Consider the following 461,373-nt stretch of genomic DNA (forward strand, 5'->3'; position numbering starts at 1 on the left):
GGTGGTCGAAAATGTATCTCGTGACGGTTCAAATTATTTTGCCACGGTTAGCGCGAAACCTTTGGCTTCTTTAGAGCGGTTACGTTACGTTTTATTGGTATGGCCCGCCGGCGACGATATCCACAAGGCGCAAGCGGCTTCGCCGGAAGATGTACGTAATGCGGTGAAACAACGTTTGGCGAATACGGCTTCCGAACAAAAGAAAATTCCGGTAACGGAAGATGATGCGACAAAAGCGCCGGTACAACTAAATAATAGCGAAGAAAACATTCCTTCGCCGGAAAATCTTCCGGAGATGAACCGTAATGATACGCAAGTGGATCCCGAGCTAAAAGAGCATAGAGAGGAAGATTAATGAAAGGCAATTTCTTTGTACAATTATTCGCATTATTAGCGATATTTATTGTGGCGTTAGTACTGGAAATTTCGCCTTGGCCCGCAGGATTTCATAGCTTTAAACCTGCCTGGTTGGTTTTGGCATTAACCTACTGGGTTTTGGCTTTACCCACAAGAATTAATATCGGCACGGCATTCATATTCGGTGTTGTTTGGGATGTATTGCTTGGTACCGTATTGGGCGTTCATGCGCTCGTGTTGTCCTGTTTTGCTTATTTAATTGCCCGTTACCATCAGATTTTGCGTAACTTATCCCTTTGGCAACAAAGTTTGCTGATTGTCGTCTTAGTCTTTTTTGTTCGTCTGGGTGTTTTCCTGCTTGAACTCTTTATTCACAGCGCCGAGTTTGACTGGAAAGAAATCTTCGGTGCGCTAATCAGCGGATTATTATGGCCTTGGGTATTTTTATTATTGCGTAAAATCCGCCGTCAATTAGGTTTGCATTAGTTGTGTTTATCATAGGAATAGACATAAAAGTGCGGTCAAAAAATCTTGAGTTTTTTGGTCCGCACTTTTTTATGATTTATTTTTAACGCAAAAACGCCGGAATTTTACTTTCGTAAGCGGCGATAGCGTCTTCGTGCTGAAGGGTTAAACCGATATTGTCCAAGCCTTCCAGCAAGCAGTGGCGGCGGAATTCGTCCAAATCAAAATGATAGACTTTTTCACCGACAGTGACGGTTTTCGCTTCTAAATCCACGTCGATTTTTTTACCCGGATTTGCCCACACCCATTGGAAAATCTCTTCCACTTCCTGCTCGCTTAATTTAATCGGCAACATATGGTTGTTTAAACTGTTGTTGTAGAAAATATCCGCGAAACTCGGCGCAATCATCACTTTGAAACCGTAGTCCGCCAATGCCCAAGGAGCATGTTCGCGGGACGAACCGCAGCCTAAATTTTTGCGGGCAAGTAAAATACTGGCACCCTGATATTGCGGGAAATTCAACACGAATTCCGGATTCGGTTGGGTTTCCGCCGCATCTAAATAACGCCATTCATGGAATAAATGTTTGCCGAAACCTACGCGGGTGATGGCCTGTAAAAATTGTTTCGGAATGATTGCGTCGGTGTCCACGTTTGCTGCGTCCAGTGGAACCACTAAGCCTGAGTGTTGTTTTAAGCCTGCCATTTTATCTATCCTTGTCATATTTTGTAGGGGCGGATTTTATATCCGCCCTAAAATTAAGGTCTCAACGGGCGGGTATAAACCCTGCCCCTACGGTTAATTTAGAGATACATTGCGAATATCGACGAATTTGCCGAATACCGCCGCTGCCGCCGCCATTGCCGGACTGACTAAGTGAGTGCGTCCGTTACGCCCCTGACGGCCTTCAAAATTGCGGTTTGAAGTAGACGCGCAACGTTCCCATTCGCCCAAACGGTCGTCGTTCATGCCTAAGCACATGGAACAGCCCGGATTACGCCATTCGGCGCCCGCTGCCAAAAAGATTTTATCCAATCCTTCTTTTTCCGCTTGTTCTTTCACTAAACCCGAACCCGGAACTACTAATACGCGTTTCACGTTATCCGCTTTTTTACGGCCTTTCATAACCGCCGCAGCCGCCCGTAAATCTTCAATGCGGGAGTTGGTACAGGAACCGATAAAGACTTGATCCACCGGCACGTTTTTCAAATCGGTATTAGGTTCTAAACCGATATAAGCCAGGGCTTTTTCCGCCGATGCCTTGGTCACGGGATCCGTCATTTCCGCCGGATTAGGTACTAATTGGTCAATGCCGATCACTTGACCCGGGTTCGTCCCCCAAGTAACTTGCGGAGCGATATCTTTGGCTTCCAGAACCACAACCGTATCGAATTGTGCGTCTTCATCGGATTTTAACGTTTTCCAATAAGCGACGGCATCGTCCCAATCTTTGCCTTTCGGAGCGTGCGGACGGCCTTTTAAGTATTCAAAGGTAGTTTCGTCCGGTGCAACCAAGCCCGCTTTCGCACCGAATTCAATGGCCATGTTACATACGGTCATTCGTCCTTCCATAGAAAGATCACGAATGGCTTCGCCGCAAAATTCCACTACATGACCGGTACCGCCCGCCATGGTGGTTTTGCCGATAATGGCAAGTACGATATCTTTTGCAGTAATACCCGGATTGACTTTGCCGCGTACTTCAACTTTCATGCTTTTGGTTCGGGCCTGTTTCAGGGTTTGGGTCGCTAATACGTGTTCCACTTCGGAAGTACCGATGCCGAAGGCAAGAGCGCCGAAGGCGCCGTGGGTTGCAGTGTGCGAGTCACCGCAGACAATGGTCATCCCCGGCAAAGTTAAGCCTTGCTCAGGCCCCATGACATGCACGATACCTTGTTCTTTGGTATTCATATCGAATAATGAAATCCCGGTGGCTTTACAGTTTTTATCTAATTCCAGCACCTGAATTTTTGCCTGACCTTCAAGTTTGTTCACATCACGGACTTGGGTTGAAATACTGTGATCCATGGTACCGAAGGTTTTGCTTACCTGGCGCACTTGGCGACCGGCTACGCGCAGACCGTCAAATGCCTGCGGTGAGGTGACTTCGTGAATCAAATGCCGGTTAATATAAAGAATCGGCGTTTCGCCTTCCGCTTCATAAACAACATGAGCGTCGAATAATTTTTGGTAGAGTGTTTTTGCCATAATATTATCTCGTAGAAAGTGCGGTCGTTTTTCCGCTTATTTTCGAAGGGACAGGCTTTATGCCTGCCCGATAAAGACCATAAGGTCGAGCGGGGCCAGGGATATAAACCCTGGCCCTACGGATTAAATTGCATTTGCAATCAGCGTACCCATTTCCGCCGTTGAAACAGGTGTCGAATTATCCGCTAAATCGCCGGTACGATGGCCGTCAGCCAAAACTTTTTGTACGGCGTTTTCAATTGCAGTTGCCGCTTCATTTAAGTTAAAGCTATAACGCAACATCATGGCGGCGGACAAAATCTGTGCAATCGGATTTGCAATACCTTTACCGGCGATATCCGGTGCGCTGCCGCCTGCGGGTTCGTATAAACCGAATCCCTCTTCGTTCAGACTGGCAGACGGCAACATTCCCATTGAGCCGGTAATCATCGCCGCTTCATCGGAAATAATATCTCCGAAGATGTTGGAACAAAGCAACACGTCAAAACTTTCGGGCGCTTTGATAAGTTGCATGGTGGCGTTATCAATATACATATTTTCCACCTGAACTTCCGGATATTCTTTAGCGATTTCCGCCACGGTTTCGCGCCATAAAATAGAACTTTGCAATACGTTCGCTTTATCCACGGAAGTCACCTGTTTACGGCGTTTCATCGCGGCGTCGAATGCGGCGCGGGCAATGCGCTCGATTTCATATTTGTAATATACTTCGGTATCAAATGCGCGGGTATCGGAACCTTCGCCGTCACGGCCTTTCGGCTGACCAAAATAAATGCCGCCGGTTAACTCGCGGACCACCACCATATCAAAGCCTTTTGCCGCAATATCCGCACGTAACGGGCAGAATTTTTCCAAGCCTTTATAAAGGGTCGCTGGACGCAGATTACAGAATAATTTGAAATGTTTACGTAACGGCAATAACGCGCCTCGTTCCGGCTGTTGATCCGGCGGAAGATGGGTCCATTTCGGGCCGCCTACGGAACCGAATAAAATCGCATCGGCATTGTCACAACCTTGTAAGGTTTCCGCCGGTAAGGGTTCCCCTTTTGCATCGATTGCCGCACCGCCCACAAGGTATTGAGTGAAATTCAATTTAAAACCGAATTTTGCCTGGACTTTATCTAACACTTTAATGGCTTCCGCCATTACCTCTGGGCCAATACCGTCACCCGGAAGTACCGCTACGTTGTATGTTGACATATTGTTTTTTCCTATTTATTTCTAAAATAATTAAAATTCCGACCGCACTTCGCAATCTTTTTTAAACGGTATGAATATGTTTAAGATCTTTTTTCAAATCCGCCACTTTCTGCGAACGGTAAATAGCATTGATGGCGTGAACCAACGCCAGTGCGGAAGATTCCACGATATCCGTCGCCAAACCCACACCGTGGAATTTACGTCCCTGATATTCTACCACAATATCCACTTGACCAAGCGCTTCGGCGCCTTCGCCTTTGGCGGTTAAGTTGTAATGAGACATTTTCAAATCCATGCCCACAATTTGCATAATGGCGTTATATACCGCATCCACCGGGCCGTTACCGCCGTTGGAGGTTTTATTAATGCGTTTGCCGTCCAGTTCCACCTGAACAAATGCGGAGGCCGGCAAGGTACTGATGGTTTGCGAAGTAATAACATCCAATTTCAAACGATCTTCATCACCCTGTTGCATATCAATAAAAGCAAGCGCTTCCAAATCGTAATCGAATACCTGGCCTTTTTTATCGGCAAGTTTCAAGAAGGCTTCGTACAATTTATCCAAATCGTAATCCTGCTCGGTGTAGCCCATGTCCGCCATATGGCCTTTCACCGCCGCACGGCCTGAACGGGCGGTTAAGTTTAATTTCTCTTTCTTCAAGCCGATGGTTTCCGGCGACATAATTTCGTAGGTGTTTTTGTTTTTCAACATACCGTCCTGGTGGATACCTGACGAATGTGAGAAAGCGTTTTCCCCGACAATGGCTTTGTTCGGCTGAATCGGCATATTGCAAATCTGGCTCACCATTTGGCTGACACGGTGGATTTCCTGAGTATTAATCCGGGTATCCACGCCAAATAAATCCTGACGGGTTTTAATGCTCATCACCACTTCCTCAAGAGCGGTATTGCCCGCCCGCTCACCAATGCCGTTAATGGTACATTCAATTTGACGCGCGCCGTTTAATACTGCGGTCAATGAGTTGGCGGTTGCCATCCCCAAGTCGTTATGGCAATGAACGGAAACAACGGATTTGTCGATATTCGGCACTCGATTCATAACCTGATGAATAATATTGCCGTATTCCGTCGGCAGACAGAAACCCACGGTATCCGGAATATTCACCGTCGTTGCACCGGCATTAATTGCCGCTTCCACCACCCGGCAGATATTATCAATACCGGTACGACCCGCATCCTCACAAGAAAACTCCACATCATCGGTATATCGGCGGGCGCGTTTTACCGCGGCGACGGCCATTTCCACCACATCATCAAAAGAGCGTTTTAATTTGGCTTCCACATGCAAAGCAGAAGTCGCGATAAAGGTGTGAATACGAAAACGTTCCGCCACTTTCAAGGCCTCCCCCGCCGCATCAATATCTTTATTTACCGCTCGCGAAAGCCCGCAAACCACGCTGTTTTTTACATGGCTGGCAATGGTTTGCACCGATTCGAAATCGCCGGCGGAAGAAACGGGAAAGCCCACTTCCATCACATCTACGCCTAAACGCTCTAAAGCCAGCGCAATCTGTAATTTTTCTTTTACGGTTAAACTTGCTTTTAATGCCTGTTCGCCATCACGCAAGGTGGTGTCGAAAATAATAACGCGATTGTTTGCCATTGTTCTTATCCTTTTGTTATGCACATTCAAAGTGCGGTGGATTTTTTGAGAATTTTAAATATGAAAAAACCCGCCATTTTGAAGTGCGGGTTTTAATTTATGGAATCTTTACATTTGCCGTTTTTTATCCACAACCGATTAGCCGCACACAGAATGTGAGAGGAGTAATAAGTTGAGAGATAAAGATGATATTGAAAACATAAAGATAAAATCCTTTAATTCGACCTATTTTAGCTTTATCGAAAATGATGTAGCGTTAATGCGAAAACGTTTTCATCTTACAGTATAAAAATTTTCTGTCAAACAATTTATTGGTGATTTATTTCTTTTAAATAGGAGTATTTAGAATTTATACAGATGTATATTCTGTAAAATCAAATATATTTGAAGTTTAATTCTAATTATTTTATTCAGTCTGTTTTTTTATGCCAGCTTTTTTGTGAAAGCTTACTGATAATTTTTTTAGTCTGATTTTTGGTTTTTTAATCTTTATTTAAAGTGAGCGGTTTTTGATTTGCTCTTAATAAAAAAATTTATTTGAAAATGGGGGTAATCTTTAACCCTTGAGCTAAATCAATAAAGGATATAATCCACCTCTAAAGAGGTATGAAGTTATTTGCGCCAATAACTACGTCATCACCAAAGGTTATGATAGAATCAATGACAATTTTGCCACTTAACTTAGATAACTAGTATGCAATCAGTAAATCAATTAAAAATTGACCGTCTTGCTTGTCAGCGAGGCGATAAAATTCTGTTTACGGATCTGTCGTTTAATTTGCAGTCCGGCGACTTTGTTCAGATTGAAGGGCATAACGGTATCGGCAAAACCAGTTTATTGCGGATTTTAGCGGGGCTTGCTCAGCCGTTGTCCGGAAAAGTGCGGTGGAATTCTGAAGATATTTCTAAATGCCGCGAAGAATATTATTATGATTTGCTTTATTTAGGACATCATGCGGGGATTAAACCGGAATTAACCGCATGGGAAAATCTGAAATTTTATCAGCAGGCGGGTCATTGCCGACAAGGTGATGAAATTTTGTGGAATGTACTTGAAAAGGTGGGGTTGTTAGGCAGAGAAGATATTGTCGCAAGCCAGCTTTCGGCGGGGCAACAAAAGCGTATTGCACTGGCGAGATTGTGGATTTCGCAAGCGCCTTTATGGATTTTAGACGAGCCTTTTAATGCCATTGATAAAAATGGCGTAAAGGTGTTGACCGAGCTTTTTGAACAACAGGCGGAAAAGGGCGGTATCGTTATTTTAACCAGCCATCAGGAAGTACCGAGTTCAGCGTTAACCGTACTTAATTTAGCGCAATATAAATTTACGGATAATGAATAAGTTTCAGTTGAGGCAGTTGGTGAGTTAATGATTTTTTTTGAAATTATCAAACGGGAATTACGTATTGCAATGCGAAAACAGGCGGAGATTTTAAATCCTCTCTGGTTCTTTTTGATTGTAATTACTTTATTTCCATTGGTTATAGGGCCGGATCCGGTTTTGTTATCCAAAATCGCACCGGGTATTGCCTGGGTTGCCGCTTTGTTATCCGCTTTATTATCCTTTGAACGGTTATTTCGTGATGATTTTATCGACGGCTCGTTAGAACAATTAATGCTGACCGCACAACCGCTTGCGTTAACCGCGCTGGCAAAAGTGATTGCCCATTGGATATTAACAGGATTACCGTTAATTTTATTATCACCCGTCGCCGCTTTGTTACTGTCGTTAGATGTGCGTATTTGGTGGGCGTTAGTTTTGACTTTATTAATAGGCACACCGATTTTAAGTTGTATAGGAGCAATTGGTGTTGCGCTGACCGTGGGATTACGTAAAGGCGGCGTATTACTTAGTTTGTTAGTAGTGCCGTTATTTATTCCGGTCCTGATTTTTTCCGCCTCGGTTCTTGATGCGGCAACCTTAAATTTATCTTACGCAGGGCCTTTGGCAATTTTAGGTGCGATTCTTGCCGCTTCGGCAACCTTGGCGCCTTTTGCTATTGCCGCTGCATTGCGAATCAGTTTAGATCAATAAAAAAGGAACAAAACATGTGGAAGTGGTTACATCCTTATGCCAAACCGGAAACTCAGTATAAATTATGTGGTAAATTTATTCCGTTTTTTGCGGTTATTGCGCTTTTATTATTAGCCGTTGCCTGTGTATGGGGGTTGGCGTTTGCACCCGCAGACTATCAACAGGGCAATAGTTTCCGTATTATGTATGTCCACGTGCCTTCGGCAATCTGGTCTATGGGCGTTTACGGTTCTATGGCGGTTGCTGCGCTTATCGGGCTGGTCTGGCAGATTAAGCAAGCGCATCTCTCGGTTATTGCGATGGCGCCTATCGGTGCGGCGCTGAACTTTTTAGCTTTAGTAACCGGCGCCGTTTGGGGCAAGCCTATGTGGGGCGCCTGGTGGGTTTGGGACGCCAGATTGACTGCATCATTAATTTTATTCTTTTTATATTTAGGCGTAATGGCGTTGTATTCGGCGTTTCAGGATCGTAATACCGGCATGAAAGCGGCGGCAATTCTGTGTGTTGTAGGCGTTATTAATTTACCTGTTATTCATTTTTCGGTGGAATGGTGGAATACCCTGCACCAAGGCGCAAGTATCACTAAATTTGAAAAACCTTCTATCGCTACGCCAATGTTAATTCCATTGATTTTAAGTATTTTCGGCTTTATGGCATTGAGCATTTGGTTGACTTTAGTACGTTATCGTGTGGAGCTTCTGAAAGAAGATCGTAAACGTCCTTGGGTGAAGGCGTTAATTAAATAACTATAGATGTTCAAAAGTGCGGTAGATTTTTTGTAAATTTTAGGAGAGAGAGATGTTTTTCGAATCTTGGAGTGATTTTTTTTATATGGGAGGCTATGGCTTTTATGTCTGGCTTTCTTATGGTATTACCTTTGTTACCTTGCTGATTCTTGCAATTCAGAGTTATCGGGGTAAAAAAATAGTGTTCCGTGAAATTCAACGGGAACAACAGCGGGAACAACGTTTACAGGCAACGAAATCAAGAGGGGCGCTATGAATCCAAGACGTAAATCAAGATTAACCATTATTCTTTTTGTATTGCTGGGTGTGACTATCGCTTCTTCTTTGGTTTTGTATGCGCTTCGTCAGAATATTGATCTGTTTTATACGCCGTCAGAGGTTATCAGCGGTAAAAATGACGATCCGGATACCATTCCGGAAGTGGGGCAGCGTATCCGGGTCGGCGGTATGGTGGTTGAGGGGACCGTTAAACGGGACCCTAATAGCCTTAAAGTCAGCTTTAATGTGAATGATATCGGACCTGAAATTACCGTTGAATACGAAGGTATTCTGCCGGATTTATTCCGCGAAGGACAAGGCATTGTCGCTCAAGGCGTATTAAAAGAACCGAAGCTTTTAGAGGCAACGGAAGTGTTGGCAAAACATGATGAAAATTATGTGCCGCCGGATTTAAGTGAAAAAATGGAGCAAGTCCATAAACCTATGGGTATATCCAATCAAGATATGCAAGGTGAAAGCGATCGTGATCGTCTGGATAAGGCGGTTAATTCTGTGGAAGAAGGTAAAAAATGATTGCGGAATTAGGTAATTTTGCGTTAGCCCTCGGCTTAGCTATTTCTATTTTATTAGCGGTTTTCCCGTTATGGGGAGCCGAAAAAGGAAATAAACAATTGATGTCATTGGCACGCCCAATGACTTATGGGTTATTTATTTGTTTAACTTTTGCATTCGGCGCTTTGTTTTATGCCTTTGCGGTCAATGATTTTTCTATTCAATATGTCGTAAATAACTCTAATAGCCGCTTGCCGTTGCAATATCGGTTATCCGCAGTGTGGGGGGCTCACGAGGGTTCGTTATTACTATGGATTTGGTTGTTATCGGTCTGGAGTGTCGCTGTTTCATTATTTAGCCGACAACTGCCACAGGAAGCGGTAGCGCGGGTTCTTGGCATTATGGGGTTAGTGACTATTGGGTTTTTAATCTTTATTTTGTTCACGTCTAACCCTTTTGTGCGTACATTCCCTAATTTGCCGATTGACGGTAAAGAACTTAATCCAATGTTGCAGGATGTAGGTTTGATTTTTCATCCGCCGCTGCTTTACATGGGTTATGTAGGATTCTCCGTCGCGTTTGCTTTTTCAATCGCCTCATTAATGACAGGGAAATTAGACACCGCATGGGCGCGTTGGTCTCGTCCCTGGACAATGGCGGCTTGGGTATTTTTAACCGTAGGTATCGTACTTGGTTCCTGGTGGGCTTATTACGAACTTGGCTGGGGCGGCTGGTGGTTCTGGGATCCGGTAGAAAATTCATCCTTAATGCCTTGGCTTGCCGGCACTGCGTTATTGCATTCTTTAGCAGTGACCGAGAAACGGGGAGCGTTCAAAGCCTGGACGGTACTGCTTGCCATTCTTGCCTTTTCGCTTTGCTTATTAGGTACTTTTTTAGTGCGTTCGGGCGTGTTGGTTTCTGTACATGCTTTTGCTTCCGATCCTACGCGCGGTTTATATATTTTGGCCTATTTGATTGTTGTGATTGGCGGTTCATTAACTCTGTATGCTTACAAAGGGGGGCAAATTCGTTCCCGTGATAATGCCGAGCGCTATTCGCGCGAGTCTATGTTGCTGTTAAATAATATTTTATTAATGGCGGCATTGGTTGTAGTGCTGTTGGGTACATTATTGCCGTTAGTTCATAAGCAGTTGGGATTAGGTTCGATTTCCATCGGTGCACCGTTTTTTAATCAAATGTTTTTGGTTTTAATGACGCCGTTCGCTTTGTTATTAGGCATCGGGCCTTTAGTTAAATGGCGTCGGGATAAATTTTCCGCTATCCGTAAGCCGGTTATTATCAGTTTGTTTTTGATGATTATTCTAGGTTTTGCGTTGCCTTACTTTATCGGCAATAAATTATCCCTAAGTGCGGTACTTGGTACGATGATGGTGGTGATTATTACTCTGCTAAGCTTGTATGAACTGAAACAACGCGCCGCCCATCGGGACAACTTCTTAATCGGCATTACTAAATTATCACGTTCTCATTGGGGAATGTTTCTAGCTCATTTAGGCGTTGCCATGACTGTTTGGGGCGTGGCTTTCAGCCAAAACTTTAGTGTTGAGCGTGACGTAAGAATGTCGGTCGGCGATTCCGTGAACATTGCCGGTTATGAATATAAATTCCAAGGCATACGGGATGCAAACGGACCGAACTATTTAGGCGGCACGGCGCAAGTGGATATTTTAAAAGAGGGTAAACTTGAAGCTTCTTTATTTGCCGAAAAACGGTTCTATACGGTAAGCCGCATGACAATGACGGAAGCCGCCATCGATTGGGGATTTACCCGTGATCTGTATGTGGCGTTAGGCGAGCAGTTAGAGGATAAATCCTGGGCAATGCGTCTATATTACAAACCTTTTATCCGTTGGATTTGGTTTGGCGGCGTCTTTATGGCTCTAGGGGGGGTACTCTGTATGTTCGATCGTCGTTACCGTTTTTCTAAAATTTTAAATAAATAGTTATCGGATAGGAATCAAGTTCCTATCGTTACATTATAGGTACAATAATGAATAAAAAACTTTATCTTCCTTTACTTATCTTTTTGATTTTAGTGGGGGCTTTTTTCATCCAATTGCGGCAAAATGCTTCCGGTGGTGATCCTAAATTATTGGAATCCGCTTTGGTTGGTAAGCCCGTACCGGAAAAAGTAATGCAAGGGTTATTCGATAACAAAGACTATACTTCCGGGGTGTTCAAACAGGGCAAGCCTATTTTATTGAATGTGTGGGCGACCTGGTGTCCCACTTGTTATGCGGAACATCAATATTTAAATGAGCTGGCTAAACAAGGCATTACCATTATCGGTGTGGATTATAAAGACGATTCGGCTAAAGCCGTTAAATGGCTGAAAGACCTTGATAATCCTTATCAGTTGGTATTAAAAGATGAAAAAGGTTCATTAGCCTTGGATCTTGGCGTTTATGGCGCGCCGGAAACCTTCATTATTGACGGGAAAGGCGTGATTCATTATCGTTTAGCCGGCGATGTAAACGAAAAAGTGTGGAAAAACACGCTATTACCGATTTATAACCAATTGCTTGAGGACGGGAAATAATGAAAAAATTGACCGCACTTTTGATTATGCTTGTTGCCGTTGTCGCATCGCCTTGTTTTGCGGCGATTGACGCTTTTAATTTCAGTTCCGCCCAGCAGGAAAACGATTATCACGCGTTAACCAACGAATTGCGTTGCCCGCAATGCCAGAATAATAACATCGCGGATTCGAATGCGACTATCGCTATAGATATGCGGGCGAAAGTTTTCGAATTATTGCAAGAGGGTAAAACGAAGCAAGACGTGGTGAACTACATGGTGGAGCGTTACGGACATTTTGTTACCTATAATCCGCCGATTACCGTTGCAACCATTCTGTTATGGATATTGCCGGCATTATTAATTTGTTTTGGCTTAGCATTTGTTTTTCGTCAAAAAGGCAAAACTTTAATAAAAAATTCTTCTCAGGATATTTCAACAGAGAATTCAACGGTTGAAAACTTATCGGACGAACAGCAAAAACGCTTAAAGGCGTTATTGAAAAACAAGGAATAAACAATGACTTTTTGGATAAGCGCGCTCGTTTTTACCCTAATTATGACATTCATTTGTTTTTATCCGCTTTTGCGCGGGCAAACCGATAGAGAGCAAGAAACCAACCGGGATTCATTAAATAAAGCTTTCTATTTTGATCGTCTGAAAGAAATTGAAGAGGATGAAAAGCAAGGATTACTGGATAATGCGGCACAACTTAAAACCGAGTTGCAACAGTCTCTATTGGAAGATATACCTGAAGGCGTAACGGAAAAAACGGATAAAAAAGCTTACAGTAAATTATGGTTTGTTTCGGCATTTCTTTTCTTGGGTATTATTGCCGGGGTGAGCTATTTTAAAGTGGGCGGTTGGCAATCTCAGGAAATGATGGCGAAAAGCTATGAAAAATTACCCTACTTCTATGAACGTTTGCAAGAAGAAGACACAAAACCTTTAGATGATACGGAATTACAGCAATTTGCCACCGCACTTCGTATTAAGTTGCAAAAAGAGCCTAACGATGCCGACGGTTGGTGGTTGCTCGGTCAGCTTGGTACGGCTATGGGGAACGGTGAGCTGGCCCACAACGGTTATAGTAAAGCGGCGGAACTAAAGCCTGATAATACGGACTATAAATTAGCTTATGCCCGCACCTTAATGTTCTCTGATGATAAAGCCGATAGAGCCAAAGGAAACGAACTATTAAAAGAGGTAATTCGCAGCGATCATTCAAATTTACAGGCGCTGAGTTTGTTAGCGTTCAATTATTTCGAAGAGGAAGATTATAAAATGGCGGCGGTTACTTGGGCGATGATGTTACGATTACTGCCGGAAGATGATCCTAAACGAGCTCTAATCGAAAAAAGCATTCGTTCCGCTCGGGATGCACTGGCTGAGCAGGAACAAGAAAAGCATAACCAAATGATTCCGCAAAATAAATAAGTTAATCCGGATTTTGTTTTTTCGGTTTATTAATTTGCAAAGTTAGCCGATCCGATTATAATTTAACAGAACAGTTTTTTAGGGGATGTAGAGGCTGTTTATAGAAGATAAACAGATCCTGATTAAGGGGAATTTAATTTGGCTTCACTGTTTAGCGGATTCCATCATATTGCGATTATTGTATCCGATTATGAGAAATCAAAATATTTTTATACCCAGATTCTTGGGGCTGAAGTAATTGAGGAAACATATCGCGCTTCTCGCCATAGTTATAAATTAGATCTTAAATTTGCTGACGGAAGTCAAATAGAGTTGTTTTCTTTTCCTTCTTCCCCCAGTCGTTTAACCATGCCGGAAGCGTGCGGATTACGTCATTTAGCATTTAAAGTTAAGGATATTGAAGAAGCCGTACAATATTTAAAAACTCAACAAATTGAATGTGAAGATATTCGAATCGATGAATTAACCGGGAAAAAATTTACTTTTTTTAAGGATCCTGATAATTTGCCATTGGAATTATATGAATTTAATTCATTCAAAGGAGGGTGAAATGAATATAACTAAATTTCCTGTGATATTGACATTGGCCGTTTTCTCAGCAGGAATAACATTATCACCGGCTTATGCGCGCGGAAAGAATATTTTCACTGAAAATACCGAACGGGCGGAAAAAACATACATGAGCTATGGAAAAAGCCAGCAATTAGATCCAAATAATTCTAAAGATGTAAATGAATTAGCCAACAGCGTTGAATTCGAAGTTTATGAAATCAGTGAGAACCATAGTTCTCATACCATATTTGAATCGAATGCCGGGATTTGTCGCGGTTATCAATCCAGTAATGGGGTAGAACTTACGGATTCCACCACTTATTATGTGGATGATGCGTCTGATGATTATTATGCCAGCATAACAGGCGCTACCATTTACGCCCATGCTTCGCCAAAAAACGTTCAATATGCGCCGATTTTTAATATTCATGATCCGAAGATATTAAAAGAAATCCATCAAGACGAAGAAAAATACGGTAAGGATTTGGCAACAAAGAATGTGAACGCAAGAGAGAACATATTGTCTAAGGGCATATGCCGATAAAGGCTCTTTAGGGAGAAGATAATGAAAAAAACGATTATTGCTGCTTTTGTTGTGTCAGCCGGGGTGATTGCTTGTTCATCACCCGTTGAAAATCGCCCGCAAGCGCCTTTAGATATGCAGACCGTGCGGCATTATCAAAATAAAGTATATGGCGGTAATACGGTGCCGGCGGCTCAACGAGTAAAAGAGCAACCTGTGGTAGATACGCCGATGAATGTCAGCGATACAAGAAGACAAGATCGGCTAGACACAAGACAGACAGTCAGACCGGGTAATGTGGTAATTGTGCCGAGCATCGGTTACGGTTATCATCATCACCGTTATCGCTGGTAAAAATCTTAAAAAAATAACCGCACTTTGATCCTAACGAATCGAAGTGCGGTTTATTTTCGTCAAATTTTAGGGCAGTTTTGAAAGTACGCAATAACCTTGCTCGATACCTTCAATTCGATATTGCGTATCGGCGCAGATAAATGCAGATTCTCCTTGTTTGAGAAAAAGTGCGGTATTTTTTTGCGAAATTTTTAATGTACCTTGCATCACAAAAATAATTGTGGCGTTCTCCGCCTTGCTTTCAATCTTTATGCCCGCATCATAGCGCACATTTTCCAGCGCAAAATCTTTTGCCGGCGTACTGTAAATGAAGGCGCCGTTTTCCTGCGGAGCCGGGGGAATAATTTCAGGCACCACTTCGCGGCAGTCAATCACTTCTAAAAGCGCCGGAATATCCACGTGTTTCGGTGTTAATCCTCCGCGGATAACGTTATCCGAACAAGCCATTAACTCAATGTTTTGCCCGCGCAAATAGGCATGGGGAATCCCCGCATCCTGATAAATGCCTTCGCCCGTTTTAGTATGAACAATGTTGAAAAGATAGAAGCAGATTAATCCGGAATCCAGTTTTTCAGGGGAGATTTCCATGGCTTCCATAGCGTAAAGTACCCAATAATCCGGATTTTCCAAGGAAAGCTCGCCTTTTTCATAAGCGATTTTATTCGATTCAATAATCGGTAACAGCCAATTTGCCAGTTCCGTTTGACTTGCCTGCATAATATCCGCATAGAAACCGTGCATATCCTGAGTTTCCAGCTTGCTTAAAAGTGCGGTCAGAGTTGGGCGGTTTTTTAAGGTTTCAATGATTTTTTCTTTGGTTTTAAAACCGTGCAATAACCAGAAATCGGAAAGGGCAATCATCATTTCCGGTTTGTGATTGTTATCCTTGTAGGTACGTTTTGCATCCTTTAAATCAATACCTTTTGAATTTTCTTCGGCAAAACCGATTTCCGCCTGTTTTTTGGTCGGGTGCAATTGAATGGAAAGCGGTTTTTTAACATCTAAAATTTTCAGCAAATAAGGCAGTTCATCGCCAAACAGGGCGCGGCTTTGGCTGCCTAAAACTTCGGGATGCTGCCCGATAAAATCAATCAACGAAAGCTGTTTTTCTTCCACTTCAATTGTTGAAGGTGAGGAGCTATGGGCGCCCAGCCACCATTCCGCATAATATTGATTAGGCTCTTTTTTGATGTGAAGTAATTCCGGAAGGTAATCATGACCGCCCCACACATAATGTTGCAGGCTGCCCGTTAGTTTATAAATGCCAGTCATTATTTGTTTTCCTGTTTATGTTCTTTATATCCGCCAAAAAAAGTGACGATTTTTTCTTTGTCCCGTTCATCGGCGATCGGTAGTAATAAACGTTTGCCGTTGGTGAGATCCACTACGAAAATATTTCCTTCGGCTAAATTAAGCTGACGGATTTTATCATATTCGATAAATAAATTGCTGTAGAAAAACCCTTTCTCTTTCAAAATCAGCATAGGCGAGCGGATAAATGCGGTGTAAACGGCGAGCACCACGGCGGTTGCCAATAAGAAGATAGTGAAGGAATCTATATTGAGTAAAGATTCTTTTGATTGATAAGCAAATAAGCAGGCGATGAGTATCACAAAAATAACGGCATCAATTTTTGCCTGTTTTTTTAACCGCACTTTGAGTTTTGTTTCGCCTTTACGTTTATCCATACCGAACTGATCATAGAAGGCGTAGGCAAAAAACAGGATAATGCAGATGAGAAGAATTGTATTCGTCATAAGTTTTATTTCGTAAAAATTAAAAAGGCACGTCCACCGGAATGAACGTGCCGATTATAACAGCTTTTGACTAGGCTAAAATACCCGTCCACGCGCCAAAGATACCGATCACGAAGAAACCGACGATAATCCAAAGCGCATTCACCCGGTTACGCAATAGCCACATACAGGCAAAGGTAAAGAGCAACGGTAATAAACCCGGCATTAAACTATCAAGGATGCTTTGCACCGTTGTAATTTCTGTTGTACCGTCTTGTTTTTGAATGGTAGAAACCACAAGCGGAACATTAATGCTGGTCCATTTCTGTACCAGGGCACCCATGATAAATAAACCGAGAATAGATGCGCCTTCGGTTAATTTTTGCAGCAAACCGCCGCTCATATCCTGTACTACGTCCAAGCCTTTTTTGTAGCCGTAGGTTACGCCGTAGTAACGGGTTGCCAAACGAACAAGGTTAAACAATACGAAGAAAAGTAACGGACCTAAAATGCTGCCGCTTAATGCAAGACCCGCACCAAGCGCCGCAAATACCGGACGTGCCGTACCCCAGTAAATTGGGTCGCCTACACCGGCTAACGGCCCCATTAGACCGACTTTGATACCATTGATTGCCGCATCGTCGATCGGTTTGCCGTTTGCGCGCTCTTCTTCCATCGCAATGGTTACGCCTAAAACCGGCGCGGCAACGAACGGTTGAGTGTTAAAGAATTCAAGGTGGCGTTTAATGGCGTCTTTACGTTCTTGTGAATTCGGATCCGGATATAAGCGTTTGATTACCGGTGAAATTGAGTACATAAACCCAAGTGCCTGCATACGTTCGAAGTTCCATGAACCTTGGAAAAGGTTAGAACGAAGAACAACAGAATTTAAATCGCTTTTTGTTACTTTTTTGATTTCAGTTGTCATTTTGTTTTCCCCATTAATCTAATCTGTTATCAAGGTCATTGTTTGAAGCCGCCGCTACCACAACTTGTTGGCTTTTGTTGTATTTAGGATGAATTTGGATATAAATAACAGCCATAATCGTACCTAATACGCCAAGAGCAACTAAGTTGAAATCGGTGAATGCCGCAATAACAAAACCTGCATAGAAGAATGGCATTAAGTGACCTGCGCGCATCATATTGATAACCATCGCATAACCGACTACCGCAATAAAACCACCGGCGATTTTAAGACCTGTAGTTACAACCGGCGGAATCGCATTTAACATAGTTTGAACTACATCCGTACCGGCGGTTAAGGCAACGATTAAAGCCGGAATTGCAATACGCATTGCCTGTAACATTAGCGCGCCGAAGTGAATCCAGTCCAGACGGGCAAGATTACCGTCTTCAACGGATTTATCCGCCGCGTGTTGGAAACCGACGGTAATTGCACGAACCACATAAGTTAATACCTGACCTGCAGCCGCAAGCGGAATTGCAACCGCAATACCTGTCGAAATATCCTGACCGCCCACAATAACCAAGATTGTTGAAATTACGGAAGCAAGCGCCGCATCCGGTGCAAGCGCCGCACCGATATTCATCCAGCCTAAGGCTAATAGTTCAAGAGAACCGCCTACGATGATACCTGTTGTCATATCGCCAAGTACAAGACCGATTAAGGTACAGGCAATTAACGGACGATGAGTTTGGAACTCATCAAGAATCGAACCTGCACCGCAAACGCAGGATACAAGGAATACAAGAATGACTTGTAAAGTTGAAATTTCCATTTGTTTTTCCTTAGATTAAGTTATTTTTCTTTAATAAATCCATCATGTACTGACGCGCATCGTTTGAAACTTTACGAACATCAAGTTCAATACCTTTTGCATCAAGGATTTTGAATGCATCAATATCCTGACTGTCTACCGCTACGGCGCTGGTAATCATTTGTTTACCGTCTTTATATGCCATGCCGCCGATATTGATTGATTTAAATTCCACACCCGCCTGCATGAGTTTTACCACATCGGTCGGGTTAGTGAATAACAACATCATACGCTCGCCCGCATATTCAGGATTGTTATAAACACGGATCATTTTATCTACATTCACCACATGAGCGGTCACACCCGGAGGCGCGACGCTTTTCAACATGGTTGAACGCACTGAATCTTTCGCCACATCATCGTTTACTACCACGATACGGGTTACCCGGCTTTCTTTGGTCCAACGGGTCGCTACCTGACCATGGATTAAACGGTCGTCAATACGCGCCAAACCGATTTCTAAGTGACCTTCTTTATTGGTTACTACATTCGGTTGTGCAGTCGGTGCGGCGGCCGGTACCGGCTGTGCTTGTTCCACCGGCGCTTCTTCCGGTTCTTCGTAACGTAACGCTCGCACGCCGGTACGACCGGTTTCTAAGGCAATTGCCACAAGTTCCTGCAAACTCGGATTATCATCGCGCGCCATAAAGGTTTCCACCAACATAGGTACGTTGACACCGGTTACAATATCCATGTTTTCGTTGCCCTCAGATACGCGGTTTGCCGCGTTAAACGGGCTACCGCCCCAGGTATCCACTAAGAACAACACCTGATCACAATGTGATAATGTTGTTGCCAGTTTCTCTTGGTATTTGCCCATAATTGTTTCAGCATTTTCACCGGGAACAAAATCAATAGTAGCAACATTTTCCTGCTCGCCAATGAGCATTTCGGTGGTTTTGAGCAATTGCTCTGCCGCCACGCCATGTGTTGCTATGATGATAGCAATAGTCATTTAGACTCCTTAACATTTTTGTCAAATTAATAGTGGGCGCAATTTTATACCTATTTAGTTTAACTGAACACGTTTCAGCTAAGATATTTTCGGATTATTTGAAGCAGATCACATTTTTGATAATTATAATAAGAATAGTATCAGAACTTTGTTTAAAAAGTATCTGATCAGGGAGGAGAAGGGGGCGTAGAAATTATGATAGGGCGTACCTTGTGAATACAAATCGGGTCTGTTCACCAGAGATAGACAGACCCGATATTGAAACTTATGCTTTTTTCAGGAACTCCGATTTCAGCGAGAAAGGTTGACCGTCTATTTTGCAATCCACATCATGATCACCGTCAACTAAACGAATATTTTTCGCTTTCGTTCCTTTTTTTAATACGATGGAAGAACCTTTTACTTTCAGGTCTTTAACTAAAATTACATCGTCACCGTCTTGTAAAACATTGCCGTTGCTATCTTTCCAGACTTTTGTTTCTTCCTCTTCGGCAGCGTCTTCACCCGACCATTCATAACTACAATCGGGGCACACAAAATTTACGCTATCGTGATATACATATTCGCCATTACATTTCGGACATTTAGGCATTTGATCCATTCATTTTTCCTTCTAAGTTAATTGGGCGACAAAGTATAACAAAAAATCAATAAATTACCAAAGTGCGGTCATTTTTCCGTGATTTTCGCCCGATAAACGAAATTTCCGGATTTTTGACCGCACTTTTCGATTTTTATGAGGGATAAGGGTTAAGCGGCGATTTTTGTACAACCTAAAGTGCCGTCATCCACCGCTTCTTTCGGCGTACCGATGGCTTCACGGATTTTAACGCCGTCTTTAAACATTACCATACCGCCGTGTTCCATTTTCGCCCAGATTTCATCTTTGGTTAACGGAAAGGTGGTGATAATGGTGACTTTGTCCGTATCTTTTGCATAATTACTGAAATCGATTATCCCGTCGTCGTCAATGCGCTGCGCTACGCCAAAAGGCGCCTGTCGGGTGAGATAATGCAAATTGGTCGAACAGTGGGCGATCATCCATTGCCCGTTTGAAAGAATAAAGTTAAAGGTACCGTGTTGGGCAAGTTCCGCCGCCAATTCTTTAATGGTATCGAAAATTTCGTTTTCCGTCGGTTTACGGCAAAAACGCTCTTTTAATTTTGCCGCAATATAGCAAAATGCCGCTTCGGAATCCGTATCGCCGATAGGCGTACAATAGCAGCTGGATAAATCCGGTAGTGCATTCAAATTGCCGTTGTGGGCAAAAACCCAGTTTTCACCCCATATTTCACGGATAAAAGGATGAGTATTTTCAATATTGACAACACCCTGCGTCGCTTTGCGGATATGGGCGATAACATTTAACGATTTTATATGATATTGTTTTACGCAATCGGCAATGGGCGAAACCGCGCCCGGTTGATCGTCACGAAAAACCCGCACGCCCTTACCTTCAAAAAATGCGATACCAAAACCATCGGAATGGCTGTCTGTCATGCCTGCACGACGACGAAATCCTTCGAAAGAAAATACGATATCCGTCGGAGTATTACAGTTCATAGCTAACATTTGACACATGATATTCTGCCTTACAACTAAAAATAGAAACCTTAGGGTCTGTTTATAAAAGATAAACAGAGCTTAATAATAGTGCAGATTTAACACCATTAGCTAAAACAATTCAACAGGAGAACGACAATATTTTTATATCGAAACGTTACATAAAATAAATGACGGATATTAAAAGAGATTTATTACGGATTTCAGGCAAAAAACAAGTTTATTTCAGCCTATGTAGATAAAGAAAAAGTGCGGTAGAAATTTTGAAAATTTTCACCGCACTTTTGAGTCGATTAAGGTTTACAGCTTACGCCAAGTAGTACCTTTTGCCCCGTCTTCCAACACAACGCCCATAGCGGTTAATTCGTTGCGGGCGGCGTCGGCGGCCGCCCAGTCTTTCGCCGCGCGGGCCTCATTACGCCGTTTGATTAAAGCTTCGATTTTACTGACTTCGGCATCCGCCGCATCGCCTTGTAAAAAGGTTTCCGGAGCTTGCTCCAATAAACCTAATACGCCGGCAAGTTGTTTTAAGCGACTGGCAAGTTGATTGGCTTTTGTTTGATCTTCGGTTTTTAACTTATTGATTTCCCGTGCCAATTCAAACAATACGGCTAAAGCGCCCGGGGTGTTGAAATCGTCATCCATTGCGGTTTTGAAATCAATCACATATTGGTCTTCTGCCGGAATTTCTACCGTTTCACAACCGCGAAGAGCGGTATATAAACGCTCCAGGGCTTTACGCGCCAGGCCGATATTTTCTTCGCTGTAATCCAGCAAGCTGCGGTATTGCGCGGTTAAAAAGAAATAACGCACGCTTTCCGCATCATATTTAGTCAAAATATCGCGAATGGTGAAGAAATTATTAAGGGATTTGGACATTTTTTCTTCGTTAATCGTGAGCATACCGGTATGCAGCCAGTAGTTCACATATTCGCCGTCATGAGCGCAGCAGGATTGGGCGATTTCGTTTTCGTGGTGCGGGAACATTAAATCCGAACCGCCGCCGTGAATATCGAAATGATTACCAAGTTCCTTGCCGTTCATCGCGGAACATTCGATATGCCAGCCCGGGCGGCCTTTTCCCCAAGGGGAATCCCAGCTCGGTTCATTCGGTTTCGACATTTTCCAGAGTACGAAATCCATCGGATTTTTCTTCACGGATTTAATTTCAACCCGGGCGCCAGCCTGAAGTTGTTCAAGATTCTGGCGGGAAAGCGCGCCGTATTTTTGGAAAGATTCCACATCGAACATCACATCGCCGTCTTGCGCCACATAAGCATGTCCGCGCCGAATCAAAGTTTCGACCATAGCGATAATTTCAGGAATATGCTTGGTGGCGCGCGGTTCTACGTCCGGTCGTAAAATATTTAACGCATCAAAATCCTTATGCATTTCCGCGATCATACGCTCGACCAACTGATCGCAGGTTTCATTATTTTCCAACGCACGTTTAATTATTTTGTCATCCACATCGGTGATGTTACGAACATAACGCAAATCATAACCAAGATAACGAAGGTAACGAGTAATTACATCAAAGGAAACAAAGGTGCGGCCGTGGCCGAAATGGCACAAGTCATAAACGGTGACGCCACACACATACATACCCACTTTATTCGGGTTTATGGGTTTAAATTCTTCTTTTTCGCGGGTAAGGGTATTGAAAATTTTTAGCATATGTTCTCTTTATAAGTTTTTAAAATAATCTTTTCGTTCGAAAAGAATATCTTCGATTTCTTTTAACTCTTGATTTATACAATTTTTTGTTTTGTGCATTATGAATTCTAGCATAGGTAATTCAATATATTTATTAATAGCTCGATAAATAATGAATACTCTCCCTTGATCATCTATAATATGCTTATCTTTTTCATTTAACTCTTCAATATCCGCACATTTTATTGTCCAGTGAAGTTTTTGAGCAATATTTAAATTTAATGCTATCGTATTATCAATACACATTACAGATATAGCAATTCCTGATGGTACACCTAAGAGTTCTTTAAGTTTATCATCAGCTTCGGAACATCCTCTAATATCAGGAAAATCTTCATTACCTCTATACCATAAGCCCTTATACATTTCGGTAAAGTATTGATTGGAAAAAATTGAGTTTGGAAATAAGCAATGAAGAATACCAATAGATAACTTCGCCATAAAACGTTGATCATAGTTTATATTTTTTGAAAACTTTAATTGTCCGCGATTAATATTATTCTTAAAAAACTCTATTCTTTCTATGTCTACTTCATCAGGCATTGAAAATCCAAATTGTTTTAAGTCACAATCAGTGACCTCGGTACACATAATTTTACGGACTCTTTTATTTTCAAATGCTAATTTAAAAGAGAGTAAAGATAACAAAGGATTTTTCAAAGTTCTTTCTGTACATAGAAAATATGCAGTTGTCAGCTTTTCTTTTGCCGTCCTAGGGTTTCCACCTACATACCAGTATAAACGCTCATCTTCAGCTCTAATCCAGAATATTAGCTCCCCCAACGGACCTAAAAATAATTCACATATGTGATTATCTGGCATTTTGGGCGGTTGTATTGTGTCAGCTCCCATATAGTATAATGGAAGACCGGTTATATTTTTAGGGTCGAAGAAATCACTAAATTCAGTAATTAAATGATTATGTACTAGCCAATCCTTTTCGAAAGATGCATCAACAAATAAACCTAAATTATTGTTACATGATTTACATACATAGTGAGTTTTAAATTTATCAGAAACCAATGCACCGCCTAGGAATTGTGGAATTACATGTTCTAGAGAAAAACAATTTTCATTTTTTTCTTGTTGGCAATAGATACATTTTTTCATTATTGACATCTACAAATTCAGTGAAATCTGACCGTACTTTATAGCACTAAACGGCTTTTTATGGAATAATGCGCAACCAAATTCCCATTCATTTTTATAAGGAAAACACAATGGTTACATTACATACCAATTTCGGCGACATCAAAATCGCCTTAAATCATGAAAAAGCACCGGAAACTGCGGCAAATTTTGAAGCTTATTGTAAAGAGGGTTTTTATAATAACACAATTTTCCACCGTGTTATTGACGGTTTTATGATTCAGGGCGGCGGTATGGAACCGGGGATGCGTGAAAAAAATACCAAAGCGCCAATCAAAAACGAAGCGAACAACCGTTTAAGCAACAAACGCGGCACCATTGCGATGGCGCGTACTTCCGATCCACATTCCGCAACGGCGCAATTTTTTATTAACGTGGCGGACAACGCTTTCCTTGATTATCGCGCGAAAGAAATGTTCGGACGTGAAGTTGTGCAGGAATGGGGCTATGCCGTATTCGGTGAAGTGGTTGAAGGCATGGATGTAGTGGATAAAATCAAAGGCGTGAAAACAGGTAATGCCGGTTTTCATCAGGACGTGCCGAAAGAAGATGTAGTTATTACTTCGGTGACGGTGGAATAACCCGTTATTTTATTTGACGGTGCAGGCTTCGGATTGCGCCGTCTGAAATGTTTAATTTATTTGATAAAGCACGGCAAACAGAATCGTGCAAATCAGGATTGTGAATAGATATGAAAAAATTTAAATTTTTGACCGCACTTTTTGCCTTATTTTTCGTGTTTAACGCGAATGCAAAAAATGTAACCTTACATACCAATTATGGCGATATAAAAATTGCGCTTAATGAAAAAAAAGCGCCGGTTTCCAGTAAAAATTTCTTGGATTACGCACAAACGGGCTTTTATGATAATACGATTTTTCATCGTGTTATTGATGGATTTATGATTCAGGGCGGTGGCTTTGAGCCGGGTATGAATCAGAAAAAAACGAATGAAGCCATCCGAAATGAAGCTAATAACGGGTTGAAAAATCTGCGAGGTACTATTGCCATGGCGCGCACATCGGCGCCTCATTCCGCCACTGCGCAGTTTTTTATTAATCTGCAGGATAACGATTTCCTGAATTTTACCGAAGAAAGCCAGCAAGGTTGGGGTTATGCGGTATTCGGTAAGGTAACGGAAGGCATGAACGTCGTGGATAAAATCGCCAAAGTGGCGACCGGTCGGGTGGGAATGCACCGGGATGTGCCTAAGGAAGACGTCGTTATTAAATCGGTAACTGTTGAATAACGGATAAGCACGGGAGTTCTCGTGCTTTTTTGTAGGAAATAGATAGTGGCTTTTTTTGATACCCACACGCACCTTGATTATCTGCAACGTACTACAAACACGCCTTTATCTGTATTGATGGAGAATGCGTTAAACGCGGATGTGCAAAAAATCCTGATTGTGGCGGTGATGGCACGGGATTTCGAAAATATTCTTAATATGACCGAGCTTTTCCCCCGGCATTTATATTGCGGTTTGGGTTTACACCCGCTGTTTATTAAAAATCATCAAAAAAGCCATTTAGATGAATTGGAAGCTTATTTGCAGAAAAATCCGCAAAATCTGACCGCACTTTCAGAAATCGGTTTAGAACGCAGTGTCAGTGAATTAATCAGTGATGAATTGTGGCGCAAGCAATGCGATTTTTTAGAAGCGCAATTATATTTGGCAAAGCAATATAAACTGCCGGTAAATTTGCACAGCCGAAAATCCCATGATCAGCTTTTTACTTTTCTTAAACGAATCCGATTACCGAAATGCGGCGTATTGCACGGTTTTTCCGGTAGCTATCAACAGGCTAAAAATTTTGTGGACCTCGGGTATAAAATCGGCGTGGGCGGCGTGATTAGCTACCTACGCGCCAATAAAACAAGACAGGCTATTGCAAAACTGCCGTTAGATAGTTTATTGCTGGAAACCGATACGCCGGATATGCCGGTGTTCGGCTTTCAGGGCGAAGCAAACCGCTCGGAACGTTTAGTACAAACCTTTCGGTATTTATGCGAATTAAGAAGCGAACCGCCGGCGCAGATTCAGCAGCAAATCTGGCGGAATAGTTGCGAAATGTTCGCCGTCAAATAAATTTATATTTCTTTTCCAACAAGTATCGCAAACGATTACGTAAGCATGCTACAATAGCGCCTGAATTTGTTTTTGACTGCTAAATTATAGGAAACAACCGTGAGCAAACAATCATTAAGTTATAAAGACGCCGGTGTCGATATTAACGCAGGTAATGCGTTGGTGGATCGTATCAAACCACACGTGAAACGTACGACTCGTCCGGAAGTTATCGGCGGATTAGGCGGTTTTGGCGCATTATGTGCGTTACCGACCAAATATAAAGAGCCCGTATTAGTTTCGGGTACCGACGGCGTAGGCACGAAATTACGTCTGGCTATTGATTTAAACAAGCACGATACCATCGGTATCGACTTGGTTGCCATGTGTGTTAACGATTTGGTTGTGCAAGGCGCGGAGCCTTTATTTTTCTTAGATTATTATGCAACGGGTAAATTAGATGTTGATGTCGCCACCGATGTGGTTGCCGGTATCGCCGAAGGCTGCGTGCAATCCGGTTGTGCGTTAATCGGCGGCGAAACCGCCGAAATGCCGGGCATGTATCATGCGGGCGATTATGACCTTGGCGGTTTCTGCGTGGGTGTGGTTGAACGGGCGAAAATCATTGACGGCAGTAAAGTAAAAGCCGGCGACGCCTTAATTGCGCTCGGTTCCAGCGGTCCGCATTCAAACGGTTATTCTTTAATTCGTAAAGTTATTGAAGTGGCGGGCGTAAATCCGGCTACCGAACAATTGGCGGGTCGCCCGCTGGCGGATCAGGTGTTGGCGCCGACAAAAATCTATGTGAAATCCGTTTTAGAATTAATCGAACATGTTGACGTTCACGCTATTGCTCACTTAACCGGCGGCGGTTTCTGGGAAAATATTCCGCGCGTGTTACCGGAGGATGTGAAAGTAGTGATTAGTGAAAACAGCTGGGAATGGCAGCCTGTCTTTAAATGGTTGCAGGAACAGGGCAATATTACCCGCCATGAAATGTACCGTACGTTTAATTGCGGCGTCGGCATGGTTATTGCGCTTCCTCAAGCCGATGCGGAAAAAGCGTTGCAGGTGCTGAAAGCAGCTGGTGAAAATGCTTGGTTAATCGGTCAGGTTGAACCTTTAAATGCCGGTGAAGAGCAAGTTATCATTCGTTAATTTGTATTTTATGTTGAAGCCTAATCCTCTTGATTAGGCTTTTTATCTTTCAGGAAAGTAAAACCGATGAAAAAAATCGTCGTCTTAATTTCAGGGCAGGGAACAAATCTGCAAGCTATTATGGATGCCTGCAAGGCAGGAAAAATAAACGCACAGGTTGCCGCGGTGATAAGTAATAAAGCCGATGCTTACGGGCTGATACGTGCGAAAAATTCGGGAATTCCGACCGCAGTTTTTGAGCGAAAAAATTATGCCGATAATAGCCAAATGGATAGGGCAATTTCGGATTATATTGACGGAATTGCCGCAGACTTAATCGTGCTTGCAGGGTATATGAAAATTTTAACTGCCGGTTTTACCCGACATTTTGCCGGCAAAATTCTCAATATTCACCCTTCCTTATTGCCTAAATATCCCGGCTTAAACACCTATCAAAAAGCTATTGAAGCCGGCGATTCGGAACATGGCACCACGGTGCATTTTGTTAATGAAAAAATGGACGGCGGCGCGGTTATTCTGCAAGCTAAAGTACCTATTTTCCCCGATGACCGAATTGAAGATGTGGAAGAGCGGGTGAAAATTCAGGAATTGCAGATCTACCCTTTGGTAGTGAAGTGGTTTGTTGACGGGCGCTTAAAAGAAGCGGGCGGCAAAGCTTATTTAGACGGTCAGCTTTTAGCGGAAAACGGTTACGCCGCAGAATAAATTTCCTAAAGTGCGGTGCTTTTTTCTGGAATTTTGATATAGTAGATCTCGTCAATTTTATTGAATAAGGGGTTGTTTATATTTTATGGAAAAAATTATTATCGATGAAAGTCAGTTCATGCGCACAATTTCTCGTATTTCCCATGAGATCATTGAAAAACATCAGAATTTAAATGATCTCGTGATCGTGGGAATCAAGCGTCGCGGTGCCGAAATCGCCGATCTGATTAAGCGTAAAATCAATGAATTGAGCGGGCAAAGTCTGCCTTCGATTGATCTTGATATCACCTTTTATCGTGATGATTTAGAGTATGTGGAACCTGCCAGTCAGTCGCCGGTATATAGCGGCGCATCGGAATTTATCAGCGTACAAAATAAAACGGTGATTCTTATTGACGACGTATTATTCACCGGTCGCACCATTCGTGCCGCGTTAGACGCTTTGGTGGATTTTGGTCGGGCGGCAAAGGTCGAATTAGTGATTTTTGTGGATCGCGGGCATCGCGAATTGCCGATTCGTGCCGATTATGTGGGAAAAAACGTACCGACCAGCCGTAGTGAAAAAGTACAAGTACGTACTATGAAGTTTGACGGTTGCTACGAAGTGGCGCTTATTTCAAAATAAGCTTTTATCTTTGAACTTTTTATTAAAAAGTGTTTCTAACGAGCGTAATTTATTAAATTTTAACAACGGAATAATGATGAAACCAGGTAATTTAAAATCTCTTCTTTTAGTGATGATTGGCATGTTTGCCGTTTCAGTGAACGTTCAGGCGGTGGAACAGGTGGTTGCGACCGTTGACGGTACGCCGATTTTGGAAAGCCAGCTTAAACGCGCTTTGGGCAAACAAGCTAATAATGCGACTAATCGCGCTAAGGCATTAGATAAGATCATTGATGATATGTTAGTGCAAAAAGCGGTTAAAGAAGCGAATGTGCATATCAGCGAAGGGCAACTTGATAAAATTGTTGAGAATATTGCTGCGCAAAACAATATGACCTACGGTCAATTGCTTGATGCTTTAGATTATCAAGGAATAGGTATCACAAAATTCCGTAATAATATCCGTAATCAACTGATGATGGCGGAAGTGCGTAATCGTTCTATCGGCAAAAATATTGATGTGACCCGCGAGCAAGTGGAAACATTAAGTAAACAAATGTTAGAACAGGCAAAGACGCAAGGCAAAAAAGCTCAGGTAACGGGAACGGAATATCAGGTTCGCCATATTTTGTTAAAATTAAATCCGTTATTAAATGATACACAGGCAAAAGCGCAATTAAATCAGATTCGTTCCGATATTCAGTCCGGTAAAACCACTTTTGCCGCGGCGGCAAAAGATTATTCAAAAGATTATCTGTCCGGCGCAAATGGCGGTGATTTAGGTTACGCTTTCCCGGAAATTTATGATCCGGCATTCGGGCAAGTGATTAAAGCCACTAAAAAAGGCGTAATTTCGGCGCCGTTTAAAACACAATTCGGTTGGCATATTTTAGAAGTTACGGATACCCGCCAAGGTGATATGACGGAAGCGGCATATCGTCAAAAAGCCTATGAGACTTTGGTTAATCAGCAGCTGCAGGATGACGCTAAAGACTGGGTCAAAGCATTGCGTAAAGGTGCGGAAATTAAATATCTTGTAAAATAATTGATTAATCCCGGCGTTTGCCGGGTTTTTTTATTATATAATAGCCGATATTTTTTGCGGTGAACCCTTTCACTTAAATCCCATAACTTTATGCAGTAATACTGCATTAATTTTTTAATTGATATGAATTCAAAAAGACATTTAGGCCATACCGCCCGTAAGCGTTTCGGGCAAAACTTCCTGCATGATGATAATGTGATTCAAGGCATTGTTGCGGCAATTTACCCACAAAAAGGCCAGTTTCTGGTTGAAATCGGGCCGGGACTTGGGGCATTGACCGAGCCTGTCGCCGATCAAACGGATCGTTTGACAGTGGTTGAGCTTGACCGCGATTTGGCACAGCGTTTGCGTCATCACCCGTTTTTACACCAAAAATTAAACGTGATCGAAACTGATGCCATGCAATTTGATTTCGGTAAATTATATGAAGACGAACATTTAGCTGAGCAAGGTCAGAAATTACGGGTGTTCGGTAATTTGCCTTATAATATTTCGACGCCGCTGATTTTTCATTTATTGAAATTCTACGATAAAATCCAGGATATGCACTTTATGCTGCAAAAAGAAGTGGTAAAACGCCTTTGTGCGGCGCCAAACAGCAAAGCTTACGGTCGTTTAACCATTATGACGCAATATTTTTGCCAGGTAATGCCTGTGCTTGAAGTACCGCCGACGGCGTTTAAACCTGCTCCTAAAGTGGATTCGGCTGTGGTGCGGTTAATTCCCCATAAAGAATTGCCTCATCCGGTGAAAGATTTATATTGGTTAAACCGAGTAACCAGTCAGGCGTTTAACCAACGTCGTAAGACTTTGCGTAATGCGCTTTCCACTTTATTTACGCCCGAGCAATTAACGGCATTAAATATCGATTTAACCGCTCGTGCGGAAAATCTTTCCATTGCGGATTACGCTCGTTTAGCAAACTGGTTGGCGGATAATCCGCCCGCTGATGTGCGTCGCGATGAAATTATCGAAGAAAACGAAGAATAAACGTTAATGAATGGCGGACGAGGTTCGCCATTATTTTTTATAAAAAAGGATAACTTATGGCAACGTATTTTGTGGGCGATTTGCAAGGTTGTTATGACGAACTACAGCGTTTGTTGGAAAAAGTGCAGTTTGATCCGACTCAAGATTTGCTTTATTTGGTGGGCGATTTGGTTGCCCGCGGAGACAAATCTTTAGATTGTTTGCGTTTGGTGAAGTCCCTAGGAAAATCCGCACAAACCGTGTTAGGAAATCATGACCTGCATTTGCTTGCCACCGCGTTTGGTATTAAAAAGGTCAAGTCAAGAGACAGAGTTGACGCCATCTTTCACGCGGAAGATTTTGAGGAACTTATCCATTGGCTGCGTCACCAGCCGTTGCTTGTTTATAATGCGAAACAGAACTGGGTAATGACTCATGCGGGAATTTCGCCCGATTGGGATATAAATACCGCTCAAGCCTGTGCGAAAGAAGTGGAAAATGTGCTGCAACAGGGGGACTATTGTCATTTATTAAGCCAAATGTATGATAGCCGGCCGGATTTATGGTCTGCCGATTTAACTGGCATTGAGCGCCTGCGTTACATTATTAACGTATTTACCCGAATGCGTTTTTGTTACCGTGATCATCGTCTGGATTTTGACTGTAAATCGCCCGTAGATAAGGCGCCGGAAGAATTAACGCCCTGGTTTAATTTGTCTAATCCGCTCTATAAACAAGTGGATATTATTTTCGGACACTGGGCAAGTCTGGTAGATACTCCGACTCCCCATCATATTTATGCGCTGGATACCGGCTGCGTGTGGAACAACCGCATGACTATGCTGCGTTGGGAAGATAAACAATATTTTAGTCAACCGGCATTGAAGGATTATGCGTTTAACGGTTAACAGAGTCGAGTAGAAATAGAAGAAAAGTGCGGTAATTTTTACCGCACTTTTGCCATTAAACAGAGAATTTTAGAATTCGTTGGATCTGAATCTATGCACAATCTGATTGGAGGAACCTCGCCATACTAATGCGGGGTCAGCTAATTCCTGAACAAATTTGCCGTCTATCAACACATCAATATAAGGCAACATTTTGCGTTGATAATCATCTAATTCTTCCAGTTTATAGCCCGTCCAACACCAAATATCTTTATCCGGGCACTCCCGTTTTATGCGTTGCACCAGAGGCAATAGGGTTTCCACATTGAGGGGGTGGAGCGGGTCGCCGCCGGAAAGGGATAAGCCTTGGCGTTTAATTCTGGTATCTTTTAAATCCTTGAGGATTTGTTCTTCCATGGCGTTATCAAAAGGTACCCCCGCACTGAATGACCAGCTTTTTTGGTTATAACAGCCTTTACAGGCGTGTGTGCAACCGCTGACAAAAAGCGTACAGCGCGTACCTTCGCCGTTAACGATATCGACGGGGTAATATTGTAGATAATTCATAACATTCTCTTACTTTCTTTGCTTGTACAAAGAAAGTAAGCAAAGAAATACACCCTAAAAAAAAGTGCGGTTAATTTTCCCGAAGTTTTATAAATGTCACTTGCGGGGTTCCCTTGTTTGCCGCCATAAAAATGGGATAATTTGTAGAATATATCGCGCTTATTTGAGCGTAGCGAGTTCGATATTTTCCGTTTAGCAAATTACCCCCGTTTTCAGGATAAAAGGCAAATAGGGTTGCTTTTCTTTTGGTTCCTTTTTTGTCAACGCAAAGAAAAGGAACAAGCGTTACATATGTTTCACCCGTCTTTTTACTTCTTCCTGTTTACCTGCATTAAACGGTCTGGCATCCGGGCTGCCCAAATAGCCGCATACTCGACGGGTTACCGATACTTTTTCGCTATCGTGGTTACCGCATCTCGGACAAGTGAAACCTTTGCTAGTACATTCGAATTCTCCGGTAAAACCGCATTCATAACATTCGTCAATCGGCGTATTCGTACCATAGTAAGGTACACGGTCGTAGCTGTAATCCCACACGTCTTCGAGGGCTTTTAAGTTATGTTGAATATTCGGGTATTCACCGTAACAAATAAAACCGCCGCTGGCTAAAGACGGGTACGGCATTTCAAAGTCGAGTTTGTCATAAGGATTAACTTTTTTCTCAACGTCTAAATGATAGCTGTTTGTGTAATAGCCTTTATCCGTTACGCCTTCTATTACGCCGAATTGTTTGGTATCTAATCGGCAGAAACGATCGCAGAGATTTTCGCTCGGCGTTGAGTAAAGGCTGAATGCGTAACCCGTTTCTTTTTGCCATTCTTTGGTCGCTTTGCTTAGGTATTCAACAATTTGAACGCCTTTTTCACGCAACATTTCGTTGTCGTAAATATGGCCTTGGTTATAGAGCGCATTGATTGTTTCGTAAATGCCGATATAGCCTAATGAAACGGAGGCGCGTCCGTTTTTAAATATTTGGGCGATATTGTCATCGGCTTTTAAGCGCACACCGCAAGCGCCTTCCATATAAAGAATCGGCGCCACGCGGGCTTTGGTATTTTCCAAACGGGCAATGCGCGTCATTAAGGCTTTTTTGGTCACCGCAAGACGCTGATCCAAAATTTCATAAAAGCGCTGTTCGTCGCCTTTTGCTTCAATGGCGATACGCGGTAAATTGATGCTTACCACACCTAAATTATTACGGCCGTCGTGGACTAATTCACCGTTTTCTTCATAAGCGCCTAAGAAGCTGCGACAACCCATCGGCGCTTTAAAGGAACCCGTGACTTTCACCACTTGTTCGTAGTTTAAAATATCCGGATACATGCGTTTAGACGCGCATTCCAGCGCAAGCTGTTTAATATCGTAGTTCGGATCTTTCGGCGACTGGTTGATTCCGCGTTTAATGGTGAACACTAATTTCGGGAAAACCGGCGTTTTGTGATTTTTTCCTAGGCCGCGGATACGGTTTTTCAAAATAGATTTTTGAATTAATCTTTCCTGCCAGCTTGTGCCTAAGCCGAAACCTAAGGTTACAAACGGCGTTTGCCCGTTTGAAGTATGCAGCGTATTAATTTCATATTCCAAAGATTGGAAAGCGTCAAAACATTCTTTTTCAATTAATGCGTCGGCGTAGGCTTTTTGATCCGGCACATTCCATTCCTGCGCATGTTTTAAATGTTTTTCATAACTCAGTTGCACATAAGGCGCCAGCACTTCATCAATACGGTTAATGGTCGTTCCGCCGTAAATATGGCTTGCCACTTGAGCAATAATTTGCGCCGTTACCGCCGTTGCGGTACCGATAGATTTAGGCGGTTCGATTTCCGCATTACCCATTTTAAAACCTTGTGTCAGCATACCTTTAAGGTCAACCAACATACAGTTAAACATCGGGAAAAACGGTGAATAATCTAAATCGTGATAATGGATTTCCCCTTTTTCATGCGCTTCTACCACATCACGGGGCAGAATATGGGATTTGGCATAATGTTTTGCCACGATACCGGCTAATAAATCCCGTTGAGTCGGAATGATTTTCGCATCTTTATTGGCGTTTTCATTTAAGATTTCAACGTTGCTTTGTTCAATTAACCCTTCGATATCTTTAGTTAGCTGACTGCGTTTTTCACGGGCCAAATCGCGGTCGTGGCGATATTCGATATAAGCGCGGGCAACCTGAGGATAAGCGCTTGCCATCAGTTTATTTTCCACAAATTGCTGAATCCGGCTGATGTCAATTTCATTTTGGTTATGCTGAAAAATTTCGTCAAAAACCTGCTGACTGACGAGATGACAAAAACGCTCGTCATCAATACCTACCGCTTTTGCCGCTTTTTTAATGGCATTAATAATGCGTTGAATTTCAAAAGAAGCACGTGAACCGTCACGTTTAATAATGAAAAATGAACCCATAGCAAGTACCTTTTTAATCTATATGTAGTGTTTTATTGAATTGCCGGACACTATATATAGAAATAAATAGAATTTCAATCACTAGAAAAGGATGTGTTTCAGACGATAGACTTGTTAGTTATTGTTTTATTTGCAAAATTCGAAATGCAATAGTTTTGAAAAAATTTTTTTAAGTTTGATTTTTGTGATTTAGATCACAAGATGGTTGAATTTTATCTATCGGTAAAATTCAAGGCGTCGAAGGTTTGACCGGAGAACGAAAAAGTGCGGTAAAAATTTCAATATTTTTTACCGCACTTTGAGCTTGATTATTCTTTGATTGTTAAGTGTTTACGGGTTCTAAGGTTAATCATCTCTACCGTGACGGAGAACGCCATGGCGAAATAAATGTATCCTTTAGGAATATGGAAATCTAAGCTTTCGGCAATGAGGGTCACACCGATTAAAATCAGAAAAGACAAAGCTAAAACTTTCAGCGTCGGATTGTTTTCCACGAAATCACCGATTGGTTTTGCCGCGAGCATCATCACGCCTACGGCGATAATAATGGCGATAATCATTACTTCAACGTTGTTTGCCATACCTACCGCCGTAATAACGGAATCTAACGAGAAGATGATGTCGAGAATTGCGATCATCATCAAAGTGCCAAGGAAGCTGATTTTTTTCCCTTTGGTTTCGTCTTCTCCCTCGTCCGGGTGCATGGTGGCATGGATTTCATGGGTACTTTTGGCCACAAGGAATAAACCGCCGAACAGCAGAATCAAATCCCGTCCGGAGATTTGCTGCTCAAACAGGGTAAACAGCGGAGTAGTTAAACGCATTACCCAGGCAAGGGATAAAAGCAGTAAAATCCGCGTACACATAGCCAACCCTAGGCCTAAAATGCGCCCCATTTGGCGTTGGGATTCGGGCAGTCGACCGACTAAAATGCTGATAAAAATAATATTATCAATGCCTAATACAATTTCTAATGCGGTAAGCGTTAATAATGCGATCCAGGCTTCGGGATCGGCAATCCATTCAAACATAAAAACCTTTATTTAATTAACGGAGAAACAAAGTGCGGATCATATCGGGTAGACTTCCGAATGGGAAGTAAAATTATTTATTTCGCAGAAAATTTTGCAAAATTTGCGCGGTGAATTCTTTTCGCAGATAAAAACCGAGAGGCAGGGTTTCGATTATTTCGCCGTTTTGCCCGATGCCTTTGGTTTTGGCGCGGCTGTTTGCACCTTTCGGGCGAAGTTGCAGAACTTCGCCTATTTTAGCGGTGATTTCATGCACTTTGCCTAACACAATGTAGTCCATCAACTCTTCCCAGTCTTGTTGCAGCCGGGCCTCTTGTTGCGGGTCAGGCTGCCATAAAATCGGGCTGCCGATACGGCGTTCGGCTAAGGGAATTTGGCGTTCTCCCTGAATCGGGATCCAAAGCACTTTTGACAATTTATAGCGCAAATGGGAATTATACCAATTAACGCCTGCGGTTTGAATGAGCGGCGCAAGGCTGACAAAGGTGGTTTCTAAAGGAAAACCGGCGCTATTGATTGGAATTGTTTTCAATTCGATACCTAAATTGGCAAAATCCTGTTCGGGTTTGCTGCCGGCTTTAGCGCCTAGAGCGGTTTCAATTAATTGTCCGACCCAGCCTTTATCACGCTTGAGATCCGGCGGTACCGGAATGTGCAGCTCAGCCGCCAATTCGCCAAAGGTTAAACCGGCGATGGATTTTGCCCGTTGTAGCAGTTCTTGTTGCGATTGAGGTGTGCTGATCATAAAAGTCCGGTCTGTTTTTGCTCATTTTGCTCGCGCCTCTAGAGCCGTTGGCATAGCTAAGGTTCAAAGGTAAGCGTTTGTGCGAAATTTTAAGCGGTGTATTTTTTAAGTAATTTTTGTTTAACGTATTCTACGCCTTTATCGACATAGCGGATTTTTTCTAAATTCAGTAAAAAGCGTTTCATCGGCAATCCGCCGCCGAATCCGGTTAATTGTCCGTTTTTGCCTAGTACGCGATGACAGGGGATAATAATACTGATCGGATTGCTGCCGACCGCACCGCCGACCGCACGCACCGCTTTAGGATTATTAATGAGCCGGGCAAGTTCGCCGTAACTGGTGGTTTTTCCGAGTTGGATTCGGCGCAAAGCCTGCCAAATACTTTGTTGAAATGTCGTACCTTGTGGGTTTAGCGGAATATCGGAAAAATCTTCCTTTTCTCCGGAGAAATAGCGATCCAACGCCGATTTTACTTGGCGGAACAACGGCAATTCGTTATTGAGAATCCATTTAGGATTAGGTGCCGTTTGCTCCAATTCGCAATCTAAATTGGTTAGTTTGCCTTGTTGCGCAATCATCAACAAATTGCCTACGGGAGAGGAATAATAGCTGTAATAAATAGAATCCATATTTTTCTCAATAAAAAAAGCATACCCGAAGATATGCTTTATTATGTCTTAATTTACTGAAAATTAGAAACTATAATTTACGTTCAGTCCGTAAAGGTTAGCCGTCGCTTTAGATTTATAATCGGCTTTCACAGTGACTAACCCGCCGGCTAAACTTTGTTCTTCGCTGAAGTCAAGTTTTCTGCCGCGTAAATGGGCGAAACCGAAATCAACGGAAAGTGCCGGAGTAAATTTATAGGTCGCGCCAAGGCTGTACCAGGTACGGTTAGTATCCGGAATGGAAGCGCTTGCGTGAGTACGGGGTGCGGCGGACTCGTCATAAGCGACACCGGCGCGTAGCGTTAATTTTTCATCCACTTCGTAGGTTGCACCTAATGCAATGCGGGAATTGTCTTTGTATTCTTCATCTTTATGGAAGGCTAAACCGTCATTTCTGAGTGATCTATCCGCGTAAGTGGCGTGAAGATTCTTTAAACGGCTCCATTCGGTATATTTATAGCTGTAATGCATGGCAAATTTATCGGTTAATTTATGATAACCGGAAAATTCCCAATAACTTGGCAAATGTAGCACCAAGCCGCCTTCACCTATATAAGGCGTTGTGCCGTACGGAAGATAACTGACCGCGTTACGGTCTTTAAAATCAATATCAATTTTTGAATGATAGGCGATACCGAAACGGTTTCTTTCGTTGAGATCATAAGCCAGACCAAGATTATAACCGAACGCCCAAGCCGTTTTATCCTGTAAATGCGTTAATAGGGTATCTCTTTGCAGACCGCTTGCCAAACCGCTCAGCGACCCCATTTTGCTTGCCAGATCGGGTCGTTGCGCAACGATAGCGCTTAATGCTTGCGGATTGCTTGCAACATTGCCGACGGCATCCGCTAAAATACCGGCGTTACGGGATACTTCGGCTTTTGCATAAAGTGCATTTAAACCCACACCGGCGCTTAATTTTTCAGTTACCCGATATGAACCGCTCAGGTTAAGGTTCAGTGCGGTTAACTCAGTCTTCCCGCCGAATACGCCGGCCGCGTAGTCGTCTTCATATTCGCTTTTTAAGCCGAAATTTACGTTCATGCCGGCACCGACGGCAAATTTATCGTTAAGCGGCGAGACGAAATACATATTCGGAATTAATGACCCCGGCACAACGCTGGTTTTTGATGCTGGCGCTTGTGCAACGGTTTGCCCCGCAAGATTGGCGCTTACCGTACCGTTCATGCGGATTTGGGAATCCACATAAATGCCGCCGGCAGAGAATTGATTGGTTTTAAATTGAGACATTAATGCCGGGTTGGTTGCAATTACGGCAGCGTTGTCGGCAATTGCAGCTTCGCCCGCATAAGAACGACCCAGACCGGAAGTTGAAATTTCAGCTAATTGGAATGCGGCGGCAGAAGCCTGACCGGCGGCGCATAAAATACAACTTGCCAGGAAGGTTTTATTTATTGCCTTTTTCATTGGTTCCCCTTGTAAAATAAAGTTAAATTGGCAAAAAAGAAAAAATCCGAGCGATTCTAAAAGAATGTTGTAGCTTTGTGCAAATTTATTTGGTTGTTTTTTAAAGAGTTCAGACCAGTAATTTAATGAGGGATCTTATTGAAAAACTTGTAAAAAAACGACCGCACTTTACAAAAGTGCAATCGTTTTTTTACTCGCTTCGCTTATTTCTTCGAATCTGTTGGCATAACAATGTTCAAACGTAATCGTTTGTGCGGATTTTTGTTATTTATTTTCTATATTGCTCCACATTGTCTTTATCAATTGCAATATCCGGGCTGAGAATACTATTATTTTCCGGTTTCCACGGCATGCCTTCTGCGGCACTTTTACCCAATGCCAGGTTGCGGGCAAGCTCTACCAACACCTTGCTTTGATAAGCGCCGTCATTGAGAACCGTAGCGGTAATTTTGCCCGTTTTAATTAATGTTAAGGTTTCGGGTAAGGCGTCAATGCCAAAAACAGGCAACTGCTTGTTTTGTGCCGACAGGCTTTCTAATGCGCCCAACGCCATGGCGTCATTATTGGCAATGACCATTTCAATTTGTTTGCCTTTGGTATCGTTTAGCCAAAGTTCCATGCGGTCTCTTGCCATATTGCCGTTCCACATGGCGGTATCGACAAACAGCGCTTCGGTTTGAATGCCGAGATTGTGTAATTCTTCAATAACATATTTGCTTCTTACCTCGGCAGCCGTGCTGTCGGGTTGCCCCGTTAACATGGCGAATTGAATTTTACCGTCTTGATTTAAATCGAATTGTTTGTTGGCATTCCAATGTTTGGCGATTAATTTTGCCTGCTCAAGAGCCGAGTTTTTAGGCGACGAACCTACGTAATAAGCATGGTTGTAACTTGCCAACAGTTTAGCGCCGGGATCTTTATTGAAGAAAATAACCGGCACGTTATGTTTTTTTGCTTTAGCGATAACGGTTTTGGCAGCTGGCGGGTCAACAAGATTAACGGCAAGCACTTTGACTTTTTTTGCCAGTAAAATATCGATTTGATTGTTTTGAATTGCCTGAGAATTTTGCGAGTCGTTCATTAAGAAACGCACATCCTTAAAATTTGCGCTTTCTTTATTTATTTCACTAAGCATCAAATTCATAAAATTGTCGTCATATTGATAAATGGTGACGCCAATCAGCGGTTCGGTTTGAGCGACGGCCAAACCGGAGCCTAACAAAACGGAAATAGCAACGGTATTTAATACTAATTTTTTCATAGTAACGTCCTCTATGCGAATGAATCATAAGGCTTGTTTTGATATTAGCACTAAATTTTCCGGTGGGTAAAAAGATTGTTAAATCTGTGATCCAGTTCATAGATTTTGTGATGTTTGGTGAGGACTAGAGGACGGTGTTTTGTAATATTGTTCGGTACAAAATACGGGCGTCAGGCATGGCGACGATTGTATGGAATCCGTATCAAGGCATATTATAACCCGTCAAAAATTAGTAAAAAAAAGACCGCACTTTTAAAGTGCGGTCAATATATCGGAGAATTTTATTATTTTTTCTTAGCATATTTTAATGAGTCGATAGCAACGGCTAAGATGATAATGCTACCTTTAATAATATATTGCCAGTACGGGTTTACGCCGATGTAGGTTAAACCGTAGTTGATAACGGTGAAAATTAACACCCCGGTTACTACACCGATGATAGTCCCCACGCCGCCCGCGAATGATACACCGCCTACCACACAGGCTGCGATGGCATCCAATTCGTACATGAAACCTAAGTTATTGGTTGCAGACCCGATACGGCCGGCTTCCAACATACCGCCGAAAGCATAGAATACGCCGGCTAACATATAGATAACCAATAGGTTGCGTGTTACGTTTACCCCTGAAACACGCGCCGCTTCCGGGTTACCGCCGATGGCAAAGATATTTTTACCGAAACGGGTTTTGTTCCATAAAATCCACATTAAGATTGTCGCGATAATGGCGTAAATCGTAATGTATGAAAGTTTAAAGGAACCGAAACGGAAGAATCCTTGCGCGAAAGAAGAAAAGTTTTCGCTGAATCCGGCAATCGGCGAACCGCCTACCGCATCATAGTAAAGTGAGTTGAAACCGTACACGATGATCATGGTACCCATGGTGGCGATAAACGGCGTTACATTTAAGATAGCGACCACAAAGCCGTTGATCAAACCGATTACGGCACCGATTGAGCACACAATCAGTATCACTACGAAAATCGGCATTTCAGGCAGGTTCGGAAATACGCGGTTTAAGTTATCAATTGCCTGTAACATGGTGGCGGCCACCACAGCGGCTAAACCTACCTGGCGACCGGCTGATAAGTCGGTACCCTGTACCACCAATAAACCGGCGATACCTAATGCAATGATTAGTCGCACTGAAGATTGAGTAAGAATATTACTGAAGTTCATCAGGTTTAAAAATGATGGGTCTTGAGCAATAATTACACCTAATAAAATTAATAAGACGAAGTAAATGGCATTTTGTTTGAAGAAATCCCATGTTTTATTTTTTTGTCCAGCCATACTGCAATTCCTTCTATAAATATTTAGCAGCTAGTTGCAAAATTTCTTCTTGCGAAGTTTTTGCTGTTTCAACAATACCGGCAACTTTACCGTTGCTCATTACTAAAATCCGGTCGGTAATCCCTAATAATTCGGGCATTTCCGAAGAGATCATAATGATACCTTTGTCTTTTTGGGCAAGTTGCATAATAAGTTGATAAATTTCGTATTTCGCGCCCACGTCAATCCCACGGGTCGGTTCGTCCAGCATCAGAATTTCAGGTTGTGTGAGCAACCAGCGGCCGATAACCACTTTTTGTTGGTTACCGCCGGAAAGCGAGCCGATGGTAGTTTTATGGGACGGGGTTTTCACGTTCATTGAATCGATTACCCATTGAGTATCGCTTTTCATTTTCTTGTCACTCAATAAGCCCCATTTGTTCATATAGGATTTCATATTTGAAATCAATGAGTTAAATTCAATACTCAGGTTTGCGTAAATCCCGGTGGAACGGCGTTCTTCGGTTACCAGAGCAAAGCCGTTGTTGATGGCTTCAAGTGCGGTACGATTTTTCATAATTTTGCCATGAAGTTTTACCGTACCGGATTTACGCTCGCGCACACCGAAAATGGTTTCGACGATATCGGTCCGTTTTGCCCCCACAAGACCGGCGATCCCCAGAATTTCACCTTTGCGTAATTCAAAATTAATATCCTGAATGGAAGGTTGGTTTAATGCGGTTAAATGTTCCACCTCAAGAATCACTTCTTTCGGCTCGTTGATTTTTGGCGGGAAGCGTTGCGTTAATTCACGGCCTACCATCATGGCGACAATTTGTTCCATAGTGGAGCCTTTTACCGGCACCGTATTAATCCATTTACCGTCGCGCAAAATGGTAATTTCATCGCAAATTTTAAAGATTTCATCCATTTTGTGGGAAATATAAACGATTCCGCAACCGCGATCTTTTAATTTTTCGATGATTTTAAATAAATGCTCCACTTCTTTTTCGGAAAGAGAAGAAGTAGGTTCATCCATGATTACGATCTTTGCGTTATAAGAGAAAGCCTTGGCAATTTCTATCATTTGCATTTGCGAAACGGATAAATTGGCAACTTTTTCTCTCGGATCAATGTCGATATCGAGCTCGTCAAAAATGGCTTTGGTATCGTTATACATTTTTGTATGATCCACAAACACGCCTTTTAACGGATAGCGGCCCAACCAAAGATTATCCATTACATTACGCTGACGGACGAGATTGAGTTCTTGGTGCACCATGGAAATCCCATTTTCCAGCGCTTCTTTCGACGTTTTGAAATTTACCGGTTTACCAAGAAAAAGAATTTCCCCTTCATCTTTGGCATAAATACCAAACAGGCATTTTAATAAAGTAGATTTACCCGCACCGTTTTCTCCCATAAGGGCGTGAACGGAATGGGATTTGACAGTTAAATTTGCTTTATCTAGCGCTTTTACACCAGGGAAAGATTTACTCACGTTTGTCATGGTGAGTAGCACTTGATTATCACTTTGCGCTGATTGTGCTGTCATAAGTACCTCACTGAATAAGGCTATAAAACAGGCATGAGGCGACCCTCATGCCCAAACAGAAAAATTATTTTAAGAATTCGGATAAATTATCTTTATCTACGCCGACGTAAGGGATACGCACAACGCGGTTTTCCGCTTTGTATTGCGTACCTTCGGTGGCGTCTTTACCTTGCGCTAAGTTGTTGGCTAACTGAACGACCGCTTTGCCTTGGTTTACACCGTCATTTAACACGGTACCCGCAATGTCGCCTTTTTTGATCAGTTGCAGCACTTCAGGTAATGCGTCCACACCGAAGATCGGCAATTTTTTACCGTGCGCTTTGGTCGCTTCTAAAGCGCCCATTGCCATACCGTCGTTGTTTGAGATAATTACTTCAATATCGTTTGCGCGAGAACTGGATAACCAGGCATCGGTTTTATCTTTTGCCATTGCCGCATCCCACATACCGGTATCGATAAAGAGTTGTTCGGTTTCAATGCCGTTGGCATTTAATTGCTCAATAACATATTTAGTACGGGCTTCGGCATCCGGGTGACCGGGTTCGCCTTTTAACAATACATATTGAATTTTGCCGTCTTTATTTAAGTCTAATGCAGGGTTGGCTTTCCATTGTTTGGCAATTAAATCGCCCTGGATTGTGCCGGACTCTTTCGGGTCGGTACCTACATAATAGGCTTTTTCATATTTTGCCAATGCTTTTTCGCCCGGGTCTTTGTTGAAGAACACAACAGGAATATCATCCGGTTTTGCTTTGCTGATAACTGTCGGCGCGGCGGACGGGTCCACTAAGTTGATGGCAAGAGCTTTTACGCCTTTTGAAATCAGCACGTCAACTTGGTCATTTTGAATAGATTGCGCATTTTGCGAGTCATTCATTAATAATTGAACGTCTTTTAAGTTGGTCGCTTCTTTATCAATTTCTTTACGCATTAACGCCATAAAGTTGTCATCATATTTATAGATTGTTACACCGATTTTTGTATCAGCCTGTGCAGTTGAAATACCTGCGCCTAAACCTACCGCTAATGCAACTGCGCTTAATACTGTTTTTTTCATAATGAAATTCCTCTGTGCTAAAGACTGGAAATAAAATGTGTATTTAATTACCCACTAAAACGGATATCAATGGATAACGTGGTGCTTAAAATACAATGTTTAATAACTTAATACTGTGATCGCTTTCACAATATTGAAAATATGTGGAAACGATTACATAAATTTTATGGATTATTACAGTTTTCCGTTGAAAAACGGCGCACGACAGTAGGGTTAAATTGAGCGTGCAAAGGCGTCTCAATCCCTTCATTGACTAAGCTTAAGGCTAATCTTGCTGCATAATTAGCCATTAAATCAATAGGATAACGAATAGTTGTCAATTTAGGGATTAAATAGCGGGAAATCGGCATATCATCAAAACCTATTATAGAAAACTGGCGTGGAACATTGATATTGTTTTCATTTAATACGGATAACGCGCCAGCCGCCATACTGTCGTTATAGGCGACTACGGCGGTTAAATCGGAGTGATAGCTCAATAATTTGATCATTGCTTCTTCGCCGCCCTCAAAATCGGGCGAACTTTGGATAATGGCATCGTCTATTTGAGGTAAACGATGATGTTGCAACGCCTGAATATAGCCTTGTCTTCTTTCTTCCTCGTCATTGATGTGATGATTCGAACCGATATAACCGATACGTTTATGCCCAAGTCGAATCAGGGTTTCCGTGGCTAAAAAGGTTCCCCGCTGATTATCAAGGCTTACGCAGCGATGTTCATAACCCTGAATGCTGCGGTTGATAATAACCATGCCGGGCACCTGCTCAAGATAGTTTGCTAATTCTTCGTCGCTTAAGGCTTTAGAATGTACCACCAGGCAACTGCAACGCTTACGTAGCAAGGTATCAATAGCGTTACGTTCTTTCTCGGCATTATGATAACCAATACCGATCAAAATAGTTTTGTTATATGAAGAAGCAACCTGATCAACGGCTTTAACTAAAATAGCAAAGAAGGCATCCGTTACGTCCGTTACCACAACGCCGATAGTATCCGTAGTCTGCAGGGCGAGCGCCTGAGCATTGGCGTTAGGCGAATAACCTAATTTCTCTACCGCACTTTGCACCGCTTTGCGGGCTTTCTCGCTTGAGGAGGCATTATTTAATACGCGGGAAACGGTGGCGACGGATACGCCCGCCTGTTTGGCTACGTCACGAATGGTAATCATATTTTCTCCTTGCCGTAATAATGAAGAAATTCTAAGGATTATGGTTTTCTATCATATAGAAAAATTGTCATTATTGAAAACGGTTACTTTTAAAATTTGTATATATTTTACAAAAATAATTGCCTTTATATCAGATTAAATTGGATAAATGTGATCTTGCTCACAGTTTATTTATTTAATTGTGCTATCTTTATTCGCAATAAAATGTAACCGTTTTCAATATAATCAGGAGGCCTGCACATGAGCATTTCTTTTGACCCGACAGAACACCCGCACCGTCGTTATAATCCTTTGACCGATCAATGGGTCTTAGTTTCCCCGCACCGGGCAAAACGCCCTTGGCAAGGTCAGCAGGAAAAAGTTGCCGAGGAAGAAAAACCAAGCCATGACCCGAATTGTTATCTTTGTCCGCGTAATGCGCGAATTACGGGCGAGCTTAATCCCGATTATAAAAAACCTTATGTATTCCGAAATGATTTTTCGGCTTTATTGCCTGAAACGCCGGCGCCGGAACAAACAGCGGATCCGCTATTTCAAAGCAGCCGGGCTCAGGGGGAAAGCCGTGTGATTTGTTTTTCGCCGGATCATAGCAAAACTTTGCCTTTATTGACTGTAGAAGAAATCACAGAAGTCGTCAAAGTGTGGCGGGAACAGCTCCGGGAATTAGGGCAAAAATACCAATGGGTTCAGATTTTTGAGAATAAAGGTGCGGCAATGGGTTGTTCAAACCCGCATCCTCACGGTCAGATTTGGGCGAATAGCTTTCTGCCTAACGAAGTGGCGAGAGCCGATCTGAATCAAAAGAAATATTTTGAAAAACAAGGTTCCGTCCTGCTTTTAGACTATGCAAAACGAGAATTGGAACGCAAAGAACGTATTGTGGTGGAAACCGAACATTGGCTTGCGGTTGTGCCTTATTGGGCGGTTTGGCCTTTTGAAACCTTATTAATGCCGAAGAAAGCGCATATCAAACGCTTGACGGACTTAACGGAAGAACAAAGCCGGGATCTCGCTCTTGCCCTGAAAAAACTGACAACAAAATACGACAATTTGTTTGAAATTTCTTTCCCTTATTCTATGGGTTTCCACGCCGCGCCATTTAACGGCGAAGAAAACGAACATTGGCAGCTTCACGCCCATTTTTATCCGCCGTTATTACGTTCCGCAACAGTACGGAAATTTATGGTGGGCTATGAAATGCTCGGCGAAAGCCAACGAGATCTCACCGCCGAACAAGCTGCGGCGAGATTACGGGATTTAAGCGAAGTGCATTATAAAATGCGTAAATAATTCAATTATTAGTGAGGGCGTATCGCATACGCCCTTGACAAATAAAAACAAGTTTATTCGGGGCGTATGCGATGCCCCTACGGTAATTTGAAAGGATTGAAGTATGCAACCTAAAGACCTGGCTAAAAAATTATTTTCCGAAAAATTCAACCGCACTTCAGAGTTGAATGTGTACGCACCGGGGCGTGTAAATATTATCGGCGAACATACGGATTACAACGACGGTTTTGTTATGCCTTGCGCAATTAATTACGGCACGGCGGTGAGCGGAGCGAAGCGCGACGATCATACATTTTGTGTTTATGCGGCGGATTTAGATCAATTTGACTGCTTCCGTTTAGACCGACCTATTGAACAGAATCCAAGCGAAAAATGGACGGGTTATGTACGCGGCGTGGTGAAATTTATTCAGGAATGTTGTCCCGAATTTACCCAAGGCGCGGATCTGGTAATTAGCGGTAACGTGCCGCTTTCATCCGGGTTGAGTTCGTCCGCCTCTTTAGAAGTCGCCGTCGGCAAATTTTGCCAACAATTAGGCGAACTTCCGCTTTCCAATACGGATATCGCATTAATCGGACAAAAGGCCGAAAATAAATTTGTCGGCGCCAACTGCGGTAACATGGATCAATTGATTTCAGCGCTTGGTCAACAGGATCATTTATTGATGATCGACTGCCGTTCCCTCGAAACTAAAGCAACGCCGGTACCGCATAATATTGCGGTAATGATTGTTAATTCTCATGTGAAACACGATTTGGTTACCGGCGAATACAATACCCGTCGCCAACAATGCGAAGCCGCCGCCAAATTCTTTGGCGTAAAAGCGTTGCGGGACGTGTCGATTCAACAGTTTAAAGAAAAGGAAGCGGAATTGACCGCCCTTGACGGTGAAGCGGCAAAACGCGCCCGCCATGTAGTCACTGAAAACCAACGGGTGTTAGATGCGGTGGATGCATTAAATCAGGGCGATATTTCGCGTCTTGGCGAATTAATGGGGCAATCTCATGATTCAATGCGGGACGATTTTGAAATCACTACGCCGGAAATTGATTATTTAGTGGAACTTGCCCAACAGGTAATCGGCAAATCCGGCGGCGCACGCATGACAGGCGGTGGTTTTGGCGGCTGTATTGTGGCGGTTGCGCCGGTAGAAAAAGTGGAGGAAGTGCGTAAAATTATCGCCGATAACTATCAAAAACGCACAGGCATTAAAGAAGATTTCTATGTTTGCACCGCCTCTCAAGGAGTGCATTTATGCTAAAAACTTTGCAAAAAACGACCGCACTTGCACCGGATAATCAGCCTTTTCAAATAGTGACATTAAGCAATAAAAACGGAATGAAGGTGCAGTTTATGGATTGGGGCGCCACTTGGATTTCTTGCCAAGTACCGGTAAACGGCGAATTACGGGAAGTTTTGTTAGGCTGCAGGGCGGAAGATTATTTGCAACAAAGCGCTTTTTTGGGTGCGACGGTAGGGCGTTATGCAAACCGCATTGCCAATGCGCGTTTCGAACTAAACGGGCAAACTTTCCCGTTGACGGCAAATCAGGGCGTGCATCAATTACACGGTGGTGACGGTTTTGATAAACGCCGTTGGAAAATCGAAAAGTGCGGTGAAAATTTTGTGACTTTTTGTTTAAATTCGGTTGACGGCGATCAAGGCTTCCCCGGTAACGTTGAGGTGGTGCTGAATTACGAATTAAGCGAAGATAATGCGCTTACCGTCAGATTCCATGCGACTCCAGATAAAGATACGCCGCTCAATTTAACCAACCATGCGTATTTTAATTTAAATAATGCGATCCGGGGTTGTGATGTGCGCGGGCATTCTTTGCAGCTTAATGCGGATTATTTTTTACCCGTAGACACTGACGGTATTCCCAATGCGCCGTTAAAATCAGTGGAAGCCACCAGTTTTGATTTTTTGGAGGAAAAACCAATCGGGTTGGATTTCTTGCAGGAAGAACAGCAATTAACCAAAGGTTATGATCATGCTTTTCTGCTAAATAGCAATGCGGAAAAAACTTGCGCAATTCTGACTGCACTTGATCGTTCTCTCAGCCTTCAGGTTTTCACTTCACAGCCCGCATTACAGGTTTACACCGGTAACTATCTCGCCGGCGTACCGACCCGACTCGGCAGCAGTTATGCGGATTATGCCGGCATCGCGTTAGAAACCCAAGCTCTGCCCGACACCCCGAACCATCCCGAGTGGCAACAATACGGCGGCATAACGAAAGCCGGCGAAACCTACCGACATTGGACGACGTTTCGGTTTATTTAAATAAGATACCTTACGGTGGTATTTATGCTATTGAACCGGAAGCTTATTTGATTGATGAAGTGGTAATGAAACTAATTGATTTAATTGATCCGCAACTTTAAACAGATCTTAAACTATTTATCAAAAAAGCTTACTTCGGTAAGCTTTTTGGTTATTGACAAAGTCCTCCGTAGGGGCGGAATTTATTTCCGCCTTTTATAATAACACTGATAATTCAATATGTTATGGACAGGCATAAAGTCTGTTCCTACAAATTTTTAATAAATCTTTAGGTTTGTCATCAGTCTGAAGCTTACTTCGGTAAGCTTTTTGGTTTTGTTATTTTACATTGCTAATTAGTATTGTCATTGCGTTTACAATTCCCCGGCGGAATAATTTTTTCCGCCCTAGCTATCCCCGGTAAAATATGGTATTTTTTATCCGTCAATCCGACAGAAACTTATTTACCCTCTATGAACGAAGAACACTCGACTAAGACAACCCAAGATACCATTCAAAAGAAAAACTTTTTCCAATCTCTGTTTGATCGTTTTTTTCAAGGCGAGCTTAAAAATCGGGACGAGTTAGTGGAAGTGATCCGTGATTCGGAACAAAACGAACTTATCGATCAAGATACCCGTGAAATGATTGAAGGCGTGATGGAGATCGCCGAATTGCGGGTTCGGGATATTATGATTCCTCGCGCACAAATCGTTTTTATCCAGACTGATCAGGATCTTGAGAGCTGCCTTGATACTATTATCAGCTCGGCGCATTCCCGCTTTCCGGTGGTAGGTAACGAGAAAGATAACGTTGCCGGCATTTTACATGCCAAGGATTTACTTAAATTTTTGCGTACCGATGCGGAAGAATTCCAGCTTGAAAGCCTGTTGCGTCCGGTGGTTATCGTGCCTGAGAGTAAACGGGTGGATCGCATGTTGAAAGAATTTCGTTCCGAACGTTTTCATATGGCGATTGTTGTAGACGAATTCGGTGCGGTTTCCGGCTTGGTAACCATTGAAGATATTTTAGAACAGATTGTCGGTGACATTGAAGATGAATTTGACGAAGAAGATATAGCGGATATTCGTCAACTTTCCCGCCACACCTATGCGGTGCGGGCGTTAACCGATATTGATGATTTTAATCAACAGTTCGGCACGCATTTTGAAGATGAGGAAGTGGATACCATCGGCGGAGTGATAATGCAGGCGTTCGGTTATTTACCGAAACGCGGCGAGGAAATTACTTTGGAAAACATTCATTTCAAAGTAACCTCGGCAGACAGCCGGCGCATTATTCAGTTGCGCGTAACGGTTACCGATGAACAGTTGGCGGAAATTGAAAAATCTGCGGAAGAGAAAGAAGAATAATATTCGCAAGGCGGTTTAAAAACCGTCTTCAGGTTATTAACAAAGTCTTTCGTAGGGGCGGAATTTATTTCCGCCCTTTATAATAACTGATAATTCAATATGTTATGGACAAACATAAAGTCTGTCCATACAAATGTTTAATAAATCTTTAGGTTTGTCAGCAGTCTGAAGGCTGTTTAAACAGCCTTTTTGCTTTTTTACTGAACTCTCATGCTAAAGTAGCTCTAAAGGGGCCATGTATACTTGCCTTGCGTAAATAAATGAACAAAAAATAGAAGAACAAATATCAATGAACAATATTTTTACTTATATAATCGCTATATTAACCGGCGCCGCCGGAGTTTTAGCCTTTTCCCCTTTTGATTTGTGGGGCTTTGCTTATGTTTCTTTAATCGGATTGCTGTTCGTTATCAAAAATCCGCAAAAAAAGACCGCACTTTTATCGGCGTTTCTTTGGGGATTAAGCTTTTTCAGTATCGGCGTGAGCTGGCTACATGTGAGCATTCACCAATTCGGCGGTTCGCCTTTATGGTTAAGCTATATTTTGGTGGTAGTGCTTGCCGCTTATTTATCGCTTTATCCGTTATTATTCGCTTATATTGTCCGCCGTTTTAATGTTACAAGCCTTGTAATATTCCCCGTGATTTGGACATTCACCGAATTTTTGCGCGGCTGGATTTTCACCGGTTTTCCGTGGCTGCAATTCGGTTACACGCAAATCGACAGCCCGTTTTACGGCATTGCGCCGCTATTCGGGGTAACAGGTTTAACTTTTTTTGTGATGTGGGCAAGTGCGGTCATTTTCAGCGGAATTTCAGCATTAATTCAAACACCTAAAAAACTGCCCGTCGCTTTGGTTAATGCTCTGTTGCTGCTAAGTGTCGGCGGATTGGCAGCGCTGTCTTCACAAAAAATATTTGTGAAAGAAGTGCCGGAAAAAGCGCTTACCGTTACGCTTGCACAAGGCAATATCGAACAGAATCTGAAGTGGGATCCGCAATATCTTTACGCAACCTTAGATATTTACCGGAAACTAATTCTCGAGCATTTAGCCACGAGTGATTTAATTGTATTACCGGAGTCCGCATTGCCGGCATTGGAAAATCAGTTGCAACCTTTCTACCAGGCTTTGCAAACGGCTACACAAGAAAAAGGTACGGAGGTGCTGATTGGCTCGGTTTATCATGATGAAAAATCGGGTAAATTGTTAAATTCCATTGTTTCGGTGGGGAATTCGGCACAGCCTTATCAAGCGGGAAATGCTGCAAGCGCCATGCGCTACAGTAAACATCATCTGGTGCCTTTTGGCGAATATGTGCCGTTGGAAAATTTATTGCGCCCTTTAGGTTCGGTATTTAATTTGCCGATGTCCGCCTTTCAAAGCGGTGATTTTATTCAGAAACCCTTATTAGCAAAAGGGCGGGCTTTAACCCCGGCAATTTGTTATGAAATTATTTTAGGCTCGCAACTGCAACAAAATCTGCAGCCAAATACCGATTTTCTGCTTACGGTTTCCAACGACGCTTGGTTCGGCGACAGTATCGGCCCTTGGCAACATTTACAAATGGCAAGAATGCGCGCTTTAGAATTGGGCAAACCCCTGATTCGAGCGACCAATACCGGCATTAGCGTATTTATCAACGCACAAGGCAAAGTGATTTCGCAAGCGCCGCAATTCGAGCAAACCGCATTAACGGAAAAAATCGCCCCGACCGAAGGCAAAACCCCTTATGCCGCCTTAGGCGACAAACCGCTTTATTTGCTGGCGTTTATTTTTGTTATGTTGCGCGTACTAGCCATATTTATCAAACGAAAAGTGCTGAAAAGTGCGGTATAAATTTACAAAATTTTGAGCAAACTAAAAGCCCTAAGATTTAATTTCTTAGGGCTTTTTGCTGATTGTTTGTTGCCGCCGAAAACGGACGGGCTGATTAACGGCTACGGAAAATGATACGACCTTTGTTTAAATCGTACGGAGTCATTTCAATCGTTACTTTATCGCCGGTTAAAATACGAATATAGTTTTTACGCATTTTGCCTGAAATATGAGCGGTTACCACGTGACCGTTTTCTAATTCAACACGAAACATTGTGTTTGGCAAGGTTTCTAAAATTGTACCTTGCATTTCAATGCAATCTTCTTTTGCCATTGTATCCTCTAAAAAATAATGAAATTTTTACCGCACTTTTGCGGAAGCTTTTTTGAATGGTGCGAATTATAGCCGTTTTTGTGTGGCGGGGGAAGTTTTTATTTATGTTAAAGTTGTTTATCCACGTGGCCGTTTTTAGTATAATCGCACTAATTTTTAGCCCAAAGAATGCATATCGGCATTTGGGTTAAACAGTTTTTTTACGCTATTAATATCAGTGATAAGAAAGCACATACCAATTATACGAGAGAGCATTCTATGGATATCAACTTTATCAAACAAAAAACCAGAAAAGCCCTTAGAGATCCTAAGTGGGCCATAAAAAGAACTCTAACTTTATGCAAAGACATTTATACAAGAAAAAAAATTAAGTATAGAAAATATCTTCCTATAAAGTATTCCGGTCATTATGAATATACTGTGGTTTCTGCTGTCTATAATGTTGAAAAATATCTTGATGAATATTTTGATAGTCTAGTGAGTCAAACGCTGGACTTTAAAAAACATATACAGTTAATTTTAGTTGATGACGGTTCTACGGATTCTTCAGCCGCGATTATTAAAAAATGGCAGGAAAAATATCCGGATAATATCCACTATTATTATAAAGAGAATGGTGGACAAGCTTCTGCACGTAATTTAGGTCTTCAGCATGTGAAGACTGAATGGGTGACTTTTATTGATCCTGATGATTTTCTGTCTCCGGATTATTTTTATAATGTAGATAATACTGCATTCAATGATACTTCCTTAAATGCGATTGTAACCAGTTTACATTTTTATATTGAAGCAACTAATTCAATTAAAGATACACATCCGCTTAATTATAGGTTTAAACAAAAAAACAAAAAGTATCCGATACTAGATTTAGATCAAAACCTAAATATGTCTGCATCATCTACTATTTTTAAATCCAAATATATCAAGCAATATTCTATTTTGTTTGATCATAATGTAAAACCTAATTTTGAGGATGCTAAGTTTATAGCAGATTATTTTTTACATACTAAAATGGGATTCATTTATTTCCAAGGAGCATCTGTCTATTATTATAGAAAAAGAGAAGATGGAAATTCCACCCTTGATACCTCATGGACTAGGGTTGAGCAGTATAGTAATGTTCTTGAATATGGTTTATTAAGAATGTTACAAGATTATTATGATGACTTAGGATATATCCCTGTTCATATACAAAGAACAATTATTTATAACATCAGCTGGTATATTAAATATTTATTAAATCAACCGGATAGATTATCTTTTTTATCAGAAAATTTAGAGCTAAATTTTTATCAATTAATAAAAAAATTATTTTCCTTTATTGATGATAAAGAAATATTAGATTTTAATTTGGCTGGCATGTGGTTTTTTCATAAGGTAGGCATGTTAGGTGCATTTAAAGATAGTAGACCAGAATCACAAATTACTTATATTGAAAATATTGATAGAGAAAAACAACAAATTTTACTTTCATTTTTCACTTATCATGAGGTAAACCTTAGTTTTCGATTAAATGGAATAGATACTATTCCAGCATTTGATAAAAATACTTTATATTCTTTTGGACATGAGTACTTTGTAACCGAAAGACGGTGTTGGGTTCCTTTTGAGTCTAAAGATAGTGTTTTAAATGTGATTATAGATAATAAGAATGCACGTATTTCTTTAAAAGGTAAACAGCATAAAAGTGGATTAAAAGTTCAGCATATACTGGATGCTTTTAAATATGCAGATAAATATGTATCTGATGATTCATGGATATTAATGGATCGTGATGTTCAGGCAGATGATAATGCGGAACATTTATATAGATATATTATGCAACATGATCCAAACCAACAGTGTTATTTTGTTTTAAATAGAGATTCTCATGATTGGGATAGACTAGAAAAAGATGGATTTAACCTTATTCCTTATGGAACAAGTGAATTTGAAGAAAAATTGCGAAATTCTTCTAAAATTATTAGTAGTCATCTTGACAGATATATTAATAATTATTTTGGTGATGAATATCAATATAGTAAGAAATTTGTTTTCTTACAACATGGTATTACTAAAGATGACATGTCTAATTGGTTTAATTCTAAAAAGAATTTGCAGTGTATCATTACTGCGACGACACCAGAATATCATTCTATGGCTGATAATAATAATCGATATAAATTGACCAAGAAAGAGGTTGTGTTAACAGGTTTTCCTCGACACGATAAATTATTAGCTAATAATAGATATGATCAAAAAATTATTTTAATTATGCCAACTTGGCGACAAAGTATTGTTGGAAATACCATTGGAAATGGGAATGCTCGTGAATTAAATTCTGATTTTATGCAAACTGAATATGCTCAACATTGGTATAGCTTTTTACATAATAGCGAATTAAAAATGTTAGCCGAGAAATATGGCTATAAGGTAATATTTGCACCACATGCCAATATAGCTCCTTATTTATCTGTGTTTAACGTGCCGAATTATATTGAAATTTGGAGTGCTCAATCTTCAAATGAAAGCATGCAGGAGCTGTTTCAAAAAGCAACATTGATGGTTACAGATTATTCTTCCGTTGCATTTGAAATGGCAATACTTGACAAATTGGTTGTTTATTATCAATTTGATAAAGATACTGCATTTTCTGGAGCTCATATTTATAGCCCGGGATATTTCAGCTATGAAAAAGATGGATTTGGCCCGGTTGTATATGATGAATTAGAACTTCTACACAAATTAGAGTCTATTTTATCCGGAGATAGTCCTTTAATTGAAGTCTATAAGGATCGAATTCAAAAAACATTTCCATTACGTGATGGAAATAGTTGTGAGCGTGTTTATCAGGCGATTAAAGCATTAGATCAGAGAGATAGTCATTGCTTAGATATTGAAATATTGTCTGACTATGTAAAATCAGCTTATAAACAACAAGATTGGGAAACTTTAAAATCTAGATCTCAGTTATTAGTCGAATATGGTGATGAAGAGCAGAAAGCATATGCTAAAAAATGTCAGTTAGCAATTTTCTTAAAGGATAAGAATGATAATAGCCTATTATCTTCAAACATTTTGGACGATATACATAGTCTCTGTATTGAGCAGTATAAAACGGACCAGGATATTCTACTATTCTATGCTCAGGCTTTGGTTGAGTATAGACATTGGAATAAGCTATTAGAGCTTTCTGATTTATTAGATGATGATAAAGTAAAAACTTACTATTTGGTATTAGCTTATTATTATTTAGGTAATGTTAAAAAAGCCCATGAAATTTATGCAAAACCTGATGATGAGTCCGAATATAAATATTGGCGATTAATTTTAGAACTCGCTTTGGCTATAAATGATGATGAACTAAAAACATATTGTTTAAATGGAATGATTAGATTGTACCCTGAAGAATCAATACAAGAAAATATTCATATTTTGTGTAACTTGTTAATAAAATAAGATATAGCACCTATATAGGTGCTATATCTTTGATGAAAAATGAAATACCCTAATCTTTATAAACTTAGAAAAATTTTCTATAAAGCTATTACACAACCATTGTGGTTTATTGAGAAAATCAAGTTCTTTTTGGAAAATTTCGTATTAAAAGCCAGAAGGAAACATATGCCTTTTTACTTTTTTAAGAAAAGTAAAGGAGCGTATCGATATACTGTAATCACAGTATTAACGAATTTTGAAAAATCTTTAGACGAGTATTTTCATAGTCTCGTAAATCAGTCTTTAGATTTTGCTAAAAATATAGATGTTATTTTAGTTGATATTGGTCCAGAGAATCTATTACAGCAATCTATAAATAAATGGAAAAAACGATATTCTACTAATATTAGTTATTTCTACAAAAAAAATTGTGACATATCTAACGCAAGAAATTTTGCACTGTCTAAGGTAAAAACAGATTGGGTCACTTTTATTAATGCTAATGATTTTATTGATTTTGATTATTTCAGACAGGTCGATAAAAATATAACTCAGGATATTTCAATTTGTTTGTGTAATCCATTTTATTTTTTTGATATTGACAGTAAGTTTTATAATACGCATCCATTAAAGTATTGTTTTGGAAAAACAAAAACTAAACAAATTAAGTATATTTCAGACTATTCTTATTCTTCTGTTTCATCAATTATTTTCAACTACAGTACGATTTGTGAGAACAATATTTTATTTAATGAAGTTTCTGATGCGGAATCTAGTGGTTGTAAGTTTGTTTATGATTACTTAAAGATTAATCTAGATAAAAAAGCTCTTTATCTTAATAGGGCTAAATATTTTTATAGGCAGAAAAATCAAACTTCAGCTGTGTTATTGCATAAAGGTTTAGATACTAAATTTATTTATTCCGATTATATATCAATTTTAGAAGATGCAGAATTGACTAATAACGGTTTGCTAGTATGTGTAAAGAATGCGGTTTTAATTAATTTACATGATCAATTAGTAAAAATAATTACTGGTGTATTTAAATTAGATAAGAATGAAATAGATAATTATTTAAACAAATTAAAATCAGTTTTTTCTCATATTGATGAAGATTCTGTTTTAAGACCTCATTTTAATATTAGTCAGTTGCATAAAATAGGGATTTTAGGATTAAAAAACAGTTTAAGCGATGAAAATGTAGCCTATATAAATAATATTGATATAGAAAAAAAACAAATCTTAATAGTTTATTATACTAAATCCAAAAGATTGTTTGATTTTTCATTAAATGATCAAGACTTGATCCCAAATTATATAAAAACCATTAATTATAATATTGGAAGTTACCTCTATGCATTTGAGAGACGTTGCTGGATCTCCTATCGAGATGAAAGTGATTTATTAACCCTAAAAGATAAAGAATCTAATATTAAATTAAATCTATTGGGAAAAAGCTACAGAGAACTTTCTATCTTCAATATTTTAAAACAGCATATGAGAGGAGCTAAAAAATATAAGAGTGATGGAAGCTGGATTATTATGGATAGAGATGTCCAAGCCGATGATAACGGGGAACATTTTTATCGCTATATGAGGCAGTTTCATCCGGAACAAAAATGTTATTTTGCTTTAAACAAAGATTCCCATGATTGGGTCAGGCTACAACAAGATAATTTTCAATTACTTGATTTCGGGTCACTAAAATTCGAACATCAATTACGGCGTTCTTCCAAAATTATTAGTAGTTATTTTGATGAATATATACAAGATTATTTTGGAGACAATTATTGCTATAGTAAAAAATTCATATTTCTTCAACACGGTATAACAAAGGATGACATATCGGAATCACTTAACAATAAAAAGAATATGTTAAGAATGATAACTGCAACATCACAAGAATATGATTCTATAATAAAAGAGGGTTCTCCTTACCAGATGGGGAAAAAAGAAGTTGCTTTAACAGGTTTTCCACGACATGATGTTTTGCTACAAAACTCAGAAAATAACGATGAAAATCTTATCTTAATTATGCCAACTTGGAGGTTATCTATAGTAGGTAATCCGTTAACAGGTTCCAATAAAAGAAATTTTAATCATGATTTTCTAAAAACAAAATTTGCTCAATGTTGGGGAGAGGTTTTAAGGAGTAAAGAGCTAGAAAAATTAGCAATTAAATATAAATATAAAATTATTTTTGCACCGCATATAAATATAGAGCCCTATATATCTATATTGAATATACCGGACTATATAGATATATGGACTTCGTCTGATTCGACTTATAGTATTCAGGATCTATTTAAAAAAGCTACATTCATGATTACGGATTACTCTTCTGTTGCATTTGAGATGGCATTTTTGAAAAAATTAGTTGTGTACTATCAATTTGACAGGGATACTGCTTTTTCGGGATCTCATATTTACCGTCAGGGTTATTTCAGTTATGAGAAGGATGGCTTTGGTCCGATATGTCTTGATAAAGACGCGTTATTAAATGAATTAGAGAAAATCATGATCGATAACGGACAACTATTCGAACCATATGCAGCTCGTATAGAAAATATGTTCCCATATCGTGATGGGAAAAATTGCCAACGAGTGTATAATTCCATTGTTAATCTTGATTCCTCAAATAATGAGTATGATGTTACAATATTGAATCAATATATAAATCAAGCATTTGAAGATGGCGATTTTCAACTATATAACATTAGAAACCAACTTTTAAAGTAAATTGAATAATAGATAGAGGTATTTATGCTTAACCGTCTTATCGGAAAGTTTCAGCGTTTTTATGCTTTCGATGAGTTATTAAAATTACTGATCTTAAGAGATATTAAATTAAAATATAGACGAAGTTATTTAGGGTATGTATGGAGTATCTTAAATCCTTTACTGCTTATGCTTGTTTTAGTATTGGTCTTTTCTAATTTATTTAGATTTAATATTCCCAATTTCCCTCTCTACTTAATTTCAGGACAAGTAATTTTTCACTTTATGGTTGAAGCGACCAATATGGCTGTTGGGTCCATTCGAGGAAATGCGGCTTTGATAAAGAAAACTTATGTACCTAAATATATCTTTACACTTTCTAAAGTCGGAAGTTCGCTTGTAAACTTGCTTTTTTCATTGAGTGCCTTACTTTTAGTAATGATATATACAAGAGCTGATTTTTCTTGGAATTTACTATTTTTTCCGGTGATTATATTTCAAGTTTTTATGTTTGCTTTAGGACTTAGTTTGTTTTTGGCTGCGGCAACGGTATTTTTCAGGGATATTCAGTATTTATGGACTGTTGTGATTTCCATGTGGACCTATTTAACACCATTATTTTATCCAGCAAGTATCATTCCTGAGAAATATCAGCCAATTTATAAACTGAATCCTATGTATTGGTATATTGAACAATTTAGAGATATTGTTTTATATGCTAAGTTTCCTAGCCTAAATTCAATTTTAATAGGCTGTATCGTATCTATTTTAGTATTATGTTTAGGTGCTTTTTACTTTAACAAAAAACAAGATGAATTTATTTTATATATATGATGAAAGAACAAAAGACAGTAATTAAAGTAACCAATGCCACGGTTCGTTTTAACAAATCAAATATCAATTATAATGGATTGAAAGAATACTTTATTAAAATGTTAAAACGAGAACTTATGTTTCAAGAGTTTTTCGCCTTAAAAGATGTTAATTTAGAGGTTAAAAAGGGAGAAGCATGGGGGCTTATTGGGAATAATGGCTCGGGTAAATCGACTTTATTAAAACTAATCTGCGGTATTTTAAAACCTTACAAGGGCACGGTTGAAGTTCATGGCAATATTGCTCCTCTAATCGAATTAGGTGCAGGTTTTGACCGAGAGCTGACTGCCAGAGAAAATATTTATCTTAATGGCGCTTTACTCGGGCATAAAAAAGCGTTTATGCAAGAGAATTTCGACGAGATTATTGAATTTGCCGAATTACAAGATTTCGTGGATGTACCTATTAAAAATTTCTCGTCGGGTATGTCTGCCCGTTTAGGTTTTGCCGTAGCAACAATTGTTAAACCGGAAATTCTTATTGTAGATGAGGTTTTAGCGGTGGGAGACAGGGCATTTCAGGCCAAATGTAAAAAACGAATGGAAGAAATGCTTTCCGGGGGAACGACTTTATTGTTTGTTTCCCATTCAATCAACCAAGTAAAAGAGCTTTGTCAAAAAGCGATATGGCTTGATAAAGGTGTCGTTAAAGCTAGCGGTAATGCGGAAGATGTCATTCCTCTTTATATAAATAGTTAAGAATCATTATGAATATTGCTTTCCCGGAAGTTAGTGTCATTATACCTTTCTATAAAACACCATTTTCCAAATTGGAAAAATGCCTTGAAAGTTTCTTACAGCAAGATTTTCCATCATTTGAATTGTTACTGATTGATGATGGAAATCCTGTTGAATATCGACCAATGTTAGGTAAGTATCTCGAATCTAATGCTAATATCTCTTATTTTCAATTTAGTAGTAATAAAGGCGTGAGTGAAGCAAGAAACTTAGGAATTAATAAGGCTAAAGGCAAATATATTGTATTTTGTGATAGTGATGACTATGTCGAACAAAATCATTTAACTCAATTATTCCAAGCTATCTCTTTACCTTCCGTTGATCTCGCTATTTGCGGTATTCATGAGCGAGATTATCCTGTAGTAGATTCTTTAGTTAAAAAAAATAAGTTTATAGCATTTCCGTCTAAATATAGTGGTATTCAATATATTAACTTCATACATAATAAGATTTTTAGAAAAGAACTTATTATTAATAATCAATTAAGATTTGAAACTAGTATTAAATTAGGTGAGGATGCATTATTCTTAGCTAGGTATCTAGAATTCTGCCAGAAAATAAAATCTATTTCCAATCAATCTTATCATTATGTTTTAGATGAAAATTCAGCAATGTCTTCTTACTATGAGAAATATTGGGATTGGGAAAGCCTAGTAATCAAAAAACAATTTGATCTATTCTCTTCCGTAGAATTATCGGAAAATGAAAATAATTATTTGAAATATTGGCTCTATAGAAAAATAAGAAGAGCATTTTCTTATTATTTTAATAGAAGACCTGATGATAAATCATATTTTTATATATTTAATCAGATTATATCTAGCGAGCTATTTTCTACTTTAGAAAAAGGATTATTTAATAACAGCTATTTTAGCTTTTTGGATATAGGGTTGGTTTATTTTTGGAAAATATTTAAAGCTGAAGGTGTATATTTGACAAGTAAATTTCTAAAGTTAAAGCAATTAATTAAAAAGAGTTAACTCATGAAAAAATTTCTTCTAGTCGGAGCCGGTTTCTCAAATGCCGTTATTGCTCGGGAGCTTGCTGAGCAAGGATACACAGTCACCGTTATCGATCAACGTAATCACGTGGCGGGAAACTGCTATTCCGAGCGAGATACTGAAACTAATGTTATGGTGCATGTTTATGGTCCGCATATTTTTCATACGGATAATGAACGTGTATGGAATTATGTAAACCGGTTTGGCGAGTGGATGCCCTTTGTAAATCGGGTGAAAACCATTAGTCAAGGAAAGGTATATTCTTTACCGATAAACTTGCATACCATTAATCAGTTTTTCGGTAAAACCTGTTCGCCCAAAGAAGCAAAAGCATTAATTGAAGGCCAAGCGGATATGTCTATTGTTGATCCGCAAACTTTTGAAGAACAGGCCATGCGTTTTGTCGGGAAGGATTTATATAAAGCGTTCTTTTACGGTTATACCAAGAAGCAATGGGGTGTTGAGCCAAAAAAATTGCCGGCAAGTATCCTGAAACGTCTGCCGGTTCGTTTCAATTATGACGATAATTATTTTGCTCATAAGTTTCAAGGTATGCCGAAAGACGGTTATACGGTGATTGTAGAAAATATTTTAAAACACGATAACATTGAAATTCGTTTAAATACGCCATTTACAGAATCAATGAAAGCGGAATTTGAGCATATTTTCTGGTCCGGTCCTTTGGATGCTTATTTCGGTTTTGATTTAGGACGTTTAGGTTATCGCACTTTAGATTTTGAAGCGTTTCAAGATGAAGGCGATTTTCAAGGTAATGCGGTGATTAACTATGGTGATGAAGAAGTTCCATTCACCCGTATTTCCGAGCATAAACACTTTGCACCTTGGGAGCAGCACGATAAAACAATTTGTTATCGCGAGTTTAGCCGATTGTGCGGAGAAAAAGATATTCCTTACTATCCGATTCGCTTAGTAAAAGATAAAGCCTTGTTGCAACAATACGTGGAAAAAGCCAATAAAGAAACGCAAGTAACTTTTGTCGGACGTTTAGGAACCTATCGTTATTTAGATATGGATGTCACTATCAAAGAAGCCCTGGAAACCGCTGATTCCGTTAAGGATGCGTTAAAGTGCGGTCAGAAATTACAGTCTTTTTATGTGAATATGGATGTGTAGCTTTAGTTAAAATTTGACATTTCATTTCTGAATAAATTATGCGGATTAATACTCACCAAAAATGCACTATTTTGGTGAGTATTCTTTTTTGTGCACCATAAATTTGAAAATTTGGTGTGTATTGTTGGCATGCATACCAAAAAATGCGAAAATGCGGGCATCTTATTTGTATCTCTATTGATTTAAACGATACTTCCGGAAATACGTAATAGTCGCAACCAAAAGACAAAATAGCAAACTTAGGCGGAACATTGTTAGCCGGGTTAAAAACCAATAGTAATTTAAGGAAAAGAAAAATGAATCAGTCTATCTGTGCTGTTGTGGTCACTTATAATCGCAAGGAGCTTCTCTTAAATTGTTTAAGAGCCTTAAATGCACAATCTCATCCCTTAGATCATATTGTGGTTGTGAATAATGCCAGTCAGGATGGTACCGTTGAATTTCTGCAAGAGCAGGGTTGGCAGGATAATGATAAGTTCACGCTGATTAATTTAACTGAAAATCAAGGCGGGGCAGGGGGATTTTATACCGGGATCAAATATGGTGCCGAGCATAACTTTGATTATGTCTGGTTAATGGACGATGACGGTTATCCGGCTTCCGACTGTTTGGAAAAAATGCTGCCTTATGTTTCTGATGATTGTTATCTCGGTCCTATGGTGCTTGATGTTAAGGATAAAGAGAGATTGAGTTTTGCTATGCGGATTCCCGGCACATCGGAAACGATAGATAACTATTCTCAGATTAGCCGAGATTTAAGAGAGAAAAATTTGATTCAGAAGATTGTATTGCCTTTTAACGGTACATTAATTGCTAGTAAACTAATTAAAACCATAGGTTATCCTATGAAAGATTATTTTATTTGGGGAGATGAAAGAGAATATACTGCCAGAGCTTTAAAACAGAGTAAAAATTTAGCAACGGTTATTGACGCTATTTTTTATCATCCTGCCGATAGTTCCACATCAGTACCTATGTTTTTTGGTAAAATGCGTTTTAATTATGCTAATTCAGATTTGAAAATGTATTGTTTTTGCCGTAACACGATAGCAACGTTTAACAGACATAATGGTTGGCTGCATATTTTAGGTTTCTGGATTAAAGCAACCTGGTTTTCTTTGTTTACTAAACCGAGTTTGTCTCGTTTGTTTTTTTGTTGGCGAGCTATGTGGCATGGGCTGATAAAAGATTTTTCACATCATCAAGAGTATATAAAATAATAGGATATGGCAAATTTAAAGATTCTCGTTGCTGCGCATAAAGAATATATTTTTCCAAATGAAAAGTGTTATATTCCTATCCAAGTTGGAAAAGCATTACAACATAATAATCTTGGCATTCAAGGTGATAATGAAGGGTTAAATATTTCTACAAAAAATCAAACTTTTTGTGAGCTGACAGCAATATATTGGGCTTGGAAAAATAATTTTATTAATACGGATTATGCGGGACTTGTACATTATCGTCGTTATTTTTCTGGTAATTCAATTCTTTTGAAAGGAAAGCGGGTAGCTTCAGAGAATGAACTATTGAAGGCTATAGACGGGTATGATTGTTTGGTACCTAAAAAAAGAAATTATTATATAGAAACTGTTTATAGTCATTATAGAAATGCGCATTATGAAAAAGATATTAAGTTAGTTAAGTATATTATTGAACAAGATTTTCCTGATTATGTTTCATCATTCAATAAAATTATGAATGGAAAAAAACTTCATTTATTTAATATGTTTGTAATGAAAACGGAATTATTTAATTCGTATTGCGAATGGATTTTTCATATTTTATTTAAATTAGATAATCAGATAGACGTTTCCAATTATGATACTTATCAAAAAAGGGTTTTTGGTTTTTTAGCAGAACGACTTTTTAATGTTTGGCTTTTAAAAAATCAACTTAAAGTTAAAGAAGTTAAGATTGTTAATATAGAGAAAGAGAATTTGTTTTTTAAAGCTATTGGGCTTTTGAAAAGAAAATTCTTCAGTAGGTAGAAAAATGAAAAAACAATTAATATGTAAATGTATTTTGATGCTTTCGGATTTTATTCTATTTTCTGTTTCGTTGTTATTTGCTATCTTTTTTATAGAACTATGTACTCAGGATATCTATAGTTATTTACCTAAAGATGAGTTCTATAGCCGGATTCTTATTCATATCATATTAGGTGGTATCTGCGTTGTTTGGTTCTGGATACGTCTCAGACATTATACCTACCGTAAACCATTTTGGTTTGAATTAAAAGAGATTCTAAGAATACTATTAATATTTTCTATTATTGAATTAGCCATAGTTGCTTTTTCAAAAACTTATTTTTCCCGTTATCTTTGGGTTTTAACTCTGATTATTACATTATTTCTAGTTCCTTTAGGCAGAATTTTAATCAAGAAATTTTTGATAAAAACGGGGGCTTATTTAAAAAATGCGATTATTATTGGAAGTGGACAAAATGCGATTGATGCTTATAAGGCTTTAATAAGTGAACCTTATTTAGGTTTTAATATTAAGTATTTTGTTACTATGCATAAATGTAATCAATTAAAGGAACTAAATATTCCAATTATCAGTGAAGATAAACAACATTTATGGGAGTTGGTTACAAAAAAATCAGATCAATTCATTATTGCATTAGAAGATGATGAAAATGATGAACGTGATTATTGGTTAAGGTATTTATCTAAAAACCATTATCGTTCAATATCAGTTATTCCGACGCTAAGAGGATTGCCATTATATAGTACGGATATGTCCTTCTTATTTAGTTATGAAGTATTATTGTTGCGTGTTAATAATAATTTAGCTAAACGTTCATCGAGAATATTAAAACGAACGATGGATATTTGGGGTTCATTAATATTGATTGTATTATTATCTCCATTTTTATTAATATTGTATTTTTTAATAAGAATAGATGGTGGAGATGCTATTTATGGACATGAGCGAGTAGGTCGTAATGGAAAAAATTTTAAATGTCTGAAATTTAGATCTATGGTAGTGAATGCCGATCAAGTATTAAAAGAGTTACTGGAAAAAGATTCTAAAGCTAAAGCAGAATGGAAAGAAGACCGAAAATTACACAATGATCCTAGAATAACGAAAATAGGTAGATTTATTCGTAAATGGAGTATTGATGAGCTCCCGCAATTATTTAATGTGTTAAAAGGTGAAATGTCGCTTGTCGGTCCTCGCCCCATAGTAAAAGCCGAATTAAAACGATATCAGGAAGATGTAGATTATTATCTTATGGCAAAACCGGGCATGACCGGGCTTTGGCAGGTGAGCGGTCGTAATAATGTGGATTATGATACCCGAGTTTATTTTGATGCTTGGTATGTGAAGAATTGGTCATTATGGAACGATGTAGCAATTTTGTTTAAAACGATTAAAGCTGTTCGTCATCGTAGCGGCGCTTATTAATGTTATTTTGAGCTTGCTAAACGGGTATAGTTTATTTAGGCTATATCCGTTTTTATATATAAGGATAACTTATGATAATGCAAATCTTACTTTCGTCAGAACAACCCCCTAAATCCTGGGGGAAAAATCCTTTACTTTCATTTTCTGATAACCAGGCGACCATTCATCTAAAAAATTCTGAAAAATCCGACCGCACTTTGATTCAAAAGGCGGCTCGTAAGTTGCGCGGGCAGGGGATTGATGATGTTGAACTTGTAGGAAATGATTGGAGTCTGGAAAACTGTTGGGCGTTTTATCAGGGTTTTTATACCGCTAAACAGGATTGGGCGGTGGAGTTTCCGGAATTAGGGGATGATCATGAAGAATTGTTGGCGCGTATTCAGTGCGGTGATTTCGTTCGTGAAATCATTAATTTGCCTTCCTCTGTGATTGCGCCTTTGGAACTTGCGCAACGTTCGGCACGGTTTATTGCCGGGTTGGCGGAAGAATATGCCGGAAAAAGTGCGGTCGATTTTCACATAATTTCGGGTGAAGAATTGAAAGCGCAGAATTATCTCGGTATCTGGAATGTAGGCAAAGGAGCTGAAAATCCGCCGGCGATGTTGCAATTGGATTTTAATCCGACAGGTAATCCGGAATCACCGGTGCTGGCTTGTTTAGTGGGCAAAGGAATCACGTTTGACAGCGGCGGTTATAGCATTAAGCCGAGCAATTTCATGGATAGTATGCGCACGGATATGGGCGGCGCGGCATTAGTGACCGGTGCGCTAGGCCTTGCAATTGCCCGCGGATTGAATCGGCGCGTGAAGTTGTTTTTATGCTGTGCGGAAAATTTGGTCAGCGGCAATGCTTTTAAATTAGGCGATATTATTACTTATCGTAACGGTGTAAAAGCGGAAATTCTGAACACCGATGCGGAAGGCCGCTTGGTGCTGGCGGACGGCTTGATTGATGCCTCTTCCGAAAATGCGCAATTTATTCTTGATGCGGCAACCCTGACCGGTGCGGCAAAAGTGGCATTAGGCAATGACTATCATTGCGTATTATCAATGGATGAGGAATTGACGACGGATTTATTTAATGCAGCCAAAAAAGAGCAGGAACCTTTTTGGCGTTTGCCTTTTGAAGAGCTTCACCGTTCGCAAATCAGCTCGTCTTTTGCCGATATTTCTAATACTTCTTCTGCTGCGGTAGCGGCGGGCGCGAGTACCGCAACGGCATTTTTATCGCATTTTGTGAAAGATTATCAACAAAACTGGCTGCATTTGGATTGTTCGGCGACTTATCGTAAAACGCCAAGTGATTTATGGGCGACGGGGGCGACAGGTTTAGGCGTGCAAACCATTGCAAATTTATTACTCACTAAAGCAACGCAATTGTAAGGATTTATTATGTCATTAGAACGTACGTTTTCAATTATTAAACCCGATGCGGTAGAACGTAATTTAATCGGCAAAATTTTGGCTCGTTTCGAACAAAGCGGGTTTGAGATTGTAGCCGCTAAAATGGTGCGTTTAACTAAAGCTCAAGCCGAAGGTTTTTATGCCGAGCATCAGGGCAAGCTTTTTTTTGAGGATTTAGTGGAATATATGGTTTCCGCACCCATATTGGTATCTGTGCTGCAAAAAGAAAATGCCGTTAAAGATTACCGCACTTTAATTGGCGCAACGGATCCGGCTAAGGCGGAAGAGGGGACGGTTCGTAAAGAATTTGCCGAAAGCCTGCGTCGTAATTCCGTCCACGGTTCGGATAGTTTAGAAAGTGCGGCGCGTGAAATTGCTTATTTTTTTATTGATTCGGAAATTTGTTCAAGATAAGAAAATTGCAATATTATGTTGTGCGGTTTGTAATTCAAAACACCTAGAGGGCAAACTCTGGGTGTTCAAGATAATCCGCAGCGGCATACCAGTAACGCTAACGAGTGGAACTGTCAGCAGACCCTCTATCTTCAAATCCCTTTCGGAATTCAAATACGTTTGTATTTTATTTTTTTAATATCTATATATTTAACCAGTATTCTTTAAAATAAAGAGCTTGCAATTTAATCTAAAATCTATATTATAGCCGTCCATACGTCCAAATAAGTTTATTTTAGTAAGGGAAAGAGCATGTCTTCATATTTATTTACTTCCGAGTCTGTGTCTGAAGGGCATCCGGATAAAATTGCCGACCAAATTTCGGATGCGGTATTAGATGAAATTTTAAAACAAGATCCTAAAGCGCGCGTTGCCTGCGAAACCTATGTAAAAACCGGTATGGCGCTGGTTGGCGGTGAAATTACCACTTCCGCTTGGGTTGATATTGAGTATATTGCCCGTCAGGTAATTTGCGATATCGGTTACACTTCTTCCGAAATGGGCTTTGACGGCCATTCCTGTGCGGTATTAAACGGTATTGGTAAACAATCTTCCGATATTAACCAAGGGGTGGATCGTGACGACCCGTTAAACCAAGGTGCCGGCGACCAAGGGATTATGTTCGGTTACGCCACTAATGAAACCGAAGTGTTAATGCCGGCGGCGATTACTTATGCTCACCGTTTAATGGAACGTCAGGCTTGGGTTCGTAAAAACGGCACTTTGCCTTGGCTACGTCCGGATGCGAAAAGCCAGGTTACTTTAAAATACGAAAATAATAAAATCGTCGGTGTAGATGCGGTGGTACTTTCTACCCAGCATAGCGATAGCGTAACGCAGGAAGATTTGCATGAAGCGGTAATGGAAGAAATCATTAAACCGGTATTACCGGCAAAATGGTTGAGCAAAGACACCAAATATTTTATTAACCCGACCGGCCGTTTTGTTATCGGCGGACCCATGGGCGACTGCGGTTTAACCGGCCGTAAAATTATTGTGGATACTTACGGCGGTGCGGCTCGTCACGGTGGCGGCGCGTTTTCCGGTAAAGATCCGTCAAAAGTTGACCGTTCAGCCGCTTATGCCGCGCGTTATGTAGCGAAAAATATTGTGGCGGCAGGTTTAGCCGACCGTTGCGAAATTCAGCTTTCTTACGCTATCGGTGTGGCGGAACCAACATCCATTATGGTGGAAACCTTCGGCACCGGTAAAGTGGCTGACGAATTATTGGTTGCGCTTGTACGCGAACATTTTGATTTGCGCCCTTACGGGTTAATTAAAATGTTGGACTTAATTAAACCGATTTATCGCGAAACCGCCGCTTACGGGCATTTCGGTCGCGAACAATTCCCATGGGAAAAAACAGATCGTGCGGCGGAATTAAAAGCGGCGGCAGGTTTATAAAAACAGAAAATCCTCCTTTAAGGGAGGATTTTTTACGAGTTTAGGTTTTATCCGGCGGGAATTATCCTGCCGTTATTTTCCTGATAATTAAAAAGTGCGGTCGGATTTCTGCAATTTTTGTTAAATACTGCCGTTACCGTTATCTAAATGCGCACGAATGAACCATTGCAATTTTTCAAGCGCGCGGGTTTGCGCAACCAGCAAATCTTCACTAATCGGATCTAGCTCGCCATAATGCGCCAGAACGACACGGTGCGATTCAATATTGAAACTGTAGAATTTATCAATAATGCGTAAATGATCCTGCGCACTTGCCCGGCCTAACGGATATTCCGGCGTTTGACGATTTGCGACTAAATTACCGGATAAACCGTTCGGTGCAACGCCTAATGCCGCCATACGTTCGGCAATTTCATCAACAAAATCACGGACTTCGTCAACTTGCGAGTCCAGCATCTCATGTACCGCAATAAATTGCGGACCGACAACATTCCAGTGCGCATGTTTTAAAATTAACGCCAATTCGTTCAATCCTTGCAAACGGGCTTGCAGTGCCTCGGCAATGGAATGCCCGGTATTTACATCAATACCCGGTACGCTGTGCGTTGCGTTTTTATTAATATCCGCCGTTAAAGCCTGAGATTTTTCGGTTAAAGTTAATGATGGAAATGAAATGGTTTTTGTGTTCATAATATATTCTCCTCTGTGTTGTTGTGTTCTGTATTGTTGTGATTATTATGTGCAACTTTACTGCTGAAAGCTAATTGTTAAAAAAGATAGATTTAATAGATTTTATTTATTGAACTTTTATTATTAATTGAAAATAATTATTAAATTAAAGCGGGAAATTTTAAAAAAATTCACCGCACTTTATTCATATAGAGTAGGCTTGCCAGCTCTTTATTCATGTAGGGTGAGCTTATCAGCTCTTTATTCATGTAGGGTGGGCTTGCTAGCCCACCGATTACAGAAATAAATTGATATGTAGCGTAGCGGGATAACCGAGCGCCTGTTGGTTTTTGTTTGGTGGGCTGGCATCTCTTTATTCATGTAGGATGAGCTTGCCATCCCTTTGTTCATGTAGGGTGGGCTTGCCAGCCCACCAATTACAGAAATAAATTGATATATGGAGTAGCGGGATAACCGAGCGCCTGTTGGTTTTTGTTTGGTGGGCTGGCAAGCCCACCCTACCTAATGTATTCAATCCACCCTACCTAATGTATTCAATCCACCCTACCTAATGTATTCAATCCACTCTACCTTATGTATCCAGCCCTTCCTGCCTGTCAGCCTATATGAAAAGTGCGGTCAATTTTTCAAAATTTTTAAAATTTCCACCGCAGTTTTAGCCGAAAAGATGTTTTTGCTCTTGTTTAGATCTATACTAAAACGAATTTTTTATTCGGAATCCTTATTATGTCTGAAATCTCTCCAAATATTCCCACGCATGACGCTTTCGGCAGTTTGCTCGGTTATGCCCCCGGAGGAATCGCAATTTATTCTTCTGATTACGAAACCGCCGATAAAAACGAATACCCCGATGATGCCGCATTCCGTAGCTATTTAGGTCGCGAATACATGGGATACAAATGGCAGTGCGTCGAGTTTGCCCGTCGTTATCTTTATTTAAATCACGGCATGGTGTTTACCGATGTGGGCATGGCTTATGAAATTTTTTCGCTGCGTTTTTTGCGTCAGGTTGTCAATGATGCTTTAGTGCCGCTTCAGGCTTATGCAAACGGTAGCAAAAAGCCGCCTGAACCGGGTGCGTTACTTATTTGGCAAGAAGGCGGTGAATTTCAGGAAACCGGGCATGTAGCGATTATTACGGAAGTTTTTAACGATAAAATCCGCATTGCGGAACAAAATGTTATTCATTACCGCTTACCGAGCGGGCAGCAATGGACGCGGGAATTACCGATGTCTGTGACGGAGCAGGGATATATTTTGCATGATACTTTTGATGACACGGAAATTCTCGGCTGGATGATTCAGACTGATGACTCTACTTATAGTTTGCCGCAGCCGACGGCGGCACCGGAAAGCTTGGAAATTCATGCGGAACATATTGAAAATAAAGGGCAATTCGACGGCAAATGGCTGAATGAAAGCGATCCTTTCGAAAAGCTTTATGTGACGGCGATGAATGGTCACCAGGTGAGCCGTACGGATCAATATCGTTATTTTACTATTTCGGAAACGGCAAAACATGAATTAATTCGTGCAACGAATGAATTGCATTTAATGTATCTGCATGCCACCAATAAAGTGCTTAATGATGATAACTTGTTGAAATATTTTAATATTCCTAAATTATTATGGCCTCGGTTGCGTTTATCCTGGGAGAACCGTCGTTATCAGACCGTATCCGGTAGATTGGATTTTTGTTTAGACGAGCGGGGCTTGAAAGTTTATGAATATAATGCGGATTCCGCTTCCTGTCATGCGGAAGCCGGCGCTATTTTAGGGCGCTGGGCAAAGGTTGCGGGCTTGGATAACGGGGAAGATCCGGGCGCCCATTTGCGCAATGCTTTAGCTGATTGCTGGAAACATCGGGATAATACGCCTTTGGTGCATATTATGCAGGATAACGACAGCGAAGAAGATTATCATTCGATGTTTATGCAGTCCGCATTGCTGCAAGCAGGTTGCCGGACCAAAATTATTCACGGTACGGAAGGGTTACATTGGGACAAACGGGGACGATTGCTTGATGATGAAGATAACCAAATTCTAAGCGTATGGAAAACCTGGGCATGGGAAACCATGTTGGAACAACTCCGTGAAGACGCCACCGGCAGAGAAGTCGCGCCGCCGATTCGAACCGGTTATCCCGAAGACAAAGTGCGGTTAATTGATGTGTTATTGCGCCCGGAAGTGCTAGTTTATGAACCTTTATGGACGGCAATTCCGAGTAATAAAGCGATTTTGCCGGTACTTTGGTCATTATTCCCGAATCACCGTTATTTGTTGGAATCCGGCTTTGAGCTGACCCAAAATCTGATTAAAAACGGTTACGCGAAAAAACCGATTGCCGGTCGTCGAGGCGATAATGTAACATTGTTTGCCGATCAACACAGCCGCTTGGATGTAACGCACGGACGTTTTGGCAAGCAGGAACATATTTATCAGCAACTTTGGTGTTTGCCGAAAGTGGAAGAACAATATGTACAGATTTGTACTTTTATCGTCGGCGGGCATTACGGTGGCAGTTGCTTACGCTCGGATCCGAGCCGAATTATTGTGGGCGATAGCGATATGCAGCCCTTACGCGTATTAAACGATAAAGACTTTTTAGCAAAATAAGGATAATAAATGATAACGGTTTACGGTATTAAAAATTGCGATACGGTGAAAAAAGCCTTGAAATGGTTAACGGATAATAATATTGAGCATAAATTGCACGATTATCGTACGGACGGATTAGCTCCCGAATTTTTAATTAATGCGGAAGCACAGTTTGGCTGGCAGACGCTGGTGAATAAACGCAGTACCACATGGCGTAATTTAGACAGCCAAATCAGAGAGAATCTGGAAAAACATACCGCACTTTCAGTTCTCGCCGAACAGCCGACATTAATCAAACGCCCGATTATCCTGCAAGACGGCATCGCATTAATTGGTTTTAATATAAAAGAATATGAAAAAGCTTTTGGTTAATTACGTAGGGTAGGATTGCCAGCCCACCAATAATAAGTGTGGATGATATTATGCCAAATTATCGAAGAGATTTTTCACCGGGTGCAACTTATTTTTTTACCGTTGTTATAAATCAACGTAGTGACGGGCTTCTAATAAAATATATAAATGAGTTTAAGCAAGCTTATCAAGATGTTGTTTTATATTATCCATTTGAAACAATTGCACTAACAGTATTACCTGATCATTTTCATTTAATTATGCAATTACCAGAAAATGATTCAGATTATTCAAAAAGAATTTCCTCTTTAAAATATAATTTTAGTTCATTATTACCAACTTATTATCGTAATGTGAATTTGAGTCGTCAGTTCAAACGGGAAGCAGGTATTTGGCAACGGCGATTTTGGGAACATTTGATCAGAGATGACAGAGATTTGGATAATCATATTGATTACGTGTATTACAATCCTGTAAAACATGGTTATGTATCTCAAGTTATGGATTGGAAATATTCAACTTTTCATCGAGATGTTAAAAATGGGATTTTTGAATTAGATTGGGGAAGTTATATTTCTGAATCTGTCCGGAATTTATATTTGGATTAATTATAAAATCGGTGGGCTGGCAAGCCCACCCTACGCGTAAGAATAAAAAACAAACGAAAAACACAATGATTAATTTTGCACGGTATCCTATTAACTGTTTTTGATATAAAAGAATATAAAAAAACTTTTGGTTAATCGTATATCGTGTAGGGTGGGCTTGCCAGCCCACCGGCTACGAGTGAGAATAAAAAATAAATGAAAAACACAATTATCAATCTTGCACAGGATTTAATCCGTCGTCCTTCAATTAGCCCGGATGATCAAGGGTGCCAGCAGGTTATTGCAGAGCGTTTAGCAAAGTTGGGCTTTAACATTGAATGGATGCCTTTTAACGATACCATAAACCTTTGGGCTAAACACGGCGCTACTTCACCTGTGGTCGCTTTTGCCGGGCATACGGATGTAGTACCTACCGGCGATGAAAACCAATGGAATTATCCGCCGTTTTCCGCTCAAATTGTAGATGATATGCTTTACGGACGCGGTGCGGCGGATATGAAAGGCTCTCTTGCCGCAATGATTGTTGCTGCGGAAGAATATGTTAAAGCTAACCCGAATCATGCCGGAACGATTGCCTTATTAATCACGTCGGATGAAGAAGCGGCGGCGAAAGACGGTACGGTTAAAGTGGTTGAAAGCTTAATGGCACGCGGTGAAAATATTGATTATTGCCTGGTTGGCGAACCTTCCAGTGCGAAACAATTGGGTGATGTTGTGAAAAACGGGCGGCGCGGTTCTATTACCGGCGATCTTTATATTCAGGGAATTCAAGGTCATGTGGCTTATCCGCATTTAGCCGAAAATCCGGTTCATAAAGCAACGAAATTTTTAACCGAATTAACGACTTACGAGTGGGACAACGGCAATGAGTTTTTCCCGCCTACAAGTTTACAAATCGCCAATATTCATGCGGGTACGGGCAGTAATAATGTGATTCCCGGCGAATTATACGTGCAGTTTAACCTGCGTTATTGCACCGAAGTTACTGATGAGTTTATTAAAAATAAAGTGGCGGAGATGTTGCAAAAGCATGATTTGACATATCGTATTGACTGGAATTTATCCGGTAAACCTTTTCTAACCAAACCGGGAAAATTACTGAATGCCGTGGTGGAAAGCCTTGAATCCGTGGCGGGCATTAAACCTAAACTTGATACCGGCGGCGGCACCTCCGACGGACGTTTTATAGCGCTAATGGGCGCCGAGGTTGTAGAGCTTGGTCCGTTGAACGCCACAATTCACAAAGTTAACGAATGCGTAAGTTGCAGGGATTTGGCGACTTTAGGTGAGGTTTACCGACAAATGTTGGTGAATCTGTTGGGGAAATAATATGGGATTCGGCGCTGAAAACCTCACCGGCAAATCCCGTTCCCATTTGTTGAATTTGCCTTGTCCCTTATCAAATAATCATTTCTTGCAGCCGCAAGCGTTAAAGGCTTTTCAGGCATTGCAGAAAAGTGCGGTCAAAAACGGCTTTAATTTGCAGCCCGCCAGCACTTTCCGGGATTTTGCCCGCCAGCAATTGATTTGGAACGGTAAATTTAACGGCGAACGCAAGGTACATGATGATCAAGGAAATCCGCTGGATTTGACCGCACTTTCCTGTTGGGAAAAAGCGCAGGCTATTTTACGCTGGTCGGCGTTGCCGGGAGCAAGTCGTCATCATTGGGGAACCGAAATTGATTTTTTTGATCCCGATTTGTTACCGCAGCATCAACAATTGCAACTGGAACCCTGGGAATATGAGCAAGACGGTTATTTTTTTGAGTTGAGCCGGTTTCTGCAACAAAATTTACCGCAGTTTGATTTTGTTTTGCCTTTTATGCAAACGCCTAAAGGCAAAGAAATCGGGCGAGAACCCTGGCATATCAGTTATTTACCGTTGGCGGAGAAGCTGGAAAAGCAATTCACCCCCGAAATTTTGCTTAATGCCTGGGAAAATGAAGACATCGCAGGTCGCCAAACATTAATCGCCCATTTACCGGAAATTTTCGAACGGTTTATTTATTAAAATATTAGAAAGGCGCCATGTTGGGTCAGTTGTCTTGTAATCAACATTTACTTCTGCGCTAAGGTTTTCACCGTGTTAGCTATATTGACGGAATGGCTGATGGCGGAAATCACAGCGACACCATCGGTGCCTAAGCGACGTAATATCGCGGCGCTTTCCTCTTTAATTCCGCCTATGGCAACACAGGGTTTATCTATGCCCAATTGTCGGATTTGTCGAATAAAATTCATACCGACGACGGGCGAATGATCAGCTTTAGAATTTGTCGGGAAAATTGGGCCGACACCGAAATAATCAATATCCTGCCGATCTTTATTTGCTAATGCTTGTGCTAATGTATTAATTGATAATCCAATAATGGGTTTATTGCGGGCATTGCGCAAAATGGTTTCCACCGCTGTGTCTTTTTGCCCCACATGAATGCCGTCGGCTTGAATGGATAAGGCAAGCTCAACATCGTCATTAACAATAAAAGGAACCTGAAATTGCCGGCATAATTGCAGGCATTTAAGAGCTAATCGTCGTTTTAATTGGGGATCGCAAGCCAGAGATTGCTCGCCCTTTTCCCGAAACTGAAAGCAGGTAATGCCCGCTTCCAATGCCCGTTGCAAAATCGTCAGCAGATTTTCAGTCGGCTCCCCGGGTAAATGGCGGCAATCTTGCGAACCCGCAATAAAATAAACGGAAAGCATGGATTTAATCTTGTTCATTTTGATATGCCCAATGATTTGTCGGTCCGTGCCCGTGGCCGATATTTAACGGATGACCGATTGCCGCCGTAATGTAGCTTTTTGCCGTGCGAACCGCTTGTTCAACAGGCTTACCTTTAGCAAGTTCGGCGGTAAGGCAGGCTGAAAAGGTGCAACCGGTACCATGGGTGTGCGGTGTAGCGAAGCGAGGAGCTTCCAAGGTGAAATAGCCTTTTTGAGTAAAAACCCAGTCTTTGCAGAGCTTACTTTGCGAATTATTATGATGTCCGCCTTTGATCACCACCGTATTTGTGCCTAGTTCATGAAAAATTTGTGCCGCGTTGAAAATATCCGCTTCGTTTTTAATTTGAGTGCCGGTAATACGTTCCGCCTCGGGAATATTCGGCGTAATGAGGCAGGCTTTAGGCAGTATCAAATTTTTTAATGCGGCAACCGCACTTTGTTCTAAAAGTGTTGCGCCGCCTTTGGCGATCATCACCGGATCTAGCACAATATGAGAAAATTGATATTGTTCCAGACAGTCCGCCACACATTGAATAATTTCCGTATTGCCCAACATGCCGATTTTCACGGCGGAAATACTAAAATCCTTCGCAACCGCTCTCAATTGCGCCTGAATGCTGGCGAGGGGAATCGGGTGAATATCGAAAACACCCAGCGTATTTTGTGCGGTTACCGCGGTAATTACCGAAGTGCCGAACACACCGCGCATTTGAAAAGTTTTTAGATCCGCCTGAATACCGGCGCCGCCGCCACTGTCAGAGCCTGCAATAGTAAGCACTTGAGGGATAACCATTATTTTCTCCTTTATCGTTTAAAGAATAATTTAGTGCTGATGGATATTCAAAAAACAATGTTATTGAATAGCAAAGGCGTAAAACGGATATCGGGAGAATGGCAAAATAGCGGTGTGACAATGAGTTATTGAAAACCGAAAAGGCTTGCGGTTAGTTCCCTACGCCAGTATTAGCTGTTTCAGGTTCACGGGTATTATCTCAGCCGCAAAATGCAGCACCCCGACTAATGAGGATTAAGTTTAGAATGATTTAACAATGAAAACAAAACTTTTTATTCGAATTGTGAGCCTGGTCACTAAAAATGATATTCGTCCGTCGGTATTAAAGTGCGGTCATTTTTCGGCATTTTTCAAAAATCGCAAAAAAACGACCACACTTTTATCCGACGATTAAACTTTCCCTATCGCATTTCGAAAAGTTCTTGATGAAAACGACTCGCCGGCAATCCTTGTCGGCATAAATCTTTGCGTAAGGTATCGCCGAATGCTGAGATACCGCAATACCAAAAGCTTGTTTTGGTCAGGTCCTTCACCGTATTGATAATATCAGCTGAAGTCAGGCGACTTTGTTCGGCGGAGCAACGTAAATGCAGATTGATACCGGCTTCAGCCGATTTTTGTTGTAATTCCGCTATTAAAACGGGATCGCTTTCACGATAGCTATAAAACAAATCCACGGTTTGCTTATGTGTTGATTGCGCCAGTTCTTCCAAGCGAGCCATAAACGGCGTAATGCCGATTCCCGTGGCAATCCAGATTTGTTGTTGGGCATCATCGGCGAAGGTAAAACGCCCGTAAGGCCCTTCAATTAACAGCTTGTCATTTGCTTTCCAACGTTGTGCCAAGGTATCTGTGTAATCGCCCAGCGCCTTGATACAGAAACGGATATCCCGGCTGGCGGGATCCCAAGCGGACGCAAAGCTAAAAGGATGCGGTTTTTCCGTATCATTTAACGCGCGAACGAAGGCAAACTGCCCGGCTTTATGCCCTTGCCATGTCGGCACATTGACTGTTAAGTCCAGCCCGTCGATTTTCTGCAACGGACGTGCGGAACGAATAGTTCCCTGATAACGTATTTTTTTACCCGCCAGGTTAAACAGAATCAGCAGAGCGGAAACTGCTCCGACTGCAAGTAAAACCGCCGTTACCCAACCGATAGGTTGATGCCAATATTCGAATTTTATTAAAACTACGGAGTGGAACACCAGTGCAAGATAGGCAGCCGCCAGCCATTTATGAAATTTTACGAACCAGCGGTAAGGGATCTTTTTAACTAAAGAAACGATCATCAATATCAATGCAAGATAAAACGCCCATTCACCGATACTTTCGGCAATTCCGCGCATACCGCCCAGCCATTGTTCAAGCCCGGCGCCGGCATTTTGCCCTAAGCGCTGTCTTTGTCGCAAAGGTCTTTCCAACCAGCCCCAACCAACCATCCATTTGGTTCCGTGAGTGAACCAAAAGTGGGTAAGGGCGGTGATTAATGCGCTGATTCCCAACCATTTATGCAGCCGATAACCTTTGTCCAAACCGTTCAGATAATTCTCCAGCCATCTTGGGCGCGTCGCCAGCAACATTGCTATACTCATTAAGCTTATAGATAAAATTCCCGTGTATTGATTGACTACAAAACGGAAAGAAAAATAGGTGAAAGGCTCGGGAATTAAATCATCAGCAAGAAACCACAATGCGCTGATTCCGATTAAAACTCCCCACAATAAGAATTTTATGTTTTTCATTGTATCCTCCTTAGAATAAGGATTTAAACAGCAAAAATGTTCTTTTGAATAGGGCTTGTTGATGTTTTAAGTATATAAAATAAACAAAATTAAACGATTTATTATACCCAGCACGCAAGCGTACTGGGTTATGCATAGTTGAGCAGCTTTGCTGCTCCTAATTTCACAGCCCCAAAGGGGCGGAACTATGCGTACCCTAGTACGGCTTTGCCGTGCTAGGGTTTCAAAATTAAAATTTATACTTAAAAGATAAACAGCCTCTAGATTAAACAATCTTTTTATTAAGGGAATATTAAGGTTTGGTAAAATAAAAGGCGCATATAAGCGCCTTGAGAGAAATTATTCTTCAATAATAAAATCTTTGAGGTATTGATAAATCTCGCGGTAAGCTTTCGGCGGTTTATTTTGTTCTTTTTCTTTTTGAGCCGAACGAATTAAATTACGTAAATGCCGGCGATCCATTTGCGGATAATCAATCAATAACGCAACCAACCCTTCATCACCTTTGGAAACCAGTTCGTCCCGCATTAATTCCAGTTTATGCAACATTGCCTGCTGTTGGTTATGTTTATTTTCAATTTTATCCAATGCGTCCCGGATTGGTTCCACATCCGTATTACGCAATAATTTGCCGATATATTGTAACTGGCGGCGTTTGGCTTCTTTTACCGAACGGCGTGCCAATTCAACGGCTTCTAATAAGTTGCCGTCTAACGGAATTTTATCTAAGTTGGTTTTGGTTAAATCCACTAATTTTGCACCGAGTTTTTTGAGTTCTTCCGCATCGCGTTTAATCTCGCTTTTGCTTACCCAGATAATTTCTTCTTGCTCTTCCGTTTCCCAATCAAGTTCAGGCTTTTTGCCGCGTTTTTTCATTTTTTTCCCTTTCTACTGATATTTTGCGACATTGTAGCAAATAAGATAAAATGCCACAAATAAAGGTAGAATGAGGATTTTCTCATTTATAACACGTATTTATTAGTTGGGTGAACTGCCCATTTTATAAGGCAAATTATGGAAATTTCGCAAAATCAGACCGCACTTTTAAAACAACAAGAAAAAGCGTTGCGTGATGCCGTGAGCTATGCTGTCGAAATCGCTCAAAAAGCAGGCGCTTCCGCAGAAGTGGCGGTAACAAAAGTTAACGGATTATCGGTTTTGACCCGTTTAAAAGAAGTGGAAAACGTAGAATTCAACAATGACGGCGCATTAGGTATTTCCGTTTATTTAGGTCAACAAAAAGGTAATGCCTCCACTTCGGATTTAAGCAAGGACGCGATTAAAAACGCCGTTGAAGCCGCTTTAGCTATCGCAAAATACACCTCTCCCGATGAATGCGCGGGGCTTGCGGATAAAGAACTGATGGCGTTTGAGGCGCCGAGTTTGGCATTATACAATCCGGCGGAAGTGGACGTTGATCAGGCAATCGAATTGGCATTACAGGCGGAAACGGCGGCGCTGGATTATGATAAACGGATTGTAAACAGCAACGGCGCTTCCTTTAATTCACATAATGGCGTAAGAGTATACGGCAATAGTTACGGTATGCTGCAAAGTTATTTATCCAGCCGTTATTCAATTTCTTGCTCGGTATTGAGCGGTATTGATGATGAGCTCGAAAACGATTATGAATATACGGTTTCCCGCGATTTAAACGCGCTGGAAAGTCCGGTTTGGGTGGGCGAAAATGTGGCTAAAAAAGCGGTAGCACGCTTGCAACCACGTAAGATTACGACTCAGGAAGCGCCGGTAATTTTCTTAAACGATGTAGCAACCGGCTTAATCGGTTCCCTTGCGGGCGCCATTAGCGGTGGCAGCTTATATCGTAAAGCCAGTTTTTTATTGGATCATTTAGGTCGACAAATATTACCCGATTGGTTCCACATCAGCGAACGCCCTCATTTAATGGGCAGATTGGCTTCAACCCCTTTTGACAGCGAAGGAGTGAAAACACAGTCGCGTGAAATCGTTGAACAGGGTATTTTGCGCACGTATTTATTAACGAGTTACAGCGGCCGTAAATTGGGTATGCAAAGTACCGGTCATGCGGGCGGCATTCATAACTGGTTGGTTCGCCCGAATGCAAACGGCGGTTTGGATAGTTTATTGCGCCAAATGGGAAGAGGCTTGTTAGTGACGGATCTGATGGGGCAGGGGGTGAATATGGTGACCGGTGATTATTCCCGGGGCGCCGCCGGTTTTTGGGTGGAAAACGGCGAAATTCAATATCCGGTGGCGGAAATTACTATCGCAGGCCGGCTGAAAGATATGTTGCGCGATATTGTGGCAGTCGGCGATGATATTGAACAGCGTTCTAATATTCAGACAGGTTCGATTTTATTGGAAAGTATGAAAATTTCAGGTAATTAAGAATTATACCTTAAATGATAATAATTCTTATTGACAATAATAAACATTTCATTTAGTATAAAACCATCTGTTAAGAGTACGATTAAAGATAATTTGGTAGGTTATAGTTAGTCGGCATAGATAGCTCCGAACAGGTAGAGTAGAAAGTAAATTCGTTAGGGTACTAAAAAGGCCGGAGTGGTAAAACACCGGCCTTTTTTTATGTTATGATACTGCACTTCATCCGCCTTTTAGTATTGGAAATTATTTTATGAAAAAACATCATGTGGATATATTGATCTCGGAACAAGAGGTTAAAGCGCGAATTCAGCAGTTAGGCGCTGAAATCACCGCTTATTACCGGCAGCAGCAGGTTGAAAAATTAATTGTTGTCGGCTTGTTGCGCGGCTCGTTTATGTTTATGGCTGATCTCGTTCGGGAAATTAAATTGCCGGTGGAAATCGAATTTATGACTACCGCAAGTTACGGTTCCGGCATGACGACGAATCATGATGTAAAAATTACAAAAGATTTAGACGGCGATATTAAAAATCAGCACGTATTAATTGTGGAAGATATTATCGATACCGGCTATACCCTGGAAAAAGTGCGGGAAATTTTAAATTTACGCACCCCGGCTTCCCTCAAAATTTGTACTCTGTTAGACAAACCTTCACGCCGCGAAGTAGAAGTACCCGTCGATTGGATTGGATTCCGGATCCCGGATGAATTTGTAGTAGGTTACGGCATCGACTACGCACAACATCATCGTAATTTGGGTTATATCGGGAAAGTGGTGTTAGAGGAATAAATCTGACTTAACCGATGTAAAGTGCGGTCAAAAAATGAAAAGTTTTGCCGGGCATTTTAAATATAGAAGCCCGGCAAAATTGAAGTTTTAAGTGTAATTTTGTTAATGGTATTCAGGTTTAGGTGCCGCGGGTTTCCACATAGAGCGCATATAATGAGTGACCTGACGCCATAAAAACACGGTTGCGTTTCGATCCGCCGAAGCAGAGATTGGCGCAACGTTCGGGCAAATGAATATGTGCGATTTGTTTGCCTTGAGGATTGATAACAATTACGCCGTCCATATCGCCGGATAGTCCGTTTTGGCTGTTGTTGATACTGCCCCAGCCCGCCCAGATATTACCGTCTTCGTCTACGGCAATGCCGTCTAATGTGCCGTTTTCACCGCCGTCGAAAAAATGCGTTCTGTTGTTTAATTTACCGTCTGTGCTTACATCATAACGGAAAATTTCACGCAGGGCGGGTGTTTCGGAAAAACGTCCGACAATATACAGGTGTTTTTCATCGGGCGAGAAGGCAATGCCGTTCGGCATCAGCAAGTCATCTAATACGCGTTCTAATTTTTCTGTTTGTGGATCAATGCGATACACTGCCGTCGGCTGCTCGGCTTTTGCTTTTTCTCCTTCATAATATCCGTTAATGCCGAAAGTAGGATCGGTAAACCAGATTGCTCCGTTGGATTGTACTGCAATATCATTCGGTGAATTCAGCGGTTTGCCCTCAAAACTATCTGCCAGTACGGTGACGGAACCGTCATATTCGGTGCGGGTCAGGCGCCGGGTTAAATGCTCGCAAGCCAGTAACCGTCCTTGTTTATCGCGCGCCAGCCCGTTTGAGTAATTGGCATTTTCGCGAAATACTGCGGTTTGTCCGGTGATATTGTCATAACGCATAATACGGTTGTTAGGAATGTCAGAAAATAATAAGTATTGCCCGTCACCAAACCAAACAGGTCCTTCCGCCCAACGAAATCCCGTAGCCAAGCGTTCTACGCTTGAGGAATAAAGGCGATATTTATTGAAAGAGGGATCCGACACTTCAATGAGTGGATCGGGATAACGCGGGCTAAGGATTTCAGGCGATGTAATTTCACATTGTTTGGCGAGTGTACTGCCCGTAACCGATAACAATACGCTACCGGCAAGCGTGCGTAATACGCTCCGGCGTCTAAAATTGATTTCGTTATATTGAATTTGTGCATTTGTTTGCTTCGATTCATTCATAGCAATCTCCCATTTGATAAACAAGAAAATCTTTGTTTAGTATAGAAGTTGCAAGGAAAGAGAACATTGATAATTTAACAAAATAAACAGATTTGGTTGCTTAATTTTTGAGCGATTGCACGATGTGTTGTGAACGGGATCACAGAAAAGGGGAATTAAAAGCTAAAAGTGCGGTAGAAAATTTAAAAGTTTTGTACAAACATTTGCTTTTGGGCATTGGTTCCGCAAAAATCTCGAGAGACTGAGCAAAACTTTTGAATTTTCTACCGCACTTTTTTGTTTTGTTATTTCATTACAATAATAGCAAAGACAAAATATAAACGGTGATAATACCTACGATCCCCATGATGAAGGTCATTAGGGTTTGGGTTTTATAACCTTGCTGTGCCGTCATTTTACCGAAATTTGTTACTACCCAGAAATAACTGTCGTTGGCATGTGATACGCACATCGCTCCGGCTGCAATGGCCATCACGCAGAGCGCTGCGGCAATTTCTGAAGTCAGCCCGAGTACGCTCATTAACGAATCCCCGGCACTGTACATGCCCATAATTGAGGCGGTAGTGATAATCGCCACGGTAGAACTGCCTTGTGCCGTTTTCAGCACCGCGGAAATAATAAACGGGAAGAAAATGCCGGTAGTGCTGATAATATGCGCGTTTTGTTTAATATAATCCACAAAACCCGCTTCAGTGATGACTTTTCCTAGTACGCCGCCCGCCGCAGTAATAAACAGAATAGGACCGACTATTTTTAAGGTTTCGTTGGTTAATTCATTAAACTCCGTTATTTTTTTGGTTTGTAACAGCAGAAAAACGGAAAAGATAACCCCAATAGCTAAAGCTATAATCGGAGTACCTAAAAACTGAATAATTATTCCCGTATTGCTGCCGATCTCCGCGATTTTTGCAATAGAGCCTAATGCCATGAAAACAATCGGCATTAAAATTGGCGCAAGACTTAAAAATTTGCCGGGCAAAATGCCGTATTGTTTAAGTAATTGTTCATAGTTTTTGACGATGGCAGCGTCTGCCTGAGCTTCTTCATCAAGGGTTACCCGTTTGCCGATATATCCGGCAAAGAAATAAACGGCTGTCAGTACCGGAATGGATACTACAACCCCCATGATAATAACGAGCAGTAAATTGGATTCTAATCCCAATGCGCCGGCCGCCGCAATAGGACCGGGGGTTGGCGGAATAAATACGTGAGAGGCGTATAAACCGCCGCTTAATGCCACCGCCGTAGCCACGGGATTGGCGGCGATTTTTTTATACAGCGCTTCACGAATCGGATTCAGTACCACAAATCCGCTGTCGCAAAAAACCGGGATTCCCACAATTGCGCCCATAATAAGCATGGCCAGTTCGGGGTGTTTTTGCCCTACAAGTTTAACCACCATATCGGCAAGCTTCAGAGCTGCGCCGGTTTTTTCCAGGATAGTGCCGATAATTGCGCCGAAAATAATTACAATACCGATACTTTTAAAGGTGCTGCTAAAGCCGTCACCAATCATCCCGGGAATTTTATTCAGCTCAATACCGGCAACTAAAGCAAGCGCCAGCGAAATGGTCATTAGCGAAAGAAAAGGGTGAACCTTTAGTTTGGATATCATCCAAATCATGATAATAATCGCGATAATAAAGCTAATAATCAGGGAAATGCCGCTCATAAATACCTCCTGCTATCAGATTGAACTCCGAAAATGATAGCAAGTTTCCGGAATTCGTTTTGTGATCTCAATCGCGAAACGAAAAACCGTTGAAAATTGACCGCACTTTACACAATATCCAAATGTATTCTATGGGTCGGGGACGGAAATGCATTGTTCAGACGAGCAAGTTGCTGCTGTGTTAGTTGCATGTCTAAACAGGCGATATTTTCCTTCATATGTCGAACTTGTCCCGCTTTGGGAATGGCGATCATATTAGGTTGCGCCAGTACAAACAACAGCAATAACTGATATGGCGTACAGTTGAGCTCTTCAGCGATCGTTGTGACTTCCGGGTGACGAAGTAAGTTGCGTTGTAATGAACCGGCCTGAGCAAGCGGGCAGTAGGCGACGGTGGGTATGGCAAGTTTGTCCTGATAAGGTTTTAAGGCGTATTCAATACCGCGCGAACCCAAGTGAAACAGAACTTCATTTAACTGGCATTGATTGCCGTTTGGTAAGGCAAGCAATTCCTGCATATCTTCCAAATCGAAATTAGACACGCCCCAGGCTTTAATTTTACCTTTGTTTTTTAATGCTTCCAGGCATTCGACGGTTTCCGCTAGCGGTGTTGTGCCCCGCCAGTGGTAGAGATACATATCAAGATAATCGGTGTTGAGTGCTTTTAAAGAATTATTACAGGCCTGCTCAATTTTACGTTTATTAGCATTGTTCGGTAAGACTTTGGAGATGAGGTAAAGCGAGTTTCTGTCATAAGGCGCAATAGCTTCGCCAATAAGCCGCTCGGCGCGGCCATTACCATACATTTCCGCGGTATCAATGAGATTTATGCCGTGCTCAATACCATAACGCAATGCAGCGATTTCTTCCTGACGATAATGCGCATTATCTCCTATAAACCAGGTTCCCATGCCAAGTAAGGTCAGTTTATCGCCATTTTTTAATGTGATTTTTTTCATACTTTCTCTATTCTGTAAACAAATTTGCCGACATTGTATGATGCCGGCAAAGGGGATTAAAGATTGATTAGCGAACTAAACAAATTTTTATGAGTTAAATTTTACATAAAGATATTAAAGATCAGTACCAGCGCCAAACAGGAGAAAGCACCGATAAACGAAACCATGGTTTTAGCCATAAATTGATCTTTTACTTCTTTCAAACCGTATAGACCATTGAATACCCAGAAACCGCTGTCGTTAAAGTAGCTGAATGATACCGCACCGGCACAGGTTGACATGGCAACTAAAGTCGGATTTAAACCTAATTGCGGTACAAGCGGGGCGGCCAGGGTGGCGGCTGTAATTAAAGCGACGGTGGCGCTACCCAGCGCAATACGCATTAGCGCGGCAATTACAAATGGAATCAAAATACCCGGGATACCGACGGTCAGAACCGCTTCACCTAAGGCATTACCGATACCAGCATCGCGCACAACATAACCTAACGCACCGCCCGCACCGGTGATGAATAAAATCATACCAGTGGATTTTACTCCGTCTTCAATGGCTTTGTTGGTTTCCGCTTTAGAAAGACGGCGACCTAAACCATAAAGAGCGATTAAAAGACCGATGATCAATGCAATAATTGGATGGCCTACTATTTTTAACAAATCGGCAAAACCATTTTCGATTTTCAGGAAATTAACGGTGGTATTACCTAAAATCAAAATTAAAGGAATTACGATAGGTGAAAATGACAGTCCGGCACCCGGCAGATTCTTATCTTTATAAATCTGTTCTACATTTTCAATGGATTTAATGTATTCCTCTTTAAATTCCTTGCGTTCAAAGTCGGTACCGTCTTCGTTAGGAATCTGATAGATTTTTTTACCGAGCCATTTTGCGTATAGCGTAGACATTACCAAAGTCGGAACCGTTAATATCATCCCCCAAATAATCATCATCCCCATATCGATATCTAAAATACCGGCAACCGCTAACGGACCCGGTGTCGGCGGAATAAATACGTGCGCTAATTGCAGACCGGTTGCCATGGCTAAACCGAGCCCGATAACGCTTTTACCAGTCATACGGGATAAGGATCTGGCAAGCGGGGTTAAAATAATCAAACCGGAATCGGCAAAAACGGGAATGGCAACCACATAGCCCGTTAAGGCTAAAGCCCATTCTTCCTTGGCTTTACCAATCAATTTGATAATAGAGAAAGCCATCTGTTCGGCAGCGCCGGATTTTTCTAAAATTGCGCCCATCATGACGCCGAGACCGATAATAATACCGGTACTGCCCAGCGTACTACCGAAACCTTTAGTGACTGAACTAATCACTTCGGCAAAAGGTAAACCGCCTATCAGACCGGTGGTTAACGAGGCGAGAATTAAAGCAACAAAGACATGGATTCTTGTCTTCATTGCCAGTATTAAGAGAAGTGCAATACCGATAGCCAAACCGATAAGCATTTGCGACATACTAGCTGCAGTTTCCATTTTTTACTCCTTTATTAAAGGGTACAGGTCAAGTTTCAACCGGACGGATTTGCCGTAATTTTTCATTGAATACTTAACCCGTATATCATCTGTTTTAAAATCAAAGCGAGTTTTTAACGTACCAGGCAAGGGCGTTTATTATCAAATGTCCAGCCCGGAATTAAGAATTGCATCGCCATTGCATCGTCACGCGCACCTAAACCCATTGATTTATATAGCTCGTTAGCTTTCATAACCTGATCCATATCAATTTCAATACCTAAACCCGGTTTTTTCGGTACTTCAACCAAACCGCCTTTAATTTGCAACGGTTCTTTGGTTAAACGTTGGTTACCTTCCTGCCAGATCCAGTGAGTATCGATTGCGGTAATATCACCCGGCGCGGCAGCCGCTACATGGGTAAACATAGCAAGTGAAATATCAAAGTGATTGTTAGAATGCGAACCCCAGGTTAAGCCCCATTCGTTACACATTTGCGCCACGCGAACGGAACCCTGCATTGTCCAGAAGTGAGGGTCGGCAAGCGGGATATCCACGGATTGCAATGAAATGGTATGTCCCATTTGACGCCAGTCGGTGGCAATCATATTGGTTGCCGTCGGTAAACCGGTGGCACGACGGAATTCCGCCATAATTTCGCGGCCAGAATAGCCTTGTTCCGCCCCGCACGGGTCTTCGGCATAGGCCAATACGCCTTTTAATTGTTTACCGATTTTAATCGCCTCATCTAATGACCAGGCACCGTTAGGGTCAAGGGTTATACGGGCTTGCGGGAAACGTTTTGCGAGTGCGGTCACTGCTTCCGCTTCTTCAAAGCCGTCTAATACGCCGCCTTTTAATTTAAAGTCGTTAAAACCATATTTTTCATAAGCCGCTTCGGCAAGACGAACGACGGATTCCGGTGTCATCGCTTCTTCATGACGAACACGGTACCAGTCGCACGGATCGTTTTCCTGACTTTGATAGGCGAGATTGGTTTTTTTGCGATCACCGACAAAGAATAAATAACCCAGCATTTCAACGGCGTCACGTTGTTGACCGTCGCCTAATAATGAAGCTACGGTCACGCCTAAATGCTGACCCAACAAATCCAGCATGGCCGCTTCGACGGCGGTTACCACGTGAATAGTGGTACGCAAGTCGAATGTTTGTAAACCGCGACCGCCTGCATCACGGTCATTAAAAGTTTGGCGAACGGTATTCATTACATTTTTGTATTCGCCCAGAGTTTTGCCGATAACCAACGGTTTGGCATCTTCCAATGTTTGGCGGATTTTTTCACCGCCCGGCACTTCGCCGATACCGGTATTGCCGCTGTTATCTTTTAAAATCACGATATTGCGCGTGAAATACGGACTGTGCGCACCGCTTAAATTTAATAACATACTATCGTGACCGGCAACCGGGATAACCTGCATTTCTGTAATAACTGGAGTGCTCATAGTAGATCCTCTTTATTGTTTGTAGTTTAAGATTAAAATCGGATAAAAGTGCGGTAAGTTTTCCGCAAATTTATTTGTTTTCGGCAATTGCTCTTTTTCAGAGTGCTTGCAATCAACATTACAACTTGGTTTATCATTTCACTAATGAATTTCAATAGGGGCATTATAGAAAATTAGCTTGTTTTTGGTATCCGGCGATTATCAGAAGATAAAAGGCTGAAATGCATTTTTATTTGTGCATATGCCTACATTAATGTGATGAAGATCACAAAAATACCTATTTTTAGACGGATTTTGTCTATTTTATAAAAAGAGAATCACATTCAATTGGTCTGAAATTTAGAGCGAATAGTGCGGATGCACATAATAAGTGATTTTAGATAAAATATTTTTGTGATGATATACAGTGTTTGTTTGAAGAAAAGATTTTAGACTTTTTCACAAATCTTGAACCACTTAAATAAAGGAAACAGGTTATGAACGAAAAATATGTACCTAATCAATTTCGTCAGAAATTATTAAAAGGAGAAACGTTAATCGGATGTTGGTGTGCATTAGGCAATCCGATTACGGCTGAAGTATTAGGTTTAGCCGGTTTTGACTGGCTATTGTTTGACGGCGAGCATGCGCCGAATGATGTGCTTTCTTTTATTCCTCAGTTAATGGCGGTAAAAGATAGTGCCAGTATGCCGATTGTCCGAGTTCCTAAAAATGAACCTGTGATTATCAAACGTGTGTTAGATATTGGTTTTTATAATGTTTTAGTGCCTTATGTCGAATCTAAAGAGGAAGCGGAGGAAGCCGTTTCGGCAACGCGTTATCCGCCTGAAGGCATTCGCGGCGTATCGGTAAGTCATCGTAATAACGGTTATGCGACTATTCCTGATTATTTTAAAGTGATCAATGACAATATCGGTGTAATCGTACAGATTGAAAGCCAGAAAGGTGTGGATAATGTCGATGAAATTGCAGCGGTAAACGGTGTGGACTGTTTATTTGTCGGACCAGGTGATTTATCTGCGGCATTGGGTTATTTAGGGCAACCGAATCATCCGGAAGTACAAAAAGTCATTCAGCATATTTTTGCTACGGCGAAAAAACACGGTAAACCATGCGGTATTTTGGCACCGGTTGAGGCTGACGCGCGCCGTTATCTTGAATGGGGCGCAACCTTTGTTGCCGTCGGCAGTGATTTAGGCGTATTCCGCGGCGCAACAAAAGCATTAAGTGAAAAATTCAAAGGTTAAAATCTTTGAATAGACGGATTTAGCTAAACCCGTGGGGAGTATTCTCTACAATTAACGTTAATTAAAAGAGGTAAATATCATGAAAATCGGATTTATTGGTCTTGGTATTATGGGAAAACCAATGAGTAAAAATTTGATCAAAGCAGGTCATTCATTGGTTGTATTGGATTTTAATAAAGCGGCTGTAGATGAAATTGTTGCTTTAGGCGCAACAAGCGCAGCGACGCCAAAAGAAGTGGCCGAACAAGTCGAAGTCGTGATCACTATGCTGCCAAATTCACCACATGTTAAGACCGTCGTTTCCGGTGAAAACGGTTTGATTGAAGCGCAAAATACCAATTATGTATTTATTGATATGAGTTCTATCGCGCCATTAGCAAGCCGTGAAATTTATGCCGAATTAGAGAAAAAAGGCATTGATATGTTAGATGCGCCGGTGAGCGGAGGCGAACCTAAAGCGATAGACGGCACATTATCCGTAATGGTTGGCGGTAAAAAAGATGTATTTGATAAATATTATGACGTTATGAAAGCAATGGCCGGTTCCGTGGTTTATACCGGCGATATCGGTGCGGGTAACGTCACGAAATTAGCCAATCAGGTCATTGTCGCATTAAATATTGCCGCTATGTCGGAAGCCTTTATGCTGGCAACTAAAGCCGGTGTTGACCCAGAATTGGTTTATCAGGCGATTCGCGGCGGTCTGGCAGGTTCTACCGTTTTAGATGCAAAAGCGCCTATGGTATTGGATCGTAATTTTAAACCGGGCTTCCGTATTGATTTGCATATTAAAGATCTTGCTAACGCATTAGATACTTCTCACGGCGTCGGCGCCAATCTTCCGTTAACATCTGCGGTAATGGAAATGATGCAATCATTACGTTCGGCCGGTGATGATAAATTGGATCACAGTGCATTGGCTCGCTATTATGAGCGTTTAACTGGTACGGAAATCAAACGTTTTTAATTAGATGAAAAGGAGCGAATAGTCGCTCCTTTAAAACCTTATTTAAAACAGCAATAAAAGTGCGGTTAATTTTATTGTTATTTTAAGTATGGTTATTAAAAAATTATAATGGAGCGAGATAGGATGAAAATTGTCATTGCGCCGGATTCTTATAAAGAAAGCCTTTCAGCTATGAATGTCGCTAATATAATTGAAAAAGGATTTAAACAAATTTTTCCTGATGCAACATATGTAAAAGTGCCTGTGGCCGATGGTGGTGAGGGTACCGTAGATACGATGGTTGAAGCGACAAACGGGAAAAGAATAGAGTTGGATGTTGTAGGGGCGCTGGGTTCTCAACAAAAAGCATTTTGGGGCATATCTCATGATAATTCTGTCGCTTTCATTGAAATTGCCGCCGCATGCGGGATTGAACAAGTCCCCATGGAAAAACGGAATCCGTTAATTACCACCACATACGGTGTCGGTGAGTTGATCCTGTCGGCACTGGATTCCGGAGTTCGCCATTTTATTGTTGGATTAGGCGGTAGTGCTACCAATGACGGTGGTGCGGGTATGCTGCAAGCCTTAGGAGTGAAATTGCTGGACGAACAAGGTAAATCCTTAGGTTATGGCGGTGCGGAACTGGCTCGTCTGTCTAAAATTGATTTTTCAACAATGGATTGCCGTTTAGCGGAATGTAAGTTTGATGTGGCTTGCGATGTGACTAACCCGTTAGTTGGAGAAAATGGCGCATCTGCAACTTTTGGACCGCAAAAAGGTGCTACGCCACAAATGGTTAAGCAATTAGATGAGGCTTTAAGCCATTATGCGGATATTATTAAGCAAGATTTAAATATCGATGTGAAAGATTTACCTGGGTCCGGTGCGGCCGGCGGTTTAGGTGCCGCTTTTGCCGGCGTGTTAAAAGGCGAGCTTAAAAGCGGTATCGGTATTATTACTCAATTACTTGATTTAGAAAGTAAAATAAAAGATGCCGATCTGGTTATTACCGGAGAAGGGCGTATCGATCATCAGAGTATTAATGGTAAGGTACCTGTCGGTGTAGCGGCTATCGCAAAACGCTATGATCTACCGGTAATCGGGATTGCAGGAAGTTTAGGAAAAGATATCCATGTGGTTTATGATTATGGCTTAGATGCGGTATTTAGTGTACTTAATAAAGTTTGTAGCCTGCCGGAAGCGTTGGATCCTACCAATGCGGCGGAAAATTTGGAAATTACCGCGAGAAATATTGCAGCGACACTTAAGATGAAAATTTCATAAGGATTTATATTATGTCAACTTACCTATTAGATGCGAAACTTGCGCAAAAAATTGTGCAACGGACAATGGATATTATTGACTGCAATATTAATATTATGGATGCCAAAGGCAAAATTATTGCTAGTGGCGATGTAAATAGAATAGGTGAGATTCATGATGGCGCTTTATTAGTTTTATCACAAGGACGCGTGGTGGATATTAATGAAGCGGTTATTCACAGTCTGCACGGTGTGCGGCCCGGTATAAATCTGCCGTTGAGAGTTGACGGCGAAATAGTCGGTGTTATAGGTTTGACAGGAGAACCGACAACATTAAAAGAATTTGGCAAACTTGTTTGTATGACTGCGGAAATGATGCTGGAACAGGCTCGTTTGTTCAATATACTTGCCCAAGATACCCGCCTGAAAGAAGAACTTGTCCTTAATTTGATTAATACGGATAAAATTACGCCAAGCATTGTAGAATGGGCTAATCGCCTAGGCGTTGATCTTTCTATCCCCAGAGTTGCCTGCATCATTGAAGTGGATAGCGGGCAGCTTGGTATTGAGAATGCGCGTTCAGAGTTACAAAATTTACAGACTTTACTTAAAATACCCGAACGCGATAATTTAGTTGCCGTACTTTCATTGACGGAATTAGTCGTATTAAAACCTGCATTAAATAGTTTCGGGCGTTGGGAAGTTGATGACCATCTGGAGCGAATTAATCAGTTACTTTCCCGAATGAATGAGAAAGCAAAACTAAATGTGCGCATTTCATTGGGTAATTATTTTACAACGGAAGATAGTATCTCACTTTCTTATCATACGGCAAAAACGACGTTAACTATTGGTAAAGCCCGTTATCCGAAACAGCGAATTTACAATTATCAGGATCTTATTTTACCTGTATTGCTTGATCAATTACGTGATGGCTGGCAAAAGGAAGAATTAGAACGACCTATTAAGAAATTAAAATTAATGGACAATAATGGTGTGTTATTAAAGACTTTATTGGCATGGTTTGAAAATAATATGCAAACTATTGCAACAGCGAAGGCGCTTTATGTACATCGTAATACCTTAGAATATCGTCTGAATAAAATTGCCGATTTAACCGGTTTAGACTTAAATAGTACGGATAACCGCTTTTTACTTTATATGGCGCTACACGTAGCCGTTTAACTACATAATCTCTAATTTTAAATATTCTGTTCAAATATCATAAAAAAATACCGCACAAAAGTGCGGTATAAATTTTTGGAATTTTATCAGGTCACCGGAGCCGGATTAAATACCGATAATTGATTGTATAGTCCCCATCTATCAGACCAGGTCTGTTTACGGCCGCTTGCCACGTCAAGAATTTCATGGAAGATTCTCCAACCGACTTGTTCTATCGTTTCTTTACCTGTTGCGATGGTACCGGTATCAATATCTATTAAATCAAACCAGCGGTTTGCCAAATCCGTGCGGGTGGCTAATTTAATCACCGGTACGGCTTTTAAACCATAAGGCGTGCCGCGACCCGTTGTAAACAATTGAACCGTGATACCCGAGGCTAATTGTTGGGTACCGCATACAAAGTCACTGGCAGGCGTCGCCGCATAGATTAGCCCTTTTTTAGTCGGGCGTTGACCAGGTGAAAGCACTTCAACAATATTGCTGGAACCTGATTTAGCGATAGAACCTAACGCTTTTTCCACTACGTTTGCCAACCCGCCTTTTTTATTTCCGGGAGATGGGTTTGCGCTACGATCCGTTTGGCCCATATCAAGATAATCATCATACCATTTCATTTCTTCTAATAGACGTTTACCTACTTCAACGGTTTCTGCTCGCGGTGTTAGAAGATGAATGGCATCGCGCACTTCCGTTACTTCGGAGAACATAAAGGTCGCGCCCGCACGAACGAGTAAGTCTGCGGCAAAACCGACTGCCGGATTAGCCGTTACGCCTGAGAATGCATCAGAACCGCCGCATTGGCCTCCGACCACCAAATCAGATACCGGGCAGGTTTCACGTTTACGCCGGTTGAGTTTTTCTAAATGTTGTTTAGCCGTTTCTAAAATTTCTTTAATCATGGCTTCAAAACCGACATGCCGTTCATCTTGTAAGCTCATAATGGTGGCATCTTTTAATTCGATTGGATAAGTATCGACAGTCCCTTCGAGTAAACGTTGCGGCTGTAATTTTTCACATCCTAAACCGATTACCATTATTTCCCCGCCAAAATTAGGGTTCAAGGCGATATTATGAATGGTTCGAATAGGCACGATTGCCGCAGGCGCATTAATTGCTACTCCGCAACCATATAAGTGGTTTAAGCCTACAACGCCGTCCACATTGGGATATTGAGGCAATAATTCTTTTTCGATGATGTTTACGACATAATCGACAACACCCGCAACGCAATGGACGCTGGTAGTGATGCCTAGCATATTTTTAGTACCCACGCTGCCGTCTTTATTGCGATAACCTTCAAAGGTATATCCTTCTAATGGTTCTAATTTCGGTGCTTTACGCGTCGCTAGCGGCAATGTTTCTAGCGGCGGAGCTTTAGGTAAAGTAACGAGGGATTCGTCAATCCATGAACCTTGTTTAATATCTTTTACTGCGTAACCGATAATTTCTCCATAGCGAATAATTTCGGAATCTTTTGGTATGTCTACAAGAGCGACTTTATGCCCTTGAGGTATATGCTCAATTAATGTTACACCGTCTTCAAATTGAGAACCTGCAGGCAAACCATTACTATTTACAACGATAGCAACATTGTCTGTAGGATTGACTTTAATATATAACGCTTTTTGCTGCGTATTCATATAATTTTCTCCCACAATTAAAATATAAAGCTAATTTTTCATTTCCATTTTTGCTAAAAAATAATAATAAAGCATTGTGCATAAGCCTAATAATATTTTATATACAAATGATAATATTGGAGAAATTACAAATATTTATGATAAATAGGTGGACTTTATAGTTGAGTATATAGTTGCTATCAGTCAACAAATAGCAACTATATAAATAAGAAGGTGAATTTATAACCCAAACAATCCCGGTAAAAATAACGATAATTGCGGGATATAGGTGACCATCAATAAGGTGATGACCAACACGGCAAAGAAAGGCAACATAGGTTTGATTAAATCTTGTAGTTTTACACCGGAAACGGAGCAGCCGACAAATAATGCGCTACCGACAGGCGGGGTACATAAACCGATACAGAGATTGAAAATCATCATAATGCCGAAATGGACGGGGTCCATCCCCAATTCTTTGACAATAGGTAAAAAGATAGGGGTAAAGATTAAGACGGCGGGGGTCATATCCATAAAGATACCGATAACTAATAATAACATATTGATGATTAATAAAATCACAATCAGATTATCGGATACGCTGATTAATAACTCGTTAACCATATAAGGAATATCGGCGTTAGTCATCGCCCAGGACATGGCGACGGAGACACCGATGAGGAACAGCACGATAGAGGTGGTGACAATGGCGTCCAAAATGATTTTCGGCAATTGAGTTAACTTAATTTCACGATAAATAATGACGGAAAGTATAAAGGTATAGACTACGGCAATGGCGGAGGCTTCGGTAGCGGTAAAGACGCCGCCTAAAATCCCGCCCATGACGACCACCACCATTAATAGGCTTGGAACGGCATCTAAGGAATATTTAACCACTTCGGCAAAGGTCGGTTTATCCGATACCGGATAACGGCGTTTTCTTGCAATGATATAATTCATCGCCATAATCCCGAAGCCCATTAAAATACCGGGCACATAACCGGCCATAAAGAGGGTGGCAACGGAAATGCCGCCGGCAGTTAATGCATAGACAATCATGACATTGGAGGGCGGAATCAATAATCCGGAGATACAGGAAGAGACATTAATGGCGGCGGAATAAGCCGGGTCGTAGCCGGCTTTAGCCTGTAACGGCGCCATAGTACCGCCTACGGCGGCGGCAGCGGCTACGGCCGACCCGGAAATCGAGCCGAACATCATATTCGCCATCACATTGGTATGCCCCAGGGAGCCGGGAATACGACCGACTAAAATTTGAGAGAAGTTAATTAACCGGGTGGCAATCCCGCCGCTATTCATCAGTGAGCCGGCGAGAATAAAAAACGGAATGGCAAGCAAGGAAAAACTGTCTAATCCGGTGGCGATTTTTTGTCCGGAGACAATTAAGGTGGTCTCAAAAGGTAACATGAATGCGGCGGCGGCCAAGGTAGCAATCTGTAGTGGTCAACTAATTTAACAGTCTCCGATAAGTTGTTTTTGCTAAAATCGGAGATAGACCTTGATTATAGCTATGTGGGCGAATGTGATTATAATACATCACATATTCTCTCACATCGTTTACAGCACTTTCAAAATCACTATAACCCCCTTTCAGCATCCATTCATATTTAAAACTCCGAAACCAACGCTCCATCGGCGCATTGTCCCAACAGTTACCACGACGGCTCATACTTTGTGTAAGCCCATGTTTCTTAACTGAATCAGTAAAGATTTCACTGCCATAAATACTACCTTGGTCTGAATGGAACAACATTCGCTCCGTGCGTTCAATATTCAGCATCGCATGATTCAGTGCATCTTTAACCAGCTCACTATCATGATAGCGACTTAGCTTCCAACCGACGACTTGACGATTTAATAAATTAATTACCACTGCTAAATAGCACCATATCCCATTGATTTTTATATAGGTCGTGTCACCACATAGCACGGTCGTTTGGCTATCAGGCGTAAATTCTCGACTTAGTATATTCTCAAAAACTTGACTGTTTCCTTTACTAGGATTGCGCCATTTTTGCGGTTGCTTACTAAATAATCCTTGCTTATTCATTAACTTACGAATTAAATACAACCCCACAAAAATACCTTTCTCTTTCAAATGCGATTGAATCGTTCGTTTGCCTGCTGAACTTCGGCTTGCATCAAAAATTGCCTTGATTTCAACGGCTAAAGCTGTGTGTTTCGCTGGCTTTTTGGCTGTGCGCAAATGGGCGTAGTAAGCACTTTCAGACACGCTAAATAGCTCACATAACCGGTTGATTCCTCGCGATTTTAACGTCGTAATGACTTGGTATTTTTGTTTTCGAGTGACATTAAAATCGCTGTAGCCTTTTTTAAAATGGCCTTATCTTCTTCAAGTTCTTTAATACGATTTTCAAGTTCTCGAATTCGTTGTTGTTCTGGGCTAATTGGCTTTGAACCAGCTAAAACGTAACCTTGTTGCTCCGCTTGAACTTGACTTATCCAGCGACGAAGTGCTGTTTCACCCACACCTAACTCTCGGCAAGCTTGAGAAACTGAATATCCTCGTTCAGTCACTAATTTTACTGCTTCAGCTTTATATTCTGCGCTAAATGTTCTTCTCATAATATTTCCTCATTTGTGATGTTATTTTATCACTTATTGAGGACTGCGGAATTAGTCTACCACTACAATCCCGATAGAAAAAGAAATCGGCACGCCCACAAACACCAATACAAAGAAAGAGAAAAACATCACGGCGGGAACAAACCATTCCCAAGATAATAACGCATCCATCAGTCATACTCCTTTAAGGAATGAAGATTATCAATGAAGAACAAGATGCTGTAAAACAGCATCAACAAGCCGCTTAAAGGCAGGGCGAGATAAATATAGGCCATGGGAATCTGCATGGAAGGAGAAAGCTGGCCGGAGGCATAGACGTTAGAAATTAAGGTGAGTCCGCCGAAAATCATCACACCGAGAGAAAAGCCCATAATACAGAAGTTAATAAAGAGGTGACTGAAGGCTTTGTTGCGCGGGGTTAAATTATGGGTAAATAAATCAATAGAAAGGTGTTTTTGTAGCCCGACGGTATAAGCGGCGCCTAACAAGCCGACCCAAATCATACTGAAGCGGGCGATTTCATCGGTAATGGTGCTGGGTATTTGCAGGACGTAACGACTGAACACCTGCCAGGTTACACAGATAACTAACAGGACCATTACAATAATGGAAAAGGTTGAAATAAAGACATCAACAGGTTTTTTGAGTTTCTCGAATCGCATAGCGTAGCTCCAAAATCTAGGAATGGGGAGTCGGCATAAAAAATAGTCCAAATCATCCGCACTTTTAGCGTATCAAATTTTTTGTAAAATCAATTTAAGACAAAAATCCCCTTATTATGGATAAGGGGAATATTTATCTATTTAGCTTCCGCTTCAATATCTGCAATGATTTGTGAGAATACAGGATTTTGTTTAAAGTCATTGTAAAGTGGGATTAAGGCATCGCGGAACGGCTGTTTATCGACTTGAATGAAGGTGGTGCCGATTTTCTCCGCTTCCCGGCGGGAGTGAACGGTTTCCTCATCCCATAATTTTTGTTGATAAATTTCAGACTCTTTTGCCGCATCTAACAGAATTTTTTGCTGATTTTCATCTAATTTATTCCAAACCTTGTTAGCGATGACGAGATAATCAGGCATGCTAGTGTGTTGATCTTCAGTAAAATATTTTGCCACTTCCACATGGCGGGTAGAAGTATAAGAAGGAATATTGTTTTCCGCACCGTCAATCACGCCTTGCTGAAGTGCGGTATAAACTTCACCTAGCGGAACGGGAACAGGCGAACCGCCTAGTAATTCAATAATGCGATTGGTGGTCGGGGTAGAAATAACGCGGATTTTCATACCTTTTAAATCTGCGGGTGAATAAATCGGTTTTTTCGTATAGAAATTACGGGAACCGCCTACATAGGAAGAAAGTACCGTAAATCCGCTGTTTTTGGTTTTATCCGTAATGCTTTTACCCGCTGAACCGTATAAAACCTTCTTAAAATGTTCATCGTTATTAAATAAATACGGGCAAGTAAAAACGGCCATTTCTTTCACAAAAGGTTCTAATTCGCTGGAATTTGCTTTAGTCATATCCAAGGCATCGTTTTGCAGTAATTCAATGGTTTCTCTGGCATCCCCCATTTGTCTGTTGGGGTAAATGCGGAGAATCAATTCACCGTTGGATTTTTCTTTCACTTCTTTTGCCATATAATCCAGCGCTTTATGAATAACGTGCGATTGTTCCAGATTGTGGGCAAGTTTCAATGTGACTTTAGCTGCTATTGCATTTGTTGAAACCGCACACAAAGGAAGGGCAATAGAGAGGCTAGAGAGAATAAATGTTTTTAATTTCATTGTGAGATCTCCATGTGAGGATTGGACGGGCTAATCTAATTATTGCTATCAGTTATACTGAATGACCGGATTCTATCACTATGAATTTAATTTTCTTGGGTGTTGTTTTAAAATTGTGATCAAGTTAACAAAATAAATAAAACATTATTTTAATTTTATATTATTGGTGTTTATCGAAAGGCAAATATTTATTTGCTTTTTTTTATCTAATCGTTACAATACAACTTCCTTGTCGTAGCTGAATTAGAGATCGGCAAACGATGTACTATTAACTTACTTTTTAGGAGTAATAAAATGTCTCTAAGCGTAGAAAAAAAAGCTGCAATCGTAGCTGAATTCGGTCGTGATGCAAAAGATACTGGTTCATCAGAAGTTCAAATCGCATTATTGACAGCACAAATCAACCACTTACAAGCTCACTTTGCAGAGCACAAAAAAGACCATCACGGTCGTCGTGGTTTATTACGTATGGTTTCTCGTCGTCGTAAATTATTGGACTACTTAAAACGTACAGATTTAGCCAAATATTCTGAAACAATCGCTCGTTTAGGTTTACGTCGCTAATTTTTTAAAATTATTTTTGAAGCCCTCGTTATTGAGGGTTTTTTTATAGGTTTTTAACCGCGAATCCAGGGTTTTAAATGTTTTAAAATTAATCAATTAAATGATTTTTTTGCTTTTTCCTTTAATCATGCTTGACAGTGTATAGCGAAACCAGTATTATTCACCACGCTTAAATCACGGAGGAATGGTCGAGTGGTTGAAGGCACCGGTCTTGAAAACCGGCGAGGGTTTGCGCCCTCCCTGAGTTCGAATCTCAGTTCCTCCGCCATCCAATTCAGAAAAGCCGTTATTCGAAAGAATAACGGCTTTTTGCTTTTTGACTGCAGGTAATTAGTTATTTTCTTGATTAAGATTGGGATCTGTTTATAAAAGATAAACAGACCCTAAAATCCGGCGTTAATTTTCTTTGAAAGATAAATATTCCTCTAATACTTCAATTGCTTCCAAACAGCGTTTTCGCCGCGGCAAAGTGATGTCGATTTGGTGCTGATAGCCCGCTTTCTGTTGTTCGTTATGTGCGGTGTTCCGTTTGTCTTCCAATTCATTAATCTTTTCGTTTAAGGCTTGTAATGCCTCATAATAACGAACTAACCGTTCTCTCGGCGGGAGCTGATTTAGTTCATGTTTGAGCTTTTCCCGTTGCGAAGGGATTTTTGCCGTCGGTGCCGTTTTTCTACCGTTATGTTGATTAATTGCATCGGAAAGTGCGGTACATTGCGCGAGAAGTTTTTCGCTGAAAAATTGAATTTGCGGAATTTCGGTTTCCTTTAATCCTGCAATTTGCGCCAGAGTATGTTGAATTTGATCAAAATAAAATTGCCCGGATTCGAAATCTTCACTGAATAAAGTGCGGTCAAATTTTGCGTAGATTTTTTTATCGGAAAAAGCGGCAAATTGCAGCGTAAGTTGTTGAACTTTAGTTTGTAACTGCTCAATAAGTGCGGTCAAATTCTTCATAATTTCAGCCTAAAAAGAAATCTCCCCTAATTTTATTAGGGGAGATTTTATAGATTAAAGAGTCATTGCGGCAAACCAACCAAACACTAATAACGGGATATTAAAGTGAAGGAAAGTCGGTACTACGGAATCCCAAATATGATCATGTCGTCCGTCCATATTTAAACCGGAAGTCGGCCCCAGTGTAGAATCCGATGCAGGCGAACCGGCGTCGCCTAATGCGGCGGCAACCCCGACGATGGCAACGGTGGCAAGCGGCGAGAAGCCTAAAGTAAGGCAAAGCGGTACATAAATAGAAGTGATAATAGGTACGGTAGAAAATGATGAACCGATCCCCATGGTGATAAATAAACCGATAACCAACATTAAGAAAGCTGCAATACCTTTGTTATCTGCGCCGACAGATTGACTGAAACTATTAACAAGTTCGGTAACACCGCCCGTTGAATTAATTACATTAGCAAAACCGGAAGCGGCGATCATCACAAAACCAATCATTGCCATCAGGCGCAGGCCTTGCTGGAATATATCGTTGCTTTCTTTTAATTTGAAAATACCGCAGACTGCAAAAATAATCAGCCCGGCTAAACCGCCGATAATAGTTGAGCTGGTGAAAAGCTGTAAACCGAATGTGACTAAAACGGCAACTATGCTTGCCATTACATGGAACGGCTTAATATTAGCAATGTGTTGTTCAATTTCGGCGGTAGTCGGTTCGGCGATTTTGACGATATATTCTCTCGGTTTGCGGTAACTGATGAAAATAGCCGTGCATAAGCCCAAAATCATTCCTAAAACCGGAATAGACATTGCCATAGAAACTTGAGCGACGGAGGTTTGTAATCCTAAAGCGGCGCCCACTTCATTAATATTTTTTACTAAAATACTTTCAATAAAGATTTTACCGAAACCCACCGGTAATAGCATATAAGTTGCGGTTAAACCGAAGGTTAACACGCAGGCTACGGCGCGGCGATCTAATTTTAATTTATTGAAAATGCTTAATAACGGCGGCACAACGATAGGAATAAAGGCGATATGAACCGGTAATAAGTTTTGTGACGAAATAGAGAAAGCAACCAGCACGGCAAGAATAAAATATTTAAAACCGGCTATGGAACTGCCGGTCGGACGATTACCGAGGCGTTTGATGACTTTATAAGCCAGCAAATCCGTAATGCCGGATTTTGAAATCGCCACGGCAAAAGCGCCTAAGATGGCGTAATTCATTGCAACTTCCGCCCCACCGCCTAAACCGCCGGTAAAAGTTTCAATGGTTTTAGTGATGCCTAAACCGCCTACCAATCCCGCCGTGAGTGCGGAAATAACTAAGGCGATGACGACATTGATTCTTAGCAGGCTCAATATGAGCAAAACCAGAATAGAAATGACCACTTCGTTGGTTAGCATAATGTTTCCTTAGATTTAAGATAAAAAATTTATTATTTTTACCGCACTTTATACAAAATGATAAAAGCAAAGTGCGGTCGGTTTTCGCTAGTTTTCAGCAATGTGGGGGAAACCGCCTAATGCTTTAAGGTGATTGACCATATAGCAAAACAATTCCGCCGTCCGTTCCGTATCGTATAAAGCGGAATGGGCTTGTTTTCCGTCAAAGGCAATGTGTGCCGCCTGACAGGCTTTTACCAGCACCGTTTGCCCGAACATTAACCCGCTTAAACTGGCGGTATCGAAACTGCTGAAAGGGTGAAACGGATTACGTTTGATTTTAGTGCGATCAGCCGCCGCCATTACAAAGCTCTGATCAAATGTTGCATTATGCGCCACGATAATCGAGCGTTGGCAACCGGCATTTTTTTGCCCTTTTCGTACCATTTGAAATAAGCCGGTGATAGCTTCCGATTCGGGAACCGCACCGCGTAACGGATTATCGATATCAATACCGTTAAATTTAATGGATTCGGGATTAATATTGGCGCCTTCAAAGGGTTTAATATGAAAATGGCATTTCTGATCCGGTACTAAAAGCCCGTTTTCATCCATTTTTAGCGTAATCGCCGCGAGCTCAAGTAATGCGTCGGTTTTGGCATTAAAGCCGGCGGTTTCAACGTCGATAATAACGGGATAATAACCGCGGAAACGGTTTTTTAACAGATTATAATCAATTTTTTCCGTTGTCTCCGTTTCGTTTTGTGTTTCAGTTACCATATTAACCTTTTAAAAAACTCAGCAAGCATTAACCTGCTGAGCGCATAAGTAAAAATTAGTTGCCTAATGCCGCTTTTGCATTTTTATTTTCGATAAATTCGATTTTATAACCGTCCGGATCTTCCACAAAAGCAATCACGGTGGAACCGCCTTTAACCGGACCGGGTTCTCGGGTGACTTTGCCGCCGTGCGCTTTTACCGCTTCACAAGTGGCGTGAATGTCATCCACGCCAATGGCGATATGGCCAAATGCCGAGCCAAGTTCGTATTCAGTGACGCCCCAGTTATAAGTCAGCTCGATAACCGCCGTTTTATCTTCGTCGTCATAACCTAAAAAGGCCAATGAATATTTGTATTCGGGATTTTCGCTGGTACGTAATAAACGCATACCCAAAACATCCTGATAGAATTTGACGGAACGATCCAAATCGCCTACGCGTAACATGGTGTGTAGAATTCTCATCATATTATTAAACTCCTTGATAAAATTAAGCGTTGGTATTATGCCATAAGCAAAAGGATAAATCCGCTAACTATTTTGCCGTCATCCATTTGTCATAAATTTTTTGATATTCGCCGTTTTGGCGGATTTTAATTAAGGCTTGGTTAAATTCATCAATTAATTCCTGGTTCGCTTTATTGGCGGCGATACCTAAGCCGTTACCGAAATAGGTTTTGTTATCAATTTTCTCGCCCGCAAAAGCTAATTCCGGTGTTTTTTTAATCATATCCACTAAAACGGGAATATCGCCGAAAATCGCATCAATACGACCGTTTTGAATATCTAAAAGTGCATCCTGGAAGGAAGCGTAAGCTTTTACTTCATATTCCGGTTTTTCTTTGATGATATAGTTTTGATATGTGGTGCCGTTTTGCACGCCGATAGTTTTCACTTTAGTAAAGTCCGTACCTTTTTTCGCAATAAATGCGGCGGAACTTGAAAAGTAAGGTTCTGTGAATAACACTTGTTTTTTACGCGCTTCGGTAATGCCCATGCCCGAAATAGACGCGTCAAAACGTTTTTGTTTTAACCCTTGAATTAAGGCGTCGAATGCTTGGCTTTTGAATGTGCAGTTTGCCTGCATTTCTTTGCACAGTGCATTGGCGATATCGACGTCGAAGCCGATAATTTCGCCTTTTTCATTAGTAAATTCAAAAGGTGGATAAGTCGGTTCCATGGCAAAGCTGATATCTTTTGCCGATACGGCAAAGGCTGTGGTGATAAGTAAAGTTGAAAGTAATAATTTTTTCATTGGGTTTCCTTAAAATTATGAAAAAAATGACCGCACTTTTATCGGTCGGTGAAAATTATTTAATGCTTTGTAGCCGCTATCGGCACGAAGTGAAAAATAATCTACAGTTTATTTAATGGCAATCATCGATCCGAAGTTAAAGCACTGGAACCACAGTTCCACATGAGAAAATCCGACATTTTTTAACCGCACTTTGTGGGTGTTAATGCTGTCGATACGCATGACGTTTTCTAACGCCGCGCGTTTCTGGCTCACTTCCAGTTCGCTGTAACCGTTGGCGCGTTTAAAGGTATGGTGTAAATCGATCAGCAGGTTATTTGTGGTTTCGTCTTCAAAGCGGAATTTCTCCGATAAAACCAGCAATCCGCCCTGATTTAATCCGCGATAAATTTTTTCCAGAAGGGCCCGGCGATCTTCCGGCGGCAGAAACTGCAGGGTGAAATTTAAGATGACCATTGAGGCGTTTTCAATGGCGATATTGCGGATGTCGTCGCATAAAATTTCTACCGGAATTTCACTGTGATAAGCATGAATATGCTGACGGGCGCGTTCCGTCATCGGCTGAGAATTATCTACGCCGATAATTTTGACATTCGCTTGTTTGATATTGCGGCGGGCGGAAAGGGTAGCCGCACCGCGCGAGCAGCCCAAATCATATACATTGCTGTCTGCGGTGACAAAACGCTCGGCAAGCATACCGATGGCGGTGATGATATTGGAATATCCCGGCACGGAACGTTGGATCATATCGGGAAATACTTCCGCCACATTTTCATCAAAAGTAAAATCACCCAATTTTTCAATCGGGGTGGAAAAAATCGTGTCTTTGCTCATAATTCCTGCTATTTGGGTTAAAAAGTGCGGTTATTTTAGAAGAAGTTTTGATTTTTTTCAGCTATAATTTGCCAGTTATTTTTTCAGAATAAAATTTAAAGGAAAACAGATATGATGCGTTCTCATTATTGCGGTGGATTAAACCGTGAAAATATTGGTCAGGAAGTGACATTAAGCGGTTGGGTTCATCGTCGTCGCGATTTAGGCGGTTTGATTTTTATCGATATGCGTGACCGGGAAGGTATCGTGCAGGTTTGTTTTGACCCGAAATATCAGCAGGCATTAACCCGGGCGGCAAGTTTACGTAATGAGTTTTGTATTCAAATTAAAGGTGAAGTCATTGCCCGTCCGGATAATCAAATCAATAAAAATATGGCGACCGGCGAAGTGGAAGTGCTGGCGAAAGAATTATCCGTTTACAATGCCGCCGACGTGTTGCCGCTGGACTTTAACCAGAATAATACCGAAGAACAGCGTTTAAAATACCGTTATTTGGATTTACGTCGTCCGGAAATGGCGCAGCGTTTGAAAACCCGCGCCAAGATCACCAGTTTTGTACGTCGTTTTATGGATGACAACGGTTTCTTAGATATCGAAACCCCAATGCTGACCAAAGCCACTCCGGAAGGCGCCCGCGACTATTTGGTGCCGAGCCGCGTGCATAAAGGCAAGTTCTACGCTTTGCCGCAATCGCCGCAGTTATTCAAACAGCTGTTAATGATGTCCGGTTTTGATCGTTACTATCAAATCGTCAAATGTTTCCGAGATGAAGACTTACGTGCCGACCGCCAACCGGAATTTACCCAAATCGATGTGGAAACCAGTTTCTTAACCGCGCCGGAAGTGCGTGAAATTATGGAAAAAATGATTCACGGTTTGTGGTTAAACACCATTAATGTGGATTTAGGCAAATTCCCGGTGATGACCTGGACTGAAGCTATGCAACGTTTCGGTTCGGACAAACCGGATTTGCGCAATCCGTTGGAAATCACGGATGTCGCGGATATCGTGAAAGATGTGGATTTCAAAGTATTCAGCGGCCCGGCAAATGATCCGAACGGTCGCGTAGCGGTAATTCGCGTGCCGAACGGCGCAAGCGTTACCCGCAAACAAATTGACGAATATACTCAATTTGTGGGCATTTACGGCGCAAAAGGTTTGGCGTGGTTAAAAGTGAACGATGTGAATGCCGGTCTTGAAGGCGTACAAAGCCCGATTGCAAAATTCTTAACGGAAGAAAAAATTAAGGCGATTTTCGACCGCACTTCCGCCCAAACGGGTGACATTTTATTCTTCGGTGCGGATAAATGGCAGACCGCTACGGATGCACTGGGCGCGCTACGTTTGAAACTAGGACGCGATTTAGCTTTAACCCAATTAGACCAATGGGCGCCGTTATGGGTCATCGACTTCCCGATGTTTGAACGTGACGAAGAAGGCAATCTTGCCGCGATGCACCATCCGTTCACCTCACCGAAAGATTTCAGTCCGGAACAGTTGGAAGCGGATCCGACAGGCGCGGTGGCAAATGCTTACGATATGGTGATTAACGGCTACGAAGTAGGCGGCGGTTCCGTACGTATCTTCGATCCGAAAATGCAGCAAACCGTGTTCCGCATTTTAGGTATTGACGAACAACAACAACGGGAAAAATTCGGCTTCCTATTAGACGCTTTAAAATTCGGTACTCCGCCGCATGCAGGTCTTGCCTTCGGGTTAGACCGTTTAACCATGCTGTTAACCGGCACAGACAATATCCGCGACGTTATCGCCTTCCCGAAAACTACCGCCGCCGCCTGCTTAATGACCGAAGCCCCAAGCTTTGCCAATCCGCAAGCGTTAGAGGAGCTTTCAATCTCTGTGGTGAAAACGGATAAGGAATAATTATTGGACAATTTGTAGGGGCATGTCGCATACGCCCTATTTGTAATTTATAACCGTTATAAAATGAACTACAAAAATCCCAATAGCGTTCTCGTTGTCATTTATGCAAAAAATTCAGGCAGGGTTCTTATGCTGCAACGCCAAGACGATCCTGAATTCTGGCAATCGGTGACGGGATCCTTGGCGGAAAAAGAAATGCCGTTTTTGACCGCACTTCGCGAAGTTAAGGAAGAAACCGGGATTGATATCAAACGGGAAAATTTAACATTAGTTGATTGTCATCAATCGGTGGAATTTGAAATTTTCCCGCATTTTCGGTATAAATACGCACCGAATGTGACGCATTGCAAAGAGCACTGGTTTTTGCTCGAATTGCCTGATGAGCGTGTTCCTGTATTAACGGAACATTTAGCTTATCAATGGCTAGAACCTGCAAAAGCGGCAGAACTGACTAAATCACCCAATAATGCACAGGTGATTAGGAAATATTTAATTGATAAAAGTGCGTGAATTGCCTAGCACGGCAAAGCCGTACTAGGTTACGCATAGTTCAGCCCCTTTGGGGCTGTAAATAGATTTTCTAAGTGCGGTCAAAAATTTATGTTTTTTTACCGCACTTTAATATGTAGCAATGGGTTCCCTTCTTTGCCGCCTAAAAATGGTTTAATTTGTAGAAAAATTTGTACTGTTTGAGCAAAGCGAGTTTACAAATTTTTCGTTAAGCAAATTAAAGTATTTTTAGGAAACAAGGCAAAGCAGGGTTGCCTTTCTTTTGGTTACTTTTCTTTGGCAACGCAAAGAAAAGTAACATAATAATTAAAAAGGAAAATATCAAATGGCAGGTCATAGTAAGTGGGCTAATATTAAACACCGTAAAGCGGCGCAAGATGCGCAACGCGGTAAAATCTTTACCAAATTAATTCGCGAATTAGTTACCGCAGCAAAAATCGGCGGCGGCGATGCGGGTTCAAATCCGCGTTTACGGGCGGCGGTGGATAAAGCCCTTGCCAGCAATATGACGCGCGATACCATTAACCGTGCGATTGACCGCGGCGTGGGCGGCGGTGACGACACTAATATGGAAACCCGTATTTACGAAGGTTACGGCCCGGGCGGTACGGCGGTGATGGTGGAATGTTTAAGCGATAACGCCAACCGTACGATTTCTCAGGTTCGTCCAAGTTTCACCAAATGCGGTGGTAACCTGGGTACGGAAGGCTCGGTAGGCTATTTATTCAATAAAAAAGGCTTAATTATTATTGATGCGGGTGCGGATGAAGACGCTTTAACGGAAGCGGCTATTGAAGCGGGTGCAGACGATATTCAGCCGCAAGACGACGGTTCCTTCGAAATCTATACCGCCTGGGAAGAATTGGGCGATGTGCGTGACGGTATCGAAAAAGCGGGCTTCAAAATTGCCGAAGCGGAAGTCAGCATGATCCCGACCACAAGCGTTGATTTGGATGCGGAAACCGCACCGAAATTACTGCGTTTAATCGAGATGCTGGAAGACTGTGACGATGTACAAAACGTATATCATAACGGTGAAATTAGCGATGAAGTGGCGGCATTACTGTAATACGCTTTTTTATCGGGGCGAACCAAGGTGTTCGCCCTCTTTATTTGGAGTTTTATGGCGATCATTTTAGGCATTGACCCCGGCTCTCGGGTAACCGGCTATGGCGTTATCCGGCAAACGGGGCGAACGCTGGAATATTTAGGCAGCGGCGCAATACGTACGCAGGTTGAGGATTTACCTACCCGGCTTAAGCGCATTTATGCGGGAGTGACGGAAATTATTACTCAATTCCGTCCGGATATGTTTGCCATTGAAGAGGTTTTTTTAGCGAAGAATCCGAACTCCGCACTAAAACTGGGGCAGGCAAGAGGTACCGCTATTGTTGCTGCGGTAAATCAGAATTTGCCGGTTTTTGAATATGCCGCGCGCTTGGTCAAGCAAACCGTAACGGGCAGCGGTTCGGCGGATAAAGTTCAGGTGCAGGATATGGTTACCCGTATTTTGCGTTTATCGGACAAACCGCAGGCGGATGCGGCGGATGCGCTGGCAATTGCCATTACTCATGCCCATACGATTCAGCATTCTTTGCAGGTGGCTACGAGTGCCAAGTCAACGGAAAATCATGAAAAAACGACCGCACTTTTAAGAACCCGGTACAGCAGAGGGCGTTTTCGGTTAAAAATTTAACTGGTTATCTATCCAGTTTTAATTTATACTGTGGCCAATTTTATTGTTAACGTTAAGGTATATATGATAGGTCGACTCCAGGGCATTTTACTTGAAAAACAACCGCCTGAAATTTTGTTAGATGTTCATGGTATCGGTTATGAATTATTGCTGCCGATGACAAGTTTTTATAATTTACCTGAAATCGGGCAAGAGACGGTTTTATTTACTCATCTTGTGGTGCGCGAAGACGCTCATCTTCTGTTTGGATTTTCCGCCAAAACCGACCGCACTTTATTCCGTGAACTCATCAAAACCAATGGTGTCGGGCCAAAACTGGCGCTGGCTATTTTGTCTGCGATGTCAGTAAATGAATTTGCTTATGCTATCGAGCATGAGGAATTATCCAAATTAGTGAAAATTCCGGGCGTAGGTAAAAAAACGGCGGAACGCTTGCTTGTTGAACTGAAAGGTAAGTTTAAAGGCATTAAACAGCCGGACTTCTTTGTTGAAAGTAGCCATGTCGGTGCGGTAGATCCCGTTACAACTTCTCCCGAAGTACCTGCCGAAGAGGCGGTTGCCGCCTTAATGGCGTTGGGATATAAAGCGAGCGATGCGGAAAAAATGGTAAAACGAATAGCGAAACCTCATTTAACCAGCGAACAACTTATCCGTGAAGCCTTAAAAGCCGCATTATAGAGAATTGATATGATAGAAGCAGATCGCATAATCAGTAGTAACGCACAATTAGGTGATGAATATATTGATCGGGCAATCCGTCCGAAACTTTTAACGGATTATGTGGGGCAGCCTCAAGTGCGGGAGCAAATGGGGATTTTTATCCAAGCCGCCAAATTGCGGCAAGATGCTTTGGATCATTTATTGATTTTTGGTCCGCCGGGATTGGGTAAAACCACATTAGCCAATATTGTCGCCAATGAGATGGGGGTGAATATTCGTACAACCTCGGGTCCTGTTCTGGAAAAAGCCGGCGATCTTGCTGCTATGTTGACAAACTTAGAGCCGCATGATGTGTTGTTCATTGATGAGATCCATCGTCTTTCCCCGGCAATAGAAGAAGTACTGTATCCGGCAATGGAAGACTATCAACTGGATATCATGATTGGAGAAGGGCCGGCGGCACGTTCAATTAAATTAGATTTACCTCCTTTTACGTTAATCGGTGCCACCACCCGGGCAGGCTCTTTAACTTCGCCTCTGCGCGATCGTTTCGGTATCGTTCAGCGCTTAGAGTTTTATTCCGTTGAGGATTTAACCTCTATCGTCGCCCGTAGTGCAGGTTGTTTAAATTTGGAAATGTCAGACGGCGCCTCCCATGAAATAGCCCGCCGTTCTCGAGGAACCCCTCGTATTGCTAACCGTTTGTTGCGCAGGGTTCGGGATTTTGCCGATGTAAAAAATGCGGGAATTATTTCGGAAGATATTGCAAAATCAGCACTATCAATGTTGGATATTGACCAAGCCGGTTTTGATTATTTAGATAGAAAATTACTTAGCGCTGTGATTGAACGCTTTGACGGCGGCCCGGTGGGGTTAGATAACTTAGCCGCCGCTATCGGTGAAGAGCGGGATACTATTGAAGACGTATTGGAACCTTATTTAATTCAACAAGGTTTTCTGCAACGCACGCCAAGGGGCCGTATTGCGACATCAAGAACCTATCGTCACTTTGGATTGGATAAATTAACCGAATAAGAATTATGTATTCTTTATATTACTATAGATTAAGATATCAAAACTTAATGTAAAAAGCTTATCATTGCGGTAAGCTTTTTCTTTTTTAATTAGTAATTTGATCTTGCTGATTTAATCTGTTTAATCTTGCTAAACCATGGTCGCAACTTTTAATTTGTGTAGCAAGTTCCATTTCTAAAATTTGTTTTTTGCTTTGATTTAATTTGTTTTTAATCTTGCTTACCTGTGTATGAGTACCCGGCTGTTTTTCAGCTTCTTCAATTAAACGTTCCGTTGCGCTGAATAATTTTTGACATTGTTGCGGAACCTGTGTTTTTGTTTCAGCGGCGGATGTATTAACGCTAACAAAAAATAAGCCGGCGCAAAGCGCGACAAGAGATACTTTGATTTTCGAAATCATATAATTCCTTACCTATAAATAATAATCTAAAAAAGTTAGGATTTGAGGCGTTTGAATGAAACGGCGACGGAGGTTATTAAACCCTCTACAAACCACTGAAGTTAGATTGGTAAAAACAGGCTCGAACATAGCAGAACATTTACTTTTTGTCCAGTCTTAATTGTAAATTAACCTAAATTTTGTCAATTAAAGTAGATAAAAGTTGCAAACAGGTTAATAACACATATAATTTGCGCTGGATCAAATTTTAGTATTTTTAATTGAATTTATGTTTTTTGATATAAATTCTAAAAATGTGATCTGGGTAGCTTTTTTATTGTTTTTTATCCTCACAAATAGTAGTAGAATTGCACCGATAAGAGTTATATCCCGCTTCCGATAGTTTTAAACTTGAACAACTTATAATTCAAGAAAAATATTTCAGGTGCGCTGAATAACTTAACTTTATGGGGTGATTATCCGGCAGGATTAGCATTTTGTTTATATTTAAAGCCGCAGTTCATAATCAAAATGTTAATTATCCGGTCTAATCAGCGGATTAAAAAATCTTGTAGCATTTACAGGGAGTTGAGATGTTAGACGTTGTTGAACTTTCTCGCTTGCAGTTTGCATTAACTGCGTTGTATCACTTTTTGTTTGTGCCGTTAACGTTGGGTTTGTCATTTATCCTGGTGATTATGGAAACCTTATATGTGGCAACAAATAAACAAGTTTATAAAGATATGACAAAATTCTGGGGCAAATTATTCGGAATTAATTTTGCTCTGGGTGTGACTACCGGTATTACGATGGAATTCCAATTCGGTACAAACTGGTCATATTATTCTCATTATGTCGGTGATATTTTTGGTGCGCCGTTGGCCATTGAAGCGTTACTTGCTTTCTTCTTAGAATCGACTTTTGTCGGTTTATTCTTCTTTGGTTGGGATCGTCTGACAAAAGCCAAACATTTGCTTGCGACATATTGCGTAGCATTTGGTTCTAACTTATCTGCGATGTGGATTTTAGTGGCGAACGGTTGGATGCAAAGCCCGGTGGCTTCAGAGTTTAATTTTGAAACCATGCGAATGGAAATGACCAGCTTTATGGATTTATGGTTAAACCCCATCGCACAAAGTAAACTGGTTCATACCTTAGCCGGCGGTTATGTTTCCGGTGCTATGTTTGTACTGGCGATTAGCGCATACTATCTATTAAAAGGTCGCGATATCGGCTTTGCTAAACGTTCGTTCTCCGTTGCGTCCGTATTTGGCTTCATTTCTATTATCGCCACTATTATTATGGGTGATCAATCCGCTTATGAAGTCGGTAATGTGCAGAAAACCAAATTAGCGACGATGGAATCCGAATGGCATACTCAAGAAGCGCCCGCTTCCTGGAATGCATTTGCCATTCCGAATGATGCGGAAATGAAAAATGACTTTGAATTCCAAATTCCGTATCTTGGCGGAATTATGGCGACTCGTTCATTAGATCAAACTTATCCGGGTATCCATGATATTTTGATTGAAAACGAAGGTCGCGTACGTAATGGTATGGTGGCTTACGGTTTATTGGAAGAATTACGTGCGCAGAAGAAAGCCGGTCAGGTTAATGAAGAAACCAAAGCCCAATTCTTAGCCACCCGTGACGATTTAGGTTATGGGTTATTGCTGAAACGTTATACCGATAAAGTTGTTGATGCGACTGAAGAACAGATCAAACAAGCTACAAGAGATACGGTTCCGAATGTTGCGCCTGTATTCTGGTCATTCCGTGTGATGGCCGCTCTTGCAGGTGTAATTATGGTATTGCTTGCAGGCGCATTTATTCAAAACCTTCGTAATGCGACAACCAAAATTCCTCTTTTACTTCATGCCTTATTATGGTGTTTACCATTACCTTGGATTGCTATTGAATGCGGTTGGTTCCTTGCGGAATACGGTCGTCAACCGTGGGCGATTTATGAAGTATTACCTGTAGGTGTGGCAAATTCATCACTAAGTACCGGTGACCTTTGGTTCTCAATCGGTTTGCTTTGCGGTCTTTACACGTTATTTATCGTTGTTGAAATGTATTTAATGTATAAATTTGGTCGTCTGGGTCCAAGTTCATTGAAGACTGGTCGCTATTATTTCGAACAATCATCTAAAGCAGGAGCCTAATTATGTTTGACTACGAAAGTTTACGTTTTATTTGGTGGATCCTAATTGGAGTGTTGCTACTTGGTTTTGTGGTAACCGACGGCTTTGATATGGGCGTTCTCACTTTATTACCTTTTGCCGGTAAAAAAGAAGTCGAGAAACGCATCATGATTAACTCCGTAGCGCCGCATTGGGACGGTAACCAGGTTTGGTTATTAACCGCCGGCGGTGCGATGTTTGCCGCATGGCCGATTGTTTACGCCGCATCCTTCTCGGGGTTTTATATTGCGATGATTTTAGTTCTGGCGGCATTATTTTTCCGTCCGGTAGGCTTTGAATATCGCGCTAAAATTGATAATCCGGCATGGCGTAAAGCCTGGGATTGGGGGTTATTCCTCGGTGGTTTTGTGCCTTCTCTAGTATTTGGTGTTGCTTTTGGTAACTTATTGCAAGGCGTGCCGTTCGAGTTTAACGATTTACTGCAAGTGAAATATACGGGTACTTTCTTTGAATTATTAAATCCGTTTGCTATCCTTTGCGGTTTGATTAGCTTGTCTATGTTAATTACTCATGGCGCTGCCTGGTTACAAATGAAAACGACTTCGGATCTGCGTGATCGCGCTCGGGCAATCACTCAAGTCGGCGCATTTGCAACTTTAATTACGTTCATACTTGCTGGCGTCTGGTTGCTGTATAAAGACGGTTTTGTATTAAATAGTACGGTCGATCACTTTGCGCCTTCTTCGCCGCTGGGTAAAACCGTTTCATTGGAAACAGGCGCTTGGTTTAATAACTACTATGAAATGCCGGTATTGTGGATATTCCCTGCATTAGTCGTGGTTGGTGCATTATTGAATATCGCTTCCTCTAAAGCGGATCGTTCAGGTTTTGCATTCTTCTTTTCCGCATTAACTATGCTAGGTGTGATTTTCACCTGCGGTATTGCAATGTTCCCGTTTGTAATGCCTTCGATCACTCACCCTGATATGAGCTTATTAATGTGGGATTCGACATCAAGCGAATTAACGTTAAGTTTAATGTTCGGTTTGGCTTTGGTGTTTGTTGTGATTATGCTTATTTATACTATTTGGGCATATGCCAAGATGTTTGGTCGTCTTGACGGCAACTTTATCGAAGAAAACAAAAACTCATTATACTAAAGGAGAATCATTATGTTTTATTTAGCTTGGGTAGTGGGTGTGTTGTTAGCTATTTTAGCCAGTGTGATGATTACAATACGCATTGAAAAATCTGGAAAATTTGATGAATAATCATGATTAATTCAGTATATCTATTAGTAAATAAGGGCTCTTGGCGAGCCCTTTCATTTATTTTAGCGATTTTATTAACCGCCTGCTTTTTCTTTAATATCCATCAATTTGCCTCTGAGCTGAGAACTGCAAATCCCATATGGGTAGTATTAATTTTATGGTCAACGGTTATTTTATGGATCCATGGTATGGGCTTTGATATTCGGTCTGATTTGGGTAAATATTTATTTTTTCCTATATTTGGTTATCTCATTAGTTTTGTTGCGTTATTTCAGCATTTTTTATATTAAAAAAGCTAGAGGCTATTTATTTTTTAAGTATAAATTTTAATCATCTTGAACCCTAGCACGGCAAAGCCGTACTAGGTTACACATAGTTCAGCCCCTTTGGGGCTGTGAAATTAGGAGCAGCAAAGCTGCTCAACTATGCGTAACCCAGTACGCTTGCGTGCTGGGTACAATAAATCGTTTAATTTTGTTTATTTTATATACTTAAAACATCAACAAGCTCTAAAAATCATAGGCGTTCAATAAAATTTTTTGATTTTTAATTTTTATAATTTTTTAAAATTTAATGGGTTAAATGCTTGCTTATCATATTTACTAGCTCTAAAATACGCCAGTTTTACTGACCTTTTCGGGGAGTAGTAAAAGTAGTTGAGGATTTCTTTAAAACCGATTATAAATCGCCTCTAAAGTAAGGACAGTGAATTGCAATGAACAACACATTTCAATTTCCCGTACGCGTGTATTATGAAGATACGGATGCTGGCGGTGTAGTTTATCATGCTCGTTATTTACATTTTTTTGAACGGGCAAGAACGGAATTTTTGCGTACCTTGAATTTTTCGCAAAATCAATTATTGCATGAACAAAACATTGCATTTGTGGTCAAATCGATGAATATCGACTATCGATTTCCGGCTTGCCTGGATGATGCATTGATTGTTGAGAGCGAAGTTGTAGAAGTCAAAGGGGCGACAATCCTATTCTCACAAATATTAAAAAGAGATGAATTAGTTTTAACTACGGCTACGGTAAAAGTAGCCTGTGTTGATCTTGGTAAAATGAAACCTGCGGCACTTCCGGCAGAAGTGAAGGCCGCAATTTCTAAGTAGATATCTTTTTCGGAGTTATGTAATGTCAGGTGATTTGAATTTTTTCGAATTATTTATTAAGGCGAGTATCGTCGTTCAAATTGTTATTTTAATTTTAATCGCATTCTCGGTTATTTCCTGGACGATTATTATCCAACGCAGCCGCGTATTAACGACAGCGCTAAAAGATTCTTCAGCATTTGAAGATCGTTTTTGGTCCGGCGAAGACTTAACCAAACTTTATGAAGGTTTATCAAACCGTCGCGACGGCTTAACCGGTAGTGAACAGATTTTTTATGTAGGGTTTAAAGAGTTTTCCCGCTTAAAACAAGCAAATCCGGAAGCTCCCGAGTCAATTATTGAAGGTAGCTCTCGTGCTATGAACCTGACAATGAATCGTGAAATTGAAGAATTAGAAGGCCGCATTCCGTTTTTAGCCACAGTGGCTTCGATCAGCCCGTATATCGGCTTGTTCGGTACCGTGTGGGGGATTATGCACGCATTTATGGGATTAAGCGGCGCGAAACAGGCAACCCTGCAAATGGTGGCACCGGGTATCGCCGAAGCATTGATTGCAACGGCAATCGGTTTGTTTGCTGCGATTCCTGCGGTAATGGCATATAACCGCTTAAGCTTACGTCTAAATAAATTAGAACAAAATTATGGCAATTTCATTGATGAATTTACCACAATTTTACATCGCCAGGTATTTGGCAGCAAAACTCATTAATGTAAGCTTTTTTATCGCACTTTACTGATGAAAAGTGCGGTTAATTTTTGAAGAATTTTACGAGGTTCCTATGGCTTATCGCCGTAAAGAAAGAAATATTAAATCCGAAATTAACATCGTGCCTTTTTTGGACGTATTGTTAGTTTTGGTGCTTATTTTCATGGCAACCGCACCAATTATTAGTCAAAGCGTAGAAGTTGATCTGCCTGATGCCGTTGAAAGTCAAAACGTCTCGAATGAAGATAAAGTACCTGTAATTATTGAAGTTGCCGGAGTCGGACAATATGCGATTTCCATTGCAGGGCAGCGCACGGAAAATTTAACTGAAGAAATGGTTACCGAACAAACCAGAGCGGAATTTGAAAAAGATCCGAACACAATGTTTTTAATTGGTGGCGCACGTGACGTGCCTTATGAAGAAGTAATCAAGGCACTTAATTTACTTCATCTTGCGGGTATTAAATCTGTTGGTTTAATGACAGATCCAATTTAGTTTGAATAGGATAAGCGGTGAAAAATAATCGACAAAACAAAGAAAGAAGTGCATTTCTGACATCATTGGTTTTGCACATACTCTTGTTCGGTTTGTTGATCCTGAGTTCTTTCTACCACACAGTGGAAGTTATGGGCGGCGGTGAAGGTGACGGCGAAGTTATCGGCGCAGTAATGGTTGATACGGGCGCAGCCGCTAAAGAGTGGGGACGTATTCAACAAGATAAAAAAGGGCAAACGGATAAACAAAAACAAAAGAAAGTGCCTGATCAAGTTGATGAAGAACAGCATTCGCCAGAGCCCGAACAGAAAATAGAAGAACAAGTTGAAAAGCAAAAACAACAAGAACTTGAAAAACAAAAACAGTTAGAACAACAAAAACAAGCGGAGCAGCAAAGACAACAAGAGTTAAAAGCTCAGAAGGAAGCTGCGGAAAAAGCGAAGGCAGAAGCGGAAGCGAAAGCAAAAAGAGAAGCGGAAGCGGCAAAATTAAAAGCGGATGCCGAAGCAAAACGCCTCGCGGCTGCTGCGAAACAAGCGGAAGAAGATGCGAAAGCCAAAGCAAAAGCAGAGGTTGAAGCAAAAGCCAAAGCGGAAGCAAAAGAAAAAGCTGCTGAAGAAGCTAAACTAAAAGCACAAGCGGAGGCCAAAGCTAAAGCGGAGGCTGAAGAAAAAGCTAAAGCTGAAGCCAAGGCAAAAGCCGATGCCGAAGCAAAAGCCAAAGCAGAAGCTAAGGCGAAAGCTGATGCCGAAGCAAAAGCCAAGGCGGATGCGAAAGCAAAATCTGATGCAAAAGCAAAACAAGCAGCACTGGATGATTTCTTAAATGGCGGCGATGTCGGTGGCGGTAGTGCTATGAAAGGCGGCAATGCCAATAAAGCGGGCAGCCAGGGTAGCGGTGCAGGTTTAGGTGCCGGCGACGGCGGTAAAGTCGGTGATCAATACGGAGCGGTGATTAAACGTGAAATCAAACGTCGTTTCTTAAAAGATCCTAGTTTTGCCGGTAAAGTATGTAGCATTAGAATTCAATTAGCCCGTGACGGAACAATTACCGGATACCAAAAAGTTTCTGGTCCGGATGATATTTGTACGGCAGCGTTAAGTGCGGTAGCAAGAACGAAAAAAGTTCCTGCGGCACCGTCTGATGATGTGTACAATAAATACAAAAATCCAATTATTGACTTTGATTTAAAATAATTGTTTTTTTGGAAAGTAAGATAAACCGATAAGGTGGTATGATGAAATTTTTAACTCGCATGTTAAGTGCATTCGCCGTATTATTTTTTGCGATTAGTACTGCACAAGCGGATGATGAAGTCCGAATCGTAATTGATGAAGGTGTTGATGGGGCTCGCCCTATTGCTGTGGTTCCGTTTAAAACAAACGGTTCCGTACCCGCAGATATTGCAGAAATTGTGACCGCAGATTTACGTAACAGCGGTAAATTTAATCCGATTCCGGTAAGTCAAATGCCGCAACAACCCGCTTCCGCATCGGAAGTAACACCGGATGCTTGGGCAGCTTTAGGGGTTGATGCCATTGTTGTTGGTCAGGTAACCGCAACAGGTAACGGTTATAATATTGCCTATCAATTGGTTGATACTGTTGGTGCTTCAGGCGGTGCGGGCTCGGTATTGGCACAAAATTCCGTAACCGTAGGCGCTAAATGGATTCGTTATGGCGCGCATACCGTCAGCGATGAAGTTTTTGAAAAGTTAACGGCAATTAAAGGTGCTTTCAGAACGCGTATCGCTTATGTGGTACAGAAAAACGGCGGCTCTAAACCTTATGAAATTCGTGTGGCGGATTATGACGGTTTCAATCAATTCATTGTAAACCGCAGCTCACAACCAATTATGTCTCCTGCTTGGTCTCCTGATGGTAAACGCTTAGCTTATGTTTCGTTTGAAAACAGAAAATCACAGTTGGTTGTTCAGGATTTAGGTTCCGGTGCACGTAAAGTTGTGGCTTCATTCCAAGGTCATAACGGCGCGCCGGCATTTTCACCGGACGGTTCGCGTTTAGCCTTTGCTTCAAATAAAGAAGGGCAATTAAATATTTATGTAATGGGCGCCAACGGCGGTCAGCCGACTCAATTAACAAGCGGTTCCGGTAATAATACCGAACCTAGTTGGTCACCGGACGGCAGTTCAATTTTATTTACCTCGGACAGAGGTGGGTCACCACAGGTGTATCGCATGAGTTCTTCAGGCGGTGCGGCATCACCTGTTGGTGGTCGAGGCAGCGCTCAAATCAGTAGCGATGGTAAAACATTAGTGATGATTAACGGTAATAATAATGTTGTAAAACAAGATGTTACCAGTGGTGCAAGTGAAGTATTGAGCACTTCTTTCTTAGGTGAGAGCCCTAGTCTTTCACCAAATGGTATTATGATCATTTATAGCTCTACCCAAGGGTTAGGAAAGGTGTTACAATTAGTGTCCGCAGACGGACGCTTTAAAGCGCGGTTACCAGGAACAGACGGACAAGTAAAATTCCCGGCTTGGTCACCGTATCTAGATAAAAACTAAGGAGAAAATCAATGAAATTAGCAAAATTATTGTTAGTTGCACCAGTATTAGCATTAGCAGCATGTAGTTCATCAAACAACGATGCTAGCGCAGACGGCGCAAATGCAGGCGCACAATACGGTGGTATGTCAGTACAAGATTTAACAACTCGTTATAACACCGTTTATTTTGCATTCGATAAATATGATATCGAAGGCGAATACCAACAATTATTAGATGCTCACGCTTCATACTTAACAGCAACTCCGGCAGCTAAAGTATTAGTTGAAGGTAACGCTGATGAACGTGGTACACCGGAATACAACATCGCATTAGGTCAACGTCGTGCGGATGCAGTTAAAGATTTCTTATCAGCTAAAGGTGTTCAAGCTGGTCAATTATCAACTGTTTCTTACGGTGAAGAAAAACCTGCAGTGTTAGGTCATGACGAAGCAGCTTATGCTAAAAACCGTCGTGCAGTGTTAGCATACTAATTATTTGAATAATTTAACTTATATTCATTATTAGTTCTAAAACAGGAGTTATTTATAGCTCCTGTTTTTTTGTTGCTTAGACTAAACATTAATGAAGTAATAATGATGAAATAATTTATTTCTCATAAATGAGGATTATTGTTCAAAATTTACTAAATTTGTTGCCTATTTAGGCAAATAAAAAAAATAATGAAAAAATTAGTTGATTATTAAATTAAAATCCGTATTATAAGCACCCGTTACACAGCGTAACCTTGTGGGTCGTTAGCTCAGTCGGTAGAGCAGCGGACTTTTAATCCGTTGGTCGAAGGTTCGAATCCTTCACGACCCACCACTTAAAATTTGGTTTTATCCATATTCAATATGGGTCGTTAGCTCAGTCGGTAGAGCAGCGGACTTTTAATCCGTTGGTCGAAGGTTCGAATCCTTCACGACCCACCACTTAAAATTTGGTTTTATCCATATTCAATATGGGTCGTTAGCTCAGTCGGTAGAGCAGCGGACTTTTAATCCGTTGGTCGAAGGTTCGAATCCTTCACGACCCACCACTTAATTCCCAAAGATTCTTTATTATTGCGATCCTGATCGTAAAATTTACTTATTTGATTTCTTTATTTGTCATATCTCTTTTAAAGTGCGGTCAAAAATAAGGAAATTTTATGAGGAAAGGTTTTTCATTAATTGAATTTCTAACTGTGCTGTTATTAATCAGTATTTCCGGTTCGCTGACGCTCTCCGGTTGGCAATCTTTAGGTGAAAGCCAAATGCTGCAACAGGAACAACAACGGTTGTTGCTTTTTATTAAAAATATCCAGGCTCGGGTGGAAAATTCTAATCAGGTTTGGCACTTGGTTGCTAATCGTTCCTTTGATCAAAAAAATTGGTGTTTTACCGCACAAATCAAACATGATCTGTTTATTTGCGATTGCTTTTATCCCGCTTTATGTCCGAAAGAATTATTGCCGCATTTTTATTATCCGTTATTTCCTGACACAGTTAAATTTGTCGGTAAAAAATATTATCCTGCTATTACGGCGAAATTCGGTGGAGTCCGGCGAACCACCGAGAATAATTGCTTTTCCCTTATTTCCTCCAATAAACAGAGCGTATTGAGTTTTTCAAAAATGGGAAATGTCAGTATCAAAAAACCGGGAAGCAGTTCTTCCTGCTTTAATACGGCGGAGGAATGATGATTTATCGTGGCGAGACCTTGGTTGGTTTGCTTATATCCATGACGCTATCTGCTTTTTTAATTTTAATTGCCGTGCAGTTTTATGTTTATGTTCAGAATACGAATTTACAAGTTATGCAGCGGCTAGAGTTGCAAGCGGAATTACAGAGTATTTTACAGATTATAGCGAAAGATTTACGCCGCACAGGATTTGACTTGCCTTATTCCGAACCTGAGAAAATTAAATTTGATCATTTCTCCAAAGAATCACCGAATAGCTGCGTTATTTTCACTTACGGGTTGGGGGAGTCGGATAAAACTAAACTTAAAAAGCAAAATACAGAGGAAGATACGAAAGTAGTATTGGGTTATAGGCTATATAATCAGCGGCTGGAAGCGATTCCGCAGGCGAAGAAAACCAATACTGAACGCAATGAAAAAACCTTAGTTGAAGGTTGTTCTTTGCGCTTAGGCTGGGAACAATTGATTGATTCGGATAAATTTGCCGTAAGTCAGTTGCAATTTAAATGGCTTGTTGAGAAGAAAGGCATTGAGATTTATCTCAAAGGGTATTTGAAACAACAGAAATCCCTTTTTTATGAAACATCTATTATCTTACCGATCATGAATGAGGTGATGTGGGATGAGAACCTGTAAAAGTGGGTTTGCAACCCAGATGATTGTGTTTATCATTGCCGGTCTTGCTGTATCGACAATGTTGTTCACCGATGATCAGCTTCATTATCATCGTGGTATTATGGCGCAGCGTTCCGCTTATGTCAGCCAAATGGCGCAGTTGCAGAATTTGGCAATAGAACAGATGCCTGTTATTTGCCAGCAAATTTCAGACGGATTACCCGATAACACAGCAAGTTATACGTTACCCATAAGTTTATCGACCTCATCATCAAATAAAAGTGCGGTAGAAATTTCGCATTTTTTGCGTTGCCGTCGTTATTCATTGCTAGCGACCAAGCCTACCAAAAAATTTGAAAGTTATAGTACGGCAGTGAATGAAGAGAATATCGAACTGTTTCGTCATAGATTTAATCAGTCTTATATAAATGAGGACACCGGTCAAAAGGTGTTTCTTTATTGGCTTGATGAAACGACCGAATCTTTAATCCTGAGCGGTGACACCAATGCCGTGGTTATTGCAAAAGAACCGTTGAAAATTGAAGGAAAAGGGCGATTAAGAGGCGTTGTTATCAGTGATTATCCCGTAGAGCTTGAAGGCGTTCAGCTTAGTTACAATAAATATGTGATGGATTTTATTTATCGGGAATTCAGTCTGTGGAAATTAGCCGAACGCAGTTGGAGTGACTTTGATGCGGAAAATAACTAAAGGTATGACATCCGTATCTTTATTGATAACAATGGTACTTTTTAGCGTAATAATGCTCAGTATTTTGCAGTGGTCCGGTTATCAGCGTAAAAGTGCGGTAGAAATTTATCAATATTTTCAAGCGGTACAAATTGCGGAAAATCAGAAACAACGGCTGTTTTTAGGTCTGGGTTGTGAATCTCAAGTGGTGCAAAATGGCATTCAATTCCGCCTGTTATGTGTCGGCGAGAAAATAACCGTAAGTTATCCAATGGGGAAATTAACGTTATAAAATCAATAAATCCCTTGCAGTTAAAAATAAACTCACTGAAAATAACCGCACTATTGGTTATTAGGAAATTTATTGTGTTTACGGTTTACCATTCGAATCGACTTGATGTTCAAAAAGACATCTTAATTGAATTAATGCAGCTTTTGCCGCCGGACGATCCTTTTCAAACTGAAATTATTCTTGTGCAAAGCCCCGGTATGGCGCAGTGGTTGCAGCTGAAAATTGCAGAAAAAAAAGGTATTGCCGCTAATCTCAAATTTCCTATGCCGGCAAGCTTTATTTGGCAGCAATATATCAATGTATTAGAAGACGTAAGCCAACAGACACAATTTAACAAAGATGCCATGACCTGGCGTTTAATGCAGCTAATTCCGCAATTTCTTTCCGAACCCTGCTTTCAGGCGTTAGAAAATTATCTGAAAAATTCACCGTACTCCGAACAGCAAAAATTATATCAATTAGCCCGTAAAGTAGCTGATCTTTTCGACCAATATTTAGTTTACCGTCCAAATTGGATTCAAGCCTGGGAAAATAATCAGCCGGAATCAATTGAGCAGGCTATCGGTACCTATCAAAAAGACGATAATCCTGAATTAATTACACAAATCAAACGGGATATTAAGTGGCAAGGGATTTTATGGCGTGCGCTAATTGATGAAGTTCAGCGCGGGGCGGGTTATAAAGTGCGCCACCGGGCTAATTTACATCAGGCGTTTATTGATAAATTACGCAGCGCTAAACCGGAAAATTTGCCGCAGCGAATTTTTATTTTCGGTATTTCCGCTTTGCCTCAATCTTATTTGGAAACTTTTGAGGCAATGAGTCGGTATTGTGATATTCATTTGTTTTTTAATAATCCGAGCCGCGAATATTGGGGTGATATTGTTGATGATCGTTTTTTACAGAAATTGCAAACCCGCCAACGGTTTGACCATTATGAAAATAATCATACCGCATTGCTAAGTTCGGCAACCTTGACGAATATGCAACAAGAAAATTACGAGTTTTCTCCGGATAACGAAAAACTGCTGGTCGGGAATCCGCTGTTAGCCGGTTGGGGGAAATTGGGTCGGGATTTCTTCTATTTATTAACGGATTTAATGACTCGAGCGGAAGAACATAATCGGGAAATTATCGCTTTTGTAGATCTTGACGACAAAACCTTGCTATCTCAGGTTCAAGGTCATATTTTGGATTTAATTCCTATGGCGGTAAAAAAACTGAATAAACCGCAAGAAGATAATTCACTGACCATTCACGCTTGTCACAGCGTTATGCGCGAAGTTGAGGTTCTGCATGATTATTTATTATCCCTTTTCGAATTAGATAAAAATCTTACTCCGAAAGATATTGTGGTAATGGTTGCCGATATTGATAAATATGCGCCTTATATTCAGGCGGTCTTCGGACAATATCAAAAAGATTTGCAAACTAACCAATTTTATCAAGCGGATAAGCGTTATATTCCGTTTTCAATCTCAGACAATAAATTGACTGAAAGCGACGTATTAATCGCCTCGTTTCTTATGTTATTGAATTTAAAAGAAAGCCAATTCAGTGCTGAAGAAGTGCTGGCTTATTTAGATATTCCTGCTATCCGTATGCGTTTTCAGATTGAATTGGAAGACTTAGAAACTATTCGGGAATGGGTTAAAAATTCAGGCATTCGCTTCGGGTTGGAAAAGCGAACTGATAATAGTCTTAAAAATTATAATGCCTGGCAATCGGGATTAGAGCGAATGCTGCTTGGTTATGCTATGCGCGCGGAAAACGGTATTTGGCAGGATAGCCTAGGCTTTGACGACAGTCACGGCTTGCAAGGCAAACTTGCAGGATTACTGGCTGCTTTTATCGAGCGGCTTTACCAATGGCAACAATTCTTGCGTAACCCTCATAGTTATGAAGAATGGGGTCAAGCACTGCTGGAATTGGTAGATCATTTTTTCTTGGAGAATGAGCAAAGCCTCGAAGCGATACTTTATCTTAAAGAGATCATTCAACAACTTCATGAACAATTAGACGAAGTCAATTTTACCAGTAAACTGGAAATTGACGTTATTGCCGAAGTGATGGCAGAGCAGTTAAACGATAAAAATACGAGTCTGAAATTTTTAGTCGGAAAAGTGAGTTTTTGCACGTTGCTGCCTATGCGGGCAATTCCGTTCAAAGCGGTTTGTTTACTGGGCATGAATGACGGCGAGTATCCGCGTCAGCAAACGCCGAATAGTTTTGATTTAATGCAATATCATCGTCAAAAAGGCGATAGATTTCGCCGTGATGACGATCGTTATTTATTTTTAGAAGCCTTACTGGCGGCGGAAAACTATTTTTATGTGAGTTATGTGGGGCAATCTATCATTGATAATCAGCAAAGAGAGCCTTCGGTGCTTGTCAGTCAGTTATTGGATTATTTGGCGGAAAATTTAGCGAATAACGACGAAGAAATCGAACAAATTCGCACAAGTTTAGTTCAATATCATTCAATGACGATATTCAGCCCTGATAATTTTTCTGCAATGCATCGTTCTTATGCAAAAGAATGGCTGCCGTTAGTTAATCGTAATCAATATCCCGTGCCTGATTTTACCCAACAGATTAGCGGTGAAATTGATGAAGTGAGGGAAATCGATATTCTTCAGCTTGTACAGTTTGTACAACATCCGGTGAAATTCTTTTTTGAGAAACGGTTGGGCGTTTATTTTCAACAAACGGACGAGCAAATTCCGGAAACGGAAAATTTCACTTTGGATAATCTGGACAATTTTTTGATAAAAGACGAATTGATTCGTTTTGCCGATGATGAAACCGACAACTATTTCGAACGCCTGAAGCTGGAGGGTATTTTGCCTTACGGTCATTTTGGTGACATTTATAAGCGACGATTGCAAAATGAAGCCGCGGAATTAAAAAATAAGATTAGCGCTTATTTAAGTCAGGAGCCCGCTCATCAGTTTGTCGAAATTACATTAGATATGGGTGAACAAAGCGTTTTACTCACCGGACATTTAGACCATCTTTATCAGCCTTTTGCACAACGGGTAAAATGGCGGGTCGGCGAAGTGAAAGATAAGCATATTATTGAAAACTGGTTATATTATTTGCTGCAACTTTGCACCACGGATAATGTTAATCCGCCTTTATATTATGGCAAAAACGGTTGTATCGGTTTCAAAACTTTGGAAAAATCCACCGCACTTTCCATACTTAAATTATATGTTAAAGCCTATTTGCAGGGGCTAAAACAGGTACAAATCGTACCGACATATAAAATTGACGATTATTTAAAATCCTGTCAACCGGAAACCGAATTTGACACGTTGTCCGCCTTTAATAATTTGCGCGATTTATTTAAATCATCAAACAATTATACCAATGAAAAAGAAGACATTTATTGGACCCGCGTATTTCAACAGGCAACGGAATTAAATTCAGACAAAGAAAAACTAATGCAAATCCAACAAACAACCCGGGACTGGTTCGGTTTAATGCTGAATTCGGTGGAAAAGGTTAAACTTTAGATAAGTCTTTAAAAGCAGAATTGGCTATATTCGGGATCAACGGTTTACTAATGTTCTGGTGGTTATTAATGTCTGAAAACTTATAATAAAAAAGACAGCATTTTAAGCTGTCTTTCCGGTTTTGGTGCTCTGGGCGAGACTTGAACTCGCACGACCTACGGTCACCACCCCCTCAAGATGGCGTGTCTACCAATTCCACCACCAGAGCATTTTAAAATTTATTTTTTATTGAGGAATATCCGCGTTTTTATTTTCTACCGGCGCCGGTACGGTTTTTTGTTGAATTTGTTCGGCAGCCTGAGATAAGTCGTCAAACGTACCTTGTTGTACATTGTTTTTGTGAGAGTTAATATTGCCAATCACAAGGCTTATCACAAAGAAAATCGTGGCTAAAATTGCGGTCGTACGAGATAAAAAGTTTGCAGAACCGGCTGAACCGAATACCGTACCTGATGCGCCGCCACCGAATGATGCGCCCGCATCCGCGCCTTTACCTTGCTGAACAAGGATAAAACCGATCAAAGCAATTGAAACTAATAGATATACGATTAACAGAACTTGATACATTATAAACTTTTCTCTTCTTTGCTATATGCAATAAAATAAAACGTACAAATACTAGCGGATTTTCAAAAATCTCGCAAGTGATTTTATCTAAATCCGGATTAATTGCTTTAAATTTAGACTTCTTTTTTTGTTTCTGTCGATTGCGCGATTTTGGCCTTCTTTTTAAAGTTTTTCGGCTTAGGATTGTTCGCTACGGCGCTTAATTTTCGTAAGGCGGAAAAATTTACAAATTGCACTAATTCGGGCAAAAGTTCGGTCAGTGTCGCCATAAATTGTTGATAGCTCGCCTGTTTGCGGCTGATGCCGTCAAGTTGTGCTTCCCATTGCGCCGTCATATCCGGCTGGGTTGCCATGTCGGGCAATGCCTGAATTAAAATTCTTCCGGCTTCGGAGCTATGAATGTTGCGTCCTTTTTTATAAAGAAATCCCCGTTTGAATAATAATTCGATGATACCCGCCCGGGTTGCTTCCGTGCCCAATCCGTCGGTTTCTCGTAAGATTTTTTTAAGTTCTTTATCTTGTACGAAACGCGCAATACCCGTCATTGCCGATAACAATGTCGCATCGGTAAAAGGTTTAGGCGGTTGCGTTTTTTTACTGATGACTTCGCCTTTTTCACAAAATAGTTGCTGTCCTTTTTTGACTATAGGAAGCGGCGGCTCAAGTTGTTCGTTTTCATCTTCTTTGCCTAATAATTCTTTCCAACCTGCAATTTGTAAATTGCGCGCCTGAGCGACGAAATTTCCGCCGGTAATTTTTAGGCTGATTTTACTTTTACGGTATTCCGCATCGGGACAAAACTGCATGAGATATTGACGTGCGATTAACGTATAGATATTCAGTTCTTGTAAATTTAGATTTACCGGGCGATTGTTTGCCGTAGGGATGATCGCATGGTGGGCTTCTACTTTTTTATCATTCCAACAACGATTTTTTTGCTCTGTATTCAGTACTTCAGGCAAAGGTTGATATTCTTTACAATGCGTTGATATCGCATTCAATACCGGCATTCGCTCGGCAAAATGCTCATTCGGTAAATAGCGGCAGTCGGAACGCGGGTAGGTAATTAATTTGTGGGTTTCATATAAACGCTGACAGGTATCGAGCACATCTTGCGCCGACATGGCAAAACGCTTCGCCGCATCAATTTGCAAGGCGGAAAGCGAATAGGGCAACGGTGCGGTTTCTTTTTCGCGTTTGTCCGTATATTCGGTGACTTCGGCAGGTTGCCCGGTAATCCGTTTTACAACGTTTTCGGTTAAGCCGAGGGAAAGTACTCGACCGTCATCATCCTGATAGTCTTCGCAGGCTTTGCTTGGTTGCCAAAGTGCGGTGAATTTTTGCGGAGTTTCGTCTTCCGTTTGAATATGGGCTAATACCTCGAAGAAATCTTTCGGCTGAAAATTTTCGATTTCCAAATCACGGCGCACAATAAGCCCCAACACGGGCGTTTGAACTCGCCCTACCGAAAGTACACCGTTGTAACCTGCTTGGCGACCGCGAATTGTGTAAGCGCGCGTCATATTAATGCCATAGAGCCAATCCGCTCTGGCGCGGGCAAGGGCGGAGGTGGCAAGCGGGATAAAATTCGTATTCGGCTGTAATTTTTTTACCGCTTTTCCCACCGCAGCCGGATTCAAATCACTAACCAGACAACGCTGAATGGCGTTACGTTTATCTATGCTGAGATTGGCATAATTAAATACTTCGTCAACCAGTAATTGCCCTTCTCTGTCCGGGTCGCCCGCATTGACCAGTTGATCCGCCTGATGAATCAGATTTTCAACGGTTTTTAACTGTTTCGCTACTTCTTTGCGGGGAATGAGCCGCCATTTTTTAGGCACAATGGGCAAATGTTCCAAACGCCATTGTTTAAACATGGGATTGTATGCGTCGGGTTCCGCTTGTTCCAATAAATGCCCGACACACCAGGTTACGCAATCATTTTCCCCGCATTTGATAAAACCGTCGCCACGCTGATGGGGCTTAGGCAAAACATCTGCTATCGCTCGGGCAAGGCTGGGTTTTTCCGCTACAAATAATCGCATAAAAGAAGAAATCTCATGATGATAAAAGTGCGGCGGATTTTACCGCACTTTTGTCGCTATTCAAAGACGCATAAATTTTTCTGATATTGATCAAGACAAAAGCATATTTTTCTTGCGGATATTTACAGCGAGAAAGTTTTCATGATATAGATGATTCGTTTATTTTTTATTAGCTTTTTGATCGTTTTACGTTAGGGGTATGTTTATAAAAGATAAACATATCCTAAATACATTCGGAGTGATTTGTTATGGCAAAATTCTTTCTTGCGCCGGCAGATAACTATGATGTCAAAATTGGCGAATTGGTTGATAAATTTGTCAATAAAGTCAGAAGTTTTCCGCCCGGTACCTGTCCTTTAGTAGTGCAATATGCTTCATTACGTTCATCAATGAGCCAGACTTGCGGTAAATGCGTGCCTTGTCGCGACGGTATTCCGCATTTATCGTTTTTATTGCGTGATATTTTAGCGGGCGAAGGCGACGATTCGACCATGCGTCAAATCCGCGAGCTGGCCGAAATGATCCGCGACGGTTCTGATTGCGCTATCGGTTATCAACCGGCTATTGAAATTTTGGACAGCATTGAAGAATTTAAAGAGGAATATGAAAGCCATATTCATAATAAATCCTGTCAAAAAGTTATAGGACAACGCATTCCTTGTATCAATATGTGTCCGGCTCATGTGGATATTCCGGGTTATATCGCCCATATCGGTGACGGTAATTATGCCGAGGCGATTAATTTAATCCGTAAAGATAATCCGCTGCCGACGGCTTGCGGGTTGGTTTGCGAGCATCCTTGCGAAGAGCGTTGCCGCCGTCGTTTGATTGATGATGCCATTAATATTCGCGGTTTGAAAAAATATGCGGTGGATCAGGTTGCCGCCGATGTTGTCAAGGTGCCGCAGGCATTGCCTGATACCGGCAAAAAGGTCGCCGTAATCGGCGGCGGACCGGCGGGCTTAACCTGTGCCTATTTCTTGGCACAAATGGGCCATAGAGTCACTATTTATGAACGTCAAAAAGCGCTAGGTGGTATGTTGCGTTACGGTATTCCTAATTATCGTTTCCCGAAAGATCGTTTGGATCAGGACCTTAACGCCATTCTTTCCGCCGGTCGTATTGAGGTAAAATACGGCGTGATGGTAGGCGACGATATTGCAATTGAAGATATTTATAACAGCCATGATGCAATGTTTGTAGGAATAGGTGCACAAAAAGGCAAAACTTTACGTATTAAAGGCTCGGAAGCCAATAATGTGTTTTCCGCGGTAGAAATGCTGGATGATATCGGCAACGGAAAAATCCCTGATTATACGGATAAAGTCGTAGTGGTTATCGGCGGCGGAAACGTGGCGATGGATGCCGCACGTTCAGCGGTGCGTTGCAAAGCTAAAGACGTACGTATTGTTTATCGCCGTCGTCAGGATGATATGACCGCATTACATGCGGAAATTGAAGCGGCAATCATGGAAGGTATTGAACTGATTACCTTAGCCGCACCTGTCGCAATCGAAAAAGATGAGCAGGGCAACTGTACCGGTTTAACCGTTCAGCCGCAAATGACCGGTCCTTATGATCATGGCGGTCGTCCAAGTCCGGTAGCGGTGAAAAAACCGCCGTTTACCATCGGCTGTGATGTGATTTTAATAGCCGTAGGACAGGACATTATTAGTTTGCCGTTTGAAGAATTCGGTATACCGGCAAATCGCGGCATATTCCAGGCTGATTTAACTACCGCGGTACCGGATATGGACGGAGTTTTTGTCGGCGGTGACTGTGCAACGGGTCCGGCAACGGCGATTAAGGCGATTGCCGCCGGTAAAGTCGCCGCTCATAACATTGACGAATATCTTGGTTATCATCATGAATTTCCCTGCGAGACCAAAGCGCCGCCGCCAAAAGAAAACGTTCGTATTCAGGTGGGGCGAGCCAACACCACGGAACGGCCGGCTTATATCCGTAAATGTGACTTTGAACATGTAGAAAATCCATATACTTATGAAGAAGCAATGCAAGAAGCGGAACGTTGTTTACGTTGCGATCATTTTGGCTGCGGTGTATTACAGGGAGGACGTGACCTATGATTAATTTAAAAATTGACGGATTCGATGTTCGGGTTGACGAAGGAACAACCATTCTTGAAGCGGCAAAATCCGTAGGTATTAATATTCCTACCCTGTGCTATTTAAAAGATGTCAGCGATATCGGATCTTGTCGGGTTTGCGTGGTGGAAGTTGAAGGTTTCGAGAAATTGCCGACTTCTTGCAACACGCTTGCTCAGGAGGGTATGGTTATCCGTACGCAAACGGATAAAGTGGTCAAGTCTCGTCGTATGGCGCTGGATTTAATTTTATCCCACCACAATTTAATTTGTTTCTCTTGTCCGTCAAACGGGGCCTGTGAATTGCAAAATGTTGCCCATCAATGTGGAATCAGTGAGTCCAGTTTTCCTAATTTCCGTTTGCCGGGTATTGAAGTGCCGCACGTGGAAGATAATCCGTTCTTGGGCTATCGCCCTGATCTGTGTATTCATTGTCAGCGCTGTATCAATACCTGTGCTAATGTCAGCGGTTGCAGCTCCATTAAACTGGCCTCGAGGGGGATATTCCGCGCCATAGAAACGCCGTTCGGTAAAGATTGGAAAGAAACCACATGCGAATCCTGCGGTAACTGTGCGGAAGCCTGCCCGACCGGCGCAATTTATAAAAAAGAAGCAAAATCTTACCGCAGTTGGGAGATCCAACGCGTTCGAACCACCTGTCCGCATTGTGCGGTAGGCTGCCAATACGATTTATTAGTGAAAGATAATAAATTAGTGGGTGCAGAAGGGGTAGACGGCCCGTCTAACGGCGGAAGATTATGCGTGAAAGGGCGGTTCGGTTCTTATAAATTCGTAATGTCCGGCGATCGCTTAACGGATCCGTTAATTAAAGACCGAGCAACGGGTAAATTCAGAAAAGCAAGCTGGGATGAAGCCTTGGATCTTGTGGCGTCGAAATTTATGACCTTAAAACGCCAATACGGCGGTGATTCATTGGCCGGATTCGCCTGTTCGAGATCACCGAATGAAGATATTTATATGGTACAAAAAATGGTACGTACCTGTTTTGGCACCAATAATACCGACAACTGTGCCCGGGTTTGCCATTCCGCTTCCGTCGAAGGGCTGGCAAGAACCTTAGGTTCGGGAGCCATGACCAACCCGATTTATGACATCACTCATGACGTCGATGCTATTTTATTGGTCGGTTCAAATCCGGAAGAAGCTCACCCGGTTATCGGTATGCAGATTCGTGAAGCGGTGCGCAATGGAACCAAATTAATTGTTGTGGACCCGCGTGACATCGGTTTAACCAAACAAGCGGATATTCATTTAAAATTACGTCCGGGAACAAATATCGCCTTTGCTAACGGTATGTGTCACATCTTTATCAAGGAAGGCTTGATTGACGAAAAATTTATTGCCGAACATACGGAAGGCTTTAAAGAATTGAAAAAGATCGTCAAAGATTATACGCCGGAATATGTAGCGGAAATCTGTGGTATTGATGCCGACGATTTACGGGCGGCGGCAAGAATTTACGCGACGGCAAAAAAAGCGCCGATCATTTATTGTTTAGGCGTCACGGAGCATTCCACCGGTACGGAAGGTGTAATGTCCATGTCTAATATGGCGATGATGGTGGGTAAAATCGGTCGCGAAGGCTGCGGCGTGAATCCGTTGCGCGGTCAGAATAACGTGCAGGGAGCCTGCGATATGGGTGCCTCACCGAATCAGTATCCCGGCTATCAATCGGTTAAAGATCCGGAAATCCGTGCGAAATTTGAAAAAGCATGGGGCGTTAAATTACCGGCACATATCGGTTTACATGCAACGGATGTATTCCCTGCCGCAATTAAAGGTAAAATTAAAGGCTTATATATTTGCGGTGAAGATCCGGTAGTGACTGATCCGGATACAAATCATGTGATTAATGCATTGAAATCTTTGGATTTCTTAGTGGTGCAGGAACTATTTATGACGGAAACCGCATTACTTGCCGATGTGGTGTTGCCGGGTCGTTCTTATGCCGAAAAAGACGGTACTTTTTCGAATACGGAACGCCGTGTGCAGCGGGTACGCAAAGCTATCACATTACCTGGCAACAGCCGTCTTGATACGGACATTATCTGCGAATTAATGCGCCGTATGGGCTATAACCAACCGAATTTAACCGCCTCGGAAATTTTTGACGAAATGGCGTCGGTCACGCCGTCTTTCCGCGGTATTAGTTATGAACGGTTGGAAAAAGAACCGACTCAGTCTCTGCAATGGCCTTGTACGGATCAATATCACCCGGGTACGCCGATTATGCACGTCGGTAAATTTGCGCGCGGATTAGGTTTATTCTATCCGACCGTTTATACGCCGGCGAAGGAATTGCCTGATGCGCAATATCCGATGATGCTGACTACCGGACGTATTTTATATCATTACAACACCAGAGCGATGACCGGTCGTACTGAAGGTTTAATGGAAATTGCGGGGCATTCGTTTATTGAAATTAATAGCGCCGATGCGAAACGTTTAAATATTGAAAACGGTGAACGGGTAAGAGTGACTTCCCGCCGCGGCACTATTACAACGGAAGCGCGGGTTTCGGATAAAACTAATGAAGGTGAAACTTGGATGCCGTTCCATTTTGCTGACGGTAACTGTAACTGGCTGACAAATGCGGCATTGGATCAATTTGCCCGGATTCCGGAATATAAAGTCTGTGCTTGTCGCATAGAAAAGCTGCCTGAAGACGAAGCTTTTAATATGAAAGGTAAATATATCACGCAAAAAATGGTGGCGGCACAATGGCGTAAAAAAATGGATAAATCCATTGCCAAGTTGGTCAGATAACACCTGAATAGCAAGTAAAACAAGGAAGATCAAATTTCATGAGGGCTTTGGCCGGATTGAGTTTGATCTTCTTTTATTTTCAGGTTTTTTGTTGAAAATTCCCGTTTTTTGACCGCACTTTTATGTTTCTTCCTTTGTATTTTTCATCTTGTGGAAAATCAGCTATAATGCATGCCATTTTCGTGTATAGAGTCTGTTTATAAAAGATAAACAGACCTTATTTACACATTCTTTTTATTATTAGAGGTTTCTATGACAACTCCTGTTGTTGCCCTTGTTGGTCGTCCGAATGTAGGTAAATCAACATTATTTAACCGCTTAACTCGTACTCGCGATGCATTGGTGGCGGACTTTCCGGGGTTAACCCGCGACCGAAAATACGGTCATGCGAATATTTCCGGTTATGATTTTATTGTGATCGATACCGGCGGTATTGACGGTACGGAAGAAGGCGTTGAGGAAAAGATGGCGGAGCAATCGTTACTTGCCATTGAAGAAGCGGATGTGGTGCTTTTTTTGGTTGATGCCCGTGCCGGATTAACGCCTGCGGATATAGGTATCGCGCAATATTTACGTCAGCGTCAGAATAAGACCACCGTTGTGGTGGCAAATAAAACCGACGGTATTGATGCGGATTCTCATTGTGCCGAGTTTTATCAGTTAGGTTTGGGTGAAATAGCGCAAATTGCGGCGTCGCAAGGCCGTGGCGTAACCCAGTTAATGGAAGACGTGCTGGCGCCGTTAGCTGAAAAAATGAAGGCGGATGAAAGTGCGGTCGAAAATGATGAAAATTCCGAACAGGAAAAAGACGAATGGGAACATGAGTTTGACTTTAATTCGGAAGAAGATGCCGAACTTTTGGATGAGGCTCTCGCAGAAGAAAATGAAGAACCTGAAAATAAGAATATAAAAATTGCTATTGTCGGTCGTCCGAATGTGGGTAAATCTACGCTGACAAACCGTATTTTAGGCGAAGATCGCGTAGTGGTTTATGATTTGCCGGGCACAACCCGCGACAGCGTGTATATTCCGATGGAGCGCGACGGTCAGCAATATACCATTATTGATACCGCCGGCGTGCGCAAACGCGGGAAAGTACATTTGTCCGTTGAAAAATTCTCCGTTATTAAAACATTGCAAGCCATTCAGGATGCCAATGTGGTGTTATTAACCGTTGATGCCCGCGAAGGTATTTCGGATCAGGATTTATCGTTGCTTGGCTTCATTCTGAATGCCGGTCGTTCTTTGGTTATCGTGGTAAATAAGTGGGACGGATTGAGTCAATATACAAAAGACCAAGTAAAATCCGAGCTGGACCGCCGTCTGGATTTTATTGATTTTGCCCGCGTCCATTTTATTTCCGCCTTACATGGCAGCGGAGTGGGGAATTTATTTGATTCCGTGCAGGAAGCTTATGCCTGTGCAACCAAGAAAATGACTACCTCAATGTTAACCCGTTTATTGCAAATGGCAACGGATGAACATCAACCGCCTATGATAAACGGTCGCCGGATTAAATTGAAGTTTGCTCACCCGGGCGGCTATAACCCGCCGATTATCGTGATTCACGGTAACAAAATTGATAAATTGCCGGATAGTTATAAACGTTATTTATCGAATTATTATCGTCGCAGTTTAAAAATTGTCGGTTCGCCGATTCGTTTGCAATTCCAGGAAGGCAGTAACCCGTTTGCCGGTAAACGTAATAAATTAACGCCGAACCAATTGCGTAAACGTAAACGTTTAATGAAATTCATTAAGAAATCAAAACGTTAGTTGTTTTAAAAGTGCGGTCGAAATTTAAGAATTTTTATAAAGGGAAAAATGAAGCCGTAATCTAATTGAAAGACTATACGAATAAAAGAATCTGATATAAAAAATCCCCATTGAGCGGTAATCGCTAATGGGGATTTTCTTTTTCTGAATAATGATGAATAGAAACTAGAACACTTTGTTAAAAGGTTTAATGATAACCTCGCCATAAACGCCGGCATCAACATAAGGATCTTGTTGTGCCCAGGCTTGAGCCTCGGCTAATGAGTCGAATTGAGCGATAACGGTGGAACCTGTTACGCTTTTGCTGTCTTCGCTGGGATTCGGACCGGCGGTGAGCAAACGGCCTTCCGTTTTTAATTGTTCTAAACGGGCTAAATGTTGCGGGCGAACTTCCAGACGTTTTTCAAGTGTGTTTGGTTTATCTTGTGCAAAAATAACGTAGTACATCATTTAGTTTTCCTCTGTAGTGTGGTTGTTGAGTAATGCTAAAGCCTGTTCCAATTCGGGATTGTCTTCTCGAGGTACGGCTCTCGGTTTGCCCTCTTTATCAATAGCGACATAAGTAAAAAGCGCTTCGGTTACGCAATGACGATCACGAACGCCATCGTAAACTTTTTTGATCCAAACTTCCACCTTGACTTGCATGGAAGAGCGCCCGATTTTCACTAATTTACCATAGCAACAAACTACATCACCCACGGAAATAGGGCGTAGGAACGTCATTTTATCTACGCAAACCGTGACCACTCTGCCTTTACCTATTTCTTTGGCTAAAATAGCACCGCCCATATCCATTTGTGACATAATCCAGCCGCCAAATATATCGCCGTTGGCATTGGTGTCGGAAGGCATAGCTAATGTGCGCAGAATCAATGAACCTTCGGGTTCTCTTATTATGTTAGTTTTGTCAGTCATGGTAAAACCTATTTATTTTGATCGTCTTTCGGCAAATAGCGGTAAACATAAATGCCGGTGAATAAGGTTGCAATAAATGTCATAGCGATAATGCCGAAGGATTTGAAATCCACCCAAACTTCTTCCGAACAATATTGGCTGATGTAGATATTAATTAACATACAAAGAATAAAAAAGCCCGCCCAAGCTAAGTTTAACTTATTCCATATTTTTTCCGGCAACTGAATTTCTTTGCCGAGTAATTTTTCTATAAGCGGTTTTTTAAAGCCGTATTGACTGATTAAAAGAATCAATGCAAATAGCGCATATACAATAGTGACTTTCCATTGCAGATATTCCACTTTATTAAAATATGCCGTTAACGTACCAAAGAAAACAACGGCGATTCCCATGATGATTTGCTGTTTTTCAATTTTGCCGTATTTTAATTTTAATATGAGCATTTGGAAGATTGTCGCAATGATTAGCGCGATCGCAGCCTCCCGGATGCCGGCTAATTTATAAACTACAAAAAAGAGAATTAAAGGAATGAATTCAAGAAGTTGTTTCATATTATGCCTTTTGGGTAAATAAAATATAGAAGCGGTAAGTCACTACTAAAGTAAATACGCTTAAAAATGAAATTATCAAGGTTGTAATGATATTCAGAAACGTATTATTCGCTAAAAAAGCAACCTGTTGCGCAATAAAGGGTACGATAAAATAAACGAGCAAGCAGTATAAAAATAATGTACTTGTACGTTTATTTCCCAGTTGCCAGGTTTGTTGAAGTGAGGCAAAAATATTTGTTTTGCTGACGGTATAGTGGATAGGCGCAAGACAAAGGCGCACATAGACATAGACGCCGAAAATCATCAATGCGAATCCGATAATGCCGGCTGAAGCGGCCGCCGGATTAATTGCCGCCGGAATAATATTGATTAAACCGCCCATTAACGGTAAGGCAATCAGAATATTCAGAATAATTACTCCAAAAATTAACCCTAATGTTGATTTCGCCGTTTGCATGTAATCGACGGACTGGCGCCGGCTGATTTGGTGAATGCTTAAAATTCCCCAGGTAGAAAGCAATAGAGTAATGAACTGGTTCACTACATATAATAATAAAAAGTTACCGCTTTGTACGCGCTGCATCATAGTCGAAAGTTCATTTTTATCAATAGGTTCGTTGATAGCCGTTTCTGTGACTGATTGAAACAGTGATGAACCGAAAATATTCAGTATCAGTGTCACCAGACAAAAAGTAAGCGTCAGCATCAGCGTAAATTTCCGTTGGTTTCTGATGAAATTCCAACTATCCTGCAAAATTTGTTGAAAATTAATTGTCATTTATGAACCTATCTGTTTCCGAATATAAATGAGAATTAGCATTATACCTATTTTGCTGCTAATTTCATAAAAATAGTGAATTTTGATTAACATCAAATTAAATAAAATAAATAAATTTTATAAATTTTGATATTGATCACATTCTTTCTAACCTATTATTGGTATATTCATTTTGTCTTAAATAGGCACATTTTTTTTAAGTTTTTTTATGTTTTAAGGATACCATTATGAAAAAATTAGCATTAGTTCTAGGAATTTCAGCTGCATTAATAAGCGGTACGGTGATGGCGCATAGTGCCGGTGATGTGCTAATCCGCGCGGGGGGAGCATTAGTTGTTCCTGATGTAGAGAATTCAAATCCGGCATGGAGCGGATTAGATGTGAATTCCAATGCGCAATTGGGGTTAACGGCAACTTATATGGTGACCGATAATATCGGTGTGGAATTATTGGCGGCAACACCTTTTAGTCACGAAATTAAATTGGGTAATACTTTAGTGGGTAAAACAAAGCATTTGCCGCCGAGTTTATATGCGCAATATTATTTCTTGGATAAAAATTCGCCTGTTCGTCCTTATGTTGGTGCCGGTGTGAATTACACCACGTTCTTTGATGAAAAAGAAGTATTAAACGGCGTAACCGACCTTAAATTAAAAGATTCCTGGGGCTTAATCACGAATATCGGGCTTGATATTAATGTGACGGATAATTTCTACGTAAATGCCGCAATGTACTATGCCAAAATTAAAAGTAAGGCGACATTTAAAGTAGGCGGCGTTGCACAGGAAAATAAAGTTACACTCGATCCGACGATTTTCTTCTTAGGTGTAGGTTACCGTTTCTAAGGGGTTAGCAAAGATTTATTATAAAGAGTCGGACATTTATCCTACGATTATAAACTTGGTTAATAACAGGGCAGTTATCAAATTAACTGCCCTTATTTTTTTAATAGATTTTATCGCTACTTTTTTAAATGAGGATGGCTTAAAGCATTAGCTCACCAATGCTAACATTTCCTGTGCATTTGCCAGTACCGAGTCCGTAATATGTTGACCGCCCAATAATTTGGCTAGGGCTTTGATTCTTTGTTGTGATGAAAGTGCGGTCATTTTTGTTTCAGTTTTGCCTTCAACGGTTGATTTTTCTACCATAAAATGATGATGACCGTTGCAGGCAACCTGAGGTAAATGAGTTACGCACAAGACCTGACAACTATGACCTAACTTACGTAATAATTTGCCTACTACGCTTGCCGTCGCACCACTGATTCCTACATCAATTTCATCGAAAATTAAAGTCGGGATCGCCGTTTTATCCGAAGTCAGTACTTGGATTGCCAATGCGATTCGGGACAGTTCGCCACCTGAGGCAATTTTTGCTAAAGGTTGCGGCGATTGACCCAAGTTGCTTTGCAGATTAAATATGACATTATCCGCTCCGTTTACTGAAATTTTGCTGTAATCTGCAGTCAGATTAATGAAAAATTCCGCATTTTCCATTGCTAATTGTTTGACGGATTTTGTTACCTGTTTAGCCAGTTTTTCCGCACCTTGTCGGCGGCTTTGATGAAGTTTTGTTGCAGATGCCGACATTTTTTCATAAGCCTGTTGTTCTTGAGCTAGCAATTCGTTTTCACTTTCGGAAAAATCCACTAATTGGTTGAGTTCCAATTTTAATTGTTTGTGCAATTGAGTTAATTCTTCCGGTTTTACGTTATGTTTTCGGGCGAGTTGTACCGCCTGATTCATCCGTTGCTCAATTTCCCGTAAAACCTGAGGGTCCTCTTCAATATTGGCGGATAAATGCTGAATTTCGGAAGCCGCTTCCTGTACTTGAATTAGCGCTTCTTGTAATAATGCCTGCGCGTCAACGTAACGGGTGTCTAATTCGGCTAAATCTTCTAAATGCTGAGTCGTGCGATAGAGCAGGCTGTCAACGTTAACGGTCTCGTTTTCAGTTAGAATCTGTAATACGGATTGGGAAAGTTGGGTCAATTGCTCGCTATTGGATAAACGGCGTTGTTCCTCTTCTAATTCCTGATATTCGTTCGGGCGCAAATTAAACTCGTCCAATTCATTTACCTGATATTGCAGAAGTTGTTTTTTTGCTTCGTTTTCGACACATTTCTGATTAAAGGTTTTCACCTGAGATTGCAGTTCTTTCCAATTAAGATAATCCGTTTTCATTTGTTCAAGCAAATGGTTATGGGCACAAAAATTATCTAGCGCCTGTAATTGAAAATCGTTTTTCAACAGCAATTGAGAAGCGTGCTGACCATTGATATGCACAAGATACTGCCCGAATTCTTTTAATTGAGAGGCGGATACCGGCGTATTGTTGATAAAAGCTTTGGAGCGCCCGTCCTGATTAACCAAACGGCGTAAAATACATTCTTCGGGATTATCCTGATCCTGCAACTCATGATCCGTTAACCAGCGGGCGGCAGGACTATCCGCTTTTAGTTGGAATGTCGCGCAAACTTCGGCGCGTTCCTGCCCTTCGCGCAGCATTGCCGCTTCAGTGCGTTGACCCAGGCAAAGCCCCAGGGCGTCTATTGCAATAGATTTGCCGGCGCCGGTTTCACCGGTAATAACGGACATGCCTTCGGATAATTCAATATTTAAATGGCGAACAATAGCAAAATTGTTAATTGTGAGTTGAGTCAGCATAGCAATCTCCTTAACTGTATAATTGTCAGTATAATTATGTTTTTTTATACAGTAAAGAGATTATGTAAAGAAAATTAAAATAATTTTTTCAGCCAGCCTAATTTTGAACTTAACACATTGTAATAATTATAATTATGTAAATGAAGTAAGCGCAGTTTATAAGGGCTTTTTTGGATATGAACCACATCATTACAACAAATATCCAGTGCTAATTGGCTGTCGCAACTGATTTCCAGCTGCGGAATATTATATTCGGCAAAATTAACGGAAATTTTGCTGTTACCGTCAACCACTAAAGGGCGTGAAGATAGCGTATGAGGAAACATCGGCACCAGAGCGATGGCATTGAGTTGCGGAGTGAGAATCGGGCCGCCGGCAGAAAGCGAATAAGCGGTCGAACCTGTGGGAGTAGCGACGATTAAACCGTCGGAACGTTGTGAAAATGCAAATTTATCATCAATATATACATGAAAATCAATCATGTGGGCAATTTTTGCCGGGTGAATAACTAATTCATTAATGGCATTGCCTCTTGCTACGGTTTCACCGTGGCGTTTAACCACCGCTTCTAACAGAAAACGTTCTTCAACAAAAAACTCACCGTTTAAGCAGGCTTCTAATTGTGCGTAAGCGTTTTTAGGATCAATATCCGTTAAAAACCCCAAATTACCACGGTTAATACCGATCAGAGGGGTGTTATATTTGCATAGGATGCGGGCATGGCTCAGCATATTGCCGTCACCGCCGATAACTATAGCCAGTTGGGCGTGCTGACCGATTTGATCTAAGGAAGCGAGATGATTTTCCGAAAGATTCAAGGCTTTTCCTATCTCGTTTTCAACTAAAACCTGATAGCCTTGCTCACAAAGCCAATGGAAAATATTTTTGTGCATTTGCAATGTGCTGTCATTTCTCGGGCGACCTACTACACCAACAGTTTTGAAGGTTGATTGCAATGATTTAACGCTATCCTGTGACATATCCATAGAAGTCTTCTTATAAATACTTGAATCAATAAAATTTGCCCTTATATTACACAGAAAAGTGCGGTTGGCAAACATTAACATTTTTTGATCGGTTTGCTACAATGATACGACTAATCTTATTTAAAGCAATAAGCTTAATTAGACAGGTTTAATTTTTAATGGAGAAAATAATGTCAGAACAAGAAAAAAATCAGGAAAATTTGGAAAATGCGGAAGAATTAACGCAGAAAGCGAATGATACCGAAAATTCTGCCGAGCAAGCTGAACCTGCGGATGAAACCGCATCGGACGCATTGGAAGAGGCGATTGCCCGGGTACAGGAGCTTGAAGAGCAATTAGCCGAAACCGCGAAAAAAGAACAGGATTTATTGCTTCGTTCGCGTGCCGAGTTAGATAATATGCGCCGTCGGGCCGAGCAAGACGTAGAAAAGGCACATAAATTTGCGTTAGAAAAATTCTCAAAAGATATTTTAAATACGATTGATAATCTTGAACGGGCACTGGCGACACCGGCAAATAAAGAGGATGAAGCGGTCAAATCCTTATTTGACGGCGTTGAACTTACTTTAAAAGAGTTGCTTGCAACCGTAGCGCGTTTTGGCGTAGAGCCTGTGGGAGCAGTGGGCGAAACATTCAATCCTGAATTGCATCAGGCTATTTCTATGCAATCTGCGGAAGGTTTTGAAACCAACCAAATTACTGTCGTATTACAAAAAGGCTATTTATTAAACGGCCGCGTCATTCGCCCCGCAATGGTGATGGTTGCCGCTTAATATTATTTTTAACCGGTTGATTAATAGAAGAAAAGTGCGGTAAATTTTACCGCACTTTTTGTATTTTCTTTTATATAGGTTTGTGTTGACCGAATAAGCACTACATCCAGGCATTATTACGAATAATACCCACGGCAATACCTTCAATTTCAAAATTCGGTTGTTCTTTCAGATTTACTATAATCGGTTTGAATTCCTCATTTTCCGCATGGAGATAAACCACATCGCCTTTGCGTTCCAAACGTTTTACGGTTACTTCGTCTTCAATACGAGCGACAATAACCTGTCCGTTTCTCACGTCTTTTGTGCTATGCACCGCCAATAAATCGCCGTCTAGAATGCCGATGTCTTTCATGGATTGTCCGTATACTTTTAATAAGAAGTCCGCCTGAGGTTTGAACATGTCCGCATCCACTTTATATGTGCCTTCAATGTGTTGTTCGGCAAGAATCGGCTCACCGGCGGCAACCCGCCCGATTAGCGGCAGGCCTGCATCTTCGTCATTGGCGGATTCCTCCGTATCAACCAATAAACGAATGCCCCGCGAAGTTCCGGAAAGAATTTCGACCACGCCTTTGCGCGCCAAGGCTTTTAAATGTTCTTCCGCCGCGTTAGGGGAACGGAAACCCAATTCACGGGAAATTTCTGCACGAGTCGGCGGCATACCTGTCGTTTCAATATGATGTTTCAGAAAATTAAAGACTTCTTGTTGACGGGCGGTAAGCGCTTTGATTGGTTTCATATAAATCCCCTGTTTTTTTGTACAGAATGCTGACATTATATACAGGATATGAAAAGTTGCAATCTTTTTATTTGTGAAGTCGTTACGGGTGCCTAAATAATACCTGCTGAAAAAATGTGACTTTTATTACAAATCCATTATCTGCACCTAACTAAATGAAGAAATTATGTTAAAATGCAAGATGTTAATTTAGGTGTAGGGAAATGTATTATGACAAGTCTTTTAAATTTATATCGAAAGGTGCTGGAAGCGCCGCTATCTTTTTTAGTAAAAAATAATCCCATTCCAAGCAATCCCATTGAGGAGTTAAAACTAAACGTCAGCCAGCCTATTGTTTATGTTTTGCCTTATACGTCGCAAACCGATTTTGTTATTTTCCGCAAAAACTGCCTCAGCGTAGGCTTGCCGGATCCTATTGAAACCAATGATATTCACGGCAAACAATTGCCTCGTTATGTGTTTTTAGACGAAGGTCGGCAGATTTTCAAATCGAAAGGTCCGAAAAAAGAAACGGAGAAAGTTTTTTATAATTATCTCGAATTGCACCGCGCATTCGGCGATTTAGACGTTCAGGTTATTCCCGTTTCGGTCTTGTGGGGGCGTGCGCCGGGCAGAGAAGACAAAGGTAAGCTGCCGCAACTTCGTTTATTGAACGGTATGCAAAAAACCATTGCCGCCATGTGGTTCGGTCGCGATACTTTCGTGCGTTTCTCGCAAGCGGTATCTTTGCGTTATATGGTTACGGAACATGGTGCGGATCAGTCTATCGCACAAAAATTAGCCCGTGTGGCAAAAATGCACTTTGCCAAACAACGTTTTTCCGCAACCGGTCCGCGTTTGCCGAATCGTCAGGCGATGTTTAACAAACTTCTGCAATCGCCGGTTATTTTGAGCGCCATTGCGGATGAAGCAAAAAGCAAAAATATGAGCCGGGAACGGGCTCATCAGGAAGCGGAAAAAATTCTGAAAGAAATAGCCGCAGATGTGAGTTACGAAAATTTACGGGTGTTAGATCGCCTGTTACGTTGGTTATGGAATAAATTATATCAAGGGATCGATATTGAAAATGCGGATCGTGTTCGCCAATTGGCACTGGAAGGACATGAAATCGTTTATGTGCCTTGCCACCGAAGCCATATCGACTATTTATTATTATCTTATGTGTTGTACCATCAAGGTTTGGTTCCACCCCATATTGCCGCGGGTATCAATTTGAATTTCTGGCCGGCAGGTCCGATTTTCCGTCGTAGCGGTGCATTTTTTATTCGTCGTACCTTTAAAGGAAACCGCTTGTATTCAACCATCTTTCGTGAATATTTGGGCGAACTTTTCCACCGCGGTTATTCCGTGGAATATTTTATTGAAGGCGGTCGTTCCCGCACCGGGCGTCTATTAACGCCAAAAACCGGAATGATGTCTATGACTTTGCAGGCGTTGCAGCAGCGTCAAACCCGTCCGATCACCGTAGTACCCGTCTACATCGGTTATGAACACGTTTTAGAAGTGGATACCTATGCAAAAGAATTACGCGGTGCGGCAAAAGAAAAAGAAAATGCCGGGCTTGTTCTGCGCGTAATTAAAAAACTGCGTAATTTAGGTAAAGGTTATGTGAATTTCGGCGAACCGATCACATTAAGCAATTATTTGAATCAGCATTATCCTGAGTGGAAAAACACCGACGATGAAAAACCGACTTGGTTTAATAAAGCGGTAGACAGCATTTCTAATCAAGTAATGGTGAATATCAATAACGCGGCGGCGGTGAACGCGATGAACTTAACCGGTACGGCGCTGCTTTCTTCCCGTCAGCGAGCGTTATCCCGCGAACAATTGCTGGAACAATTGCAAAGTTATCAGGAATTTTTACAAAACGTGCCTTATTCCGATGATGTGATTGTTCCTGCCGAATCGCCGGAAGAAATGCTTAAACATGTGTTAGGTTTAGAGCGTGTGGGCGTGTTGGTGGAAAAAGACAGTTTCGGCGAATTAGTCCGTCTGGAACGCAATTCCGCCGTGTTAATGACTTATTACCGCAATAACATTCAGCATTTATTTGCGTTGCCTTCGTTGGTAGCAAGCATTATTCTGCATTATGAAAAAATTCACAACAGAGAATTATTGCATGCGGTACAGCGTATTTATCCGTTCCTGAAAAACGAGCTCTTTATTCATATTGAAAAAGAAGAGTTAACGCTGGTTGTTGAAAAAATTATTGCCGAATTCCACCGCCAAAAGCTGATTGATGTGGACGGCGACGTATTCAGTATTAATGATCGTGGAATCCGCACGCTGCAACTTTGGGCGTCTGCGGTGAGAGAAATTCTGCAACGTTACCGCATTACCATTGCGATTTTGCAATACAAGCCGGATATTGCAAGAAACGCACTGGAAAAAGAAAGCCAATCCGTAGCGCAACGTTTATCCGTCTTGCACGGTATTAATGCGCCGGAGTTTTTTGATAAAGCGGTGTTTGCGGAATTTACCGCAAGCTTAAAAGACAACGGTTATTTTGATGAAGCTGGCAATGCGGTGACGGAAAAATTAGATGAACTGGCGGATATTTTAAATCATATTATTTCCGCCGAAGTAAATTTAACGATTAGAAGCGCCATTGAGAAAGCCGAGGAAATGCCGGCTCAGGAATAATGATGAAAGATTCCGCGTTAATTGAGTTATTTTTAAACGAATTATGGCTTGGAAAAGGATTATCCGATAACACGGTGCAATCTTACCGGTTGGATTTAACCGCATTAAGCCAATGGTTGCAAGGGCAGGGCAAGAGCCTTGAAACCCTTGATTCTTCCGATCTCCAAGCATTTCTCGGCGAACGGGTGGATCAGGGTTATAAAGCCACCAGTACGGCAAGAATGCTCAGCGCTATGCGAAAACTTTTTCAATATTTATATCAGGAAAGCTATCGTACCGATGATCCCAGCGCTATATTAAGTTCGCCCAAGTTACCGGGTCGTTTGCCTAAATATTTAACCGAGCAACAGGTGGGGGATTTATTAAATGCGCCAAGTACGGATATTCCGCTGGAATTGCGCGATAAAGCCATGCTTGAACTATTATATGCCACCGGTTTGCGGGTAACCGAACTTGTCACCTTAAGCACGGATAATATCAATCTTGAGCAAGGCGTGGTACGCGTGATTGGCAAAGGTAATAAGGAACGCATTGTACCCATGGGCGAGGAAGCTTCTTATTGGGTCGGGCAGTTTATTCTATACGGGCGCCCCATGCTGCTAAACGGGCAAAGTTCGGATGTTATTTTTCCAAGCAAACGGGCATTGCAAATGACAAGGCAGACTTTCTGGCACCGCATTAAGCATTATGCGATTTTAGCGGATATCGATACCGACAGCCTCTCGCCGCACGTATTGCGCCATGCCTTTGCCACTCATTTGGTGAATCACGGCGCCGATTTGCGAGTGGTGCAAATGTTATTGGGCCACAGCGATTTATCTACCACCCAAATTTATACCCATGTAGCGAAAGAACGGTTGAAACGCCTGCATGAAAAATACCACCCGAGGGGCTAATAAAACAACAAAAGTGCGGTGCAAATTTTCGAATTTTTGGAATAAAATCAGGGATCGTATTCAACAAAAAACTTTCGGTGCCCGATAAAAACGAAAGCAAAAGCGCAAACTGATTTTCCGATTTATAGATTTTCAAAATTTCGTAAATTTGCACCGCACTTTTTATTAAACCGATTTCCGTACATTGCGCAAAAAAACTGCTATAATCCCGCGATTTTTATTTAAAACACAGAGTAATTCAATAATGAAAGAACTTTTCGCCACCACAGCCCGTGGTTTTGAAGAATTATTAAAACTAGAATTAAGCTCGCTCGGCGCCACAGAATGTCAGGTGGCGCAAGGCGGCGTGCATTTTATGGCGGACGACGAAACCCAATACCGTGCCTTGTTATGGTCTCGTTTAAGCTCCCGCATTTTACTGCCAATTGTAAAAACAAAAATTTACAGCGATTTAGATTTATATTCCGCCGTAGTGAGCCAAAACTGGCTGGCTTATTTTGATGAGCGCGTACGCTTTTTGGTGGATTTTAACGGCACGAACCGCGAAATCCGCCATACCCAATTTGGCGCAATGCGTGTGAAAGACGGTATCGTCGATTATTTCGAACGTAACGGCAAAGCCCGTCCGAATGTAGATAAGGATTACCCTGATATCCGCATTCATGCTTATTTAAACCGGGATGATTTGGTGCTTTCCCTGGATTTAAGCGGTGAAGCGTTGCATTTGCGCGGTTACCGCGAAGATTCCGGTGCGGCGCCGTTGCGCGAAACCCTTGCCGCCGCGATCGTGTTGCGTTCCGGCTGGAAAGAAGGCACGCCTTTGGTTGATCCGATGTGCGGTTCCGGCACCCTGCTTATTGAAGCGGCACAAATGGAAGCCAAAATTGCGCCGCAATTGCACCGTATGCATTGGGGTTTTGATTTTTGGCGGGGACATAATCAGGCAGCCTGGGAAAAAGTCAAGAGAGAAGCGGTTGCTATGGCGGAGGCGGAGTTTAACAAAAATCCGAATCCTCATTTTTACGGCTTCGACCTTGATCACCGCGTGTTACAAAAAGCGCAGCGAAACGCACAAAATGCCGGCGTGGCGCATCTGATTAAATGGAAACAAGGCGATGTAGCGGCGTTAAAAAATCCGACACCGGAAGATAAAGGCACGGTAATCTGCAATCCGCCTTATGGCGAGCGCTTAGGCACAACGCCTGCGTTAATCGCGCTCTATTCGGTATTCGGTCAGCGTTTAAAAGAACAATTCCCGGGTTGGAACGCTTCAATTTTCAGTTCCGAACAGGGATTATTGGATTGCTTGCGAATGCGTTCTCACCGCCAATTTAAGGCGAAAAACGGCCCGCTGGATTGTATTCAGAAAAATTATCAAATTTCCGACCGCACTTTGAGCCCGGAAAATAAAAGTGCGGTGGAAAATGCCGGAGAATTTAAGCCGAACGCGAATGTGGCGACGGATTTTGCCAATCGCTTACAGAAAAACATCAAGAAAATTGAAAAATGGGCGAAGCAAGAGGGGATTGAAGCTTACCGTTTATATGATGCGGATTTGCCCGATTATAATCTGGCGGTAGATCATTACGGTGACCATATCGTGGTGCAGGAATATGCGGCGCCGAAAAATATTGATGAAAATAAAGCGCGCCAGCGCTTATTGGATGCGGTAACCGCTACGCTTGCGGTTACCGGTGTGGAAACCAATAAATTAATTTTAAAAGTGCGTCAAAAGCAAAAGGGCGCCAATCAATATGAAAAACTGGCAAATAAAGGCGAGTATTTCTATGTAAATGAATACGGTGCGAAACTTTGGGTTAACCTGACGGATTATTTAGACACCGGATTATTCCTGGATCACCGTTTGACCCGTCGTATGGTAGGGCAAATGGCAAAAGGTAAAGATTTCCTGAATCTCTTTGCCTATACCGGATCCGCTACGGTTCATGCCGCATTGGGCGGGGCTAAGTCAACCACTACGGTGGATATGTCGAATACTTACCTGAACTGGGCGGAGCAAAATTTGATCCTGAATGAGGCGGACGGCAAACAGCACAAATTAATTCAGGCTGATTGCTTACAATGGCTGGCAAATTGCGCGCAACAATTCGATTTGATTTTTGTTGACCCGCCTACGTTCTCCAATTCCAAACGAATGGAAGACAGCTGGGACGTACAACGGGATCACATCAAGTTAATGAGCAATCTAAAACGAATTTTACGTCCAAACGGTACCATTGTTTTTTCCAACAATAAACGCGGTTTCAAAATGGATTTTGAAGGTTTAACCCGACTCGGTTTAAAAGCCGAAGAAATTTCCGCCAAAACGCTACCCTTGGATTTCGAACGGAACAAACAAATCCATAATTGCTGGATTGTGGAGTTTGTTTAAGATTTAAGAAAATTAGTTGATTGGAGTATTGTTACGGATGCCTGGCATGGTGTCCGTAATATATGCTGATTACAATATAATTTTTTACGTAGCAACCGTCTGTATTCCCCTTTCCTCTGAAGGTTAAAATTCCAATCAATATTATTGTGGGTTGAATAATATAATTAGTGTAGTACCGAGCATATTTTTTAGGAATATTTCTTAATTTGTAAGGTAAAATCGCTTTTCCATAAGCGGCTCAACATTTTCTCAATAAATCATTGTAAAACCTGACATTTCTTTACTTTCATTTACATAATAAAGTTTTTATATAAGACTTTGAGATTATCCGATTTTAAAGCGGAATAATTATGTTAAATAGCTAATTAACTAATTGATATGTAAAACCTTTTGTAGTTATAGTTAAAAGCTACATAAATTGTATATTTTTTGTTTTTTTGCTTATTATTTGTTTGCTCTGATTGGTTAATTATTAGATAATATGCGCGAATATTTTTTGTTGTATTTATTGGTTATGCAACACTTTCGAGTACACATCTATTTTTTATTTTTTAAGGTAACTATATGAATCATATTTATAAGGTTGTTTGGAGTAAAACCACTAATTCTCTTGTTGTGGTATCTGAATTAGCAAGCAGTCAAGGAAAAGCCGCATCTGTGGTTTCAAAGGGGTATAAGCTTTCTTCCGTTTTCAAAAAATCATTTCAATTAACCGCACTTTCGGCTTTGTTAATAAGTGTGATGCCTGCAGCTCAGGCTGCAATAGCTGTTGGCGCTTCAACGGTTACTAACTGGAATGGTGCAGTTTCAGTATCTCTTAATGGTGCAAGTGCTACGGGCGCAAGTGTACCATATAACTATCATACACCGAATAACGAGAATTATCTGGATCAGGGAAATAACTCGAATAGTTCTAATATTTATTCCGGAACTTTAAGTGCTGCACAAAGCATCGCTATTGGTATAAATGCAACTTCACAAAGCGGTTCCATCGCATTAGGCGATAATTCAAGAGCAACAGGCGGTTTATCTCTCGCTTTAGGTGCTTTTTCTCAAACAAACCAGGCAGGTGCAATCGCATTAGGCACATCGGCATTAGCCTCAGGGTTTAATTCATTTGCAACCATGCGCCAAGCGGCGGCAACGGCGGATTTTGCTATTGCAATGGGTACTGCGGCAAATGCCAATGCTACTAATAGTATTGCAATGGGATCCTCCGCTTTGGCTTTAGGTAATCAGTCTATTGCGATTGGTAGTGCTGCAATGGAGAAAAAAGTTGGTAGCGCTGGCGGCGAAAGTTATAGAACCGATTATGTTGGTACAACTAACACCAAAGCTCAGGGTGACAGAACTATTGCTTTCGGGGTCAACACTTCTACTACCTCAAATGATTCAATTGCAATTGGTTCTAATTCAAAAACAAACGCTGGTACGGGGGCAATTGCTATCGGTTGGTGTTCATCCACAAGTTATCAAGATTCTGTTGCAATCGGTTCAAATGCAACGGCAAATGGCGGTTACAGTTTAGCTTTAGGTTATAATGCAACTTCAACCAACCTTACTTCTATTAGTATTGGTTGGAATGCTGCCGCTTCAAATACTGGGGGTGGTCATTCACAAGGTGCTGTTGCTATCGGTCCTAAAACTACTGCCCTGGGTAATCAATCTGTTGTATTGGGTGCTTCAGCTTCTGCTGTAGAGCAAGCAACAGCTATTGGTAATGACTCTAAAGCTAATGGCTTTGGTTCCATTGTTATTGGTGGTGATGATACCGGTTATAGTCGCAATCCTAATTCGGATCCTTATACCCCGACAGCATTAGGTGGAGAACGTATTGGATATTTAGCTAATACGGCAACTGGCGATAATTCAAACTACCGTAGTTCTCTTTCTTCTGGAATAGGTTCCGTAGTTGTTGGTGTACATGGTCAAGCATTGAGTAACGGCTCCACCGCAATCGGTGTATATTCAACTGCCGGTGATAATGGAATCACTTTCACTAATGATACAACTAGTACCACTGCAATTGAAGCGACTGCAATCGGTGCGCTATCTCGTGCAAAAAGCATCAGATCTTCAGCTATTGGTTATAGTGCCGAAGCATTAGGTAACTATTCAACTGTTGTAGGTGCTAATTCCACTGCTAATGGTACGAGTTCACTCGCTTTGGGTCATAATTCCACCGCATATTCCACTTATTCTTTAGCTGCCGGCTATAACGCTTCAGCCAATCTTAGCAATTCAACTGCAATTGGTTCTTCATCTAATGCTAGCGGTTTAAACGCCATTGCTTTAGGTACAGGGGCGCAAGCTTTAAATACAAACACTATTTCTATTGGTACCGGCAATATCGTTTCAGGTGAAAATTCGGGAGCGATTGGTGACCCTAATAATATCACGGGATCAAATTCTTATGCGCTCGGTAATAATAACGTAATTTATGCAAATAATAGTTTTGCTGTAGGTAATTCAATTTATATTTCTGATACGGCACAAAATACCTTAGCCTTTGGTACAAACATTTCCGTACCAACCTCTACTAAGACAAATAATACTTTAATCGGTACATCGGCAAAAATTCAAGGTGGTGAAAGCAGTATTGCTTTCGGTACAAATGCTACGGTAAGTAATAGTGTGCAAAGCAGTGCTATTGCTATTGGTAACCAAAGTAAGGTAGAGGCCGCAGTTGGCGGTATCGCTATTGGTAACGGTTCCACTATTAGTTCTTCTGCAAATAATGGCTCTATTGCACTTGGTCAAAAAACAAATGTAACCGGTGTTAGTTCGATTGCTTTAGGTAACAATGCTAGTGTGACGGGTACTCAGCAAGGGTCTGTTGCTATCGGTAATAATACAAATGTGACAAATACAGGGCAAGGCACGGTAGCGGTAGGTTCAGATACTAATGTAACGGTTGGTAATGCGGTTGCAATCGGTGATCATGTCAATGTGAAAGGGCAACGCTCCATCGCTATCGGTTCGTCAAGTAATGTTGCGGAAGGTGTGGTTAATGCGACAACTATCGGTACCGGAAGTAACGTAACACAAAATGATGGTACGGCCGTAGGTTATAACGCAATAGTATCTAACTACAATGGTCTTGCATTAGGCGCTAATGCAACATCTACTGCTCAAAGAGCGGTAGCATTAGGGGCTGATAGTGTTGCCGGCAGAGAAGGTTGGGATCAGGCTGCATATGATCCTTATATTCCGGCAAATGCTAATACTTCCCAAAGTGCGGCGATTACAGCAACAAAAGCAACTAATAATTATGGTGCGGTAAGTGTGGGTTCAGACACAGTTAAGCGCCAAATCATTAATGTAGCGGCAGGTTCTGCTGATTCCGATGCGGTAAACGTTGCGCAATTAAAAGCGGCAATTGGTTCTGTAAATACTTCTTGGAATATTCAAGAAAACGGTACGCAAAAAGACATTGTTAATGCTGGTGATAACGTAAGTTTTGCTAATGGTACAGGTACCACCGCAAATGTAAGCGTAGATTCAACCGGTAAAACTTCAACTGTCAAATATTCTGTTAATAAGTCTGGCTTAAGTGTTGCTACGGACGGTACTGTTACAGCAGCAGCAAACGGTGATAATTTTGCAACAGCAGAACAGGTTGCCAAAGCGATCAATGATTCTGAAAAAACGACAACAGTGGAGAAAGGTTCGGATAAAGTGTCTGTAACAGGTACTACAACGGGAACTAAAACCAATTATGTTGTTGATTTAAGTAATGCAGCTAAATCGTCACTCGATAAAGCGGACAGCGCGCTTCAAAGCTGGACAGCGCAAGTAAACGGTGCTAATGCGAAAGTGGTTAACCAAACCAATAATACGGTTAACTTTGTAAACGGTACCAATACAATTGTCAAAGCGGATGCAAACGGCAATATCAGTGTCTCTACGACGGATAATGTGACCTTTAATACGGTGAACGCAAGTAGCTTTAATGCAGGTAATATCAGTATCGGTACAAACGGTATCAATGCGGGTAATACAACCATTACTAATGTTGCAAATGGTACAAATGCAAGTGATGCAGTGAATGTAAGTCAGTTAAACGCCACCAATGCGAACGTGACTAACAACACGCAAAACATTACTAACAACACAGCGGCGATAGCCAATAATACGGCAAATATTAGCAATAATACCAATGCGATAGCCAACAATACGCAAAATATCATGAAAAATGCGGCGGATATTCAAAGCACTAAGGACGGCTTAAATGCCACCAATGCCACGGTAGCGGGTAATACGGCAAATATCACCAATAATACGAATGCGATTGCCAACAACACGGCGGCGATCAACAAAGGTATTAACTTCGGTAACGGCACGACAGCCAATAATTTTGCTTTAGGCAGCACCATCAATGTGACTTCCGACAGTAATATCGAAGTAAGCACTGTTGCGGACGGCGTGAAACTAGCCTTAGCGAGCAGTATTGCGGTGGATAATTTAACGGCAAATAACAGTGTTAAAGTCGGTAATGTGGCATTGACTCAAGCGGGTATCAATGCGGGTAACCATGCCATTACTAATGTGACGAATGGTACTAATGCGACGGATGCGGTGAACTTAAGTCAATTAAACGCCAGTAAATCGTCGGTAGAAGCGGGTGATAACGTAGCGGTGACATCAACCAGTGACGCGAACGGCACGGTGTACACAGTGAACGCGAATACCTCGACGGTAAGCAATGGTTCGGATAAAGTGACCGTTACCTCAAGCAGTACGGGTAACCATACAACCAACTACGCGGTGGATTTAAGCGAGGCAGCGAAAAGTTCACTGAATAAGGCGGATAGCGCCTTACAAAGCTGGACGGCGCAAGTAAACGGCGTAGACGCGAAAGTAGTTAACCAAACCAACAATACGGTCAATTTTGTCAACGGTACCAACACAATTGTCAAGGCGGACGCGAACGGCAATATCAGTGTCTCTACGGCAGATAATGTCACCTTTAATACAGTGAATGCCAGCACCTTCAATGCCGGTAATGTCAGTATCAGCAATAACGGTATTAATGCGGGTAATACAACCATTACTAATGTTGCAAATGGTACAAATGCAAGTGATGCGGTGAATTTAAGTCAGTTAAATGCCACTAATGCGAATGTGACGAATAACACGAAAAACATCACAAATGTAACGAACTTGGTCAATCAAGGTTTCAATATTGGTGCGGATAACGGTGCGGACGACAACGTTAAATTAGGCGAAAAAGTTGACTTTAACGGCGACGGCAATATTGTGACAACTGTAACGAATAACGCGATTGCGTTTGCGTTAAGTAACACGTTGAACTTAACGGACGCGGGTTCGGTGACTATGGGTGATACGGTAGTGAACAGTACAGGTATGCTCATCAATAATGGTTCAACCGACAATCAAACCGTAAGCTTAACGAAAGACGGCTTAAATAATGGCGGTAACACCATTACCGGCGTAGCGAACGGTAGCAATGCGACGGATGCGGTGAACTTAAGTCAGTTAAACGCCGGCAAATCGTCGGTAGAAGCGGGTGATAACGTAGCGGTGACATCAACCAGTGACGCGAACGGCACGGTTTACACAGTGAACGCGAATACCTCGACGGTAAGCAATGGTTCGGATAAAGTAACCGTTACCTCAAGCAGTACAGGTAACCATACAACCAACTACGCGCTGGACTTAAGTGAAGCGGCGAAAGCATCGTTAGACAAAGCGGACAGTGCGTTACAAAGCTTAACTACTAGTGCGGATGGAACGAAGGCGCAAACCTTAGATAAAGATAATAGCAATGCGAACTTTATCTCGGGTAGCAACATCCGGTTAACGCCATCTGCGGACGGCATTACGATTGCAACAGCGGAAAACGTGACCTTCACGAATGTGAATACTACGAACTTCAAAGCGGGCGATGTGACCATCAATAGCACAGGTATTGATGCGGGTAACCACACCATTACCAATGTAGCCAAAGGGGTAAATGCCACCGATGCGGTCAACCTAAGTCAATTGGAAAGTTATGTGGGTGATAATTCCTATAACTGGAATCTTTCTGACGGTACTAACAGCAGTGCGGTAGCGGATAACAGCACCGTAGCGATTACAGGTTCGGCGAATGGGGACGGTGCAAATACCTCTGGTATTGTGACTGAACTTAACGGTACCAATGTGTCAGTGGATTTAAGCGATAAAGCGAAAGAGTCATTAGACAAAGCGGACAGCGCCTTACAAAGCTGGACGGCGCAAGTAAACGGCACAGATGCGAAAGTGGTTAACCAAACCAACAACACAGTAAACTTTGTTGACGGTAGCAATATCAACATTACTAACGATAACGGCACCATTAAAGTGGCGACGGCGGATAATGTAACGTTCAACACGGTAAACGCTAGTACCTTCAATGCCGGTAACGTCAGTATCAGCAATAGCGGTATTAATGCGGGTAATCATACAATCACTAACGTATCGAATGGTACGAAAGACAGTGACGCGGTGAATTTAAGTCAGTTAAACGCTACCAATGCGAACGTGACGAATAACACCAATAATATTGCGAATAATACACAAAATATTACCAGCAATACTAATGCGATCAATAAAGGTATTAACTTTGGTAACGGTACGACAGCCAATAATTTTGCTTTAGGCAGCACCATTAATGTGACTTCCGACAGTAATATCGTGGTGAATACCACAAATGCCGGTGTACAACTTGGTTTGGCGGACAATATTGCGGTAGACAATGTAACGGTAAACAACACCTTCAAAGCCGGTGATGTAACCATCAATAATAACGGCATTGATGCGGGTAACCACGCCATTACTAATGTGACGAATGGTACTAATGCGACGGATGCGGTGAATGTAAGCCAATTAAACGCTAGCAAATCGTCGGTAGAAGCGGGTGATAACGTAGCGGTGACATCAACCAGTGACGCGAACGGCACGGTTTACACAGTGAACGCGAATACCTCGACGGTAAGCAATGGTTCGGATAAAGTAACCGTTACCTCAAGCAGTACAGGTAACCATACAACCAACTACGCGCTGGACTTAAGCGATGCGGCGAAAGCATCGTTAGACAAAGCGGACAGTGCATTACAAAGCTTAACCACCAGTGCGGATGGAGCGAAGGCGCAAACCTTAGATAAAGATAATAGCAATGCGAACTTTATCTCGGGTAGCAACATCCGGTTAACGCCATCTGCGGACGGCATTACGATTGCAACAGCGGAAAACGTGACCTTCACGAATGTGAATACCACGAATTTCAAAGCGGGCGATGTGACCATCAATAGCACGGGTATTGATGCGGGTAACCACACCATTACCAATGTGGCAGCGGGTACTAATAAAACCGACGCGGTGAACTTAGGTCAATTAGAGCAATTTATTGGAGATAACTCTTACAACTGGAACTTATCGGATGGTACGAACAGCAGTGCGGTAGCGGATAACAGCACGGTAGCGATTGAAGGTTCAGCGAACGGAGATAGCGCGAATACAAGCGGTATCGTAACAATGTTAGACGGTACCAATGTGTCAGTGGATTTAAGCGATAAAGCGAAAGTGTCGTTAGATAAAGCGGACAGCGCCTTACAAAGCTGGACGGCGCAAGTAAACGGCGCAGACGCGAAAGTAGTTAACCAAACCAACAATACGGTCAATTTTGTCAACGGTACCAACACCATTGTAAAAGCGGATGCAAACGGCAATATCAGTGTCTCTACGGCAGATAATGTCACCTTTAATACAGTGAATGCCAGCACCTTCAATGCCGGTAATGTCAGTATCAGCAATAACGGTATTAATGCGGGTAATACAACCATTACTAATGTTGCAAATGGTACAAATGCAAGTGACGCGGTGAATTTAAGTCAGTTAAACGCCACCAATGCGAACGTGACTAACAACACCAATAACATTGCCAATAACACGCAAAACATTACCAATAACGCGAATAATATTGCCAACAATACGGCGAACATTACCAATAATACCAATGCGATCAACAAAGGTATCAACTTCGGTAACGGTACTGATGCAAATAAATTTAACCTGGGGGATACCATTAATGTCACCTCAGATAGCAATATTGTGGTAAGTACTGTTGCGGACGGCGTGAAACTAGCCTTAGCGAGCAGTATTGCGGTGAATAATATAACGGTAAACGACACCTTTAAAGCGGGCGATGTGACTATCAATAGCACGGGTATTGATGCGGGTAATCATACCATTACCAACGTAGCTGCGGGTACGAATGCCACCGATGCGGTAAACCTGGCTCAGTTAGAAAGCTATGTGGGTGATAATTCTTATAACTGGAATCTTTCTGACGGTACCAACAATAATGCGGTAGCGGATAGCAGCACCGTAGCGATTACAGGTTCGGCGAATGGGGACGGTGCAAATACCTCTGGTATTGTGACTGAACTTAACGGTACCAATGTATCTGTGGATTTAAGCAATAAAACCAAAGCCGATATTCAACAGGGCGTTGATGCCAATACTACGGTGAATACTAAAGGTATTACCTTTGCGGCGGACAGCGGTACGGCAACAGAGCGCAAACTGGGTGAAACCCTGGCTATTAACGGTGACGGGGATTTAATCAATACCACCGTGTCGGCAGGCAAAGTAGAAGTCGCGGCATCCGATAAATTGAAAGACGCGGTGAACAATGCCACAACGGCACTTCAAAGCTGGACGGCACAAGTAAACGGCGCAGCGGCGAAAGTGGTTAACCAAACCAACAATACGGTCAATTTTGTCAACGGTACTAACACCATTGTAAAAGCGGACGCAAACGGCAATATCAGTGTCTCTACGGCAGATAATGTCACCTTTAATACAGTGAATGCCAGCACCTTCAATGCCGGTGGCGTCAGTATCAGCAATAGCGGTATCAATGCGGGTAATACAACAATTACCAATGTGGCCAACGGTACCCAAGACAGTGACGCGGTGAATTTAAGTCAGTTAAACGCCACTAATGCGAACGTGACTAACAACACCAATAATATTGCCAATAATACGCAAAACATCACCAGTAACGCGAATAATATTGCCAACAATACGGCGAACATTACCAATAATACCAATGCAATCAACAAAGGTATCAACTTTGGTAACGGTTCTACAGCCAATAATTTTGCTTTAGGCAGCACGATTAATGTGACTTCCGACAGCAATATCGTAGTGAATACAACGTCGTCAGGCGTACAACTTGCTTTAGCAGACAGTATTGCGGTGGGTAATGTAACGGTGAACGACACCTTCAAAGCCGGTGATGTCACCATCAATAATAACGGCATTGATGCGGGTAACCATACCATTACTAATGTAGCGAATGGTAGTAATGCTAGCGATGCAGTTAATGTAGCACAGTTAGAAGCCAATACTACCCGTTATTATTCCGTAAACTCGACTGTTGCAGGTAACAGAAATAATGATGGAGCAACCGGAATAAATGCAATGGCAGCAGGTGCTAATGCAGTGGCTTCCGGTGATAATGCGACGGCAATCGGTCAAGGTACGAAGGCAAACAGTGCGGCGGCGATTGCTATTGGTAACAATGCAAATGCGACATCAAGCCGAAATGACAGTGTTATCGCTATCGGTAATAACGCTCAATCAACCGGATCTTACAGTATTGCTGTAGGTACGAATTCAGTGGCTAACCATACCTGGTCAATGGCAATGGGTATTTCAGCCAAGGCCATTGATGATTATGCAACAGCCTTAGGCTCTAGCGCGCAAGCAACTTCACAGTGGACGACAGCCCTTGGTGCGGGAGCAAATGCAACAGGATCGGCTGCAACAGCGGTAGGTTCGAATACGACGGCTACGGCGGGTGGCGCAACAGTTGTCGGATATAACTCTAGCGTGACCGGTGCGAATACAACAGCATTAGGCAATAATATTAATGTGGATACGGAAGGTTCGGTTGTATTGGGTAATGGTTCTGCTGCCGCAAGTGCTACTACAGAAACTACGGCGACAGTTAATAATCTGACATATTCCGGATTTGCCGGTGCGGATAATGTTGCTACAGGTGATTATGTAAGTGTTGGTTCGGTAGGTGAAGAGCGTCAAATCAAAAATGTGGCAGCGGGTAATGTTTCTGCAACTTCAACAGATGCCATCAACGGTAGCCAACTTTATGCTACTCAAAATGTAATTGGTAATGTAGCGAATTCCGTAGTGAATAACTTCGGTGGTAATGCAACTGTTGATCAAAACGGTAACATCACATTTACTGACATTGGCGGTACGGGTGCAAATACTATTCACGATGCAATCCAGAATGTTTCTAATGTAGCTAATATGGGTTGGAACGTACAAGCAAACGGTGACACGGCAACTAAAGTGGCTCCGGGCGATACCGTACAATTTATCAATGGTCAAAACATCGAAATTGACCGTGACGGTACAAATATTACGGTTGCAACCGCAAATAACGTAACCTTTACCAATGTTAATACCACTACATTGACTGCGGGTCCTGTGACCATTAATAGCACGGGTATTGATGCGGGTAACCACACCATTACCAATGTAGGCAAAGGCGTAAATGCCACCGATGCGGTCAACCTAAGTCAATTGGAAAGTTATGTGGGTGATAATTCCTATAACTGGAATTTGTCAGACGGAAACAACAGTAGTGCGGTAGCGGATAACAGTACCGTAGCGATTACAGGTTCGGCAAATGCTGACAGTGCCAATACCAGCGGTATTGTGACTGAACTTAACGGTACCAATGTATCTGTGGATTTAAGCAATAAAACCAAAGCCGATATTCAACAGGGCGTTGATGCCAATACTACGGTGAATACTAAAGGTATTACCTTTGCGGCGGACAGCGGTACGGCAACAGAGCGCAAACTGGGTGAAACCCTGGCTATTAACGGTGACGGGGATTTAATCAATACCACCGTGTCGGCAGGCAAAGTAGAAGTCGCGGCATCCGATAAATTGAAAGACGCGGTGAACAATGCCACAACGGCGCTTCAAAGCTGGACGGCACAAGTAAACGGCACAGATGCGAAAGTAGTTGATCAAACCAACAACACAGTAAACTTTGTTGACGGTAACAATATCAACATTACTAACAATAACGGCACCATTAAAGTGGCGACGACGGATAACGTAACGTTCAACACGGTAAACGCTAGTACCTTCAATGCCGGTGGCGTCAGTATCAGCAATAGCGGTATCAATGCGGGTAATACAACAATTACCAATGTGGCCAACGGTACCCAAGACAGTGATGCGGTGAATTTAAGTCAGTTAAACGCTACCAATGCGAACGTGACTAACAACACTAATAACATTGCCAATAATACGGCAAATATCACCAACAATACGAATGCGATTGCCAGCAACACGGCGATGATCAACAAAGGTATCAACTTCGGTAACGGTACTGATGCAAATAAATTTAACCTGGGGGATACCATTAATGTCACCTCGGATAGCAATATTGTGGTAAGCACTGTTGCGGACGGCGTGAAATTAGCCTTAGCGAGCAGTATCGCGGTGAATAATATAACGGTAAACGATACCTTCAAAGCAGGCGATGTGACCATCAATAGCACAGGTATTGATGCGGGTAACCATACCATTACCAATGTAGCCAAAGGGGTAAATGCCACCGATGCGGTCAACCTAAGTCAATTGGAAAGTTATGTGGGTGATAATTCCTATAACTGGAATCTTTCTGACGGTACCAACAATAATGCGGTAGCGGATAACAGTACGGTAACGATTACAGGTTCGGCGAATGGGGACAGTGCCAATACCAGCGGTATTGTGACTGAACTTAACGGTACCAATGTATCTGTGGATTTAAGCAATAAAACTAAAGCCGATATTCAACAGGGCGTTGATGCCAATACTACGGTGAATACTAAAGGTATTACCTTTGCGGCGGACAGCGGTACGGCAACAGAGCGCAAACTGGGTGAAACCCTGGCTATTAACGGTGACGGGGATTTAATCAATACCACCGTGTCGGCAGGCAAAGTAGAAGTCGCGGCATCCGATAAATTGAAAGGCGCGGTGAACAATGCCACAACGGCGCTGCAAAGCTGGACGGCGCAAGTAAACGGTGCAGACGCGAAAGTGGTTAACCAAACCAATAATACGGTCAATTTTGTCAACGGTACTAACACCATTGTAAAAGCGGACGCAAACGGCAATATCAGTGTCTCTACGGCAGATAATGTCACCTTTAATACAGTGAATGCCAGCACCTTTAATGCCGGTAATGTCAGTATCAGCAATAGCGGTATTAATGCGGGTAATCATACAATCACTAACGTATCGAATGGTACGAAAGACAGTGACGCGGTGAATTTAAGTCAGTTAAACGCTACCAATGCGAACGTGACTAACAACACTAATAACATTGCCAATAACACGAAAAACATCACAAATGTAACGAACTTGGTCAATCAAGGTTTCAATATTGGTGCGGATAACGGTACGGACAACAACGTTAAATTAGGCGAAAAAGTTGACTTTAACGGCGACGGCAATATTGTGACAACCGTAACGAATAACGCGATTGCGTTTGCGTTAAGTAACACGTTGAACTTAACGGACGCGGGTTCGGTAACTATGGGTGATACGGTCGTGAATGGTAGCGGTATGATCATCAATAATGGTTCAGCCGACAATCAAACCGTAAGCTTAACGAAAGACGGCTTAAATAATGGCGGTAACACCATTACTAACGTGGCAATCGGTAGCAATGCGACGGATGCGGTGAACTTAAGTCAATTAAACGCCAGTAAATCGTCGGTAGAAGCGGGTGATAACGTAGCGGTGACATCAACCAGTGACGCGAACGGCACGGTTTACACCGTGAATGCGAATAGCTCAACGGTAAGCAATGGTTCGGATAAAATTACCGTTACTCAAACGGATGCGGGAAACCATACCAGCAACTACGCGGTGGATTTAAGCGAGGCAGCGAAAAGTTCACTGAATAAAGCGGACAGCGCATTACAAAGCTGGACGGCGCAAGTAAACGGCACAGATGCGAAAGTGGTTAACCAAACCAACAATACGGTCAATTTTGTCAACGGTACCAACACAATTGTCAAGGCGGATGCAAACGGCAATATCAGTGTCTCTACGGCGGATAATGTCACCTTTAATACAGTGAATGCCAGCACCTTCAATGCCGGTGGCGTCAGTATCAGCAATAGCGGTATCAATGCGGGTAATACAACAATTACCAATGTGGCCAACGGTACCCAAGACAGTGACGCGGTGAATTTAAGTCAGTTAAACGCTACCAATGCGAACGTGACCAACAACACGCAAAACATTACTAACAACACAGCGGCGATAGCCAATAATACGGCAAATATTAGCAATAATACCAATGCGATAGCCAACAATACGCAAAATATCACGAAAAATGCGGCGGATATTCAAAGCACTAAGGACGGCTTAAATGCCACCAATGCCACGGTAGCGGGTAATACGGCAAATATCACCAACAATACGAATGCGATTGCCAACAACACGGCGACGATCAACAAAGGTATTAACTTCGGTAACGGCACGACAGCCAATAATTTTGCTTTAGGCAGCACGATTAATGTGACTTCCGACAGTAATATCGAAGTAAGCACTGTTGCGGACGGTGTGAAACTAGCCTTAGCGAGCAGTATTGCGGTGGATAATTTAACGGCAAATAACAGTGTTAAAGTCGGTAATGTGGCATTGACTCAAGCGGGTATCAATGCGGGTAACCATGCCATTACTAATGTGACGAATGGTACTAATGCGACCGATGCAGTGAACGTACAGCAGTTAACTAATGCGGTTAATAATGCATCAAGTGGTTCAGCGTGGAAGATCACGGAGAATAACGATGCGACAAATGCGAAAACAGTAGGGAACAGCACAGTAAGTTTCAACAACGGTAGCAATACCATTGCGGTAGTAAACGGCACGAATGTCACTTACAATTTAGCGGATAACATTACATTAACCAATGCTGGCTCGGTCACCATCGGTAACACAATGGTAAATAATGACGGTATCAAAGTTGGTAATGAGACAACTATCAGTAACGGCTCTGCGACAATAGGTAGTGTTACGATTGCCTCCACCGGTAAAATTAGTGGTGTAGCAAAGGGCACATTAAATGCGGCATCAACTGAGGCGGTAAACGGTAGTCAGTTATATGAGACTAACCAAAACGTAAGTAATTTAACGGCACAATTGAGTCAAGTTAATCAAACGGCAAATGCGGGTTGGAAACTCGCAGTAAATGGCACAAGCACTTCTACAGTGGCACCGAATGCAACAGTCAGTTTGAATAATAGCGATAATAATGTTGTAATTACTAAAGATGCGAATAGCAGTAATGTGACTTTTGGATTGAACAGTACACTGAATATCGGTAACGGTGCGAACACAGTGAAAGTAGATGGTACTAACGGTTCTATTTCGACCGGAAATACTACGATTACCGGTGATAATGTTAAGACTACAACATTGACTACAGGTAATACTACAATCAATAACGACGGTTTAGTTACAGGCAATGTAACTGTAAAACAAGACGGTATTAACGCCGGCGGTAATAAGATTACCGGTGTAGCGGATGGTGATATTTCCGCTAACAGTACGGATGCCGTTAACGGCGGTCAGTTGTATAATGTTATTCAAAATGCAACCGCGGGTGTGAAAACCGAAGTGGAAGCAGGTAAGAATATTGTCGTGACCAACTCGACGGGAGCTAACGGTCAAACCGTTTATACCGTCGAAACGGCGAAAGAGGTTGATTTTGATAAAGTAACCGTCGGAAATGTAACCATTAATAAAGATACGAATAAAGTATCTGGTATTGCGAATGGCGATATTTCGGCAACTAGTTCCGATGCAATTAACGGCTCGCAACTTTATACCGCAAACCAAAATGTGGCTGACCATTTAGGCGGCGGTTCAAAAGTTGATGAAAACGGTAATGTTACGGCACCTACTTATACGGTAGTAACAAATCCGTCAACTAATGCGACAACGACGGCAAATAATGTTGGTGATGCGATTAACGGTTTAAATACGGCGATCAGCAAACCTCTTACATTTGCTGCGGACTCAGGTTCTAATTCCGAAATGAGATTGGGTTCAACCGTCAGCATTAAAGGCGGCGTATCCGATAGTACTAAATTGTCAGATAATAATATCGGCGTAGTATCTGACGGTAAGGGTAATTTAACCGTTAAATTAGCGAAAGATATTAGCGGATTAAATTCCGTTACTACCGGTGATACAACCATGAATTCTGAGGGTATTACTATTAATAACGGCGCGGCGGGTAGTCCTGTAAGCTTAACTAAGAACGGTCTGAATAATGGTGGTAACCGTATCACTAATGTCGCACCGGGCGAAGTAAGTCAAGACAGTACCGATGCGGTGAACGGTAGCCAATTACACGCAACAAACCAACAGGTCGTACGTAATGCACAAGCGATTAACCAAGTAGCGAACCATGTTAATAAAGTGGATCGTAACTTACGTGCGGGTATTGCGGGTGCAATGGCGGCCGGCGGTTTATACCATGCAACGCTTCCGGGTAAATCCATGGTTGCTGCCGGTGTGGGTACATACCGTGGTGAAAGTGCGATTGCGGTAGGTTATTCACGCTTGTCCGATAACGGTAAACTCGGTGTGAAATTCTCCGTAAACGGCAATACTCGTGGTGATACGGGAGCTGCTGCAAGCGTGGGTTACCAATGGTAATAAAGAATTGACCGTATAAAAGTGCGGTCGGTTCTTGCCGAATTTTATAAATGAGAATCCTTGTCGGTGTACAGCCCGGCAAGGATTTTTTTATATTTGGAATAATTTATTTATAGATAACCAAAACTTTTGTGATTTTGACCGCACTTTTGATATTTGCTAATTGCTTGTTTAGCATAGAGTTTTTATAGTAGAGATATTTTAAGTTGTAGGAGTTACACTCATGTTTTTACCTAATTATTTCCAAAATCCGCAAATTCTTCATGTTAACGCCACGCCTCATCACGCTTATTTTATTCCTCATGATTCGGTGGAAAGTGCGGTCAAAAATCCGCGAGAATCTTCCGCTTTTTTTACCTTGCTGAACGGTGAATGGAATTTTCAGTATTTTGCAAGTTATCATGATTTAACGGAGGCGTTTTTAACCCGGCATTTGCCCGATAAAATTCCGGTGCCGGCAAATTGGCAAAATCACGGCTATGATCATCATCAATATACCAATGTGAATTACCCGATTCCTTTTGATCCGCCTTATGTGCCGCAGGATAATCCTTGCGGGCTTTATCAGCGCAAATTTTGTATTAATTTGAATAAGGCTAAACGCTATTTATTGAATTTTGAAGGTGTGGATAGTTGCTTATTTGTCTATATTAATCAACAGTTTGTCGGTTACAGTCAAATCAGCCACTGCACCTCGGAATTTGATGTCACGGATTTTTTACGCCAAGGTGAAAACGAAATTCATGTGCTTGTATTGAAATGGTGCGATGGTTCTTATTTGGAAGATCAGGATAAATTCCGTATGTCGGGTATTTTCCGCGATGTGTATTTATTAGAACGTGAAAGCCATTATTTGCAGGATTTCTTTATTCGTACCGAATTGGCGGAAGATCTGAAAAGTGCGGTATTAAAAGTGGAACCTTTTTTCATGCAGGCTGGGGAACCCGCAGCGTTGCGGGAAATGGCATGGCAGTTGAGTGATCCGCAGGGCAATATTCTGCTAAGTGCGGTGACGGAGCGCGGTTTTGAGTATGTCGTAAACGAACTGCAGCTTTGGAATGCCGAGCAACCGAAACTTTATACCTTACTGTTTCGGTACGGCTCGGAAGTTATTTGCCAGAAAATCGGTTTCCGGAAAATCGAGGTAAAAGAAGGCGTGTTGCATTTCAATCATCAGCCGATTAAGTTTAAAGGCGTGAATCGCCATGACAGCGACCCCAAAACCGGTTATGTCATTAGCCGGGAACAGGCGTTGACGGATTTACGTTTAATCAAAACCCATAATTTTAATGCAATCCGTACCGCACATTATCCTAACGCGCCTTGGTTTGCGGAATTATGCGATGAATTAGGTTTTTATTTGATTGCGGAAAGCGATATAGAAAGCCACGGCAGCAATGCGGTTTATGTAGAAATGCCGGAAACGAGTATTTTGCTGAATGTAAAAACTGATCCGAAAACGGATGAAATTCAGCAAAAAACTGTGGACGAATATTGCTATTTCGCGCGCGATCCTAATTTTAAACAAGCGATTCTAGATCGTACTTACGCCAATGTTCAGCGTGATAAAAACCGCGCCAGCGTAGTGATTTGGTCATTGGGTAACGAAAGCGGTTTCGGTGAGAATTTCGAAGCGGCGGCAAAATGGATTAAGGGGTTTGATCCGAGCCGTTTGGTACATTATGAAAATTCTATTTATCAGCATTCCGAGCATACAAACGATTTAACTCACATTGATTTATACAGCGAAATGTACGCAAGCACGGAATCCATGCAGGCGCATTTTGCCGATCCGAATAATCGCAAACCTTATTTGCTGTGCGAATATAGCCATGCTATGGGTAATTCCTGCGGCGATGCGGAAGATTATTGGCAAATCTTTAATCAATATCCGCAGGCTTGCGGCGGTTTTGTGTGGGAATGGTGCAATCATTCGCCTTATTTAGCCGATGGAAAAATGGGGTACGGCGGTGATTTCGGCGATGTGCCCAATGACGGCAATTTCTGTGCCGACGGTTTGGTCACTGCGGATCGGCAGGTGCAAAGCAGTTTGCTGGAAATGAAGAACGTTAATCGTCCGTTGCGGGCAAATTTAACGGCGCAAGGAGTGGAATTAACCAACTATCTGGACTTTACCGATACGGAAGATTTTATCGCCGTGCATTATCAATTCAGCGAAAACGGCATTGTTGTCGGCGAAGGTTATATTGATGACGTGAAAATTTCGCCAAAACAGACCGCACTTTTGCCGTTGGATTTGCCTGAAGATAACGGTAATTTATGGTTGCTGGATTTAACTTATTATCAAAAAAAGGAAACGCCGCTTGTGGCAAAAAATCACCAGCTCGGATTTGATCAAATTGCGCTGTTCGGGCAACGGATCGTGCCGGTGGCAAGAATCGGCCGGGTAAAAAGTGCGGTCAAAATCTGGCAAGATTCTGCGGTGATCAAGGTTCAAACGGAAAAAGCGCAATTTGTGATGGATAAACGCAAGGGTATCGTGCAACAGATTATGACGGAACAGGGCGGATTATTGCGTGAGCCGCTGGATTTCAATATTTGGCGGGCGTTAGCGGACAATGATAATCTGATCAAACGGCAATGGCAGGCGGCGGGTTATGATCGCGCAATAACACGGGCTTACGAGATTCAGGCGGAGGATTTTTCCTACAAGGCGGTGGTTAAAGCGAAATGCGGGCTGGTTGCGTTGTCGAAAGCGCGGATTTTGACCCTTGATGTGGTATACCATATTTATGCCAACGGCGAACTGAAAATTGAAATCGATGCGGAAAAAGCGCCACAGTTGCCGTTTTTGCCTCGTTTTGGCTTGCGTTTTGTGTTGGATAAGGCTTTCCAACAGGGTGAATATTTTGGTTATGGCGAAACGGAAAGTTATGCGGATAAACATCATGGAGCAAAATTGGGATTGTATCGTACCACGGCGCAACAAAATCATCGGGATTATCTCAAACCGCAGGAAAACGGCAGCCATTGGGGTTGTTCTTTCGTCAAACTGCGGTCGGAAAACGAGGAAATTTGTGTAACTTCCGACAAGCCGTTTAGTTTTAATCTTTCGCCTTATAAGCAAGAGAGCCTGCAAAAGGCGAAACATAATTATGATTTGGAAGACTCAAACTCAACGGTGCTTTGCATTGATTACAAAATGAGCGGAATAGGCTCGAATTCCTGCGGACCGGTTTTGAAAGCAATATACCGTTTGAAAGAAAACAAATGGCATTGCGGCTTCAGATTGCAGATTTTATAAAAATTGTAATCGCACTCAGCAAAGTGCGGTACAAATTTGACGAATTTTGTAATAAATAAGGGCACCTGTTAGGTGCCCTTATGATCTCGACGAATGCGATTACAAATCATCAATCAATAAATAGATTTTTGCAACCGGGCCGTGTACGCCTACTACTTTGATCAATTCAATATCCGCAGTGGAACTCGGACCTGAAATGATGTTAACGCAGGAGGGCATACGTTCGCTTTTTTGCGCTTTATCGTGCAACACTTTTGCCAGTTGAGCGACGCGCGGAAGCACTTGACTTTTGCGTAGCACAACAATGGATTTTTCCGGCAGTAAGCTTACGGCGCGCCCTCTTTCCGGCTGCGAATAAAGTACGATGCCGCCGGATTCCGCCAAGCCGTATTCCGCATAAACAACGCCGATATTCGCTTTTTCCGCTTTATCAATGTTTTGTTGCCCGGTTTTCGGCGACCAAATATGGCAAGGATATTTTTCCTGTAACGCCTGAGTTATGCCAAGCCGGGTTAAGCGCTCGTCGTCGTTTAGAATAACGGAATTTCCGCCGTATTTTTCGCATAATGAAAGTGCGCTCGAAACAACGTCGGATTCCGGGCAAACCTTGACGTCAACCATCATCACTTTGGCAAAATTGACAAATTCTTCGCATAGTTGCGCTTGTGATAATTCCGTTAAACGCTCGGTCGGATAGCGGTTTAGCGGTTCTTCCATCGCTTGTGGACTGAAACTGCGGGCTTTCCCCATTTTTGCCGCTAAACGATTTAAAAATTGTTCTCGATTATGTTGGAAATCCATTAGTTACTCCCTCTTTTTTTAAACCAGTCACGGAAACTTTCGCCGTCGGATTGCGGTAAATTACGGGCTTTTGTCCATTCGCCCAAAGCACCTACAGAAATCGGCGCTTTGCCGTCTTTAATGAGTTTATTCATTAGCTTAGCGCCCATATTAACGCCGACTTTCCATACCGCCGGGTGGGAGTTGGCAAAATTGAAACCCAAAATAGAAAGTTTTTCCAATGGAGGACGAAGATTCTGCGCGACCATTTTTTCGCGGTGTTTATTGATTAATTGTGCAAGCGGAATACGTACCGGGCACACGGAATTACAAGCGGTGCAAAGAGAGCAGGCATACGGTAAATCTTTAAATTCTTCGTAGCCGCCAAGTAGTGGCGAGATAACCGCACCGATCGGACCCGGATAAATTGAGCCGTAACCGTGACCGCCGATTTGGCGATAAGCCGGGCAGGTATTTAAACAGGCGCCGCAACGGATACAGCGCAATACTTCTTTGAATTCGCTGGCTAAGATGTCGGAACGTCCGTTATCCACAATAACTAAATGGAAGTCTTCAGGACCGTCGGTTTCGCCTTCAAGGCGAGGACCGGTTAACCAGGTATTGTAACCGGTTAGTTTGGCACCTACGGCACTGCGGGCAAGCATGGTGATTAAGACGTCAACTTCCTGAAAAGTAGGCGCAAGACGTTCCATACCCATTACCGCAATGTGGGTTTTCGGCAGAGTAGTGGCTAAACGCAGGTTTCCTTCGTTGGTCACTAAACATACGGAACCGGTTTCCGCAACGGCGAAGTTACAACCGCTGATACCGATGTCCGCTTCCAGGAAATCCTGACGGATTTTTTTACGTACGAACAAGGTCATGTCTTCCGGTGTTTCAGCACCTTCGTAACCTAGTTTTTCATGCAAATCTTTACGGATTTGATGACGATCTTTGTGAATGGCGGGTACTACGATATGAGAAGGTTTATCGCCTGAAATCTGTAATAAATATTCGCCTAAATCGGTCTCGATAACTTGAATATTGTCTTGTTCAAGTACCGCATTTAAACCGATTTCTTCCGTTACCATAGATTTTGATTTTACAATTTTCTTGGCATTTTTTTCACGGGCGATACGACGGATATAATTGGTGGCTTCTTCGGCGGTTTCGGCAAAAAACACATGACCGCCGTTTTTTATCACGTTTTCGCTCAGCTGGTAAAGATAAGCATCTAGATTCTGTAAAACATGATTACGGATTTGTTTGGCGAGATCACGCCATTCTTCCCAATGACCTAATTCGTCCACCATTTTTTGGCGATTTGCTCCGATGGTTTCCTGCGCTTTAACCACGGCTTTACGCATGATCTCGTTGTTAACTTCATGGTTTACACGTTCTTTAAATGCAAGGTTGCTTGTTTTTAATGACATTTTATTTCTCCTCTTGCATTAATACTTCGGCAATGTGCATAACTTTCACTTTTTTGCCTTCGCGTTCCAGGCGCCCTGCAATGTTCATTAGGCAGCTTACGTCCGCACCGATTAAATAATCCGGATCCGCTTCGGAAATATGGGCGACTTTTTCTTTTACCATTTCGCCTGAAATTTCAGCCATTTTCACGGAGAATGTGCCGCCGAAGCCGCAGCAGGTTTGTTGATTTGCAATAGGTAACAGGGTTAAGCCTTTCACTTGCTGTAATAAAGAAACCGGTTCTTTTACAATGCCCAGTTTACGGGAAAGGCTGCAAGACGGATGATAAACCGCTTTGCCGGTTAAGGTTGCGCCAACGTTGGTGACGCCAAGCACGTTAACGATGAAATCCGTGAGATCATAAAAACGATCTGCGATTTTTTGCGCCCGTTCGGCCCATTGCGGCTCGTTAAAACGGGTAAAATATTCCGGGTAGTTTTTAATTGCGTAAACGCAAGAACCTGCCGGGGCGACAATCGGGTAATCATTGACTTCAAATGTTTCCACCAGATTTTTCATTCCGGGCAGAGCTTGTTTGGTATAACCGCTATTGAGGGCGGGTTGTCCGCAACAACCTTGTTTTTCTAAAAAGATAACCTTGCAGCCAAGTTTTTCAAGTAAAAGTACGGTGTTTTTGGCAACACCGGCTTTTACTACATCTGCTAAACAGGTTACATAAAAGTTAACGTTCATTTATCACTCCTAACGTGAAAAAATCAAAATATCCACCGCACTTTAGATTTGATTTGGAGAAAAAGTGCGGTCGATTTTTAGTAAATTTTAAATATTATAAAATAACGGGATTACAAAAAGCGCTACCAATGCGGCAATAATGCCATAAATAATCATCGGCAGTACAGTTTGTTTAATAATATTACCTTCTTGATTATTGGTGCCTAACACGGAGGATACGGCAACGATATTGTTTATACAAACCATATTACCCATTGCACCGCCCACAGATTGCAAGGCAAGAATGAGCGTTGTGGATAAGCCGGTTAATTCGGCGGTAGAAAGTTGTACGCTGCCGAAAGTTAAATTGGATACGGTATTGGAACCTGAGAAGAACGCGCCGACGGCTCCCAGATAGGAGGAGAATAACGTCCAGTGTTCACCTGTGGTTTCCGCAAATGTTTTACCGATAGTTTTCACCATTGAGCCTTCACCGCCGACTAACATTAAATTCACCATGATTAACGCACCGATCAACGCGATAAACGGATTTTTACTGCGTTTTAAGCTGTCACCGAAAATGTCTGTCGCATTACGGAATGACACTTTAAACAACGGGATGGCGATTAATACGGTAACGATAAACGGAATAAACGCCGGTACATAAAGTAGTTTATAGCTTGCGCTAACGCTGGTATCGAAGATATTTTTTAAACTAAAAATCAAACCGCGACTGATTTCAAAGTCGCCCAGCGAACCGATTCGAACGGCGAACCAAGTGGTGGCGTCATTCATCCATGCTTTAAACGGAAGCTGTTGAATACGGGTAATGATTAAAATCGCAATTAGCATACCTGTCGGTAACAATGCTTTGCTGATTTCCTTGAAAGATACCGCGTTGTTATCAAGGTTGTTTTCCACCCGGGCAAGACCGATATTACGGTTTGCCGCTAATACGGAGATTAATAAGCCGATAGCGCCGCCTACTAACGCAGGGAATTCATAGTTGAATTGTGCAATCAGGAAATAAGGGACGACGCAAGCAAACACGCTGAGGTAAATAAATAAAATATTTTTACGGATTTCCTGCCAACCTACCATAATTCTCAAACCGAGTAACGGAATAACGAAAGCGGCGAAGCAGTGGATAAGGGCGGTCATTGAACCGATTTCAAGAATTTGTTCGTCATTAAGGTTTAACGGGCCAAAACCGAACCAGGTCGGTGTACCTACCGCACCGAAAGAAACTGGTACGGAGTTCATGATTAGGGCAAAAACGGCTACTTTAATCGGGTTAAAGCCTAATCCTACTAAAATCGGCGCGGCGATAGCTGCCGGCGTACCAAAGCCACTGGCGCCTTCAATCATAAAGGCAAACGCCCAACCGATAATCATTAATTGCGCGACCGGATTAGGGTTAATATTACCCAACCATTTGCGTAATGTATTCGTAACCCCGGATACTTCGGAGAAACGATTGAATAAGATAGCGCCGAAAATAACGGTGATTGGTGTTTGTACGGCAATGATACTTGCCGTTACGTTTGCGCTAACGATAGCAATATTGGTGCCGAAAAAAGCGAGATGAATAATTAAAACGCAAACTGCGATCCAGGGTAAAGCGACATAAGAGGGCCAAGCGTTACGTTTGACCATTAAATAAATAAGTAAAATAATTGGAAGAATACTGAGGAAAAACGCCATATTGATTCCTTATCGAAAATGTTAATACGGAAGTCTGTATAATATTAAAAAAATGTTAATAAAAAAGTTAAAAATTGCTAAATTGTGACTTAGTTAACAAAATATTTACAGAAAATTTGTGGAAATTAAAAAATGAGTAAATTTAATAAGTTAAATTAATAATAAAGAGGTGTTAAATAAAAATCGGAAAACCGGCGTTAATAGAATGTAAAAAAGGTGAGCAAAGCGCTCACCTTTGATATAAATTATTTTTCACTTATTCTTCTTCATTCAACGGCTGAATCAAAATTTTTGAGCGACGCTGATAGTTATAATGATCGCGCTTTTCTTTCGGTAGATCTTCCACATTGGCAAGACGGAAACCGCGTTCTTGGAACCAATGTACGGTTCTTGTCGTGAGCACAAATAGTTTTTCAATGCCTAACTGTCTTGCCCGTTTCTGAATGGCTTCTAATAAAATATCCCCGCGGGAAGAACTTCGATAATCCGGGTGAACCGCCACGCACGCCATTTCCGCCATATTTTCTTCCGGATATTGGTTTAAGGCGGCGCAAGCGATAATCACGCCGTCCCGGTCGATAATGGTGTAATTGGCAATGTCCATTTCAAGCTGTTCACGGGAACGTTTGACCAAAATCCCCTGCTGTTCAAGCGGATGAATTAATTCGATTAATCCCGGAATATCTTGAACCGTAGCGATACGGATATCTTCCGAATTATCAACGGAAAGCTGGGTTCCCACACCGTCACGGGTGAATAATTCCTGTAATAAGGAACCGTCTTCCTCATAACTTAACAAATGAGAACGTTTGACGCCCGCTTTACAAACTTCAATCGCCGCCTGCAGGAAACGTGCTTGGGAACAATGATATTCGCCTTGCTGAATGTATTGATTGAGATATTTTGCCGCATCCTGCGGTAATAAATCGGGAATAGATATGCCTTGCGGATCGAGAATACCTTGAGTGGAACTAAAGCCGATAAGTTTTTCCGCTTTAAGTTTTATTGCAACCTGAGTCGCAATTTCTTCGAACGGTAAATTAAATGTCTCGCCTGTTACCGACGGGGCAATCGGTCCCAGCAACACAATGGCATTATTATCCAAATGATGTTTAATATTATCAATTTCGATACGCCGGATTTTCCCGCTTAACATATAATCGACGCCGTCATCCACGCCGATAGGCTGAGCAAGAATAAAATTGCTGCTCACTACATTCAGAACAGGTGAATGCGGCAAACGTACGGAAAGGCGCGCCGTAATATCGTAACTAAGCTGACCGACCGCCTGTTTGACCAATTCTAATGTTCTCGGATCGGTCACTCGAATATTTTTGTGATAAACGGAAGTGACATTATTTTGGGCTAATAAGGAATTAATTTGGACTCTTGCGCCGTAAACAATAATTAATTTAATGCCTAAACTATGCAACAGGCTGATATCATTAATGATATTAATGAAATTACTACTGGCGATAGTGTTTCCGTCAAGCATAATGACAAAGGTTTTACCGCGGTGCATATTGACATAAGGTGTTGATTGTCTAAACCATTGAACTAATTCTGTACTGCGCATATTTTATTATCCGTTTATATAATTATTCACTTATTTTGAATTTATATTCATTTTAATCAATATGCAAGGGAAATTAAAGTGTTTTTTCGATCAACCTTTACTATGGACGTTGTCATGTAACGCAACTTTTCGCTCTTAGTTTTATGGAGGGAACAGATACGCAGTGACTAAGGGGAAGAATTTCCCCCTCCGCCTTTCAGGCACCTCCCCCGACTTCGCGGGGGAGGGAATGGGCTGAATGACATTAGCGCTATTGTAATAGGCAAAATATCGCTCCCACCTTTATGGGGGGAGCTGTCACGCAGTGACTGAGGGGGGGAACAATCTTTTTATGCAACAATATTAAATTGTTCTTTCATTAGAGCTTCAAAATCCGTGCAACCGCCGATTGGTTTTTCATCAATAAAGATTTGTGGCACGGTTTCCACTTCTTTGCCGACGGATTTTGATAAATCCGCTTTGCTGATGCCCTCGGCAATAATATCAACATAACGATAATCGAAATCATCTAAGCTGTTTTTTAATTTTTCTGCTAAGTTTTTAGCACGTACACAATATGGGCAACCAGGGCGACCAAAAATAACTACGAACATGATTTTTTCCTTCTTGTTTGAAATACTTTTTGCATTTTACTTGATAAAGAACAAAACAATAAAGTGTTTTTCAGCATTATTGCGATTGGTGTAATATATCAAACAGCTTATCAGGAGGTGATTATGTCAGAGAAGAATTTTATCGAAACTCTATTATCCCATCGTTCTATTCGTCAGTTTAAATCACAGCAAATAGCGTCGGATATTATTGAGCAATTAGTCGATGTGGCACGTTTTGCGTCCAGTTCCAACCATTTGCAATGTATTTCAATTGTTCGGGTTATGCAGCCGCAACTGCGTCATGAATTAATGCTTTGTGCATCAGGGCAGGCTTATGTTGAAAGTGCGGCGGAATTTTGGGTATTTTGTGCGGATTTTAATAAACACAAACAAATTTGCCCGGAGGCGCAATTGGATTATACGGAAGTAATGTTAATCGGTGCGGTGGATGCCGGTATTATGGCGCAAAATGTGTTGGCCGCCGCTGAAAACCTCGGGTTAGGCGGTGTTTATATCGGTTCTATCCGCAATCAAATCGAAAAAGTCGGCGAGCTGTTGAATTTGCCTGAATATGTCGTGCCGTTGTTTGGAATGTGTTTAGGTTATCCGGATCAGAATCCGCCGTTAAAACCCCGTTTACCGCAGGAACTGATGTTTTTTGAAAATCAATATCGGCCGTTGGATAAAACGATGTTGAACGATTATGACAAAGAAGTGGCGGAGTATTATAAAAAACGCAGCCAAGCGGATATGGATTGGTCTCGTAATGTGGCGAAAACCTTAGGTAAACCCGTTCGTCCGCAGGTATTGGGTTATTTGCAAAAACAGGGTTTTGTGAAAAAGTAGGCTGCAATGAAACTATTGATGCTATGTCGCGAACCAAATTTGTATAGCTGCCGCCGTTTAAAAATGACGGCGGAAAATGCGGGTCATAAAATGGATATTTTGGATCCGAATCGTTTTTTGTTAAAAATTCAGGAAAATCGACCGCACTTTGCATTGTATTATCAGCCTAATCAAGGAACGCCCTATTTATTACCTGATTATGATGCGGTAATTCCCCGTTTTGGTACGCAAAGTACAAAAATGGGCTGTTCGGTGTTAACCCATTTAGCGGCGAAAAATATTCCCTGTCTAAATAACCCTGCGTCTTTTGCTCTTGCGCGAGATAAATGGCTGAGTTTACAGGCGTTAGCCGCTGCGAATATTGCCGTGCCGGTAACGGTGTTTGCCGGGCAGGATTTCCAAGCGGGAAGCGCGGTAGAGAAGGTTTCTTCACCGACTATTTTGAAAACGCTCAACGGTTCGCAGGGTATCGGCGTTATCCTCGCCGATCGCTCGCAAAGTGCGGTCAGTATTATGGAAACTCTCACGCTGTCTCATATTCCGGTTTTGTTACAGGACTTTATCGGCGAGGCCGGAGCTTCGGATATCCGTTGTTTTGTGATTGGCGATAAAGTTGTTGCCGCTATGCAACGTAGCGGACAAAAAGGCGAATTCCGAGCCAATTGTCATCGTGGCGGCATAACTCAACAAATAACTTTGAGCGATGATGAAAAGCTTATTGCCGTACGCGCGGCTCAAGCATTAGGATTGGATGTAGCGGGTGTGGATTTGATCCAATCTAAAAAGGGATTATTGGTGTTGGAAGTAAATGCCAGTCCGGGATTGGAGATGATAGAGAAAACCAGCGGCATTGATGTGGCAACACAAATGATTGCTTATTTAGAAAAGAGAATTGCCGGTTTGTGAAAAAATCGTTAAACAACATTTTGTTTTTGCCAACTTAGGGGTAAGATAAAGTCAGTTTTAAAGGAGAAAATTATGATTATATATTTACATGGTTTCTCATCCAGCCGACCGGATGATTATGAGAATGTGATGCAGTTAAAAATGATTGATCCTGATGTGCGAGTTATCAGTTATAGTACGGTTCACCCTCGCCATGACATGACTTATATCCTGAATGAGACCCATAAATTAGTTTCTGAAACTCAAGATGATAAACCGATGATTTGCGGTGTAGGTTTGGGCGGTTATTGGGCTGAGCGGGTCGGCTTTTTGTGCGGTGTTAAGCAAATTATTTTGAATCCGAATTTATTTCCGGAAGAAAATATGGAAGGCAAAATAGACCGTCCGGAAGAATATCTTGATATTAAAACCAAATGTATTGAAGATTTTCGCGAAAAAAACCAAAGCCGGTGCCTTGTATTCTTATCAAAAAATGACAAAGTGGTGGATCCTAAACGTTCCGAAGCCTTGTTATCCCATTATTATGAAGTGATTTGGGACGATACGGATGCACATCAATTCAAACATATCGCGCCATATATTCAGCGCCTAAAAGAATTTAAAGCGGCGTAATTAATAAGGACGCCTTGTGGCGTCCTTATAGAATGGAATAAGTTAGCAATTAATAATTGTTCTGTCTGTTAATTGATAATTCGGCGGTAATTGCGGGTCCGCATCTTCTTCGGTGAGCGGTACAACTGCCGGCGCTCTCGGATAACTTTCCGTTACCGTGCCTTTTTCTTTGCCGAGTAATTGATTTTGCAATCGCGCAAAGCCGGTTTTGCCTGATAACCAAACCTGAATAAAGTATTGGTTAAATTCCGCATCAAAATAATGATCTAACACCTGATCATTCAAAATAAAATAACCCGTATTCTCTAACGCAATATAGCTTAAACGATCATTGGGTAAAAAATCCGGCATTGGTATTGCGGATAATTCCTTTAACCATTTTTCCGTTTGCTCTTTAGTTGCGCCTAATGAGGTCATTTCTTTAATTAAAATAATAGAGAAATTTTTTCCTTCAACCGGTTTTGCATAGTCGAATGAAAACATCAGCGGTGACTGATGATCTTGATATTCGCCGTTTTCAGTATCAAATGAAACGGTATAAACAAGGAACGGACCCCAGTTATAATCGGCTTTGCCCACATTAGCCCATTGTGCATTGAGCACAGCGGGCGCGAGACAGAAAAGCGATAAGAAAAGCGGTTTAATCTTCATAAAAAAAATTTCTTACTAAACATAAATTGTTGCTGATTATAGCAAAATAATGAAAAGAAAAAAGGCGAACCTATGTCGCCTTTTCGAATTTATTCACAAATTTACTTATTTCAAGCTACCAACCATATCGGCAGGTACCACCCATTTGTCGAAGTCTTCGGCTGAAACTAAGCCTAAATTGATTGCTTCTTCACGTAATGTAGTGCCGTTTTTGTGTGCGGTTTTCGCAATTTTCGCCGCATTTTCATAACCGATATGGGTATTTAATGCGGTTACCAACATTAATGAGCTGTCTAGCAAATGTTGAATACGCGGTGTATTTGGTTGAATACCGGTTGCGCAATGTTCGTCAAATGAAATACAAACGTCCGCGATTAATTGAGCTGATTGCAGGAAGTTCGCCGCCATTACCGGTTTAAATACGTTTAGTTCGAAGTGACCTTGTGAGCCTGCGAATGAAATGGTGGTATCGTTACCTAACACTTGTGCGGCAACCATTGTCATGGCTTCGCATTGAGTCGGATTTACTTTACCCGGCATGATTGACGAACCCGGTTCGTTTTCGGGAATTAAGATTTCACCGATACCTGAACGCGGGCCGGATGCCAATAAACGAATGTCGTTAGCAATTTTGAATAATGACATGGCAACCTGTTTTAACGCGCCGTGGGTTTCCACAATGGCATCATGGGTTGCTAAAGCTTCAAATTTGTTTTCTGCGGTAATGAACGGAAGACCGGTGAATTTCGCAATATATTCCGCAACTTTCACATCATAACCTTTAGGCGTATTTAAGCCTGTACCTACGGCGGTACCGCCTAATGCCAATTGGCGTAAATGCGGTAAGGTATTTTTAATTGCAGTTAAACCAAAGCTTAATTGCGCCGCATAACCGCTGAATTCCTGACCTAAAGTTAATGGTGTTGCGTCCATTAAGTGAGTACGGCCGATTTTCACCACATCTTTGAATTCTGCAGCTTTTGCCGCTAAGGTTTTTTGTAAGCGCTCAACCGCCGGAATAGTGGCTTCAACTACTTTTTTATATGCCGCGATGTGCATTGCAGTCGGGTAAGTATCGTTTGAAGATTGGGATTTGTTTACATCGTCATTCGGATGGATGATAGATTTTTCACCTAATTTTCCGCCGTTGATCACATGGGCGCGGTTAGCGATAACTTCGTTCAGGTTCATGTTAGATTGCGTACCCGAACCGGTTTGCCAGATTACCAACGGGAATTGGTCGTCTAATTTACGGGCAAGGATTTCATCGCAAGCCTGAGCGATTAAATCGCGTTTTTCGGCAGGTAAAACACCTAAATCTGTATTTGCAAAAGCAGCGGCTTTTTTCAAATAACCGAATGCTTCAATGATTTCATGTGGCATAGATGCCGCAGGACCAATTTTAAAATTATTGCGAGAACGTTCGGTTTGTGCCGCCCAGTATTTATCTGCAGGAACCTGCACTTCACCCATAGTATCTTTTTCAATACGAAACGCTGTCATTGTATCACCTCATTGTAATAAATAAAAAATTTGAACTGATTCTAACACCTGGGAGGTAGGATTGAAATGAAGAAAATTTACGAAAAGCGTTTTTTGTGATTTAGATCATTTTCGTTTAATTTTGCCTTATTTTTACAAAACCGCAGCGGATGTTTATAATTTAGTAAATACTAAATGAATGAAGAAAAGCAAAATGAACGACAAAATTATTTTTAATCAATCGGAAAATCCAAAAGATTCGAAAGAACCGACCGATTTTGTGGCGAAACAGGAATTTACCGATATAACTGATGCCGATGTGCGGCTTGACCCGGAAGATTTAACCGGCGAGTCCTCACTAGGGCAAGAAGGCGAATTGTTGACTGAAAATTTAACGGAAAGCCTAACGCCTAAACCAAGATGGTGGAAAAAATTGCTGATTTTGACCGCAGTTTTATTCTTCGGGGCAACCGTTGCGCAATCCGTTCAATGGCTGATTGATACATGGCAGCAACAGCAGTGGATCTATTTCGTTTTTGCTCTGGTCAGTTTATTTGTGGTGATTCTTGGTTTTTCCGCATTATTCCGAGAATGGCGACGGTTAGCCATATTGCGCCGGCATATTGATTTACAGCGACAAAGTGAAACTTTATTGCAAAAAAGTACGGTGAATTTCGAGCAAGATTTGCCGGCACAGGATAGTGAAAGCGGCAAGCAGCTTTGTTTAAAAATTGCCGAGTCTATGAATCTGGAACCGCAACATCCGGCATTAAATCAATGGCAGAAGCAAATTAATGAAAGTTATTCGGCGCAGGAAGTGGCGTATTTATTCAGCCAAACCCTGTTAAAGCCGATTGATGCCAAAGCGATTAAATTAGTGACCAAAAGTGCCGTTGAGGCGGGTACTATTGTGGCAATCAGCCCTTTAGCATTGGTGGATATGTTTTTTATCGCGTGGCGGAATATTCGGTTAGTAAATCGCATTGCCAGACTTTACGGTATTGAATTAGGTTATGCGAGCCGTTTGCGGTTAATTCGCTTGGTGCTTTTAAATGTGGCGTTTGCCGGTGCTACGGAGCTCGCACAGGAAATCGGTATGGACTGGCTTTCGCAAGATATCGCCGCCAAGCTTTCGGCACGAGCGGCACAGGGTATCGGTGTCGGTTTGTTAACCGCGCGTTTAGGTATTAAAGCCATGGAATTTTGTCGCCCGCTGGTATTTAGCAAGCAAGAAAAACCGAAATTAACGGCGATTCACCGGGAATTATTAAGTACATTAAAATCAACGGTTTTTACCTCGTCTAAAATAAAAGATAAAGAGAAAATGTAAATAAAAGTTGCCATTAATCTTTAAATGTTTACAGTGAAAGGGTATGATGAAGGCAATTATTTTATTCGGTCAATTGTAGGGAAAACTATGTCGAAAAATACTGCTAAAAGGTCAGCGCATTTTACAGTGAATCAGTATGAAAATTTTACGGATGTGGTTGCGTTAAGCCCTAAAATGGCGGCGTTGGTTGAAAAAGCAAAAAAATTCGCCCTGCTTGACGCGCCGTTGCTTATTCAAGGCGAAACCGGTACCGGTAAGGATTTGATAGCAAAGGCTTGCCATAATTTAAGCGCGCGAAAAGATCAGAAATTTATTGCGGTAAATTGCGCCGGGTTGCCCGATACGGATGCCGAGAGCGAAATGTTCGGTCGCGCCGACGGCGATAAAACTTCAACCGGCTTTTTTGAATACGCCAATGGCGGCACTGTATTATTGGACGGCGTTGCCGAATTGTCATTAAATCTACAGGCAAAATTATTGCGCTTTTTAAATGACGGCACTTTTCGCCGGGTAGGGGAAGAACAGGAACATTACGCCAATGTGCGGGTGATTTGCACCTCACAGATTTCACTGCAGCATTATGTGGATGAAGGAAAAGTGCGCAGTGATTTATTTCATCGGCTAAATGTGTTATCGTTGCAAATCCCGCCGCTGCGCGAGCGTAAAGAAGATTTAGCCGTATTAACCGAGAATTTTGTTCGGCAAATCAGCCGCCGGTTAGGCGTTCGAACGCCTGAATTTGACGGGCAGTTTTTACAATATTTAAAAGATTACCAATGGCCCGGCAATGTGCGGGAACTGTATAACGCGCTGTATCGGGCCTGTTCTCTTGCCGAACATAACAAACTGACCATCGACGGTTTAAATTTGTCCGAGAATGAAACCGTGCCTTTAACGTTAGAGCAATTCGGCAATGAAAGCCTGGAAGAAATCATGAATAACTTCGAGGCGAGCGTCTTGCGCAAATTTTATGAACAATATCCGAGTACAAGAAAACTGGCTTCCCGATTGGGCGTTTCCCATACCGCCATTGCCAATAAACTTAAGCAATACGGTATCGGTAAATAAGCGGAGATAAAAGTGCGGTTAAAATTTTAAGATTTTTTGTCGTAAGACTGCCCTTTGAGCGCTTTGTTTATTATTCGGATAAATCAAATCTTCAAAATTCCTCCAAAAAATACCGCACTTTTTTCTGATGTTAGCGTTTTGAACAGGCGCTGAATTGGGGTAGAATATCGCTCATGATTTTTTCTGTTTTGATGAATTATTCTAATGAAACCTATATTTCTTGAATTGCGCCATTTAAAAACTCTGCTTGCCCTGAAAGAAACCGGTTCCGTTTCTCTAGCCGCCAAACGGGTTTATTTAACCCAATCCGCCCTTTCTCATCAAATTAAATTGTTAGAAGAGCAGTACGGCTTGCCTTTATTTGAACGGAAAAGTAATCCTTTGCGTTTTACCGCAGCTGGCGATCGTTTGCTGCAATTAGCCAGTGATATTTTGCCAAAAGTGGTTGCGGCGGAACGGGATCTTTCCCGCGTAAAACAAGGTGAAGCCGGCGAATTGCGTATCGCGGTGGAATGCCATACCTGTTTTGACTGGTTAATGCCGGCAATGGACAGCTTCCGTCAGCACTGGCCTTTGGTGGAATTGGATATCGTATCCGGTTTCCATACGGATACCGTTGGTTTGCTGCTTACTCATCGCGCCGATTGGGCGGTGGTTTCGGAAGTGGAAGAAACCGACGGCATTGTTCATAAACCGTTGTTTTCTTATGAAATGGTCGGTTTGTGCGCGAAAGATCATCCGCTCGCCCACAAGGAAATATGGGAGGCGGAAGATTTTGCCGATCAAACCTGGATCACCTATCCGGTGCCGGACGATATGCTGGATTTACTACGTCAAGTATTGAAACCCGCGGGAATCAACCCCATTCGCCGAACCAGCGAACTAACCATTGCTATTATTCAATTGGTGGCAAGCAAAAGGGGCGTTGCCGCACTGCCGTTTTGGGCGGCAAAACCTTATTTGGATCGGGGTTATGTGGTAGCGCGCAAAATTACGCAAAACGGCTTGTACAGTAATCTTTATGCAGCTTATCGCGAAGAAGACGCAAATAGCGCGTATTTAGAAGATTTTTATGAAACCGTTAAATCGCAAAGTTTTTCCACCCTGCCCGGGTTGTCTGTTTTGGAATAATTGGTTGTTGTAAAAATGTCCGAAATCGTATCAAAAACCCCTGTTCGGGACGCGGCCAAAGCGGCTTTTCCTTATTCAGCCCCGATGATTGCAGGCTTTATCTTTCTCGGTATCGCCTATGGCTTATATATGAAACAGCTTGGCTTCGGCGTGCTGTTTCCGGTTTTTATGGCTTTGCTTATTTATGCCGGTTCCGTTGAGTTTATTGTTGCCGCCGCACTGGTTGCGCCTTTTTCACCGTTAAATGTATTCTTAATTTGTTTAATGGTGAGCGGACGGCAAATTTTTTACGGCATTTCGATGCTGGAAAAATACGGCGGGCATTTAGGCAAAAAACGTTGGTATTTGATTACTTCATTAGTAGATGAAGCTTTCTCATTGAATTATATGGCAAAAATCCCAAGTCATATCAATAAAGGCTGGTATATGTTTTTTGTGAGCCTTTATCTGCAAATTTATTGGGTTATGGGTGCGGGGATCGGCAATCTGTTCGGCGCGATGCTGCCTTTTGATCTTAAAGGTATCGAATTTGCCATGACCGCGTTATTCATCATTATTTTTGCCGAAAACTGGTTGAAAGAAAAATCCCATGAAAGCTCGTTACTTGGATTGGGCATCACACTGACCAGCCTGATTATTGTCGGTAAAGAGCAATTTTTGATTCCGTCTCTGCTCGGCATTTGGATTATGCTGACATTGAGTCGCCCTAAATTAAGCAGCAAATTGAAACGCATTGAATAAGGTAGAATAATGACGCTGACAGAACAAATTATCACCGTCGGGATGGGTATTTTAGGCGTACATATTTGCCGTGTGTTGCCTTTTTTGATTTTCCCGCCAAATCGCCCGATTCCCGAATATATCCGTTATCTCGGTAAGGTTTTGCCGGCGGCAATGTTCGGCATGCTGGTGATCTATTGCTATAAAAATGTGGATATTTTCAGCGGGTTTCACGGTTTTCCCGAGTTTCTGGCGGGGCTAATTACATTAGCGCTACATCTGTGGAAGAAAAATATGTTTCTTTCAATGGCGGTGGGAACCGGGTTGTATATGTTTTTAGTACAGGCGGTATTTGTTAATTAGGGCTTTATTTCTCAAAAATTTGTAATTTTAATTTATAATTTTTGAAAGGAGCGTTCGCTTTTTCGGCGTTATTGGCAAAGCCAAGGCTCAAAATTTCTCGTTTTTTGACCGCACTTTTATCAATATAAATTCAGCACTGCTGCGAAGTAGTGCTGTTTTTTTATATAACAAAGAGAATATTTAACTATTTTCTAATTTAGCCGGATTAAATAGGTAAGAATTAAATATTATTTAATTTAATGTAATATTTTTTAATTAATATATCTATTTTGCTGGTAATTGAACAAAAAATGATTAAAATTCGCCCTTTTATTTCTATTGAATGCAAAAAGGTATTTTGGCGTGTTAAACGATTTTGTCATTATGGTGGAGCAGGGAATTCACTGGTTGGTAGATAATGTGGAAGGTCCGTTATGGGATGCTACTATCGTGATTTTGCTCGGTGTCGGATTATTTTTCACGATAACCACAGGTTTTGTTCAGATCCGTTTATTTCCGCATAGTCTGCGGGAAATGTGGTTCGGGCGTGAGGTTCAGGGCGATTCCTTAACGCCGTTTCAGGCTTTTGCAACCGGGCTGGCAAGCCGGGTCGGGGTAGGGAATATCAGTGGTGTAGCAACCGCCATTGCACTTGGCGGACCCGGTGCCGTTTTTTGGATGTGGCTCACCGCATTAATCGGTATGTCCAGTGCTTTTGCCGAGTCTTCATTAGCTCAATTATTTAAAATTAAGGAAGCGGACGGTTCGTTTCGCGGCGGTCCCGCCTATTACATTACTCAAGGCATAGGTTCCCGATGGTTGGCGGCGGCCTTTGCCATTGCATTGATTTTTACCTTTGGCTTTGCCTTCAATGCGGTACAGTCCAATTCGATTGTTGAGGCAACCCGCAATGCCTGGCTGTGGGATGAACATTATGTGGGCATGGGGCTGGTGTTATTAACCGCGCTTATTATTTTTGGCGGCATTAAACGTATCGGTAAATTTTCAGCCCGCATTGTACCCGTAATGGCATTGGTATATTTGCTGATTGCCGTCAGTATTTTGTTAATACATTACGATCGGATTCCGTCGGTAATCAGCCTGATTATCCGTAGCGCCTTTGATTTTTCCGCCATGGCGGGCGGTGTTTTTGGCGCTATGTTGTCAAAAGCGATGTTACTGGGGATCAAACGGGGATTATTTTCTAACGAAGCGGGGATGGGATCGGCACCCAATGTGGCGGCAACCGCCGATGTGAAACATCCGGCAAGTCAAGGATTGATTCAAATGCTGGGAGTATTTGTGGATACTATGGTGGTTTGTACCTGCACCGCGATTATTATTTTATTATCCGATAATTACGGTGGCGAACAGTTGCAAAGCATTTCACTTACTCAAAACGCATTAAAGTATCATATGGGTGAGTTCGGTTTGCATTTTCTGGCGTTTATTTTGTTGTTGTTTGCCTTTTCTTCGATCATCGGCAATTACGCTTATGCCGAAAGTAACATCCGTTTTATAAAAAATAACCCTGTTGTGGTGAATCTGTTTCGCGCTATGGTGCTGTTTTTTGTATATTTTGGCGCGGTTAATTCCGGTGGAATTGTGTGGGCGTTTGCCGATACGGTAATGGCGGTAATGGCAATGATTAATTTGGTTTCGCTGATTATTTTGTCGCCTATTGTGTGGCTGTTATTAAAGGATTATCACCGTCAAGCCAAGCAGGGTATTGTACCGGTATTAGATATTATGTTACATCCGCGTTTATTAAAACTGCGCCTTGATCAACGATTGTGGAACAGAAGATAGTTTTACGGATAAAAAGTGCGGTCATTTTTGAGGAAATTTCAAGCCGACTCTGTATTTTGTAATAAAAAACGGTAAGTATTGTTGGTACTTACCGTTTTTTTTTTGTTTTTACACGTAGCCGTAATTCATCAAACGCTGATAACGGCGATCTAATAAGGTTTCTTTATCTAGTATATCAAGGTCTTCAAGATCGCTTAAAATGCGTTGTTTTAATGCTTGTGCCATTTCGTCATATTGACGATGCGCACCGCCCAACGGCTCGGTCACGATATTGTCAATTAGCTCAAGTTCTTTTAACCGGCTGGCCGTTAATCCCATCACTTCAGCGGCGGTAGAGGCTTTTTCCGCACTTTTCCACAGGATTGACGCGCAACCTTCCGGTGAAATTACCGAATAGGTACTGTATTGCAACATGTTGACTTTATCGCCCACACCGATAGCTAACGCCCCGCCGGAACCGCCTTCGCCGATAACCGTACAAATCACCGGCACGGTTAATGTTGACATTTCACGCAGGTTGCGGGCAATGGCTTCCGATTGACCGCGTTCTTCCGCACCAACGCCCGGATACGCTCCCGGCGTATCAATGAAGGTGATGATTGGCAAACGGAAACGTTCCGCCATTTGCATTAAACGTAATGCTTTGCGATAACCTTCCGGCGCCGGCATACCGAAATTGCGTAATACTTTTTCTTTGACCGAGCGCCCTTTTTGATGGCCGATAACCATCACCGGGCGACCGTCTAAACGCGCCAAACCGCCGACAATTGCTTTATCGTCTGCAAAAGCGCGGTCGCCGGCTAATTCTTCAAATTCGGTAAAAATACGGGAAATATAATCTAAAGTATAAGGGCGGTTCGGATGACGAGCCATACGAGAAACTTGCCATGCGTCTAGGTCAGCAAAGGTTTTTTTGGTAAGCTCGGCAGTTTTTTTCTGCAAGCGTTTAATTTCATCGTCAAGATCGATTTTGCTGTCTTGATCCGTTACCGAACGTAAAGATTCGATTTTTGCTTCAAGCTCTGCGATCGGTAATTCAAAATCTAGATATTCTGTTTGGTTTTGTTGACTCATTTTTTTTCTCAATATAGGGTCTGTTTATAAAAGAAAACAGACCTTAGTTATCACAAAATAATGTCGCACTTTACCAGTATTTTTATAGGTGTGCAATTTAGTAACATATTCTATGCTTTTTTGCGGAAAAAATCAGTGAAATTATTGAATTTTTTATCAGGTTGAGCCTGTTATCAGGCTCATCACTTTATTACGTATGATTTAGGGCCGTTAATCTTTTATAAACTTCGTCGCAGCCGTTTATAAAAGATAAGCAGACCCTAATATTTTCCCGTATTGAACCAGTTTACATAATCCAATTGATCGTAAAATTTCTTCCCGTTCCAACCGGAAAATTCAAATAAATCGCCCACTTGCGATTGCGCTTCAAAACCGGGAATATAAAGTGCGGATGAAAATTCGGTATATTTTTTATGAGTGAACACGATTTTATTCGCAAAAGGCAGTTTATCAAAGGCGCTTAAATCTTCATAACGGCAGCCGTCGCGATCAGTCATCAGGATAAATAAATTGTCCAGATTGATTCGTTTGGTTCGCTCGATCCATTTGTTACGGGCTTCCTGTTCCGAATGATAATGCATAAAATAAACGGTTAAATCCTCTAATTTGCCTACGGGATAGGCTTTATCCGTTTTAATAAACTGCAAATCCGCCTGCATATAATGATGAATATTTTGCAGATATTTAACAAAGTCGGCAGGTTCCAGATAAAGATTAACGAAAGGCGAACGGAATTGTTCCGCCAAATCATGCAAAATAAAAGCGCCGTTACAATTGCTGGCAATCACCGACATTTCATGATTGGTTAATAAGCGTTGATTTTTTCTATTAATAGAACGGCGAAATTGCTTATTTACTTGATTACGTATTTTTTCGATCGCTTTTTTTATGAGATTTTGCATATTGGAATAGTCTCGACTGATAAACTTATCTTTTCTTTAACTTAAATTAAACCTCATTTTACTCAGGATTTCACAAATTAAAAAGTGCGGTAGAATTTTAATGAATTTTAAATTCATCGTTTAAAATAAAATGCGTTATATTTCATATAAATAACGGCAACCGTTTGCCTGAGAGATAAATCACAAAATAGGTGATAAAAGGTTAAGAAGCCATTTAAATTTACGTAATTTTCAGATAGGCTAGACAAATATTATTTTTGATAAACAGTTTAAAAGGGAAAGAAGCACTATGACAACTATTTTTACTATTGCTCAAAACTGGCTGGAACAAGATCCGGATCTCGAAACTAAAGCCGAATTAGCGCAATTAATTGATAATGCAAAAGCGGGTGACGAAAATGCTTTAAAAGAATTAACCGCCCGTTTTGACGGACGGTTGCAGTTTGGCACGGCAGGTTTGCGCGGTCGCCTGCAAGCCGGTTCAATGGGCATGAACAGAGTATTGGTGGCGCAAGCGGCAGGCGGATTAGCCGATTATATCAAACAATATGATCATAATGCGCCGTCAATCGTAATTGGTTACGACGGACGTAAAAACTCCGATATATTTGCCCGCGATACGGCGGAAATTATGTCGGGTGCGGGTATAAAAGCCTATTTATTGCCACGCAAATTACCGACTCCCGTATTGGCTTATGCGATTAATTATTTTGATGCCACAGCCGGTGTAATGGTCACCGCAAGCCATAACCCGCCGGAAGATAACGGTTATAAAGTTTATTTAGGTAAAGAAAACGGCGGAGGTCAGATTGTTTCACCCGCCGATAAAGATATTGCGGCATTAATTGATAAAGTAGCGGCGGGCAATATTAAGAATTTACCGCGCAGCCAAGATTATGTTGTGCTGGATGATCAAGTGGTGGATGCCTATATTGAAAAAACGGCGAGTATTGCACAAGAGCCTAGAACGGACATCAATTACGTTTACACCGCAATGCATGGTGTCGGTTATGAAGTGTTAAGCAAAACATTGCAAAAAGCCGGGCTTTCCCAACCGCACTTGGTGAAAGAACAAGTGTATCCCGACGGTACTTTCCCGACTGTGAGTTTTCCTAATCCGGAAGAAAAAGGCGCACTGGATTTAGCCGTTAAATTAGCGAAAAAACAAAACGCCGAATTTATTATTGCCAACGACCCGGATGCCGACCGTTTGGCAGTGGCGATTCCGGATGCCAAAGGTAATTGGAAAAGCCTGCATGGCAACGTATTAGGTTGCCTGTTGGGCTGGCATTTAGCAAAAAAATATCATGCCGCAGGAAAACAAGGTGTACTGGCCTGCTCGTTGGTTTCTTCACCGGCACTGGCGGAAATCGCGAAAAAATACGGCTTGCAATCGGAAGAAACCTTAACCGGGTTCAAGTATATCGGTAAAGTTAAAGGCTTATTATTTGGCTTTGAAGAAGCCATCGGCTATTTGGTTGACCCGGATAAGGTTCGGGATAAAGACGGTATTTCCGCCGCCGTTGCGTTTTTAGATCTGGTACTTTATCTGAAAAAACAAGGCAAAACCATTTTAGATTACATGAATGAATTCAATCGGGAATTCGGCGCTTATGTAAGCGGACAGATCTCAATTCGCGTAAGCGATCTTACGGAAATCAGCAAATTAATGACCGCACTTCGTAACAACCCGCCAAGCGAAATCGGCGGATTCAAAGTAACGCAATTTATCGACCACTTAAAAACAGAGCGTAATAACGACATTTTAGTGTTTACTTTAGAAAACGGCAGCCGTTTAATTACTCGTCCGTCCGGAACCGAACCAAAAATCAAGTTTTATCTGGATGCCAAAGGTAAAGACGCGCTCGACGCCGATAACGTATTAGCCCAATTCGACGAAAGCGTCCGCGCATTACTGCGCCGAGAACAATACGGCAAACAGGATTGTTAGCGGATGATCGGGAATAACAATTAATAAATTACATAGGGGAGCGCTGTTGCTCCCATGGGTCTGTACCATAATTTACTATAAAAAAGAAATGCTATGGGGAAACTCCCGTAGCATTTTAAAATACAAAAAAATCACCTAAAGAATTATTCTTCAGGTGATGTATTTCTAAAATATGCAAGCATTTTGTAAGAAGCATAACACTTGCAAAACGGCTATTTATAAGGCTTTAGATTCCTTTTTTAACTACTCCCACTCAATCGTCGCAGGAGGTTTTCCGCTGACGTCATACACCACGCGGGAAATGCCGTCCACTTCGTTGATGATACGGTTTGAGATTTTGCCTAATAGATCATAAGGCAAGTGCGCCCAATGTGCGGTCATAAAATCGATGGTTTCTACCGCACGTAACGATACCACCCAGTCGTATTTACGCCCGTCGCCCATTACGCCGACGGATTTCACCGGCAGGAATACGGTGAACGCCTGGCTGACTTTATAGTACCAGCCTGAGTTGTAAAGTTCTTCGATAAAGATGGCGTCGGCTTTGCGCAGTAAATCGCAGTATTCTTTTTTGATTTCACCCAATACGCGCACCCCTAAACCCGGGCCCGGGAACGGGTGGCGGTTGAGCATTTCGGCAGGCAAGCCTAACGCCAAGCCGATTTTACGTACTTCATCTTTGAATAATTCGCGAAGCGGTTCCACTAAGCCGAGCTTCATATAATCCGGTAAACCACCTACGTTATGGTGGGATTTAATCACATGGGCTTTGCCGGTTTTGCTGGCGGCGGATTCAATCACATCCGGATAAATGGTGCCTTGTGCCAGCCATTTAACGCTGGTTTGTTTGTGGGATTCTTCGTCGAATACATCCACAAATACTTTACCGATCATTTTGCGTTTTGCTTCTGGCTCATCAATGCCTTTCAATGCGTCTAAGAAACGATCTTCGGCGTTGACGCGGATAATGTTCAAGCCGAATTTATCGCCGAACATTTCCATTACTTGATCGCCTTCGTTTAAGCGGAGCAAACCGTTATCTACGAACACACAGTGTAAATTTTTGCCGATAGCGCGGTGTAAGAGTAGAGCAGTAACGGATGAATCCACACCGCCGGATAAACCCAAAATCACTTCATCGTCGCCCACTTGCGCTTTAATACGAGCTACCGCGTCTTCAATGATATTTTCCGGCGTCCAGTTGGTTGTACATCCGCAAATATTCACCACAAAGTTGGTTAATAACGCCAAACCGCTTTTGGTGTGGGTAACTTCAGGGTGGAACTGCACGCCGTAGAAATGACGGCTTTCGTCAGACATGGCGGCGATTGGGCAAGTCGACGTGGTACCGGTCAGCTGAAAACCTTCCGGCAAACGGGTTACTTTATCGCCGTGGCTCATCCAGACATCCAGTTTTGGCTGGGAGGAATTTAAATCATCATTCAGCTGAGCAAAAAGTGCGGTGGAATTTTCAAGAGAAACGGAAGCATAGCCGAATTCGCGGTGGTTAGATGGTTCGGTTAAGCCGCCAAGCTGCATTGCCATAGTTTGCATACCGTAGCAAATACCTAATACCGGCACGCCTGCGTTAAATACATATTCCGGCGCACGCGGGCTGTTGTCTTCCGTGGTGCTTTCCGGACCGCCGGAAAGAATAATCCCGGTCGGATTAAATTCACGGATTTGTTGTTCCGTTACGTCCCACGCCCAAAGTTCGCAGTAAACCCCGATTTCACGCACGCGACGCGCGATCAGCTGGGTATATTGGGAACCGAAGTCGAGGATTAGGATTTTATGGTTGTGAATGTTGTTCATTTTGTTTCCAATGATGATTAATTAATTCTTTTTGCTCATACGAATATAGGTTCCGCCAACACCATCACCTACATATTGAATATTAAATACTTCAGTTTTTCCACATCCTGTTACAGTCCAAGTTTCTTGGGCTTGTTCAACTGAATTTTGCGTTGCTGGTTTTGCGCTATTTATTTGTGTATGAATTTTTTCAGGTGAGCATTGATGAATAGCTCTAAAAAATATATTAATGTTGCGTTCAGTGTCTGATTTCAGCAACGCTCCCGCAGTTGTTTCACCAGAATATGATGGTCCTAAAATACCACAGCCAGTTAATAATAAAGCTAACGTTAATCCTGCTTTTTTCATGTCATACTCCTTTTATGACAATCAGATTTCACAAAACTTTGTAAATTTCAACCGCACTTTAAACTAGAAAAGGTGGGCTTAGCAAGCCCACCCTAGGGTTAATTAAACGCTTATGCCAAACGATAGTTCGGCGCTTCTTTGGTAATAGTCACATCATGCACGTGGCTTTCTTTGATACCCGCGCCGCTGATGCGTACAAACTGAGATTTAGTACGTAAATCTTCAATGGTAGCGGAGCCGGTTAAACCCATACATGAGCGCAAACCGCCCATTTGCTGATGGATAATGTCTTTTAATAAACCCTTATAAGCGATGCGTCCTTCGATACCTTCAGGTACCAATTTGTCCGCTGCGTTATCGGATTGGAAATAACGATCGGAAGAGCCTTTAGACATTGCAGATAATGAACCCATGCCGCGGTATGATTTGTATGAACGGCCTTGATAAAGTTCGATTTCGCCCGGCGCTTCTTCCGTACCGGCAAACATGGAACCTACCATGACGCAAGAGGCGCCGGCGGCGATGGCTTTTGCAATATCGCCGGAGAAACGGATACCGCCGTCGGCAATAACCGGAATGCCTCTGCCTTCTAAGGCTGCTGCGGCATCGGAAATAGCGGTAATTTGCGGTACACCCACACCTGTTACGATACGGGTTGTACAGATTGAACCCGGGCCGATGCCCACTTTCACTGCGCTTGCGCCGGCATCGGCAAGCGCGATTGCGCCTTCCGCGGTGGCGATATTGCCTGCGACAATCGGCAGATTAGGATATTTCGCGCGGGTTTCGCGAACGCGTTGTAATACGCCTTCGGAGTGACCGTGTGAAGAATCGATAAGTAACACATCCACACCGGCTTTTACCAGCGCATCAATACGCTCCTCGTTGCCCGGGCCTGCTCCGACGGCAGCGCCCACGCGTAAGCGGCCTAATTCGTCTTTACAGGCGTTTGGTTTTTGTTCCGCTTTTTGGAAATCTTTAACTGTGATCATGCCTTTTAGTTTGAAGTTATTGTCAACTACCAGCACTTTTTCTACACGATGGCTGTGCATCAAGGCAATAATGTCTTCACGTTTTGCGCCTTCTTTTACGGTAACCAGTTTTTCTTTCGGCGTCATCACTTCCGCAACGGTTTTATTTAAATCTTTAACGAAACGGGTATCGCGAGCGGTGATAATACCGACTAAATTATCATTCTGATCGATAACGGGATAACCGGCAAAGCCGTTTTTCTTCACTAATTGCGCCAGCTCGCCAAGGGATAATTCGGGAAAAACCGTCACAGGTTCGGAAACCACGCCGCTTTCAAATTTTTTCACTTTGCGAACTCGATCCGCCTGACGTTCGATAGACATATTTTTGTGAATAAAGCCGATGCCGCCTTCCTGGGCTAAAGAAATTGCTAATTTAGTTTCAGTTACCGTATCCATTGCCGCCGACAGCATTGGGATGTTCAAACGGATTTCTTTTGTTAATTGAGTGGATAGATTGGCCGTATTAGGTAATACTGTGGAATGGGCAGGAACTAGAAGAACGTCATCAAAAGTTAATGCTTCTTGTTTGATTCGTAACATAGCAATATTCTCTCTTGTTTTATGTGGATGTTAAAAAATATTGCGGACGGATTATACAGGGTTGGCAATCGTTTGGGAATGGATTTTTTAAAAAAAATTTTTACTTTTTTGAACTTTATGATAAAAAGACAAATTACATTTTTTCGGGGAAATTTATGTCGTCCTTATTAGAGATTTTAGCCGACGGTCAGCCAAAAACTTTTAAAAAATTGACCGCACTTTTATCGCTCAGCCAAGCGCAATTGCTTGATGAAACGGAGCGCTTACAAACTTTGGGCATTCAAATTAAAGCCTCACCGCAAACCCTTCAATTAATACCTCAGCTTGATTTACTGGACGGCGCCCGCCTGAGCAAAGCTTTATTTCCTCATCGGGTTGTAATTCAACCGGTCATTGATTCCACTAATCAATATATTCTGAATCATTTAGCGGAACTGAAAAAAGGCGATTTATGTTTATCCGAGCATCAAACCGCAGGCAGGGGGCGGCGCGGTCGCCAATGGCTTTCGCCTTTTGCCGGGCAATTGATTTTGAGCTTTTATTGGACGTTGAACGCCCGTAAACCTTTGGACGGTTTGAGCCTGGTAATTGGTATGGCGATTGCCGATGCCATAAAAAGTGCGGGCGGAAAAGAGATAAATTTGAAATGGCCGAATGATCTTTTATTAAACGGGCGAAAATTAGCCGGTATTTTGATTGAGATCGCGAACCGGCAACAGGATCAATTAAATCTGGTGATAGGTATCGGCATTAATCTTTCGCTGCCAAAACTGAAAGCTCAAATTGATCAGCCTTGGGCGGAACTTTGCGAAATGTTACCTCAGTTAGATCGTAACGAATTGCTGATTCGGGTAGTTAAGCATCTTTATCTTTATCTTGCCGCTTTTGAACGGGAAGGGATTAATGCGGTGTTCCGTGAGAAATGGGCGGAGACGGATTATTATTTTAATAAAGAAGTGAACATTATTACCGAAAAGCAAACTATTACGGGCATAAACCAAGGTATTGATGAAAATGGTTATATTCTGATTAAAACTAAAAACGGCGAGCTTTTGAAATTTAACGGGGGAGAAGTTTCTTTGCGCAAGCCCGCATAAAGTAAAGGCTCCTTTTAATATAGGAGCCTTTTGAATTATTTGTTGGCTAAAATAACCGCCCGTTTAGGTGCCGGATAGCCTTCAATGGTTTTGCTGTGATCATTCGGGTCTAAAAAGTCAATCAGGCTTTCATTTTCCAGCCATTCGGTTTTACGCTGTTCTTCCAGTGAGGTGACTTCCACATCCACGCAACGCACATTGCTGAAACCGGATTTTTCCAGCCAATTAATTAAACAAGGCACGGAAGGAATAAAATAAACGTTTTTCATTTTGGCGTAACGTTCCGCCGGCACTAAGACATGATGTTCGTCACCATCCGTCACCAGCGTTTCAAGCACTAATTCTCCGCCTTTGCGCAATTGATTTTTTAACTGGCTCAGGTGATCCAGCGGCGATTTACGATGATAGAGCACGCCCATGGAAAAAACCGTGTCAAATACGCCCAGCGGTTGCATTTCTTCAATACCCAACGGGATTAAATTTGCCCGGCGATCGTTATTTAACAGTTTGCGTACCGCTTCAAACTGGCAAAGAAATAATTCCGTAGGATCGATACCCACCACCATTTTGGCGCCTTCACCAACCATGCGCCACATATGATACCCGCTGCCACAGCCTACATCTAAAATAAGGCGATCCTGCAACGGCGCTAAATGGGGAAGTACGCGATCCCATTTAAAATCGGAACGCCATTCGCAATCCACATGAATGCCGTGTAAATGATAAGGCCCCTTACGCCACGGCATAAGCTGCTTGAGGTGATAGATAATACGTTGTTGTTCGCCTTGCGAAAGCGGAGAAACCGGCTCGGATTTGACCGCAGTTTTTAAATCGATACGCGCGGTTTCCAAGTGCGGTAAAAAATCCACGATTTTTGCCCATTTGGCGTATTCGCCGTGAGTTTGTTTTTGCCATTGGGCAAGTTGCGACGGCAGGGTTTCCAGCCATGAGGAAAGTTCGCTCACGGCTATTTGTTGATAAAACGGACGAAAATCAATCATGGTTTATTCCGCATTTTTGTAAGCAAGGTTTGCTTTTTCAAAGGTTTCGACAATTTCTTTGTTTGGCGCCGGTGAAAGCAATGAAACCAGGATAATCATTAATGAGGCTAACGAGAATGCGGGAATCATTTCATAAACTCCCGCCCATTCGGATGTCGCAGGAATTACCGATTTCCAGCTAAATACTACGATTGCGCCGGTCAGCATACCTGCAATTGCACCTGATGAGGTCATGCGTTTCCAGAATAAGGAGAACAATACCACAGGCCCGAAAGAGCTGCCGAAGCCCGCCCAGGCAAATTCTACTAATTTTAATACTTTATTGTTTTCATCCTGGGCAATCCAAATGGCGAGCGCGGCAATAATCAATACCATTATGCGCCCCAACCAAACCAGTTCTTTCTCGCCTGCTTTCGGGCGAATAAAACCTTTGTAGAAGTCTTCGGTAATTGCACTGGAGGCGAGCAATAACTGACAGCTTAAAGTACTCATGACGGCGGCTAAAATAGCGGAAAGCAGAATACCCGCAACCCAAGGGTTAAAGAGCAGTTTCGCTAATTCGATAAATACCTGCTCGGGTTCTTTGGTGACCACCTCGGCGATTTGCGGATTGGCATGGAAGAAGGCAATACCGAAAAAACCGATACTGATTGCGCCGATTAAGCAGATAATCATCCAGGTGATACTAATACGGCGGGCTTTGTGTAAGGATTTTGCCGAATAAGCCGCCATAAAACGGGCGAGAATGTGCGGTTGACCGAAATAACCCAAACCCCATGCCGCAAGGCTGAATAAACCTAATGTTGAGGTGCCGGTGAATAAATCGGTAAAGTCTTTTTGCATATTTATTTCCGCACTTTGCATTGCTGCTGAAAAGCCGTCTATTCCGCCTAGAGAAACCACGATCACAACAGGGGTTAAGATCAAGGCAAACAGCATTAATGTGGCTTGAATGGTATCTGTCCAGCTTACCGCTAAAAATCCGCCGATAAAGGTATAGGCGATAGTCGCTAAAGCGCCGTACCAAAGTGCGGTAGCGTAAGGGATATCAAATAAATTCTGGAATAATTTAGCGCCGGCAACCACGCCTGACGAACAATAAATAGTAAAAAATACTAAAATAATTGAGGCGGAAATAATCTTTAACAAATTGTGCGAGGTACCGAAACGGCTATGAAAATATTCGGGCAAGGTCAGCGCATTATTGTTAAATTCCGTATGAACGCGCAGACGACCGGCGACAAACAACCAGTTTAAATAGGCGCCGATAGTTAAACCGATGGCAATCCAGCCTTCGATTAAGCCGGAAACATAAACCGCGCCGGGCAAGCCCATTAAAAGCCAGCCGGACATATCGGATGCGCCCGCAGACATGGCGGTCACAAAACTGCCTAAACGGCGCCCGCCGAGAATATAGTCCGAAATATTATTGGTATAATAATAAGCAAGTACGCCGATGGCGAGCATACCTAAAATATAAATCGTAAATGTAATGAGTGTTGGATCTAATCCAAACATTATGAATCTCCATGATTAATCGTAATTTCAAATTAAGTTTGTTAACGGTAAAAACTTAAATACGATTAACAATAATTTAAAACCCGCACAAGCCTGTGTTTATTTTGGCAAAATTTGAGAAAGCTCACATTTTACAATAATTAGCTCTGTTATTCCATTGTCCTTTTCGCTAGACTATGTTCAATTTTGTTAAGTTTTAGGTATTTTTTATGAATTCTGTTGAATTATTGGTGAACGTAACGCCGAATGAAACCAGGATTGCGTTGGTGGATACGGGGATTTTGAAGGAAGTCCATATCGAACGTCAGGCGAAACGAGGGATAGTCGGTAACATATATAAAGGCCGTGTGACCCGCGTTCTGCCCGGTATGCAGTCGGCATTTGTGGATATCGGTTTGGAAAAGGCCGCTTTTTTACACGCCTCCGACATTGTTTCTCACACCGAATGCGTGGATGAAAACGAACAGAAACAATTTATCGTGAAAGATATCGCCGAATTAGTGCGAGAAGGGCAGGATATCGTAGTGCAGGTGGTGAAAGATCCTTTGGGAACCAAAGGCGCGCGCCTGACCACGGATATTACGCTGCCTTCCCGCTATTTGGTATTTATGCCGGAAAACAGCCATGTGGGCGTTTCCCAGCGTATTGAAAGCGAAGACGAACGGGCAAGATTAAAAGCCTTGGTAGAGCCTTATTGCGACGAATTGGGCGGCTTTATTATCCGCACCGCCGCAGAAGGCGCCACAGAAGACGAATTAAAACAGGATGCGGATTTTCTTAAACGTTTATGGCGAAAAGTAATGGAACGCAAAGCAAAATATCCGACCCGTTCCATGCTTTACGGCGAACTTGCTTTGGCGTTGCGCGTGTTGCGCGATTTTGTCGGCGCCGGCATCGAAAAAATCCGTATCGACTCAAAATTATGTTTCACCGAAGTGAATGAATTTTGCGAAGAATTTATGCCCGAACTGGTGGATAAACTGGTGCTGTATTCGGGCAATCAGCCGTTATTTGATGTGTACGGGGTGGAAACGGCAATTCAAATCGCATTGGATAAGCGCGTGAATTTAAAATCCGGCGGTTATCTGATTATCGAACAAACCGAAGCCATGACCACTATTGATATTAATACCGGTGCTTTCGTCGGCCATCGCAATCTGGAAGAAACCATCTTCAATACCAATATTGAAGCGACGCAAGCCATTGCCCAACAACTTCAATTGCGTAATCTCGGCGGTATTATCATTATTGATTTTATTGATATGCAAACCGACGAACACCGTAACCGGGTTATTCAGTCTTTGGAAGAAGCGCTTTCTAAAGATCGCGTAAAAACCAATGTGAACGGCTTTACCCAGCTCGGCTTGGTGGAGATGACCCGTAAACGTACCCGGGAAAGTCTGGAACACGTTTTATGCGGCGAATGCCCCGCCTGCCAGGGACGGGGTCATGTGAAAACCGTGGAAACCGTGTGTTATGAAATTATGCGTGAAATCATTCGCGTTCATCATTTATTCTCAAGCGAACAATTTGTGGTTTACGCCTCCAGAGCGGTATCCGAATATCTGATCAACGAAGAAAGCCACGGCTTAATCGCTGAACTTGAGGTTTTTATCGGCAAACAGGTACAGGTGAAGACAGAAGTATATTATAATCAGGATCAGTTTGACGTCGTTGTTATGTAAGTCGTCATATAGTTATCCGTAAAAAGTGCGGTCAATTTTTCCGAAGTTTTAAAACTTTGAAGAAATCGACCGCACTTTTATATATAATAGCCGCCGTTAGGATCTGTTTATGTTTTATAACCGGTTGCGTTGTTATCTAAAATAGCCACAGGTAAGGCGTAAAATGGGTGAATAGCAGGCCCTATTAACAAGTTTTTCACTTCAGCCAATTCATTTTAGGAACAAAATGTTAAATAAAGTTGTAGAAAGTCTGCTTACGCCAAGTAATTTATCCGTAAAAGATCTTCCCAATATTTTTGATCAACTTGCTCATCGCCATTTAGATTATTCCGATCTTTATTTTCAGCTCAGTCAAGACGAAAGCTGGGTGCTGGAAGACGGCATTATTAAAGAGGGCGGTTTTCATATTGATCGCGGGGTCGGCGTGCGAGCTATTAGCGGTGAGAAAACGGGTTTTGCCTATTCCGATCAAATCAATTTGACAAGCCTGCAGCAATGCGCCAATGCGGTGAAAGGTATTGCGCCGGCAGAACAAGGGCGGATTATCACTCCGACGGGATTTAATCGGGTCAATCCGATTTTACGTTATGCCGCGGTTAATCCGTTAGATACCTTAACGAAAGAACAGAAAATCGAATTACTGTATTTGGTGGATAAAACGGCGCGCGGTATGAGCCCTTATGTAAGCCGGGTTTCGGCAAGTTTAAGTTCCATATATGAAGAAGTGCTGGTAGCGGCAACGGACGGCACATTAGCCGCCGATATTCGTCCTTTAGTACGTTTATCCGTTTCCGTACTGGTGGAAAAAGAGGGTAAGCGCGAGCGCGGAAGTGCCGGTGCGGGCGGGCGTTTTGGCTTGAATTGGTTTCTGGAGTCTTTCGAAGGCGAAGTTAGAGCCGTATCCTTTACCAAGGAAGCAGTGCGTCAAGCGCTGGTGAATTTAGAAGCGATTCCGGCACCGGCGGGGTTAATGCCCGTAGTATTAGGTGCGGGCTGGCCCGGCGTATTATTGCATGAAGCCGTGGGGCACGGTCTGGAAGGGGATTTTAACCGCAAAGAAAGCTCGCTGTTTTCGGGCAAAATCGGCGAATTAGTTACTTCGCCGCTTTGTACGATTGTAGATGACGGCACGTTAGAGAACCGCCGCGGATCACTTACCATTGATGACGAAGGTACGCCAAGTCAGCGCAACGTATTGATTGAAAACGGTATTTTAAAAGGTTATATGCAGGATAAAATGAATGCCCGCCTGATGGGGGTCGTGCCGACCGGAAACGGGCGCCGCGAATCTTATGCGAATTTGCCGATGCCCCGCATGACCAATACTTATATGTTGTCTGGCGACAGCAAGTTTGAGGATTTGATCGGTTCAATTGATAGAGGTATCTTTGCCTCGCATTTCGGCGGCGGGCAAGTGGATATTACTTCCGGAAAATTCACTTTCTCCACCACAGAAGCCTACCTTATTGAAAAGGGGAAAATCACTCGTCCGGTAAAAGGCGCTACTTTAATCGGCAGCGGTATTGAAGTGATGCAGCAGGTTTCAATGGTGGCGGATAATATGGAAATCGACCATGGTATCGGCGTGTGCGGTAAAGAGGGACAAAGTGTGCCGGTCGGCGTGGGACAACCCGCATTAAAAATCGAAAAAATCACCGTTGGCGGTACAAATTAAACAATAACGAAGACCGTACATAAAAGTGCGGTCTTTTTTATGTGAATTTATATTCATTATATTTGACTAATTATTCAATAAGTTCTATGCTAAATCCAATTTAACACAACATAAGAAAGAAAAGGATAAAACTATGAGCCAATATACTCGCAAAACATTCGATGAAGTGATGATCCAAAACTACGTACCTGCGGATTTTATTCCTGTGAAAGGCAAAGGTTGCAAAGTTTGGGATCAGCAAGGGCGAGATTATATTGATTTTACCAGCGGAATTGCCGTAAATGCATTGGGACATTGTCCTGACGAAATCGTCGATGTGCTGAAAAAACAAGGCGAAACTCTATGGCATTCAAGCAACTGGTTCACCAGTGAACCGACTCTGGAACTTGCCTCCAAATTGGTTGAACATACCTTTGCCGAACGTGTGATGTTTGCCAATTCCGGCGGTGAAGCCAATGAGGCGGCGCTTAAATTGGCGCGTCGTTATGCGGTGGATAATTACGGCTATCAAAAAGATACCATTATTTCATTCAAAAAAAGTTTCCACGGACGTACCTTATTTACCGTCAGCGTCGGCGGTCAGGCGAAATATTCGGACGGATTCGGCCCGAAACCTGCCGGAATCGTGCATTTACCGTTTAATGATCTTGATGCTGTTAAAGCGATGATTGATGATCACACCTGTGCGGTAATCGTTGAGCCGATTCAGGGAGAAAGCGGTATTATTCCGGCCACCAAAGAATTTTTACAGGGTTTACGTCGACTTTGCGACGAAAATAACGCTCTGTTGATTTTTGACGAAGTACAAACGGGGGTAGGGCGTACCGGTTATTTATACGCATATGAAAGCTATGATGTAGTGCCGGATATTCTGACCTCGTCAAAAGCCCTTGCTAACGGTTTTCCGATTAGCGCAATGTTAACCACCACAAAAATTGCCGCCAGTTTCAAACCGGGCGTGCACGGCACCACATTCGGCGGTAATCCGTTAGCCTGTGCGGTCGGGGCGAAAGTGATTGAGACGATTGCAAATCCGGCGTTTCTTGAAAATGTGCAAAAAACATCTGCACTTTTTATCAGCGAATTAAACAAACTTAATGAGAAATATCACTTATTTAACGAAGTTCGCGGTCAAGGATTATTAATCGGGGCGGAATTAATTGAAAAATATCAGGGCAAAGCCTCAGAGTTTGTCAAAGCCTGTGCGGATAATCAACTTATGATTTTAGTCGCTGGGCCGAATGTGCTACGTTTTGCGCCGGCATTAAATATTAGTCAACAGGAAGTGGCGGAAGGATTTAAACGTTTAGATCAGGCTCTGCAAAAATTTGCTTAAAATTGTGAAGAAAAGCGAATTATTTAAAAATTCAATATTGACATAAACAGTAAATAACTTTACACTTCTTGACGTTTTATCTAAGAGTGACTTTGATAGAGCTAAACTTTAAATATTTTATTCATAAAACCCTTTTAGCCAGAGTATTTTTGCTCTGGCTCTTTTCTTTTTAAACTTCCGTTTCTTTTGAATTTGATCTAAATCTAGGAAATTTACCTAATTTTTATATTTTTCTAGTGTTGCTTGCTCGTTTTAGCTAGAATTGGCGAAAATTTTTGCTTAATTTATAAACGAGGAGTCGCTATGAACTACCCTAAAATTGCCCAACAGGTTATCGAAAAACTTGGCGGAAAAGAAAATATCGCTAATCTTGCGCATTGTGCAACGCGTTTGCGCTTGACAATGAATGACGAAAGTAAAATCGACAAACAGGCCATTGAAGATATCGAGGGCGTAAAAGGGCAGTTTTCAACCTCCGGTCAATACCAAATTATTTTCGGTTCAGGTACGGTGAATAAAGTTTACGCCGAAATGAATACCATTATGAACGGTTCGCCGTCGGCGGATTCCACCGGGGAAAGTCAACAGGCGAAAGGGCCGCAGCAAGGTTTGATTCAACGATTAATTAAAGGTCTGGCTGATATTTTCGTTCCCATTATTCCGGCTATTGTCGCCGGCGGTTTGTTAATGGGGATTAATAATGTCTTTACCGCAAAAGATTTATTCGAAGAAGGGAAGACATTACTCGACCTTTATCCGCAATACAAAGATTTAGCGGATTTAATTAATACCTTTGCTAACGCGCCTTTTGTGTTTCTGCCCGTATTGTTAGGTTTTTCGGCAACCAGAAAATTCGGTGGCAATCCGTTCTTAGGAGCGACATTAGGTATGTTGCTCGTTCACCCCGCTTTAACCAATGCTTACGGTTATGCGGAAGCGTTAGCCGGCGGCAATCTTCAATTATGGAATATTTTCGGGCTAGAGATTGAAAAAGTCGGCTATCAAGGCACGGTTATTCCCGTTTTAATTGCCGCCTGGGTATTGGCGACTTTAGAAAAATTCTTAGTGAAAGTAGTGCCTTCCGTATTAAATAATTTAGTCACGCCGTTATTTTCATTATTTATCACCGGTTTTTTGGCTTTCACCGTAATCGGACCTTTCGGTCGTGAAGCGGGGGAATTTTTAAGTCAGGGTTTAACCTGGTTATATGATACTTTAGGTTTTATCGGCGGCGGCGTGTTCGGCGCATTATACGCACCTATCGTGATTACCGGTATGCACCAAACCTTTATCGCCATTGAAACGCAATTGCTGGCAAGCACTGCGGCAACTTTTATCTTCCCGATTGCCGCCATGTCGAATATTGCGCAGGGTGCCGCTTGTTTAGCCGTTGCCGTGTTAAATAAAGATGCCAAAACCCGAGGTCTGGCGTTGCCTTCCGGTATTTCCGCATTATTAGGGATTACCGAACCTGCCATGTTCGGGGTGAATTTGCGCTTCCGTTATCCGTTCTATGCGGCTATGTTAGGTGCCGGTTCCGCCGCGGCGTTTATCGCGTTCTTCAATGTTAAAGCCACTGCGCTTGGCGCGGCGGGCTTAATCGGTATCGCATCAATTCGTGCCGGCGACTGGGGAATGTATTCCGTGGGGATGGTAATTTCGTTTTGTGTGGCTTTCGCTGCGGCATTAGTGCTGGGCGCAAGAGCTAACGTAAAAGAATAGTTTAAAAAATCAGTCAAAAAAGACCGCACTTTTAACTCAAAGTTCGGTCTTTTTTTGCTATTTTTTCTCCGGTTTTTCCGTATCGGTTATTTTTAACCGGTAGGAAAATATTAATCCCAACAGGCTTAAAACGGATAAGGTCTGCAAGGCGATTTGCAGACCGTAATGATCTGCAATCCAGCCCACAATTGGTGAAAATATCCCGCCCATAGTGATTCCCAGCCCAAGGGTAATGCCAGCCGCAAAGCCGACGCTTTTGGCAAGATAAGTCTGACCAAGCACGACAATAGGACTATATTGAGTAAAAACGCCCAATCCCAACGGAATTAGAAAAATAAATGAGAGCCATAAGTTTTCGCTTTGAGTAAAAATTAAAATAGTGGGTAAAAAAATCAAATAAGCGTAGCGGATAATTCTGACATAACCCAAGCGATCGGAAAGCAACCCGCCGATAAAGGTAATGGCGACCCCCATTGATAAAAATATCGTGAGCGTAAAGTTAGCGTCGGTTTCTTGTTGATGAAGTATATGAATCCAATAGATAGGAATAAAAGCGTTAAGTACTGTGAAATTGGTGGCGCGGACAAAAATAATCACCGACAATTTGGCAAAACTGCGCCAATCGTTTTGTAATGTGGTAGAAGCGGTGTTTTTTGCTTTATTAACCACATTTTCGACTGTTAATTTTGGCAACTGTAAGAAAATAATGAGCGCGATGATCGTGTTAATCAGGGCAAAAATACTTAAGGTTTGCGCACCGAATAAATAGGCGAGCCCCGCGAACATCGGTCCTATAGCAAAACCGGCATTTCCGCCGACGGCAAAAATTCCCATAGCTTTGCCTTTTTTTCCGCCGGACATCCGGTTAACCAGTCTCGCTCCTTCCGGGTGAAACAGAGCGGAACCTATGCCGGCAATCATGGCAAAAAAGAATAAACCCGGGTAGGAATGGACAAAGCCCATAGCGGCGATACAGCAGCCTGACAGCATCATTCCCAAAGGAATTAACCAAGGCATAGAACGTTTATCCGCCAAATAGCCGAAAAACGGTTGAGCAATTGAGGCGAGAACCGTGTTGGCGAAAATTAATCCGCCGGCTTCCTGATAGGTCAATCCGTAATTTTTTATAAAAAGCGGAAGCAGGGCGGGGAGCGCTCCTTGCGCCATATCGGTGACGAGATGCCCGATTGCCGCAAGATAAACAGCGAATTTGTTTTGCATAATAAGTTCGTTAAAAGATAAATAAGTTCTATTATAATCCCGAAGTTTCCGGTGTATTTTAATAAAACGAATTATTTTGCGTTTTATTACTTAAGATCAAAAGACGGGTATCGGGCAATTAAAAGTGCGGTGAAAATTTGCGTTTTTTTGGCGGGTAGAAAAAAGCCCTTTCATCATGAAAGGGCAAAATACATTTGGAGTTATATTTTTAAAGTATGTTTGTATTATGTATGCGGAATTTTAACTTTTACAACATATTTTTAACATTTACTTTTGGTGAGGATTGCGCGTATTGCCGCCGGTTAAATTACGCATTAACAACGCATAATCCAGTTCGATATCGGCCGGTACATCTAAGAACACAAAATGTCCGTCGCCAAGCCCCGCTTCCACTTCTTCATTTTTGCGGTTCAGCATACGATTGATTTTAAATACGATGTTACCTTTCGGTGTCATCATTTCCACTTCGTCGCCTAGCAGAAATTTATTTTTTACCGCCACTTCCGCCATGCCTTGTGCATTACGTTTACCGGTAAATTCACCCACAAACTGCTGACGTTCGGAAATACTGTAACCGTATTCATAGTTTTGATATTCATCATGAGTATGACGACGTAAAAAACCTTCCGTGTAACCGCGGTGTGCCAGGCTTTCCAATGTATCTAGCAAACTGGTGTCAAAAGGTTTGCCCGCCGCCGCGTCATCAATGGCTTTACGATAAACCTGAGCGGTACGCGCGCAATAATAGAAGGATTTTGTGCGACCTTCGATTTTTAACGAATGCACGCCTAGTTGAGTGAGTTTTTCTACATGTTGTACGGCACGAAGATCTTTGGAGTTCATGAAGTAAGTACCGTGCTCGTCTTCAAACGCCGTCATTTGTTCATCAGGGCGGTTAGGCTCGGTATAAAGGAACACTTTATCTGTGGTTGCGCCTTCCCCTAAGGTAGGCGATACGTTTTTAACCACAATTTCAGGTTCGTATTTTTGAACGTTGTCTTTCGGTACGATATTGCCCACATCGTCCGTGGTGCCTTCTTCTATTTTATATTCCCAACGACAGGCATTAGTGCAAGTACCCTGATTCGGATCTCGTTTATTTATATAGCCCGAAAGCAGACAACGGCCGGAATATGCCATGCATAATGCGCCGTGAACGAAAATTTCCAGTTCGATATCCGGCACTTGTCGGCGGATTTCGGCGATTTCTTCAATGGAAAGTTCGCGGGATAGAATTACGCGGGTAAGCCCCATTTGTTTCCAGAATTTTACCGTCGCCCAGTTTACCGCATTGGCTTGTACGGACAAGTGAATGTCCATATCCGGGAAGTTTTCCCGTACCATCATGATAAGACCCGGATCCGACATAATCAGCGCATCGGGGTTCATGTCCACAATGGCTTGAATATCTTTGATAAAGGTTTTTAGTTTTGAATTGTGCGGCGCAATGTTAACCACTACATAGAATTTTTTGCCCAGGCTATGAGCTTCATCAATGGCTTGCTTTAAGGTTTCGTGATTAAATTCGTTGTTACGTACGCGTAAACTGTAGCGCGGTTGCCCGGCATAAATGGCATCGGCGCCGTAAGCAAAGGCATAACGCATATTTTTCAGCGTGCCGGCAGGGGATAATAATTCCGGTTTAAATGGAGTAGTCATAAGTTTCTCTTTAAGGTCTGAGTTCAAATCAGTGATTCGCCGGGGCGAACCGTAGGACTGTGTATTTTATGGAGATTTACCGAATTGTAAAGAAACGAAGGAAAATATCTTAATTTATTGTTCTATTATTAATTAAATTCATATTCAAATTGAATTTTTTAAAATTGACACATATTAAAAAGATAAATAATCTACATACATTGCAGTTAACAGAATCGGCCATGCAATTATAAATATTAATGAGGTGAATTATGAGTTATGCGAAAGACATTGATACATTGAATCAGCACGTTGCGGATTTAAACGGGCAAATTAATGTGTCTTTTGAGTTTTTCCCGCCGAAAAATGAAAAAATGGAAGAAACCCTATGGTCATCAATTCATCGTTTAAAAACGCTTAATCCGAAGTTTGTTTCGGTAACTTACGGGGCGAATTCCGGTGAGCGGGAACGTACCCATTCCGTGGTGAAAAACATTAAGCAAAAAACTGGTTTGGAAGCTGCACCACATTTAACGGGCATTGATGCAACGCCGGAACAATTAAAAGAAATTGCACAGGATTATTGGAATAACGGTATTCGCCGCATTGTGGCATTACGGGGCGATATTCCGGCAGGCTATACAAAAACGCCGTTTTATGCCTCCGACTTAGTGGCGTTGCTGCGCTCCGTTGCGGATTTTGATATTTCCGTGGCGGCCTATCCGGAAGTGCACCCCGAGGCAAAATCGGCGCAGGCGGATCTGATTAATTTAAAACGTAAGATTGATGCCGGCGCGAACCATGTGATTACGCAATTTTTCTTTGATATTGATAACTACCTGCGTTTTCGTGATCGTTGCGCTTCAATCGGGATTGATGCGGAAATTGTACCGGGGATTTTACCGGTGACGAATTTTAAACAGCTGCAAAGAATGGCGGCGCTGACGAATGTGAAAATTCCTAATTGGTTAGCGGTAAATTACGAAGGGCTGGATGAGGATCAAACCACCAGAAATCTGGTTGCCGCCAGTGTAGCCTTGGATATGGTACGGGTACTTTCCCGCGAAGGCGTGAAAGATTTCCACTTTTATACTTTAAACCGCAGCGAACTGACTTATGCGATTTGCCATATATTAGGCGTCAGACCGAAGTAAAAGTACGGTCGTTTTTTACGAAATTTTTATTTAACGGTGCTTTAGGGTCTGTTTATAAAAGATAAACAGACCTATTATCGCATCGTTAATTTTTTGGGGATGGTGGCTAAATTTTTTCTTTCTTCAGCAATGAAATTAAGAAAATAAATGAAGAGCAAATTACCACGGACGGGCCTGCAGCCGTGTTATAGAATGCGGAAAGCGTTAATCCCAGAGATACCGCTACAATACTTAACCCGACCGCGATGATTGCCATGGATTCCGGCGTTCGGGCAAATCGTCTGGCGGTTGCGGCGGGAATAATGAGTAGCGAAGTAATGATTAACGCGCCGACAAATTTCATGCTTAATGCAATGGTTAGTGCGGTTAAGATCATTAAAATAAACCGCATTCGGCGGATGTTAATGCCTTCTACTTGAGCCAGTTCCGGGCTTACCGTGGTGGAAATTAACGGTTTCCAAAAATAAATAAGGGAAATTAAGACGATCAAAACACCGATACCGATATAGATTAAATCTTCGTAGCTGACCGCCAGCAAATCGCCGAATAAATATCCCATTAAATCCACCCGCACATTTTGCAGCAATCCTACGGTTACTACGCCTAATGACAAACAGCTATGAGCGATAATGCCCAATAAAGTATCTACCGAAAACTGCGTATTACTTTCCAGCCATACCATTGCCACCGCTAAAATCAAGGTAAGAATCAGAATGGATAAATAAGGGTTAATATCCAGGCAAATTCCCAGTGCGACGCCTAATAATGCGGAATGGGAAAGGGTATCGCCGAAATAAGCCATTTTACGCCAAACTACAAACGCACCTAACGGAGCGGTAATAAATGAGAGTAAAATGCCTGTTAACCAAGCGGGAAAAATAATTTCAAACATAATTTATTCCATTATCTCCCGTTGTTGATACATTGAACGGAATGCTTATTCCCAATACAGCAAACATCACCGTGCATATTGTGCTGATGGTTGTGATGATGAGTATAAAACGCCACATTTTGGGAGAATTGAGCGCCAAATAAGTGAATAAAAGTAGGGTCATTGGATACTTTTTCAGGCGAACCCGCGCAACAAATATGCCGATTAATGCAAACTACTTCGTTGGTATCCGCCATAACGATATGCAAATCATGGGAAACCATAAGAATTGCGCAATTGAGTTTTTCTCTTGTTTGATGGATTAACTGATAAAGTTCAATCTGCCCGCCGAGATCAACCCCTTGCATAGGTTCGTCCAATACCAATAAATTCGGTTTGTTAAGCAATGCTCTGGCAAGCAGAACCCGCTGCATTTCACCACCGGATAGCTTTTGCATACTGCTGTGAATTAAATGTTTAATGGAAAGCAGTTCGATGGCATCCTGAATTTCCGCTTTTGAAATACCTTTTTTTAAGGATAAAAATTTTTCCACCGTAATAGGTAAACTTTGCTCCAAATGAATTTTTTGCGGCACATAGCCGATACGTAGATCCCGATGGTGAATCACTTTACCGTCGGTTGGCGACAGTAATTTAAGTAATACTTTAAGCAGCGTGGATTTACCGCCGCCGTTTGGTCCCACAATAGTAATGACCGTATTCGGGTAAATGCTGAGATTAATATTTTGTAGTGCCGTTTTCGCGCCAAAAACCACTTTGATATTCTGCAATTCGATAAGTGGGATTTTGATAGAATTTATTTGCATTGATGAAATGTCACGTACTTTAAAAAATGTGCTAAACAATAGCCTATTTTTGTCGAGTTCTCAAGTTTTCCGGGAATAATTTGCTGCAAATCCGTAAGATAACGTCGTAATTTTCCTTACGTTTATTTTTGAGTGCGGAGAAATTGTACTTCTAAAAAATTTTTCTTGTGTATAATGAATTTTTTCAGATTTTTTTTGTCTGAACGAAACGTAATGTTTATGTAAATTTATGTAAAGGGAAAATAGAGTGGTGCAGCACGTAAAATTAGCAAGGGATAGACGTAAGCGAAAATCACGTATTAAAGCGGCGATTTTCTTTATGGCTATTATATCTATTTTCACCGGTACATTTCTTAGTTTAAAGGATTCTGTGGAAGACAAAAATATTGACGGGGATACGGCTTTGGCGCAAGCGGAACAATTTGAAAAATTAACGCCGGATGCCGGAACATCAGACAGACTGACTCAACACCTGCTGGAGCAGGCGAAAGTATTAGCCGAAGACAATAACGCCACTTCTTATGACGACGATTTATCCGGTCAGGACGATGAAGTTGATGAAATAAAAATCGATCCGGACGACTTTGATATATCTTCTTTGCCGCCGGAAGCGCAAAGCGCGTTAAGTGATCTGTTGGACGTGGCGGATCAAGCCAAGCGTATTTCGGATCAGTTCAGTCATACCATAGTTCGCGGCGACGAATTAAAAGACGTATTGGAACTTTCAGGTTTGGAACCTATGACAGCTGAAGGGTTAATCGCAAGTTATCCGGAATTGAAAAAACTTAAAGCCGGTCAACAAATGTACTGGATCCTGGATAAAAACGGCGAACTGGAATATTTAAACTGGCTTGTTTCGGAAAAAGAAGAACGTATTTATGAGCGACTGGAAAGCGGCAAATTCGAGCGCCAGATTTTAGAGAAAAAAAGTGTTTGGAAGAAGGAAGTGCTGAAAGGAAAAATCACTTCGTCATTCCGTGCAAGTTTGCTGAAGTTAGGCTTGGATCAGCGTCAAGTCAGCCAATTAACTAACGCGTTACAATGGCAGTTCAGTATGAAAAAACTGATGAAAGACGATAATTTTGCGATTTTGATTTTTCGCGAATATTTAGGCGATAAATTAACTGGGCAGGGTAACGTTGAGGCTATTCATATTATTAGCCAAGGCAAGAGTTATTATGCTATTCAGGCGGAAAACGGACGTTATTACAGCCGTCAGGGTGAAACCTTAGGCAAGGGCTTTGCCCGTTATCCGTTGCAGCGTCAGGCACGGATTTCTTCGCAATTTAATCCTCGTCGCAGACATCCGGTAACCGGCCACGTTCGCCCGCATAAAGGGGTGGATTTCGGTGTACCTACCGGTACGCCGGTGATTTCACCTGCCGACGGCGTGGTAGAAAAAGTGGCTTACCAGAAAGGCGGGGCGGGGCGTTATATTATGATTCGCCACGGTCGCGAATATCAAACCGTTTATATGCATTTAAGTAAGCCTTTAGTTAAGGCGGGTCAATCGGTTAAACGAGGTGAACGCATCGCGCTTTCGGGAAATACGGGGATTTCTACCGGCGCACATTTACATTATGAATTCCATATTAACGGGCGACCGGTAAACCCGTTAACGGTGAAATTGCCCGGCACCAGCAACGAAATGCGTGATAGCGAACGCCGACAATTTCTCACCAAGGCAAAATACGTAGAGCGTCAGTTAAAAATGTAATTTCAAAGTGCGGTTAAAAATTCAAAAATTTTAACCGCACTTTTTTCGTTTTATATCTTGCATAGACGTCATGAAAAATATAATATTTAGAATTAAAAATAATTCTCATTTGTTATTATGATTCATCGTCGTTATTTAATTTTATTACTTCTCTTATTATCTATAATTTCTTTATTCCTCGGTGTGAGCTCGGTTAATCTTAAGGGATTACTGTATTTTAACAGTGAGCAGTGGCAAATTCTGTTGATTAGCCGCGTTCCCCGTTTAATCAGTATTTTAATTGCCGGTTCGGCACTAAGTATTTGCGGCCTTGTTATGCAGCAATTAAGCCGTAATCGCTTTGTTTCGCCTACCACCGCGGGCACGATGGACAGCGCACGTCTTGGTATTCTTATTTCGATGCTGGTTTTTCCCACCGCTTCTATGCTGTTTAAAACGGTGATCGCAATTGTCGTTTCTTTTCTCGGCACCTTATTGTTTATGACAATCCTCTCCCGCCTTAAATTTAAGGATAGTATTTTCGTGCCTTTGGTCGGCATTATGTTCGGCAATATTATCAGTTCCGTTACCGCATTTATTGCCTATCAGCAGGATATTCTGCAGAATTTATCGGGCTGGTTGCAGGGCGATTTTTCATTGATTATGAGCGGACGTTATGAAATTCTTTATTTCAGCATTCCCGCCTTGATTACGGCTTATTTGTTTGCCAATCGGTTTTCTATTGTGGGTATGGGACAGGATTTTGCGGTCAATCTCGGTTTGAATTATCAGCAGGTGCTATATCTCGGTTTGGCCATTGTTGCCACGGTATCTTCGATTGTTATTGTGTCCGTAGGCGTGATTCCGTTTCTCGGCTTGATTATTCCTAATTTAGTCACGCTGTATTTGGGGGATAATCTGAAAAAAATCCTTTCTCATACCGCACTTTTAGGCGCCGTTTTTGTTTTGTTTTGCGATATTTTCGGGCGCATTGTGATTTATCCTTATGAAATTGCCATCAATGCGGTTGTAGGTGTATTCGGCAGTGCTATTTTCTTATATTTGTTATTTAAGCGGTATCGGCATGTCTAGTTATAAAAATAAAATACATAGCAAACTGATCCGTCAGTTGGGTATCTTAGGCATGTTGAGCCTTGTCGCGGTGGTTGCCTATTTGTTTTATCGGCTGCCTAATCGCTGGGAATATGCGTTATATCACCGTTCGCTAAGCCTGGTAGCCATTGTGGTGACAGGTGCGGCAATTGCATTGGCAACCATGATTTTTCAAACCATCGTGAACAACCGAATTTTAACACCGAGTATTTTAGGGCTGGATTCCTTATATTTATTAATTCAAACCTTAATTATTTTCTTGTTCGGTAGCAAAACCTTATTGGGAATTAATCAGACATTGCTGTTTTTTCTCAGCACCGGCGCCATGGTTATGTTTGCGCTGGGCTTGTATCATTTCCTGTTTAAACGGGAGAGGCAAAATATTTTCTTTTTATTATTGGTGGGGATTATTTTCGGTACGTTTTTCCAAAGTTTAACGACTTTTATGGAAGTGCTGATTGATCCGAACGAGTTTCAAATTGCGCAGGATATCGGTTTTGCCAGTTTTAACCGCATTAATTTGGATATTCTTTGGATTGCGCTCGGCATTTTGCTGGTAGTGATTTTTTATACCTGCCGTTATCTTCGCTATTTTGACGTACTTGCTCTTGGGCGGGATCAGGCGATTAATCTAGGTGTCGATTACCAAGCCGTAACCCGCCGGTTATTGATTATTGTGGCGATTCTGACCTCGGTTTCCACTGCACTTGTAGGGCCTTTAACCTTTTTAGGATTGCTAGTGATGAATGTAACGTTCGAATTTATCCGCGGATATCAACATAAAATCTTAATTCCGGCGGCGATGCTCATCTCCGTAATGACGTTGGTTATGGGGCAGGTACTGGTTTCGCAGGTGTTCACTTTTAATACCACTTTGAGCATTATCATTAACTTTACGGGCGGCGTATATTTTATTTACTTATTATTAAGAGCAAACAAAAAATGGCAATAGAAATTAAACATGTTAATAAAAGCTATGGCTCGAAAAAGGTTGTAGATTCCGTTTCATTAGTTATTCCTAAAGGGAAAATCACCTCGTTTATCGGCCCTAACGGGGCCGGCAAAAGCACGGTGCTTGCCATTATCAGCCGCTTACTAAACGCCGATAGCGGTGATGTATTATTGAACGGGAAATTATTAAACGAACAAAAAAGTGCGGATATTGCCAAGCAGTTATCTATATTGAAGCAATCCAATCACATTAATCTGCGTTTAACGGTTGAAGAACTGGTGGCATTCGGGCGGTTTCCCTATTCAAAGGGAAATTTGAAAAAAAACGACCGCACTTTTATTGACAACGCCATCGGTTATATGGATTTAGAAGAATTCCGCCATCAGTATATTGACGAGCTCAGCGGCGGTCAGCGTCAACGGGCGTATATCGCTATGACTTTAGCTCAGGATACCGATTATATCCTGCTTGACGAACCCTTGAATAATCTGGATATGAAACATTCGGTACAGATTATGCAGGTGTTGCGCAAATTGGTAACGGAACTGAATAAAACCGTAGTGATTGTGATCCATGATATTAATTTCGCCTCCTGTTATTCCGATTATATTGTCGCCATGAAAAACGGTAAATTGGTCAAGCAAGGGAGTATTGCGGAAATCATGCAAACATCCGTATTAGAGGAAATTTACGGCATGGAAATTCCGATTCAGGAAATTAATGGCAACAAAATTGCCGTTTATTTTAAAAATTAGCATTGATTGATAAGGAGAACTCAATGAAAAAAACATTAATTACATTGGCGGCAGGCTTGGTTGCGGCATTTGGGGTGGTAAGCGCACAAGCGGCGGATATCGGCTTAGAGACTTTCGGCGGCAAACAAATTGTGCCGGAAAATCCTAAACGGGTAGTGGTGCTGGATTTTGCCGCGCTGGATACGATTCGTGAAATCGGTGCGAAAGAGGCGGTTGTGGGAATTTCAAAAGGGCGCATTCCGCAATATTTAGCCGAATTTGATACGGACAAGTATGCCAATGCGGGAACAATGCCGGAACCGGCGTTTGAGAAAATTAATGAAATGTCTCCCGATTTAATTATTGCTTCGGGGCGTCAGAAAAAAGTATTGGCTCGGTTAAAAGAAATCGCACCGGTATTTTATATGGAAAACGACTACGAAAATTATTATCCGTCGTTTGAGCAAAATTTATTAGCCTTAGGGAAAATTTTTAATAAAGAATCCGCGGTTAAGGAAAAACTGGCTCAGTTAGATAACCGAATGACGGCTCTTGCCAAATTAACCGCCGGTAAAAGCGCGTTGGTGACAATTGTAAACGAAAGCCGTATCAGCGCATTTGGCGATAAATCCCGTTATGCTTTGGTATACCAAAAATTCGGATTTACGCCGATTGATAAAAATTTATCCTCATCGACTCATGGCAATAGCGTAGGGTTTGAATATATTGCGGAGAAAAATCCTGATTATTTATTGGTGGTTGATCGCACGGCGGCAATTACGGACAAAGCCAATAATGCGCAAACCGTGCTTGATAACGCCTTAATCAAACCGACTAAAGCGGCAAAAAATAATCATATTGTGTATTTAAATGCCGAAAACTGGTATTTAGCCTTCGGCGGCTTGCAGTCTATGGATACTATGATTTCTGAGATTGAAAGTGCGGTCAAATAATCCGAAATTTTAAGAAGAGAACTAAGAAGAGAACAAAGGCGAATTAAAAATTCGCCTTTTGCCGTTTTGAGAGATTAACCTAAAATGGAATTTAATTCGGCACTCACTTCTTCTACTTTTTTGGTGCCGTCTAACCGGAAGTATTTGGTGTTGCCTGCGTTGGCTTCCGCTTGATAGTAGTCAACCAAAGGTTGGGTTTGTTTGTGATAAACTGCTAAACGATCCAAAACGGTTTCCGGTTTGTCGTCAGCGCGGATAATTAAATCTTCACCGGTCACATCGTCTTTGCCTTCCACTTTCGGCGGGTTATAAACGATATGATATGAACGACCGGAAGCCTGGTGCACGCGGCGACCGCTCATGCGCTCTACAATCACTTCGTCCGGCACGTCGAATTCTAATACGTAATCAATGTTCACGCCCGAGTCTTTTAACGCATCCGCTTGCGGAATGGTGCGCGGGAAACCGTCTAATAAGAAACCGTTGGCACAATCCGGCTGGGCAATACGGTCTTTAACCAGGGCGACGGTTAATTCGTCAGGCACTAATTTACCTTCATCCATTAATGCTTTAGCCTGTTTACCTAATTCGGTGCCCGCTTTGATTGCGGCGCGGAACATATCCCCCGTTGAGATTTGCGGGATACCGAATTTGTTCATGATAAATTGAGCTTGTGTTCCTTTGCCTGCGCCCGGTGCGCCTAAAAGAATAATTTTCATAGAAATCTCCATTAATTGAATAACTTGCTTACCTTACCTTTAAAGAAAAGTGCGGTCAATTTTTTTATAGTTTTTTTATTTTTCTTTCCAAGGGGCAACCCAGATCAGGCACAGCATGCCGGGAATTGCCAGAAAAAAACAGAGCCAGAAATAGTGGTAATAGCCCATGTTTTCAATCAGCACCCCGGAAAATGAATTAAACACCGCTCTCGGCAATGCCGATAAGCTGGTGAAAAGCGCCAGTTGGGTGGCGGTATAAACGGGGTTGGTGGCTCTGGCCATAAAGGCTACAAAGGCGGAAGTGCCCAGTCCGATGCCCACATATTCCGCCATTACCACAACGGTTAGGGCGAAAATGGCAAAACTGTCCACTTTTTCAAAGGGGCCGAGCTGCGCCAGCCAGGCAAAGCCGAGAATGGTGACGATTTGTACCAAACCGAACAGCCATAGGGCTTTGTTAATGCCGATTTTCAGGGTAATCATGCCGCCGATAATGCCCGCAATAATCATCGGCCAAAGGGATGCGTTTTTTACCACTAAACCGATTTGCGTTTTGGTAAAACCCATATCGAGATAGAAGGCCGAAATTAATGCGGTGGCCATGCTGTCGCCGAATTTATAGAGAAAAATAAAGGTGAGAATGCCGATTGCACCCCACAGTCCCTTACGTTGGAAAAATTCCTTAAAGGGTTCAACGATATTTTCCGCTAACGTACGGTTGCTTTTGAGTTCGATTTGAGGTTCGTGGCTGATAAATAACGTCATCAGCAACCCCGGCAACATAAACAGTGCGGTAATGATAAATACCGCCTGCCAGCTGAAATGATCCGATAAAATCAGGGAAAGGGAACCCGGCACCAAACCGGCGATACGGTATGCGCTCACATGGATTGAATTACCCATGCCCAATTCTTGGTCGGACAGAATTTCACGACGATAGGCATCAAGTACAATATCCTGGCTGGCGGAGAAAAAGGAAACCATGGTGGCTAAGCCGATTAACAGGCTTAAACCCAGGTTGGTGTGCGGATCGATAAAGCCGAATAAACCCAATGAAATCAACAGTAATAACTGGAAAATCAGCATCCAGCCGCGCCGACGGCCTAAAAATGGCGGTACAAAGCGATCCAAGAACGGCGACCATAGAAACTTCCAGATAAAGGGCAGGCTGGTCAGCGTGAAAAAGCCGATGGTTTTTAGATCTATTTCGGTGGAACGCAACCAGGTAGGAATTAAGGAGGTTAAAATATATAAGGGCAAACCCGAGCTAAATCCGGTGAAAATACAGATCAGCATATTACGGTTGAAAATATGGGAGAAAAAATGATTTTGAGACATAAAGTGCGGTCGGTTTTTTTAATTTTTTTAGCGAAGCTTTCTTTTATTAATGACGGTAGTCTGGTGTTATCCTGTTTATAAATATTCTGGCACACGCCGGGAAGCGTGCGCCATCAATACTATCAATAGAGATGCCGGGTAGAATTTATCTCACCACAAATCTGCATTATTAATCACGATAACCTTTCGGGTTATTTTTTTGCCAGTTCCAGGTATCTTTCATCATTTGTTCAAGACCGCGCTGCGCTGTCCAACTAAGTTCTTTTGCCGCAAGACTCGGATCGGAATAATAGGCGGCAATATCGCCCGGACGGCGCGCAACGAATTTGTGAGGTAACGTCATATTATTGGCTTTTTCGAAGGCTTTCACCATATCCAGTACGGAATAGCCGATGCCGGTACCTAAGTTGTAAATATGTAGACCTGCATCATCTTCGTGACGAGCTAAGGCTTTTAAATGACCGATTGCTAAATCCACAACATGAATATAATCGCGTACGCCGGTACCGTCATGAGTGTCATAATCGTTACCAAAAATAGATAATTCCGGCAATTTTCCAATCGCTACCTGGCTGATGTATGGCATTAAATTATTCGGAATACCGTTTGGATCTTCGCCGATTAAACCGCTCTCATGTGCACCGACCGGGTTGAAATAACGCAGGATAATCATACTGAAACGCGGTTCAGCCTTAACGACATCGGTTAGTATTTGTTCGACCATTAACTTGGAAGTAGCGTAAGGACTGTTGGTTCCGCCTACTTTGCAGTTTTCCGTTACGGGAATGGTTTCCGGCTCACCATACACGGTGGCTGTTGAGCTGAATACAAGATTCCACACGCCGGCTTTTTTCATTTCCTGCACTAATACAAGGGAGCCGGTAACATTATTCATATAGTATTCGGCAGGTTTTTGCACGCTTTCGCCCACCGCTTTTAAACCGGCGAAATGGATTACGGATTTGATCTGGTTTTCGGCAAAAATCCGTTGTAACAATGTTCTGTCTAACACGTCACCTTCATAAAATTTAACACTTTTTCCGGTGATTTGTTTTACACGCTCAAGGGATTTGGGGGATGAGTTGCAGAGATTGTCTAAAACCACTACGTCTTCGCCCGCATTTAATAATTCCACTATGGTATGTGAACCGATGTAGCCTGCGCCGCCCGTTACTAATATTGTCATAGTTTATCCTTGTATAAAGTGAATTTCGTCGTTAGTATAAAACTTTTAAATCACTAGGAAAAGTGAAGAATGAGTTATAAACTCAAATCCAATAGAGGAAATGAATATGAATTGGTATCTTTCGGTATTGAAAAAATATGCGGTTTTTTCGGGCAGAGCAAGACGTAAAGAATTTTGGATGTTTATGCTGTTTACCACGATAATCGGTATCGCTTTAGGCGTGCTGGATGTGTTATTTGGTTTTTATGATCATCAAACCGGACAGGGTTTTTTATCCGGTATTTATAGTTTAGCGGTATTAATTCCGACCATTGCCGTAAGCGCCCGCCGTTTGCACGATACGGATCGTTCCGCATGGTGGTTGTTATTAGGCTTTATTCCGGTTATCGGTATTTTGATTTTAATCGTCTTTTGGTGTTTTGACGGTTCGTTCACCACAAATCGTTTCGGCGTTAATCCCAAACAGGATTTTCTATATGAAAAAAATAAACGGACTCAATCGGATATAATCAGCAAATCTTGAGTTTTAGCGCCGGTTAATCGCAATATAAAAGTGCGGTGAAAAAACAATGTTTTTTAGAAATTTTTAATTTTGTTATATAAATAAAAAAATAATTAAGAAAGGTATTGAACTTTTTATTTAATACGCCTGTCTTAAACAGCGTAAAATCAAACGATATAAACTCAGCCGAGTTATATTTTGACTAACAAACGATAAACAGTAATCATAACTTTATGGAGTTTTAAAGCATGAAATCTATTGTAAAAGTATTAGGTATTTTGGTTATTGCAGGTTCTGTAGGCGCTTGCAGCAATATGTCTAAAACCCAAAAAAATACGGCAATCGGCGCAGTAGCCGGTGGTGTTGTCGGTCATGCGATTGGTGAATCTACCGGTGCTACGTTAGGTGGGGCTGCTTTAGGCGGCTTAATCGGTAGCCAGGTAAAATAATCGCCTTAGATTAATAAGATCCGCAACGGCGGATCTTTTTTATAGAGCCAAATATGGAATCTGTCGCTATCTTGCCGGCAATCGTTTACTATTTATTTTTTTCGAGTAAAATATCCCCCTATTTTTAATCTCGAGGGGATTCTATGTCTTTAGAAAAACGTTTCGAACTGATTGAACGCGGTTCAACGGTTCGTCAAGAAATTATTGCCGGCTTAACGACTTTTTTAGCGATGGTTTATTCCATTATTGTTGTACCCGGAATGTTAAGCAAAGCGGGCTTTCCGGCAGAAAGCGTATTTATAGCAACTTGTTTGGTTTCGGGGTTAGGCTCGATTCTGATTGGCTTTTGGGCGAATGCGCCAATGGCAATAGGTTGTGCGATTTCATTAACGGCGTTTACCGCATTCAGCCTTGTGCTAGGGCAGCAGGTGAGCATTCCGGTGGCACTTGGCGCGGTTTTCCTGATGGGGGCGGTATTTACTTTAATTTCCGCTACTGGAATTCGGGCATGGATTTTACGTAATCTTCCCGCCAGCATAGCACAGGGTGCGGGAATTGGTATCGGTTTATTTTTATTACTCATTGCGGCAAACGGTGTCGGCGCAGTGGTAAGTAATCAAGCCGGATTGCCGGTTAAGTTTGGTGAATTTACTTCTTTTCCGGTGATGATGTCGCTAATCGGGCTTGCATTTATTATAGGTTTAGAAAAATTACAAATTAAAGGCGCTATTCTTTGGGTGATTATAGCCATTACGATAGTCGGATTGATTTTTGATCCGAATGTCACTTTTGGCGGCGAAGTCTTTAAAATGCCGAGTTTCGGCGAACAGTCTTTATTTGCTGCGCTTGATATCCAAGGCGCCCTGCAACCGGCAATTTTGCCAGTGGTTTTCGCTTTGGTAATGACTGCGGTGTTTGATGCGACAGGTACCATTCGCGCAGTTGCCGGGCAGGCAAATTTATTGGATAAAGACGGGCAAATTATTAACGGTGGTAAAGCATTGACCGCCGACTCCGTGAGTAGTTTGTTCTCTGGATTATTTGGTACGGCACCTGCGGCGGTTTATATTGAATCGGCGGCAGGTACGGCGGCAGGCGGTAAAACGGGGATTACAGCGATAGTTGTAGGCGTATTGTTCCTACTTATGCTGTTTTTCCAACCGCTTGCAACTTTGGTGCCGGGCTATGCAACCGCACCGGCCTTAATGTATGTAGGTTTATTAATGTTAAGCAATGTAAGCAAATTAGACTTCGATGACTTTGTCGGCGCGATGTCTGGATTAATTTGTGCGGTATTTATTGTCTTAACGGCGAATATTGTAACCGGCATTATGCTGGGATTTGCAGCATTGGTTATCGGTCGTATTGTTTCCGGTGAAATGAAAAAATTAAATGTTGGAACTGTGTTAATTGCTCTTGCATTAGTCGCATTCTACGCATTTGGTTGGGCAATTTAATCAATTAGAAGGAAAAAACATGAAATTATTAGCAAAATTAGGTGCAGCAGCGTTATTAGCCTTTACTTTAGCGGCTTGTAGTGATCCGGCTGCGGATCTGAAAAAATTACAGGCATGGGATAGAGACAATGCAGCGGCTCAGCAACAAATTCAAGCCGAGTTGCAACAGGCTTTATCAACGGTTAAAGAGCCGAGCGAACTTGAGCCCGTATTAGCTTCATATAAAGCTAAAGTTCAGGATTTAGTAAAAAGTCTGGATCAATTAGATATTAAAAGTAATGAAATTAAAGCGTTGAAAGAAAAAACTAAAGCGGTATTCTTAGAATCTCAAGACGTTACCGCGGATAGCTTAAAAGTATTAGTTGTTTCCCGTACGGAAGAAACCGTTAACGCATTAAAAGCAAAAACCGAAGCATTGAATAAAAATGTGGAAGAGTTAATGAAATTACAAAATGATTTACAGGCTAAGTTTGGTGATAAAACTGCAGAGACAAAACCGGCCGAACAAGCTCCGGCTCAACCGGCTGAACAAGCTCCTGCACAACCGGCACAACAACCGGCTGAACAAGCCGCACCAGCGCAACCTGCTAAATAATTTAGTGTTATGGTAAGGCGGGATTTATTCCGCCGCTTGTAAATTTATCAATAGAGGCCTCCTTATACAGGAGGTTTTTTTATATAAACTTAACAGTCAAAAACTTTGAAAAAACCGACCGCACTTTTAAGTTGATCGCCGTAAAAAATCAATGGAGTACGGTTACGTAACCACGGCGGAACATTCAAATTCTGCCACACCTTTTTAATATCCTGATTTACGCCGTTTTTATGTAGTTTTACCTTACCGGAATAAGCAAAACGGATTTCAATAGGTTGCTTACAGGGCGGTAATTGAACCTGATAATGGCGCCAGCTAAAGACAAAGCACCCGCTTTGTTCCCGTAACGAAATATGGCCTAATCCGTCAGGTAGCGGGACGGTTTGTGAAATTTTCAGCGGTATGGCGACAGTGGTTAAGTCGGCAAAATCCGCCGTTAAATAAAGTTTTTGCTGATAACGGCGAATAACCTGATTTGCTAATTTAAATTGCGGTATGGCATCCGGTTTAGCAAAAATAACATCCCGAATAAGTTGTTCCAACTGCTTTTGGCTTGGCATGGCAAGTTGCAAGCGGGCTAACCACAGGCGAAGCAGTGCTTTTTGTTTGATATAAGAATAACGGTCAAAAAGTTTGACGGATAAAGTGCGGTCGTTTTTTTCAAAGATTTTTTGAAATTCATCTTCAAGTAATTCGTTTACCAATTGAGTTTGTTCAAAACAATGTTGAGCCGCCCGATAAACCGCCTGATCAAAATGCGCCCAGCGGGTTTTCATTTTCGGCAGGATAATATTGCGCAGAAAATTGCGATCATAGCTGTTGTCTTCATTGCTTTCGTCTTCAATCCAATTAATCTTTTGAGATTTTACGTAATCTTCCAGTTGCGCGCGGGTAAATTGTAATAACGGGCGAAAAATCGGCAAGTTAAATACAACGCTTTCTTTTTGCATGGCGCTTAGCCCCTGCACACCGCTTCCTCGTTTCAACGCAAGCAGAAAGGTTTCCGTCTGATCATTTAGATGATGGGCGGTGGCAAGTACTTCATCGATGTTTAAATGGTTCGCTATGGCGTGATAACGCGCTTCTCTGGCGCCCGCTTCAATGCCGTTGCTTTTATCTACCCGAACCTTTTCGACAATCAGCGGAATGGAAAATTGCCGGCAGATATTTTCACAATGCAACGCCCATTTATCCGCATTGGGGCTTAGCCCGTGATGAATATGGATGGCACGAAACTGAAAGTGCGGTCGATTTTCTTGAAGTTTTTTGCATAAGGCGAGTAGTGCGGTGGAATCCAAGCCGCCGCTGAATGCGATAAGTATTTTTTGTTGATAAATTTGCTGTTGAAATTGATTAAAAATATCCGACATGATTCATTCGCTTTGTTTGAAGAATTTTAAGTATAAGATATTCTTCAAAAAAGAAAAGAGCCATAACCGGCTCTTTCGTTCAAAAAAATAATCAGGCGATTTTCACGGCTTTAACGGAACTGACCGGGTTTACAATCAGTTTGCGGGCGGCAATAAGTTGAAGTTCATAGCTGTTTAATTCAAACGTTGTTTTCATAACTTCATTAACGGCGTTTGCCATGTGTTCAAATGCCTCAAGATCCGATTTTCCATTGACCTTATTGGCAAGGAATAACCCCGCGGTTAAATCGCCTACGCCGACAGGTTCTTTTGCAAAGGTGTAAAGCGGTCGTGTTAAATGCCAAATACCTTCATCATTTGCTAATAACATTTCAAATTTATCGGCATATTTACCTACTTTACTTAAATGTTTAATCAGCACTGTTTTCGGGCCTTTTGCTCTGATCACTTTAACCGCTTCGATCGCTTGCTCAAAATTTTCTACCGGTAACCCGCTGATTTTCCGTAATTCGACGAGGTTAGGAGTGAGAATATCCGCATGAGAAACCGCAAGATTAATTAAACCTTCTTTTACGCCGTCTGCAACAATGCAGCCTTTATCCGGATGGCCCATAACAGGATCACAAAGATATAACGCCTGTGGGTTAAGGGATTTTACTTTTTCAACCGCTTTAATAATTTCATCTACTTGTTCGGCGGAACCCAAATAACCGGATACGACCGCATTACAGTTTTTTAACTCACCGATTTCATCAATGCCGCGAATAATTTCACCGATTTGTTCTTTGGGGATGACCATTCCCGTCCATTTTCCATATTGAGTATGGTTTGAGAATTGAACCGTATTTAACGCCCATACATCCACTCCCATTAATTGCATTGGAAAGGTAGCCGATTTGTTTCCTGCATAGCCAAAAACTACATGTGATTGAATCGAGAGAACGTTTTTCACTTATTTTTACCTCATTAATCAGAATAGGGTCTGTTTATAAAAGATAAATAGCCCCTAATATCTTTCGAAAATTTTACTTGCAAGACGCTAAAAAATTCATATAATAGCGGCTCATTCAATTTGTGCCGACTTAGCTCAGTAGGTAGAGCAACTGACTTGTAATCAGTAGGTCATCAGTTCGATTCCGATAGTCGGCACCACTTCTCAAACAAGCGTCTAAATTATCTTAATCGTTTTCATAAATCAATAGAATTCTGATTTCCTTTCGTTTCCTATGCAATTTATTTTTGCGACCAAAGGGCTTTCGGTTCTATGATAAAAGACCTCTTTACCGGGAGTAAAGAGGCCGTAAGTAAAGAATTATTTTGTTTTTTGCGTGCTAACGAGCCGGGTTGCTCCATTGCAGAAAGACTTCCCAGTTAAAATCGGTTTCGCTAAGCCGGTATTGCTCTTTGAGGTTCGGACCGCAGGAATTGGAACCGATTCCGCTCATTTTATAATCAAGGCATAGAATATCCCAAGGCGATTCTTTCAGCTCATAATTATGGGCTTTGGTGGTCAGTTCTTCCTGACTATAAGGCAATAAATTAAAACTGAAAGGCTGATCGGCGCTGACATGCAGACTGTTCAGGGTTATGTACCGGCTACCGTAGTGACTGCCGTTTTCCTGAGGTTTGAGATAATCCACATAGTTGTCCGTTGCATTGAGAGGATAAATCCCCAGTTTTGCCAGATGATGTTTATCCACATAATTTTCCTGCGGGCCATACCCCAAATATTGCCCTTGGGTTTGACCTTTAGGTAGGAAGAAACGAAGACCGAAGCGAGGTAGATAGGGTAAGTGCTCAGGACGGATTGCCCGGAGGCTGATTTTCATTTGACCATCGGCGCCTAGCAGATAATCTACCGCTAAGTTCAGAATCCGCCCCTGAGACACTGCCAGCAGAGCTAAATTCGCTTGAATCAGTATTCCTTCGTTTTTCTCTATCCAGTTGATTTGGTAAGCTCTGCTATAGGTTTTATCATAGCCTGCTTGTTGCCAGCTTTGGCGGATCAGTCGATCATTATCAAGAGGTGCTCGCCAGATATTAAAATCCAGAGGTTGTTCGATAAGATTTTGTTCCCGATAAGTAATTCGGGAGAAAATTCCCTTATTCTTATCCAGTTCATAGCTAAAATCGCCTTGGCAAATCTTCAATGTTTGAGCGGTATCCTGAATTTTAAAATGTCCGGTTTTATTTTTAAAGATTCGGGCGGGTAGGGCACCTCGTTCGAAAATAATTAATTGATCAAAACCTAGGAGATGGTTTTTGCTTAGCAGATCTGTCGCTTGAGTTAAAACATAGTCCAAATTCAGCCACCAGAGATTGCCGTTATCGGCAGGTAGGACTATATCCAATACTTGGATCTGATGAGGGGCGCAATCAATCTGTAATTCACTTTGATTAATCACTTTTCCGTTTTCACTAAAACTGTAACGAATGGTCAGAATTTCCTTGAGATTGGTAAAATCCAGGTAATTTTTAATATAAACTTTTCCTTGTTCTAACCAAGCACGAACCGGACGATTGACATTTTTTAATTCCAATAAGTTGGTATGGGGAATTCGATCGGGCGAGACCAATCCGTCCACGCAGAAATTGCCGTCGTGAGGGCTTTCGCCAAAATCGCCGCCATAACCGAAATGTTCCGGTTTATCATCTCTATAAGGGGCGTGATCACACCATTCCCAGACAAAGCCGCCGCAGGATCCCGGATGACGGTGGAAAGCTTGAAAGTAGTCTTCAGCATCTCCATTAGAATTACCCATAGCGTGGCTGTATTCGCAGAGCATGAAGGGTTTAAGGTTTGCCGGATTGGCGAAATAGGCATCCAGATCTTCTGTTGCAGCATACATTTCGCTGTAGAAATCAAGATTGGATAAGTCATTCCGATGGGCGGAATGCTGGTAGATAGAGCTTTCATAATGAACCAAACGGCCGGGATCACGTGATTTAACCCAGGCGGCACAAGCCTCAAAGTTTTCTCCGTAACCGCTTTCGTTACCCAGCGACCAGATTATAACCGAGGTTCGGTTTTTATCCCGTTCGACATTTGCATAAGTTCTGTCCAACAAAGCTTCTTTGAATTGCGGATCTCGAGCAAAATAGCAAAGATTATCAATATTATCCTGTCGAATGCGTTCATGTTCATAGCTATTCTTAACGTTAAGAAAGATACTTGGTTCGGTCTGTCTAACTGCCAGCATGGAAGAACCGTGACTTTCAATATCGCTTTCGCCGATTAAATAGAAACCGTACCGATCACAAAGTTCACTAAACCAGGGGGCATTAGGATAGTGGGCTGTTCGGATAGCGTTAATATTATGAGCTTTCATCAGTTGCAGATCTCGGACAGCCTGAGTGCGGCTGATATGATAGCCGGTGACGGGATCGCTGTCATGACGATTAACTCCGCGGAATTTAATAGGTTGTCCGTTAAATAAAAGAATGCCGTTTTCTATTTGAATACGGCGGAAGCCTAATCGCTGAACAATTTGTTCTTGTCCATAAGACATTATAAGAGTATAAAGGCGAGGATTTTCGGCATTCCAGGTTTCCGGATTATCAAAAGAGATTTCAAATTTGTCGGTTTGTTGTTGAATTAACAGCTTCCCGCTTGGATCATAAAGGGCATAATCTATATTCTGATTGTTCTCCAGGAATTTAGTTTCTACTTTAATTTGCGCATTATTGAGATCCGGAGAAAGGTCGGTGCGGATAAAAAAGTCTTGAAGGTAATTTGCTTCTCGTTCTAAGATATAAACATCTCTGAAAATACCGGACATGCGGAATTTATCCTGATCTTCCAGATAAGAACCGTCACACCATTTAAGAACTACTACGAAAATTTCATTGTTGCCCGCTTGCACAAAATCCGTAATATCAAATTCATTAGTGGAGTGGCTGATTTGCCCGTAGCCTACGAAAGTTTGATTAATATAGACATAAAGGCAACTATCTACCCCTTCGAAATTGAGCAGATAATGTTTATTTTCTTTCTTATTCAACTCAAATGTCCGCCGATAGATTCCGCATGGATTATTCTGAGGAACATAAGGCGGATCAAAAGGGAAAGGATAGTTGATGTTAGTATAATGGTGCCGATCATATCCTTGGGTCTGCCAATTTGAGGGTACAGGGATTTTTGCTTCGAAATTCACTTCATTTGGCGATTCCGGCAATTCTTGAGGGCTGAGATAGTAGCGGAAATCCCAGTAACCGTTCAGGCTTAAATAAAAAATCGATTGCTCAGGCTCAAAATTTTCCCATTTTTGACCGCACTTTTGCGGAATAAAATAGGCGTGATGAGGAGTCGTATTAATATGCAAGGCTTGAGGGTCTTCAAAATAACGATGGATAAACATAATTCCTCCTGATTATGATTGAGACGATAAGGATTTGCCGGTAAGTGTAAAAACCGAAAGCAGGGTGAATCCGGCGGCAATGCAGCCTAGAATTAGGTAAGTATCTTGGAAACCATAGGTATCGTACCAAGCGCCTACCAAAGGGGATACCAGCATATTGCCGATCTGTTTGGCAAAGTGGCAGGCTACCAGATAAATGGTTGCAGAAAAATGTACTTCAAATACATTAGCAATGTATTTAAATAGCCCTACTAGGTAAAAAGGAACTTCAAACATATGCAGAGTTTTTAAAACTACCACATGCCAGGCCTCGGTTGCATAGGAAGAGCCGATGATCCGCACGCTCATAATGGTTCCCGCAATAAGCAGAGCATTTTTAGCACCGATACGATTAATGATAAGGGGAACAAAGAACATAATCAGGGCGTTTAACAATTCACCGGCAGTGGTTACATAACCAAACATTTTGATTCCTTGTTCGTGCGATTCAAAAAAGGTATTAAAAAAATTACCGAATTGTTGGTCGAAGATGTCGTAAACACAGGCAATTCCCATTACATAAGCCAGAAGCGCCCAAAATTTCGGTAGTTTGAGGAGAGCGAATGCCTGTCTGAGGTTAACCGGATTTTTATTAGCCCCTAATTTCTCCGCGATTTGCGCGGTGCTGGTTTGTTCCGGCTTAGCTAGGGCTATCAAAAGTAAAAGGATTAGAGAGGCTATAGAACCAAGCCAAAAGACCAGATTAGGATTGGTAGCGTAAAGGACTCCGGCTATGGAGGCGCAAATAGCCCAGCCGAACATTCCGAACATTCTGACCCGCCCGTATTCAAATTTACTACGACGACTGACCCGCTCAATATAAGCTTCCGAAGCCGGTGCTCCCGCCTGGAAAACAAAGCCGATATAGGCGCCGCCAACCAAGGAACCTAACCAAACATTCACTTTAAGCAACGGTGCGAAAATATAGATAAAAAACGGTGCATAGATTAAAAGGCTTATACCTAATACCCAGAGGAGATGTTTTTTCAATCCCAATTTATCTGACACATAGCCAAAAACAGGCTGAAAGCAAAGGGCAAAGAAAGACATCATAGCAAATACTGTGCCTCGATCTTCTCCCGACAGACCGTTAATATCTCCCAACCAAATGCCTAAGAAGGGATAACATGTGGCCATAATAAAGAAATAGACGAAAAAGTAACCGCTAAAGATCCAATAGTTACGGTTGTTCAAATAAAAATTTTGATTTGAAGGAACCGCATTTATCTTATTTTGGCTTGTCATAAGCACTCCTTATCAAGGATTTTAATGTGGAAAATAGGGAGATGAAAAAAATAATCTATTCCCTCTTTATTAAAATGTTAACGTTAGCATTTTAATAAAACAAATATTTTTAGCTTAAAATGTGAAGTAGATCATAAAATTTAACGTTAACATTTTAAATTTGTGATCGATGTCGCAAAAAATAGTGTTAAGGTTAACAAATTAAACAAAAAGAAGATATTATGGGATTGTTATTTCAATAGGAGTGCTTATGGTATCACTTAAAGATGTAGCGAAAGAAGCGGGTGTTTCTCTGATGACTGTTTCCCGGGCTCTTAAGAGTCCTGATAAACTATCACCTAAGACTTATAAGGTGGTCAAAGAAGTAATTGATCGTCTGGGTTATGTTCCTAATTTAGCCGCCCAGCATATCAGGGGAGTAGCGGCTAATACTATCGGCGTTTTGTCTTTAGGAACGGCTACTACTCCTTTTTCTGTGGAAATCCTTTTGGGAATTGAGCAGACCGTCCGCCAACACGGCTGGAATTCTTTTGTTATCAATACGTTTGAAAATGATTCTCAGGCTATGGAAGATGCAGTAGAACAGATGCTTTCTCATCGCCCCAGCGCAATCATTATTGCCCGTAACGGGCTTAAGAATGTCTCTATTCCTGAAAAATTACGGAGCTTTCCTTTAGTTCTGGCAAATTGTCAAACTCAGGATATGGCTGTCGCCGCTTATATTCCTGATGATTATCAGGGACAGCGAGTAGTGGTTGACAGAATTGTTGCTAAGGGATATCAACGTCCTCTTTTTCTCCATATTCCAAAGAATTATATTGCGACCGCCAAGCGTCGTCAGGCATTTGAAGATGCCTGGGCGAATCACTCCGGTCAGAAACCTGTACAGTTCTTTATGAGAAGAGACGGAGAGGACTATTTTGAAGGCGCTCAGCCCCTGATAGATTATCTGGAGAAGCCGGATCCTCTGCCTTTTGATGTGATTATCTGCGGTAATGATCGGATTGCGCTGGTTGCTTACCAGCTTTTGCTTGCTAAGGGCTATCGAATTCCTGAAGATGTGGCCGTCTGCGGTTATGATAATATGGTCGGGATAGCTCAACTCTTTATTCCTCCCCTAACTACGGTTGAGCTTCCTCATTACCAAATGGGGCAAGAGGCGGCTCTTCATCTGATCGAGGGGCGGAAGGATAGATATATTCATCAGCTTCCTTGCCCGCTGATTGAAGGGGAATCTTGTTAGACCGGCAGTGAAAGAGCTGTAATTTTAGGATGAAGCGGAAAATATTTTTTATGCTTTAATTTTTTATGTACTTGCAACAAAAAAAAACGCCAAATAAAAATTTGGCGTTTTTTATCTCATTAATAACGGTTATTTTGCCGCTTTTAATTCTTGATAATATTTTTCGTAAAGTTCAACTGCTTCACCAACATCTTCTTGCCAATTTGCCGTTTTTAAAAGTTCAGCAGTCGGATATATTGCCGGATCTTCCGTGATTTCTTTAGGTAATACTTTTTTGGCTTCCACGTTAGCGGTCGGATAGCCGATCGCTAAGGTTAATTTTTCAGCCGCTTTTGCACCTAACAAGTAGTTAATTAGTTTATGCGCGCCATCCGGGTTTTTAGATGTGGCTGGAATAGCTAAATTATCAACCCAGAGTACCGGACCTTCTTTCGGGAAGATCATATCGATGCTGCCCGGTTGTTCTTTCTTCGCAATACGAACGGAGCCGTTCCATAATTGACCGACTTCCACTTCGCCTGAGATAAATGCGTTGGCCGGGTTATCGGAATTAAAGGAGAGGACGTTCGGACGTAATTTCAATAATTCTTCGTAAGCCGCTTTAATTTCCGCCGGATCCTGAGTATTCGGGTTTTTGCCTAATTTTAATAATGCGATGTTAAATACTTCTCGGGCATCATCAAGCAATTGTACTTTACCGGCAAATTCAGGTTTCCATAAATCACCCCAAGAGGTAAAATCCGAACCTTTGTAAGTTTGCGTGTTGTATGCGATACCAGGCGCACCTAATAACTGAGGTAGCGAATATTTGTTATTTGGGTCATAAGATTTGTTTAACCAATCGGGATCTAATTCTTGAATAACAGGAAGTTTGCTGTGATCTAATTCTTTTAGCATACCTTCACGCGCCATTTTTGACACAAAGTAGTTTGATGGTGCGATGATATCGTAGCCGCCGTCAGCTCCTTGTGTTTTTAATTTAGCATATAGAGTTTCGTTGGATTCTAAGCTTGAAACGATAACTTTAATACCGGTTTCTTTAGTGAAATCATCTAATAAACCGTCCGGAACATATTCCGACCAGGTATAAAGATAAACAGTTCCGTTATCTTTTGCCGTCTCAGGTGCATTTGCGTCCGCACTTTTGCTTTCTTTGTCATTACAACCAGTCACGGCAACTGCGATTAAGCCAGCTGCAAAAAGACCTGCTAATTTTTTCATTGAGTTTGCTCCCGTTGAGAGTGAATAAAAAATCTGTCCTTGATAATTCCAAGACATAAAAAAACGCCTGACTTTAGGCTATAACAAGCTTTGGGTCAGGGCGTATTTTATTGATAAATAGCTTCTTTGTGAAGTAATTATTTATTATTTAGCTCTTATCTTTTTTGCCGATAATTTGTCCGAGCAGAACAAGCAATAAAGATAATACAATCATAATAGTCGCTAAGGCGTTAACTTCAGGCGTAACTCCTGTTTTCACCAATGAGAAAATCTTCAACGGCAGAATTTCATAACTCACACCGCTTACAAAAGATGAAACTACTACATCATCCATTGAAATGGTGAAACTTAACAACCAACCGGAAATAATTGCCGGCAAAGCCAGCGGGAAAATAATTTTACGCAAAATCGTTACTTCGCTGGCACCTAGGTCTCTTGCGGCTTCCAACATCCGCAGGTCGAAACCTTTTAAGCGGGAGAACACGCTGACTACAACGTAAGGTAAACAAAATGTAATATGCGCTAATAATAATGACCAGAAACCTAAGGAGATTCCGATGATCATAAATAACGCCAATAATGATACCGCCATTACGATATCAGGCGACATCATGGTTACGAATAACATCCCGCTTACCGCTTGTTTACCGCGGAAGCGATAGCGATATAAAGCAATTGCTGTCATTGAACCTATAATTGTGGCAAATGTTGCGGCAAAAAACGCAATAGTCACGGAATGCACGGCGGCTTGAATTAAGGTATCGTTATTAGCAAGACGTTCATACCAGGCAAAGCTAAAACCTTTCCAGCTTAGACCGTAACGGTCCGCATTGAAGGAGTTACCAACCAGAATGATAATAGGGATGTACAAATAAGCGTACACCACTAACATAAAAATATTACGTAGTATACGACTCATTATTCCAACTCCACTTTCTTATTCAATAATTTATTTGCTTTATAATAAACAAATATTAATAACGCCATTAATATGGTTAATCCGATACTGATTGCCGAACCGAACGGCCAGTTACGGGAAATTAAGAATTCACTCTTAATTACGTTACCCACTAATAATACTTTTGCACCGCCTAATAGATCCGCAACGTAGAACATTCCCATTGCCGGCAGTAACACCAACAAACAACCGGAAACAATACCCGGCATGGTTAACGGAATAATGATTTTGATAAAGCGCTGAATACCGTTAGCACCTAAATCTTTTGCTGCTTCAAGTAAACGCAAGTCTAATTTTTCAATAGCGGAGTAGAGCGGTAAAATCATAAAAGGCAACAGCAAATAAACTAAGCCGATAATGACAGCAACTTCCGTATTAAGAATACGGATTGGTTCGTCGATAATACCGGCGAATAAGAGAAATTCATTCAGAATTCCTTTTACACCGAGGAATACTTTCATACCGTAAATACGGATAAGTGAATTCGTCCAAAACGGTAATACTAATAGGAATAACAAAATTGGTCGGTATTTCGGATTAAGTTTCGCCATAAAAAAGGCGAAAGGGTAGCCGATAAGTAAACAAATCACGGTGGCGATACCGGACATATACAAAGAGTTCCATACTACCGTGCCGTATAAAGGCTCAAACAGACGGGCATAGTTCTCAAAGGTAAACGGTAAAGCATAAAAATTGCTACTGTCTTTACTTAGGAAACTGACGATAAGTACCAAGAAATTAGGTACGAACATAAAGAAAATCAGCCAAGCGAAGATAACAGCAACGGTAGAATTTTGGAATTTACGCGTTGTCATTTTCATCGTTCAATACCACTTCCCATTTTTCAATCCAAGTTACACCTACGCGTTGGTCTAATGAGTGATCAATGTTCGGATCATCTTCATTAAAGAATTCGCTTACTAATACAAGTTTGTTATTGTGTTCCAGCTCAACGGTTGACTCTAAAGTCATTCCTTTGTAGTTACGCTCACGAATATGCCCGATGATGGCGCTTGACTGCTCATTTTCATCAAGTTCTTCCAATTGAACGTCTTCCGGGCGTAATAATACTTTCAGTTTCTGTCCTTCTTTTACCGCTAAATCCGTATAAATATCGCAAACACGTCCTTCTACATTAGCGCGAACGCGTTTTTCATCAACACGATTTAATACTTGCGCATCAAAGATATTGATTTCGCCAATGAATTTCGCCACAAATAAATTGCTCGGTTCTTCATAGATTTCGCGCGGTGAACCGTCTTGTTCAATATTACCTTTACGTAACACGATAATACGATCGGACATAGTTAACGCTTCTTCTTGGTCATGGGTTACAAAAATGAAGGTAATGCCTAATTTACGTTGTAATGCTTTCAATTCGTTTTGCATTTGTTTACGTAATTTGTAGTCCAGTGCGGATAATGATTCGTCCAGTAATAGTACTTTCGGTTTATTTACCACCGCGCGCGCGATAGCAATACGTTGTTGCTGACCACCGGATAATTGAGTCGGTTTACGATCCGCCATTTCTTCCAATTGAACCATGCGCAAAGCTTCCAATACGCGAGGCTTAATTTCTTCGTTCGGCACTTTTTGCATACGCAAACCAAAAGCGACGTTTTCGAAAATAGTCATGTGGGGGAATAGTGCATAGCTTTGGAAAACCGTATTTACCGGGCGATGTTCAGCCGGCAAATCAGTCACATCCTCGCCATCAAGGATAATCTGACCACCATTGGCTTCTTCAAAGCCGGCAATCAAACGTAATACCGTCGTTTTACCGCAACCCGAAGGGCCTAAAATAGTTAAAAATTCACCATTGTTAATGGTTAAATTAAAATTATCAATGATCGTATTTTCGTTATACGATTTTTTGAGAGAACGCAGTTCAATAATTGGTTTGCTTTGAACAATATTTTCCACTAGCTTTGGTTTTCCCCTGATTAACTAAAAATCTTAGTTTTGAGTAGAAATAAACATCTATAAAAATGATATAGACACCGATAATAAAGTAAGGGCTAATGATAAAGGTAATGGTTGATAAATTAAAGTTTTTTTATCTAAAAAAGCGAAATTTTGTTTTTATTTTTTTATTTGTTGGAAAGATGAAATTAGAACCGAATTATTTTTTATTAAAAAATTGTTTCAATAATGCTTAAAGTCTGCAATCGTAAGGTAAATATCTGTTAAAAACAAAGAGATAAAACTTGCGTTCTGTCAAAAAACTTAGAAATTCCGACTAAAAAATAGGTATTTATTGTCATACATCAAAATATTAAATGTTGAACGCTATAGACTTGACTGCGTCCGAATTATATAAGGAAAAGGCGGAATTTACGCTTGAATTCAAGAATTTGCCTTATTTCTTTATTTTTAGAAGAAATTATTATGCAATATAACGAACAACTTTTAGAACGTTTTTTTAATTATGTCTCTCTTGACACTCAATCTAAGCCCGGTGCCAAGACCTCTCCGAGTACACAGGGGCAGCTTAAATTGGCTAAGATTTTAGAGCAGGAATTATATAGCTTAGGTTTAGATGAAATTGAAGTGAGCAAGCATGGCATTGTGACGGCATTGTTGCCCGGCAATATTGAAAATTCACCCACAATCGGCTTAATTGCGCATTTGGATACCTCGCCGCAATGCAGTGGAAAAAATGTGAAACCGGAAGTTATTGAAAACTATCGTGGCGGTGATATTGCATTGGGGCTCGGCGATGAATTTATCAGCCCTGTCACTTTTACTTTTCTGCATAAATTGGTCGGTAAAACGTTAATCGTTACGGACGGCACAACCTTATTAGGCGCTGATAACAAAGCCGGAATTGCGGAAATTATGACCGCACTTTCACAATTAAAGGAAAGTTCGGTACCTCGTTGTCACATTCGCGTCGCTTTTACACCCGATGAAGAAATCGGATTGGGAATGAAATTTTTTCCCATAGAAAAATTCTCTTGTGATTGGGCATACACTATTGACGGTGGCGCAGTGGGCGAATTGGAATATGAAAATTTCAATGCCGCAGGCGCTGCGGTGACGATTTTCGGACGTGCGATTCATCCCGGCTCGGCAAAAGATAAAATGGTGAACGCATTGGCGCTTGCCTGTGAATTTCAACAAGGTTTTCCGACCGATGAAGTACCGGAGAAAACAGAAGAAAAACAAGGTTTTTTCCATTTGAATTCGTTTCACGGCGATATCGAGAAAGTGGAATTGCACTATTTAATCCGGGATTTTGATAAACAAGCTTTTACCCAACGCAAAGCGTTTTTAGAAAAATGGGTTGATGAGTTTAATTGTCGGAAACAATTGAAAGAGCCGGTAAAAGTAACGATCACAGACAATTACTACAATATGTATGATACCGTAAGCAAAGTACCGCAATCCATTGAGTTGGCGGATTCCGCTATGAAAGCTTGCGGTATTGTACCTATTCATCAACCTATTCGGGGCGGTACCGACGGTGCTTGGTTAGCGGAAAAAGGGCTGGCTTGTCCGAATATTTTTACCGGCGGTTATAATTTCCATAGTAAGCACGAATTAATTACCCTGGAGGGTATGTGTAGTGCGGTAGACGTTATTATGAAAATTGCTCAATTAGCGGTGAAATAATCCGGCTGAAAATTTGGAAAAAAATGACCGCACTTTTTTGATTTATTCTACCAATCAAAAGTGCGGTCATTTTTTCAGGATTTTTAGTTTTGTTCCGGCAATACGGCGGAATTCCATGTTTTGGCTTCAACCGGTTTTTTTATTTGTAGTAAGAAACGCTGATTTGCCGCTGCTTGCGGTTGAATCACGGTGCCGGACGGCGTAGAGAATGAAATTCCGCCTTTTAGTAACTGTTGCACCGTACCTGTATTCACTTCAATACCTGACCAACCTACGCCCGCGCTATAACCGGATGAAATCCAGAACTCGGAGTTTTTGCGTACTAAATGCCGGTATTTATTGGCAATAAGCAGATGAATCAGCACGCGATCGCCTAACTCATTAAGTTCCATACGATTAATTTTGCCCACTTCTACACCGCGATAGTAAATCGGCGAACCCGTCGTAATATTTAACGCATCCGACGCTTCTAAAATAATCGGGAAACCATTGTTATATTTGTTATCGGTATTGTTGTTATTTTTAATTGCGAAGGTGGTTTTATATTTTCCTTTGCCCGCATCAATATCAATATAAGGCTGCAATAAACTGTCCAGATTCTCGATGCCGCCGGCAGAAATCTGCGGTGAAATAATCCGGAATTCGGAACCTTCTTTGGCAACCAGGTTCATATAATTCGGGTTCATTAAGGCTTTTACGACCACTTGATTTTTATTTTGATCCAAATTAATGCTTTCCAGTTGTCCTACTTCCAGTCCCATATAACGCAATGCCATGCCTTTAGTTAAGTTGGTGGCGTTATCTGCGGTTAAGGTAATGACTTGCCCCGCCGATTTTGCTCTTAGTTCGTTGGCATAAAGGGTTTTATTATTGTTGCCGCCGCTGTTATCAAAACTGATGGCACCTTTTAAAACGCGCCCCAGCGGGCTCGTCTGAATGCTGATTCCGCGCGCGGTAATGTCCACTTGGGAAGCGCTTTCCACCCAAAATAAACTGTTTTTAGTGAGTAAATGACGATATTTAGGATAAATGGCGACATCCACATCAAAACTGTTTTTTAACGGACGAATATCCAACACTTTACCCACTTCATATTGACGATAAAGTACTAAAGAACCTTTGCCGATATTCGGCAAATTTTGCGCATTCAGCGTTATTGTCGGCGTTAGAGTCGAACTTGTTATTCCTGCTTCGGCACTGCTTAAATCTTTGTAAATAGGGTAAGAAGAAAGGGCGCTACCTTTATTCTTATTTGCAATTAAGCGAATCCCGCCTTGCAACCATTTATCAGGGCTTGCGGCTTCAACCCGAAGTCCGTCAATGCCTAAAGAAATATCTAAATTCGATGCGGCGACGAATTGACTATCGCCATAAATTAAATGACGGTATTTGCCGGCTATTGCCGCCTGATATTCGACGCCTTGCTCGTTAAGCGTCTGTTTTACAATTTCGCCAATCGGAAGATTGTTGTAGAAGATTTGCTGGCCTTCCGCAATACCGTAGGTTTCCGGCGCCGTTAAAGTTAATACTAAGGTATCCGCCTGTTTTAACAGTAAATCGCTTTCTTTATAGACCTGAAATTCCCGCTGCGGTTCGCCTGAACCGGGAATAATTTCAAAAAACTGACCGCGCAACATGTCCGGCAGTTTTTCTAATGTCGCCAAATTCATTTTTGGCGTACGCAATATAATATTGGTATTAGTTCTTAATTCATTGGATATATTGGGATCAAGAAGCAATGTTCCGCTTATTTTTGCATGCGTGATATCTTCGTTATCTAATTTGGCAAGGGTTCCTACCTGTAGATTATTATAAAAAACTTCGGTTTTTCCTGCTTTTAAACCAGCCTGATTTTGTAAAGTGATTTTCACTTCAATGCCGCGTTGTGCGGCTTGTAATGTGGGATAAAGGGTAAATTGTTGATCTTGTTTCGCTTTTGGACTGTTATCCGGCGAGTCAAAGGTAATTGCACCCTGCACAATGGCATTGAGGCTGTCCATATTAACGGTTATGCCGGACGGGCCTACATTTGCATTGATACCGCTGATATTCCAAAAGCGCGTATCCTGTTTAATTAAATTAGCATAGGCTTTATCAATAACGACCTGAATTTCAACTTTCTTTTGATCCGGGGTAAAACGGTAATCATAGATTTTACCTACCGGCATTTTTTTATAATAAACGGACGCGCCTTCAGAGATTGATCCTAAATCGTCGGCAAGCAAATGAATTAATAAATCGCCGTCGCTGACTTGAGCGATAGGGCCGGTTTCTTCGGCAATAAAGTCATCTTTATAATTTCCGTCACCCGGTTGGAGGCTGATATAGTTACCGGAAATTAAGGTATCCAAACCGGATATCCCCGCCAGTGAGGCGCTTGGCTGGACCAGCCAGAACTTGGTATTTTCGCGCAATACGTTTTTTGCTTCAGGGTAAATACTTGCTTGGACTTCCACTTTTTTTAGATCATCGGTGAAGTTAACTTTTTTTACGATACCGATTTGTAATCCTTGATAACGAACCTGAGTTTTATTCGCTACTAAACCGTCACCGGTCGTGAAGGTTATGCGAATGGTTTCACCCTGTTCCTTGATGATCTGAAAGAATAATAACGCACCGATACATAAGGCGATGATAGGGAGCAACCAAAAAGGTGAAATACGCTTATCCTGTTTAATTTTAGCCGCTTGAACGTTATTTTCGGCGTTGATTTTAACTCGGTTATTTGCTTGGTTGTTTGTCATAAATATTCCAAAGTAAACGGGTATCAAAGAATGTGGTTGAAAGCATCGTAAGGAAAACGGCGATGCCAAAATAAAGTGCCGCAGGTCCTACCGAAAAATTAATAATTTGTCCTCTGGTAACTAACGACATCATTAAGGACAGCACGAATAAATCAAGCATAGACCAACGCCCGACAAAATGAACGATATGAAATAAACGCATTTGCCATTTTATCGAATGTTTCCATTGGAAATGAATGCTTAATAATAAATAAATCATGATAAATACTTTACTGACCGGCACAAAAATACTGGCAAAGAATACCACAAATGCAACGAAATAACTGCCCATACCGATAAAGGTGATAACACCGGACATCAGCGTATCGCCGGTGGCGACATTATTCATAATGGTGTAGGAAATAGGAAAAATATTTGCGGGAAAAAGCATAATAATCCCGGCAATTAATGTCGCCCAGGTATTTTGCAGATTGACGTAAGACGGCGTATCCAGCCGGCTATGGCAACGGGGACAAATGGTATGTGATTTTCGATCAAATGCCGAATGCTCAAAGGTATATTCGCAAGTACGGCAAAAGTGCGGTGGATTTTCCGGCGAAATTTTTATTAGATGTTGATTTTGCGGATAAAAATCGTTCCATAATTCTTTCGGATTAATTTTAATAAAAAGTAATGTAGTCAGTAGCGAGGTCAGAACAAAGGCAATTAAATAAATATCAATATGAATGGTGGCGTAATCCCTTACTTTAAAGGCGCTGACACCAAGAGCCACAAGATAAACATCGAACATTACCCAGGGTTTGATATAGCCTAAAGCAAATAATAAATTCCGGGGTTTTTGATGAGTTAGTTTAGCCAGGTACAGTAAAATAACTAATAGGGCAAAGCTGACGGGCAGAAATACCGCACAAATAAACACTAAAAAAGCCGTGTAGGGATAACCTTCCGTCGCCATTTTCCATACGCCGCCCCAAACGGAAGCATCAACGGTTATACCTAATAAATCTACGCTTAACAATGGGTAAGTGAGGGCAAAGGGCATTAAGATCAGGATTGAAATAGCGATAATGGCACAACGGCGTAAACGCCAGCGGTCTTGTGATTTCAGCACATTATGACAACGCGGACATTCCGCCTGCTGGGATTTTTTCAACTCGGAAAGGGCAACTAACGCATTGCAATCGTTACAACGAACGATGGATGCGTTTTGAGATGCCGATAGTGAAGAAGCCTTTGCCATATTATCTCGTTTTTGTTTAAGGGGCGGATATTTTATACCGTATTTGCTCATCAATAAAAGAAAAAAGGGAAAAGTGCGGTCAATTTTCGGCAATTTTTGAAAAATTCCCCCGGCATATGTGATTATTAATTGTCATTCATTCAGAAAGTAAGCTAAAATGCTCGGGATTATTTTTTCATACATAACATGTTGTGTTCAGGATAGAAAACAAATGACAGAAATTCAAACAGACGTACAAGCTGAATCGCAAAAACTAACCAATAATAAAGAGATTATTGCGTATTTGGCAGAAAAATTTCCTCTATGTTTCTCAGTGGAAGGTGAAGCTAAACCGCTTAAAATCGGGCTTTTTCAGGATTTGGCGGAAGCGTTAAAAGATGACGAACGAGTGAGCAAAACGCAACTTCGTCACGCATTACGTCAATATACGTCAAACTGGCGCTATTTACACGGTTGCCGCTTAGGGGCCGAGCGTGTAGATTTGCAAGGCAATCCTGCCGGCGTGTTAGAGCAAGAACATGTAGAACATGCGCAGCAACAATTAGCGGAAGCAAAAGCGAAATTTGCAGAAAAACGTGCGGCTGAAAAAGCGGCAAATACAAAGCAGGTTAAAAAACGTCCGGCGCGTAAACCGTCGGATAAAGCGATGAAGGCAACACGTAAACCGGCAAACGATAAAGTGCGTAAAGCAAAAGTCGAATTAAAGGAAATTGATTTTGCCACTTTACAAAAAGGCAGCCAAGTTAAAGTCAAAGTAGGCGATTCGGCAAAACAGGCGGTTGTATTAGATGTTATTAAAGATAACGCCCGGGTTGAATTAGATAACGGCCTTGTATTGACGGTAGCAACCGATCGTTTATTTGCATAATAATTTCCAATTTGCGCCGCTTAGATTAACGGGCGGCACAGTCAATACATCCGTAAGTATTCTTATGTGATGTTTTTTCTTTATTAGGAAAGTCTAAATGAAGTTGAATAAATCTAAAACTTATCTGGCAACTTTAGTCGTGAGCGCGGTAATCGGTATGAGCGGAAACGCATTTGCCGTGCATCCGACTTTAAAAGCAAGTGATATTGTTATTCCACAACCAACAGAGGAAAACGGATTAGCAACTAAGCGCGCGACGACAAGATTAACGCAATCCCATTATCGCAAATTCCAGCTTGACGATGAATTTTCTCACAAGATCTTCGCTCGTTATTTGGATTTTCTGGATTATAGCCATAATTTATTTATTAAATCCGATATTGACGAATTGCAGGCTAAATATGCGGCGTTACTTGATGACGAACTGAATGAAGGAAAATTGGATATTGCCTTTGCTATGTATGACTTAATGGCAAAACGTCGTTATGAACGCTATGAATATGCGTTGTCTTTACTTGATAAAGAACCGAGCTTAAAAGATGATGATCAAATTGAAATTGATCGTAAAAAAGCTGCATGGCCGGCAAGCGTAGAAGAGGCGAATAAGCTTTGGGCGGCTCGGGTCAAAAATGACATTATTGACTTAAAATTAAAAGACAAAAAATGGTCGGAAATCAAGAAAACCTTAACCAAACGGTATAATTTAGCGATTCGTCGTTTGACTCAAACCAATGCGGATGATATTACGCAATTATTTTTGAATGCTTTTGCCCGCGAAATTGATCCTCATACCAGTTATTTAGCGCCGCGCACGGCTAAAAGTTTCAATGAAAGTATGAATCTTTCGTTGGAAGGTATCGGTGCGACATTACAGCAGGAAGATGATGTTACTACAATTAAATCTTTAGTACCGGGCGCGCCGGCGGAACGCAGTAAAAGAATTAAAGCCGGCGATAAAATTATCGGTGTAGGTCAGGCAAAAGGCGAGATTGAAGATGTCGTCGGTTGGCGTTTGGAAGACGTGGTCGATAAAATCAAAGGCAAGAAAGGCTCGAAGGTTCGGTTGGAAATTGAACCAGCAAAAGGCGGTAAAAGTAAAATTATTACCTTGGTACGGGATAAAGTGCGTATTGAGGATAGCGCGGCAAAATTAACCGTTGAAAAAGTTAACGGTCAAAATGTTGCGGTAATTAAAATCCCGACTTTTTATATCGGCTTAACTGCGGATGTGCGTAAATTATTGGAACAGATGAAGGCGAAAAAAGCGACTTCATTAATTATTGATTTACGTGAAAACGGTGGTGGCGCTTTAACGGAAGCGGTGGAATTAAGCGGATTGTTTATCAGTGACGGTCCGGTTGTTCAGGTTCGCGATGCTTATAATCGTATCCGTGTGCATGAAGATCCGGATAACGCACAGGTTTACACCGGTCCACTCTTAGTGATGACAAACCGTTTCAGTGCATCGGCATCGGAAATTTTCTCCGCTGCTATGCAGGATTATAACCGTGGTATTATTATTGGTCAGGATACGTTCGGTAAAGGTACGGTTCAACAAAGTCGTTCGCTGAATTTCGTGTATGACCTAGATCAGGAACCGTTGGGTTTTATTCAATATACGATCCAAAAATTCTATCGTATCAATGGCGGCAGTACTCAATTGAAGGGAGTTACAGCGGATATTAATTTCCCGGCAATTATCGATACTAAAGAAAACGGTGAGGAAAAAGAAGATAATGCTTTACCTTGGGATAAAATTCCGGCGGCAACTTATTCTCAGGTAAGCCATGCAAGGGATGCGGTAGAGGCACTCAAGTCTAAACACTTAGATCGTATTTCTAAGGATCCTGAATTTATTGCCTTAGCGGAGGATTTAAAAATTCGGGACGAGCGTAGCGAGCGTAAGTATTTATCGTTGAATTACGAAAAACGTAAAGCGGAAAATGATAAAGATGATGCCCGTCGTTTGAAAGCGTTAAATGAGCGTTTTGCCCGTGAAGGTAAAAAAGCCTTAAAAGATATTAATGATTTAGCGAAAGATTATGAAGCGCCGGATTTCTTCCTGAAAGAAGCGGAAAAAATGGCATCGGATTTGGCTAAATTTGAAACTGATAAGGAATCAATACAGGCTAAGGCTATGTCATTAGAAAACAAAGCGGATACAAAGGATGTGGAAGCCGAAAGTAAAAAAACTGCGGAAGTGAAAACGGAGACAGTGAAGTCAAAGGAAGACGTTAGACCGGAAACTAAATAATTTAGATCATTATAGGGATGTATTAAACATCCCTATATATTAATGATCTGTCGTGATCTATTTAAGGAACTCTAATGTACGGAAAATCGACATTTAAACTAGCGCAATTAGCTATTTTAATTTCAGGTTTATGTTCAAGTTGTGCTATTTCTGATTATGTAAGTCCGCATTCGTCCAATAAAGAAAGTATTGATGTTGATCTTGCAAATCAGCAGATCGAGCAGGAAAAAATGGCTGAAGATGCCAGAATTTTAGCCGAGAAGCAGCGGCAGGCGGAAGCTAAATTAACCGAAATTATAGGTGTGCGTGATTTGCAGTTTAAGTCTGCAGTGGCGAAAATTTATGCCGATAACGAATACGCTTTGCTTTGGCAGGATAAGGATGCGGAAAAGAAATTTTTAAGAGAATATGCTGCAATGGTTGCAAGCGGAATTTCCGTTCGTTCCGCCAGATCTCTAGAGGCGATCAGCGCTACGAATGCCGGGGATAATCCGGTATATGATATTTTATTAACCGATGCGTTTTTAGATTATATGTATTATGCGAAAAACGTCTTTAATTCGGCACAAAACTGGCTTTATACAATAAACGGCTACAAGCCGGCCAAGCCTGGCGAAACGGACGTTGAAGAATGGTTAAGTGCGGTCAAAAACGGGCAAAATTTTGCTTATGTCAATTCTTTAACCACGAATAATTCAATTTATCAGCAAACTATTGATAAGATTGGCAGTTCTGACTTTGACGACGATAAATCCGTGAATTCGGCAATATTATACAAATTAGCTCTGAATGCACAGCGTTTACGGGTTATTCCAAATTTTAGTAACGGGATTTTTGTCAATATTCCGAGTTATCAGTTGAATTATTATCGTGATAACCAGTTAATATTAAATTCCCGTGTCATTGTCGGTAAAAAAGAACGACGTACGCCTGTTATGTATAGTAAATTAAGTAACGTGGTTGTTAATCCGCCTTGGAATGCGCCGACTCGCTTAATTAATGAGGATATTGTGCCTAAAATTAAGAAAAATCCGGGCTATTTGAGTGCGCACGGTTATAGTATTCTTGATAGTAAAGGGAATAAAGTTAATCCAAACAGTATTAACTGGGCGGCTATCGGCAGCAAATTCCCTTACCGTATCCGTCAGGATGCCGGAGATAATAGTGCGTTAGGTCGTTTTAAATTTAATATGCCTAGTTCTGACGCGATTTATTTACATGATACACCAAATCATAACCTGTTTAACAAACAGGATCGTGCATTGAGTTCCGGTTGTGTACGTGTCGAAAAATCCAACCAATTGGCATCCATTTTATTAAAAGAAGCCGGTTGGTCGGAAGATAAAAAACAACGCGTATTGAATAGCAAGAAAACGACATCTGCGCCGATTTATTCCGATAATCCGGTTTATCTGTATTATGTGACGGCTTGGGTGGAAAACGGACAAGTGAATACATTACCGGATATTTACGGTTATGATATCGTTCAGCAACCAAGCTATGTTAATTGGCATACGGTGAAAAAATACCTTTAATATTAACCGCACTTTTCGCTTTTTGACGGAGCGAAAAAAAGTGCGGTCATTTTTTGCTTAATTTGAGAACTTACGTTTACCATTTTTTGTCCAACCGATGTTAGTTATAAACCGAAGAGAAATTGAAGATGAATGAAATTAACCATAACCGTCGTAAATGGTTAGCGCTTGGCGGCATTATTTTAGGCGCAACTATTTTACCTAATTCAGTGTTAGCCGCCGCTTCAACACCTAGTCCCCGTATTTTGCGTTTAAGAAATATTAACACGGGAGAGCGTTTCAGCTCTGAAATAGTAAATGGTAAATTATTATCATCTTCAGCATTAAATCAATTAAATTGGTTATTGCGCGATAGACGCAATAATCATACTTATCGAATGGATCCTAATTTATTTTCCAAACTCTATCAAATTCAAGGCAATTTAGGGTTACGTAATACGGAAATTCAAATTATTTGCGGCTATCGTTCAGCGGCAACAAACTCCGCTATGCATCGCCGTAGTCGCGGTGTGGCAAGTAACAGTTTTCATGTAAAAGGGCAGGCAATCGATTTTCGAATCGACGGCGTTTCTCTAGCCAACGTAAAACGTTCCGCCGAAAGTTTGAGTAACGGGGGCGTAGGTTATTACCCTCGTAGCAATTTTGTGCATGTGGACACCGGTCCGGTAAGAACTTGGTCCGGTAGTTAACGGAATTAAAGGATGTTTAGAATTTCCCTTTATCATGGTATTTTTTAAACTAAGTAACGCTTAACTTCTCCTTTTATTAAAACAGCGCATGAACTATTTCATCCTAGTATAAGTTATATATGAATATTGATATTATCCCCGTAACCTCATTCCAGCAAAATTGTTCATTAATTTGGGATGACAGAAAAAATGCGGCAATTATTGACCCCGGCGGCGAGCCTAAAAAATTAATTGAGAAAATTGAAGAAAACGGATTAGACTTAAAAATGATCCTGTTAACCCACGGGCATTTGGATCATATCGGTGCCGCTCCCGCATTAAAAGCGCATTTTGGCGTTGATATTATCGGTCCCCATGAAGATGATGTTTTTTGGTTTGAAAATTTACCGCAGCAATCCGCTCAATTCGGTCTTTTTGAAGCGAACGCTTTCCTGCCGGATATGTGGTTAAACCGCGAAAATGAAGTTTTAGAAGTGGGCAGCTTAAAATTAGAAGTGCTGCATCTGCCAGGGCATACTCCCGGTCACGTAGGCTTTTTTGAACATCAGAATATTGTTGCTTTTACGGGGGATGTTTTATTCCACAACAGTATTGGGCGAACAGATTTTCCAGGGGGAAGTTATGATGATCTTATCTCGTCTATTAAAGAAAAATTGTTTCCGCTCGGTGATGACTGGATAATTATTCCGGGGCACGGACCTTACACTACCATAGGTGCGGAGAAAAAAACGAATCCTTATTTGAAATAAAGTACAGAAATTTTATGTAAAAAACTGCATTTTTCAATGTAGTTTTTTTGTATCTGATTCATCGATAACTTATTAATTTATCAGTGAACTTATTTTTCAATGGTGAGTCTTAAGAAGGACATTAAACTCGGTTTTACCGCAAGGTAAAAATATTATTAAGGATCATGAATGAAAACTTTCAAATCAATGTTAGCACTATGTTTAGCTCTCGGCGTATCAGGTTCGGTATTAGCCGTCGATAACGCAAACCCGTTTGTAATCGTTAAAGACGGAGCGAAAATAATGGCAAAAGAGAAAGTCGGCGCAACAAAAAATACCGTGAATGAACAACTTTCCGGCGGTCAAAAGGCTGTGAAGAATTCGGCGGCGGATAAAGTCAACGGCGTGAAGGAAAAAACAAAATCAACAAAAAATCAGCTGTCGGAAAGTGCTAAAGAAAGAATGGAGACGGCGAAAAATTCAGTGACATCAACAAAAGATAAAGCCGCTTCAATGAAGCCAACGGTTAAAAATGCGCTGAATTCATCTTCTAAAGTGAATATTAATACCGCTGATGCAAAAACATTGCAGAGTTTAACCGGAATAGGTGAAGTGAAAGCGAAAGCAATTGTCGATTATCGTAAAAAAGTAGGCAAGATTAAAAATGCGTCGGAGTTATCTAATATTGACGGCATTGGTGACGCCACTATTGAAAAAATTACGCCTTATTTAAATTTTTAATTTAATCCAATAGAAAGAATAACCGCACTTGGAGCGCCAAAAAAGCTCAAAAGTGCGGTTAATTTTTTATAAATTTATGCAATCCTGCCGGCAATTCGGTGGATTAATCTATCGGCGGAACATAAGTGCCGTTGGCTATGGCATCTTTAATGCGTTCCGCTTCCGCTAACACTAAAGCCAGTAGGGCTTTCACGTTTTCAAGCGTCGCAATCGGGCTTAATGTCGTCATTTTCAACGATTGTTTATCGCCTACTTTGGTCACGCCGATATTGGCTTCGCCGCGGGCAAATAATTCATCCGCCACATTTTGGTTTAGGGCGTCTACAAATTTATCCGGATAACCTTCGGGAACAACACGGAATAACACCGCGGCGAACTGGGTAGGAACCAGCATTTCCAATCCTTTGGTGTCGTTGATGTATTGTTCGACGTCCCGGGTTAAATAAATACCGTGATCAATCATTGAAGCATAGAGATCTTCGCCGAGCGCTTCAAGCGTGAACCATAATTTCAAAGCATCAAAACGACGGGTAGTCTGCAGCGATTTAGAAACCAGGTTCGGCACGCCGTGTTCTTCGTCGTATTCGGAGTTGAGATAGTCCGCTTTATAATCGATAAAACGGTAATTTCTTTCGTCCTTAAGCAAAAACGCCCCGCAGGAAATACTTTGGAAGAAATGCTTATGAAAGTCTAAGGTAATGGAATCCGTTAATTCAATGCCGTCTAACAAATGACGGAAATCTTTTGACAGCAATAACGCACCGCCCCAAGCCGCATCAACGTGCAACCAGGCTTGATATGCATCCGCCAGTTTACGAATCGCTTTTAAGTTGTCAATGGCGCCTGCATCCGTCGTTCCCGCGGTTGCCACGATACAGGAGACGATTTTGCCTTCCGCTTTTAATGTTGCCAATGTTTTTTCCAGTTCGGCCACATCTATTTGCGCGTTGGCGTTGGTGGGTACGGTAACCACCGATTGGAACCCCATTCCCATCATTGCCATATTTTTTTGCACTGAAAAATGGGCGTTTTCCGAACAGACGACTTTGACTTTTTTAAGTGCTTCTGCCGGCAAACCGTTTTCTTGTACCGACCATTCCGAGCCATCTTCATTTTTCCAATGATTTGCGACAGCCCAATCCCGGGCAAGCAAGATTCCCATTAAGTTGGATTGGGTACCGCCGGAAGTAAACACGCCGGAAGTGCCTTGACCATAACCCGCTTTTTGGCGCAACCAATCAATTAACTGTTCTTCCATAATGGAACCCGCCGGGCTTTGATCCCAAGAGTCCATGGATTGGTTGGTGGCGTTGATCAACACCTCCGCAATTTGGCTGGCAACCATAGTCGGGCAGTGTAAGTGCGCCAGGGAATGCGGATGATGCACTTTTAAACTTGGATTCAGGAAAATATCCACTAAGTGCTGAAGGGATTGATTTACGCCAACGCCTTGTTTGCTTGGATTAAAGTTGCCGATGGTTTTACGCAATTCCCTGATGGAGCCGCCGGTATACATTTTCTCGTTTTTAAGCCAATTCGAAACCGCTTTTACCGCATTGCTCATTGCCGTTTCATAATCGGCGATGGATTGCGGATCGCTGCAAAAAAGCGATTGTCTGTGTTTTGAAATATCTGCCATGTTTATCCCGTAAGGTGGGCGTCGCCCCACCTTTTTGCATTGGTTTTATAAAAAAGGCGGGATAAAACCCACCTTCCGAGTAGTCAAATTTTCCAAAAATTTGCGAAAAATTGACCGCACTTTTAATTAACCGCGTACCGCTTTAATCGCATCCGTCACGGATTGTTTGAAGCGTTTGATAAACTCTTCACATTCCGCTTGATTAATGTTTATTGCACAAAGTACGCGCACAACATTGCCGTTACGCCCGCCGCGTTCCAGTAATAATTTGTTTTTGAAACAGAATTTTTGGATTGTTGCAGCAAGCTCGCCGTCTTGCGGATAAGCACCAGCGGCATCCTGCGGTTTGCGTTCGTCAACAATATCAATACCCATCATTAAACCGCGACCGCGCACATTACCTATACAAGGAAATTCCTTGCTCAATTCGCGCAATGCCTGAGTTAAGTATTCGCCGCGTTGTTGCGCATTTTGGGCAAGATTTTCTTCTCGCATTATTTTAAGCGAAGCATAACCCGTTGCCATGGCTAATTGGTTGCCGCGGAATGTCCCCGTATGACCGGCAGGCTGCCACGCATCAAATTCTTTTTTGATGGCAAGTACCGCTAACGGTAATGAACCGCCAACCGCTTTAGACATTACCACAATATCGGGCTCAATGCCCGCATGTTCAAAGGCAAACATTTTGCCGCTACGGCAGAAACCCGCCTGCACTTCATCGATAATCATTAAAATACCGTGTTTTTGTGTGACTTCGCGGACTTTTTGCAGGAATGAAACCGGTGCCGGCACCACACCTCCTTCACCTTGAATCGCCTCAAGAATTACCGCCGCAGGTTTTACTACGCCGCTTTCTACGTCTTCAATAAAGTTTTCAAAATAGCGTTCCACCGCTTTTGCACCGGCTTCGCCGCCAATACCGAACGGACAGCGATATTCGTGCGGATACGGCATAAATTGTACGCCCGGCATTAGATTTTGTACCGCATTTTTTGCACCGAGATTGCCGGTTAAAGATAATGCGCCGTGTGTCATACCGTGGAAACCGCCGGAAAATGCGATTACATTGCCGCGACCCGTATAGGTTTTGGCTAATTTGATTGCCGCTTCGTTAGCATCTGCTCCCGACGGGCCGGTAAATTGCAGAATATATTGATCTTTCGGGAAGAATGACAGTAATTCTTCGGTAAATGCATCTTTTAACGGCGTTGTTAAGTCAAGGGTATGCAACGGCAGACGGCTGTCTAAAACGTCTTTGATGGATTGAATTAAAACCGGGTGATTATGACCTAAAGCTAATGTTCCTGCACCGGCTAAAAAGTCGAGGTATTCATTGCCTTCAACATCAGTTACCCAACAACCTTGCGCTTTAGCATAAGCAAAAGGTAGTTTACGCGGATAACTGCGAACATTTGATTCCATCGCGTTTTGACGATCTAAGAAATATTGGTTTGAAGCAAGAACTGCTTTTACAGGAGTGGTAATTGTCATTGAATTAAAACCTTCTAAAAAGAGGTGAAAAAAATAAGTCGGGTGCCTTGCGGGAAGCCTAAGCTTTCTGTTTCTGAAAAACAGACGCCATGGGGCATTTGACTCGCTACTTATTAAAAAAAGCGTTTCAGCTTTTTTATTTTCTCAATGAAGAGAGAAGTTTTGCTCAATAAGGACGTGAGCAAAAAGCCGGCTAATCATACCGACTTTTCATCAAAAGAAAAGCATTTTTTTGTGCTCTATTTCAATTAGTGTAGTGGTAGACTAATTCCGCAGTCCTCAATAAGTGGTAAAATAACATCACAAATGAGGAAATATTATGAGAAGAACATTTAGCGCAGAATATAAAGCTGAAGCAGTAAAATTAGTGACTGAACGAGGATATTCAGTTTCTCAAGCTTGCCGAGAGTTAGGTGTGGGTGAAACAGCACTTCGTCGCTGGATAAGTCAAGTTCAAGCGGAGCAACAAGGTTACGTTTTAGCTGGTTCAAAGCCAATTAGCCCAGAACAACAACGAATTCGAGAACTTGAAAATCGTATTAAAGAACTTGAAGAAGATAAGGCCATTTTAAAAAAGGCTACAGCGATTTTAATGTCACTCGAAAACAAAAATACCAAGTCATTACGACGTTAAAATCGCGAGGAATCAACCGGTTATGTGAGCTATTTAGCGTGTCTGAAAGTGCTTACTACGCCCATTTGCGCACAGCCAAAAAGCCAGCGAAACACACAGCTTTAGCCGTTGAAATCAAGGCAATTTTTGATGCAAGCCGAAGTTCAGCAGGCAAACGAACGATTCAATCGCATTTGAAAGAGAAAGGTATTTTTGTGGGGTTGTATTTAATTCGTAAGTTAATGAATAAGCAAGGATTATTTAGTAAGCAACCGCAAAAATGGCGCAATCCTAGTAAAGGAAACAGTCAAGTTTTTGAGAATATACTAAGTCGAGAATTTACGCCTGATAGCCAAACGACCGTGCTATGTGGTGACACGACCTATATAAAAATCAATGGGATATGGTGCTATTTAGCAGTGGTAATTAATTTATTAAATCGTCAAGTCGTCGATTGGAAGCTAAGTCGCTATCATGATAGTGAGCTGGTTAAAGATGCACTGAATCATGCGATGCTGAATATTGAACGCACGGAGCGAATGTTGTTCCATTCAGACCAAGGTAGTATTTATGGCAGTGAAATCTTTACTGATTCAGTTAAGAAACATGGGCTTACACAAAGTATGAGCCGTCGTGGTAACTGTTGGGACAATGCGCCGATGGAGCGTTGGTTTCGGAGTTTTAAATATGAATGGATGCTGAAAGGGGGTTATAGTGATTTTGAAAGTGCTGTAAATGATGTGAGAGAATATGTGATGTATTATAATCACATTCGCCCACATAGCTATAATCAAGGTCTATCTCCGATTTTAGCAAAAACAACTTATCGGAGACTGTTAAATTAGTTGACCACTACATAGACAATTTTTATTATAAAAAAATACAATTGATTATTTAATTACGAGTAATATTTTAAAAAATCACAAAAAATCGACCGCACTTTTTACATTTTTTAAGCTTTCCGTCAATGTGTCCGGAAGCTGTTTTGGCCAATTTACAAAGTTATGCGGCAAAACTGATCGTGTTTTTAGGCTTCATTTGATGAATTGTATTGGTCACCGTACCAATAATCGGCAATGTACTCCAATTTGCCGTTCTGATATTGTTTAATTTGGAACTGAGACTCAAAAAGACGAATTCGTTTTTGTCATAAGCAATAAATTCAAAGATTTCCAGTTTTTGGTTCACTTCAATCACGATTAGATCGCCGATAGACAGACTGTCATTTTTCTCCACTACCAGCATATCGCCTTGTTCGATTCCCCAAGCCATCAGATCGGGATTCTGTACGCGAATAAAACAAGTTTGTTGAGGGCGTTTAATGCAATAGAGATTAAGATCTAATTTTTTATGAAAGAGGGATCTTGTTTGTTCCGTATCCTCATAAAACGGCATGGGGTGATAAGAAAATAAATCGTGGTGTGCAGTTAGAGCTTGATCTTTTGCATGAGCTACATAATTCATCATCTTTTCCTCATAGTTTGGCGAACTGTTTGTTTATACAGGTGTAATATACTGTATAAACAAACAGATGGTCAAATGAATTTTTTATAGAATGTAAGAAAATCTTAAAATAATATTTCTTTTACTAGAAATTTGCGCTAATCTTCTGAAACCATTTTCCTTTTGCCACCTAATGTTAATCGTTTGCTTGTGCCTTTTTGAAGGAATATGTGCGGAAGATCTTAAGATCTTTTATTTAGCAACTCGCAAGTTTCGCTTGCATAACCTAAGTTTATTAATTTATGAATATTTCACGTTTATTTTCATTTTTATTCCATGGAAATCTGGTTAAACGAATTTCTATTGGTTTGCTACTGGGGATTATCTTTGCTTTAGTCAGCCCGTCTTTGGAAAGCGCACTTGGTTTTCACCTTGCGGAAAAAATGGGCTTGCTCGGTCAGATTTTCGTTCGTTCATTGCGTTCCGTTGCGCCTATTTTAGTATTTGTGCTGGTGATTGCCGCCATTGCAAATAAAAAAGTCGGCTCAAAAAGCAATATGAAAGATATTATTTATTTGTATTTAATCGGCACCTTTTTATCCGCATTAACGGCTGTATTTGCAAGTTTCATGTTCCCGACTACCATTGCGTTGGCAACAAATGAAGCCGAATTGTCACCACCGGGCAAAATTACCGAAGTTTTAACCGCACTTATATTTAATGTGGTGGACAACCCGATTACCGCATTATTTAACGCTAACTTTATTGGTATTTTGGCATGGGCGATTGGTCTTGGTATTACCTTGCGTTATGCCTCCGAAACAACGAAAAACGTGATGAATGATTTTGCCGAAGCGGTTTCTAAAATTGTTCATTTCATTATTAGTTTCGCGCCAATCGGGGTATTCGGCTTGGTTGCTTCAACCCTGGCCGATAAAGGGTTAAGCGCATTACTGGATTACGTACAATTATTAGCGGTGTTGGTCGGCTCGATGCTTTTTGTGGCCTTTGTTATCAATCCTATTATTGTATTCTGGAAAATCCGTCGTAACCCTTATCCGTTAGTTTGGGAATGTATCCGTGTAAGCGGCGTAACCGCATTCTTTACTCGCAGCTCTGCGGCAAATATTCCGGTAAATATGGAATTGGCAAAACGTTTGAATCTTGACGAAGAAACCTATTCCGTTTCAATTCCGTTGGGCGCAACTATCAACATGGGCGGTGCGGCTATCACGATTACTGTATTAACCCTTGCGGCGGTATTTACTTTAGGTATTGAAGTATCAATTCCAACGGCGATTTTATTAAGCCTAGTCGCGAGTATTTGTGCTTGCGGCGCTTCAGGTGTTGCCGGCGGCTCATTATTGTTAATTCCGTTAGCTTGTAGCTTGTTTGGTATTTCAAATGATATCGCGGCTCAGGTTATCGGTGTCGGTTTTATCATCGGCGTATTACAGGATTCAACCGAAACGGCATTGAACTCCTCAACGGACGTTTTATTTACCGCTGCCGCTTGTATGTCCGAAGAACGTAAAAATAGTTAAGCGTTTTCGCCCGTAACTATTGTTTAACGACTAAAGCTCTTTCTTTATGAACGAAGAAAGGGCTTTATTTCATTTGCGGGCTGATGAATAATGAAAAGATAAGAATATAAAAAATGGATATAAGGAAGAAACTGAATCATGAGTAAGTTGGTTATGCGGAATGCGCAATTCGAGCTGCACCAAAATAATTTATTAAGTATACCGCACTTTGAAATTCATTCTTGTGATTTCTGGGTTGTTATGGGTTATAACGGCAGCGGCAAAACGGCATTTTCTTTGGCGTTGGAAAAGAAACTTTCTTTATACAACGGAGAATATCAAAATCAGTTTGACAGCATCAGTTTGCTCTCTTTTGAGAAACAACAGAAAATTCTGGAGCAGACATTTAAAGACTTAAATAATGATGAGGCGCCCGATGACTTCGGTAAAACCGCTCGTGAAATTATTTTAAACGGTACGGATAAAAATAATTTATGTGAATTTTATGCGCAGTATTTGCATATTGAAAAATTATTAGACCGTCCTTTTACCAAGCTTTCAACGGGTGAAAGCCGTAAGGTGTTATTGGCGCAGGCATTGGTCAGCGAGCCTGATTTGTTAATTTTAGATGATCCGTTTGAAGGCTTAGATCGGCAATCCGTGCAGGATTGGCTCAAATTACTTGAATCGTTAAAAGGCAAATTGGCATTAGTTTTGATTGTAAATCGGTTTTCCGACATTCCAAGTATAGCGGATTTTGTGGCGATTTTAGATAATAAGCAAATGATTTTAGCGGGCAAACGGCAGGATATTGAAGGGCAAAGCGTTTACCAACAGTTGAAATATGCCGAAGATGCCGAAGATGTGCCGCTACCAGGCAGCGCCTCACCGTTAATCCGCTTGCCGGAAGGGCAGAATCCTTTTGAATTGAAAAATGTGACTATTCAATATGGCGATAAAGTTATTTTGAATAACTTAAACTGGACGGTAAAAGCAAAACAGAATTGGTGGATTAAAGGCCCTAATGGTGCGGGAAAATCCACCTTGCTTTCAATTATCACCGGCGATCATCCGCAGGCTTTTGCCAATCATGTGGTTTTGTTCGGTAAGCGGCGAGGCAGCGGCGAAACCCTGTGGGATATTAAACAGAAAATCGGTTATGTCAGCAGTCAGCTTCATATGGATTACCGGGTAAACAGTACCGCGATTGATGTGATTATTTCGGGTTTCTTTGATAGTATCGGAGTATACCGGCAGGTTCCCGACGCTTTACGTATCAAAGCGATGCAATGGTTGTCCCGTTTAAATATGGATTCGCTCGCCAAGAAACCTTTTCGTTCCCTTTCCTGGGGGCAACAACGTTTATTATTGATTACCAGAGCGATGGTGAAGCATCCGCCGGTTTTAATCCTTGACGAACCGCTGCAAGGGCTGGACGGCATAAACCGTAAATTGGTTAAAAGTTTTATTGAACAGTTGGTCTCAAACAGTGAAACCCAATTACTGTTTGTTTCCCATCAAGATCAGGACGCGCCGAATTGCATTACCCATTTATTTGAGTTTATATCGCAGGAAGAAGGCTATTGCTATCAACAAAAAACATTGGAATCTGCGGATATTATGGAATAATGTAAAAAATTGGTAAATTTTTACCGCACTTTTATTTAGAGTAACTAAAAGGAGAGAAAAAATGGATATTATGGAAGGTTTCCCGATTACCGTAATAGTGTTTATCGTATTGATTTTATTTGTCGTTTCCTCGGCATTAAAAACAGTACCGCAAGGTTATAACTGGACGATTGAACGTTTCGGTCGTTATATTAAAACCCTAAGTCCGGGGTTGAATTTTATTGTACCTTTTATTGATCGGGTCGGACGAAAAATCAACATGATGGAACAGGTACTGGATATTCCGTCACAGGAAGTTATTTCAAAAGATAACGCCAACGTGTCCATTGATGCGGTTTGCTTTGTGCAGGTTATTGACGCCCGCAGCGCAGCCTATGAGGTAAATCATTTGGAACAAGCAATTGTGAACCTGGTGATGACCAACATTCGTACTGTGTTAGGTTCGATGGAACTGGACGAAATGCTGTCGCAACGGGATAACATTAATGGCAGATTGCTGTCTATCGTTGATGAAGCCACCAATCCTTGGGGGGTAAAAGTTACCCGGATTGAAATCCGTGACGTTCGTCCGCCTCGCGAACTAAGCGAAGCCATGAATGCGCAGATGAAAGCCGAACGTAATAAACGTGCGGAAATTTTAGAAGCGGAAGGCGTTCGTCAGGCGCAGATTTTACGTGCGGAAGGAGAAAAACAATCCCGTATTCTTCGTGCGGAAGGTGAAAAACAAGAAGCTATTTTGCAGGCGGAAGCCCGGGAACGTGCGGCGCAGGCCGAGGCAAAAGCCACCCAAATGGTATCCGATGCGATTGTTAACGGCGATACCAAAGCGATTAATTACTTTATCGCACAAAAATATACCGAAGCATTGAAGGATATCGGCGGCTCGAATAACAGTAAAGTAGTGTTAATGCCGTTGGAAGCGGGGAATTTAATCGGTTCTGTCGCCGGTATTGCGGAATTACTAAAAGATGTGAAAAAGTAACCCTGATAATTAAGGAGTCAAAATGGATTGGTTATTCGCTTGGTCTGTGTGGCACTGGCTCATTTTAGGTTTTTTATTGCTTATCGGGGAGATTCTGATCCCCGGTATTTTTCTGCTCTGGTGGGGAATATCCGCTATCATTATGGCGGCGATTATGGCATTATTCACCACTTTAACTCTTACCGTATTGGGCATTTCTTATGCGGTATTAGCCTTGCTGTTAAGTTTGGTTTGGTGGAAATATCAACATAATAAAGATAAAAGTGATGAAGCCCGTTCGGTGCTGAATCAACGAAACCACGCCATGATCGGCGCAATCGGCGCCGTACAGGAAATTGCTTTAAACGGCGTCGGACGGGGTTATTTTGGTGATACCACTTGGCGCATTCAAGGAAAAGAATTGAAAGTGGGCGATCGTATTGAAGTTTTAAAGGTACGGGGTATAACCCTTATTGTACGTAAATTAGGAAATTAAGCATGAAGCATTTAGTTATTTTTGCTCATCCGAATACTAAAAATAGTTTTAACAAGGCGATACTGGAACGTGTTTTGCAAGCCAGTCAAAAAATGAATGTTGATACGACGGTACGGGATCTTTATGGTATGAATTTTAACCCCGTCGTTTCCTGGGAAGAGTTGACCGGTTCTTTTAAAGAGATTATTCCTGCGGCGATCAGACATGAACAACAATTGATTTCCGAAGCGGATTTAATTACGTTAATTTATCCCTTATGGTGGATGGGGTTCCCCGCCATTTTAAAAGGCTATTTCGATCGCGTGTTTACCCACGGATTCGCCTATAAAACCGATGAAACCGGTACCGTCGGGTTAATTCAGGGCAAAAAAATGCAACAGTTTATTACGATGGGTAATAATGAGGAACGTTATCAACAAATGGGCTTTGCTCAGTCTTTGAACGATACGCTGGTTAACGGCTTATTTAATTATGTGGGCATTATTGATATCGATCATCGCCTGCTGGGCGATATTCATATTATCGGTTCTGAAGAAAGACAGGCTCTGCTTAACGAAGTCGAACAAAAAACTAAAGAAAATCTGACCGCACTTTTAGAAGGAAAAGCCTAATGTCAGAGACGATAATTAATAATTTCTCATTGATTAGTCGATTGTTCGGTAATTTATTTTACCGTTCGCCCACAGACAGCATTCTTGACGGCGTATTCGGCTGGCTGCAACAAAAAGGGTTAGAACAGGTTTGGCCGCTGGATACGGATGAAGATGTCCGGCAGGCTTTAGACTCGGTGCAAATGACTATTGCAAAAGAGGTTTTGGCGCAGGAATATGAGCGGTTATTTGCCGGCGAACAGCCTAAAATTGACAGCCGGATTTCCGCTTACGGGTTAAATGTAGATGAATTTGTTAATTTTCGACAAACCCTCGGAATGCCGGAAGTGGAAAGTGCGGATAATTTCAGCTTACTTTTATTGACAGCCTCCTGGATTGAAGACAATTTGGATTCTATCAGTGCGCAACAGGAATTGTTCGAATCTTTCTTGTTGCCTTGCGCCAGCAAGTTTTTAACTCATGTGGAAACTTACGCATTGTTGCCGTTTTACCGTTCGTTGGCATTGCTAACCAGAGAAATTCTGGCCGCAATGGCGGACGAATTAGAAGAAAACGAATAATCTCAACCAGTAAAAAGGCGCCCCAAAGCGCCTTTTTCAATAATTATGCGTTACGCTGATTTTCAAATTCTCTTTCAGCCTGATGACGGTAAACCAATTGCGCCATTTCTTTCGGAACAACACGTTGCCCCACCGGGAATAAGGAAATTCTGGCTAATTTAAAATGAGCAAGCCCGGTAGGAATGCCGATTAATGTTAAACATTGGGTTATGCCCGTTAATATATGCAACAGGCACAGCCACCAACCGAATAGTACGAACCACAAAACATTCAGCACCGATCCTAAGGAATTTGAAAGCGAAGAGCGAGGTTCAAGATATTTCACGTGGATAATATCATTACCGAAAGGCATTAAAGACATTTTGGTAATTTCCCAACAACCGCGGGAATAAGGCAGTGTTACCACTAAAACCGCACTGATGATCGTTGCAATCAGCCAACCTAAGGTAGTGGCGAATCCGCCCAGGGCAAAATTCAGAATATTTAAAATTAAAGCCATAATAAACCTCCTGGTAAAAACCGATTATTTCAGGCGTTTTTGTAGATAAGTTTGATAATCGGGAATGCGAAGTTCGATTTCTCGGTTTATTAATGGCGAATTAATTAATAAATCGGCGCTTGCAATATTCATGGCATGGGGAATGTTCCATACTGCGGCAATGCGTAATAAGGCTTTCACATCCGGGTCATGAGGCACCGCATTCATCGGATCCCAAAAGAAAATCATCACGTCGATTTTATTTTCCGCAATTAATGCGCCCAGTTGCTGATCGCCGCCCATCGGTCCGCTTAATAAGCTGTTGATTTTTAATTCGGTCGCTTTTTCGATTAAATGCCCGGTAGTTCCTGTTGCATAAAGCTGATGGTTTTGTAGATGATGCACATTTTTCTGACACCAATTAATCAGATCTTCTTTGCAATGATCATGGGCGACCAAAGCAATATGTTTTTGTGCGGCAACATGACGAAATGTGGTTTCCATATATCCTCCTTGGATTAAGATATGCGGTTTTTTTAGCCGATAATGGCATTATAGTAAGTAATTTATTCTCCTGTCGCCAGTTTTATTACGTCTTTGCGTATTATTTTACGATCGGATTAAAAGTGCGGTCAGAAAATCGGGAATTTTTTACCGCACTTTTTCTTTTTTCAATAAAACTGCTAAAATCCCACTAATTTTTTATTATTCGGATTTGAGAATTTTATGGCATTAATTAGTTTAACGAACGGTTACCTTTCTTTTAGTGACGCACCTTTATTAGATCATGCGGATTTGCATATCGAACCCCGTGAACGGGTCTGTTTGGTCGGGCGTAACGGCGCAGGAAAATCCACCCTGCTGAAAGTTATTGCCGGCGATGTGGTTATGGACGACGGTAAAATACAGTATGAAAGAGATTTGATTGTTTCTCGTCTGGAACAGGATCCGCCTAGCCACGCACAAGGCAATGTCTTTGATTATGTAGCGGAAGGTATCGGGCATTTAGCGGATTTATTGAAAGAGTATCATTATATCTCAACCCGACTGGAAAGCGATTATAATGACAACTTGTTAAGCAAATTGGCACAGGTGCAAAGCCGTCTTGAACATGAAAACGGCTGGCAGTTTGAAAATAAAATTAATGAAGTATTAGGAAAATTGGAACTTAATCCTAATACGTTGCTATCGGAATTATCCGGTGGTTGGTTACGTAAAGCGGCGCTCGCCCGTGCATTGGTTTGTAATCCCGACGTACTTTTATTAGACGAACCCACCAATCATTTAGATGTAGATGCCATTGAATGGCTGGAAACCTTTCTGTTGGATTTTGCCGGCAGTATTGTCTTTATTTCTCATGACCGCTCATTTATTCGCAAAATGGCGACACGGATTGTGGATTTAGATCGGGGCAAATTAGTGTCTTATCCCGGTGATTATGATCTTTATCTCACCACTAAAGAAGAAAACCTGCGCGTGGAAGCTTTGCAAAACGAGCTGTTCGATAAGCGACTCGCTCAGGAAGAAGTGTGGATTCGTCAGGGAATCAAAGCCCGTCGCACGCGTAATGAAGGCAGAGTTCGGGCATTAAAGATGCTGAGAGAAGAACGTCGCCAACGTCGAGAGGTATTGGGCAGTGCAAAATTACAGTTAGACACGTCCAGCCGTTCAGGCAAAATTGTGTTTGAAGTTGAAGATGCAAGTTATGCTATTGCAGGAAAACAATTGCTCTCGCATTTCAGCACAACCATTTTGCGGGGCGATAAAATCGCTTTAGTCGGGCCAAACGGTTGTGGTAAAACTACCTTCATTAAACTTTTACTAGGTGAGTTGCAACCTACGTCCGGGCATATTCGCTGCGGTACAAAACTAGATATTGCCTATTTCGACCAATACAGAGCGGATCTTGATCCGGAAAAAACAGTTATGGATAATGTGGCTGACGGCAAGCAAGATATTGAAGTCAATGGGGTTAAGCGCCATGTATTGGGATATTTGCAGGATTTTCTGTTTCCGCCGAAACGGGCAATGACTCCGGTAAAAGCATTATCCGGCGGTGAACGTAACCGCTTACTTTTGGCAAAACTGTTATTAAAACCGAATAATCTGTTGATTCTTGACGAACCGACAAATGATCTGGATATAGAAACTCTTGAGTTACTGGAAGATATTTTGGCGGATTATCAGGGAACCTTATTGATTGTGAGCCACGACCGTCAATTTATTGATAATGTGGCAACGGAATGCTATATGTTTGAAGGCAACGGGCAGCTAAGTAAATATGTAGGCGGCTTTTTTGATGCCAAACAGCAGCAGGAAAATGCGCTGACGAGCAAAATGGCGAGCGAACAAGCCAAACCGAAAAAAATGCAGCCGGAAAGTGCGGTGGAAAAATCGGAAATTTCAACGGCGAATAATAATCAGAAAACAATAAAGCTTTCCTATAAAGAACAAAGAGAGCTGGAACAACTTCCGCTATTATTGGAAGAGTTGGAAAAAATAATTGAAAATTTGCAAAATGAAGTGGGAAACCTCGATTTTTTCCAACAATCCCACGAATATACCTCAGCTAAATTACAGGAGTTAGCGGATAAAGAAGCTGAATTAGAAAACGCGTTTATAAGATGGGAAGAATTAGAAGAAAAGAAAAAAGGAAACCTGAGCTAAAAATAGACGGAATTATAATAAATTACGTTCAAATTGAATAAAAACACATCAAGCGATCAAAAAAATAAAAAAAAATGAAAAAAGTGCTAGACAAGAGTAGTGGAAATCCTTAATATACGCCCCGCAACGACGCAATGCGCGCTCGTAGCTCAGTTGGATAGAGCGTTGGCCTCCGGAGCCAAAGGTCGCAAGTTCGAATCTTGTCGAGCGCGCCAGGTCAGCGAAGTTGAAACTGAATCAAACAATGGTGGCTATAGCTCAGTTGGTAGAGCCCTGGATTGTGATTCCAGTTGTCGTGGGTTCGAATCCCATTAGCCACCCCAATTATCTTAATCAAGATAAAAAGTCGGCGAGTAGCGCAGCTTGGTAGCGCAACTGGTTTGGGACCAGTGGGTCGTAGGTTCAAATCCTATCTCGCCGACCACTTTTTTGCTCTTTAACAACTTATCAGACAATCTGTGTGGGCACTTGAAAGATTCGTTTAAACAAAAAATTTAAACAAGACTTAGAGTGCTGAACAAAGTTAATTTAATTAATGATTTATAGTCAGTATTTTGAGCGATTGAACTTTTTAAATTGAAGAGTTTGATCATGGCTCAGATTGAACGCTGGCGGCAGGCTTAACACATGCAAGTCGAACGGTAGCGGGAAGAAAGCTTGCTTTCTTTGCCGACGAGTGGCGGACGGGTGAGTAATGCTTGGGGATCTGGCTTATGGAGGGGGATAACGACGGGAAACTGTCGCTAATACCGCGTAATATCTTCGGATTAAAGGGTGGGACTTTCGGGCCACCCGCCATAAGATGAGCCCAAGTGGGATTAGGTAGTTGGTGGGGTAAAGGCCTACCAAGCCGACGATCTCTAGCTGGTCTGAGAGGATGACCAGCCACACTGGAACTGAGACACGGTCCAGACTCCTACGGGAGGCAGCAGTGGGGAATATTGCACAATGGGGGGAACCCTGATGCAGCCATGCCGCGTGAATGAAGAAGGCCTTCGGGTTGTAAAGTTCTTTCGGTGACGAGGAAGGTGTTTGTTTTAATAGGACAAGCAATTGACGTTAATCACAGAAGAAGCACCGGCTAACTCCGTGCCAGCAGCCGCGGTAATACGGAGGGTGCGAGCGTTAATCGGAATAACTGGGCGTAAAGGGCATGCAGGCGGACTTTTAAGTGAGATGTGAAAGCCCCGGGCTTAACCTGGGAATTGCATTTCAGACTGGGAGTCTAGAGTACTTTAGGGAGGGGTAGAATTCCACGTGTAGCGGTGAAATGCGTAGAGATGTGGAGGAATACCGAAGGCGAAGGCAGCCCCTTGGGAAGATACTGACGCTCATATGCGAAAGCGTGGGGAGCAAACAGGATTAGATACCCTGGTAGTCCACGCGGTAAACGCTGTCGATTTGGGGATTGGGCTTTAGGCCTGGTGCTCGTAGCTAACGTGATAAATCGACCGCCTGGGGAGTACGGCCGCAAGGTTAAAACTCAAATGAATTGACGGGGGCCCGCACAAGCGGTGGAGCATGTGGTTTAATTCGATGCAACGCGAAGAACCTTACCTACTCTTGACATCCAGAGAATCCTGTAGAGATACGGGAGTGCCTTCGGGAGCTCTGAGACAGGTGCTGCATGGCTGTCGTCAGCTCGTGTTGTGAAATGTTGGGTTAAGTCCCGCAACGAGCGCAACCCTTATCCTTTGTTGCCAGCATGTAAAGATGGGAACTCAAAGGAGACTGCCGGTGACAAACCGGAGGAAGGTGGGGATGACGTCAAGTCATCATGGCCCTTACGAGTAGGGCTACACACGTGCTACAATGGTGCATACAGAGGGCGGCGATACCGCGAGGTAGAGCGAATCTCAGAAAGTGCATCGTAGTCCGGATTGGAGTCTGCAACTCGACTCCATGAAGTCGGAATCGCTAGTAATCGCAAATCAGAATGTTGCGGTGAATACGTTCCCGGGCCTTGTACACACCGCCCGTCACACCATGGGAGTGGGTTGTACCAGAAGTAGATAGCTTAACCTTCGGGGGGGCGTTTACCACGGTATGATTCATGACTGGGGTGAAGTCGTAACAAGGTAACCGTAGGGGAACCTGCGGTTGGATCACCTCCTTACTAAGTTTTAGGCGACTGGCAAGTGTTCACACAGATTGTTTGATAGAAAGAGACAAACCAACATCCTTTTGGGTCTGTAGCTCAGGTGGTTAGAGCGCACCCCTGATAAGGGTGAGGTCGGTGGTTCAAGTCCACTCAGACCCACCACTCAAGCGCGGCGAGGCCGGCTGGACGAGTGAAAGCTAAAAGGAAAGGTTGCACTGTAAGGTGCAAACGGATTGGGGATATAGCTCAGCTGGGAGAGCGCCTGCCTTGCACGCAGGAGGTCAGCGGTTCGATCCCGCTTATCTCCACCAATCATCATGACTAAGTGAATCGAGGGTCAGGCAATGTTCTTGCCGGAATTGACCGGACTTTGTTTATTTAGTCATGATGATAGCCGAAAGGCGTTATCTTTTTGTTCTTTAAAAAATTGGAAACAAGCTGAAAAACTGAGAGATTTTCTGAAAAGAAAGTCTGAGTATAAAAAAATCTTGGCCGAGCAAAAGCGGTCAAGTGTTTAGTAATAACGAACGACACAGGTATAAGAATACTTGAGGTTGTATGGTTAAGTGACTAAGCGTACAAGGTGGATGCCTTGGCAATCAGAGGCGAAGAAGGACGTGCTAATCTGCGAAAAGCTTGGGTGAGTTGATAAGAAGCGTCTAACCCAAGATATCCGAATGGGGAAACCCAGTAGATGAAGAATCTACTATCAATAACCGAATCCATAGGTTATTGAGGCAAACCGGGAGAACTGAAACATCTAAGTACCCCGAGGAAAAGAAATCAACCGAGATTACGTAAGTAGCGGCGAGCGAAAGCGTAAGAGCCTGCAAGTGATAGCATGAGGATTAGAGGAACCGGCTGGGAAGCCGGGCGGCACAGGGTGATAGCCCCGTACTTGAAAATCATTGTGTGGTACTGAGCTTGCGAGAAGTAGGGCGGGACACGAGAAATCCTGTTTGAAGAAGGGGGGACCATCCTCCAAGGCTAAATACTCCTGATTGACCGATAGTGAACCAGTACTGTGAAGGAAAGGCGAAAAGAACCCCGGTGAGGGGAGTGAAATAGAACCTGAAACCTTGTACGTACAAGCAGTGGGAGCCCGCGAGGGTGACTGCGTACCTTTTGTATAATGGGTCAGCGACTTATATTATGTAGCGAGGTTAACCGAATAGGGGAGCCGAAGGGAAACCGAGTCTTAACTGGGCGTCGAGTTGCATGATATAGACCCGAAACCCGGTGATCTAGCCATGGGCAGGTTGAAGGTTGGGTAACACTAACTGGAGGACCGAACCGACTAATGTTGAAAAATTAGCGGATGACCTGTGGCTGGGGGTGAAAGGCCAATCAAACCGGGAGATAGCTGGTTCTCCCCGAAATCTATTTAGGTAGAGCCTTATGTGAATACCTTCGGGGGTAGAGCACTGTTTCGGCTAGGGGGCCATCCCGGCTTACCAACCCGATGCAAACTGCGAATACCGAAGAGTAATGCATAGGAGACACACGGCGGGTGCTAACGTTCGTCGTGGAGAGGGAAACAACCCAGACCGCCAGCTAAGGTCCCAAAGTTTATATTAAGTGGGAAACGAAGTGGGAAGGCTTAGACAGCTAGGATGTTGGCTTAGAAGCAGCCATCATTTAAAGAAAGCGTAATAGCTCACTAGTCGAGTCGGCCTGCGCGGAAGATGTAACGGGGCTCAAATATAGCACCGAAGCTGCGGCATCAGTGGAAACACTGTTGGGTAGGGGAGCGTCGTGTAAGCGGAAGAAGGTGGTTCGAGAGGGCTGCTGGACGTATCACGAGTGCGAATGCTGACATAAGTAACGATAAAACGGGTGAAAAACCCGTTCGCCGGAAGACCAAGGGTTCCTGTCCAACGTTAATCGGGGCAGGGTGAGTCGGCCCCTAAGGCGAGGCTGAAGAGCGTAGTCGATGGGAAACGGGTTAATATTCCCGTACTTGTTATAATTGCGATGTGGGGACGGAGTAGGTTAGGTTATCGACCTGTTGGAAATGGTCGTTTAAGTTGGTAGGTGGAGCGTTTAGGCAAATCCGGACGCTTATCAACACCGAGAGATGATGACGAGGCGCTAAGGTGCCGAAGTAACCGATACCACACTTCCAGGAAAAGCCACTAAGCGTCAGATTATAATAAACCGTACTATAAACCGACACAGGTGGTCAGGTAGAGAATACTCAGGCGCTTGAGAGAACTCGGGTGAAGGAACTAGGCAAAATAGCACCGTAACTTCGGGAGAAGGTGCGCCGGCGTAGATTGTAGAGGTATACCCTTGAAGGTTGAACCGGTCGAAGATACCAGCTGGCTGCAACTGTTTATTAAAAACACAGCACTCTGCAAACACGAAAGTGGACGTATAGGGTGTGATGCCTGCCCGGTGCTGGAAGGTTAATTGATGGCGTTATCGCAAGAGAAGCGCCTGATCGAAGCCCCAGTAAACGGCGGCCGTAACTATAACGGTCCTAAGGTAGCGAAATTCCTTGTCGGGTAAGTTCCGACCTGCACGAATGGCATAATGATGGCCAGGCTGTCTCCACCCGAGACTCAGTGAAATTGAAATCGCCGTGAAGATGCGGTGTACCCGCGGCTAGACGGAAAGACCCCGTGAACCTTTACTATAGCTTGACACTGAACCTTGAATTTTGATGTGTAGGATAGGTGGGAGGCTTTGAAGCGGTAACGCCAGTTATCGTGGAGCCATCCTTGAAATACCACCCTTTAACGTTTGATGTTCTAACGAAGTGCCTGGAACGGGTACTCGGACAGTGTCTGGTGGGTAGTTTGACTGGGGCGGTCTCCTCCCAAAGAGTAACGGAGGAGCACGAAGGTTTGCTAATGACGGTCGGACATCGTCAGGTTAGTGCAATGGTATAAGCAAGCTTAACTGCGAGACGGACAAGTCGAGCAGGTGCGAAAGCAGGTCATAGTGATCCGGTGGTTCTGAATGGAAGGGCCATCGCTCAACGGATAAAAGGTACTCCGGGGATAACAGGCTGATACCGCCCAAGAGTTCATATCGACGGCGGTGTTTGGCACCTCGATGTCGGCTCATCACATCCTGGGGCTGAAGTAGGTCCCAAGGGTATGGCTGTTCGCCATTTAAAGTGGTACGCGAGCTGGGTTTAAAACGTCGTGAGACAGTTTGGTCCCTATCTGCCGTGGGCGTTGGAGAATTGAGAGGGACTGCTCCTAGTACGAGAGGACCGGAGTGGACGCATCACTGGTGTTCCGGTTGTGTCGCCAGACGCATTGCCGGGTAGCTACATGCGGAAGAGATAAGTGCTGAAAGCATCTAAGCACGAAACTTGCCTCGAGATGAGTTCTCCCAGTATTTAATACTGTAAGGGTTGTTGGAGACGACGACGTAGATAGGCCGGGTGTGTAAGCGTTGCGAGACGTTGAGCTAACCGGTACTAATTGCCCGAGAGGCTTAGCCATACAACGCTCAAGTGTTTTTGGTAGTGAAAGTTATTACGGAATAAGTAAGTAGTCAGGGAATCGGCTTGTTTTTAATTTTAGAGAATAGAAGAGTAGAAGACTAGAAGTAGGCTAGTGATAGCGGAGAGAAGAATCCGCGGTCAGTATCTGAAACGGAATTATCCTGGCGGCGATAGTGCAGTGGTCCCACCTGAATCCATGCCGAACTCAGAAGTGAAACGCTGTTATGCCGATGGTAGTGTGGGGTATCCCCATGTGAGAGTAGGTCACCGCCAGGTTGTTATGAAGAGAGGCCCCCATCGAGAGATGAGGGCTTTTTTTTGTGCTTGTGCTCACACCCATACCTACTAACTGAACCGGCGCGTCATCACCGCCATTGACGCGCGTAGGCGCAAAACTGTAGGAAAATTTACCGCACTTTTGAGTAAAAATAAAGGCGCATTTTATAGGATTGGAACTAAGCTAAATTAGTTATTTAAGCCCTTCAATAAAATCAGCAATGCTGTTTTCATTATTTGTGCCAATAATGCATTTGGCTTGTTGCTTAACGATCTCATCCGCATTTCCCATGGCTACACCTAATCCTACACTTGTTAGCATACTCAAATCATTTTGGTTATCACCAAAAGCAACAACTTGTTCCGGGTTCATATTGACGGATCGTAAATATTCCAGTAATCGGGAGCCTTTTGTGTTACCTTTATTAGATATATCAACCCGGTCAATCCAAGACCATTCACAGCTGAATTGATCTTGTGGCAACATATTGACCGTTTGCTGCATAAGCTCTCTATTTGGTGCGCTCATTACAAATTTCCAGATAATATCTTCATTATTCACTATATCGCGAAAGCTAGAAACTTGACGAACATCGGGACGCACATTTTGCGGACAACTTTGCACCCATTTTTGGAATTTTTCCATATGGGGATTAAGTTCCATATAATTCATCGCATTGCGGGAATACATCAATATGTGTATTTTTTGACGTTCGGCTATATCAATTAATTGTAATGCCTGTGCTTTACTAAATGGATTGCTGCGTAAAACTTCATCGGTTTGTGGTTGATATAAATAAGTACCATTACAGCAAACAATAGGCGTTTCTAAATTTAATTCGTAATAATAAGGTTTAACCGCAGTATGATGCCGTCCTGTGACTAAAATAACCTGCATGCCTTTTTCTCGGGCCGCTTCAATCGCTTTTTTGCTGCTTGGTAAAATTATTCCCTGTGAATTTAATAATGTGCCGTCTAAATCGAAAGCTAAAACCTGATATGCCATAATAATTACCTATAAAATTAACTTCAAATAGTATAAAGAAAAAGCAAGGCTAAAACCTTGCTTTAGATCATTGAGTAATTTAATTGTTACAGGATAAATTGCCAGCCATAAAAAGTCATACTTTCTAAATTTTAACTTTGTTAATGGAACCGTAAGGATAAAGCATACATTTTGAAGATTTGCGAATAAAAATTTTTAATTTTTGTTCGTATTATCAATTACGCTTCTTCCGAGGGGAACATAAAGGGATTTAATCCGCTGCGGGCGAAACCTTTTTCTTCCATCTCTATATCAAGATAAATAGTTGCCAGATCGTCAGCTACAGGTTCAACATGAGGATCCTTTTCCTGGAACAGTATTTTAAGGTAGGAATGGCAATCACCGCAACTTTCGGATCGTACTGCCGCCATTTCTTCATCAATAGACCAATATTCTAAATGTTCAGCTTGGTTGCAATTGCTACATTTGGCGCGAACCATATTCCATTCGCTTTCACAGAGGGAACAATGCAGATAACGCAAGCCTTGAGCTGCGCCAAAATGTACGACACTCGCCACCGGTGCCGCATTACATACCGGACAAACGTGAAGATTCTCACCGCTTTCCATATTTGTCGTATGAGGAATTTGTTGAGCAAGTTGTAGCCAGTAAAGCGAAAGAGCCGCCCAAATAAAAACAGCTTTATCACTGCTTACCGAAGAAAAATCTTCTGCTAAAAGTTTATCGGCAAGAGATTCAATTTCTGCATCCGAGGCCTTTTCTAACCAATCAATGGTTGTTGTTATTTGATTTGTCGCTTTAAGTTTGATTTGTGCTAAAATTTCAGCGAGATATTCTCGCCAAATAACATCTCGTTTCCAATTTTTAGTATGCAAAGGTTGAATTGAATTATCTAAACTGAAATTTTCTTTTGTTAAACGTTCGTCTTGTGGCAATGGGTGCATTTTTAAGATCTTTAATTGCACTTCCGAAACTTCCGCCGCGAAGTTCAAATATTCCGCGAATGGATGAGATTCACTAAGTTTTCGCAAACGCTTTGCCCGGCGCTCATATAAATTCTGAGGATTGGCGAAAAGCAGTGCTGGTTGTTCAAAACTGGTCGCTGTTTTTTTGATTTCATGCTCCGGAAGGATTCGAATACTCATAGTTATAATTCCTAATAGAAAAGTGCGGTAAATTTTACCGCACTTTTGGCTGCTTTGCATTACACAAATGTTGTTAGAATGTTAATAATAGCATGCTATAGTTGATTGAAAGAATGTACGGGCATTTATAAAAAATCCGGCTAGAAAAACTAACCGGATTTTAAGATTTAGATTAACCAAACATTAATCAATCTGTTTTTATCAAATAACGTGAAGAAATTACTGTTTCTTCGCCCAGTTTAAGAAACGGGTTTGTGTTTCTTTATCCGCCTGTTGGAACCAGTATTGCAGCATTTGTTCTGCCGCATTTTCACCCTGGACCGTTACTTTACCTTTTGCAACTTTACCTGCACCTGTTGTACCCATTGCCGTCGGCATTGTTGTGGTTGCGAAAGACGCTACTGCCGCTTTGGCGCCGGAAGCGTTGTAGTTTGATAAATTTTCAACAAGGTTTACGCTAGGTAAGAAGCCTTCTTGCGTTAAATATTCCTGTTTAGTTTGAACTGCTGCGCCAGACGCGGTAGTAACGGAAATTACCGGAGATTGCTTAAATTTTTCAACATCGCGCTCGCTGCGTAAAGTCGGGGCAGAAATTTGAATATCTTCTGTTGTGCCTTGGAAAGTTACTACAATCGGATCCGATTCGAATAAATTAGACTCTGAACCGCCGCGAATAATTTCGGAAACGCGAACAACAACTTGGTGCTGGTTAGTATCCGTAATATTGAATGAACGAGCTTGTTTTATAAGAGATTTGCTTGCTTTTTGACCGTCAATTGCCAAAAAATCAACATTTGATGAGGTTGTTACAACACCAGCAAAGCTTGGTGTACTGGTTAATAGCGCTGCCACTGCTAATGCAGTAAGACGAAATTTCATATTGGCTCCTTGTTGTTAAGGACGAGTATAAATAGATAATTATCACTTTAATTGATGAAACCGGCGGATTGCTTGATTGGTTCATTTAAAGTGGTACTTGTATCCTAGTCTAATTTGACTAAAATGAAAATAGAAAAACGTAAAAAAATCTATTATCTACGAGTTAGATCAACGATTGGAGACATATATGCTGAAAAAACAATTTGTGGTATACGGCATTGTGCAGGGTGTCGGCTTTCGCTATTTTACCTGGAAAAAAGCAACTGAAATAGGATTGAACGGAATCGTAAAAAATCAACGCGACGGTTCCGTCTATATTCTTGCGGAAGGAAGCGCGTCGCAAATCGATAGTTTTCGCGACTGGTTAAGCCATGGTCCGCCAAGCGCTAGAGTAGATCGGGTGGAAGAAAATGATTATAGCGGCACGCGTTCTTTTGGTTTATTTTCTGTCGAGCATTAACGGATAAAAGTGCGGTCGAAAAAGTCATATTTTTTAACTTTATTTTTGTTTATGGCGTCTATACGGCGAAAAATCCTTGCAAGGTTGTGATGAAAATCCAGCTAAGTTTTATGTGAAAGCGGTTAAGCCCGATTAACTCCGGCATATTCAATTAACTATGCCAAGTATACTTTGGTTATAAACATTTTGCCGGTTTTGGCAAGCCGGCTAGTTTTGTCGCCTGCTTTGCCGGGCCGTCGGGAAATAAACGCTGTAAATAACGGCTATTGCCTTTGTCTTCGCCAAGTTTTTGCGCCATTGCTTTCACCAGCATACGAATGGCGGGCGAGGTTTTATATTCCTGATAAAATTCACGTACGAAGTAGATTACTTCCCAATGGGCTTCCGTGAGAGCCACGCCTTCTTTTTCCGCAATGGCTTTTGCCACATCTTCATTCCATTCGTTTAGATTTAGAAGGTAACCCGCGGGATCCGTTTCAATTTGCGTATTATTAATGTTTAACATAAAAACCTTTATAAAAATTTTGCTTATTATACGAAAAACGCCCCTAATAAAGTAGAGGCGTTGGGGATTTTCGTTAAAACTTAATTAATCGTCACCGCCAAAGATGCCCAATAATTGTAACAAACTTAAGAATAGGTTGTAGATTGAAACAAATAGGCTAACGGTCGCTCTGATATAATTTGTTTCACCGCCATGAATAATATTGCTTGTTTCAAATAAGATTGCGGCACTTGAGAAAATTACAAACAAACCGCTAATCGCCAAATGCAAAGCCGGCGTTTGGAAGAATATGCTTGCCACCATGCCCAGCAATAACACGATAAAGAGCGAGAAAATCATGCCGGAAAGGAATGACATATCTTTGCGGGTCGTCAGTACATAAGCCGAGCAAGCAAAGAACACCGCGGCCGTACCTGACAATGCAAGAACTACGGTTTCGCTTAACCCTGCGCCGATATAAACATTCAGAATCGGCCCTAAGGTATAGCCAAGGAAACCGGTAAAGGCAAAGGCGGATAGAATTCCCCAACCGCTGTTAGCTAACGAATTGGTTAAAAACAATAAGCCGTAAAAGCCGACTAACGTCACGATAATACCGGGATGCGGCAAGCCTAATGACATGGAAATATAGGCGACGAATGCGGAGAAGGCAAGTGTCATGCCCAATAAAAAGTAAGTATTACGTAATACTTTATGTGTGCTAAGTAATGAAGTTGATTGCTCGCGGGCATCAAGGACAATACGGGAATCAGCCATAAGAAATTTCCTTATAAAGAGAATAAATTAAGGGTTACGTTACTGATAAGTACTATAAATGTCAATATTTTTAACCAAAATGCTTTTGGGATAAGCAATATGTTTAAATTATCGTCGGTTAGGCAAGGGCAATAAAAATATTGGTTTACATCAAGCTATAACTATATTATATTTCACCACACTTAAACCACGGAGGAATGGTCGAGTGGTTGAAGGCACCGGTCTTGAAAACCGGCGAGGGTTTGCGCCCTCCCTGAGTTCGAATCTCAGTTCCTCCGCCATATTCCTATAAAAAAGCCGTAAGTTAATCGCTTACGGCTTTTTTGTTCTGTATCGGTTTAAATTTCTTTTATCGCGCCGATTATTGCAATGGTAACAAAATTCAGCAAATTTTAACCGCACTTTTAACCTTATTTTGCTACCTGTTCGATTAATTGAGCCAATCCTTGTTCGTCATAGTTTTCAAAATCCTGATCGTTAAATTCATTGATTTCTACGTCATTTGCAGCTAAACAGCCATATTCTTCCAATTTATGTTTAGTGAAGTTGGAACGGTAAGCGGAACTTGCATTATTTAAACTGATTACACCGATGGTTGAACGATTACACTGATGTTTATTGACAAAAACCAAATTGTAGCCGGATTCCCGGATATAACCCGTTTTATTAATCGCGGCGTCAAACATTTCTTCACGCACCAATTTATTGGTGTTTTGCATAAATACATTGTGACGCCCCGCCCGGATATAGGTGGCTCTGGTGTTTGATAACGTTTTAATCAACTGTTTATCAAGGGAATATTTGGCTAATTTAACTAAATCCATAGGGCTTGATACATTGCTGCTTGATAAGCCCGAACTGTCGCTGAAACGGGTTGAATTCATACCTAATTGCTGCGCTTTTTGATTCATTTTTTTGATAAATTGCGCCCGACTCATTCCGGCGGAGCGAGAGAGTGCGTGGGCGGCATAATTGTCGGAATGGACTAACATTGCTTTCAGCAATTCATTACAGGAAATCGGTGTGTATTTAGGTAACTTAGTGCGGGTTCCTTTAATATGATCGTAGTCTTCATCGGTAATGGAGCTTGAACAATTAGGATTCCGATTATTTTCCAAAAATACATTGGCGGTCATCAGTTTTGTTACCGAGGCAATAGGCAGAATGCTATTGGGCGAGCGGCTTTCCAGCACCTTGTTGTGAGTAAAATCATAGACCACATAAGATTGTGCCCATGCGGTGACGGGCAAAAATAAGAAAACGGAAAATAATTTTTTTAGCATAGAGGTAACGACCGAATAACATATTGACATAGTTGGCAATAGCAATAAATTTTGCTATGACGTATTCTACTCTATAATCGGACAAAGTGCGGTCATTTTTTTCAGAATTTTACATTTCATTTTGCTCCGTTTTTTCCCAGGCGCTGTTATCAAGCTCTTTGCCGAAATAACTTTCGATTAAACGCTTGGTAATATCGTTTTGAGGACGAGTAAGCACATGACGGGTTTCGCCATATTCAATCATTTCCCCTTCATCCATTACCAGAATTTTATCCGCACAATGTTTAATGATACCTAAATGTTGTCCCACATAAATATAAGAGAGGCTTAATCGTTCCTGCAAATCCAGCATGAGGTTAGTAAGTTGGGTTTTTACGGAGGCGTCTAAGGAACCTAAGGCATCGTCAATGATGATGATTTCAGGCTCTAAAATAAGTGCGCGGGCAAGGGCGACACGTTGTTTTTGGCTGATAGACAACGTATTGATACCGACATTAGCATGCTCCGGATAAAGCCCGACTAAACGCAAGGTTTCGAAGATTCGTTCGTTACGTTCCCGTTCATTGAGAGTGGTTAATAGTCGAAGCGGGTCATCTAGCGTTTGCCCGACATTTAATCTTGGATTAAAGGCGTTATTGACATCCTGAAATACCATGCGGATATGGCTTGCTCGCCGTTTATAATCACCGAATTCGAGTGGCGTGCTTTTAAATAGAATACGCCCTGATGTGGGCGGAATAATGCCCACAATCATTTTGGCTAGAGTGGATTTTCCCGCCCCGTTTTTTCCGATAATTGCCAGCATTTGTTTTTTTTCTAAGGTGAAACTAATATGTTTAACCGCTTGCAGTTTATGTTCGGCAAAAAAGCCGAGATTGTCAGTGAAGGACTTCGATAAATTATCTATCTGGAGTAATGCGCTCATTTTATTTTCCTTTAACTGATTTTGCTTTCCGGGCTCAATGTTAGCGGTGTAATGGTATCTTTTTCTTTACGATTGGTTTCTAATAAATTTAGTGGATAATGACAGGCAAATTCATGCTGTTTTATGCGACGTAAAGGCGGTTTTTTAATACATTTTTTCTGTGCAAACGGGCAGCGTGGTCCTAACCGACAACCCATAGGCATTTGTTCCAGCAGCGGAACCGTTCCGCGCAACGTGTTTAGTTTACTTTTTAACGGCATCGGTTGCGAAAAATCGGGCATTGAGTGCAGCAATGCAGAAGTATAAGGATGATGCGGCGTTTCAAGAATATTTTCTTTCGGCCCCGATTCCGCGTTTTGGCCGCAGTAAAGAACTATAAAACTATGGCACCATTCACTGATTCCCGCCATATCGTTGCTGGCAAGCAGTACTGAGGTACCGTTATTTTGGTTCATACTGGAGAGCAGACGAAAAATTTGTAGCTGGGTGGTGGATTCCAATGAATTTGTCGGTTCATCGGCAATCAATAATCTCGGTTGATTGGCAATGGCAATGGCAATCATCACTTTTTGCCCTTCACCCTCGGTAATTTCATTGGGGTAGCTGTTCATAATATCTTTATGATCTTTTATTCCGACACGATGAAGCAGCTCAATAGCCCGACGTTTACGCCAGCCGAACCAATGCCAGATTTTTCCTTTAAATGTCCAGGAAGGAATATTCTGCATAATTTGCTGACCGATTTTTTTACTGGGATCAAGGTAGCTCAGCGGCTCCTGATAAATCATCGAAATCTCTTTTCCCACCAATTTCCGGCGTTTATAAGGGCTTAATTTAAGTAATTCGACGTCGTTAAAACGAAAACGATCCGCGGTAATAATCCAATTGTCTTTGCTGGTGTTGCAGATCACTTTAGCTATCAGGCTTTTTCCTGAACCGGATTCACCGACCAAGCCGCAGATTTCACCTTCATTCAGGGTTAGATTAACGTTATCGACAACGCTAACATAGCCGTTTGGCGTATTTACTTTAATTGTTAAATTTCGAATATCGAGTAAAGCCATAATTCACCTATTCGTAATGTTTGCTAATAGCTTTACATAAGCCGTTACCAAAAATAATCACCACTAATGCCGTCATGATAATTGCCAAACCCGGCAAAATAACCGTCCAGGGAGCGAGGTAAATCAGTTCTAAAGAATCCCGAATCATGGCGCCCCATTCGGGAGTGGGGCGTTGGGCGCCAAGGGAAATGAAACTTAACGCACTAATGTCCAGAATTGCCACCACAAAAGAACGGATTAATTCTTTAATATAACGAACGCTGATATTGGGCAAAATGGTTTCTCTCAGTAATTCCATATTCGATGCGCCGTCTAAACGCAACATGAGTACGTATTCTTTTTTCAATTCCTGCTGGATGGCTTGATAGATTTCGTGGATAAAGTGCGGTAGTAAAGCGAGCAGAATCGCAAGCATCGCATTCAGTAAACTGGCCTCCATTAGGGTTGCGATGATCATCGCAATGAGCAAAATCGGCACGGATAAAAAAGCGTCAAGAAAATGCCCCAAAATACGGGATTTCATACCGGATGACATGCCGGCCAGGATGCCAAGCATTCCTCCGACAACCGCGGTGAATATAATGATAATAGCAGCTGAACCGAAAGTATAGCTTACACCGTTAATCAAGCGGCTGAAAATATCTCTGCCGATATCATCGGTGCCGAAGAAATAGGTTACTTCACCGTTAGGAAACCATGACGGCGGCATTAGTTCGCGACCGACAAATTGGTCATCACTCGCATAAGGCGCAATCCAAGGGGCAAAAACTGCGGTCAAAATTAACAGAATAAAAATATACAGACCGAATAAGGCAATCCGGTCTTTCCGAAAATCGTGCCAAATAGCTTTAAGTGTTTCCGTTTGACGAAATTCATAAGGTTCTTTATCTTGCATACCAGCCTTTCTTGTTAAACGGGTCGAGAATAAATGTCAGAATTTCGGTTAACGCGTTGATCACAATAATAAATAAACCGATCACAATAACGCCGGCGGAAATACTGTTATAATCTTGTTGGGATACCGCATCTATCAACCAGCGACCGATACCGGGCCAGCCGAATACGCCTTCAATCAACATCCCTTGCGCCAGGACAAAGGTAATTAATCTCGGAATTTGCGGAATCACTAAAGGCAATGAATTGCGCAAAACATATTTTGTGAGAATGCGCCAAATCGGCCACCCACGGGTAATGGATAGTTTGACGTAATTTTGCGCTAAAATATATTCGGTTCGTTGCTGGATTAATTTAGTAATTTCCATTGTCGGTGTAATGGCTAATACCAAAGTCGGTAAAATCAGATGCTGAAATACATTTTGGATTACTTTGGTCCGGTAAGGTTCGTCCACAAACCACACATCAATAGTTGCAAAGCCGGTAATCGGTTTGATTTCATATAATAAATTAATTTGTCCTACGGCTGAAATTTGCCAATGCTGAATTGCCGCCACATAAAGCAAGATCGGCGCAATCCAAAACACCGGTACGGATAATCCTAGGGATGAAACGGCATTAATCGCTTTACCAAAAATATTCTTATTGAAAAAAGCTCCCAGTAAACCAAAGGGTACACCGAATAAAAATGCTACAATCATTGCTGCAAAGCATAATTCCAAAGTCGGCGGCAATACGGTTAAGATCAGCATCAATAAGGAATCTCCGCCATTATAGGTAATCCCCAGATCACCTTTTAATAAGCTATCCACATAAGTGAAATAGCCCGAATAAAAGTAAGGTTCGGCAAATACCTGATTGATGGGATCGCGCATAAATATCGTATAACTGACAGCGGAAAGTATTACTAAGATGATTAACAGTAAAAACAGACGGCGTAAAAAGGAGTAAAGCATTATTTTTCTCCTTTCTTGAACGATAATTTTTCAAAAGAAATACTGCCGAACGGCGACATTTCCACTCCTTGTACATTGCTGTTAGAGATCAGAATTCGCTTAACACTGGCTATCGGCAATATAGGTAATTCGGATAACACTTCCTGCTCGGCAAGATGGTAATTGACCGCGCGTTCATTAGTGCTATTGCTGATTAGCGCACGATCTAAAATTTCTTCAAAGCTTTGTGAGCACCAGTTCGATAAGTTGGTAATTTCGCTGGTGGTTCCGCAACTTAAAATCGGCCGCATAAAACTGTCGGGATCTAAACTTACCGCAAGCCAGCCGCCTAAAATAAGATCATAATTTTCACTGTTATTGCGTAATTGTTCCATCAAAAAATTACGGGAAATTAACCGCACTTTTACTTCAATGCCGGCTTTGGTTAAATCATGTTTAATCAGTTCCGCCATTTTTATCGGCGAAGGATTATAAAGCTGTTCTTCCTTCAATACCCACATATCCAGACTTAATTGTCTGTCTTGCAGTACTTTTTTCGCTTGCGCCGGATCATAATCATAGGCAAAGGAATGATTGTTCGAATCACTGCCCGCCCAGGAAACGCTCGGGATAATTTTATTGGCGACGGATGCGGTATTGTAATAAATATCTTTAATAATACGGTGACGATTAATCGCTTGTGCAATACCACGGCGAATTTCCACATCCTGCATTAACGGACGCTTAAAGTTAAAGGCTAAAAACGCCAAGTTCATACCGTCGGATAAGGTGGTTTGAAAACGTTCGCCGTTTTCCTGTAATAATCCTAATTGGCTCACATCCGGAAAAGCGGCAATCTGGCATTCGTTATTAAAGAATTTTGCCAACCGACCGGTGCGATCCGGTGAAAGATCGATGATGATATTTTTAATTTCGGCTTCTTTTTTCCAGTAATTTTCATGGCGAATCAAACGCACATACTGATTACGGAAATAATTTTTAACCTGATAAGGACCGGTTCCTACGGGTAGTAAATCCAATTGTGCCAGATTATCATCGGCATTTAACTGCAATGCGTATTCATGGGAGAAAATAATGGCATACTGACTTGCTAAATGTGACAAAATTGACGCATCGGGTGCGAATAAATTAATTTGTACCGTATAAGGGTCAAGCGCCGTTACGCTTTCTATTTTCTGATTTAATTTAATGCTGTCAAAATAAGGAAAACGGGTTTTTTTGGCTAACTCGTGAAAAATGTTGTATTGACGTTTCATTCCTTTTTGCTGTTCGGAGGCATTAAATTCCGGTAACGAGGTATTATGCCCCAACACGCGGTTTAGCGAATAAACCACATCATCCGCATTAAAGTTACGGCTTGGGGTAAACCAAGGCGTATGGTGGAATTCTACGCCTTTGCGCAAATAAACCGTTATTGTTTTTCCGTCTTCGGAAATTTTATAAGATTGCGCTAAAGAAGGTTCAAGACGCGAACTATTATTTTTTATTTCAAATAATTTGTTGTAAATTTGTTCCGTGATTACATTCATACTGGTTCCCGCATCGGCGGTTTGCGGGTTGAACGAGAACCCGGAACTATGGGTGCAATAAATCAGCCCGTTTTGGGTAAGGATTTCAGGCACACGAGGAGCCGCCCATGAGAAAAACGGCAACATAGCGGAAAACAGCAAAAAACCAATAAAAGTAACTTTTCTAACAAACATAACAAATGTATTCGTGATAAATTATAGGGAATTTTAAGACATATTAAGGCAATTAGCTATTTTTAATTGGAATCATAAGATGTTTACCAGTATTCAACGAGAAGTTAATCAATTCATCAATCGTGGGCTTGACCGCACGCTGCGTATTGCTGTGACAGGGTTGGGTCAAAGCGGAAAAACAGCATTTATAACCAGTTTAATCAATCAATTAATTAACATTGATAATGTAACAAACGGGCATTTGCCGTTGTTTGAAGCCGCTCGTCAGCAGCGAATTGTCGGCGTTAAACGTATTCCGCAAATCAATTTGAATATTCCCCGTTTTGATTATGAAGCAAATTTGAATTCGCTTATGGCAAGTCCGCCGCAGTGGCCTCAATCGACCCGTGGCGTAAGCGAAACCCGACTGGCCGTTCGTTATCATAATTCGGGGCTTTTTAGTCATATTAAAGAAAAAAGCACTCTTTATCTTGATATTTTTGATTATCCCGGTGAATGGTTGCTGGATTTACCGTTATTGAATTTAAATTATCAGCAATGGAGTCTGGAGCAACAGAATTTACGGCAAGGTTTACGTGCCGAATTGGCTCAAGCCTGGCTGGAAAAAGCAAAAAAATTAGATTTGACCGCGATGGCAGATGAGGATATTTTGGCTCAAATAGCTAAGGATTATACTGTCTATTTACAAGCCTGCAAAGAGCAAGGATTGCATTTTATTCAACCCGGACGTTTTGTATTGCCCGCCGAATTGGAGGGGGCGCCGGTCTTGCAATTTTTCCCTTTGCTGCATCTTGCGGAAAAGGATTGGAAGAAGCTCAAGGAGGAAGCAAAACCAAATAGTTATTTTGCCATACTCAACCAACGTTACGATTATTATAAAAATAAAGTCGTGAAAGGTTTTTACGAAAATTATTTTGTTCATTTTGATCGCCAGCTCATTCTGGCGGACTGCCTGACTCCTATAAATCATAGTCGGCAGGCATTTCAGGATATGCAAGAAGGTTTACAGCAATTATTTAAGAATTTTCATTATGGGAAACGGCGCTTAATTAACCGGTTATTTTATCCCCGTATTGATAAATTAATGTTTATCGCAACCAAAGCGGATCATATTACCAGCGATCAAATTCCTAATTTGGTAAGCTTAATGCGTCAACTGGTGCAAGACGGTGGTCGCCATGTCGCTTTTGAAGGCATTGAAACCGGTTTTACGGCAATTGCCGCCATCAGAGCGACAAAACAAGTATTGGTGGAACAGGAAGGAAAAACCTTTAAAGCCCTACAAGGCATACGTTCAAAAGATAAACGGCAGGTGACGGTTTATCCGGGGTCAGTACCAAGCCGGTTACCAAGCACCGATTTTTGGCAACAACAGAAATTCGATTTTGACCAGTTCGAACCTCAACCGCTCGAAAGCGGTGAAATTATCCCGCATTTACGTATGGATTCGGTTCTGCAGTTTTTGCTGGGAGATAAGTTGGCGTAAGAAATAAACGGTAGAGCGTCAGCCCGGTAAACTTAACCTATCTATTAAAATTATTTAATAATCAATATATTATGGACGCCAAGTATGGTATTCGTAAAAATAATGAAGATTAAGGTTAAATCTGATATAGACTTTCAAACAAAAACGGCTACTTAAATAGACTCTAAGTAGCCGTTCGATTTATGAATAAAGAGATTATTCTTCTGAATTTTCAACCGCAGTTTCAGGGGATTCAGCGTCAAATTCGTCTTCTTCCGGTTCGGCGACACGTTCTAAACTTACAACGTGTTCGTCTTCCGCCGTACGGATTAAACGTACGCCCTGGGTGTTACGTCCGACAATACTCACTTCGCTGACACGAGTGCGAACGAGGGTTCCCGCATCGGTGATTAACATGATTTGGTCGGTTTCTTCAACTTGGGTCGCCGCTACAACTTTACCGTTTCGCTCACTAACCTTAATTGAAATCACACCTTTTGTATTACGCGATTTAGTCGGGTATTCGTTTAAAGCGGTACGTTTGCCGTAACCGTTTTGTGTTGCAGTCAGGATTGCACCTTCATTTTTCGGAATAACCAATGAAACCACTTTGTCGATATTGAGATCTAATGTGTCTTCTGCATTATCATCAGAAATTTCCTCAATTTCCACCGCACTTTCATCATCGGAAATATCGTTGGTCAAGGCAAGTTTGATACCGCGGACACCGGTTGCGGTACGTCCCATCGCGCGTACTGCCGCTTCGGCAAAACGAACTACACGGCCCTGAGAAGAGAACAGCATAATTTCGTTTGAACCGTCGGTAATATCAACACCGATTAATTCGTCCTCATCGCGTAAATTCACCGCAATAATACCGTTAGCACGCGGGCGGCTGAATTCCGTTAAAGCGGTTTTTTTCACAATACCGCAGGCGGTTGCCATTACAACGAATTTATCTTCGTCATAGCTTGCCACCGGAAGAATAGCCGTAATACGTTCATTGTCTTCTAACGGAAGAATATTCACGATAGGGCGACCGCGAGCACCACGGCTGGCTTCCGGTAATTGATAAACTTTCAGCCAATATAAACGACCGCGGCTTGAGAAACAAAGGATTGTATCATGGGTGTTCGCCACTAATAATCTTTCGATGAAGTCGTCTTCCTTCATTTTGGTCGCCGATTTACCTTTACCGCCGCGACGTTGCGCTTCGTAATCGGTAAGCGGTTGATATTTTACATAACCTTCATGAGAAAGTGTTACTACAACATCTTCCTGAGCAATTAAATCTTCAAGATTAATGTCGCCTGAAGCAGCGGTAATTTCCGTACGACGTTCATCGTTGTAAGTGGATTTAACTAATTCCAATTCTTCACGAATCACTTCGTTTAACCGCACCGAGCTGGTTAAAATACGGATTAATTCGCCGATTTGAAGTAAAATTTCATGGTATTCTTCGACGATTTTTTCATGTTCTAAGCCGGTTAAACGGTGCAGCCGTAATTCAAGAATTGCGCGAGCCTGAGTTTCTGATAAAAAATATTGACCGTCATGGGCGCCGAGTTCCGCGGCTAAACCGTCGGGACGGGATGCATCAACACCCGCCGCCTCCAGCATAGGCGCCACGTTGCCTAAAGACCAGGCGCGGGATAATAGGTTTTCGCGCGCTTCATCCGCTGTTTTTGAAGCGCGGATCAATTCGATAACCGGGTCAATGTTAGCCAGTGCAATAGCTAAACCTTCTAAAATATGCGCCCGTTCCCGCGCTTTGCGCAATTCGTAAACCGTACGGCGGGTCACCACTTCACGACGGTGTTTTACAAAGGCTTCAATAATTTGTTTTAAGTTGAACAGGCGGGGCTGACCGTGATCCAATGCAACCATGTTAATACCGAAGGTCACTTGCATTTGAGTTAACGCATATAAATGGTTTAATACCACTTCGCCTACGGCATCCCGTTTGATATCGATTTCAAGGCGAATCCCTTCCTTGTTGGAAAGATCTAAAACGCCGGCAATACCCTCAATTTTTTTATCACGCACTAATTCACCGATTTTTTCTACCAGCTTCGCTTTATTTACCTGGTAAGGGATTTCCGTGATAATGATTTGTTCGCGGCCTTTGTCATTAATTTCGACACTTGCTTTTGCGCGCACATAAACTTTGCCGCGCCCGGTCTTATAGGCTTCTTCAATACCGCGGCGACCGTTAATCAAGGCGGCGGTAGGGAAGTCGGGACCGGGAATAAACTGCATTAACTCGTCAATACTGATATCTTCGTTATCCATGTAGGCAAGACAGCCGTCCATTACTTCGCCTAAGTTATGCGGCGGAATATTTGTAGCCATACCTACTGCGATACCGGAAGATCCGTTAACCAAAAGAGACGGAATTTTAGTCGGTAACACGTCAGGAATCATTTCTTTACCGTCATAGTTTGGTGAGAAATCTACCGTTTCTTTATCCAAATCGGTTAATAATTCCTGAGTAATGCGCTGCATACGTACTTCGGTATAACGCATAGCGGCGGGCGCATCGCCGTCAATAGAACCAAAGTTACCTTGGCCGTCAACCAACATATAACGCAATGAGAAGGGCTGAGCCATACGTACGATAGTGTCATATACGGCACTGTCGCCATGAGGGTGGTATTTACCGATTACATCCCCCACAACACGGGCGGATTTTACGTAAGATTTATTATAGGTGTTACCACTTTGGTTCATGGAGAAAAGTACGCGGCGATGAACCGGTTTCAAACCGTCACGCACATCAGGCAATGCACGACCGACAATAACGGACATTGCATAATCGAGATATGAAGATTTCAGTTCTTCTTCAATACTAACGGGGGTTATATCTTGGACTAATTCAGTCATTTAAATATCCTAATTTTCTTATGGAAAAATTAGGCGGATTATATCACAAAAAGGAAACTAATTGGGATTTTTAGGTAAAAAAGAAAGAAAAAAGTGCGGTAAAATTTACCGCACTTTTACAAGAAATTATTTATCGCATTTATCTATATCGGCGCATTTGCCGTATAAATACAGACTGTGGGTTTGTAACTGAATACCGTGTTCGCGGCTGATTTCCTGTTGTCGTTTCTCGATAATATCGTCATTAAATTCAAATACTTTACCGCAGTCCACACAGATAATATGATCATGATGTTCAGTTGGGCATAATTCAAATACGGACTTATTGCCTTCAAAATTATGACGAATAAGAATATGGGCTTCATCAAATTGGTTTAACACGCGATAAACCGTAGCCAAACCGATTTCTTCACCTTTTTCCAATAGAAGTTTATAAACGTCTTCAGCAGAGAAGTGCTGCATTTTATGCTCTTGCATTAATGCTAAGATCGTCAAGCGCGGTTCTGTAATTTTAAGACCTGCTTTTTTAAGCAGCTTGATATTTTCTTCAGACATTTTATTCTCCTATTTTTTATTAGGCTAATTCCGCTAAACACATTTCATCATAAACCTGTTTAACCCAAGTATTGACACGCTCGGTCGTTAATTCCGGTTGGCGGTCTTCGTCAATACATAAACCTACAAAAGTATCGTTATTAATTAGAGCACGGGAAGATTCGAAAGAATAGCCTTCCGTTGGCCAGTTACCGACAATAATTGCGCCGCGCTGTTCTACGATTTCGCGCACGGTTCCCATCGCGTCGCAGAAATAATCCGCATAATCTTCTTGGTCGCCGCAACCAAAAATCGCCACTAATTTATCGGTAAAATCAATTTGTTCTAACGTCGGAAAAAAATCGTCCCAATCGCATTGCGCTTCGCCGTAGTACCAGGTCGGAATACCGAACATTAAGAAGTCGTAGGCTTCAATGTCTTCTTTTGTGCTCTTGGCTATATCACGAATATCAACTAATTCATTTCCTAATTGTTTTTGGATCATTTTAGCAACATTTTCCGTATTGCCTGTGTCACTACCATAAAATAAACCAACAATTGCCATTTCTTTTCTTACCTATTTTCTTGAATATTGAAATAATTTTGTAAAATTTTCTCGATAACTTCCGCTCGACTAATCTGCTGCTGAGACGCTAAATCTTCTAACTGCCGAACTAAATCAGTATGCAATTTCAATTCAACACGTTTTAGACCGCTTGATTTATCACGTTTGAGTTGATTGCGTTTATTTATTCTGATTTGTTGTTCGCGGCTCAGTGGATTTGTTTTCGGGCGTCCTATTTTCGGCACATTAGCGAACAGATCTAAAGTTATATAATCTGCATCTTGTTTTGCCATTTTCAAATCACTGAATTTGTCAAAGTAAAAAATCATTCTCATTGTGAGAATGATTTTCTTCTTCGGAAAAATATGTTGGACTATAACATAAATAACTATTGAGTTAAACAGGATTTACCGATTAATTTGATTCTAAAAACCGTTGAATCGCCCTTACGACAAACTCCGGTTTTTCCGCATGAACCCAATGTCCGCTACCGTTTATGGTGAAGGAGGAAGCTTGCGGAAATTGAGCTAAAATCCGCGTGCCGTATCCGGATTGGAGATAATCCGAATTTCCGCCTTTGATGAATAAGGTCGGCTTGTCGAAAAAGACCTCCTCCCAGCCCATAATTTGCCCGTAATTATTAAAAAGTGCGGTTAAATTAAAGCGAAATTTTTCCGCCGCATTACCGTCAAAGGATTTTAGCATAAACTGAATCACGCCTTCGTCTTTAATATAGCTTGCCAAAATAGGTTTAGCTTCTTGGCGGGAGGATGCTTGCGCATTTTTCACCGCGAACAAACCGGCAAATACGTCGTCATGCCAACGATGGGCGTAAGCAATCGGACCGATATCGATACAAATCAGCTTTTCCACCAAATCGGGGCGCAGCGCAGCTGTTTTCATTGCCGCTTTGCCGCCCATGGAATGTCCGATTAAAATAACCTTCGTTAATTGCAGGGTTTCAAGTAAATGAATAATGTCTTGCGCCATTAATGAATAATTCATTTCGTCGGCATGAAAACTTTGTCCGTGATTGCGCAAATCCAAACGTAAAATATTATAAGCGTCGCTAAAAGCTCGGGCAATAATTCCCAGATTATTCATGTCGCCGAATAAGCCGTGAATGAAAACCATTGTAGCTTGATTAGAAGGTTGTTTTAATTGATGAAACTGATAATTGAGTAATTTCATTTTGAAACGTTTACGACCCTAGAGTATTTATAAAGAAGTCGCTATAATGATAAAAATTCCATTGTGGATCAAGTCATTTGTTGAGAGAAGATAGAATGAAAATTATTGAAGTAGATGAAGAACTTTATCAGTACATTGCCAGCCAGACTAAATCAATCGGTGAAAGTGCATCGGATATTTTGCGTCGTCTATTGAATTTGCCGGTATCCGGCGTAAATTTAACTGCGGTGGATTTAACTCAATCAACGATGAATTCAACTAACGAGGAAAAAGGAACGCAATTGCCGGCGGAAAAAAATGTCGTTGCGGAAACGCCGAAACCTTCTTCCGAACAGGAAATTAGAACCCCGGCGCGCAAACAATCAACGCAATCCATTCAACATATTGTGACGAAAGTGAAGAATTTGTTGCAGTCGGAAGCTTTTCAGGAAGAAAGCAAAATGGTGGTGCGCTTTTTAAATATTTTATCCGTATTGTACCGCACGAATCCGGAAAGTTTTGCACAGGCAACGGAGCAGGAAACCTCGCAAGGGCGTACCAGAACCTATTATGCCCGGGATGAGGCGACCTTGCTTGCGGCGGGCAATCATACCAAACCGCGTCAAATTCCCGATACGCCTTATTGGGTGATAACCAATACCAACAGCGGTCGTAAAATGTTAATGCTTGAACGTACCATGCAATTTATGGAATTGCCGGAAGAATTGATTGACGAAGTCAGACCTTATTTTGCCGTCGTTTAATTGATTTCCATGCTGATGTTTCCTTGGCTGAATTATGCGAATTCGGCACCGTACCAAAATAAAACCGCCTTGCGAGATGATTTGCAAGGCGAAGTTTTTACTTGGTCGCAATTAGCCCAACGCATTGAGCAAACCCGTCTCTCATTACAACGGCAAGGTTTGAGTATGGGACAGGGTATTGCTTTATGCGGTAAAAACAGCATGGATTTATTATGTTTTTATTTAGCGGGGCTACAGTTTGGTTTGCGGGTGTTGGGCATAAACCCGGCATTTCCGGTTGAAAAAATTAATCGGTTATGCGAATTGAACGATATCAGCTTGCGCATTGATTTTTCTTCTTCTCAATATCATTGCCGGGGACTAAAAAATTCGGCAAAAAACGACCGCACTTTTACTTTAACCGAAGGCTATACCATGACTTTAACCTCGGGTTCCACCGGTTTGCCGAAAGCGGTGGTGCATTCCGTCAATGCACATTTGGCTAATGCTGTTGGTGTGAGCGAGTTAATGCGGTTTGGCGCTAATGATAGCTGGTTGTTGTCGTTACCGCTGTATCATGTCTCCGGGCAGGGTATTCTTTGGCGTTGGTTGCAGCAGGGCGGCGAGCTTGTTTTGCCGCAAGCGGATTTTTATGCTTCGGTTATCGGTGTCAGTCATGTTTCTCTGGTGCCAACCCAGTTACAGCGTTTATTGAGCTATTTGGCGGAACATCCGAATAAGTTTGTTTGTACCAAGCACATTTTATTAGGCGGTTCGCAAATTCCCCTCGAATTAACCCGGCAAGCCAACCGGTTAGACATACAATGTTATTCGGGTTATGGTATGACGGAAATGGGGTCTACGGTTTTTGCCAAAGAAAGTGATGAAACCGCCGGTGTGGGGTTGCCATTAAAGGGTAGAGAATACCGACTTGTTGATGATGAAATCTGGTTAAAAGGTGCCGGGCTGGCCGAGGGGTATTGGATCGATCAAAAAATCCGGCCTTTAACGAATAAACAAGGTTGGTTTCAAACTAAAGATAAAGGGCAATGGTTGAACAATGAATTAGTCTTGCTTGGCAGATTAGATAATATGTTCATTTCCGGCGGTGAGAATATTCAGCCTGAAGAAATTGAAAATATCATCCAAGGCTATGAACTTGTCAACCAAGTGTTTATTTTGCCAAGGGATGATGCGGAATTCGGGCAGCGTCCCGTTGCGATGATCCAATTTAATTTGGATGCCGATACGGAAAATAATTTTAAAAGTGCGGTAGAAAAATTGAAAATTTGGTTGTCAGATAAAATTGAACGTTTTAAACAACCGGTTGCCTATTTTCCGCTCGATGTAGAAAAAGCCCGGCAAGAAGGCACCATTAAAATCTCAAGAAATTTATTAAAAACAGAATTAATGACTTTATTAGGAAAGTGAATATGATAAGAATCATCCGTTCTTTTGGGTTGGCTTTAAGCTTGGTATTTGCCTTTGTCGGAAGTACGCTTGCGGCGGATTTGCCAACCGAGAAGTCTTTGCAGGCGCAAATTGAACAGCTACAAAAAGATGAGCAGACCGAGGTTAATAAAGCGCTTGTACAAAATTTACAAGATGCACAGGAATTATTAGCGCAGATTGCCAAACAAAAAGCGGATAATGAAAAATTAAATAAAGATATTGATCGGTCAACCAGAACATTGGCAGAGAGTAAAGCCAATATCGAGCGTTTCAAAAAACAGGAAAAAACCGTCGAGCAGTTAAAAGAGGATTTTCGTAAGTTAAGCCTGACGACATTACAAGACAGAAGTGAGTCGGCGACAGAGAATTTGCAAAATTTACAGGCGGAGCTGCTTACTTTAAATGCTAATTTGTCCGGGCAAAAAACCGCACCGGAGCGTGCACAAGCGGCGTTGACGGAGAATTTAAAACAATCTCAGGCATTAAATAGCCAGCTTTCAAACGTTAATATTGAGAAGACTTTACAAACTAAATTAACGGCGCAACTTGCCTTATTAGAACTCAAAAATGCCTACAATCAGATTTTACTGTATGGTAATAATGCATTAACCAACCTCTATACCAGCCAGGTGAATGAGAAGACGTTAGAGCAAACTCAGTTACAAAAGCAACTGACGGCGTTACAAGATATTATTAACGAAAAAAATTTAGAAAAAACTCAGGAACAGGTTGAAAAAGCTACCGAGTCTCAGCAAAAAAGCGCGGCGACGAATACAAATCCGGTGATTGTTCGGGAGTTGGATCTAAATACTGCCGTTACTAAAGATTTATTGGAGCAAACTACCAAACTCAACGCATTATCGCAGGATAATTTGCGTGTCAAAGGCATACTCGATAATCTGCAACAAACTCAGCATAATATTGAAGAACAAATCAGTGCGTTGCAAGGCACTTTGGTTTTATCCCGTATTATTAATAAACAGCAGCAATCGTTGCCACAGGATTCTATGATTAAAGGGCTGCCGAAACAGATTGCGGATTTGCGGGTAAAGATTTTTGATATCACCGAGTTTAAGAACAATGTCAATAATGCGCCGGCTTATATTGCTAGTTTAGAGAAAAGCGATAAAGTCACCTTTACGGATGCCGAGAAAAACCAATTAACGGATATTTTAGCCGCCCGGGATAAAGTGTTGACGGATTTGCTTAAACAATTAAACGGTCAATTAAATGTTTCTATTAATTTAGAACTGAATCAGCAACAGGTTCAAACTATCAGTGACGCTTTGCAATCCAAGCTGAAGCAACAGAGTTTCTGGGTTAAAAGTAATAGCAATATCGATTTGAAATGGCTGCAGGACGCGCCGATGTTGATTCGGTATCAATTACGCGGTATCGGCAATACTTTTGATTTTTCAAACTGGCGGGATAATCTTGTTCCTGCGGTTTTCTGGATTTTATTATTAATTGCATTGACGGCGATTATTCATAGAAAAAAAGAGAAGATCAAACAACAGTTAACCCGTATTAATAATAAAATTAAGTCATTAGGTACGGATAATCAGTGGAATACGCCTTTGGCGATTTTCTGGACGATTATTTTGTGTTTGCCAAGTACCTTCATGTTCTTAGCCGTATTTATTTTAGTAACTTATATTTGTTTTCAGGATCCGACACAGGTATGGCCTTGGGGCTTAAAAATGTCGGTGTACTGGTTGTTTTTCGCCTTTTTGCTGGCGATGTTGCGCCCGAACGGTATCGGCTATACCCATTTCGGTATGCCGAAACAAAGTAACGAAACTTTCCGTAAAATATTAAAACAGTCGGTGTGGGTGATTGCATTATTGTTGAATACGTCTATTTTCACTAATTTGGAAATGGGCGTGACTTATGATGTGCTCGGACAAGCGATGACTATTATCGTATTGATAGTCACTATTTTTATAGTTGCGCCGGGCTTCCGTAAAGCGATTTCGACTTATCAAGAAGCCACCAATAATGATAAGCAAGGTACGCATACTTATGTCTTATATCTTATCCGCGCGGTATTATTGCTGGCGCCGATTATTTTAATTGTGCTTATTGCGGTCGGTTATTATTACACTGCACTGGTACTCATTGAGCATTTGGTCGCTACTTATTTTGCAGTAATTACCTGGGTTATTTTCCGCAATATAATTCAACGCGCATTTTCCGTAACCTCCCGTCGTTTAGCGGCGAAACGTTTACAGGAAAAACGTGAACAAGCCAGAGCGAAAGCGGAAGCCAGCGAACATCCGGAGGGGGATAGCGGCGAAGTCATCTTAGAGGTTAAAGAAGAAACTTTGGCGGTGAGCGAAGTAAAACAACAAATCTCAAAAATCACAGACTTCCTGTTATGGCTTTGTTTATTCGGACTGCTTTATTGGGTGTGGTCGGATTTAGTGACGGTGGCTTATTATTTAGACGGCGTAACTTTATGGAAACAGTCGGTAACTACCGAATCGGGTACCGTTATGGAGTCCGTCACTTTATTTAATTTATTAATCGCTATCTTGGTATTATTCGCCACTTACGTATTAGTACGAAATATCGGTGGTGTGTTGGAAGTATTAATATTCTCTAACCTAAAACTCTCGCAAGGGACGCCTTATACGATAACGACCTTATTAACCTATGCGGTTATTGCCTTAGGGGCTAGTTTCGCATTCGGGACTTTGGGTATGTCGTGGTCAAAACTTCAATGGCTGTTTGCCGCACTTTCCGTGGGGTTGGGGTTCGGTATGCAGGAAATTTTTGCGAACTTCGTTTCCGGTATCATTATTTTGTTTGAACGTCCGGTGCGGATCGGTGATGTGATCACTTTAGGCGAATTTAACGGCACAGTATCTAAAATCCGAATTCGCGCAACCACGTTGGTTGATTTTGACGGAAAAGAAGTAATCGTGCCGAATAAAGCCTTTGTAACGGAACGCTTGGTAAACTGGGCGTTATCAGATACGGTAACAAGGGTGATTATTCGCGTTGGTGTTGCCTATGGTTCGGATCTTGAATTAACGAAGAAATTATTGCTGCAAGCGGCAAATGATTGCGATAAAGTACTGAAAACACCGAGTCCGGTGGTGTATTTTTTAACTTTCGGTGCAAGTACGTTGGATCATGAGTTACGGGTTTATGTGGGTAATCTTTCCGATCGTAATCCAACCATTGATTTCCTGAATAATCGAATTAATACGTTATTAGCGCAGCACAATATTGAAATCGCGTTTAATCAGTTAGATGTATTTATCAAAAATCAAAACGCCGATGAAGAAGTGAAATTAGGCAACGAACAATTAAAATTACAAAAATAAAAGGAACACAACATGGCAGGAAACAGCATTGGGCAATTATTCCGCGTGACTACATTCGGCGAGTCACACGGTATTGCGTTGGGTTGTATTGTAGACGGGGTACCGCCGAATATGGCGCTTTCGGAAGCGGATATCCAACCGGATTTAGACCGTCGCAAGCCGGGCACGTCCCGTTATACCACTCCTCGTCGCGAAGATGATGAAGTGCAGATTTTATCCGGTGTATTTGAGGGTAAAACCACAGGTACCAGCATTGGTATGATCATCAAAAACGGCGATCAACGCTCGAAAGATTATGGCGATATTATGGATAAATTCCGTCCCGGTCATGCGGATTATACCTATCAGCAAAAATACGGTATTCGCGATTATCGCGGTGGCGGTCGTTCTTCCGCTCGAGAGACGGCGATGCGGGTGGCAGCGGGCGCTATTGCCAAAAAATATTTGCGTGAACAATTCGGTGTGGAAGTACGGGGTTTCTTATCGCAAATCGGCAATGTTAAAATTGCGCCGCAAAACATCAGCGAAATAGACTGGGCGCAAGTCAACGATAATCCGTTTTTTTGCCCTGATCAAAGTGCGGTGGAAAAATTCGACGAATTGATTCGTCAATTGAAAAAAGACGGCGATTCTATCGGTGCGAAATTAACGGTGGTGGCGGAAAATGTGCCTGTCGGTTTAGGCGAACCGGTTTTTGATCGGCTTGATGCGGATCTTGCTCACGCACTGATGGGAATCAATGCGGTAAAAGCGGTCGAGATCGGCGACGGATTTGCCGTTGTGGAACAGCGCGGAACCCAACACCGAGATGAAATGACACCGCAAGGTTTTCTTTCGAATCATGCCGGCGGTATTTTAGGCGGTATCAGCACCGGGCAACCGATTATTGCAACTATCGCTTTAAAACCCACCTCAAGCATTACCGTTCCGGGGCGCACGGTAAATTTAAATAACGAACCCGTAGAGCTGATTACCAAAGGACGGCACGATCCTTGTGTGGGTATTCGGGCGGTTCCCATTGCGGAAGCCATGACGGCAATCGTATTACTTGATCATCTTCTTAGACATCGGGCGCAATGTGGCTTAAAATAGCGATATTATATGCTAATAAAACCTTAGCTGGTCTTAAAATAACAAATTTTAAAAGTGCGGTTAAAATTGCCGCACTTTTTTCCTTGATGAAGTGAGAGAGCGATGAAAAAATATTTAAAAACTTTGGTATTTTCTACCGCACTTTTAACCGGTTTGACAGTTGTTAATGCCGCACCGGAAGACTGGCAGCGGATTAAACGTCCGATTCCGAGCAGTAACGGTCAATCCGAACCTATCGGTTCTTATAGCAACGGTTGTATTATTGGTGCGCAACCAATGCCGGCAAAAGGCGACGGTTTTCAGGTTATCCGTATGAATAAAAACCGTTTTTACGGTCATCCCGAGATGATTAGTTATTTGCAGCGCCTTGGCAAGAAAGTAGAACAAGCAGGCTTGCCGACCATGCTAATCGGTGATATCGCGATGCCTGGCGGCGGACGTTTTTTAACCGGGCATGCGAGCCATCAAATGGGGTTGGATGCGGATATTTGGTTGCGGATGGGCTCTATGTCCGATCAAGACGCCTTAAATTCCGACGGCAAGGGGCTGCTGGTGGTGGATCGAGCCGAACAACGGGTTGATGAGAATATCTGGAATCAAAATCACTTTAATCTAATCAAACTAGCCGCACAAGACAGTAAAGTGTCACGGATTTTTGTCAACCCGGCAATTAAAGTTAAACTTTGTCAAACGGAACGTCAGGATCGCAGCTGGCTGCAAAAAATACGTCCTTGGTTTGGACATGATTCTCACATCCATGTGCGGTTAACCTGTCCTTATGGTGCAAATTATTGTGAAAATCAGCCGGCAATACCGAGAGGAGACGGCTGCGGTGCCGAGTTATATTCATGGTTTGAGCCGCAGAAACCCTCTTCCGGCGCAACGACAAAAAAAACATTACCGCCGGAACCTTTTTTATGCCAGCAAGTGTTAAATTCACCAAATCGTAGCGAGTGGCAGGATTAACCGATAAAGGAACATTCATGGAAGTGACAATTGAGATTACCGTTATTTTATTTACGGTAGCGGTAATTGCCGGATTTATCGATTCAATTGCCGGCGGTGGCGGTTTAATTACGATTCCCGCTTTATTAATGACGGGTATGCCGCCCGCATTAGCATTGGGCACCAATAAATTGCAGGCTTGCGGCGGTTCTTTTTCCGCAAGCTGGTATTTTATTCGTCGACGGGCGGTAGATTTATCCGCGGTTTGGCTGATTTTATTAATGACGTTTATCGGTGCCGTTATAGGTACCATACTAATTCAGTTAGTTGATGCGTCGTTAATTAAGAAAGTCATTCCGTTTTTAGTTTTAGCTATCGGTTTATATTTTTTATTTACTCCGAAGCTTGGCGAACAAGATGCGCGGCAACGTTTATCTTATGGCGTTTATGCCTTTACGGCGGGAGTAAGCATCGGTTTTTATGACGGCTTTTTCGGGCCTGGCACAGGTTCTATTTTAAGCTTAGCCTGCGTTACTTTGCTGGGATTCAACTTAGCTAAGGCAACGGCTCACGCGAAAGTATTTAACTTTACTTCAAATTTTGCGTCATTGATTTTTTTCTTAATCGGCGGACATATTTTGTGGTCGGTAGGGTTAGTGATGTTGGTGGGGCAATTTGTCGGCGCACATTTCGGGGCAAAAATGGTGTTGTCCGGCGGTAAAAAAATTATTCGCCCGATGGTTGTGATTATGTCATTTATTATGACTGTCAAAATGGCCTATGATCAGGGATGGTTTAGTTAAGAGAATAAATATGTCGGAAAAAAATAAAAGATTAACCGCAAGAGTAGGCTATGAGCCTCATTTTTCATGGTCCTATTTGTTACCCAAGTATTGGGGAATATGGCTGGGCATATTTGTATTACTTATTTTTGCTTTTATCCCTTTTCGTCTGCGTGATAATTTAGCGGCGAAACTGGGGTTAGTTATCGCAAAATATGCGAAAAAACCCCGTTATAAAGCGAGAGTCAACTTGCAATATTGTTTCCCGCAATGGTCGGCGGAACAGCGGGAAAAAGTGATTGACAATATGTTTATCACGGTAACGCAGGTTATGTTGGGTATTGGTGAAATTGCTGTTCGTTCAAAGGAACATTTGCAGCGACGTAGCGTATTTTTTGGTATTGAGCATATTCAAAAGGCGAAAGAACAAGGTTATAACATCATCCTGATGGTACCGCACGGTTGGGCAATTGATGCGTCCGGTATCATTTTGCATACCCACGGTATGCCGATGACCTCAATGTATAATCCTCACCGTAATCCGTTGGTTGACTGGTTGTGGACCATCACCCGCGAGCGTTTCGGTGGCAAAATGCATGCCCGCCAAAATGGCATTAAACCTTTTTTAAATATGGTACGGAAAGGTGATATGGGCTATTATTTGCCCGATGAGGATTATGGTGCGCAAGCCAGTGAATTTGTAGATTTCTTTGCCACTTACAAAGCAACCCTGCCGGGATTGAATAAAATGGCAAAATTAGCCAAAGCAGTGGTTATACCTATGTTTCCCCGTTATAACGCTAAAGCAGGGCGCTATGAAATGGAAATTCATCCTGCGATGGAATTAAGCGAAGATCCGAAACAATCGGCACGTGCCATGAATGCCGAAATTGAAAGTTTTGTCAGCCCGGCACCCGAACAATATGTATGGATTTTACGTTTGTTAAAAACTCGTAAAGACGGCAAAGATATTTATCAGTAATTACCGAATTCGGCGGATTAATTCTTGCAATCCTAGTCAATATCCTTTACATTTTAGCGTTTGATTTTTCAGTAAAAATGGTCTGTTTTGGACCGCACTTTAGGCAATAAAATGAACGAACAGTTACAACTTATTAAATCTTCAATCAAATCTATTCCTAATCATCCGAAAGAAGGAATTATCTTCCGCGATATTACCAGCCTTATTGAAGTGCCGGAAGCATTCCAGGCAACGGTTGATTTGATTGTAGGAAATTATAAAAATCAGGGGATTACTAAAGTTGTGGGTACCGAGTCCCGCGGCTTTATTTTTGGCGCACCGGTGGCTTTGGCGTTAGGTTTGCCGTTTGTATTAGTGCGTAAACCGAGAAAATTACCTCGTGAAACCATTTCGCAATCTTACCAACTGGAATATGGCGAAGACACCCTTGAAATGCATGTGGATTCGGTGAAAGCTGGCGATAACGTATTAATTATTGATGATTTATTAGCAACCGGCGGTACTGTTGATGCAACAATTAAGCTGATCAAGCGTTTAGGCGGCGATGTGAAACATGCCGCTTTCGTGATTAATCTGCCGGAATTAGGCGGTGAAGAACGTTTACGCAGCCTAGGTGTGGAACCTTTCACTTTGGTGAATTTTGAAGGCCATTAGTCTGACGTTGTAATCAATAGATTTAATTAATAAAATTCAATTAAGAGATAAGCAATGAGTTATCAAGTTTTAGCACGAAAGTGGCGGCCGAAAAACTTTGCCGAAGTTGTCGGACAAGAGCATATCTTGGCCGCACTTTCTAACGGCTTAAGGGAAAATCGCCTGCATCACGCTTATCTCTTTTCCGGCACCAGAGGCGTTGGTAAAACCTCTATCGCTCGTCTTTTTGCCAAAGGGTTAAATTGCATGGATGGTGTCACGGCGGAGCCTTGCGGTAAATGTGCGCATTGTAAAGCGATTGAAGAAGGTAACTTTATCGATCTTATTGAGATCGATGCGGCATCACGTACGAAAGTGGAAGATACGCGCGAATTGCTGGATAACGTTCAATACAAACCCGTGCAGGGGAGATATAAAGTATATTTGATTGACGAAGTACATATGCTTTCCCGTCATTCTTTTAATGCGTTATTAAAAACCTTGGAAGAACCGCCGGAATATGTCAAATTCCTACTGGCTACAACGGATCCGCAAAAATTACCGGTGACGATTTTATCCCGTTGTATGCAATTCAATCTAAAAGCTTTAGATCAAAAACAAATCAGCCATCATCTACAGCATATTCTTAAGGAAGAAGAAATTCCTTATGAAATGACCGCACTTGATAAACTGGCAAAAGCCGCCCGGGGCAGTATTCGTGACAGCTTAAGTCTTACTGATCAAGCGATTGCTATGTCTAACGGTAACATCAGCCGGGATGTTGTGCGTGTGATGCTTGGTTTATTGGATGACAATCAGCCTATTGAAATTCTCTATGCGTTACAGCAAGGTAACGGCGAGAATTTAATGAAAGTGATTCAAGCGGTTGCGGATAAAGGCGGAAATTGGGATGAATTGCTTATTGAAGTAGGTGAAACTTTGCACCAAATTGCCATGCAACAATTGCTACCTTCAACAAGTAACGATGAAACTCAAATCGGTTTCTTAGCGAAACATATTGCGCCGGAAGACGTGCAGTTGTTCTATCAGATTGTTGTGAACGGTCGCAAAGAGTTAGCGTTCGCACCAAATCCTCGTATCGGTGTGGAAATGACTTTATTGCGAGCGTTAGCCTTTCATCCTAAGCTTGTTCAAAGCCAGCCGAGCCAACAAGAGCAGCTATCGAACGTTCAAACCTACGTACAAAGTGCGGTTAAAAAAACTGAAAATTTAGTGGATATGCCGGTTGTGTCGCAATCCATTAAAGCGAAGTATGAATCACCGGCACATTCCGCTGCGGCAAATGCGGAACAACCAAGTTCAGCTGCGCTTAGCGCTCTGGAACAAATTCAAAAATTGCGTTCTCAGGCGAGCGGAAACGGCGAAAAAAAAAACGTTAATGTAACTTCTTCTCCTCTAACTGAAACCGATTCTTCAAGTTTATCCGATTTATCCGAAACTTCGCCAAAAGTGACCGCACTTCCCGTAGTTACCATGCAGAATAAATCAAAAAAACAGGCGGATTTGTTAGACCGTTTGGTTAACCTCTCTAATTCAAAAAATACAGAAACGGAAAATGCCGAAGATAGTGCGGAGAATACGGAAAACGATTCGGAAGATGAAACCAATTTGGCTGAAACCTACCGCTGGGAATGGACCAATCCTGAATTAGCGCAGGAAGAAACCGCCGTTCGACCGTCTGATATTAAAAAAGCAATCTTGCAGGAAAAAACGCCCGAGGTGATTACAAAAGTAATTGCCATGGCGGACGAACGGGACGAATGGACGAAAACCGTCTCGCAACTACATCTTGACGAATTGAAGCTGGTAAAGCAAATCGCCTTAAATTCCGTGGTGTTAATTCAGCATGAGAATGAAATGAAGTTAGGATTGCGATCCGCACAGAAGCATTTAGTGCGGGATAAATCCGTTGAAATTTTGCAGGATGCCTTAACTAAGTTTTATGGAAAAACAATTAATTTAACCATTGATTTCAATGATGACGAAAGTCTGTTTACGCCGCTTGATCACCGTCGTCAAATTTATCAGGAGCTGAGCGAACAGGCAAAAGAAGACTTGCTGAAAGATAAGAAAGTCCGGCTGTTGCAGGATATGTTCGACGCAAAATTGGATATGGACAGTATTCGTCCGGTTTAAATTATGGGTAAATTAAAGCGTTTTTTACTGATTTTTGTTCTTGCGTTTTTTGCCGCAGGAGCCTATTTTTTTTATACCGTTCAGATTTTCGAACAGCCCAAAATCTCTTTCAATTCGGTTCAACCCTCCTCGCTAACCCCGCAAAATCAATATTGCTTTGCAGTGAATTCACCGCTCCAAATTATTCGGCAGAACCGATTTAAATTTGTAGTATGGAATATTCACAAAGGATTGGATGAAGGTTGGCAACAAAGTTTGCAGCAATTTGCTCAAGAAGCTGATTTTTTGTTACTACAGGAAGTCGCCAGCACGCAGCAATTGGCGCAGGAAATTCCGCAATTTTCCACCGCACTTTACGTTACCTCGTTCAGTTACTTGGGGCGGGAATCAGGCGTTAGTATTTTAGCCAAAACCATGCCGCAGCGAATTTGTGGCGGTGCTGAGAAAGAACCCTGGATTTTGATTCCTAAAGTGGGTAATGCTATGACATTTCCCTTACAAAACGGGCAATCTTTATTAGTGGTTAATTTGCATTTGGTAAATTTTGAATTTCATCCTACAAGCTATCGCAATCAGTTGGAAAATATGATGCGACTGGTCGCGAAGCATCAAGGACCGATTATTTTGGCGGGTGATTTTAACAGCTGGAACCAGCCGCGTTTAAATTTGGTTCGCCGTTTTGCGAAACAATATCAATTAAATGAAGTGAATTATCACCCCGACGAACGTTTACGATTCTTAACCAATCCGCTCGATCATGTTTTTGTGCGCGGATTGAATGTAATAACAAGCACGACGGTAAAAACATCAAGTTCGGATCACAATCCGATTTTTGTGGAAGTCGCGTTAGACAAGCCAAATTCTAAATAGAACTCGTTCGTTTCTTTTTTTTTTCATAAAATAGTTGGGTATGATATCCCATTATTATTTTTTACTATAAGCAAATTCCTATGAAACTATTGATTTCAAACCAGCATGGTGCGATTGTAATGGCATTAATGCCGTTTTTTTACGGTATGTTATTGTCTCAACCTGTTTGGGCGCATATTTTCTTATTATTGGCCTGGTTTTCATTATATTTATTAAGTTATCCTTTTTTGAATTTGTTTAAAGGGCGTAATTTGGCACAATATAAAACATGGGTATGGATTTATGCTTGCGCGGTTATTATTTTTGTTATTCCGGCTCTGATTTATAATTGGAAAATATTATATTTTGCACTGACTATCGCTTTGTTATCATCGGTAAGCGTTTATTTCGTCAAGCAAAAAAATGAGCGGGCATTTTTAAATGATTTAAACGGTATCGTTATTTTTGCCGTTGCGGGAATGGGGGCTTACTATTTTGCCGATTCGGTTTGGGATTATAAAATCTGGCAAGTGGCTTGTTACCCTAGCTTGTTTTTTATCGGGACGACACTTTATGTAAAATCAATGATGAGGGAGCGAAAGAACCCGCTTTATTTGAAACTCTCAATTATTTTTCATATTGGTTGTATTTTAGTCTTTCTATTTGTGCAACAATATATCCTTACTTTAGCATTTATTATACCGTTGGTTCGCGCTATTTATTTACCCGCTAAAAAATTATCGGTGAAACAAATAGGTCTTATTGAAATGGCGGTTTCTTTGTTATTTTTTGTCATATTATTATGGGCAACCATTTAGATACCGGAAGTTTAGAAATTTAGGCGTTAGAAGTTTAGGTAGTAGCAGTTATGAAATTGAAATATAAATTATGCATAGCATTATTTGCCTGGGTGAGTGCTTTCCATGTAGCGGCGGCACCGCAGACACATGCGGAAGTCTCGAATGTAACAACGGAATTGAACGACATTCAAATTCGTCTAAAGGCGCAACAGTCGGCGGATAAAGGCGATTGGAAAACCGTCTATACGCTGTTATTGCCGCTTGCTCAACGGGGTGATTCGCAAGCACAGGTTAATTTAGGTATTTTATTTTCATCGGGACGCGGAGTTGAAAAGAATTTAGAAAAGGCTTATTGGTGGTTTAACGAGTCGGCGGAACAGGGCAACGCTAAAGCGGTAACTTACATCGGCTTGATGTATTTAGAGGGCGTTGGCGTAAAACAGGATACCAAACATGCTATTCGGATTTTAGAAAAAGCGGGGCGGGTAGATTATCCGCGGGCGATGTTAGCTTTGGGTAACGCCTATTATATGGAAAAAAATTTGCAGAAATCTTTTCTGTGGTTTGAACGTGCCGCTATGAAAGGTGTTAGCGAGGCGCAATTTAAATTAGGCATGATGTATGAAAAAGGCGAAGGCACCCATAAAGACGAAGAACAGGCCGTTTATTGGTACCAAACATCCTTAAAGGCCAATGACGATATTGCGGAATTCGCCAAAGAACGTTTATCGGCATTAGGCCGGCTCCGATAAATTAGGCGGGTAAAAAGGCAAGCGGGTTTAATCCGCTTGCCTTTTTATATGGCGACAGCTTAGTTCGGTTCAACAACTGTAATTTCCGCCTGACTGGTAAGCCCTCTCGGTAACTGCGTACCTTTGCGCCCGCGTTCGGCTCGATATTTTTGCAGATCCTCAGGTTTTAGCGTGATTTTGCGTTTACCGGAATGAAATACCAAACTTGAGTTTTCACTAATTAGCAACAATTTTACCAATAAATCGGTGCGTTCTTTGGCGCTTGCCGCCGGAATGGTAACGATTTTATTTCCTTTGCCTTTTGATAAGGATGGTAGATCCTTAACCGGGAAGATCAGCATTCTACCCGCAGCCGTCAACGCTACTAAAAGTGCGGTAGAATTTTCAATATTTTTCGGCGGTAACACTTTTGCATTTTCAGGCAGGCTGATTACCGCTTTACCGGCTTTATTGCGAGCGATTAAATCTTCAAATTTACAAATAAAACCATAACCCGCATCGGAGGCCATTAACAATTGTTGGCTTTCGTTTTCAATTAACAGATAGTCAACAGAGGCGCCTGCCGGCAGCGTAAGTTTGCCGGTTAACGGCTCGCCTTGTGAGCGGGCGGAAGGCAATGAAAGCGGATCCAGCGCATAGCTGCGACCGCTGCTGTCGATAAATACTGCCGGTTGGCTGGATTTGCCGCAGGCATGGGCGAGATATTTATCGCCGGCTTTATAATTTAATCCTTGCGGATCGATATCATGACCTTTGGCACAGCGCACCCATCCCATCTCGGAAAGAATGACGGTGACAGGTTCCGCCGGAATCATTTCGCTTTCGGAAATCGCTTTGGCTTCCGCGCGTTCAACAATCGGCGAGCGTCTTGGACTGGCGTAGGTTTTTGCATCCTGCTGGATTTCTTTTTTGATCAAGGTATTTAAACGACGCTCGGAGGATAAAATCTGTTCTAACTGCGCACGTTCCTGTTCCAATTGATCTTTTTCCGCCTGTAGTTCATGTTCTTCCAATTTGGCTAAATGGCGCAAGCGCAGGTTCAAAATGGCTTCCGCCTGTTCGTCTGACAGCTCGAAACGCGCCATCAAAACCGGTTTAGGTTCGTCCTCATTACGAATAATATGAATGACTTCATCAATATTAAGATAAGCGATCATCAAACCCTGCAAAATATGCAGGCGGGAAAGCACTTTATCCAAACGGTATTGCAAACGGCGGGTTACCGTGCTGCGACGGAAAGAGAGCCATTCGGTTAAAATTTGCAGCAAATTTTTTACCGCCGGTTTATTGTCTAAACCGATCATATTCATGTTTACGCGGTAATTTTTTTCTAAATCCGTGGTGGCGAATAAATGCGCCATTAAGGCGTCCGAATCCACCCGGTTGGAACGGGGAACCAGCACGATACGCACCGGATTTTCGTGATCCGCTTCATCGCGGATATCTTCAACCATCGGCAGTTTTTTAGCCGTCATTTGCTCGGCGATTTGGGCGATTACTTTCGACGGCGAAGCCTGATGAGGCAGCGCGGTAATAATAATTTCGCCGTCTTCTTTTTTCCATACCGCACGCATTTTAACGGAACCGCGACCGTTTTCGTAAATTTTACGGATTTCTTCTTTCGGCGAAATAATTTCCGCTTCCGTCGGGAAGTCAGGGCCTTGCACCAGGGTAAGAATGTCATCAAGAGTGGCTTTCGGATTATCCAGCAGCATTACCGCCGCATCGGCAATTTCGTTCAGATTATGAGGCGGAATATCCGTCGCCATACCGACGGCAATCCCTGTGGTGCCGTTGAGTAAAATGTGCGGTAAGCGGGCCGGCAAATATTGCGGTTCAAGAATTGTGCCGTCAAAGTTCGGTTGATAATCCACCGTGCCTTGCCCTAATTCGCCAAGCAATAATTCGGCAAATTTGGATAAGCGGGATTCCGTATAACGCATGGCGGCGAAGGATTTCGGATCGTCGGGGGCGCCCCAGTTTCCTTGTCCGTCCACCAGCGGATAACGATAAGAAAAAGGTTGCGCCATTAACACCATGGCTTCATAGCAGGCGGTGTCGCCATGGGGGTGGAATTTACCCAATACATCCCCCACGGTACGCGCCGATTTTTTATATTTGGCGGTGGCGTTTAAGCCCAGCTCGGACATAGCATAAACAATACGGCGTTGTACCGGTTTCAGCCCGTCGCCGATAAAAGGCAGGGCGCGATCCATGATTACATACATGGAATAATTCAAATAAGCACTTTCGGTAAAAGTGCGCAGAGGCATTTGTTCAATGCCTTCATAATTGATTTCAGACATAATTTTTATCTTTTATTAACAAAAAGTGCGGTCGGTTTTTTGGAAATTTTAATGCTTAAATCCCGTATCGATATCGGAATCCGGATTGCGTTTGTCATAAGGCTCATCACGTAATTTCCCACTGAAAATTTCAGGATTTTCATCACCTTCAATCATCAATGTGCCGCGGGCCCCTTTGTCGGCACGGAAAATCGAATGATCAATAAATGAATATTGCCCCGGTACCGGAATAGTCACTTCGCTAATCATGGCGCCACCGGAAGGAATCAAGGTTGTTTGCACGTTATGATTTTGCAGTGTGCCGCCTTCCATATAAACCGTATCGAAAGTTTTCCCGATTAAATGGAATGAAGAAGCCTTATTCGGGCCGGCATTGCCTACATAAAAACGGATTTTTTCGCCCACTTTCGCTTTTAAGGCTTTTTCGCCCTGCATTGAGCCGTAATGCCCGTTGAATACAACGTAATCAGGTAATTCATAAGCGGCTTTTTCCGTGCTGAATACTTGCAAACCTTGCTCGCCGAAGCTACCGTTGGTATAGAATTCGTTTTGCATAATGTAAAATTCTTTATCCGCCGGCGGGAAACCTTCTTTAGGTTCTACCAGCATTAACCCGAACATGCCTTTGCCGATATGGGTTCCTGCGCCGGGAATCGAAGCGCAGTGGTAAACGTATAAGCCCGAGCTTAGGGTTTTGAAGCGATAAACCGTGGTACGCCCGGGTTTTGTACTGCTCACCATTGCCGTACCGTCCGGCGCGGCGGAAGCGTGGAAATCCAGGCTATGGGGCAGCCCCGAGTTAATCGGGTTGGATAAATGTACTTCAACGGTATCGCCTTCCCGCACGCGAATAAAAGGTGCCGGCGTTGAACCGTTAAAAGTCCAGTATTTGAATTTGACGCCGGGCATAATTTCCATCATACGATCGGCGGCTTCCAATTTTACCACGACATTGGCCGGCGTGGTACGGTTTACCGGCTTAGGCACATTAGGCGCGTAAGTGAGTTCGGCTTCAATGCTCGGTAATTCGCTTGAAAGTGCGGTGCTTTTTACCGAAGTTTTATCAGGTTGATTATCCGCCCAAACATTGGTTGAAAGTACGGTTGCTGTGGCAAGCAAAATCGCAATAGTTGTTTTTTTCATAGAAATTCCTTCAATCTTTCAAGTTGGCAAACTAAGGAAAAAATCGCTGTTTTTCGACCGCACTTTTAGATCTTATACGGTTAAATCCACTTGATCGCCTTTGGTTTGCAGCCAGTTTTTACGATCTTCCGCGCGTTTTTTGGCAAGCAGCATATCCATAAGCTCAAAGGTTTCCGTCATATTGGTCTCGTCCTGTTCATAGGTTAATTGAACCAAACGGCGGGTATTCGGCTCCATGGTGGTTTCCCGCAGTTGTGACGGATTCATTTCACCCAAACCTTTGAAGCGTTGCACGTTCGGTTTGCCCCGCTTGCTTTTTAACCGATCCAAAATGCCTTCTTTTTCGCTTTCATCCAGGGCATAAAATACTTCTTTACCGAGATCGATACGGTAAAGCGGCGGCATGGCGACAAAAACGTGCCCTTGTTGTACTAATTTAGGGAAATGGCGCAGAAATAACGCGCAGAGTAGGGTGGCAATGTGCAACCCGTCGGAGTCCGCGTCGGCGAGAATACAGACCTTGCCGTAACGGAGTTGAGACAAATCGTCGCTGTCGGGGTCAATACCTAAGGCAATGGCGATATTATGCACTTCTTCCGAGCCTAAAACCTGGTCCGAAGACACTTCCCAGGTATTTAAAATTTTGCCCCGCAGCGGCAAAATCGCCTGATATTCGCGGTCTCGCGCTTGTTTGGCCGAACCGCCCGCGGAATCGCCTTCCACTAAGAATAATTCGGTTTTTTCCAGATCCTGTTGGGAGCAATCCGCTAATTTACCAGGCAATGCCGGGCCGCTGACTAATTTTTTGCGCACCACTTTTTTAGAAGCGCGTAAACGGCGTTGTGCCGAGTTAATGGCAAGCTCGGCAAGCTGTTGACCGATTTCCACATTTTGGTTCAGCCATAAACTGAAGGCGTCTTTTACCACGCCGCCGATAAATACGGCGCTTTGGCGGGATGATAAACGCTCTTTGGTTTGCCCGGCAAATTGCGGATCGTGCATTTTGAGAGAAAGCACATAAGCGCAGCGATCCCAAATATCATCCGCTACTAATTTTACCCCGCGGGGAAGCAAATTGCGGAATTCGCAGAATTCGCGTATTGCGTCAAGCAAACCTTGGCGTAAACCGTTTACATGGGTACCGCCCTGAATGGTCGGAATGAGGTTTACGTAGCTTTCGGCAATAAGTTCGCCACCTTCCGGCAGCCATAATAACGCCCAACTGACCGCTTCGCTGTCTGCGGAAAAATCACCGATAAAAGGCGTTTGTGGCAATGCGTTGTAACCTTGTACCGCTTCGATTAAGTAATCGGATAAACCGTCCTGATAGCACCAGGATTCTTCCGTATCGTTGACCTTATCCGTAAATTTTATTTCAAGACCGGAACAAAGTACCGCTTTAGCGCGTAATAAATGGCGCAGACGGGTTACGGAGAATTTATCGCTGTCGAAATATTTTGGATTCGGCTTGAAACGAACGGTCGTTCCCGTATTGCAGCGACCGCAAGTGCCGATAACCTGCAATTCTTCAATTTTCTGACCGTTGGAAAAAACGATTTTATAAATCTGTCCGTCACGTTTAACGATGACTTCCACTAACTCGGAAAGCGCGTTTACCACGGAAATCCCCACTCCGTGCAGACCGCCGGAATATTCGTAATTTTTATTGGAGAATTTGCCGCCCGCATGCAGTTTCGACAGGATTAATTCAATACCCGACACTTTTTCCGTCGGGTGAATATCTACCGGCATACCGCGACCGTTGTCGATAACTTCGAGGGATTGATCCTTATGCAAAATAACTTCGATTTTATTTGCGAATCCCGCTAAGGCTTCATCGACACTGTTATCGATTACCTCTTGCCCTAAATGATTCGGGCGGCTGGTGTCGGTGTACATACCTGGACGGAGTTGAACGGGTTCTAAATCTTTGAGAACGGTTATATCTTCTGCGGAATAATTATTTGCCATAGGTCAAGTTTATTTAGGGTTATTTATTTTTCAAATCAAAATAGGCAAAGATTCTAACAAAAAAGTGCGGTGTTTTCGACCGCACTTTTAGGTATTTGTTGAATAATTTGAGCTATATCTAATTATTTCTTATCATCATTTTTAATATTGGCGAAAATATTGGCTAAAATCGGGCCGGAAACATTATGCCAAAAACTGAATACCGCACTTGGTACTGCGGCAATCGGATTGAAATGTGCGGCGGCAAGGGCGGCGCCTAAGCCCGAGTTTTGCATCCCCACTTCAATGGAAACCGCTTTACTGTCGGCAATATTCAGTTTGAACAAACGGGCGCCGAAAAAGCCCACTAAATAGCCCAAGCAATTGTGCAATACTACCACACCGAAGATCAACAAACCGGATTCCACAATTTTATCTTTACTTACGGCCACTACCGCAGAAAGAATCAATACGATTGAAATCACCGAAACCAACGGCATGGTACGGCTGATCTCACTAATACTTTTTTTGAAAATCGCACGTACGATTAAACCTAAGAAAATCGGAAATAAAACCATTTTCAATACCGACATAAACATTGCGCCGGCATTAATATCCAACCATTGGCTTGCGAGAATATAGAAAATTGCCGGGGTAAGGAATGGCGCCAACAAGGTTGAAATTGTCGTGCAGGCGACGGAAAGTGCGGTGTTGCCGCGGGATAAATAAGTCATTACGTTAGATGAAGTACCGCCGGGGCAGGAGCCGACCAGAATTACGCCCACAGCCAGGTCCGCCGGGAGATTAAAGATTTTTGCCAAACAAAAGGCGATTGCCGGCATAATTACGAATTGCCCCACTACACCGATAAAAACCGATTTCGGATGTTTGAATACTTCGCCGAAGTCATTGAAGGTTAAGGTAATCCCCATACCGAACATCACCAGCCCTAACAGATAAGGAATATAAGGAGCGAAAATGGCGAATTGCGCCGTAAATTGAAAAGCTAAAAAAGCAAATACCAACACCCAAAGGGCGAAGGTTTTGCTCATAAAATTAGTGAATTTTAAAAGTGTTTGCATATTGAATAGTTCCTTGATTTTAAAAAGGCATTTAAAATAGCACAAAATTGCTAAATTAGTTAAAAATCAACGTAAATATTTTACTAATCGGCGAAATTTGCCAATTTTAGCTTATGCAAATTTAAATGTTGTATCCAACATGCAATACAGCGAAATCGTAAAGAAAAAAGAAGGGAATTTATTACAAAAAAGTGCGGTCAAAATTTATCGTTTTTTATGACCGCTTTAAATTTTACTTTATATGCATGTGACCGGACGATATTTTCCTTAATAAAGCCTCGGTAAATAATTCTGGTTGTTCAACCATTGGACTGTGTCCACTGTCTTTAATTATGGTCATTGAGGTTTGCGGGAAATTTTTAGCTATGTCAATCCAAGGTTCTATCGGGGTTATAAGATCATATTCACCCCAAATAAAATCAATGGGAATGGATATTTTTTGTAATACGTCGGGAACATCATATTTGCGGCTAAAATATAACCAACGGACAATGTTGCGGAAGATTTTTTCTGTTCCGAATAAGTATTTTACTTCTTCGATGCCGTGCGGCGGGATTTTGCTTTGATCATAAAATATGCGAGAACCAAGTAGTGTCGTATATTTATCCTTGCCGGTTTTTAGTTCGTCAAGAGATACGCCCGCCTCCATTTCAAGTTGCCCTGGTGCTCCGCTCATGATAACACCTTTAACTCGATCTTTTCGTTGAGAAGCATAATGTAATGCAATTAATGCACCCAGCGAATTGCCAACTAAATATACGGGAGTTGAACAGTTTTCAGTAATAGTATCTAATTCGGTGAGAGCTTTTTGCTGACTGCCTTCAAAGGCAACGGGGATGGGATCGGTGAAAGTGAAGGTTTTGAATCCTTTATCTTGTATATTGCGAACAACGGAATTCCAAATCCAGCCGCCCGCAAATAAGCCGGGTAAGAAAATAATAGGTTCTCCGTTTCCCTTTGTTTCATATAACATCATATTAGTCTCCTTAAAAAAACTGTCTATAATATAACCAATTATGAATGTGATTACAAATTGGGAATTATTATTTTTAGTTACAGGTGCAAAAAGCTATCGCCAACAACGGTAAAAGCATATGGATAAAAGCATTTGGCGGGCGTTAGGCCGATAGCGGTTTTCTTTACATATAAAAAGTGCGGTCAAAAAATTCAAAATTTTTAACCGCACTTTAATCATAAAATAGCTAATAAGCTAACTACGCATTTTGCGCCGCCGTATAAATTGCCGCCATATCCTGTTCATATAACGGTTTTGCGGCACCGATACAACCTTTAGAGGCGATGGCGCATTTTTTTGCCATTTCGGTAATTTGTTCAGCCGTAGCGTTAACGCCCAGTTCGGATAAATTGGTCGGCATATCGATGCTGCGGAAGAAGTTTTCCATGGCTTCGATGCCTTTTAAGGCGGTCTGTTCCGCATTTTCAGCCGGTGCAACACCCATCACCCGAAGGGCAAAACGTTCGAAACGCGGCAAAAGCGCTTGGTACACATATCTCGCCCAATGTCCCCAAACCGCCGCCAAACCTGCGCCGTGAGTGACGCCGAACATACCGCTTAATTCGTGTTCCAGCATGTGGGTTGCCCAGTCGCCGTTGCCGCCGCCGCAATTCGTTAAGCCATTATGGGACAAACTGCCGCTCCACATAATTTCCGCTCTGGCCTCATAATTTTGCGGATCTTTTGCCAGAATTTGTGCATTTTTCATCACGGTTTTCAATAGGCTTTCGGCAATACCGTCGGTAATTTCCATGGTATCGTGCGGAGTGAAATAACGCTCCATGGTATGCATTAAAATATCCACGTTACCGCTGGCGGTTTGATATTTTGGCAAAGTCATGGTGAGTTCCGGGTTTAAAATTGAGAATACCGGACGGGATAAATTATTGCTGTAGCCCCGTTTGATGTCTCCTTCCTCTTTGGTGATTACGGAACTTTCACTCATTTCACTACCGGCGGCGGCAAGGGTTAATATGGTGGCAACCGGCAAACAAGCGGTGGCCTGGCGCTTGCGATCGTAAAGTTCCCAGACGTCTTTATCCGGCTCGGCTACGCCGTAGGCAATAGCTTTGGAGGAGTCGATTACACTACCGCCGCCGACGGCAAGAATAAAGTCCACCTGTTCTTTTTTGCATAATTCAATACCTTGATAAACCAGTGATAACAACGGATTAGCCACCACGCCGCCCAGTTCCGTATAGGCAATACCGGCATTATCAAGAGAAGCTTTAACGCGATCTAATAAGCCCGATGCTTTCGCACTGTTGCCGCCGTAATGAATTAACACTTTTTGACAGCCTTGTTCTTTAATCAATTCGCCTACCTGCTGTTCGGTTTGTTTACCAAACACAATTTTAGTTGGGGTATAGTACTCAAAATTTTGCATAGTCATTACTCCTGTTACGAAACTATCGGTTATTTTAAAAAGCAATTTATTCCTATACAATGAGTAAATTAAGAATAAAGAATTCCTGAATCGGGAATAAAGAGGGATGATGTTAGATAAAGTGGAAGCCGTTCGTTATTTCTGTATAGCCGCGGAAACCCTGCATTTTCGGGAAACCGCCAACCGCCTCGCCATTTCGCCGCAGGTGGTTACACGTATGATTGCGGAACTGGAACGGGAATTGGGCGAACCTTTATTTAAGCGTAATACCCGCAATATTTCACTGACGGATTTCGGTCAGGCCTTTTTGTCTGACGCCCAACAATGGTTGAAGGCGACGGAAACCCTGTTTCAAACGGATTTTAAAGAATCCATGAGCGGAACGGTGCGAATTACCCTGCCAAGATTGCCCAATAATGATGTGATTTTAACGGAATTATTGACCGCACTTTCGCCCTATCCCGATTTGCATATCGACTGGCGCCCCGATACCGCCTTATATAATTCCATTACCAGACAAATTGATATCGGCATTCGTATCAGCCTGGAAATGGAACCCCATTTTATCGCCAAAAAAATTACCCATATCAAAGAGCGTATTGTGGCGAGTACCGCTTTACTAAACCGTTTAGGTCAACCGCGGGATCTGGACGACCTGCAAAACCGTTTTCCGCTTTGCGCGGAAATCAACCCGCAAACGGGCAAAGCATGGCATTGGTTCAATACGGCGGAGCAAAGTTTTGTTGCGAAAAAACCGTATTTTATGAGTTCGGAAAGCTATAGCAATCTGGCGGTGATTTTGAAGGGATTAGCCATCGGGGTATTGCCCGACTATCATTATCTGCCGCATGTACGGACCGGTAAGCTGAAAATCTTATTTCCCGACTTGCCGATCCCTGAGTGGAAGATGTTTCTGTATCGCCCCTATCAGGAAAACACTCCTATGCGGGTGATTCATGTGTTTGGCTTGCTGGAGAAGATTCTGGTTAAGCATTATCATACAACGGGTTAATGCCTGTTGATTTGGATAACAGGCATTTTGATCTTTCTTTCTGGCTTAATTATCTTCTGAAATTCACAATGCCCACTGAAAGCAGGATAATTAGTCCGCCTATGATCATGCGTAATCCCGGTTGTTCGCCGAGCCAAATCCAGGCGATCAGAATAGCGTAAACAGGTTCAAGGGAGATAATCATTGCTGCGGTTCGGGCGTTGATTATGTTCAGGCTTGAAACAAATAAGGTGTAGGCAAGGCTGGTGCATAGCAAACCGAGGCAGGCGATCCAAAACCAATCCGTTACCGAAACCTCAGGCAATTTGTGAGCGGCAAAGGGAAATAGCAGGATTGAACCTATTAAATATTGCCACCAACTGGCTTGTGTGCCGGAGAGTTTGTTGATGTTTTTTCGATTTAAAATAGCAAGAATGCCGTAAATTGCACCGGAAAAAATTCCCCATAATAAACCTTGAGTGGATTGATTGCCGAATTCGAATTGCGGAGTGACTAAAATTAAGCCGATAGTGACGGCGATTAATAAAATCAGTTCGCGGCGTTTTAACTTTTCCTGAAAGAACAATCGTTCAAAGAGCGCTACAAAGCCCGGAAAGCCGGCAAAACCAAGAGTGGCGACAGCAACGCCGCCCACTTTTACCGCGACATAAAACGTGACCCAATGAGCCGTTAGGAGAGCGCCCGACAGAGATTGATTCGCCACATCTTTGGTTGAAAGTGCGGTCAGTTTTTCTCGTTTTATTAAGAAATAAACCGATAACGCGAGAAACGCGATTATCACCCGCCCTAACACAATTACATCGGAATCGGCGCTGATAATGACGCCGAGAACGCCGGTCAATCCAAAAAGCACGGCGGTAAAATGCACTTTAATCAGTGCTAAATTATAATTATTAACCATTATTATTTTTTCTCGGCATGATGGTCGCAACAATTTGGTTTGCTGAGCCCTTCGATAATCGGACAATGTTCGGAACCGTCGCCCGGGCATTGATTGGCAAGGGTTTGCAATTGCTGTCTCATTTGTTGCAATTTGCCGATTTGATTATCAATTTCTGCAATTCTGGCGAGAGTTTTGGCTTTAACATCCGCACTACGGCGATGAGGATCCTTATAAAGTTCCAATAATTCTTTGCATTCGGGGAGTGAAAAGCCGACCAAACGAGCCTGGTGCAATAAGTTTAGTTCTTCTACGTGTTTTTGATTGTATTGGCGGTAGCCGTTCAGCGCACGTTGAGGCGTTGTAATTAGACCTTTTTCTTCATAAAAACGAATGGACTTTGCCGTTAAATTCGTTTTTTTCACAATTTCATTGATATTCATAGCATTCCTTTTTGAGTTCCGCTAATTTACTCTTGACCTTCCCCTTGGGTCAAGGTTTATTTTTAGCAAGTCAGTAAAGTATTTTTTAACAAAGGAGTAAATTATGGCAATTTTTTTAGCATTGAGCGAACTGTCATGCGGACATTGCATTAAATCGGTGACTAAAGCTATTGAAGCTATTAGCGGTGAAAATAGCGCCGAGGTTACCTTAAATTATGCGAAAATCAATTCGGATAAAGATCCGCAATTATTTATTGATGCTATCACCGCCGCTGATTTTAAAGCGCAATTGGCAACCCCGAGTTTTGAATTGGAACTAGACGGATTAAACTGCGGTCACTGCATTAAAAGCGTGAGCAAGGCGCTAAGTGCGGTGGAAAATATGGAAGTTTTTGATGTGGATCTGAAAAAAGCGCGTATTTACGGTAATGCCAAACCGGAAGATGTCGTGAAAGCTATTGTAGATGCCGGCTTTAATGCGAGGTTAGCCAGGCTCGTTTAATCGGAATAAGCCGAAAACAGAGCAAGCTGAGGAGCCGATAAACGAAATCCACAGCGAAGTGCAACAAACCGTGCAAATTGATGACAGAGCCGAGCAGACTACCTTAATGCTGGAAGGTATGAGCTGTGCAGCCTGTGTGCGCAAGGTGGAAAAAGCCTTATTAGCAGTGCCTGAAGTGGCGGCGGCACAGGTGAATCTGGCGGAAAATACCGCATTGGTGTACGGCAACGGCGATGTGGAATTAATGCTGCAAGCGATTGAGAATGCCGGTTATCATGCCGAAGTAGTGGAAGATGAAAATTCCCGTCGCGAAAAACAAAATGTACAGGCGGAGCATGAAATTAATCAGCGCAAATGGCAGTCAATTGTCGCCTTAATTGTCGGTTTCGGTTTGTTCTTTTGGGGAATTTTCGGCGGAACGACCGTTGCCACGGCGGAAAATCACTGGAACTGGGTAATGGTCGGTCTCATTGTGTTGGTGACTATGCTTTGTACCGGCTGGCATTTCTTTGAACGCGCCTGGAAAAACTTATTGAAAGGTAACGCGACTATGGATACCTTAGTGGCGCTAGGCACCGGTGTGGCTTGGTTATTTTCGATGTTTATTTCCCTCACTCCGGATTTTTTCCCCGATGGATCGCGCCATCTTTATTTTGAATCCGGCGTGATGATTATCGGTTTAATCAATGTGGGAAAAATGCTTGAAGCCAAGGCGAAGCAACGTTCATCAAAAGCATTGGAACGTTTGCTTGATTTAACCCCGAAAACTACGCGGATTATTGATGAGCTGGGTGAGCGTGAAATTCCGCTGAAAGATGTAAAAACGGGAATGCGGATTCGTCTGCAAACCGGCGATTGCGTATCTGTAGACGGCATCGTTCTGCGAGGTACCGGTTGGATTGACGAAAGTATGCTGACCGGTGAACCGATTCCCGTGCAAAAGCAGGAAGGAGATAAAATCAGCGCCGGCACATTAGTTACCGACGGCGCATTACAATTTCGCGCCGAGCAGGTAGGCAATAAAACCATGTTGGCGAATATTATCCGCTTAGTTCGCCAGGCGCAAAGCAGTAAGCCGGAAATCGGTCAGTTGGCGGATAAAATTGCCGGAATTTTTGTACCTGTGGTAATTTGTATCGCTGTTTTTGCCGCGTTGATTTGGTATTTAGTCGGCCCTGAACCGCAGATTTCTTATGCGCTTGTAGTGCTGACAACGGTACTGATTATCGCCTGTCCTTGCGCGTTGGGATTGGCAACGCCAATGTCGATTATCGGCGGTGTCGGGCGTGCCGCGGAACTGGGCATATTGGTACGTAATGCGGATGCCTTACAAAAAGCTTCAAATGTCGATACTATTGTCTTTGATAAAACCGGTACCTTGACGAAAGGTGAGCCGAAAGTGACCGCACTTTTAACCTTTAATCATTTTGATGAATCGGTTGCACTGGAGTATGCGGCAAGTATTGAGCAAGGGGCAAACCATCCAATAGCGAAAGCGGTACTCAGTTTGGCGCAGGAATATAACCTGAACCTTGAACACGAGCCGGAGGATTTCCGCACCTTAAAAGGTTTAGGCGTGAGTGCCAAGGTTGATCAGCAGAACATTCTGCTCGGTAATTATACTTTATTGCAACAGCATAATATTGATGCGAGTGCGGCGAATAGGTTCTTCCAAACCGAAAGCGAAAAAGGTGCGACGGTAATATTTTTAGCGGTAAATAATGTATTGGCGGGTGTTTTCGCAATTCGGAATCCTTTGCGCGAAGACTCGGTGGAAGCCATACAACGCTTGCATAAACAGGGTTATCACCTGATTATGTTAACCGGCGATCAGGAAAAAACGGCGCAGGCTATTGCAAAAGAAGCGGGAATTGATCAAGTTATTGCGGGGATTCTTCCGGAAGGAAAAGCCAATGTGATCCGACAATTACAAGAACAAGGCGGAAAAGTTGTAATGGTGGGTGACGGCATTAATGATGCGCCGGCATTGGCGCAAGCGGATGTGAGTATTGCTATCGGCAGCGGTAGCGATATAGCTATTGAAACTTCCGAACTGACTTTAATGCGGCACAGCATTCATGCGGTAGCGGATGCTCTGGCGCTTGCTAAAGGAACGTTGCATAACATGAAACAAAATCTTTTCTTTGCTTTTGTTTACAATGTTATCTGTATTCCTGTCGCTGCCGGCGTATTCTATCCGCTTTTCGGCTTCCTACTGAATCCGATGTTCGGCGGAGCGGCAATGGCTTGTTCATCTATTACGGTAGCAACCAATGCAAACCGCTTATTAAAATTCCAACCGAAAGATTAGTCGTATAATCCTTCAGTGAAAAAAAGTGCGGTAAAAATTTTAAGATTTTTTACCGCACTTTTGTCCGTAAGTTGATAGTTATTTAGAGGCTTTATCTTTCTCTAACATATAACACTCGATTTCCGGTTTGATTTCATGATTGAACCATTTCGGGTGGTGTTTTTTCGCCCAGCGTACGGTAACCCAGCCTTCAACCATGGCGCGGATGGAGCCTTTCACCCAAAACGCCATGTAGATGTGCACCAGAATGCCGGTGAACAGCGCGAAGGCGCTGGCGGAGTGCAATAAAATCGCAATGCGCAGCGTTGTTACCGAAAAGTAGCCGGAGAAGTAGCGCCGCCACATGATAATGCCGGTTACCAACAATGTGATCATGGCAAGATTCAACGTCCAGAACAGCATTTTCTGACCGAGGTTGTATTTGCCGTTGTATGCCACACCATGTTCGTTACCTTTCAATACTTCCACGATGCCTTTCAACCAGCGGATGTCGTTCCGTTCCGGAATATTATGGCTTGCATAAATAAAGGCAAGAATAATAAACGCGATGAACATGATGATACCCGTAATCGGGTGAATGGCGCGCGCCAGTTGCGGCGTCCCCAAAATTTCATGTAACCAGGCGAAATCCGGGAAGAAAAACGCCACTCCGGTGAACATGGTCATAAAGAAGGCAATCACTAAAAACCAATGACTCACACGAGCGGGGTATTTATGGCGAACGATTTTGGTATCGTTCGTAAATTCGACTTTACTCATTATTTGCCACCTTTGTTATGATGTGATTGTTCTTCTTCCGCATCTTCCCGTTCGAAGTGGGCGCTGTGATCTTCCACATCTTCTTCATTGTTCGGGCCGACCCCTACATAATGGGCGATTTCGGCTAATGCCAGGCCGCCCATCGCGACTGCCGCCACCGGTTTTAAGATGTCTTTCCAAAGTTTGACGGTAACGTCGATTTCCGGATCTTTCGGTAAGCCGGCATAGAGCTCCGGTCTGTCCGCGTGGTGCAGCACGTACATCACATGAGTACCGCCTACGCCTTCGGGATTATAGATGCCGGCATTGTCATAGCCGCGGGATTTCAAATCCGCCACTCGGGTTTCCGCATAGTGCAGCATTTCCTCTTTGGAGCCGAAATGAATGGCGCCGGTCGGGCAGGTTTTCACGCAGGCGGGTTCTTGACCCACATTGACGCGATCCACACAGAGGGTACATTTGTATACGCGGTTGTCTTCATTGCTCATTTTCGGCACATTAAACGGACAGCCGGCGATACAATAACCGCAACCGATACATTTTTCCGATTGGAAATCCACAATCCCGTTGGCGTATTGGATAATGGCACCCGGTGCCGGACAGGCTTTTAAGCAGCCCGGTTCGGCGCAGTGCATACAGCCGTCTTTGCGGATCAGCCATTCCAGCCGGTCGTTTTCCTCCACTTCGCTGAACTTCATTACCGTCCATTGTTGGGCGTTCATGTCGCGGGGATTATCGTAAACCCCAACGCATTGTTCCTGCGGAGCGCGGATATCGTTCCATTCGGAACAAGCGACCTGACAGGCTTTACAACCGATACAGATGGTGACATCGATAAGTTTAGCGACTTCCACCACGTCTTTGCGGACTTGCGGCGGCGGCGTGACGCCGGAAGTGGCGGAGCGCTTGATAATGTTTTGTTCTTGTACTGCGGACATTACAGGGCCTCCGTGGTTTTTTCGATGTTAACTAAGAACGTTTTAAACTCAGGGGTCTGCGTATTTGCGTCACCTACGCGCCCCGTTAATGCGTTCGGTAAGAAAGATTTACGCCCATCGGCAATAAAACCGCCATGGAGCGGAATACCTATGGTATGAACCTTTTTACCGTCAACATCAAGGGATTTAATCCGTTTAGTCACAACAGCTTTAGCTTTAATGTAACCGCGTTTTGATGTCACTTTAACTACATCACCTTGAGCGATACCTTTTTCATTGGCGAGGTCTTCACTGATTTCAACAAATGGCTGCGGTTGAGCAATCATGTTGAGATCGGCGTTTTTAGTCCACCAGTGGAAATGTTCCGTTAAGCGATAAGTTGTACCCACATAAGGGAATTCGCTTGCGTTACCAAAACTTGCCTTATCATTATCCAAAATACGCGCAACCGGGTTTGAAATTACATTCGGATGCAGCGGGTTAGTACCGATTGGACTTTCGATAGGTTCGTAGTGTTCAGGGAACGGACCGTCGACCATTTTATCCAATGCGAATAAACGGCTTATTCCTTCGTTATTCATGATAAACGGCATCACATTGCTGTTTGGCGGTGCCGTGCCAAAGTCGGCTATATCAATATAGTTCCAGTTTTTGCCGTTCCATTTGATTAACGGACGTTTCGGATCCCATGGTTTACCGGCTAAATCCGCGGAAGCGCGGTTGTAAAGAACACGGCGATTCGCCGGCCATGCAAACGCCCAACCCAAGGTATTACCCAATCCGGACGGATCGCTGTTATCGCGGTTATCCATTTGGTTGCCTTTCGGTGTCCATTGACCGCTGTAAATCCAGTTTGCGGCGGAAGTGGTGCCGTCATCGCGTAATTGAGCAAAGCTTGAAAGCAATTCGCCTTTTTTCGCAATTAAATTACCGTTTGCATCATAAAGATCTTCCAATGCGTAACCATTGCTTTCTTTAGCAATTTCATGAGCTTTTGGTTCCAACGGATTTTGGTAGTTCCATGTCATAGCTTTAATTGTATCAATAGAAGGACCGCCCTCTTTTTCATACATTTCAAGCATCACTTCACGGATTTCGGAAAGAATATCCACATCCGGTTTCGCTTCTTTCGGTGGTTCGGCTGCTTTATAATGCCATTGCAACCAACGACCGGAGTTGGCGATAGAACCGTCTTCTTCCGCGAAACAAACCGTAGGCAAACGGAATACTTCGGTTTGAATCTCAGCAGGATTAACATCATTGTATTCGCCGTGATTTTGCCAGAATTCGGAAGTATCGGTTTTTAACGGATCCATCACAACCAGGAATTTCAATTTGCGTAATGCGGACGAAATTTTATTTTTATCCGGATAAGAGGCTAACGGGTTATAACCCTGACAGAGGTAACCGGTAATTTTACCTTGATCCATTAAATCAATGTATTGCAGGTGATCCATTTTCTTCTTGTATTGTTTCGGAAGATTATGGAAACCCCATTCATTGTCTTTGGTCGCATTTTCACCGTAGAAGGTTTTTAACATACTCACCACAAATTTCGGCGTATTTTGCCAGTAGTTAGTCTGACCTTCGGCCGCTGTTTTCGGCGTAATACGGTTTAAGAAGCTCTCTAATGAGGTATCGGTTTCTGTTGGTAATGGAATATAACCCGGCAACATAGACGGGAACAGACCCATATCAGTCGTACCCTGAACATTGGAATGGCCACGTAATGCATTGATACCGCCGCCCGCCATACCGATGTTACCTAAAAGTAACTGGATAATCGCCATGGTACGGATATTTTGCGCACCTACGCTGTGATGAGTCCAGCCTAGGGCATATAAAATAGTCATGGTACGGTTCGGTACCGCCGTCGAAGCGATGGTTTCGGCAAATTCCAAAAATGCTTTTTGTTTGGTACCACAAACCCGCTCAACCATTTCCGGCGTATAACGTTCAACGTGTTTTTTCAGCAAATTAATGACGCAACGAGGATCCTGCATGGTTAAATCGCGTTTCGGCTGGCCGTTTTCATCCAATTGATACGACCAAGTAGATTTATCGTAGCTACGTTCGGCTTCATCGTAACCGGTGAATAAACCTTCTTCAAAACCGTAACCTTCATTAATCAGGAAGCTTGCGTTGGTATAGTGTTTAACATATTCGTGTTGAATAGCGTTGTTATCGAGCAGGTATTTGATTACGCCTGATAAAAGCGTAATGTCCGTGCCCGAACGAATCGGAGAATAGAAATCAGCGACTGCCGCAGTACGGTTAAAACGTGGATCAACCACCATTAACTTGGCACCGTTTTGCTTTTTCGCTTCAATAGCCCAGCGGAAGCCGACAGGATGCGCTTCAGCCGCATTACCGCCCATAACGACGACAACGTTGGCATTTTTGATATCAACCCAGTGGTTGGTCATGGCACCGCGACCAAATGATGGAGCAAGACTTGCTACCGTCGGTCCGTGTCAGGTACTCGCTTGGTTGTCAAGAACAAGTAAACCGAATGCCCGCGCCCATTTTTGGGAGATTAACGCGGTTTCGTTACTTGCCGCGGACGCCGTTAAGAAACCGGTTGTTAACCAACGATTAACCGGCGTTCCTTCTTCATTGGCGGACTCCCAGTTGGCATCGCGGTCATCTTTCAATAACTTGGCGATTTTATGAATGGCGTCGTGCCAGGAAATGCGTTCCCACTTATAGGAACCCGGCGCACGATATTCAGGATATTGGATACGGTTCGGACTGTTTACGAAATCTAAAACTCCCGCGCCTTTAGGGCATAACGCTCCGCGGCTGACCGGGTGATCCGGATCGCCTTCGACGTGAGTTAATTTTCCACGGGAATTCATTGCGCCGTCACCGATGCTATACATCAGCATACCGCAACCCACAGCGCAATATGTGCAGGATTGACGAGTTTCTTTCGCTCGTAAAAGTTTGTATTCGCGTGGTGCAGCTAATGCGGCAGTAGGCATTAAACCTAATGCGGCAACAGATGTACCCGCCATCCCACCTGCACAGATCTTAAAGAACTTTCTTCTTGTGACCTGCATAGATAATCCTCAAAATAATAGTAGGTAGTAATTTTGTTCATACCGTTCTCAGAATAGACAAACGCAGCGACGCGATTCTTAAGCGTTTTATAAAATTTAGATGTTAATAAAAAGTAAGGATTGCGTTTCTACACTTATTCATTCACAGTAACAACATGATAAATTTGATTGCATTGCTTTCTCGAAAATGTATTACAATGAAAAAGCTAAAATCAGAGGTAGGATACCTTTATTTCTATGATAAAGCTATAACCAATCTTATTCATAAAGGAAAAATATTTTGATTGAGATCACAAAAAGAACAATAAGTTTTTTCAAAAATTTAACATTTATAAAACAAATAGATAAAGATACAGTGTCAGATTCAAACAATAGCCGTTTTGAATTTATACAAAAAGAAGAAACGTTGGCGGTGGAAATGCCCGTAGCGCTTGTTTATAACGGCATTTCTCATACGGTGATGATGGCAACTCCTTCAAATTTGGAAGATTTCGCTCTAGGATTTTCACTGGCGGAAGGTGTTATCGATAGAGTTTCGGATATTTACGGCATTGACGTTGAAGAAACCTGTAACGGGGTAGAAGTGCAGGTGGAGTTGGCAACCCGATGTTTTGTCCGCTTGAAAGATTTACGCCGAACCTTAACGGGCAGAACGGGTTGTGGTATTTGCGGCAGCGAGCAGCTTGAACAGGTCACAAAAAAATTAGCAAAATTAGACCGCACTTTTTGCTTTGAACTGAAAAAATTAGACGGCTGTTTAGCTCTATTACAGCAAGCGCAGACGTTGGGTAAGCAAACGGGTTCAACCCATGCGGTAGGCTTTTTCTCGCCGCAAGGGGAATTGTTAGTGATTCGGGAAGATGTGGGGCGCCATGTGGCGTTAGATAAATTATTAGGCTGGCATGCCAAGCAAGGAAAACCTCAAGGTTTTGTTTTAACTACAAGTCGTGCAAGTTATGAAATGGTGCAAAAAACTGCAAGTTGCGGGATTGAAATGTTAATAGCTATTTCTGCGGCGACGGATTTGGCGGTACGTATGGCGGAAGAATGTAATCTCACTCTTATCGGTTTTGCTAGAGAGGGAAGAGCGACGGTTTACACTGAGAAAGTGCGGTTAAAAATTTAGAATTTTTGGACGTTATAAAAATACCGAGCAAACGGCTCGGTATTTTAATGAAAAGCGGGTTATTTTTTTACCGAAATATGTACCGTAATTTCTTCACGATCATGATACAAATGTTTTGCCTGAATATGATATTTAAAACCGGCTTTATCCAATTCATTAGTGATTAATTGCAAACAGTTTTGCACTTCCGCATAGCGTTTTTTCATCGGTAGTTTCAGGTTGAAAATGGTCTCGCGGCACCATTCGTTCACCAACCATTTTGCAATTAATGCCGCAATCCGGATAGGCTGTTCAACCATATCGCAAACCAGCCAGTCAATTTTACTGCGTTTCGGCGGCTGAAATTTAAAGCCGTCTTCCGGGCAGTGATCAATTCGCCCGGTGTCATGCAGACTTGCCGCCATTTTGCCGTGATCCACCGCATAAACAAATAAACCTCGTTTAACTAATTGATAAGTCCAACCGCCGGGACAGGCACCTAAATCTACGCCGTACATGCTTTCATTCATGCGTTTTCGTTCTTCTTCCGGCGATAGGAAAGTAAGAATCGCTTCATGTAGTTTTAAGGTTGAACGGCTCGGTGCTTGCGGTGGGAATTTTAAGCGTAAAATCCCCATAAAATTCGGCGAATGATTATTGTTGTAAGAATAGCCTACGTAGCAACAGTTGGGTTTAACAAAGAAAATATGCAGAGTCAGACCACTTTTTTTTACTTCTTTGAATGCCAGGTAACCTTGTTTTTTTAATGCCTGACGCAACGGAACGGTAAATTTGCGGCAAAAGACGGACAGTTCTTTAGCTTCATTGGTATCGGCCGTTTCGACAAATAATTCCGTTGTCCGGTGAAGATTCACAAGGCCGCCAAGCCTATTATATTCTTCAATAATAGGCGTAATACGATCGGTTGACGGTAAATTTTCCAATAAATCGGAAATAACTATCATCTGACGGGCAAAGATTAATTGATTAAACGGAATTTCACGGGCAAGACGATCCGCTTCGCCTTCCTGATAACATTCAAAAATCACATAACCGCTGTCATTGTTGACGCGGGCAAAACCAAAAACGCCTTTTTCCGCCGCTTTTTCCGTAATTTCGGCGGCCGTTTCTTTTTCAAAACCAATGCGGCAATATAGTGCAAGTTTATTCAAATTAGTCCCTTTAATTGTATTTCATTTCCTGCATAATCCATTGTCGGAATGCAGAGATATTTTGATCATTTGTTCTGTTTGTATCGCTTACCACGTAAAAAGACTTAGGATCTTTGAGTTCATAAGGCAGTACTACTTGTAGGTTGCCGTTGTCAATTTCCTGTTGCGCCAAAATACTATTGGCTAATACGATACCTTGTCCGTGTACGGCGGCTTGCAGTGCCATAAAGGTATGGCTGAATAACGGACCTATATGAATATTTAAGTCGCTGATTCCCAGCTCTGTCGCCATATTTTGCCAGTTATCCCTTGTGTGTACATGAATCAAAGTATGATGTTTTAAATCATCTTTTGAATTTACCGGATTATTGGCAAGTAGTTTGGGCGACGCCAAAATGAGCAAATTATCTTCCGACAATTTTTCTGTTTTGAGATTATCCCAATTTCCGTAGCCATAATAAATAGCCACATCAATATCATTGCCCAAAATTCCTTCATCTTGTTCCGCACTTTTTATGCAGACTTCAATATTAGGATAGAGTTGATTAAATCTGTTTAATCTCGGAACCAACCAGTTAATACCGAAACTTTGCAGTACGCTGATAGTGAGATGAGGATTGTCCGTAGATTTTAATTTTTCCGTTACATCCGCAAGTTTTTGCAAAATAGGTGAAATTTCCTGAAAGTAATTTTTTCCTAATTCCGTTAATTCTAAGGATCTGTTTTTACGGATAAATAACCGAATATTTAGAAAATCTTCCAATAATTTTATTTGATGGCTTACTGCTGCCTGAGTTACGCATAATTCGTCAGCCGCTTTAGTAAAACTTAAGAAGCGAGCCGCACTTTCGAATGCTTTCAATGAATTCAGGGGAGGCAAACGTTTAAACATTTTTCTTTCCAATTGATGAAATATGGTTTATACTATATAAGATTTATTCGGATTAGTTTTTTTTATGTTTCGAATAAAAAATTCTCACTTGTTCAACTCCTTAGTCCCCCATATAATACGCCGCGTACTTAATGATTAAGCAATTCCTTTTTCATAAAGAGTTTCATTCTTATTAAGTATTATGTTGTGTTTGCATATTGTTCGGGAAACCGAACGCAAGTAACTTAGTTACTTATTTAACTTCCTGTATATTTTTAAACCTAATTTTGGGTTCGTAATGCACCGCTCTTTGTGAGCGGTGTTTTTTTATCTCTTAAGATATTAAACATATCTTTTTTCTGAAAAAACAATCCGTTTATCTTATCATAACTTAATGTGCTGACCAGCATAAAATAGCATGCTTTTTGGAAATAATTGTTTTCATTGATCCTATTATGGTGTAGATTTATCACAATATGTAGTACACAAAAATAAGGATAAAAAATGAAAGATCTTGATTGGAAAAACCTTGGTTTTGGTTATACAAAAACTGATTATCGCTATATTGCTTATTGGAAAAACGGCGAATGGCAAAAAGGCGAGTTGACAAAAGATAACACCTTACATATTAGTGAAGGTTCGCCCGCATTGCATTATGGTCAGCAATGTTTTGAAGGGTTAAAAGCCTACCGTACTAAAGACGGTTCAATTCAATTATTTCGCCCGGATCAAAACGCCCTCCGAATGCAGCAAAGCGCTGATCGTTTACTAATGCCTCGAGTTCCCGTCGATATGTTTATTGATGCTTGCAAGCAAGTGGTTAAGGCAAATGAAGAGTGGGTAGGTCCTTACGGTTCCGGTGCGACATTATATTTACGTCCTTTCTTAATCGGCGTTGGTGATAATGTCGGCGTACATCCTGCAAAAGAGTATATTTTTTCTATTTTTGTTTGCCCGGTCGGCGCTTATTTCAAAGGCGGCCTTGCTCCAAGTAAATTTTTGATTTCAACTCATTTTGACCGAGCGGCGCCTCACGGTACGGGTGCGGCGAAAGTAGGCGGCAACTATGCGGCAAGTCTATATCCGGGCAAATATGCTAAAGAACACGGTTTTGCAGATTGCATTTATTTAGATCCGGCCACACATACAAAAATCGAAGAAGTGGGTTCCGCAAACTTTTTCGGTATCACTAAGGATAATAAATTTATTACACCTATTTCTCCGTCAATTTTACCGAGTATCACTAAATATTCGTTGCTTTATTTAGCAAAAGAACGCTTAGGCCTGGAAGTGGAAGAAGGCGATGTCTATGTAAAAGATTTAGATCAATTTGCCGAAGCCGGCGCTTGCGGTACTGCGGCTGTTATTACTCCTATCAGCGGCGTACAAATTGACGATAAATATCATGTTTTTTATTCCGAAACCGAAATCGGACCGATTACACAAAAACTTTATGACGAATTAACCGGTATTCAGTTTGGTGATAAACCGGCTCCGGAAGGTTGGATCGTTAAAGTTGAATAATAAAAGCCGATAAGAAAATGCCGAGTTTACACTCGGCATTTTTTATAGCTAAAAAGCAATTAACAGGGATTATTTGCTTTGCATCATTAAGCCGAAAAGCATTAACCCTATATATTCTTCGGGAATTTCATTACCGTTCAGCATAAGCTTGTCGTTAACGATAGCAAGATTGAATTTTGCCGAACCGCCTTCTTCTACAATTACATTTTGCTTTTTCAATGTATTGGCAATCTGGTCTACTTGTTGTTGGGCATATCCGTCCGCTTTTTCTTTTGCTACGCCGCTTAATTGTTGCAAGGTGGATAAAAATTCCACTAAAGCGGGTTTATCAGTATCAATATTTAAAGAGAATTGTTTAAATAATGAGAGTACATTTCCTTTTTTCAACGCGTTTGCGAAATCGGCATGGGCTAATTCAATATTAAAATTACCGGTAAATTTACCCGCAGTATTTTGCAGAGCCAACGGAGAGATACGAAAGTGCGGTTGATTTTCCAGAATTTTTAACAAAATTTCGTTGATTTCTTTTTCATCGGCTTGTCGTTTTATCCCGTGGATTAACTGCGCGACCAGATTAGTCGGTAAATGATTTGCCTGAAGATCAAGCTGAACGCCGCCTAAGTTTTTGTCGTTAATTTTTAATGAATCCGCCCGGTTATGAATATCGTAATTCAGCATGCCTTCGTTTTCATTGGCGGCATAGTCGTAATTGAAATTATTGAAATATATTGTGTTCGCCGTTTTTTTATTATCAGCGAAATGATAAGTATAGGTAAGATTTTCAATCTTTCCTTTATACAAGCCGGTGGTGATATCATTCGTTGCCGGAATGATTTGCATCAAACCGTCGAGATTTTGTAACTCAATGTCAATAGCGGATAAATCCGATTGTGTTTCCGCCTTATCGGCTAATTTTATATCGGCGAGAGCCTTATCGGTCAGAGTCAGTTTGGCGGCATCGTAACGGTAATTAAATTCGCCTTGTTTTTTTGGTGTCGCCGCATATTTAATGAAGGCGTTTGACCAATTAACGGCAATATCTTCAAGTTTAATATCACCGGCGGCAAGATTAAGAGCAGCATCAAATTCCTGCATATAATTTAAGCTGATATCCGCCGTAATCGGGTTTTGTTCTTTTGTGTAATCAAACCAAGGTGTGGTGAGTTCATTTTTTATAAGTTGGCTGTGACTGGAAAAAACGGCAGGCGAAAAATCAAACTGACGGACTAAGTTAAGGGGCAGAGGCCCATGATAAAGGGTTCCCGCAAAAGGGAGTCGCCATGTTTGGGTTTTATCTTGTGTGGATTCAATTAAAATATCGTAGCCCATTTCCGAGCTGAATAATCCTCTATCAAATCGTACGTTTTCAATTTTTACAGAAAAAGCCACCGCACTTTTTGCACTTGTCAGCTGTTTATTTAAATTTTCTACCTGTGTTTTATATTCGGCTTCGGCGGTTTTACCCGTAAACCAGGCGCCACCTGTCCAAACTGCGGCAAGGGCGACAATTATTGTTAAGGCCAATTTTGATTTATTCATAAAAAATATATTCCTTTTATAATTAAGATTATTCTAAGTAACCTATCATAATTTGAGCGTTTTTTCGAGTTCTATTGACCTAATGCCGTTGATTTATAAATTAAACATCGGTATTTAAACGCTAAATAAATGGAAATGAAAAAATTTAGAAAAATTTTTAACATTTCCTCTTGAAGTTTAATGACTCGTCCTTATTTAAGGTAACAAGAATGAGCGGAAACGATTTATCAAGAAATTAAAAAAAAAGCTTGAAAAAGAAAAATCGATCCACATTTTAAGATTACGTAAACAAAACTTACGAATGAATTTAACGAGGAGAATTAAAATGGGCAAAATTATTGGTATTGACTTAGGTACAACAAACTCTTGCGTAGCGGTAATGGACGGCGATAAACCGCGTGTAATTGAAAATGCGGAAGGTGAACGTACAACCCCGTCAATTATCGCATATACACAAGATAACGAAGTATTGGTAGGTCAACCGGCAAAACGCCAGGCGGTAACAAACCCGAAAAATACATTATTTGCAATCAAACGTTTAATCGGTCGTCGTTTTGAAGACCAAGAAGTACAACGCGACGTTAACATTATGCCGTTCCAAATTATCAAAGCGGACAACGGCGATGCATGGGTTGATGTGAAAGGTGATAAATTAGCGCCACCGCAAATCTCTGCCGAAGTATTGAAAAAAATGAAGAAAACCGCAGAAGATTTCCTGGGCGAAACGGTAACCGAAGCGGTAATTACAGTACCTGCATATTTTAACGATGCGCAACGTCAGGCAACTAAAGATGCCGGTCGTATCGCAGGTTTAGAAGTTAAACGTATCATCAACGAACCGACGGCGGCGGCATTGGCTTATGGTTTAGACAAAGGTAAAGGTAACCAAACTATCGCGGTTTATGACTTAGGTGGCGGTACTTTTGACTTATCAATCATTGAAATTGACGAAGTGGGCGGTGAAAAAACTTTTGAAGTATTGGCAACCAACGGTGATACTCACTTAGGTGGTGAAGACTTCGATAACCGTGTAATTAATTACTTGGTTGATGAGTTTAAAAAAGAACAGGGTGTGGATTTACGCAACGATCCGTTAGCAATGCAACGTTTGAAAGAAGCGGGCGAAAAAGCGAAAATCGAACTTTCTTCCGCGCAACAAACTGATGTGAATCTTCCATACATCACAGCGGATGCAACAGGTCCAAAACATTTAAATATTAAATTGACCCGTGCGAAATTAGAAGCATTGGTAGAAGATTTAGTAGCGCGTTCAATGGAACCTGTAAAAGTAGCGTTAAGCGATGCCGGTTTAAGCGTGTCACAAATTGATGATGTTATCCTGGTAGGCGGTCAAACCCGTATGCCGTTGGTTCAACAAAAAGTGGCCGAATTCTTCGGTAAAGAACCGCGTAAAGACGTAAACCCTGACGAAGCGGTGGCGGTTGGTGCGGCGGTACAAGGCGGCGTATTAGCAGGTAACGTAACCGACGTATTATTGTTAGACGTAACACCGTTATCATTAGGTATCGAAACTATGGGCGGCGTGATGACTACCTTAATTGAGAAAAATACTACGATTCCGACTAAAAAATCGCAAGTATTCTCAACCGCGGAAGATAACCAAAGTGCGGTAACTATTCACGTATTACAAGGTGAACGTAAACAGGCGAGTGCCAATAAGTCTTTAGGTCAATTCAACCTGGAAGGCATTAACCCGGCACCGCGCGGTATGCCGCAAATTGAAGTGACTTTCGATATCGACGCGGACGGTATTATCCATGTTTCGGCGAAAGATAAAGGCACAGGTAAAGAACAGCAAATTACCATTAAAGCTTCTTCAGGTTTAAGCGATGAAGAAATTCAACAAATGGTACGCGATGCGGAAGCAAACGCAGAAGCCGACCGTAAATTTGAAGAATTAGTTCAAGCCCGTAACCAGGCCGATGCGTTGGTTCACAGCACACGTAAACAATTAACGGAAGCCGGTGACAAATTATCAGCAGACGATAAAGCACCGATTGAAAAAGCGGTAAATGAACTTGAAGCTGCGGTGAAAGGTGAAGATAAAGCTGAAATCGAAGCGAAAATCCAGGCATTAATTCAGGTTTCCGAAAAATTAATGCAAGCGGCGCAACAACAAGCCCAAGCGGATGCCGGTGCGCAACAGGCACAAGGTAATAACGGCGGTGATGATGTTGTCGATGCCGAATTTGAAGAAGTGAAAGACAATAAATAATCTATCTTCAAATAACTAATTTAAGGGCGTAGCGATACGCCCTTTTAACACATGGGTAGGGTGGGTTTAATTGCCCACTAAGTTTTATCAAAGTGCGGTTAAAATTTCTGAATTTTTGACCGCACTTTTACGGTGGGCGAGCGAGCCCACCCTACATTAGTGACGAAAATTATGGCAAAACAAGATTATTACGAAACGCTTGGCGTACAAAAAGGGGCGGATGAAAAAGAAATCAAACGCGCCTATAAACGCCTTGCGATGAAATATCACCCCGACAGAACAAACGGTGATAAAGCGGCGGAAGAAAAATTCAAGGAAGTCAATGAAGCCTATGAAATTCTGATGGACAAAGAAAAACGCGCCGCTTATGACCAATACGGACATGCCGCTTTTGAACAAGGCGGATTCGGTGGCGGTGCCGGTGGATTTGGCGGCGGCTTTGGTGGCTTTGGCGGTTTTGAAGATATTTTCAGTGAAATGTTCGGTGGCGGTGCAAGTCGTCAACGTGTGGTTCGAGGCGAAGATTTACGCTACGACATTGAAATTACATTGGAAGAAGCGGTACGCGGCACCACAAAAGATATTAAAATCGATACCTTAGCCGCTTGTGATCATTGCGGCGGCAGCGGTGCGGAAAAAGGTTCGAAAGTAGAAACCTGTCCGACTTGCCACGGACACGGACGAGTTCGCCGTCAGCAAGGTTTCTTTATGACGGAAACTACCTGCCCGACCTGTCAGGGTAGCGGTAAGAAAATTGAGAAACCTTGTAAACATTGCCATGGTGACGGACGGGTTCATAAAAAGAAAAATCTTTCGGTTAAAATTCCGGCAGGTGTGGATACGGGCAATCAATTGCGCTTATCCGGTGAAGGTGCGGCGGGTGAAAACGGTGCGCCGGCAGGGGATTTATATGTTGTGATTCATGTAAAAGATCACCATATTTTCGAACGTGACGGCAGCAATTTGTATTGCGAAGTGCCGATCAGTTTTACTATGGCGGCATTAGGCGGTGAAATTGAAGTGCCGACTTTGGACGGACGAGTGAAATTAAAAATTCCGGCTGAAACGCAAACCGGCAAATTATTCCGTATGCGCGGGAAAGGGGTTACCTCAACAAGAGCCGGTTATGCAGGCGATTTAATTTGTAAGATTATTGTGGAAACGCCGGTAAAATTAAGCGAAGAACAAAAAGAGCTGTTGAGAAAATTTGAAGAGAGTTTAGAAGGACAGTCCAAACAACGCCCTAAATCATCAAGTTTTTTAGACGGCGTGAAAAAATTCTTTGATAATTTAGGTAAGTAGCCTATTGGTGTATTATTGTTGGGGCGTATAGTATACGCCCTTGACTATACATGTTTCCCTGATACAAAAGGCATAGTAAACAAAAAAACTGCGGTCAAAAAATCGAAAATTTTGACCGCAGTTTTTTTTATATAAAGGATAAATTAGTCACGAGGCAACCATTTGTTGATTGTTTTATCCAGGTTGCCTGACATTTTTTCTAAATGCAGGAATTGATCCACATAACTTTTGAATCGGTAATCGCCGTTATGAATTAACCAGCCGTTTTGCGCAGGTTTTAACGGTTTGTCCGGGTTAACTGCGCAAAGCACGCCTTTATGCTCATGGGCTTTTACGATGGCTTCCGCCGCTTCGCTTACAAATACGTCCACTTTTTTATCGATAACCTGTTGGAAAATCGTTAAGTTTTCCGCATTCATGGTTAAATTTGCATTGCTTAATTCATTACGGGCGTATTTTTCATTACTTCCGCCCGGGTTTGCGATAATTCGGACTTCAGGACGGTTAATTTGCTCAACCGTTTGATATTTATCGACATTTTCACAACGCACAATAGGTGTTTTGCCGTTAATGAAATAAGGCTCGGTGAATAACGCTTTTTGCTGGCGTTCAAGGGTAATGGAGATTCCGCCGACGGCAATGTCGCATTTGTTCGCGGTGAAATCGTCCATCAGTGTTTTCCAAGTTGTCTTAACAATGGTTACTTTGGCGCCCATACTTTGTGCGAGTTTATCCATTAGGTCGTTATCGACACCTTCGAATTTACCGTTGTTATCGAAACTGAAAGGTTTGTAATCGCCGGGTGAGCAGACAACCAATTCTTTTGTTTCCAATACTTTTGTTAATGTATCCGGTGAGGTTTGAGCTTGTGCCGTTGCGCTGACAAACATTGCCGCAACTAGAGTTGCGAGAGTTGCTTTTTTCATGTTGTGTTTCCTTTTCTGTTGTTTAAATAATAAAAAAGCCGATAGCCTGGCTGGCTATCAGCTTATAGGTTAAAAACCAAGTGTTTGTTTAATCCGATCAGCGAACATTCCGACACTCAATGCGTAGTAGTTGGAACGGTTCCAGTCCAAAATGGTACGGTAATTGTTTGACACCAAAAATGCCCGGCCTACTTCCTTATCCGGACGAACCAACCATAAATCCGCATTGGATAAAGCTTTTAGTTTGTCGGCATCAAACATATTCTTTGGTAATACGCCTTGAGCCTGCCAATCGTTCAATGAACGCGCTTTCTCTTTTTCCGTGCCGGCAAGTGAAAGCGGTAAAGGGGTTGTCAGAGAAACTTCTATTCCCCAAGGCAATGTATCGTCCCAACCGACGGTATGCAGATAATTGGCGATAGAAGCGAATACGTCATATTCGTTGCTCCAAATATCTTTTGTACCGTCTTTATCGCCGTCGGCGGCATAGTTTAAGTAGGAACTCGGCATAAACTGAGTCTGTCCCATGGCACCGGCCCATGAACCCAACATTTTACTGCGATTTAAATGACCGGCATCCAGCATTTTCATTGCGTTAATAAATTCTTTGCTGAACAGGGTTTCGCGCCGTCCGTCAAAAGCTAAAGTCGCCAGCACGGACAATACGTCATAATCTCCCTGATAGTAACCAAAGCTGCTTTCCATGCCCCAAAGCGCAAGAATAAATTCTTTCTGTACGCCGAATGCGCTACTTGCTTTTTGTAGCGGAACCTGCACGTCATAATAGTTATCTTCCGCTTTGTCCACTTTGGCTTGGGTTAAATGTTTTGTCAGATAATTGGTGACGCCGTTGGGATTTGGCGGCAGGGGTGGTAATCCCTGACGACGAGCCGCATTGCCCGCTTGTTTTTGATCCAAACGAACTGCGCTGTCGATATAACGGATATTGTTTTGTGCCGTTAGCGTTGCATTTGAAACGCCTTGCCCGGCGGCCTTGCGTTTTAAAAATTGCACGTAATCATCAAAATTATTTAATGTTCGGGCATTTGAATAAACCGCAGTGGCGGGTAGCGCACTCAAATCTTCGGCAGAATTGACCGCACTTTTATTATTGTTGGAGGAGCAACCCGCTAACATCAGGCAGGTTGTTAATGCTAAAAATTTATATTTTATTTTCATTATTAAATTCTTCTTTATTTTCTCATGAGTTTATATAAGTTTTTTAATAGAGAAACCGGCATTAATCTTGGTAAGGTTCTCATCAGAAACGTGAGAAAACCGGAAACCGCCCCCTGAATATGTAATTGTCGTTTTAATTTGTAGAGTTTCCATTCGCTTTTTGCATAAGTTAAACCGCGGCGGCGCCCGATCATCGCATCGCCGTTGGTTCTGGCATAAAGTAATATGTCCGGCAAATTACCGACCTGATAACCGGTTGCGATAATGCGGTTCCAAAGATTGTAATCTTCCAGAAAAAGATGATGCTGATAGCCACCGACTTCCTGCAAGACGGATTTTTTATAAGCCACCGTCATATGGTTGAAGGGCGAACGCATTTTATTAAACCGCACGATTTCTTCATAACCTACCGGTACCCGGCGAACGCTGATAATTTGAGCCGGGTCGTTGTCGAATTCGGCAATTTGCGTGCTGAACAGAACTACATCCGGGTGTCGTTCAATATATTCCGCTTGTTTGGCAAAACGTTCCGGGTAACAGATATCATCGGTGTCCATGCGGAATAACCATTCGTTACGTGCAACTTTAATGCCTTCGTTAAGGGCTTTTCCTAATCCCATATTTTGCGCTAAGGGGACGAAAGTAAAGGGTAATTTTTCTTTAAACTCGTCCAGCACCTTTTCCAGTTCCGGTGTAATTTCACCGTCTAATACAAGAACGACTTCATCGGCAGGCAGAGTTTGCTCCGCCAGACTTTGCAGACTGGCGCGTAAAAATTCGGGTTTTTCCTTAATATATAAGGACATTAAGACAGAAAATTTCATTGTTATACAAATCTTTTTAAATTAATTGCCAAACTTGGCGAAATAAAGGTAACGACGGCAATAATCAAATGTTTGAGACTGTGGCTTTTCTTAAACATTTCAAAATAATAGGTTGCCGCTTTCCGAGATAAATTCATGGCATTAGGGTAAGCCAGCATATAAAGCGCATTAAGGGAAAAATTATGGGTTTGTTGCACCGTTTTTACATAATTGGCGCGAATAATTTCAATGGCTTTTTCGGTGTTTGCCGTATTGGTCGAAACGCTGGCGCGTTTGGTATGAAAACTGCAAATACTCAAAGGTTGGTCAACCAAAATGGCCTTTAAGTTCGGGCTGGAAACCAGTTTTAGCACAAAATCGTAATCTTCGAGCGATTTTAACTCTGTGCTTAATCCGCCCAATTCAAAAAAGAAATCTTTTTTAATGCCCAACATCGGCATACCGCCGATTTTGTTTGCCAGTAACATATTGTCTAAGGTTAATTGTGCCGCCGGCAGCGGGCTTGTTACATAGCTGAAACCTTCATTTACCATATTGCATTTTGCCGGGTGGTAAACAAAATTAGCCTGCGGGTTTTCAACAATAGTTTTCGCCAATACTTCGCATTTGTTATCGGCGAAGCGATCGTCGTCGTCCAGAAATAACAACCAATCGTTTTTCGCCGTATTTGCGCCTACATTTCGGCTTTGTGCCGCACCGAAATTTGTCTCGTTACGGATTAATGTCACCGGAAAAGAAAAAGTGCGGTCAATTTTGATGAAATTTTGTGAACAGTCGTCCACCACAATTACTTCAAAATTTTTCACGGTTTGATTTTCCAGGCTTGCCAATAACGCATTGACTTCCGTATTACGGTTATAAGAGGGTACGATAATACTAAACATTATTTTCTCTCAACTATGATTATTTTTCCTTTATCGCCGAATAAAGAAACAAACATTAAAAATACAAACATAATTCCCGGATAAGCAAAGGTATCCGCTTTGATATTTAAAATACTTAATAAAAATAAAGCGGATAAAATAAATTTCCAACTGCCGTTAAACCAATTGTCGGCGATGCGTTTAACAAAATAAGCGGTAAATAAAAAGCACAATAAAATATAACCCACACCGCCGTACAGGGCTTGGCGGATAAAGCCGGAGTCCGAACCGCCGTAATAACTGTTTGCCGTGCGCCCTACTACATAATACTGACCGTCACCCATAATAAGCTGCTTTAATTCCGGCATAAATAAATGCTTATTCACTAAAGTATCGCTTGAAGAACTTATTTGACTGCCGCCTTGAATCAGATTAATCACAATTTCTAATGCGTGCGCCACGTAAGGATTAACGGGATAGTTATAAGCAAAGAATAATACCAAAAGAGTAAATGCCAGGATTGCCGGGATATAGCGCGGTTTGAAATATAGAAGTAAGCTGATAACGGAAAATATAAAGAAGGTTCTGCCTGAAATTAAACCGATAAATAGCAGTAAAAAAACATAAACCGATTTTAATGCCGTACCGTTATTTTCATTGTCGTCATAAGCTAATAAAAAATGTAATAGCATTAGATAAAACGCACTTAACGGGAAAAATGCCGACGAAGTAAAATTATATAAACGGTATTCCTGTTCGGAACCGATAAAACGGGATAATTCACCGCCCATATCGGAATTGGTCGCCAGGCTGATTGTAATAAATAACGGAATACCGGCTAACGCCAGAAAACCCAACAGGGATTGGGCGCCGATGCCCAGTTTCAGATCGCGGATGAGTTGGTCCTTGCCGTTTGAACTTGCATAAAAAAGATTATAAATAACAATACCGAGGGAAAAAAGCACTAACAATTTGACATACATGCCGATTACGCCGAATTCGGTTGTGCCGTTAATCAAAACGGGTAAAACGGACAAGAGAATGAGCGCAATGCAAACCGCCAAACTATCCAGTGGCAGCACGAATCGCTTTAATTCTTTTTTATACCATTTGTAGCCGAACCACAATAACGCAAATAGGCCGCTTACCAGGCTCATACGTACAATATGGAATAACCACGGGTCGTAAATATAGAATAAATTAATTAACGCGGACATTATAAATTTCTCTTGAATGCTAATAGTTTTTTCAACGGATATTTAAGCAATTTTTTAAACAGATTATTATTTAATGAACCGCGCGAATTTTCCAGGTTGCTGGTTAACGCCGGGTTTTCAATGGCTAATAACGGACGGATGATTGCCGTATTTAATTTGAATTTCTCGTTAAATAAAATGAAATCGTCCGCAAGCCAGAACGGCAAGCGCCCGTTAGTTAATTCGGCTAAAAATCTTTTTGCCGCGGCTTTAGTGATTAAATAACACACGGTGCCGGCAAAATAATTTCTATAAGGATAAGAATAACGATAACCGGAATTCGCGATTTTCTTTTGTAGAAATTTAAAAGTACTCGGGTAATTGATTTCCAATTCAATATGATTGAATTCAAGAATTTTAGATTGCCCGGTCAGAATAATATCCGCATCCATAGGCTGCTTCACAATTTCCTGTATTACCTGCTGAAAATTTTCGGCAAATAATGCGTCGTCTTCACACACAAGCGCATAATCCCGCTCATTGATTGTTTCGTCATCGGCAATTTTTTGGTAAATGGCCAAATGACTTAATGTGCAGCCGATTTCGCCTTTAGTGACATTACGTCCGTAATATTGGGCGAATTTAATAATATCGAAAAGATTGCCCAGGCTTGTCAGGTCTTGGGTCATGGTATTGATAGCGTTAAAAATCTCAAAGTCTTGCGTATTCCGTTGAGAAAAGAATAGCTCGCGACGTTGAATATCTTTTTCTAAAGAAACTAAAAATTTTTTCATTTTATACCGCACTTTTTTCTGGTTTAACGTCAGTGATAGGGTATTTAAGATAATAAATCACCGAAATAATTAATCGGGTTAAGCTTGCTCCGATAAAGGCATAAGCTACACCATACAACTGATAGTCTTTAAATAAATAAAATAAGAGAACAAATACCGCAATAGCGATAACTTGTCGCGTAAAAAGTAAAACCTGCTTGCCTAATAACAGCATATTTTGAGACAGCACCCAGGATAATCCGCCGATAATGGCATTAATGATGAAGAGGATTAATACGGGCGCCACTTCGGCATATTTTGCGCTGAAGAAAAATATAATAATAGGTTCGGCAAGTAACGGCACCAGAATAACGGCGCCGACCGCCATTAATAAAATTAGAATTAGCACGGATTTGATTCGGTTTATATTATTCAGCAAGCCCGAATAGAAATAATCCGCCAACATATTGATAAATTTGGTAATTAACGAATCAAAGGCGATACACACCGTATAAAGACCCAATGTGTAGTTACCGAGAAAATAAACGATTAAAAATTTATCCAAACTTGCGGTAGTGGCGCCGAAAATTTGTAATAAATTTTGTTTAAACCATGTTTTTAAGAAAAAACGTTTTTGAATCGGCTGAATTTCGTTTTTTCGTTTAAAGTCCGCATTGATTTTCTTGAGATAATAAAGGCACGCCAAAGCCTGCATCGCACTAAACAGAGTGAATAGCTCAATGGCGATTTCTAAAGGTTGTTCGCCCAATAATAAATAGCAAATACCGTAAACCGCTACCAGTAAAACAGGTTGTTGCAGAGTTAATTGGCGATAAACCCGCAAATTGGCGTCAATTTTGCTTTTTTCCAAGGTCATGGTCAGAATTGCGGTTAATACCACATTAAGCACAAACAACACATGGAATGCGGTAAAGTCGAAGCAATATATGGCGATAATTGCCGCCAACACCGATAATGCGAGAAAGGCGATAAAGTAATTCTGCCAGCCGGCATATTGTTTTTTGCGCATGGAAAGCGCCAGCGCAAAGCCCGAACCGCCGGTAGCGAAAGTGACTACATAAGATACCGCCGTAATGAAAAGCTGATGCAATCCCCGATCCTGCACCGACAATAAACGGGCAAGTACAAACGAGCTAATCAGCGTCAGCCCTAAACTTAACAGGGTGATAAAGATTAAGCGGATTAAATTACTATTCATATTTTTCGGCGTAATCTACATTTTTAGTCCATTGGTTGTAATAACCCGAATTTTTACCGTAAGAATTATCGCAAACCCGATTCGGAATGCCCAATAAACATGAGAAAATATGCCCGTGCAGACGGCTTGTTACAACCAGATCGTATTTTGAAAATTCTTTGCGGGAACGCTCAATCACATTTAGCGAATATTTATACCAGATATGGTTTAATAAATCTTTCATAAACCCCATATTCAGTATATTGGCTAACTTGCCTAATTTGCTGCAGAATTTTTCAAACCGCATATCTTTAGGGAGCAGAATATCTCCCCAATCTTTCACCACCGCAGCGGCGGACAAACGGCTTTGAACCGCTTTTTCGATATGACTTGCCTCAATATCTTTTCTTAAAAAATAAAGGATATTTTGAGGATTTTCCGCGCTTTTTTGCTGTTCTTCCGTTCTGAACGGAAGCGTACCGTATAACTGATGCGCCATATCCGGGCAAAGCTGTACATTGGCGGAGAACGCTCGCATGAGTTTTTCCGTTGCCGTATCACGGGCAAATAAATAGCAATTTTTATGCTTCGAGAAAACGGCGGCGGATTTTTCTAAAGCCTCTTGACTGGAAAAATGCGCCGTTTGCGGCAACACAATAATGCGGTTTTCAGGAAAATTGATAACCAAATCTTCCCGTAATTTTTGAATCAAAGGATAGAGATCACCGAAATTACCGCCGCCGTGGCATAAAATCGTGGTGTTTTTATTTACGTAACGGCGAACTTCGTTAATTTCAAATGCCTGCAAACTGCGTCTTAACCGAATGTTGATACCGTAATCTTTGAAAAATTGCTCGGTTCCGGCATAAATGAGTAAATCGCCCACATTTAAATGCATCGGATAATCGAAATACAGTACGTCATTTTTATCTTCGATAAGCGTAAGAATTTTTTTTAATTCTTGTTTCAGGGATAATAAAGTTTGATTCATTTTATTCATAAATTAACAAAAAAATACAAGTTAAATAGACGGAAAAACGCTCCCGAATACCTCGTTAAGTTGAGTATGATAGCATTTCCTAAATTAAACTCAAAAGCATAATTCACCGGCTCCGTAAAGGAGTTTCGACGAGATTGCCCGAATTGTAATATGTCTTAGACATTGCATTTGAAAAATAATTTATGAATAATAAGGCTTGTTTCTCTTTTAGGATTGCTTATGTTCGAATTAACCAAACTGATTACAAACATGCTGTTACCACCGTTTAATATTTTGATTTTGCTGGTGCTCTCATTTTTGTTTCTGGCATTTAAATTCAAAAAACTGGCGGCGCTTTGCGCTTTATCGGGGTTAACCGTATTATATGTGTTCAGTATTCCTTATACCGCGCAATTACTGAATGACAGCCTGACCACGGAAGATAATCTAACGGTGGAAGATTACCGTTCCGCTCAAGCCATTGTAGTGCTGGGGGCCGGTTTAAGAGACAGTAAAGAACTTTACAACAAGATCACCGTTCCTGGTATTGCTCTTGAGCGCATGCGTTATGCGGTCTATCTACACAAAGAAACGGAACTGCCGATTTTGATCAGCGGCGCGAGCCCGAACGGCAATTCCGAAGCAAAAATCATGGGGCAGGAATTCTTTACTTTTTTCGGCGTACAACCAAAATGGCTGGAAGAACGTTCAACCAATACTAAACAAAATGCTCTTTACACCCGTGAAATGTTAGAACGGGAGGGTATCAAGCGTATTATTCTGGTGACTAATCAATGGCATATGCAGCGGGCAAAATTATTATTTGAAGCACAAGGTTTTGAGGTATTGCCGGCAAGTGTGGGTAGCGGGGTAACGCCGGAAAGTTACGAGCTAAACGCGATGCATTTTATTCCGCAAGCGAGTGCTATGGCGGCGAATATGCAGCTGTTAAAAGAATGGTTGGGCTTTATTAAAGAAAAATTATGACAGAAAAAGGGAGCTTAGCTCCCTTTTTTATCCGTTTGATCGGATATTTGAATCCTATTTATATTCAATTTCTTTCGGATAACCGACGTTTAACTGCAAAGTGCGGTCGGTTTTGACGGAATTTTGGCGGTTCGCAATAAAGAATCTCGAAGTCAGGGCTTTTTCGCCGTCATTCAGGAAAATCTCAATAATTGAGCGGTCAAAGAAAATTTCCACTTGTCGCAGATTCTTTATTTCACAATAACGCTGACTAGCAAATTTTTTCATCCATTCCGTTTCTTCCGTTTGCGAACGATCCAGACAAACAAGTTCTCCGTCATAAGAAAGCGAGAGCGTTTGTCCTTGTTCGTTGGCAAAAAAGCGGATATTAAACGCTGTGTTTTCCGCGTCAAATTTAATATAGGCTCGATCTAAATCCTGAATTTCCGCTTGCTGCTGCAGGGAAATTTGCGAAAGTGCGGTCAAATTTTGATAAATTTCTTTTATCGGGCGCTGAACAAGCCTGTTGCCTTGCAATGTAATTTCCCGCGGGAGAGTCAGCATTGAATGCCATTTGTATTTATCCGTCGGGTAGGTCAAATCCGGCATACCGCACCAACCGAACATAACGGCATGCTTTTGATTTTCCAGGCCGGCAAAAGTTTGCGGCGCATAGAAATCGAAACCTTGATCAAGTTCGGCAATATGAGCGGCATTAAATGTCCGATCATCCAATTTTCCTACGGCATAGACCGCATGATAATTATTTTGGAACCGGCGGGCTTCGCGCCGTTTGCCTTGCGGAGACCAGATGAAAATATCGTTATCGCCGACTTTCAATAAATCCGGGCATTCCCACATAAACACCTGTTGATTATCAAAAGCGGGGAGAGACAATTCGCCTAATAAGCGCGGCTCATCATCAAGATTATCCATTTCAAAAATAATGGCGGTGCCGGTTAAATCTTCACGTTGTGCGCCGCAAATAAAACGGATTTTTCCTTCTTTTGTGAAGTAAGGTTTCGGATCGCGAACGTGTTCGGTGTAGCCTTTCGGTACATTTTCAATTAACGGGCGTTTACTGAGAAGTTTACCGGTGCGGTCAAAAATCGCTAAATTTTGAAAGGGAACCCGTTGGTTATCCGTAGCGCGTCTTGTGTTACCGGTATAAAATGCGGCGATTTTATCGCCCACTGGTAAGGCGCCGCCGGAATAACAACCGTGACTTTCAAAAAGTTCGCAAGGGATAAGCGGATCGGCTTCGGTATAGATATGAAAATCCTCGGTCGTGAAATGCTTCCAGTGTTTCATGCCGTGAATGGCATCAAACGGGAACCATTGATAGAACAGATGAAATTTTTCGCCGTCAAAAACCAAACCGTTAGGATCGTTTAGTAAGCCTGTAGATGGCGCGAGATGGTAGTAGGGGCGAAAATCCCGATCTTTTTCTACCTCGCTTTTAATTCGTTCAAGCTCGCCCTGTTCGGCCGCCAAAATGCTTTTATATTTACCGTTATTAAAGATAATCATCATTATACCTTGGTGAAAATAAAATAAAGAAAAGTGCGGTAAAAACGACCGCACTTTTTATCGGATATTAAGCTAATGCGGCAAAAGCCTTATCCGCCGCCGTTAAGGTGCGGTCGATATCCGCATCCGTATGCGCCAGCGACATAAATCCCGCTTCAAATGCGGACGGCGCAAGATAAACGCCTTCGTCCAACATTTTATGGAAAAATACTTTAAATTTTTCCGTGTCGCATGCCATGACATCCTGATAACAGGTCACCTGAGCTTTATCCGTGAAGAATAGACCAAACATGCCACCTACATAATTGACGGTGAACGGAACATGATGCTTGTCCGCCAAGGCTTTCAAACCAAGAGCGAGTTTTTCCGTCAGTTGTGTCAAACGTTCCTGATTGCCGGCTTTTTGTAATTCGGTTAAACAAGCGAGCCCCGCCGCCATGGCAATCGGGTTGCCGGATAAGGTACCCGCTTGGTAAACGGGGCCTGTGGGTGCGATAAATTGCATAATTTCTTTTTTACCGCCGAATGCGCCTACCGGCATACCGCCGCCGATTACTTTACCTAAACAGGTTAAATCCGGTTCTACATTATAATAGGATTGCGCTCCGCCGAGAGCAACGCGGAAACCCGTCATTACTTCGTCAATAATAAATACCGCGCCGTATTGATTGCAAAGTTCGCGTAAACCTTGCAGAAAGTTGTTTTGCGGCGGCACGCAATTCATATTGCCGGCGACAGGTTCTACGATGATACAGGCGATATCCTGCGGATATTGTTCAAAAGCCTGTTTTACGGACTCAAGATCATTATAAGTGCAAGTTAGAGTATGTTTGGCAAAATCGGCAGGCACACCGGGCGAATTCGGTTGACCCAGAGTTAATGCACCGGAACCCGCTTTCACTAATAAGGAATCTGCATGTCCGTGATAGCAGCCTTCGAATTTGATGATTTTGTCTCGGTTGGTATAGCCGCGGGCAAGACGAATTGCCGACATGGTAGCTTCGGTACCGGAACTTACCATACGAACCATTTCCATAGACGGAATTAATTTACACACTAACTCGGCAAGATCAATTTCGATTGGAGTCGGTGCACCAAAGCTTAATCCGTTTTCCGCGGTTTTTATGACCGCACTTAAAATAGCGGGGTGATTATGACCTAAAATCATAGGCCCCCAGGAACCTACGTAATCCACATATTGTTTATCGTCGGTGTCCCAAATATAAGCGCCTTTGGCTTTTTGAATAAACACCGGCGTGCCGCCTACGCCTTTAAACGCCCGAACGGGCGAGTTTACGCCGCCGGGAATTACTTGTTGCGCGCGAGAAAAAAGTGTATTGGAATCAGTCATAAAAATCTTCCTAATCAATTGGCTGTAAGGATAAAAATGCCACTATTGTACTGCAAATTTAACAAATTTTTCCTTTTTTATAAAAATATTTATGTAGTAAATTGGCTTTGTGCTATCCTGTTGAACCTCATATTGTTATTTTTTTAAGCTCATTTAAAAAGGTATCTATCCGATGTTGTGGCTTAGTTTAATTCTTACATTTATTGTTTCGTTTCTCACCATTCTTGTTATTAAGCCTGTTGCGCTTAAGGTCGGGCTGGTTGACAAACCGAATTATCGTAAACGCCATCAGGGCGCAATTCCATTGCTTGGCGGCATTTCTTTGTTTATGGGGAATCTGTGTTTTTATCTTTTACAATGGGATTCTACCAGATTACCTTATCTCTATTTATTCTGTGTGTTGGTGCTTTTGGTCATCGGTTTACTGGATGACCGTTTCGACATAAGTGCCGCGTTACGCGCCGGTATTCAGGCTGTGCTCGCGGTGTTAATGATCTATGTCGGTCATTTATCTTTAGAGCATCTCGGTCAAATTATCGGACCGTTTCAGGTTACCTTAGGTCCTATTGGCTTTGTAATTACGGTTTTTGCCACTATTGCGGTAATTAATGCTTTTAATATGATTGACGGTATCGATGGGTTGCTCGGCGGCTTATCAAGCGTGAGTTTCGCCGCAATCGGTATTTTGATGTTAATGGATAATCAATTTGATCTCGCCGTATGGTGTTTTGCGTTAATTATTGCGCTGATTCCTTATGTCATGTTCAATTTAACGATATTTGGTAAAGAACGGAAAATTTTTATGGGTGACAGCGGAAGTACATTAATCGGTTTTACGATGATTTGGATTCTTTTGCTCAGCACTCAAGGCAAAGGCCATCCGATGAATCCGGTTACCGCATTGTGGGTTATCGCAATTCCGATTATAGATATGATCGCTGTGATTTATCGCCGTTTACGCAAAGGGAAAAGCCCGTTCAAACCGGATCGTTTGCATGTGCATCATTTAATGGTACGAGCAGGGTTGACTTCTCGCCAGGCGCTTTTAGTTATTACCTTCTTTGCTGCGCTTTGCGCAGGGTTTGGGATTTTAGGCGAAGTGTATTACATTAATGAATGGATTATGTTCATTTTATTTATTGTATTGTTTTTCCTTTACTTATATTCCATTACTAAAGCGTGGAAAGTGACGCGACTTATCCGCCGTATGAAACGTCGGGCACAACGTCGTAAACACTCATAGTTATCATTGATTTAATAAGGATTAAATATGTCTGAACGAATAGCAAAAAAGCAAGGTTCGGTACTTAAGACGCTTAGTTGTATCCTGTTGTCGGCGTGTATCGGCGGAGCGGCAGGTTATGGTTCCAGTTATTTAGCGAAAAATTTGTGGACTGTACAGTCATCTCTCGAAAAACCGGCACTAACGGAATTAGGAAATTATTATTCTCTGTATTCGACTTATCAATTGCTGAATAATGAGAAAGCCAATCAGGATCCGACCGGAGATATATTTAATCGCTTCAAACAGTTAGCTGGGTCTTATGAACACGCTAAGGTTTTCTGGGAGAATACCGATTATTACAAACAGAAACTAACGGATGATTCTCAGCATGACAGTCAATTGCTTGATCAATTATCCCGGGAGATAAAACTGCTTGATACAAATGCCGCAACAACGCAGCTAAGCCTTGAATTAGACAATCCGAAACGCGCTAGAGAATTGCTCACTGAATATATTGATTACACTGGGCTGGCTAACAGAAAGAATATTTATGGCGAACTAATCGTAAAATGGAAAACTCTGTTTGACCAGGTAAATAGTGCAGCAAATCTTAACGTTGCGGATACGGAGCGGCAAAAATGGAAATCTATGCTATCAATGATGCAGTCCGTCAAACCCTTAGATGATCAACTAGTGAGTTATCATTTTATTCAGAAACCGGGACAGGCGGAAATATCCTCGCCTAACCGCATATATTGGGCCGGAATAGGTTCTGCAATCGGCGCATTTTTCGGTTTGTTTATCGGGTTATTTATACGTAGAAAATATTAACCAAATAAAGTATGAATGAAGCCTGAGCAATGAAAATTCAGGCTTTTTAACAGGTAGATGAAACTTATCCCACCATTTACAATTCTTCAATGACATTTTTTGAAAAGTGCGGTCAAATTTTTCGGAATTTTAGGAATATCTATGAAAGAAAAGGCATGATTAAATTCATGCCTTTCATGTTTTTTTTAGATAATGTTACTTACAAAAATAACGATAATAATGAGCGGAACCACAAACTTCACGTAATTAAACCAGACTGTTGTAAATAATGAATCCGGCGTAGGCGAGAGTTCGGCTTTTGCTTTGTCTTTTAATACGAAGCCTACAAAAACGGCACAACCAAGCGCGGTTAATAAAAATAAAATATTGCCGCTGATGAAATCGAAGGCGTCAAAAATACTTTTATCAAAAGGGCGAAAATCTTTCCAAAGGTTGTCACCTAAAATGGAAGGGATGTTACCTAACAGGAAAATCCCGCCGAGAGTCAGTAAAATTGCTTTGCTACGGCGCATTTTTAATTTTTCTTGCAATGCGGTGATAATTACTTCATAGATTGTAATAGAAGTAGTTAGTGCGGCAATCAGTAATAATGAAAAAAATACAATGGCAAAGAATGTGCCGCTCCATAAATGAGAAAAGACAATCGGCAGACTCTGGAACACTAAAGTTGGGCCTGCATTAGGCTCAATACCGAAACTAAATAGTGACGGAAAAATCATAAAGCCTGCAAGAATTGCGATAATAGTGTTAGTAAAGCCGGTAATAACGGCGGTTTGAATGAGATTTTCTTCTTTACTCAAATAACTTGAAAGAGTAATTAAAACCCCGAAGCCCAAACTTAAGGCAAAAAATACCTGACCTAACACCATAATGAATAATTTAGGCGTGATTTTAGAAAAATCGGGTTTGAGATAATAAATAATCCCGTCCATAGCGCCTGGTAAGGTTACGTTACGAATCACCATACCGATAAGGAAAACGAACAGTAACGGCATTAGAAATTTAACCGCGCGTTCTATTCCGCCGATAATCCCTTTGGCTAAAATAATGTAGTTAATGATAACAAAGATAAAGGTGTAAAGAGCAATATGTAACGGGCTGTTGCCGATACTGAAATCATAGAATTCTTTTGCGGTTTCTTTGGTGATCGGTGTTGAAATATCCAGGATTCCGCTAATCAGGCTGATGATGTAGTTCATCACCCAGCCGCCAAGTACCATGTAATATGCCATGATACCGAAAGCGCCCAACAGCCCCATATAACCTATGATTTTCCAGCCGCCGGAAATATTGTTGTCCTGTAATTTGTCGCCGAATGCGTCGATTGAATTAACACGCAGGCGGCGGCCGATGACATTTTCTACTAAAATCATCGGAATTCCGATAAGAATCATTGCAAGGCAGAAAAGCAGTACATAAGCGCCGCCGCCGTTTTCGCCGACTAAATAAGGAAAACGCCAGGTCGCCCCGAAACCTACGGTTGCACCGGCAACGGTCATTATGTAGGTAATCTTACTGGACCAGGTTTGTCGTTCAGTTTTTGTTGTCATGTTATTACCGTTATTATTCATGTAAATTTGGCTAGAAATATAAAAAATGTTGAAAGGCGGTGATTTTAGCTTATTTCAGTGTTTTTTTATAGATAAAACGAAAGGTTTCCGCTCGTTGTTGGAAAAAATACAAAAAAATACGCGCTTTGTTGAATAAAAATATATGATTATTACGCGGATTTAGTTTAAAGATCCGTTTTATCTTTGTATTCGCATAGATCTTCAATAATGCAGGAACCGCATCTTGGTTTACGGGCGATACAGGTATAACGACCGAGCAGAATCAACCAATGATGAACGTCCACTTTGAATTCGTTTGGCACGACTTTATTTAATTTTTCTTCTACTTTGACCACATCTTTGCCCGGCGCGAATCCGGTTCGGTTCGATACCCGGAAAATATGGGTATCAACCGCAATAGTCGGATGTCCAAATGCCGTATTTAACACGACATTTGCCGTTTTTCTTCCCACACCTGCCAAGGCTTCTAGCGCCGCACGATCTTCCGGTACTTGGCTTTGATGTTTTTCAATTAAATCGCGACAGGTTTTGATAATATTTTCCGCCTTGGCATTATATAGACCGATAGTTTTTATATATTCTTTCAAACCTTCGACACCCAAGGCAAGAATCGCTTCCGGCGTATTAGCGATAGGAAATAGCTTTTCAGTGGCTTTATTGACTCCTTTATCCGTAGCTTGTGCGGATAAAATCACTGCAATCAACAATTCAAAGGGCGAATTGTATGTTAATTCTGTGGTTGGCTGCGGATTGTTATCCCGCAGTCGGGTTAATATTTCGATACGCGTTTGTTTATTCATTTTGTACGGTTCTCAATAACATTTTTTAATGCAAGAATAACGGCTAAGCCTAAGAATGCGCCCGGCGGCAGAATTGGCAGTAACAAATTACTGTCGTTATGGAAAAACTCAATACGCAGAGGTTTTGCCCAATCGCCTAACAGCAAATGAATACCGTCAAACAGCGTGCCATTACCAAGTACTTCACGTAATGCGCCCAACAGGAAAAGGCTTAATGTCATGCCTAATCCCATGGCGAATCCGTCGAAAGCGGAATGCAGTACTGAATTTTTAGAGGCAAAGGCTTCCGCTCTGCCGATCACAATACAGTTGGTGACGATTAATGGAATAAAAATCCCCAGCGATTGATAAAGGCTGTAAGTGTAGGCGTTCATCAATAATTGCACCGCCGTTACGGTAGTGGCAATAATCATCACGTAAATGGGGATACGGATCTCGTGGGGGATTTGTTTACGAAATAAAGACACCATAGTATTAGTGCAGGTAAGCACCAAAAGGGTCGCAAAGCCCAAACCAAGAGCGTTGGTTGCCGAGTTTGAGACCGCAAGCAAAGGGCAGAGCCCAAGCAACTGTACGATGGCGGGGTTATTTCGCCATAGCCCTTGAGAAAGCAGGTCGTGCCAAATTGATTGTTCTTTTTCCATAATTATTCACATCATTTTTGCCCGGCAAATAGATATCTACCGGTTGTTTTGTTCATTTTTTAATACGGCTAATGCGCTTCGTTTTACCTGATTTACCACCGCTCTGGGAGTGATGGTCGCGCCGGCAAATTGATCAAATTTACCGCCGTCTTTTTTTACCGCCCAATCCTGTAAATTATCTTCACTGATTTTTTGATGATTAAAGCTCAGAATCCAGTGGGAAACTCTCGTTTCAATTTTGTCGCCTAATCCGGGGGTTTCTTTATGCGCCAAAACGCGAACGCCTAAAACTTCACCTTCCGGCGTGATCCCCATAAGCAAACGAATCGCGCCGGAATAACCGTCGGGCGCAGTGGCTTCAACTGCATAAGCGCTTACTTTGCCAGTTAAAAGTGCGGTGCAAATTTTCTCAATTTCGCGGGATTCCGTAGTTTTACAGGTTGCCGTTACATCGTTATCGTAGTAATTTGCCGGAATCACCTGAGCTAACAATTCTTGTTGTTGTTTAAGGATTTCCGCTTCAATTTTATCTTTAGTCAAAAAATATAACGCCGTGGAAATAATCGTACAGATTAAAGCGACAATACCTAATATCGCGCCATATTTTACAGAAGTTTGACCTACACCCATTAATTTTTCCCTCTAAGATCATAACCGGTTACCCGCGGGCGCGTGTATTGATCTATCAACGGCACGCAAATATTGGCAAGTAAAATGGCAAACGCCGCACCGTCGGGATAACCGCCGTAAAACCGGATTAAACAAAGCAGTAAGCCGACCAACACGCCAAAAACCAGTTTGCCTTTTGGGGTGATTGAGGCCGTGACCGGATCCGTTGCGATAAAAAAAGCGCAAAACATTGTGGCACCGCTGAATAATTGCCATAAAGGTGACGGCATATTATCGGAAAATAACCAACTGCATAAAGAGAAAAGACAAACGGTTATTAAAAGTGCGGTGGGAATTTGCCAATGAATAATGCGTTTCCATACCAAAAACAAGCCGCCCAGTAAAAACGCCAAATTAACTTGGAACCAACCTAAACCGGCTAAAGGCGATTGAGTAAATAGAGGAGAGCGATTAATTTCAGCCAGGCTCCGATTTGCTTTTAACCCCGTTTTTACCGCATCCAACGGCGTGGCTGAACTCATGCCGTCAATGGAGGCGGTTAATTGATGAAGACTGAAACCGTCCGTTGTACCGCCGCTAAAAATTAAGTGGTAAGCGTCAATGAAAGTCGGCGGTTCATGCAGCAATTGCACGGGCGCAAGCCAGGTGGTCATTTGCATCGGGAACGAGACGAGCAATACCACATAACCGACCATCGCAGGGTTGAACGGATTTTGTCCCAATCCGCCGTAAACATGTTTGCCTAAAATAACGGCGCAGAAGATACCGATTAAAATGATCCAATAAGGCGCATAAGGCGGAATGGCAACGGCAAGAATTAACGCCGTTAAGGTGACACTGAAATCCGAAATATAGAATAACTTCGGTTTTTTGCGCAAAATAGTCAGTAAAAACTCAAGGCAAAGGGCAAAAACAACGGCGATCGTTATTTGAAATAAAACGCCGAACCCAAAGTAATAAAGCTGCGCAAAAACGGCAGGTAGCATAGCCAAAATTACCCACAGCATAATCCGAGCTGTCAGTTTTCCTGAATGGCTGTGGGGAGAACTTGCTATTTTAAACATAGAGATAGCACCTTAATTATTCTGTTTTATTTGATTGTTGTTGCGCCAGCTTTTTCGCTTTGGCGCGGGCGATAGCGGCGGCGATTGCCGCTTTTTTCGGATCCGTTTCGGTTTTTTCGGCGCTGTCCGACGGTGCGGAAATTTCGGCATTTTGCACCGCATTTTTTACCGCCGTTACATTATCGCTTACGGATTCAGTGTTATTTTGCGCCGCCTTTTTCGCTTTAGCGCGGGCAAGAGCAGCAGCAATGGCGGCTTTTTTCCCGTCAAGTGCGGTCGAATTTTCCGGATTTTTTTGTACGTCGGAATTATCCGATTGCGTGCCGGAATCAACCTGAGTTAAGACGGAATTTTCAGTGCTAATCGCCTGTTGGCGGGCTAAACGACGGGCTTTGCGTAGTGCCATGACTTCCGAATTATCCGGTAATACTTCGCCTTTTTCATTCACAACGGTTTTCAAGGCGGAAATTTTCGGTTTTTCCGTTATTGCCGCTTGTTTTTGTTTTAAACGTTCGAGCGCAGCTTTTACCGGATCAACGCCTTTCTGGTTGGCTAATTCCTCCCGACGGGCTTCCGCCGCACGTTGGGAACGCAATTTACGCGCCTGTTCTTCCCGTTCAAGGCGGCGCTGTTTTGCTTCAAACCGTAGTTTAGCTTCTTCAGCTTTTTTCGCTTTATCTTTGATTTCCCAAATTTTTGCTTTTTCCTGACGGAAATATTGAATTAACGGGATATGGCTAGGGCAGACGTAAGCACATAAACCGCATTCAATACAATCTTTCAGGCTGTATTCTTCGGATTTTTCGTGATCTTCCGAACGTGCATACCAATAAAGCTGTTGCGGCATAAGATGCACCGGGCAGGCATCGGAGCAGGCGGAACAACGGATACAGGATTGTTCTCGCGCCTGCGGATCGTATTCAAAGTGATCCGGTGCAAGAATGCAGTTCCCCAGTTTTGTAATAGGCGCATCAAGGTTGGGAAGCGTTAATCCCATCATCGGGCCGCCTAAAAACACCGGTAAGCGTTCATCATACTGATAACCGACATTTTTTAATAGAAAGGAAATCGGCGTACCAAAACGTACCCATTGGTTTCCTTTATTGGGGATTTTATCGCCGGTTAAGGTGACTACGCGCTCAATTAAAGGTTCGTCATTAATTATCGCCCGCTTAATCGCAAATGCGGTACCGACGTTTTGCATTAGCACGCCTATACTGGAAGAACGTTGTCCGGCAGGTACTTCCATGCCGGTGAGTATTTGGATTAATTGTTTTGCCGCACCGGAAGGATATTTGGTCGGAATAACGCGGATTTCAATATCGTTTGCACCCTGTAATGCGTTTTTTATTGATTGCACCGCTTCAGGCTTGTTGTCTTCGATGGCAATTACCACTTTTTCCGGGCGCAAAATATAGCGGAGAATGCGAATACCTTCGATAATTTCATCAGGATTATCCCGCATTAGACGGTCATCACAAGTGATATAGGGTTCGCATTCGGCACCGTTAATAATGAGTAATTTTACTTTCTTTTGGGCGGAATCAATTTTCGCTGCAGTCGGGAATACCGCACCGCCAAGTCCGGCAATGCCGGCCTGGTAAATTTTTTCGATTAATTGTTCCGCACTTTGACTAAGGAAATCATCAATAGGATTTTGTTCCCGCCATTGGTCTTTGCCGTCGGCATGAATATGCACGGCAAGCTCCGATAAACCGGAAGGATGCGCCGCAATATGAGGGGCAATCGCTATTACCGTGCCCGATGTGGGCGCATGAACGGGCAACATTCGTAAGCCGTCGCCTTGGGTCAGGGGCTGACCTTTTAACACATAATCGCCTTCTTTCACCAATAGATTACCGGCGTCGCCCGCGTGCTGTTTGACGGGAATATAAAAATCCTCCGCTAAGGGCGCTTTTGTAATGGGAGTTTGGTTAGATTGGGATTTCATTTCCGGCGGATGAATACCGCCGTCAAAATCCCAAAGCTTACCGGAATTGAATCTTGCTAAAACATCGGTCATGCGTTATTTCCCCACCACTAATTTTTTCTCACCGTCGGTTGTATTCATCACGGGAATGACTAAATCCGGGTTTACTTTCCAATCCCAGTTATCAATGTTTTTTTCAACTTTTATCATTTTAATGCAGTCGGTCGGGCAAGGCGCAACGCAAAGTTCGCAGCCGGTACAGAGATCCGGGATAACGGTATGCAGAGATTTATTGGTACCTATAATGGCATCGACCGGGCACGCTTGGATACATTTCGTACAGCCGATACACATATCTTCATGAATAAAGGCGACTTTAGGCGTATTGTCTTCGGTAAATTCGGCATCAGGCGCATCCACACCCAGTAATTCGGCAATTTTTATTACCGTCGGCTGCCCGCCGGGAACGCATTTGGTAATGATATCTCCGTTGGCAATAGCCTCAGCATAAGGACGGCAGCCGGGATAACCGCATTGACCACATTGGCTTTGGGGCAAAATTGCATCAATTTTATCTACGATAGGATCCGCTTCCACTTTTAATTTAACGGACGCAAAACCAAGAATAATGCCGAAAATAAGGGCGAGTACTGCAACCGCAATAAGAATGTAATAGATCGTTGTCATAATCCGTACTCACTTTAAACCCGAATAAGCCCGGTAAAGCCCATGAAAGCCAAGGACATCAAGCCGGCGGTAACTAATGCGATAGACGCGCCTTTAAAAGGCGCCGGTACATCTGCTGCCGCCAGGCGTTCGCGTAAAGAGGCGAAAAGAACAAGGACCAGAGCAAAACCTAATGAGGCGCCAAAACCATAAATGACAGACTCGGTTAAATTATGAGCTAAATTAATATTAAGCAGCGCAACCCCTAATACGGCACAGTTTGTGGTAATAAGCGGAAGAAAAATACCTAACAAACGATAGAGCGTCGGACTGGTTTTGTTGATTACCATTTCAGTAAATTGTACTACGACCGCAATAACCAAAATAAAGACTAACGTGCGCAAGAAAGATGCGTTTAACGGTGCAAGAATATAACTGTCCGCAAGATAGGTACAAAGTGAGGCAACCGTTAATACAAAGGTTGTAGCAAGCCCCATGCCGATTGCAGTTTCGACTTTTTTGGAAACGCCCATGAACGGACAAAGCCCTAAAAATTTAACCAGGACAAAGTTATTAATGAGCGCAGTACTAATAATTAATAATATATAGTCTGTCATATTGGTGTAATTCGTTTGAGTAAGCGCGTTATTATCCTGTTTTTGCAAAGCAAGGACAATAAAAATTTCAACCTGCAGAATATAACAGATTTTACTTGCTTTTTTTATCCCTAAATCGGGTTTTATTTAATAATTCGGTAAGGCTGGCGGCAAGGGTTCGGGCGTACCTAAAAAGTGCGGTTCTTTTTCGATGAAAAGTTCCCATAGCATTAACAGACGGGCGAAAACCTCTCTAAACCGGACGAACGGATAATCTTTCGGATACTCGGCGGCAAAACAAATGGCATCAATATGATGGAACTTAGCGATAAATAAGGCGCGTTCGCAATGAAAGCGCTGAGTGATGATCACCATAGGAGTGGCATTAAATATTTCTTTGGCGCGGATAATTGAATCCAGCGTGCGAAACCCGGCAAAATCCATATATAAGAATTCTTCGCCGATTCCTTTTTTACGCAGATCTTTGAACATGGTTCGGGGTTCGTTATATTGCAAAGTACGATTATCGCCGCTTAAGAGCAAGTAATCTATTTTTGCCGATTTAAACAGCGCTTCCGCCGCATTAAGACGGTTTACATAAAACAGATTCGGCGTATTTCGCGCAAAATATTTTGCCGTACCGAGCAGAACGCCGTAAGGGCGGTGAGGAACCTTGGTTATATCCGTATAAATATCGTTACGCACGGAATAACCGATCATCTGATCTAACGTTGCTAACGAAACGATAGCGATACCGGCAAGAATTGCACAGGTTTGAACAAGACGTTTTAATGAAGATTTAGCCAGAAATGATACAATTTTTGATTGTATTTTCTTACATCCTTGCATTTTACATCTCACATTACGGGTTAATACTGACCTAGAGATTAATTAAAAACTGCGGTAAGTTCAAGTGTAAATTTCTCGCAATATAATTTTAGCCGTTTAGACGTCTAAAATTTCTTGACAATATTTTGAGATAAGGATAGCTTATAACAAAATCTGCAAAGACGGATTGAGTATTAAATAATTAATGGATTCTTCAATGTCAGCACAGCAAGTAACCCTTTTTACGGAACAACCCTTAGACCTGATTTTTGGCGGGCAGCTCGGGCAAATAGATGTCGCTTACCAAACTTACGGTACATTGAATGAAGATAAAAGCAATGCGGTATTAATTTGTCATGCGTTGACCGGTGATGCGGAACCTTATTTATCACCGGCGGAAAATCAAGCCGGAGGCTGGTGGCAAAGCTTTATGGGCGAAGGATTGGCTTTGGACACTTCCCGTTATTTTTTTATTTGCTCAAACGTATTAGGCGGCTGCAAAGGCACAACCGGGCCGGCTTCGATTAATCCGAAAACCAATAAACCCTACGGCAGCCAATTTCCCAAAGTTACCGTTCAAGATATCGTCCGCCTTCAAAAAGCACTTATTTCTCATTTAAATATTCCTCATTTGCATGCGGTAATCGGCGGATCATTCGGGGGGATGCAGGCGACCCAATGGGCGATTTATTATCCTGATTTTGTGGATAAAGTCGTTAATCTCTGCTCATCACTGACTTTCAGTGCGGAGGCTATCGGTTTCAATCATGTAATGCGGCAAGCGATTATTAATGATCCTAATTTTAATAACGGCGATTATTATGAGGGTGAGCCCCCTGAAAACGGATTATCTATCGCCAGAATGCTCGGTATGTTGACTTACCGTACGGATCTGCAGTTGGCAAAAGCTTTTGGTCGCGCCACCAAAAACGAAGGGCATTACTGGGGCGATTACTTTCAGGTTGAATCTTATTTAAGTTATCAGGGGCAGAAATTTTTAGGCCGTTTTGATGCAAACAGCTATCTGCATTTATTACGGGCTTTAGATATTTATGACCCGAGTATCGGCTTTGATAATATCAAAGAAGCGTTGTCGCGTATTAAGGCGCATTATACTTTAGTGGCGGTAACCAACGATCAACTATTCAAATTAACGGATTTGCATAAAAGCAAAACTTTATTGGAGCAGGCGGGGGTTCCGCTGGATTATTACGAATTTCCTTCCGATTACGGGCACGACGCTTTTCTGGTGGATTACGATACCTTTGAACCGAAAATTCGCAGCGGGTTGGAATAGGATTCGGACTGACAACCGGAACTAATAAAAGTGCGGTCAAAAATGTAGGATTTTTGAAAATAGAGGGCGCCAAACAGGGCGCCTATAAATTTTTAAGGTTTGTAGCAAATCTTCATATCATGATTTGCAAAGTTTTTAGCCAGTTCAGCTATCGCAATTCCTTGCGGCAGGATCAAATTCGGGGCGATTTCATACAGAGGAATAATCACAAATTCCCGGTTGGTCATATCATAATGGGGAAGGGTTAAACGTTCCGATTTTATCACTAAATCGTCGTAAAGCAGAATGTCCAAATCCAGAGTGCGCTCGCCCCAACGGCGTAAACGCACGCGCCCTTGTTCGTTTTCAATTTGTTGCAAATAATCCAGCAATTCTAAAGGTGCAAGTTCGGTGTGAATACAGGCGACGGCATTTACATAATCGGGTTGATCCTGCGGGCCTAACGGTTTGCTTTGATAAAATGAGCTTACCGCACTTAATGATGTTTGAGGCAACTTGTTAAGTGCGGTTAATGCTGAATTCAGCTGTTCTATAGGCGTATTCAAATTACTGCCAAGGGCGATATAAACGGTTTTCATTATAATTATGGGTTAGTTGCCGTTTTAACTTTGGGTTTACGCCGGCGGGGACGATAGAATTTTTTCTTGCCTTGAGGATGTTGTTTATCCTGTTCTTTTACCAATGCCGAGCGTTGCTCATCGGTACTTAGTTGATATTCATGCCACCAGGCCGAAAGCTCAATGGCTTCACCGCCCTCAATTTCGGCGCGCATCGCCAATAAATCAAAGGCGGCGCGGAATTTATTATGTTCCATGGTACGTTCCGGCGCTTTGCCGTTACGTTTTAGTAGTTGCAACTGTAAAAACCAAATATCCCGAATAGTTGCCGTATGACGACGGGGAGCCGCTAAGTTTTTACAGAACAAATCTAAAATTTCATTGTTTGCTAAGGCATAAGCGTCATGGTTATTTAATCCGCCTTCATTTTTGAGAATTTCCACTTTTTCACGCAGCGGATACCAAAAAAATGCGGCGAATAAAAACGCAGGATTCACCCGGAGTTTGTCGGCGATCCGTTCATCGGTAGAAGTTAGCGCAGCGAGGATCATTCGCTCCGCAAAACTGTCGCCGCGTTCGGTGAAATAAGGCATTAGCGAAGGGAAAAGCTGCTCGAATAAGTGGTATTCACGTAACAGATTATAGGTTTTTACCCCTTGCCCGGATTGCAATAATTTTAAACTTTCGTCGAATAGACGCGCCGGCGGAATGTTTTTTAACAAATGGGCGAGTTTACGAATATGAGGGGCACTCGATTTGTCCAAGAACATATCTAATTTAGCCATGAAACGAATGGATCGTAACATACGCACGGGATCTTCCTGATAACGGGTAACCGGGTCGCCGATAAGACGCAACTTACCCGCTTTGAGATCCTCTATTCCGTTAAAGTAATCATAAACTAAATTATCTTTCGGGCTGTAATAAAGAGCATTAACGGTGAAATCCCGGCGCTCGGCATCCTGTTCTAAGGTGCCGTAAACATTGTCGCGCAGCAACATACCTTCTTCACTTTGTTTTGAAGCGTTTTCATTTTCAATATCGCTATGGTTCGCCCGGAATGTCGCTACTTCAATAATATCTCGGCCAAACATAATATGAGCCAGACGGAAACGGCGCCCTACCAAGCGGCATTGACGCTGAAAAATTGCCTGAATCTGATCCGGGCGTGCATTGGTTGCCACATCAAAATCTTTGGGTTTTTTATCCAATAATAAATCGCGCAAACAACCGCCGACTACATAAGCCTCATAACCGTTACGGTTTAATTTTTCCACCACGGACAGCGCATTTTTGCTGATCATTCGCGGATTAATGCCTAACAGATTGGCTCTGATGGCAAATTTATTTAAAGTGCGGTGTGTTTTATGGGATTTTTTATTCGGTGTTTTTGTATGATGAGCGTGAGGCCGTTCGAGTTTGGTTTCCGCTCGAGCGGTTTTTTTTATGTTGCTTGATTCTGTTGCCTGTTTTTTAGATTTTTTAGTAAACAGGTTTTTTATGTAAGTGAAAATAATTCGCCTCGTTTAGGTATCTAAAATGAGAAAAAGCTTTCGCCTTTAATGATGAAAGCTATCTGAAAAAAGGAAATAATTATACTAAAATGTCCATTTCCTTCAATACCTATATCCCCCGAAACAGGGGGATATGTGCTTAAAATATACAGCAATGTGAAAATTTAATAGCCCATTTGTTTTTCACGCACTTCCGCAAGAGTTTTGCAATCAATGCAAAGGTCTGCGGTCGGACGGGCTTCTAAACGGCGGATACCGATTTCAACACCGCAGGAATCGCAATAACCGAAATCTTCGGTTTCTAATTTTTTTAACGTGCTTTCGATTTTTTTCATTAGTTTACGTTCGCGATCACGGGTACGTAATTCCAAGCTGAATTCTTCTTCTTGTGTCGCACGATCGGCAGGATCCGGGAAATTAGCCGCTTCGTCTTGCATATGACTCACAGTACGAGTGGTTTCTTGGATAATTTGATTGCGCCAGGCTTCTAAGATTTTTTTAAAGTGAAGCAGTTGCGCTTCATTCATATATTCTTCGCCTGCTTTTTCTTTGTAAGGCTCCACACCGGCTAAAGCTAAAAGGCTTAAGGACGCTTTATTTGTGTTTGTAGTCATATTGATCTCCTAATATAAATCATCCATTTAATCTAAACTGCGCAGAACCGAGATTCAGGAAAAATCAACATTCGGCAAATAGTTCAGGAAAATTGAATATAGGGTCTGTTTATAAAAGATAAACAAACGATTTTCAACGCAGAGTCGGCGAAAAATAAGCTCGTCCCTTCGGGTTGTGCCTAAAATAGCCACATGCGTTGTTGTAAAACTTGTTAATAGGACTGCTATTCACCGCGCTTTACACCTAGCCTGTGGCTATTTTAGGCACAACGCAACCGGTTATAGTTATAAAAGATAAACAGCCCCTAACACAATACCTCTAAATTTTGTTCGGGTATTTTGAAAGGCGATATAAATAGCAGAACTTTTGCCATTTGGCAAATAAATTTACCTGAACTGATGTAAATTTTAACGAATTTATTTTCTTTATGTGAGCTGGAACACAAAAATAATCAATGTAGCTTGGTGCAAAAACGGCTTTATTTTAATGTCTTCCGATTCATATTGATGATTCGTTGGAAGATAAAATTTGATGAAATTGGACTTATTTTTATTTTGTTTTATTGTCAATACGTTATGTTTACTGGTGTTGCCCGAATCTTTTTTATTGGATTTTCCGCTATTTTTACATTTTCTTTTTCCGCTTGTCATTGCGGCTTTTATTTATTGGTTCAAATACCGACGGTTATGGCGCGGCTTTTATTATTTATTTTGTGGGTTGATTGCCGTTTTTTATATTCATTTCCAGGCTTTGTCGCTATTTCGGGCGGCGGACGGAGTGAAATATCTACCGGCAAAGGTGCAAACGGATTTTGTTATTGATGAAATCCTTTATCAGCGGGATTATCGGAATATTATTGTTAAAGCGCAATTAGCGCCGGAATTCAAACCTCAGCGTATTTATGTAAACTGGCAAGCGGATCAAGCGGTTAAAACGGGGGAAAAATGGCGGGGCGAGTTGCATTTGAGAGCCGTTTCTTCCCGTTTGAATTACGGTGGTTTTGATAAACAGAAATGGTATTACGCCCAAGGAATTACCGCTTGGGCGAAGGTAAAAAGTGCGGTCAAAATTTCGGAAGATTTATCATTACGCCAACAATTATTTAATCATTATCTCGCGCAGACTGAACACCTTCGGCAGCAGGGACTATTAATGGCACTTGCTTTTGGCGAGCGGGCTTGGTTGCAGGAAGATGTGTGGCAGATTTACCGGAAAACCAACACCGCTCATCTGATTGCCATATCCGGATTACATATTGGCTTGGCGATGTTGCTGGGCACGGGAGTGGCCAGATTGATTCAGTTTTGCTTGCCGACCCGCTATATTTCGCCTTATTTCCCGATGTTGAGCGGGCTGGTATTCGCCGCCGTTTATGCGGGACTTGCGGGCTTTGCCATTCCTACATTACGAGCCTTAATCGCGTTGGTTATTGTCAGCTTGCTTAAGTTGTTACGCGGTTATTGCAATGTATGGCAGTTATTTTTGCGCGTTATCGGCGTACTGTTTATATTTGATCCGTTAATGGTGCTATCAAATAGCTTTTGGCTGTCGGTTTGCGCGGTTTTTAGCCTGATTTTGTGGTATCAGATTTTTCCGTTAAATTTACTTGAGTGGAAAGGCAAATCCGTGACAGACGGAAAGTTCGCCTGGTTATTCGGGTTGATTCATTTGCAATTAGGTTTGTTTTGCCTGTTTAGCCCGATGCAGCTAATGACTTTTCAAGGGATTTCTTTAGCGGGCTTTTGGGCGAATTTAATTATTGTGCCGTTATTCAGCTTTTTATTGGTACCCGTTATTTTATTTGCCCTGTTTTCCAACGGCGCCTGGGAAAGCTGGCTGATTGCGGATTGGCTGGCGCAATGGTTTACGCATTTATTAAGTTATTTTCAGGATTATTGGATTGGGGTAAGCAACCAAACTTCGTGGTTGATTTGTTGTCTGTTATGCTTGTTATTGTTAACCGTAGTGCATTTTATTTATCCGTTGAAAAAACAAATTCCGGAAAAAAATGAATTATTAACGCAATTCAAAACTAAAAAAATTTCACTGAAAAGCGACCGCACTTTATCACCGGTTTTAAGAAAATATTTAGTTTCCGTTGCGGCGCTCTTTTTAGCTTCAGGCGCGATGCTTTGGCTTTATCAGCAATGGCGGCAACCGGATTGGCGCTTCGAGACTTTAGATGTGGGGCAGGGGCTGGCGAATCTGATTGTAAAAGACGGACGCGCCGTCTTGTACGACACCGGAGCCGGCTGGAAAAGCGGTAGCATGGCGCAGTCGGAAATTATTCCGTATTTGCAGCGACAAGGGTTGATATTAGAAAAGGTCATCTTGAGCCATGATGATAATGATCATTCGGGCGGAATTGCCGATATTTTGCAAGCTTATCCCAGTATTAATATTTTACAGCCTTCGATGGTAAATTATGAGAAAACCGAGCAAAATTCCTTCAATTTCGACCGCACTTTTTGCAAGCAAGGGCTGAATTGGCAATGGCATGGGCTGAATTTTCAGGTGCTTGCACCGGCTAAAATTGCAGAGCGAGCGAATAATACGGATTCTTGCGTATTATTAATTGATGACGGACAATACAAATTGCTGTTAACCGGCGATGCGGATTTGGCGGCGGAACAGCAGTTTGTAGCGCATTTGGGCAAAGTGAACGTCTTGCAGGTGGGGCACCACGGCAGCAAAACATCCACGGGTGAAGCGCTGATAAAACAAATCAAGCCGGATTTCGCCCTGATTTCAGCCGGACGTTGGAATCAATGGGGTTTTCCTCATCCGGTTGTGACACAACGGCTGAAACGGCATAAAAGTGCGGTCTATAATACGGCATTTTCGGGACAGATTTCATTCGAGTTTTATCCGAATAAAATTGAGGTGAAAACCGCAAGAAGCAATTATCAGCCTTGGTTTCGGCAGATTGTAGGCGGCGAGCGGGATTGATATTTGGATCCTATTACAATATAGGTTACAATGCGCCAATTATTTTTTTGAGAAGATATACATTTATGCAAAAACTGCAAGAAAACGATCTGTCAACAAGCCAAACCTTTAAGCGCCTATGGCCGACTATCGCGCCTTTTAAAATCGGTTTAATTGCGGCCGCCGCCGCGTTAGTGTTAAACGCGTTGACCGATTCGGGCTTAATTTATCTGTTAAAACCCTTACTTGATGACGGTTTTGGTAAAGCGGATACCTCTTTTTTGAAATTGATGGCGGTGTTAGTCATCGTCTTTATTTTTATCCGCGGTATCACCAGTTTTATTTCAAGTTATTGCTTAGCCTGGGTCTCGGGCAAAGTGGTGATGACCATGCGTCGCCGGTTATTCAAACATTTGATGTATATGCCGGTGAGTTTTTTTGATCAAAACTCCACAGGGCGCTTGCTTTCCCGTATCACTTACGACAGCGAACAAGTGGCGAACTCATCGTCAAACGCGCTGGTAACCATTGTGCGTGAAGGCGCTTATATTATTTCGTTGTTAGCGGTAATGATTGCCACAAGCTGGCAGCTTTCCGTAGTGCTTTTCATTATCGGCCCGGTTATCGCGGTGCTGATTCGTTTGGTGTCTAAAATTTTCCGTCGCTTGAGTAAAAATATGCAGAACTCAATGGGCGAATTAACGGCGACGGCGGAACAAATGCTGAAAGGACATAAAGTTGTGCTTTCGTTCGGTGGTCAGCAAATTGAAGAACAACGTTTTAACGAAGTCAGTAACGATATGCGCCGTAAAGGCATGAAAATGGTGGTTGCCGATGCTATTTCGGATCCGATTGTACAAATTATTGCTTCATTGGCGTTATCGGCGGTGCTTTATTTGGCTACCATCCCAAGTATTATGAGTCAAAATCTGAGTGCCGGCTCGTTTACTGTTGTGTTTTCTTCCATGCTGGCGATGTTGCGCCCGTTAAAATCCCTTACCAATGTGAACTCTCAATTCCAACGCGGTATGGCGGCCTGCCAAACCCTGTTTGATATTCTGGACCTTGATACCGAGAAAGATAAGGGTAAATATGAAGCGGAGCGGGTGAAAGGCGACGTGAGCTTCAAAGATGTGAGTTTTACTTATCAGGGTAAAGATCAACCGGCGCTAAAACATCTGTCTTTTGACATTCCTCACGGTAAAACCTTTGCTTTAGTGGGGCGTTCCGGTTCGGGAAAATCCACTATTGCTAATTTAGTGACCCGTTTTTACGATATCAATCAGGGCGAAATTTTGCTGGATGGCGTTAACGTGCAGGATTATACCTTATCTAATTTGCGTACCCATTGTTCCGTGGTTTCACAACAGGTGCATTTATTCAACGATACCATTGCCAATAACATTGCTTATGCGGCGAAAGACAAATACAGCCGGGAACAAATCATTGCGGCGGCAAAAGCGGCGCATGCAATGGAGTTTATTGAGCCTTTAGAAAACGGCTTGGATACCGTAATCGGCGAAAACGGTGCGAGTTTATCGGGCGGTCAACGCCAGCGTTTAGCTATCGCCCGCGCCTTATTGCGCGATTCGCCGGTGCTGATTCTTGACGAAGCCACATCCGCATTGGATACGGAATCCGAACGGGCTATTCAGGCGGCGTTGGAAGAACTGCAAAAAGACCGCACGGTACTTGTTATTGCACATCGCCTTTCTACGATTGAAAAAGCGGATGAAATTCTGGTTATTGATCACGGCGAGATCTGTGAGCGCGGTAGCCATGAAGAATTACTGGCATTGAACGGTGCTTATAAACAGCTGCATAAAATGCAGTTTAACGGCTAGTTGCCGTCATTTATAATAAAAAAAGTGCGGTCGTTTTTTGTTGATTTTTAATAAATAGAGCCGTGTTTTTTATTAATAAAATCATATCAACGTAGGGTGGGATTTATCCCACCAATAGTAATTAATTGTTATAAACAGCGGGATAAATTCTCCTGTAACAGGGCTCAAATTTAAGGACTTTTAGGATTTATCGGTGGTTTAGAGCCTATATTTTTTTATGTCCTTATCCCCATTTTAACGGGCTGGCGCCCTCCATACCGGGATGTTGAAGATGAAATTTTGGTATACTAAATCTTGGATTGCTTATCTGTTACTCCCTTTTTCTTGTCTTTTTTGGCTGGTGAGCCAATGTCGTCGTTGGCTTTTTCAAGCCGGTATCATAAAATCCTATCGTGCACCGGTTCCCATAGTGATTGTGGGTAATTTATCCGTCGGCGGCAACGGTAAAACACCGGTGGTTATTTGGCTGGTGAAAGCTTTGCAGCAAAAGGGTTTACGCGTGGGCGTGATTTCCCGCGGTTATGGCAGCCAATCGGCGGTTTATCCTTTATTAGTCACGGAAAAAACCGATCCGCTGGAAGGCGGTGACGAGCCGGTATTGATCGCGCAAAGAACTCAGGTACCGGTATGTATTTCGGCAAACCGGCAACAGGCAATAGAATTGTTATTACAAACTCAGCCCTGCGATGTGATTGTCAGCGATGACGGTTTGCAGCACTACAAATTACAGCGGGATTTTGAAATTGTAGTTGTGGATGCGCAGAGAGGTTTCGGCAACGGCTTTGTTATGCCCGCCGGGCCTTTGCGGGAATTACCGAGCCGTTTGGATTCCGTAGATTTAGTGATTGCCAACGGTAAAGCTAACCGATACAGTCAAACGGTGATGACTTTAGCCGCCGACTACGCGGTTAATTTAGTGACAAAAGAAAAACGTTTATTGACAGAGTTTGAATCCGGCTCGGCCTTTGCCGGGATTGGTAATCCTCAACGTTTTTTTACTATGTTACAGGGCTTTGGTATTCAATTAAAACAAACTTATGAATTTCAGGATCATCAAAAATTCAGTGCGGAATTATTCGCAAAATTTTCAAAAAACGAACCGCACTTTATGACGGAAAAAGATGCGGTGAAATGTTTTCCCTTTGCCCGGGAAAATTGGTGGTATGTGCCTGTTGAGGCAAAAATAACCGGTCAAAGTGCGGTCAATTTTATTGAAAATATTGTAGAAAGGGTAAAAAATGGACAGTAGATTGCTTGAAATTATCGCCTGTCCCAGATGTCAGGGGCGGTTGCAATTAGATAAAGAAAATGAGCGTTTGATTTGCCGTTTTGAGCATATTGCGTTTCCGATCGTTCAAGGCATTCCCGTTTTATTAATTGAAGAAGCCGTTTCTTTAGCGGAAGATCCTAAGGATATAACATGACAAATTTTACTGTAATTATTCCGGCTCGTTTTGCTTCAAGCCGTTTACCGGGTAAGCCCTTAGCGGATATTGCCGGCAAACCCATGATTATTCATGTGTTGGAAAAAGCGCGGTTATCGGGGGCGACAAGAGTAGTTGTGGCGACCGATAATGAAGAAGTAAAGCAAGCCGTCGAACAGTTTGGCGGCGAAGTATGTATGACTTCGGCAAAACACAATTCCGGCACCGAACGTTTAGCCGAGGTAGTGGAAACGCTTAATATTCCCGATGATGAAATTATTGTGAATATTCAGGGCGACGAACCTTTGATTCCGCCGGTTATCGTTTCGCAAGTTGCTGAAAATTTATGTAAATTTAAAGTAAATATGGCAAGTTTGGCAGTGAAAATTCATGAATCGGCGGAACTTTTTAACCCTAACGCCGTCAAAGTGCTGACCGATAAAGACGGCTATGTGTTATATTTCTCCCGAGCGCCGATTCCCTGGAATAGAGACGCCTTTGCAAGGCTCAACTCCGGCGAGTTAAAGCAGGAAGAATTAGACTTGGCGGATCATTATTTACGTCATATCGGTATTTATGCATATCGCGCGGGCTTTATTAAGCAATATGTGCAATGGAAACCGAGCGCCTTAGAGCAAATCGAAAGCCTGGAACAGCTTAGAGTGCTTTGGTACGGGGAAAAAATTCACGTGGAGTTAGCGAAAGAAATTCCGGCTGTTGGCGTCGATACCGCAGAAGATCTTGAGAAAGTAAGAGCTATTTTATCAAATTTTTAAGGAACAGACTATGTTAGATAAAATCATTGGTGCGGTAATTAGTAACGCATTGGGTGGTAATTCAACTAATAATTCATCAAATTCATCGCTGATCAGCAATGTGTTAGGTTCATTATTGCAATCCCAGGGAGGTATGGAAGGTATTTTCAATAAATTGCAGCAAGGCGGTTTGGATAATTTATTGGAGTCCTGGATTGGTACCGGCAGAAACCAACCGATGCAGGCAAACCAAGTCTCCGAAGTGTTTGGCGAAGATACTATTTCTAGTGTTGCCCGTCAGGCAGGGGTGCCTGCATCACAAGCGCAGGATATTTTATCCCAGGCTTTACCGCAAATTATTGATATGCTTACACCGAACGGTCGTGAAGGCGGGGTGAGAACAGACAGCCTAACTCAGGCGACTCAACAGGTTCAGCAGGATAACGGATTTGGTTTAGACGATTTAATCGGCGGTGTATTGAGCAGTGTGTTAGGCGGTGGTCAACAACAATCCGCACAACCTGAACAACAACGTTCTCAGGGCGGATTAGAGGATTTATTAAGCCAAATGCTGAATACTCAAACTCGTTCCAGCCGCACGCCTACGGCAAGTACAAATGATGAATTGGCGCAGGATATCGGTTCGATTTTAGACGGTTTCTTTAAACAACGTTAATCGCTGTTTTATGAAAATAAGGCATGAACATAGTTCGTGCCTTATTTTTTTGGTAGGATTAGAGAAAAATTATTACAGAAAAATTTGTTATGTTTGATTCCAAAAAATTTCTCGCCAATGTGACCCACGATCCGGGCGTTTATCGTATGTTTGATGATAAAGATACGGTGATTTATGTGGGCAAAGCTAAGGATTTAAAAAAACGGCTATCAAGCTATTTTCGCGCCAACTTAAGCAGTAAGAAAACGGAAGCGCTGGTGGCCTCCATTTGCCGTATCGAAACCACGATCACCACTTCCGAAACGGAAGCGTTATTACTTGAACATAACTATATTAAAACTTTTCAGCCGCGTTATAACGTATTATTAAGGGACGATAAATCCTATCCTTATATTTTATTAACAAAAGAACGCCATCCTAGAATTACCTCTCACCGGGGCAGCAAAAAGGTGACGGGTGAATATTTCGGGCCTTATCCACATGCCGGTGCGGTACGCGAAACCCTGTCTTTATTGCAAAAATTATTCCCTATTCGGCAATGTGAAAATTCCGTTTATGCCAACCGTTCTCGCCCTTGCCTGCAATATCAGATTGGTCGCTGTTTAGCGCCTTGCGTTTCGGGTTATGTTTCCGATGAAGAATACAATCAGCAAGTGGGTTATGCGCGTTTATTCCTACAAGGCAAAGATCAACAGGTCTTGGATCATCTGATTGGGAAAATGGAACGGGCAAGCCGAGCATTAAACTTTGAGGAAGCCGCTCGTTATCGGGATCAAATCCAGGCGGTACGTTCCGTTATTGAAAAACAATTCGTATCAAACGAGCGGTTGGATGATATGGATATTATTGCCATTGCCTATAAGTTAGGTATTGCCTGTGTCCATGTTTTATTTATTCGTCAAGGTAAAATTTTGGGTAATCGAAGCTATTTCCCTAAAGTGCCGGAGAATACTTCATTGTCCGAGCTGACGGAAACCTTTGTAGGGCAGTTTTATTTACAGGCTCATCAAGGGCGAACCATTCCGAACAGCATTATTGTAGATCGTAAATTGGAAGAAAAGGCGGAACTGGAAAGTCTGCTTACGGATCAAGCCGGTCGTAAGGTTAGTATTCAGGACAATATTAAAGGCAATAAGAGCAAATATCTGCATTTAGCGCAAATGAACGCTCAAGCGGCGTTAGCGCTGCAATTAAAGCAATCATCCTTGATTCATGAACGTTATAAGGAATTACAGCAACTACTGGGTATTGAAAAAATTCATCGTATGGAATGTTTCGATATCAGCCATACCATGGGACAGCAAACTATCGCATCTTGTGTAGTTTTTAACGAAGAAGGCCCGCTAAAGTCCGATTATCGCCGCTTTAATATTGAAGGTATTACCGGCGGTGATGACTACGCCGCCATGGAACAGGCGTTAAAAAAACGCTACGACAAAGATCTTGAGTTGGAAAAAATCCCTGACATCATTTTTATTGACGGTGGTAAAGGGCAGCTTAACCGTGCGTTAAAAGTATTCCATGAACTCCAGGTAAAATGGGATAAAAACCGACCGCACTTAATCGGTGTAGCAAAAGGTGTGGATCGTAAAGCGGGTTTGGAAACCCTGATTATCAGCAAACAAGAACGGGAAATCAATTTACCGGCAGACAGCCTTGCGTTGCATTTAATTCAGCATATTCGTGATGAGAGCCATAATCACGCCATTAGCGGCCATCGCAAAAAGCGGCAGAAAGCCTTTACCCAAAGCGGGCTGGAAACTATTGAAGGAGTAGGCGCAAAACGCCGCCAAGCGTTGCTTAAATATTTAGGCGGTATGCAAGGAGTGAAAAATGCCACTCAGGATGAAATCGCCTCCGTCCCCGGTATTTCCGTAGCATTAGCGGAGAAAATTTTTGAGGCGTTACATCATTAAATTTTCTCATCTTATAAAGTGCGGTAAAAAATCAGCGAATTTTCACCGCACTTTTCAGTATAAATTTTTATGGAGTCTCTTGCAGATCCTCTCGTTTTCGCCAATAAGTGGCGAATCTCGGTTTTCCGGTTTTGGTTAATCCCCTGTATTTATAGGTGATAACAGAGCCTACGGCCGGCGGATTTACGCGATCTTCCAATGTAAAACCCGAACCTATTCTGAATTTTCCCCGTTGATTTTTGCAAGTCAGCGCGCCCAATGCATTGGCGAATTGCCCCTTGCCTTTGTGATGCGCGATGACCGTGCATTCTTCGTCTAAATGGGATTTTAATTTAAGGATTTGTGTGCTGCGCTTATTTTCATAAGGTGCATTGGGATTGCGCAGCACAACGCCTTCGCCTTTTTGGGTTTCAACTTGTTGCAAAAATTGCCGTACGTGATTTTTATCCCGAATCGGAATTTGTTCAATAATTTCAATATAAGAAGTGCGGTTTGTTTTCAGATAATTTTTTAATGTCGCCAGGCGGGTAAATAAATCGCCCGGCGCTTCGGGTACGTCAAACACATAAAGTTTCAGCTTGTGCCAGCCTTTGTCTTGCTGTGAGCGGGTAATTGACGAAATTTCGGCAAATTGATCCCGTTGGCTGAATAATTCGCCGTCGATGGGAAACGGCGGAAAATTTTCAAGAAAATAATCGGGAGCGGCAAGAATGCCGCCTTGCCGGCTAATAAGTTGCTTTCCGTCCCAATAACCGCGAACGCCGTCTAATTTTTCGCTCATTACCCAGCCTGTAATATCCTGATTTTTATAATTTTCTAATAACATCAATGCGGGTTCTTTGGCTTGTACCGGCAAAGTTGATAACAACAGAATCATTATCCGTTTTTTCATTTTTTATTTCTCCGAACAGAATCGGCATAATTTTATGTATCGCTTTCGCGGTGAAAAGATCTTTTGAAAGAATTTGCGGTGAAGATCGATAAAATAGAAAAATTTTTCAAAAAAGTGCGGTCAAAATCCGGCATTTTTTGAATGGTGACGGATTTTTATGAATCCGTTTCATAATGGATAAGAAATATTTTCACCTCAGAAGGGGATAAAATTCTGTTAGAATCACTAAACATAAAATTTATTCATATAAGGAAAATAATAATGACAAAGTTATTCCCAAACGCAACAGTACGTACTTCGGCACCTTACCGTTTTGATATTGTCGGTAGTTTTTTGCGCTCCGACGCCATAAAATCCGCAAGAGCGGCTTGCGCCTGCGGCGATATTTCATGCGCCGATTTAACTCGGGCGGAAGATGCGGAAATCGCAAAATTAGTAGAACGGCAAAAATCCGTCGGTCTGCATGCGGTAACAGACGGTGAATTCCGTCGTACATTCTGGCATTTGGACTTTTTAGCCGGTTTAGACGGTGTGGAAGAAGTGGATGCCGAAAAGTTTTCCGTACAGTTCAAACATCATAATGTGCGACCGAAAACCTTGAAAATTGTCGGTAAAGTGGATTTTTCGGAAAATCATCCTTTCGTTGAACATTTCCGTTCCGTAAATGAATTGGCAAAAGGCACCGAAGTGAAATTTACTATTCCTTCGCCTTCTATGCTGCATTTAATCACCAATGTGCGAGCGACAAATTATCAACCGATTCCCCGTTATGAAAATAACAATCAGCAATTATTGGATGACATCGCCGACGCTTACATTAAAGCAATGAATATTTTCTATAAACTGGGTTGTCGTAATCTGCAATTAGACGACACCAGTTGGGGTGAGTTTTGTGCGGAAGATAAACGCGCCGCTTATCAGGAACGGGGCTTTGATTTAGACCAAATCGCTAAGGACTACGTGTATATGCTCAATAAAATCGTGGACGCCAAACCGGCGCAGGATATTGCGATCACCATGCACATCTGCCGCGGTAATTTCCGTTCAACCTGGTTTTCGGCGGGCGGTTATGAACCCGTGGCGGAAATTTTATTCGGCAGCTGCCGGGTGGACGGTTTTTTCTTAGAATACGATTCTGATCGCGCCGGCGATTTTAAACCTTTACGTTTCATCAAGAATCAGCAAGTGGTACTGGGCTTGGTTACGTCGAAAGACGGCACATTGGAAAACCGTGAGGACATCATTAACCGCATTAAAGAAGCGGCGCAATATGTGGATATTAACCAGCTCTGTTTAAGCCCGCAATGCGGCTTTGCTTCGACGGAAGAAGGCAATATCTTAACGGAAGAACAGCAATGGGCAAAACTCAACTTTATTCGTGAAATTGCGGAAGAAGTCTGGGGTAAATAGGATCTGTTTATAAAAGATAAACAGCCCCTGATTTCAAATAAAAAGTGCGGTCAAAAATTGACGATTTTTTTAGATAAAAATCAGTAAAATTTGACCGCACTTTTTTCAATTAATGGGCTTTTCTGCTGAATAATTTAAGTAAAGGCAGAATAACCGCGCAGGCGATGGCGCCGATAATCATGCCTGTCAGTCCTTCTACCAGCCAGGCAAGCTGATGATAAATCCGAAATTGTTCGACAAAGTGGTGAATTTCCGGTAGATAATGCACGAAAATACCGCCGCCGACCAAAAACATAGCGATAGTGCCGATGACGGACAATGACCGCATAAACCAAGGCATGATAAATAATAGAAACTCACCGGATTTTTGTGAAAATTTACCGTTTTTTCGAAGCAACCACAAACCGATATCATCAAGTTTAACGATCAATCCTACCAAACCGTAAACGAAAACGGTGATCCCCAAGCCAACGGCACTTAAGGTGAGAATTTTTGTGGAAATATCCGCCTGTTGAATACTGCCTAAGGCAATGATGATAATTTCGGCAGAGAGAATGAAATCGGTACGAACGGCACCTTTGATTTTATCTTTCTCATCGCTGCTATCTTTTATTTCTTCATGTTGTTCCTGGTGGATAAATTTGTGTAGGAGTTTTTCTACACCTTCGAAACATAAATAGGCACCGCCCGCCATTAATAAAATATTAATGGCGGAAGGGAAGTAAACCGACAACAATAACGCCAGCGGAATGAGGATAACTTTATTTATCAGCGACCCGCGCGCAACGGAAAACACAACGGGCAATTCTCGTTCGGCGCCGATATCTTTGCCGCTGACCTGATTTGCGTTTAAGGCTAAATCGTCGCTGATTAGACCTACGGTTTTTTTAGCCGCAACCTTAGTCATTACGGATACGTCGTCAAGTACCGAGGCGATATCGTCCAATAAAGTGAATAATGAGCTAAATGCCATAATTTATTTCCTAAATAAAATATTCAACTAAAAACGCACATTAAGCGTGCGTTTTACGTTTGTTGAAAAAGGTTTATTTCCAGTTTTCACGTTTTGCCGTTTGCAGTTTTTCGTATGCTTTTAAGAGCTTTTGATGTGCCTGAAATTTGTTTAAGTGCTCATCATCGGCTAATAAATCATAAAACGGATTACCGCCTTGAACGGCATTCCAGGCAAAATCTGCGGCGGTTTTACCATACATTTTTTCAAATACGTTGCGGTATTGTATCGGCGTACGCGATTCATCCAGAAATAATTCAAGGGTGCTGATTAAACAGCGGTAATAGTTTGCTCGTTCGGGAGTGAAAACCGAACTATTCATGTTATATGTCCAGTTTGCCCATTCCAGCGCCATTTCTAAATCACCTAAGGCCAAATGCAGCATGGATTTTAATTCGCCCGTACGCAAAGTCACCCAGCCGGATTTCGGCGGCGCCACTAAACCGATGAATTCACGCACACGGGTTGCATCGTCGATGGCTTGTTCGTCTAATTCTTCAAGCAGTTCCAGATAAGTTTCTTTATCGTGATGGAAGTGCGGTAAATCCAATAAGATTTCTCGCCACTCCATACCCATATTGTTATTCGCATAGATTAAATCGTCCGCCGGATAAATATCCGACATGCCGGGCACGATACTGCGACAGGCATAGACATCTAAGTGATTGTAATCCATGATATAAACTTCTTTTTTATCTTCGTTGAAGATATTCATTAAGTTGTCGTATTCTTCATGGCTGGTGCCGGAGAAATCCCAGTGTACAAAGTCGTAATCCGCTTCGTCTTTAAACAGATCCCAAGAGATTAAACCGCTGGAGTCGATAAAATGGGTTTCAAGATTTGCTAAATCCGCCACATCTCCATTATTAAAGGAAGGCGGCGAGAAGACGTCTAAATCTTTCAGACTACGCCCTTGTAATAATTCCGTTACCGTACGTTCAAAGGCTACCTGAAAATTCGGATGGGCGCCGAATGAAGCAAAGCAAGTGCCGTTATTCGGGTTTAATAAAATCACACAAATCACCGGATATTTACCGCCTAGCGAAGCATCATAAGCCAAAATAGGGAAACCTTCTTCCTCTAATTTGTTAATGGATGCGGCAACGGTCGGATATTGCTCTATAACTTCCTGAGGAATCGGCGGCAGACTGATAGCTTCTTTTAAAATACGGTTTTTTACATAACGTTCAAATACTTCCGACAAACCCTGTACGCGCGCTTCGTACTTAGTATTACCCGCAGACATACCGTTTGAGGCATATAAATTGGCAATAATGCTTTGCGGAATATAAACGGTTTGCTGATCCGATTGGCGTACATAAGGCATAGCGACAATGCCGCGATCGTAATTGCCGGATTGCAGATCCACTAATAATTCAGGAGTTAGTTCCCGATTCGGATCGAAATAATTCAATAGGAACTCGTCTAAAATCCCTTCCGGTATGCTTGAATCATCTTCAATCGGGAACCATTTTTCAGTGGGATAATGGACGAATTCACCGTTGGCAAGATCTTGCCCTAAATAGTAATCGGAAAAGAAATAGTTGGTGGAAAGACGCTCAAAATATTCGCCTAATGCCGAGGCAAGCGCCGCTTTTTGGCTGCCGCCTTTACCGTTGGCAAAACATTGCGGGCAATCTTTATCGCGAATATGAACGGACCATACGTTTGGTACGGGGTTCAACCAAGAGGCTTCTTCAATATTAAAACCGAGTGCGGTCAGTTTTTGTTGAAATTTTGCGATACTGTCTTCCAGCGCAGCATCTTTACCGGGAATAAAAGTTTGTTCAGTCATGCTTTTCTCATCAGTTTAAAAGTTCCGTGCATAATAGAGAAGAACCGGAAGATGAGCAAGCGTTTATTCATTAATCCGTTTGAAGGCGGCTTCCGGGCTGAAAACGTCTTCCTGATGGAACTGAATTTTCTGTGCCTGTGAACTGAGCGAACAGGTTCTTTTTTGGGCAATAATCACGGTTAACGGCGAAAAAAGGGAAAAATGCTGCCGGTGCTGAAGAGCAAGGTTTTCGCATTGTAAAATATCAAAATTAAGCAGCTCCAGCCAATCGATTATGAGCCAGGTCGGATATTGACGAAACGGGAATTTTTCATAAGGTGTTTGATGAAATTGCCGTTTAAACGCAAGGATGCTCAAGGGGTTGAATAAAGAAATAAACAGTAGTCCGCTTTCCGTAGTAACCCGGGTTATTTCCCGCAATAATCGGTGCGGATCGGCGCAAAAGTTTAAATTATTGGCAAGTAGGCAGGCATCGATAGATTCTTCAATTAACGGCAATTCCGTTACCTTGCTTCGTACGACGGAAGTGCAGGGTTGCAGGCAAAGTGCGGTCAGATTTTGCGGAATTTCGGGGCTGATAACAAGCTGATGGCGCATAGGCAAATCCAGTCCGATTTCCGCACTTAAGCCGCCGAGTTTCAGAATTTGGTCGCCCAAAATATTTGATAACCAATGGGAAAAATACCGGTTAAGTGCGTTACAATATAGCGTCCCGTTAGGGATTTGTTGCCAACTGGTCGGTAACTTAAGTTCTGTCGCGTGTTTGGCGTGCCACATATTATCACCTCATAGAAATAGGACGTTTTTATGCTAGTTCCAATACCTGCTCTTAATGATAACTATATTTGGCTCTACGGGCGAGAAAATTTGCCGGTTATTGCGATAGATGTTGCAGAATGTAAAAATTTATCGGCATATTTAACGCAGCATCATTTGCAACTGGAAGCCGTTTTATTAACTCATTATCACGACGATCATACCGGCGGTGTGGAAGAATTAAAGCGCTATTATCCCGATATTCCCGTTTACGGACCTGCCGAAACCGCCGATAAAGGCGCAACACATATTGTTAACGAGGGAAATATCCAAACCGCACATTATCGGATTGAAGTTGTTCCCAGCGGCGGACATACGGCAAATCATGTCAGCTATCTTATTGATAATCATCTGTTTTGCGGCGATACGTTATTTTCAGCCGGGTGCGGCAGAGTCTTTACCGGCGATTACGGGCAAATGTTTGAATCTATAACCCGTTTAAAGCAATTGCCTGACAAAACCGTCATTTGTCCGGCGCATGAATATACGCTGAGTAATTTGGTTTTTGCCGAAGCTTTCGCTCCTAATGAGAAAGTAAAAAGTGCGGTCAAAAATCAACGAATTTCGGTGGAATCGTTACGGGCGCAGAATAAGCCTAGTTTGCCGACCACATTGGCGTTGGAAAAAAACATCAATCCGTTTTTACAGGCTGAAAATTTGGCTGATTTTATTTATTTACGTAAAGCAAAGGACAATTTTTAGGCGGCTTATAGTAGAATAACCGATAACTTATTTATTAATTAAGGAGCTTATTATGACAGTTCAAAGCGGACTTTTATTAGAACATTGTAAAGCGGCAATTTATCTCGAAAGTGAAATTCATAATTTATCGCTAATTCCCAAAGCCTGCCGTCAATTTAATCGGGCGTTGGAGCAATTACGCGAGCAGTATCCCGACGCCATGTTGGGAGCTGTGGTGGCATTCGGTGATAACGCCTGGAAGCGGTTATCGCAAAACAGTGCGCCGGAGCTTAAGTCTTTTGTTGCTTTAGGCAAAGGTAATCTGGCGGCACCGGCGACACAGCAGGATTTATTGGTACATATTCAATCTTTACGGCCTGATGTGAATTTTAGTGCGGCAAAAGCGGCAATGGATGCGTTTGGCGAGGCTATTCGGGTTATGCAGGAAATTCACGGTTTCCGCTGGGTGGAAGAACGTGATTTAACCGGTTTTATTGACGGTACGGAAAATCCGCAAGGTGATGACAGACCTGTAGTCGGCACCATAGCGGAAGGTGAAGATGCCGACGGTAGTTATGTGATGACACAACGCTATGAACATGAATTAGCCAAATGGGAAAAGCTTTCTCAGCATAAGCAGGAACAAGTTATCGGCAGAACTAAGCCGGACAGCGAAGAATTAGATGAAGTGCCGGAAACCTCCCATGTGGGGCGCACGGACTTAAAAGAAGACGGCAAAGGTTTAAAAATCTTGCGTCAAAGTTTACCGTACGGTACGGCGAGCGGTACAAACGGTTTATTCTTTATCGCCTATTGTGCGACTTTGCATAATATCGAACAGCAATTGCTCAGTATGTTCGGCGAGAAAGACGGCAAAACCGACCGTTTGTTAGGGTTTACCAAACCGGTTACCGGCAGCTATTATTTTGCACCGTCACTGGAAAAATTATTATCATTGTAATGCGATAAAGACATCCGCTCTAAAAAGAGCGGATTCGGTATTTTGAGAAAAATAAAATCGGCGGGATTTATTCCGCCATTTGTATTATGGCTTACTATTCAACGTAACGTATAAGTCCTTCTTGTTGAGTGGTGGCAATTAATCGCCCCGCCTTATCGAAAATTTGTCCGCGCGCCAACCCCCGGGCGGCAAAGGCGTTATTACTTTCAATGGCGTACAACAACCAATCGTTTAGGTCAAAAGAACGATGGAACCAAATGCTGTGGTCAATGGTAGCCACCTTCATTCCTTTTTGTAAAAAGCCTTTCGCATGCGGGTGGAGTGCGGTCAAAATACAGTGAAAATCGGAAAAATAAGCTAATAAACATTTTTGGATATTTTGGTCTAACGGTGATTTGCCGTTTGCTCGAACCCAAATGTATTGCTCTGGCGGTAATTCCGTACCGAGGAACGGATTATTAATATATTTCGCACGAATATCAAAAGGACGTTTGGCGGTAAATTTATCCCGTACCGATTCGGGAATATATTGCGCCGCTTTTTTTAATGCGTCGGATTCGGACATGAATTCTTCCGGCGAGCCGATTTCCGGCATCTTAACCTGGTGCTCAAACCCCGATTCTTCAACCTGAAAGGAGGCGGTTACATGGCAAATAGGATGACCGTACTGAATGGCTTTTACCCGCAAGGCGGTAAAATTTCGCCCTTCGCGTAAGGTTTCCACATCATAAATTATTGGCCGCTGACTGTCTCCCGGTGCAAGAAAATAGGCGTGGCAGGAATGGAGCAGGCGATCTTTCGGCGCTACCTGCATCGCGGCGGAAAGTGCCTGAGCGACTACTTGCCCGCCAAAAACCTGACGGAAACCGAGATCCTGACAGCCGCCGCGAAATAATGCGTCATCTAATTGTTCTAATTTCAGCAAATGAATAAGATTGTCTAATACTTCTGACATGTTATGTTCCTTGGTTATTCTGTGCGTGGGTAAAGTTTAGCCGCTTAAGTATAAACCCTGGATAAAGATTTGCAATCATCGGGGAGTTATTGCATAATGAGCGCCATTAACCGCAAGGTTAAGTCTATGGAGGCCCTCTTGGTTCCTCGCAATGATGTTCGGTTTATTAGGTCAGGTTCGGAAGAAAGCAGCCGGAGTCGAGATTTTCGTGTGCCGAGATCAAGCTGGGAGGGTCTCCACCCAACTTAATCCCTTCTTTTCTAAATTCTCTCTACTAATTTTTTAAAGAATCCGTTATTTTTACTGTTCAATTCCTGATATGAACCTTTTTCCACTAAATTTGTATCATCGATCACACAAATTTGATCAAATTGTTCGATTGCGGTTAAACGATGAGTTACCATAATCAGCGTTTTATTGGCGCTATGTTGCATAAGTAAACGTAGAATCCGGCGCTCGGTTTCGCGATCTAATCCTTCGGTTGGTTCGTCCAATAATAAAATCGGCGATTCATTAAGTAAGATTCGAGCCAACCCCAAACGGCGCTGTTCGCCGCCGGAAAGCGGGCGACCGCCTTCGCCTAACCAAAGGTCTAATCCCGATTCCTGCTCCAGCAATTTGGCTAAACCTACCTGAACCAGTACTTCCCGCATTTTCAGATCATCGATCTTTGTTTTGTTGGCAATTTGCAGATTGTTGCGCAAGGTATCGCTAAAGGTGTGTATCCGCTGGGTTAAAAAGCAGATATTTTCACGCAAACATTGTTCGCTATAAGCATGAATAGGTTGCTCCGCCAATAAAATCTCACCTTGCGAAGGGTTATAATTGCGCACCAGCAATTGCAACAAAGTGGATTTTCCGCTACCGGTTTTACCGAGAACTGCGACTTTTTGTCCTTTGCGAATCGTTAAACTAAGCCCGTTCAATGCGCAGGAGGTTCTTTCAGGGTAACTAAAAGAAACATCTTTAAGGCGAATTAAATCCGCAGTGGCGGAAAGTGCGGTCTGTTTTCCGCTAAATTTGACCAACGGCGGTTGGCTGATAATTTCGGTTACCCGATCCGCCGAAGCGATTACCTGACCGATATGCAGAAATGCCGCGCCGATAGGCATCAGAATTTCAAATGCGGCAAGCGCGGAAAAGGCAAATAACGCAAGTAAAGCGGCTTTGTATTCGCCTGTGCCTAAATCTATATGAGCCGCCGCCCATAAGGTAACGGCTAAAATCAGCCCGTTGGCAAAAAGCAAAATCGCACTGGATAAACCCGCCAGATTTGTTTCCCGCTGTTGATAAGCTTGCCATTCCGATTCGGTATTTGCCAGGTTTTGTTTTATTTTGTCTTCCGCGTTAAATAGTAACAATTCGGCCTGTGCTTGAATGAATTCAACAAATTGTGAACGATAAGTCGCTCGGGAAAGCGTGAGTTTCTTACCGAATTTTGTTCCTAATTTGTAGAAAACGGTAGGAATAACCAGCAATAAAACCAGTAAAGTAATACCGATAAATAGCGCCACAGGTAAATTGATAAAACTCAGACCAACGGTTATCAGGACAATAACAAAAATGGCGCTGACAAAAGGTGCAATAAGGCGGAGATATAAGCTATCCAGCGTATCTACATCGGCGACCAGACGGTTTAACAGATCGGAATTACGATAACGGTTCAATACCGCCGGACTAAGCGGAATGATTTTACCGAATACCTGAACGCGTAATTTTGACAAAATACGAAATGTCGCGTCATGGGTAACTATCTTTTCAAAATAGCGGGCAACGGTTCGCCCGATTGCCAGCCCCCGAACGGCGGATGAAGGATAAAAAAAGTTGAATAAGGTTCCGGCGCCGGCAATTGCGGTCGCCGCTAAAAACCAGCCTGACAGCGTAAGCAAGCCGATACTGGCGGCTAGGCCGAGAATCATCAAAATAACGCCAAGAATTAATGGAAATTTGGCATATTTGAATAAAGTTAAAAAGGGAATGAGTGAACGCATTGTTATCCTTTAAAATTTCGTAAATTTGTACCGCACTTTTATGTCAGTGCAACATCTGTATTACGTTGTGCGAGCAATTCGGCGAAATAGCCCTCGTTTTGTAGTTGTTCGAATTTTCCTTGCTGAACGATTTCACCGCTTTGCATTACCAGAATTTGATCGCATTGTTTTAAATCTTCGATTCGATGGGTAATCATTAAGGTGGTCTGGGTTTGGCTGATTTGATTTAACGCCTGCAAAACCTGATTTTCCGATTGCGCATCAAGGCTTGCCGTCGGTTCGTCAAGCAGCAATAGCGAACCTTGACGCAATAACGCGCGGGCAATGGCTAAGCGTTGAGCCTGCCCAACGGAAATGCCCGTACCGCCGTCTTTTATTTCATAGTCTAAACCTAATTTATCGGTAAATTCCGTTGCTTTGGCTTGCTTTAAGGCTTGAGCGATTTCTTCTTTACTTGCCTGAATTTCACCTAATAATAGGTTTTCTTTAATGGATCCTTGCAATAGTAACGGGTTTTGCCCGACCCAAGCGATATGTTTGCGCCATTGAGTGGGTTCCAGCTGGTTCAGCTCGATACCGTTAACGGTTAAGCTGCCTTCATAGGGCAGAAAACCCAATAAAGCGTTCATTAAAGAAGTTTTGCCTGCCCCGCTTTGCCCAACTAATGCCGTATGACTTAAAGGCGATAAGCTAAAGTTTAGCGGTTTGGTTAAGGCTTGTCCTTGTGGCGAGTTGATGACTAAATTTTCCGCCTTAATTTCCAATGCCGTTGTTTCGTTCAGTTGTTGGGTTTGTGTTGCCGAATGTAATTCTTTTTGTTCTAAAAATTCTACAATGCTGTCGGCGGCGCCGATTGCCGCGGCTCGATCATGGTAATAGGTGCCGAGGTCACGCAACGGCTGATAGAATTCGGGGGCGAGAATTAGGCAGAAAAAGCCGGCAAACAAGGTCAGGCTTGTATCGTAAGTGCCAAAATTAATTTGCCCCAAATAGCTGAAACCAAAATATACCGCCATAATGGCAATGGAAATTGAGGTGAAGAATTCTAATACCGCCGAGGATAAAAACGCCATTTTCAATACATCCATGGTAGTTTTGCGGTAGGCTTCGGTGCCGATTTCAATGTGATTGGTCTGTTGTTCGGCGCGATCAAATAAACGCAGGGTTTCCAAACCTTTCAGTCGATCCAGAAACTGTGCGCTTAACCGGGCTAAAGTTGTCATATTTTTTTGGCTGCTATCGGCGGCGGCTAATCCTACAATAATCATAAACACAGGCACTAAAGGCGCGGTCGCCATTAAGATAAAACCCGCCGCCCAGTTAATAGGGAAAACGGCAATTAAAATAACAACGGGAGCTATTACGGAAAGCATTTGTTGCGGCAGGTAACGGGAATAAAAATTATGCAGGTTTTCGACCTGTTCTAACATGAGAGTCGCCCAACTGCCGGCCGGTTTATTATTAATTACGGCGGGACCGACCTGATGAATTTTCTCAAGAATCCGGCGGCGGATAATATTGCGTAGCTGTTGTCCGCATTTAAAGCCGATACGTTCGCGCAGCCATAAAATCAGCGCGCGTAATGTAAATCCAATCGCTAAGCCGAAAAAGTGCGGTAATAATTCGCCGGGTTTTGTGTCGAGCATGACCAGATCGTTTAATAATGTGGCAAGCAGCCAAGTCTGCAACACAAGAATCACGGAAGAAATACTTGCAAGCAATATGTTGAGATTAAGTAATTTTTTTACCGGTTGTTGTTGTGCACGTAACCATTTGAAAAGATACCGTTGGCGTGTTTTTTCCATACAAAATAAATAGCGCTTTGCCTAAAGACAGATTATTGCTGCGTAAAAAGTAAAATAAAGTGCGGTCGGTTTTTTGTGAATTTCTAACCGCACTTTTAAGGATTATGCTTCTAATGCGTCTAAATAACGTTCTGCATCAAGAGCCGCCATACAACCGGTACCGGCTGAAGTAATAGCCTGGCGATAATTATGATCCATTACATCGCCCGCCGCAAAAATGCCTTCGACGGACGTAGCGGTGGCATTACCGTTTAAGCCGGATTTCACCACGATATAACCGTTATTTAATTCCAGCTGATCGGCGAAAATTGCCGTATTAGGCGCATGACCGATTGCTACAAATAAACCGTCGATTTTTATTTCTTCGGTATTTTCCGATTGGGTGTCTTTCAGACGAACGCAGGTTACGCCCATGTTATCACCCAGTACTTCGTCTAAATTGCGGTTGGTATGCAAAATGATTTTGCCTTCTTCCACTTTTTTGTATAAACGGTCAATGAGGATTTTTTCCGCACGGAACGCATCGCGACGGTGAACCAAATGCACTTCGCTGGCAATGTTGGCTAAATAGAGCGCTTCTTCAACGGCAGTATTGCCGCCGCCGATGACGGCAACAGGTTTATTGCGATAGAAGAATCCGTCGCAGGTCGCGCAGGCGGAAACGCCGCGGCCTTTGTATTCCGTTTCGGAAGGCAAGCCTAAGTAACGGGCGGAAGCGCCGGTTGCAATAATCAATGCATCGCAACTAAAGGTTTGCACATCGCCGTACAGTTTGAACGGGCGGGATGAAAAATCAACACGATTAATATGATCAAATACGATTTCAGTATCGAATTTTTCCGCATGTTGCAACATACGCTGCATTAATTCGGGACCGGTTGTTTCTGCGAAATCGCCGGGCCAGTTTTCAATTTCGGTGGTGGTTGTCAATTGACCGCCTTGTTCCAAACCCGTGACCAAAACGGGGTTCAAATTTGCGCGAGCGGCGTAAATTGCGGCGGTATAACCGGCAGGACCGGAACCTAAAATCAGTAATTTGCTGTGTTTAATATCAGACATAAAGATCCTTTGATAAAATATAATAAACGGTTTTTGTATTATAGAGTCTTCAAGGTTGTAAATCCATTAGTACAATAACGAATACAACAATCGGCGATACTTATTAGTGAGCGGATCATTATTGCCGATGGCTGAAAGAATAGATAAAAATTGCTGTTTTACTTCGCCGTTTTGCGCAGATAAATCCTGTTTTAAAATGTTAAACAGCAGTTCTAAGGCTTCTTCGTTACGATTTGCCTGATGCAACTGAACCGCCAGTTTCAGGGCTATTTCAGTTGTTGGTTTTTTGGAAAAGTCAGCTTGCAATTGCTGAATTTCCGGGGTGTCGGCGGCTTTAATCAATAATTCGATTTGCGCTTGTAAACCATGCCAACGGCTGTCTCTGTCCTGTAACGGGATTTTATTGAGAATTTCCGTCGCCGGTTCTGTTTTTTTCATGGCAATGTAGGTTTCGGCGTAGAGTAGAGCAATGTCGCTGTTTTTCCGTTCGGATAATTCCCAGGCTTCTTTCAGTAATGGAAGTGCTTTGTCGTAATCTTCCGCTTGTAAAAAGTCCAAAGCTAAATTGAACTTAATTTCTTCTTCTTTCGGCAAAATTTGCGATAAGCGCTGTTTGAGTTCTTCCTCACTAATAACATTTTGAAAAGCATCGACCGCTTGTGCTTCTTTAAACAGATATGCGGTCGGCAGATTGCGGATTTGGAACTGCATTGCAATAGCCTGCTGAGTTTCGCAGTTGACTTTCGCCAGCGCAAACTGACCTTGATATTGTTCCGCATAACGCTCTAACAGCGTAGTAAATTCAACGGAAGGCTGATGGCTCGGCGCATAAAATACCAACACCAACGGGTGCTCTTTTGAAAGCTGCAATGTGTCGTTAAGATTTTGTTCTGTAATTTCAATGAGGTATTGCTTTAACGCTTGCATAATTCTCTCTTGTTTATTGATTAAGTCGGGGGATTGTAGCATAGAAATCCGTTAATAAAAATGTGGCTGGCAGCGGTGTCTGACAACGGTGAAAAGAAATATAAAAGGCTTGCGAAAGTGCTAACAGTTGCAAGCCTTGTAGAAAGTTATAAGGAAATGATTATTAGAAGATTATACTACCGACATAGGCGATGATAAAACCGACAATACCGATCAGCGTTTCTTGTACGGTCCAGGTTTTTAACATGGTTTTGGTATCGATTTCCAGGAAACGGCTGACTAACCAGAAACCAGAGTCATTTACGTGTGCCAATACGGTTGCTCCGGAAGCGATGGATATAACGATAAAACATAAATCCATTTGGCTTAAACTTGGATCCGCTGCTACCATCGGTGAAATTAATGCTGCGGTTGTGGTGAGCGCGACTGTTGCAGAACCTTGCGCCACACGCAAAGCAGAGGAAATAATGAATGCGGCGACAATCACCGGCATACCGGTATGACCCAATGTGGAAGCAAGCACTTCACCTATACCGCTGGCACGTAAAACACCACCAAACATACCGCCGGCACCGGTTACCAATACGATTGCACAGATAGGCCCTAAGGAACTGTCACAAATTTTCTCAATTTGTTCATAGCTACGCTGGTTTTTTAATAATACGATGGAAACAATCAATGTAATGAGTAGTGCAATCGGTGTTTTACCCAGTAGACGAAGCGTTTCTACCCATAATTGCGAACCGTCAATTACTTTTGCAACGGCTAAAGTATTTAACACCGTATCCAGCATAATTAATACGAGCGGCAGCAGTAATATTAAGATTACTTTTTTGAAACTCGGTGGTGTTAATACCGCAGTTTCATTGATCGGCATTGCATTTAGAAATGCTTTAGGCAGATCCAAATGATATTTTTTACCCAAATGTAAACCGAATAAATATGTAGCAATATACCAGGTAGGAATTGCACAAATCAGACCAATAATAGTTAATAAACCAATATTGGCGCCTAACAAATCACCGGCTGCAACAGGGCCGGGGTGAGGTACGGAAAATGCGTGCATAACGGCAAACGCACCGGCGGCAGGGAAGGCATAGCGAATCAATGAACCGCCGAATTGTTTTGCTACACTGAAAATAATCGGCAACATAACAACTAAACCGGCATCAAAGAAGATCGGAAACCCGAATAATAATGAGGCGATACCTAATGCTAAAGGCGCTTTTTGTTCACCAAATTTATTAATTAAGGTATCCGCCAAAACTTTTGCACCGCCGGTAATTTCAAGCAAGCGACCGATCATCGCGCCTAAACCGACGAGTAAAGCTACGCTTGCCAAAGTATTACCAAAGCCGTTAAGTAAGGTTGGTAATATTTTATTTATCGGGATGCCTGTTGCCAGAGCGGTTAATAAACTAACAATAGTTAATGCGACAAATGCATGAACTTTAAATTTCATTATCAACAGAAGCAATAAAGCAACTGATGCAATCATAATAAAGATTAACATAATCTATTTCCTTTATTCCTAATATAATCAAACGGCTGCTAACATACCGCCGTCAACGAATAACAGATGTCCGTTGACAAAGTCTGACGCTTTGGATGATAAAAATACTGCCGCGCCAATTAATTCTTTTGGATCGCCCCAACGACCGGCAGGCGTACGTTTGCATAACCAGGATGTAAATTCCTGATTTTCTACTAAAGGTTTGGTCAATTCGGTTGCGAAATAACCCGGAGCGATGCCGTTTACCTGAATGTTATAGCGGGCTAGTTCGACGCACATTCCCCGGGTCAGCATTTTTACCGCACCTTTAGAGGCTGCATAAGGCGTGATAGTGTCACGGCCTAATTCGCTTTGCATTGAACCGATATTGATAATTTTGCCCCGTTGGCGTTTTACCATATATCTGGCAACCGCCTGAGAAATAATAAAAACGGCTTTTTGATTCACACTAATCACATCGTCATAGTCTTTTTCCGGAAATTCACAGAACGGATGACGGCGCTGAATACCCGCATTATTTATCAGTACGTCAATCGGACCGATTTCTTTTTCAATATAATCTATGGTGTCTTGCGCCGCTTTTGAATCGGTTACATCGAAGGCAATGGCATAAGCTTTAAAGCCTTTTGTATTAAAATCTGCGGCAATTTTTTCCGCAGTTTCCAATCGAGTTCCATGAATAATGATCTCGGCACCATGTTCGGCTAATCCGTTTGCCAATAAATTACCAATACCACGAGTGGAACCGGTAATTAAAATTCGTTTATTTTTTAAAGAAAAGAGTTCACTCATTTTTTGCTCCTCATTCAAATGAAAGTTGCACTTTAGAAATATTATTTTTATCACCGGCGATAATTAAGGCTTTTTCTAATTCCGTATATGGGAAGGTTGCCGATAGTAATGGCAACGGATTGACTTTGCCCGAACTTAACCATTCCACCGAAGTGTTAAATTCTTCAATAAATCTGAATGAACCTTTCAGACAAATTTCTTTGGCAATCAATGTCATGATAGGAAACTCGGGAATCGCTCCGCCCATGCCGATTTGAATAATGGTGCCTCTTGCTTTTGTAACCGCAAGGCAGCGTTCAATCGAAGAAGGATGACCGGAAGCCTCAAACGAAACGTCAAATTCACCTTTATGTGCCATGTATTCGGAGAAATCATCCTTTGCGTTTAATGCTTTGGTAGCCCCCATTTCCAAGGCAAGATCCAGACAGCGTCGGCTTAAATCGGAAACCACAATTTCTTTTGCACCGCTGGCTTTAATTGCTGCAACCGCCAAGCAGCCGATTGGCCCAACACCGGAAACAAACACGCGTTTGCCCGCAAGATCTCCGGCTTGTTTTGCTGCATGAATAGTCACCGCGAGAGGTTCGGCAAATGCCATAATGTCATCAGAAACATCCTGCGGATAATCAATACATTGACTGTTATCAACTACTTTATATTGGGTAAAGCCGCCGTCAACATGAGGGTTGTACATAGCGCTACCGAAAAAACGCATCGTTTCGCATTGATTGGTATCGCCGGATAAACAGTATTTACAGGTTAAACAGGGCTTACTCGGATTAATAGCCACTTTTTGACCGACATATAAGTCAGGTGCATTGGTTTTAACTACCGTACCGATAACTTCATGGCCAAGAATCATCGGATGTTTAATTTCATAATTACCGACTTTCCCGTATTGATAGTAATGCAAATCAGAGCCGCAAATACCGCCGCGGGTGATTTTAACTAAAGTTTGTTCTTTACTGGACTCGTCATAATTAATGGATTGTTCCATTACGCCCACGTCTTTAGGGCCTCGGACAACACAAGATAATGTCTTTATTTCCATCATATTCTCCTTTCACTTAATTGGTTACTGGTAACATACATTTTATTCTATAAAACGTAAATATTCAGCGACTAAAATTGTGATCTCGTTCAAATAAATAGCAAAAAATAAGTTTTTAGTACCAGATTAAGCTATTGATAGATGAATTTTTATTGTTATCGGTAACTGTTTAAGGGTATGCTATAAGAAAAGTAGTTAAGATTAAAGAGGAAGTAATATTATGACACAGGGCAAAAGTTTTATTTTGATGGGTGTTTCCAGTACGGGAAAAACTTCCGTGGGTACTGAAGTTGCTCACAGATTGGGATTAAAACTCATCGATGGCGATGATCTGCACCCTAGGGCAAATATTATAAAAATGGGGGAGGGAAAACCTTTAAACGATGAAGATCGTGCACCATGGCTAGAGCGTATTCGTGATGCGGCTTTTAGCCTTGAACAAAAAAGTGAAGTGGGCGTTATTATCTGTTCGGCATTAAAGAAAAAATACAGAGATTTAATCCGACAAGGCAACGAAAGAGTCAAATTTCTGTTTCTGTACGGAAGTTATGAATTAATTCTTGAACGAATGCGTCAGCGAAAAGGACATTATATGAAAGAAGAAATGCTGAAAAGCCAATTCGATACATTGGAAGTTCCACAAGCGGATGAAGCCGATGTCATCCATATTGATATTGACGGTAGCTTTGAGGAAGTGGTGCAACGCTGTATAACGGCATTAAAGCCTTATTTATAAAAATATAGTTAAATGAGAAAATTGCAACTCAGGCGGTTAAGGTACAACAAATAGCAGGTCAGGTTTCTCAAGCAGAGTCTGCCGGCAGAGAAGTGATTCAACGCGTCCGGTATGCTTCCGATTATGCAACTCAGCTTAAATCCTCCACTTTGGATGATAGCGGACAGATGGAACCCTCTTCCCTGCTCGATATCCTGACCGCCCTCTTCAAACGTCTGCCGAGCGGCTTGCAATTTACATTGGAAGCCGGCGGTCGAGCCGGGAGCGGTGTTAGATAACCAAGTAGTACTCTCCGTTTGGCAGGACGGGTAATTACTGCAAACCTTTTCTGGGATGGTGACCGATTTTGAGCAGGGCGACAGCGGTTTTCGGTTAACTCACTATCGCCTGCGTATCTGCCCCGACTTGTGGCGCACCACGTTAAGACAAAACTTCCGTATTTTCCAACAAAAAAATATTCAAACTATCCTGACAACCCTTTTAGGCGAAAACAAGGTGGTCGATTACGCGTTTGTACTGCGCGCCCCTCACCCCGAACGGGAGTTCTGCGTGCAATATCGAAATCGGACTTTTGCGTTTTTCAACGCCTGACTGCCGAAGAAGGGATTTTCTACTATTTTGAACAGCTAGACGGGGGACATCGTTTAATCCTGACCGATGACGCCACCACGTTAAACGGCGAAACGTTATTGCCTTATAACCTCAATCGCGGCGCCCATTTTGCGCCGTATCCAGCGGTGCGTTGATGGCGGGTGCCGCGACCGGATTAGCAACGGCCGGCGGGGCGGCAATCATCGGCTTAGTGGCCTATAAAGTCGGGGATGCGCTAGGCGGAGCTGCTACCCATGCGGTGATGAAGTATCTGTTTGGGAAAGAGCCGATTCCCGAATCGGGAAATAACCCGATTTGTGTCGGTGATGACGTTTACCATAAAAATAAAAGTGCGGCATTTTGGGGCATTTTAGGCGGTATTGTATTAGGTGGTATTGTAGCGGCAGCCCTTCCTGGTGTGGGTCTTTTTCTGGGTGCTGCCATTTGCGGTATGGTAACCGGGGTTTGTGCGGGTGTTGGTAATGCCTTATCTCAATACGGTGAGAAAAAAGGCGTGGTATTAAAAGGCTCGCCCAATGTTTTCTTTGAAAATAAAGCGGTTGCCCGAGTCGGTGATTTAATCGAATGTTCTGACCATGGTGGTGAGCAATTTATGGCGGAAGGAGCGGAAACCGTGTTTGCCAACGGATTGCCGATTTCTCGTATCGGTCATTCAACGACTTGTGACGGTACCTTGGTAGGCGGACGACAAACGGTATTAGAAACGGAGGCGACCTCATCGGCTTATCATTTACCGATTACGTCCAGCGTACCGTTATGGTTAGAGGAGCTCGCAACCTACAGCGGGCTGGTTATGGAGGTGATTGATTTGGCGAAAGGCTTTAAGGGGCTTGCCGACGCTCGGACTGCCGTGGGCGACCCGGTTGATGTGGCGCGAGGCGCGTTGATTCAGGAATGGCATGTACTCTCATTCGAAGGCTCTTTGCCGCTGTGGCTTAATCGTTATTATTATTCCACCCAACAACAAAGCGGATATTTGGGGCAAAATTGGTATGACGACTGGTCACAATGTTTACGTATTGATAACAAACGAAAAGAGATTATTTATATTAACGAGAAAGGTGCCGCTTTCCATTATCCTTGTCGGGCAAATACCGTTTATGCCCAAAATGTGTATTGTAAACATCTGACTTTATTGAGTAACGATTTAAACGCTATTTATTTATTCAACCGCAAACAGCAGAGAACATATTTATTTTCATCACAGGCGTCTGGGGATAAATCGGTCAGATATTTAACCGAAATCTCAGACCGCTTCGGTAATCAAATCACCTTTCACTATAATGAATCCGGCTTATCGGAAGTTCGTCACAGTGACGGTTTTTCATTGCGGATAGCAAATTCAGACGGCTTAATTCAATCTATCACCTATCATTCAAAAAGCGAAAAGCGCGATTTAGCCCGTTTTGAGCACAATCGAGAAGGACAATTGGTCTTTTGTCATTCGTTCCAATACGGCGAACTTCATCATCGTTATAATGACGCGGGCTATATGCATGCCTGGTGGGATAGCGACGCAACCTCAGTCAATATTGATTATGACGAGCGGGGACGCGTAATCGGTACGCGGACAAAATCGGGGCATTATACGGAGCGTTATGAATATGACGATGAAAACCGCTGCACCCGTTATTTTGATGCGGAAGGCGGGGAAAGTTGTTATTGGTATAATGACGATGATGTGGTCACCCAAACCCGCGATGCGCTGGGCAATATTACGCGCAGCGAGTGGGAATACGGGCTGAAAACGGCACACATCGATGCGTTAGGCAGAGAAACGCGCTACCGCTATAACGATTACGGCGACATCAGCCAAGTGGAGACGGCGGACGGTCGGGTTTTTCAGTATAAATATAATCCTGACGGTTTATTGCTGGAGGTTAAAAACCCGCTGGGAGAATGTTGGGAATACCGCTATGGCAGCCGTAATGAACTGCGTTTTGTGATTGCGCCGAACAAGTTAAAATGGGAGTATCGTTATAACGCGCGTTATCAGGTTGTTCGTCAGCAATTTCCTGACGATAACTATGTGAGTTACCGTTATAATGACGACAATCAATTAATCGGGATTCGTCATAGTCAAGGTGAACAAACCGAATTGATGACCGAAGAGGGCTATATCGACTACCGTCAAAAACTCAACTTATGGGGCGAAGCGGAAATCGACGGCTACCGCCACCACGCCGCAAACGACAGCACGCAACTAAAATGCAACCATCGTTTTGTAGGGCAATACTACGATGAAGAAAACGGGCTACATTACAACCGCTTCCGCTATTACTCACCTGAAACGGGGCAGTATATCAGCTCAGACCCGATAGGGTTATTGGGCGGGTTTAATCCTTATGGGTATGTGTTTGATCCTACGGGATGGGTGGATCCGTTGGGATTGGCTTTAGAACATGTAATATTCCCTCCAGATCAAGTATTGAAAGAAGTAACAATTCAAATGCAAGGTAGCCGTAGTGCAGACTTTAAAGCAGCAAATACCGCAGCAAAAATAAATGGTGTTAGCGGAAATCCGACTACTAAAGCTCATAGAGATAATTATGGTGAAGTTACTTGGCATCATGCGAATTATGATCCTACGACTAATACTGCTACCATGCAATTAGTGGAACAATCTGTTCATGAGGCGAGTTTACCGCACGCATGTTCCGTGAGAGACTTTGAACAAACAACAGGTCTGAAATATGAAACCCCAGAAGCCAAGCAAAAAGCTGCAGAACTGAATGCTGCACAGGAAAGAAGAAAGCAACAACAAAACGTTTGTGGATAAGCGTATAGGAGAAATAATATGAATGTTAACGACATTATGTTTAGTGATAATTTAGAAATGTATATTTCTATTCCAGAAGAATCTCATTCCATAAATCTAGTAATTGCAGACTATTTGGAATTAGCAGAACAAGATTTATCTGTAGAATACAAGCAAAAAATTATTAAAATGATTGGACAAAGTGGAGAATGGTACTCTTTAGGGCAAAATAGGATTTTTGATGATCTTTCTGAAAAAGGTGAGTTGATGTCTATTTTTCTATTATCCGAACAAACAGAAGACGAATTTGTTATTGGTTTGCTATTTAGAGTTGAAATCGATGTAGAACATGGAAGAGGCATGAAAATATCACTAAATTCAATGAGTATTCTTAAATATGGCATAGGTGAAGTAGCGTTTATATAAAAGCTCCACGATGGCGCAAGCGTCCATACTTGCGCCTACAACAAGCGGTCAGTTTTAGCCTGTTTTTGCAAAATTTCAACTAAAACAGACCGCTTGTTGATCTGCTCCCCAAAACTTGGACAGATAAATAAACTTAAGTTAAATATTGAGCTCTGTACTGCGCAGGGCCCAAATTTTTTAAACCGGGAATGCGTTCCTGCTTCCGCCACCAAACGATCTGCATACACTTTGCGAGGCGTTGGGTGTTTTTTGATAATGCTGTACATCATCGGTTGAGTGGCTAATGGTTCGTCAGCTTCGTTATGACCGTGGCGACGGTACGAAATCAAATCAATGAAAATATCACGCTTGAACTTGGTGCGATATTCCACTGCCATTCGTGCCGCAAAGGCGACCGCTTCAGGATCATCACCATTCACGTGAATAATTGGCGCCTGAATCATCTTAGCAATATCCGTGCAGAACTCGGTTGAGCGGGTGTCATTCGGGTTTGAAGTGGTAAAGCCGATTTGGTTGTTGATCACAATGCGAATCGTACCGCCCACCGAATAACTTCGGGCATTCGACATATTCAAGGTTTCTTGTACCACTCCTTGCCCAGTAACTGCGGAGTCGCCATGTACGGTAATTGCCAATACTTTACTGTAATCGCTATCGCCTGCTCGCTCTTGTCTCGCACGCACCGAGCAATTACCACCGGACTGACAATTTCTAAATGTGAGGGGTTGAAAGCTAATGCTAAGTGGACACGTTTATCATCCACAGCAAAATCAGAAGAAAAACCTTGGTGATATTTTACATCCCCCGTACGATTTCCTTCAGCGTGTTTACCCGCAAACTCATCAAACAGTTCCGCCGGTTTTTTTACCAAAAACGTTCACTAAGATATTTAAACGTCCACGGTGTGCCATTCCGACTACCACATCTTGCATACCATTACGTGAGGCGTGGCGAATAATCTCCTTCATCATCGGAATAAAAGCATCTGAGCCTTCTAGGGAGAAACGTTTAGCCCCTGGGAATTTCGCACCAAGATAACGTTCCAAACCATCAGCTGCAGTTAATTCTGCTAATAAATTGATTTTTCATCTCGAGTGAAAAGAGGTTTATTCAACACACTTTCCATCTTCGCCTGTAGCCAGTTACGCTGTTCCATATCCTGAACATGCATAAACTCTAAGCCGATGGTGCCGAGATAGGTCTGTTTTAACGCTTCGGCTAATTCAGAGAATTTCATGGTATCTTTGCCGTAAACATATTTACCTACGGTGACGGTTTCATTCAGATCCGCTTCACTAAAGCCGTGATGTTTATAATCTAATTCTGGCACGACTGACGTTTTCCAACGGTAGTAATTGAGAGGGTCTAGATTTGCCTGTGTATAGCCACGGAAATGGTGGGCGTTAATCCAATTGAAGTAAACGGACTTGTCTCGCTGAGGTTTCAGGATCAACGACGGCAACAGCTTCAGGTACATTTTCACGGGCAAGTTTACGGAAATAATCACGTACTTGAGAATGAGGTTGCTCAACCATAGCTGAGCGAGGGAAGGAATCAAAAATTGCTTGCCAAGAAGCATCAACCGATTGCGGATTTTCAAGGTATTGGTCATAAATTTCTTCAACATAGGACTGATTCGAACCACCAAATGGACTGGAAGCCAGCCAATCGTCAAAATTATTGTATTGTTGCATAAAACACCAACCTGTTTGGGCCTAAAAACCGCGCGTATTATACCTGAAATTTTTTTCTAAAAATGTGATGTTTATCAGATTTTAAATTTTATTTATATTTCTATTTTTGCAAAATATTTTCCTAAAATCATATCTTGTTGCAAATTTATCTTCAGTTAAAATGCACACATCGAAAAGCAATCGGGCGTTAGAAAAATTAAATAGAAGGAAAACAAATTATGTTACAAGTAAGAAAAGCAAACGAACGCGGATATGCCAATCACGGCTGGTTAGAGAGTTATCACACATTCTCATTCGCAGATTACTACGATCGCAATCATATGCACTTCTCAGATTTACGCGTAATTAACGAAGATTTGGTTGCACCAACAATGGGTTTCGGCACACACCCACACAAAGATATGGAGATTCTATCTTATGTGTTAAAAGGCACCATTGCACACAAAGACAGTATGGGTAATGTTGAAACCTTTTCAGCTGGCGAATTTCAAATTATGTCAGCAGGTACGGGTGTGTATCACTCGGAATTTAACCCAAGCGAAACGGAAGATTTACACTTCTTGCAAATTTGGATTATGCCGAATGAGTTAGGCATTAAACCCCGCTACGATCAGAAAAAATTTGCCGATAAAGAAGGGGCAACCTTGATTTTATCACCCAACGCAAAAGACGAATCTTTTAAAGTTTACCAAGATATGAAACTCTGGCGTCATCAATACCAAGCGGATCAAGCGGTCGAAATTGAGCTAAATTCTGCAAGAAATTACTGGTTACAAGTGGTTAAAGGCGATTTAACTGTCAATGGTGTTGTACTTTCAACTTTTGATGCGGTGGGAATTCGTGCAGAAGAGTTAGCAAAAATTGAAATATCAAGTGATGCTGAGTTTTTACTTTTTGATTTGAAATAAATTATCGTTTATTGCTATTTATGGTTGGGCGCTTTTTAGCCCAACTATCTATTATTTATTAGGAGAACTTTTATGAAAAAAAACGCACTTGCTCTTGCAATGGGATTTATTTCTTTAACTGCAAGCCAAGCAACCTTTGCAAAAGCAGGAGATATTGTAAATATCGCTGAGCCATTTAAAGCCACTGTGTTGGTTGATGGCTTAGAAAGTCCTTGGGAAATGCTTTGGGGTAAAGATAACCAAATTTGGATCACAGAACGCCAAGGTAAAAACATTGCCACGATCGATCCTAAAACAGGTAAACGCACCATACTTTATACCTTTGAAAACGCCTTTGCTGAACCGCCACACCAAGGGGTATTAGGTTTAACATTTGATCCAGAGTTTTTATCAGGCAAAGGTGATAACTTCCTTTATACTGCTTATACCTATAACGAAGGCGACAACAAATTTGCTCGTATTGTACGTTTAAGCTACGATCCAAAAACGAATAAATTAGCCGATGAATCTATCATTATTGATAAATTACCAGCGAGCAATGATCATAACTCAGGTCGTTTACGCTTTGGGCCCGATGGCAAACTGTATTACACCATCGGTGATATGGGGTATAACCAAGGCACACACGTAGCTAAAGAAATTCTTTCTCAACATTTACCAACAGCAGAACAAGTTGCCAATAAAGATTACTCGCTTTATCCAGGTAAAGTATTACGCTTAAATGTAGATGGTTCGATCCCTGAAGATAACCCTGAATTAAATGGTGTAAAAAGCCACGTTTATGCTTACGGTTTCCGCAATACGCAAGGTTTAGCGTTCGTGGGCGATCGTTTATTTGCCACGGAACAAGGTCCATCAACTGATGATGAATTAAACCTTATCGAGAAAGGTGGCAACTACGGCTGGCCAAATGTTGCGGGTTATAAAGATAACTCTGCTTATGTGTATGCAAACTGGTCAAAAGCACCTAAAGAATTACAAGCGAAATTCGATTCAAACGTGATTCCTAAAGGTGTACCTGTAACGCAAGAAAGCGAATTTACCGCTGAAAACTTTAAAGCACCACAAAAAACCTTCTTTACCGTACCAAACGGCTATAATTTCTCTGATAGCAACTGCGGCGAATTAGCATTCTTATGCTGGCCAACCGTTGCACCATCAAGCGTCGTTTACTATCCGAAAGACGGTAAAATCAAAGAGTGGCAGAATTCATTGCTAATTACCACATTGAAAAACGGCGCAATTTACCGCGTGAAATTAGATGGGGACGCGAAACAAGTGCAAGGTGATTTCAGCAAGCACTTCAAAACCAATAACCGCTATCGCAATGCACTCATCAGCCCTGATACGAGTAAAATCTACGTAGCGACAGATGCTGTTGGTTACGGTATGGGCACAGATAATAAACCAAATACAGAAATGCAAAACAAAGGTGCAATTATCGTATTTGAATACACAGGCAAATAACTACCAAGGGGGCTGTAAAGCTCCCTTATTTTTAACATAAGGATTCTGATAATGAAGAAAACAGCCATTGCTCTTTTAGTGGCGAGTACAAGCTTTAATGTTTTAGCTGATGAAACAACCGCACTCGATGAGATTAAAGTGAATGCGATTCGTAGTGAAATGGATCAATTTAGCTCCCCAGCTTCTATTGATGTGGTAGAAGGCGAGGATGTTCGCAAAAAAAGTGGAATGAATATAAGCTTAAGCGAGGCTTTACAGGGTATTGCAGGAGTAACTGCCGTTGAACGTCATAATTATGCGTAAGATATTAACCTTTCCACACGCGGTTCTCGTGCAAGTGTGCGAGGTGTACGTTTATATGTGGACGGTATTCCTGCCACGATGCCGGATGGTCAAGGTGTGACGACTCACATTGATATGAACTCCCTTGGCAAAATTGAAGTATTAAAAGGTCCATTCTCATCGCTTTATGGGAATTCTTCAGCAGGCGCTATTTTGATTCAAACACAACGTGGACAAAATCCAGCAAGTATCGAAACGATAGTTGATGGTGGTTCAAATGGCACTTGGCATTATGGCTTAAAAGCGCAAGGCGGTGGCGATGGAAAATATGTTCCTGATTATGTGTTAAGTGTGAATCGTTTTACCACAAAAGGTGAGCGAGATCACAGTGCAGCACGTCAAAATCAGGTGAATCTCAAAACCAACTGGACAATGAAAAACGGTGCGGAATTTGGTTTTACCTTTAACCACAACCATATTAAAGCACAAGATCCCGGTTCACTAAGTTATGCGCAATGGAAAGAAAATCGAGATCAAGTTGCAAGCAATATCAGTTTATTCAATGCACGCAAAGAAGTACGCCAAACTCAAGCAGGGATAACTTACCGCCAACAATTGAATGCAAAAAATACCGTAAATTTAACCGCTTATGTGGGGGAACGGCAATTAGAACAATATCTTGCCATTCCACGTATTACTCAAACTCGTAATGCAGGGCACGCTGGCGGTGTAATTGATTTTACGCGTAATTACGCAGGAACGGATGCTTATCTCCAACACGACTTTACACCGAATTTTAACCTGATTTCGGGCGTGGCTTTTGACTATATGCAAGACAGACGCAAAGGTTATGAAAACTTCCTTGGTACGCAAAATGGTGTCAAAGGCAATCTCCGTCGTAATGAAAAAAATAAAGTTTATAACCTCGATCCTTATTTGCAAACAAACTGGACGTTCTTAGACGATTGGACGCTCACCGGCGGATTACGTTATAGCACTACAACCTTTAAATCAAAAGATTATTATTTCAACAATGGTGATGACAGCGGTCGTAAAAAATATGAAAAATGGTTGCCAAGTGTAGGGATTAGCTGGAAAGGCTTAGCCGATACCAATATTTATGCCTCTTATAGCCGTGGATTTGAGACGGGAACATTCTTGGAAATGAGCTATCGCCCTGATGGTGTAGCTGGACTAAATTTTGACCTCAAACCATTAACCACCGATAACTATGAAATCGGTATAAAACGTATTCTAGGTGAAGGCTTGCTAACTGCCGCATTATTCCGTTCAAATAGTAAAGATGACATCATTTCAGCAGGTACATTTGACGGACGCGCGACTTACCGTAACGCAGGTAAAACACGTCGCCAAGGTGCAGAATTAAGCTGGAAAGGCAATCTTTGGGAAGATTTACAAATGACCATTGCCTATAATTACGTGGATGCTCGCTTCCGCGAAACGGTAAGTGACACGATTCGTCAAGGCAACCGCATTGCTGGCGTGGCAAAGCATAATGCTTATGCTTCGCTAGGTTGGTTTGATAAACAAGGCTGGCGTCTAGGCGCAGACGTACGTTATCACGGTAAAGTACAAGTCAATAACGCCAACAGCGAATCGGCACCGAGCTACACTGTGGTGGGTACTTATGCCGGCTATTTATGGGATCAAGCAAACTGGGCTGTGGGTACTTATGCCGGCTATTTATGGGATCAAGCAAACTGGGCTGTGGATACTCACGTGCGTGTGAATAACTTGTTCAATAAGGATTATGCAACGGTGGTGATTAACGATAGTAATGGTCGCTATTATGAACCCGCATTGAAGCGCAATTTTAGTGCTGGGGTGAATATCAAGTATAAATTCTAGGCTAAGGTTTAATTCGACAAATGAGTTGGTTTTTTATTAATAATTAATCAACTCTTTTCATTTAAAAAATCCTTTATAAACATAATTGGCATAGTAGACAAAATGTCTTTTAAGCCCATTTTTATAATGATTTGTCATAAATTCTACAAATTGGAAAGTAACATCTTTAAATAAGATAAGGTATGATGGTGCCCGAGGGCGGACTTGAACCGCCACGACTCGAAAGTCGAGGGATTTTAAATCCCTTGTGTCTACCGATTTCACCACTCGGGCCTATTGAGGCATTTTGTTTGGAGCGGGAAACGAGGCTCGAACTCGCGACCCCGACCTTGGCAAGGTCGTGCTCTACCAACTGAGCTATTCCCGCTTTATTTTGCTACCGGCATTGCCGGTTAACGAGGCACATTTTACGGATTTGTATGTTGATGTCAAACGTTATTTTTGAATAAATTATAGTTTTTTGACTGATTGTTTAAAAATAAGCCAAGTCAAATTATTCTGTTTATTAAAACAACAAAAAAATGAGGTTTTACTTAGTTATTATTAAATTTTTAAGAATTAATTTCTTCTAATAAATAATCTTTTGCCGCTTTTAAATATTGAATCATAGACCAAACCGTAAGAATTGCGGCGATATAAAGTAAAATAATGCCTAATGCTTCCATCCAATATTGATAACGCCATAAAAGGCAACCCAAGGCAAACATTTGCGCGGTTGTTTTCACTTTACCGATCCAGGATACGGCAACAGTCGTACGACTACCGATTTCCGCCATCCATTCACGCAATGCGGAGATAATAATCTCACGGGAAATCATGACGATTGCCGGAATAGTAATCCAGAAAACATGATAATATTCCACAATTAATACCAGCGCCGTTGCAACGATGACTTTATCTGCAACGGGATCCAAAAATGCACCGAATCTGGTGGTTTGTTTCCACTTTCTTGCTAAATAGCCGTCAAACCAGTCGGTAATAGAAGCAACGAAGAAGATTGCGGTAGATAAAAACGCAGACCAGCCAAAAGGCAAATAAAAAGCAATAATCAGGAACGGGATGAGCGCCACCCTAAATAATGTAAGAAATGTCGGAAAATTTAATTTCATAGTCAAGACTGCTACAAAGGAGTAATTAGTGGCTTCATTCTAAAACATATTTTGAGCTTTGAAAAACGGATTTTTATATCTTTAAAAAAGATTTTGAAAATAAAGCCCGCAAAATATGATTTTTCATTTTCGGGCTTTATCGAAAGAATTGATTAGGCTTGATAACGGCTATTAATCGGCATAAAGCGCATTATATAATTTGCTTTCAAATTGGACTAACGGCGCACGTTTTGTTTTATTTTCCAACTCACCGGTGGAATAACCGTTAATGAATTGTACAAAGGCAATACGTTCGCCGCGGGCATTGGTCATAAATCCGGCTAAATTATATACGCCCTTTAACGATCCGGTTTTTGCCAATACGTTTTTTACCAGTGGCGGATTAATTAATGATCCCCGACCGCTGATAGTACCGTCAACACCGGCAACGGGAAAGGAATCCATTAAATGTAACTTGTCTTCGTTACGGGCGATATAATTCAAAGCTTGCAACATTGTATTCGGATCAACCAGATTATGGCGGGAAAGCCCTGACCCATCGGCGATGATGCTGTGCCCGAATTTTATCTTTGCCTGCGTGGAAAGAATACGTTTTAATGCCAATGAACCTAGTTGAAAGGATGCGGGTCGTTTAAACGTATGATAGGCAATGGTACGGAACAACGAATCGGCGATTTGATTATCGGATTTTTTCATCATTTTTTTGATGAGTTCAGGCAGAGGTTTTGATAAATGTTGTGCTAATACCGTGCCTTGTTGAGGTTGATGAGGTTGTTGCACTTGTCCGCTAAATTGAATACCCGCTTGTCTTAATTGACGTTGGACGATTGCCGCCGCATAAGCATCGGTATCCTGCACTGCAAAACTTAACCCGAAAGGTTTGGTTTGGCGGGCGATACAGCCTTTAATCTGATAACGGTTATTATCATGAACTACCGCATCTAATTGACAATAAGGTGCTTCTTCCGCACCGACAACACGAACTTGTCCGAAAACCTGAATAGGGTATTGAGTCGGTACATTGAATTGCACGAATTCACCCACCGATTTATTGGCGTCTAAATTTACATAAAAACAGTTGTTATCTAAATTAACCGCAGCCGGCGGCGAATTAAAGCACATAGTCAAATCGTTCCAAATCCAGCCGGAACCCCGGTCGTGGCTTGCAAAAACAGAGGTATCCAAAATTAAATTACCGTTAATTTGGTTAACGCCCTGTTTTTTTAAGGTGGCGAATAAGCCGTATAATTGACCGGTCGTTAAATCCGGATCGCCGGTAAATTTAACAATCAGATCGCCGTCTAACTGATTATTTTGCACCTTGCCTTGTGTTTGCAAGCTGGTTTCAAAGCGGAACTCATCGCCGAGCGCTAATTTGGCGGCAAGTGCGGTAAAGACTTTTTGCGTACTGGCGGGAAGCATAAAGGTTTGCCCGTTATGATCCGCAATAATTTTATTTTGGTTGATATTTTCGGCGATAAAACCGATGCTTGCCCCTTGCGGAAGTATTTGTGTTAATGGTTGAACATCTATTTGAGCGAATGCAATATTAGAAAATAATAAGCTTGAAGCAAATAGATTTTTAGTAAATTTTGACATAATAGATAAAGTAAAACTGCGGTTATAGTTGCTATTTTTTTTCAGACGAACAATAATAGAGCCCGAAAAAAGATGAGTAAATAACTTTTTCTCTCAATTAACAAATTTTTGATCTAAGCTACGATATTGCCTTTGCCGTATCGTGGTTTTGTTTTGACTTTAAAAAAGGATAATTATGAAGCAAATCCCAATGACAGTACGTGGTGCGGAACTCTTAAAACAAGAATTAGACTTCTTAAAAACAACCCGTCGTCCTGAGATTATTAAAGCTATCGCGGAAGCACGTGAACACGGCGATTTAAAAGAAAATGCGGAATATCATGCGGCCCGTGAACAACAGGGTTTTTGCGAAGGGCGCATTCAAGAAATTGAAAGTAAATTATCAAATTGCCAAATTATCGACGTCACCAAATTGCCGAACAACGGTAAAGTTATTTTTGGTGCAACCGTGGTTTTAGTAAATACCGAAAATGATGACGAAGTGACTTATCAAATCGTCGGTGATGATGAAGCGGATATAAAATCCGGGCTTATCTCGGTAAATTCGCCGATTGCGCGCGGGTTAATCGGTAAAGAAGTGGACGAAACAGTTTCTATTGTCGTTCCCGGCGGCAAAGTAGAATTCGATATTATTGAAGTTAACTATATTTAACGTTTCATTCGTATTCGGACAAAATAAAACTGGCACCTTAAGGTGCCAGTCGCGTCATAGACTATTTTTTAGGCAATTGAATTTTTATATCTTCACTCGGGCGATACAAAACAAGAATATGACCGATTGTTTGTACGGCGCCGGAGCCAGTCTCACGAATAATTGCATCAATGATTAACTGTTTAGTTTCACGATCGGAACTTGCAATTTTCACTTTGATTAGTTCGTGATGGTTCAAGGCGTTGTCGATTTCCGCCAGTACGCCCTCGGTTAACCCATTGTTGCCAAGCATAACAACAGGATTTAAATGATGGGCAAGGCCTTTTAGAAATTGTTTTTGTTTGGTTGATAATGTAATTGACATAGTTAATCCTAAAATGATGAAAAAAGTGCGGTCAAAAAATTGGATTTTTTGATTAAAGCACTTGAACTGAGGAATTCTAACCTTATATTCAGGAAATACCAAAAGATTTATAAGAATTATGGGAAAAAAACGTTCGGCAAGTTCAAGCCGTTGGTTAAATGAACATTTTAAAGATCCATTCGTACAAAAAGCGCATAAACAAAAGTTGCGCTCTCGCGCCTATTTTAAGCTTGACGAAATCCAGCAGTCGGACCGCCTGTTTAAACCGGGCATGACGGTTGTTGATTTAGGTGCGGCGCCGGGCGGTTGGTCGCAATATGTAGTGACGCAAATCGGCGATAAAGGGCGAATTATTGCTTGCGATATTTTAGACATGGATCCTATCGTAGGCGTTGATTTTTTGCAGGGCGATTTTCGCGACGAAAATGTATTGGCTGCGTTATTGGATCGGGTCGGCGAAGATCAGGTCGATGTCGTCATGTCGGATATGGCGCCTAACTTCAGCGGAATGCCTTCGGTGGATATTCCAAGAGCCATGTATCTTGTGGAATTGGCGTTGGATATGTGCAAGCAAGTGCTTGCCAAGAAAGGCAGCTTTGTGGTTAAAGTTTTCCAGGGCGAGGGATTCGATGAATATTTGAGAGAAATCCGCTCGCTGTTTACCACGGTAAAAGTGCGTAAACCTGAGGCATCCCGAGATCGTTCCCGTGAAGTTTACATTGTTGCGACGGGGTATCGCGGTTAGTTTTTTTACAGGTTAAATTTCAAGTGATAGACACCTATTATGCGATTAATAGTTTTGTTTAGCACGGAAAATATAGTAAGCTAAATAACAATTTATTAACTTAAACAACGAGGTCAAACCTTGAACGATATGGTCAAAAACATAATACTTTGGGTGGTTGTTGCAGTCGTAATGATGACGGCATACCAAGGTTTTAGCTCTAGCGCGAACGGTTCGGCGGTAGATTATACAACGTTCGTTACGGATGTCGGAAATAATCAGATTGCCCAAGCCCGTTTTGAAGACACGGAAATTCTTGTCACTAAAACGGACGGCTCAAAATATTCGACGGTTATGCCGATTTATGACGATAAGATTTTGAACGATCTGCTTAACAAAAAAGTGAAAGTAGAAGGCACAATGCCGGAAAAACGCGGATTGTTATCGCAAATTCTCATTTCCTGGTTCCCGATGCTGTTTTTAATCGGCGTGTGGTTATTCTTCATGCGTCAAATGCAAGGTGGCGGCGGCAAAGCCATGAGCTTTGGTAAAAGCCGTGCCAAAATGTTGACGAAAGAGCAGATTAAGACCACGTTTGCCGATGTCGCCGGTTGCGATGAAGCGAAAGAAGAAGTGGGGGAAATCGTTGATTTTCTGCGCGATCCCGGTAAATTCCAGAAATTGGGCGGTAAAATTCCTAAAGGGATTTTAATGGTCGGCCCGCCGGGCACGGGTAAAACCTTAATTGCAAAAGCCATTGCCGGTGAAGCGAAAGTGCCTTTCTTTACCATTTCGGGTTCTGACTTCGTTGAAATGTTCGTGGGTGTCGGTGCTTCTCGTGTGCGCGATATGTTCGAACAGGCCAAGAAAAACGCACCTTGTTTGATTTTTATTGACGAGATTGATGCGGTAGGTCGCCAACGTGGTGCAGGGCTTGGCGGCGGTCATGATGAACGCGAACAAACCCTCAACCAAATGTTAGTTGAAATGGACGGTTTTGAAGGTAACGAAGGGGTAATCGTTATTGCCGCGACAAACCGTCCGGACGTACTGGACCCGGCATTAACTCGTCCTGGTCGTTTTGACCGTCAGGTTGTTGTCGGTTTGCCGGATGTACGCGGTCGTGAGCAGATTTTAAAAGTACATATGCGTAAAGTTCCGATAGGCGCGGATGTGGATGCCATGACTCTTGCGCGCGGTACGCCGGGCTATTCAGGTGCGGATTTAGCCAACTTAGTGAATGAAGCCGCCTTGTTTGCCGCCCGTACTAATAAACGTGTTGTGACAATGCTTGAGTTTGAAAAAGCGAAAGATAAGATCAATATGGGGCCGGAACGCCGCACTATGATCATGACGGATAAACAAAAAGAATCAACGGCTTATCACGAAGCCGGTCATGCGATTGTGGGCTATTTGGTGCCTGAGCATGATCCTGTTCACAAAGTGACGATTATTCCTCGCGGCCGGGCGCTGGGCGTGACCTTCTTCTTACCGGAAGGCGACCAAATCAGTGTGAGCCAAAAACAATTGGAAAGCAAGTTATCCACACTTTATGCCGGACGTTTAGCGGAAGATCTCATTTACGGCGAAGAAAATATTTCAACCGGGGCATCGAACGATATTAAAGTTGCGACCAATATCGCGCGTAATATGGTGACGCAATGGGGTTTCTCAGACAAACTGGGGCCGATTCTTTATACCGAAGATGACGGTGAAGTATTCCTTGGCCGCTCAATGGCTAAAGCGAAGCATATGTCTGATGAAACGGCGCATATTATTGATGAAGAAGTACGTGAGATCGTCGCAAGAAACTACGATCGCGCAAGACAGTTACTAATTGATAATATGGATATTTTGCACGCCATGAAAGATGCGTTAGTAAAATACGAAACCATTGAAGAAATACAAATTAAGCAATTAATGAATCGTGAAGCGGTGACACCGCCGGCAGGTTGGGAAGATCATTCGAGTGCGGATAATTCTTCTTCAAATACGGCTGAAACGGAGCCTTCGGAAAATGAAACCGAAGAAAACTCAGTAAACTAATTGTATGAATATAAAGCCTTTTTAGTGAAAAACTAAAAAGGCTTTTTTGTTATTTGTAATATTTGGCATATAATTACACCGCATCACTAAGGTGAGGATTTCTCTTTTGAGAATCTCGTAAATGTTTAAAATTTCCGGTTTTTTGACCGCACTTTTCAATTGTTGAGATAAAAAAATGAAACTTTATGCGAACAATAAAGTATTAGATTTGTCTATGCCTAAGGTAATGGGAATTCTTAATTTTACGCCGGATTCGTTTTCGGATAGCGGTCGGTTTTTTCAATTGGATAAAGCCCTTGCGCAGGTTGAGAAAATGGTGAAAGCCGGTGCTTCCATTATTGATATCGGTGGTGAGTCCACGCGTCCGATGGCGGAAGAAGTTACATTAGAGCAAGAACTTGAGCGCGTGGTTCCGCTGGTGGAAGCCGTTCGTCAACGTTTCGATTGCTGGATTTCCGTGGATACCTCAAAAGCGCAGGTAATGTGCGAAAGTGCGAAAGTCGGTATGGATATTATTAATGATATCCGCGCCCTGCAAGAGCCTGATGCGCTGGAAACGGCGGTTAAATCAGGATTGCCGGTTTGTCTTATGCATATGCAGGGGCAACCTAGAACAATGCAAACGAATCCGCATTATGACAATGTGGTGTCGGAGGTGTTGGAATTTTTGCAAAATCGTACCGCACTTTGCTTACAGGCGGGAATTAATCCGCAAAATATCATTTGGGATATGGGGTTCGGTTTCGGTAAAACCGTTCAGCATAATTATAAGCTGTTGCAACAGCTATCCGTTTTTGCAGCACAAGGGTACCCCGTTTTAGCTGGATTATCGCGAAAATCCATGATTGGTGCGGTGTTAGATAAAACAGTGGAACAGAGAGTAACCGGTAGCGTTACAGCGGCGCTTATTGCGGCAATGAACGGCGCAACGATTTTACGCGTACATGATGTTGAGGAAACAATGGATGCGCTCAAAATCTGGCAAGCAACTTTACAGGCTTAATTAAACTTAAATACAGAAGGATAAAGGAATTAAAAATGGCAGAACGTAAATATTTTGGTACTGACGGTGTGCGAGGTAAAGTAGGAACTTTTCCTATTACTCCGGATTTCGCATTAAAACTGGGGTGGGCGGCAGGTAAGGTCCTTGCTTCACAAGGTTCCCGCCAAGTATTAATCGGCAAAGATACCCGAATTTCGGGCTATATGCTGGAATCGGCACTTGAAGCCGGTTTAGCCGCAGCAGGGTTGTCCGCCGCATTTATCGGTCCGATGCCGACTCCCGCAGTGGCTTATTTAACCCGCACATTCCGGGCGGAAGCGGGTATTGTGATTTCCGCATCGCATAATCCTTATTATGATAACGGTATTAAATTCTTTTCCGCACAAGGTACAAAATTACCCGATGAAATCGAAGAAGCAATCGAAGCTATGCTAGAACAACCTATTGATTGCGTGGAATCGGCGGAATTAGGGCGTGCGAGTCGTATTAAAGATGCGGCGGGACGTTATATTGAGTTCTGTAAAGGTACTTTCCCGACCGAATTAAGTTTATCCGGTTATAAAATCGTGGTGGACTGTGCTAACGGCGCAACTTACCACATCGCACCGAATGTTATGCGTGAGCTGGGTGCCGAAGTGATTGAAATCGGTACTTCGCCAAATGGTATGAATATCAATGAAAAATGCGGCGCAACCGATATAAAAGCATTAAAAGCAAAAGTGCTGGAAACCAAAGCGGATGTTGGTCTTGCTTATGACGGTGACGGTGACCGCATTATGATGGTGGATCATTTAGGAAATGTGGTAGACGGCGACCAGATTTTATTTATTATCGCTCGAGAAGACTTACGTGCCGGTAAATTAAAAGGCGGTGTTGTGGGCACATTAATGAGTAACATGAGCCTGGAAATTTCCCTTAAAACGCTAGGTATTCCGTTTATTCGCGCGAATGTCGGTGATCGTTATGTGCTGGAAAAAATGGTTGAAAACGATTGGAAATTAGGCGGTGAAAACTCCGGGCATATTATTATTGCGGATAAAAATACTACCGGTGACGGCATTATCGCCTCATTAGCGGTTCTGACCGCTATGGCGCAACATAAATTGTCATTAAATGAATTGGCGAGCGCAGTAAAATTATTTCCGCAGGTCTTGATTAATGTGCGTTTTAGCGGCGGAGCGAATCCGTTAGAAAGCGATGCGGTGAAAGCCGTGGCGGCGGAAGTGGAAAAACGTTTAGCCGGAAAAGGTCGGATCTTATTACGTAAATCCGGTACGGAACCTCTAATTCGGGTTATGGTGGAATGTTCGGATGCCGAATTAGCCCGTAAATCCGCTGAAGAAATTGTCGAAGCGGTAAAAGCAAACTAAAGTAAGTTGATCTTTTTACCTATTTGCGAAAGCCAAGAGATAATAATCTTGGCTTTTTTATCGATATTTAATAATAAAAGTGCGGTGGATTTTGGCTGATTTTTTGTTTGAGTCGGGTTAAAGAGTCATTTTCAAAAACAAAAATCACTTAGATTTTGGCTTAACTTCAGGTAGAATACGACGCACAATTTAAATTTCCCCCAGTGAGGTAACATGGCATACACCACTTTCTCCCAAAATAAAAACGATCAACTAAAAGAGCCGATGTTCTTTGGCCAAAACGTGAATGTTTCACGTTATGATCAACAAAAATATGAAACATTTGAAAAACTTATAGAAAAACAACTTTCATTTTTCTGGCGCCCGGAAGAGGTGGATGTTGCCCAGGATCGTATTGATTACGCAGCACTGCCGGAACATGAAAAACATATTTTTATCAGTAACTTAAAATATCAAACCTTATTGGATTCGATTCAAGGCCGCAGTCCGAATGTGGCGTTATTACCGTTAGTATCAATTCCCGAATTAGAAACCTGGATTGAAACCTGGACGTTTAGTGAAACCATTCACAGCCGTTCTTACACGCATATTATTCGCAATATCGTGAACGATCCGTCCGTTGTATTTGACGATATCGTTACCAACGAAGAAATTATTAAGCGTGCGAAAGATATTTCGGCTTATTATGACGACTTAATCCGTGACAGTCAGCTTTATAACCTGTTCGGTGAAGGTACCTATAAAGTAGAAGGTAAAGAATGTAAAGTGACGTTGCGTAACTTGAAAAAGCAACTTTATCTTTGCTTAATGAGCGTGAATGCCCTGGAAGCAATCCGTTTTTACGTGTCTTTTGCCTGTTCGTTCGCTTTTGCGGAACGTCAATTAATGGAAGGCAATGCAAAAATCATTAAATTTATTGCCCGTGATGAAGCCTTACATTTAACCGGAACTCAGCATATTCTGAATATTATGGCTGCTGGTCAGGATGACCCGGAAATGGCGGAAATTGCCGAAGAATGTAAACAGGAAGCTTATGACTTATTCTTAGCTGCGGCGGAACAGGAAAAAGCCTGGGCGGATTATTTATTCAAAGACGGTTCAATGATCGGCTTGAACAAAGATATTTTGGTGCAATATGTGGAATATATCACCAATATCCGTATGCAGGCGGTCGGCTTGCCGTTGCCTTTCCAGGCGCGTTCAAATCCTATTCCTTGGATTAACGCTTGGTTGGTATCGGATAATGTTCAGGTGGCGCCGCAGGAAGTTGAAATCAGCTCATATTTAATCGGTCAAATCGATTCAAAAGTCGATACCAGTGATTTTGGCGATTTCGATCTTTAAATTAAAAAGTGCGGTGAAATTTTGCAAATTTTTACCGCACTTTATTTTTTAGGGTTTGTTTATAAAAGATAAACAGACCCGAGTGTTTTTTTAATCGTACTTTTCATGAAAATCTATCAAGTCCGTATCGAAAATTATCAACTGACTTTTAGTCACAATAATAAAGCCTCGTTGTTATCCGAGTTGGAAGCTTTAGGCTTAAAACCCGAATATCAATGTCGTTCGGGTTATTGCGGTTCCTGTCGGGTGAAATTGAAAAAAGGCAGGGTTTCCTATAAGGAATTGCCCCTTGCCTTTGTAAACCCTGATGAGATTTTGCTTTGCTGTTGTCAGGCGGAAGAGGATTTGGAAATAGAATTGCTATCCTAGTTGTGAAGAAAGGCGTTCAATCGAGCGCCTTCTTTTTTGATATTGGTTAATTGGTTAGCGGATTACCACCAGCCTAAAAGTTTCATCCAGACACCGCCGACGCTGAACCAAATGGCAAGTGACAGGATTGAAACGGCAAAACTCACGCCCCACCATTGACCGGTTGAGTTATAACCCGAACCATATAATGCGGGGCCGGGACCGCCGGCATATTGAGTTAAGCTCATGGATAATGTTGATGTGTAGCCTAATCCGATTGCTGCGATTATCGGCGGCGTACCCACAGCGATAGCCGCCGCTACAAATGCCAGGTACATGGCGGAAATATGCGCCATTGCGGAGGCAAAGAAATAGCGGGTATAGAAATAAACCAGCACTAAAATCGTAAAGGCAACAGGCCAGCTAAACGAGCCTACCGAATCGGCAATATGGGTTGAAATCCAGCTAATTGTGCCGTATTTATTTAATGCGTTAGCCATCATCACCAATACGGCAAACCAGAACATGGTATCCCATGCGGCGGTTTCCGAGATGATATTTTTCCAGCTCATAATATTGGTTAATAATAAGATAACCAGACCGACAAAGGCGGAAACGGTGGCGGGAATATGGAAAACCAGGTCACCTACCGTCCATAATAGCAATAACAAGATGAAGTCTAACGCAAGGATCCATTCGGCTTGGCTCATTTTCCCCATGCTGTTTAGTTCTTCTTTTGCCATTTCTGCCATTTTCGGCGTATCTTTCAATTCCGGCGGATAAATGAGATAAACGAAATAAGGTAATAAAATCAGGCTCACGATACCGGGAACGATAGCACCTAAAAACCAGGTCATCCAGGTAATTTCAACACCTTGTGATTTGGCTAATTCGGCAATTAACGGGTTGCCAGCCATGGCGGTTAAGAACATGGTACAAACAATAGTATCGATTTGCGAAACGGCAATGGCCAGGAATGCGCCGGCACGTCTTGCGGTCGGTCCCGGTTTGGAGTTGTAGGCATCTGCAATGGATTGCATAATCGGGTACATAATACCGCCGCCGCGAGCCGAAGCGGAAGGAATACCCGGGCCGATCACGACATCGGCCAGGGCGATACCATAAGCCACCCCCATCATTCTTTTGCCGAAACGGGCGACGAAGTAGAGGGCTATACGTTTACCTAAACCGGTTTTGATAACGGCTCGGGATAAAAACATGGCAATTGCGATTAGCCAGATTGTGCCGTTGGAAAAACCGGATAACATACCTACTTCGCCTTTAGCCGGCGATAGCGGCGTGAGTCCGCTTAATCCGCTGATGACTAAGGCGACTAATGTTGCCGCGCCCATAGGCATTGCTTTGGCAATAATAGCCACAATGGTCGCCACAAATAAGGCAAACATACCCCAAGCTTTAGTCGATAATCCTTCCGGTGTAGGAATTAACAAAATGGCAATTCCCACAAGGACTGCAATTAACAAACCTTGCAGCTTGAAGCCGAGTCTTACTTCAACTTTTGGTGCTGACGTTTGAATATTCATAATGATTTCTTCTCTGTACTTAAAACAAAAAGGAATACCTCAAGATATTCCTTACCTATTATTATAAAACTGATGAAATTTTTATTTCATGCAATTTTTCTACGATTCCTGTAGCGATACAAAACTAGCATAACTCTAAAGGGTAATAAAATAATTTATATGATTTTGTTGATTTAGGTGAAAACTCTTTAATTTTTTGACTAAATTATGTTCATTAATTTATAAAATCCGTAAAAAATTATTTATAATCTATTACAAATGGTCGTTTTTCTAAGCGTTGATATTGCGGATTCAAAAATCACTATTTTTTGACCGCACTTTTTATCAAGGAATAAAAAAGAGCCTTTAAAGGCTCTTTTAACATCATAGAAATTAAAGATTATTCAGATCCAGCACATCGGTCATGTCGAACAGACCGATTTGTTTATTCGCCAGCCATTTAGCCGCACGCACGGCGCCGTTGGCGAATGTCATACGGCTTGATGCTTTATGGGAAATCTCCACTCTTTCGCCGATATCGGCAAACCAAACGGTATGTTCGCCCACAACGTCGGCTGCGCGAATAGTTGAAAAGCCGATATCGGTTCGTTTGCGTTCGCCGGTGATGCCTTCGCGTGAGAAAACTCCGTTTACTTTTAAATCACGGCCGAGGGTTTTGGCAATATGTTCGCCCATTGAAAGCGCCGTGCCGGACGGCGCATCTACTTTATGACGGTGGTGGGCTTCAATAATTTCAATGTCACTGTAATCACCCATCACTTTGGCGGCTTTTTCCAACAGTTTGAAAACGAGATTGACGCCGACACTATAATTAGAGGCAAAAACAATAGCCGTTTTTTCAGCGGCTTTGCCGATAGCCTGTTTGCCCGCATCATCAAACCCGGTCGTGCCTAAAATCAATTTTTTATTATTGGCGACACAAAATTTAATATGTTCTAGAGATCCTTCCGGACGGGTGAAATCGATAATAATATCGAATTTATCTTTTTCGGCGGTAAGATCTTCGGCAACTTTAATACCTAATTCGCCGAGTCCCGCTAATTCGCCTGCATCGGCACCGATTAAGGAAGAACCTTTACGCTCAAATGCGGCGCCTAATTCCACGCCTTCCGCTGCTTGAACGGCCTGAATAAGCTGACGTCCCATACGTCCGCCCGCGCCAACGATTGCAAGTTTTAATGTCATGTTTTGTCCTTATTATCTAATAAATTATTGAATAAATTTGTGTTGTCTCAGCCCATCATTTCCATAACGCCTGTATAAGCGAGAATCATACCAAAAATCAAAAAGATTATACCAGCTACATTATCAATATAACGACTATATCTGCTATAGAATTTTTTTGCGAAAGGTCGGGAAAACAAGACCGAAATTAAATAAAAATAAATAAAAGTTTCAACCAGAATAATGGCAAAAGCCAGCAACATCTGCCAGACCTGGGTGATATGGACTAAAATCAACGACATCACGCTGGCAAAATAAATAATAGCTTTTGCGTTAGAGAGATTAACAAATAATCCTTTCATGATCTCTTTTTTAACGGTAGTCGTTTTATTTAATTCTTCCGCCGAAAGAGGAGCAAAGGTTGCATTTGTGCGACTTCTTACCATTAACAAGCCTAAATAAGCCAAATAACCGCCGCCAAGCAACATAATAACGCCGTGTAAAACCGGCATAGTGGTGAATAAAATCGCTAACCCCAACATTGCCGAGGCCGCCCAGAAAGCGACACCTAAAGTAATGCCTATAATACCGCAAATAACGTTACGGCGGGAATTGCTTGCCGCCATACGGCTAACATAAAAGAAATCGGGCCCCGGAGTAACCAATCCGAAAAAATGAACAATAATAAGATTCAGCATGAAAGACTACTTAAATAATATAGTGAAGAAGGAATAATGAAATAGCCGCATAAACCGCCGCCAGCACGTCATCAACCATAATGCCGAAGCCGCTTTCCAGCCTTTTATCAAAATAACTGATAGGGTAGGGCTTTATGATGTCGAAAATACGAAATAAAACAAAAGCGGCAATACACCAAAATAAGCTGATTTGCGGGATAGCTAACAGAGTGATGAAAATACCGATAAATTCATCCCATACGATAGCGCCGTGATCATGTACGCCCATATCATCGGCGGTTTTTTGACACAAATAAACCCCCAGCGCGAAACCGAGAAGAATTAAAACCAAAAAGGGAACGGTACCAATCCAATGTAAAATCGGCGCGCCGATAATGATTGCCGCAAGGCTTCCCCAAGTACCGGGAGCCGGGCGAATAAGGCCCGAACCGAATCCTAAAGCAAGTAAATGAACGGGATTGCGTAAACTCAGCTTATCTAACGGATTTGTTGTAGAGGATGAATGAGCCATCAAAATAATGTCCTATTTGAAATGATCAAAGCTATGTATCGATAGGTTAACCTCTTGCTTATAACGTTGCAAGCGAATGACCGGATTATCCTCTGCCGCACAAATTTGTCCGACACAAGTATAAGGCACATTTAAGGGGGCAAGATATTGATCTAATTTTGTTTTATTTTCATCGCTGACCGTAAAACAAAGTTCGTAATCTTCACCGCCTTGTAGCGCCATGAGTTCGGCTTTTTCTCGCCCGTAATAAGCGCTTAATTGCGGTGACAGGGGCAAATCTTCTAAATTTACCACCGCACTGACTTGGCTACGTTCAAGAATATGCATTAAATCGCCCATAAAGCCGTCGGAAATATCTAACGCCGCGTTGGCAAGACGATATTTCGCTAAGGTTTTCCCAAACTCAATGCGAGGAATGGGGTAAAGATTACGCTGAATAAAAAAATCTTCGTCAAAACCGACCGCACTTTTTTTGCCTTCATAAATATCCCGGTTCAGATAAAAACCGGCTAGCGCATCACCTAAAGTACCGGAAACATAAATCCAGTCGCCGATCTTCGCTTGATGACGGCAAAGGGCATAATCGCCGAGAAGACCTTGTGCGGTAATGGTAACGGTCGGAATTTCCCCTTTTGTGGTATCGCCGCCGATTAATGTCACATCATAGCGGTTTAGGATCTCAAACATGCCTTTGCTAAATTCGTTCAACCAATGAGAATCCGTTTTAGGTAAGGTGAGTGCAAGAGAAATCCAGGCAGGCGTCGCTCCCATGGCGGCAAGATCGCTTAAATTTGTGGCGACGGCTTTATAACCTAATGCGCGAGGAGGAATAGTCGGATAAAAATGAGAATTTTCAACCATGGTATCGGTGGTGACGGCTAAACGTTGATCAGCTTTCAGCTGAGTGATAGCGCAGTCATCACCAATAGAGAGGATAACATCTTGCCGGGGAATTTGTTTAGATAAAGCGAAATATCGATTAATAAGATCAAATTCACCTTCAGCCATGGAAATTCCCCGAATAGATTATGTTATTTGCGTGCTAACGCCGGCGCGATTTTATCTAATACGCCATTGATATATTTATGGCTATCTTCCGCACCGAAGGTTTTTGCCACTTCAATGGCTTCATTAATCACTACTTTGTAAGGCACGTCCAATTCATATTTTAATTCGTAAACCGATAAACGTAAGATTGCTTTTTCAATAGGATCTAATTCATCCGCACTACGATCCAAATAAGGTGCCATTGTACTGTCAACACTTGGAATATTTTCAACGGTTTGACGGAAAAGTTTGCGGAAATAAGGCATATCCACACCTTTCATATCCTGATCGGTAACGAAAGATAACTCAACGGTTTCTACCGGATTTTGCGAAATCTGAAAAGAATATAAGGCTTGAACCGCACATTCTCTCGCACGACGACGTGGTGACGGACGTTTTTTTATTTGTTCTGTCATAACTGTCTCTTATGCGTTGATTTGAGCTAATAAATTAACCATTTCCAGCGCAACTAATGCCGCTTCAGCCCCTTTATTACCGGATTTTGTGCCGGCACGATCAATTGCTTGCTCAATGTTTTCAGTAGTTAAAACGCCGAAAGCAACCGGAACGTTTGATTCTAACGAAACATGACCGATACCGTTGCTTGCACCGCCGGCGACATATTCAAAATGCGCTGTACCACCGCGAATAACCGTACCTAACGCTACGATGGCGTCATATTTTTTGCTGTCCGCTAAACGGCGAACCGCTAATGGTAATTCGTAAGCGCCCGGTACGCGTACCAGTGTAATATTCTCATCTTTTACCTGGCCAATACGTTTTAGCGCATCAACGGCGCCTTCTACTAAACTATCATTAATAAAACTGTTAAAACGAGCGACAACAACGGCAACTTTTGCATTTGGCGCTGCCAAACCACCTTCTAATACTTTCATATTCTTTCCTATTAAAATGGACGGGATAAATTAGTTGGCGATTCTAACATAGAAATTCCCTTTTTTCAGTATTATTCCGCATTATTGCAATAAGATCTGAACAGACTTTAATCTAATTATTGTAAATTTTTCAAAACACCGTAAAAAAATAATTACATTAATAAAAATACAAGTTAGAATGCTGCACATTATTTTAACTTTAAACAGGAAATTTAAGATGAAAAATAAAACCTTTGGGAGCGCTTTACTTGTAGCGGGAACGACAATTGGCGCCGGTATGCTAGCCATGCCGCTGACTTCTGCGGAAATGGGTTTTACTTACACCATGGCTCTATTATTTTTATTATGGATTTTGCTTTCTTACAGCGCATTACTTTTTGTTGAAGTGTATCAAACCGTACAGCGTAAAGATGCGGGAATCGCCACCCTTGCCGAACAATATTTTGGCATGGTAGGCCGGGTTCTCGCTACCTTGTCGCTTGTTATTTTTATGTATGCGATTCTTTCGGCTTATGTGACCGGCGGCGGTTCGTTATTAGCCGGTGTTTTACCGTTTTTAGGGGAACATGCCGCACCGATTTCTATTATTGCATTCACTGTGATTTTAGGGATTTTTATTGTTATCAGTACAGGTGCGGTAGATGGGCTGACCCGCTTATTGTTTATGATTAAACTCGTCGCATTTGTGCTTGTATTGACTATGATGTTGCCTCTTGTTCAAGGTGAAAATTTAATGGCGATGCCACTGAAAGAGTTCTTAATTATTTCCGCAAGCCCGGTTTTTTTCACTTCTTTCGGCTTCCACGTAATTATTCCTAGTATTAATAATTACTTAGACGGCGATATTAAGCGCCTGCGTGCGGCGATTATCGGCGGTACGGCGCTTCCGTTAGTTGCGTATATTTTGTGGCAAATGGCAACACACGGCGTATTCCCTCAGGTTAAGTTTGTCGAGATCATCAATAATGATCCGACTTTAAACGGTTTGGTTGATGCCACTTACCACGTGACGGGAAGTAATTTAATCAGCGGTTCAGTGCGTTTATTTTCGACACTTGCCTTAGTTACCTCATTCCTGGGCGTTTCCTTATCGTTATTTGATTGCTTAGACGATTTATTAAAACGTATCAACATTAAAGCCGGTCGCCTTGCATTAGGCGTATTAACTTTCTTACCGCCTCTCGCTTTTGCATTATTTTATCCGGAAGGCTTTATTGCCGCGTTAGGTTATGCCGGTCAAATGTTCACTTTCTACGGTTTAGTACTACCGGTCGGTCTTGCATGGCGAGCAAGAAAACTGCATCCGAATCTCCCGTATCGAGTAATCGGTGGAAACTTAACCCTATTAATCGCGTTATTGCTGGGCTTACTCATCATGAACGTCCCGTTCCTAATTGAAGGCGGATATTTACCAAAAGTAATAGGCTAGCAGCATTTTTAAGATGGAATGAAAAAAGCCAGTCAGTTTTTCACTGACTGGCTTTTTTCGTTAGAGCAAAGAACTTTTCCTGTTTTCTGTCATTATAGTTTCTAATTTTAGTTTCCTTTTTGTAAGAACGAAAAAGTGCGGTCGAAAAATTACAAAATTTACAGAGGGCATTTATGCTCGGGTAAGAGCAGAGGACGATGAAATTCGAGTCCGCTATAGCGGATGTGTTTCAATTCACGCTCTCGTGTGAGAGCGGAGCGCTGCGGCTACTTTGCGCATTTCCGCAAATTTCGGTTTCAATTCACGCTCTCGTGTGAGAGCGGAGAAATGACCCCCTTTTTTGTGGGCAAATGAGGGATGTTTCAATTCACGCTCTCGTGTGAGAGCGGAGCTTCTGCTGATGAGCAGCTTCGAATGGATGTCGAGTTTCAATTCACGCTCTCGTGTGAGAGCGGAGGTAAGTTACATCACGACAGTACAAAGCAAAAAGCAGTTTCAATTCACGCTCTCGTGTGAGAGCGGAGAAAAATAATGTGGATGGTGGGGAGTATCGAGAAGTTTCAATTCACGCTCTCGTGTGAGAGCGGAGAATTGTGGACGCCGATTTTTATGCCTTGAACGGATGTTTCAATTCACGCTCTCGTGTGAGAGCGGAGGATCGCATAACACGCCTACGCTTAACTATCGGCGTGTTTCAATTCACGCTCTCGTGTGAGAGCGGAGATTTTCTTTCACCTTTGGCGGATTAGCCTTGAAACGTTTCAATTCACGCTCTCGTGTGAGAGCGGAGGTCCCGATAAAACCGATCATTGTGCCAGCAAAGCTCGAGTTTCAATTCACGCTCTCGTGTGAGAGCGGAGTTACAACAAGCGGCAACTAAACTACTTGAGCGCGTTTCAATTCACGCTCTCGTGTGAGAGCGGAGAACAGCGGCTACCGACACTATCACTTTTGCTGATGTTTCAATTCACGCTCTCGTGTGAGAGCGGAGGCCGCCGAGCCGTACGGACAATACCATCAAGCCGGTTTCAATTCACGCTCTCGTGTGAGAGCGGAGTTTGCAAGGAGCACGGAAAATTTTTAGGCGTGTGGTTTCAATTCACGCTCTCGTGTGAGAGCGGAGCATCATAAGTTTCAACACCTTGTGAAATAATTAAAGTTTCAATTCACGCTCTCGTGTGAGAGCGGAGTTGCTCTAATGATGGCAATTGGTCGCATTATGTTGTTTCAATTCACGCTCTCGTGTGAGAGCGGAGAATTACACGCCACGACCTAAAGCGACAGGCGCGGGTTTCAATTCACGCTCTCGTGTGAGAGCGGAGGCATTGACTATGTCAAAGCGCATCTTGCTGTGGTGTTTCAATTCACGCTCTCGTGTGAGAGCGGAGCTAATTTTTCCAACTGATTATCAAAATTAATTTGTTTCAATTCACGCTCTCGTGTGAGAGCGGAGAGCCTTAACTAGGAAGGCTCATTATATCTAGCTTGAAAATAGCCATTTCGCTAACCAGGCTGAATATAACGGCTTAAAGTATAGCAAGAAATATAGTTATTTTCTAACTGATTAAAAATATAAGAAAAAATAAATGCGCTAATAAACTAGGGAATTGATGAGAACTACTGGTTAGCGAACGTGTTTAGATAATTAAAATATCTCTAAACATATCAATGGCACGTTTTGCTCCGTAATGTTCGACTCGATGTTTCCATTTACTTCCAAGTTGGTAAAAACGTAAACTATCGGTTTCTTTGTCGTAGGTATTAAGTAACTTATCTTTTAATTCGACCCATTGCGCGGGTGTCACTTCACACTCAAACACAGAGTATTGTACGCGTATTCCGTAATCTAAACAATGCTTTGCAATATGACGTAATCGACGTTCTCCGCCTTCATTTTCTAATGACACATCATATGTAATTAAAATCATCATAAGGTTTTCTCCTTAGAAAATTTATAAAAAAATGACCGCACTTTGATGAGAAATCAAATTAAAGTGCGGAACAAATTTAAGAAATCCAAATTGTTAAAGAACAAACTTAGCGCATTAAAAACGGCGGATATTCAGCTAAATCGCCGCGTAAATGGCGCGCTAGCAGCATCGCCTGAATATAAGGCAAAAGACCGATTTCCACTTCTTCCTGCAAAAACGGATGGACGATTTTTTCCTGTTTTTTCGCCTGCAAACTTTGAAACAACAGCCTGCGCGCTTCAGGCTTCATATTCACCGCACCGCCGACTTCGGTAACAAAATCCTGCGGCTTAATTTGACCTCGGTTAATCAGCGATAGTACCATTCTGTCCACCCACCAGGCACGAAATTCTTCGAGGAGGTCTTGCGCCAGACTATCTCGACCGGGACGATCGGCGTGTAGAAAACCTACTTGCGGATCCAAGCCCACACCTTGCAGCGCACCACTGATGTCTTTGCCTAAAATGCTGTATAAAAATGACAATAACGCATTCACGCCATCGCGCGGTGGGCGGCGGTTGCGGCCGTCAAAACCAAAACCGTTTTTTTCCGCCAGCAAATGTTGAAACACACCGAAATAGCGGGCAGCGGCATCGCCTTCAATACCACGAATTAAATCCAGATTTTCTGCTCGTTTTAACTGCTGCAAACTGAAATTCAGTGCCATAACGGCTGCCTGTACTTCCTCATGTTCACCGTGATTACGTAAACGACGCTGCAACACCCGTTTAGCCGACTGGATTTTTGCCGCGATGATATTACGTGCGATAGGGATAGGATTTTGTTCGGAAATACGATATTGAGCGCGGCGCAATAGCACATTACCACTTTGCCGACCTTGCAACCGCCCTAAATAACGCCCTGTTTCAGTGAAAAAAGCCAGATTAACGTTATTTTCACCACAAAACCCCATTAAAAACGGCGACACTAACACATTCCCAAAACAGAAAATATGCCCGATAGAATGCACCGGTAATTGAGCCACTTTCTTTCTATCTTGCTCCACCACCAAGGTTTCTCGTTCTTTATGTAAGTAGCTACCTTGGGTAGTGATATAGAGGGTGTTTTGTAGTTTTCGCATGGTTGAAAAACTCCGTAAAATTTGACCGCACTTTTTAATTCTCTTCCGATTTTTTCAACAGACGATCGAAATCGCTTTCAAATAGCCTGTCCTGCACAATACGGTATTTTTCAAATTCGGTTTCCGCGTGTAACTTTGCCTGTTCGTGTGAAATTTTTCCCGGACCGGTCAATATTTCATTGCCGTTAAACTCAAGAAAACCGTCCAGCCGTTTTGCCCAATCCTGCATGGACATCGGAATTTTCCGCATCGCCTGAAGCTCGGCAAAATCCAGATAAAGCGACACAATACGTTCCAGATAATCCAGCTCTTGCGGATTGAGATAATTTTTGGCAACCGCAACATCGGAACGGATAATTTTTCCATGCGGCGCGGATTCCCAATGTGTTAAGCCCATATGCTGTTTATCGGCATTGGCGCGCGCGACAATCAGTTCTGCAGCGGTATGACGGTGCACCGCCCAATGCAGCTTGTTTTGCACCAACGCAAAAAAATCACGTGTAGTGGAAGCATGCTCATCATAATCAAAGGCTGTGGCATACAAATCGGTTACTTTTTGATAAAACTTACGTTCGGAAAGGCGGATTTCACGAATATATTCCAACTGCCGCTCAAAATATTCATCCGTGAACATATGGCCTTTTTTCAACCGATCCACATCCATCGTCCAGCCTTGGATGGTGTAGTCCTTCACAATCTGTCCTGCCCATTTGCGAAACTGCACCGCCCGCGCATTATTGATTTTAAATCCCACGGCAACAATGGCTTGCAAATTATAGTGCTTGGTGCGGTACTGCTTACCGTCATCCGCAGTTATTAAGTAATCCTTAATAACTGCCTCGGGCAATAGCTCACCATCATCAAAAATCCGTTTCAGATGCTGATTAATAGCAGGCACAGACACGTCATACAGTGTTGCCATCATCTTCTGTGTCAACCAGATATTTTCATTTTCATAACGCATTTCCATCGACTGTGCCGAACCGCCCGTTGCCGCCACAAAGGTCAGATACTCCGCCGCCGAAGAGCGGGTAGTGGACAGTTCACTTTGGGATTTATTCTTCATTTTTGTCTCTTTATTATTAGCAATCTGTATTGTTTAATTCTTCTGTTCATTAAACAACCCCACCACATATTTCCCCGATTTATCCCTTTCCAACAACTTCGGCTGGCAAAGATCAACCAATGAGCAAGCCTTGCAGCTTTTAGAATAATTCGGTGGCGGGGTTATGCCGCTCTCCAGCAAGGTTTTAACTTCATTAATCACTTGCAAGGTTTTTTCGCGCAATTCCGTAGAGAAAATAACAGGATGGCGGTGGCGAGTTTGCATATACCATAATGCACCTTCCTCTACCTTTTTACCTGTCATTTCCTCCAAACATAAGGCTTGGGCACAGAGTTGGATTTCATCGGAAAGCTTCGGTTTTGGTTTACCACGTTTATATTCCACCGGTTTTAACTTGCCAGTTTGTATTTCACACTCCACCATATCCAAAATACCGCTAATGCCTAACTGCTCGGCGGATACGTGAACACTTCGCTCAAAGCGTACGCCTTTGCGGGTTTCCGGTTCGCCGGAATCCACTCGTTCATGCAAAGCATTGCCTTGGGCGGTTAAAAAATTTTCCGCCCAAAGTTGCTCATTATGAATTAACGCACACTGACGCGGGCAAAACGCATAATGTTGCAAAGCCGAAAGAGAAATTATCCGCATATCCGCCTCCTTATTCAGTTACAAGCGGTCGGTTTCTAGAGAAAATTTGCAAATTGTTAAAGCAACTCTTCTACAGTAATACCATTGAATTTATCTTTTTCAATCGAAATTTGATAATCCGCAAAGCCGGTTGCCGGTGTGCCGGATTCACCATTTATGCGTTCAACCTTAACCGAATCAAATAATTTATGTGCAGGTACGCTGCCCAACGCACTATCGTGTTTAAACACAATCAGTTTACGTGCCGCCATTTCCCCGCGAGCCGCCGAGCGATCGTGCTCAAACATTAACTGCAAGGCTTGCCATAATTTTTGTAGATCTTCTTCTGAAAAACCGGTTTTTGCCGCAAGATTTGCGGAGATAAAACCGTGTACGCGGTAGAGAGCGTAAGGCACAATGTATTTGCGTCCCATCATAGTATCTTTACCCTCTTCTTTTTCTGCTTCAGAAGTTACTGCCACTCGAGTAATACTTAATTCCAATGGCACAATAGGATCAATAGATTGAGCAAATGCTAACTGCACAGGACCACGAACCTGTCCCGCCCTTTTGGCAATTTTACTTTTCTCTCCGTCGCTATCTGTCTCTTCTTTTTCTTTGCCTGTACTCATTACTGCCCCAAAGGTACGCACATCAAAGAAGTTCTCGCACATCCAATCTTGCGCAATATCTTCATAATGGCGTTTCGGCTTTGAAATGCCTTCTTCGCTATTATTCTTATTTTTTTTCTTTTTGTTTTTTTCGTACTCTTTCCAAGCTTTGAGGTTTTCAATGACTTCTTCACTTTCAGTATAAGCTCTCTCAATCTGAAGATTTAATACACTGTTCTCTCTAACAAAAATCTCATAGCCAGCCTGACCTGATGAAGTCATATCCACAAAATTGCGGATTTTGCGCTTTAAGCATACATCGGTGACTAAGCCTTTACTTGATTCGGGATCAAGGCGAGGCATATTGCCGGCATCGGGGTCGCCGTTGGGATTACCGTTGGTAACATCAAAAAAATAGACAAATTCATAGCGGTTTTGAATAGACATAATTAGCTCCTTAGTTTTCTTCATCTTCTGCGTTTACATCGTCGGTCAAGTGATTAGCTTGTTCAATATCATCGGGGATGTTGCTATCTTCTTGCTTGTTGTATTTTTTGAATCTTTGATGGTAATACCCCACTACAAAACGGCCTTGCTCTTCTAAAGATAGATGGCGTGGGAATGGTGTTTCTGCATCAAAAACCCCTACAATCTCACCAACTTTAGCTTCAAGCCAGTTCGCCAATTTTTTTGAATCTCCCTTTACCCACTTTGCTTTTTTGCCTTTTCTTAAGCCAGCAATATGCGTACGGTAATTATCCAATAAAATAGGGAAAGTGCTATGTGGCGAACTTGAGGCACCGCCATAAAATTTGTCCCTTACCCCTGCGTTCAGTTCGCCTAGAGCTGATGATTGTGCCAATTCGATAATGGCAAATAAACGTCCTAAGCGATAGGGAATGTCTTTGGTTTCTTCATTGAGACCCATAGTAAGCTCCTCTTTGTATAAGCTGTTACGATTAATCACTGCTTTAATCACGGCAACACGCAGTCCTGAAATATATCCGTCGGAACGGATACGCCCAATCATTCGTGTCAACATGGTTTTGGGATACGCTCTGCCTGTTAAAATCGAGCGCATATACTCGCCTGCCAGTTGCGGAGGAATATCTTTGCTTTCTGACTTTTTCAGACGACCATCAGCGCCTTTCCGTTTTGGTGTAGTTTCCAGCAGAATCCGCAAAATAGCAGGTGGTTTCCCACGCCATGCAGGTGGTTCAATATGTAAATCCCGCCAATACCTTGCCATATTGTCCGCCAACTGCCCGAAAGTGGTATCTAGCCAAAAGCGAACCGAAATCCGCGCAGCGTTCGGCGCCAAGCCTAAGATATAAAAGCGGGTATCGGGCGAAAGCTCGGGCGCAACTTCCTGCAAAGGCCGTCCTTTGGCGATTTGTTCTAAAATATAGAATACTTTTTTAGATTCCTGCTCATCATCGGGCGGGGCAAACACACTTGCCAAAAAACCTACAGCAGCTTCGGCATTGGCACTGTTATCCGCCTCCGCCCAAAAAACCGTGCTGGTGTCACCAATACTTAAACGGTGAGCTTTTTCACGCAACAAGTAGTTTAAAGTTGTGGTATAAGCAAAGGCAGAAGCTTCAGAAACCGGTGCATTTGAGCCTTGTTCTTTACCGAAGGAAGCAAAAGATTCTTTATTAAAAGAGATAATCGAACCGCCCGAACTTTGCCCGCCGAATACTCCTTTAATCGCAGGGTGCAAACGTGCTATCGGCGCATTGGCACCGCTGATTAAACAGATACCTTGCTCCGCATTATCATCTTTTAAAAGATCCGCCCATAAAGTTTGCGCCGCTTCGCGCTGATGAATATAGCCTGAACAGCCATCCAATTTGAAAACCAGATTGGCGTCTAACATTTCAGTGAGGCAAGGCGGTTGAGAAAAATGTTCCGGCTGCCATTTTTCTAAAAAACGACAAACGGCTTGTAAGCCAAGATCTTGTGAATCTTTAAATAATTCAAGGTGGGATTGTTTGAAAGCTTCGAAGGTTTTTTGTGAGATAACAAAGGGCTGTTCTTTGGCTGTGGCTTTATCTTTGTTGCTTTCTACGCCTAAAACATAAGCGGTTTTATCCCATAGAAAAAATGGTTTTGGAGTAACACCTGGTCGTTTGAACGATTGCGGTACTACCATAGACTTAGCTAGAGGCTTTTTACCATCACTTAGGTTAGGCACAACATCGACTAACTGCCCGTCTTGGTTAATCACCAGCACCCAACCGATTTTTTCTTCACTAAAGCCATAAGACGGCACTTTAGGATTGCCAACACTATCCGTTTCTTTAGCTAATCGCTGATAGTAACGTGCGAGAGAAGAGAGAATCATCTTTTCACCTCCTCGGCATAAAACGGCGGCACGTCAATCACGCCGTTTTTCAATTCAGCACGGAAAAAATGTGGCGTATTGCCGTGCTCAAAATCAATATCGTGCAACATCCAGCCAAGATCCCGATTCAACTCACTTTCTGAAAGTTGTGATAAAGGCAATGGGTCGTTGTCGTCAATCAACGCAAAATGCGCCGGAAACTCACGTACGCCCATACAAGGCTGTTGAAAACATTGCCCTTTTAACGCACGGCGTTTAAACATTTCGATATGCTTAGTGGTGTTCTCGTCCGTGCCGGCTTTTGATGTCATTACCGCATGGGCTTCAATCACATAAGCCACATCTTTTAACACCGTTGCCGCACGTTGTTGGCGATCATCTTCGATAACGGTGTATAAATCCGCCACGCTTTTACGCTTCATCGCCCCACTGATTTTTGACTCGGAAATCTTAGCTCCAAGTTCATTGCGCCGAACCGATTCAAAGCGTATCGGTTTTAGTACATAGATCTTATCGATCACCCAATTAATCGCCGGCTTCCAGTGAATCGCACTAAGAATCCCGCGAGCAGCCGAAGGGGTTATTACATCATAAGACACCCGCTCAACTTTCATTTCAGGACGAGTAAAACAAGCATAGTCGCCCCAGATGTGTAACCTTATCCGATTAGCCATTTTTATGCTCCTTTTGGTTTTATTAATCCACGCCTCCCCAAAGGGAGGCGGATTTTGTCATACTGATAACCTATCAGCTTTAGTTTCAATCCGCGCACCTGAATGGTGCGATATGAGACAACTCAGGTTATTCTTTTAATTTATCTTTCCGTCTTAACAAATGATCAAAATCACTTTCAAATAATCGATCTTGCACAATACGGTATTTTTCAAATTCACTTTCGGCATGGGCTTTGGCAATTTCCGCCGTAACTTTAACCTACGGCAATAATGGCAGAGAGGTTATAATGCTTTGTATTGTAGCTCTTGCCGTCATCGGCAGTTATTCGAAAATTTCGAATAACTGAATTTTCTTCCAACTCACTGTCTGCAAATATTTTTTTAGATGATAATTGATGGTGTGGACTTCCACATCATATAACAGCCCCATCATTTTCTGTGTCAGCCAAACGTTTTCATCGGCATACACCGCCTGCACACCGTTTTCGCGGTTTGCCGCCACAAAGGTTAGATACTCAGCTGCTGATGAGCGAGTAATGGATAATTCTTTCTTGCTCGGTACTTTATTCATTTATCTCTCCTACATCACAAAATAAATTCTCTTATTCGGATATAGTATTGGCTTTATTGAGAGGTTAGGTTTGAGTGAAATATGATGTTATCCGAATATTCTTGATTTCAATTGGATAAATATTAGCCTCTCATATGGTAAAAATCAATATTATATTTCTATAGATGATAAGTTAAACTAAAACACCATCCCCTCCACCTTAATAAACCCCAAATCCTCCCAATCCAACCCCGCTACCTCATCATACAAATCCAACCCGATTAAACTATAAAACTGGTTCCCGAATTGTTTTTCGTTGATTGCTTCAATTCGTCCTGCTTTAAATAACGCTTCTAAGGATTCCTTTGGAATCTGTACAGTGTAAGGTTGTAATTTACGAAGTAGTCCGCCGACTTTTTCAGCATAGCGAAGTTCTTCAATCCGTTTTTCCGCCTCTTTATCAAACGGGATAATCAGCGGTAGCATATGGCTTTCGATCATACGGAACTCTTTTGCGATAGTCTGGAATGGGAAATCCAAGGTTTTTCCTGCGGCGTGGCATTTTTCAAGAATCTGCTTGTTATCCAGATCTTTGCCCTTTTGTTCATATACTCCGGAAAAATAGTGGTTGATAGCTTCCACAGAAAGCAAATCTTTGGAATAACGACGAACCGTTGAACGCATTACTGCGGAATACAAACTTAATTCAGGAGGTACTTTCCACTGTTGTTCGGGTTGGAATACCCATACAAAGCTCTGTTCCGCTAATTTTTTCCCTTCACGGTTGCAACGACCTGCCGCTTGTGCCACGGAATCTAATCCGGCTTCCGCCCGCATAACCAATGGAAAATCCACATCCACACCCGCTTCTATCAGCGAAGTTGCAATAACCCGACAGGATCGACCCGCTTGTAGATGTTGTCTGATTTGCTCTAACATTTGTGAACGATGTTTTGCGCACATTAGGGTGGTTAAATGAAAGGTTCCGTCCAGCTGTTTAGCCTGTTCGTATAAACTGCGAGCGTGACGGCGGTTATTGACGATAATCAGAATCTGCTGATTTTCGGTGAGTTTCTCAATTAAATCCTTATCCGATTGCATACCAATATGTTGCACGCTGGTACGGCGTAAATCGGCAAAAAGTGCGGTCGGATTCGGGGCGATTTCTCGCACATTTTCAAACCCGCAGTAAAAACCGTGTTGCGCTTGAATGGCGGGTTGAGTTGCGGTGCACATTACGATTGAGCTGTGATAATTACGAGCCAGTTCTTTGATCGATTGCATAATCGGCAGCAACAAATTAAGCGGTAACATTTGCGCTTCATCGAGAATGATTACGCTATTAGCAATATTGTGCAATTTACGGCAACGGGAAGATTTATCCGCAAACAGTGATTCAAAAAACTGCACGGCGGTCGTAACCACAATCGGCATATCCCAATTTTCTGAAGCTAATTTCAGCTTGTCTTTGGTATCTTTATCCAATAATTTTTCATCATCAAAAGTGCTGTGATGTTCCAGTACCGCCGCTTCGCCAAACTCTCCGAAAGCCTTACGAAACTCTTGTGCGTTTTGCTCAATAATACTGGTAAAGGGAATTACATAAATGATTCGCTGCATTCCGTATTTTTTAGCGTGCTCCAACGCAAATGCCATTGAGGTAAAGGTTTTGCCGCCGCCCGTTGGTACGGTTAAGCTAAATAACCCCGGCTCTTGCTGCGCCTGCTCAACAGCATGATCCAAAATCTGGCTACGTAAACGATTTAACTTGGCATTACGCTGTTCTTCTTCCGTTTGGGGCTGAAGCACCTTTTTGCGTTCGCGAAAATCGCTAATAAACCAATTAAATTGCTGATGTAATTGATCTAAAGAAGGTGCGTTACCACGATCAATATCTTGCTGTTTTAAATTTGCATAAAAAGCTTCGGTATCTAAGAAATCGGCATCGACTAAACAGGAATAGAGCATTCGGATAAAGAAAGCTAATGAGAAAGATGGGTTATACGGGTCGGGGGTTAAATCAGGGGAAACTAGTTTTTCCGGTAAAGGTAATTCACTTTGCCAAATTGGATCGAGTTCAGGTAAATTACCTTTGCCAAAAGGCACTGATAAACGCTGTTTTAAAGTACTGCGATTATCCCCTTCGCCATCGCCGTTTACTAATCCGGTATGGTGGCTTGCAATACAGAACGCCGAAATCTTACCAAGAGGAAATCCCCAACGTTCTATAGCGATTTTCGCCCCGGCTGTTGCGTGATCAACCGAAGGCCCGCCGTGTAAACGTTTATCAAATGCCGGTGTATATTTGCCTAAATCGTGTAATAAGCCGGTATTGTAGGCAAGTTGGTACGCATTAAATATTTCGGCAAATTGTGCGGCAAGCTTTGCGACATTTTCTGCATGGCTGCTAAAAGTTTGCCATTGTTCATGAGGGAGATCTTTTTCCGAATGGGCATAATACACTTTCTTTGTGTTTGTCATGATTTACTCCATATACAAAAAAGCGGCTAAAAACATTTAAGTTTTTAACCGCACTTTTAAATTTAATTAGATTTTGCAAGCACCGCCGGCACAGCCGTCATCGAGATCTTCCTGGGCGTCGTCGGCGCCGTCTCGGGTGTTTTGATAATAAAGGGTTTTTAAACCGTATTTATATGCCGTTAAAAGGTCTTTTAATAATATTTTCATCGGCACCTTATCATCTTCAAATCGCTTCGGATCGTAGTTGGTATTGGCGGAAATTGACTGGTCGACAAATTTCTGCATAATGCCCACCAAATGGAGATAACCGTCCATGTTTGGTATATCCCACAGGAGTTCGTATTTGTCGCTGAGGTTTTCATAATCCGGTACCACTTGTTTCAAAATGCCGTCTTTTGAAGCTTTAACGCTGATATGACCGCGCGGCGGTTCAATACCGTTGGTAGCATTAGAAATTTGCGATGAAGTTTCCGACGGCATTAATGCGGTTAATGTGGAGTTGCGTAAACCGAACTCTAAAATCTCGGTACGTAATTGTTCCCAGTCATAATGCAAGGGTTCGCTCGTTAAATTATCCACATCTTTTTTGTAGGTATCAATCGGTAAGATACCTTTTGCATAAGTGGTTTCATTGAAGTATTCGCAAGCGCCTAATTCTTTTGCAAGATTCATTGAGGCTTTTAGTAGGTAATATTGAATTGCCTCGAATGTACGGTGAGTCAGATTATTAGCGCTGCCGTCGGAATAACGAACGCCGTTTTTCGCTAAATAGTAAGCGTAGTTAATTACACCGATACCCAGCGCGCGACGACCTAATGAACTGCGTTTTGCCGCAGGAACAGGGTAGTCCTGATAATCCAGCAACGCATCTAAAGAACGTACCGCAAGATCCGCTAAGTTTTCTAATTCATCAAGATCGTCGATTTTACCCAAGTTGAAAGCAGAAAGTGTGCAAAGCGCAATTTCGCCGTCTTCGTCATTAATATTATTTAACGGTTTGGTCGGTAGGGCGATTTCTAAACATAAGTTAGATTGACGTACAGGTGCAACTGCCGGGTCAAACGGGCTGTGAGTGTTACAGTGATCCACGTTTTGTACGTAAATTCGGCCGGTTGACGCGCGTTCCTGCATTAATAACGAGAATAAATCCACCGCTTTAACGGTTCGTTTACGGATTGTCGGATCCTGTTCGTATTTTACGTATAATTCTTCGAATTTAGATTGATCTGCAAAAAATGCTTCGTACAATCCCGGTACGTCCGAAGGACTGAATAAAGTAATATCGCCGCCTTTAATTAAGCGTTGATACATAGTTCGGTTGATTTGTACGCCATAGTCCATGTGACGGGCACGGTTTTCTTCAACGCCGCGGTTATTTTTTAATACTACCAGGCTTTCCACTTCTAAATGCCACATCGGGAAGTAGACTGTTGCCGCTCCGCCGCGTACACCGCCTTGCGAGCAGGATTTTACTGCAGTTTGGAAATGTTTATAAAACGGAATACAACCGGTGTGGAAGGCTTCGCCGTCACGAATCGGGCTGCCTAAAGCGCGGATAGCGCCGGCATTGATGCCGATTCCCGCACGTTGCGATACGTATTTGATAATCGCCGATGAGGTCGCATTGATAGAGTCAAGGCTGTCGTCACATTCAATAAGTACGCAGGAGCTGAATTGACGGGTAGGGGTGCGCACGCCGGACATAATCGGCGTAGGCAATGAAATTTTGAATGTAGAAATCGCGTCGTAAAAACGATGAATATAATCTAAACGCGTTTCCGCAGGATATTTTGAAAATAAACTTGCCGCAACCAGAATATAAAGGAATTGTGCGGACTCGTAGATCTCACCGGTTACACGGTTTTGTACCAGATATTTTCCTTCCAATTGTTTTACCGCGGCATAAGAGAAGGTCATATCGCGGCTGTGATCCAAGAAATTATCCATTTCATCCCATTCTTCGCGGGAGAAATCGGAAAGCAGCGATTCGTCGTATTTACCTAAACGGACTAACTTTTTTACATGTTCGTATAAACGAGGCGGGTCAAAATGCCCGTAGGCTTTTTTACGCAAATGGAAAATGGCAAGGCGAGCCGCCAAGTATTGATAGTCCGGTGCATCTTTGCTGATTAAATCCGCAGCGGCTTTAATGATTGTTTCATGAATGTCAGAAGTACGAATGCCTTCGTAAAACTGAATATGTGAACGCAATTCAACCTGAGAAACGGATACATTCTCTAAGCCTTCCGCTGCCCAAGTAATCACACGGTGGATTTTATCCAGGTCGAGAGGTTCGACTTGTCCGTCACGTTTCGTGACCATCAATGCTTTATTCATAAAAGTTTTAACCTTAGAAAAACACAATATATAGAAGTAATAGATAATTGCGCTACAAGATAGTGGGTTAGGCGGAAAATTTCAAGCGTTAAATTTTTTGTGTAAAATGTTGACAGAAAATAACTTACTTATATATAAGCAAAAATTTTTATCTCTATAATTTTGCTATCGTTAAAATTTATTTGAGATCAGATTTGTGAATGAAAAGATAAAAGTGCGGTCAGGAAATCCGGATTTTTTTGAAACGATAAAGAGGTTTTTTAATGCCTGGCGCTACCATGAAAAGAAAGGCGCCGAAGCCGGCGCCTACAAGTTAAAATTATTGAATCAGAAGATAGAAATTATTATTTCCGCGTTCAATATTTAACGCTATAACGGAATCTTTGTTTTCCATGGCTTTGCGTAACTGTGTTAAATCTTCAATGGCGATACGGTTAACGCCGATAATTAAATCGCCGGTTTTCAAACCTCGTTGAGCTGCCGGGGAATTTTCAGCTACTTTACTGAGTTTCACGCCTTTTTTGCCGTTTTCATTGAAGTTTGTCAATTCTGCACCTTCCAATGCCGGAATAACGGCTTCCGCATTAGCGGTAGATTGCGCCTGGTCGTCGGCTTGCAGAGTAACTTTTACATTTTCTTTTTTGTTATCACGCAGATAAGTTAATTCAATTTCTTTACCTGCGCCGGAAGTAGCGATTTTCGCGCGCATTTCGGCGAAACTCGACACTTTTTGTCCGTTCATGGCAATAATCACATCGCCCGCTTTAATGCCCGCTTTATCGGCGGCGGATCCCGGTAAGACTTCGCTGACAAAGGCGCCTTGTTGAGCATCAACGTGGAAGGCTTTCGCCAGATCCGCATTTAGTTCGCCGCCTTTAATTCCCAACATGCCGCGACGCACTTCGCCGAATTCGCCGATTTGCTGCGCTAAGTTATTCGCCATGTTAGAAGGAATTGCAAAGGCAATCCCGGCATTAGCGCCGCTAGGTGAAAGAATAGCGGTATTAATACCGATAAGTTCGCCGTTTAAATTAATTAACGGTCCGCCCGAGTTACCTTGGTTTACGGCGGCATCCGTTTGAATATAGTTTTCATAAGCGCCGCTGTCGGAACCGGTGGAACGCCCTAAGGCAGAAATGATACCGGAGGTGACGGTTTGCCCTAAACCGAATGGGTTGCCGATTGCTACGGTGAAATCACCCACGCGTAGTTTATCGCTGTCGGCAAATTTAATTTCGGTTAAGTTTTTAGGGTTTTCCAATTGTACTAAGGCAATATCGGATTGACTGTCTTTGCCTAAGATTTTACCTTTAAATTCACGGCCGTCCTGCAATAATACGGTGATTTTATCCGCATTATCGATAACGTGGTTGTTTGTTAATACATAGCCTTTTTCCGCATTAATAATCACGCCGGAACCTAAACCGCGGAATTTTCTTGAGGATGATTTTGAAGAATTATCGCCAAAGAAATCCTCACCGAAGAAAAATTTAAATTCTTCCGGAATATCAAATGAACGCTTAGCGATTTTTTGATTACCTTCCACCGCAATGGAAACCACCGCCGGCAACACTTTTTCAAGCATTGGCGCTAATGAGTTGGTGATAAACGGGCTGTTTACGGCAGATTGTGCTACGTTTGATGCCGCTTTGTTTGCGGAGGTTTGCTCTGCGGATTCGGATTTATCGCCGCCAAAAAACGAACTGAAATCCGCGACACTTACGGTTGGCGCAGCAAGAACGCTTAATCCTAATGCGATTGCAGTCAATGTAAAACTTGTTTTTTTCATTTATACTTTTCCTTAATTAATAACAAATAGGGTGAAAACACCAAATATGTACGGTATGACAGAAAATATGGGGAAATGTTCATTTAAATTCAAGTTATTAACTGAAAATAAAGATTTTTTAAGAGAAAAAAGAAAGGATTTAAAAAGCGTAAAGTGCGGTCGAAAATTGGGAAATTTTACGAAAAAGGCGCGAATCTTTTTGAGATTACACGCCTCTTGTATTTAATTATTGCGCCATATTGGTCACAATTTTAAGAAAGCCTTTGGCGGATGAATAAACGTCCGTTTTACCTTGCGCTTTTAATATCATGTCCGACATCTCACGGAATGCGCCTTTGCCGCCGCGAAGGTCCAGCACATAATCGGCGCAATCTTTTACATAATCGGGCGCATCCGCTACAGCGAACGCAACACCGCATACGTTAAAAGCAGGTAAATCAACGCTATCGTCACCGATATAAGCCGTTTCTTCAGGGGTTACTCCTACTTCTTTCATTAGTTCATAACAGGCACTTTCTTTTTCCAATTTCCCTAAAAATGCCAGTTTTATTCCAAGATCTGCAATGCGTTTGCGCAAAATGGCAGAATCCCGCCCGGAAAGCACTGCAACCGGAATGCCGCTTTCCATCAACATTTTCACGCCTAATCCGTCACGGACATGAAAACTTTTTATTGCTTCACCGTTGGCGTCGTAATGCAGTTGACCGTCGGTCAGCACGCCGTCAACGTCGGTGATAACAAATTTAATATTTTCTAATTTTCTGTTCATATTTTTAACTTGAGAATTCAACTAAACCGACGACTTTATTGTCATTGTCTACCACAATCAAGGAATGAATTCTGTGTTCTTTCATATAGTCTTCAGCCTGACCGATATAGGTATCCTGATTAATGACTTTAGGATTTGAGGTCATTAATTCCCGCGCCACTTTATTTAAAGTATCGGCGCCGTTAGCGGCTAATGCGCGGCGGATGTCGCCGTCCGTAATAATCCCTTTCAAAACGTCATTTTCCATCACCAGCGCAACGCCCATTCTGCCTTCGTTCATAATGGTCAGGCAGTCTGTAAACGATGTATTTAATGCGGTAACCGGCAGGTTGGTTTGCATTTGATCCTTAACTCGGCAGAGTAGGCGACGACCAAGGCTGCCGCCGGGATGGAATTTTGCGAAATCCATAGGTTGAAAATGACGGGCGTTAATTAACGCCACCGCTAAAGCGTCGCCTAAAGCCAGGGTAACCAATGCGGAAGTTGTAGGCGCCAGGTTATTCGGGCAGGCTTCGCGTTCAACGCTGATATCCAGAACGTAATCGGCGTGTTTTGCCAAGGTTGAATGCTTGTTGCCGGTTAATGCAATAATAGTATTGCCGAAATTTTTTAAACTTGGGATAAGCTTATTTACATCATCGCTTTCGCCGCTGTAAGAGATCAACATCACAATATCTATAGGTTTTAACATACCAAGATCGCCGTGGAAGGCTTCGGTCGGATGAAGAAAAAAACTCGGCGTGCCCGTTGAGGCGAAAGTTGCGACCATTTTTCGACCGATTAAGCCGGATTTGCCGATTCCCCCGATAACTAAACGACCTCCGCAGTTAAGGATAAGATCGATGACGTTGTTGAAAGATTGATCAAGATTTCGACTGAGAAGCGTCAGGGCATCTTTTTCGGTGGCTAAAGTTTCCCGTGCGTTTTGTAAATAATCCATAATGTTCTATCCATTAGAGTTAAATCTGTGCGCATTGTAGCTCAACTTGTTATTTAACTCTATATTATTTACTGAAATTGGGATATACTTCACGCCGAGTTGGTCAGACAATCGCTGGTTTATTGAAGCCCTTAACCGTAGTAATACGACCTAGCGGGACAAGTAAACGAGAGGAAAGTCCGAGCTACATAGGGCAGAGTGCCAGATAACGTCTGGGAGGCGTGAGCCTACGACAAGTGCAGCAGAGAGCAAACCGCCGATGGCTCGCAAGAGATCAGGTAAGGGTGAAAGGGTGCGGTAAGAGCGCACCGCATGGCTGGTAACAGTACATGGCAGGGTAAACTCCACTCGTAGCAAGACCAAATAGGAACTCAATGGGTGTGCCCGCTCAGAGTTCGGGTAGGTTGCTTGAGCGTATGTGCGAATATACGCCTAGAGGAATGATTGTCCGCGACAGAACTCGGCTTATCGACCAACTCAATCTAATTCCGCCGCCATATTTGAGAATATGGCGGTTTTTTTATATACGGTAAGTTCTAAATGTGCGGTCAGAAATAATCAAGGCAGAGTTTTTATTAATATGAAATGAAACAAATAATTTTATTAAAGATTATCGGATCGATAATTTTTTGACCTGGTTTTTGCACGAATTGATTATTAACGGGAATTTTGTGTGCTGGATCACAAAATGAAAAACTACTATTTGCAGGCTAATTTATTATTGGCTATTCTTGAGCGCAATAAAAACAAGTGCTATTTCAATAGCCTGATATTTTGCTTTCCGAGTAGTGCCTTTTCAAAAGGCACTTTTTTTATGTCCGTATTTTATGATTTGTTTCAATGATAAAAAATTCCGCATAAAAATACCGCACTTTAACGGCAAGTTAAAAGTGCGGTCTGTTTTTTATTAAATTTTATCGGTTTATCAGCCGATTAGCATTGTGTCGCCTGAATTGCCGTTAATGCGATGGTATAGACGATATCGTCAACCAATGCACCGCGGGAAAGGTCGTTCACCGGTTTACGCATACCTTGTAACATCGGACCGATTGATACTAAATCGGCAGAACGTTGAACCGCTTTATAAGTCGTATTACCCGTATTTAAGTCAGGGAATACAAATACGGTCGCTTTACCGGCTACTTTAGAATTCGGCGCTTTAGAACGCGCAACATCTTCCATTACGGCGGCATCATATTGTAACGGACCGTCGATTAATAAATCAGGGCGTTTTTCCTGTGCGATACGAGTCGCTTCTTTCACTTTTTCAACATCTGCGCCGGAGCCTGATGTGCCGGTTGAGTAAGAGATCATAGCAACGCGAGGGTCAATACCGAAGGATTTCGCCGATTCCGCAGATTGAATAGCAATTTCCGCTAATTGTTCCGCAGTCGGATCCGGGTTAACCGCACAGTCACCATATACTAATACTTGATCCGGTAACAACATGAAGAAGATCGATGAAATAATCGAACTACCGGGAGCGGTTTTGATAATTTGCATCGGCGGACGAATCGTATTTGCAGTAGTATGGACCGCACCGGATACCAAACCGTCTACTTCGCCGGCTTCTAACATCATTGTACCTAATACAACGGTGTCTTCCAGTTGTTCGCGGGCTGCCATTTCAGTCATACCTTTTGCTTTACGCAGTTCTACTAAACGAGCGACATAGTTTTCACGAACTGAAGCGGGATCGATAACGGTAATTCCGTTACCTAATTTCACGCCTTGAGAATCGGCAACACGTTTTACGTCTTCAGGTTTCGCCAATAATACGCATTCCGCAATACCGCGTTCTGCACAAAGTACCGCCGCTTTAATCGTACGAGGTTCGTCACCTTCAGGCAGAACAATACGTTTTTTCGCCGCACGTGCTAACTCGGTTAATTGATAACGGAATGCCGGCGGAGATAAACGACGGGCACGCACGGAAGCGGAAGCCAGTGAATGAATGAAATCCGCATCAAATTGTCCGCTGGTATATTGTTTGATATTTTCGATACGTTCTTTATCGTCAACCGGTACTTCAAGATTAAAACTCTGTAAGCTTAAAGCCGTTTGCCAGGTGTTACCTTCAATACGGAATACCGGTAATTTGGTATTTTCGAATGTCGGGGTACATAATTTTTTGATTTCGCAATCTATTTTGTAACCGCCGGTTAATAAAATACCGCCAAGTTCAATACCTGTAGTAGCGGCTAACGCGGCTGCGGTTAAAATTTCAGGGCGGTCGGCGGAAACTACCAGCAAGCTGCCCGCTTTGAAGTGTTCAATCATATTAGGCAGCGTTCTTGCGCAGAAAGTGATACTGCGGATACGACGGTTCATATCGCCTTCGTTAAGAATAGAAGCGCCCAAATGTTTTACCAAATCAATCGCACGGGTAGCAATTAAATCTGCAGACCAAGGAATACAAGCCAATACTTTAATCGGGCTGTTTTCAAATAGTTTGTAAATTTCTTTGATATTATTGTGACTATGCTGGAATGAATCGAAAATTTCCGTTAAATCCGGACGGGTACGACCTGATTCATCAACCGGCGCATTAAATTTATTAATAACCACACCAAGTAAATTAGGATTGCTTTTACCACCGAATGAGGCGGCGGCCGCTTCAACGCGCTCTTTTAATTGAGCGGGCGTTTCGGTTGCAGGCGCGGAAACTAAAATGATTTCGGCATCCAGTGCTTGCGCGATATCGTAGTTTACACTGTTAGCATAAGAGTTTTTACGGGAAGGAATTAAACCTTCGACGATCACGATATCGTTGTCTTTGCTGATTTGTTGATGCTGGGCAACAATTTTTTCTAATAAAACGTCTGTTTGGTTTTGACCGATTAAATTTTCAGCCTCACTTAGCATAACAGGTTCGGTAGTTTCGATTGTCGTGCTTGTGCGAACAATTGAGGTTGTTCTATCAAGCATATCTTCACCGGAACGAGGTTGTGAAATCGGCTTCATGAAACCGATTTTAGTCCCTTTTTGTTCTAATGCACGAATAAGCCCGAGACTTACACTTGTTAAACCTACGCCTGCGCTGATTGGAATAAGGATAATTGTACGTGACATAATAAACCTTAGAATGTTGTTAATGTAGAAAAAGAAACTGCCGAGAAGTCGGCAGTTTATCGATTAATTAATCTTTAATACAAAGACGAGCTGTGTCTTGTGCGATAACTAATTCTTCGTTTGTAGGAATTACCATTGCGATAGGGGTGTTATCTGCGGTGATAATACCTTCGTTACCAAAGCGAGCGGCTAAGTTTTTCTCTTGATCCAATTGGTAACCGAATAATTTTAAGTGATTTAATGTAATTTCGCGCACGTGAGCGGAGTTTTCACCGATACCGCCGGTAAATACGATAGCATCTAAACGTTCGCCGATAACCGCCATGTAAGAACCGATATATTTAGCTAAACGATAGCAGTAAACGTCCATTGCACGTTTTGCCGGAACACGTAATGATTCGTCTTCGTTGTCATAGTTGTCTTCGGCAAAACGGCAGTCGCTGGTTACTTCGGTTAAACCTAATAAACCGGATTTTTTTGTTAATGTAGTGTTGATTTCTTCAACGGACATACCAAGCGTATCGTGCATATAGAACATAATAGCCGGGTCAATATCGCCGCAACGCGTTCCCATCACTAAACCTTCCAACGGCGTTAAACCCATTGAAGTGTCGATACATTGACCGTGACGAACCGCAGAAACGGAACCGCCGTTTCCTAAGTGGCAAGTGATAACGTTTACTTTATCTTCGGCAACGCCTAAACGTTTTGCCGCTTCGCGGCTTACGAAATAATGGCTGGTACCGTGCGCACCGTAACGACGAACGCCGTGTTCTTTGTATAAAGAGTACGGAAGCGCGTATAGGTATGCTTCTTCAGGCATTGTTTGGTGGAATGCGGTGTCGAATACCACAACGTTTTTATCTTTTAAGTGCGGGAAGATTTTGAATGCTTCTTTAATACCGATTAAATGAGCCGGGTTGTGAAGCGGTGCGAATTGGATAGCGTCTTCAATGCCTTTAACGACTTCATCCGTAACGATTACCGAAGAGGTAAATTTTTCACCGCCGTGAACAATACGGTGACCGATCGCAACAATACCGTCTTTTAATGTCGGATCTAACGGGAAAATGTTGTTTACGATGAAGTTTAATGCTTCACTGTGAGCAGCGCCTTTACCTAATTCGGCGTTACCTTTTTCGCCATGGAGTTTCCATTTAATACGGGCATCATCTAAGTAAAATGCTTCTGCTAAACCAGATAATTTTTCTTCACCCGTTTTAGGATCTAAAATAGAGAATTTTAATGAAGAACTACCGCAGTTAAGGATAAGAACTAATTTTTGAGACATAAATAACCTATCTTTTGGATTAACGTTAAAGGACATCCGTTCACACAATGAACGAATAGACGTTTGGGAATGTTACCGATAATAAGGATACACGTTTAACGGAATAAAATAAATTATGAAGTTCTGAAAAAAGCGATTTAAGTCAAAAAAAATTGAATTTTTAGCAAAATGTTATAAAAATGTTCAATTTTTAGGACATATATCCAATAAGCCATTTGAGTTTCATGCGATAAGCGATCTTTAAAACAGGATAAAATGGCAGCAAATTTAAAATAAGTCAGTAGTAAAAATTTGAAGAAATATAAATTAAGGATTTAAAAATGGGATTTTTTAAAACTATATCGGCGGGGCAGAAATATTCGGAAACATGGCCTTTAGAAGCTAAGTTAGCCATGATTTTTCCGGAAAACCGAATAATCAAGGCAACGAAATTCGCACAGAAATTTATGCCGTTTATTGCGGTATTTTCGGTTGTTTGGCAGCAGTTTTACGCAAAGTCGGATCTAGTGGCATTAGCTATCGCCGTTCTTTGCGCTATCGTTGCCTTATGTATTCCGCTGCAAGGCTTATATTGGTTAGGCAAACGGGCGCAAACCGGATTGCCGGCGCAAAGTGCGGTCAAATTTTTTGAAATTTCTAAATTATTAGAAAAGAAAAATGTGACAACATCACAAATAGAGCGACCAACCTATCAGCATTTAGCGGATTTGTTGGCAAAGGCACAGAAACATTGTACAAAAGAATTCTGGGAGGAACTCTAAAAGCGATTCAGCTTAATATTGAACAATGATATATTATGCAACCGGCGGTCATTTTATGGCTAAATAGATTAATTTACCTTACGCAAACGTTTTCTTTTTTCCGCAAAGTTCGGTAGAATAGTGCGGTCAAAAAATCGGACGTTTTTGTTTTTTCAGAGAATTATTAATGATTGATTATATTATCATCGGAATTATCGTTTTTTCTATCGTCGTAAGTTTACTGCGCGGCTTTGTGCGTGAAGTGATGTCACTGGCAAGCTGGGTAGTGGCATTTGTTATTGCAAGTCAGTTTTATCCTTATCTCGCTAATTTTTTAACTCAGATTGAGTCCGAATATCTTCGGAACGGGACCGCTATCGGTATTTTATTTATTCTGACGTTAATTGTCGGCGCTATAGTAAATTATGTGATTGGTCAACTTGTAGACAAAACAGGATTAAGCGGAACCGACCGGGTATTAGGTGCCTGTTTCGGTTTCTTGCGGGGCGTATTGATCGTCTCTGCTTTGTTATTTTTCGTAGATACCTTTACTAATTTTGATCAAAACGATATGTGGAAAGAATCAAAACTAATACCGCACTTTGGTTTTGTAGTGGAGTGGTTTTTCGAACAATTACAGGCAAACTCAAGTTTTTTAAACTCAACCCTAAACAAATAAGAGGATAGCACTAATGTGTGGTATTGTTGGAATTGTAAGTCAAAGCCCGGTCAATCAATCAATTTATGATGCCTTGACCGTATTGCAGCATCGCGGACAGGATGCTGCCGGGATTGTGACTATTGATGATGAAAACCGCTTTCGCTTGCGTAAAGCCAACGGTTTGGTAAGCGATGTGTTCCAACAGGTTCACATGACGCGTTTACAGGGCAACGCGGGGATTGGACACGTTCGTTATCCGACAGCCGGTAGCTCAAGCGTATCGGAAGCGCAACCTTTCTATGTCAATTCGCCTTACGGCTTATCATTAGTGCATAACGGCAACCTTACAAATTCCGACGAATTAAAATCCAAACTTTTCAAATTAGCCCGTCGTCACGTCAATACTAATTCCGACTCCGAAGCATTGTTAAATATTCTGGCTTATTATCTTGATCATATGCAAACCGAGCATCTTTCACCGGAAGATATTTTTTATGCGATCAAAAAAACCCATAAAGATATTCGCGGCGCTTATGCCTGTATCGCTATGATTATCGGTCACGGTATGGTGGCATTCAGAGATCCTCACGGCATTCGCCCGTTAATTTTGGGTAAACGCGAAGAGAGCGGAAAAACCGAATATATGTTTGCTTCGGAATCTGTTGCATTAGACACCGCCGGTTTTGACGTGGTACGTGATATTGAACCCGGCGAAGCGGTATATATCACTTTCGACGGCAAACTCTACGCGGAGCAATGTGCGGAAAATCCGGTGTTAACGCCTTGTATTTTCGAATACGTTTATTTTGCCCGTCCGGATTCGACTATTGACGGCGTATCGGTATATGCGGCGCGCGTACATATGGGTGAACGTTTGGGGCAAAAAATTGCCAACGAATGGGCTGATGCGGATATTGATGTGGTCATTCCGGTGCCTGAAACATCCAATGATATCGCATTAAGAATCGCAACCATATTGGGCAAACCTTACCGTCAGGGTTTCGTAAAAAACCGTTATGTGGGACGCACATTTATTATGCCGGGGCAAAAACAGCGTATTAGTGCGGTTCGCCGTAAATTAAATACGATTTCTTCCGAATTTAAGGATAAAAACGTGTTATTAGTGGATGATTCCATCGTGCGCGGTACAACTTCGGAACAAATCGTTGATATGGCGCGTGCCGCCGGCGCGAAGAAAATTTATTTTGCTTCGGCAGCGCCTGAAATTCGCTATCCGAATGTGTATGGCATTGATATGCCGACCAAGCACGAATTAATCGCTTATGGCCGCGAGCCTGAGGAAATTGCCAAATTAATCGGCGTGGATAAGCTCATTTTTCAGGATTTATCGGCATTAACGCAGTCCGTACAGCAAGAAAATCCAAATATCAAAGAATTTGATACTTCGGTATTTACCGGACATTATGTGACGGGCGATATTTCCACCGAATATCTGGATAATATTGCGCAACAGCGTAATGACGCGGCAAAAAGAAAACGCGCAAAAGATGCGACAAATCTGGAAATCCATAACGAAGGATAATGTAAAATAGCTAAGATTTCATAAGGCTCCGCTTGGAGCCTTAGTTTTATCCGCTAAAAAAGCCAGTCTAATTATAGCTGTCCTTTGGCGCGTAAGTCGTTAGATGGAGGGGATTTTTATTTCTCTGATTGACATATTAAGCCCATCGATCATCAATAAGCGTCCGCATAAATTTTTGCCGATTTTTAACCGCACTTTTATGGCTTCCAACGCTTGAATCGAACCTACAATACCGACAATAGGGGAGAGCACGCCGGCTTCTACGCAGCTTAACGCATTTTCGCCGAATAACCGGCTTAAATGGCCATAAGTCGGGGTGCCGGGTTCATAAGTGAAGACAGAAACCTGTCCCTCCATACGAATCGCCGCACCGGAAATTAACGGCACTTTTGCCTGTCGGCAGCATAAATCCAGTTGATTTCTGGCGGCAACATTATCCGTGCAGTCTAAAACCAGATCAAAGTGCGGTATGATTTCGGCGAGTTTTTCTTCCGAAAGCAAACCGTTAATTGTGTTGATTTCAATATGCGGATTAATTGCCTGTAGCGCAATTTTTGCCGATTCTACTTTAGGCATGTCGAGGCGTTCATCATTATGGAGTACCTGACGCTGCAAATTAGAAAGTGACACTGTATCAAAATCTAATAAAGTCAAGTGCCCGATGCCTGCCGCAGCCAAATACTGGCTTGCCGCGCAACCTAAACCGCCTAATCCGACAATGAGCATTTTGCTATCTTTGAGTGTTTCCTGTCCGTCAAAATCCACGGATTTTAAAACGATTTGACGGTTATATCTCAGCTCTTCGGCATGGGTTAATTCGCTCATGGGTTAACCTAATAAATGATTAAAGGGTTCAATGGTAACGGTTTCGCCGGCGGTCACATTACCGCGTTCGCGTTCAAGCACAATAAAGCAATTGCTTTTTACAAAGGAGCCGAAAACATGGGAACCTTGTAATCCTACAGGTTCAACTTCAAGCTGGCCTTGTGCGTTGAGTCGATACAAGCCGCGTTGAAAGTCGAGACGTCCGGGTGATTTTTTTAGATTAGTCGCAGCAATAGCGGGGAATTGTTGCGGACGTTTATAATTCGCAGCGCCGCTTAATTTAGCAATAACAGGTTGAACTAACTGATAGAAAGTCACTAAAGCGGAAACTGGATTGCCGGGCAAACCGCAGAACCATGCGTTAGGCAATTTGCCGAATGCAAAAGGTTTGCCCGGTTTGATAGCCAGTTTCCAGAAATTGATTTCGCCCAGTTTTTCTAATACGGTTTTGGTGAAATCCGCTTCACCGACGGAAACACCGCCGCTTGTAATAATAAGATCCGCCTGTTCTTGTGCATGCATAAAGGCTTTTTCAAATTCCGCCTCGTTGTCAGGCAAAATACCAAAATCCAGCACTTCGCAATGCAGTTTTTCAAGCATCAGTTTTACTGCAAAGCGGTTGGTATCATAAATTTGTCCTTCATTAAGCGGTTGTCCGACAGGTACTAATTCATCACCGGTTGAAAGTACTGCGACTTTTAATTTCGGAAAAACCTTTATTTCCGGAATGCCAAGAGAGGCGATAAGCGGCAGAGAGACAGTATTTAATTCGGCGCCTACTGATAAAACCACATCTCCCTGTTTTACATCTTCACCGATACGGCGGATATTTTGCCCCGGTTTCGGCAACTTTTCGAAAGTGACGGAACCGTCTTCATTTACGCTGACTTCTTCCTGCATTACAACGGCATCAGCGCCTTGCGGAATCATTGCACCGGTCATGATTCTGACTGCGCTCAACGGTTTCCATTCGTCGGTAAACGGAATGCCTGCAAAAGATTTCCCTGCAACGGAAAGTGTCAGAGATTGTTCTAAATCCGCCAAGCGAACCGCATAACCGTCCATTGCCGAATTATCAAAAGAAGGAACATTTATGGGAGACATAACATCTTGAGCGCAAATTCGATTCCGCGCTTGGGAAATCGGCAGCGTTTCCAAATTATCTAATGAGGGGGAAGGCAAGGTCGCCAGCATTTTTTCCAACGCCTGTTCGAGAGAAAGCAAAGAATTCATATTTTTAATCCTTTTCCAACAAAAATTGCCGTTAAGTATATAGAAATATAGGATGAATTGCCAAAAACTTGTGATAACTCAATATTTGTATTTTTAAAATACTTTAGAATTCATGACTTAGTTAGAGAGGGATTTTTATGAGTGTTTTTTTTGTTACGGGAACAGATACCAGCGTAGGGAAAACCATTGTAAGCAGAGCCATTATTCAGGCAATGCAGAATGCCGGTATTCAAATTGTCGGTTACAAGCCCTTAGCTTGCGGGCAGGATGATCCCGTTTATACGGACGTACAGGAAAGCGGGCAGACCGATTATGACAACATGGATAACAGAGACGTATTGGTCTTGCAAGATTCCACTAATGAAGAAGTGAGTTACCAAGATATTAATAGTTATACTTTTGCTCATACGATGCCAATGTTGTCCCAGGAAGGAAAGCATATCGATATTAATAAAATTAATACGGATCTTAAACGCTTGTCTTCCCGCTACCAATCGGTTTTAGTTGAAGGTTCTTTTGGCTGGTTAACGCCGATTAATCAGGATTATACTTTCGCTTCATGGGCTGCGGAACATAAAATGCCTGTAGTATTGGTGGTCGGCATTAAGGAAGGCTGTATGAATCATGCCTTATTGACTGTGCAATCTATCGAACAAATGGGTTTGCCGCTATTGGGTTGGGTTGCAAACCGGATCAATCCGATGCTCGGGCATTATGCGGAAATTATTGAAGATTTGAGCAAGCGTATTAAAGCGCCGTTGTTGGGGAAAATTCCTTATATGCACAAGCCGGAGACACAAGAGCTTGGGCATTACATCACGGATATTGACCGCTTATCCTATATGAAAACGGAAATATTAAAATAAACCGAAAATCCTCAATTAGTTTGAGGATTTTTTTTGGATTTGAGAAATTGTGGCGTCGACGATTACAACCGATTTTATCAGTTGGAAAGCAAAACGGGATTTATTCAAAATTCCGCAAAAATCAACCGCACTTTTATCGCTGCAACGGATAGATTTTATTAAAAATTCCGTTAAGATAAGTATTCACAAAGACGGGAATTTACAAGCTTGAATAGGCTTGGAAAAATATGTCGTCATTACATAAAATATTGCAAAAATCGCCGATAAACTTCATAAATTCAAGCAGGCAAACCAACATGCACAATAAAATCGACATTCTTAAAGCTTCTCTCGCTCAACGCATCCTGATCCTAGACGGAGCGATGGGTACCATGATTCAACAATACAAACTCAGCGAACAACAATTCCGCGGCGAACGTTTCAAACAAAGTTCCGTTGATTTACGCGGCAATAACGACTTGCTCAGTCTTACGCAGCCTTTGCTGATTCAGGCCATTCACGAAAAATACCTGCAAGCCGGCGCAGATATTATCGAAACCAATACCTTCAGTTCCACCTCCATTGCTCAGGCGGATTATGATTTACAGGCCATCGCTTATGAGCTGAACTTTGCCGGGGCGAAGCTGGCGCGCATAGCGGCGGATAAATATTCCAGCGCGGACAAGCCCCGTTTTGTCGCCGGGGTGCTTGGCCCCACTAACCGTACCGCTTCCATTTCTCCCGATGTTAACGATCCCGGTTTTCGCAATATCACCTTTATGCAGCTGGCGGAGGCCTATGGGGAAGCTACCCGCGGTTTAATTGCGGGCGGCGCCGACATTATTATGCTGGAAACCATTTTCGATACGCTGAACGCGAAAGCCGCCGTTTTTGCTATCGAGCAAGTGTTTGAAGAACTCGGCGTGCGATTACCCGTCATGATTTCGGGCACCATTACCGACGCCTCCGGACGTACCCTTTCCGGGCAAACCACGGAAGCTTTTTACAACTCCCTGCGCCACGCTAAACCGCTCAGCTTCGGGTTGAACTGTGCGTTAGGGCCGAAAGAATTGCGTCAATATGTAGAACAATTATCGAAAATCAGCGAATGCTATGTATCCGCTCATCCTAACGCCGGCCTGCCGAATGCCTTCGGCGGTTATGATTTGGGCGCGGAAGAAATGGCGGCGCAGTTAAAAGAATGGGCGGAAAGCGGTTTTCTGAATATTGTCGGCGGCTGTTGCGGTACCACACCGGAACATATCAAAGCCTTTGCCGAAGCAATGCAAGGCGTTAAACCCCGTCCGTTACCGCAAATTAAAACCGCTATGCGGCTATCGGGGCTTGAACCGCTCAGCATTGATGACGACAGTCTGTTTGTCAACGTGGGCGAACGCAATAACGTGACCGGTTCGGCAAAATTCAAACGTCTGATTAAAGAAGAGAAATTCGGCGAAGCCATTGAGATCGCCATCGATCAGGTGGAAAACGGCGCCCAGGTTATCGACGTGAATATGGATGAAGCTCTGCTTGATTCGCAAAAATGCATGACCCGCTTCCTCAACATTATGGCCACCGAACCCGATGCGGCAAAAGTGCCGGTGATGATTGACTCCTCCAAATGGGAAGTGATTGAAGCGGGCTTGCAGTCCATTCAGGGCAAAGGCATTGTCAACTCCATTTCGCTAAAAGAAGGGGAAGAAAAATTTATTCGGCAGGCGAAGCTTATTCGTCGCTACGGTGCGGCGGCTGTGGTGATGGCCTTTGATGAAAAAGGGCAGGCGGACACCGAAGCGCGCAAAGTGGAAATCTGTACCCGCGCTTATGATATTCTCGTTAATCAAGCGGGTTTTCCGCCGGAAGATATTATTTTCGACCCGAATATTTTCGCCATCGGTACCGGCATTGAAGAACACAATAACTACGGTGTGGACTTTATTAACGCTACCGGCCGCATTAAGCAAACCCTGCCCTATGCGAAAGTATCGGGCGGCGTGTCCAATGTGTCTTTCTCCTTCCGCGGCAACAACCCGATGCGCGAGGCGATTCACGCCGTATTCCTTTACCACGCCATCAAACAGGGCATGGATATGGGGATTGTGAACGCAGGTCAGCTTGCCATTTATGATGATCTCGATCCCGAATTACGCGAAGTCGTGGAAGACGCCGTGCTGAATCGCAGGCCCGACGCCACCGATCGTCTGTTGGAAATCGCGGAAAAATATCGCAATCAGGATTCAACCGGCGAAGACAACGGCGTGGCGGAATGGCGCAGCTGGAGCGTGGAAGAACGTCTGAAACACGCTCTCGTAAAAGGAATCACCCACTTTATTATTGAAGATACCGAAGAGGCCCGCCAAAAATTCAGCTCGCCGCTGGAAGTGATCGAAGGCCCGTTAATGGCGGGAATGGACGTGGTGGGCGACCTGTTCGGCGACGGCAAAATGTTCCTGCCGCAGGTGGTGAAATCCGCCCGGGTGATGAAACAATCCGTCGCTTATCTTGAACCTTTTATCAACGCTACCAAGCAAAAAGGTTCGTCCAACGGCAAAGTGGTGATTGCCACGGTGAAAGGCGATGTGCATGACATCGGCAAAAATATCGTCAGCGTGGTGCTGCAATGTAATAATTTTGAAGTGATCGACCTCGGCGTGATGGTGCCGGCGGATAAAATTATCGAAACCGCCATCGCAGAAAAAGCGGATATTATCGGCCTAAGCGGCTTGATCACGCCGTCTCTCGACGAAATGGAATATTTCTTAGGGGAAATGAACCGTTTGAATCTGAACATTCCGGTATTGATTGGCGGCGCCACCACCTCGAAAGAACATACGGCGATTAAGCTCTATCCGAAATATAAATATGAGGTGATTTACACCACCAACGCCTCCCGTGCGGTAACGGTTTGCGCCGCCTTAATGAACCCGGAAAGCAAAGCGGAACTATGGGCGCGGACCCGAAAAGAATACGAGAAAATTCAACAAAGTTTTGCCGAGCGTAAGCCGTTACGCTCGTCCCTCAGCCTGGAACAAGCCCGCGCCAACGGTTTTAACCCCTTTGCCGGCGAATGGGCGAATTATCAAGTGCCGCAACCGAAACAGCCGGGCATCAGCGAGTTTAAAAATGTCCCTATTGCCACGTTGCGTAAGTTTATCGACTGGTCGCCGTTTTTCCGGGTATGGGGCTTAATGGGCGGCTATCCCGACGCGTTCGATTATCCGGAAGGCGGCGAAGAAGCGCGCAAAGTATGGCATGACGCTCAAATCATGCTGGATGAATTCGAGAACAACGGCAAGCTCACCCCAAGCGGCGTACTCGGTATTTTCCCGGCGGAACGGGCGGGAGACGATATCAAAATCTATCAAAATTCCGACCGCACTTTGCTGGCAGGCGTCGCCCGTCACCTGCGCCAACAAAGCGAGCGCGGTCAAAACAGCAAAAGCCCTTACAACCTTTGCTTGAGCGACTTTATCGCAGAGGGGTCGAACGGACAACAAGACTGGTTAGGTATGTTCGCCGTTTGCGCCGGCACGCAAGAGCATGCCTTGGTCGATAGCTTTAAAGCAAAAGGCGATGACTATAACGCCATCCTGCTGCAAGCCGTCGGCGACCGCTTAGCCGAGGCCATGGCGGAATATCTGCATTTTGAGCTACGCACCAGACTCTGGGGCTATTCGGACGAAACCTTCGACAATCAAGCCTTAATCGACGAAAAATACATCGGCATCCGTCCCGCCCCCGGCTACCCAAGCTGCCCGGAACACACGGAAAAACAACTGATTTGGGACTTATTAGAAGTGGAACAACGCATCGGTATGAAACTCACCGAAAGCTACGCCATGTGGCCCGCCGCCTCCGTCTGCGGCTGGTACTTCAGCCACCCTGCAAGTGAATATTTCACTTTAGGACGAATTGATAAAGACCAAGCCGCGGATTATGCCAAACGGAAGGGGTGGAGTGAGAGAGAAATGAGGAAGTGGTTGGGAGTTTCGATGAAATAAAATACAGGGTGGGACTTGTCCCACTACATATATCTTATGCAGAATGGTGGGATAAATCCCACCCTACGGAGAAATATGCCGAATTATCGAAGAGATTTTACAACTGGCGGATTATATTTTTTTACGGTTGTATTGAAAGATCGTTCTCAGGATTATTTGATCAAATATATCAATGAGTTTCGTCAAGCATATAAAATTACACAAGAACGCTATCCCTTTGAAACCGTTGCAATTTGTATTTTACCTGATCATTTCCATTTGCTGATGCAACTTCCCGAAAATGACAGTAATTATTCGGTAAGAATTGGATTTTTAAAATCTCAATTCTCCAAATTATTACCTTTGCAATGTCGGAAAGTATCTGAAAGCGATCAAAAACAAGGCGATGCAGGTATTTGGCAGCGTCGATTTTGGGAACATTTAATTCGTAACGATGAGGATTTAGCGAATCATTGGGATTATATCTATTACAATCCCGTTAAACATGGTTATGTACAATATGTGAAAGAATGGCAATTTTCTTCTTTTCATCGAGATGTTGATAAGGGAATTTATCCCGAAGATTGGGGTGGTTGCCCTGATTTAATAATCAAAGGTGAAATGTAGGGTGGGATTTATCCCACCATGAACATTATAAGCGGTGGGACAAGTCCCACCCTACAATTAGGTTGGGCATAGTATCGTGCTTCCGGCGTGAGCCGTGGGAAGTTGGCACTCCCCACAATTTCAGCTATCATAACGCAACTAAAATTTAATCCATCCTTTTCCCGGAACTTTATCTATGCACAAACTTAAACTTATTTTGCTTACATCAACACTTTTCGGCTTATTTGCCTGTAGCAATACACAAAAAACTCAAATAAAAACAGGTTATTTAAAAGATAACATCAGCCAAGAGGAGTTATCTAACCCGACCCAGTACAAGCGTTATTATTACAGCTGTCAGAATTTTGAAACGGGCACGGAATCTTATTTATCGACTTATTTTCCGCTCTCAAGGGAAAGTCGTATGAAGGATAATTTCGGTATTTATTTTCAGTTGGATAACGACAAAGTACAGCCTTTTGACCACATTGCTAATAAACCGCTCAATGTCCAAGGTTCTCGTTTTGAAGTGATATATCGCTCCTACCATCCGATTCAGGGCGCCTATATTGATTTAATTGCAAGTGAAAGCAGTTCGGTATACTACAAAGATTATCGAGGAATGCGCTCGCCTTGGTTAGATTGCAAAGAAGGTTAGATAAATTCAGACAAATTGGAGCTCAGCCTCCGATTTTTTCAATTCCATTAATTCCTTTGGTGGTCAGATCAATTTTTGCTCTGATACCAAAGGCTTTAGCCAGATTTTCTGCATTAAGCACCGCTTGAGTTTCGCCGCCGGCAATCAGGTTGCCTTGATGTAACAAAATCACTTCATCACAAAAACGATAAGCCAGATCAAGATGATGAATCACCACGACGCAGGTACGCTCCGGAGTGAGGGCTTTGAGCTGTTGCATAATGTCGATTTGATAATAGGGATCGAGCGAGGCGATGGGTTCGTCGGCCAGCAGGAGCGGGGCATCTTTAATACGGCAGCGGGCAAGCTGGACGCGAGCTTTTTCGCCGCCGGAAAGTTGTCGGTATGGTTTTTCGAGCAAATGAGAGATAGAAAATTTCTCGGAAACCGACCGCACTTTGGTTTGCTCCGCCGTCGTTTGTAGCTGATAAGGCAGGCCCAAGGCAATCACGTCGTACACGGACAAATCCCAATGAACCCGGCTATCTTGCGCAAGATAGGCAAATTGTTGGTTTTTTTGTGCGGCGCTCATGGCGGATAATTTTTGCCCGCCAAACCAAATCTCACCGTTTGTCAGGGATAAAATTCCCGCCAAGGCTTTCAGTAAGGTGGATTTCCCCGCACCGTTGGCGCCCATAATGCCGATTAATTTGCCTTGCGGAATGATACAACTCACATTATTTAATCGTTCAGGCAGGTTAATGTTTTCAATCTTAATCACGTTATTAATCATTGCTAAATCTCCACTGCTGCACCAACAAAATCCAAATCAAAAACGGTGCGCCGATAATGGCGGTGAGCGTGCCGATGTAAATATGTGAGAACAACGGAATATACAAAATACAGAGATCCGCAATCAGCAGCAATAAGGCGCCGAACAGTGCGCCGGTGAGATAAAGCTGCGACGGGCGTTTTTTCAACATCATCCGTGCCAGGTGCGGAGCGATTAAGCCGATAAAACCGATGGTACCGGTTTGCGGAATGGTGGCGCCGACCAATAACGCCACACCTAGGGTGGTGATAAAAAAACTGCGCTTAGGATCAACGCCCATAGTAGCGGCGGTTTCCTCACCGAAAGTGAGCAAATCCAGATAACGGCGTTGGCTGTACAGGCAGAACAAACCCGCTAACACAATGGGTAAACACATCAGCAAGGTATCCGTTTTTGCCCATACCAGCGAACCTTGCAGCCAGCGGTACAGTTCCGCCAGCGCCCAGGGGCTTTCGGCGTTGGAAAGCAATAAGGCAATTAATGAACCGAGCAGCATATTGATGGCTACGCCGCTTAAAATCATCATCGTCGAGCCGCGGTTTTTGGCCATCAGATAGACCAACAGAAAACTCAATAACGCTCCGAGCACACCGCCGCATAACAATATAGTAAAAGGAGCGGAAAAATAATAAAGAATAAAAACACTTGCCGTGGTTGCGCCGTTGGCACTGCCCAATAAACCCGGGCTTGCCAGCGGATTTTGAAAGATTCCCTGCATGGCGTTGCCGGCGAGCGCCAGGCAGGCACCGGTTAACAGGGCAAGCAGAATACGTGGCAGGCGAATCTCCCATAATACGAGGGAACGCATATCGGTTAATACGCCGTCGGGGTTAAGCAGGGCGGAAAAATCGCCGAGTCGGTGGGTGGCGGCTAGAGTGATTAATAAGGTTAATAGTATGCCTAGCAACATATTGAGTTTATTCATTTTATTGTTAAATAGCCTTATGCTCGCAGGGACAGATTTTATGTCTATCCGTTGTGTGTCCAATTGGGGACAGACATAAAGTCTGTCCCTACGAATTTTTATGTATCAGTCAGAAAAAAGTCCATTCTCTTTTATGTTTTTAATTCCAACCCAATTATTTTCTTCGAAATCCAACCTTGTCAAATTTCCCCCTGCGCCTCTTTGCTAAAGAGGGGAGTTGTGTGGTTGATTATAAATCACTTTCGCGCCTTGCCATACGCCGTGATCAAAGCAATAGGTATATTTCATCGGGAGGGTAAAGTGCGGTCGGTTTTTAAAGAGTTTTTCCAATAACGGATGGGAAAGCAGTTTCGCCTGTTCGCTGTAGCCTTGTTTATCCGTTAAGGTAATCAGTAAATTCGGTTGGCTTAGCAGCAATTTTTCCAGAGCAAAATTCTGTGTGTTGATTGCGGTTTTCAGCGGGGTTAATCCTAACAGTTGCAATAAGGTCTGATATTGGGGTAAAAAGGCGTCGACAACGCCGGTTTCCGACAAAATCAGGGTTTCAGACAATGGTTGGTTTAGATTGAAATGTTGTGTTTTTAGCTCTGTTACTAACCGCTCCGCATGTTTTTCGTTTTGCGTCAGTTTGCCTAGTCGGATAATCAGCTCGAACAACTGTTCGGGCGTTTGCGGGCTGTCGTTAATCGGGATTATTTTTACGCCGAGTTCTTTCAGATCCGCAGTCAGTTGCGGATAAAAATGTTCGTTAATCAGTACGGTTTTATCCAGATAGGGCAACAAGGCGGTTAATCGCGGTTCAATGGTCGGTTTGTCGCGGTTCGTTTTATCCGGCATCATCAGCGGATTTTTCGAATAAGGCGACATTGCCGCAATCTGATCGGGACGGGCGATTTCCATCAGCAAGCGATCGCTGCACAGGGTGAGGGATACAAATTTTTCCTCAAACTGTTCTTGCGCCCAAGCGGTTTGTGTTACAAGCAAAAGTGCGGTCAGTTTTTTTAATGTTTTGTACATTTTCATCGCAATCAGAATGAACCTTTTAAGCCCACATAAACATTACGCCCGTCCTGTCCGTAACCGACGGTATGCTCGTATTTCTTATCGAACAAGTTATTCAGATGTACATACAGGTTGATGTTTTCCGTCAGTTGATAATCGGTGCCTAGATTCAGTAGCGTATAAGAGGGCATTTTCACCCGTGATGACGTCCAGGTATTTTCGTCATAATAGCTGTCAATACGTTTGCCCACATAGGAAAGATTCACATTAGCGCCTAACTGTTGAGTGATCTGATAGGCTAACCCCCAATTGGCCGTATGTTTCGGGCGGCGCACCAATTCGGCGTTTTGCGCGTCTTTGGCACGGGTGAAAGTATAGTTTGCATAAGCGGTTAAATCATCGCTCAGCTTGCCGTTGTAGGCGATTTCCAGACCACGGATTTTGCTTGTGCCCTCTAAGTTTACGGCTCGCGTATAACCGTTCACGGTTTCGTAACTGATGGCTCGATCCACATTACGGGCAAAATAGGTGACGTCCAGACTATGGACTTTATTGCCGGATTCCATTAATAACCCCAGCTCGCCGCCGCGGCTTCTTTCCGGTTTTAATGCCAGATTAGCAATATAGCTGCCGTTATAGCCGTAGTATTCCGTCATGGTCGGATTCTGTACGGCGGAACCTAAACTCGCATGAGCTTTAAAGTTCGGCGATAAACGGTAAGCGCCGGCAATACGTCCGGTAAAGGTGTTTTCAAATTCGGAACTGTCGCTAAAGCGACCGCTGGCGGAAAGGCTGTTGTCTTGCTCGGTGAATAAGCGATATTCGGCGGCAATACTTTTTTCCGTCAGTTTTTTATCATGCAAAGCGTATGAATAAAGCGGATAAAAGGGATAGTTATAGTTTGCCGCATATTCTGATTTTTGATATTCGCCTAAAATGCTCAGCGCCTGGGTAATCGGACCCGTTCTGTCGAAATTAACATCCAATTGATAATTGGCGTTAAGCCGTTTGGCATGATAACTGCTGTCGGAATAGGCTTCGTAAGAGTTACTGTCGGTTTTAATATGGCTGACGCTCGCTTTTTGCTTAAAAAGTTCCTGTTCGCTGCCTAAATAACCGCTCAATTTCAAGAGGGTTTCGCGGGTGTGGCTGTAATTATCGTAATCGGTGTCATTGTAACCGGTATCGTAATGGGAATTTTGCGTTGAGTGGGAAGCAAACACTTCGATACCTTTATTGTCTGTGTCATAACCTAAACGCAGAGACGCGTTATCGCGGTGGAATTTATCCCGTTCTTTGGCGCCGCCCGTACTGACGTTGTCGCCGTTTTCCGTGCGGTAACGGAAGGTATCCGTACTGTATGCGGAAATGCCGCGAGTACGGTGGCTGTCGCCATGCAGGGCGTAATAAAAGCCGTTATTATAACCCGAGACCGTTGCCGAACCGTCCGTGCTATCGTGCGAACCGGTGCCCACATCAAAATCCAGGTTGAAAGGTTTATCCTGATAAAGCCCGCTTTTGGTGGTGATATAAATCACGCCGCCCATAGCATCGCTGCCCCAGAGTGCCGATTGTTCGCCACGCAGTACTTCAATACGGTTGATATTACTTAAGGCCAAACCACCGAAATCAAAGCCGTAGCCGGTAACGGGATTTACTTTCACCCCGTCGATAATTACGGCTACATGATTAGCATCCGCCCCGCGCAAATAAACATTGTTTAAGGTCCCGCGCCCGCCGTAGCTGCTGAATGCCATACCCGGCACGGTTTTCAGCACATCACTGACATAAGCGGCATTGCGCCCGGCAAAGTCTTTTTCGGTTAAAACGGTCAGCGATGAAGCGGTTTGGTCCTGATTGACGGGGATAGCATAAGCCGAATAGACTTCGATCGGTGTAAGCTCGGTTTTTATCGGTTCGACTGCAAAAGACGAGTGAATCGTGCTAAACAAAAGGGCAGAGGTGATAAGATTGAGTTTCATGGCGGATTCCTTCGCTAAAATAAAGAAAATTCTATCCAATCGGATAGAATTTTCTAGTGGGAAATTTTCATGATAAACATCAATCTTTTTCATAATTATCAGATGAAAACAACACAAAGTGCGGTCAATTTTTTCGTTTTTTTAGCTTGTTTATTTATTCTTTCCAGACCACATGGAATTCTCTGTCGTCTTCACGGTGAGAAATTAAAAATTTGGCAAAAATATCGTCCATTTCATCATTTTCATTAACTAAGCCAACCCATACTTCGGCATATTCGTCAGGATCAATTAATACGCCGATTTCTTCATCCCAATTATCGGCTGTTTCCACAAATTCGACCGCGCCGCGTTCTTCAAATTGCAGATTAAATAGCATAATGTCCGCCGGATCTAAATTCTCCGGTGCCATTTCGAGGAAAATATCATAGGCGATATCAATCGCCGCATCAGGATCTAATTTGTTAATTTGTACTGTCATGTTTTGTTCCGATTAAGAAATTTACGCCACATCATAGCCTAAATCGGGGTAAATAAAAAGTGCGGTCAATTTTCGCCGAGTTTTAAAACTTACAAAAAATAGACCGCACTTTTGCGATGAAGACTAGGGCTGTTTATAAAGGATAGACCCTATTAATAAATATTGGCTAACCCGTATTACGCATACCCGCGGCGATACCGGTAATGGTGATCATCAGCGCCTGCTCGATATCCGGATTAGGATGTTCGGGATCCGCTCGCAAACGACGCAGTAATTCCACTTGCAATAAGTTTAACGGGTCGGTGTAAACGTTACGCAGTGCAATGGATTCCGCCACCCAAGGCAAATCCGACATTAATTGATCGCCTTTGCCGGAAAGCCGTAACACGGTAGCGATATCTTCGCTTAACTGTTTGCGCAGCGATTCGCCTAAATACCAAAGCTCTTTTTTCACTAAACGCTGGTCGTAATATTCGGACAGCCAGCTATCGGTTTTACTGAATACCATTTCAAGCATGCCGATTCGGGTATTGAAAAACGGCCAATGGTTGCACATTTCTTCAATCACCGCCGCTTTGCCGCTTTCCATCGCCTGACGGATTGAGGCGCCGGCACCGAGCCAGGCGGGCAGCATCAGGCGGTTTTGCATCCAGGCAAAGATCCAGGGAATGGCACGCAGGCTTTCAACGCCGCCGTTCGGATTGCGTTTTGCCGGTCGGGAACCTAAAGGCAGTTTTGCCAGTTCCTGTTCCGGTGTGGCGCTGCGGAAGTAAGGCACAAAATCTTTATCGCCGCGCACCACATTGCGATAGATTTCGCAAGAAGCGACGGCAAGTTCGTCCATTACCCGGCACCAGCTGGCTTTCGGTTCCGGCGGCGGCAGGAGGTTGGCCTCAAGAATGGCGCTGGCGTAGAGGTCCAGACTTTCTGCGGCGATAGCCGGTAATCCTAGTTTAAAGCGGATCATTTCCCCTTGTTCGGTTACACGTAAACCGTTTTTCAGGGAACGTGGCGGTTGGGATAATAATGCGGCGTGAGCCGGTGCGCCGCCACGTCCTACGGTGCCGCCGCGGCCGTGGAAGAGGGTAAGTTCGATGCCGGTTTGTTCGCAAAGTTTGACTAAAGCGTCCTGCGCTCGGTATTGCGCCCATGAGGCCGCCATCATGCCCGCATCTTTAGCACTATCGGAATAGCCGATCATGATCATTTGGCGGTTTTTGATTACGCCGCGATACCAGCCTACGTTAAACAGTTGCGTCATCACTTCTTTAGAAGCGTCCAGGTCGTCCAATGTTTCAAATAGAGGAACTACCGGCAGATGGTATGAAATGCCCGCTTCTTTCAATAATAAATGCACCGCCAAAACATCGGAAGCGGTACGCGCCATGGAAATGATATAGCAGGAAATAACGCCTTCCGGCTGTTCTGCAATGACTTTACAGGTGTCTAAAATTTCCCGAGTGTGTTCCGAAGGCGTCCAGTTATGGGGAATTAGCGGACGACGGGAGCTTAATTCCCGGATCAGGAAGGCTTGTTTGTCATCTTCTGTCCATTGGCTGTAATCGCCTAAACCGATGTAGCGGGTAATTTCGCCGATGGCGTCGCTATGGCGGGTGCTTTCCTGACGGATATCTAAACGCAGTAATGTGACGCCGAAACAACGAACGCGGCGTAAGGTATCCAGCAATAATCCGTTGGCAATAATACGCATACCGCAGGCGGTTAGGGATTGATAGCAGTCATAAAGCGGTTGCCAGAGTTGTTGGTCTTCACTGATGATTTCATCTTGTTTAAACGGCGGAATGCGACCCGCAAGTATATCGTTGTAATAATCCAGCGTATTTTTTAATTTGCTGCGTAAATCCTTCACAACTACACGATAGGGTTCTAAATGATCACCGTATTTTTCTCGGAATTCCGTAGTGCATTGCGTCATTGACAACTCGTCGCAGAGTTCCTGAATATCGGTTAAAAATAAATCCGCCGCTTTCCAGCGCGCAAGTTGCAGCGCTTCCCGGGTAATTTTCGCGGTAACGAAGGGGTTGCCGTCACGGTCACCGCCCATCCAGGAAGAGAAGCGTACCGGTGTGAGGTCTACCGGCAAAGCATAATTTAAATGTTCGACGGCGGCATCGTTAAGTTTGCGGATAAAGGCGGGCAAACCTTCCCATAAACTGTTTTCGATAACGGCAAAACCCCATTTGGCTTCTTCCAGAGGTGTCGGCCGATTGGTACGGATTTCATTGGTATGCCAGGCTTCGGCGATAAGGCGAAGTAATTTATACTCAATATTTTTTTGTTCTTCGGCGGTTAAATCCGTATGATCCAGCTGAGCCAGACATTTGTTGATTTCAACCTGTTTGTGCATTAATGAACGGCGGGTAACTTCCGTCGGGTGAGCGGTAAGGACGATTTCAATCAACAGTTTCTGCACGGTTTTAATGATTTCTTCCTGAGAAACATGTTGTTCTTTCAGGCGGGCGAACAGCGCAGCAGTGGAACGTTCCGCAGAAACCTTATCTTCATGGGAGCGAGACATGGTTTGATATTGTTCCGCCACATTAGTCAGGTTCAGAAACTGGCTGAAAGCGCGGGCAACCGGAATAATATTATCCGCCGAAATAGTGGAAAGTGTGTCTAATAATGCCGCCCGGGCTTTGTCATCGCCGCTACGGGAATTGCGGGACAGTACTCGGATATTTTCAATCAGTTCGAGAATATCGTCACCTTGCGCCTCCTGAATAGTTTCGCCCAAAAAGCGCCCCAGCATATTGATGTTATTACGCATCATTAAATATTCTTCTGTCATATAAGTCCTCCGAAAATAAAAATTTTTGAGGTATTTCTACCTGTAATGGGGTAGGTATAAACAAAAGTTTTGTAAAGATCAAATGATATTTTTGATAAAACGAAAAAATAACAAATTTATTGTTTTATATCTATTTTATTCAAAAAAATATGAATTTTTTTAAATATAATTTTAGTAAAATCGTGCAAGCTTAATAAATAATCAAATTAATAGCTCATACTTTAAATTTTTAGAAAAACTCGTCGCAGGTTATAAGAATTTTTGATAGAATCCCACAGAAAAACACCAATCTAACCGTTCTTGTTTTTCATTAGTCTCAATTTTCAATCTTTTTGGAAAAAATAATGGAAAATCAATCTTTTCTTCAAAATTTCTTTAAATTAAATCAACATAAAACCAGTACAAAAACAGAAATCATTGCGGGTATCACCACCTTTTTTACCATGGTTTATATTGTGTTTGTAAATCCTTCCGTGTTGGGGGATGCGGGCATGGATAAGCAAGTGGTATTTGTGACTACCTGTTTGATTGCCGGTTTTGGTACTATGGCTATGGGGTTATTCAGTAATTTGCCCATTGCGCTTGCACCCGCTATGGGCTTGAATGCATTCTTTGCTTATGTGGTTGTAGGCAAATTGGGTTATTCCTGGGAGGTCGGCATGGGGGCGATTTTCTGGGGATCCGTAGGGCTTTTAATATTAACCTTATTACAGGTTCGCTATTGGTTAATGGCATCCATTCCTCTGGCTTTGCGTGTGGGTATCGGTGCCGGTATCGGCTTTTTTATCGCCTTAATCGGTTTTAAAAATATGGGATTAGTGGTGGCGAATCCGGCAACCTTAGTGGCGTTGGGGGAGCTTCACGATCCTAAAGTATTAATGGGGATCCTAGGTTTTTTCATTATTGTCGTATTGGCGGCGCGTAATATTTTCTCCGGCGTGTTAGTATCAATCGTTGTGGTTACCGCTTTAGCATTGCAATTTGATGAAAATGTGATTTATCGCGGTTTGGTTTCTATGCCGCCGAGTTTGGATGCGGTTGTGGGGAAAGTGGATATTGCCGGCGCACTGGATATCGCTCTGCTCGGAATTATTTTCTCTTTCTTATTAGTCAACCTGTTTGACTCTTCAGGTACTTTATTGGGCGTTACCGATAAAGCGGGAATTTGTGATGAAAGAGGCCGTTTCCCGAAAATGCGTCAGGCATTATATGTGGACAGTGTGAGTGCGGTGGTAGGTTCTTCAATCGGTACTTCCGCCATTAGTACCTATGTGGAAAGCGGTGCCGGCGTGTCTGTCGGCGGGCGCACAGGTTTGACTGCGGTAGTTGTTGGCGTATTATTTTTATTAACCATTTTCTTCTCGCCGCTGGCGGGGCTTGTGCCGGCTTATGCGACCGCAGGCGCATTGGTTTATGTGGGTATTTTAATGGCTTCAAGCTTAATTAAAGTACAATGGGAAGATTTAACGGAAGCCGCTCCGGCATTTATTACCGCAGCAATGATGCCGTTTACTTATTCAATTACGGAAGGTATTGCCTTTGGTTTTATCAGTTATTGCGTAATGAAAATGGGAACAGGCCGTTGGAAAGAAGTTAATGCGCCGGTTTGGGTGGTCTCTGTTTTATTCTTAATCAAATTTATTTGGATCGGCTAGTCTTGAGGTAATAGCATGCAAAAATTACTTTTTATTTTAAACGAATCGCCTTATGGAACGGAAAAAACCTTTAACGGGCTGCGTCATGCGGTGAACTTATTAGAGGAACACGGCAAAGAAGTCGAAGTGAAAGTATTCTGTTTTTCGGATGCCGTACTTGCCGGGTTGAGCGGTCAAAATCCGAATGACGGTCCGAATGTTCAGCAAACCTTAGAAGTGCTGGCGGGCTTAGGTGCGGAGGTGAAACTTTGTACAAGTTGTACGAAAGCGCGTGGTATTACGCAATTACCGTTAGTTAAAGGCGTTAGCTTAGGCACGTTGGATGATGTGTCGGACTGGACCTTATGGGCGGATAAAGTTATCAATTTCTAACGTTTATTTAAGGTCTGTTTATCTTTTATAAACAGAACCTAACCCATTAAAATAAAAGGACATATATTTTGCGATATATGTCTTTTTTATATGAAAAATTCTAAAAGTGCGGTCAAAAAAATAGTTTTTTTGAGTCTTAATAAAATTTTACAATAAATACTATTTATTTAATTCCGCCACTAAGTCATCAATCGCCTGGCAGAGCAGAGCGCGATCATGACGATAAGACACATCACCGGCATTAAGGCGGCGCGCCATAATTTTCGCCCGAATTTGACCGCAGTTTTGTGCAAATTCCGGTTTGGTAATTATGCCGTCGATAATATCTTTACCAACGGCTTGGTTAATCCAGCGGATACGTTCCGCCAGACTCAGATTTGCCGCCGGGCTTAGTTCTAATCCCAGATTATCAATATAGATCTTTTTCGCCTGGCTTTGACGCAATTCGGCTTTTACTTCATCCATTAAAAGTACCGGCATAATGCTGGTGAGAAAACTGCCCGGACCCAATAAAATAATATCGGCTTGTCGCAAAGCGGCAATGGCTTCCGGCGTCGCCTCAACCTGAGGATGAAGATAGAGCGATGCCGGCGGTTCCGGTAATTTGTCGATTTCAACTTCGCCGATAACCTGCTCGCCGTTTTTAAGTGTGGCGGCTAAATCCACCGGAATATCAGACATTGGAATAATGGCGGAACGCACGCGCAGAAAATTGCGGATTAAGTCGATCGCCTCGGTGGGACGAATTTGCATATTCGCCAGAGCCGTGAGAATCAGATTGCCTAAATTATGCCCTGCAAGATCACCTGTACCTGCAAAGCGATACTCAAAAACTGCAGATGCCGTTGTCGGCACATCAATAATCTGATTCAGACAATTACGCAAGTCTCCCCAGGCAATCCCGCCTTGATGAAGACGGATGCGGCCGGTAGAGCCGCCGTTGTCGGTAGTAGTGACAATACCGGACAAATTTTCTTTCAGAAAATTAAGCGCCGACATTACACGTCCCAGACCATGTCCGCCACCAATGGCAACAATATGATTGGATTCCGTTAAATACTGATGATTAAACATCGGGGTAACTGCCATAATAATTCCTTCGAATGGGATAAATATGCACTAAAACTATTCTACATGGAGTTTTATGATTAATTAAGTAAAAAATTTGAAAACAAAACCGATGTTCTGTTATATACATTTATATATAACTGATTTAAAAGAAATTTTATTTTTTATAACTAAATACAAGTATATTCGCGTTTTAGACTTGTATGCGCAGATTGACTCTTTTAAAATAGTTAGAAATTTTATATACCGAGCTTGTACGCCTAAGTTTTTAAATTTATTTGAAAATAAGGCGGCAATGCCAGCAATGAATTTTATTGCTCAGGGATAATGTGGGAAACGACTTATCCTCTCATCTTCAGAAAGGTATCAAATGCAATCTATTCCTATCAAAAACGTAGGAACCAATCGATTAGTCGATACGTTCCAACGCGAATACTATTATTTGCGCCTGTCCGTAACGGATGTGTGCAATTTCAAGTGTACCTATTGTTTACCTAGTGGGTATCAGCCTCCTGTGCAAAAAGAAAGTTTTTTGAGCTTGGATGAAATACGCCGTATTGTCGGTGCTTTTGCGGCAATGGGAACGGAAAAAGTGCGTTTAACCGGCGGCGAACCGACGTTACGCAAAGATTTTTTAGCTATTGTTGAAACCATCAGCGCCCTAGAAGGCATTAAAAAAGTCGCATTAACTACAAACGGCTATCGCATGGAAAAGGATGTCGAGCGATGGAAAAAAGCCGGTGTCAGCTCCATTAATGTTAGCGTGGACAGTTTGGATCCCCGTCAATTTTACAGCATCACCGGCGAAAATAAATTTCATCAAGTAATGAAAGGCATTGAGCGGGCATTTGAAATCGGTTATGAAAAAATTAAGGTCAATTCCGTATTAATGAAAAACCTGAATGATCAGGAATTCGACCGTTTCAAAAACTGGGTTAAAGACAAACCGCTCCAAATGCGCTTTATTGAGTTAATGCAAACCGGCGAAATGGATCAGTTTTTTAATCGGTATCATTTATCCGGGCAAATTCTCGCGGAAAAACTGCTGAAGGAAGGTTGGATTTTACGGCAAAAAGATCGTGCCGACGGGCCGGCAAAAGTCTTCTCACATCCTGACTACCTAGGTGAAATCGGTTTAATTATGCCTTATGAAAAGAATTTCTGCGCAAGCTGTAACCGCCTGCGGGTTTCTGCAAAAGGAAAATTACATCTTTGCTTATTCGGTGAAGAAGGCGTGGATTTACGGGATCTGTTAGTGTCAGACGAGCAACAGGTAATTTTGCAATCCCGCTTATACGCCGCCTTGCAGGGTAAACGCGAACATCATTTATTGGCACAGGGAAACAGCGGAATTCGCACAAATTTAGCTAGTATCGGCGGCTGATTTCGTCTGTTTTTTTATAAAAAACACATTAATCAACTTGAGCGGGAAGCTCATCCATCCGGAATTTTATTAACAATGACAGAATTTACCCATATTAATAGTAATGGTGAAGCCAATATGGTGGATGTTTCCAATAAACGGGAAACCGTCCGTGAGGCGCGTGCGGAAGCCTTTGTGAGCATGTCCGCCGAAACTTTGGCGATGATTGTATCTGGCGAACATCATAAGGGCGACGTCTTTGCCACGGCCCGTATTGCCGGCATTCAGGCGGCAAAACGCACTTGGGAATTAATTCCGCTTTGCCATCCTTTATTGCTTTCAAAAGTTGAGGTAAAACTGACCGCACTTTTAGATACCAATCAGGTTCGCATTGAAAGTTTATGTAAATTAACGGGCAAAACGGGTGTTGAAATGGAAGCGCTGACAGCGGCAAGTGTTGCCGCCTTAACTATTTACGATATGTGCAAAGCGGTACAAAAAGATATGGTTATTTCTAATGTTCGCTTGCTCGAAAAAACCGGTGGTAAATCCGGTCATTTTAAGGTGGAATAAATGCTGAAAGTATTATTTTTCGCACAAACGAGAGAGTTGGTGGGCGTCGATCAAATTGATGTCGAAGCGGCATTTTCAACGGCTGAAGCATTACGTGCGCATTTAGCGGAAAAAGGCGGAAAATGGGCGTTGGCTCTAGAAGCGGGCAAATTATTGGTTGCTATTAATCAAACTTTATCATCGCTGGACAGCTCGATTCGGGACGGCGATGAAATTGCCTTTTTTCCGCCTGTTACCGGGGGATAAAATGTCGGATATTAAAATTGCAGTGCAGGAAGCGGAATTCGATCAAAACAGCGAATATCGCTGGTTGTCACAATCCGATTCAGTGGGGGCAAGTGTCATTTTTGTAGGGAAAGTGCGTGATCTCAATTTGGGCGATGAAGTATCAAGCCTTTATTTAGAACATTACCCGGCAATGACGGAAAAAGCACTGAATGAAATTGTGGCGGAAGCAAAATCCCGCTGGGATATTCAGCGGGTTGTCGTTATCCACAGAGTCGGCTTATTGCATACAGGTGATGAAATAGTACTGGTCGGCGTAAGTTCGGCTCATCGCGGCGATGCCTATCATGCCAATGAATTTATTATGGATTACCTGAAAACCAAAGCGCCGTTTTGGAAAAAAGAAAAAACGGATAAAGGCGAACGCTGGATAGAAAGTCGAGACAGCGATCAACAGGCTGCGGAAAAATGGTAATAAAAAAGTGCGGTCAAAATTTTAAGATTTTTTACCGCACTTTTAGCTACTAACATATTGAAATGAATAAAATTTGTTTTAGAATAAAAAACTATTGACAACTTAAATTAAGGATAAAAGAATAGCCATGCCATGCCATGCCATGCCATGCCATGCCTAGTCTAGGCGATAATTGCAAGCAAAATGTAATTAAATTTTCACAAATGGTGATTTTATGATCACCGAAACCCTATTCAATGCGGAAAATATCACCGCTAATTCTCCCCAGCTTGAACAGTTAAAACAACTTTTCCCCAACTGCTTTGACACAAGCGGTCGTTTTCTGTTGGAAAAATTCCAAGCGGAAATTGCACAGCATACCGACATCAGCCGCGAGTTTTACTCAATGAACTGGCTGGGCAAATCTTATGCGAAATTACTACGCAATCTTCCACCTGAAACTTTGCTTGCCGAAGATGTAGAACACAATTCAAAAGAAGAAAATGCCCATAGCCAAAACGTGTTAATCCAAGGCGATAATTTGGAAGTCTTGAAGCATTTGAAAAATGCTTATCGCAATAGCGTTAAAATGATCTATATCGATCCGCCGTATAACACCGGCTCGGACGGTTTTGTGTATCAAGACGACCGTAAATTTACCCCCAAACAATTGGCAACGCTTGCCAATATCACGCAAGAGGAAGCCGAACGCATTTTGAATTTCACCGATAAAGGCAGCAATTCCCACAGCGCGTGGCTCACCTTTATGTATCCGCGTTTGTATGTGGCACGAGAACTGTTAAAAGAAGATGGTGTAATTTTTATCAGCATTGATGATAACGAAGTGGCACAGTTGAAATTGTTGTGTGATGAAGTGTTTGGGGAGGGGAATTTTGTTGGGCTGATTTCGGTAGTAAATAATCCAAAAGGCAGAAGTGATCAAAAGAATATAGCAACAGCACACGAATATCTTTTAGTTTATCAAAACTCTAATAAGGTACTATTGAAAGGATTTAAAGCAGAAAAACATATTACAAAAAGATACAACAAAAAAGATGAGTTAGGTGTTTGGCGTGAAATTGATTTAAGAAAAACAGGTGATAACGATCGTTTTGAAGATCGACCAAATATGTATTATCCATTTTATTGGGATGAAAAAAATCAGACCTTATCATTAGAAAAAATAGATAGCAGTATAGAAATTTACCCAATGAAAGATGTTGAACAAAAAGGGAGATGGCGTTGGGGATATGAAAATTCAAAAGCAAATTTAAGCAAGTTATTTGCAAGATATATGCCGGCAAAAAAACAATGGTCTGTATTTGAAAAAGATTATTTTGATGAAGGTGATTTTATTAAATCTACAAGCGTTTGGGATTTTAAAGATGTAAATAGTGAACGAGGGACAGAGATATTTGTAAAAGATTTAGGATTTAATAAAGACATATTTCCAAAACCCAAACCGATAGGAACAATAAAAAGAATCATTGAATTAGCAACAAATTCAGACGACCTAATCCTAGACTTCTTCGCAGGCTCTGGCACAACCGCTCACGCCGTAATGCAATTAAATGCCGAAGACGGCGGCAACCGCCAATTTATTTTGGTGCAACTGCTGGAACAAACGGATCCAAAATCCGAGGCCTATAAAGCAGGCTACAAAACGATTTTTGAGATTACCAAAGCTCGTATTGAAAGAGCTGCGATATCCGTAGGGGCGGGGTTTATCCCCGCCCGAAATACTGATAATGAACGGACAGGGATAAACCCTGTCCCTACGAGCACTGAGCAAAAAATAGATCTTGGTTTCAAAATTTACCAAACTACCGACAATTTCAATGCGGTTGCAGAGGATGAATTTCATCCAAACCAAGCGCAATTACCGCATTTAACCAGTTTGACGGAAAGCCAAATTCAAACCTTGCTGACCACTTGGCGTGTGTATGACGGTGCAAAACTTACCGAAACTGTGCAAGCGGTCGATTTGGGTGGATATATTGCATATTTGTGCGATAAACGCCTGTATTTGCTCAATGAGCATTTTAACAGCCAACATCTGCTTACCTTTATTCAACAGCTGGATAACGACACGGCATTTAATCCGAATCGTGTAATTGTATTTGGCAATCATATGGAAAGTGCGATGCAGCAAGAGTTAAATCAAGCATTGGCAAGTTACAGCAACCGCAAAAACATCAGTTTGAGTTTGATTGTGCGCGCGTAGGGTGGGCATTCTTGCCCACCAAAAAATAATAACCATTGTAAACTACAGGAAAATTATGTCTGGTTTTAATTACGAAAAAAATCTACCTCATCAGGAACAAGGTATTCAAGCGGTTTTAGGCGTGTTTGACCATGCTTCCCGCCGATTTCATCAGCCCGATGAAAATCCGCAAATTATGTTTGGGCAAAATCAATACACTGCCAATCTGCAAAAAGTGCAAAATGAAAACGGCATTGACCGCGCTTTGAGTTTGGATTCAGACGGCATCAATGTGCTGGATGTTTCGATGGAAACCGGTACGGGCAAAACCTATACCTACACCAAAACGATGTTTGATTTGCACCGAATGCTGGGCGTGTTCAAATTTATTGTGGTGGTTCCCACGCTTTCGATTAAAGCGGGTACGCAACAGTTTTTGCAAAGCCAATCACTGGCAGAGCATTTTGAACAGGATTTCGGCAGCGATTATCAAGGTATCCGCCTGAAAACTTATGTGGTGGAGAGTCAAAAAGCCGCCAAAGGCAAGAAAACGCATATTCAGACGGCCATCGATGCTTTTGTGAAGGCGGAAAACCGCCAAGAAATCCACGTTTTGCTGATTAATGCGGGGATGATTAACTCGCCGTCGATGAGCAATGCGGGCGATGTTGCATTGAAAGATCTGTTTGATAACCCTGTGGAAGCCATTGCGGCGGTGCGTCCGTTTGTGATTGTTGATGAACCGCATAAGTTCCCGACTCGTGAAAGTGCCAAAACGTGGAAGAATATCAAACAGTTAAATCCGCAATATATTTTGCGCTATGGTGCGACCTTTAATGAGCAATATTACAACTTGATTTACCGCTTAACGGCGGTAGATGCCTTTAATGATGGTTTGGTTAAAGGCGTACGTGTGTTTCAGGAAGAAATGCAAGGCGGAATGGAGGCAAGCATTAAACTGCTTTCGTTAGACAGCAAAGAAGCGATGTTTGAACTGACTGAAAACGGCAAAAGCAAAAAATTCGTACTTGGCAAAGGCGATGATCTAACACAAATTCATTCGGCAATTTTTGAACTAAAAATTGATGTGATGAATAAAACCACGCTGGTGTTAAGCAATGGCTTGGAGCTGAAACGTGGTGCATTATTAAATCCCTATTCTTACGCTCAAACCGTGCAAGATGCGATGATGCAGCGTGCGATTGCAGAGCATTTTAAGCTGGAACGTGAATTGTTGGTAGAACGTACCACCAAAATCAAACCGCTGACGCTGTTTTTTATTGATGATATTAAGGGGTATCGTAAAGATAATGAAATTACTGGTAGCCTAAAAGAAAAATTTGAAAGTTGGGTGAAAGCGGAAGCAGAACGCCGTCTGAAAAACGAAACCAACGAATTTTATCGCGCCTATTTGCAAAAAACATTGGCGGATTTATCGCTGGTGCACGGCGGTTATTTTTCTAAAGATAACAGCGAAAGCGATGACAAAATCGAGCAGGAAATCAACGAGATTTTACACGATAAACAGGCGTTGCTGTCGCTGGATAATCCTCGTCGTTTTATTTTCTCCAAATGGACGCTACGAGAAGGCTGGGATAATCCGAATGTATTTCAGATTTGCAAATTGCGCTCAAGCGGCAGCCAAACATCTAAGCTGCAAGAAGTGGGGCGTGGTTTACGCTTGCCGGTGAATGAGTTGATGGAGCGTGTGCGTGAACCGCAATACAAGCTCAATTATTTTGTGGACAGCAGCGAAAAGGATTTTGTGGCGGAGCTGATTGGTGAGGTAAATCAACATTCATTTAGCGAAACCATTCCGCAGAAATTTGATGAAGCGCTTGAACAGAAAATTTTGCAAAAATATCCTGAAATTGAACCGCTTGATTTGATGTTTGAATTGGTAGAAAAAGGCATTATTGACCGCAAAAAGGTCTTTACCGAAAACGGTTATACCCGTTTGAAAGTTGCTTATCCGCAAGCCTTTGAGCAAACGCTGAAAAAAGACAAAATCAGTAAAGCAGGAGAAGGTAAAGACGCCATCAAAATGCGGGTAGGCAAATATGAAGAACTCAAAGCCTTGTGGGAATTGATTCATCATAAAGCGATTCTGCAATACAAGATTGGTTCAGAAAGTGAATTTTTATCATTATTTACTGCTTATTTGCGTGAAAATCTCACTAAATTCAAACAGGCTGGGATTCGCACGGCGATAAATGAAACGTATATCAATAATGGCATTATGCTGAACCGCCGTAAAGAGAATCTTGAAAATGATGATTTTATCCGTTTTAACACAATGAGTTATCGTGAATTCCTCAGCGAGCTTGCCGTGAGTGCCAAAATTCAGATGAATACATTGCACCAAGCGTTTTATGCTTTGCGGGATGAGCTGAATATCAGCGAGTTTATGAATCAACAGACGATTAACCAAATTTGTGGTGGATTTAATCAATTCTTGTTGAATCATTCATTCAGTAAATTTGAATTGGGCTATCAGTTGGTCAATAACCGCATTCATCCGACTAAATTTACCGATGAAAAAGGTTGTGCCAAAGAGGTTAATAGGGCGGATTTGGGCATATTTGGCGATACGGAGAAAAGACCGTCTGAAAATTATCTATTTGATGAAATTTTCTTTGATTCGGAAATTGAGCATCAGAACATTGCGGATAATGAGATTGAGAATGTAACGGTATTTACCAAAATCCCGAAAAATTCCATCAAAATTCCTGTTGCCGGTGGCGGCTCTTATTCGCCTGATTTTGCCTATATTGTGAAAACCAAATCAGGCGAAACGCTGAATTTTGTGATTGAAGCCAAAGGCGTAGAAAGCTCGGATATTTTGCGTAAAAGTGAAGAGCGGAAAATCAAACATGCGGAAAAGCTATTCACGAAAATTGCCGAAAAGGTACAAGTGAAGTTTTTAACGCAGTTTGAAGGGGATATGGTGGCGGAGTTAATTAGGCGGAATATATAAAAAGTGCGGTAAAAATTTTAAGATTTTTTACCGCACTTTTGTCTGTAAGTTGATAGTTATTTAGAGGCTTTATCTTTCTCTAACATATAACGCTCGATTTCCGGTTTGATTTCATGATTGAACCATTTCGGGTGGTGTTTTTTCGCCCAGCGTACGGTAACCCAGCCTTCAACCATGGCGCGGATGGAGCCTTTCACCCAAAACGCCATGTAGATGTGCACCAGAATGCCGGTGAACAGCGCGAAGGCGCTGGCGGAGTGCAATAAAATCGCAATGCGCAGCGTTGTTACCGAAAAGTAGCCGGAGAAGTAGCGCCGCCACATGATAATGCCGGTTACCAACAATGTGATCATGGCAAGATTCAACGTCCAGAACAGCATTTTCTGACCGAGGTTGTATTTGCCGTTGTATGCCACACCATGTTCGTTACCTTTCAATACTTCCACGATGCCTTTCAACCAGCGGATGTCGTTCCGTTCCGGAATATTATGGCTTGCATAAATAAAGGCAAGAATAATAAACGCGATGAACATGATGATACCCGTAATCGGGTGAATGGCGCGCGCCAGTTGCGGCGTCCCCAAAATTTCATGTAACCAGGCGAAATCCGGGAAGAAAAACGCCACTCCGGTGAACATGGTCATAAAGAAGGCAATCACTAAAAACCAATGACTCACACGAGCGGGGTATTTATGGCGAACGATTTTGGTATCGTTCGTAAATTCGACTTTACTCATTATTTGCCACCTTTGTTATGATGTGATTGTTCTTCTTCCGCATCTTCCCGTTCGAAGTGGGCGCTGTGATCTTCCACATCTTCTTCATTGTTCGGGCCGACCCCTACATAATGGGCGATTTCGGCTAATGCCAGGCCGCCCATCGCGACTGCCGCCACCGGTTTTAAGATGTCTTTCCAAAGTTTGACGGTAACGTCGATTTCCGGATCTTTCGGTAAGCCGGCATAGAGCTCCGGTCTGTCCGCGTGGTGCAGCACGTACATCACATGAGTACCGCCTACGCCTTCGGGATTATAGATGCCGGCATTGTCATAGCCGCGGGATTTCAAATCCGCCACTCGGGTTTCCGCATAGTGCAGCATTTCCTCTTTGGAGCCGAAATGAATGGCGCCGGTCGGGCAGGTTTTCACGCAGGCGGGTTCTTGACCCACATTGACGCGATCCACACAGAGGGTACATTTGTATACGCGGTTGTCTTCATTGCTCATTTTCGGCACATTAAACGGACAGCCGGCGATACAATAACCGCAACCGATACATTTTTCCGATTGGAAATCCACAATCCCGTTGGCGTATTGGATAATGGCACCCGGTGCCGGACAGGCTTTTAAGCAGCCCGGTTCGGCGCAGTGCATACAGCCGTCTTTGCGGATCAGCCATTCCAGCCGGTCGTTTTCCTCCACTTCGCTGAACTTCATTACCGTCCATTGTTGGGCGTTCATGTCGCGGGGATTATCGTAAACCCCAACGCATTGTTCCTGCGGAGCGCGGATATCGTTCCATTCGGAACAAGCGACCTGACAGGCTTTACAACCGATACAGATGGTGACATCGATAAGTTTAGCGACTTCCACCACGTCTTTGCGGACTTGCGGCGGCGGCGTGACGCCGGAAGTGGCGGAGCGCTTGATAATGTTTTGTTCTTGTACTGCGGACATTACAGGGCCTCCGTGGTTTTTTCGATGTTAACAAGGAATGCCTTGTATTCAGGGGTAAGTGAGTTAACTTCGCCTACCGGTGGTGTCAGTGTATTTGTCACAAAGGTTTTCTTGCCTACGCCGGAAAAACCCCAGTGAATAGGGAAGCCGATGGTATGCACGATTTGCCCGTTTACCGTTAACGGCTTAATCCGTTTGGTGACTACCGCTTTCATCTT

At 42.3% G+C, this 461,373-nt stretch carries 384 protein-coding genes, 14 tRNA genes, 3 rRNA genes, 2 other RNA genes, 4 pseudogenes, 1 CRISPR repeat array and 2 riboswitches (2 of these 410 cut by a window edge); of the genes and pseudogenes, 208 read left to right on the plus strand and 199 right to left on the minus strand.

The window, feature by feature from the left end:
- Positions 1–355, plus strand: the final stretch of a protein-coding gene (mreC, locus tag A4G13_RS00850) for a rod shape-determining protein MreC (protein WP_090654336.1). The gene continues 707 nt to the left of window position 1, outside the view; 355 of the gene's 1,062 nt are visible here — the last part of the coding sequence; its start codon lies off the left edge, out of view; the stop codon is at positions 353–355.
- The gene (gene mreD, locus A4G13_RS00855) at positions 355–843 is read left to right on the plus strand and encodes a rod shape-determining protein MreD (RefSeq protein ID WP_090654338.1); all 489 of its coding nucleotides are present in this window, start codon (positions 355–357) and stop codon (positions 841–843) included. The genes mreC and mreD overlap by 1 nt, the downstream gene beginning before the upstream one ends.
- An 82-nt stretch (positions 844–925) precedes the next feature.
- On the opposite strand, the gene leuD is transcribed toward mreD, so the two are convergent.
- The 4 genes from leuD to leuA form a co-directional block, all read right to left on the minus strand.
- Entirely contained in the window at positions 926–1,528 is a 603-nt protein-coding gene (gene leuD / locus A4G13_RS00860; protein ID WP_090654340.1) for a 3-isopropylmalate dehydratase small subunit, read from the minus strand.
- A gap of 93 nt (positions 1,529–1,621) precedes the next feature.
- Complete coding sequence (gene leuC / locus A4G13_RS00865) at positions 1,622–3,031, minus strand: 3-isopropylmalate dehydratase large subunit (RefSeq protein ID WP_090654342.1); 1,410 nt, start codon at positions 3,029–3,031, stop codon at positions 1,622–1,624.
- 123 nt (positions 3,032–3,154) lie between these two features.
- Positions 3,155–4,231 carry a 3-isopropylmalate dehydrogenase gene (gene leuB / locus A4G13_RS00870; protein ID WP_011199777.1) on the minus strand — a complete coding sequence of 359 codons (1,077 nt, stop codon included), beginning with the start codon at positions 4,229–4,231 and terminating at the stop codon, positions 3,155–3,157.
- Between the two features lie 61 nt (positions 4,232–4,292).
- Complete coding sequence (gene leuA, locus A4G13_RS00875; RefSeq protein ID WP_090654344.1) at positions 4,293–5,855, minus strand: 2-isopropylmalate synthase; 1,563 nt, start codon at positions 5,853–5,855, stop codon at positions 4,293–4,295.
- 694 nt (positions 5,856–6,549) lie between these two features.
- Here leuA and ccmA point away from each other — a divergent pair.
- The 12 genes from ccmA to A4G13_RS00935 all read left to right on the plus strand — a co-directional run bounded on the left by ccmA (position 6,550) and on the right by A4G13_RS00935 (position 14,811).
- Positions 6,550–7,197, plus strand: coding sequence for a cytochrome c biogenesis heme-transporting ATPase CcmA (gene ccmA / locus A4G13_RS00880; protein WP_090654345.1), 648 nt, complete (start codon positions 6,550–6,552; stop codon positions 7,195–7,197).
- A gap of 27 nt (positions 7,198–7,224) precedes the next feature.
- Entirely contained in the window at positions 7,225–7,890 is a 666-nt protein-coding gene (ccmB, locus tag A4G13_RS00885; protein WP_011199781.1) for a heme exporter protein CcmB, read from the plus strand.
- A gap of 14 nt (positions 7,891–7,904) precedes the next feature.
- Complete coding sequence (locus tag A4G13_RS00890; protein ID WP_090654347.1) at positions 7,905–8,636, plus strand: heme ABC transporter permease; 732 nt, start codon at positions 7,905–7,907, stop codon at positions 8,634–8,636.
- A gap of 52 nt (positions 8,637–8,688) precedes the next feature.
- Positions 8,689–8,892 carry a heme exporter protein CcmD gene (gene ccmD, locus A4G13_RS00895; RefSeq protein WP_090654349.1) on the plus strand — a complete coding sequence of 68 codons (204 nt, stop codon included), beginning with the start codon at positions 8,689–8,691 and terminating at the stop codon, positions 8,890–8,892.
- Positions 8,889–9,428 carry a cytochrome c maturation protein CcmE gene (ccmE, locus tag A4G13_RS00900; protein ID WP_011199784.1) on the plus strand — a complete coding sequence of 180 codons (540 nt, stop codon included), beginning with the start codon at positions 8,889–8,891 and terminating at the stop codon, positions 9,426–9,428. The genes ccmD and ccmE overlap by 4 nt, the downstream gene beginning before the upstream one ends.
- Complete coding sequence (locus A4G13_RS00905) at positions 9,425–11,371, plus strand: heme lyase CcmF/NrfE family subunit (RefSeq protein ID WP_090654351.1); 1,947 nt, start codon at positions 9,425–9,427, stop codon at positions 11,369–11,371. Before ccmE ends, A4G13_RS00905 begins: the two co-directional genes overlap by 4 nt.
- A 47-nt stretch (positions 11,372–11,418) precedes the next feature.
- Positions 11,419–11,967, plus strand: coding sequence for a DsbE family thiol:disulfide interchange protein (locus A4G13_RS00910; RefSeq protein WP_090654353.1), 549 nt, complete (start codon positions 11,419–11,421; stop codon positions 11,965–11,967).
- Entirely contained in the window at positions 11,967–12,461 is a 495-nt protein-coding gene (locus A4G13_RS00915) for a cytochrome c-type biogenesis protein (protein ID WP_090654355.1), read from the plus strand. Before A4G13_RS00910 ends, A4G13_RS00915 begins: the two co-directional genes overlap by 1 nt.
- 3 nt (positions 12,462–12,464) lie before the next feature.
- On the plus strand, positions 12,465–13,382 hold the full coding sequence (gene ccmI / locus A4G13_RS00920) for a c-type cytochrome biogenesis protein CcmI (protein ID WP_090654357.1): 918 nt from the start codon (positions 12,465–12,467) through the stop codon (positions 13,380–13,382).
- 138 nt (positions 13,383–13,520) lie between these two features.
- Positions 13,521–13,931: an SMU1112c/YaeR family gloxylase I-like metalloprotein gene (gene gloA2, locus A4G13_RS00925; RefSeq protein ID WP_090654359.1), complete on the plus strand. Its 411-nt coding sequence runs from the start codon at positions 13,521–13,523 to the stop codon at positions 13,929–13,931.
- Between the two features lies 1 nt (position 13,932).
- Positions 13,933–14,478, plus strand: a complete 546-nt coding sequence (locus A4G13_RS00930) for a DUF8095 domain-containing protein (RefSeq protein WP_243739737.1) — start codon at positions 13,933–13,935, stop codon at positions 14,476–14,478.
- Between the two features lie 21 nt (positions 14,479–14,499).
- Complete coding sequence (locus A4G13_RS00935; protein ID WP_011199792.1) at positions 14,500–14,811, plus strand: hypothetical protein; 312 nt, start codon at positions 14,500–14,502, stop codon at positions 14,809–14,811.
- A gap of 66 nt (positions 14,812–14,877) precedes the next feature.
- On the opposite strand, the gene manA is transcribed toward A4G13_RS00935, so the two are convergent.
- The 9 genes from manA to A4G13_RS00980 all read right to left on the minus strand — a co-directional run bounded on the left by manA (position 14,878) and on the right by A4G13_RS00980 (position 23,672).
- Complete coding sequence (manA, locus tag A4G13_RS00940; protein WP_090654361.1) at positions 14,878–16,083, minus strand: mannose-6-phosphate isomerase, class I; 1,206 nt, start codon at positions 16,081–16,083, stop codon at positions 14,878–14,880.
- Entirely contained in the window at positions 16,083–16,568 is a 486-nt protein-coding gene (locus tag A4G13_RS00945; RefSeq protein ID WP_090654363.1) for a DUF986 family protein, read from the minus strand. Before A4G13_RS00945 ends, manA begins: the two co-directional genes overlap by 1 nt.
- Before the next feature lie 70 nt (positions 16,569–16,638).
- Entirely contained in the window at positions 16,639–17,475 is an 837-nt protein-coding gene (locus A4G13_RS00950) for a PTS mannose transporter subunit IID (protein WP_011199795.1), read from the minus strand.
- A 13-nt stretch (positions 17,476–17,488) separates the two neighbouring features.
- Positions 17,489–18,289 carry a PTS mannose/fructose/sorbose transporter subunit IIC gene (locus A4G13_RS00955; protein ID WP_011199796.1) on the minus strand — a complete coding sequence of 267 codons (801 nt, stop codon included), beginning with the start codon at positions 18,287–18,289 and terminating at the stop codon, positions 17,489–17,491.
- Between the two features lie 10 nt (positions 18,290–18,299).
- Positions 18,300–19,283, minus strand: coding sequence for a PTS mannose transporter subunit IIAB (gene manX, locus A4G13_RS00960; protein ID WP_090654365.1), 984 nt, complete (start codon positions 19,281–19,283; stop codon positions 18,300–18,302).
- Positions 19,284–19,548: 265 nt separating this feature from the next.
- A complete protein-coding gene (locus A4G13_RS00965) occupies positions 19,549–19,884 on the minus strand; it encodes a zinc ribbon domain-containing protein YjdM (RefSeq protein WP_090654367.1) in 336 nt (111 codons plus the stop codon).
- Positions 19,885–20,033: 149 nt separating this feature from the next.
- Positions 20,034–20,864 carry a class II glutamine amidotransferase gene (locus tag A4G13_RS00970; protein ID WP_011199800.1) on the minus strand — a complete coding sequence of 277 codons (831 nt, stop codon included), beginning with the start codon at positions 20,862–20,864 and terminating at the stop codon, positions 20,034–20,036.
- Between the two features lie 282 nt (positions 20,865–21,146).
- Entirely contained in the window at positions 21,147–22,523 is a 1,377-nt protein-coding gene (cysS, locus tag A4G13_RS00975; protein ID WP_090654369.1) for a cysteine--tRNA ligase, read from the minus strand.
- 9 nt (positions 22,524–22,532) lie between these two features.
- Positions 22,533–23,672 (minus strand): HNH endonuclease, encoded by a 1,140-nt coding sequence (locus tag A4G13_RS00980; protein ID WP_165898010.1) that lies wholly within the window; start codon positions 23,670–23,672, stop codon positions 22,533–22,535.
- A 110-nt stretch (positions 23,673–23,782) separates the two neighbouring features.
- Here A4G13_RS00980 and A4G13_RS00985 point away from each other — a divergent pair, with 110 nt between their 5' ends.
- From A4G13_RS00985 to apaH, 9 genes are all read left to right on the plus strand, one after another.
- The gene (locus A4G13_RS00985) at positions 23,783–24,292 is read left to right on the plus strand and encodes a peptidylprolyl isomerase (protein ID WP_041639576.1); all 510 of its coding nucleotides are present in this window, start codon (positions 23,783–23,785) and stop codon (positions 24,290–24,292) included.
- Between the two features lie 110 nt (positions 24,293–24,402).
- Positions 24,403–24,960, plus strand: coding sequence for a peptidylprolyl isomerase (locus A4G13_RS00990; protein ID WP_011199803.1), 558 nt, complete (start codon positions 24,403–24,405; stop codon positions 24,958–24,960).
- A gap of 45 nt (positions 24,961–25,005) precedes the next feature.
- Positions 25,006–25,800, plus strand: a complete 795-nt coding sequence (locus A4G13_RS00995; protein WP_090654373.1) for a TatD family hydrolase — start codon at positions 25,006–25,008, stop codon at positions 25,798–25,800.
- A gap of 99 nt (positions 25,801–25,899) precedes the next feature.
- A complete protein-coding gene (gene purM, locus A4G13_RS01000; RefSeq protein WP_090654375.1) occupies positions 25,900–26,937 on the plus strand; it encodes a phosphoribosylformylglycinamidine cyclo-ligase in 1,038 nt (345 codons plus the stop codon).
- Between the two features lie 66 nt (positions 26,938–27,003).
- Entirely contained in the window at positions 27,004–27,642 is a 639-nt protein-coding gene (purN, locus tag A4G13_RS01005) for a phosphoribosylglycinamide formyltransferase (protein WP_011199806.1), read from the plus strand.
- An 85-nt stretch (positions 27,643–27,727) separates the two neighbouring features.
- Positions 27,728–28,267, plus strand: coding sequence for a bifunctional pyr operon transcriptional regulator/uracil phosphoribosyltransferase PyrR (gene pyrR, locus A4G13_RS01010; protein ID WP_011199807.1), 540 nt, complete (start codon positions 27,728–27,730; stop codon positions 28,265–28,267).
- 76 nt (positions 28,268–28,343) lie between these two features.
- Positions 28,344–29,291, plus strand: a complete 948-nt coding sequence (locus A4G13_RS01015) for a peptidylprolyl isomerase (RefSeq protein ID WP_090654377.1) — start codon at positions 28,344–28,346, stop codon at positions 29,289–29,291.
- A gap of 123 nt (positions 29,292–29,414) precedes the next feature.
- The gene (gene rsmA, locus A4G13_RS01020; RefSeq protein ID WP_011199809.1) at positions 29,415–30,281 is read left to right on the plus strand and encodes a 16S rRNA (adenine(1518)-N(6)/adenine(1519)-N(6))-dimethyltransferase RsmA; all 867 of its coding nucleotides are present in this window, start codon (positions 29,415–29,417) and stop codon (positions 30,279–30,281) included.
- 56 nt (positions 30,282–30,337) lie between these two features.
- Complete coding sequence (gene apaH / locus A4G13_RS01025; protein WP_090654379.1) at positions 30,338–31,168, plus strand: bis(5'-nucleosyl)-tetraphosphatase (symmetrical) ApaH; 831 nt, start codon at positions 30,338–30,340, stop codon at positions 31,166–31,168.
- Between the two features lie 69 nt (positions 31,169–31,237).
- On the opposite strand, the gene nrdG is transcribed toward apaH, so the two are convergent.
- The 11 genes from nrdG to A4G13_RS01080 form a co-directional block, all read right to left on the minus strand.
- Positions 31,238–31,714, minus strand: a complete 477-nt coding sequence (nrdG, locus tag A4G13_RS01030; RefSeq protein ID WP_011199811.1) for an anaerobic ribonucleoside-triphosphate reductase-activating protein — start codon at positions 31,712–31,714, stop codon at positions 31,238–31,240.
- A 285-nt stretch (positions 31,715–31,999) separates the two neighbouring features.
- Positions 32,000–34,126, minus strand: coding sequence for an anaerobic ribonucleoside-triphosphate reductase (nrdD, locus tag A4G13_RS01035; RefSeq protein WP_090654382.1), 2,127 nt, complete (start codon positions 34,124–34,126; stop codon positions 32,000–32,002).
- 308 nt (positions 34,127–34,434) lie between these two features.
- A complete protein-coding gene (locus tag A4G13_RS01040) occupies positions 34,435–35,157 on the minus strand; it encodes a TerC family protein (protein ID WP_011199813.1) in 723 nt (240 codons plus the stop codon).
- A 73-nt stretch (positions 35,158–35,230) separates the two neighbouring features.
- Complete coding sequence (gene mutH, locus A4G13_RS01045; RefSeq protein ID WP_090654384.1) at positions 35,231–35,902, minus strand: DNA mismatch repair endonuclease MutH; 672 nt, start codon at positions 35,900–35,902, stop codon at positions 35,231–35,233.
- A gap of 89 nt (positions 35,903–35,991) precedes the next feature.
- On the minus strand, positions 35,992–36,531 hold the full coding sequence (locus A4G13_RS01050; RefSeq protein WP_011199816.1) for a methylated-DNA--[protein]-cysteine S-methyltransferase: 540 nt from the start codon (positions 36,529–36,531) through the stop codon (positions 35,992–35,994).
- Between the two features lie 63 nt (positions 36,532–36,594).
- Positions 36,595–37,998, minus strand: coding sequence for an outer membrane protein transport protein (locus tag A4G13_RS01055; protein WP_090654388.1), 1,404 nt, complete (start codon positions 37,996–37,998; stop codon positions 36,595–36,597).
- Between the two features lie 268 nt (positions 37,999–38,266).
- Positions 38,267–39,259, minus strand: a complete 993-nt coding sequence (gene mglB / locus A4G13_RS01060; protein WP_090654390.1) for a galactose/glucose ABC transporter substrate-binding protein MglB — start codon at positions 39,257–39,259, stop codon at positions 38,267–38,269.
- A 284-nt stretch (positions 39,260–39,543) separates the two neighbouring features.
- Complete coding sequence (gene mglC, locus A4G13_RS01065; protein WP_011199820.1) at positions 39,544–40,551, minus strand: galactose/methyl galactoside ABC transporter permease MglC; 1,008 nt, start codon at positions 40,549–40,551, stop codon at positions 39,544–39,546.
- A 13-nt stretch (positions 40,552–40,564) separates the two neighbouring features.
- Complete coding sequence (gene mglA / locus A4G13_RS01070; protein ID WP_011199821.1) at positions 40,565–42,085, minus strand: galactose/methyl galactoside ABC transporter ATP-binding protein MglA; 1,521 nt, start codon at positions 42,083–42,085, stop codon at positions 40,565–40,567.
- A gap of 64 nt (positions 42,086–42,149) precedes the next feature.
- The gene (mglB, locus tag A4G13_RS01075; RefSeq protein ID WP_011199822.1) at positions 42,150–43,142 is read right to left on the minus strand and encodes a galactose/glucose ABC transporter substrate-binding protein MglB; all 993 of its coding nucleotides are present in this window, start codon (positions 43,140–43,142) and stop codon (positions 42,150–42,152) included.
- A gap of 164 nt (positions 43,143–43,306) precedes the next feature.
- Positions 43,307–44,311, minus strand: a complete 1,005-nt coding sequence (locus A4G13_RS01080) for a substrate-binding domain-containing protein (protein ID WP_090654393.1) — start codon at positions 44,309–44,311, stop codon at positions 43,307–43,309.
- A 240-nt stretch (positions 44,312–44,551) separates the two neighbouring features.
- Between A4G13_RS01080 and galT the strand changes: the two genes are divergently transcribed.
- From galT to lnt, 5 genes are all read left to right on the plus strand, one after another.
- Positions 44,552–45,601, plus strand: coding sequence for a galactose-1-phosphate uridylyltransferase (gene galT, locus A4G13_RS01085; protein ID WP_090654395.1), 1,050 nt, complete (start codon positions 44,552–44,554; stop codon positions 45,599–45,601).
- Between the two features lie 103 nt (positions 45,602–45,704).
- The gene (galK, locus tag A4G13_RS01090; protein WP_090654398.1) at positions 45,705–46,862 is read left to right on the plus strand and encodes a galactokinase; all 1,158 of its coding nucleotides are present in this window, start codon (positions 45,705–45,707) and stop codon (positions 46,860–46,862) included.
- Positions 46,856–47,887 carry a galactose-1-epimerase gene (gene galM / locus A4G13_RS01095; protein WP_090654401.1) on the plus strand — a complete coding sequence of 344 codons (1,032 nt, stop codon included), beginning with the start codon at positions 46,856–46,858 and terminating at the stop codon, positions 47,885–47,887. Before galK ends, galM begins: the two co-directional genes overlap by 7 nt.
- A 452-nt stretch (positions 47,888–48,339) precedes the next feature.
- Entirely contained in the window at positions 48,340–49,239 is a 900-nt protein-coding gene (gene corC, locus A4G13_RS01100) for a CNNM family magnesium/cobalt transport protein CorC (protein ID WP_041639583.1), read from the plus strand.
- Positions 49,240–49,528: 289 nt separating this feature from the next.
- Complete coding sequence (gene lnt / locus A4G13_RS01105; RefSeq protein ID WP_090654403.1) at positions 49,529–51,076, plus strand: apolipoprotein N-acyltransferase; 1,548 nt, start codon at positions 49,529–49,531, stop codon at positions 51,074–51,076.
- 94 nt (positions 51,077–51,170) lie between these two features.
- Here lnt and infA read toward each other — a convergent pair whose 3' ends face one another.
- The gene (infA, locus tag A4G13_RS01110) at positions 51,171–51,389 is read right to left on the minus strand and encodes a translation initiation factor IF-1 (protein WP_005717339.1); all 219 of its coding nucleotides are present in this window, start codon (positions 51,387–51,389) and stop codon (positions 51,171–51,173) included.
- A gap of 168 nt (positions 51,390–51,557) precedes the next feature.
- Between infA and A4G13_RS01115 the strand changes: the two genes are divergently transcribed.
- The 12 genes from A4G13_RS01115 (at position 51,558) to metK (ending at position 67,943) form a co-directional block, all read left to right on the plus strand.
- Positions 51,558–54,827: a CDP-glycerol glycerophosphotransferase family protein gene (locus A4G13_RS01115; RefSeq protein WP_090654406.1), complete on the plus strand. Its 3,270-nt coding sequence runs from the start codon at positions 51,558–51,560 to the stop codon at positions 54,825–54,827.
- Between the two features lie 39 nt (positions 54,828–54,866).
- Positions 54,867–57,545, plus strand: a complete 2,679-nt coding sequence (locus tag A4G13_RS01120) for a CDP-glycerol glycerophosphotransferase family protein (protein WP_090654408.1) — start codon at positions 54,867–54,869, stop codon at positions 57,543–57,545.
- Positions 57,546–57,569: 24 nt separating this feature from the next.
- Positions 57,570–58,358 (plus strand): ABC transporter permease, encoded by a 789-nt coding sequence (locus tag A4G13_RS01125; protein WP_090654411.1) that lies wholly within the window; start codon positions 57,570–57,572, stop codon positions 58,356–58,358.
- Positions 58,358–59,095: an ABC transporter ATP-binding protein gene (locus A4G13_RS01130; protein ID WP_090654454.1), complete on the plus strand. Its 738-nt coding sequence runs from the start codon at positions 58,358–58,360 to the stop codon at positions 59,093–59,095. The genes A4G13_RS01125 and A4G13_RS01130 overlap by 1 nt, the downstream gene beginning before the upstream one ends.
- Positions 59,096–59,103: 8 nt before the next feature.
- Positions 59,104–60,114 (plus strand): glycosyltransferase family 2 protein, encoded by a 1,011-nt coding sequence (locus tag A4G13_RS01135; RefSeq protein WP_090654413.1) that lies wholly within the window; start codon positions 59,104–59,106, stop codon positions 60,112–60,114.
- 3 nt (positions 60,115–60,117) lie between these two features.
- The gene (glf, locus tag A4G13_RS01140; protein WP_090654415.1) at positions 60,118–61,269 is read left to right on the plus strand and encodes a UDP-galactopyranose mutase; all 1,152 of its coding nucleotides are present in this window, start codon (positions 60,118–60,120) and stop codon (positions 61,267–61,269) included.
- A 296-nt stretch (positions 61,270–61,565) separates the two neighbouring features.
- Positions 61,566–62,489, plus strand: coding sequence for a glycosyltransferase family 2 protein (locus A4G13_RS01145; protein WP_090654417.1), 924 nt, complete (start codon positions 61,566–61,568; stop codon positions 62,487–62,489).
- 6 nt (positions 62,490–62,495) lie between these two features.
- Positions 62,496–63,260 carry a DUF4422 domain-containing protein gene (locus tag A4G13_RS01150; protein ID WP_090654419.1) on the plus strand — a complete coding sequence of 255 codons (765 nt, stop codon included), beginning with the start codon at positions 62,496–62,498 and terminating at the stop codon, positions 63,258–63,260.
- Positions 63,261–63,264: 4 nt separating this feature from the next.
- Complete coding sequence (gene wbaP, locus A4G13_RS01155; protein WP_090654421.1) at positions 63,265–64,683, plus strand: undecaprenyl-phosphate galactose phosphotransferase WbaP; 1,419 nt, start codon at positions 63,265–63,267, stop codon at positions 64,681–64,683.
- A 77-nt stretch (positions 64,684–64,760) separates the two neighbouring features.
- Positions 64,761–66,065, plus strand: a complete 1,305-nt coding sequence (gene pepB, locus A4G13_RS01160; protein WP_090654456.1) for an aminopeptidase PepB — start codon at positions 64,761–64,763, stop codon at positions 66,063–66,065.
- 9 nt (positions 66,066–66,074) lie between these two features.
- Positions 66,075–66,500 carry a nucleoside-diphosphate kinase gene (gene ndk, locus A4G13_RS01165; RefSeq protein ID WP_090654423.1) on the plus strand — a complete coding sequence of 142 codons (426 nt, stop codon included), beginning with the start codon at positions 66,075–66,077 and terminating at the stop codon, positions 66,498–66,500.
- Between the two features lie 291 nt (positions 66,501–66,791).
- A complete protein-coding gene (gene metK / locus A4G13_RS01170; protein WP_011199848.1) occupies positions 66,792–67,943 on the plus strand; it encodes a methionine adenosyltransferase in 1,152 nt (383 codons plus the stop codon).
- 120 nt (positions 67,944–68,063) lie between these two features.
- Here metK and A4G13_RS01175 read toward each other — a convergent pair whose 3' ends face one another.
- Positions 68,064–68,633 carry a Dps family protein gene (locus tag A4G13_RS01175; protein WP_011199849.1) on the minus strand — a complete coding sequence of 190 codons (570 nt, stop codon included), beginning with the start codon at positions 68,631–68,633 and terminating at the stop codon, positions 68,064–68,066.
- Positions 68,634–69,359: 726 nt separating this feature from the next.
- Here A4G13_RS01175 and gss point away from each other — a divergent pair.
- From gss to A4G13_RS01200, 5 genes are all read left to right on the plus strand, one after another.
- Positions 69,360–71,249, plus strand: a complete 1,890-nt coding sequence (gss, locus tag A4G13_RS01180) for a bifunctional glutathionylspermidine amidase/synthase (RefSeq protein ID WP_090654425.1) — start codon at positions 69,360–69,362, stop codon at positions 71,247–71,249.
- A gap of 9 nt (positions 71,250–71,258) precedes the next feature.
- Entirely contained in the window at positions 71,259–71,603 is a 345-nt protein-coding gene (locus tag A4G13_RS01185; RefSeq protein ID WP_090654427.1) for an ArsC family reductase, read from the plus strand.
- 50 nt (positions 71,604–71,653) lie between these two features.
- On the plus strand, positions 71,654–72,190 hold the full coding sequence (locus A4G13_RS01190) for an REP-associated tyrosine transposase (protein WP_165898012.1): 537 nt from the start codon (positions 71,654–71,656) through the stop codon (positions 72,188–72,190).
- Positions 72,191–72,385: 195 nt separating this feature from the next.
- Positions 72,386–73,519, plus strand: a complete 1,134-nt coding sequence (gene dapE / locus A4G13_RS01195; RefSeq protein ID WP_090654431.1) for a succinyl-diaminopimelate desuccinylase — start codon at positions 72,386–72,388, stop codon at positions 73,517–73,519.
- A gap of 1 nt (position 73,520) precedes the next feature.
- Positions 73,521–74,201, plus strand: coding sequence for a M15 family metallopeptidase (locus A4G13_RS01200; protein WP_011199854.1), 681 nt, complete (start codon positions 73,521–73,523; stop codon positions 74,199–74,201).
- 47 nt (positions 74,202–74,248) lie between these two features.
- Here the strand turns inward: A4G13_RS01200 and thiE are convergent, their stop codons facing one another.
- Positions 74,249–74,911 carry a thiamine phosphate synthase gene (thiE, locus tag A4G13_RS01205; RefSeq protein WP_090654433.1) on the minus strand — a complete coding sequence of 221 codons (663 nt, stop codon included), beginning with the start codon at positions 74,909–74,911 and terminating at the stop codon, positions 74,249–74,251.
- Positions 74,898–75,707 (minus strand): bifunctional hydroxymethylpyrimidine kinase/phosphomethylpyrimidine kinase, encoded by an 810-nt coding sequence (gene thiD / locus A4G13_RS01210; protein WP_090654435.1) that lies wholly within the window; start codon positions 75,705–75,707, stop codon positions 74,898–74,900. Before thiD ends, thiE begins: the two co-directional genes overlap by 14 nt.
- Before the next feature lie 139 nt (positions 75,708–75,846).
- Positions 75,847–75,940, minus strand: a riboswitch (TPP riboswitch).
- 23 nt (positions 75,941–75,963) lie between these two features.
- Here thiD and A4G13_RS01215 point away from each other — a divergent pair.
- Entirely contained in the window at positions 75,964–76,101 is a 138-nt protein-coding gene (locus A4G13_RS01215) for a hypothetical protein (protein WP_165898013.1), read from the plus strand.
- 7 nt (positions 76,102–76,108) lie between these two features.
- Here A4G13_RS01215 and A4G13_RS01220 read toward each other — a convergent pair whose 3' ends face one another.
- On the minus strand, positions 76,109–77,449 hold the full coding sequence (locus tag A4G13_RS01220) for a ferredoxin reductase family protein (protein ID WP_090654437.1): 1,341 nt from the start codon (positions 77,447–77,449) through the stop codon (positions 76,109–76,111).
- 339 nt (positions 77,450–77,788) lie between these two features.
- Positions 77,789–78,325, minus strand: coding sequence for a ribosome biogenesis factor YjgA (gene yjgA / locus A4G13_RS01225; RefSeq protein ID WP_011199860.1), 537 nt, complete (start codon positions 78,323–78,325; stop codon positions 77,789–77,791).
- 138 nt (positions 78,326–78,463) lie between these two features.
- Here yjgA and pmbA point away from each other — a divergent pair, with 138 nt between their 5' ends.
- Positions 78,464–79,819 (plus strand): metalloprotease PmbA, encoded by a 1,356-nt coding sequence (pmbA, locus tag A4G13_RS01230; protein WP_090654438.1) that lies wholly within the window; start codon positions 78,464–78,466, stop codon positions 79,817–79,819.
- 250 nt (positions 79,820–80,069) lie between these two features.
- Positions 80,070–80,609 carry a hypoxanthine phosphoribosyltransferase gene (gene hpt, locus A4G13_RS01235; RefSeq protein WP_011199862.1) on the plus strand — a complete coding sequence of 180 codons (540 nt, stop codon included), beginning with the start codon at positions 80,070–80,072 and terminating at the stop codon, positions 80,607–80,609.
- Between the two features lie 118 nt (positions 80,610–80,727).
- On the opposite strand, the gene A4G13_RS01240 is transcribed toward hpt, so the two are convergent.
- The 5 genes from A4G13_RS01240 to gudD all read right to left on the minus strand — a co-directional run bounded on the left by A4G13_RS01240 (position 80,728) and on the right by gudD (position 87,391).
- A complete protein-coding gene (locus tag A4G13_RS01240) occupies positions 80,728–81,831 on the minus strand; it encodes an SMP-30/gluconolactonase/LRE family protein (RefSeq protein WP_176752347.1) in 1,104 nt (367 codons plus the stop codon).
- Positions 81,832–82,123: 292 nt separating this feature from the next.
- Positions 82,124–83,503, minus strand: a complete 1,380-nt coding sequence (locus A4G13_RS01245) for a GntP family permease (RefSeq protein WP_090654440.1) — start codon at positions 83,501–83,503, stop codon at positions 82,124–82,126.
- A 107-nt stretch (positions 83,504–83,610) separates the two neighbouring features.
- Positions 83,611–84,462: an aldo/keto reductase gene (locus A4G13_RS01250; RefSeq protein WP_090654442.1), complete on the minus strand. Its 852-nt coding sequence runs from the start codon at positions 84,460–84,462 to the stop codon at positions 83,611–83,613.
- Between the two features lie 101 nt (positions 84,463–84,563).
- A complete protein-coding gene (locus A4G13_RS01255) occupies positions 84,564–85,949 on the minus strand; it encodes a GntP family permease (protein WP_011199867.1) in 1,386 nt (461 codons plus the stop codon).
- Positions 85,950–86,062: 113 nt separating this feature from the next.
- The gene (gene gudD, locus A4G13_RS01260) at positions 86,063–87,391 is read right to left on the minus strand and encodes a glucarate dehydratase (RefSeq protein WP_090654444.1); all 1,329 of its coding nucleotides are present in this window, start codon (positions 87,389–87,391) and stop codon (positions 86,063–86,065) included.
- 476 nt (positions 87,392–87,867) lie between these two features.
- Here gudD and garL point away from each other — a divergent pair, with 476 nt between their 5' ends.
- The 4 genes from garL (at position 87,868) to A4G13_RS01280 (ending at position 92,034) form a co-directional block, all read left to right on the plus strand.
- Positions 87,868–88,638, plus strand: coding sequence for a 2-dehydro-3-deoxyglucarate aldolase (garL, locus tag A4G13_RS01265; RefSeq protein ID WP_011199870.1), 771 nt, complete (start codon positions 87,868–87,870; stop codon positions 88,636–88,638).
- Between the two features lie 79 nt (positions 88,639–88,717).
- A complete protein-coding gene (gene garR, locus A4G13_RS01270) occupies positions 88,718–89,605 on the plus strand; it encodes a 2-hydroxy-3-oxopropionate reductase (RefSeq protein WP_011199871.1) in 888 nt (295 codons plus the stop codon).
- A 123-nt stretch (positions 89,606–89,728) separates the two neighbouring features.
- Positions 89,729–90,871, plus strand: coding sequence for a glycerate kinase (locus A4G13_RS01275; RefSeq protein WP_041639593.1), 1,143 nt, complete (start codon positions 89,729–89,731; stop codon positions 90,869–90,871).
- An 11-nt stretch (positions 90,872–90,882) separates the two neighbouring features.
- Entirely contained in the window at positions 90,883–92,034 is a 1,152-nt protein-coding gene (locus A4G13_RS01280) for a CdaR family transcriptional regulator (protein ID WP_011199873.1), read from the plus strand.
- Between the two features lie 86 nt (positions 92,035–92,120).
- Here A4G13_RS01280 and garD read toward each other — a convergent pair whose 3' ends face one another.
- The 6 genes and pseudogenes from garD to A4G13_RS01310 all read right to left on the minus strand — a co-directional run bounded on the left by garD (position 92,121) and on the right by A4G13_RS01310 (position 98,046).
- Positions 92,121–93,674 carry a galactarate dehydratase gene (gene garD / locus A4G13_RS01285; protein ID WP_090654446.1) on the minus strand — a complete coding sequence of 518 codons (1,554 nt, stop codon included), beginning with the start codon at positions 93,672–93,674 and terminating at the stop codon, positions 92,121–92,123.
- 219 nt (positions 93,675–93,893) lie between these two features.
- Positions 93,894–95,108, minus strand: a pseudogene (locus A4G13_RS01290) (TRAP transporter large permease); the annotation flags it as partial.
- 13 nt (positions 95,109–95,121) lie between these two features.
- Entirely contained in the window at positions 95,122–95,958 is an 837-nt protein-coding gene (locus A4G13_RS01295; protein ID WP_157847505.1) for an IS3 family transposase, read from the minus strand.
- Positions 95,946–96,260, minus strand: coding sequence for a transposase (locus tag A4G13_RS01300; RefSeq protein WP_165898014.1), 315 nt, complete (start codon positions 96,258–96,260; stop codon positions 95,946–95,948). Before A4G13_RS01300 ends, A4G13_RS01295 begins: the two co-directional genes overlap by 13 nt.
- 170 nt (positions 96,261–96,430) lie before the next feature.
- Positions 96,431–96,922, minus strand: coding sequence for a TRAP transporter small permease (locus A4G13_RS01305; protein ID WP_090654241.1), 492 nt, complete (start codon positions 96,920–96,922; stop codon positions 96,431–96,433).
- Positions 96,923–97,059: 137 nt separating this feature from the next.
- Positions 97,060–98,046: a TRAP transporter substrate-binding protein gene (locus tag A4G13_RS01310; protein WP_090654641.1), complete on the minus strand. Its 987-nt coding sequence runs from the start codon at positions 98,044–98,046 to the stop codon at positions 97,060–97,062.
- Positions 98,047–98,340: 294 nt separating this feature from the next.
- Here A4G13_RS01310 and rpsO point away from each other — a divergent pair, with 294 nt between their 5' ends.
- Entirely contained in the window at positions 98,341–98,610 is a 270-nt protein-coding gene (rpsO, locus tag A4G13_RS01315; protein WP_011199878.1) for a 30S ribosomal protein S15, read from the plus strand.
- Between the two features lie 178 nt (positions 98,611–98,788).
- Positions 98,789–98,878: transfer RNA gene (locus A4G13_RS01320), tRNA-Ser, on the plus strand.
- Between the two features lie 128 nt (positions 98,879–99,006).
- On the opposite strand, the gene priC is transcribed toward A4G13_RS01320, so the two are convergent.
- From priC to cmoA, 6 genes are all read right to left on the minus strand, one after another.
- Complete coding sequence (gene priC, locus A4G13_RS01325) at positions 99,007–99,567, minus strand: primosomal replication protein PriC (RefSeq protein ID WP_090654643.1); 561 nt, start codon at positions 99,565–99,567, stop codon at positions 99,007–99,009.
- A gap of 54 nt (positions 99,568–99,621) precedes the next feature.
- Positions 99,622–100,977, minus strand: coding sequence for a Na+/H+ antiporter family protein (locus A4G13_RS01330; protein ID WP_011199880.1), 1,356 nt, complete (start codon positions 100,975–100,977; stop codon positions 99,622–99,624).
- Between the two features lie 87 nt (positions 100,978–101,064).
- The gene (rnt, locus tag A4G13_RS01335; protein ID WP_011199881.1) at positions 101,065–101,736 is read right to left on the minus strand and encodes a ribonuclease T; all 672 of its coding nucleotides are present in this window, start codon (positions 101,734–101,736) and stop codon (positions 101,065–101,067) included.
- Between the two features lie 55 nt (positions 101,737–101,791).
- On the minus strand, positions 101,792–102,199 hold the full coding sequence (gene gloA, locus A4G13_RS01340) for a lactoylglutathione lyase (RefSeq protein WP_041640152.1): 408 nt from the start codon (positions 102,197–102,199) through the stop codon (positions 101,792–101,794).
- Between the two features lie 70 nt (positions 102,200–102,269).
- Complete coding sequence (locus A4G13_RS01345) at positions 102,270–102,989, minus strand: arginine ABC transporter substrate-binding protein (protein WP_011199883.1); 720 nt, start codon at positions 102,987–102,989, stop codon at positions 102,270–102,272.
- A gap of 108 nt (positions 102,990–103,097) precedes the next feature.
- Positions 103,098–103,823, minus strand: coding sequence for a carboxy-S-adenosyl-L-methionine synthase CmoA (cmoA, locus tag A4G13_RS01350; protein ID WP_090654645.1), 726 nt, complete (start codon positions 103,821–103,823; stop codon positions 103,098–103,100).
- A gap of 111 nt (positions 103,824–103,934) precedes the next feature.
- Here cmoA and aspS point away from each other — a divergent pair, with 111 nt between their 5' ends.
- The 6 genes from aspS to ruvB all read left to right on the plus strand — a co-directional run bounded on the left by aspS (position 103,935) and on the right by ruvB (position 109,608).
- A complete protein-coding gene (gene aspS, locus A4G13_RS01355) occupies positions 103,935–105,707 on the plus strand; it encodes an aspartate--tRNA ligase (RefSeq protein WP_011199887.1) in 1,773 nt (590 codons plus the stop codon).
- 63 nt (positions 105,708–105,770) lie between these two features.
- A complete protein-coding gene (nudB, locus tag A4G13_RS01360; RefSeq protein ID WP_090654647.1) occupies positions 105,771–106,217 on the plus strand; it encodes a dihydroneopterin triphosphate diphosphatase in 447 nt (148 codons plus the stop codon).
- A 325-nt stretch (positions 106,218–106,542) separates the two neighbouring features.
- A complete protein-coding gene (locus A4G13_RS01365) occupies positions 106,543–107,286 on the plus strand; it encodes a YebC/PmpR family DNA-binding transcriptional regulator (protein ID WP_011199889.1) in 744 nt (247 codons plus the stop codon).
- Between the two features lie 54 nt (positions 107,287–107,340).
- Positions 107,341–107,913 carry a crossover junction endodeoxyribonuclease RuvC gene (gene ruvC / locus A4G13_RS01370; protein ID WP_090654649.1) on the plus strand — a complete coding sequence of 191 codons (573 nt, stop codon included), beginning with the start codon at positions 107,341–107,343 and terminating at the stop codon, positions 107,911–107,913.
- A 63-nt stretch (positions 107,914–107,976) separates the two neighbouring features.
- Positions 107,977–108,591, plus strand: a complete 615-nt coding sequence (gene ruvA / locus A4G13_RS01375; RefSeq protein ID WP_011199891.1) for a Holliday junction branch migration protein RuvA — start codon at positions 107,977–107,979, stop codon at positions 108,589–108,591.
- A gap of 9 nt (positions 108,592–108,600) precedes the next feature.
- Entirely contained in the window at positions 108,601–109,608 is a 1,008-nt protein-coding gene (gene ruvB, locus A4G13_RS01380; protein ID WP_011199892.1) for a Holliday junction branch migration DNA helicase RuvB, read from the plus strand.
- 85 nt (positions 109,609–109,693) lie between these two features.
- On the opposite strand, the gene A4G13_RS01385 is transcribed toward ruvB, so the two are convergent.
- On the minus strand, positions 109,694–110,008 hold the full coding sequence (locus A4G13_RS01385; RefSeq protein ID WP_090654651.1) for a DUF5339 domain-containing protein: 315 nt from the start codon (positions 110,006–110,008) through the stop codon (positions 109,694–109,696).
- A 572-nt stretch (positions 110,009–110,580) separates the two neighbouring features.
- Between A4G13_RS01385 and A4G13_RS01390 the strand changes: the two genes are divergently transcribed.
- The 18 genes from A4G13_RS01390 to recC all read left to right on the plus strand — a co-directional run bounded on the left by A4G13_RS01390 (position 110,581) and on the right by recC (position 125,029).
- Entirely contained in the window at positions 110,581–112,152 is a 1,572-nt protein-coding gene (locus tag A4G13_RS01390; RefSeq protein WP_090654652.1) for a cytochrome ubiquinol oxidase subunit I, read from the plus strand.
- Between the two features lie 2 nt (positions 112,153–112,154).
- Positions 112,155–113,291 carry a cytochrome d ubiquinol oxidase subunit II gene (gene cydB / locus A4G13_RS01395; protein WP_090654654.1) on the plus strand — a complete coding sequence of 379 codons (1,137 nt, stop codon included), beginning with the start codon at positions 112,155–112,157 and terminating at the stop codon, positions 113,289–113,291.
- 12 nt (positions 113,292–113,303) lie between these two features.
- Positions 113,304–113,402, plus strand: coding sequence for a cytochrome bd oxidase small subunit, CydX/CbdX family (locus A4G13_RS01400; protein WP_011199896.1), 99 nt, complete (start codon positions 113,304–113,306; stop codon positions 113,400–113,402).
- Between the two features lie 2 nt (positions 113,403–113,404).
- Positions 113,405–113,692 carry a cyd operon YbgE family protein gene (locus A4G13_RS01405; protein WP_090654656.1) on the plus strand — a complete coding sequence of 96 codons (288 nt, stop codon included), beginning with the start codon at positions 113,405–113,407 and terminating at the stop codon, positions 113,690–113,692.
- Between the two features lie 425 nt (positions 113,693–114,117).
- On the plus strand, positions 114,118–114,519 hold the full coding sequence (gene ybgC, locus A4G13_RS01410) for a tol-pal system-associated acyl-CoA thioesterase (protein WP_090654658.1): 402 nt from the start codon (positions 114,118–114,120) through the stop codon (positions 114,517–114,519).
- A gap of 22 nt (positions 114,520–114,541) precedes the next feature.
- On the plus strand, positions 114,542–115,228 hold the full coding sequence (gene tolQ / locus A4G13_RS01415) for a protein TolQ (RefSeq protein ID WP_011199899.1): 687 nt from the start codon (positions 114,542–114,544) through the stop codon (positions 115,226–115,228).
- 70 nt (positions 115,229–115,298) lie between these two features.
- The gene (gene tolR / locus A4G13_RS01420; protein WP_011199900.1) at positions 115,299–115,721 is read left to right on the plus strand and encodes a colicin uptake protein TolR; all 423 of its coding nucleotides are present in this window, start codon (positions 115,299–115,301) and stop codon (positions 115,719–115,721) included.
- Positions 115,722–115,738: 17 nt separating this feature from the next.
- Complete coding sequence (gene tolA / locus A4G13_RS01425; RefSeq protein ID WP_090654659.1) at positions 115,739–116,917, plus strand: cell envelope integrity protein TolA; 1,179 nt, start codon at positions 115,739–115,741, stop codon at positions 116,915–116,917.
- Between the two features lie 41 nt (positions 116,918–116,958).
- Positions 116,959–118,251 carry a Tol-Pal system beta propeller repeat protein TolB gene (tolB, locus tag A4G13_RS01430; RefSeq protein WP_090654661.1) on the plus strand — a complete coding sequence of 431 codons (1,293 nt, stop codon included), beginning with the start codon at positions 116,959–116,961 and terminating at the stop codon, positions 118,249–118,251.
- A gap of 11 nt (positions 118,252–118,262) precedes the next feature.
- Complete coding sequence (gene pal / locus A4G13_RS01435; protein WP_090654663.1) at positions 118,263–118,724, plus strand: peptidoglycan-associated lipoprotein Pal; 462 nt, start codon at positions 118,263–118,265, stop codon at positions 118,722–118,724.
- Between the two features lie 258 nt (positions 118,725–118,982).
- Positions 118,983–119,058: transfer RNA gene (locus A4G13_RS01440), tRNA-Lys, on the plus strand.
- 31 nt (positions 119,059–119,089) lie between these two features.
- Positions 119,090–119,165 (plus strand) — tRNA-Lys (locus A4G13_RS01445).
- Between the two features lie 31 nt (positions 119,166–119,196).
- Positions 119,197–119,272 (plus strand) — tRNA-Lys (locus A4G13_RS01450).
- 111 nt (positions 119,273–119,383) lie between these two features.
- Positions 119,384–119,914, plus strand: coding sequence for a pilus assembly FimT family protein (locus A4G13_RS01455; RefSeq protein ID WP_090654665.1), 531 nt, complete (start codon positions 119,384–119,386; stop codon positions 119,912–119,914).
- Complete coding sequence (locus tag A4G13_RS01460; protein WP_090654667.1) at positions 119,911–120,552, plus strand: PulJ/GspJ family protein; 642 nt, start codon at positions 119,911–119,913, stop codon at positions 120,550–120,552. Before A4G13_RS01455 ends, A4G13_RS01460 begins: the two co-directional genes overlap by 4 nt.
- The gene (locus tag A4G13_RS01465; protein ID WP_090654669.1) at positions 120,539–121,240 is read left to right on the plus strand and encodes a DUF2572 family protein; all 702 of its coding nucleotides are present in this window, start codon (positions 120,539–120,541) and stop codon (positions 121,238–121,240) included. Before A4G13_RS01460 ends, A4G13_RS01465 begins: the two co-directional genes overlap by 14 nt.
- Positions 121,224–121,511, plus strand: a complete 288-nt coding sequence (locus A4G13_RS01470; protein ID WP_041639601.1) for a DUF5374 domain-containing protein — start codon at positions 121,224–121,226, stop codon at positions 121,509–121,511. The genes A4G13_RS01465 and A4G13_RS01470 overlap by 17 nt, the downstream gene beginning before the upstream one ends.
- A gap of 74 nt (positions 121,512–121,585) precedes the next feature.
- A complete protein-coding gene (recC, locus tag A4G13_RS01475) occupies positions 121,586–125,029 on the plus strand; it encodes an exodeoxyribonuclease V subunit gamma (protein WP_090654670.1) in 3,444 nt (1,147 codons plus the stop codon).
- Positions 125,030–125,151: 122 nt separating this feature from the next.
- On the opposite strand, the gene A4G13_RS01480 is transcribed toward recC, so the two are convergent.
- The 3 genes from A4G13_RS01480 to A4G13_RS01490 form a co-directional block, all read right to left on the minus strand.
- Positions 125,152–125,237, minus strand: a tRNA-Leu gene (locus tag A4G13_RS01480).
- Positions 125,238–125,254: 17 nt separating this feature from the next.
- Positions 125,255–125,596 carry a preprotein translocase subunit SecG gene (secG, locus tag A4G13_RS01485; RefSeq protein WP_011199908.1) on the minus strand — a complete coding sequence of 114 codons (342 nt, stop codon included), beginning with the start codon at positions 125,594–125,596 and terminating at the stop codon, positions 125,255–125,257.
- Between the two features lie 113 nt (positions 125,597–125,709).
- Positions 125,710–127,644 carry a DNA topoisomerase III gene (locus tag A4G13_RS01490; RefSeq protein ID WP_090654673.1) on the minus strand — a complete coding sequence of 645 codons (1,935 nt, stop codon included), beginning with the start codon at positions 127,642–127,644 and terminating at the stop codon, positions 125,710–125,712.
- Positions 127,645–127,892: 248 nt separating this feature from the next.
- On the opposite strand from A4G13_RS01490, the gene A4G13_RS01495 reads away from it, so the two are divergent.
- The 3 genes from A4G13_RS01495 (at position 127,893) to der (ending at position 134,311) form a co-directional block, all read left to right on the plus strand.
- On the plus strand, positions 127,893–129,731 hold the full coding sequence (locus tag A4G13_RS01495) for an NAD(P)-binding protein (protein WP_090654675.1): 1,839 nt from the start codon (positions 127,893–127,895) through the stop codon (positions 129,729–129,731).
- Complete coding sequence (fdhF, locus tag A4G13_RS01500; RefSeq protein WP_011199911.1) at positions 129,728–132,535, plus strand: formate dehydrogenase subunit alpha; 2,808 nt, start codon at positions 129,728–129,730, stop codon at positions 132,533–132,535. The genes A4G13_RS01495 and fdhF overlap by 4 nt, the downstream gene beginning before the upstream one ends.
- A 252-nt stretch (positions 132,536–132,787) precedes the next feature.
- A complete protein-coding gene (gene der, locus A4G13_RS01505; RefSeq protein WP_090654677.1) occupies positions 132,788–134,311 on the plus strand; it encodes a ribosome biogenesis GTPase Der in 1,524 nt (507 codons plus the stop codon).
- A 165-nt stretch (positions 134,312–134,476) separates the two neighbouring features.
- On the opposite strand, the gene A4G13_RS01510 is transcribed toward der, so the two are convergent.
- From A4G13_RS01510 to A4G13_RS01525, 4 genes are read right to left on the minus strand one after another with little or no spacing between them, the layout of a single operon-like run.
- Positions 134,477–134,758: a YciI family protein gene (locus tag A4G13_RS01510; RefSeq protein ID WP_090654776.1), complete on the minus strand. Its 282-nt coding sequence runs from the start codon at positions 134,756–134,758 to the stop codon at positions 134,477–134,479.
- Between the two features lie 3 nt (positions 134,759–134,761).
- On the minus strand, positions 134,762–135,226 hold the full coding sequence (gene yciA, locus A4G13_RS01515) for an acyl-CoA thioester hydrolase YciA (RefSeq protein ID WP_011199915.1): 465 nt from the start codon (positions 135,224–135,226) through the stop codon (positions 134,762–134,764).
- 8 nt (positions 135,227–135,234) lie between these two features.
- Positions 135,235–135,777: a septation protein A gene (locus A4G13_RS01520; protein WP_011199916.1), complete on the minus strand. Its 543-nt coding sequence runs from the start codon at positions 135,775–135,777 to the stop codon at positions 135,235–135,237.
- A gap of 1 nt (position 135,778) precedes the next feature.
- On the minus strand, positions 135,779–136,555 hold the full coding sequence (locus tag A4G13_RS01525; protein WP_090654679.1) for a YciC family protein: 777 nt from the start codon (positions 136,553–136,555) through the stop codon (positions 135,779–135,781).
- Between the two features lie 227 nt (positions 136,556–136,782).
- Here A4G13_RS01525 and A4G13_RS01530 point away from each other — a divergent pair, with 227 nt between their 5' ends.
- Positions 136,783–137,400 carry an OmpW family outer membrane protein gene (locus tag A4G13_RS01530; RefSeq protein WP_090654681.1) on the plus strand — a complete coding sequence of 206 codons (618 nt, stop codon included), beginning with the start codon at positions 136,783–136,785 and terminating at the stop codon, positions 137,398–137,400.
- A gap of 147 nt (positions 137,401–137,547) precedes the next feature.
- On the opposite strand, the gene recN is transcribed toward A4G13_RS01530, so the two are convergent.
- Both recN and A4G13_RS01540 read right to left on the minus strand, forming a co-directional pair.
- Positions 137,548–139,224: a DNA repair protein RecN gene (recN, locus tag A4G13_RS01535; protein WP_090654684.1), complete on the minus strand. Its 1,677-nt coding sequence runs from the start codon at positions 139,222–139,224 to the stop codon at positions 137,548–137,550.
- A 74-nt stretch (positions 139,225–139,298) separates the two neighbouring features.
- Positions 139,299–140,204 (minus strand): NAD(+) kinase, encoded by a 906-nt coding sequence (locus tag A4G13_RS01540; RefSeq protein ID WP_041640154.1) that lies wholly within the window; start codon positions 140,202–140,204, stop codon positions 139,299–139,301.
- Between the two features lie 176 nt (positions 140,205–140,380).
- On the opposite strand from A4G13_RS01540, the gene grpE reads away from it, so the two are divergent.
- Positions 140,381–140,983 (plus strand): nucleotide exchange factor GrpE, encoded by a 603-nt coding sequence (gene grpE / locus A4G13_RS01545; RefSeq protein ID WP_142999794.1) that lies wholly within the window; start codon positions 140,381–140,383, stop codon positions 140,981–140,983.
- Between the two features lie 100 nt (positions 140,984–141,083).
- Here the strand turns inward: grpE and lexA are convergent, their stop codons facing one another.
- Positions 141,084–141,725: a transcriptional repressor LexA gene (gene lexA / locus A4G13_RS01550; protein ID WP_090654686.1), complete on the minus strand. Its 642-nt coding sequence runs from the start codon at positions 141,723–141,725 to the stop codon at positions 141,084–141,086.
- Positions 141,726–141,935: 210 nt separating this feature from the next.
- Between lexA and plsB the strand changes: the two genes are divergently transcribed.
- From plsB to A4G13_RS01575, 5 genes are all read left to right on the plus strand, one after another.
- Positions 141,936–144,371 (plus strand): glycerol-3-phosphate 1-O-acyltransferase PlsB, encoded by a 2,436-nt coding sequence (gene plsB, locus A4G13_RS01555; RefSeq protein WP_090654779.1) that lies wholly within the window; start codon positions 141,936–141,938, stop codon positions 144,369–144,371.
- Positions 144,372–144,373: 2 nt separating this feature from the next.
- Entirely contained in the window at positions 144,374–145,267 is an 894-nt protein-coding gene (gene xerD / locus A4G13_RS01560) for a site-specific tyrosine recombinase XerD (RefSeq protein ID WP_041639609.1), read from the plus strand.
- A gap of 244 nt (positions 145,268–145,511) precedes the next feature.
- A complete protein-coding gene (rlmKL, locus tag A4G13_RS01565; RefSeq protein WP_090654688.1) occupies positions 145,512–147,659 on the plus strand; it encodes a bifunctional 23S rRNA (guanine(2069)-N(7))-methyltransferase RlmK/23S rRNA (guanine(2445)-N(2))-methyltransferase RlmL in 2,148 nt (715 codons plus the stop codon).
- Positions 147,660–148,223: 564 nt separating this feature from the next.
- The gene (locus A4G13_RS01570) at positions 148,224–163,421 is read left to right on the plus strand and encodes a YadA-like family protein (protein ID WP_165898015.1); all 15,198 of its coding nucleotides are present in this window, start codon (positions 148,224–148,226) and stop codon (positions 163,419–163,421) included.
- A gap of 223 nt (positions 163,422–163,644) precedes the next feature.
- Positions 163,645–166,686: a glycoside hydrolase family 2 TIM barrel-domain containing protein gene (locus A4G13_RS01575; RefSeq protein WP_090654693.1), complete on the plus strand. Its 3,042-nt coding sequence runs from the start codon at positions 163,645–163,647 to the stop codon at positions 166,684–166,686.
- A 99-nt stretch (positions 166,687–166,785) separates the two neighbouring features.
- Here A4G13_RS01575 and A4G13_RS01580 read toward each other — a convergent pair whose 3' ends face one another.
- The 6 genes from A4G13_RS01580 to A4G13_RS01605 form a co-directional block, all read right to left on the minus strand.
- Positions 166,786–167,487 carry a LutC/YkgG family protein gene (locus A4G13_RS01580; RefSeq protein WP_090654694.1) on the minus strand — a complete coding sequence of 234 codons (702 nt, stop codon included), beginning with the start codon at positions 167,485–167,487 and terminating at the stop codon, positions 166,786–166,788.
- The gene (locus A4G13_RS01585) at positions 167,487–168,899 is read right to left on the minus strand and encodes a LutB/LldF family L-lactate oxidation iron-sulfur protein (protein WP_011199930.1); all 1,413 of its coding nucleotides are present in this window, start codon (positions 168,897–168,899) and stop codon (positions 167,487–167,489) included. The genes A4G13_RS01580 and A4G13_RS01585 overlap by 1 nt, the downstream gene beginning before the upstream one ends.
- A 1-nt stretch (position 168,900) precedes the next feature.
- Entirely contained in the window at positions 168,901–169,632 is a 732-nt protein-coding gene (locus tag A4G13_RS01590) for a (Fe-S)-binding protein (protein ID WP_011199931.1), read from the minus strand.
- Positions 169,633–169,719: 87 nt separating this feature from the next.
- Positions 169,720–171,315 (minus strand): lactate permease LctP family transporter, encoded by a 1,596-nt coding sequence (locus A4G13_RS01595; RefSeq protein ID WP_011199932.1) that lies wholly within the window; start codon positions 171,313–171,315, stop codon positions 169,720–169,722.
- 256 nt (positions 171,316–171,571) lie between these two features.
- A complete protein-coding gene (argA, locus tag A4G13_RS01600; protein ID WP_011199933.1) occupies positions 171,572–172,891 on the minus strand; it encodes an amino-acid N-acetyltransferase in 1,320 nt (439 codons plus the stop codon).
- Between the two features lie 329 nt (positions 172,892–173,220).
- A complete protein-coding gene (locus tag A4G13_RS01605) occupies positions 173,221–173,484 on the minus strand; it encodes a GrxA family glutaredoxin (protein WP_011199934.1) in 264 nt (87 codons plus the stop codon).
- A 123-nt stretch (positions 173,485–173,607) separates the two neighbouring features.
- Here A4G13_RS01605 and nfsA point away from each other — a divergent pair, with 123 nt between their 5' ends.
- From nfsA to ycfP, 3 genes are all read left to right on the plus strand, one after another.
- Positions 173,608–174,330, plus strand: a complete 723-nt coding sequence (gene nfsA / locus A4G13_RS01610) for an oxygen-insensitive NADPH nitroreductase (RefSeq protein ID WP_090654696.1) — start codon at positions 173,608–173,610, stop codon at positions 174,328–174,330.
- A 6-nt stretch (positions 174,331–174,336) separates the two neighbouring features.
- Positions 174,337–175,236: an ATP-grasp domain-containing protein gene (locus A4G13_RS01615; RefSeq protein WP_090654698.1), complete on the plus strand. Its 900-nt coding sequence runs from the start codon at positions 174,337–174,339 to the stop codon at positions 175,234–175,236.
- 72 nt (positions 175,237–175,308) lie between these two features.
- Positions 175,309–175,848: an alpha/beta hydrolase YcfP gene (gene ycfP, locus A4G13_RS01620; protein WP_011199937.1), complete on the plus strand. Its 540-nt coding sequence runs from the start codon at positions 175,309–175,311 to the stop codon at positions 175,846–175,848.
- A 42-nt stretch (positions 175,849–175,890) separates the two neighbouring features.
- Here the strand turns inward: ycfP and A4G13_RS01625 are convergent, their stop codons facing one another.
- Entirely contained in the window at positions 175,891–176,499 is a 609-nt protein-coding gene (locus A4G13_RS01625; RefSeq protein WP_011199938.1) for a hypothetical protein, read from the minus strand.
- A gap of 105 nt (positions 176,500–176,604) precedes the next feature.
- Positions 176,605–178,002, minus strand: a complete 1,398-nt coding sequence (gene fumC / locus A4G13_RS01630) for a class II fumarate hydratase (RefSeq protein ID WP_090654700.1) — start codon at positions 178,000–178,002, stop codon at positions 176,605–176,607.
- Between the two features lie 193 nt (positions 178,003–178,195).
- On the opposite strand from fumC, the gene A4G13_RS01635 reads away from it, so the two are divergent.
- The 6 genes from A4G13_RS01635 (at position 178,196) to A4G13_RS01660 (ending at position 184,381) form a co-directional block, all read left to right on the plus strand.
- Positions 178,196–179,311 (plus strand): TIGR01620 family protein, encoded by a 1,116-nt coding sequence (locus A4G13_RS01635; protein ID WP_243739738.1) that lies wholly within the window; start codon positions 178,196–178,198, stop codon positions 179,309–179,311.
- A gap of 87 nt (positions 179,312–179,398) precedes the next feature.
- Entirely contained in the window at positions 179,399–180,379 is a 981-nt protein-coding gene (locus A4G13_RS01640; RefSeq protein WP_176752349.1) for a sigma 54-interacting transcriptional regulator, read from the plus strand.
- 204 nt (positions 180,380–180,583) lie between these two features.
- Positions 180,584–181,510, plus strand: coding sequence for a LysR family transcriptional regulator (locus A4G13_RS01645; RefSeq protein ID WP_090654704.1), 927 nt, complete (start codon positions 180,584–180,586; stop codon positions 181,508–181,510).
- A gap of 15 nt (positions 181,511–181,525) precedes the next feature.
- On the plus strand, positions 181,526–182,251 hold the full coding sequence (azlC, locus tag A4G13_RS01650; RefSeq protein WP_090654706.1) for an azaleucine resistance protein AzlC: 726 nt from the start codon (positions 181,526–181,528) through the stop codon (positions 182,249–182,251).
- Between the two features lie 9 nt (positions 182,252–182,260).
- Complete coding sequence (locus A4G13_RS01655) at positions 182,261–182,593, plus strand: branched-chain amino acid transporter permease (RefSeq protein ID WP_011199944.1); 333 nt, start codon at positions 182,261–182,263, stop codon at positions 182,591–182,593.
- Positions 182,594–182,956: 363 nt separating this feature from the next.
- A complete protein-coding gene (locus tag A4G13_RS01660) occupies positions 182,957–184,381 on the plus strand; it encodes an alanine/glycine:cation symporter family protein (protein ID WP_090654782.1) in 1,425 nt (474 codons plus the stop codon).
- Positions 184,382–184,489: 108 nt separating this feature from the next.
- Here A4G13_RS01660 and accA read toward each other — a convergent pair whose 3' ends face one another.
- Complete coding sequence (gene accA, locus A4G13_RS01665) at positions 184,490–185,455, minus strand: acetyl-CoA carboxylase carboxyl transferase subunit alpha (protein WP_011199947.1); 966 nt, start codon at positions 185,453–185,455, stop codon at positions 184,490–184,492.
- A gap of 260 nt (positions 185,456–185,715) precedes the next feature.
- Positions 185,716–186,357, minus strand: a complete 642-nt coding sequence (locus A4G13_RS01670) for a DUF1919 domain-containing protein (protein ID WP_011199949.1) — start codon at positions 186,355–186,357, stop codon at positions 185,716–185,718.
- A gap of 289 nt (positions 186,358–186,646) precedes the next feature.
- Between A4G13_RS01670 and A4G13_RS01675 the strand changes: the two genes are divergently transcribed.
- Positions 186,647–188,308, plus strand: a complete 1,662-nt coding sequence (locus A4G13_RS01675; protein ID WP_090654708.1) for a phospho-sugar mutase — start codon at positions 186,647–186,649, stop codon at positions 188,306–188,308.
- A 243-nt stretch (positions 188,309–188,551) separates the two neighbouring features.
- On the opposite strand, the gene guaA is transcribed toward A4G13_RS01675, so the two are convergent.
- The 3 genes from guaA to guaB all read right to left on the minus strand — a co-directional run bounded on the left by guaA (position 188,552) and on the right by guaB (position 192,045).
- Positions 188,552–190,123 carry a glutamine-hydrolyzing GMP synthase gene (gene guaA, locus A4G13_RS01680; RefSeq protein WP_090654710.1) on the minus strand — a complete coding sequence of 524 codons (1,572 nt, stop codon included), beginning with the start codon at positions 190,121–190,123 and terminating at the stop codon, positions 188,552–188,554.
- Between the two features lie 21 nt (positions 190,124–190,144).
- Positions 190,145–190,471, minus strand: coding sequence for a hypothetical protein (locus tag A4G13_RS01685; RefSeq protein WP_011199952.1), 327 nt, complete (start codon positions 190,469–190,471; stop codon positions 190,145–190,147).
- A 110-nt stretch (positions 190,472–190,581) separates the two neighbouring features.
- On the minus strand, positions 190,582–192,045 hold the full coding sequence (guaB, locus tag A4G13_RS01690; RefSeq protein WP_090654712.1) for an IMP dehydrogenase: 1,464 nt from the start codon (positions 192,043–192,045) through the stop codon (positions 190,582–190,584).
- A 155-nt stretch (positions 192,046–192,200) separates the two neighbouring features.
- Here guaB and birA point away from each other — a divergent pair, with 155 nt between their 5' ends.
- A complete protein-coding gene (gene birA, locus A4G13_RS01695; protein WP_090654714.1) occupies positions 192,201–193,142 on the plus strand; it encodes a bifunctional biotin--[acetyl-CoA-carboxylase] ligase/biotin operon repressor BirA in 942 nt (313 codons plus the stop codon).
- A gap of 35 nt (positions 193,143–193,177) precedes the next feature.
- Here the strand turns inward: birA and cmoB are convergent, their stop codons facing one another.
- Together cmoB and putP are read right to left on the minus strand one after the other, a co-directional pair.
- Positions 193,178–194,143 carry a tRNA 5-methoxyuridine(34)/uridine 5-oxyacetic acid(34) synthase CmoB gene (gene cmoB / locus A4G13_RS01700; protein WP_090654716.1) on the minus strand — a complete coding sequence of 322 codons (966 nt, stop codon included), beginning with the start codon at positions 194,141–194,143 and terminating at the stop codon, positions 193,178–193,180.
- 3 nt (positions 194,144–194,146) lie between these two features.
- Positions 194,147–195,661: a sodium/proline symporter PutP gene (gene putP / locus A4G13_RS01705; protein WP_090654718.1), complete on the minus strand. Its 1,515-nt coding sequence runs from the start codon at positions 195,659–195,661 to the stop codon at positions 194,147–194,149.
- A 209-nt stretch (positions 195,662–195,870) separates the two neighbouring features.
- Here putP and rng point away from each other — a divergent pair, with 209 nt between their 5' ends.
- The 4 genes from rng (at position 195,871) to A4G13_RS01725 (ending at position 202,079) form a co-directional block, all read left to right on the plus strand.
- Positions 195,871–197,346 carry a ribonuclease G gene (gene rng, locus A4G13_RS01710; protein ID WP_090654720.1) on the plus strand — a complete coding sequence of 492 codons (1,476 nt, stop codon included), beginning with the start codon at positions 195,871–195,873 and terminating at the stop codon, positions 197,344–197,346.
- A 226-nt stretch (positions 197,347–197,572) separates the two neighbouring features.
- On the plus strand, positions 197,573–199,021 hold the full coding sequence (gene tldD, locus A4G13_RS01715) for a metalloprotease TldD (RefSeq protein ID WP_090654722.1): 1,449 nt from the start codon (positions 197,573–197,575) through the stop codon (positions 199,019–199,021).
- Positions 199,022–199,154: 133 nt separating this feature from the next.
- Positions 199,155–200,357 carry an aspartate aminotransferase family protein gene (locus A4G13_RS01720; RefSeq protein ID WP_090654724.1) on the plus strand — a complete coding sequence of 401 codons (1,203 nt, stop codon included), beginning with the start codon at positions 199,155–199,157 and terminating at the stop codon, positions 200,355–200,357.
- 303 nt (positions 200,358–200,660) lie between these two features.
- Positions 200,661–202,079: a sucrose-specific PTS transporter subunit IIBC gene (locus A4G13_RS01725; protein WP_090654726.1), complete on the plus strand. Its 1,419-nt coding sequence runs from the start codon at positions 200,661–200,663 to the stop codon at positions 202,077–202,079.
- 57 nt (positions 202,080–202,136) lie between these two features.
- Here A4G13_RS01725 and A4G13_RS01730 read toward each other — a convergent pair whose 3' ends face one another.
- Both A4G13_RS01730 and trhP read right to left on the minus strand, forming a co-directional pair.
- Positions 202,137–203,300, minus strand: a complete 1,164-nt coding sequence (locus A4G13_RS01730; RefSeq protein WP_090654728.1) for an MFS transporter — start codon at positions 203,298–203,300, stop codon at positions 202,137–202,139.
- A 267-nt stretch (positions 203,301–203,567) separates the two neighbouring features.
- Entirely contained in the window at positions 203,568–204,959 is a 1,392-nt protein-coding gene (gene trhP, locus A4G13_RS01735; RefSeq protein ID WP_041639618.1) for a prephenate-dependent tRNA uridine(34) hydroxylase TrhP, read from the minus strand.
- A 251-nt stretch (positions 204,960–205,210) separates the two neighbouring features.
- Between trhP and metF the strand changes: the two genes are divergently transcribed.
- Positions 205,211–206,092 carry a methylenetetrahydrofolate reductase gene (gene metF / locus A4G13_RS01740; RefSeq protein ID WP_011199966.1) on the plus strand — a complete coding sequence of 294 codons (882 nt, stop codon included), beginning with the start codon at positions 205,211–205,213 and terminating at the stop codon, positions 206,090–206,092.
- A gap of 106 nt (positions 206,093–206,198) precedes the next feature.
- Here metF and znuB read toward each other — a convergent pair whose 3' ends face one another.
- Positions 206,199–206,984, minus strand: a complete 786-nt coding sequence (znuB, locus tag A4G13_RS01745) for a zinc ABC transporter permease subunit ZnuB (protein WP_011199968.1) — start codon at positions 206,982–206,984, stop codon at positions 206,199–206,201.
- A gap of 11 nt (positions 206,985–206,995) precedes the next feature.
- Positions 206,996–207,790 carry a zinc ABC transporter ATP-binding protein ZnuC gene (gene znuC, locus A4G13_RS01750; protein WP_090654730.1) on the minus strand — a complete coding sequence of 265 codons (795 nt, stop codon included), beginning with the start codon at positions 207,788–207,790 and terminating at the stop codon, positions 206,996–206,998.
- 250 nt (positions 207,791–208,040) lie between these two features.
- Between znuC and mepM the strand changes: the two genes are divergently transcribed.
- From mepM to A4G13_RS01775, 5 genes are all read left to right on the plus strand, one after another.
- A complete protein-coding gene (mepM, locus tag A4G13_RS01755; RefSeq protein WP_165898039.1) occupies positions 208,041–209,507 on the plus strand; it encodes a murein DD-endopeptidase MepM in 1,467 nt (488 codons plus the stop codon).
- A 117-nt stretch (positions 209,508–209,624) separates the two neighbouring features.
- Entirely contained in the window at positions 209,625–210,578 is a 954-nt protein-coding gene (locus tag A4G13_RS01760) for an ABC transporter permease (protein ID WP_142999797.1), read from the plus strand.
- Positions 210,571–211,551: an iron chelate uptake ABC transporter family permease subunit gene (locus tag A4G13_RS01765; RefSeq protein WP_090654736.1), complete on the plus strand. Its 981-nt coding sequence runs from the start codon at positions 210,571–210,573 to the stop codon at positions 211,549–211,551. Before A4G13_RS01760 ends, A4G13_RS01765 begins: the two co-directional genes overlap by 8 nt.
- Entirely contained in the window at positions 211,542–212,306 is a 765-nt protein-coding gene (locus A4G13_RS01770; RefSeq protein ID WP_090654737.1) for an iron ABC transporter ATP-binding protein, read from the plus strand. The genes A4G13_RS01765 and A4G13_RS01770 overlap by 10 nt, the downstream gene beginning before the upstream one ends.
- A 23-nt stretch (positions 212,307–212,329) precedes the next feature.
- Positions 212,330–213,238, plus strand: coding sequence for a siderophore ABC transporter substrate-binding protein (locus A4G13_RS01775; RefSeq protein ID WP_090654739.1), 909 nt, complete (start codon positions 212,330–212,332; stop codon positions 213,236–213,238).
- Between the two features lie 74 nt (positions 213,239–213,312).
- Here the strand turns inward: A4G13_RS01775 and adk are convergent, their stop codons facing one another.
- The 3 genes from adk to galE all read right to left on the minus strand — a co-directional run bounded on the left by adk (position 213,313) and on the right by galE (position 216,481).
- Entirely contained in the window at positions 213,313–213,957 is a 645-nt protein-coding gene (adk, locus tag A4G13_RS01780) for an adenylate kinase (RefSeq protein ID WP_011199975.1), read from the minus strand.
- Positions 213,958–214,032: 75 nt separating this feature from the next.
- Entirely contained in the window at positions 214,033–215,295 is a 1,263-nt protein-coding gene (locus A4G13_RS01785; RefSeq protein WP_090654741.1) for an AmpG family muropeptide MFS transporter, read from the minus strand.
- 169 nt (positions 215,296–215,464) lie between these two features.
- Positions 215,465–216,481, minus strand: a complete 1,017-nt coding sequence (gene galE, locus A4G13_RS01790) for a UDP-glucose 4-epimerase GalE (RefSeq protein ID WP_090654743.1) — start codon at positions 216,479–216,481, stop codon at positions 215,465–215,467.
- 106 nt (positions 216,482–216,587) lie between these two features.
- Here galE and A4G13_RS01795 point away from each other — a divergent pair, with 106 nt between their 5' ends.
- The 4 genes from A4G13_RS01795 (at position 216,588) to A4G13_RS01810 (ending at position 219,484) form a co-directional block, all read left to right on the plus strand.
- Positions 216,588–217,004, plus strand: a complete 417-nt coding sequence (locus A4G13_RS01795; RefSeq protein ID WP_050738252.1) for a DUF805 domain-containing protein — start codon at positions 216,588–216,590, stop codon at positions 217,002–217,004.
- Positions 217,005–217,231: 227 nt separating this feature from the next.
- Positions 217,232–217,432 (plus strand): glycine zipper 2TM domain-containing protein, encoded by a 201-nt coding sequence (locus A4G13_RS01800; RefSeq protein WP_011199980.1) that lies wholly within the window; start codon positions 217,232–217,234, stop codon positions 217,430–217,432.
- Between the two features lie 143 nt (positions 217,433–217,575).
- Positions 217,576–218,889: an NCS2 family permease gene (locus A4G13_RS01805; RefSeq protein ID WP_011199981.1), complete on the plus strand. Its 1,314-nt coding sequence runs from the start codon at positions 217,576–217,578 to the stop codon at positions 218,887–218,889.
- 19 nt (positions 218,890–218,908) lie between these two features.
- Entirely contained in the window at positions 218,909–219,484 is a 576-nt protein-coding gene (locus A4G13_RS01810) for a hypothetical protein (protein WP_041639626.1), read from the plus strand.
- Between the two features lie 89 nt (positions 219,485–219,573).
- Here A4G13_RS01810 and tilS read toward each other — a convergent pair whose 3' ends face one another.
- Entirely contained in the window at positions 219,574–220,854 is a 1,281-nt protein-coding gene (gene tilS, locus A4G13_RS01815) for a tRNA lysidine(34) synthetase TilS (protein ID WP_090654745.1), read from the minus strand.
- Between the two features lie 91 nt (positions 220,855–220,945).
- Entirely contained in the window at positions 220,946–221,806 is an 861-nt protein-coding gene (gene pdxY / locus A4G13_RS01820; RefSeq protein ID WP_090654747.1) for a pyridoxal kinase PdxY, read from the minus strand.
- 124 nt (positions 221,807–221,930) lie between these two features.
- Here pdxY and A4G13_RS01825 point away from each other — a divergent pair.
- Positions 221,931–222,006, plus strand: a tRNA-Thr gene (locus tag A4G13_RS01825).
- Between the two features lie 179 nt (positions 222,007–222,185).
- Here A4G13_RS01825 and A4G13_RS01830 read toward each other — a convergent pair.
- Together A4G13_RS01830 and A4G13_RS01835 are read right to left on the minus strand one after the other, a co-directional pair.
- Positions 222,186–225,212 (minus strand): glycoside hydrolase family 2 TIM barrel-domain containing protein, encoded by a 3,027-nt coding sequence (locus A4G13_RS01830; RefSeq protein ID WP_090654749.1) that lies wholly within the window; start codon positions 225,210–225,212, stop codon positions 222,186–222,188.
- A gap of 12 nt (positions 225,213–225,224) precedes the next feature.
- Positions 225,225–226,496 carry an MFS transporter gene (locus A4G13_RS01835; protein ID WP_090654751.1) on the minus strand — a complete coding sequence of 424 codons (1,272 nt, stop codon included), beginning with the start codon at positions 226,494–226,496 and terminating at the stop codon, positions 225,225–225,227.
- A gap of 250 nt (positions 226,497–226,746) precedes the next feature.
- Between A4G13_RS01835 and A4G13_RS01840 the strand changes: the two genes are divergently transcribed.
- The gene (locus A4G13_RS01840; protein ID WP_090654753.1) at positions 226,747–227,739 is read left to right on the plus strand and encodes a LacI family DNA-binding transcriptional regulator; all 993 of its coding nucleotides are present in this window, start codon (positions 226,747–226,749) and stop codon (positions 227,737–227,739) included.
- A 129-nt stretch (positions 227,740–227,868) separates the two neighbouring features.
- On the opposite strand, the gene A4G13_RS01845 is transcribed toward A4G13_RS01840, so the two are convergent.
- The 4 genes from A4G13_RS01845 to potA form a co-directional block, all read right to left on the minus strand.
- Positions 227,869–228,960 carry an extracellular solute-binding protein gene (locus A4G13_RS01845; RefSeq protein ID WP_090654756.1) on the minus strand — a complete coding sequence of 364 codons (1,092 nt, stop codon included), beginning with the start codon at positions 228,958–228,960 and terminating at the stop codon, positions 227,869–227,871.
- A 148-nt stretch (positions 228,961–229,108) separates the two neighbouring features.
- The gene (potC, locus tag A4G13_RS01850; protein WP_090654758.1) at positions 229,109–229,879 is read right to left on the minus strand and encodes a spermidine/putrescine ABC transporter permease PotC; all 771 of its coding nucleotides are present in this window, start codon (positions 229,877–229,879) and stop codon (positions 229,109–229,111) included.
- Positions 229,879–230,739 carry a spermidine/putrescine ABC transporter permease PotB gene (gene potB / locus A4G13_RS01855; protein ID WP_090654760.1) on the minus strand — a complete coding sequence of 287 codons (861 nt, stop codon included), beginning with the start codon at positions 230,737–230,739 and terminating at the stop codon, positions 229,879–229,881. The genes potC and potB overlap by 1 nt, the downstream gene beginning before the upstream one ends.
- Complete coding sequence (gene potA, locus A4G13_RS01860; protein WP_011199991.1) at positions 230,720–231,841, minus strand: spermidine/putrescine ABC transporter ATP-binding protein PotA; 1,122 nt, start codon at positions 231,839–231,841, stop codon at positions 230,720–230,722. Before potA ends, potB begins: the two co-directional genes overlap by 20 nt.
- Positions 231,842–232,306: 465 nt before the next feature.
- Here potA and pepT point away from each other — a divergent pair, with 465 nt between their 5' ends.
- Positions 232,307–233,533, plus strand: coding sequence for a peptidase T (gene pepT / locus A4G13_RS01865; protein ID WP_090654762.1), 1,227 nt, complete (start codon positions 232,307–232,309; stop codon positions 233,531–233,533).
- Between the two features lie 83 nt (positions 233,534–233,616).
- Here pepT and A4G13_RS01870 read toward each other — a convergent pair whose 3' ends face one another.
- Together A4G13_RS01870 and A4G13_RS01875 are read right to left on the minus strand one after the other, a co-directional pair.
- Positions 233,617–236,277, minus strand: coding sequence for a PqiB family protein (locus A4G13_RS01870; RefSeq protein ID WP_090654764.1), 2,661 nt, complete (start codon positions 236,275–236,277; stop codon positions 233,617–233,619).
- On the minus strand, positions 236,255–237,517 hold the full coding sequence (locus A4G13_RS01875) for a paraquat-inducible protein A (RefSeq protein WP_090654786.1): 1,263 nt from the start codon (positions 237,515–237,517) through the stop codon (positions 236,255–236,257). Before A4G13_RS01875 ends, A4G13_RS01870 begins: the two co-directional genes overlap by 23 nt.
- 211 nt (positions 237,518–237,728) lie before the next feature.
- Between A4G13_RS01875 and proQ the strand changes: the two genes are divergently transcribed.
- From proQ to A4G13_RS01905, 6 genes are all read left to right on the plus strand, one after another.
- Positions 237,729–238,385, plus strand: coding sequence for an RNA chaperone ProQ (gene proQ, locus A4G13_RS01880; RefSeq protein WP_041639632.1), 657 nt, complete (start codon positions 237,729–237,731; stop codon positions 238,383–238,385).
- A gap of 97 nt (positions 238,386–238,482) precedes the next feature.
- Entirely contained in the window at positions 238,483–240,639 is a 2,157-nt protein-coding gene (gene prc / locus A4G13_RS01885; protein ID WP_090654765.1) for a carboxy terminal-processing peptidase, read from the plus strand.
- Positions 240,640–240,713: 74 nt separating this feature from the next.
- Entirely contained in the window at positions 240,714–242,174 is a 1,461-nt protein-coding gene (locus A4G13_RS01890) for a L,D-transpeptidase family protein (RefSeq protein ID WP_090654767.1), read from the plus strand.
- Between the two features lie 128 nt (positions 242,175–242,302).
- Complete coding sequence (gene mepK, locus A4G13_RS01895) at positions 242,303–242,863, plus strand: peptidoglycan L,D-endopeptidase MepK (RefSeq protein ID WP_041639633.1); 561 nt, start codon at positions 242,303–242,305, stop codon at positions 242,861–242,863.
- A 119-nt stretch (positions 242,864–242,982) separates the two neighbouring features.
- On the plus strand, positions 242,983–243,612 hold the full coding sequence (locus tag A4G13_RS01900) for an MBL fold metallo-hydrolase (protein WP_090654769.1): 630 nt from the start codon (positions 242,983–242,985) through the stop codon (positions 243,610–243,612).
- A 168-nt stretch (positions 243,613–243,780) separates the two neighbouring features.
- Positions 243,781–244,332 carry a ComEA family DNA-binding protein gene (locus A4G13_RS01905; protein ID WP_090654770.1) on the plus strand — a complete coding sequence of 184 codons (552 nt, stop codon included), beginning with the start codon at positions 243,781–243,783 and terminating at the stop codon, positions 244,330–244,332.
- A gap of 103 nt (positions 244,333–244,435) precedes the next feature.
- On the opposite strand, the gene ddc is transcribed toward A4G13_RS01905, so the two are convergent.
- Together ddc and A4G13_RS01915 are read right to left on the minus strand one after the other, a co-directional pair.
- Positions 244,436–245,971, minus strand: coding sequence for an L-2,4-diaminobutyrate decarboxylase (gene ddc / locus A4G13_RS01910; RefSeq protein ID WP_090654772.1), 1,536 nt, complete (start codon positions 245,969–245,971; stop codon positions 244,436–244,438).
- A gap of 126 nt (positions 245,972–246,097) precedes the next feature.
- Positions 246,098–247,462 carry a diaminobutyrate--2-oxoglutarate transaminase gene (locus A4G13_RS01915; protein ID WP_090654774.1) on the minus strand — a complete coding sequence of 455 codons (1,365 nt, stop codon included), beginning with the start codon at positions 247,460–247,462 and terminating at the stop codon, positions 246,098–246,100.
- Positions 247,463–247,781: 319 nt separating this feature from the next.
- Between A4G13_RS01915 and A4G13_RS01920 the strand changes: the two genes are divergently transcribed.
- Positions 247,782–248,096, plus strand: coding sequence for a transposase (locus tag A4G13_RS01920; protein WP_165898014.1), 315 nt, complete (start codon positions 247,782–247,784; stop codon positions 248,094–248,096).
- Positions 248,097–248,107: 11 nt separating this feature from the next.
- Positions 248,108–248,920 (plus strand): IS3 family transposase, encoded by an 813-nt coding sequence (locus A4G13_RS01925; RefSeq protein ID WP_243739749.1) that lies wholly within the window; start codon positions 248,108–248,110, stop codon positions 248,918–248,920.
- Between the two features lie 157 nt (positions 248,921–249,077).
- On the opposite strand, the gene A4G13_RS01930 is transcribed toward A4G13_RS01925, so the two are convergent.
- Entirely contained in the window at positions 249,078–249,542 is a 465-nt protein-coding gene (locus A4G13_RS01930) for a LexA family protein (protein ID WP_090656784.1), read from the minus strand.
- A gap of 278 nt (positions 249,543–249,820) precedes the next feature.
- Here A4G13_RS01930 and sstT point away from each other — a divergent pair, with 278 nt between their 5' ends.
- From sstT to A4G13_RS01960, 6 genes are all read left to right on the plus strand, one after another.
- Complete coding sequence (sstT, locus tag A4G13_RS01935; RefSeq protein WP_011200011.1) at positions 249,821–251,062, plus strand: serine/threonine transporter SstT; 1,242 nt, start codon at positions 249,821–249,823, stop codon at positions 251,060–251,062.
- Positions 251,063–251,200: 138 nt separating this feature from the next.
- On the plus strand, positions 251,201–252,670 hold the full coding sequence (gene modF / locus A4G13_RS01940) for a molybdate ABC transporter ATP-binding protein ModF (RefSeq protein ID WP_090656787.1): 1,470 nt from the start codon (positions 251,201–251,203) through the stop codon (positions 252,668–252,670).
- A gap of 61 nt (positions 252,671–252,731) precedes the next feature.
- Positions 252,732–253,652 carry an SPFH domain-containing protein gene (locus tag A4G13_RS01945; protein ID WP_011200013.1) on the plus strand — a complete coding sequence of 307 codons (921 nt, stop codon included), beginning with the start codon at positions 252,732–252,734 and terminating at the stop codon, positions 253,650–253,652.
- A gap of 22 nt (positions 253,653–253,674) precedes the next feature.
- The gene (locus A4G13_RS01950) at positions 253,675–254,127 is read left to right on the plus strand and encodes an NfeD family protein (protein ID WP_011200014.1); all 453 of its coding nucleotides are present in this window, start codon (positions 253,675–253,677) and stop codon (positions 254,125–254,127) included.
- 2 nt (positions 254,128–254,129) lie between these two features.
- Positions 254,130–254,738 carry an NAD(P)H-dependent oxidoreductase gene (locus tag A4G13_RS01955; protein ID WP_090656789.1) on the plus strand — a complete coding sequence of 203 codons (609 nt, stop codon included), beginning with the start codon at positions 254,130–254,132 and terminating at the stop codon, positions 254,736–254,738.
- Positions 254,738–255,298, plus strand: a complete 561-nt coding sequence (locus tag A4G13_RS01960; RefSeq protein WP_090656791.1) for a TorD/DmsD family molecular chaperone — start codon at positions 254,738–254,740, stop codon at positions 255,296–255,298. Before A4G13_RS01955 ends, A4G13_RS01960 begins: the two co-directional genes overlap by 1 nt.
- Before the next feature lie 43 nt (positions 255,299–255,341).
- Here the strand turns inward: A4G13_RS01960 and A4G13_RS01965 are convergent, their stop codons facing one another.
- Together A4G13_RS01965 and A4G13_RS01970 are read right to left on the minus strand one after the other, a co-directional pair.
- A complete protein-coding gene (locus A4G13_RS01965) occupies positions 255,342–255,797 on the minus strand; it encodes a YccF domain-containing protein (protein ID WP_090656793.1) in 456 nt (151 codons plus the stop codon).
- Positions 255,798–255,821: 24 nt separating this feature from the next.
- Positions 255,822–256,280: a methylglyoxal synthase gene (locus tag A4G13_RS01970; protein ID WP_011200018.1), complete on the minus strand. Its 459-nt coding sequence runs from the start codon at positions 256,278–256,280 to the stop codon at positions 255,822–255,824.
- Between the two features lie 222 nt (positions 256,281–256,502).
- Between A4G13_RS01970 and A4G13_RS01975 the strand changes: the two genes are divergently transcribed.
- The 9 genes from A4G13_RS01975 (at position 256,503) to rrf (ending at position 264,280) form a co-directional block, all read left to right on the plus strand.
- On the plus strand, positions 256,503–258,443 hold the full coding sequence (locus A4G13_RS01975) for an ABC transporter ATP-binding protein (protein ID WP_090656795.1): 1,941 nt from the start codon (positions 256,503–256,505) through the stop codon (positions 258,441–258,443).
- 138 nt (positions 258,444–258,581) lie between these two features.
- A tRNA-Arg gene (locus A4G13_RS01980) sits at positions 258,582–258,658 on the plus strand.
- A 32-nt stretch (positions 258,659–258,690) separates the two neighbouring features.
- Positions 258,691–258,766 (plus strand) — tRNA-His (locus A4G13_RS01985).
- Between the two features lie 24 nt (positions 258,767–258,790).
- Positions 258,791–258,867: transfer RNA gene (locus A4G13_RS01990), tRNA-Pro, on the plus strand.
- 149 nt (positions 258,868–259,016) lie between these two features.
- Positions 259,017–260,559: ribosomal RNA gene (locus A4G13_RS01995) — 16S ribosomal RNA — on the plus strand.
- Between the two features lie 70 nt (positions 260,560–260,629).
- Positions 260,630–260,706, plus strand: a tRNA-Ile gene (locus A4G13_RS02000).
- A gap of 73 nt (positions 260,707–260,779) precedes the next feature.
- Positions 260,780–260,855 (plus strand) — tRNA-Ala (locus A4G13_RS02005).
- A 249-nt stretch (positions 260,856–261,104) separates the two neighbouring features.
- Positions 261,105–264,002 (plus strand): 23S ribosomal RNA (locus tag A4G13_RS02010).
- A gap of 162 nt (positions 264,003–264,164) precedes the next feature.
- A 5S ribosomal RNA gene (gene rrf / locus A4G13_RS02015) occupies positions 264,165–264,280 on the plus strand.
- Together the 16S, 23S and 5S rRNA genes with 5 tRNA genes alongside form the textbook arrangement of a ribosomal RNA operon.
- A gap of 193 nt (positions 264,281–264,473) precedes the next feature.
- Here the strand turns inward: rrf and A4G13_RS02020 are convergent.
- The 3 genes from A4G13_RS02020 to A4G13_RS02030 all read right to left on the minus strand — a co-directional run bounded on the left by A4G13_RS02020 (position 264,474) and on the right by A4G13_RS02030 (position 267,310).
- Positions 264,474–265,286, minus strand: coding sequence for a pyridoxal phosphatase (locus tag A4G13_RS02020; protein WP_090653487.1), 813 nt, complete (start codon positions 265,284–265,286; stop codon positions 264,474–264,476).
- Between the two features lie 218 nt (positions 265,287–265,504).
- Positions 265,505–266,431, minus strand: coding sequence for a formate dehydrogenase accessory protein FdhE (gene fdhE, locus A4G13_RS02025; RefSeq protein ID WP_090653489.1), 927 nt, complete (start codon positions 266,429–266,431; stop codon positions 265,505–265,507).
- A gap of 219 nt (positions 266,432–266,650) precedes the next feature.
- Positions 266,651–267,310 carry a curli polymerization inhibitor CsgI-related protein gene (locus A4G13_RS02030; RefSeq protein ID WP_090653491.1) on the minus strand — a complete coding sequence of 220 codons (660 nt, stop codon included), beginning with the start codon at positions 267,308–267,310 and terminating at the stop codon, positions 266,651–266,653.
- A gap of 187 nt (positions 267,311–267,497) precedes the next feature.
- Here A4G13_RS02030 and A4G13_RS02035 point away from each other — a divergent pair, with 187 nt between their 5' ends.
- The gene (locus A4G13_RS02035; protein WP_090653495.1) at positions 267,498–267,770 is read left to right on the plus strand and encodes an acylphosphatase; all 273 of its coding nucleotides are present in this window, start codon (positions 267,498–267,500) and stop codon (positions 267,768–267,770) included.
- Between the two features lie 175 nt (positions 267,771–267,945).
- On the opposite strand, the gene A4G13_RS02040 is transcribed toward A4G13_RS02035, so the two are convergent.
- Positions 267,946–268,275 (minus strand): TusE/DsrC/DsvC family sulfur relay protein, encoded by a 330-nt coding sequence (locus tag A4G13_RS02040; protein WP_090653497.1) that lies wholly within the window; start codon positions 268,273–268,275, stop codon positions 267,946–267,948.
- A gap of 84 nt (positions 268,276–268,359) precedes the next feature.
- Entirely contained in the window at positions 268,360–269,031 is a 672-nt protein-coding gene (locus A4G13_RS02045; RefSeq protein WP_090653498.1) for a Bax inhibitor-1 family protein, read from the minus strand.
- Positions 269,032–269,222: 191 nt separating this feature from the next.
- On the opposite strand from A4G13_RS02045, the gene A4G13_RS02050 reads away from it, so the two are divergent.
- Positions 269,223–269,312 (plus strand) — tRNA-Ser (locus tag A4G13_RS02050).
- A gap of 129 nt (positions 269,313–269,441) precedes the next feature.
- Here the strand turns inward: A4G13_RS02050 and A4G13_RS02055 are convergent.
- The 6 genes from A4G13_RS02055 to A4G13_RS02080 all read right to left on the minus strand — a co-directional run bounded on the left by A4G13_RS02055 (position 269,442) and on the right by A4G13_RS02080 (position 275,856).
- Positions 269,442–270,314: a D-alanyl-D-alanine carboxypeptidase family protein gene (locus tag A4G13_RS02055; protein WP_041640162.1), complete on the minus strand. Its 873-nt coding sequence runs from the start codon at positions 270,312–270,314 to the stop codon at positions 269,442–269,444.
- 109 nt (positions 270,315–270,423) lie between these two features.
- Positions 270,424–271,239, minus strand: a complete 816-nt coding sequence (locus A4G13_RS02060; RefSeq protein WP_090653500.1) for a peptide ABC transporter ATP-binding protein — start codon at positions 271,237–271,239, stop codon at positions 270,424–270,426.
- A gap of 11 nt (positions 271,240–271,250) precedes the next feature.
- Entirely contained in the window at positions 271,251–272,303 is a 1,053-nt protein-coding gene (locus A4G13_RS02065) for a peptide ABC transporter ATP-binding protein (protein WP_011200031.1), read from the minus strand.
- 7 nt (positions 272,304–272,310) lie between these two features.
- Positions 272,311–273,198 carry an ABC transporter permease subunit gene (locus A4G13_RS02070; protein ID WP_011200032.1) on the minus strand — a complete coding sequence of 296 codons (888 nt, stop codon included), beginning with the start codon at positions 273,196–273,198 and terminating at the stop codon, positions 272,311–272,313.
- The gene (locus A4G13_RS02075; RefSeq protein ID WP_011200033.1) at positions 273,188–274,153 is read right to left on the minus strand and encodes an ABC transporter permease; all 966 of its coding nucleotides are present in this window, start codon (positions 274,151–274,153) and stop codon (positions 273,188–273,190) included. Before A4G13_RS02075 ends, A4G13_RS02070 begins: the two co-directional genes overlap by 11 nt.
- Entirely contained in the window at positions 274,153–275,856 is a 1,704-nt protein-coding gene (locus tag A4G13_RS02080) for an ABC transporter substrate-binding protein (RefSeq protein ID WP_090653502.1), read from the minus strand. Before A4G13_RS02080 ends, A4G13_RS02075 begins: the two co-directional genes overlap by 1 nt.
- A gap of 79 nt (positions 275,857–275,935) precedes the next feature.
- On the opposite strand from A4G13_RS02080, the gene A4G13_RS02085 reads away from it, so the two are divergent.
- The gene (locus A4G13_RS02085; RefSeq protein ID WP_090653504.1) at positions 275,936–277,342 is read left to right on the plus strand and encodes a YcjX family GTP-binding protein; all 1,407 of its coding nucleotides are present in this window, start codon (positions 275,936–275,938) and stop codon (positions 277,340–277,342) included.
- 195 nt (positions 277,343–277,537) lie between these two features.
- Here A4G13_RS02085 and gyrA read toward each other — a convergent pair whose 3' ends face one another.
- The 5 genes from gyrA to A4G13_RS02110 form a co-directional block, all read right to left on the minus strand.
- A complete protein-coding gene (gene gyrA / locus A4G13_RS02090) occupies positions 277,538–280,204 on the minus strand; it encodes a DNA topoisomerase (ATP-hydrolyzing) subunit A (RefSeq protein ID WP_011200036.1) in 2,667 nt (888 codons plus the stop codon).
- A gap of 126 nt (positions 280,205–280,330) precedes the next feature.
- The gene (gene fur, locus A4G13_RS02095; RefSeq protein WP_011200037.1) at positions 280,331–280,759 is read right to left on the minus strand and encodes a ferric iron uptake transcriptional regulator; all 429 of its coding nucleotides are present in this window, start codon (positions 280,757–280,759) and stop codon (positions 280,331–280,333) included.
- Positions 280,760–280,778: 19 nt separating this feature from the next.
- A complete protein-coding gene (gene fldA / locus A4G13_RS02100) occupies positions 280,779–281,303 on the minus strand; it encodes a flavodoxin FldA (protein ID WP_090653506.1) in 525 nt (174 codons plus the stop codon).
- A gap of 8 nt (positions 281,304–281,311) precedes the next feature.
- A complete protein-coding gene (ybfE, locus tag A4G13_RS02105) occupies positions 281,312–281,596 on the minus strand; it encodes a LexA regulated protein (RefSeq protein WP_041640163.1) in 285 nt (94 codons plus the stop codon).
- A gap of 121 nt (positions 281,597–281,717) precedes the next feature.
- Positions 281,718–282,494 carry an alpha/beta fold hydrolase gene (locus tag A4G13_RS02110; RefSeq protein WP_090653508.1) on the minus strand — a complete coding sequence of 259 codons (777 nt, stop codon included), beginning with the start codon at positions 282,492–282,494 and terminating at the stop codon, positions 281,718–281,720.
- Between the two features lie 95 nt (positions 282,495–282,589).
- Between A4G13_RS02110 and seqA the strand changes: the two genes are divergently transcribed.
- The 12 genes from seqA to A4G13_RS02170 all read left to right on the plus strand — a co-directional run bounded on the left by seqA (position 282,590) and on the right by A4G13_RS02170 (position 296,992).
- Positions 282,590–283,237: a replication initiation negative regulator SeqA gene (seqA, locus tag A4G13_RS02115; RefSeq protein WP_011200041.1), complete on the plus strand. Its 648-nt coding sequence runs from the start codon at positions 282,590–282,592 to the stop codon at positions 283,235–283,237.
- Between the two features lie 15 nt (positions 283,238–283,252).
- Positions 283,253–284,647: an o-succinylbenzoate--CoA ligase gene (gene menE / locus A4G13_RS02120; RefSeq protein WP_165898041.1), complete on the plus strand. Its 1,395-nt coding sequence runs from the start codon at positions 283,253–283,255 to the stop codon at positions 284,645–284,647.
- Positions 284,648–284,649: 2 nt separating this feature from the next.
- Entirely contained in the window at positions 284,650–288,000 is a 3,351-nt protein-coding gene (gene mscK, locus A4G13_RS02125) for a mechanosensitive channel MscK (RefSeq protein WP_090653513.1), read from the plus strand.
- 12 nt (positions 288,001–288,012) lie between these two features.
- Positions 288,013–289,092, plus strand: a complete 1,080-nt coding sequence (gene aroC, locus A4G13_RS02130) for a chorismate synthase (protein WP_090653515.1) — start codon at positions 288,013–288,015, stop codon at positions 289,090–289,092.
- Positions 289,093–289,194: 102 nt separating this feature from the next.
- On the plus strand, positions 289,195–290,058 hold the full coding sequence (mepA, locus tag A4G13_RS02135) for a penicillin-insensitive murein endopeptidase (RefSeq protein WP_090653516.1): 864 nt from the start codon (positions 289,195–289,197) through the stop codon (positions 290,056–290,058).
- 17 nt (positions 290,059–290,075) lie between these two features.
- Positions 290,076–290,840: a TSUP family transporter gene (locus tag A4G13_RS02140; RefSeq protein WP_090653518.1), complete on the plus strand. Its 765-nt coding sequence runs from the start codon at positions 290,076–290,078 to the stop codon at positions 290,838–290,840.
- Positions 290,841–290,850: 10 nt separating this feature from the next.
- Positions 290,851–291,801: a lauroyl-Kdo(2)-lipid IV(A) myristoyltransferase gene (gene lpxM / locus A4G13_RS02145; protein ID WP_424945107.1), complete on the plus strand. Its 951-nt coding sequence runs from the start codon at positions 290,851–290,853 to the stop codon at positions 291,799–291,801.
- Positions 291,802–291,912: 111 nt separating this feature from the next.
- Complete coding sequence (apt, locus tag A4G13_RS02150; protein ID WP_041639646.1) at positions 291,913–292,455, plus strand: adenine phosphoribosyltransferase; 543 nt, start codon at positions 291,913–291,915, stop codon at positions 292,453–292,455.
- A gap of 54 nt (positions 292,456–292,509) precedes the next feature.
- The gene (gene dnaX / locus A4G13_RS02155) at positions 292,510–294,591 is read left to right on the plus strand and encodes a DNA polymerase III subunit gamma/tau (RefSeq protein WP_011200049.1); all 2,082 of its coding nucleotides are present in this window, start codon (positions 292,510–292,512) and stop codon (positions 294,589–294,591) included.
- Between the two features lie 3 nt (positions 294,592–294,594).
- Positions 294,595–295,461, plus strand: coding sequence for an endonuclease/exonuclease/phosphatase family protein (locus A4G13_RS02160; RefSeq protein WP_090653520.1), 867 nt, complete (start codon positions 294,595–294,597; stop codon positions 295,459–295,461).
- Positions 295,462–295,541: 80 nt separating this feature from the next.
- Positions 295,542–296,258 (plus strand): YwiC-like family protein, encoded by a 717-nt coding sequence (locus A4G13_RS02165; protein ID WP_090653521.1) that lies wholly within the window; start codon positions 295,542–295,544, stop codon positions 296,256–296,258.
- Positions 296,259–296,308: 50 nt separating this feature from the next.
- Positions 296,309–296,992 carry a tetratricopeptide repeat protein gene (locus tag A4G13_RS02170; protein ID WP_011200052.1) on the plus strand — a complete coding sequence of 228 codons (684 nt, stop codon included), beginning with the start codon at positions 296,309–296,311 and terminating at the stop codon, positions 296,990–296,992.
- Positions 296,993–297,051: 59 nt separating this feature from the next.
- Here A4G13_RS02170 and parC read toward each other — a convergent pair whose 3' ends face one another.
- The 6 genes from parC to A4G13_RS02200 all read right to left on the minus strand — a co-directional run bounded on the left by parC (position 297,052) and on the right by A4G13_RS02200 (position 305,875).
- A complete protein-coding gene (parC, locus tag A4G13_RS02175; protein WP_090653523.1) occupies positions 297,052–299,298 on the minus strand; it encodes a DNA topoisomerase IV subunit A in 2,247 nt (748 codons plus the stop codon).
- Between the two features lie 48 nt (positions 299,299–299,346).
- Positions 299,347–300,441 (minus strand): copper-containing nitrite reductase, encoded by a 1,095-nt coding sequence (nirK, locus tag A4G13_RS02180; protein ID WP_090653525.1) that lies wholly within the window; start codon positions 300,439–300,441, stop codon positions 299,347–299,349.
- A gap of 72 nt (positions 300,442–300,513) precedes the next feature.
- Positions 300,514–302,412: a DNA topoisomerase IV subunit B gene (parE, locus tag A4G13_RS02185; RefSeq protein WP_090653528.1), complete on the minus strand. Its 1,899-nt coding sequence runs from the start codon at positions 302,410–302,412 to the stop codon at positions 300,514–300,516.
- A 122-nt stretch (positions 302,413–302,534) separates the two neighbouring features.
- Positions 302,535–303,473, minus strand: a complete 939-nt coding sequence (locus A4G13_RS02190; protein WP_090653530.1) for a bile acid:sodium symporter family protein — start codon at positions 303,471–303,473, stop codon at positions 302,535–302,537.
- Positions 303,474–303,705: 232 nt separating this feature from the next.
- Positions 303,706–304,449 carry an alpha/beta fold hydrolase gene (locus A4G13_RS02195; RefSeq protein ID WP_090653532.1) on the minus strand — a complete coding sequence of 248 codons (744 nt, stop codon included), beginning with the start codon at positions 304,447–304,449 and terminating at the stop codon, positions 303,706–303,708.
- 238 nt (positions 304,450–304,687) lie between these two features.
- A complete protein-coding gene (locus A4G13_RS02200) occupies positions 304,688–305,875 on the minus strand; it encodes an iron-containing alcohol dehydrogenase (protein WP_090653534.1) in 1,188 nt (395 codons plus the stop codon).
- Positions 305,876–305,984: 109 nt separating this feature from the next.
- Here A4G13_RS02200 and A4G13_RS02205 point away from each other — a divergent pair, with 109 nt between their 5' ends.
- Complete coding sequence (locus A4G13_RS02205; RefSeq protein WP_090653537.1) at positions 305,985–306,887, plus strand: LysR family transcriptional regulator; 903 nt, start codon at positions 305,985–305,987, stop codon at positions 306,885–306,887.
- 49 nt (positions 306,888–306,936) lie between these two features.
- Here A4G13_RS02205 and A4G13_RS02210 read toward each other — a convergent pair whose 3' ends face one another.
- Together A4G13_RS02210 and cueR are read right to left on the minus strand one after the other, a co-directional pair.
- Entirely contained in the window at positions 306,937–307,788 is an 852-nt protein-coding gene (locus A4G13_RS02210) for a DMT family transporter (RefSeq protein WP_090653539.1), read from the minus strand.
- Between the two features lie 2 nt (positions 307,789–307,790).
- Positions 307,791–308,210 carry a Cu(I)-responsive transcriptional regulator gene (gene cueR, locus A4G13_RS02215; protein ID WP_090653541.1) on the minus strand — a complete coding sequence of 140 codons (420 nt, stop codon included), beginning with the start codon at positions 308,208–308,210 and terminating at the stop codon, positions 307,791–307,793.
- Between the two features lie 103 nt (positions 308,211–308,313).
- Between cueR and A4G13_RS02220 the strand changes: the two genes are divergently transcribed.
- Together A4G13_RS02220 and A4G13_RS02225 are read left to right on the plus strand one after the other, a co-directional pair.
- Complete coding sequence (locus A4G13_RS02220) at positions 308,314–308,712, plus strand: cation transporter (protein WP_011200064.1); 399 nt, start codon at positions 308,314–308,316, stop codon at positions 308,710–308,712.
- A gap of 106 nt (positions 308,713–308,818) precedes the next feature.
- Complete coding sequence (locus tag A4G13_RS02225) at positions 308,819–311,023, plus strand: copper-translocating P-type ATPase (RefSeq protein WP_165898043.1); 2,205 nt, start codon at positions 308,819–308,821, stop codon at positions 311,021–311,023.
- A 78-nt stretch (positions 311,024–311,101) separates the two neighbouring features.
- Here A4G13_RS02225 and A4G13_RS02230 read toward each other — a convergent pair whose 3' ends face one another.
- Genes A4G13_RS02230 through fdnG (A4G13_RS02240) form a run of 3 tightly spaced genes read right to left on the minus strand, consistent with a single transcriptional unit; the run spans position 311,102 to position 315,782 of the window.
- Complete coding sequence (locus A4G13_RS02230) at positions 311,102–311,785, minus strand: formate dehydrogenase subunit gamma (RefSeq protein WP_090653545.1); 684 nt, start codon at positions 311,783–311,785, stop codon at positions 311,102–311,104.
- Positions 311,782–312,720, minus strand: coding sequence for a formate dehydrogenase subunit beta (fdxH, locus tag A4G13_RS02235; RefSeq protein WP_090653548.1), 939 nt, complete (start codon positions 312,718–312,720; stop codon positions 311,782–311,784). Before fdxH (A4G13_RS02235) ends, A4G13_RS02230 begins: the two co-directional genes overlap by 4 nt.
- Positions 312,720–315,782: a formate dehydrogenase-N subunit alpha gene (gene fdnG, locus A4G13_RS02240; RefSeq protein ID WP_090654519.1), complete on the minus strand. Its 3,063-nt coding sequence runs from the start codon at positions 315,780–315,782 to the stop codon at positions 312,720–312,722. The genes fdxH (A4G13_RS02235) and fdnG (A4G13_RS02240) overlap by 1 nt, the downstream gene beginning before the upstream one ends.
- Positions 315,783–316,062: 280 nt before the next feature.
- Between fdnG (A4G13_RS02240) and fdhD the strand changes: the two genes are divergently transcribed.
- Complete coding sequence (fdhD, locus tag A4G13_RS02245; RefSeq protein ID WP_090654521.1) at positions 316,063–316,908, plus strand: formate dehydrogenase accessory sulfurtransferase FdhD; 846 nt, start codon at positions 316,063–316,065, stop codon at positions 316,906–316,908.
- Positions 316,909–316,967: 59 nt separating this feature from the next.
- Here fdhD and rlmM read toward each other — a convergent pair whose 3' ends face one another.
- Together rlmM and A4G13_RS02255 are read right to left on the minus strand one after the other, a co-directional pair.
- The gene (gene rlmM, locus A4G13_RS02250; protein WP_090654525.1) at positions 316,968–318,059 is read right to left on the minus strand and encodes a 23S rRNA (cytidine(2498)-2'-O)-methyltransferase RlmM; all 1,092 of its coding nucleotides are present in this window, start codon (positions 318,057–318,059) and stop codon (positions 316,968–316,970) included.
- Between the two features lie 10 nt (positions 318,060–318,069).
- On the minus strand, positions 318,070–318,951 hold the full coding sequence (locus A4G13_RS02255) for a transcriptional regulator GcvA (protein WP_090654527.1): 882 nt from the start codon (positions 318,949–318,951) through the stop codon (positions 318,070–318,072).
- A 483-nt stretch (positions 318,952–319,434) separates the two neighbouring features.
- On the opposite strand from A4G13_RS02255, the gene A4G13_RS02260 reads away from it, so the two are divergent.
- Positions 319,435–320,454 carry a branched-chain amino acid aminotransferase gene (locus tag A4G13_RS02260; RefSeq protein WP_011200073.1) on the plus strand — a complete coding sequence of 340 codons (1,020 nt, stop codon included), beginning with the start codon at positions 319,435–319,437 and terminating at the stop codon, positions 320,452–320,454.
- Positions 320,455–320,523: 69 nt separating this feature from the next.
- Here A4G13_RS02260 and A4G13_RS02265 read toward each other — a convergent pair whose 3' ends face one another.
- Positions 320,524–321,993 (minus strand): YdgA family protein, encoded by a 1,470-nt coding sequence (locus A4G13_RS02265; protein ID WP_090654529.1) that lies wholly within the window; start codon positions 321,991–321,993, stop codon positions 320,524–320,526.
- A gap of 325 nt (positions 321,994–322,318) precedes the next feature.
- On the opposite strand from A4G13_RS02265, the gene dnaK reads away from it, so the two are divergent.
- Together dnaK and dnaJ are read left to right on the plus strand one after the other, a co-directional pair.
- On the plus strand, positions 322,319–324,229 hold the full coding sequence (gene dnaK, locus A4G13_RS02270) for a molecular chaperone DnaK (protein WP_090654531.1): 1,911 nt from the start codon (positions 322,319–322,321) through the stop codon (positions 324,227–324,229).
- A 171-nt stretch (positions 324,230–324,400) separates the two neighbouring features.
- The gene (gene dnaJ / locus A4G13_RS02275; RefSeq protein WP_090654533.1) at positions 324,401–325,531 is read left to right on the plus strand and encodes a molecular chaperone DnaJ; all 1,131 of its coding nucleotides are present in this window, start codon (positions 324,401–324,403) and stop codon (positions 325,529–325,531) included.
- Between the two features lie 143 nt (positions 325,532–325,674).
- On the opposite strand, the gene A4G13_RS02280 is transcribed toward dnaJ, so the two are convergent.
- From A4G13_RS02280 to A4G13_RS02315, 8 genes are all read right to left on the minus strand, one after another.
- Entirely contained in the window at positions 325,675–326,457 is a 783-nt protein-coding gene (locus A4G13_RS02280; protein WP_090654536.1) for a transporter substrate-binding domain-containing protein, read from the minus strand.
- A gap of 69 nt (positions 326,458–326,526) precedes the next feature.
- A complete protein-coding gene (locus tag A4G13_RS02285) occupies positions 326,527–327,636 on the minus strand; it encodes a lytic murein transglycosylase (protein ID WP_090654538.1) in 1,110 nt (369 codons plus the stop codon).
- 14 nt (positions 327,637–327,650) lie between these two features.
- On the minus strand, positions 327,651–328,460 hold the full coding sequence (locus A4G13_RS02290) for a glycosyltransferase (protein ID WP_090654540.1): 810 nt from the start codon (positions 328,458–328,460) through the stop codon (positions 327,651–327,653).
- A gap of 2 nt (positions 328,461–328,462) precedes the next feature.
- A complete protein-coding gene (locus A4G13_RS02295) occupies positions 328,463–329,344 on the minus strand; it encodes a glycosyltransferase (protein ID WP_090654542.1) in 882 nt (293 codons plus the stop codon).
- Positions 329,344–330,540 carry a hypothetical protein gene (locus A4G13_RS02300; protein WP_090654544.1) on the minus strand — a complete coding sequence of 399 codons (1,197 nt, stop codon included), beginning with the start codon at positions 330,538–330,540 and terminating at the stop codon, positions 329,344–329,346. The genes A4G13_RS02295 and A4G13_RS02300 overlap by 1 nt, the downstream gene beginning before the upstream one ends.
- A complete protein-coding gene (locus A4G13_RS02305) occupies positions 330,540–331,313 on the minus strand; it encodes a glycosyltransferase family 25 protein (RefSeq protein ID WP_090654546.1) in 774 nt (257 codons plus the stop codon). The genes A4G13_RS02300 and A4G13_RS02305 overlap by 1 nt, the downstream gene beginning before the upstream one ends.
- A gap of 1 nt (position 331,314) precedes the next feature.
- The gene (locus A4G13_RS02310; RefSeq protein ID WP_090654548.1) at positions 331,315–332,511 is read right to left on the minus strand and encodes a lipopolysaccharide biosynthesis protein; all 1,197 of its coding nucleotides are present in this window, start codon (positions 332,509–332,511) and stop codon (positions 331,315–331,317) included.
- A complete protein-coding gene (locus tag A4G13_RS02315) occupies positions 332,504–333,481 on the minus strand; it encodes a polysaccharide pyruvyl transferase family protein (RefSeq protein ID WP_090654550.1) in 978 nt (325 codons plus the stop codon). Before A4G13_RS02315 ends, A4G13_RS02310 begins: the two co-directional genes overlap by 8 nt.
- Positions 333,482–333,709: 228 nt before the next feature.
- Between A4G13_RS02315 and A4G13_RS02320 the strand changes: the two genes are divergently transcribed.
- Positions 333,710–334,456, plus strand: a complete 747-nt coding sequence (locus tag A4G13_RS02320) for a YdcF family protein (RefSeq protein ID WP_090654552.1) — start codon at positions 333,710–333,712, stop codon at positions 334,454–334,456.
- Between the two features lie 54 nt (positions 334,457–334,510).
- Here the strand turns inward: A4G13_RS02320 and A4G13_RS02325 are convergent, their stop codons facing one another.
- Both A4G13_RS02325 and hemL read right to left on the minus strand, forming a co-directional pair.
- A complete protein-coding gene (locus tag A4G13_RS02325) occupies positions 334,511–335,965 on the minus strand; it encodes a glycoside hydrolase family 32 protein (protein ID WP_090654554.1) in 1,455 nt (484 codons plus the stop codon).
- 67 nt (positions 335,966–336,032) lie between these two features.
- Positions 336,033–337,316, minus strand: a complete 1,284-nt coding sequence (gene hemL / locus A4G13_RS02330) for a glutamate-1-semialdehyde 2,1-aminomutase (protein WP_090654556.1) — start codon at positions 337,314–337,316, stop codon at positions 336,033–336,035.
- A gap of 175 nt (positions 337,317–337,491) precedes the next feature.
- On the opposite strand from hemL, the gene wecA reads away from it, so the two are divergent.
- The gene (gene wecA / locus A4G13_RS02335) at positions 337,492–338,559 is read left to right on the plus strand and encodes a UDP-N-acetylglucosamine--undecaprenyl-phosphate N-acetylglucosaminephosphotransferase (protein WP_041640170.1); all 1,068 of its coding nucleotides are present in this window, start codon (positions 337,492–337,494) and stop codon (positions 338,557–338,559) included.
- 27 nt (positions 338,560–338,586) lie between these two features.
- Positions 338,587–339,372, plus strand: a complete 786-nt coding sequence (locus A4G13_RS02340) for a chain-length determining protein (protein WP_090654557.1) — start codon at positions 338,587–338,589, stop codon at positions 339,370–339,372.
- Between the two features lie 185 nt (positions 339,373–339,557).
- On the opposite strand, the gene A4G13_RS02345 is transcribed toward A4G13_RS02340, so the two are convergent.
- The 9 genes from A4G13_RS02345 to A4G13_RS02385 all read right to left on the minus strand — a co-directional run bounded on the left by A4G13_RS02345 (position 339,558) and on the right by A4G13_RS02385 (position 348,122).
- Positions 339,558–340,922, minus strand: coding sequence for a sodium-dependent transporter (locus tag A4G13_RS02345; protein WP_090654638.1), 1,365 nt, complete (start codon positions 340,920–340,922; stop codon positions 339,558–339,560).
- Between the two features lie 185 nt (positions 340,923–341,107).
- Positions 341,108–341,743, minus strand: a complete 636-nt coding sequence (nth, locus tag A4G13_RS02350) for an endonuclease III (protein WP_090654559.1) — start codon at positions 341,741–341,743, stop codon at positions 341,108–341,110.
- Positions 341,740–342,387 carry an electron transport complex subunit E gene (locus A4G13_RS02355; RefSeq protein WP_090654562.1) on the minus strand — a complete coding sequence of 216 codons (648 nt, stop codon included), beginning with the start codon at positions 342,385–342,387 and terminating at the stop codon, positions 341,740–341,742. Before A4G13_RS02355 ends, nth begins: the two co-directional genes overlap by 4 nt.
- 36 nt (positions 342,388–342,423) lie before the next feature.
- A complete protein-coding gene (gene rsxG / locus A4G13_RS02360; protein ID WP_011200095.1) occupies positions 342,424–343,017 on the minus strand; it encodes an electron transport complex subunit RsxG in 594 nt (197 codons plus the stop codon).
- Positions 343,017–344,081, minus strand: a complete 1,065-nt coding sequence (rsxD, locus tag A4G13_RS02365) for an electron transport complex subunit RsxD (RefSeq protein ID WP_090654564.1) — start codon at positions 344,079–344,081, stop codon at positions 343,017–343,019. Before rsxD ends, rsxG begins: the two co-directional genes overlap by 1 nt.
- 16 nt (positions 344,082–344,097) lie before the next feature.
- Positions 344,098–346,104, minus strand: a complete 2,007-nt coding sequence (gene rsxC / locus A4G13_RS02370; protein WP_090654566.1) for an electron transport complex subunit RsxC — start codon at positions 346,102–346,104, stop codon at positions 344,098–344,100.
- A gap of 3 nt (positions 346,105–346,107) precedes the next feature.
- Positions 346,108–346,698 carry an electron transport complex subunit RsxB gene (gene rsxB / locus A4G13_RS02375; protein ID WP_090654568.1) on the minus strand — a complete coding sequence of 197 codons (591 nt, stop codon included), beginning with the start codon at positions 346,696–346,698 and terminating at the stop codon, positions 346,108–346,110.
- A gap of 14 nt (positions 346,699–346,712) precedes the next feature.
- Positions 346,713–347,294, minus strand: a complete 582-nt coding sequence (gene rsxA, locus A4G13_RS02380) for an electron transport complex subunit RsxA (RefSeq protein ID WP_090654570.1) — start codon at positions 347,292–347,294, stop codon at positions 346,713–346,715.
- Positions 347,295–347,420: 126 nt separating this feature from the next.
- A complete protein-coding gene (locus tag A4G13_RS02385) occupies positions 347,421–348,122 on the minus strand; it encodes a SanA/YdcF family protein (protein WP_041639666.1) in 702 nt (233 codons plus the stop codon).
- Between the two features lie 196 nt (positions 348,123–348,318).
- On the opposite strand from A4G13_RS02385, the gene metX reads away from it, so the two are divergent.
- Positions 348,319–349,398 carry a homoserine O-acetyltransferase MetX gene (metX, locus tag A4G13_RS02390; protein WP_090654572.1) on the plus strand — a complete coding sequence of 360 codons (1,080 nt, stop codon included), beginning with the start codon at positions 348,319–348,321 and terminating at the stop codon, positions 349,396–349,398.
- 92 nt (positions 349,399–349,490) lie between these two features.
- Here the strand turns inward: metX and folK are convergent, their stop codons facing one another.
- From folK to dksA, 3 genes are all read right to left on the minus strand, one after another.
- Positions 349,491–349,976 carry a 2-amino-4-hydroxy-6-hydroxymethyldihydropteridine diphosphokinase gene (gene folK / locus A4G13_RS02395; protein WP_090654575.1) on the minus strand — a complete coding sequence of 162 codons (486 nt, stop codon included), beginning with the start codon at positions 349,974–349,976 and terminating at the stop codon, positions 349,491–349,493.
- 5 nt (positions 349,977–349,981) lie between these two features.
- Positions 349,982–351,292, minus strand: coding sequence for a polynucleotide adenylyltransferase PcnB (gene pcnB / locus A4G13_RS02400; RefSeq protein WP_243739750.1), 1,311 nt, complete (start codon positions 351,290–351,292; stop codon positions 349,982–349,984).
- A 341-nt stretch (positions 351,293–351,633) separates the two neighbouring features.
- A complete protein-coding gene (dksA, locus tag A4G13_RS02405; RefSeq protein ID WP_011200104.1) occupies positions 351,634–352,083 on the minus strand; it encodes an RNA polymerase-binding protein DksA in 450 nt (149 codons plus the stop codon).
- Between the two features lie 532 nt (positions 352,084–352,615).
- On the opposite strand from dksA, the gene A4G13_RS02410 reads away from it, so the two are divergent.
- The 7 genes from A4G13_RS02410 (at position 352,616) to uvrC (ending at position 361,627) form a co-directional block, all read left to right on the plus strand.
- Positions 352,616–355,033: a DNA internalization-related competence protein ComEC/Rec2 gene (locus A4G13_RS02410; RefSeq protein ID WP_165898044.1), complete on the plus strand. Its 2,418-nt coding sequence runs from the start codon at positions 352,616–352,618 to the stop codon at positions 355,031–355,033.
- A gap of 74 nt (positions 355,034–355,107) precedes the next feature.
- Entirely contained in the window at positions 355,108–356,856 is a 1,749-nt protein-coding gene (msbA, locus tag A4G13_RS02415) for a lipid A ABC transporter ATP-binding protein/permease MsbA (protein ID WP_041640174.1), read from the plus strand.
- 271 nt (positions 356,857–357,127) lie between these two features.
- The gene (gene lpxK / locus A4G13_RS02420; RefSeq protein WP_090654584.1) at positions 357,128–358,105 is read left to right on the plus strand and encodes a tetraacyldisaccharide 4'-kinase; all 978 of its coding nucleotides are present in this window, start codon (positions 357,128–357,130) and stop codon (positions 358,103–358,105) included.
- On the plus strand, positions 358,095–358,280 hold the full coding sequence (locus A4G13_RS02425; RefSeq protein ID WP_090654586.1) for a Trm112 family protein: 186 nt from the start codon (positions 358,095–358,097) through the stop codon (positions 358,278–358,280). Before lpxK ends, A4G13_RS02425 begins: the two co-directional genes overlap by 11 nt.
- Complete coding sequence (kdsB, locus tag A4G13_RS02430) at positions 358,277–359,056, plus strand: 3-deoxy-manno-octulosonate cytidylyltransferase (RefSeq protein WP_090654588.1); 780 nt, start codon at positions 358,277–358,279, stop codon at positions 359,054–359,056. The genes A4G13_RS02425 and kdsB overlap by 4 nt, the downstream gene beginning before the upstream one ends.
- A 10-nt stretch (positions 359,057–359,066) precedes the next feature.
- On the plus strand, positions 359,067–359,711 hold the full coding sequence (locus A4G13_RS02435; protein WP_090654589.1) for a YidB family protein: 645 nt from the start codon (positions 359,067–359,069) through the stop codon (positions 359,709–359,711).
- Between the two features lie 89 nt (positions 359,712–359,800).
- Complete coding sequence (uvrC, locus tag A4G13_RS02440) at positions 359,801–361,627, plus strand: excinuclease ABC subunit UvrC (protein WP_090654591.1); 1,827 nt, start codon at positions 359,801–359,803, stop codon at positions 361,625–361,627.
- Between the two features lie 67 nt (positions 361,628–361,694).
- Here uvrC and A4G13_RS02445 read toward each other — a convergent pair whose 3' ends face one another.
- Entirely contained in the window at positions 361,695–362,519 is an 825-nt protein-coding gene (locus A4G13_RS02445) for a DNA ligase (RefSeq protein WP_090654593.1), read from the minus strand.
- Between the two features lie 261 nt (positions 362,520–362,780).
- Here A4G13_RS02445 and A4G13_RS02450 point away from each other — a divergent pair, with 261 nt between their 5' ends.
- Positions 362,781–363,929 (plus strand): 5-methyltetrahydropteroyltriglutamate--homocysteine S-methyltransferase, encoded by a 1,149-nt coding sequence (locus tag A4G13_RS02450; RefSeq protein WP_090654594.1) that lies wholly within the window; start codon positions 362,781–362,783, stop codon positions 363,927–363,929.
- A gap of 109 nt (positions 363,930–364,038) precedes the next feature.
- Here A4G13_RS02450 and A4G13_RS02455 read toward each other — a convergent pair whose 3' ends face one another.
- The 3 genes from A4G13_RS02455 to A4G13_RS02465 form a co-directional block, all read right to left on the minus strand.
- A complete protein-coding gene (locus tag A4G13_RS02455; protein WP_090654597.1) occupies positions 364,039–364,902 on the minus strand; it encodes a DUF808 domain-containing protein in 864 nt (287 codons plus the stop codon).
- Positions 364,903–364,975: 73 nt separating this feature from the next.
- Positions 364,976–366,736: a 30S ribosomal protein S12 methylthiotransferase accessory factor YcaO gene (gene ycaO / locus A4G13_RS02460; protein ID WP_090654600.1), complete on the minus strand. Its 1,761-nt coding sequence runs from the start codon at positions 366,734–366,736 to the stop codon at positions 364,976–364,978.
- Positions 366,737–366,799: 63 nt separating this feature from the next.
- Complete coding sequence (locus tag A4G13_RS02465; protein ID WP_090654602.1) at positions 366,800–367,513, minus strand: methyltransferase domain-containing protein; 714 nt, start codon at positions 367,511–367,513, stop codon at positions 366,800–366,802.
- A 30-nt stretch (positions 367,514–367,543) separates the two neighbouring features.
- Between A4G13_RS02465 and gloB the strand changes: the two genes are divergently transcribed.
- Entirely contained in the window at positions 367,544–368,254 is a 711-nt protein-coding gene (gloB, locus tag A4G13_RS02470; protein WP_011200123.1) for a hydroxyacylglutathione hydrolase, read from the plus strand.
- Between the two features lie 52 nt (positions 368,255–368,306).
- Entirely contained in the window at positions 368,307–369,194 is an 888-nt protein-coding gene (locus tag A4G13_RS02475; RefSeq protein WP_090654604.1) for a Dyp-type peroxidase, read from the plus strand.
- 94 nt (positions 369,195–369,288) lie between these two features.
- Here A4G13_RS02475 and tesB read toward each other — a convergent pair whose 3' ends face one another.
- On the minus strand, positions 369,289–370,149 hold the full coding sequence (gene tesB / locus A4G13_RS02480; RefSeq protein WP_090654606.1) for an acyl-CoA thioesterase II: 861 nt from the start codon (positions 370,147–370,149) through the stop codon (positions 369,289–369,291).
- Between the two features lie 135 nt (positions 370,150–370,284).
- On the opposite strand from tesB, the gene ffs reads away from it, so the two are divergent.
- Positions 370,285–370,378: signal recognition particle sRNA small type (ffs, locus tag A4G13_RS02485), an RNA gene on the plus strand.
- 31 nt (positions 370,379–370,409) lie between these two features.
- Here ffs and cydC read toward each other — a convergent pair.
- From cydC to idnD, 7 genes are all read right to left on the minus strand, one after another.
- A complete protein-coding gene (gene cydC, locus A4G13_RS02490; RefSeq protein WP_090654608.1) occupies positions 370,410–372,140 on the minus strand; it encodes a heme ABC transporter ATP-binding protein/permease CydC in 1,731 nt (576 codons plus the stop codon).
- Positions 372,141–372,178: 38 nt separating this feature from the next.
- Positions 372,179–373,945, minus strand: coding sequence for a heme ABC transporter permease/ATP-binding protein CydD (gene cydD, locus A4G13_RS02495; RefSeq protein WP_090654610.1), 1,767 nt, complete (start codon positions 373,943–373,945; stop codon positions 372,179–372,181).
- Positions 373,946–374,047: 102 nt separating this feature from the next.
- On the minus strand, positions 374,048–375,004 hold the full coding sequence (gene trxB / locus A4G13_RS02500; RefSeq protein ID WP_090654612.1) for a thioredoxin-disulfide reductase: 957 nt from the start codon (positions 375,002–375,004) through the stop codon (positions 374,048–374,050).
- Between the two features lie 66 nt (positions 375,005–375,070).
- The gene (locus A4G13_RS02505; protein ID WP_041639674.1) at positions 375,071–375,931 is read right to left on the minus strand and encodes a co-chaperone YbbN; all 861 of its coding nucleotides are present in this window, start codon (positions 375,929–375,931) and stop codon (positions 375,071–375,073) included.
- 163 nt (positions 375,932–376,094) lie between these two features.
- Complete coding sequence (locus A4G13_RS02510) at positions 376,095–377,444, minus strand: GntP family permease (RefSeq protein ID WP_090654614.1); 1,350 nt, start codon at positions 377,442–377,444, stop codon at positions 376,095–376,097.
- 27 nt (positions 377,445–377,471) lie between these two features.
- Positions 377,472–378,236, minus strand: coding sequence for a gluconate 5-dehydrogenase (gene idnO / locus A4G13_RS02515; protein WP_090654616.1), 765 nt, complete (start codon positions 378,234–378,236; stop codon positions 377,472–377,474).
- Positions 378,237–378,246: 10 nt separating this feature from the next.
- On the minus strand, positions 378,247–379,287 hold the full coding sequence (idnD, locus tag A4G13_RS02520) for an L-idonate 5-dehydrogenase (protein ID WP_090654617.1): 1,041 nt from the start codon (positions 379,285–379,287) through the stop codon (positions 378,247–378,249).
- A 220-nt stretch (positions 379,288–379,507) separates the two neighbouring features.
- Between idnD and A4G13_RS02525 the strand changes: the two genes are divergently transcribed.
- The 4 genes and pseudogenes from A4G13_RS02525 to A4G13_RS02540 all read left to right on the plus strand — a co-directional run bounded on the left by A4G13_RS02525 (position 379,508) and on the right by A4G13_RS02540 (position 383,819).
- Positions 379,508–380,023 carry a gluconokinase gene (locus A4G13_RS02525; RefSeq protein ID WP_011200134.1) on the plus strand — a complete coding sequence of 172 codons (516 nt, stop codon included), beginning with the start codon at positions 379,508–379,510 and terminating at the stop codon, positions 380,021–380,023.
- Between the two features lie 333 nt (positions 380,024–380,356).
- Positions 380,357–380,769 (plus strand): annotated as a pseudogene (locus A4G13_RS10585) (contractile injection system protein, VgrG/Pvc8 family).
- The gene (locus tag A4G13_RS10575) at positions 380,769–383,414 is read left to right on the plus strand and encodes an RHS repeat-associated core domain-containing protein (protein ID WP_090654619.1); all 2,646 of its coding nucleotides are present in this window, start codon (positions 380,769–380,771) and stop codon (positions 383,412–383,414) included. Before A4G13_RS10585 ends, A4G13_RS10575 begins: the two are co-directional and overlap by 1 nt.
- 18 nt (positions 383,415–383,432) lie before the next feature.
- A complete protein-coding gene (locus A4G13_RS02540; RefSeq protein WP_090654621.1) occupies positions 383,433–383,819 on the plus strand; it encodes a hypothetical protein in 387 nt (128 codons plus the stop codon).
- A gap of 200 nt (positions 383,820–384,019) precedes the next feature.
- Here A4G13_RS02540 and A4G13_RS02545 read toward each other — a convergent pair.
- Positions 384,020–385,513 (minus strand): annotated as a pseudogene (locus tag A4G13_RS02545) (thiamine pyrophosphate-dependent enzyme); the annotation flags it as partial.
- A 218-nt stretch (positions 385,514–385,731) separates the two neighbouring features.
- Here A4G13_RS02545 and A4G13_RS02550 point away from each other — a divergent pair.
- The 4 genes from A4G13_RS02550 (at position 385,732) to A4G13_RS02565 (ending at position 390,039) form a co-directional block, all read left to right on the plus strand.
- Positions 385,732–386,421, plus strand: coding sequence for a pirin family protein (locus A4G13_RS02550; protein ID WP_090654623.1), 690 nt, complete (start codon positions 385,732–385,734; stop codon positions 386,419–386,421).
- Between the two features lie 72 nt (positions 386,422–386,493).
- Positions 386,494–387,888 carry a glucose/sorbosone family PQQ-dependent dehydrogenase gene (locus tag A4G13_RS02555; RefSeq protein ID WP_090654624.1) on the plus strand — a complete coding sequence of 465 codons (1,395 nt, stop codon included), beginning with the start codon at positions 386,494–386,496 and terminating at the stop codon, positions 387,886–387,888.
- Between the two features lie 51 nt (positions 387,889–387,939).
- The gene (locus A4G13_RS02560) at positions 387,940–388,191 is read left to right on the plus strand and encodes a hypothetical protein (RefSeq protein ID WP_090654626.1); all 252 of its coding nucleotides are present in this window, start codon (positions 387,940–387,942) and stop codon (positions 388,189–388,191) included.
- Between the two features lie 36 nt (positions 388,192–388,227).
- Positions 388,228–390,039: a TonB-dependent receptor family protein gene (locus A4G13_RS02565; RefSeq protein ID WP_090654628.1), complete on the plus strand. Its 1,812-nt coding sequence runs from the start codon at positions 388,228–388,230 to the stop codon at positions 390,037–390,039.
- A gap of 186 nt (positions 390,040–390,225) precedes the next feature.
- Here the strand turns inward: A4G13_RS02565 and A4G13_RS02570 are convergent.
- The 4 genes from A4G13_RS02570 to dacB all read right to left on the minus strand — a co-directional run bounded on the left by A4G13_RS02570 (position 390,226) and on the right by dacB (position 392,747).
- A tRNA-Leu gene (locus A4G13_RS02570) sits at positions 390,226–390,312 on the minus strand.
- An 18-nt stretch (positions 390,313–390,330) separates the two neighbouring features.
- Positions 390,331–390,406 (minus strand) — tRNA-Gly (locus A4G13_RS02575).
- Positions 390,407–390,590: 184 nt separating this feature from the next.
- Positions 390,591–391,148, minus strand: a complete 558-nt coding sequence (pgsA, locus tag A4G13_RS02580) for a CDP-diacylglycerol--glycerol-3-phosphate 3-phosphatidyltransferase (protein ID WP_041639677.1) — start codon at positions 391,146–391,148, stop codon at positions 390,591–390,593.
- A gap of 171 nt (positions 391,149–391,319) precedes the next feature.
- On the minus strand, positions 391,320–392,747 hold the full coding sequence (dacB, locus tag A4G13_RS02585; RefSeq protein WP_090654460.1) for a serine-type D-Ala-D-Ala carboxypeptidase: 1,428 nt from the start codon (positions 392,745–392,747) through the stop codon (positions 391,320–391,322).
- Positions 392,748–392,922: 175 nt separating this feature from the next.
- Between dacB and greA the strand changes: the two genes are divergently transcribed.
- Complete coding sequence (gene greA, locus A4G13_RS02590; RefSeq protein ID WP_011200138.1) at positions 392,923–393,399, plus strand: transcription elongation factor GreA; 477 nt, start codon at positions 392,923–392,925, stop codon at positions 393,397–393,399.
- A 61-nt stretch (positions 393,400–393,460) separates the two neighbouring features.
- Here greA and yhbY read toward each other — a convergent pair whose 3' ends face one another.
- Positions 393,461–393,763, minus strand: a complete 303-nt coding sequence (yhbY, locus tag A4G13_RS02595) for a ribosome assembly RNA-binding protein YhbY (protein ID WP_090654462.1) — start codon at positions 393,761–393,763, stop codon at positions 393,461–393,463.
- Positions 393,764–393,881: 118 nt separating this feature from the next.
- Here yhbY and rlmE point away from each other — a divergent pair, with 118 nt between their 5' ends.
- From rlmE to yfaE, 6 genes are all read left to right on the plus strand, one after another.
- Positions 393,882–394,508, plus strand: a complete 627-nt coding sequence (rlmE, locus tag A4G13_RS02600; RefSeq protein WP_011200140.1) for a 23S rRNA (uridine(2552)-2'-O)-methyltransferase RlmE — start codon at positions 393,882–393,884, stop codon at positions 394,506–394,508.
- Positions 394,509–394,637: 129 nt separating this feature from the next.
- A complete protein-coding gene (gene ftsH, locus A4G13_RS02605; RefSeq protein ID WP_041640175.1) occupies positions 394,638–396,533 on the plus strand; it encodes an ATP-dependent zinc metalloprotease FtsH in 1,896 nt (631 codons plus the stop codon).
- Between the two features lie 175 nt (positions 396,534–396,708).
- Positions 396,709–397,536: a dihydropteroate synthase gene (folP, locus tag A4G13_RS02610; protein WP_090654464.1), complete on the plus strand. Its 828-nt coding sequence runs from the start codon at positions 396,709–396,711 to the stop codon at positions 397,534–397,536.
- A gap of 35 nt (positions 397,537–397,571) precedes the next feature.
- Positions 397,572–398,906 (plus strand): phosphoglucosamine mutase, encoded by a 1,335-nt coding sequence (glmM, locus tag A4G13_RS02615; RefSeq protein ID WP_090654466.1) that lies wholly within the window; start codon positions 397,572–397,574, stop codon positions 398,904–398,906.
- A gap of 213 nt (positions 398,907–399,119) precedes the next feature.
- Complete coding sequence (gene nrdB / locus A4G13_RS02620; protein ID WP_011200145.1) at positions 399,120–400,250, plus strand: class Ia ribonucleoside-diphosphate reductase subunit beta; 1,131 nt, start codon at positions 399,120–399,122, stop codon at positions 400,248–400,250.
- Positions 400,251–400,355: 105 nt separating this feature from the next.
- Entirely contained in the window at positions 400,356–400,619 is a 264-nt protein-coding gene (gene yfaE, locus A4G13_RS02625; protein ID WP_011200146.1) for a class I ribonucleotide reductase maintenance protein YfaE, read from the plus strand.
- A 62-nt stretch (positions 400,620–400,681) separates the two neighbouring features.
- Here yfaE and A4G13_RS02630 read toward each other — a convergent pair whose 3' ends face one another.
- From A4G13_RS02630 to ribH, 7 genes are all read right to left on the minus strand, one after another.
- Positions 400,682–402,142, minus strand: a complete 1,461-nt coding sequence (locus tag A4G13_RS02630; RefSeq protein WP_090654467.1) for a DASS family sodium-coupled anion symporter — start codon at positions 402,140–402,142, stop codon at positions 400,682–400,684.
- A 372-nt stretch (positions 402,143–402,514) separates the two neighbouring features.
- Positions 402,515–403,327 carry a 4-hydroxy-tetrahydrodipicolinate reductase gene (gene dapB / locus A4G13_RS02635; protein ID WP_090654469.1) on the minus strand — a complete coding sequence of 271 codons (813 nt, stop codon included), beginning with the start codon at positions 403,325–403,327 and terminating at the stop codon, positions 402,515–402,517.
- Positions 403,328–403,374: 47 nt separating this feature from the next.
- Positions 403,375–404,004, minus strand: a complete 630-nt coding sequence (locus A4G13_RS02640; protein ID WP_011200149.1) for a homoserine/threonine efflux transporter — start codon at positions 404,002–404,004, stop codon at positions 403,375–403,377.
- Between the two features lie 10 nt (positions 404,005–404,014).
- A complete protein-coding gene (locus A4G13_RS02645) occupies positions 404,015–404,515 on the minus strand; it encodes a phosphatidylglycerophosphatase A family protein (protein WP_041639680.1) in 501 nt (166 codons plus the stop codon).
- 12 nt (positions 404,516–404,527) lie between these two features.
- Entirely contained in the window at positions 404,528–405,523 is a 996-nt protein-coding gene (thiL, locus tag A4G13_RS02650; RefSeq protein WP_090654471.1) for a thiamine-phosphate kinase, read from the minus strand.
- A 23-nt stretch (positions 405,524–405,546) separates the two neighbouring features.
- Positions 405,547–405,978, minus strand: coding sequence for a transcription antitermination factor NusB (gene nusB / locus A4G13_RS02655; RefSeq protein WP_090654473.1), 432 nt, complete (start codon positions 405,976–405,978; stop codon positions 405,547–405,549).
- A gap of 9 nt (positions 405,979–405,987) precedes the next feature.
- Positions 405,988–406,458 carry a 6,7-dimethyl-8-ribityllumazine synthase gene (ribH, locus tag A4G13_RS02660; RefSeq protein ID WP_011200153.1) on the minus strand — a complete coding sequence of 157 codons (471 nt, stop codon included), beginning with the start codon at positions 406,456–406,458 and terminating at the stop codon, positions 405,988–405,990.
- 217 nt (positions 406,459–406,675) lie between these two features.
- On the opposite strand from ribH, the gene A4G13_RS02665 reads away from it, so the two are divergent.
- Positions 406,676–407,887, plus strand: a complete 1,212-nt coding sequence (locus tag A4G13_RS02665) for an aromatic amino acid transport family protein (protein WP_090654475.1) — start codon at positions 406,676–406,678, stop codon at positions 407,885–407,887.
- Between the two features lie 226 nt (positions 407,888–408,113).
- A CRISPR array of direct repeats spans positions 408,114–409,340; the repeat unit is 32 nt; unit sequence GTTTCAATTCACGCTCTCGTGTGAGAGCGGAG.
- 184 nt (positions 409,341–409,524) lie between these two features.
- On the opposite strand, the gene cas2 is transcribed toward A4G13_RS02665, so the two are convergent.
- From cas2 to A4G13_RS02730, 13 genes and pseudogenes are all read right to left on the minus strand, one after another.
- Entirely contained in the window at positions 409,525–409,818 is a 294-nt protein-coding gene (cas2, locus tag A4G13_RS02670; protein ID WP_011200157.1) for a CRISPR-associated endonuclease Cas2, read from the minus strand.
- 106 nt (positions 409,819–409,924) lie between these two features.
- Positions 409,925–410,938 (minus strand): type I-C CRISPR-associated endonuclease Cas1c, encoded by a 1,014-nt coding sequence (cas1c, locus tag A4G13_RS02675; protein ID WP_090654477.1) that lies wholly within the window; start codon positions 410,936–410,938, stop codon positions 409,925–409,927.
- A gap of 34 nt (positions 410,939–410,972) precedes the next feature.
- Positions 410,973–412,004: a virulence RhuM family protein gene (locus tag A4G13_RS02680; protein WP_090654481.1), complete on the minus strand. Its 1,032-nt coding sequence runs from the start codon at positions 412,002–412,004 to the stop codon at positions 410,973–410,975.
- 33 nt (positions 412,005–412,037) lie between these two features.
- Positions 412,038–412,652, minus strand: coding sequence for a CRISPR-associated protein Cas4 (gene cas4, locus A4G13_RS02685; RefSeq protein WP_090654483.1), 615 nt, complete (start codon positions 412,650–412,652; stop codon positions 412,038–412,040).
- Positions 412,653–412,708: 56 nt separating this feature from the next.
- Positions 412,709–413,689: a type I-C CRISPR-associated protein Cas7/Csd2 gene (gene cas7c, locus A4G13_RS02690; RefSeq protein WP_207945322.1), complete on the minus strand. Its 981-nt coding sequence runs from the start codon at positions 413,687–413,689 to the stop codon at positions 412,709–412,711.
- Between the two features lie 10 nt (positions 413,690–413,699).
- On the minus strand, positions 413,700–415,589 hold the full coding sequence (gene cas8c / locus A4G13_RS02695; protein ID WP_090654484.1) for a type I-C CRISPR-associated protein Cas8c/Csd1: 1,890 nt from the start codon (positions 415,587–415,589) through the stop codon (positions 413,700–413,702).
- Positions 415,586–416,263 carry a type I-C CRISPR-associated protein Cas5c gene (gene cas5c / locus A4G13_RS02700; protein WP_090654486.1) on the minus strand — a complete coding sequence of 226 codons (678 nt, stop codon included), beginning with the start codon at positions 416,261–416,263 and terminating at the stop codon, positions 415,586–415,588. The genes cas8c and cas5c overlap by 4 nt, the downstream gene beginning before the upstream one ends.
- Positions 416,264–416,520: 257 nt before the next feature.
- A pseudogene (locus tag A4G13_RS02705) lies at positions 416,521–416,834 on the minus strand (virulence RhuM family protein); the annotation flags it as partial.
- A gap of 177 nt (positions 416,835–417,011) precedes the next feature.
- Complete coding sequence (gene cas3 / locus A4G13_RS02710) at positions 417,012–419,294, minus strand: CRISPR-associated helicase Cas3' (RefSeq protein ID WP_176752348.1); 2,283 nt, start codon at positions 419,292–419,294, stop codon at positions 417,012–417,014.
- A gap of 66 nt (positions 419,295–419,360) precedes the next feature.
- Positions 419,361–421,631, minus strand: coding sequence for a class 1a ribonucleoside-diphosphate reductase subunit alpha (gene nrdA, locus A4G13_RS02715; RefSeq protein ID WP_090654490.1), 2,271 nt, complete (start codon positions 421,629–421,631; stop codon positions 419,361–419,363).
- 319 nt (positions 421,632–421,950) lie between these two features.
- Positions 421,951–423,420 carry a Do family serine endopeptidase gene (locus A4G13_RS02720; protein WP_011200170.1) on the minus strand — a complete coding sequence of 490 codons (1,470 nt, stop codon included), beginning with the start codon at positions 423,418–423,420 and terminating at the stop codon, positions 421,951–421,953.
- A gap of 226 nt (positions 423,421–423,646) precedes the next feature.
- A complete protein-coding gene (locus tag A4G13_RS02725; RefSeq protein WP_041639690.1) occupies positions 423,647–424,189 on the minus strand; it encodes a KdsC family phosphatase in 543 nt (180 codons plus the stop codon).
- A gap of 4 nt (positions 424,190–424,193) precedes the next feature.
- Positions 424,194–425,129: a KpsF/GutQ family sugar isomerase gene (locus A4G13_RS02730; protein ID WP_090654492.1), complete on the minus strand. Its 936-nt coding sequence runs from the start codon at positions 425,127–425,129 to the stop codon at positions 424,194–424,196.
- Positions 425,130–425,224: 95 nt separating this feature from the next.
- Between A4G13_RS02730 and rnpB the strand changes: the two genes are divergently transcribed.
- Positions 425,225–425,613: RNase P RNA component class A (gene rnpB, locus A4G13_RS02735), an RNA gene on the plus strand.
- Positions 425,614–426,062: 449 nt separating this feature from the next.
- On the opposite strand, the gene pta is transcribed toward rnpB, so the two are convergent.
- Together pta and A4G13_RS02745 are read right to left on the minus strand one after the other, a co-directional pair.
- A complete protein-coding gene (gene pta / locus A4G13_RS02740) occupies positions 426,063–428,201 on the minus strand; it encodes a phosphate acetyltransferase (protein ID WP_090654494.1) in 2,139 nt (712 codons plus the stop codon).
- Positions 428,202–428,268: 67 nt separating this feature from the next.
- Entirely contained in the window at positions 428,269–429,492 is a 1,224-nt protein-coding gene (locus A4G13_RS02745) for an acetate kinase (protein ID WP_041639691.1), read from the minus strand.
- A 320-nt stretch (positions 429,493–429,812) separates the two neighbouring features.
- On the opposite strand from A4G13_RS02745, the gene yfbV reads away from it, so the two are divergent.
- The 3 genes from yfbV to purF all read left to right on the plus strand — a co-directional run bounded on the left by yfbV (position 429,813) and on the right by purF (position 432,436).
- On the plus strand, positions 429,813–430,253 hold the full coding sequence (gene yfbV / locus A4G13_RS02750) for a terminus macrodomain insulation protein YfbV (RefSeq protein ID WP_041639693.1): 441 nt from the start codon (positions 429,813–429,815) through the stop codon (positions 430,251–430,253).
- A gap of 166 nt (positions 430,254–430,419) precedes the next feature.
- The gene (locus A4G13_RS02755; RefSeq protein WP_011200179.1) at positions 430,420–430,911 is read left to right on the plus strand and encodes a CvpA family protein; all 492 of its coding nucleotides are present in this window, start codon (positions 430,420–430,422) and stop codon (positions 430,909–430,911) included.
- A 13-nt stretch (positions 430,912–430,924) separates the two neighbouring features.
- On the plus strand, positions 430,925–432,436 hold the full coding sequence (purF, locus tag A4G13_RS02760) for an amidophosphoribosyltransferase (RefSeq protein WP_011200180.1): 1,512 nt from the start codon (positions 430,925–430,927) through the stop codon (positions 432,434–432,436).
- 99 nt (positions 432,437–432,535) lie between these two features.
- Here the strand turns inward: purF and moeB are convergent, their stop codons facing one another.
- Both moeB and moeA read right to left on the minus strand, forming a co-directional pair.
- Complete coding sequence (moeB, locus tag A4G13_RS02765; protein WP_011200181.1) at positions 432,536–433,261, minus strand: molybdopterin-synthase adenylyltransferase MoeB; 726 nt, start codon at positions 433,259–433,261, stop codon at positions 432,536–432,538.
- Between the two features lie 3 nt (positions 433,262–433,264).
- Entirely contained in the window at positions 433,265–434,485 is a 1,221-nt protein-coding gene (gene moeA / locus A4G13_RS02770) for a molybdopterin molybdotransferase MoeA (RefSeq protein WP_090654632.1), read from the minus strand.
- 146 nt (positions 434,486–434,631) lie between these two features.
- Here moeA and bioD point away from each other — a divergent pair, with 146 nt between their 5' ends.
- The 4 genes from bioD (at position 434,632) to A4G13_RS02790 (ending at position 440,583) form a co-directional block, all read left to right on the plus strand.
- Positions 434,632–435,360, plus strand: a complete 729-nt coding sequence (bioD, locus tag A4G13_RS02775) for a dethiobiotin synthase (protein ID WP_011200183.1) — start codon at positions 434,632–434,634, stop codon at positions 435,358–435,360.
- A gap of 296 nt (positions 435,361–435,656) precedes the next feature.
- Complete coding sequence (gene metH / locus A4G13_RS02780; protein WP_090654496.1) at positions 435,657–439,340, plus strand: methionine synthase; 3,684 nt, start codon at positions 435,657–435,659, stop codon at positions 439,338–439,340.
- A 75-nt stretch (positions 439,341–439,415) separates the two neighbouring features.
- Positions 439,416–439,946: an REP-associated tyrosine transposase gene (locus A4G13_RS02785; RefSeq protein ID WP_090654498.1), complete on the plus strand. Its 531-nt coding sequence runs from the start codon at positions 439,416–439,418 to the stop codon at positions 439,944–439,946.
- Between the two features lie 175 nt (positions 439,947–440,121).
- Positions 440,122–440,583, plus strand: coding sequence for a hypothetical protein (locus A4G13_RS02790; RefSeq protein ID WP_090654500.1), 462 nt, complete (start codon positions 440,122–440,124; stop codon positions 440,581–440,583).
- 22 nt (positions 440,584–440,605) lie between these two features.
- On the opposite strand, the gene A4G13_RS02795 is transcribed toward A4G13_RS02790, so the two are convergent.
- From A4G13_RS02795 to ppc, 6 genes are all read right to left on the minus strand, one after another.
- Positions 440,606–441,343 (minus strand): ABC transporter ATP-binding protein, encoded by a 738-nt coding sequence (locus tag A4G13_RS02795; protein ID WP_090654634.1) that lies wholly within the window; start codon positions 441,341–441,343, stop codon positions 440,606–440,608.
- A 4-nt stretch (positions 441,344–441,347) separates the two neighbouring features.
- Positions 441,348–442,319, minus strand: a complete 972-nt coding sequence (locus tag A4G13_RS02800) for a FecCD family ABC transporter permease (RefSeq protein WP_090654502.1) — start codon at positions 442,317–442,319, stop codon at positions 441,348–441,350.
- A gap of 204 nt (positions 442,320–442,523) precedes the next feature.
- Positions 442,524–443,336 carry a substrate-binding domain-containing protein gene (locus A4G13_RS02805; protein ID WP_090654636.1) on the minus strand — a complete coding sequence of 271 codons (813 nt, stop codon included), beginning with the start codon at positions 443,334–443,336 and terminating at the stop codon, positions 442,524–442,526.
- A gap of 11 nt (positions 443,337–443,347) precedes the next feature.
- Positions 443,348–445,303 (minus strand): TonB-dependent receptor plug domain-containing protein, encoded by a 1,956-nt coding sequence (locus A4G13_RS02810; RefSeq protein ID WP_090654504.1) that lies wholly within the window; start codon positions 445,301–445,303, stop codon positions 443,348–443,350.
- Positions 445,304–445,457: 154 nt separating this feature from the next.
- Positions 445,458–445,781, minus strand: coding sequence for an HI1450 family dsDNA-mimic protein (locus A4G13_RS02815; RefSeq protein ID WP_011200193.1), 324 nt, complete (start codon positions 445,779–445,781; stop codon positions 445,458–445,460).
- A 166-nt stretch (positions 445,782–445,947) separates the two neighbouring features.
- Entirely contained in the window at positions 445,948–448,590 is a 2,643-nt protein-coding gene (ppc, locus tag A4G13_RS02820) for a phosphoenolpyruvate carboxylase (protein WP_090654506.1), read from the minus strand.
- A 344-nt stretch (positions 448,591–448,934) separates the two neighbouring features.
- On the opposite strand from ppc, the gene A4G13_RS02825 reads away from it, so the two are divergent.
- Positions 448,935–450,245 (plus strand): NCS2 family permease, encoded by a 1,311-nt coding sequence (locus A4G13_RS02825; protein ID WP_090654508.1) that lies wholly within the window; start codon positions 448,935–448,937, stop codon positions 450,243–450,245.
- A gap of 15 nt (positions 450,246–450,260) precedes the next feature.
- Complete coding sequence (locus A4G13_RS02830) at positions 450,261–450,617, plus strand: DsrE/DsrF/TusD sulfur relay family protein (protein ID WP_011200196.1); 357 nt, start codon at positions 450,261–450,263, stop codon at positions 450,615–450,617.
- 159 nt (positions 450,618–450,776) lie between these two features.
- Here A4G13_RS02830 and A4G13_RS02835 read toward each other — a convergent pair whose 3' ends face one another.
- Positions 450,777–451,706 carry a gluconeogenesis factor YvcK family protein gene (locus A4G13_RS02835; protein WP_011200197.1) on the minus strand — a complete coding sequence of 310 codons (930 nt, stop codon included), beginning with the start codon at positions 451,704–451,706 and terminating at the stop codon, positions 450,777–450,779.
- A gap of 211 nt (positions 451,707–451,917) precedes the next feature.
- A riboswitch (molybdenum cofactor riboswitch) is annotated at positions 451,918–452,067 on the plus strand.
- On the opposite strand from A4G13_RS02835, the gene moaA reads away from it, so the two are divergent.
- The 6 genes from moaA to A4G13_RS02865 all read left to right on the plus strand — a co-directional run bounded on the left by moaA (position 452,056) and on the right by A4G13_RS02865 (position 459,480).
- Complete coding sequence (gene moaA / locus A4G13_RS02840) at positions 452,056–453,069, plus strand: GTP 3',8-cyclase MoaA (RefSeq protein ID WP_090654510.1); 1,014 nt, start codon at positions 452,056–452,058, stop codon at positions 453,067–453,069. Its footprint overlaps the riboswitch before it by 12 nt.
- A 75-nt stretch (positions 453,070–453,144) precedes the next feature.
- Positions 453,145–453,621 carry a cyclic pyranopterin monophosphate synthase MoaC gene (gene moaC, locus A4G13_RS02845; protein WP_011200199.1) on the plus strand — a complete coding sequence of 159 codons (477 nt, stop codon included), beginning with the start codon at positions 453,145–453,147 and terminating at the stop codon, positions 453,619–453,621.
- The gene (moaD, locus tag A4G13_RS02850) at positions 453,622–453,867 is read left to right on the plus strand and encodes a molybdopterin synthase sulfur carrier subunit (protein ID WP_011200200.1); all 246 of its coding nucleotides are present in this window, start codon (positions 453,622–453,624) and stop codon (positions 453,865–453,867) included.
- A gap of 1 nt (position 453,868) precedes the next feature.
- Positions 453,869–454,321: a molybdopterin synthase catalytic subunit MoaE gene (gene moaE, locus A4G13_RS02855; RefSeq protein ID WP_090654512.1), complete on the plus strand. Its 453-nt coding sequence runs from the start codon at positions 453,869–453,871 to the stop codon at positions 454,319–454,321.
- A 214-nt stretch (positions 454,322–454,535) separates the two neighbouring features.
- Entirely contained in the window at positions 454,536–456,524 is a 1,989-nt protein-coding gene (locus A4G13_RS02860; RefSeq protein ID WP_090654514.1) for a site-specific DNA-methyltransferase, read from the plus strand.
- A gap of 55 nt (positions 456,525–456,579) precedes the next feature.
- Positions 456,580–459,480, plus strand: a complete 2,901-nt coding sequence (locus tag A4G13_RS02865) for a type III restriction-modification system endonuclease (RefSeq protein ID WP_090654516.1) — start codon at positions 456,580–456,582, stop codon at positions 459,478–459,480.
- Positions 459,481–459,536: 56 nt separating this feature from the next.
- On the opposite strand, the gene A4G13_RS02870 is transcribed toward A4G13_RS02865, so the two are convergent.
- The 3 genes in view from A4G13_RS02870 to fdnG (A4G13_RS02880) are tightly spaced (each overlapping or abutting the next) and all read right to left on the minus strand, a layout consistent with a single transcriptional unit that may run on beyond the window.
- The gene (locus tag A4G13_RS02870) at positions 459,537–460,217 is read right to left on the minus strand and encodes a formate dehydrogenase subunit gamma (protein WP_011200066.1); all 681 of its coding nucleotides are present in this window, start codon (positions 460,215–460,217) and stop codon (positions 459,537–459,539) included.
- Complete coding sequence (gene fdxH, locus A4G13_RS02875; RefSeq protein ID WP_090653548.1) at positions 460,217–461,155, minus strand: formate dehydrogenase subunit beta; 939 nt, start codon at positions 461,153–461,155, stop codon at positions 460,217–460,219. The genes A4G13_RS02870 and fdxH (A4G13_RS02875) overlap by 1 nt, the downstream gene beginning before the upstream one ends.
- Positions 461,155–461,373, minus strand: the end of a protein-coding gene (fdnG, locus tag A4G13_RS02880; protein ID WP_090653550.1) for a formate dehydrogenase-N subunit alpha. 2,838 nt of this gene lie beyond the right edge of the window; 219 of the gene's 3,057 nt are visible here — the last part of the coding sequence; its start codon lies off the right edge, out of view; the stop codon is at positions 461,155–461,157. Before fdnG (A4G13_RS02880) ends, fdxH (A4G13_RS02875) begins: the two co-directional genes overlap by 1 nt.

The sequence above is a fragment of the Basfia succiniciproducens genome (assembly GCF_011455875.1).
GTDB classification, from domain to species: domain Bacteria; phylum Pseudomonadota; class Gammaproteobacteria; order Enterobacterales; family Pasteurellaceae; genus Basfia; species Basfia succiniciproducens.

What these genes read in the sequence shown, in the direction of transcription:
- mreD (WP_090654338.1), top strand. Translation starts at nt 355, where the DNA reads ATGAAAGGCAATTTCTTTGTACAATTATTCGCATTATTAGCGATATTT.
- leuD (WP_090654340.1), bottom strand. Translation starts at nt 1,528, where the DNA reads ATGGCAGGCTTAAAACAACACTCAGGCTTAGTGGTTCCACTGGACGCA.
- leuC (WP_090654342.1), bottom strand. Translation starts at nt 3,031, where the DNA reads ATGGCAAAAACACTCTACCAAAAATTATTCGACGCTCATGTTGTTTAT.
- leuB (WP_011199777.1), bottom strand. Translation starts at nt 4,231, where the DNA reads ATGTCAACATACAACGTAGCGGTACTTCCGGGTGACGGTATTGGCCCA.
- leuA (WP_090654344.1), bottom strand. Translation starts at nt 5,855, where the DNA reads ATGGCAAACAATCGCGTTATTATTTTCGACACCACCTTGCGTGATGGC.
- ccmA (WP_090654345.1), top strand. Translation starts at nt 6,550, where the DNA reads ATGCAATCAGTAAATCAATTAAAAATTGACCGTCTTGCTTGTCAGCGA.
- ccmB (WP_011199781.1), top strand. Translation starts at nt 7,225, where the DNA reads ATGATTTTTTTTGAAATTATCAAACGGGAATTACGTATTGCAATGCGA.
- A4G13_RS00890 (WP_090654347.1), top strand. Translation starts at nt 7,905, where the DNA reads ATGTGGAAGTGGTTACATCCTTATGCCAAACCGGAAACTCAGTATAAA.
- ccmD (WP_090654349.1), top strand. Translation starts at nt 8,689, where the DNA reads ATGTTTTTCGAATCTTGGAGTGATTTTTTTTATATGGGAGGCTATGGC.
- ccmE (WP_011199784.1), top strand. Translation starts at nt 8,889, where the DNA reads ATGAATCCAAGACGTAAATCAAGATTAACCATTATTCTTTTTGTATTG.
- A4G13_RS00905 (WP_090654351.1), top strand. Translation starts at nt 9,425, where the DNA reads ATGATTGCGGAATTAGGTAATTTTGCGTTAGCCCTCGGCTTAGCTATT.
- A4G13_RS00910 (WP_090654353.1), top strand. Translation starts at nt 11,419, where the DNA reads ATGAATAAAAAACTTTATCTTCCTTTACTTATCTTTTTGATTTTAGTG.
- A4G13_RS00915 (WP_090654355.1), top strand. Translation starts at nt 11,967, where the DNA reads ATGAAAAAATTGACCGCACTTTTGATTATGCTTGTTGCCGTTGTCGCA.
- ccmI (WP_090654357.1), top strand. Translation starts at nt 12,465, where the DNA reads ATGACTTTTTGGATAAGCGCGCTCGTTTTTACCCTAATTATGACATTC.
- A4G13_RS00930 (WP_243739737.1), top strand. Translation starts at nt 13,933, where the DNA reads ATGAATATAACTAAATTTCCTGTGATATTGACATTGGCCGTTTTCTCA.
- A4G13_RS00935 (WP_011199792.1), top strand. Translation starts at nt 14,500, where the DNA reads ATGAAAAAAACGATTATTGCTGCTTTTGTTGTGTCAGCCGGGGTGATT.
- manA (WP_090654361.1), bottom strand. Translation starts at nt 16,083, where the DNA reads ATGACTGGCATTTATAAACTAACGGGCAGCCTGCAACATTATGTGTGG.
- A4G13_RS00945 (WP_090654363.1), bottom strand. Translation starts at nt 16,568, where the DNA reads ATGACGAATACAATTCTTCTCATCTGCATTATCCTGTTTTTTGCCTAC.
- A4G13_RS00950 (WP_011199795.1), bottom strand. Translation starts at nt 17,475, where the DNA reads ATGACAACTGAAATCAAAAAAGTAACAAAAAGCGATTTAAATTCTGTT.
- A4G13_RS00955 (WP_011199796.1), bottom strand. Translation starts at nt 18,289, where the DNA reads ATGGAAATTTCAACTTTACAAGTCATTCTTGTATTCCTTGTATCCTGC.
- manX (WP_090654365.1), bottom strand. Translation starts at nt 19,283, where the DNA reads ATGACTATTGCTATCATCATAGCAACACATGGCGTGGCGGCAGAGCAA.
- A4G13_RS00965 (WP_090654367.1), bottom strand. Translation starts at nt 19,884, where the DNA reads ATGGATCAAATGCCTAAATGTCCGAAATGTAATGGCGAATATGTATAT.
- A4G13_RS00970 (WP_011199800.1), bottom strand. Translation starts at nt 20,864, where the DNA reads ATGTGTCAAATGTTAGCTATGAACTGTAATACTCCGACGGATATCGTA.
- cysS (WP_090654369.1), bottom strand. Translation starts at nt 22,523, where the DNA reads ATGCTAAAAATTTTCAATACCCTTACCCGCGAAAAAGAAGAATTTAAA.
- A4G13_RS00980 (WP_165898010.1), bottom strand. Translation starts at nt 23,672, where the DNA reads ATGAAAAAATGTATCTATTGCCAACAAGAAAAAAATGAAAATTGTTTT.
- A4G13_RS00985 (WP_041639576.1), top strand. Translation starts at nt 23,783, where the DNA reads ATGGTTACATTACATACCAATTTCGGCGACATCAAAATCGCCTTAAAT.
- A4G13_RS00990 (WP_011199803.1), top strand. Translation starts at nt 24,403, where the DNA reads ATGAAAAAATTTAAATTTTTGACCGCACTTTTTGCCTTATTTTTCGTG.
- purN (WP_011199806.1), top strand. Translation starts at nt 27,004, where the DNA reads ATGAAAAAAATCGTCGTCTTAATTTCAGGGCAGGGAACAAATCTGCAA.
- pyrR (WP_011199807.1), top strand. Translation starts at nt 27,728, where the DNA reads ATGGAAAAAATTATTATCGATGAAAGTCAGTTCATGCGCACAATTTCT.
- A4G13_RS01015 (WP_090654377.1), top strand. Translation starts at nt 28,344, where the DNA reads ATGAAACCAGGTAATTTAAAATCTCTTCTTTTAGTGATGATTGGCATG.
- rsmA (WP_011199809.1), top strand. Translation starts at nt 29,415, where the DNA reads ATGAATTCAAAAAGACATTTAGGCCATACCGCCCGTAAGCGTTTCGGG.
- apaH (WP_090654379.1), top strand. Translation starts at nt 30,338, where the DNA reads ATGGCAACGTATTTTGTGGGCGATTTGCAAGGTTGTTATGACGAACTA.
- nrdG (WP_011199811.1), bottom strand. Translation starts at nt 31,714, where the DNA reads ATGAATTATCTACAATATTACCCCGTCGATATCGTTAACGGCGAAGGT.
- nrdD (WP_090654382.1), bottom strand. Translation starts at nt 34,126, where the DNA reads ATGGGTTCATTTTTCATTATTAAACGTGACGGTTCACGTGCTTCTTTT.
- A4G13_RS01040 (WP_011199813.1), bottom strand. Translation starts at nt 35,157, where the DNA reads ATGTTTGAATGGATTGCCGATCCCGAAGCCTGGATCGCATTATTAACG.
- mutH (WP_090654384.1), bottom strand. Translation starts at nt 35,902, where the DNA reads ATGATCAGCACACCTCAATCGCAACAAGAACTGCTACAACGGGCAAAA.
- A4G13_RS01050 (WP_011199816.1), bottom strand. Translation starts at nt 36,531, where the DNA reads ATGGATTCTATTTATTACAGCTATTATTCCTCTCCCGTAGGCAATTTG.
- A4G13_RS01055 (WP_090654388.1), bottom strand. Translation starts at nt 37,998, where the DNA reads ATGAAAAAGGCAATAAATAAAACCTTCCTGGCAAGTTGTATTTTATGC.
- mglB (WP_090654390.1), bottom strand. Translation starts at nt 39,259, where the DNA reads ATGAAAAAATTAGTATTAAATACCGTTGCTATTTCCGTTTTGTTAGGC.
- mglC (WP_011199820.1), bottom strand. Translation starts at nt 40,551, where the DNA reads ATGGCTGGACAAAAAAATAAAACATGGGATTTCTTCAAACAAAATGCC.
- mglA (WP_011199821.1), bottom strand. Translation starts at nt 42,085, where the DNA reads ATGACAGCACAATCAGCGCAAAGTGATAATCAAGTGCTACTCACCATG.
- mglB (WP_011199822.1), bottom strand. Translation starts at nt 43,142, where the DNA reads ATGAAAAAAACAGTATTAAGCGCAGTTGCATTAGCGGTAGGTTTAGGC.
- A4G13_RS01080 (WP_090654393.1), bottom strand. Translation starts at nt 44,311, where the DNA reads ATGATTACCATTCGTGACGTAGCCAAACAGGCGGGCGTATCCGTCGCC.
- galT (WP_090654395.1), top strand. Translation starts at nt 44,552, where the DNA reads ATGAGCATTTCTTTTGACCCGACAGAACACCCGCACCGTCGTTATAAT.
- galK (WP_090654398.1), top strand. Translation starts at nt 45,705, where the DNA reads ATGCAACCTAAAGACCTGGCTAAAAAATTATTTTCCGAAAAATTCAAC.
- galM (WP_090654401.1), top strand. Translation starts at nt 46,856, where the DNA reads ATGCTAAAAACTTTGCAAAAAACGACCGCACTTGCACCGGATAATCAG.
- corC (WP_041639583.1), top strand. Translation starts at nt 48,340, where the DNA reads ATGAACGAAGAACACTCGACTAAGACAACCCAAGATACCATTCAAAAG.
- lnt (WP_090654403.1), top strand. Translation starts at nt 49,529, where the DNA reads ATGAACAATATTTTTACTTATATAATCGCTATATTAACCGGCGCCGCC.
- infA (WP_005717339.1), bottom strand. Translation starts at nt 51,389, where the DNA reads ATGGCAAAAGAAGATTGCATTGAAATGCAAGGTACAATTTTAGAAACC.
- A4G13_RS01115 (WP_090654406.1), top strand. Translation starts at nt 51,558, where the DNA reads ATGCATATCGGCATTTGGGTTAAACAGTTTTTTTACGCTATTAATATC.
- A4G13_RS01120 (WP_090654408.1), top strand. Translation starts at nt 54,867, where the DNA reads ATGAAATACCCTAATCTTTATAAACTTAGAAAAATTTTCTATAAAGCT.
- A4G13_RS01125 (WP_090654411.1), top strand. Translation starts at nt 57,570, where the DNA reads ATGCTTAACCGTCTTATCGGAAAGTTTCAGCGTTTTTATGCTTTCGAT.
- A4G13_RS01130 (WP_090654454.1), top strand. Translation starts at nt 58,358, where the DNA reads ATGAAAGAACAAAAGACAGTAATTAAAGTAACCAATGCCACGGTTCGT.
- A4G13_RS01135 (WP_090654413.1), top strand. Translation starts at nt 59,104, where the DNA reads ATGAATATTGCTTTCCCGGAAGTTAGTGTCATTATACCTTTCTATAAA.
- glf (WP_090654415.1), top strand. Translation starts at nt 60,118, where the DNA reads ATGAAAAAATTTCTTCTAGTCGGAGCCGGTTTCTCAAATGCCGTTATT.
- A4G13_RS01145 (WP_090654417.1), top strand. Translation starts at nt 61,566, where the DNA reads ATGAATCAGTCTATCTGTGCTGTTGTGGTCACTTATAATCGCAAGGAG.
- A4G13_RS01150 (WP_090654419.1), top strand. Translation starts at nt 62,496, where the DNA reads ATGGCAAATTTAAAGATTCTCGTTGCTGCGCATAAAGAATATATTTTT.
- wbaP (WP_090654421.1), top strand. Translation starts at nt 63,265, where the DNA reads ATGAAAAAACAATTAATATGTAAATGTATTTTGATGCTTTCGGATTTT.
- pepB (WP_090654456.1), top strand. Translation starts at nt 64,761, where the DNA reads ATGCAAATCTTACTTTCGTCAGAACAACCCCCTAAATCCTGGGGGAAA.
- ndk (WP_090654423.1), top strand. Translation starts at nt 66,075, where the DNA reads ATGTCATTAGAACGTACGTTTTCAATTATTAAACCCGATGCGGTAGAA.
- metK (WP_011199848.1), top strand. Translation starts at nt 66,792, where the DNA reads ATGTCTTCATATTTATTTACTTCCGAGTCTGTGTCTGAAGGGCATCCG.
- A4G13_RS01175 (WP_011199849.1), bottom strand. Translation starts at nt 68,633, where the DNA reads ATGAACACAAAAACCATTTCATTTCCATCATTAACTTTAACCGAAAAA.
- gss (WP_090654425.1), top strand. Translation starts at nt 69,360, where the DNA reads ATGTCTGAAATCTCTCCAAATATTCCCACGCATGACGCTTTCGGCAGT.
- A4G13_RS01185 (WP_090654427.1), top strand. Translation starts at nt 71,259, where the DNA reads ATGATAACGGTTTACGGTATTAAAAATTGCGATACGGTGAAAAAAGCC.
- A4G13_RS01190 (WP_165898012.1), top strand. Translation starts at nt 71,654, where the DNA reads ATGCCAAATTATCGAAGAGATTTTTCACCGGGTGCAACTTATTTTTTT.
- dapE (WP_090654431.1), top strand. Translation starts at nt 72,386, where the DNA reads ATGAAAAACACAATTATCAATCTTGCACAGGATTTAATCCGTCGTCCT.
- A4G13_RS01200 (WP_011199854.1), top strand. Translation starts at nt 73,521, where the DNA reads ATGGGATTCGGCGCTGAAAACCTCACCGGCAAATCCCGTTCCCATTTG.
- thiE (WP_090654433.1), bottom strand. Translation starts at nt 74,911, where the DNA reads ATGAACAAGATTAAATCCATGCTTTCCGTTTATTTTATTGCGGGTTCG.
- thiD (WP_090654435.1), bottom strand. Translation starts at nt 75,707, where the DNA reads ATGGTTATCCCTCAAGTGCTTACTATTGCAGGCTCTGACAGTGGCGGC.
- A4G13_RS01215 (WP_165898013.1), top strand. Translation starts at nt 75,964, where the DNA reads ATGAAAACAAAACTTTTTATTCGAATTGTGAGCCTGGTCACTAAAAAT.
- A4G13_RS01220 (WP_090654437.1), bottom strand. Translation starts at nt 77,449, where the DNA reads ATGAAAAACATAAAATTCTTATTGTGGGGAGTTTTAATCGGAATCAGC.
- yjgA (WP_011199860.1), bottom strand. Translation starts at nt 78,325, where the DNA reads ATGAAAAAACGCGGCAAAAAGCCTGAACTTGATTGGGAAACGGAAGAG.
- pmbA (WP_090654438.1), top strand. Translation starts at nt 78,464, where the DNA reads ATGGAAATTTCGCAAAATCAGACCGCACTTTTAAAACAACAAGAAAAA.
- hpt (WP_011199862.1), top strand. Translation starts at nt 80,070, where the DNA reads ATGAAAAAACATCATGTGGATATATTGATCTCGGAACAAGAGGTTAAA.
- A4G13_RS01240 (WP_176752347.1), bottom strand. Translation starts at nt 81,831, where the DNA reads ATGAATGAATCGAAGCAAACAAATGCACAAATTCAATATAACGAAATC.
- A4G13_RS01245 (WP_090654440.1), bottom strand. Translation starts at nt 83,503, where the DNA reads ATGAGCGGCATTTCCCTGATTATTAGCTTTATTATCGCGATTATTATC.
- A4G13_RS01250 (WP_090654442.1), bottom strand. Translation starts at nt 84,462, where the DNA reads ATGAAAAAAATCACATTAAAAAATGGCGATAAACTGACCTTACTTGGC.
- A4G13_RS01255 (WP_011199867.1), bottom strand. Translation starts at nt 85,949, where the DNA reads ATGGAAACTGCAGCTAGTATGTCGCAAATGCTTATCGGTTTGGCTATC.
- gudD (WP_090654444.1), bottom strand. Translation starts at nt 87,391, where the DNA reads ATGAGCACTCCAGTTATTACAGAAATGCAGGTTATCCCGGTTGCCGGT.
- garL (WP_011199870.1), top strand. Translation starts at nt 87,868, where the DNA reads ATGAACGAAAAATATGTACCTAATCAATTTCGTCAGAAATTATTAAAA.
- garR (WP_011199871.1), top strand. Translation starts at nt 88,718, where the DNA reads ATGAAAATCGGATTTATTGGTCTTGGTATTATGGGAAAACCAATGAGT.
- A4G13_RS01275 (WP_041639593.1), top strand. Translation starts at nt 89,729, where the DNA reads ATGAAAATTGTCATTGCGCCGGATTCTTATAAAGAAAGCCTTTCAGCT.
- A4G13_RS01280 (WP_011199873.1), top strand. Translation starts at nt 90,883, where the DNA reads ATGTCAACTTACCTATTAGATGCGAAACTTGCGCAAAAAATTGTGCAA.
- garD (WP_090654446.1), bottom strand. Translation starts at nt 93,674, where the DNA reads ATGAATACGCAGCAAAAAGCGTTATATATTAAAGTCAATCCTACAGAC.
- A4G13_RS01300 (WP_165898014.1), bottom strand. Translation starts at nt 96,260, where the DNA reads ATGAGAAGAACATTTAGCGCAGAATATAAAGCTGAAGCAGTAAAATTA.
- A4G13_RS01305 (WP_090654241.1), bottom strand. Translation starts at nt 96,922, where the DNA reads ATGCGATTCGAGAAACTCAAAAAACCTGTTGATGTCTTTATTTCAACC.
- A4G13_RS01310 (WP_090654641.1), bottom strand. Translation starts at nt 98,046, where the DNA reads ATGAAATTAAAAACATTTATTCTCTCTAGCCTCTCTATTGCCCTTCCT.
- rpsO (WP_011199878.1), top strand. Translation starts at nt 98,341, where the DNA reads ATGTCTCTAAGCGTAGAAAAAAAAGCTGCAATCGTAGCTGAATTCGGT.
- priC (WP_090654643.1), bottom strand. Translation starts at nt 99,567, where the DNA reads ATGAAGAATTTGACCGCACTTATTGAGCAGTTACAAACTAAAGTTCAA.
- A4G13_RS01330 (WP_011199880.1), bottom strand. Translation starts at nt 100,977, where the DNA reads ATGCTAACCAACGAAGTGGTCATTTCTATTCTGGTTTTGCTCATATTG.
- rnt (WP_011199881.1), bottom strand. Translation starts at nt 101,736, where the DNA reads ATGGTAACTGAAACACAAAACGAAACGGAGACAACGGAAAAAATTGAT.
- gloA (WP_041640152.1), bottom strand. Translation starts at nt 102,199, where the DNA reads ATGAGAATTCTACACACCATGTTACGCGTAGGCGATTTGGATCGTTCC.
- A4G13_RS01345 (WP_011199883.1), bottom strand. Translation starts at nt 102,989, where the DNA reads ATGAAAAAATTATTACTTTCAACTTTACTTATCACCACAGCCTTTGCC.
- cmoA (WP_090654645.1), bottom strand. Translation starts at nt 103,823, where the DNA reads ATGAGCAAAGACACGATTTTTTCCACCCCGATTGAAAAATTGGGTGAT.
- aspS (WP_011199887.1), top strand. Translation starts at nt 103,935, where the DNA reads ATGATGCGTTCTCATTATTGCGGTGGATTAAACCGTGAAAATATTGGT.
- nudB (WP_090654647.1), top strand. Translation starts at nt 105,771, where the DNA reads ATGAACTACAAAAATCCCAATAGCGTTCTCGTTGTCATTTATGCAAAA.
- A4G13_RS01365 (WP_011199889.1), top strand. Translation starts at nt 106,543, where the DNA reads ATGGCAGGTCATAGTAAGTGGGCTAATATTAAACACCGTAAAGCGGCG.
- ruvC (WP_090654649.1), top strand. Translation starts at nt 107,341, where the DNA reads ATGGCGATCATTTTAGGCATTGACCCCGGCTCTCGGGTAACCGGCTAT.
- ruvA (WP_011199891.1), top strand. Translation starts at nt 107,977, where the DNA reads ATGATAGGTCGACTCCAGGGCATTTTACTTGAAAAACAACCGCCTGAA.
- ruvB (WP_011199892.1), top strand. Translation starts at nt 108,601, where the DNA reads ATGATAGAAGCAGATCGCATAATCAGTAGTAACGCACAATTAGGTGAT.
- A4G13_RS01385 (WP_090654651.1), bottom strand. Translation starts at nt 110,008, where the DNA reads ATGATTTCGAAAATCAAAGTATCTCTTGTCGCGCTTTGCGCCGGCTTA.
- A4G13_RS01390 (WP_090654652.1), top strand. Translation starts at nt 110,581, where the DNA reads ATGTTAGACGTTGTTGAACTTTCTCGCTTGCAGTTTGCATTAACTGCG.
- cydB (WP_090654654.1), top strand. Translation starts at nt 112,155, where the DNA reads ATGTTTGACTACGAAAGTTTACGTTTTATTTGGTGGATCCTAATTGGA.
- A4G13_RS01400 (WP_011199896.1), top strand. Translation starts at nt 113,304, where the DNA reads ATGTTTTATTTAGCTTGGGTAGTGGGTGTGTTGTTAGCTATTTTAGCC.
- A4G13_RS01405 (WP_090654656.1), top strand. Translation starts at nt 113,405, where the DNA reads ATGATTAATTCAGTATATCTATTAGTAAATAAGGGCTCTTGGCGAGCC.
- ybgC (WP_090654658.1), top strand. Translation starts at nt 114,118, where the DNA reads ATGAACAACACATTTCAATTTCCCGTACGCGTGTATTATGAAGATACG.
- tolQ (WP_011199899.1), top strand. Translation starts at nt 114,542, where the DNA reads ATGTCAGGTGATTTGAATTTTTTCGAATTATTTATTAAGGCGAGTATC.
- tolR (WP_011199900.1), top strand. Translation starts at nt 115,299, where the DNA reads ATGGCTTATCGCCGTAAAGAAAGAAATATTAAATCCGAAATTAACATC.
- tolB (WP_090654661.1), top strand. Translation starts at nt 116,959, where the DNA reads ATGAAATTTTTAACTCGCATGTTAAGTGCATTCGCCGTATTATTTTTT.
- pal (WP_090654663.1), top strand. Translation starts at nt 118,263, where the DNA reads ATGAAATTAGCAAAATTATTGTTAGTTGCACCAGTATTAGCATTAGCA.
- A4G13_RS01455 (WP_090654665.1), top strand. Translation starts at nt 119,384, where the DNA reads ATGAGGAAAGGTTTTTCATTAATTGAATTTCTAACTGTGCTGTTATTA.
- A4G13_RS01460 (WP_090654667.1), top strand. Translation starts at nt 119,911, where the DNA reads ATGATGATTTATCGTGGCGAGACCTTGGTTGGTTTGCTTATATCCATG.
- A4G13_RS01465 (WP_090654669.1), top strand. Translation starts at nt 120,539, where the DNA reads ATGAGAACCTGTAAAAGTGGGTTTGCAACCCAGATGATTGTGTTTATC.
- A4G13_RS01470 (WP_041639601.1), top strand. Translation starts at nt 121,224, where the DNA reads ATGCGGAAAATAACTAAAGGTATGACATCCGTATCTTTATTGATAACA.
- secG (WP_011199908.1), bottom strand. Translation starts at nt 125,596, where the DNA reads ATGTATCAAGTTCTGTTAATCGTATATCTATTAGTTTCAATTGCTTTG.
- A4G13_RS01490 (WP_090654673.1), bottom strand. Translation starts at nt 127,644, where the DNA reads ATGCGATTATTTGTAGCGGAAAAACCCAGCCTTGCCCGAGCGATAGCA.
- A4G13_RS01495 (WP_090654675.1), top strand. Translation starts at nt 127,893, where the DNA reads ATGGCAAAATTCTTTCTTGCGCCGGCAGATAACTATGATGTCAAAATT.
- fdhF (WP_011199911.1), top strand. Translation starts at nt 129,728, where the DNA reads ATGATTAATTTAAAAATTGACGGATTCGATGTTCGGGTTGACGAAGGA.
- der (WP_090654677.1), top strand. Translation starts at nt 132,788, where the DNA reads ATGACAACTCCTGTTGTTGCCCTTGTTGGTCGTCCGAATGTAGGTAAA.
- A4G13_RS01510 (WP_090654776.1), bottom strand. Translation starts at nt 134,758, where the DNA reads ATGTACTACGTTATTTTTGCACAAGATAAACCAAACACACTTGAAAAA.
- yciA (WP_011199915.1), bottom strand. Translation starts at nt 135,226, where the DNA reads ATGACTGACAAAACTAACATAATAAGAGAACCCGAAGGTTCATTGATT.
- A4G13_RS01520 (WP_011199916.1), bottom strand. Translation starts at nt 135,777, where the DNA reads ATGAAACAACTTCTTGAATTCATTCCTTTAATTCTCTTTTTTGTAGTT.
- A4G13_RS01525 (WP_090654679.1), bottom strand. Translation starts at nt 136,555, where the DNA reads ATGACAATTAATTTTCAACAAATTTTGCAGGATAGTTGGAATTTCATC.
- A4G13_RS01530 (WP_090654681.1), top strand. Translation starts at nt 136,783, where the DNA reads ATGAAAAAATTAGCATTAGTTCTAGGAATTTCAGCTGCATTAATAAGC.
- recN (WP_090654684.1), bottom strand. Translation starts at nt 139,224, where the DNA reads ATGCTGACTCAACTCACAATTAACAATTTTGCTATTGTTCGCCATTTA.
- A4G13_RS01540 (WP_041640154.1), bottom strand. Translation starts at nt 140,204, where the DNA reads ATGTCACAGGATAGCGTTAAATCATTGCAATCAACCTTCAAAACTGTT.
- grpE (WP_142999794.1), top strand. Translation starts at nt 140,381, where the DNA reads ATGTCAGAACAAGAAAAAAATCAGGAAAATTTGGAAAATGCGGAAGAA.
- lexA (WP_090654686.1), bottom strand. Translation starts at nt 141,725, where the DNA reads ATGAAACCAATCAAAGCGCTTACCGCCCGTCAACAAGAAGTCTTTAAT.
- plsB (WP_090654779.1), top strand. Translation starts at nt 141,936, where the DNA reads ATGACAAGTCTTTTAAATTTATATCGAAAGGTGCTGGAAGCGCCGCTA.
- xerD (WP_041639609.1), top strand. Translation starts at nt 144,374, where the DNA reads ATGAAAGATTCCGCGTTAATTGAGTTATTTTTAAACGAATTATGGCTT.
- rlmKL (WP_090654688.1), top strand. Translation starts at nt 145,512, where the DNA reads ATGAAAGAACTTTTCGCCACCACAGCCCGTGGTTTTGAAGAATTATTA.
- A4G13_RS01570 (WP_165898015.1), top strand. Translation starts at nt 148,224, where the DNA reads ATGAATCATATTTATAAGGTTGTTTGGAGTAAAACCACTAATTCTCTT.
- A4G13_RS01575 (WP_090654693.1), top strand. Translation starts at nt 163,645, where the DNA reads ATGTTTTTACCTAATTATTTCCAAAATCCGCAAATTCTTCATGTTAAC.
- A4G13_RS01580 (WP_090654694.1), bottom strand. Translation starts at nt 167,487, where the DNA reads ATGGATTTCCAACATAATCGAGAACAATTTTTAAATCGTTTAGCGGCA.
- A4G13_RS01585 (WP_011199930.1), bottom strand. Translation starts at nt 168,899, where the DNA reads ATGTCATTAAAAACAAGCAACCTTGCATTTAAAGAACGTGTAAACCAT.
- A4G13_RS01590 (WP_011199931.1), bottom strand. Translation starts at nt 169,632, where the DNA reads ATGAACGTTAACTTTTATGTAACCTGTTTAGCAGATGTAGTAAAAGCC.
- A4G13_RS01595 (WP_011199932.1), bottom strand. Translation starts at nt 171,315, where the DNA reads ATGGCGTTTTTCCTCAGTATTCTTCCAATTATTTTACTTATTTATTTA.
- argA (WP_011199933.1), bottom strand. Translation starts at nt 172,891, where the DNA reads ATGCGCAGTACAGAATTAGTTCAATGGTTTAGACAATCAACACCTTAT.
- A4G13_RS01605 (WP_011199934.1), bottom strand. Translation starts at nt 173,484, where the DNA reads ATGTTCGTAGTTATTTTTGGTCGCCCTGGTTGCCCATATTGTGTACGT.
- nfsA (WP_090654696.1), top strand. Translation starts at nt 173,608, where the DNA reads ATGTCAGAGAAGAATTTTATCGAAACTCTATTATCCCATCGTTCTATT.
- A4G13_RS01615 (WP_090654698.1), top strand. Translation starts at nt 174,337, where the DNA reads ATGAAACTATTGATGCTATGTCGCGAACCAAATTTGTATAGCTGCCGC.
- ycfP (WP_011199937.1), top strand. Translation starts at nt 175,309, where the DNA reads ATGATTATATATTTACATGGTTTCTCATCCAGCCGACCGGATGATTAT.
- A4G13_RS01625 (WP_011199938.1), bottom strand. Translation starts at nt 176,499, where the DNA reads ATGAAGATTAAACCGCTTTTCTTATCGCTTTTCTGTCTCGCGCCCGCT.
- fumC (WP_090654700.1), bottom strand. Translation starts at nt 178,002, where the DNA reads ATGACAGCGTTTCGTATTGAAAAAGATACTATGGGTGAAGTGCAGGTT.
- A4G13_RS01635 (WP_243739738.1), top strand. Translation starts at nt 178,196, where the DNA reads ATGAACGACAAAATTATTTTTAATCAATCGGAAAATCCAAAAGATTCG.
- A4G13_RS01640 (WP_176752349.1), top strand. Translation starts at nt 179,399, where the DNA reads ATGTCGAAAAATACTGCTAAAAGGTCAGCGCATTTTACAGTGAATCAG.
- A4G13_RS01645 (WP_090654704.1), top strand. Translation starts at nt 180,584, where the DNA reads ATGAAACCTATATTTCTTGAATTGCGCCATTTAAAAACTCTGCTTGCC.
- azlC (WP_090654706.1), top strand. Translation starts at nt 181,526, where the DNA reads ATGTCCGAAATCGTATCAAAAACCCCTGTTCGGGACGCGGCCAAAGCG.
- A4G13_RS01655 (WP_011199944.1), top strand. Translation starts at nt 182,261, where the DNA reads ATGACGCTGACAGAACAAATTATCACCGTCGGGATGGGTATTTTAGGC.
- A4G13_RS01660 (WP_090654782.1), top strand. Translation starts at nt 182,957, where the DNA reads ATGGTGGAGCAGGGAATTCACTGGTTGGTAGATAATGTGGAAGGTCCG.
- accA (WP_011199947.1), bottom strand. Translation starts at nt 185,455, where the DNA reads ATGAGTCAACAAAACCAAACAGAATATCTAGATTTTGAATTACCGATC.
- A4G13_RS01670 (WP_011199949.1), bottom strand. Translation starts at nt 186,357, where the DNA reads ATGCAAAATCTCATAAAAAAAGCGATCGAAAAAATACGTAATCAAGTA.
- A4G13_RS01675 (WP_090654708.1), top strand. Translation starts at nt 186,647, where the DNA reads ATGACAACTATTTTTACTATTGCTCAAAACTGGCTGGAACAAGATCCG.
- guaA (WP_090654710.1), bottom strand. Translation starts at nt 190,123, where the DNA reads ATGAACAACATTCACAACCATAAAATCCTAATCCTCGACTTCGGTTCC.
- A4G13_RS01685 (WP_011199952.1), bottom strand. Translation starts at nt 190,471, where the DNA reads ATGAAAAAAGCAGGATTAACGTTAGCTTTATTATTAACTGGCTGTGGT.
- guaB (WP_090654712.1), bottom strand. Translation starts at nt 192,045, where the DNA reads ATGTTACGAATCAAACAAGAAGCATTAACTTTTGATGACGTTCTTCTA.
- birA (WP_090654714.1), top strand. Translation starts at nt 192,201, where the DNA reads ATGTCGTCCTTATTAGAGATTTTAGCCGACGGTCAGCCAAAAACTTTT.
- cmoB (WP_090654716.1), bottom strand. Translation starts at nt 194,143, where the DNA reads ATGATTGATTTTCGTCCGTTTTATCAACAAATAGCCGTGAGCGAACTT.
- putP (WP_090654718.1), bottom strand. Translation starts at nt 195,661, where the DNA reads ATGTTTGGATTAGATCCAACACTCATTACATTTACGATTTATATTTTA.
- rng (WP_090654720.1), top strand. Translation starts at nt 195,871, where the DNA reads ATGAATTCTGTTGAATTATTGGTGAACGTAACGCCGAATGAAACCAGG.
- tldD (WP_090654722.1), top strand. Translation starts at nt 197,573, where the DNA reads ATGTTAAATAAAGTTGTAGAAAGTCTGCTTACGCCAAGTAATTTATCC.
- A4G13_RS01720 (WP_090654724.1), top strand. Translation starts at nt 199,155, where the DNA reads ATGAGCCAATATACTCGCAAAACATTCGATGAAGTGATGATCCAAAAC.
- A4G13_RS01725 (WP_090654726.1), top strand. Translation starts at nt 200,661, where the DNA reads ATGAACTACCCTAAAATTGCCCAACAGGTTATCGAAAAACTTGGCGGA.
- A4G13_RS01730 (WP_090654728.1), bottom strand. Translation starts at nt 203,300, where the DNA reads ATGCAAAACAAATTCGCTGTTTATCTTGCGGCAATCGGGCATCTCGTC.
- trhP (WP_041639618.1), bottom strand. Translation starts at nt 204,959, where the DNA reads ATGACTACTCCATTTAAACCGGAATTATTATCCCCTGCCGGCACGCTG.
- metF (WP_011199966.1), top strand. Translation starts at nt 205,211, where the DNA reads ATGAGTTATGCGAAAGACATTGATACATTGAATCAGCACGTTGCGGAT.
- znuB (WP_011199968.1), bottom strand. Translation starts at nt 206,984, where the DNA reads ATGTTTGAAATTATTTTTCCCGCTTGGTTAACAGGCATTTTACTCTCA.
- znuC (WP_090654730.1), bottom strand. Translation starts at nt 207,790, where the DNA reads ATGCAAATAAATTCTATCAAAATCCCACTTATCGAATTGCAGAATATC.
- A4G13_RS01760 (WP_142999797.1), top strand. Translation starts at nt 209,625, where the DNA reads ATGATTCATCGTCGTTATTTAATTTTATTACTTCTCTTATTATCTATA.
- A4G13_RS01765 (WP_090654736.1), top strand. Translation starts at nt 210,571, where the DNA reads ATGTCTAGTTATAAAAATAAAATACATAGCAAACTGATCCGTCAGTTG.
- A4G13_RS01770 (WP_090654737.1), top strand. Translation starts at nt 211,542, where the DNA reads ATGGCAATAGAAATTAAACATGTTAATAAAAGCTATGGCTCGAAAAAG.
- A4G13_RS01775 (WP_090654739.1), top strand. Translation starts at nt 212,330, where the DNA reads ATGAAAAAAACATTAATTACATTGGCGGCAGGCTTGGTTGCGGCATTT.
- adk (WP_011199975.1), bottom strand. Translation starts at nt 213,957, where the DNA reads ATGAAAATTATTCTTTTAGGCGCACCGGGCGCAGGCAAAGGAACACAA.
- A4G13_RS01785 (WP_090654741.1), bottom strand. Translation starts at nt 215,295, where the DNA reads ATGTCTCAAAATCATTTTTTCTCCCATATTTTCAACCGTAATATGCTG.
- galE (WP_090654743.1), bottom strand. Translation starts at nt 216,481, where the DNA reads ATGACAATATTAGTAACGGGCGGCGCAGGCTACATCGGTTCACATACC.
- A4G13_RS01795 (WP_050738252.1), top strand. Translation starts at nt 216,588, where the DNA reads ATGAATTGGTATCTTTCGGTATTGAAAAAATATGCGGTTTTTTCGGGC.
- A4G13_RS01800 (WP_011199980.1), top strand. Translation starts at nt 217,232, where the DNA reads ATGAAATCTATTGTAAAAGTATTAGGTATTTTGGTTATTGCAGGTTCT.
- A4G13_RS01805 (WP_011199981.1), top strand. Translation starts at nt 217,576, where the DNA reads ATGTCTTTAGAAAAACGTTTCGAACTGATTGAACGCGGTTCAACGGTT.
- A4G13_RS01810 (WP_041639626.1), top strand. Translation starts at nt 218,909, where the DNA reads ATGAAATTATTAGCAAAATTAGGTGCAGCAGCGTTATTAGCCTTTACT.
- tilS (WP_090654745.1), bottom strand. Translation starts at nt 220,854, where the DNA reads ATGTCGGATATTTTTAATCAATTTCAACAGCAAATTTATCAACAAAAA.
- A4G13_RS01830 (WP_090654749.1), bottom strand. Translation starts at nt 225,212, where the DNA reads ATGTTTATCCATCGTTATTTTGAAGACCCTCAAGCCTTGCATATTAAT.
- A4G13_RS01835 (WP_090654751.1), bottom strand. Translation starts at nt 226,496, where the DNA reads ATGACAAGCCAAAATAAGATAAATGCGGTTCCTTCAAATCAAAATTTT.
- A4G13_RS01840 (WP_090654753.1), top strand. Translation starts at nt 226,747, where the DNA reads ATGGTATCACTTAAAGATGTAGCGAAAGAAGCGGGTGTTTCTCTGATG.
- A4G13_RS01845 (WP_090654756.1), bottom strand. Translation starts at nt 228,960, where the DNA reads ATGAAAAAATTAGCAGGTCTTTTTGCAGCTGGCTTAATCGCAGTTGCC.
- potC (WP_090654758.1), bottom strand. Translation starts at nt 229,879, where the DNA reads ATGAGTCGTATACTACGTAATATTTTTATGTTAGTGGTGTACGCTTAT.
- potB (WP_090654760.1), bottom strand. Translation starts at nt 230,739, where the DNA reads ATGAAAATGACAACGCGTAAATTCCAAAATTCTACCGTTGCTGTTATC.
- pepT (WP_090654762.1), top strand. Translation starts at nt 232,307, where the DNA reads ATGCAATATAACGAACAACTTTTAGAACGTTTTTTTAATTATGTCTCT.
- A4G13_RS01870 (WP_090654764.1), bottom strand. Translation starts at nt 236,277, where the DNA reads ATGACAAACAACCAAGCAAATAACCGAGTTAAAATCAACGCCGAAAAT.
- A4G13_RS01875 (WP_090654786.1), bottom strand. Translation starts at nt 237,517, where the DNA reads ATGGCAAAGGCTTCTTCACTATCGGCATCTCAAAACGCATCCATCGTT.
- proQ (WP_041639632.1), top strand. Translation starts at nt 237,729, where the DNA reads ATGACAGAAATTCAAACAGACGTACAAGCTGAATCGCAAAAACTAACC.
- prc (WP_090654765.1), top strand. Translation starts at nt 238,483, where the DNA reads ATGAAGTTGAATAAATCTAAAACTTATCTGGCAACTTTAGTCGTGAGC.
- A4G13_RS01890 (WP_090654767.1), top strand. Translation starts at nt 240,714, where the DNA reads ATGTACGGAAAATCGACATTTAAACTAGCGCAATTAGCTATTTTAATT.
- mepK (WP_041639633.1), top strand. Translation starts at nt 242,303, where the DNA reads ATGAATGAAATTAACCATAACCGTCGTAAATGGTTAGCGCTTGGCGGC.
- A4G13_RS01900 (WP_090654769.1), top strand. Translation starts at nt 242,983, where the DNA reads ATGAATATTGATATTATCCCCGTAACCTCATTCCAGCAAAATTGTTCA.
- A4G13_RS01905 (WP_090654770.1), top strand. Translation starts at nt 243,781, where the DNA reads ATGAAAACTTTCAAATCAATGTTAGCACTATGTTTAGCTCTCGGCGTA.
- ddc (WP_090654772.1), bottom strand. Translation starts at nt 245,971, where the DNA reads ATGGCAGATATTTCAAAACACAGACAATCGCTTTTTTGCAGCGATCCG.
- A4G13_RS01915 (WP_090654774.1), bottom strand. Translation starts at nt 247,462, where the DNA reads ATGACAATTACCACTCCTGTAAAAGCAGTTCTTGCTTCAAACCAATAT.
- A4G13_RS01920 (WP_165898014.1), top strand. Translation starts at nt 247,782, where the DNA reads ATGAGAAGAACATTTAGCGCAGAATATAAAGCTGAAGCAGTAAAATTA.
- A4G13_RS01930 (WP_090656784.1), bottom strand. Translation starts at nt 249,542, where the DNA reads ATGATGAATTATGTAGCTCATGCAAAAGATCAAGCTCTAACTGCACAC.
- sstT (WP_011200011.1), top strand. Translation starts at nt 249,821, where the DNA reads ATGAATATTTCACGTTTATTTTCATTTTTATTCCATGGAAATCTGGTT.
- modF (WP_090656787.1), top strand. Translation starts at nt 251,201, where the DNA reads ATGAGTAAGTTGGTTATGCGGAATGCGCAATTCGAGCTGCACCAAAAT.
- A4G13_RS01945 (WP_011200013.1), top strand. Translation starts at nt 252,732, where the DNA reads ATGGATATTATGGAAGGTTTCCCGATTACCGTAATAGTGTTTATCGTA.
- A4G13_RS01950 (WP_011200014.1), top strand. Translation starts at nt 253,675, where the DNA reads ATGGATTGGTTATTCGCTTGGTCTGTGTGGCACTGGCTCATTTTAGGT.
- A4G13_RS01955 (WP_090656789.1), top strand. Translation starts at nt 254,130, where the DNA reads ATGAAGCATTTAGTTATTTTTGCTCATCCGAATACTAAAAATAGTTTT.
- A4G13_RS01960 (WP_090656791.1), top strand. Translation starts at nt 254,738, where the DNA reads ATGTCAGAGACGATAATTAATAATTTCTCATTGATTAGTCGATTGTTC.
- A4G13_RS01965 (WP_090656793.1), bottom strand. Translation starts at nt 255,797, where the DNA reads ATGGCTTTAATTTTAAATATTCTGAATTTTGCCCTGGGCGGATTCGCC.
- A4G13_RS01970 (WP_011200018.1), bottom strand. Translation starts at nt 256,280, where the DNA reads ATGGAAACCACATTTCGTCATGTTGCCGCACAAAAACATATTGCTTTG.
- A4G13_RS01975 (WP_090656795.1), top strand. Translation starts at nt 256,503, where the DNA reads ATGGCATTAATTAGTTTAACGAACGGTTACCTTTCTTTTAGTGACGCA.
- A4G13_RS02020 (WP_090653487.1), bottom strand. Translation starts at nt 265,286, where the DNA reads ATGGCATATCAGGTTTTAGCTTTCGATTTAGACGGCACATTATTAAAT.
- fdhE (WP_090653489.1), bottom strand. Translation starts at nt 266,431, where the DNA reads ATGAGTATTCGAATCCTTCCGGAGCATGAAATCAAAAAAACAGCGACC.
- A4G13_RS02030 (WP_090653491.1), bottom strand. Translation starts at nt 267,310, where the DNA reads ATGAAATTTCGTCTTACTGCATTAGCAGTGGCAGCGCTATTAACCAGT.
- A4G13_RS02035 (WP_090653495.1), top strand. Translation starts at nt 267,498, where the DNA reads ATGCTGAAAAAACAATTTGTGGTATACGGCATTGTGCAGGGTGTCGGC.
- A4G13_RS02040 (WP_090653497.1), bottom strand. Translation starts at nt 268,275, where the DNA reads ATGTTAAACATTAATAATACGCAAATTGAAACGGATCCCGCGGGTTAC.
- A4G13_RS02045 (WP_090653498.1), bottom strand. Translation starts at nt 269,031, where the DNA reads ATGGCTGATTCCCGTATTGTCCTTGATGCCCGCGAGCAATCAACTTCA.
- A4G13_RS02055 (WP_041640162.1), bottom strand. Translation starts at nt 270,314, where the DNA reads ATGCTAAAAAAATTATTTTCCGTTTTCTTATTTTTGCCCGTCACCGCA.
- A4G13_RS02060 (WP_090653500.1), bottom strand. Translation starts at nt 271,239, where the DNA reads ATGAGCGCATTACTCCAGATAGATAATTTATCGAAGTCCTTCACTGAC.
- A4G13_RS02065 (WP_011200031.1), bottom strand. Translation starts at nt 272,303, where the DNA reads ATGGCTTTACTCGATATTCGAAATTTAACAATTAAAGTAAATACGCCA.
- A4G13_RS02070 (WP_011200032.1), bottom strand. Translation starts at nt 273,198, where the DNA reads ATGCAAGATAAAGAACCTTATGAATTTCGTCAAACGGAAACACTTAAA.
- A4G13_RS02075 (WP_011200033.1), bottom strand. Translation starts at nt 274,153, where the DNA reads ATGCTTTACTCCTTTTTACGCCGTCTGTTTTTACTGTTAATCATCTTA.
- A4G13_RS02080 (WP_090653502.1), bottom strand. Translation starts at nt 275,856, where the DNA reads ATGTTTGTTAGAAAAGTTACTTTTATTGGTTTTTTGCTGTTTTCCGCT.
- A4G13_RS02085 (WP_090653504.1), top strand. Translation starts at nt 275,936, where the DNA reads ATGTTTACCAGTATTCAACGAGAAGTTAATCAATTCATCAATCGTGGG.
- gyrA (WP_011200036.1), bottom strand. Translation starts at nt 280,204, where the DNA reads ATGACTGAATTAGTCCAAGATATAACCCCCGTTAGTATTGAAGAAGAA.
- fur (WP_011200037.1), bottom strand. Translation starts at nt 280,759, where the DNA reads ATGTCTGAAGAAAATATCAAGCTGCTTAAAAAAGCAGGTCTTAAAATT.
- fldA (WP_090653506.1), bottom strand. Translation starts at nt 281,303, where the DNA reads ATGGCAATTGTTGGTTTATTTTATGGTAGTGACACAGGCAATACGGAA.
- ybfE (WP_041640163.1), bottom strand. Translation starts at nt 281,596, where the DNA reads ATGGCAAAACAAGATGCAGATTATATAACTTTAGATCTGTTCGCTAAT.
- A4G13_RS02110 (WP_090653508.1), bottom strand. Translation starts at nt 282,494, where the DNA reads ATGAAATTACTCAATTATCAGTTTCATCAATTAAAACAACCTTCTAAT.
- seqA (WP_011200041.1), top strand. Translation starts at nt 282,590, where the DNA reads ATGAAAATTATTGAAGTAGATGAAGAACTTTATCAGTACATTGCCAGC.
- menE (WP_165898041.1), top strand. Translation starts at nt 283,253, where the DNA reads ATGTTTCCTTGGCTGAATTATGCGAATTCGGCACCGTACCAAAATAAA.
- mscK (WP_090653513.1), top strand. Translation starts at nt 284,650, where the DNA reads ATGATAAGAATCATCCGTTCTTTTGGGTTGGCTTTAAGCTTGGTATTT.
- aroC (WP_090653515.1), top strand. Translation starts at nt 288,013, where the DNA reads ATGGCAGGAAACAGCATTGGGCAATTATTCCGCGTGACTACATTCGGC.
- mepA (WP_090653516.1), top strand. Translation starts at nt 289,195, where the DNA reads ATGAAAAAATATTTAAAAACTTTGGTATTTTCTACCGCACTTTTAACC.
- A4G13_RS02140 (WP_090653518.1), top strand. Translation starts at nt 290,076, where the DNA reads ATGGAAGTGACAATTGAGATTACCGTTATTTTATTTACGGTAGCGGTA.
- lpxM (WP_424945107.1), top strand. Translation starts at nt 290,851, where the DNA reads ATGTCGGAAAAAAATAAAAGATTAACCGCAAGAGTAGGCTATGAGCCT.
- apt (WP_041639646.1), top strand. Translation starts at nt 291,913, where the DNA reads ATGAACGAACAGTTACAACTTATTAAATCTTCAATCAAATCTATTCCT.
- dnaX (WP_011200049.1), top strand. Translation starts at nt 292,510, where the DNA reads ATGAGTTATCAAGTTTTAGCACGAAAGTGGCGGCCGAAAAACTTTGCC.
- A4G13_RS02160 (WP_090653520.1), top strand. Translation starts at nt 294,595, where the DNA reads ATGGGTAAATTAAAGCGTTTTTTACTGATTTTTGTTCTTGCGTTTTTT.
- A4G13_RS02165 (WP_090653521.1), top strand. Translation starts at nt 295,542, where the DNA reads ATGAAACTATTGATTTCAAACCAGCATGGTGCGATTGTAATGGCATTA.
- A4G13_RS02170 (WP_011200052.1), top strand. Translation starts at nt 296,309, where the DNA reads ATGAAATTGAAATATAAATTATGCATAGCATTATTTGCCTGGGTGAGT.
- parC (WP_090653523.1), bottom strand. Translation starts at nt 299,298, where the DNA reads ATGTCTGAAATCAATTATGAAGGCATTGAACAAATGCCTCTGCGCACT.
- nirK (WP_090653525.1), bottom strand. Translation starts at nt 300,441, where the DNA reads ATGAAAAAAACAACTATTGCGATTTTGCTTGCCACAGCAACCGTACTT.
- parE (WP_090653528.1), bottom strand. Translation starts at nt 302,412, where the DNA reads ATGGCAAATAATTATTCCGCAGAAGATATAACCGTTCTCAAAGATTTA.
- A4G13_RS02190 (WP_090653530.1), bottom strand. Translation starts at nt 303,473, where the DNA reads ATGCAAACACTTTTAAAATTCACTAATTTTATGAGCAAAACCTTCGCC.
- A4G13_RS02195 (WP_090653532.1), bottom strand. Translation starts at nt 304,449, where the DNA reads ATGATGTTATATGAAACAAAGGGAAACGGAGAACCTATTATTTTCTTA.
- A4G13_RS02200 (WP_090653534.1), bottom strand. Translation starts at nt 305,875, where the DNA reads ATGCAAAATTTTGAGTACTATACCCCAACTAAAATTGTGTTTGGTAAA.
- A4G13_RS02205 (WP_090653537.1), top strand. Translation starts at nt 305,985, where the DNA reads ATGTTAGATAAAGTGGAAGCCGTTCGTTATTTCTGTATAGCCGCGGAA.
- A4G13_RS02210 (WP_090653539.1), bottom strand. Translation starts at nt 307,788, where the DNA reads ATGGTTAATAATTATAATTTAGCACTGATTAAAGTGCATTTTACCGCC.
- cueR (WP_090653541.1), bottom strand. Translation starts at nt 308,210, where the DNA reads ATGAATATCAATGAAATTGTGAAAAAAACGAATTTAACGGCAAAGTCC.
- A4G13_RS02220 (WP_011200064.1), top strand. Translation starts at nt 308,314, where the DNA reads ATGGCAATTTTTTTAGCATTGAGCGAACTGTCATGCGGACATTGCATT.
- A4G13_RS02225 (WP_165898043.1), top strand. Translation starts at nt 308,819, where the DNA reads ATGCTGGAAGGTATGAGCTGTGCAGCCTGTGTGCGCAAGGTGGAAAAA.
- fdxH (WP_090653548.1), bottom strand. Translation starts at nt 312,720, where the DNA reads ATGTCCGCAGTACAAGAACAAAACATTATCAAGCGCTCCGCCACTTCC.
- A4G13_RS02255 (WP_090654527.1), bottom strand. Translation starts at nt 318,951, where the DNA reads ATGTTTAAACGTTTGCCTCCCCTGAATTCATTGAAAGCATTCGAAAGT.
- A4G13_RS02260 (WP_011200073.1), top strand. Translation starts at nt 319,435, where the DNA reads ATGAAAGATCTTGATTGGAAAAACCTTGGTTTTGGTTATACAAAAACT.
- A4G13_RS02265 (WP_090654529.1), bottom strand. Translation starts at nt 321,993, where the DNA reads ATGAATAAATCAAAATTGGCCTTAACAATAATTGTCGCCCTTGCCGCA.
- dnaK (WP_090654531.1), top strand. Translation starts at nt 322,319, where the DNA reads ATGGGCAAAATTATTGGTATTGACTTAGGTACAACAAACTCTTGCGTA.
- dnaJ (WP_090654533.1), top strand. Translation starts at nt 324,401, where the DNA reads ATGGCAAAACAAGATTATTACGAAACGCTTGGCGTACAAAAAGGGGCG.
- A4G13_RS02280 (WP_090654536.1), bottom strand. Translation starts at nt 326,457, where the DNA reads ATGAAAAAAGCAACTCTCGCAACTCTAGTTGCGGCAATGTTTGTCAGC.
- A4G13_RS02285 (WP_090654538.1), bottom strand. Translation starts at nt 327,636, where the DNA reads ATGAAAATAAAATATAAATTTTTAGCATTAACAACCTGCCTGATGTTA.
- A4G13_RS02290 (WP_090654540.1), bottom strand. Translation starts at nt 328,460, where the DNA reads ATGAAATTTTCTGTCTTAATGTCCTTATATATTAAGGAAAAACCCGAA.
- A4G13_RS02295 (WP_090654542.1), bottom strand. Translation starts at nt 329,344, where the DNA reads ATGTTTAGTATTATCGTACCCTCTTATAACCGTAATACGGAAGTCAAT.
- A4G13_RS02300 (WP_090654544.1), bottom strand. Translation starts at nt 330,540, where the DNA reads ATGTCCGCGTTAATTAATTTATTCTATATTTACGACCCGTGGTTATTC.
- A4G13_RS02305 (WP_090654546.1), bottom strand. Translation starts at nt 331,313, where the DNA reads ATGAAAAAATTTTTAGTTTCTTTAGAAAAAGATATTCAACGTCGCGAG.
- A4G13_RS02310 (WP_090654548.1), bottom strand. Translation starts at nt 332,511, where the DNA reads ATGAATAGTAATTTAATCCGCTTAATCTTTATCACCCTGTTAAGTTTA.
- A4G13_RS02315 (WP_090654550.1), bottom strand. Translation starts at nt 333,481, where the DNA reads ATGAATCAAACTTTATTATCCCTGAAACAAGAATTAAAAAAAATTCTT.
- A4G13_RS02320 (WP_090654552.1), top strand. Translation starts at nt 333,710, where the DNA reads ATGTTCGAATTAACCAAACTGATTACAAACATGCTGTTACCACCGTTT.
- A4G13_RS02325 (WP_090654554.1), bottom strand. Translation starts at nt 335,965, where the DNA reads ATGATTATCTTTAATAACGGTAAATATAAAAGCATTTTGGCGGCCGAA.
- hemL (WP_090654556.1), bottom strand. Translation starts at nt 337,316, where the DNA reads ATGACTGATTCCAATACACTTTTTTCTCGCGCGCAACAAGTAATTCCC.
- A4G13_RS02340 (WP_090654557.1), top strand. Translation starts at nt 338,587, where the DNA reads ATGTCTGAACGAATAGCAAAAAAGCAAGGTTCGGTACTTAAGACGCTT.
- A4G13_RS02345 (WP_090654638.1), bottom strand. Translation starts at nt 340,922, where the DNA reads ATGACAACAAAAACTGAACGACAAACCTGGTCCAGTAAGATTACCTAC.
- nth (WP_090654559.1), bottom strand. Translation starts at nt 341,743, where the DNA reads ATGAATAAACAAACGCGTATCGAAATATTAACCCGACTGCGGGATAAC.
- A4G13_RS02355 (WP_090654562.1), bottom strand. Translation starts at nt 342,387, where the DNA reads ATGGAAAAAGAACAATCAATTTGGCACGACCTGCTTTCTCAAGGGCTA.
- rsxG (WP_011200095.1), bottom strand. Translation starts at nt 343,017, where the DNA reads ATGGGTGTAGGTCAAACTTCTGTAAAATATGGCGCGATATTAGGTATT.
- rsxD (WP_090654564.1), bottom strand. Translation starts at nt 344,081, where the DNA reads ATGTTTAAAATAGCAAGTTCTCCCCACAGCCATTCAGGAAAACTGACA.
- rsxC (WP_090654566.1), bottom strand. Translation starts at nt 346,104, where the DNA reads ATGACCGATGTTTTAGCAAGATTCAATTCCGGTAAGCTTTGGGATTTT.
- rsxB (WP_090654568.1), bottom strand. Translation starts at nt 346,698, where the DNA reads ATGACAACGATCTATTACATTCTTATTGCGGTTGCAGTACTCGCCCTT.
- rsxA (WP_090654570.1), bottom strand. Translation starts at nt 347,294, where the DNA reads ATGACAGACTATATATTATTAATTATTAGTACTGCGCTCATTAATAAC.
- A4G13_RS02385 (WP_041639666.1), bottom strand. Translation starts at nt 348,122, where the DNA reads ATGCAAGGATGTAAGAAAATACAATCAAAAATTGTATCATTTCTGGCT.
- metX (WP_090654572.1), top strand. Translation starts at nt 348,319, where the DNA reads ATGTCAGCACAGCAAGTAACCCTTTTTACGGAACAACCCTTAGACCTG.
- folK (WP_090654575.1), bottom strand. Translation starts at nt 349,976, where the DNA reads ATGAAAACCGTTTATATCGCCCTTGGCAGTAATTTGAATACGCCTATA.
- dksA (WP_011200104.1), bottom strand. Translation starts at nt 352,083, where the DNA reads ATGACTACAAACACAAATAAAGCGTCCTTAAGCCTTTTAGCTTTAGCC.
- A4G13_RS02410 (WP_165898044.1), top strand. Translation starts at nt 352,616, where the DNA reads ATGAAATTGGACTTATTTTTATTTTGTTTTATTGTCAATACGTTATGT.
- lpxK (WP_090654584.1), top strand. Translation starts at nt 357,128, where the DNA reads ATGAAATTTTGGTATACTAAATCTTGGATTGCTTATCTGTTACTCCCT.
- A4G13_RS02425 (WP_090654586.1), top strand. Translation starts at nt 358,095, where the DNA reads ATGGACAGTAGATTGCTTGAAATTATCGCCTGTCCCAGATGTCAGGGG.
- kdsB (WP_090654588.1), top strand. Translation starts at nt 358,277, where the DNA reads ATGACAAATTTTACTGTAATTATTCCGGCTCGTTTTGCTTCAAGCCGT.
- A4G13_RS02435 (WP_090654589.1), top strand. Translation starts at nt 359,067, where the DNA reads ATGTTAGATAAAATCATTGGTGCGGTAATTAGTAACGCATTGGGTGGT.
- uvrC (WP_090654591.1), top strand. Translation starts at nt 359,801, where the DNA reads ATGTTTGATTCCAAAAAATTTCTCGCCAATGTGACCCACGATCCGGGC.
- A4G13_RS02445 (WP_090654593.1), bottom strand. Translation starts at nt 362,519, where the DNA reads ATGAAAAAACGGATAATGATTCTGTTGTTATCAACTTTGCCGGTACAA.
- A4G13_RS02450 (WP_090654594.1), top strand. Translation starts at nt 362,781, where the DNA reads ATGACAAAGTTATTCCCAAACGCAACAGTACGTACTTCGGCACCTTAC.
- A4G13_RS02455 (WP_090654597.1), bottom strand. Translation starts at nt 364,902, where the DNA reads ATGGCATTTAGCTCATTATTCACTTTATTGGACGATATCGCCTCGGTA.
- ycaO (WP_090654600.1), bottom strand. Translation starts at nt 366,736, where the DNA reads ATGACTGAACAAACTTTTATTCCCGGTAAAGATGCTGCGCTGGAAGAC.
- A4G13_RS02465 (WP_090654602.1), bottom strand. Translation starts at nt 367,513, where the DNA reads ATGTGGCACGCCAAACACGCGACAGAACTTAAGTTACCGACCAGTTGG.
- gloB (WP_011200123.1), top strand. Translation starts at nt 367,544, where the DNA reads ATGCTAGTTCCAATACCTGCTCTTAATGATAACTATATTTGGCTCTAC.
- A4G13_RS02475 (WP_090654604.1), top strand. Translation starts at nt 368,307, where the DNA reads ATGACAGTTCAAAGCGGACTTTTATTAGAACATTGTAAAGCGGCAATT.
- tesB (WP_090654606.1), bottom strand. Translation starts at nt 370,149, where the DNA reads ATGTCAGAAGTATTAGACAATCTTATTCATTTGCTGAAATTAGAACAA.
- cydC (WP_090654608.1), bottom strand. Translation starts at nt 372,140, where the DNA reads ATGCGTTCACTCATTCCCTTTTTAACTTTATTCAAATATGCCAAATTT.
- cydD (WP_090654610.1), bottom strand. Translation starts at nt 373,945, where the DNA reads ATGGAAAAAACACGCCAACGGTATCTTTTCAAATGGTTACGTGCACAA.
- trxB (WP_090654612.1), bottom strand. Translation starts at nt 375,004, where the DNA reads ATGTCTGATATTAAACACAGCAAATTACTGATTTTAGGTTCCGGTCCT.
- A4G13_RS02505 (WP_041639674.1), bottom strand. Translation starts at nt 375,931, where the DNA reads ATGCAAGCGTTAAAGCAATACCTCATTGAAATTACAGAACAAAATCTT.
- A4G13_RS02510 (WP_090654614.1), bottom strand. Translation starts at nt 377,444, where the DNA reads ATGTTAATCTTTATTATGATTGCATCAGTTGCTTTATTGCTTCTGTTG.
- idnO (WP_090654616.1), bottom strand. Translation starts at nt 378,236, where the DNA reads ATGAGTGAACTCTTTTCTTTAAAAAATAAACGAATTTTAATTACCGGT.
- idnD (WP_090654617.1), bottom strand. Translation starts at nt 379,287, where the DNA reads ATGGAAATAAAGACATTATCTTGTGTTGTCCGAGGCCCTAAAGACGTG.
- A4G13_RS02525 (WP_011200134.1), top strand. Translation starts at nt 379,508, where the DNA reads ATGACACAGGGCAAAAGTTTTATTTTGATGGGTGTTTCCAGTACGGGA.
- A4G13_RS10575 (WP_090654619.1), top strand. Translation starts at nt 380,769, where the DNA reads ATGGCGGGTGCCGCGACCGGATTAGCAACGGCCGGCGGGGCGGCAATC.
- A4G13_RS02540 (WP_090654621.1), top strand. Translation starts at nt 383,433, where the DNA reads ATGAATGTTAACGACATTATGTTTAGTGATAATTTAGAAATGTATATT.
- A4G13_RS02550 (WP_090654623.1), top strand. Translation starts at nt 385,732, where the DNA reads ATGTTACAAGTAAGAAAAGCAAACGAACGCGGATATGCCAATCACGGC.
- A4G13_RS02555 (WP_090654624.1), top strand. Translation starts at nt 386,494, where the DNA reads ATGAAAAAAAACGCACTTGCTCTTGCAATGGGATTTATTTCTTTAACT.
- A4G13_RS02560 (WP_090654626.1), top strand. Translation starts at nt 387,940, where the DNA reads ATGAAGAAAACAGCCATTGCTCTTTTAGTGGCGAGTACAAGCTTTAAT.
- pgsA (WP_041639677.1), bottom strand. Translation starts at nt 391,148, where the DNA reads ATGAAATTAAATTTTCCGACATTTCTTACATTATTTAGGGTGGCGCTC.
- dacB (WP_090654460.1), bottom strand. Translation starts at nt 392,747, where the DNA reads ATGTCAAAATTTACTAAAAATCTATTTGCTTCAAGCTTATTATTTTCT.
- greA (WP_011200138.1), top strand. Translation starts at nt 392,923, where the DNA reads ATGAAGCAAATCCCAATGACAGTACGTGGTGCGGAACTCTTAAAACAA.
- yhbY (WP_090654462.1), bottom strand. Translation starts at nt 393,763, where the DNA reads ATGTCAATTACATTATCAACCAAACAAAAACAATTTCTAAAAGGCCTT.
- rlmE (WP_011200140.1), top strand. Translation starts at nt 393,882, where the DNA reads ATGGGAAAAAAACGTTCGGCAAGTTCAAGCCGTTGGTTAAATGAACAT.
- ftsH (WP_041640175.1), top strand. Translation starts at nt 394,638, where the DNA reads ATGGTCAAAAACATAATACTTTGGGTGGTTGTTGCAGTCGTAATGATG.
- folP (WP_090654464.1), top strand. Translation starts at nt 396,709, where the DNA reads ATGAAACTTTATGCGAACAATAAAGTATTAGATTTGTCTATGCCTAAG.
- glmM (WP_090654466.1), top strand. Translation starts at nt 397,572, where the DNA reads ATGGCAGAACGTAAATATTTTGGTACTGACGGTGTGCGAGGTAAAGTA.
- nrdB (WP_011200145.1), top strand. Translation starts at nt 399,120, where the DNA reads ATGGCATACACCACTTTCTCCCAAAATAAAAACGATCAACTAAAAGAG.
- yfaE (WP_011200146.1), top strand. Translation starts at nt 400,356, where the DNA reads ATGAAAATCTATCAAGTCCGTATCGAAAATTATCAACTGACTTTTAGT.
- A4G13_RS02630 (WP_090654467.1), bottom strand. Translation starts at nt 402,142, where the DNA reads ATGAATATTCAAACGTCAGCACCAAAAGTTGAAGTAAGACTCGGCTTC.
- dapB (WP_090654469.1), bottom strand. Translation starts at nt 403,327, where the DNA reads ATGACATTAAAACTTGCAATCGTTGGCGCGGGCGGACGTATGGGACGT.
- A4G13_RS02640 (WP_011200149.1), bottom strand. Translation starts at nt 404,004, where the DNA reads ATGCTGAATCTTATTATTGTTCATTTTTTCGGATTGGTTACTCCGGGG.
- A4G13_RS02645 (WP_041639680.1), bottom strand. Translation starts at nt 404,515, where the DNA reads ATGGCTCATTCATCCTCTACAACAAATCCGTTAGATAAGCTGAGTTTA.
- thiL (WP_090654471.1), bottom strand. Translation starts at nt 405,523, where the DNA reads ATGGCTGAAGGTGAATTTGATCTTATTAATCGATATTTCGCTTTATCT.
- nusB (WP_090654473.1), bottom strand. Translation starts at nt 405,978, where the DNA reads ATGACAGAACAAATAAAAAAACGTCCGTCACCACGTCGTCGTGCGAGA.
- ribH (WP_011200153.1), bottom strand. Translation starts at nt 406,458, where the DNA reads ATGAAAGTATTAGAAGGTGGTTTGGCAGCGCCAAATGCAAAAGTTGCC.
- A4G13_RS02665 (WP_090654475.1), top strand. Translation starts at nt 406,676, where the DNA reads ATGAAAAATAAAACCTTTGGGAGCGCTTTACTTGTAGCGGGAACGACA.
- cas2 (WP_011200157.1), bottom strand. Translation starts at nt 409,818, where the DNA reads ATGATGATTTTAATTACATATGATGTGTCATTAGAAAATGAAGGCGGA.
- cas1c (WP_090654477.1), bottom strand. Translation starts at nt 410,938, where the DNA reads ATGCGAAAACTACAAAACACCCTCTATATCACTACCCAAGGTAGCTAC.
- A4G13_RS02680 (WP_090654481.1), bottom strand. Translation starts at nt 412,004, where the DNA reads ATGAAGAATAAATCCCAAAGTGAACTGTCCACTACCCGCTCTTCGGCG.
- cas4 (WP_090654483.1), bottom strand. Translation starts at nt 412,652, where the DNA reads ATGCGGATAATTTCTCTTTCGGCTTTGCAACATTATGCGTTTTGCCCG.
- cas7c (WP_207945322.1), bottom strand. Translation starts at nt 413,689, where the DNA reads ATGTCTATTCAAAACCGCTATGAATTTGTCTATTTTTTTGATGTTACC.
- cas8c (WP_090654484.1), bottom strand. Translation starts at nt 415,589, where the DNA reads ATGATTCTCTCTTCTCTCGCACGTTACTATCAGCGATTAGCTAAAGAA.
- cas5c (WP_090654486.1), bottom strand. Translation starts at nt 416,263, where the DNA reads ATGGCTAATCGGATAAGGTTACACATCTGGGGCGACTATGCTTGTTTT.
- cas3 (WP_176752348.1), bottom strand. Translation starts at nt 419,294, where the DNA reads ATGACAAACACAAAGAAAGTGTATTATGCCCATTCGGAAAAAGATCTC.
- nrdA (WP_090654490.1), bottom strand. Translation starts at nt 421,631, where the DNA reads ATGAATAAAGCATTGATGGTCACGAAACGTGACGGACAAGTCGAACCT.
- A4G13_RS02720 (WP_011200170.1), bottom strand. Translation starts at nt 423,420, where the DNA reads ATGAAAAAAACAAGTTTTACATTGACTGCAATCGCATTAGGATTAAGC.
- A4G13_RS02725 (WP_041639690.1), bottom strand. Translation starts at nt 424,189, where the DNA reads ATGAACAGAAAATTAGAAAATATTAAATTTGTTATCACCGACGTTGAC.
- A4G13_RS02730 (WP_090654492.1), bottom strand. Translation starts at nt 425,129, where the DNA reads ATGGATTATTTACAAAACGCACGGGAAACTTTAGCCACCGAAAAAGAT.
- pta (WP_090654494.1), bottom strand. Translation starts at nt 428,201, where the DNA reads ATGTCACGTACAATTATCCTTATTCCAATCAGCGCAGGCGTAGGTTTA.
- A4G13_RS02745 (WP_041639691.1), bottom strand. Translation starts at nt 429,492, where the DNA reads ATGTCTCAAAAATTAGTTCTTATCCTTAACTGCGGTAGTTCTTCATTA.
- yfbV (WP_041639693.1), top strand. Translation starts at nt 429,813, where the DNA reads ATGGGATTTTTTAAAACTATATCGGCGGGGCAGAAATATTCGGAAACA.
- A4G13_RS02755 (WP_011200179.1), top strand. Translation starts at nt 430,420, where the DNA reads ATGATTGATTATATTATCATCGGAATTATCGTTTTTTCTATCGTCGTA.
- purF (WP_011200180.1), top strand. Translation starts at nt 430,925, where the DNA reads ATGTGTGGTATTGTTGGAATTGTAAGTCAAAGCCCGGTCAATCAATCA.
- moeB (WP_011200181.1), bottom strand. Translation starts at nt 433,261, where the DNA reads ATGAGCGAATTAACCCATGCCGAAGAGCTGAGATATAACCGTCAAATC.
- bioD (WP_011200183.1), top strand. Translation starts at nt 434,632, where the DNA reads ATGAGTGTTTTTTTTGTTACGGGAACAGATACCAGCGTAGGGAAAACC.
- metH (WP_090654496.1), top strand. Translation starts at nt 435,657, where the DNA reads ATGCACAATAAAATCGACATTCTTAAAGCTTCTCTCGCTCAACGCATC.
- A4G13_RS02785 (WP_090654498.1), top strand. Translation starts at nt 439,416, where the DNA reads ATGCCGAATTATCGAAGAGATTTTACAACTGGCGGATTATATTTTTTT.
- A4G13_RS02790 (WP_090654500.1), top strand. Translation starts at nt 440,122, where the DNA reads ATGCACAAACTTAAACTTATTTTGCTTACATCAACACTTTTCGGCTTA.
- A4G13_RS02800 (WP_090654502.1), bottom strand. Translation starts at nt 442,319, where the DNA reads ATGAATAAACTCAATATGTTGCTAGGCATACTATTAACCTTATTAATC.
- A4G13_RS02805 (WP_090654636.1), bottom strand. Translation starts at nt 443,336, where the DNA reads ATGTACAAAACATTAAAAAAACTGACCGCACTTTTGCTTGTAACACAA.
- A4G13_RS02810 (WP_090654504.1), bottom strand. Translation starts at nt 445,303, where the DNA reads ATGAAACTCAATCTTATCACCTCTGCCCTTTTGTTTAGCACGATTCAC.
- A4G13_RS02815 (WP_011200193.1), bottom strand. Translation starts at nt 445,781, where the DNA reads ATGACAGTACAAATTAACAAATTAGATCCTGATGCGGCGATTGATATC.
- ppc (WP_090654506.1), bottom strand. Translation starts at nt 448,590, where the DNA reads ATGACAGAAGAATATTTAATGATGCGTAATAACATCAATATGCTGGGG.
- A4G13_RS02825 (WP_090654508.1), top strand. Translation starts at nt 448,935, where the DNA reads ATGGAAAATCAATCTTTTCTTCAAAATTTCTTTAAATTAAATCAACAT.
- A4G13_RS02830 (WP_011200196.1), top strand. Translation starts at nt 450,261, where the DNA reads ATGCAAAAATTACTTTTTATTTTAAACGAATCGCCTTATGGAACGGAA.
- A4G13_RS02835 (WP_011200197.1), bottom strand. Translation starts at nt 451,706, where the DNA reads ATGGCAGTTACCCCGATGTTTAATCATCAGTATTTAACGGAATCCAAT.
- moaA (WP_090654510.1), top strand. Translation starts at nt 452,056, where the DNA reads ATGCAATCTATTCCTATCAAAAACGTAGGAACCAATCGATTAGTCGAT.
- moaC (WP_011200199.1), top strand. Translation starts at nt 453,145, where the DNA reads ATGACAGAATTTACCCATATTAATAGTAATGGTGAAGCCAATATGGTG.
- moaD (WP_011200200.1), top strand. Translation starts at nt 453,622, where the DNA reads ATGCTGAAAGTATTATTTTTCGCACAAACGAGAGAGTTGGTGGGCGTC.
- moaE (WP_090654512.1), top strand. Translation starts at nt 453,869, where the DNA reads ATGTCGGATATTAAAATTGCAGTGCAGGAAGCGGAATTCGATCAAAAC.
- A4G13_RS02860 (WP_090654514.1), top strand. Translation starts at nt 454,536, where the DNA reads ATGATCACCGAAACCCTATTCAATGCGGAAAATATCACCGCTAATTCT.
- A4G13_RS02865 (WP_090654516.1), top strand. Translation starts at nt 456,580, where the DNA reads ATGTCTGGTTTTAATTACGAAAAAAATCTACCTCATCAGGAACAAGGT.
- A4G13_RS02870 (WP_011200066.1), bottom strand. Translation starts at nt 460,217, where the DNA reads ATGAGTAAAGTCGAATTTACGAACGATACCAAAATCGTTCGCCATAAA.
- fdxH (WP_090653548.1), bottom strand. Translation starts at nt 461,155, where the DNA reads ATGTCCGCAGTACAAGAACAAAACATTATCAAGCGCTCCGCCACTTCC.